General features: G+C 66.5%; 345 protein-coding genes and 5 pseudogenes (1 of these 350 only partly in view). 164 read left to right on the forward strand and 186 right to left on the reverse strand.

Features of this window, described 5'->3' with window-relative positions:
* The 4 genes from Y900_RS24565 to Y900_RS24580 all read left to right on the forward strand — a co-directional run.
* Nucleotides 1-957 carry the 3' portion of a sulfate/molybdate ABC transporter ATP-binding protein gene (locus Y900_RS24565; RefSeq protein ID WP_036345004.1) on the forward strand. It extends 123 nt beyond the left edge of the window, so the window shows 957 of its 1,080 coding nt (coding positions 124-1,080); its start codon lies off the left edge, out of view; the stop codon is at nt 955-957.
* Between the two features lie 119 nt (nt 958-1,076).
* On the forward strand, nt 1,077-2,093 hold the full coding sequence (locus tag Y900_RS24570; protein WP_036345006.1) for an APA family fibronectin-binding glycoprotein: 1,017 nt from the start codon (nt 1,077-1,079) through the stop codon (nt 2,091-2,093).
* 102 nt (nt 2,094-2,195) lie between these two features.
* A complete protein-coding gene (locus tag Y900_RS24575) occupies nt 2,196-2,495 on the forward strand; it encodes a GlsB/YeaQ/YmgE family stress response membrane protein (protein ID WP_036345009.1) in 300 nt (99 codons plus the stop codon).
* On the forward strand, nt 2,495-3,499 hold the full coding sequence (locus tag Y900_RS24580) for a zinc-binding alcohol dehydrogenase family protein (protein ID WP_036345011.1): 1,005 nt from the start codon (nt 2,495-2,497) through the stop codon (nt 3,497-3,499). Before Y900_RS24575 ends, Y900_RS24580 begins: the two co-directional genes overlap by 1 nt.
* A gap of 1 nt (nt 3,500) precedes the next feature.
* Here Y900_RS24580 and Y900_RS24585 read toward each other — a convergent pair whose 3' ends face one another.
* Nucleotides 3,501-4,004, reverse strand: a complete 504-nt coding sequence (locus Y900_RS24585; RefSeq protein WP_237752638.1) for a hypothetical protein — start codon at nt 4,002-4,004, stop codon at nt 3,501-3,503.
* Between the two features lie 122 nt (nt 4,005-4,126).
* Between Y900_RS24585 and Y900_RS24590 the strand changes: the two genes are divergently transcribed.
* Nucleotides 4,127-4,705 (forward strand): CGNR zinc finger domain-containing protein, encoded by a 579-nt coding sequence (locus Y900_RS24590; protein ID WP_036345014.1) that lies wholly within the window; start codon nt 4,127-4,129, stop codon nt 4,703-4,705.
* Here Y900_RS24590 and Y900_RS24595 read toward each other — a convergent pair.
* Nucleotides 4,697-5,461 carry a CPBP family intramembrane glutamic endopeptidase gene (locus Y900_RS24595; RefSeq protein ID WP_036345017.1) on the reverse strand — a complete coding sequence of 255 codons (765 nt, stop codon included), beginning with the start codon at nt 5,459-5,461 and terminating at the stop codon, nt 4,697-4,699. The two genes, Y900_RS24590 and Y900_RS24595, sit on opposite strands and share 9 nt — an antisense overlap.
* A 45-nt stretch (nt 5,462-5,506) precedes the next feature.
* Nucleotides 5,507-7,933, reverse strand: a complete 2,427-nt coding sequence (locus tag Y900_RS24600) for a phosphoketolase family protein (protein WP_036345020.1) — start codon at nt 7,931-7,933, stop codon at nt 5,507-5,509.
* A 94-nt stretch (nt 7,934-8,027) separates the two neighbouring features.
* Here Y900_RS24600 and Y900_RS24605 point away from each other — a divergent pair, with 94 nt between their 5' ends.
* Complete coding sequence (locus Y900_RS24605) at nt 8,028-10,364, forward strand: CaiB/BaiF CoA transferase family protein (RefSeq protein ID WP_036345022.1); 2,337 nt, start codon at nt 8,028-8,030, stop codon at nt 10,362-10,364.
* 1 nt (nt 10,365) lies between these two features.
* Entirely contained in the window at nt 10,366-11,802 is a 1,437-nt protein-coding gene (locus Y900_RS24610) for an aldehyde dehydrogenase (RefSeq protein WP_036345024.1), read from the forward strand.
* 78 nt (nt 11,803-11,880) lie between these two features.
* Here the strand turns inward: Y900_RS24610 and Y900_RS32045 are convergent, their stop codons facing one another.
* The 3 genes from Y900_RS32045 to Y900_RS24625 all read right to left on the reverse strand — a co-directional run bounded on the left by Y900_RS32045 (nt 11,881) and on the right by Y900_RS24625 (nt 15,626).
* A complete protein-coding gene (locus Y900_RS32045) occupies nt 11,881-12,285 on the reverse strand; it encodes a hypothetical protein (RefSeq protein WP_122963530.1) in 405 nt (134 codons plus the stop codon).
* 181 nt (nt 12,286-12,466) lie between these two features.
* Nucleotides 12,467-14,788, reverse strand: a complete 2,322-nt coding sequence (locus Y900_RS24620; RefSeq protein ID WP_036345026.1) for an arylsulfatase — start codon at nt 14,786-14,788, stop codon at nt 12,467-12,469.
* 91 nt (nt 14,789-14,879) lie between these two features.
* The gene (locus Y900_RS24625) at nt 14,880-15,626 is read right to left on the reverse strand and encodes an alpha/beta fold hydrolase (RefSeq protein ID WP_036345028.1); all 747 of its coding nucleotides are present in this window, start codon (nt 15,624-15,626) and stop codon (nt 14,880-14,882) included.
* Nucleotides 15,627-15,742: 116 nt separating this feature from the next.
* Here Y900_RS24625 and Y900_RS24630 point away from each other — a divergent pair, with 116 nt between their 5' ends.
* The 3 genes from Y900_RS24630 (at nt 15,743) to Y900_RS24640 (ending at nt 20,399) form a co-directional block, all read left to right on the forward strand.
* On the forward strand, nt 15,743-17,209 hold the full coding sequence (locus tag Y900_RS24630) for an acetyl-CoA acetyltransferase (protein ID WP_036345030.1): 1,467 nt from the start codon (nt 15,743-15,745) through the stop codon (nt 17,207-17,209).
* An 87-nt stretch (nt 17,210-17,296) separates the two neighbouring features.
* The gene (locus Y900_RS32480; RefSeq protein WP_051660244.1) at nt 17,297-19,633 is read left to right on the forward strand and encodes a hypothetical protein; all 2,337 of its coding nucleotides are present in this window, start codon (nt 17,297-17,299) and stop codon (nt 19,631-19,633) included.
* A gap of 22 nt (nt 19,634-19,655) precedes the next feature.
* Nucleotides 19,656-20,399 carry an SHOCT domain-containing protein gene (locus Y900_RS24640; protein ID WP_036345032.1) on the forward strand — a complete coding sequence of 248 codons (744 nt, stop codon included), beginning with the start codon at nt 19,656-19,658 and terminating at the stop codon, nt 20,397-20,399.
* Here Y900_RS24640 and Y900_RS24645 read toward each other — a convergent pair.
* From Y900_RS24645 to Y900_RS24665, 5 genes are all read right to left on the reverse strand, one after another.
* Entirely contained in the window at nt 20,385-21,113 is a 729-nt protein-coding gene (locus Y900_RS24645; protein WP_036345034.1) for a DUF72 domain-containing protein, read from the reverse strand. The two genes, Y900_RS24640 and Y900_RS24645, sit on opposite strands and share 15 nt — an antisense overlap.
* Before the next feature lie 3 nt (nt 21,114-21,116).
* Complete coding sequence (locus Y900_RS24650; protein ID WP_036345037.1) at nt 21,117-21,758, reverse strand: endonuclease; 642 nt, start codon at nt 21,756-21,758, stop codon at nt 21,117-21,119.
* 146 nt (nt 21,759-21,904) lie between these two features.
* Complete coding sequence (locus Y900_RS24655; protein ID WP_036345040.1) at nt 21,905-22,237, reverse strand: TfoX/Sxy family protein; 333 nt, start codon at nt 22,235-22,237, stop codon at nt 21,905-21,907.
* Between the two features lie 80 nt (nt 22,238-22,317).
* Entirely contained in the window at nt 22,318-24,651 is a 2,334-nt protein-coding gene (gene lon / locus Y900_RS24660; RefSeq protein ID WP_036345042.1) for an endopeptidase La, read from the reverse strand.
* Nucleotides 24,652-24,854: 203 nt separating this feature from the next.
* Entirely contained in the window at nt 24,855-25,853 is a 999-nt protein-coding gene (locus Y900_RS24665; RefSeq protein WP_036347714.1) for an esterase family protein, read from the reverse strand.
* Between the two features lie 224 nt (nt 25,854-26,077).
* On the opposite strand from Y900_RS24665, the gene Y900_RS24670 reads away from it, so the two are divergent.
* A complete protein-coding gene (locus Y900_RS24670; protein ID WP_036345045.1) occupies nt 26,078-26,494 on the forward strand; it encodes a DUF1810 domain-containing protein in 417 nt (138 codons plus the stop codon).
* Here the strand turns inward: Y900_RS24670 and Y900_RS24675 are convergent.
* From Y900_RS24675 to Y900_RS24690, 4 genes are read right to left on the reverse strand one after another with little or no spacing between them, the layout of a single operon-like run.
* Nucleotides 26,489-27,796: an alpha-amylase family protein gene (locus Y900_RS24675; protein WP_036345047.1), complete on the reverse strand. Its 1,308-nt coding sequence runs from the start codon at nt 27,794-27,796 to the stop codon at nt 26,489-26,491. The genes Y900_RS24670 and Y900_RS24675 overlap by 6 nt on opposite strands.
* Nucleotides 27,793-28,272, reverse strand: coding sequence for a nucleoside deaminase (locus Y900_RS24680; protein ID WP_036345049.1), 480 nt, complete (start codon nt 28,270-28,272; stop codon nt 27,793-27,795). Before Y900_RS24680 ends, Y900_RS24675 begins: the two co-directional genes overlap by 4 nt.
* Before the next feature lie 9 nt (nt 28,273-28,281).
* The gene (locus Y900_RS24685; protein ID WP_081845225.1) at nt 28,282-28,998 is read right to left on the reverse strand and encodes a rhomboid-like protein; all 717 of its coding nucleotides are present in this window, start codon (nt 28,996-28,998) and stop codon (nt 28,282-28,284) included.
* Nucleotides 28,999-29,015: 17 nt separating this feature from the next.
* On the reverse strand, nt 29,016-30,704 hold the full coding sequence (locus tag Y900_RS24690) for a tetratricopeptide repeat protein (RefSeq protein WP_036345053.1): 1,689 nt from the start codon (nt 30,702-30,704) through the stop codon (nt 29,016-29,018).
* Between the two features lie 70 nt (nt 30,705-30,774).
* Here Y900_RS24690 and Y900_RS24695 point away from each other — a divergent pair, with 70 nt between their 5' ends.
* Nucleotides 30,775-31,164, forward strand: coding sequence for a cupin domain-containing protein (locus Y900_RS24695; RefSeq protein WP_036345055.1), 390 nt, complete (start codon nt 30,775-30,777; stop codon nt 31,162-31,164).
* Here the strand turns inward: Y900_RS24695 and Y900_RS24700 are convergent.
* Nucleotides 31,161-32,744, reverse strand: a complete 1,584-nt coding sequence (locus tag Y900_RS24700) for a SulP family inorganic anion transporter (RefSeq protein ID WP_036347716.1) — start codon at nt 32,742-32,744, stop codon at nt 31,161-31,163. The two genes, Y900_RS24695 and Y900_RS24700, sit on opposite strands and share 4 nt — an antisense overlap.
* A gap of 153 nt (nt 32,745-32,897) precedes the next feature.
* Here Y900_RS24700 and Y900_RS24705 point away from each other — a divergent pair, with 153 nt between their 5' ends.
* The 5 genes from Y900_RS24705 to Y900_RS24725 all read left to right on the forward strand — a co-directional run bounded on the left by Y900_RS24705 (nt 32,898) and on the right by Y900_RS24725 (nt 36,902).
* Complete coding sequence (locus tag Y900_RS24705; RefSeq protein WP_036345057.1) at nt 32,898-33,530, forward strand: PaaI family thioesterase; 633 nt, start codon at nt 32,898-32,900, stop codon at nt 33,528-33,530.
* Nucleotides 33,531-33,539: 9 nt separating this feature from the next.
* Nucleotides 33,540-34,241, forward strand: a complete 702-nt coding sequence (locus tag Y900_RS24710) for a hypothetical protein (protein ID WP_036345059.1) — start codon at nt 33,540-33,542, stop codon at nt 34,239-34,241.
* On the forward strand, nt 34,238-34,681 hold the full coding sequence (locus tag Y900_RS24715; protein WP_036345062.1) for a TIGR03618 family F420-dependent PPOX class oxidoreductase: 444 nt from the start codon (nt 34,238-34,240) through the stop codon (nt 34,679-34,681). Before Y900_RS24710 ends, Y900_RS24715 begins: the two co-directional genes overlap by 4 nt.
* A 103-nt stretch (nt 34,682-34,784) precedes the next feature.
* Nucleotides 34,785-36,086, forward strand: coding sequence for an HNH endonuclease signature motif containing protein (locus Y900_RS24720; protein ID WP_036347719.1), 1,302 nt, complete (start codon nt 34,785-34,787; stop codon nt 36,084-36,086).
* 60 nt (nt 36,087-36,146) lie between these two features.
* Complete coding sequence (locus Y900_RS24725) at nt 36,147-36,902, forward strand: enoyl-CoA hydratase/isomerase family protein (RefSeq protein ID WP_036345064.1); 756 nt, start codon at nt 36,147-36,149, stop codon at nt 36,900-36,902.
* 1 nt (nt 36,903) lies between these two features.
* On the opposite strand, the gene Y900_RS24730 is transcribed toward Y900_RS24725, so the two are convergent.
* A complete protein-coding gene (locus Y900_RS24730; RefSeq protein WP_036345066.1) occupies nt 36,904-37,095 on the reverse strand; it encodes a (2Fe-2S)-binding protein in 192 nt (63 codons plus the stop codon).
* 171 nt (nt 37,096-37,266) lie between these two features.
* On the opposite strand from Y900_RS24730, the gene bfr reads away from it, so the two are divergent.
* Nucleotides 37,267-37,746 (forward strand): bacterioferritin, encoded by a 480-nt coding sequence (gene bfr, locus Y900_RS24735; protein WP_036345068.1) that lies wholly within the window; start codon nt 37,267-37,269, stop codon nt 37,744-37,746.
* 1 nt (nt 37,747) lies between these two features.
* Here the strand turns inward: bfr and Y900_RS24740 are convergent, their stop codons facing one another.
* Nucleotides 37,748-38,596, reverse strand: a complete 849-nt coding sequence (locus Y900_RS24740) for an FkbM family methyltransferase (RefSeq protein ID WP_131536271.1) — start codon at nt 38,594-38,596, stop codon at nt 37,748-37,750.
* A gap of 199 nt (nt 38,597-38,795) precedes the next feature.
* Here Y900_RS24740 and Y900_RS24745 point away from each other — a divergent pair, with 199 nt between their 5' ends.
* Genes Y900_RS24745 through Y900_RS24755 form a run of 3 tightly spaced genes read left to right on the forward strand, consistent with a single transcriptional unit; the run spans nt 38,796 to nt 41,805 of the window.
* The gene (locus Y900_RS24745) at nt 38,796-39,293 is read left to right on the forward strand and encodes a carboxymuconolactone decarboxylase family protein (RefSeq protein ID WP_036345072.1); all 498 of its coding nucleotides are present in this window, start codon (nt 38,796-38,798) and stop codon (nt 39,291-39,293) included.
* 37 nt (nt 39,294-39,330) lie between these two features.
* Entirely contained in the window at nt 39,331-40,689 is a 1,359-nt protein-coding gene (locus Y900_RS24750; RefSeq protein ID WP_420329785.1) for a type I glutamate--ammonia ligase, read from the forward strand.
* Nucleotides 40,690-41,805: an amidohydrolase family protein gene (locus Y900_RS24755; RefSeq protein WP_036345074.1), complete on the forward strand. Its 1,116-nt coding sequence runs from the start codon at nt 40,690-40,692 to the stop codon at nt 41,803-41,805.
* 13 nt (nt 41,806-41,818) lie between these two features.
* On the opposite strand, the gene Y900_RS24760 is transcribed toward Y900_RS24755, so the two are convergent.
* The 3 genes and pseudogenes from Y900_RS24760 to Y900_RS24765 form a co-directional block, all read right to left on the reverse strand.
* Nucleotides 41,819-42,217, reverse strand: coding sequence for a hypothetical protein (locus Y900_RS24760; RefSeq protein WP_036345076.1), 399 nt, complete (start codon nt 42,215-42,217; stop codon nt 41,819-41,821).
* A 64-nt stretch (nt 42,218-42,281) separates the two neighbouring features.
* Nucleotides 42,282-42,398, reverse strand: a pseudogene (locus tag Y900_RS31120) (nuclear transport factor 2 family protein); the annotation flags it as partial.
* 74 nt (nt 42,399-42,472) lie between these two features.
* Nucleotides 42,473-43,513, reverse strand: a complete 1,041-nt coding sequence (locus Y900_RS24765) for a hypothetical protein (RefSeq protein ID WP_036345078.1) — start codon at nt 43,511-43,513, stop codon at nt 42,473-42,475.
* Between the two features lie 62 nt (nt 43,514-43,575).
* Between Y900_RS24765 and Y900_RS24770 the strand changes: the two genes are divergently transcribed.
* From Y900_RS24770 to Y900_RS24780, 3 genes are all read left to right on the forward strand, one after another.
* Complete coding sequence (locus tag Y900_RS24770; RefSeq protein WP_036345080.1) at nt 43,576-44,574, forward strand: PIN domain-containing protein; 999 nt, start codon at nt 43,576-43,578, stop codon at nt 44,572-44,574.
* A gap of 139 nt (nt 44,575-44,713) precedes the next feature.
* Nucleotides 44,714-45,136, forward strand: coding sequence for a hypothetical protein (locus tag Y900_RS24775; protein ID WP_036345082.1), 423 nt, complete (start codon nt 44,714-44,716; stop codon nt 45,134-45,136).
* Nucleotides 45,133-45,450: a DUF732 domain-containing protein gene (locus Y900_RS24780; RefSeq protein WP_036345084.1), complete on the forward strand. Its 318-nt coding sequence runs from the start codon at nt 45,133-45,135 to the stop codon at nt 45,448-45,450. The genes Y900_RS24775 and Y900_RS24780 overlap by 4 nt, the downstream gene beginning before the upstream one ends.
* Nucleotides 45,451-45,528: 78 nt before the next feature.
* Here the strand turns inward: Y900_RS24780 and Y900_RS24785 are convergent, their stop codons facing one another.
* From Y900_RS24785 to Y900_RS32485, 3 genes are all read right to left on the reverse strand, one after another.
* Complete coding sequence (locus Y900_RS24785; protein ID WP_036345086.1) at nt 45,529-46,197, reverse strand: hypothetical protein; 669 nt, start codon at nt 46,195-46,197, stop codon at nt 45,529-45,531.
* Nucleotides 46,198-46,848: 651 nt separating this feature from the next.
* The gene (locus tag Y900_RS32200; protein WP_131536273.1) at nt 46,849-47,544 is read right to left on the reverse strand and encodes a hypothetical protein; all 696 of its coding nucleotides are present in this window, start codon (nt 47,542-47,544) and stop codon (nt 46,849-46,851) included.
* Nucleotides 47,545-48,151: 607 nt separating this feature from the next.
* On the reverse strand, nt 48,152-48,301 hold the full coding sequence (locus Y900_RS32485; RefSeq protein WP_157838271.1) for a hypothetical protein: 150 nt from the start codon (nt 48,299-48,301) through the stop codon (nt 48,152-48,154).
* 85 nt (nt 48,302-48,386) lie between these two features.
* Between Y900_RS32485 and Y900_RS24800 the strand changes: the two genes are divergently transcribed.
* The 3 genes and pseudogenes from Y900_RS24800 to Y900_RS24805 all read left to right on the forward strand — a co-directional run bounded on the left by Y900_RS24800 (nt 48,387) and on the right by Y900_RS24805 (nt 50,065).
* The gene (locus Y900_RS24800) at nt 48,387-49,103 is read left to right on the forward strand and encodes an 8-oxoguanine DNA glycosylase OGG fold protein (RefSeq protein WP_036345094.1); all 717 of its coding nucleotides are present in this window, start codon (nt 48,387-48,389) and stop codon (nt 49,101-49,103) included.
* A 185-nt stretch (nt 49,104-49,288) separates the two neighbouring features.
* Nucleotides 49,289-49,387: pseudogene (locus Y900_RS33765) on the forward strand (DUF2510 domain-containing protein); the annotation flags it as partial.
* A gap of 126 nt (nt 49,388-49,513) precedes the next feature.
* Nucleotides 49,514-50,065, forward strand: a complete 552-nt coding sequence (locus Y900_RS24805; protein ID WP_051660245.1) for a restriction endonuclease — start codon at nt 49,514-49,516, stop codon at nt 50,063-50,065.
* 134 nt (nt 50,066-50,199) lie between these two features.
* Here the strand turns inward: Y900_RS24805 and Y900_RS31125 are convergent, their stop codons facing one another.
* From Y900_RS31125 to Y900_RS24875, 12 genes are all read right to left on the reverse strand, one after another.
* The gene (locus tag Y900_RS31125; protein ID WP_036345096.1) at nt 50,200-51,585 is read right to left on the reverse strand and encodes a phage major capsid protein; all 1,386 of its coding nucleotides are present in this window, start codon (nt 51,583-51,585) and stop codon (nt 50,200-50,202) included.
* Between the two features lie 388 nt (nt 51,586-51,973).
* Entirely contained in the window at nt 51,974-52,474 is a 501-nt protein-coding gene (locus tag Y900_RS24815; protein WP_036345098.1) for a hypothetical protein, read from the reverse strand.
* Between the two features lie 445 nt (nt 52,475-52,919).
* Nucleotides 52,920-53,423 carry a hypothetical protein gene (locus Y900_RS24825; RefSeq protein ID WP_036345102.1) on the reverse strand — a complete coding sequence of 168 codons (504 nt, stop codon included), beginning with the start codon at nt 53,421-53,423 and terminating at the stop codon, nt 52,920-52,922.
* Nucleotides 53,424-53,570: 147 nt separating this feature from the next.
* The gene (locus Y900_RS31130; protein ID WP_081845227.1) at nt 53,571-56,003 is read right to left on the reverse strand and encodes a phage/plasmid primase, P4 family; all 2,433 of its coding nucleotides are present in this window, start codon (nt 56,001-56,003) and stop codon (nt 53,571-53,573) included.
* 264 nt (nt 56,004-56,267) lie between these two features.
* Nucleotides 56,268-56,540, reverse strand: coding sequence for a hypothetical protein (locus Y900_RS24840; protein ID WP_036345104.1), 273 nt, complete (start codon nt 56,538-56,540; stop codon nt 56,268-56,270).
* A gap of 172 nt (nt 56,541-56,712) precedes the next feature.
* Entirely contained in the window at nt 56,713-56,946 is a 234-nt protein-coding gene (locus Y900_RS24845; protein ID WP_036345106.1) for a hypothetical protein, read from the reverse strand.
* A gap of 96 nt (nt 56,947-57,042) precedes the next feature.
* Nucleotides 57,043-57,345: a hypothetical protein gene (locus Y900_RS24850; protein WP_036345107.1), complete on the reverse strand. Its 303-nt coding sequence runs from the start codon at nt 57,343-57,345 to the stop codon at nt 57,043-57,045.
* A complete protein-coding gene (locus tag Y900_RS24855) occupies nt 57,342-58,244 on the reverse strand; it encodes a tyrosine-type recombinase/integrase (protein WP_237752639.1) in 903 nt (300 codons plus the stop codon). The genes Y900_RS24850 and Y900_RS24855 overlap by 4 nt, the downstream gene beginning before the upstream one ends.
* A gap of 69 nt (nt 58,245-58,313) precedes the next feature.
* On the reverse strand, nt 58,314-58,784 hold the full coding sequence (locus Y900_RS24860) for a limonene-1,2-epoxide hydrolase family protein (RefSeq protein ID WP_051660247.1): 471 nt from the start codon (nt 58,782-58,784) through the stop codon (nt 58,314-58,316).
* Nucleotides 58,774-60,573, reverse strand: a complete 1,800-nt coding sequence (locus tag Y900_RS24865; RefSeq protein WP_192827545.1) for an N-acyl-D-amino-acid deacylase family protein — start codon at nt 60,571-60,573, stop codon at nt 58,774-58,776. The genes Y900_RS24860 and Y900_RS24865 overlap by 11 nt, the downstream gene beginning before the upstream one ends.
* Nucleotides 60,574-60,639: 66 nt before the next feature.
* Complete coding sequence (locus Y900_RS24870; RefSeq protein ID WP_036345112.1) at nt 60,640-61,530, reverse strand: SDR family oxidoreductase; 891 nt, start codon at nt 61,528-61,530, stop codon at nt 60,640-60,642.
* A gap of 14 nt (nt 61,531-61,544) precedes the next feature.
* The gene (locus Y900_RS24875; protein WP_036347733.1) at nt 61,545-62,057 is read right to left on the reverse strand and encodes a flavin reductase family protein; all 513 of its coding nucleotides are present in this window, start codon (nt 62,055-62,057) and stop codon (nt 61,545-61,547) included.
* Nucleotides 62,058-62,124: 67 nt separating this feature from the next.
* Here Y900_RS24875 and Y900_RS24880 point away from each other — a divergent pair, with 67 nt between their 5' ends.
* Nucleotides 62,125-63,045, forward strand: coding sequence for a dienelactone hydrolase family protein (locus tag Y900_RS24880; RefSeq protein WP_036345114.1), 921 nt, complete (start codon nt 62,125-62,127; stop codon nt 63,043-63,045).
* On the opposite strand, the gene Y900_RS24885 is transcribed toward Y900_RS24880, so the two are convergent.
* Nucleotides 63,042-63,392: a hypothetical protein gene (locus Y900_RS24885; protein WP_202807781.1), complete on the reverse strand. Its 351-nt coding sequence runs from the start codon at nt 63,390-63,392 to the stop codon at nt 63,042-63,044. The genes Y900_RS24880 and Y900_RS24885 overlap by 4 nt on opposite strands.
* 102 nt (nt 63,393-63,494) lie before the next feature.
* Here Y900_RS24885 and Y900_RS24890 point away from each other — a divergent pair, with 102 nt between their 5' ends.
* Nucleotides 63,495-64,631 carry a glycosyltransferase gene (locus Y900_RS24890; protein WP_036347737.1) on the forward strand — a complete coding sequence of 379 codons (1,137 nt, stop codon included), beginning with the start codon at nt 63,495-63,497 and terminating at the stop codon, nt 64,629-64,631.
* A gap of 40 nt (nt 64,632-64,671) precedes the next feature.
* The gene (locus Y900_RS24895; protein WP_036345116.1) at nt 64,672-65,088 is read left to right on the forward strand and encodes a hypothetical protein; all 417 of its coding nucleotides are present in this window, start codon (nt 64,672-64,674) and stop codon (nt 65,086-65,088) included.
* Here Y900_RS24895 and Y900_RS24900 read toward each other — a convergent pair.
* Both Y900_RS24900 and Y900_RS24905 read right to left on the reverse strand, forming a co-directional pair.
* Entirely contained in the window at nt 65,041-66,351 is a 1,311-nt protein-coding gene (locus Y900_RS24900) for a cytochrome P450 (RefSeq protein ID WP_036347739.1), read from the reverse strand. The two genes, Y900_RS24895 and Y900_RS24900, sit on opposite strands and share 48 nt — an antisense overlap.
* Nucleotides 66,352-66,392: 41 nt before the next feature.
* Complete coding sequence (locus tag Y900_RS24905; protein ID WP_036345118.1) at nt 66,393-67,673, reverse strand: cytochrome P450; 1,281 nt, start codon at nt 67,671-67,673, stop codon at nt 66,393-66,395.
* A 70-nt stretch (nt 67,674-67,743) separates the two neighbouring features.
* On the opposite strand from Y900_RS24905, the gene Y900_RS24910 reads away from it, so the two are divergent.
* Genes Y900_RS24910 through Y900_RS24920 form a run of 3 tightly spaced genes read left to right on the forward strand, consistent with a single transcriptional unit; the run spans nt 67,744 to nt 69,708 of the window.
* Nucleotides 67,744-68,412 carry a YoaK family protein gene (locus Y900_RS24910; RefSeq protein ID WP_036345119.1) on the forward strand — a complete coding sequence of 223 codons (669 nt, stop codon included), beginning with the start codon at nt 67,744-67,746 and terminating at the stop codon, nt 68,410-68,412.
* Nucleotides 68,409-69,491, forward strand: coding sequence for a pyridoxal-phosphate dependent enzyme (locus Y900_RS24915; RefSeq protein WP_237752640.1), 1,083 nt, complete (start codon nt 68,409-68,411; stop codon nt 69,489-69,491). Before Y900_RS24910 ends, Y900_RS24915 begins: the two co-directional genes overlap by 4 nt.
* Nucleotides 69,492-69,519: 28 nt before the next feature.
* Nucleotides 69,520-69,708 (forward strand): hypothetical protein, encoded by a 189-nt coding sequence (locus tag Y900_RS24920; RefSeq protein WP_036345121.1) that lies wholly within the window; start codon nt 69,520-69,522, stop codon nt 69,706-69,708.
* 19 nt (nt 69,709-69,727) lie between these two features.
* On the opposite strand, the gene Y900_RS24925 is transcribed toward Y900_RS24920, so the two are convergent.
* Together Y900_RS24925 and Y900_RS24930 are read right to left on the reverse strand one after the other, a co-directional pair.
* Nucleotides 69,728-70,231 carry a nuclear transport factor 2 family protein gene (locus tag Y900_RS24925; RefSeq protein WP_036345122.1) on the reverse strand — a complete coding sequence of 168 codons (504 nt, stop codon included), beginning with the start codon at nt 70,229-70,231 and terminating at the stop codon, nt 69,728-69,730.
* A 41-nt stretch (nt 70,232-70,272) separates the two neighbouring features.
* Nucleotides 70,273-70,728, reverse strand: coding sequence for an SRPBCC family protein (locus Y900_RS24930; RefSeq protein ID WP_036345124.1), 456 nt, complete (start codon nt 70,726-70,728; stop codon nt 70,273-70,275).
* On the opposite strand from Y900_RS24930, the gene Y900_RS24935 reads away from it, so the two are divergent.
* Complete coding sequence (locus Y900_RS24935; RefSeq protein WP_337588785.1) at nt 70,727-71,203, forward strand: SRPBCC family protein; 477 nt, start codon at nt 70,727-70,729, stop codon at nt 71,201-71,203. The two genes, Y900_RS24930 and Y900_RS24935, sit on opposite strands and share 2 nt — an antisense overlap.
* On the opposite strand, the gene Y900_RS24940 is transcribed toward Y900_RS24935, so the two are convergent.
* Nucleotides 71,190-72,014 carry a polysaccharide deacetylase family protein gene (locus Y900_RS24940; RefSeq protein WP_036345125.1) on the reverse strand — a complete coding sequence of 275 codons (825 nt, stop codon included), beginning with the start codon at nt 72,012-72,014 and terminating at the stop codon, nt 71,190-71,192. The genes Y900_RS24935 and Y900_RS24940 overlap by 14 nt on opposite strands.
* A 126-nt stretch (nt 72,015-72,140) precedes the next feature.
* Between Y900_RS24940 and Y900_RS24945 the strand changes: the two genes are divergently transcribed.
* Together Y900_RS24945 and Y900_RS24950 are read left to right on the forward strand one after the other, a co-directional pair.
* Nucleotides 72,141-73,025: a TIGR03854 family LLM class F420-dependent oxidoreductase gene (locus Y900_RS24945; protein WP_036345126.1), complete on the forward strand. Its 885-nt coding sequence runs from the start codon at nt 72,141-72,143 to the stop codon at nt 73,023-73,025.
* Nucleotides 73,026-73,043: 18 nt separating this feature from the next.
* Entirely contained in the window at nt 73,044-74,054 is a 1,011-nt protein-coding gene (locus Y900_RS24950) for a DUF4331 family protein (protein ID WP_036345127.1), read from the forward strand.
* On the opposite strand, the gene Y900_RS24955 is transcribed toward Y900_RS24950, so the two are convergent.
* Nucleotides 74,051-74,617 carry a chorismate mutase gene (locus Y900_RS24955; RefSeq protein WP_081845229.1) on the reverse strand — a complete coding sequence of 189 codons (567 nt, stop codon included), beginning with the start codon at nt 74,615-74,617 and terminating at the stop codon, nt 74,051-74,053. The genes Y900_RS24950 and Y900_RS24955 overlap by 4 nt on opposite strands.
* Nucleotides 74,618-74,673: 56 nt before the next feature.
* On the opposite strand from Y900_RS24955, the gene Y900_RS24960 reads away from it, so the two are divergent.
* Entirely contained in the window at nt 74,674-75,444 is a 771-nt protein-coding gene (locus Y900_RS24960) for a class I SAM-dependent methyltransferase (protein WP_036347746.1), read from the forward strand.
* Between the two features lie 2 nt (nt 75,445-75,446).
* Here the strand turns inward: Y900_RS24960 and Y900_RS24965 are convergent, their stop codons facing one another.
* Entirely contained in the window at nt 75,447-76,517 is a 1,071-nt protein-coding gene (locus Y900_RS24965) for a S1C family serine protease (RefSeq protein ID WP_051660249.1), read from the reverse strand.
* 160 nt (nt 76,518-76,677) lie between these two features.
* Here Y900_RS24965 and Y900_RS24970 point away from each other — a divergent pair, with 160 nt between their 5' ends.
* From Y900_RS24970 to Y900_RS24995, 6 genes are all read left to right on the forward strand, one after another.
* A complete protein-coding gene (locus Y900_RS24970; protein WP_051660250.1) occupies nt 76,678-76,917 on the forward strand; it encodes a hypothetical protein in 240 nt (79 codons plus the stop codon).
* A gap of 173 nt (nt 76,918-77,090) precedes the next feature.
* Nucleotides 77,091-77,945 carry a cyclopropane mycolic acid synthase family methyltransferase gene (locus Y900_RS24975; RefSeq protein WP_036345128.1) on the forward strand — a complete coding sequence of 285 codons (855 nt, stop codon included), beginning with the start codon at nt 77,091-77,093 and terminating at the stop codon, nt 77,943-77,945.
* Between the two features lie 185 nt (nt 77,946-78,130).
* A complete protein-coding gene (locus tag Y900_RS24980; protein WP_131536275.1) occupies nt 78,131-78,700 on the forward strand; it encodes a lipoprotein LppJ family protein in 570 nt (189 codons plus the stop codon).
* Between the two features lie 119 nt (nt 78,701-78,819).
* Nucleotides 78,820-79,164 (forward strand): ferredoxin, encoded by a 345-nt coding sequence (gene fdxA / locus Y900_RS24985; protein ID WP_036345129.1) that lies wholly within the window; start codon nt 78,820-78,822, stop codon nt 79,162-79,164.
* Between the two features lie 186 nt (nt 79,165-79,350).
* Nucleotides 79,351-80,598, forward strand: a complete 1,248-nt coding sequence (locus Y900_RS24990; RefSeq protein WP_157838274.1) for a DUF7159 family protein — start codon at nt 79,351-79,353, stop codon at nt 80,596-80,598.
* A gap of 150 nt (nt 80,599-80,748) precedes the next feature.
* The gene (locus Y900_RS24995) at nt 80,749-81,504 is read left to right on the forward strand and encodes a L,D-transpeptidase (protein ID WP_036345130.1); all 756 of its coding nucleotides are present in this window, start codon (nt 80,749-80,751) and stop codon (nt 81,502-81,504) included.
* On the opposite strand, the gene Y900_RS25000 is transcribed toward Y900_RS24995, so the two are convergent.
* The 5 genes from Y900_RS25000 to Y900_RS25020 all read right to left on the reverse strand — a co-directional run bounded on the left by Y900_RS25000 (nt 81,494) and on the right by Y900_RS25020 (nt 85,655).
* Nucleotides 81,494-82,180, reverse strand: coding sequence for a sterol desaturase family protein (locus Y900_RS25000; RefSeq protein ID WP_036345131.1), 687 nt, complete (start codon nt 82,178-82,180; stop codon nt 81,494-81,496). The two genes, Y900_RS24995 and Y900_RS25000, sit on opposite strands and share 11 nt — an antisense overlap.
* The gene (locus Y900_RS25005; protein WP_036345132.1) at nt 82,177-82,899 is read right to left on the reverse strand and encodes a FadR/GntR family transcriptional regulator; all 723 of its coding nucleotides are present in this window, start codon (nt 82,897-82,899) and stop codon (nt 82,177-82,179) included. The genes Y900_RS25000 and Y900_RS25005 overlap by 4 nt, the downstream gene beginning before the upstream one ends.
* A 55-nt stretch (nt 82,900-82,954) precedes the next feature.
* Entirely contained in the window at nt 82,955-83,500 is a 546-nt protein-coding gene (locus tag Y900_RS25010; protein WP_036345133.1) for a YceI family protein, read from the reverse strand.
* A 29-nt stretch (nt 83,501-83,529) separates the two neighbouring features.
* Nucleotides 83,530-84,777, reverse strand: coding sequence for a cytochrome P450 (locus tag Y900_RS25015; RefSeq protein ID WP_036345134.1), 1,248 nt, complete (start codon nt 84,775-84,777; stop codon nt 83,530-83,532).
* Nucleotides 84,778-84,896: 119 nt separating this feature from the next.
* Nucleotides 84,897-85,655 (reverse strand): helix-turn-helix domain-containing protein, encoded by a 759-nt coding sequence (locus Y900_RS25020; RefSeq protein ID WP_036345135.1) that lies wholly within the window; start codon nt 85,653-85,655, stop codon nt 84,897-84,899.
* A gap of 86 nt (nt 85,656-85,741) precedes the next feature.
* Here Y900_RS25020 and Y900_RS25025 point away from each other — a divergent pair, with 86 nt between their 5' ends.
* Nucleotides 85,742-86,029, forward strand: a complete 288-nt coding sequence (locus Y900_RS25025; RefSeq protein ID WP_036345136.1) for a hypothetical protein — start codon at nt 85,742-85,744, stop codon at nt 86,027-86,029.
* Here the strand turns inward: Y900_RS25025 and Y900_RS25030 are convergent.
* Together Y900_RS25030 and Y900_RS25035 are read right to left on the reverse strand one after the other, a co-directional pair.
* Complete coding sequence (locus Y900_RS25030) at nt 86,023-86,214, reverse strand: ferredoxin (RefSeq protein ID WP_036345137.1); 192 nt, start codon at nt 86,212-86,214, stop codon at nt 86,023-86,025. The genes Y900_RS25025 and Y900_RS25030 overlap by 7 nt on opposite strands.
* Complete coding sequence (locus tag Y900_RS25035; protein WP_036345138.1) at nt 86,211-87,491, reverse strand: cytochrome P450; 1,281 nt, start codon at nt 87,489-87,491, stop codon at nt 86,211-86,213. Before Y900_RS25035 ends, Y900_RS25030 begins: the two co-directional genes overlap by 4 nt.
* A gap of 114 nt (nt 87,492-87,605) precedes the next feature.
* On the opposite strand from Y900_RS25035, the gene Y900_RS25040 reads away from it, so the two are divergent.
* Entirely contained in the window at nt 87,606-88,196 is a 591-nt protein-coding gene (locus Y900_RS25040; RefSeq protein WP_036345139.1) for a TetR/AcrR family transcriptional regulator, read from the forward strand.
* 54 nt (nt 88,197-88,250) lie between these two features.
* A complete protein-coding gene (locus tag Y900_RS25045) occupies nt 88,251-88,961 on the forward strand; it encodes an SDR family NAD(P)-dependent oxidoreductase (RefSeq protein WP_036345140.1) in 711 nt (236 codons plus the stop codon).
* A gap of 3 nt (nt 88,962-88,964) precedes the next feature.
* Here the strand turns inward: Y900_RS25045 and Y900_RS25050 are convergent, their stop codons facing one another.
* Complete coding sequence (locus Y900_RS25050) at nt 88,965-89,405, reverse strand: hypothetical protein (RefSeq protein WP_051660252.1); 441 nt, start codon at nt 89,403-89,405, stop codon at nt 88,965-88,967.
* Here Y900_RS25050 and Y900_RS30490 point away from each other — a divergent pair.
* Entirely contained in the window at nt 89,395-89,610 is a 216-nt protein-coding gene (locus tag Y900_RS30490; protein WP_051660253.1) for a hypothetical protein, read from the forward strand. The two genes, Y900_RS25050 and Y900_RS30490, sit on opposite strands and share 11 nt — an antisense overlap.
* 105 nt (nt 89,611-89,715) lie before the next feature.
* Here the strand turns inward: Y900_RS30490 and Y900_RS25055 are convergent, their stop codons facing one another.
* Both Y900_RS25055 and Y900_RS25060 read right to left on the reverse strand, forming a co-directional pair.
* Entirely contained in the window at nt 89,716-90,537 is an 822-nt protein-coding gene (locus tag Y900_RS25055; RefSeq protein ID WP_036345141.1) for an ANTAR domain-containing protein, read from the reverse strand.
* Between the two features lie 10 nt (nt 90,538-90,547).
* The gene (locus tag Y900_RS25060) at nt 90,548-90,859 is read right to left on the reverse strand and encodes an STAS domain-containing protein (protein WP_051660254.1); all 312 of its coding nucleotides are present in this window, start codon (nt 90,857-90,859) and stop codon (nt 90,548-90,550) included.
* Nucleotides 90,860-91,313: 454 nt separating this feature from the next.
* Here Y900_RS25060 and Y900_RS25065 point away from each other — a divergent pair, with 454 nt between their 5' ends.
* Nucleotides 91,314-91,757 carry a hypothetical protein gene (locus Y900_RS25065; protein ID WP_036345142.1) on the forward strand — a complete coding sequence of 148 codons (444 nt, stop codon included), beginning with the start codon at nt 91,314-91,316 and terminating at the stop codon, nt 91,755-91,757.
* Between the two features lie 66 nt (nt 91,758-91,823).
* Here Y900_RS25065 and Y900_RS25070 read toward each other — a convergent pair whose 3' ends face one another.
* A complete protein-coding gene (locus tag Y900_RS25070) occupies nt 91,824-92,957 on the reverse strand; it encodes a nitronate monooxygenase (RefSeq protein WP_036345143.1) in 1,134 nt (377 codons plus the stop codon).
* Between the two features lie 226 nt (nt 92,958-93,183).
* Between Y900_RS25070 and Y900_RS25075 the strand changes: the two genes are divergently transcribed.
* Entirely contained in the window at nt 93,184-93,459 is a 276-nt protein-coding gene (locus Y900_RS25075) for a hypothetical protein (protein WP_237752641.1), read from the forward strand.
* A 102-nt stretch (nt 93,460-93,561) separates the two neighbouring features.
* On the opposite strand, the gene Y900_RS25080 is transcribed toward Y900_RS25075, so the two are convergent.
* Both Y900_RS25080 and Y900_RS25085 read right to left on the reverse strand, forming a co-directional pair.
* Nucleotides 93,562-93,909, reverse strand: coding sequence for a hypothetical protein (locus Y900_RS25080; protein ID WP_036347757.1), 348 nt, complete (start codon nt 93,907-93,909; stop codon nt 93,562-93,564).
* 83 nt (nt 93,910-93,992) lie between these two features.
* The gene (locus Y900_RS25085; protein ID WP_036345145.1) at nt 93,993-95,069 is read right to left on the reverse strand and encodes an NAD(P)H-dependent amine dehydrogenase family protein; all 1,077 of its coding nucleotides are present in this window, start codon (nt 95,067-95,069) and stop codon (nt 93,993-93,995) included.
* Nucleotides 95,070-95,176: 107 nt separating this feature from the next.
* On the opposite strand from Y900_RS25085, the gene Y900_RS25090 reads away from it, so the two are divergent.
* Nucleotides 95,177-95,920, forward strand: coding sequence for a glucose 1-dehydrogenase (locus Y900_RS25090; protein WP_036345146.1), 744 nt, complete (start codon nt 95,177-95,179; stop codon nt 95,918-95,920).
* Here the strand turns inward: Y900_RS25090 and Y900_RS25095 are convergent.
* Complete coding sequence (locus Y900_RS25095; protein ID WP_036345147.1) at nt 95,917-96,744, reverse strand: HAD family hydrolase; 828 nt, start codon at nt 96,742-96,744, stop codon at nt 95,917-95,919. The genes Y900_RS25090 and Y900_RS25095 overlap by 4 nt on opposite strands.
* Nucleotides 96,745-96,797: 53 nt before the next feature.
* Between Y900_RS25095 and Y900_RS25100 the strand changes: the two genes are divergently transcribed.
* On the forward strand, nt 96,798-97,223 hold the full coding sequence (locus Y900_RS25100) for a PPOX class F420-dependent oxidoreductase (RefSeq protein ID WP_036345148.1): 426 nt from the start codon (nt 96,798-96,800) through the stop codon (nt 97,221-97,223).
* Here the strand turns inward: Y900_RS25100 and Y900_RS25105 are convergent, their stop codons facing one another.
* Both Y900_RS25105 and Y900_RS25110 read right to left on the reverse strand, forming a co-directional pair.
* Complete coding sequence (locus Y900_RS25105) at nt 97,224-98,123, reverse strand: DMT family transporter (RefSeq protein ID WP_036347759.1); 900 nt, start codon at nt 98,121-98,123, stop codon at nt 97,224-97,226.
* An 85-nt stretch (nt 98,124-98,208) separates the two neighbouring features.
* Nucleotides 98,209-100,965, reverse strand: coding sequence for a glycosyl hydrolase 2 galactose-binding domain-containing protein (locus tag Y900_RS25110; protein ID WP_237752642.1), 2,757 nt, complete (start codon nt 100,963-100,965; stop codon nt 98,209-98,211).
* Nucleotides 100,966-101,170: 205 nt separating this feature from the next.
* Here Y900_RS25110 and Y900_RS25115 point away from each other — a divergent pair, with 205 nt between their 5' ends.
* Together Y900_RS25115 and Y900_RS25120 are read left to right on the forward strand one after the other, a co-directional pair.
* Nucleotides 101,171-101,836 carry a GNAT family N-acetyltransferase gene (locus tag Y900_RS25115; RefSeq protein WP_036345149.1) on the forward strand — a complete coding sequence of 222 codons (666 nt, stop codon included), beginning with the start codon at nt 101,171-101,173 and terminating at the stop codon, nt 101,834-101,836.
* 119 nt (nt 101,837-101,955) lie between these two features.
* Entirely contained in the window at nt 101,956-103,221 is a 1,266-nt protein-coding gene (locus Y900_RS25120; RefSeq protein ID WP_036345150.1) for a competence/damage-inducible protein A, read from the forward strand.
* Here Y900_RS25120 and Y900_RS25125 read toward each other — a convergent pair.
* Complete coding sequence (locus tag Y900_RS25125; RefSeq protein WP_036345151.1) at nt 103,218-103,475, reverse strand: hypothetical protein; 258 nt, start codon at nt 103,473-103,475, stop codon at nt 103,218-103,220. The two genes, Y900_RS25120 and Y900_RS25125, sit on opposite strands and share 4 nt — an antisense overlap.
* A gap of 152 nt (nt 103,476-103,627) precedes the next feature.
* Nucleotides 103,628-103,864, reverse strand: coding sequence for a hypothetical protein (locus tag Y900_RS32495; RefSeq protein WP_157838275.1), 237 nt, complete (start codon nt 103,862-103,864; stop codon nt 103,628-103,630).
* A 152-nt stretch (nt 103,865-104,016) separates the two neighbouring features.
* On the opposite strand from Y900_RS32495, the gene Y900_RS25135 reads away from it, so the two are divergent.
* Entirely contained in the window at nt 104,017-104,544 is a 528-nt protein-coding gene (locus tag Y900_RS25135; RefSeq protein ID WP_036345152.1) for a hypothetical protein, read from the forward strand.
* Between the two features lie 64 nt (nt 104,545-104,608).
* Here the strand turns inward: Y900_RS25135 and Y900_RS25140 are convergent, their stop codons facing one another.
* The 3 genes from Y900_RS25140 to Y900_RS25150 form a co-directional block, all read right to left on the reverse strand.
* On the reverse strand, nt 104,609-105,523 hold the full coding sequence (locus tag Y900_RS25140; RefSeq protein WP_036347764.1) for an alpha/beta fold hydrolase: 915 nt from the start codon (nt 105,521-105,523) through the stop codon (nt 104,609-104,611).
* Between the two features lie 74 nt (nt 105,524-105,597).
* Nucleotides 105,598-107,067, reverse strand: coding sequence for an amidase (locus tag Y900_RS25145; RefSeq protein WP_036345153.1), 1,470 nt, complete (start codon nt 107,065-107,067; stop codon nt 105,598-105,600).
* A 51-nt stretch (nt 107,068-107,118) separates the two neighbouring features.
* Nucleotides 107,119-107,571, reverse strand: coding sequence for a hypothetical protein (locus Y900_RS25150; protein ID WP_036345154.1), 453 nt, complete (start codon nt 107,569-107,571; stop codon nt 107,119-107,121).
* Nucleotides 107,572-107,787: 216 nt separating this feature from the next.
* On the opposite strand from Y900_RS25150, the gene Y900_RS25155 reads away from it, so the two are divergent.
* Nucleotides 107,788-108,414 (forward strand): hypothetical protein, encoded by a 627-nt coding sequence (locus Y900_RS25155; RefSeq protein ID WP_036345155.1) that lies wholly within the window; start codon nt 107,788-107,790, stop codon nt 108,412-108,414.
* 203 nt (nt 108,415-108,617) lie between these two features.
* Here Y900_RS25155 and Y900_RS25160 read toward each other — a convergent pair whose 3' ends face one another.
* Nucleotides 108,618-109,463: an AraC family transcriptional regulator gene (locus Y900_RS25160; protein ID WP_036347767.1), complete on the reverse strand. Its 846-nt coding sequence runs from the start codon at nt 109,461-109,463 to the stop codon at nt 108,618-108,620.
* Nucleotides 109,464-109,488: 25 nt separating this feature from the next.
* Here Y900_RS25160 and Y900_RS25165 point away from each other — a divergent pair, with 25 nt between their 5' ends.
* Nucleotides 109,489-110,751: an amidohydrolase family protein gene (locus Y900_RS25165; RefSeq protein ID WP_036345156.1), complete on the forward strand. Its 1,263-nt coding sequence runs from the start codon at nt 109,489-109,491 to the stop codon at nt 110,749-110,751.
* A 47-nt stretch (nt 110,752-110,798) separates the two neighbouring features.
* Here the strand turns inward: Y900_RS25165 and Y900_RS25170 are convergent, their stop codons facing one another.
* A complete protein-coding gene (locus Y900_RS25170; RefSeq protein ID WP_036345157.1) occupies nt 110,799-111,656 on the reverse strand; it encodes a DUF559 domain-containing protein in 858 nt (285 codons plus the stop codon).
* A gap of 184 nt (nt 111,657-111,840) precedes the next feature.
* Here Y900_RS25170 and Y900_RS25175 point away from each other — a divergent pair, with 184 nt between their 5' ends.
* The 3 genes from Y900_RS25175 (at nt 111,841) to Y900_RS25185 (ending at nt 115,458) form a co-directional block, all read left to right on the forward strand.
* Nucleotides 111,841-112,338 (forward strand): lipoprotein LpqH, encoded by a 498-nt coding sequence (locus Y900_RS25175; protein WP_036345158.1) that lies wholly within the window; start codon nt 111,841-111,843, stop codon nt 112,336-112,338.
* Nucleotides 112,339-112,438: 100 nt separating this feature from the next.
* Nucleotides 112,439-114,121: a hypothetical protein gene (locus tag Y900_RS25180; protein ID WP_036345159.1), complete on the forward strand. Its 1,683-nt coding sequence runs from the start codon at nt 112,439-112,441 to the stop codon at nt 114,119-114,121.
* Nucleotides 114,118-115,458, forward strand: a complete 1,341-nt coding sequence (locus tag Y900_RS25185) for a CHAT domain-containing protein (RefSeq protein WP_036347769.1) — start codon at nt 114,118-114,120, stop codon at nt 115,456-115,458. The genes Y900_RS25180 and Y900_RS25185 overlap by 4 nt, the downstream gene beginning before the upstream one ends.
* A 32-nt stretch (nt 115,459-115,490) precedes the next feature.
* Here the strand turns inward: Y900_RS25185 and Y900_RS30495 are convergent, their stop codons facing one another.
* On the reverse strand, nt 115,491-116,150 hold the full coding sequence (locus Y900_RS30495; protein ID WP_051660255.1) for a hypothetical protein: 660 nt from the start codon (nt 116,148-116,150) through the stop codon (nt 115,491-115,493).
* Nucleotides 116,151-116,216: 66 nt separating this feature from the next.
* On the opposite strand from Y900_RS30495, the gene Y900_RS25195 reads away from it, so the two are divergent.
* Together Y900_RS25195 and Y900_RS25200 are read left to right on the forward strand one after the other, a co-directional pair.
* On the forward strand, nt 116,217-117,536 hold the full coding sequence (locus Y900_RS25195; protein ID WP_036345160.1) for a hypothetical protein: 1,320 nt from the start codon (nt 116,217-116,219) through the stop codon (nt 117,534-117,536).
* Complete coding sequence (locus Y900_RS25200) at nt 117,533-118,660, forward strand: hypothetical protein (RefSeq protein ID WP_036345161.1); 1,128 nt, start codon at nt 117,533-117,535, stop codon at nt 118,658-118,660. The genes Y900_RS25195 and Y900_RS25200 overlap by 4 nt, the downstream gene beginning before the upstream one ends.
* Here the strand turns inward: Y900_RS25200 and speB are convergent.
* Complete coding sequence (speB, locus tag Y900_RS25205; RefSeq protein WP_036347772.1) at nt 118,657-119,652, reverse strand: agmatinase; 996 nt, start codon at nt 119,650-119,652, stop codon at nt 118,657-118,659. The two genes, Y900_RS25200 and speB, sit on opposite strands and share 4 nt — an antisense overlap.
* A gap of 130 nt (nt 119,653-119,782) precedes the next feature.
* On the opposite strand from speB, the gene Y900_RS25210 reads away from it, so the two are divergent.
* Entirely contained in the window at nt 119,783-120,178 is a 396-nt protein-coding gene (locus Y900_RS25210) for a nuclear transport factor 2 family protein (protein WP_036345162.1), read from the forward strand.
* A gap of 3 nt (nt 120,179-120,181) precedes the next feature.
* Here Y900_RS25210 and Y900_RS25215 read toward each other — a convergent pair whose 3' ends face one another.
* Together Y900_RS25215 and yaaA are read right to left on the reverse strand one after the other, a co-directional pair.
* Nucleotides 120,182-121,306, reverse strand: coding sequence for a sensor domain-containing diguanylate cyclase (locus tag Y900_RS25215; protein WP_036345163.1), 1,125 nt, complete (start codon nt 121,304-121,306; stop codon nt 120,182-120,184).
* Nucleotides 121,307-121,482: 176 nt separating this feature from the next.
* On the reverse strand, nt 121,483-122,229 hold the full coding sequence (gene yaaA / locus Y900_RS25220) for a peroxide stress protein YaaA (protein ID WP_036347773.1): 747 nt from the start codon (nt 122,227-122,229) through the stop codon (nt 121,483-121,485).
* Between the two features lie 126 nt (nt 122,230-122,355).
* On the opposite strand from yaaA, the gene Y900_RS30500 reads away from it, so the two are divergent.
* A complete protein-coding gene (locus Y900_RS30500) occupies nt 122,356-123,636 on the forward strand; it encodes a diguanylate cyclase domain-containing protein (protein WP_051660256.1) in 1,281 nt (426 codons plus the stop codon).
* 47 nt (nt 123,637-123,683) lie between these two features.
* Nucleotides 123,684-124,313, forward strand: coding sequence for a nitroreductase family protein (locus Y900_RS25230; RefSeq protein ID WP_036347777.1), 630 nt, complete (start codon nt 123,684-123,686; stop codon nt 124,311-124,313).
* Here the strand turns inward: Y900_RS25230 and Y900_RS25235 are convergent.
* The 3 genes from Y900_RS25235 to Y900_RS25245 are packed head-to-tail and all read right to left on the reverse strand — an operon-like array spanning nt 124,304 to nt 126,638.
* Nucleotides 124,304-125,440 carry an alkaline phosphatase family protein gene (locus Y900_RS25235; RefSeq protein WP_036345164.1) on the reverse strand — a complete coding sequence of 379 codons (1,137 nt, stop codon included), beginning with the start codon at nt 125,438-125,440 and terminating at the stop codon, nt 124,304-124,306. The two genes, Y900_RS25230 and Y900_RS25235, sit on opposite strands and share 10 nt — an antisense overlap.
* Nucleotides 125,441-125,460: 20 nt before the next feature.
* Nucleotides 125,461-126,222, reverse strand: coding sequence for a molybdate ABC transporter substrate-binding protein (gene modA / locus Y900_RS25240; RefSeq protein WP_109751261.1), 762 nt, complete (start codon nt 126,220-126,222; stop codon nt 125,461-125,463).
* Nucleotides 126,223-126,233: 11 nt separating this feature from the next.
* Nucleotides 126,234-126,638 (reverse strand): TOBE domain-containing protein, encoded by a 405-nt coding sequence (locus Y900_RS25245; protein ID WP_036345165.1) that lies wholly within the window; start codon nt 126,636-126,638, stop codon nt 126,234-126,236.
* 117 nt (nt 126,639-126,755) lie between these two features.
* Between Y900_RS25245 and Y900_RS25250 the strand changes: the two genes are divergently transcribed.
* Nucleotides 126,756-127,544 (forward strand): CDP-diacylglycerol diphosphatase, encoded by a 789-nt coding sequence (locus Y900_RS25250; protein ID WP_237752643.1) that lies wholly within the window; start codon nt 126,756-126,758, stop codon nt 127,542-127,544.
* Between the two features lie 8 nt (nt 127,545-127,552).
* On the opposite strand, the gene Y900_RS25255 is transcribed toward Y900_RS25250, so the two are convergent.
* A complete protein-coding gene (locus Y900_RS25255; RefSeq protein WP_051660476.1) occupies nt 127,553-128,077 on the reverse strand; it encodes an Rv1352/Rv1906c domain-containing protein in 525 nt (174 codons plus the stop codon).
* 101 nt (nt 128,078-128,178) lie between these two features.
* Here Y900_RS25255 and Y900_RS25260 point away from each other — a divergent pair, with 101 nt between their 5' ends.
* Entirely contained in the window at nt 128,179-129,105 is a 927-nt protein-coding gene (locus Y900_RS25260; protein ID WP_036345167.1) for a homocysteine S-methyltransferase family protein, read from the forward strand.
* A gap of 7 nt (nt 129,106-129,112) precedes the next feature.
* Here Y900_RS25260 and Y900_RS25265 read toward each other — a convergent pair whose 3' ends face one another.
* Nucleotides 129,113-129,544 carry an STAS domain-containing protein gene (locus Y900_RS25265; RefSeq protein ID WP_036345168.1) on the reverse strand — a complete coding sequence of 144 codons (432 nt, stop codon included), beginning with the start codon at nt 129,542-129,544 and terminating at the stop codon, nt 129,113-129,115.
* Between the two features lie 170 nt (nt 129,545-129,714).
* Complete coding sequence (locus Y900_RS25270; RefSeq protein ID WP_036345169.1) at nt 129,715-130,677, reverse strand: LLM class flavin-dependent oxidoreductase; 963 nt, start codon at nt 130,675-130,677, stop codon at nt 129,715-129,717.
* A gap of 112 nt (nt 130,678-130,789) precedes the next feature.
* Here Y900_RS25270 and Y900_RS25275 point away from each other — a divergent pair, with 112 nt between their 5' ends.
* Nucleotides 130,790-131,380 carry a restriction endonuclease gene (locus Y900_RS25275; protein WP_051660257.1) on the forward strand — a complete coding sequence of 197 codons (591 nt, stop codon included), beginning with the start codon at nt 130,790-130,792 and terminating at the stop codon, nt 131,378-131,380.
* Here Y900_RS25275 and Y900_RS25280 read toward each other — a convergent pair.
* The 3 genes from Y900_RS25280 to Y900_RS25290 are packed head-to-tail and all read right to left on the reverse strand — an operon-like array spanning nt 131,356 to nt 134,302.
* Nucleotides 131,356-132,600 (reverse strand): sulfotransferase family protein, encoded by a 1,245-nt coding sequence (locus Y900_RS25280; RefSeq protein ID WP_036345170.1) that lies wholly within the window; start codon nt 132,598-132,600, stop codon nt 131,356-131,358. The two genes, Y900_RS25275 and Y900_RS25280, sit on opposite strands and share 25 nt — an antisense overlap.
* On the reverse strand, nt 132,597-133,676 hold the full coding sequence (locus Y900_RS25285) for a DUF1214 domain-containing protein (protein ID WP_109751262.1): 1,080 nt from the start codon (nt 133,674-133,676) through the stop codon (nt 132,597-132,599). Before Y900_RS25285 ends, Y900_RS25280 begins: the two co-directional genes overlap by 4 nt.
* A 2-nt stretch (nt 133,677-133,678) precedes the next feature.
* The gene (locus Y900_RS25290) at nt 133,679-134,302 is read right to left on the reverse strand and encodes a TetR/AcrR family transcriptional regulator (RefSeq protein WP_036345172.1); all 624 of its coding nucleotides are present in this window, start codon (nt 134,300-134,302) and stop codon (nt 133,679-133,681) included.
* Nucleotides 134,303-134,428: 126 nt separating this feature from the next.
* On the opposite strand from Y900_RS25290, the gene dsbE reads away from it, so the two are divergent.
* The 3 genes from dsbE (at nt 134,429) to Y900_RS25305 (ending at nt 136,169) form a co-directional block, all read left to right on the forward strand.
* On the forward strand, nt 134,429-134,917 hold the full coding sequence (gene dsbE, locus Y900_RS25295; RefSeq protein WP_036345173.1) for a disulfide bond-forming protein DsbE: 489 nt from the start codon (nt 134,429-134,431) through the stop codon (nt 134,915-134,917).
* Between the two features lie 11 nt (nt 134,918-134,928).
* Nucleotides 134,929-135,786 carry a cytochrome c biogenesis CcdA family protein gene (locus Y900_RS25300; protein WP_036345175.1) on the forward strand — a complete coding sequence of 286 codons (858 nt, stop codon included), beginning with the start codon at nt 134,929-134,931 and terminating at the stop codon, nt 135,784-135,786.
* Nucleotides 135,787-135,854: 68 nt separating this feature from the next.
* The gene (locus tag Y900_RS25305) at nt 135,855-136,169 is read left to right on the forward strand and encodes a hypothetical protein (protein ID WP_036345176.1); all 315 of its coding nucleotides are present in this window, start codon (nt 135,855-135,857) and stop codon (nt 136,167-136,169) included.
* A gap of 69 nt (nt 136,170-136,238) precedes the next feature.
* Here Y900_RS25305 and katG read toward each other — a convergent pair whose 3' ends face one another.
* The 3 genes from katG to Y900_RS32205 all read right to left on the reverse strand — a co-directional run bounded on the left by katG (nt 136,239) and on the right by Y900_RS32205 (nt 139,199).
* Nucleotides 136,239-138,425, reverse strand: coding sequence for a catalase/peroxidase HPI (katG, locus tag Y900_RS25310; protein WP_237752645.1), 2,187 nt, complete (start codon nt 138,423-138,425; stop codon nt 136,239-136,241).
* A 35-nt stretch (nt 138,426-138,460) separates the two neighbouring features.
* Nucleotides 138,461-138,901: a Fur family transcriptional regulator gene (locus tag Y900_RS25315; RefSeq protein ID WP_036345178.1), complete on the reverse strand. Its 441-nt coding sequence runs from the start codon at nt 138,899-138,901 to the stop codon at nt 138,461-138,463.
* Nucleotides 138,902-138,968: 67 nt separating this feature from the next.
* The gene (locus Y900_RS32205) at nt 138,969-139,199 is read right to left on the reverse strand and encodes a hypothetical protein (RefSeq protein WP_131536280.1); all 231 of its coding nucleotides are present in this window, start codon (nt 139,197-139,199) and stop codon (nt 138,969-138,971) included.
* Nucleotides 139,200-139,330: 131 nt separating this feature from the next.
* Here Y900_RS32205 and Y900_RS25325 point away from each other — a divergent pair, with 131 nt between their 5' ends.
* Together Y900_RS25325 and Y900_RS25330 are read left to right on the forward strand one after the other, a co-directional pair.
* Complete coding sequence (locus tag Y900_RS25325; RefSeq protein ID WP_036345180.1) at nt 139,331-140,230, forward strand: mycobacterial-type methylenetetrahydrofolate reductase; 900 nt, start codon at nt 139,331-139,333, stop codon at nt 140,228-140,230.
* A gap of 13 nt (nt 140,231-140,243) precedes the next feature.
* Nucleotides 140,244-141,200 carry an enolase C-terminal domain-like protein gene (locus Y900_RS25330; RefSeq protein ID WP_036345181.1) on the forward strand — a complete coding sequence of 319 codons (957 nt, stop codon included), beginning with the start codon at nt 140,244-140,246 and terminating at the stop codon, nt 141,198-141,200.
* 16 nt (nt 141,201-141,216) lie between these two features.
* On the opposite strand, the gene Y900_RS25335 is transcribed toward Y900_RS25330, so the two are convergent.
* From Y900_RS25335 to Y900_RS25345, 3 genes are read right to left on the reverse strand one after another with little or no spacing between them, the layout of a single operon-like run.
* Nucleotides 141,217-141,402 (reverse strand): hypothetical protein, encoded by a 186-nt coding sequence (locus tag Y900_RS25335; protein WP_036345182.1) that lies wholly within the window; start codon nt 141,400-141,402, stop codon nt 141,217-141,219.
* A 2-nt stretch (nt 141,403-141,404) separates the two neighbouring features.
* A complete protein-coding gene (locus tag Y900_RS25340) occupies nt 141,405-142,385 on the reverse strand; it encodes an MOSC domain-containing protein (RefSeq protein WP_051660258.1) in 981 nt (326 codons plus the stop codon).
* 17 nt (nt 142,386-142,402) lie between these two features.
* Nucleotides 142,403-143,410: a DUF3533 domain-containing protein gene (locus tag Y900_RS25345; protein WP_237752646.1), complete on the reverse strand. Its 1,008-nt coding sequence runs from the start codon at nt 143,408-143,410 to the stop codon at nt 142,403-142,405.
* 180 nt (nt 143,411-143,590) lie between these two features.
* On the opposite strand from Y900_RS25345, the gene qcrB reads away from it, so the two are divergent.
* Both qcrB and Y900_RS25355 read left to right on the forward strand, forming a co-directional pair.
* Nucleotides 143,591-145,234 (forward strand): cytochrome bc1 complex cytochrome b subunit, encoded by a 1,644-nt coding sequence (gene qcrB / locus Y900_RS25350; protein WP_036345184.1) that lies wholly within the window; start codon nt 143,591-143,593, stop codon nt 145,232-145,234.
* Nucleotides 145,231-146,163 carry a zinc-dependent alcohol dehydrogenase gene (locus Y900_RS25355; RefSeq protein ID WP_202807782.1) on the forward strand — a complete coding sequence of 311 codons (933 nt, stop codon included), beginning with the start codon at nt 145,231-145,233 and terminating at the stop codon, nt 146,161-146,163. The genes qcrB and Y900_RS25355 overlap by 4 nt, the downstream gene beginning before the upstream one ends.
* On the opposite strand, the gene Y900_RS25360 is transcribed toward Y900_RS25355, so the two are convergent.
* Nucleotides 146,160-148,688: a glycogen/starch/alpha-glucan phosphorylase gene (locus Y900_RS25360; protein WP_036345187.1), complete on the reverse strand. Its 2,529-nt coding sequence runs from the start codon at nt 148,686-148,688 to the stop codon at nt 146,160-146,162. The genes Y900_RS25355 and Y900_RS25360 overlap by 4 nt on opposite strands.
* Before the next feature lie 289 nt (nt 148,689-148,977).
* On the opposite strand from Y900_RS25360, the gene Y900_RS25365 reads away from it, so the two are divergent.
* Together Y900_RS25365 and Y900_RS25370 are read left to right on the forward strand one after the other, a co-directional pair.
* Nucleotides 148,978-150,168 carry an acyl-CoA dehydrogenase family protein gene (locus tag Y900_RS25365; protein WP_036345188.1) on the forward strand — a complete coding sequence of 397 codons (1,191 nt, stop codon included), beginning with the start codon at nt 148,978-148,980 and terminating at the stop codon, nt 150,166-150,168.
* A 54-nt stretch (nt 150,169-150,222) separates the two neighbouring features.
* Nucleotides 150,223-150,570: a hypothetical protein gene (locus Y900_RS25370; RefSeq protein WP_051660259.1), complete on the forward strand. Its 348-nt coding sequence runs from the start codon at nt 150,223-150,225 to the stop codon at nt 150,568-150,570.
* A 22-nt stretch (nt 150,571-150,592) separates the two neighbouring features.
* Here the strand turns inward: Y900_RS25370 and Y900_RS25375 are convergent, their stop codons facing one another.
* Nucleotides 150,593-151,978, reverse strand: a complete 1,386-nt coding sequence (locus tag Y900_RS25375; protein ID WP_036345190.1) for an aspartate aminotransferase family protein — start codon at nt 151,976-151,978, stop codon at nt 150,593-150,595.
* Nucleotides 151,979-152,005: 27 nt separating this feature from the next.
* Nucleotides 152,006-153,523: a CoA-acylating methylmalonate-semialdehyde dehydrogenase gene (locus Y900_RS25380; RefSeq protein WP_036345191.1), complete on the reverse strand. Its 1,518-nt coding sequence runs from the start codon at nt 153,521-153,523 to the stop codon at nt 152,006-152,008.
* An 81-nt stretch (nt 153,524-153,604) separates the two neighbouring features.
* Here Y900_RS25380 and Y900_RS25385 point away from each other — a divergent pair, with 81 nt between their 5' ends.
* The gene (locus Y900_RS25385) at nt 153,605-155,191 is read left to right on the forward strand and encodes a PucR family transcriptional regulator (protein ID WP_036345192.1); all 1,587 of its coding nucleotides are present in this window, start codon (nt 153,605-153,607) and stop codon (nt 155,189-155,191) included.
* Here the strand turns inward: Y900_RS25385 and Y900_RS25390 are convergent.
* On the reverse strand, nt 155,188-156,015 hold the full coding sequence (locus Y900_RS25390) for a formate/nitrite transporter family protein (RefSeq protein WP_036345193.1): 828 nt from the start codon (nt 156,013-156,015) through the stop codon (nt 155,188-155,190). The two genes, Y900_RS25385 and Y900_RS25390, sit on opposite strands and share 4 nt — an antisense overlap.
* 83 nt (nt 156,016-156,098) lie before the next feature.
* Here Y900_RS25390 and Y900_RS25395 point away from each other — a divergent pair, with 83 nt between their 5' ends.
* Nucleotides 156,099-156,878: a hypothetical protein gene (locus Y900_RS25395; protein ID WP_036345194.1), complete on the forward strand. Its 780-nt coding sequence runs from the start codon at nt 156,099-156,101 to the stop codon at nt 156,876-156,878.
* A 233-nt stretch (nt 156,879-157,111) separates the two neighbouring features.
* Nucleotides 157,112-157,597 (forward strand): annotated as a pseudogene (gene ripD / locus Y900_RS25400) (NlpC/P60 family peptidoglycan-binding protein RipD); the annotation flags it as partial.
* 102 nt (nt 157,598-157,699) lie between these two features.
* Here ripD and Y900_RS25405 read toward each other — a convergent pair.
* Both Y900_RS25405 and Y900_RS25410 read right to left on the reverse strand, forming a co-directional pair.
* The gene (locus tag Y900_RS25405; protein WP_036345195.1) at nt 157,700-157,990 is read right to left on the reverse strand and encodes a DUF4193 domain-containing protein; all 291 of its coding nucleotides are present in this window, start codon (nt 157,988-157,990) and stop codon (nt 157,700-157,702) included.
* A gap of 170 nt (nt 157,991-158,160) precedes the next feature.
* On the reverse strand, nt 158,161-158,946 hold the full coding sequence (locus Y900_RS25410; RefSeq protein WP_036345197.1) for an acyl-CoA thioesterase: 786 nt from the start codon (nt 158,944-158,946) through the stop codon (nt 158,161-158,163).
* 59 nt (nt 158,947-159,005) lie between these two features.
* On the opposite strand from Y900_RS25410, the gene Y900_RS25415 reads away from it, so the two are divergent.
* A complete protein-coding gene (locus Y900_RS25415; protein ID WP_036345199.1) occupies nt 159,006-160,859 on the forward strand; it encodes a fatty acyl-AMP ligase in 1,854 nt (617 codons plus the stop codon).
* A 4-nt stretch (nt 160,860-160,863) separates the two neighbouring features.
* Nucleotides 160,864-161,652 carry a transporter substrate-binding domain-containing protein gene (locus Y900_RS25420; RefSeq protein ID WP_051660260.1) on the forward strand — a complete coding sequence of 263 codons (789 nt, stop codon included), beginning with the start codon at nt 160,864-160,866 and terminating at the stop codon, nt 161,650-161,652.
* 3 nt (nt 161,653-161,655) lie between these two features.
* On the opposite strand, the gene Y900_RS25425 is transcribed toward Y900_RS25420, so the two are convergent.
* The 8 genes from Y900_RS25425 to Y900_RS25460 form a co-directional block, all read right to left on the reverse strand.
* Complete coding sequence (locus tag Y900_RS25425) at nt 161,656-162,429, reverse strand: enoyl-CoA hydratase/isomerase family protein (RefSeq protein ID WP_036345201.1); 774 nt, start codon at nt 162,427-162,429, stop codon at nt 161,656-161,658.
* 35 nt (nt 162,430-162,464) lie between these two features.
* Nucleotides 162,465-163,256 carry an acyl-CoA thioesterase domain-containing protein gene (locus Y900_RS25430; protein ID WP_237752647.1) on the reverse strand — a complete coding sequence of 264 codons (792 nt, stop codon included), beginning with the start codon at nt 163,254-163,256 and terminating at the stop codon, nt 162,465-162,467.
* Nucleotides 163,257-163,405: 149 nt separating this feature from the next.
* A complete protein-coding gene (locus Y900_RS25435; RefSeq protein ID WP_036345203.1) occupies nt 163,406-163,741 on the reverse strand; it encodes a hypothetical protein in 336 nt (111 codons plus the stop codon).
* Nucleotides 163,738-164,448, reverse strand: coding sequence for a thiocyanate hydrolase subunit gamma (scnC, locus tag Y900_RS25440; RefSeq protein ID WP_036345205.1), 711 nt, complete (start codon nt 164,446-164,448; stop codon nt 163,738-163,740). The genes Y900_RS25435 and scnC overlap by 4 nt, the downstream gene beginning before the upstream one ends.
* A 12-nt stretch (nt 164,449-164,460) precedes the next feature.
* Nucleotides 164,461-165,297 carry an SH3-like domain-containing protein gene (locus Y900_RS25445; RefSeq protein ID WP_036345207.1) on the reverse strand — a complete coding sequence of 279 codons (837 nt, stop codon included), beginning with the start codon at nt 165,295-165,297 and terminating at the stop codon, nt 164,461-164,463.
* Nucleotides 165,298-165,440: 143 nt separating this feature from the next.
* Complete coding sequence (locus Y900_RS25450; RefSeq protein ID WP_036347799.1) at nt 165,441-165,941, reverse strand: isoprenylcysteine carboxyl methyltransferase family protein; 501 nt, start codon at nt 165,939-165,941, stop codon at nt 165,441-165,443.
* Between the two features lie 11 nt (nt 165,942-165,952).
* Nucleotides 165,953-167,059: a type III polyketide synthase gene (locus Y900_RS25455; protein WP_081845233.1), complete on the reverse strand. Its 1,107-nt coding sequence runs from the start codon at nt 167,057-167,059 to the stop codon at nt 165,953-165,955.
* 280 nt (nt 167,060-167,339) lie between these two features.
* Complete coding sequence (locus tag Y900_RS25460; RefSeq protein ID WP_036345209.1) at nt 167,340-169,682, reverse strand: Tex family protein; 2,343 nt, start codon at nt 169,680-169,682, stop codon at nt 167,340-167,342.
* Between the two features lie 97 nt (nt 169,683-169,779).
* Here Y900_RS25460 and Y900_RS25465 point away from each other — a divergent pair, with 97 nt between their 5' ends.
* The 6 genes from Y900_RS25465 to Y900_RS25490 all read left to right on the forward strand — a co-directional run bounded on the left by Y900_RS25465 (nt 169,780) and on the right by Y900_RS25490 (nt 172,945).
* On the forward strand, nt 169,780-170,211 hold the full coding sequence (locus Y900_RS25465) for a pyridoxamine 5'-phosphate oxidase family protein (RefSeq protein WP_036345211.1): 432 nt from the start codon (nt 169,780-169,782) through the stop codon (nt 170,209-170,211).
* 103 nt (nt 170,212-170,314) lie between these two features.
* A complete protein-coding gene (locus Y900_RS25470) occupies nt 170,315-170,599 on the forward strand; it encodes a hypothetical protein (RefSeq protein WP_036345213.1) in 285 nt (94 codons plus the stop codon).
* Nucleotides 170,600-170,754: 155 nt separating this feature from the next.
* Nucleotides 170,755-171,360 (forward strand): hypothetical protein, encoded by a 606-nt coding sequence (locus Y900_RS25475; protein WP_036345215.1) that lies wholly within the window; start codon nt 170,755-170,757, stop codon nt 171,358-171,360.
* Between the two features lie 101 nt (nt 171,361-171,461).
* A complete protein-coding gene (locus tag Y900_RS25480; protein ID WP_036345217.1) occupies nt 171,462-171,725 on the forward strand; it encodes a hypothetical protein in 264 nt (87 codons plus the stop codon).
* A gap of 125 nt (nt 171,726-171,850) precedes the next feature.
* Entirely contained in the window at nt 171,851-172,321 is a 471-nt protein-coding gene (locus Y900_RS25485; RefSeq protein WP_036345219.1) for a DUF5078 domain-containing protein, read from the forward strand.
* Nucleotides 172,322-172,411: 90 nt separating this feature from the next.
* Nucleotides 172,412-172,945, forward strand: a complete 534-nt coding sequence (locus Y900_RS25490; protein WP_036345221.1) for a hypothetical protein — start codon at nt 172,412-172,414, stop codon at nt 172,943-172,945.
* A gap of 5 nt (nt 172,946-172,950) precedes the next feature.
* Here Y900_RS25490 and Y900_RS25495 read toward each other — a convergent pair whose 3' ends face one another.
* Complete coding sequence (locus Y900_RS25495) at nt 172,951-173,571, reverse strand: FKBP-type peptidyl-prolyl cis-trans isomerase (RefSeq protein WP_036345224.1); 621 nt, start codon at nt 173,569-173,571, stop codon at nt 172,951-172,953.
* 287 nt (nt 173,572-173,858) lie between these two features.
* Between Y900_RS25495 and Y900_RS25500 the strand changes: the two genes are divergently transcribed.
* The 3 genes from Y900_RS25500 (at nt 173,859) to Y900_RS25510 (ending at nt 178,010) form a co-directional block, all read left to right on the forward strand.
* Nucleotides 173,859-175,139, forward strand: coding sequence for a S1C family serine protease (locus Y900_RS25500; protein WP_081845234.1), 1,281 nt, complete (start codon nt 173,859-173,861; stop codon nt 175,137-175,139).
* Between the two features lie 300 nt (nt 175,140-175,439).
* A complete protein-coding gene (locus Y900_RS25505) occupies nt 175,440-176,480 on the forward strand; it encodes an alpha/beta fold hydrolase (protein WP_036345226.1) in 1,041 nt (346 codons plus the stop codon).
* A gap of 210 nt (nt 176,481-176,690) precedes the next feature.
* Nucleotides 176,691-178,010 carry an alpha/beta hydrolase gene (locus Y900_RS25510; protein WP_051660262.1) on the forward strand — a complete coding sequence of 440 codons (1,320 nt, stop codon included), beginning with the start codon at nt 176,691-176,693 and terminating at the stop codon, nt 178,008-178,010.
* A 3-nt stretch (nt 178,011-178,013) separates the two neighbouring features.
* Here the strand turns inward: Y900_RS25510 and Y900_RS25515 are convergent, their stop codons facing one another.
* The 5 genes from Y900_RS25515 to Y900_RS25535 form a co-directional block, all read right to left on the reverse strand.
* Nucleotides 178,014-178,859, reverse strand: a complete 846-nt coding sequence (locus Y900_RS25515; RefSeq protein ID WP_036347807.1) for a polysaccharide deacetylase family protein — start codon at nt 178,857-178,859, stop codon at nt 178,014-178,016.
* A gap of 100 nt (nt 178,860-178,959) precedes the next feature.
* Nucleotides 178,960-180,204 (reverse strand): glycosyltransferase, encoded by a 1,245-nt coding sequence (locus tag Y900_RS25520; RefSeq protein WP_036345228.1) that lies wholly within the window; start codon nt 180,202-180,204, stop codon nt 178,960-178,962.
* Between the two features lie 38 nt (nt 180,205-180,242).
* Entirely contained in the window at nt 180,243-181,190 is a 948-nt protein-coding gene (locus Y900_RS25525) for a phytoene/squalene synthase family protein (protein WP_036345229.1), read from the reverse strand.
* Between the two features lie 34 nt (nt 181,191-181,224).
* Complete coding sequence (locus tag Y900_RS25530) at nt 181,225-182,340, reverse strand: polyprenyl synthetase family protein (protein WP_051660263.1); 1,116 nt, start codon at nt 182,338-182,340, stop codon at nt 181,225-181,227.
* Between the two features lie 91 nt (nt 182,341-182,431).
* On the reverse strand, nt 182,432-184,678 hold the full coding sequence (locus Y900_RS25535) for an MMPL family transporter (RefSeq protein ID WP_051660264.1): 2,247 nt from the start codon (nt 184,676-184,678) through the stop codon (nt 182,432-182,434).
* 231 nt (nt 184,679-184,909) lie between these two features.
* Between Y900_RS25535 and Y900_RS25545 the strand changes: the two genes are divergently transcribed.
* Both Y900_RS25545 and Y900_RS25550 read left to right on the forward strand, forming a co-directional pair.
* Nucleotides 184,910-185,833, forward strand: a complete 924-nt coding sequence (locus Y900_RS25545; RefSeq protein ID WP_036347812.1) for a TIGR03564 family F420-dependent LLM class oxidoreductase — start codon at nt 184,910-184,912, stop codon at nt 185,831-185,833.
* 178 nt (nt 185,834-186,011) lie between these two features.
* Nucleotides 186,012-186,785, forward strand: a complete 774-nt coding sequence (locus tag Y900_RS25550) for a cutinase family protein (RefSeq protein ID WP_036345233.1) — start codon at nt 186,012-186,014, stop codon at nt 186,783-186,785.
* A gap of 67 nt (nt 186,786-186,852) precedes the next feature.
* Here the strand turns inward: Y900_RS25550 and Y900_RS25555 are convergent, their stop codons facing one another.
* Nucleotides 186,853-188,226, reverse strand: a complete 1,374-nt coding sequence (locus Y900_RS25555; protein WP_036345234.1) for an NAD(P)/FAD-dependent oxidoreductase — start codon at nt 188,224-188,226, stop codon at nt 186,853-186,855.
* A gap of 213 nt (nt 188,227-188,439) precedes the next feature.
* Here Y900_RS25555 and Y900_RS25560 point away from each other — a divergent pair, with 213 nt between their 5' ends.
* Nucleotides 188,440-190,701 carry a putative bifunctional diguanylate cyclase/phosphodiesterase gene (locus Y900_RS25560; protein WP_237752649.1) on the forward strand — a complete coding sequence of 754 codons (2,262 nt, stop codon included), beginning with the start codon at nt 188,440-188,442 and terminating at the stop codon, nt 190,699-190,701.
* Between the two features lie 40 nt (nt 190,702-190,741).
* On the opposite strand, the gene Y900_RS25565 is transcribed toward Y900_RS25560, so the two are convergent.
* The 4 genes from Y900_RS25565 to Y900_RS25580 form a co-directional block, all read right to left on the reverse strand.
* Nucleotides 190,742-191,953 carry a thiolase family protein gene (locus tag Y900_RS25565; RefSeq protein ID WP_036345235.1) on the reverse strand — a complete coding sequence of 404 codons (1,212 nt, stop codon included), beginning with the start codon at nt 191,951-191,953 and terminating at the stop codon, nt 190,742-190,744.
* 33 nt (nt 191,954-191,986) lie between these two features.
* Nucleotides 191,987-192,385, reverse strand: a complete 399-nt coding sequence (locus Y900_RS25570; protein WP_036345236.1) for a Zn-ribbon domain-containing OB-fold protein — start codon at nt 192,383-192,385, stop codon at nt 191,987-191,989.
* A 75-nt stretch (nt 192,386-192,460) separates the two neighbouring features.
* Nucleotides 192,461-192,904, reverse strand: coding sequence for a thiol-disulfide oxidoreductase DCC family protein (locus Y900_RS25575; protein ID WP_036345237.1), 444 nt, complete (start codon nt 192,902-192,904; stop codon nt 192,461-192,463).
* 58 nt (nt 192,905-192,962) lie between these two features.
* A complete protein-coding gene (locus tag Y900_RS25580; RefSeq protein ID WP_051660266.1) occupies nt 192,963-195,317 on the reverse strand; it encodes a putative bifunctional diguanylate cyclase/phosphodiesterase in 2,355 nt (784 codons plus the stop codon).
* A gap of 213 nt (nt 195,318-195,530) precedes the next feature.
* Between Y900_RS25580 and Y900_RS25585 the strand changes: the two genes are divergently transcribed.
* Nucleotides 195,531-196,322 carry an SDR family oxidoreductase gene (locus Y900_RS25585; protein ID WP_036345238.1) on the forward strand — a complete coding sequence of 264 codons (792 nt, stop codon included), beginning with the start codon at nt 195,531-195,533 and terminating at the stop codon, nt 196,320-196,322.
* Between the two features lie 202 nt (nt 196,323-196,524).
* On the opposite strand, the gene Y900_RS25590 is transcribed toward Y900_RS25585, so the two are convergent.
* The 4 genes from Y900_RS25590 to Y900_RS25605 form a co-directional block, all read right to left on the reverse strand.
* A complete protein-coding gene (locus tag Y900_RS25590; protein ID WP_036345239.1) occupies nt 196,525-197,094 on the reverse strand; it encodes an HD domain-containing protein in 570 nt (189 codons plus the stop codon).
* Nucleotides 197,095-197,180: 86 nt separating this feature from the next.
* Nucleotides 197,181-197,969, reverse strand: coding sequence for a DUF1906 domain-containing protein (locus Y900_RS25595; RefSeq protein WP_036345240.1), 789 nt, complete (start codon nt 197,967-197,969; stop codon nt 197,181-197,183).
* 88 nt (nt 197,970-198,057) lie between these two features.
* Nucleotides 198,058-198,792 carry a DUF5666 domain-containing protein gene (locus Y900_RS25600; RefSeq protein ID WP_036345241.1) on the reverse strand — a complete coding sequence of 245 codons (735 nt, stop codon included), beginning with the start codon at nt 198,790-198,792 and terminating at the stop codon, nt 198,058-198,060.
* 68 nt (nt 198,793-198,860) lie between these two features.
* Nucleotides 198,861-199,334 carry an SRPBCC family protein gene (locus Y900_RS25605; protein WP_036345242.1) on the reverse strand — a complete coding sequence of 158 codons (474 nt, stop codon included), beginning with the start codon at nt 199,332-199,334 and terminating at the stop codon, nt 198,861-198,863.
* A gap of 291 nt (nt 199,335-199,625) precedes the next feature.
* On the opposite strand from Y900_RS25605, the gene Y900_RS25610 reads away from it, so the two are divergent.
* Nucleotides 199,626-200,279, forward strand: a complete 654-nt coding sequence (locus Y900_RS25610; RefSeq protein ID WP_036345243.1) for a response regulator — start codon at nt 199,626-199,628, stop codon at nt 200,277-200,279.
* Nucleotides 200,276-201,388, forward strand: coding sequence for a sensor histidine kinase (locus Y900_RS25615; RefSeq protein ID WP_131536282.1), 1,113 nt, complete (start codon nt 200,276-200,278; stop codon nt 201,386-201,388). The genes Y900_RS25610 and Y900_RS25615 overlap by 4 nt, the downstream gene beginning before the upstream one ends.
* Nucleotides 201,389-201,451: 63 nt before the next feature.
* Here the strand turns inward: Y900_RS25615 and Y900_RS25620 are convergent, their stop codons facing one another.
* From Y900_RS25620 to Y900_RS33500, 4 genes are all read right to left on the reverse strand, one after another.
* On the reverse strand, nt 201,452-202,192 hold the full coding sequence (locus tag Y900_RS25620; protein WP_131536284.1) for a hypothetical protein: 741 nt from the start codon (nt 202,190-202,192) through the stop codon (nt 201,452-201,454).
* Nucleotides 202,193-202,426: 234 nt separating this feature from the next.
* Nucleotides 202,427-203,224 (reverse strand): FkbM family methyltransferase, encoded by a 798-nt coding sequence (locus tag Y900_RS32500; RefSeq protein WP_157838276.1) that lies wholly within the window; start codon nt 203,222-203,224, stop codon nt 202,427-202,429.
* 610 nt (nt 203,225-203,834) lie between these two features.
* Entirely contained in the window at nt 203,835-205,088 is a 1,254-nt protein-coding gene (locus Y900_RS25630; protein ID WP_051660269.1) for an Rv1490 family membrane protein, read from the reverse strand.
* Nucleotides 205,089-205,150: 62 nt separating this feature from the next.
* Nucleotides 205,151-205,279 carry a hypothetical protein gene (locus tag Y900_RS33500; protein WP_272945561.1) on the reverse strand — a complete coding sequence of 43 codons (129 nt, stop codon included), beginning with the start codon at nt 205,277-205,279 and terminating at the stop codon, nt 205,151-205,153.
* On the opposite strand from Y900_RS33500, the gene Y900_RS32505 reads away from it, so the two are divergent.
* Nucleotides 205,278-205,988 carry a GAP family protein gene (locus Y900_RS32505; RefSeq protein ID WP_157838277.1) on the forward strand — a complete coding sequence of 237 codons (711 nt, stop codon included), beginning with the start codon at nt 205,278-205,280 and terminating at the stop codon, nt 205,986-205,988. The two genes, Y900_RS33500 and Y900_RS32505, sit on opposite strands and share 2 nt — an antisense overlap.
* A 5-nt stretch (nt 205,989-205,993) precedes the next feature.
* Here Y900_RS32505 and Y900_RS25640 read toward each other — a convergent pair whose 3' ends face one another.
* Entirely contained in the window at nt 205,994-206,482 is a 489-nt protein-coding gene (locus tag Y900_RS25640; protein WP_420329786.1) for a nuclear transport factor 2 family protein, read from the reverse strand.
* A gap of 143 nt (nt 206,483-206,625) precedes the next feature.
* Between Y900_RS25640 and Y900_RS25645 the strand changes: the two genes are divergently transcribed.
* Nucleotides 206,626-207,216 carry a TetR/AcrR family transcriptional regulator gene (locus Y900_RS25645; RefSeq protein ID WP_036345247.1) on the forward strand — a complete coding sequence of 197 codons (591 nt, stop codon included), beginning with the start codon at nt 206,626-206,628 and terminating at the stop codon, nt 207,214-207,216.
* Between the two features lie 311 nt (nt 207,217-207,527).
* Here Y900_RS25645 and Y900_RS33505 read toward each other — a convergent pair whose 3' ends face one another.
* Nucleotides 207,528-208,871 carry a PGRS repeat-containing protein gene (locus Y900_RS33505; RefSeq protein WP_051660270.1) on the reverse strand — a complete coding sequence of 448 codons (1,344 nt, stop codon included), beginning with the start codon at nt 208,869-208,871 and terminating at the stop codon, nt 207,528-207,530.
* Nucleotides 208,872-209,419: 548 nt separating this feature from the next.
* On the opposite strand from Y900_RS33505, the gene Y900_RS31160 reads away from it, so the two are divergent.
* On the forward strand, nt 209,420-209,965 hold the full coding sequence (locus Y900_RS31160; protein WP_237752650.1) for a hypothetical protein: 546 nt from the start codon (nt 209,420-209,422) through the stop codon (nt 209,963-209,965).
* Between the two features lie 76 nt (nt 209,966-210,041).
* Here the strand turns inward: Y900_RS31160 and Y900_RS25655 are convergent, their stop codons facing one another.
* A complete protein-coding gene (locus tag Y900_RS25655; RefSeq protein WP_131536290.1) occupies nt 210,042-211,508 on the reverse strand; it encodes an Ig-like domain-containing protein in 1,467 nt (488 codons plus the stop codon).
* 52 nt (nt 211,509-211,560) lie between these two features.
* Between Y900_RS25655 and Y900_RS25660 the strand changes: the two genes are divergently transcribed.
* Nucleotides 211,561-211,917 carry a hypothetical protein gene (locus Y900_RS25660; RefSeq protein WP_131536292.1) on the forward strand — a complete coding sequence of 119 codons (357 nt, stop codon included), beginning with the start codon at nt 211,561-211,563 and terminating at the stop codon, nt 211,915-211,917.
* Nucleotides 211,918-212,180: 263 nt separating this feature from the next.
* On the opposite strand, the gene Y900_RS32210 is transcribed toward Y900_RS25660, so the two are convergent.
* Complete coding sequence (locus tag Y900_RS32210) at nt 212,181-212,684, reverse strand: hypothetical protein (protein WP_131536294.1); 504 nt, start codon at nt 212,682-212,684, stop codon at nt 212,181-212,183.
* A 60-nt stretch (nt 212,685-212,744) separates the two neighbouring features.
* On the opposite strand from Y900_RS32210, the gene Y900_RS25665 reads away from it, so the two are divergent.
* The 5 genes from Y900_RS25665 (at nt 212,745) to Y900_RS25690 (ending at nt 218,367) form a co-directional block, all read left to right on the forward strand.
* Nucleotides 212,745-213,842, forward strand: coding sequence for a ferredoxin reductase (locus Y900_RS25665; protein WP_036345250.1), 1,098 nt, complete (start codon nt 212,745-212,747; stop codon nt 213,840-213,842).
* Between the two features lie 15 nt (nt 213,843-213,857).
* The gene (locus tag Y900_RS25670; protein ID WP_036345251.1) at nt 213,858-215,246 is read left to right on the forward strand and encodes a fatty acid desaturase family protein; all 1,389 of its coding nucleotides are present in this window, start codon (nt 213,858-213,860) and stop codon (nt 215,244-215,246) included.
* Between the two features lie 235 nt (nt 215,247-215,481).
* Nucleotides 215,482-215,931 (forward strand): hypothetical protein, encoded by a 450-nt coding sequence (locus tag Y900_RS25680; RefSeq protein WP_051660271.1) that lies wholly within the window; start codon nt 215,482-215,484, stop codon nt 215,929-215,931.
* Between the two features lie 243 nt (nt 215,932-216,174).
* Nucleotides 216,175-216,606 (forward strand): cellulose-binding domain-containing protein, encoded by a 432-nt coding sequence (locus tag Y900_RS25685; protein ID WP_036347827.1) that lies wholly within the window; start codon nt 216,175-216,177, stop codon nt 216,604-216,606.
* A gap of 762 nt (nt 216,607-217,368) precedes the next feature.
* Complete coding sequence (locus Y900_RS25690) at nt 217,369-218,367, forward strand: Ig-like domain-containing protein (RefSeq protein ID WP_131536296.1); 999 nt, start codon at nt 217,369-217,371, stop codon at nt 218,365-218,367.
* 18 nt (nt 218,368-218,385) lie between these two features.
* On the opposite strand, the gene Y900_RS25695 is transcribed toward Y900_RS25690, so the two are convergent.
* Nucleotides 218,386-219,614, reverse strand: a protein-coding gene (locus tag Y900_RS25695) for an IS3 family transposase (RefSeq protein WP_085977995.1) whose coding sequence is annotated in 2 segments (ribosomal slippage) — nt 218,386-219,302 and nt 219,302-219,614 — 1,230 coding nt in all. Because the reading frame shifts where the segments join, the coding sequence is not laid out codon by codon here.
* A 151-nt stretch (nt 219,615-219,765) separates the two neighbouring features.
* Here Y900_RS25695 and Y900_RS25705 point away from each other — a divergent pair.
* Nucleotides 219,766-220,110 carry a hypothetical protein gene (locus Y900_RS25705; RefSeq protein WP_131536298.1) on the forward strand — a complete coding sequence of 115 codons (345 nt, stop codon included), beginning with the start codon at nt 219,766-219,768 and terminating at the stop codon, nt 220,108-220,110.
* 400 nt (nt 220,111-220,510) lie between these two features.
* The gene (locus tag Y900_RS25710; protein ID WP_036345255.1) at nt 220,511-221,719 is read left to right on the forward strand and encodes an IS110 family RNA-guided transposase; all 1,209 of its coding nucleotides are present in this window, start codon (nt 220,511-220,513) and stop codon (nt 221,717-221,719) included.
* On the opposite strand, the gene Y900_RS32515 is transcribed toward Y900_RS25710, so the two are convergent.
* Complete coding sequence (locus Y900_RS32515; protein ID WP_157838278.1) at nt 221,706-221,867, reverse strand: hypothetical protein; 162 nt, start codon at nt 221,865-221,867, stop codon at nt 221,706-221,708. The genes Y900_RS25710 and Y900_RS32515 overlap by 14 nt on opposite strands.
* A 9-nt stretch (nt 221,868-221,876) precedes the next feature.
* Here Y900_RS32515 and Y900_RS25715 point away from each other — a divergent pair, with 9 nt between their 5' ends.
* A complete protein-coding gene (locus Y900_RS25715; protein WP_036347829.1) occupies nt 221,877-222,164 on the forward strand; it encodes a hypothetical protein in 288 nt (95 codons plus the stop codon).
* Nucleotides 222,165-222,248: 84 nt separating this feature from the next.
* Here the strand turns inward: Y900_RS25715 and Y900_RS25720 are convergent, their stop codons facing one another.
* Together Y900_RS25720 and Y900_RS25725 are read right to left on the reverse strand one after the other, a co-directional pair.
* Nucleotides 222,249-223,583, reverse strand: coding sequence for an alpha/beta hydrolase (locus tag Y900_RS25720; RefSeq protein ID WP_157838279.1), 1,335 nt, complete (start codon nt 223,581-223,583; stop codon nt 222,249-222,251).
* A gap of 1,341 nt (nt 223,584-224,924) precedes the next feature.
* Entirely contained in the window at nt 224,925-225,521 is a 597-nt protein-coding gene (locus Y900_RS25725; protein WP_036345256.1) for a TetR/AcrR family transcriptional regulator, read from the reverse strand.
* A gap of 130 nt (nt 225,522-225,651) precedes the next feature.
* Between Y900_RS25725 and Y900_RS25730 the strand changes: the two genes are divergently transcribed.
* The 6 genes from Y900_RS25730 to Y900_RS25755 all read left to right on the forward strand — a co-directional run bounded on the left by Y900_RS25730 (nt 225,652) and on the right by Y900_RS25755 (nt 228,804).
* The gene (locus tag Y900_RS25730) at nt 225,652-226,356 is read left to right on the forward strand and encodes a hypothetical protein (protein ID WP_036345257.1); all 705 of its coding nucleotides are present in this window, start codon (nt 225,652-225,654) and stop codon (nt 226,354-226,356) included.
* On the forward strand, nt 226,353-227,144 hold the full coding sequence (locus Y900_RS25735; protein WP_036345258.1) for a hypothetical protein: 792 nt from the start codon (nt 226,353-226,355) through the stop codon (nt 227,142-227,144). The genes Y900_RS25730 and Y900_RS25735 overlap by 4 nt, the downstream gene beginning before the upstream one ends.
* Entirely contained in the window at nt 227,141-227,752 is a 612-nt protein-coding gene (locus Y900_RS25740) for a cytochrome c oxidase subunit 3 family protein (RefSeq protein ID WP_036345259.1), read from the forward strand. Before Y900_RS25735 ends, Y900_RS25740 begins: the two co-directional genes overlap by 4 nt.
* Before the next feature lie 2 nt (nt 227,753-227,754).
* On the forward strand, nt 227,755-228,036 hold the full coding sequence (locus tag Y900_RS25745) for a cytochrome C oxidase subunit IV family protein (RefSeq protein WP_036345260.1): 282 nt from the start codon (nt 227,755-227,757) through the stop codon (nt 228,034-228,036).
* A gap of 21 nt (nt 228,037-228,057) precedes the next feature.
* The gene (locus tag Y900_RS25750; RefSeq protein ID WP_036345261.1) at nt 228,058-228,303 is read left to right on the forward strand and encodes a hypothetical protein; all 246 of its coding nucleotides are present in this window, start codon (nt 228,058-228,060) and stop codon (nt 228,301-228,303) included.
* Between the two features lie 315 nt (nt 228,304-228,618).
* Entirely contained in the window at nt 228,619-228,804 is a 186-nt protein-coding gene (locus Y900_RS25755; RefSeq protein ID WP_036345262.1) for a hypothetical protein, read from the forward strand.
* Between the two features lie 39 nt (nt 228,805-228,843).
* On the opposite strand, the gene Y900_RS25760 is transcribed toward Y900_RS25755, so the two are convergent.
* From Y900_RS25760 to Y900_RS25775, 4 genes are all read right to left on the reverse strand, one after another.
* A complete protein-coding gene (locus Y900_RS25760; RefSeq protein WP_036345263.1) occupies nt 228,844-229,287 on the reverse strand; it encodes a Zn-ribbon domain-containing OB-fold protein in 444 nt (147 codons plus the stop codon).
* A complete protein-coding gene (locus Y900_RS25765; RefSeq protein WP_036345265.1) occupies nt 229,284-230,480 on the reverse strand; it encodes a thiolase family protein in 1,197 nt (398 codons plus the stop codon). Before Y900_RS25765 ends, Y900_RS25760 begins: the two co-directional genes overlap by 4 nt.
* Nucleotides 230,477-231,247: a potassium channel family protein gene (locus Y900_RS25770; protein WP_420329787.1), complete on the reverse strand. Its 771-nt coding sequence runs from the start codon at nt 231,245-231,247 to the stop codon at nt 230,477-230,479. Before Y900_RS25770 ends, Y900_RS25765 begins: the two co-directional genes overlap by 4 nt.
* A 95-nt stretch (nt 231,248-231,342) precedes the next feature.
* On the reverse strand, nt 231,343-232,191 hold the full coding sequence (locus Y900_RS25775) for a sulfurtransferase (RefSeq protein WP_036347834.1): 849 nt from the start codon (nt 232,189-232,191) through the stop codon (nt 231,343-231,345).
* A gap of 330 nt (nt 232,192-232,521) precedes the next feature.
* Between Y900_RS25775 and Y900_RS25780 the strand changes: the two genes are divergently transcribed.
* Nucleotides 232,522-233,673, forward strand: coding sequence for a DmpA family aminopeptidase (locus Y900_RS25780; RefSeq protein ID WP_036345266.1), 1,152 nt, complete (start codon nt 232,522-232,524; stop codon nt 233,671-233,673).
* 1 nt (nt 233,674) lies between these two features.
* On the opposite strand, the gene Y900_RS25785 is transcribed toward Y900_RS25780, so the two are convergent.
* Nucleotides 233,675-234,487 carry an acyl-CoA thioesterase domain-containing protein gene (locus tag Y900_RS25785; protein WP_036345267.1) on the reverse strand — a complete coding sequence of 271 codons (813 nt, stop codon included), beginning with the start codon at nt 234,485-234,487 and terminating at the stop codon, nt 233,675-233,677.
* 66 nt (nt 234,488-234,553) lie between these two features.
* Between Y900_RS25785 and Y900_RS25790 the strand changes: the two genes are divergently transcribed.
* Complete coding sequence (locus Y900_RS25790; protein ID WP_036345268.1) at nt 234,554-236,008, forward strand: MFS transporter; 1,455 nt, start codon at nt 234,554-234,556, stop codon at nt 236,006-236,008.
* 1 nt (nt 236,009) lies between these two features.
* Here the strand turns inward: Y900_RS25790 and Y900_RS25795 are convergent, their stop codons facing one another.
* Entirely contained in the window at nt 236,010-236,876 is an 867-nt protein-coding gene (locus tag Y900_RS25795) for an EamA family transporter (RefSeq protein WP_036347837.1), read from the reverse strand.
* Between the two features lie 100 nt (nt 236,877-236,976).
* On the opposite strand from Y900_RS25795, the gene Y900_RS25800 reads away from it, so the two are divergent.
* The gene (locus tag Y900_RS25800) at nt 236,977-237,444 is read left to right on the forward strand and encodes a MarR family winged helix-turn-helix transcriptional regulator (protein ID WP_036345269.1); all 468 of its coding nucleotides are present in this window, start codon (nt 236,977-236,979) and stop codon (nt 237,442-237,444) included.
* 26 nt (nt 237,445-237,470) lie between these two features.
* On the opposite strand, the gene lhgO is transcribed toward Y900_RS25800, so the two are convergent.
* Genes lhgO through Y900_RS25815 form a run of 3 tightly spaced genes read right to left on the reverse strand, consistent with a single transcriptional unit; the run spans nt 237,471 to nt 242,316 of the window.
* Nucleotides 237,471-238,673, reverse strand: a complete 1,203-nt coding sequence (gene lhgO, locus Y900_RS25805; RefSeq protein WP_036345271.1) for an L-2-hydroxyglutarate dehydrogenase — start codon at nt 238,671-238,673, stop codon at nt 237,471-237,473.
* 5 nt (nt 238,674-238,678) lie between these two features.
* Entirely contained in the window at nt 238,679-240,094 is a 1,416-nt protein-coding gene (locus tag Y900_RS25810) for a mechanosensitive ion channel domain-containing protein (RefSeq protein WP_036345272.1), read from the reverse strand.
* Complete coding sequence (locus Y900_RS25815; protein WP_081845244.1) at nt 240,094-242,316, reverse strand: adenylate/guanylate cyclase domain-containing protein; 2,223 nt, start codon at nt 242,314-242,316, stop codon at nt 240,094-240,096. The genes Y900_RS25810 and Y900_RS25815 overlap by 1 nt, the downstream gene beginning before the upstream one ends.
* Before the next feature lie 169 nt (nt 242,317-242,485).
* On the opposite strand from Y900_RS25815, the gene Y900_RS25820 reads away from it, so the two are divergent.
* Nucleotides 242,486-243,340 carry an alpha/beta fold hydrolase gene (locus tag Y900_RS25820; RefSeq protein ID WP_051660273.1) on the forward strand — a complete coding sequence of 285 codons (855 nt, stop codon included), beginning with the start codon at nt 242,486-242,488 and terminating at the stop codon, nt 243,338-243,340.
* Here Y900_RS25820 and Y900_RS25825 read toward each other — a convergent pair.
* Nucleotides 243,337-244,944: a flavin-containing monooxygenase gene (locus Y900_RS25825; RefSeq protein ID WP_036345274.1), complete on the reverse strand. Its 1,608-nt coding sequence runs from the start codon at nt 244,942-244,944 to the stop codon at nt 243,337-243,339. The genes Y900_RS25820 and Y900_RS25825 overlap by 4 nt on opposite strands.
* Before the next feature lie 119 nt (nt 244,945-245,063).
* Here Y900_RS25825 and Y900_RS25830 point away from each other — a divergent pair, with 119 nt between their 5' ends.
* The 3 genes from Y900_RS25830 to Y900_RS25840 are packed head-to-tail and all read left to right on the forward strand — an operon-like array spanning nt 245,064 to nt 248,626.
* On the forward strand, nt 245,064-246,245 hold the full coding sequence (locus Y900_RS25830) for an acyl-CoA dehydrogenase family protein (RefSeq protein WP_036347839.1): 1,182 nt from the start codon (nt 245,064-245,066) through the stop codon (nt 246,243-246,245).
* A gap of 13 nt (nt 246,246-246,258) precedes the next feature.
* On the forward strand, nt 246,259-247,167 hold the full coding sequence (gene bphC, locus Y900_RS25835; protein ID WP_036345275.1) for a biphenyl-2,3-diol 1,2-dioxygenase: 909 nt from the start codon (nt 246,259-246,261) through the stop codon (nt 247,165-247,167).
* Between the two features lies 1 nt (nt 247,168).
* The gene (locus Y900_RS25840; RefSeq protein ID WP_036345277.1) at nt 247,169-248,626 is read left to right on the forward strand and encodes an FAD-dependent oxidoreductase; all 1,458 of its coding nucleotides are present in this window, start codon (nt 247,169-247,171) and stop codon (nt 248,624-248,626) included.
* Nucleotides 248,627-248,630: 4 nt separating this feature from the next.
* Here the strand turns inward: Y900_RS25840 and Y900_RS25845 are convergent, their stop codons facing one another.
* The 6 genes from Y900_RS25845 to Y900_RS25870 form a co-directional block, all read right to left on the reverse strand.
* Nucleotides 248,631-249,929, reverse strand: coding sequence for an HNH endonuclease signature motif containing protein (locus Y900_RS25845; RefSeq protein WP_036345278.1), 1,299 nt, complete (start codon nt 249,927-249,929; stop codon nt 248,631-248,633).
* A gap of 85 nt (nt 249,930-250,014) precedes the next feature.
* A complete protein-coding gene (locus tag Y900_RS25850) occupies nt 250,015-250,869 on the reverse strand; it encodes an enoyl-CoA hydratase (protein WP_036345279.1) in 855 nt (284 codons plus the stop codon).
* Nucleotides 250,870-251,000: 131 nt separating this feature from the next.
* Complete coding sequence (locus Y900_RS25855; protein WP_036347840.1) at nt 251,001-251,876, reverse strand: SDR family oxidoreductase; 876 nt, start codon at nt 251,874-251,876, stop codon at nt 251,001-251,003.
* Nucleotides 251,877-251,890: 14 nt separating this feature from the next.
* Nucleotides 251,891-252,724, reverse strand: a complete 834-nt coding sequence (locus tag Y900_RS25860; RefSeq protein ID WP_036345280.1) for a mycofactocin-coupled SDR family oxidoreductase — start codon at nt 252,722-252,724, stop codon at nt 251,891-251,893.
* Nucleotides 252,721-253,524, reverse strand: a complete 804-nt coding sequence (locus tag Y900_RS25865) for a mycofactocin-coupled SDR family oxidoreductase (protein WP_036345282.1) — start codon at nt 253,522-253,524, stop codon at nt 252,721-252,723. Before Y900_RS25865 ends, Y900_RS25860 begins: the two co-directional genes overlap by 4 nt.
* Nucleotides 253,525-255,138 (reverse strand): flavin-containing monooxygenase, encoded by a 1,614-nt coding sequence (locus tag Y900_RS25870; protein WP_081845245.1) that lies wholly within the window; start codon nt 255,136-255,138, stop codon nt 253,525-253,527.
* A 102-nt stretch (nt 255,139-255,240) separates the two neighbouring features.
* Here Y900_RS25870 and Y900_RS25875 point away from each other — a divergent pair, with 102 nt between their 5' ends.
* The 6 genes from Y900_RS25875 to Y900_RS25900 all read left to right on the forward strand — a co-directional run bounded on the left by Y900_RS25875 (nt 255,241) and on the right by Y900_RS25900 (nt 261,917).
* Nucleotides 255,241-256,320, forward strand: a complete 1,080-nt coding sequence (locus tag Y900_RS25875) for a ferredoxin--NADP reductase (protein WP_036345286.1) — start codon at nt 255,241-255,243, stop codon at nt 256,318-256,320.
* 99 nt (nt 256,321-256,419) lie between these two features.
* A complete protein-coding gene (locus Y900_RS25880) occupies nt 256,420-257,613 on the forward strand; it encodes an acyl-CoA dehydrogenase family protein (RefSeq protein ID WP_036347842.1) in 1,194 nt (397 codons plus the stop codon).
* Between the two features lie 11 nt (nt 257,614-257,624).
* Nucleotides 257,625-258,533: a biphenyl-2,3-diol 1,2-dioxygenase gene (gene bphC, locus Y900_RS25885; protein ID WP_036345287.1), complete on the forward strand. Its 909-nt coding sequence runs from the start codon at nt 257,625-257,627 to the stop codon at nt 258,531-258,533.
* Entirely contained in the window at nt 258,530-259,999 is a 1,470-nt protein-coding gene (locus Y900_RS25890; RefSeq protein WP_036345289.1) for an FAD-dependent oxidoreductase, read from the forward strand. The genes bphC (Y900_RS25885) and Y900_RS25890 overlap by 4 nt, the downstream gene beginning before the upstream one ends.
* A gap of 164 nt (nt 260,000-260,163) precedes the next feature.
* Complete coding sequence (locus Y900_RS25895) at nt 260,164-260,997, forward strand: IclR family transcriptional regulator (RefSeq protein WP_036345291.1); 834 nt, start codon at nt 260,164-260,166, stop codon at nt 260,995-260,997.
* Nucleotides 260,994-261,917, forward strand: a complete 924-nt coding sequence (locus Y900_RS25900; protein ID WP_036345293.1) for a LipP1 family hormone-sensitive lipase — start codon at nt 260,994-260,996, stop codon at nt 261,915-261,917. The genes Y900_RS25895 and Y900_RS25900 overlap by 4 nt, the downstream gene beginning before the upstream one ends.
* On the opposite strand, the gene Y900_RS25905 is transcribed toward Y900_RS25900, so the two are convergent.
* Nucleotides 261,894-263,105 carry an NADH:flavin oxidoreductase gene (locus Y900_RS25905; protein WP_036345295.1) on the reverse strand — a complete coding sequence of 404 codons (1,212 nt, stop codon included), beginning with the start codon at nt 263,103-263,105 and terminating at the stop codon, nt 261,894-261,896. The two genes, Y900_RS25900 and Y900_RS25905, sit on opposite strands and share 24 nt — an antisense overlap.
* Before the next feature lie 101 nt (nt 263,106-263,206).
* Between Y900_RS25905 and Y900_RS25910 the strand changes: the two genes are divergently transcribed.
* Nucleotides 263,207-264,193, forward strand: a complete 987-nt coding sequence (locus Y900_RS25910) for a Dabb family protein (protein WP_081845246.1) — start codon at nt 263,207-263,209, stop codon at nt 264,191-264,193.
* A gap of 14 nt (nt 264,194-264,207) precedes the next feature.
* Here Y900_RS25910 and Y900_RS25915 read toward each other — a convergent pair whose 3' ends face one another.
* Both Y900_RS25915 and Y900_RS25920 read right to left on the reverse strand, forming a co-directional pair.
* Nucleotides 264,208-265,095: an SDR family NAD(P)-dependent oxidoreductase gene (locus tag Y900_RS25915; protein ID WP_036345296.1), complete on the reverse strand. Its 888-nt coding sequence runs from the start codon at nt 265,093-265,095 to the stop codon at nt 264,208-264,210.
* Entirely contained in the window at nt 265,092-267,017 is a 1,926-nt protein-coding gene (locus tag Y900_RS25920) for a flavin-containing monooxygenase (RefSeq protein ID WP_036345298.1), read from the reverse strand. Before Y900_RS25920 ends, Y900_RS25915 begins: the two co-directional genes overlap by 4 nt.
* A 101-nt stretch (nt 267,018-267,118) precedes the next feature.
* On the opposite strand from Y900_RS25920, the gene Y900_RS25925 reads away from it, so the two are divergent.
* The 13 genes from Y900_RS25925 to Y900_RS25985 all read left to right on the forward strand — a co-directional run bounded on the left by Y900_RS25925 (nt 267,119) and on the right by Y900_RS25985 (nt 281,346).
* Nucleotides 267,119-268,726 carry an acyl-CoA synthetase gene (locus Y900_RS25925; RefSeq protein WP_036345300.1) on the forward strand — a complete coding sequence of 536 codons (1,608 nt, stop codon included), beginning with the start codon at nt 267,119-267,121 and terminating at the stop codon, nt 268,724-268,726.
* Nucleotides 268,719-269,825 (forward strand): zinc-binding dehydrogenase, encoded by a 1,107-nt coding sequence (locus Y900_RS25930; RefSeq protein WP_036345303.1) that lies wholly within the window; start codon nt 268,719-268,721, stop codon nt 269,823-269,825. Before Y900_RS25925 ends, Y900_RS25930 begins: the two co-directional genes overlap by 8 nt.
* Before the next feature lie 26 nt (nt 269,826-269,851).
* Nucleotides 269,852-271,276: an aldehyde dehydrogenase family protein gene (locus Y900_RS25935; RefSeq protein ID WP_036345304.1), complete on the forward strand. Its 1,425-nt coding sequence runs from the start codon at nt 269,852-269,854 to the stop codon at nt 271,274-271,276.
* A complete protein-coding gene (locus tag Y900_RS25940; RefSeq protein WP_036345305.1) occupies nt 271,273-272,049 on the forward strand; it encodes a crotonase/enoyl-CoA hydratase family protein in 777 nt (258 codons plus the stop codon). Before Y900_RS25935 ends, Y900_RS25940 begins: the two co-directional genes overlap by 4 nt.
* A complete protein-coding gene (locus Y900_RS25945) occupies nt 272,046-273,200 on the forward strand; it encodes an acyl-CoA dehydrogenase family protein (protein ID WP_036347846.1) in 1,155 nt (384 codons plus the stop codon). Before Y900_RS25940 ends, Y900_RS25945 begins: the two co-directional genes overlap by 4 nt.
* Nucleotides 273,197-274,261: an acyl-CoA dehydrogenase family protein gene (locus Y900_RS25950; RefSeq protein ID WP_036345306.1), complete on the forward strand. Its 1,065-nt coding sequence runs from the start codon at nt 273,197-273,199 to the stop codon at nt 274,259-274,261. The genes Y900_RS25945 and Y900_RS25950 overlap by 4 nt, the downstream gene beginning before the upstream one ends.
* Nucleotides 274,262-274,334: 73 nt before the next feature.
* Nucleotides 274,335-274,820, forward strand: a complete 486-nt coding sequence (locus Y900_RS25955) for a hypothetical protein (RefSeq protein ID WP_036345307.1) — start codon at nt 274,335-274,337, stop codon at nt 274,818-274,820.
* Entirely contained in the window at nt 274,817-275,680 is an 864-nt protein-coding gene (locus Y900_RS25960) for an SDR family NAD(P)-dependent oxidoreductase (RefSeq protein WP_036345308.1), read from the forward strand. Before Y900_RS25955 ends, Y900_RS25960 begins: the two co-directional genes overlap by 4 nt.
* 64 nt (nt 275,681-275,744) lie before the next feature.
* Nucleotides 275,745-276,683 carry an alpha/beta hydrolase gene (locus tag Y900_RS31865; protein WP_109751267.1) on the forward strand — a complete coding sequence of 313 codons (939 nt, stop codon included), beginning with the start codon at nt 275,745-275,747 and terminating at the stop codon, nt 276,681-276,683.
* A 22-nt stretch (nt 276,684-276,705) separates the two neighbouring features.
* Nucleotides 276,706-277,782: a hypothetical protein gene (locus Y900_RS31870; protein WP_036345310.1), complete on the forward strand. Its 1,077-nt coding sequence runs from the start codon at nt 276,706-276,708 to the stop codon at nt 277,780-277,782.
* 35 nt (nt 277,783-277,817) lie between these two features.
* A complete protein-coding gene (locus Y900_RS25975) occupies nt 277,818-278,600 on the forward strand; it encodes an SDR family NAD(P)-dependent oxidoreductase (RefSeq protein WP_036345311.1) in 783 nt (260 codons plus the stop codon).
* A 19-nt stretch (nt 278,601-278,619) separates the two neighbouring features.
* Nucleotides 278,620-279,063, forward strand: a complete 444-nt coding sequence (locus tag Y900_RS25980; RefSeq protein ID WP_036345312.1) for a nuclear transport factor 2 family protein — start codon at nt 278,620-278,622, stop codon at nt 279,061-279,063.
* A 219-nt stretch (nt 279,064-279,282) separates the two neighbouring features.
* Complete coding sequence (locus Y900_RS25985) at nt 279,283-281,346, forward strand: hypothetical protein (protein ID WP_051660275.1); 2,064 nt, start codon at nt 279,283-279,285, stop codon at nt 281,344-281,346.
* 53 nt (nt 281,347-281,399) lie between these two features.
* On the opposite strand, the gene Y900_RS25990 is transcribed toward Y900_RS25985, so the two are convergent.
* Nucleotides 281,400-282,332: a hypothetical protein gene (locus Y900_RS25990; RefSeq protein WP_036345313.1), complete on the reverse strand. Its 933-nt coding sequence runs from the start codon at nt 282,330-282,332 to the stop codon at nt 281,400-281,402.
* A gap of 197 nt (nt 282,333-282,529) precedes the next feature.
* On the opposite strand from Y900_RS25990, the gene Y900_RS25995 reads away from it, so the two are divergent.
* Nucleotides 282,530-283,183 (forward strand): TetR/AcrR family transcriptional regulator, encoded by a 654-nt coding sequence (locus Y900_RS25995; protein ID WP_051660276.1) that lies wholly within the window; start codon nt 282,530-282,532, stop codon nt 283,181-283,183.
* On the opposite strand, the gene Y900_RS33175 is transcribed toward Y900_RS25995, so the two are convergent.
* Nucleotides 283,119-283,397, reverse strand: coding sequence for a ferredoxin (locus Y900_RS33175; RefSeq protein ID WP_081845363.1), 279 nt, complete (start codon nt 283,395-283,397; stop codon nt 283,119-283,121). The genes Y900_RS25995 and Y900_RS33175 overlap by 65 nt on opposite strands.
* On the reverse strand, nt 283,397-284,545 hold the full coding sequence (locus Y900_RS26000) for a 3-ketosteroid-9-alpha-monooxygenase, oxygenase component (RefSeq protein ID WP_036345314.1): 1,149 nt from the start codon (nt 284,543-284,545) through the stop codon (nt 283,397-283,399). Before Y900_RS26000 ends, Y900_RS33175 begins: the two co-directional genes overlap by 1 nt.
* 138 nt (nt 284,546-284,683) lie before the next feature.
* On the opposite strand from Y900_RS26000, the gene Y900_RS26005 reads away from it, so the two are divergent.
* A complete protein-coding gene (locus tag Y900_RS26005) occupies nt 284,684-286,390 on the forward strand; it encodes a 3-ketosteroid-delta-1-dehydrogenase (RefSeq protein ID WP_192827547.1) in 1,707 nt (568 codons plus the stop codon).
* Here Y900_RS26005 and Y900_RS26010 read toward each other — a convergent pair.
* On the reverse strand, nt 286,387-287,025 hold the full coding sequence (locus tag Y900_RS26010; protein ID WP_036347853.1) for a PadR family transcriptional regulator: 639 nt from the start codon (nt 287,023-287,025) through the stop codon (nt 286,387-286,389). The genes Y900_RS26005 and Y900_RS26010 overlap by 4 nt on opposite strands.
* Before the next feature lie 115 nt (nt 287,026-287,140).
* Between Y900_RS26010 and Y900_RS26015 the strand changes: the two genes are divergently transcribed.
* Nucleotides 287,141-287,746 carry a PaaI family thioesterase gene (locus Y900_RS26015; protein WP_051660277.1) on the forward strand — a complete coding sequence of 202 codons (606 nt, stop codon included), beginning with the start codon at nt 287,141-287,143 and terminating at the stop codon, nt 287,744-287,746.
* 75 nt (nt 287,747-287,821) lie between these two features.
* Nucleotides 287,822-289,381, forward strand: coding sequence for an FAD-binding protein (locus Y900_RS26020; RefSeq protein WP_036345315.1), 1,560 nt, complete (start codon nt 287,822-287,824; stop codon nt 289,379-289,381).
* On the opposite strand, the gene Y900_RS26025 is transcribed toward Y900_RS26020, so the two are convergent.
* The 9 genes from Y900_RS26025 to Y900_RS26065 are packed head-to-tail and all read right to left on the reverse strand — an operon-like array spanning nt 289,368 to nt 299,251.
* Nucleotides 289,368-289,883, reverse strand: coding sequence for an Rv2253/PknI dimerization domain-containing protein (locus tag Y900_RS26025; RefSeq protein ID WP_051660278.1), 516 nt, complete (start codon nt 289,881-289,883; stop codon nt 289,368-289,370). The two genes, Y900_RS26020 and Y900_RS26025, sit on opposite strands and share 14 nt — an antisense overlap.
* A gap of 23 nt (nt 289,884-289,906) precedes the next feature.
* Entirely contained in the window at nt 289,907-291,502 is a 1,596-nt protein-coding gene (locus tag Y900_RS26030; RefSeq protein WP_036345316.1) for an MCE family protein, read from the reverse strand.
* Nucleotides 291,502-292,806: an MCE family protein gene (locus tag Y900_RS26035; RefSeq protein ID WP_036345317.1), complete on the reverse strand. Its 1,305-nt coding sequence runs from the start codon at nt 292,804-292,806 to the stop codon at nt 291,502-291,504. Before Y900_RS26035 ends, Y900_RS26030 begins: the two co-directional genes overlap by 1 nt.
* Nucleotides 292,803-294,278: an MCE family protein gene (locus tag Y900_RS26040; RefSeq protein WP_036345318.1), complete on the reverse strand. Its 1,476-nt coding sequence runs from the start codon at nt 294,276-294,278 to the stop codon at nt 292,803-292,805. The genes Y900_RS26035 and Y900_RS26040 overlap by 4 nt, the downstream gene beginning before the upstream one ends.
* Nucleotides 294,275-295,372 (reverse strand): MCE family protein, encoded by a 1,098-nt coding sequence (locus Y900_RS26045; RefSeq protein WP_036345319.1) that lies wholly within the window; start codon nt 295,370-295,372, stop codon nt 294,275-294,277. The genes Y900_RS26040 and Y900_RS26045 overlap by 4 nt, the downstream gene beginning before the upstream one ends.
* Complete coding sequence (locus tag Y900_RS26050) at nt 295,372-296,397, reverse strand: MCE family protein (RefSeq protein ID WP_036345320.1); 1,026 nt, start codon at nt 296,395-296,397, stop codon at nt 295,372-295,374. The genes Y900_RS26045 and Y900_RS26050 overlap by 1 nt, the downstream gene beginning before the upstream one ends.
* Nucleotides 296,394-297,581, reverse strand: a complete 1,188-nt coding sequence (locus tag Y900_RS26055; protein ID WP_036345321.1) for an MCE family protein — start codon at nt 297,579-297,581, stop codon at nt 296,394-296,396. Before Y900_RS26055 ends, Y900_RS26050 begins: the two co-directional genes overlap by 4 nt.
* Before the next feature lie 12 nt (nt 297,582-297,593).
* Nucleotides 297,594-298,442, reverse strand: a complete 849-nt coding sequence (locus Y900_RS26060) for an MlaE family ABC transporter permease (protein WP_036345322.1) — start codon at nt 298,440-298,442, stop codon at nt 297,594-297,596.
* A 2-nt stretch (nt 298,443-298,444) separates the two neighbouring features.
* Nucleotides 298,445-299,251, reverse strand: coding sequence for an MlaE family ABC transporter permease (locus tag Y900_RS26065; protein WP_036347859.1), 807 nt, complete (start codon nt 299,249-299,251; stop codon nt 298,445-298,447).
* A 369-nt stretch (nt 299,252-299,620) separates the two neighbouring features.
* On the opposite strand from Y900_RS26065, the gene Y900_RS26070 reads away from it, so the two are divergent.
* Entirely contained in the window at nt 299,621-300,427 is an 807-nt protein-coding gene (locus Y900_RS26070; protein WP_081845247.1) for an SDR family NAD(P)-dependent oxidoreductase, read from the forward strand.
* A 1-nt stretch (nt 300,428) separates the two neighbouring features.
* Here the strand turns inward: Y900_RS26070 and Y900_RS26075 are convergent, their stop codons facing one another.
* Nucleotides 300,429-301,007, reverse strand: a complete 579-nt coding sequence (locus Y900_RS26075) for a TetR/AcrR family transcriptional regulator (protein WP_036345323.1) — start codon at nt 301,005-301,007, stop codon at nt 300,429-300,431.
* Nucleotides 301,008-301,072: 65 nt separating this feature from the next.
* On the opposite strand from Y900_RS26075, the gene Y900_RS26080 reads away from it, so the two are divergent.
* The 7 genes from Y900_RS26080 to Y900_RS26110 all read left to right on the forward strand — a co-directional run bounded on the left by Y900_RS26080 (nt 301,073) and on the right by Y900_RS26110 (nt 308,232).
* Entirely contained in the window at nt 301,073-302,215 is a 1,143-nt protein-coding gene (locus Y900_RS26080; protein ID WP_036345325.1) for an acyl-CoA dehydrogenase family protein, read from the forward strand.
* Nucleotides 302,216-302,239: 24 nt separating this feature from the next.
* Nucleotides 302,240-303,622: an ABC transporter ATP-binding protein gene (locus Y900_RS26085; RefSeq protein ID WP_337588786.1), complete on the forward strand. Its 1,383-nt coding sequence runs from the start codon at nt 302,240-302,242 to the stop codon at nt 303,620-303,622.
* Nucleotides 303,623-303,687: 65 nt separating this feature from the next.
* Complete coding sequence (locus Y900_RS26090) at nt 303,688-304,872, forward strand: polyamine ABC transporter substrate-binding protein (protein ID WP_036345326.1); 1,185 nt, start codon at nt 303,688-303,690, stop codon at nt 304,870-304,872.
* A gap of 4 nt (nt 304,873-304,876) precedes the next feature.
* Nucleotides 304,877-305,752 carry an ABC transporter permease gene (locus Y900_RS26095; protein ID WP_036345327.1) on the forward strand — a complete coding sequence of 292 codons (876 nt, stop codon included), beginning with the start codon at nt 304,877-304,879 and terminating at the stop codon, nt 305,750-305,752.
* Between the two features lie 19 nt (nt 305,753-305,771).
* Nucleotides 305,772-306,635: an ABC transporter permease gene (locus tag Y900_RS26100; protein WP_036345328.1), complete on the forward strand. Its 864-nt coding sequence runs from the start codon at nt 305,772-305,774 to the stop codon at nt 306,633-306,635.
* 62 nt (nt 306,636-306,697) lie between these two features.
* A complete protein-coding gene (locus Y900_RS26105) occupies nt 306,698-307,354 on the forward strand; it encodes a DedA family protein (RefSeq protein WP_036345330.1) in 657 nt (218 codons plus the stop codon).
* A 56-nt stretch (nt 307,355-307,410) separates the two neighbouring features.
* Nucleotides 307,411-308,232 (forward strand): DUF1206 domain-containing protein, encoded by an 822-nt coding sequence (locus Y900_RS26110; protein ID WP_109751146.1) that lies wholly within the window; start codon nt 307,411-307,413, stop codon nt 308,230-308,232.
* A 12-nt stretch (nt 308,233-308,244) separates the two neighbouring features.
* On the opposite strand, the gene Y900_RS26115 is transcribed toward Y900_RS26110, so the two are convergent.
* Both Y900_RS26115 and Y900_RS26120 read right to left on the reverse strand, forming a co-directional pair.
* A complete protein-coding gene (locus Y900_RS26115) occupies nt 308,245-309,036 on the reverse strand; it encodes a ketosteroid isomerase family protein (RefSeq protein ID WP_036345334.1) in 792 nt (263 codons plus the stop codon).
* On the reverse strand, nt 309,036-309,593 hold the full coding sequence (locus Y900_RS26120) for a nicotinamidase (protein WP_036345338.1): 558 nt from the start codon (nt 309,591-309,593) through the stop codon (nt 309,036-309,038). The genes Y900_RS26115 and Y900_RS26120 overlap by 1 nt, the downstream gene beginning before the upstream one ends.
* Nucleotides 309,594-309,650: 57 nt before the next feature.
* Between Y900_RS26120 and Y900_RS26125 the strand changes: the two genes are divergently transcribed.
* Nucleotides 309,651-312,581, forward strand: a complete 2,931-nt coding sequence (locus Y900_RS26125; protein ID WP_036345341.1) for an aminotransferase — start codon at nt 309,651-309,653, stop codon at nt 312,579-312,581.
* Nucleotide 312,582: 1 nt separating this feature from the next.
* Here the strand turns inward: Y900_RS26125 and Y900_RS26130 are convergent, their stop codons facing one another.
* Complete coding sequence (locus tag Y900_RS26130) at nt 312,583-313,296, reverse strand: MBL fold metallo-hydrolase (protein WP_036345344.1); 714 nt, start codon at nt 313,294-313,296, stop codon at nt 312,583-312,585.
* A 189-nt stretch (nt 313,297-313,485) separates the two neighbouring features.
* Between Y900_RS26130 and Y900_RS26135 the strand changes: the two genes are divergently transcribed.
* The 3 genes from Y900_RS26135 to Y900_RS26145 are packed head-to-tail and all read left to right on the forward strand — an operon-like array spanning nt 313,486 to nt 316,542.
* Nucleotides 313,486-314,757 (forward strand): MMP alpha-(1->4)-mannosyltransferase, encoded by a 1,272-nt coding sequence (locus Y900_RS26135; protein ID WP_036347866.1) that lies wholly within the window; start codon nt 313,486-313,488, stop codon nt 314,755-314,757.
* Nucleotides 314,751-315,482, forward strand: a complete 732-nt coding sequence (locus Y900_RS26140) for a class I SAM-dependent methyltransferase (protein ID WP_036345346.1) — start codon at nt 314,751-314,753, stop codon at nt 315,480-315,482. Before Y900_RS26135 ends, Y900_RS26140 begins: the two co-directional genes overlap by 7 nt.
* Complete coding sequence (locus tag Y900_RS26145) at nt 315,466-316,542, forward strand: MMP endo-(1,4)-3-O-methyl-alpha-D-mannosidase (RefSeq protein ID WP_036345349.1); 1,077 nt, start codon at nt 315,466-315,468, stop codon at nt 316,540-316,542. The genes Y900_RS26140 and Y900_RS26145 overlap by 17 nt, the downstream gene beginning before the upstream one ends.
* Here the strand turns inward: Y900_RS26145 and Y900_RS26150 are convergent.
* Entirely contained in the window at nt 316,532-317,209 is a 678-nt protein-coding gene (locus Y900_RS26150; RefSeq protein ID WP_036345352.1) for a class I SAM-dependent methyltransferase, read from the reverse strand. The two genes, Y900_RS26145 and Y900_RS26150, sit on opposite strands and share 11 nt — an antisense overlap.
* Before the next feature lie 82 nt (nt 317,210-317,291).
* Here Y900_RS26150 and Y900_RS26155 point away from each other — a divergent pair, with 82 nt between their 5' ends.
* The 3 genes from Y900_RS26155 (at nt 317,292) to Y900_RS26165 (ending at nt 319,756) form a co-directional block, all read left to right on the forward strand.
* Nucleotides 317,292-317,870 (forward strand): TetR/AcrR family transcriptional regulator, encoded by a 579-nt coding sequence (locus Y900_RS26155; RefSeq protein ID WP_036345354.1) that lies wholly within the window; start codon nt 317,292-317,294, stop codon nt 317,868-317,870.
* Between the two features lie 244 nt (nt 317,871-318,114).
* Nucleotides 318,115-319,032 carry a DoxX family protein gene (locus Y900_RS26160; RefSeq protein WP_036345356.1) on the forward strand — a complete coding sequence of 306 codons (918 nt, stop codon included), beginning with the start codon at nt 318,115-318,117 and terminating at the stop codon, nt 319,030-319,032.
* Nucleotides 319,033-319,123: 91 nt separating this feature from the next.
* Nucleotides 319,124-319,756: an RDD family protein gene (locus Y900_RS26165; RefSeq protein WP_081845248.1), complete on the forward strand. Its 633-nt coding sequence runs from the start codon at nt 319,124-319,126 to the stop codon at nt 319,754-319,756.
* A gap of 9 nt (nt 319,757-319,765) precedes the next feature.
* Here the strand turns inward: Y900_RS26165 and Y900_RS26170 are convergent, their stop codons facing one another.
* Nucleotides 319,766-321,202 (reverse strand): GntP family permease, encoded by a 1,437-nt coding sequence (locus Y900_RS26170; protein WP_036347870.1) that lies wholly within the window; start codon nt 321,200-321,202, stop codon nt 319,766-319,768.
* Nucleotides 321,203-321,207: 5 nt separating this feature from the next.
* A complete protein-coding gene (locus Y900_RS26175; protein WP_036345358.1) occupies nt 321,208-321,702 on the reverse strand; it encodes a gluconokinase in 495 nt (164 codons plus the stop codon).
* Nucleotides 321,703-321,826: 124 nt separating this feature from the next.
* Here Y900_RS26175 and Y900_RS26180 point away from each other — a divergent pair, with 124 nt between their 5' ends.
* Nucleotides 321,827-322,549, forward strand: coding sequence for a FadR/GntR family transcriptional regulator (locus Y900_RS26180; RefSeq protein WP_036345360.1), 723 nt, complete (start codon nt 321,827-321,829; stop codon nt 322,547-322,549).
* A gap of 9 nt (nt 322,550-322,558) precedes the next feature.
* Here the strand turns inward: Y900_RS26180 and Y900_RS26185 are convergent, their stop codons facing one another.
* On the reverse strand, nt 322,559-323,101 hold the full coding sequence (locus Y900_RS26185) for a DUF4333 domain-containing protein (protein ID WP_109751269.1): 543 nt from the start codon (nt 323,099-323,101) through the stop codon (nt 322,559-322,561).
* Between the two features lie 74 nt (nt 323,102-323,175).
* Between Y900_RS26185 and Y900_RS26190 the strand changes: the two genes are divergently transcribed.
* The gene (locus Y900_RS26190; RefSeq protein WP_036345362.1) at nt 323,176-324,063 is read left to right on the forward strand and encodes an SCO6745 family protein; all 888 of its coding nucleotides are present in this window, start codon (nt 323,176-323,178) and stop codon (nt 324,061-324,063) included.
* Nucleotides 324,064-324,074: 11 nt separating this feature from the next.
* Here Y900_RS26190 and Y900_RS26195 read toward each other — a convergent pair whose 3' ends face one another.
* Together Y900_RS26195 and Y900_RS26200 are read right to left on the reverse strand one after the other, a co-directional pair.
* Nucleotides 324,075-326,060: a DUF7064 domain-containing protein gene (locus Y900_RS26195; RefSeq protein WP_036345364.1), complete on the reverse strand. Its 1,986-nt coding sequence runs from the start codon at nt 326,058-326,060 to the stop codon at nt 324,075-324,077.
* 83 nt (nt 326,061-326,143) lie between these two features.
* Nucleotides 326,144-327,664, reverse strand: coding sequence for a carboxylesterase/lipase family protein (locus tag Y900_RS26200; RefSeq protein WP_036345366.1), 1,521 nt, complete (start codon nt 327,662-327,664; stop codon nt 326,144-326,146).
* Nucleotides 327,665-327,740: 76 nt separating this feature from the next.
* Between Y900_RS26200 and Y900_RS26205 the strand changes: the two genes are divergently transcribed.
* Nucleotides 327,741-328,436, forward strand: a complete 696-nt coding sequence (locus Y900_RS26205) for a hypothetical protein (RefSeq protein WP_036345368.1) — start codon at nt 327,741-327,743, stop codon at nt 328,434-328,436.
* Here the strand turns inward: Y900_RS26205 and Y900_RS26210 are convergent.
* The 4 genes from Y900_RS26210 to Y900_RS26225 all read right to left on the reverse strand — a co-directional run bounded on the left by Y900_RS26210 (nt 328,433) and on the right by Y900_RS26225 (nt 331,397).
* A complete protein-coding gene (locus Y900_RS26210) occupies nt 328,433-329,440 on the reverse strand; it encodes a cation diffusion facilitator family transporter (RefSeq protein WP_036345370.1) in 1,008 nt (335 codons plus the stop codon). The genes Y900_RS26205 and Y900_RS26210 overlap by 4 nt on opposite strands.
* Nucleotides 329,437-329,820, reverse strand: coding sequence for an ArsR/SmtB family transcription factor (locus Y900_RS26215; protein ID WP_051660281.1), 384 nt, complete (start codon nt 329,818-329,820; stop codon nt 329,437-329,439). The genes Y900_RS26210 and Y900_RS26215 overlap by 4 nt, the downstream gene beginning before the upstream one ends.
* A gap of 46 nt (nt 329,821-329,866) precedes the next feature.
* A complete protein-coding gene (locus Y900_RS26220; protein WP_036345372.1) occupies nt 329,867-330,964 on the reverse strand; it encodes an LLM class flavin-dependent oxidoreductase in 1,098 nt (365 codons plus the stop codon).
* A gap of 103 nt (nt 330,965-331,067) precedes the next feature.
* On the reverse strand, nt 331,068-331,397 hold the full coding sequence (locus Y900_RS26225) for a hypothetical protein (protein ID WP_036345374.1): 330 nt from the start codon (nt 331,395-331,397) through the stop codon (nt 331,068-331,070).
* Nucleotides 331,398-331,538: 141 nt separating this feature from the next.
* Here Y900_RS26225 and Y900_RS26230 point away from each other — a divergent pair, with 141 nt between their 5' ends.
* Nucleotides 331,539-331,877, forward strand: coding sequence for an RNA polymerase-binding protein RbpA (locus tag Y900_RS26230; protein WP_036345376.1), 339 nt, complete (start codon nt 331,539-331,541; stop codon nt 331,875-331,877).
* A 30-nt stretch (nt 331,878-331,907) separates the two neighbouring features.
* Here Y900_RS26230 and Y900_RS26235 read toward each other — a convergent pair whose 3' ends face one another.
* The 13 genes and pseudogenes from Y900_RS26235 to Y900_RS30505 form a co-directional block, all read right to left on the reverse strand.
* Complete coding sequence (locus Y900_RS26235) at nt 331,908-332,681, reverse strand: polyprenol monophosphomannose synthase (protein WP_036345378.1); 774 nt, start codon at nt 332,679-332,681, stop codon at nt 331,908-331,910.
* Nucleotides 332,678-334,414, reverse strand: coding sequence for an apolipoprotein N-acyltransferase (gene lnt, locus Y900_RS26240; RefSeq protein WP_036345380.1), 1,737 nt, complete (start codon nt 334,412-334,414; stop codon nt 332,678-332,680). The genes Y900_RS26235 and lnt overlap by 4 nt, the downstream gene beginning before the upstream one ends.
* The gene (locus Y900_RS26245) at nt 334,407-336,005 is read right to left on the reverse strand and encodes an amidohydrolase (RefSeq protein ID WP_036345382.1); all 1,599 of its coding nucleotides are present in this window, start codon (nt 336,003-336,005) and stop codon (nt 334,407-334,409) included. The genes lnt and Y900_RS26245 overlap by 8 nt, the downstream gene beginning before the upstream one ends.
* A gap of 43 nt (nt 336,006-336,048) precedes the next feature.
* Nucleotides 336,049-336,513: an FxsA family protein gene (locus Y900_RS26250; RefSeq protein WP_081845364.1), complete on the reverse strand. Its 465-nt coding sequence runs from the start codon at nt 336,511-336,513 to the stop codon at nt 336,049-336,051.
* 71 nt (nt 336,514-336,584) lie between these two features.
* A complete protein-coding gene (locus Y900_RS26255) occupies nt 336,585-336,965 on the reverse strand; it encodes a PPOX class F420-dependent oxidoreductase (RefSeq protein WP_036345386.1) in 381 nt (126 codons plus the stop codon).
* Nucleotides 336,966-336,968: 3 nt separating this feature from the next.
* Entirely contained in the window at nt 336,969-337,352 is a 384-nt protein-coding gene (locus Y900_RS26260) for a PPOX class F420-dependent oxidoreductase (RefSeq protein WP_036345387.1), read from the reverse strand.
* 30 nt (nt 337,353-337,382) lie between these two features.
* Entirely contained in the window at nt 337,383-340,985 is a 3,603-nt protein-coding gene (gene cobN, locus Y900_RS26265) for a cobaltochelatase subunit CobN (RefSeq protein WP_036345388.1), read from the reverse strand.
* Between the two features lie 33 nt (nt 340,986-341,018).
* Nucleotides 341,019-341,936, reverse strand: a complete 918-nt coding sequence (locus tag Y900_RS26270; RefSeq protein ID WP_036337536.1) for a haloalkane dehalogenase — start codon at nt 341,934-341,936, stop codon at nt 341,019-341,021.
* A gap of 17 nt (nt 341,937-341,953) precedes the next feature.
* A complete protein-coding gene (locus Y900_RS26275; RefSeq protein WP_036337538.1) occupies nt 341,954-342,574 on the reverse strand; it encodes a TetR/AcrR family transcriptional regulator in 621 nt (206 codons plus the stop codon).
* A 124-nt stretch (nt 342,575-342,698) separates the two neighbouring features.
* Nucleotides 342,699-343,112 carry a hypothetical protein gene (locus Y900_RS26280; protein WP_036337542.1) on the reverse strand — a complete coding sequence of 138 codons (414 nt, stop codon included), beginning with the start codon at nt 343,110-343,112 and terminating at the stop codon, nt 342,699-342,701.
* Nucleotides 343,109-344,348: pseudogene (locus tag Y900_RS26285) on the reverse strand (DUF58 domain-containing protein). The gene Y900_RS26280 and the pseudogene Y900_RS26285 overlap by 4 nt, the downstream one beginning before the upstream one ends.
* Nucleotides 344,348-345,306: pseudogene (locus tag Y900_RS26290) on the reverse strand (AAA family ATPase). The pseudogenes Y900_RS26285 and Y900_RS26290 overlap by 1 nt, the downstream one beginning before the upstream one ends.
* Nucleotides 345,303-345,581, reverse strand: coding sequence for a hypothetical protein (locus tag Y900_RS30505; RefSeq protein ID WP_051660282.1), 279 nt, complete (start codon nt 345,579-345,581; stop codon nt 345,303-345,305). Before Y900_RS30505 ends, Y900_RS26290 begins: the two are co-directional and overlap by 4 nt.
* Nucleotides 345,582-345,860 lie beyond the last annotated feature (279 nt).

Here is a 345,860-nt window from a genome sequence, read left to right on the forward strand (position 1 = left end):
CACGTGATCGCCGGTCTGCTGCAGCCGGATTCGGGCCTGGTCCGCGTCGGCGGCCGCACCCTGACCGACACCGCGGCGGGGATCTCGGTGCCCACCCACAACCGGCGCGTGGGCCTGCTGCTCCAGGATCCGCTGTTGTTTCCGCACCTGACTGTGCAGGCCAACGTGGCATTCGCCCCGCGCAGTCGCGGGGCGGCCCGAGTGGCGGCGCGGCAGGCCGCAGCACAGTGGCTGGACGAGGTGGGGCTGACCGACCTCGCCGACCGCAAGCCGGACCAGCTCTCCGGCGGCCAGGCACAACGGGTGGCGATCGCGCGGGCGCTGGCCGCCGAACCGGAGGTGTTGCTGCTCGACGAGCCGCTGGCCGGACTCGACGTCGCGGTGGCCGCCTCGGTGCGGTCGTTGCTGCGGCGGGTGTCCTCGGCCGGCCGCGCGACAGTGCTGATCACCCACGACCTGCTCGACGTGCTGACGCTGGCGGACCGCGTGCTGGTGCTCGACGCCGGTGGCGTCGCCGAGATCGGCGCGGTCGGCGACGTGCTGGCGGCCCCGCGCAGCACGTTCGGCGCCCGCATCGCCGGCGTGAACGTCGTGCGGGGGGTGGCGGCGGGCGCGGACGCCGTGCGGGCCGCCGACGGGACGCTGTGGCACGGCAGGCACGCCGTCCCGCCGCCCGGCAGCGGCGCACTGGTGGCGGTGTTCACCCCGGCGGCGGTCGCGGTCTACCGCGAGCTGCCGCACGGCAGCCCGCGCAACAGCGTCCAGATCCGGGTCGCGGAGCTCGACGCCGACGGCGCGCGGGTGCGGGTGCGGGGGCAGGAACAGGCCGACGGCGCGCCCGGCCTGGCGGCCGACATCACCGCGGAGTCGGCAGCCGCCCTGCGGCTCGCCGCCGGCGACCCCGTGTGGTTCACAGTGAAGGCACAGGAGGTCGCCTTGCACCCAGCGGCACGCTGACGGCGCATCGCCGACCTGCATTGTTGGCCGACTTTGTAAGCTCGCAACAGCGTTACAGGGCGCCACATCGTGAGCAGGCCACACTTGCGTCACGGCCGTAACACGGTAGGTTCATCGCCATGACGCAGCCGGACTCGATTTCGCGACGGCCAGGCCTGTGGACGGCGTTCGCGGTCACCGCGGTGACCGCCGCCACCGTCGTCACGATCGCCCTGCCGTCGTCGACTGCCGTCGCGGATCCTGCGACGCCCACCCCCACGACGGCGGCACCCGCCGTCCCGCCGCCCACCGCGGATCCGAACGCTCCGGTCGTGTCGCCGCCGCCGGCCGATCCCAACGCTCCGCCGCCGCCGCCCGCGGATCCCAACGCTCCGCCGCCGCCGCCCGCGGATCCCAACGCTCCGCCGCCGCCGCCGGCCGATCCGAACGCGCCGCCGCCGCCCGCACCGCTGGAGCCGGGGCGGGTTCCCAACGCGTCGGGTGGCTTCAGTTACCTGCTTCCCGCGGGCTGGGTGGTGTCGGACGCGTCGCGGCTCAACTATGGCCAGGCGCTGCTCAGCAAGACCACCGCACCGGCGGAGAACGGCCAGCCCGCCCCGACCGCCAACGACACCAGCGTCATCCTCGGCCGGCTCGACCTGAAGCTGTTCGCCGGCGCCGAGCAGGACAACAGCAAGGCCGCGATCCGGCTGGCATCGGACATGGGCGAGTTCTTCATGCCGTTCCCCGGCGTCCGGATCAACCAACAGAGCGGTGCGCTGCAGGCCGGTGACATGCCGGGCTACTTCTCGTCCTACGACGTCAAGTTCACCGACACCACCAAGCCGAACGGCCAGATCTGGGCCGGTGTGGTCGGCACATCTGTCCCGAACGCGCCGCGCGATCAGCGCAACCAGCGCTGGTTCGTGGTGTGGCTTGGCACCGCCAAGGATCCGATCGATCCGGCCGCCGCCAAGGCGCTCGCCGAGTCGATCCGGCCGTACACGCCGCCACCGCCGCCACCGCCGCCGGCGGGGGATCCCAACGCGCCGGCGGTTGATCCGAACGCGCCGCCGCCCGCCGCAGGTGGGCGCATCCCGCTCGGTGTTCCGGTTCCGGTGCAGACCCCGGTCCCCGGGATGACGCCCGGCCAATAGGTGATCGTGGCCGTTTGATGCGGCCAATCGTTACCTGCCAGGCGTATACCAAAGGGATAGCGGTCGGCATTCACGCTGGCCAGCCAAACGGAGGAGATCGTCATGGACATGGTTGCAGCGACTGAGTTCCTCGCCCGTTCGACGACGCTGACCAGCGTCGGCTGGATCGGCTACATCATCATCGGCGCGCTGGCGGGCTGGATCGCCGGCAAGATCGTCAAGGGTGGTGGCTCGGGCATCCTGATGAACATCGTCATCGGGATCGTGGGTGCGCTGATCGGCGGATTCCTGCTCAGCTTCTTCCTGAACACCGCCGCGGGCGGGTGGTGGTTCACCCTGTTCACCGCGGTCCTGGGCTCGGTGATCCTGCTGTGGATCGTCGGTATGGTCCGCAAGACCTAATGCGCGCCTGGCGGGTACGTCGGCCCGGGCCGATGCGCACTCACCCGCTGGAGTTGGACAGTGCCGCAGCCGTTCCGCGGCCCGCCTCCGGCGAACTGCTGGTGGCCGTGCTGGCTTGCGGCGTCTGCCGCACCGATCTGCACGTCACCGAGGGCGACCTGCCCGTGCACCGCCCGCATGTCACACCCGGGCACGAGGTGGTCGGTGAGGTCCTCGAGATCGGATCTGATGTGGGTGCGGAATTCGCCGCCGGCGACCGGGTCGGTATCGCGTGGCTGCGCCACACCTGCGGGGTGTGCCAGTACTGCCGCCGCGGCGCGGAGAACCTGTGCCCGAACTCGCGTTACACGGGGTGGGATGCCGACGGTGGATATGCCGACTTCGCCACTGTGCCAGCTGATTTCGCACATCGACTGCCTGCAGGTTATACCGACAGCGAGCTGGCTCCGCTGTTGTGCGCCGGGATCATCGGCTACCGGTCGCTGCTGCGCGCCGAGCTCCCGCCCGGGGGCCGCCTGGGGCTCTACGGGTTCGGCGGCAGCGCTCACATCACCGCGCAGGTGGCACTGGCGCAGGGCGCCGAGGTTCATGTGATGACGCGCGGCAGTCAAGCGCAGGAGCTGGCGCGGAGTCTGGGGGTGGCGTCCGCGCAGGGAGCGGCCGACCCGCCGCCGGTGCCGCTGGACGCGGCGATCATGTTCGCCCCCGTCGGCGACCTGGTGCTGCCGGCGCTCGAGGCGCTCGATCGCGGCGGGACGCTGGCGATCGCGGGTATTCACCTCAGCGACATCCCGGCCCTGAACTATCAGCGACACCTGTTCCAGGAACGGCAGGTCCGGTCGGTGTCGTCGAACACCCGCGCCGACGCCCGCGAGTTCCTCGCCTTCGCAGGCCGTCACCGCATTGAGGTCACCACGCCGGAATATCCGCTCGGACAGGCAGACCGGGCCCTGACCGACCTGGTCGAAGGTCGGATCGCGGGGGCCGCGGTCCTACTGCCCTGACTCAGAGGGCGGCCAGGACTCCGCGCAGGCCGGCGGCCAGGCTGCCCCGCCCGCTGCGGTACAGCGGACCGGTTCCGTCGGACAGCAGGATCCGCAGCCGGGCCATGCCGCGCGCCCGAACCGGTCGCGGGGCGTGCAGCCGCAGAGTGATGTCGTCGACCACGTCGCGGCAGGTCGCCAACCGCTGCGGGTGCACCGGAATGTGCGACGAGAATGCCGGCCGGTCGCGGTGCAGCTCAGCGAGGGCCTGTCGCAGACTGCGGGCGAGTGCTTCGCGTTCGGAGATCGACGTCAGCCGCGCCATGTGGACCGCCAGCGGGCTGCCGGGCAGTGGTGGGATGCCGTCGTCGACGTCGCGGTCGAGCCGGCCGGCGAACAATCGGGCCCGTAGCCGCGCGGTGACCGTCGCGTCCTGATCTGACGCGGCCGGCGCGGTGGCGTCGAGGCCGCCCGTCAGCCGGGTGTTAATCTCGCCGAAGTTGTCGTGAAATTGGTTGAGCCCCATGGGCGTTTCCTGTTCCGAGCAGGCATCGTTGCCCCACTCTAAATGACCATCCAGAACGGTACACCGGTCATTCATGACCAGTCAAATTGTTTTGATGGTCACGTGTATCTAGACTCGACGCCATGGCCGACTCGCTGACAGATCCCGAGAGCAAGCCGGCGCCCGAGCCACTCGCCCGGATCCAGGCGCTGGTCAACACTGCCGACCTCGAATCCGGCACCGACCGGCTGGCCGGCGCCGGCGACGCCGAGCCCTGGTTGCGATCCCACGGCCTGCTGCCGGCCGACGGCACCGCCACGCCGCAGGAATTGGACGAGATCCGTGCGGTGCGGGAAGCTCTGCGCGCACTGCTGGTGCGCAATGCGGGCGGTCCCGCGCCGACCCCTGACGACCTGCGCCCGCTGAGCCGGATCACCGACACCGCCACCGCGCGGGTCCACCTCGGTCCCGACGGCGGGCTCGATGTAGCCGCCGACGCCGATTCCCTGGCGGGGCGGCTGCTATCGCTGCTGCTGATCGTCTCGGATGCCCAGCGCGACGGGACCTGGGCGCAGCTGAAGGCGTGCGGCAACGCGAACTGCCGGTGGGCGTTCTACGACCGCTCTCGAAACCATGGTGGTACGTGGTGCGATATGGCCACCTGCGGCAACAAGCTCAAGAACCGGGAGTTCCGCGCACGGCGCAGCCGAACCTCAGGTTGACAGGTGCCACACCAGCGCGGCGGCCAGCGCGCCGAGGCCGTTGAGTGACCAGTGCAGTGCGATCGGCGCGATCAGGCTGCCGCTGCGCCGGCGCAGCCAGGTGAACACGAACCCGGCCGCGCCGGTGGCGAGCACCGCCATCACCACCCCGGCGAGCATGCCCAGGAACCCGCCGCCGAACAGCCGGGTGAAACCGACGTTGCTGCTGGTCAAGCCCAGTGAACTGGCGACGTGCCACAGCCCGAACAGCAACGACCCCGCAGCGGCCACGCCGCGAAACCCCCAGGCCCGGTCGAGTGCGCCGTGGAGCACACCCCGGAAGGCCAGCTCCTCGGGGATGACGGTCTGCAGCGGAATGATGATCATCGAGGCGACCAGAGCGCCGGACAGCGTCGCGTAGTGGTTGTTGAGGAACATCGGGCGGGTCCAGGGGAGCAGCGCGCCGACGGCGATCACGGTCAGCACCAGCAGCACCGCGCCCAGCGCGTAGAGCGCGCCGGATTTCCAGTGCTCGCGGCTTAATCCCAGCTCGGCCCAGCCCAATCCACGGGAACGCACCAGCACCAGCAAGCCGGCGGCAGCGGCGGGCACCACAGCGATGTTGGCCCACGGTGTGGTGAAGTGGGCGAGCAGGTTGCTCATGGCGAGCACGACGACGACGACGCCGATATCGACGTAGACGCGGAAGTGGTGCAGGGCGGCCAGCTGCAACGCGTGCGGATGGGGCGGCGCGGCCACCGCGCTGTGCTCAGACATAACCCGCTCGAGTGTACCCGCGCTCAGCAGCGCCCCAGCAAAGTTCTACTCGTTGTCCCCGCCGGTCGCTGCGGTGGCGTCGACCACCGCACTGGTCTGCTCGCCGCGCGCATCCGGCCACACCCAGTCGCGCACTTCGGGGATGTCGTCGCCATGGGTACGGGTGTATTCGCGGGCGGCGAGCCGCTTGTCGACCATCTGCTGACGCAGCGTGGCGCAACTCGACTGCAGGTGCGGCACTCGGTCGATGACGTCGATGACGAGGTGGTAGCGGTCCAGGTCGTTGAGCATCACCATGTCGAACGGTGTCGTGGTGGTGCCCTCTTCCTTATAGCCGCGAACATGGATGCGGCTGTCGTTGCTGCGGCGGTAGGTCAGTCGGTGGATCAGCCACGGGTAGCCGTGATAGGCGAAGATCACCGGCTTGTCCGCGGTGAACACCCCGTCGAACGCCCGGCTCGACAGCCCGTGCGGATGTTCGGTGTCATCCTGTAGCCGCATCAGGTCGACGACATTGACGAACCGGACCCGCAACTCCGGCAGGTGCTGGCGCAGCAGGTCGACGGCGGCCAGCGCCTCCAGCGTCGGGACGTCACCGGCGGCCGCGATCACCACGTCGGGATCTTCCCCGATCGTCTCGTTGCCGGCCCACTCCCAGATGCCGAGGCCGCGGGTGCAGTGCGCGATCGCCTCCTCCATCGTGAGGAAGTTGGGATGTGGCTGCTTGCCTGCGACGACGACGTTGACGTACTGGCGCGATCGCAAACAGTGGTCGTAGGTGGACAGCAGGGTGTTGGCGTCCGGGGGCAGGTACACCCGCACCACTTCGGCGCGCTTGTTGACGACGTGGTCGATGAACCCCGGGTCCTGATGGCTGAAGCCGTTGTGGTCTTGGCGCCAAACATGGCTGGACAGAAGGTAATTGAGGCTGGCGATCGGTCGGCGCCACGGGATGTGGTTGGTCACCTTCAGCCATTTGGCGTGCTGATTGAACATCGAGTCGATGATGTGGATGAACGCCTCGTAGCAATTGAACAATCCGTGCCTGCCGGTCAGCAGGTAACCCTCCAGCCAGCCCTGGCACTGATGCTCGGAGAGCATCTCCATCACCCGCCCTGCGCGGGCCAGGTGTTCGTCGACCTCGGGTCCGAGTAGTTCGGCACTCCACTGTTTGTCGGTCACCTCGAAGACCGCCTGCAACCGGTTGGACGCGGTCTCGTCGGGCCCGAAGATCCGGAAGTTGTCCGGGTTGAGCCGGATCACCTCGGTCAGCCACTGGCCGAGCACCCGGGTGGCCTCGGCGACCGTGGCGCCCGGCGCGGGCACGTCCACCCCGAACGTCCGAAAGTCGGGCAGCCGAAGGTCTTTGAGTAACAAGCCGCCATTGGTGTGCGGGTTGTCGCTCATCCGCAGCTGACCCTCCGGTGCCAGCGCGGCGATGTGCGGGTCCAGCGTGCCGTCGGCGTCGAAGAGTTCCTCGGCGCGGTAGGACGCCAGCCAGTCGGCCAGCACCTGCAGATGCTCGGGGGTGTCCCGCGCGCTGGCCAGCGGGACCTGGTGCGCGCGCCACGATCCGGTGGTCTTCTTGCCGTCGATGTAGGCCGGGCCGGTCCAGCCCTTGGGGGTGCGGAACACGATCATCGGCCAGGCCGGCCTCTCGTCCGAGGGCGAGGCCTTGATCTCGGCGATCCGGTCCAGCACCTCATCGAGCAGTGCGGCGAACCGCCGATGCGCATCGGCGTGGTCTGCCGCGGCGTCCTCGGTCACCTCGAAGAAGTACGGCTCGTGGCCGAATCCGACCATGAGACTGCGTAATTCGTCGTCCGGGATGCGCGCCAACACCGTGGGATTGGCGATCTTGTATCCGTTGAGGTGCAGGATCGGCAGCACCACGCCGTCGCGGGCGGTGTTGAGGAACTTGTTGGAATGCCAGCTGGTGGCCAGCGCACCGGTCTCGGCCTCGCCATCGCCGACCACCGCGACCACCAGCAGGTCCGGATTGTCGAAGGCCGCTCCGTAGGCATGCGACAGCGCGTAGCCGAGTTCTCCGCCCTCGTGGATCGACCCGGGGGTTTCGGGGGCGACGTGGGATGGGATGCCGCCGGGAAAGGAGAACTGGCGAAACAGTCGGCGCAGGCCCTCGGCGTCCCGGGTGATGTCGGGGTAGGTCTCGGTGTAGGTGCCGTCCAGGTAGGCATTGGCCACCAGGCCGGGGCCGCCGTGACCGGGTCCGGTGACGTACACCGTCGATTGCTCGCGCGCCTTGATCGCGCGGTTGAGATGCGCGTAGAGGAAGTTCAGGCCCGGGGTGGTACCCCAGTGACCGAGCAGCCTGGGCTTGACGTCCTGGCGGCTCAGCGGAGTACGCAGCAGCGGATTGTCCAACAAGTAGATCTGTCCGACCGAGAGGTAATTGGCTGCACGCCACCAGCCGTCGAGTTGGTCGATGGTCTCCTCGCTTATCGAGTCCATGAGTCCATCAAACCCTGATCGCGGCGACCGCGCTGCCGGGGCACCGATTGTTCACTACTACGCTGTCCGACGTGCTCGGCTTGGCGATGGACTCGTGACCGCTCCCGCATTGCTCGCCGGCGTGCGCGTGCTAGACCTGTGCGACCAGACCGGCGACCCGGTCACCCGGCTGCTTGCCGACCTCGGCGCCGACGTCATCAAGGTCGAGGCGCCGGCAGGCAGCCCCGCCCGCCGGGCGCTGCCCACCCTCGACGGCGTCAGCCTCCCGTTCGCACTCCACAACGCGAACAAGCGCAGCCTGGTGCTCGATCCCGCCGCCGACGCCGACCGGCGCCGGTTCATCGAGCTGGCCGGCGAGGCCGACATCCTCGTCGACAGCGGCACCCCCGGTCTGGTGGCGGCGTTCGGCACATCCTGCGCAGCACTGGCCGACCAGTTCGGCCAGCTGGTCGCGATGACGGTCACCGACTTCGGCGCCGAAGGCCCGCGGGCATCGTGGCGGGCCAGCGACGCGGTGCTCTATGCGATGTCCACCGCGCTGTCCCGGTCGGGACCCATGACGGGCACGCCGGTGCTGCCCCCGGACGGTATCGCCTCGACCACCGCCGCCGTGCAGGCGGCGTGGGCGGTGCTGGTGGCGTATTTCAACCGGTTGCGCTGCAGGACAGGCGATTACATCGACTTCTCCCGGTTCGACGCGGTGGTGCTGACATTGGATCCGCCGTTCGGGACGCAGGGTCAGGCCGCGACCGCCCGCAACGCGGCCGAACGCTGGCGCGGCAGGCCGCGAAATCAGGATTCGTATCCGATCTTCGCGTGCCGCGACGGCTACGTGCGGATCTGTGTGCTGGCACCCCGGCAGTGGCGCGGCATGCGGGCATGGCTGGGGGAGCCCGAACAGTTCCAGGACCCGATCTTCGACTCGATTGCCGCCCGCACCAAAGCCTTCGGTGAGCTCGGCCAGTTGATGGCCGCGCTGTTCGCCGATAAGACGATGGCCCAGCTGGTTGCCGAGGGGCAGGCGCACGGTGTACCGATCGCCGCGGTGCTGACTCCGTCGCAAGCGCTGGAGTCCGAGCATCTCACCGAGGTTGGGGCGCTGCTGGACACCGAGTTGGCGCCGGGTGTGACGGCTCGGGTGCCTGCCGGCTACTGGGTGGTCGACGGCAGCCACGCCGGATACCGCGCACCGGCGCCCGCGCTTGACGGCAGCGATACACGTTGGTCCTCAGCGCAATTCGCTCCCGACGCCATCCAGGAGGTGGGTAGCCGGCCGCTGGCCGGGGTTCGCGTACTGGATCTCGGTGTGATCGTCGCAGGCGGTGAGCTCAGCCGGCTGTTCGGCGACCTCGGCGCCGAGGTGATCAAAATCGAGAGCGCCGGCTACCCCGACGGCTTGCGCCAGAAGCGTCCCGATCAACAGATCAGCGAGTCGTTCGCCCGCGCGCATCGCAACCAGCTCGGCCTGGGCTTGGAGTTGCGCAGCCCCGAAGGCGCCGAGATATTCGGCCGGCTGGTGGCGGCCTCCGATGCGGTGTTCGCCAACTTCAAGCCGGGAACACTGGCCGCACTTGGCTTTTCCCCCGAACGACTGCGGGAGCTCAATCCTGGCCTGGTGCTGGCCGAAAGCAGCGCATTCGGTGACACTGGACCGTGGAGCAAACGCCTGGGGTACGGCCCGCTGGTGCGCGCGACGATCGGCGTGACCCGGCTCTGGACATCACAGGAGCCGCCCGCGCCCACCGCGCGGCATGCGTTCTACGACGCGACGACGATCTTCCCCGACCATGTCGTCGGACGGATCAGTGCCATCGGGGCGCTGGCCGGACTGATCCGCCGCGAGCGGGACGGCGTCGGCGCCCGGACCCACGTGTCGCAGGCCGAGGCCGCGATCAACCAACTCGACACGCTCTACGTCACGCTGGCCGCCGCCGCAGCAGGAGCCGGGAACATCGAGCCGGACCCCGCCACGCATCTGGTGCTTGCGTGCGCCGGGGATGACGAATGGTGCGTGGTGTCCATTCGGTCCGATGCCGACCGCGAGGCGGTGGCCACCGTCATCGGCAACACGGAATTAGCCGACTGGACCAGGCAGCGCTCGCCGCTGCATGCCGCCGAGGCGCTGCAGGCCGCCGGGGTGCCCGCCGGCCCGATGAACCGGGTCGCCGACCTGGCCGACGACCCGCAGCTGACGTTGCGAAAAGTGTTCAGCGACATGATCCATCCGTTGCTCGGGCATCCGCTGCAGACCGAGGCCGGCCCGGCGCCCTACCGCCACATCCCGCCCGCGCCGCAGCGCCCCGCACCGCTGCCCGGCGCGGACACCCGCCAGATCTGTAGCGACGTGCTGAACATGACGGCCGCCGAGATCGACCAGCTGATCGCCGACGGCGTGCTGTTCGCCGCGGCCGCCGAGACCCAGGAGCGATGAGATGACCACCACCGCAGAGATTTTCGTCGACGGAAAGTTTCTGAAGGCCGACCAGGTGCAGCCGGTGATCGAAGCGGCGACCGGTGAGCCGCTGGGCGACGGTGCCAGCGCCACCGAGGCCGACATCGACGCCGCGGTGGCCGCCGCACGGGCCGCACTTGCCGAGTGGCAGTCCGCCTCACCCGATCACCGGGCCGACGTGCTCACTGCGTTCGCTGCCGCCCTGGAGAGCCGCGCCCGGTCCACCGACGAACTGGTGAGCCGCGAGAACGGCATGCCGATGTCGCTGTCGCGCGGTGCCAACGGCCGCTTCCCGGCCGCTCTGGTGCGCTACTACGCGCAGCTGATCACCGAAACACCGATCGAGGAGATCCGCCCCAGCATGATCGGGCACACCGTCGTGCGCCGGGAGGCCGTCGGTGTGGTGGCCGCGATCGTGCCGTGGAATTATCCGCAGGCCCTCGCCGCGTTCAAGCTGGCGCCCGCGCTGGCGGCCGGCTGCACGGTGGTGCTCAAGGCGGCCCCCGAAACCGCGCTGGACGCATTGGTATTCGCCCAGGCCGCGGAAGAGGCCGGGCTGCCTGCGGGCGTACTCAACATCGTTCCCGGTGGCGCGTCCGCCGGTGCCCACCTGGTGTCGCATCCCGGCGTGGACAAGGTCACGTTCACCGGGTCGACGGCCGCCGGCCGTGCGATCGGCGAGGTGTGCGGCCGGCTGCTGCGTCCGGTCACCCTGGAGCTGGGCGGAAAATCAGCGGCGATCATCCTCGACGACGCCGACCTCGACGCCACCATCAAAGGCCTGCGGAACGCATCGTTGGTCAACAACGGCCAGACCTGCCACCTCAGCTCGCGGATCCTGGCACCCCGATCGCGCTACGGCGAGGTGCTCGACGCGCTCGTCGGCATGGTCGGTGCTCTCAACATCGGTGACCCGCTGGACAAGTCGACCGATATCGGCCCGCTGGTCAGTGCCCGCCAACGCGAACGCGTGCTGGGCTACATCGAATCCGGGAAAGCAAGCTCGGCGAAACTGGTTGCGGGCGGCTCGGTTCCGGCCGATCAGCCGCGCGGCTGGTTCGTCTCGCCGACAGTATTCGCCGACGTCGACAACTCAGATCGGATCGCCCAGGAGGAGATCTTCGGTCCGGTACTCGCGGTGATCCCGTACGACGGTGACGAGGAGGCCGTCGCGCTGGCCAATGACAGCGAGTTCGGTCTGGCCGGCACGGTGTGGTCGACCGACGACGAGCGGGCCATCGACGTTGCCCGTGCGGTGCGAACCGGAACCGTCGGAATCAACGACTACCAGCTGGACTTCCGGGCGCCGTTCGGGGGCGTGAAGGCCAGCGGCATCGGCCGCGAGTTGGGTCCGGAGGGGCTGGACGCCTTCTTCGCGCTGAAGTCGATCTACCGGGTCGGGCCCGCAGACGACTGAGTGGCCACCCGTGACGCGGTCTGCGTCACGAATGGCCACTCGGCCAGGTGGCTGATAGGTAGCCGCTACTAACCCGTGCTAGCCCGTTCCCAGGCAGCCGACGCCGCTGACGCAACCTCCGGTACCGCCGGGTCCGGCTCCGCCGGAGACGCCCGGAGCCGATCCGCTGACGCCGCCGGGGCCTGCCCCGCCCTGGACGCCGGGCGCCGATCCGCTGACGCCGCCGGGGCCCGCGCCGCCCTGAACGCCGGGCGCCGTACCCGTCACGCCACCGGGGCCCGCGCCGCCGTTCACGCCAGGCGCCGTGCCCGTCACGCCGCCGGGCGCGGTGGTGTCACCGCCGGCCGGGCTGGTCGTCACGACCACGGACGAGGTGGGCGACGTCGTCGTGGTCGTCGTCGACGTGCTCGTCTTGGAACTGTCATTGCTGCTGCCGCAGCCGACGGCAAGCGTCAGCACCGCGGCACCGCCGACGAATGTCATAGCGGCCCTTGAAATCACTCCCGATCCCACAGCCATGCGGCCCTCACTTCCTTGTTAGGGGACGCTTTGGCGTACCCGCCGCGGCGGTAACCAAACCCTGTTCTGCCGGCGGACTCCTCTGGCCGGCGCGGTCCGGGGTATCGGGCTGCATTCGGGTGGCGGGCAGCGGCCCATGGCCGGCCTAGTCGCGTGCGAACGCTGCGGCGGCTTCCCGCGCCAGGTCGACGTACTGCTGCTCGCTGACATCGACGCCGACACCGAGGATGCGCCCGCCGGTGAACGGGAATCCCGGCTGGTAGAGGCGACTGACCGGGTCTGCGCTGTCAAAGCCGACGCACAGCCCGTCACCGCAGAGGGTGAACGGCCCGATCTGCGCGCGCATCGGCCCCTCGGCCACGACGGTCTCGCCGACGTAGAGCTTCGCGGTGCCCAGTGATTCCATGTGCTCGCCGACGCCTTCCCGGACGAACTCGACCCCAACGGTCAGCTGGCCGGCATCGAGTTCAGGGGAGACGAAGACCTGCTCGGGTTTGATGCCCAGGAAGTTGTACACGTAGTGCAGCTTGCGGTCCTTGATGAATAGTGAGTGCCCGCCGAATCGCGAACCGTGCGCGAAGATCACCCCTTCGGAGTTCGAGGTGACCTCGACATCGGCGAGGATCCGGTAGGAGCGGCCGCGGATATTGACCGCGGTCGACTCCGGCACGGGGGATGTGTGGGGGAAGTAGATGTAACGCGACCGCGGTGGCTCACCCTGCGGCCGTTCGTCGTTGATCTGCTCAATGGCAGGCCGATCATCCAGGGGCAGAACAAAATTCGCCTCGGCCTCCTCGAACCACGCGGCGATCAACTCCTGCAGCTTCTGCGGGTGCTCGTCGGCCAGGTTGCGGGCCTCCGCCCGGTCTTCGTCGACGTGGTAGAGCTCCCAGCGGTCGGCTTCGAAGTGACCCTTTCCGCTGATCGGTGCGTGCAGGGCGGCCGCTTTCCAACCGTCCTGCCAGATTCCCCGCGTCCCCAACATGGCGAAATACTGGCGTTTCTTCGTGGTGGGGGCGTGCGCGTCGTCGAAGCTGTAGCGCATCGACACCCCGTTGAGCGGGTACTGCTCGACACCCCGGTACACGGTCGGCATCTGGAGCCCCACTGCCTCCAGGATCGTGGGCACGATGTCGGTGCTGTGGTGGTACTGGTGGCGCATCTCACCGCGGGCCTTGATTCCCTTCGGCCAATGGATGACCAGCGGGTCACAGGTGCCACCGGCGAATTGCGCGTAGCGCTTGAACATCTGGAACGGCGTCGAGAACGCGACGGCCCATCCGGTGGGGTAATGGTTGTACGTTTCCGGGCCGCCGAGCTCGTCGAAGTACGACATGTTCTCCTCCAGGCTGTCGGGAAAGCCGTTGAAGAACTTGTTCTCGTTGACCGATCCGTTGGGGGTGCCTTCGCCGGAGGCGCCGTTGTCGGCGCAATAGAAGATCAACGTGTTGTCGAGCTGGCCGGTCTGTTCCAAGAAGTCCACGATGCGGCCGACCTGGACGTCGGTGTACTCGGAGAATCCGGCGAATACCTCGGCCATCCGGCAGAACAGCTTCTTCTCGTCGTCGTTGAGTTCGGCCCAGGGACGCACGTAGTCGGCCTCGTTGGCCACGTCATCCGGCATCGGGTTCAACGGAGTCAGCTCCGTCCCGTCAGGAACGACACCGCGCTCGATCATGCGTGCCAGAACCCACTCCCGGTAGGCCTCGTAGCCGTCGTCGAACACCCCCTTGTACTTGTCGATGTACTCCTGCGGACTGTGGTGCGGTGCGTGATTCGCCCCGGGGCAGAACCACATGAACCACGGCTTCGACGGCGCCGACGAGCGCAGATCGCGCAGCATTCGAATGGCTTGGTCGGCAAGGTCTTTGGAGAGGTGGTAGCCATCTTCGGGGCTGTAGGGCGGTTCGATCGCGTGGTTGTCCTCGATCAAGTCGGGATACCACTGGTTGGTCTCGCCGCCGAGGAAGCCGTAGAACCGGTCGAAACCCTTGGACAGGGGCCACTCCGAGCGGCTGCCGCCCGGTGAGAGGTCCTCGACCGGAACGTTATGGTTCTTGCCCAGCCACATGGTCGCAAAACCGTTGTCCTGCAACACTTGCGCGACGGTCGCGCATTCGGCGGGCAACCGTCCGGCGGCGCCTGGGAAGCCCATCGACCCTTCGGTGATCGACGCGCACCGGTTGACGTGATGGTTGCGTCCGGTCAGGAACGTGGAGCGGGTAGGCGAACACAAAGCTGTGGTGTGCCACTGGGTATACGTCACACCGTTGTCGGCGAGCCTGTCCATGGTGGGCATGGAGATCCGGCCGCCGTAGGGCGACCACGCGGCCAGGCCGGTGTCGTCGTAGAGAACGATCAGGATGTTGGGCGCACCCTCCGGAGGCTTCGGGAGCGTGTAGGGCGTCCAGTCCGGGACCGAGTCCCGGATGTCGAGTTTGATGACTCCCCGGAATGGTTCGGCCATTGCGGTTCCTTCCGAACAGTCGCGGCACGTGTCTCGACCGCGATGCGGACATGCTTGCACTGCGGGTGTCGCGCCGCAGTGGAACCGGCGATCAGTCCAGCGAATCCCAGAACCGCGTCAGAGCGGTGGCGCCGCGCACCGGATCCTGCAGCATCCACCAGTGGCCGAGACCGTCGAGCACCTCGGTCCGGGCGCCGGCTTGCTCGGCGGCGGCGCGGCGCTGTTCATCGGTGCCGACGAAGTGGTCTTCGGTGGCCAACAGCGCCAAGCCGGGACGCGCGGTGGCGTTGACCAGCATCCGACCCGCCTCGGCAACGGCGGGCTGCGCCGCCGAGCGGTACAGCGCGAGGATGGCCCGACCCATCTCGGGTCCGTGCGCCAAGGCCAGTTCGGTGGCGACGGCCGCGGAGATGCCCATCCCGGTCAGCAGGGCGACCCGGTCCTCGAGCGAGGCGGCGACCATGGCCTCGACGGCCTCTTCGCCGGCGCCCGGGGTCTGCCACACCTGGGCCATGTCGTGCCAGACGTAGTCGGGATGCAGAATCCCCAGCACGTCACTGGCCCAGCTGCGGACTAGTTCGGGACGATGGATCACGGCGTTGAGCACATGGCCGCCGCCCCAGTCGTGTCCCACGAGGTCGACGGGGTCGTCGAACCCCTCCACTTGGCCGATGAGCCAGTCCCGGTAGGCCACCATCGTTGCCGGGAAGTCGTCGGGCAGCGGCGCACCGAACCCCGGCGGCGACAACCGCACCACGTCGTCGCGACCGAGTGCCTCGACCAGCGGGCCCCAGATCACGTCGGTTTCCGGATTGCCATGAACCAGAACGACAGTCATGGCGTCATCCTGGCATGGCCGTCAGACGAGAAGAACCGCCCATCTGGCCGTCGGTCGACCGGTGCTAGGTTTTGACAGGCGTCAAACGCCGTCACGACTACAGATAGGGGCCGTCGATGGATCCTCGGACGCCGGTATTGGTCGCGGCGGGACAGATCAACCAGCGCGACGACGCGCAGATCGAACCCGTCGACCTGGTGGCTGCGGCCGCGCGCGAGGCCGCCGACCCGACGGTCTTGCAGGCCATCGACGCCATCCGGGTGGTCAACCTGCTGTCGTGGCGTTACCGCGACCCGGGTCTGCTGCTGGGCCAGCGAATCGGCGCCCGCAATCCTTCGACCTACTACACCGGGGTGGGCGGCAACACGCCCCAGTCCCTGGTCAATCAGGCCTGCCTGGACATCCAGCAGGGTCGCGCCGAGGTCGTCCTGCTCGCCGGCGGCGAGACGTGGCGAAACCGAAAGCGTATGCAGGCCAACGGAATCAAGCCCCACTGGACCCGCCAGGGTGAGGATGTCGCAGTGCCGCCGGGCGCCGAGGACGAGGTTCCGATGTCCAGCCCCGCCGAAGAGCGCATCGGGCTGTTGCTGCCGTCGCACGTCTATCCGCTCTTCGAGCAGGCGCTGCGGATCTCGCGCGGCGAGAGTGTGGCCGATCATCAGCGCCGTGTCGCGGAGCTGTGGTCCCGGTTCAGCGCCGTGGCGGCGGACAATCCGCAGGCATGGGTCCGTGAGGCGCGCAGCGCCGAGGAGATCGGGCAGGCCGGTCCGGACAACCGGATGATCAGCTGGCCGTATCCGAAGCTGATGAACTCCAACAACATGGTCAACCAGGCCGCCGTGGTCATCCTGTGCTCGGCCGAGAAGGCTGCCGCGTTGCAGATCCCGCGCGATCAGTGGGTCTTTCCCTACGCGGGCACCGACTCGCATGACACCTACTCGGTGGCCGAACGCCACGAGTTGCACCGGTCACCCGCGATCAGGATCGCCGGGCGCCGCGCGCTCGAACTCGCCGGAGTCGGCGTCGACGACCTGGCCCACATCGACGTCTACTCGTGCTTCCCGTCGGCGGTGCAGGTGGCCGCGGGCGAACTGGGCCTGGCCACCGACGACCCGCAGCGGCCGTTGACCGTCACCGGCGGACTGACCTTCGCCGGCGGCCCGTGGAACAACTACGTCATGCACTCCATCGCCACCATGGCCGGGTTGTTGCGCGACGACCCCGCGGCCTACGGCCTCATCACCGCCAACGGCGGCTTCCTCACCAAGCACAGCTTCGGTGTGTACAGCGCGACCCCGCCGCCGGCGGCGTTCCGCTGGGAGGACGTCCAGTCCGAGGTCGACCGCGAACCCACCCGTACCGCAGTGGTCGAATGGGAGGGCGAGGGCACCGTCGAGTCCTGGACAACCCCGTTCGATCGCGACGGCCGTCCGGAGAAGGCGTTCCTGGCGGTGCGGACCCCCGACGACTCCCGCGCGATGGCCGTAATCGACGACGCCGAGGCGGCGGCGGTCACCGTGGCCGAAGACATCGCCGGCGCCAAGGTCCGGGTGCATGCCGACGGCCGGGCCACCCTGTCCTGATCCGCTTCTGCCTTGGGGAGAAAACGGCGATCTTTTCCCTGTGACCTGCTTACAGTCGAAGGTCGATGGAGGAACTAGGGGCGTGGCATGCGGATCTTGCTCACCGAAGTCACCGGAGAGCTAGGTCGCGCCCTCGCCCAGAGTCTGCTGGCTACGGGCCATGATGTGTACGGCATCGCCGAGCGTCCGCACCGCTACCTCGATCCGGGCGTCGAATTCATCGCCGCGACGCTGAGCCACCCGGTGCTGTACCGATTGGCCGAGTTGGCCGATGTGGTCGTCCCGTTGCCCGCCGAAGGGCGTGACCTGACCCGCCCCGCCGATGTCGCCCGTGTCTGTGACGCCGCCGCCCGCGGCGGTGCGCGGATTGTGTTCCCGTCCCTGTCCGTGCTGGCCCCGACTGGCTCTCAACAGGTGGAAGACCTGGTCAGCACCGGCTGGGCGCCGAACCTGGTGGTGCGCATCGCCGCGCCGATGGGCCGCCAGTGCGACGGCTTGGTCTGCCGCTCGGTCGCGGCCGTGCTGGATGCCGACGCCACCGGACCGCTTCATGTGCTGCACGTCGACGACCTGATCCGGTTCCTGGTTCTCGCTGTCGGAACCGACCGCACCGGTGTCGTCGACCTGGGTGGGGTCGACACCACCACCGTCGTCTCCGCGGCCCGGCTCCTCGGTGGGGTGGACCCGCGACCCAGGGTGCGCGGTGTGCCTGGCTGGCCGCAGCTGTGTGCGCCGCTCGACCTGGAACGGCTGCGAACCGAGTGGGGCTTCGAATGCGGCTGGGGCGCAAGCGATGCCGTCGCCGACACGGTACGTGGGCTTCAGGGCCGCAAGATCAGCGTGGCCGGCGCGATCGCGGTAAGCGGGCGAGTCCCGTTGCCCGTCACCGCCGTTCCGCGGGCGGGTGGCGTCAGCGCCGCACCCGAGGGTATCGACGGCGAACTCGATGACCGGATCGACCCGCGTTTCCCGGTGTTCGTGGCAGGCCCGCTGAGTGAAGCCACGGCGGGCCCGCTCACCCCGATGTCGCTGGATCTCCATCTGGGCGGCTTGCGGCTCGCCGGCCGGTCGTTGGCCGCTCTGCTGGATCTGCGCGGCGCGGTCGCCGGCGAATGGGAGAGCCGTCTATTCGCGTCTTTCGGCCACCGGATCTATCTGGGCGCTTCGGCCCTCGCGGCCGCCGAGCCCCGACTTCCGGCCCGTGCGGCCGTTCTCTCGCGGCGATTGCGCGCCGCCGCTGACGTGCCGACGCCGGGCCCGGCTGCGCTCGTCACGGTCACCGGCGCCATGTCGGCGAGCCGTCTGCAGGCCAGCGCACGCATGTTCGGCCGCCACCTGCGGGCCTACCGCGACGCCGCCGACGCCGAACGGCGCGACACCGCCAAGCTCGAGCTGCTGCGCGATGCCCAGCTCGATGCCCGAATCCGGTTGCTGTGCAGCCGAATTCACGAGGGATGGACCCTGAGCGCGCTTGCGGTCGTGCTCGCCGAGGTGGCCCCGGCGCAACTGGGCGGGGCGGATCAGCCGGTGAGCGTCAGCGCCGAGGTCGCGTCGCTGGCGCGGGTGCTGCGCGCCCATCCATACGCGCGCGCCGCGTTGGAGGCCGGCGATATGGCGGCCACCCGCACCGGCGCGCCGATGCTGGCGAGTGCGTTCGCCGCGGCGCTGGCCCATCTGGGGCACCGCGGGCCGGGGGCCGTCGAGCTCGCGACGTCGGTGCTCGGTGATCGTCCCGACGCACTGCTTGCGGCGGCCACCCGGGTTCGCGATTCAGGAGCCGACGACCCCGTGGCGGTTCCCGCCGCTGCGGCCTGCCGGGTAGTGGCCTATGACACCACCCTGCGGTACACCCATCAGCTTCGGCTCGCGGTGCGGGAATTGGGCCGCCGGCTGGTGGCGGCGGACAAGATCGCGGTGCTCGACGACATCTTCGAGTTGACCATCGACGAGGCACTGGCCGTGCCCGCCGACACCCGGTTGCGCATCAAACGCCGCATCGCCGAACGCGAGCGATTGCAGGCCGTGCGGCTGCCTGCCGTCATCGACGGTGCCTGGACACCGGTCGCCGCAGCCGAACCCGCGCGGGCCGGCGACGAGCTGCACGGAACCGGACTGTTCCCCGGCGTCGTGGAAGGCACGGTCCGGGTGGTCGATTCGGCGGCCGACGCCGGGCTGGGCGCGGCGGAAATCGCCGTGGTCTCCGCAGCCGACCTCGACGCGGTGGCGCTGCTGGGTACACCCGCCGCGGTGCTGACCGACGGCGGTGCCACGCTGGGTGATGTGGGCATCTTCGCCGCCGGCTTCGGTGTTCCGTTCGTCGCCGGGGTCGCCGCGGGGTTGTCTACCGGCATGCAGGTCCGGGTCGACGCCTCGGCGGGTCAGGTCACGGTGCTGGCACCTGCCTGCGACGTGGCGCGGGTGTGACGCGGTATACCGTGGCCCGGTGATGTGGCGGACCATAGCGACGTTCTCGGCACTGTGGTGGGTGCTGATCGCCGCCCCGGCGCTGATCGCCACCCGGTTACTCGACCATGCCGGCGCCACTTCGGCCAAAGGCTGGGTGCTCGGTGTCTGGCTCGGCGGTTACGTCGCGCAGTTCGTTGTGTTCCTGGCGATTTCGCGCCGGTCACCGCGTCCGGCGTTGCTTGGCTGGGTGATCGCCTCGACGGTGCCGTGGGCCGCCGACTGGACGACCCCGTTGTCGGTGTGGTGGTTGGCGCTGTGGAGCACCGTCGTCCTCGGCTACGCCGCGTGGCTGGTTGTTGCCGTGTCTCGGGTGGATCAGTTGCGCAGCGCCGGGGTGTCCGCCACAGGTGTCGTGCTGGAGGTCATCAGGCCGACGTTCAACGTAGTGGTCAACAAGGATGCCAGCCGCCGCGTGCTGCGGCTGCGCATCGAAAGCTCCGACGGTGCAACACCTTACGAGGCCAGGGTGGCGGCGACGTTCACCTTGGGTGAGCTGCCCGAGGCCGACGACCGGGTGTCGGTGCGGATCGATCCGGCTCGCCCGCAACTCGTCGAACTCATCGACGACGAGCCGATTGTTCGGGCCGCGCCGCAGCGGGACGACCTGCCGCCCGAGCTGGCCGAGCGACTGCAGACGTTGAAGACCATGCGCGACCGCGGCGACCTCACCGACACCGAATTCGCCACGGCGCGACAACGACTACTCGAATCACCCGCCGAGTAGTTCGCGCAGCCGCAGCGCGTTCCGGACGGCGTGACCCTGGCCGTCGTTGTTGAAATAGACCAGCACCCGCCGGTCCTGATCCTGCCATTCCCGGATCCGGTCGGCCCACCAGTTCAGGTCGTCCTCGGTGTAGTCGCCTGCGTAGATGGGCGCGGTGTCGGGGCCGTGCATGCGCACGTAGACCAGATCGGTGGTGGCGCGCAGCACGCACGGCATACCGGGCCCGCTGATCACCACGTAGGCGGCGCGGTAGCGCTCCAGGAGCTCGTAGACGCGCGGGTCGTCCCAGGACGGGTGGCGCATCTCGAGGGCAACCCGGATCCAATCGGGGATCAGCGACAGGAAGTAGGCCAGCCGGGCGTCGTCGCGTTCGACGTCGGGATGCAACTGGACCAGCACCGCCTCCCGCTTGTCACCGAGCGCCCGCTGGCAGCGTTCCAGCCGGTCGATCCAGGGTTCGGGGTTGTTCAGTCGCCGGTAGTGGCTCAGGCCGCGGTGCGCCTTGACCGTCATGGTGAATCCGTCGGACAACCGGGTGCGCCAGCCTTCGAAGGTGGCGTCCTTGGGCCAGCGGTAAAAGCTGGCGTTGAGTTCGACGGTGTCGAACACCTCGGCGTAGCGGGCCAGTCGCTTGGCGACCGGCAGGCCGGGGCCGTACAGCACCGAATCCCAGTGGTCGTAGGACCACCCCGATGTGCCGATCCTGACGGTCACGCGTCAGCCGGCGATGCGCTGCCGCACGTCGTCGTCCAGGGAGACCCGCACCAGGCCTGCCGCGAGCGGCGCGATCGCCCGGCCGGTGAGGGCAGCCAGTCTGTGGGCGTCGCGGGGGAGACCGAGTTGCTCGGCGCTGTCCAGCGAGCGCTTGTCGAAGTAGGGCCGCACCCACGGCCAGACGTCTTGGACCTCGCGCAGGAAGATGTCGGATCCGGTGTCCCCGATTCCGGTGAACTGTTTGAGCGCCTGCTTGGCATTCTTCACGTCGGGCTTGGTGACGCGTGCGAGGGTGCGCAGGTCGTTGCGGTAGTCGTCGTTGACCCTGGTCGCGAGCTCGGTCAACCGCGACGCCGAACTCTCGTCGTAGCGCACGTAGTTGGCACGGGCGAAGGCCTCGATCATGGTCTGCCGGTTGGCCGCCATCACGGCACGCGGTGTGCGCAATCCGGCCCGGAACAGTTCCCGGGCGGCGTGCATCGCGATGGCGGCATCGATCGGCTTACTGGCCAGCATGCACAGCACCAGCAGCTGGAATAGCGGCATCGGGGTGTCCCGCAAGGTGATTCCCGCTTCCGCGGCATAGGTTTTGCCCGCATGCTGACGAAGGCGCTGAATGAGGCGCCGGGCCTCCGAATCATCCATCTGCCAGGCGATACCCGTCCAGTGGTTCGACGAAACGATGTGTCATTGTGGTGTCAGACATTCTCATTGCTCAACGCCGCACCGGAAACGCCCACCGGGTTGGTCATGCACGCGACAAGCCCGGGTCACCGGGGTTGGTTCCCGCGCTACTTCGGTGGCAGGGATTTCGCGTAATCGACGCCGCGGGTGACCCAGCCCTGCAGCTGACGCTTCGTCCGCACCCCGGCGTCACCGATCCGGATCCAGCCGCGAGTTTCCCTCCCCGCCATGATCATCGGTGCGGTGTGTTCGCGTTCCAGCAGGCCGGCGGTGTCCTCCGGCGGCACTCGCACCATGAGGCCGCCCTGGCCGCTGGCGCACACGGCCATGTTGCCGTTGATCAGGAACGCCAGTCCGCCGAACATCCGCTTCTCGTCGACGCCGTGTTCGGTGGTGAGCAGTTCCCGCAGGCGGTTCGCGAGATCTTCGTCGTAGGCCATAGCCAGAAGCTACTACGCCCGGCGGACACAAAATCGCCCCAATTCAGCTGAAAAGGGGCGACTTTGTGTCTGGTCGCGCGTCAGGCCGCCGCAGTGGCCGCCTCGGTTGCCGGCTCCAACGCCTGCGCGACGATGTCGGCGACATCCGTCATCGGCTTCACGGTCAGCGCCTCGAGCACCTCTGCCGGGACGTCGTCCAGGTCGGCCTCGTTGCGCTGCGGGATGAAAACCGTTGACAGCCCTGCCCGTTGCGCGGCCAGCAGCTTCTGCTTCACACCGCCGATGGGCAGTACCCGGCCGTTCAGGGTGACCTCGCCGGTCATCCCGACATCCGAGCGGACCTGCCGTCCGGTGGCCATGGACACCAGCGCGGTGACCATCGTGACGCCGGCGGACGGACCATCCTTCGGCACCGCGCCGGCCGGCACGTGCACGTGGATCTTGCGGTTCAGCGCTGCGGGGTCCACGCCCAGCTCCTCGGCGTGGCTACGGACATAGGACAGCGCGATCTGCGCCGACTCCTTCATCACGTCGCCCAGCTGACCGGTCAGAATCAGAGCCGACTCGCCGACCCCCTCCGATCCGGGTGACCCGGCTTCGATGTAGAGCACATCGCCGCCCAGGCCCGTCACCGCCAGTCCGGTCGCCACGCCCGGCACGGCGGTACGCTCCGCCGATTCCGGGGTGAACCGCGGACGGCCAAGGTAGCCAACCAGATCCGGCTCATCAATGGTCAGCGGCTCGTCGGAGGCAGCCAGCTTGGTCGTCGCCTTACGCAACGCCTTGGCCAGCAGCCGCTCGAACTGCCGCACACCGGGCTCCCGGGTGTAGTCCGCGGCGATCTTGCGCAGCGCCGCGTCGGTGACCGTGACCTCCTCGGGCGTCAGCGCCGCGCGGTCGCGCTGCCGGGGCAGCAGGTACTCGCGGGCGATGGCCACCTTGTCGTCCTCGGTGTAGCCGTCGATCTGCAACAACTCCATGCGGTCCAGCAGGGCCGAAGGAATGTTCTCGATCACGTTGGCCGTGGCCAGGAACACCACGTCGGACAGATCCAGATCCAGGTCCAGGTAGTGGTCGCGGAACGTGTGGTTCTGAGCGGGGTCCAGGACCTCCAACAGCGCGGCCGACGGGTCGCCCCGGTAGTCGGAGCCGACCTTGTCTATCTCGTCGAGCAGCACGACCGGGTTCATCGAACCGGCCTCGCCGATCGCCCGGACGATCCGGCCGGGCAGTGCGCCGACGTAGGTACGCCGGTGCCCGCGGATCTCGGCCTCGTCGCGCACGCCACCGAGGGCGACGCGAACGAACTTGCGGCCCAACGCCCGTGCCACGCTCTCACCCAGTGACGTCTTGCCGACGCCGGGCGGCCCGGCCAGCACCATCACGGCACCGGAGCCCCGGCCGCCGACGACCTGCAGACCGCGCTGGGCGCGACGGGAGCGAACGGCCAGGTACTCGACGATGCGGTCCTTGACGTCGTCCAGCCCATGATGGTCGGCATCCAGGATGTCGCGGGCCGCCGTCAGATCGGTCGAGTCCTCGGTGCGGGTGTTCCACGGCAGGTCCAGGACGGTGTCCAGCCAGGTGCGGATCCAGCCGCCCTCCGGGCTCTGCTCGCTGGAGCGTTCCAGCTTGCCGACCTCACGCAACGCGGCCTCCCGGACCTTCTCGGGCAGATCGGCCGCCTCGACACGGGCCCGATAATCGTCGGATCCGTCGGGCTCGCCTTCGCCCAATTCCTTACGGATGGCGTTGAGCTGTTGGCGCAGCAGGAACTCCTTCTGCGTCTTCTCCATGCCGTCGCGCACGTCCTCGGCGATCTTGTCGTTGACTTCGACTTCGGCCAGCAGGTCGCCGGTCCACTCGATCAGGACCTGCAGGCGGGCGGCCACGTCCTCGGTCTCCAGCAGCTGACGCTTCTGGACGTCGGACAGGTACGACGCGTAGCCGGCGGTGTCGGCCAGCGCCGACGGGTCGGTGATCTTGTTGACCACGTCGACGATCTGCCAGGCCTCGCGGCGCTGCAGCATCGCCAGCAGCAGCTTCTTGTACTCCGCGGCGAGTGCCTTGGTGTCCTCGGTCGGCTCGGCCGCCGTTATCTCGTCGACCTCGACCCACAGCGCCGCGCCCGGCCCGGTGGTTCCGGAGCCGATGTGGGCGCGGCTCTCGCCGCGCACGACGGCAGCGGCTCCGCCGCCGGGGATGCGGCCCACCTGCACGATCGACGCGATCACGCCGTAGGTGGGGTAGCGATCGTCCAGGCGCGGGGCGATCAAGAGCTTGCCGGTCGGGGTGGCCTGCGCCGCGTCCACCGCGGCACGCGCGGCGTCGTCGAGTTCGATCGGCACCACCATTCCCGGCAGCACAATCGGCTCGCTGACAAACAGGACCGGCACAGATTTGGCTTCAGCCATCAATCCTCCAAAGTTCAGTCTGACCGACTCAACCTTGATCGATTCCAGTTTGTTCCCCCGCGCCGTCCCGCACCTGCGCCCAACGTCACCCGGGTGTCACGTTGGGCGTCGACTGTGACTCTGGAGTGGGGCTCGGCGGCGCACACAAAGCAGCGAGCCTGCCGCCGGGGGGTGGCGACAGGCTCGCTGTTGTTCGGGGTCGATCAGCCGGCGGACGGAGTTGCTCCCAGAACCCGCTGCATGTCCGGGATCATCTGCTGCAGCTGCTGTCCCCAGTAGCCCCAGCTGTGTGTGCCGTTCGCGGGGAAGTTGAACACGCCGTTGCGTCCACCAGCCGCGAGGTAGTTGTCCATGAAGGTCTTGTTGGTGCGCAACGTGAATCCTTCGAGGAACTGAGCGGCCATCAGGTTGCCACCGCCACCGGAGGTGTCCAGATCCGACGGCGTACCGGTGCCGCAGTAGATCCAGATCCGGGTGTTGTTGGCGACCAGCTGGTTGATGTTGACCATCGGGTCGTTGCGGCGCCACGCCGGGTCGGACGACGGGCCCCACATGCTCTGCGCGTTGAAGCCGCCGGCGTCGTTCATGGCCAGCCCGATCAGCATCGGCCACCAGCCCTCGGACGGGTTCAGGAAGCCGGACAGCGACGCCGCGTACACGTACTGCTGCGGGTGATAGATCGAGTAGGTCAGCGACGCGCTACCGGCCATCGACAGACCGACGACGGCGTTGCCGTTGGGGACGACCCCGTAGTTGGCCTGCAGATAAGCCGGCAGCTCCTGGGTCATGAACGTTTCCCACTTGTAGGTGTAGGTCTGCCCGTTGCCCTGCGACGGCTGGTACCAGTCGGTGTAGAAGCTCGACTGGCCACCGACCGGCATCACGGTCGACAGGCCCGAGCCGTACAGCCACTCGAACGCCGGGGTGTTGATGTCCCACCCGTTGTAGTCGTCCTGCGCGCGCAAGCCGTCGAGCAGGTACACCGCGTGCGGGCCGCCGCCCTGGAACTGGATGCGGATATTGCGTCCCATCGCGGCGGACGGGACGTCGAGGTAGAGAACCGGGAGTCCGGGCTTGGAGAAGGCGGCCGAGGTCGCCGACCCGCCAACGACACCGATCAGGCCGGGCAGAGCGAGTGCGGCCACGAAGGCTGCGGCCAGGCGGCGCAACCAAGTGCCTCGCAACTTATCGACGATCTTCATGACGGAAACCATCACCTTTCGTACGTGTATCACAGTGGAGAAGTGCTGTGCTCTGGCAGCTAATCACGGTGCGTAGCGCGGACTCGGCACGCGCGGCGGTGTGGCATATCGCGGTTCGCTAACGATCAGGCGACGCGGGGGACTCGGGATGCGCAGCCCCGCAACGGCTTTGGCCTGGTCTCAATAACGGAAAGGTAACGCGACGGCAACGGTAGGGTCGAGGCATGGACCCGTTCGATCTCCAGCGCTTCGTCGATGCCCAGGACCGGGTGTACAGCCAGGTGCTCGCCGAACTGCGGGCCGGCGCGAAGCGCAGTCACTGGATCTGGTTCATCTTTCCTCAGCTCGGCGCGCTCGGAACTAGTTCCACCGCAAAGCGTTTCGGCATCAACTCGCTGGCTGAAGCGCTGGCCTATCTGGCCCATCCGGTGCTCGGAGCACGGCTGCGGGAGTGTGCCCGCCTGGTCGTCGCGATCGAGGGCCGTTCCGTCGACCAAGTCTTCGGCTGGCCGGACACACTCAAGGTGCGCTCGTCCATGACGCTGTTCGCTGCGGCCACCGATGACAACGCCGATTTCATCGCGGTGCTTGACAGGTTCTACCGCGGCGAGCGCGACACCCGGACGCTCGAGCTGCTATAGCGGGCGCAGCACCAGCCAGCCCTGGGGCGGAACCACCACCTCGTCGACGACCTCCTCGGGCGGTGCCGCGGTGCCGCCCACCAGCTGGGCCTGACCGGCGATGAGCGTCGCGATCGGCAGCGCCATCGGCGCGTCGTCGATATTGAGCGCGACGATCAAGGCATCGTCACCATTGCGGGCCTCATAGGCATAACCGCGGTTGTCCACTTGCAGCGCTGTGGTTTTCGCTTCATGCAGCCAGGGATTTCGGCGGCGCAGGCCGATCAGGTACTGGTGCAGATTCCAGGTCTCGCGCCCCGCGGCGTCCAACGGGACGGGGGGCGTCCCGAACTCGGGACGCACCGCGTCGTCGCCGCCGGCCCGTTCTTCCTTGACGCCTCGGTAGCCGAGTTCGTCGCCGGCGTAGATGCTGGGGACACCGCCGGTGGTGAACAGCAGCACCAGGGCGTGGGCGACCTGCTCGGGGCGGTCCAGCTTGCTGGCGATCCGGGTGACATCGTGGTTGCCGACGAAGGTCAGCGGCGCAAATCGGGCCAGGAAGTCGTTGTGGCGCTGCAGCGCCCAGTCCAGTTCATGGAAGTTGCCGTCGTTGAGGCTGCTCCAGATCGCCTTCCACAGCTCGTACTGGGTCACCGAGTCTACACCGCTGTTACCGACGAACGCGACGTAGTCGCCGTGGATCACCTCGGCGACGAACCAGGCGTCGGGATGGGCTTCGCGGACCCGCGGGAGCACCTGTGCCCAGAACGACTCCGGTACCGCGTACGCGGCGTCGAGTCGCCAACCGTCGGCGCCCCGGGCCAGCCAGTGGCTCATCACGTCGACGGTGTAGTCGACGACGGCCGGGCTCTTGTGGTTGAGGGTGATGAGCTCGCCGTGGCCCTCGAAGGTGTGGAAATGGCCGGGGCGGCCGCGAAACCACGACCGTGCGTCGGGGTCGTTGCCCTCGACAGCGCGTCGATAGCGCTCGAATTCCGTTCCCACATGGTTGAACACACCGTCGAGCAAGACCCGTAGTCCGCGCTGATGTGCTTCGGAGACAAGGTAATCGAAGTCGTCGTCGTCACCGAGTCGTGGGTCGATGCGGAAGTGATCGGTGGTGTCGTATCCGTGCGTGCGGGAGGCGAAGACGGGCCCCAGTGCAATTCCGGAGGTGCCGAGTTCGACGGCATGGTCGAGCCAGTCGACGATCCGGCGGAGCCGGTGCTCACCGGGGTCGGGCGGTTCGGTGGCGGGGAAGGCGCCGACGAAACCGAGTGGATAGACCTGCCACCAGATCGCGTGGCGCACCCAGTCGCTCATGGCGCGAACTTCGTGGCGTAGAGGGCCATCATCTCGTCGCGGTACTGAGGGGCCGGGCCGTCGACCGTCAACTGCGGGGCGACCGCGGTGATCGGCAGGGTGGCCACCGGTGGCAGCGGTGCCTGCCAGTCGGTCAGCCAGTCAGCCAGCTGGGCGCCCGCCACGGCAAACACGATGCGGCCCAAGCCAACCCACGCGTGTGCAGCCGCGCACATCGGGCAATGCTCGCCGGAGGTGTAGACGGTCGCGCGGCCCCGCCGGTCAGGGGGGAGGTTGGCGGCGGACCACTGCGCGATCGCGAGCTCGGGATGGGCGGTGGCGTCACCGTCTGCGACGTGATTGTGGTCCTCGAAGAGGACCGTGCCGTCGGCGTCGACAAGGATTGAGCCGAACGGTTCGTCACCGGCATTCAGCGCGGCGCGGGCCAGCTCGACGCAGCGGCCGAGCCGCTGGATGTCTTGGTCGTCGAGCGCCACGTCCTCACCTTACGCAACCGGCGTCGGTGGATGGCGGAAGCGCCAAAGGTCCAGCAGCCGCATCGGATCCACCGGTGAACCGGGACGGTTGCGCGCCAGCGGGTAGCAGGCGAATCCGACGAACAGCGCGACCAGGTGCCCGACCGGGGTGAACGTGGGGTTGATCGCCACCGCGCCCACACAGTAGGCGAGCGCGATGAACAGATAGAGCCAGCGCCACGGCCGCGCGATGTGGTACGTCAGCAGACCGCCGATGCCGACGGCGAAGTAGCTGACGCCGATGTCGCGGGCGTTGAGGTAGCGCGGGGAGATCATCGCCTCCTGGATCTGCCAGTACAGATACCCCTCACTGGCATAGGTGGCGACGATGTGGGCGATCAGCCCGGCGATCACGAAGCGCAGCCGGCCCAGCCAGCGTTCAGCCGGGGCCAGGAAGAGGCAAAACCCCACCAGGTACGGCCACCACGCCGCGCCGTCGAGCCACAGCAGGCTGGTGATGAGCACCCGGATCGGGTCGGAAGCGAGGTGGTGGAGGTTCGTCGAGTCTTTGCGCAGCAGCGCCAGCAGATGCCAGTGCGGCAGCAGGTGCTGGGCGATGGTCGTCAGGAACAGCACCGCCAGCCAGCCGAAAGTCACCGGTGCGGTGCCGATGAAATGCACGACCACGCCCGGCCAGCCACGCCGAGACGGGATGACCGGAGAGGGAGGTTCCATGCCGTCGTGCACGAGTCGAGATTACTGCCTCAGTGGCAGCAGTCCGTGCTGATGACCTCCAGCCGGCACGCACACGACGCCAGGATCGGGACGTCGGCGCGGGCCTTCGCCAGTTCGAGCTGACGGCCGATAATCACGGCCTCGTCGGTGCGGCCGAGCCGCTGCAGGCATTCGTGGTAGCCGTGCAGACTCCAGACGTTGCCCGGATGTTGGCAGGGCCGGCTCAGGGTGGGGTCGAGGCCGAGGTCGGCGGCATATACCGCGGCGGCGTCGGCGACCTTGCCTTGCTCCAACAAAAGCGCGCCATAGGCGTGCCGGGTCGGCTGCATCCAGCCCCAGGGTTCGTCGTAGGGAAGCTCGTCGTCGAGTGTGACCGCGCGCCGCAGATGGTCGAAGGCCGCCTCGAAATCGCCTTCCCGATAGGCGATCTCACCGTCGAGCATCGCCGCCGCGACGGCCAGGACGTCGCGGCTGGTGTTGTTGAACAGGTACCGCGACTCCGGGACGCGCGCATAGGCCGCGGCGAATGCTTCCCGCTCGGCGGCGGCCTGGGCCAGCTGTCCCTTGGCGGCGTGCGCGACCCCGCGCCCGTAGTGAAGGGTTGCCGTTGTCGTGCAATACAACTCGGTGTCGGCGGGCAGAGCCTCGGCGATCAGCTCGTCCCAGCGGCCGAACCGGATCAGCACGTGCACCCGCAGCGGCACGAACGCTTCCAGCCAGTCGGCCATCGGCGGCGACGGAAGAGACAGCAGTTCGGGGGTCAGCTGCCCGGACAGCTCGTCAGCGGCAGCCAGCGCGATCTGCGACTGGCCGGCGAACATCGCCGAATAGACGATGAAGTGCAGATCGTGCGCGCGGTACAGCGAATAGAAGTTCAGCGGCCCGGCGTGCGCGACGAAGCGGCGATCCGCCGCCACCGCGGATTGGTTGGCCAGCACCGAATCTCGATAGTTCCCGCACAGCACGTCGATGTGCGACGGCATGTGCTGCAAGTGACCGGCGTCGGGCACCAGGCCGCGCAGCAGGTCGGCAGCAGGCAGGGCGTTCTCGGGATGGGCTGACATCTCCATCGCGTGGATGTAGAGGTGCAACACGCCGGGATGGGCGCGGCCGGCCTCGGTACGCAGTGCGGCGTCCAACAACGCCATGGCCTCCACCACCCGCGAGCCGGGGGCCGGTTCGCCGGTTGCGGTGTCCCACAAGGCCCATGCCGTGACGTTCACCAGCGCATCGGCGGCCAGCGCCAGGACATCGAGGTCGTCGGGGTACACCCGTGCCAGCTCGGCCATGGCTTCGGCGTAGGCGGCGTGCCCCGCGGCCAGAGTTTCTGCGTCAGAAGGATCGTCGGTTGGGAACCGGGTTGCCAGCGCCGCGATCAGGGCGTGTTCGACGAGGCTGCCGCGGCACGTGGTGGCCAGCTCCAGTTCCATTCGGGCCCGAGCGAGTGAGGCGGTCAGGTCGCCGGGATCGAAGGCCTCCCAACCCTTGTTGTAGTTCGGGCCGATCGCATACGCGATTCCCCACCGGGCGATCGCGAGGTCGGCGTCGAGTGCCAAGGCCCGTTCGAAGCAGGCGATCGCCTCTTCGTGGTTGAAGGCGTACGCCCACACCAGTCCGCGATCGAACCACACCTGCGCTTGCGGCGACGGGGTGTCGACGGGCCGGTGGTGGTCACCGAGGTTGTAGTACGGCTCGGTGTCGCCGAGCGGAACCGCCATGCTGCACACCCTAGGTCAGCGCGGCCGGTGCGGATACCGTTGCAACCGACCAGAACGAAAGGGTGCCCTAGTGATTCGCTGCGTGCGTTTGTACACCGGAGCCGACGAGCAGTCCCACGTCGAGATCGGCCGCCTCGACCTGACTCCGGGACGCAATGACGACCTGGTGTCGGCGGCGATGTCGTCGACACGGGTGACGGCAGAGGAGACCGCCAGCGGCGGCACGCTGGCGTGGCACACCGCACCGGTACGCCAGCTCGTCGTGACGCTCGCCGGCACGCTGGTGTTCACCACCCGCGACGGCGAGGAATTCACTCTTGCTCCCGGCGACGTCTTGCTGGCCGAGGACACCGTGGGCTCCGGGCATCAGTGGCGCCTCGTCGGCGCCAACCCGTGGCGACGGCTCTACATCGTGCTCGCCGACGGCGCCGAGGTCCCGTTCGTCGCGGGAAACAGCTAGTGCCCGGCGACGATGTCGGACTCGTCGACGGTCACCGGTTCCTTGGCCGCGGGCAGCAGCGAATACAGCAGACACACCACCGCGAAGAACAGATAGCCCAGCGCCACTTGGGGATTGGCGGCCCACCCGATCTCGGGCGCGTGGATCAGGCCGATGAACGACAGTGCCGCGGCCACCACTGACGCCAGCGCGGCGTAGCGGAACTTCTTCTCCAGGATGAACGTCACCATGGTGCCCAGCAGCAGGCCGACCAGGATGGCGCCCTCACCCAGGGTTTGCAGTCCGTCGTACACCACGCCTGCGCCGCCGAGGGCGTCCATGCCGACCTTGGCCGCCGACGTCCCGGCGGCGTTCAGCGCATTGTCGATCAACCCGCTGGCCCACTGCGCGAGGTTGGGCAACAGCGCCGCGACGACGGCAACCGCGTGCAGGCGCGGCACGGCCTGGAAGGCCTGGGCGCCGATGAGCAGACCGATGTACAGCAGGATCGGCACGATCGCGGGCACCGGCAGCAGCGCGGCCAGCACACCGAACAAGCCGAGGAAGCAGAGCAGGCCGATCACCACGCCACTGGCCAGCGAGTAACCCGCGCGGCCGCCGGCATCCTTCCAGCCGGGATGGCCGATGTAGACCGCCGGCGGGAAGGGTGAGCCGAAGGCCGAGCCGATCACCGCGCCGGCGCCATCGGCCAGCAGCACGCTGCGCAGGTTGTAGTTGTCACCCGCGGCGGCTGCGCTCTCCACGTTGCTCATCGCCTCGGTGAAGTTGTAGACCCCCAACGGGATTGCGGTGCCGAGCAGCGGGGCCAGGTGCGCAAGTCCGGAACCCAGCAGATCGAGGCGAAGATCGGGGATACCGATCGCGATGTCGGCGACGGCCTTGCTGACATCGGGTGCCGACATGAATCCGCCGATCCATCCGATCGCGGTGCCGACCAGCAGCGCCACCAGACCGACGGGAATGTTGCCCGGCAACTTCACGTCGGTGAAGAAGCCGATCAGGATGATCGCCAGCACCGGCAGGCCGATCCAGGCCGCCTCCCACATCTGGGCGGCCGGACGCATCGAGATGAACGTGATCGAGATTCCGGCCAAGGTGCCCAGCATCGCCGCGCGCGGTGTGAGCTTGCGGATGTAGGGGCCGACGAAGCCGCCGATGATGACGATGACGCCGATCATGAACGCCCACGCCAGCCCGGACTGCCAGGCCTGGATCGGGTTCTTGGTGGCCAGGTAGACGGGCAGCATCACGACGAAGACCACGATGAACATGTGCGGCACGCTCGGCCCGTACGGCAACGCGGTGACGTCGGTGCGGTTCTCCCGCCGGGCCAGCCGCCGGGCCAGGAACGTGTAGTAGAGGTTGCCCAGCACGAGGGCCACGCCGAGCGCGGGCAGCACCGTGCCCAGCACGTCGTCGGCCGGGAGCTTGATGACCCCGATCATCAGCGTGGTCAGGGTGAGGACGTTGACCAAGATGTTGAAGCCGAGCCCGAAGAAGGCGTTGAGATCGCCTCGGGTCCACCACGGGGTTTTCAGCTCGCTCGGCGGTGTCGCGGGCTCGGTGACGTCGGTGCTCATCGGCATGCCTTTCTGGCGCGTCGGGGACAGCGAGCGCTACCTGCAGATTCTCGACGCTCGCGTTCCAACCAGGGGTCAGTTGCGTGTCATTCGTGTTAGCGCGCGGCGAGACCCTCGTTCGACACGGCACAGACGTCGTGTTCTAGTGCTGAGGTGCTGGAGTTCACCGTCGAAGACATGTCCGCCGAGGAGGTCGCCCGAATGCAGGCGATCTATGAGCCGCTGGCGATCTCGGTGCGTGAGTTGGTCGACGCGACGATCCGCAGCGAGGTCGACGCCGAGACCGTCGCCGCGGTGAAAGCCGACATCGACGCCGCGACCGCCCGGCTGCGGAGCAAACAGATCGTCGGCGCCTTCGGGGTCCGGCGCACCCCGTCGGGCCAGAGCATGAGTTGGGGTAACGCGGTGATCGGGCTGCGCAACCCGATCGCTCCGCCGTTGGTGATCCACCGCGACGACGACGGACGGCGCTGGTGCGACTTTCATCTCGGTGCCGCCTATGAGGGTCCGCCCGGGCATGTGCACGGCGGGGTGTCGGCGCTGGTGCTGGATCACGTGCTGGGGGAGGCGGCCAGCCCGGATACCAAACCTCGTTTCACCGGCAGCATCACCGTGCGTTACCTGCGGGCCTGTCCGCTCGGCCCGCTGCACTCGGAGGCTCAGATCACCCGCGTCGACGGCGTGAAAACCTTTGTCTCCGGCTACATCTCCGATGCCGATGGCATCACCGTCGAAGCCGAAGGCGTCTTCATCACTCCGCGCTGGCTGCGCGACCGACTGCGGTAGGTTCCAGCCATGGAGAAGGTGATAGTCACACTGCGGACCGCGGCCGCCGACGACGAGTGGGCAGAACAACTGCGGGGTCCGGTCGCGCACGAACTGCTCGCGCTCGGTCTGCCGGGGCTGACGGTCAACGTCCGCGACCGTGACGTCCGCGAGTCGATGATGACGTTGACGACGCTGGATCCGCCGGTGCAGGGGCTGGTCAGCGTGTGGACGCAGCAGTACTACGGCGATCAGATGCTGATGGCGCTGGAGTTGCTCGGCCACTATGCCGAGGAGATCGCCGCCTACCTGGTGACCGAATCCGCACCGCTGCCGCCGCCGTCGACCCCACCCGGGGAGCGGTCGCCCGGCCTGGCCAATATGGCGCTGCTCCGGCGGCCCGCCGACATGGACGAGCGCACCTGGCTGGCTCGCTGGCATGGCAATCACACGCCGGTCGCGATCGCGACCCAGTCCACGTTCACCTACGTGCAGAACTATGTCGTGCGCGCGATCACCGAGGACGCCCCGGTGATCAACGCAATCGTCGAAGAGCATTTCCCCATCGAGGCGGTCACGAGTCTGCACGCGTTCTTCGGCGCCGCCGACGATGCCGACCTGCAGAGCCGCATGGAGCAGATGGTCGCCAGCACAGCGGCTTTCGGGGCCAACGTCAACATCGATGCGGTACCCACCAGCCGCTACAACTTCCGCAGCCCGTTTTCGGCATGACAACGCTGGACGAGGCAGTTGCGCTGGCGCAGGCCGACCGGGGCCTGGCGGTGGTCGCGACAGTGCGGGCAGACAACACCATTCAGGCGTCGTTGGTGAACGCGGGGATCGTCGCGCACCCGGCCACCGGCGAACCGGTACTGGGCTTTGTGACCTACGGCCGGGTCAAGCTGGCGAACCTGCGAGCCCGGCCCGCGGTGACGTTGACGTTCCGCGACGGCTGGCAGTGGGCGTCGGTGGAGGGTCACGCCGAACTCGCCGGCCCCGACGACCGGCCCGCGTGGCTGACGTCGGCGGACCAGCTGCGGCTGTTGTTGCGTGAGGTGTTCATAGCATGCGGTGGCACGCACGATGACTGGGACGAATACGACCGGACGATGGCCGAGCAGGGCCGCGTGGTCGTGCTGGTGGCGCCGACCCGGGTGTACTCCAACGGCTGACCCGGTTTATCCCCAGAACCGCTTTCATCCACAGATCGGGTTTCGCGACCACTTCTCGTCCACTCTTCGAACTAGTGTTCGAAGAGTGGGTGCGATCGATGTGATGCGGGAAGCGCAGGGTCGGTATCTCGAGTCCTTGGCTGCGGTCGATTTCGACGAGCTTTCCCCTGCTGATCGTTTTATCGTGCTCGAGGAGTGGGAGACCGCACGGCGCCAGCAGGTCGCGGTCTCCCACGCATTGATCTCCCGGCTGGAACAAGTCGAAGGTTGCCCGCCGATCCCGATCACGCTCGCGGATGTGTTGCGGATCAGTCCGCGGGAGGCCAAGCGCCGCTTGCGGGATGCCGAGCAGGTGGCGCCGCGTCGGGCGTTGACCGGTGAGCCGTTGGCGCCGCTGCTGCCGGACACCTCGGCGGCCTGGCACGCCGGGCAATTGGATGGTGAGCATCTGCGGGTGATCCAGAAGTTCTTCCGCGATCTGCCCGACCACGTCCCGGCGGTGGAGGTGGAGAAGGCCGAACGCACACTGGCCGAGCACGCCCAAACGATGCGGCCCGACCAATTGGAGAAGATCGCCCACCGGTTGGCGCTGCACCTCAACCCCGACGGGAAGTTCTCCGAGGAGGACCGCGCCCGTAAACGCGGGTTCGTCTGGTGCGGTGGGCAACAGGTCGACGGGATGAGTGTGGGCCGGCTGATCGCCACGCCGGAGTTGCGTTCCCTGCTCGATGCCTGGTTCACCAAGTTCGCCGCACCAGGGGTGTGCAACCCCGCCGACCAGACACCTACGGCCACTCCATCCGAGGAGGTGGCCGACCGTGACCTGCGCAGCCACGGCCAACGTCAGCACGATGCGTTGACCGCACTGGTGCGTGGTCAACTCGGTGACCCGAAGTTAGGTCAGCACAACGGGTTACCGGTGACGGTGATGGTCTCGGCCACCCTGCAGGACCTTCAGGCCGCGACCGGGCATGGGGTCACCGCCACCGGAACCCTGCTGCCGATCCCCGACGTCATCCGGATGGCCAGCCACGCTTATCACTACCTGGCCCTGTTCGACGGGGTGCGCGGGCAGGCGTTATGGCTGGGCCGTACCAAACGCGTGGCCTCGGCTGATCAGCGGATCATGTTGCACAGCAAGGACCGCGGCTGCACCCGCCCCGGCTGCGACAAACCGGGATACCTCACCGAAGTCCACCACGTAGACGAGTGGGCCCAGGGCGGGCTGACCAACATCGACAAGCTCACCCTGGCGTGCCCCGCTGATCACCGACTCCTCGACCACGGCTGGAAAACCCGAAAACTCGCCGACGGCGACACCGAATGGATCCCACCGCCGCACCTACCCATGCTGCGCGGCGGCGTCAACGACTACCACCACCCCGAACAACTACTGGGGGGCTAGGTCTCACCTGCCGGGCTGTGGCTGCACGCCGCAGCGTGCCGCACCGTTAGGGTGTGCCGCGTGACGCTGCTCATCGACGACGAGAACCGGGTTCGCACGATCACCCTCAATCGCCCGGACGCCCTGAACGCCTTCAACGAGGCGCTCTACGACGCCACCGCTGAGGCGCTGCTCGCCGCTGCCGACGATCCCGAGGTCGCCGTCGTGATGATCACCGGAGCGGGCCGCGCATTCAGCGCAGGCCAGGACTTGGGCGACATGCAGGAGCGCATCACCAATCCCGACTTCGTCCAGGGCGCACACGGATTCCCGGGCCTGATCACCGCGCTGAGCCAATTCCCCAAGCCGCTGATCTGCGCGGTCAACGGGGTCGGCCTTGGCATCGGCACCACGATCCTGGGCTACGCCGACCTGGCGTTCATGTCGTCGACCGCGCGGCTGAAGTGCCCCTTCACCAGCTTGGGGGTAGCTCCGGAGGCGGCGTCGTCATACCTGTTGCCGCAGTTGATCGGTCGGCAGAACGCGGCGTGGCTGCTGATGTCCTCGGAGTGGGTGGATGCCACTGAAGCGCTGCGCATGGGTCTGGTCTGGCGGGTCAGTGAGCCCGACGAGCTGATCACCGACGCTCGCAAGCACGCTGAAGTGCTTGCCTCCCGGCCTATTTCGAGCCTGATGGCGGTGAAGCAGACGATGACCGAACCGGCCAAGCCTGAGATCGCCGCCGCGACGGCACGGGAGAACGCGTTCTTCGAGAAGTTGATGGGTGCTGCTGCCAACGCCGAGGCGCTTGCGGATTTCCATCGCGGAAAGTCTTAGCTCAGCTCGCCCTGGCCGTGTCGCCGACGGACGCGAAATGCTGCTCGATGATCGCCCGCACTGTGCGACGGCACCGGCCGCAGTCGCCGCCCGCGCCGCAGGCCGCGGCGACCTGCTTGGACGTGCACGCACCGCGGGCAACGGCGTCGGTGACCGTGGCACTGGTCGCCCCCGCGCAGAGGCACACGTACATCAGCGGTTCACTCTCGTCGCAGGGTGGCGTCGCACACCGGTCATATTAGCCGAGACTAACCTTAGTTAGGTACCCCTACAACATGCCGTCTCATCCAGCTGAACAAAACCGCCCTCGTCCTTGCATTAGGGTGATTCCGGCAGCCAGTCGGGCGGCGTGAGGGGAGACGTCATGCAAGGTGATCCGGAAGTTCTTCGCTTGCTCAATGAGCAGCTGACCAGCGAACTGACCGCCATCAATCAGTACTTCCTGCACTCCAAGATGCAGGACAACTGGGGATTCACCGAGCTGGCCAAGCACACCCGCGAGGAATCCTTCGACGAGATGCGTCACGCGGAGGCCATCACCGACCGGATTCTGCTGCTCGACGGCCTGCCCAACTATCAGCGGCTGGGCTCGCTGCGCGTCGGGCAGACCCTGCGCGAGCAGTTCGAGAGCGACCTGGCCATCGAGTACGAGGTGGTCGCCCGGCTCAAGCCCGCCATCATCGTGTGCCGCGAGAAGCTCGACTCCACCACGGCCAACCTCTTCGAAGAGATCGTGGCCGACGAGGAGCACCACATCGATTACCTCGAGACGCAGCTCGAGTTGATGGACAAGCTGGGCGTGGAGCTGTACTCCGCGCAGTGCGTGTCACGACCCCCGAAGTAACCTACGAGCGGTCTTCGGCCCGCCACGCGTAGACCATGCACACTTCGCTCTGCACGGCGCCGTAGCGCTCGCGTTCACTGGCAAACCAGTACGTCGTGAACCCGTGGGCCTCGAGCATCTCGACGATGACGTCTTTGGTGGCGAAGTACTCCACTTCCAGCACCACCTGACGGATCATGGCCCACTGGGTCGGCGTGATGCCCTGCAGCACTGCGACTTCGGCACCCTCGACGTCGAGCTTCAGGATGTCGATCCGTGTCAGGTCGTACTCCTCGATGACCGACGACAGCGGGACCAATGTGGCCGTCACCGTGGTGGTCCGGCCCATCCACGCGACCACAGGCCGCACCGCGGCCCGGCGTACGGCCAGCGGAGCGACCGGGATGAAGCCCGCCACATCGGCCACGAACCGGCCCAGTCGCTGGCGTGCGAACTGCGCGTCGCGCGTGCTCCACAGAGAGAAGTTCGGGTGGTGCGCGAAGACCACCGTCTCGTTCGTCGCGGACAGGCCGCGGTTGATCGGGTGGATCATCAGGGACGCACCGGGCCGGGCGCCCATCGCGGCGGCGTACTCACCGCGATTGGCCGCCTCGGCGTTCACCGCCAGCACCGCGTAGGTGGTGGGGATCGGCTCGAACGCGAACACCTCCGCGTCGCCGCCGCAGCGCAGCGCCGCGAACAAGGTGAACATCCCGATGTTCGCGCCGGCATCCACAATGACTGCGCCGGGCTGGAAGTCGATGTACTCGCCCTTGCCGTACACCGAGTCCGCGCCGAAGATCTCCGGGTACAGAAAGTTGGTTTCGATCCGCTGCCACTGATGAATCCGCATGCCGTTGGGGAGCGTCACCGGTGTGCCTCCCGGTCTCGTCCGCAATCTCGTTCCGGCGAGCCAACCCGCCGCCAGAACCGCCGCCCCCGCGAGACCGCCGACCACCGCCCGCCGGCCTGGAAGAGAGTTCACCCGGGTATTGTCCCTGAGCTCACGCCCGGTCGGCGAGAAACTAGAACACGTTCCAGATCGGCCTTGCCGGGCGTACCATCACGCCATGAGCCGAATCGGAAACTTCCCTGACGACGACGTCGCGGGCTGGATCGTCAAGTCTCCCGACCTGGGAACGGCAATGGCCGCCTTCTCCCATGCGGTCTACAGCGACAAGAACCGGCTGCCGATGCGGGTGCGTGAACTCGCCCGCGCGGTTATCGCTCAGGACAACGACTGCGTCTTGTGTCAGAACACCCGGGACGCCGACGGACCGGCCGCCGGTGTGGACGAGGAACTCTACGACCACGTGCTGGAGTGGAAGACGTGGGAGGGCTACAGCGAGCAGGAGCGCATCGCCGCGGAGTTCGCCCACCGGTTCGGAACTGATTGGGCCAAGCTCAAATACGACGACGACTTCTGGGATCGGGCTCGCGAGCATTTCTCCGACGAGCTGATGGCCGACCTGACGTTGTCGTGCGCCATGTGGGTCGGCATGGGCCGCATGCTCAGCACGCTGGACATCGGCCAGAGCTGCAAGTTGACCTTGCCGAGCCGCGCATAGCGGCTATCCGTCGCATCGGGTGGGTGTGATCGGCACAATGGCTGCCATGACCACACCGCCGGCCGGCGCAGCGATCGGGCAGTTGGACGCCGACGGCGTCGATACCGTCGTCGGAACCTTCGTCAATCCCGCAGGCCTGACCCACGCCAAGACCGTGCCTGCCCGCCGGGTCAACGCGTTCGCCGATCCCGGGCTGGGTTTCAGCCCGGTCACCCACGGGTTCGCCATCGACCGCGCCGGTATCGCGTTCGCCCCGGGGATCAGCGTCGTCGGCGACCAACGGATCCGCATCGATCTCGACGAGTTGCGAGTCATCGGCGATGGCCTCGCGTGGGCGCCGGCCTCGTTCTTCGATCAGGACGGAAACCCCGTCCCGGCGTGTGCGCGCGGGACTCTCGGACGCATCCAGGCTCGGTTGGCCGACGCCGGCCTGGAGGCGTTGGTCGGCCACGAGATCGAGTTCCTCTTGGTCGACCCCGAGGGCAACCGGCTGCCCGGCAACCTGTGGGCCCAATACGGACTGGCCGGCGTGCTGGAATACGAAGGCTTCGTTAAGGACGTCACCGCGGCGGCCGCGGCGTCCGGTGTCGGCATCGAGCAGTTCCACCCCGAGTACGGCATCAACCAGTTCGAGATATCCCTGGCCCCGAAATCGCCGGTGGCTGCTGCCGATCAGCTGATCTTGGCCCGCATCATCATCAGCCGGGTGGCCCGCACATACGGACTGCGGGTGAGCCTGTCACCGGTGCCGTTCGCCGGCAGTGTGGGTTCTGGCGCACATCAACACTTTTCGCTGTCACGCGCCGACACCCCGGTGTTCTCCGGCGGGACTGGTGCGCAGGGGATGACCCCCGAAGGGGAGAACGCCATCGGCGGCATCGTCTCCGGGCTGCCTCAGGCCCAGCTGATCTTCTGCGGGTCGATCGTGTCCGGTCTGCGAATGAAGCCCGGCAACTGGGCCGGCGCCTACGCATGTTGGGGAACCGAGAACCGGGAAGCGGCAGTGCGTTTCGTGCGCGGCGGGCATGGCAACCCGTATGGGGCCAACGTCGAGGTCAAGGTCGTCGACCCATCGGCCAATCCGTACTTCGCCACCGCCGCGATCCTCGGCCTCGCAGCCGACGGCATCGAGAACGGCACCGCACTGCCGCCGGAGACGACGGTCGACCCGGGCGCCTTGTCCGACGACGCTCGCACGGCCGCGGGAACCGTCGCCCTCAGCACCGACCAGGCGCAGGAGATCGCGGCACTGGACGGCTCGGCCCGGTTGCGGGCGATCCTCGGCGATCCCGCCGTCGACGTCCTGGTCGCCGTCCGCCGCTACGAGCATGAGATGTATTCGCACCTCGATCCCGAGGCGCTGACCGAGAAGTTCCGGATGGCGTGGAGCATCTGAGTGCCTGTATCCGCTTCGGCACTCGGCGACCACATCGCCGCTATCCGTCTGGTGGACAACCATGTTCACGGCTACTGGCTGACCGCCGGTGATCGCAGGCGCTTCGAGAACGGGCTGAACGAAGCCAACATCGAACCGCTGGCCGACTTCGACTCCGGCTTCGACACCCAACTCGGTTTCGCTGTGCGTGCGCACTGCGCGCCGCTGCTCGGGCTGGCCGAACATGTTGACCCGCAGACCTATTGGGAACGCCGCAGTGAACTGACCGAAGACCAGCTGGCGCGGCTGTTCCTGCCCGCCGCCGGAGTCAGCGACTGGCTGGTCGACACCGGCCTGCCCGGCGCCATCGCAGGGCTGCCCGAGATCGCCGACGCGTCCGGGGGCGAGGTCGGCGAGATCGTCCGCATCGAAGAGGTCGCCGAGCAGGCCGCCACAGCCCCGGGCGACTACGCCGATGCGTTTCGCCGGATCCTGCACCAGCGCAGCGAGACCGCGGTCGCCACCAAGTCGGTGCTGGCCTATCGCGGCGGCTTCGACGGCGATCTGTCCCAGCCCGGCGCACGCGATGTCGCCGCCGCTGCAGCCCGCTGGCGCGACGCCGGGGGAGTGCGGCTGACCGACCGCACGCTGCTGCGGTTCGGCGTGCACGAAGCTCTTCGGCTGGGCAAGCCGCTTCAGTTCCACGTCGGCCTCGGCGACCGCGACTGCGATCTGCACCGGACCAACCCGATGTTCTTGCTTGACTTCCTGCGCCGGTCCGGCACCACGCCGATCGTGCTACTGCACTGCTATCCCTACGAGCGCGAAGCCGGTTATCTGGCACAGGCTTTCAACAGCGTCTACCTCGATGTCGGTCTGAGCGTCAACCATCTCGGAGCCCGCGCCGAGGCGTTCATCGCGCGCACCCTGGAGTTGGCTCCGTTTCGCAAGATCCTGTACTCCTCGGACGCTTTCGGCCCTGCCGAGTTGCACTATCTGTGCTCGCGGCTGTGGCGGGCGGCGATGGCCGCGGTGCTCTCCGGCTTCGTGGCGCGCGGCCACTGGAGCGAGGCCGACGCGATCCGGGTTGTCGACCTGATCGGGCGCGACAACGCCGTCCGCGTCTACGGTCTCTAGTGGCCTCTGGTCGTCAGGAGGGCGGGAAGTGCATCCAGCGCGCCATGTCGGCCGGCCCGGTGCAGATCAGTGGCACCCCATAGACCTGGGGTTCCCATTCGTCACCGGCCACCCGCTGCTGCGCGGTGGTTCCGGGCGTGGTGCACGGCAGCGCGTTGGCAGCCTCGCCGACCAACGGCCCCGTGGCCACCCACACGCCGCTGGCCGCGCAAATGAGGGTGTTCTTCTGTGCATCCAAGCCGAAGACGAAGCCCGGGCTCGGTGTGCAGGGTGTCCCGCCGACGACGTTCTGCGCGACATTCGGCACACAGGTCGGGGAGTGGCACGAGGTGGCCGACGCGGGAGCGGCCAGGGGGATCGCAGCGCTCACCAGTCCCGCCGCGACGACCGACCCAACGACGATCCTGCGCATGTGTGCCTCCTGTCGACCATCCTGTTCGGCCTGCTCAGACTAGCGGCGCGAGGTCGCCCCGGGGTCAGATCAGCCCGGTCGCGTCGAACATCCACGACATGTCGGCGCCGGCCAGGTCCTCGAGCCAGGTCGGCGGCGCGAAGCTGGTCAGCCCGTTCATGTCCCAGTAGTCCTTCCGTAGGCCAGACGTAGCGTTGTGCTCTGAGCTGGAAAAACGAGGTCATCCAAGGACGTTGTGCTGCAAAATATGTGGGACTAGGCAAACGGAGGTTGATCACAGTTGTCGCTCCGTTCAGGTTGCTCGGACTCGCTGTTTTCAGCTGCAGCGGGGTCGAGGTCACTCTTGTCGTCCGCGGTCTCATCCTTACTCTCGTCGGCGGCAGGCTGGTCCTCGTCATGCAGTTCGTTGTCACTGATGGGCTGCGGTCCAACAAGCTCTGCGTTGTCCCACAACTGCTCGTACTCCTCGCGCAACACCGCCGCCGCCTTCTCGGGCATCGGAGTAAAAACGGTGGTCGTTCGTCCGACCCCATTGAGCGAGGTACCTAGGGTGAAGACCGAATTGTCATCGGCAATGAGGTAACGATCGTGCAATTTGGTCGACTTCCGCACTTCCACTCGCCTGCCTAGGCTGGCGCTGTCGAGGTGGGTTTGCATCGCCGATAGTTCCGACTTGCCCGACTTAACTGACACTAGTAGTCGCGACAGCTGGGTGCTGACGATGATTCTGTGGAGGCCATCGAGCTTCAGATACGGATCGACAAGTAGACCGGCACCTGCGTTGGCTAGTTGTCCCACCAAAAGTGGGTAGGCAAGCGGGTCGTGAGCTTCGAGGACAACAACACTGACGTCCTCATCGGTGGCGTCCGTCTCGCGATCGCGTAGAAGCGCGCGACCTAGATCGGTTAGCCGCAGGCCTGATACCTCGCCGGATCGAGCAATTTTCTCCAGCCACGTCAAACGGACCAGGTGCTCAATCGCCGTCTCTGCCCGTTTGACCAATTCCCTGCGGGGGCTTCCGTATAGCTGATCAACGAACGACGTCATGCCCGCAATCTGCCTACTCAGGGACGACACGGACCCCATCATCTTGGACATCGCGCTGACCTCATTCGGACCGAAAAGTGCACCCCGGTAACCCAACCCGGGACGCTCCGTTATGCGGTACTCGGCCTCGGCTGGTTTCGGGTTGTTACGCCACAGCATGACTTCGTCAGCAGTCGGGGCATAGCTGCTTCGGTTGCAAGCTGCGATGAACGCCAGTAACCGATACTGCTCGTCCGAGAGAATATTCACCGGGCCGACGATAGGCGCGCCGAAACCAACGCGCTACAAGCTCGCGCAATTAGCCTGGTGCGGTGCTCCGCTTGCTGATCGATACCTCCACCTGGCTTGATTTAGCTAAGCGTCGTGACGGTCAACGCTTAATCGTGCCTCTACGCCTCCTGGTCGACGACGGCCTGGTTGACCTGCTTGTCCCAGAGCTTGTGGTCGACGAGTTTGAACGTAACCGGGCCAATGTGGAGAGGTCCATGACGTCGAGCGTTAGTGAGCGTTTCCGGTTGATTCGCCAGGATGTCGCGCTGTACGGCTCCGTCGACGATTTCGAAGGCTTTTTTGCTGAGTTCGTCTTCGAGCAGTGGGCGCATAAGATCCCGATGATAGGGGCGATGACGACCCGCAACTTCGAGGAGATTCGGGAATTACTTCAAGGCGGGACCCGCCTTGAAGCGACGGCGGCCGACCACGCACGTGTGGTCGCGCGGGGTCTCGCGAAAACTGCCCCATTTCATCGGTCACGCAACAGCGTTGCCGATGCCTTGTTGATTGAAATGTATGCGTCAGCATTGGCTTCGGCAGACCCAGGCGATCACTACGCATTCATCACCTCCAACTCCGACGACTTCTCAACGCAGAACGGCGACAAGCGTCAGCCCCACGAGGACTTGGCCGCCCTCTTCGCCAGTGAAACTTCGACTTACCGCCTGGGTGATGCGGGTCTTGAGCAAGCGCTTTACGACGAGTTCGGCGAAGAGATGGCGCAGCTAGTTCAAGAGACGTATTTCGTTCAGGAACCGCGGGGCTTGTCCGACATCCTCGCCGCAGAGAAGGAACTCTTCGACAAAATTTGGTATGAGCGGTCGATGCGCCACGACCGCGAGCTAAGTGCGAACGGGAAGACCGACGAACTTGCAGAGCACAGGCGCATAGCGCGAGAGGCCCGCGAGCGGGTTGAAAAGACATATGGCACAGCGAATCTGGGACCGTTTGACCCATTCGATCTCGGGATGCTGAATGGCAAGCTTTCGGCCCTAAGGTGGGTACTCGGCAGCGAATGGGACTTCCTCGACACGTGATCGCATCCCCTCGCGTGGCTGCCTGCGTCGGCGCGCAACCAACAATCAAAAAACCAGGCCAGTGCACCAATAACAATTACAGTCCGCCAGGGACTGGAACCGTGCTCCACTGTCGGACGCCGGGCGTACAGTCCCGGATATGGCAGTCATCTTTGCCTTGGTGCTCGCCGTCGTCGGCGCCGTGGTCCTCAGCGCCGCAGGCTTACAGCTGTGGGAGAGCCGCCGCCGACCGGCACCGCGGTGCGCCATGCCCGCTCCGGACGGCTCGCGAGCGTGCGCCGACGACGCTGGGCATCTGGGCTGGCACCACACAGCCCGCGCGCGGTGGTTCGGTGCCGTCTGGGGGCCGCCGGCCGCACAAGTCAGGGCCGCTAAGCCAACCGCCAAGCCGCCGGCGCTGACCGCGCCGGCCAAGATCCCGACCCCTGCTGTAGCCGTGCTCGAACCGACGCCGACGTGCATCGGCGGCAAGCCGATCCTGGTGCAGGTTGGGATGCTTGGGACTCGCAGACCAAAGGGCTACTGCTACCCGGATGCTCGACCTGCAGGAGTCAACTCGTGATCCGACAAATCGCCGCCGCCATGGCGGCACTGGCACTCGTCGGCGCGCCGACCGCCGTCGCCGACACCACCGATCAGCAGTTCCTGGACTTAATCCATGCCAACAACGTGCCCGGCCAGGACGACTCACTGATCGCATTCGCGCACGAGTACTGCGACGGTAACGGGACATCGACGATCCTGCCGCTCATCGGCCAAGGCGTCACACCAAACCAGTTCTACACCGTCCGCGTCGCCGCATCCCGGGTGTACTGCCCGATGAAGATTGCGCAACCGAACCATCCGGCGCCAGTGTTCACCGGCCTAGTGCCGTGAGATACGAAGGTCGCGTGTTGATTTGAACCCGAGGGAAGCGCGTCTTCATCCGCAGAAGCGCGGCCGCCCCGGACTGCGTCAAATCTCTGTGCCAATAATGGCGGGCTGAACCCGGCCGTCCCCCTCGCATTCGACGCAGCCTACGGCGATGCTCTGTACCCGCTGAATCTTGCCGAGTTCTTCAACGACGAGACGGGCGGCGTCGTTGCGTTTCTTCAAGGCAACAACACCGTCGTCTGTAATCGGTTTGCGACCTTGCTTGCCATCTACCGTCACGTTCGTTGCGGGGATGCCGGAAAGCTCGTTGTTCAGCAGTTGATATTGCTCATAGACGGTGTCCAGGTCCGGGAAATGTGCACGAAGGGCAGCCAGTCCGGAATAGTCGAGGATTTCAAATCCCGTCGAGGGAAGAGCCCAATCAGGGTCCATCGTCTTGTTCAGGCGTTCGCTCCAGGCCTTGGCCGAATTCTTCAGCCGGATCACATGACTGTTGTTCGCCGCCTTCGGTGGTGGTGGTGGTGGCGGTGGTGGCGGTCGCCCCACGAGCCATTCCCATCGCCTCAACAGGCCGATCACTAGCACCACATCCACGAAAAAGATTCCGTAGGCGGCGATCATGATGCCAGCCGTCCAGTCGAAATCGGACGGATGGGTGGCGGCTTCGATTGCTGACAGTCCGATCGCGAGCGCCGCCGTGACACCGACGACGACACCCCACACTGTCGTGTTGTGCTCACCGTCGGCCATGAAATGGCATTGTGTCAGTGATCGCGCGCGGAGGCGTGTCAGTTATCCAAAATCCTGTCCAGGCCAGACGAAGGTTCCCGAACGAGCAGGTGACCTTTTACCGCCGCCACCAGCCCGGCGGCACGTCCCCGTCCCGCTCCATCCGAGCCATCGCCTTCGTGACACCCGGATGCGATAGCCCAACCAGTCGAGCAATAAGCGCCGGTGTGTACCCGCGCCGGTGATAGGCGCGAATCGCTGCGTCTCTCCGGTCGCGCAGGGCGTTCACACCCGGACGCCTACGGCGTGACAACTCGCCATATTCCATCGTCATTGTTCCTGCCCTAAAACTGTTGCCCCGCAGCAGTATGCGTCTCCGGTATCACGTTGCAGCGCAATGCTTTCCGCGGCCAGAAGTACGCCGGTGTTGCATTGCACAATGCAACTCAACCGGAGGGGGATACTCGACCCTGCGGGTCGAGCTTGGTTCGGCGGCTTAGACTTTAACCCCGCATCCCCTGTTGTAGATGCTAGCATTTATTCGCCCTTCGGAGCGACACATCGAAGGCAGGGAATAGACGAAATTATATGCACCGCATTATATTTGGCGAAATAGTTCGCAGCTCGTCCCGTCGGCTCTCTCACGCAAAACCTCTCCTGCCCTGACGCAGATCAGCCGAGTTGGTATGCCTCGCGCGCTAGGCGGAAGAAATGGTGTGTCGAGGCATCCGTGCACGTGACCCCGGAGGCCTCGCTTTCGCACGTGATGGAGCCTGAGCGCCAGCTAAACCCGTACATCAGGCCCTCATGCTGACCATTGGCAAATGTGTCTGATTGGCAACCAACGAATGTGGGCGGCTGACCTTCTCGCATCATCACCCGAGCACCGGATCCTGACGAACAAGTTGGGGGAAAGGTGTGGTCCGCAACTTCACAGATCGCGTAACCGACGCCCTTCGAGGGACCGACCTTGCATGCGATGTTCCCTGACGGCAGTTGCCAGACAAACGATTCCGTATTCTCGGTCGGCGAGGGCGGTGTGCTGGCCAAGGCAGGGGATGAAGGTTCTGCCATCGGTGGAGAGCTATTAGTTTTGCCGTCCCCGGGAAGCGGCACTGTCGTTGGATCCCCTGGCGCCGGACACTCCACCCGCTGGCCGCTGGTTTTGCCGTAACACGACGACATCCGACCCGGGTGGAGCACGAATCCATATTTCTCCAGCGGATTCAGGACCCGATGGTTGAAGCCCATGAAAGTGGCGAAGACGATCTCGTGCAGGCCGTCTTCACCTTCCGCGTAGGGGCCAAGCATGGCGACGTCCAAGTCGATGGCAGAAGCGCTCCCCTTCGGGTAGATGCCATAGACCACTGGAGCTCGATAGGTGGAATTTCCGCCTTCACATTCGCCACTGTCATCGGCCGTGGGTAGGGCTTTCCCGCGGGGCAAGAGCTGGGAGTTACACACGTCCGCGGTCCACTGTCCGATCGTGCCGGTCAGGTGTTCGGGGGGTGCCGGGGAAGTGATCGGATTCAATCGGGGCGGCGGCAAGCATCCGATGAGAACGCTCAGCGCGACTCCCGCGACGACCGCCGAATACCCGACGGGACGAAATGACGTTCCAACGAGCGCGGCGAGTAACGCCCGCGCCCGAGCGTTGATTAGACGGAGACGCAAATTCATAGTGCGGGCTACGAACCTAGTACTCGAGTCCGGCGAGCTACTGCTTGCCGCACTTGGCAGCAAGAGCCCGCGTCCTGCTTTGTTGCGAAGAACGCATGTGCACTCAGCACAATGGTGAAGCGCCATTGCGTGTCGACAGGCGGAAGTGTTGCCATGCGGGGACGGTACCCGTGCCGACGATCTCTGAGGCGACTTGCGCTCCAGTCCGTCTGAAAGCCGCCGACCAAGTCACGGCTAGTGATCGATCACCACCTGAACGTCCGCGCCAGGCCGTTTACGTAGCTGCATATTTCGGCTAACCGATCTCTGGGCCTGCCGCCCATTTATCCATCGGCGGACAAGTCGGGGTGAAGTCCCTTGTCTCGCGGTCGTCGGTGTGCTCGGCGTTAACAGCCAGTAGCGCCTGAAGCGCGTCCCCGGGTGCCACGATGTCGTCGTGGCTCATGGCAGTGCACGTTAGGGCCGGCCACTTACATCCCGGTCTCCTGTCCGTCGTCTCACTGTAGGGCAGACCAGGCACAATTAGGTCCATGGCTGCCACCGACCTCGCGGATATCCACCTGGCTGCTCACGCTGTCGTCCAGCTCCAGGCGATAGATCCTGTCCGCTGGATCCACGGCCACGGGTTCAGTGTCGATCGCCGTTGGTGGACAGTCGAACTCACCACCCACGGATTGGACGACACGATCCTAGGCGACCACATCAGCCGGGGCGACATATTCAACATTGCGGGGCCTGCCCTCGTTGAACCAGCCGCAGCGCTGAGGCTCTTGTGGAACACACTCGCGTGGGGCAGCGGAGACAGTCAGCGCAACAATAAGGCCCGCATCGCCTCGATCGCCGCCAACCGCGACTCCATCGCAGCACTACTTCAAGAGGCAGCTCGGCTCAGCCGAATCGACCCCCGCGCTGCCTACGACCTCCTGCGCCCGAACAACAAGACCGCTATCGGCGAACTCGGGCCAGCGTTCTTCACTAAGTACCTGTACTTCGCCGGCGGCGGGGCCGCTCACCACCGGTGCTGCATCCTCGACCGAAACGTCGCCGCGTCGCTGAATCACACTTGCGGTTGGAAGTCACTGCCGGTCGAACGAAATGACTGGTTGGCAAGCGCGTACGAGCGTTACGCACTCTTGCTTGACCGCTGGGTCGAAGAGCATCACCTGTCGCGGCATGACGTTGTCGAACGGTTGCTATTCGAAGACGGCAAGAGGGTCAACCGGTGGGCCGTCGCGCCACGGAGATGACTTTCCCGCGGACACCGAACCTGCACCGTCCGACCCACTCATCGCGTATTGCCCCAGTACTGGGAATTTGCTGCAAATTGCCATGCGTCCCCACGTCACAGCACGTCCCACAATAGGTTGACCGGAGCGGCAATTCGCGGACCGATGCGGGGGTAGTCGTGGCGGCTAGTTATCGACCGAAGTTGGTGCGGAGCAGCTGGCCGCCCAACTGGTATGTAGACCCATGGGACCACGGACAGTGGCGCTACTGGGATGGTGCCTTCTGGACCGGTCATACCTCGGAGCGTTACCGCGCACAAAAGGCACCCGTCCCCGATCACTTGCACCGGGCTTTCGCTGCCGCAGCCGCCACAATCGGCAATTCCAACAAAAGGGAATTAGATTCGGACCGTATACGCCACGGAGATGGGATGGACGGCCCACTCGGAGTGCAGCTCGACCTTGAGCGTTTATGTCCTGTGTTGAGCGACGTCCCAATTGAGGTCACGCGGCCGCTGTACCAACTGCTTTCGAGCGAGCGGGTACACCACCGGAAGTTGCGTGCCCACCTTGCCGAGCGGGAGCGCCACCTGGCTTATATGAATTCAGGCATGCGCGAGATTGATGCCATGCCGGGCGTTGAATTCGAGCGCTACATCGCGGCCCGATATCGTGCGGACGGCTGGACGGTCCGCCATACGCCAGCTAGCGGAGACTATGGGGTCGATCTCATTGCGACCAAAGATGGCGAGCTCGATCTCGCTATTCAGTGCAAAAGACAGGCGAAACCCGTTGGAGTGTCTGCCATCCAACAGGTCGTCGCAGGCGGGATGCACTATGGATGTGCGCGCACCATGGTTACAAGCAACCAGGAGTTCACTCCCGCCGCTCGAAACCTCGCCGCGACCCACAACTGCCAGCTTATCGGCCGAGCAGAGCTCCTAGAGACAATTTGGATCGACAGTCCTGGAACCGATGGTTGAGAGCCGCTACGCGATTCAAGGCCCCACGACGGCGGACACCTACAGTTCAGGCCTGGTCGCGCGACTACATTCGCCTCGACCCAGCAGGCTGACAAAAGGTGCTACGGGAGCAGATCCGGACTCACGATCGCAGATCAGAAGGTGATCGCCGGCAGGCCGGTGATCTCCACCACGGACTGTGGGTAGCGGGCCGCGGTGAAGGCTAGGTACCCGTAGATCTGCAGGAGCACCGTGAGGGTGTTGGCTTTGATCTCTGGCAGGGCGCGGGCACGGATGCCCGACTCCCACAGCACCAGGTCCGAGGCCCGCATGACGTACACGGCGTCTTCGGTTCCTGGCGTGGTGCCGACAGCGCCGAGCGTGGTCGGGATGCTCGGGTCGGTGACGACCGGCAGGCCCTGCACATTGCCGACCACCTGCTGGGAGGCGACAGCGTCGAGCAGGCCGCCTGCGTTCTGGGGGATGTTGGCGTTCGGGAGGAACAGCGGGCGATCGTTCTGATCTAGTTGCGCCAGAAGCCATCCCCACCGCGCCGGGTGCATGACGATGACCTCGGGCGGCAGGAATCGAGTGACGTGGACCTGCTGGATCGCGTTGGCCAGTGCTCGATAGACCTTTGCGACGTCGGTGCCGCTGCCGGTGGGCGTCACATTTCCGATGCCGGGGGTGTTGTGCACACCGAGGATCTGGCCGTTGGAGCCCGAGCCGAGGATGACGTACTGGTTTGTCTGGGCCGCGTGTGCCGCGGTCAGATCCCGGAACACCATGTCGTCGAACGCGACCGGCGACTGGTCAATCAGCTGAACGGCCACCGACTGACCACCGGCGATCGTGCGGACCGGCGCGTTGACGAACGTGTCCGTCAGATCCGTCTCCGAGATCGCGGTGTTGTCACCGTTCTGCGCGGCGACGGTTGTACCGGTAGCGAGCTTCGGGATGTTCAGCGAGTCCGTGCCCGACGGCAGGGGCTGGCGCTGCACCAGGTTCGCGAAGGCGCGACCGGGGCGGGCCACCTCGATGAACTGATCCATCAGCCAAACCGGGGGAACTGCGTATCCCCCGGAGCCATCAACGCGGTCCAGGGCGCGGTACTCCGCGTAGCTCGGCGCCGTTTCGACCTCGCGGGCGTGGCGCATCAGCCGGTCGCGGGCCTCGCCGGTGTGGTCGAGATTGGCCGACATCCGCACAAGGTCCTGTAGGTAGGAGCGACGCGGGTTGCCCTTGGCGTAGGTGTGGGGCTCGGTGACGACCGTGGTCATGGCTGTGCTGCGCTTTCCGGAAGCGGGAAGGCTGAGCTCCCCGTGAAGATTGAGGGGGAGTTCGCTGCGCTGAAGGTCTGCGCGGGCGTCGGCGAGTCGTGCTGCGATCGCGCGACGTTCGGCGACCTGAGTCGCCAGTTCAGGTGTAAAGTCCGTCAGGCCGGCGCGCTGGGCGGCGTCGAGCCGCACGAGTACATCGGCGTTGACGCGATCAAACTGCGCCTGTAGTTGTGTGACGAATTCAGTTTGTGTGCTGGGCATTTGGGCACGCGCGTCCTACAAAGAGGGATTGGCGTGCAGCTGAATCAGTGAACGGTTTGGCCCCGCGCTACCGAAAGCGACCGTTGAAAGCTTGTGGCAGCGTGGGGCCGCCCCGATCCAGTTACACCCAACCCATTCGGGAGGGAAGCACCCACGAAGCGCACGCCGGTCTCAAGGAACGTTTGCTGCGAGGGGGGATTGAGCGCTTCCGCGCCGGGCGCTGTGCCAACTGCCCCGGGTTGCACTATCTGTCGGGAGGGCGTGCCGCTCAACCGGTCTAGTGCTACCGCTCGCCTGAGATCGTATCAGGTCATCCGTCGGAAAGTGTGAATTGCACTGTGCTGCAGCGTGTTTGTGCAGCGCGCTGTTACATTAGGTCTTCGTTTCACTAATCCGTGATCCTGGGAAGGAACCTACCGTCCTCATCGATGACACCACCGACAGCGGGACCGCGAAACGGTGCGGCCGCTTCAGCAGCAGCCTCCACCGCGGCCTCACGCAGGAGTTCATCCCGGGCGAGAGCCCGAGCCTCGATCGCTTCGTCCGCGGCGACCCACTGCCGAACAATCCAGCCCACCGCAGCCGGCGGCCACCACTCCGGAGTCCGTTCCGCGGCGCCGATCCAATGTTCAAGCACCCGCGCAAACAGGGTGAGTTCAACATCGTCAAGACAATCGAAGCCCGGGGCGGGCGCGCTGCCGTATAGCGCGTCGAGCGCTTGCAACACCCAGGAAGCAATGCCGGCCGACTTGACCTCTCTGATGGCGTAGTCCAGGAAAGCCGCGATTCGATCGTGTGAATCATCGTCGAACCCGTTGGGTGCAATCGTCATTGAGGTTCCTCCCGCCCGGTAGTGAATGTTGATCTGTAGCGTGTGCGGCTGCGACACGTGCCGTGGACGCCTACAGCGACGACCTGGTGCGCCACGCAGCCTGTATGGGTGCATGTATCGGCTGCTTCGAGGAACCTCCCAGCGCCTTCGCCGACATTGGGGCGGAATCCACGTGCCGCGCCGGTCGACGTCAGATGCCACGCGGCGATGTGGTCAACGGCCTCGACTACTGGCAGGAGTTCGGGCGGCTTCGGTTGCGGCCGCCGGGGTGGCTTCGGCGCCGGATCTGTGCGGCGATCGGGTGGCAGCACAACGCGTTTGTACTCCGACAGCGGCAAATCAACGTGTGGCAGCGCACCTTTTCGGCGCGGCCGCGGCGGAGGTCCACGCCGCGGTGAAGGGCTGTCTGCCAAAGTAACTGGAGGTGACTCGACCGCGGGCACCTGATCTGGTGGCTGCGCACGACGTCGCCGCCGGGTGGGTTTATGGCCGCGTCGGCGAGTCATTGCCCGGCGATCCAACCAGCTGCATCCGTCGCGTTAACGGTCCCGCAGTACGTATCCGTACCTAGCCCCTGGCCGGCGGGGATCCATCCGCCGTTGTGGAGTTCGGCCGCGTAGACCGCTCGGAGTTCCCCGGCGCGTTCTTGGACGATTACCGCCGGGCATCGTGTGGCCACGCGCGCACCGTCAACGGAGCGAAGAGCATCGGGGCTATTCCAGCATGGCGCCTCACCCAGGACCCGCAACTGCGCCAGCACGTCGTCTACGATCGCGGCTTCGGTGGCCTTGACGTCGTCGCGGCCGTCCGCCCGGGCAGTGTCCAGAACATCCTGTCCTTGTTGCATCAGCTCGGTGCGCCGAGCCGCCAGCCGATCGACGACGCCGGCGGGTTGGCCATCCCACGCCGGCGGTTGCCACAGGTTCATCCATTGGCCCTCTTCAAGTGTGACGGCGCCGATGACGCGCCATTCCTCGGCCGTAGCCGACGATTTCTCATCTGTCATTTCGTTGTCCTTTCGTTTCGTTGCCACCCGCGTTCCGACGAGCCACGGCTCTGCAAGTAGTGCAAGTAATTCCCGTACCTTTCGATGCGCGCCCGCGTGAGGGTGAACGTGAATTACTTGAGTTGCTTGCAGAAGGCTGTCTGAGAATCACCGTTCACCTGCCCAAATCGTGTCGGAGTCGGGTGGTGCTTGCGGTCGCGGCGCGATCCCTCGTCTAGGCATACCGCGCGAGGATTGGTCAGCGGGAAAGCCCTTGCTGTCCAGCGTGCGACCGAATGCGACCTTGCTCCCGGGAGGAAGCCCTTCACGTTTGGCGAACCTCTCCCACGATTCGTAGAGCATTTTCGTGGTCGCAGACAGGCCAGGTGCGAGGAGGCATTCCTCAGCGACAAAGCGGCCGATGCTGTCGCTGTCGCACCGATATACATTGGTGGCTACTCGGACTGCGTCGGGTGTGTCGAGACTGTCTGCGCCGCGGTAGGCGGTCCATCCGGCCACGATCCACGCCAGCACCGCGTCGGCCTCCATTTGCAGTCGTTGCGGCAGTTGGTCGTCTCGGTCGGCCGCGGGGACGACCACATCGAACGGGATGACTCGGAGGCGTCGCCAGACAGCTTCCGATCCGTCGTCGACGGCGGGCAGATGGTTGGTCGCCATGAACATTAGCCAGGACGGTGAGAACTCGATGAAGTCGCGGCGCATGTAGCGGGCTTTGATCCGGTCGCCGCCGCTCATTCGTTTTGCCAGCGCGATATCGAGTCCACGTCCCTGTTCGGTCTCCGCGATTGTGACGAATCGCCGCCCGCGCAGATCGGCGACGCCGGTGGGGTGGCTATCACCGCGCTTCACCATCAAAAGAGCTGGATCCGCGGTGGCGGCATAGTCACCCAGAGCCCACGAAATCGCTTCCAGCAACGTAGTTTTTCCGTTCGCCCCGGTACCGGTAAGGATCGGCAGAATCTGCTTATCGCCGGTGACTTTGCCCAAAAGCGCTGTGCCGATGAGTCTCTGCAGATAGGAGCGCACCGCGGCGTCGGGCAAAACCTCATCGACGAAGCGATCCCATGCGACACCTGCCAGTCCCGAGTGATAGGCGCTGCGGGTGACTTTTGTGATCCGGTCGGAAGGGTTGTGGGGCCTTAGTTCCATTGTTCGTAGGTCGGCGGTGCCGTTGGTTGCGTTGAGCAGCCAGGGATCGGCGTCGACATCGTCTGTGGTGGAGGCGAATTCGGATAGCGCTGAAGCGATGGACAGCACGCCGCGGATGCCCGGGTCGGACTCGCATTTGCGGATGTCAGCCGTTAGCTCTTTGTCCCTCAACGCTTCATCCCACGAGGTGCGCAGTGTGTCGAGGACTGCCCGGACCGCGGCGGCGTTGCCAGGGTCGTAGGCGAACCGTTTGCCGTCCCAGAAGTGCCAGCCGATCCCTGCCACGAAAAGCAATCGGCCGGCGTACTGCTTTGAGAGCCGGTATGCGATGCGTGCCTGTCCGCGATGGATCTCGTCCACTGCGGATACGGCGGCCGCAGTGTTGGCGGCACTCGGAGTTGCGCCAGCGTTTTTCTGCGCCGTGAAGGCGGGGGCGGTGTTGATGCTCTTGCCCCACGCGCCGGGGGATGGCTCGGCGAGGAGTCGGGCGGCACGCTTGTTGGTGATGTACCGATCGAATTCGCGGGTGGCTTCGTCGTGGGTGCGGGAGCCGTCGCGGGTGACGGCGGCGACGAACAGGGCCCGCAGTCCGAGCAGGGCGTTGTAGACGCCAGTCTCTCCGTCTTTGCCGAACCGCAGCAGGGCCAGAACATGGTCCCTGGTGGTGTCGTGGCGTGACGTCGCATCGCCGGTGTTGCAGTCGCGGATCGCTTCGGCGAGCCGTTGCGCAACCCGCGGTGACGGGTCGCCGGTGGTGAGGCAGTCTTTGACATCGACGGACCCGTCGAGTGATCCAAGGTCGGGGCCGGGCTTGGCGCACAAGCCTTCGATCCAGGCGGCGGGGAGTTCGGCGGTGATGTCGTCGACGTTGGGGACGCCGATGATTTGCAGGTCGTGGTTGAGCCACCAGTAGGTGTCGCCGCTGTCCTTGTGCACCGAGGGCCAGACGATGGCGTAGCGGTGGACGCGGCGGATCGTTTCGATGTCGCCGATCTGTAGGTCGGGGAATCCGATGCGGTCTTCGAACGCGATGTCGGCGGGCACCCGGAAGAACCGGATACCGGAGATGGGGTCGCCGAGGCGGCTGGTGGATCGGATGGTCGGTGGTAGCGGCCCCCAGCGGCGTTCCGCTTCGGCGAGGGTTCGGCCGCCGGTCTTGGGTTCGTAGGCGTCGACGTCGATACCGATGATGCCGTCCGGCAGGCGCAGGCACAGGTTGCCGTCGGGGTAGAGCTCCATGTACTGCATGAGGTCCGGATAGGAGGGGTCTTCGCCGTCGTATCCGGTGCGGCCGCCGGGCGGCGACTTTTTGGTCCGCCGCCGCATCGGCAGGACACCACGCCAGCCGCCGTCCCAATAGATCGGGGCGGCGTCGCCGTAGCCGACGACGCCGTCGTCGGACGGTGCATCGCGGTTGCGTGACGCGGTCATCGCGGCAGCCCATCGAGACGGAATTTCGCGGCTTCGGTGTTCAGACAGCTGAGATGCGCTGGGCGGCCTGCCGGATCTGTCTGCCCGGCGACGACACCGCGCCGGCAGATGCTGCAGCGGGGTTGCCGGATCTTGCCGGACCGCGCCGCATGGGCTGGTGAGACGTTTCTCGACGCGCCGCCGCTAGACTGAGGAGACGATCCGTTTGGCGCGGGTTCGGTGGTGACGGGAGTCTTGGCGTGCGGCCGGGGCTCCCGTTTCCATTCACTGGGCGGTGACATCAGGACCGCGCAAGCTGAAAGGCTTGCAGGCTCGTTCGAGGACTTCTGACTCACGGCTGAAGGTTCCGAGGAGTTCGATCAGCCGCTGACGATCGGCGTCGTCGAGCGGCCAGTTCCGCCTGATTTCGCGCTCGAGCCGGGCGGCGTGAAGTCGGTGGCGCGCGGCGATGACGTCGGGATGGTTGGGCGGCCGATGTTGGGAGAGCGCGGCATAACTGCCGAGAGCTTCGGCGACTTCGGTGCGCGGTGTTGGCACGGCGGTCCTAGGGCATGCGGCGTTTAGCGGCCTCGGTGTTGCCGTTCAGGAGCCCCGCCGGGCTCGTAGACGCTCTGACTCTATACCAACCAGGTTGGCAATTTTGCATTGACTCGCCGACGAGTTCATCTGGGGCACAACAGGTTATGTCACGATCGTGACATCGGAATCATCATGCTGCACCGCCGCGACGACGGCGGGCGGCAGCGGACTTAAGTGCCAGCCGGGCGAAGAACGCTTTGCGCAGGTGCGCGGCGCGCACCGGATCGCCATTGGCCTCGGCGAGGAACTTTTCATCGAATGCTTTGCGCCCGTTGACAGTTCGGGCGGTGCGGTCTTCGGTGTTGGCCCAGGATGTATGGGCGGCGAGTTTCGCGCGTAAGACTCGCTCGGACGGGGGAAGCATGCTTGCGGGCACCTTTCAACCGGCGCGAAGCGCTTCGCCTTCGCCGGGTGCCCAAATTCACGGGCTAAGCATGCGGAGCCCTATGCTACCCGTGCGTCAGACGTAAATTTTTCGCAGCGCGCGGTCCCACACCAGCCGGCGCGCCGCAGCGGCCTTGGCGATCTCTCCGGCGAGCGCCGAACCGTCGGGCAGCACCGGGCGCGGGTCGCACTGGCATCGCCCCGAATTCCGCCAACCCCCGTCATCGCTCATCGTGCAGTCCGTGCAGTCGGGATCATGTCCCCAGTAGACGGCCGTCAGCTTGCCGCACCGCTTGCAGATAGCGGCGACGGTCGAGCGGTCGCAGAAGAACCGGTGCAGGTCGGCAGCGGCCCGCTCGGATGCGGTCTCGCCGTTCACAGGGCGCCCAGATTCAGCCCGCGTGCTTCCTCGGCTGCGCGCTCGGCGGCTGACGCCGCGACGTAGCGATCCAGCATCTCGCGGCTACTCCAGCCTGCGACGGCCATCAGACCGCCCTCGGAGCCACCCGCCCGCAGCCAGCGGGTCGCGGCGGTGTGCCGCAGCTTGTGCACGTGAAAGCCCGCCACACCGGCTTCCGCAGCGCGCCGCCGCAGCGTCTTGGCCAGCGCGTAGTAAGAGAACCCCGGCGCTTGCGCGCCGATGAATAGTTGCGTGTTGTCGGGGTGGGCGCGGGTACGGCGCACCCGCAGGTAGCGGTCCACCGCCGCCGCCACCTGCGGCGAGTAGGGCACGATGCGGCCCTTCCCGCCCTTGCCCTTGGTGACGGTTGCCAGCTGCCGGTTGAGATCCAGGTCGTCCAGCTGCAGGGCCACAAGCTCATTGGCGCGCAGGCCCGTCTCGGACATGAGCCGGATGATTGCCTCGTCTCGACGGTCCCGCAGCGACTTGCTGGCCTGGCACGTCTTGAGTAGTCGGCGCAAGTCGTCGTCGGTCAGCGAGTCGGTCACCTTCGTCGCGATCTTCGGCGGCGACAACCGCTCAATGGGGTTGTTGGGCAATAGATCCTCTTCGGCCAGCCAAGCACCGAACCGTTTCAGCCCGCCCAGCCATGTCGTCGCCGTGGTGGCCTGTAGACCGGAGTCCAGCAGATCGGCCAGCCACGCCTGAACATTGGCCTTCGTCAGCTCTGCAGGCGTACCGGTGTCGGTGCACCAACGCAGGAAGCGCTCGACGCCCAGTCCGTAGGTCGACAGGGTCGCGTCAGACTTGCCTTGCGCGCGCAGGGCACGTTTCCAGGTCGGCACTTCGGCGGCAAGGTCCAGCAAATTTTCGGCCACACACATAGTGTGACATGGTGCGTTGTGCTAGGCGACTAACGCCCGAGAATCACTCAAGAATGGATCGCGTCAGATCAACCCGGTTGCATCAAACATCCAGCTCATATCTGCTTTTGCCAGATCCTCAAGCCACGTGGGCGGCGCGAAGCTGGTCAGCCCATTCATGTCCCAGTAGTCCTTCCACAGCGTGATCTTGCCGTCGACGACCTTGTGCACGGTGACGAAGCTCAGCACGCCCTGCTCGCCGGTTGCGAATGTCCATGTCTCGGAGTGCTCGTACATGGTGTCCACACCGTTGCTCACCAGCACGCCGTCGTGGTTCTCGTAGCCGGCCAGCGGCTCGAGCCCGATCTTGAGCCGCTTGACGATGTCCTCGGGGCCGCGTGCTGCGGCGATCGGGCCGACCGGCATGTCGACGTAGATGCAGTCGTCGGACAGGAACGTCTTCAACGTTTCCCAGTCGCGGTTCGACAGTGCCTTCCACATGCCCAACACGGTCTGAGCCACATCCGTGGGTACCGCAGAAGTGTCAATTGACATGTGCGAGCTCCGTTTCCGTCGTCGCCGTCGTTCCGGGTGCCGCCGTCGCCCGGCCCACCCGCAGGAAACTGCCGGTCCGCTCGGATCCGAGCACGGGCGTCGGTTCGCCGTCGCGGACCACCGCACGCCCGCCGATCAGGACCAGGTCGACGGCGTCGTTGTTGCGGTTGACCATCCGGGGCAGGCCGTCGTACTGCTCGACGGGATGCTCGGCGTAGTCGTCGAGTTGGCTGTCGAGGCGCTTGGGATTGATCACCACCAGATCGGCCCGATCGCCGACCCGCAGGTGGCCGGCGTCGATCTGGTACCAGTCGGCCAGCTCACCGGTCATCCGGTGCACGGCCTGCTCGACCGACATGAAGGGGCGGCCCGTGCGATCGGCGTCGCGCACATGACGCAGCAGCCGCAGACCGTAGTTGTAGAACGCCATGTTGCGCAGGTGCGCACCGGCATCGGAGAAACCCATCTGTACACCGGGGTCGCGGGCGAGTTTCTTGAGGACCTCGGGCCGGTGATTGGAGATCGTGGTGCGCCAGCGCAGCTTGGTGCCGTGCTCGAGCACCAGATCCAGGAATGCATCTACCGGATGCAGTTCGCCCCGGTCCATGCCGACCTGGCCGAAGGACTTGCCCACCACCGTCTCATCGGGGCAGGCGACGATCTCGGCGTCGAAGAAGTCCCGGTGCCACACCCGCACCCCGAACTTGGTGTCGTAGTCCTTGCGGAACTGGCGGCGGTAGGCCTCGTCGGCGAGCAGCGCGTTGCGCTCGACCTCGTCGCGCAGGTGCAGTGCGGCAGCACCCGACCCGAACTCCTCGAACACCACCAGATCGATGCCGTCGGCGTACACCTCGAACGGGACCGGCAGGTGCTGCCAGCGGAAGTCGCCGCCCAACTTGTTGGCGACCTTGGCCAACGGACCCATGATCAGGATCGCGAATGGATTGGCCTTGACGTCGGCCGCCGACAGCAGGCTGGTCTTGAGCTTGTCGCGCAGAACCGGAATCGATTGCGCCACTTGCGATAGCAGATTCAGCGGGTTCTGGATGTCCGGCCCGGACTGCAGTACGCGGCCGCGCTTGCGCAACAGCGACTTGAGCCGGCGCAGCTCACGCGGCTTGGCATAGGTCGACGGGAGCGTGCGCGACCGGCAGGTTTCGCCGTCGATCTTGTCGAACAGCAGCTGCTGCGACGACAGACCGACGAAGCCGGCGTCCAGCGCTTCGGCGAGCATGCGTTCCATCTCGGCTTGCTGAGCAGCGCTGGGCCGCACATCTTCCCGGGTCGCGCGGTCCAATCCCAGGACTGCGGTTCGCATGTCGGAGTGACCGATGAACGCCGCGATGTTGGGTCCCAGCGGCCGGGACTCGAGGGCTTGGACGTACCCCTCGGCGGTGGTCCACGTCTTGGCATCGTCGATCGCGGCGACGACGTGCTCGCGCGGGATCGCCTCGACGCGGCCGAACAGGTCGCCGGCGTCGCTGCCGCCGACGTGGATCGTGGACAGCGAGCAGGACCCGAGCAGGACGGTGGTGACACCGTGGCGTACCGACTCCGGCAGGCCGGGGCCGCCGAGCACCTCGACGTCGTAATGAGTGTGGACGTCCACCATCCCCGGCAACACCCACCGGCCGCCCGCTTCGACGACGTCGTCGCAGCCGGTGACGTCGAGGGGGCGCAGGCTGACCGCCGCGATACGGCCGTCGCGAATGCCGATGTCCCGGATCCCGGACGGGGCACCCGTTCCGTCGAACCACCGGCCGTTGCGGATGATTGTGTCGTAGCTCACGAGCGTCAATAGAACCGTTTGCTTGCGCGAGTGTCAACGATTTAGTGGACACTTTCTTCGATCTGTTTACTCCATGTGTGCCCAGGCATCCGGCTGTCGCCCGTCGACATCGACGAAGCCGTACGCGCGTGCCAGATCTGCTGCGGACACCGACCGCTGATGCCAGCGCGACCTGTCGTCGTCCGCGGCGATCGCCGCGATGGCGCGGCCCACGTAGCGTGGCGTTTCCGATTCCGCGAAACCCGGCGGTGCGTCCGCATCTCGCCAGTTCTCCTCGGTGACGCCGAAGTGCTCGAGCATGATCTCCGAGCGCATCCAGCCGGGTGTGACGGCGACGGCCGTCGCGCCGTACGGGGTCAGCTCGTGACCGAGCGCGAAGGCCATCCGGTTGACCGCAGACTTGACCGCGTCGTAGAACACCGAAATGCGATAGTTCGCCGCGTTGTATTCGGCTGTGCCATCCGTCATTTCGATCAACAGGCCCCCTGGTCGCTCGACCATCAGCGGCAGCAGGGCGTGCGCGGTGATCAGGTGGGTGTCGATGCCGAGGCGGAGGATGCGCAGCCCGTCGGCGATGTCGAGTTCCCAGATCGGGCGGTTCCACTGCGGCGGCTCGCCCTTGAGGATCTCGGCACCCCAGATGTCGTTGACCAGCACGTCGATGCGGCCGAACTCCGACCGGATCCGGTCGGCCAACCCGCGCACCTGGTCGGGGTCCAGGTGATCGACCTGGATCGCCACCCCGGTGCCGCCGAGGTCGTCGACCAGCGCAGCCGTGCCTTCGATGGTCTCCGGCCGGTCGTAGTCGGACCCACCGCGCCCTGTGACACTGCTGCGGCCGGTGCAGATGACGGTCGCGCCTGCCTCACCGAGTGCGGCCGCGATACCGCGCCCAGCACCCCGGGTGGCACCGGCAACGACAGCGATCCGGTCCGCGAGCGCAGCGCCTGACGACATGGGCCCCAGGCTAGTCATGCCTCGTGGCCGGGCTCCAGGTCCTTGACGTCGGTGAACGTGACGAGATCTCCGAGTCGCTCGGGCGCGGCCCCGGCCACCGGCTCGGTCAGGTGCCCGACGTGGTCGCCCAGGTCGAAGCGCTCGAGAATCCGTCCGGCGAACCATGCCGAGGAATCGGTGAGGATGGGCAGACCCTCGGGCCCGTCCTGCCACCGGCAGCGGCTGAACTTGTCGACGCGGTCGCCGGTCTGGCTGCCGAACAGCCGCGCCAGTTCGCGGTGCTCCTTGGCCAGCAGGTGCACGGCCAGATGTGTCGCGCCTTGGGCGGCGACTCGATAGGTGTGGTTCTTCTTGGACAGCCCGACCAAGAATCGGGACGGATCAATCGACACCTGGCTGCTGAAGCCGACCAGGCAACCCGCGCGCCGATCACCGACCCGGGTTGTCACGACGAACATCGGATAGTCCAACAACCCGACCACCCTGTCGAACGCCTCGGACTCAGCCGGTACGTCGCGGTCTGCCATGCCTGCACCTCCGGTGATGATCGTTGGCTTCAGCTCACGCTTACCCAGAAGGCGCATACTCGCCTAGGTGACTCCCTTGCAGCGCTACATCGCCGAAGAGATTGCCACGGATCACGTCGACGGCCTGCTGAGCCGCCGCGAGGCGCTACGGCGGCTGGCGCTGCTGGGCGTCGGCACCGCAGCTGCCAGCGCGCTGATCGCCGCCTGCTCCACGGAGAACTCGAAGGAGAAACCGACGACCGCGGCGTCGTCACCGGCGACATCCACGCCGCCGTCCGCAGCGCCGCCGCCCGGCATGGCCACGGCGTTGCCCACCGAGCCCATCACGTTCCCGGGCGCGCACGGGCAGCTGCAGGGCGCTTGGGCGCAGGCTGCCAGCCCGCGCGGCGGCGTGCTGGTCATCCACGAGAACAAGGGCCTCAACGACTGGGTGCGCACCGTCGCAGGCAGACTGGCCGGGATCGGCTACTCCGCGCTGGCCATCGATCTGCTCTCCGAGGAGGGCGGCACCGCCACGTTCACCGATCCGGCGGCCGCGACCGCGGCGTTGGGCACCATCCCGCCCGAGCGTTTCGTCGCCGACCTCCGGTCCGGGCTCGACGAAGTGGCGCGCCGGACACCCGGCCACAAGCTCGCCGTCGTCGGGTTCTGCTTCGGCGGCGGACTGGTGTGGCGACTGCTGGCCGCCGGCGAGTCCCGGCTTGCCGTCGCCGTGCCGTTCTACGGTCCGCTGCCCGACAACCCGGATTTCGCCGGCTCGAAGAACGCGGCAGTTCTCGGCTTGTACGGCGCGCTCGACCAACGGGTCACATCCTCAGAGCCCGCGGCCAAGGCAGCGCTGGATCAGGCGGGCCTGGTCAACGACCTGATCGTCGAGCCCGACGCCGACCACGCGTTCTTCAACGACAGCGGTCCGCGCTACAACCCCGTCGCGGCCGCCGATGCGTGGACCCGGGTGCAGGACTGGTTCACCCGGTATCTGGCCTAATCGTCGAGCCGGACGGTGACGGTCACCCGCCCGCGCGGATCCCGGGTGGCGACGGCGTGGCCGGAACGCTGCGCGCCGCCGAGCAGGATGGTCAGCGGGGCGCCCGCGCCGGTGAAGTTGCGCCACCACTTCTTGCCGTCCGGCATCGCGACGCCGATGAGGATGTCTGAGCCGCGACGGCGGTAGCCGACCGGCAGCACCACACTGCGGCCACTGCGCCGGCCGGTGTAGCGGATCTCGGTCAACCCCAGCCCGACGATGCGGCCCCACCGCGGCGAGGTGATCAGCGCAGTGGCACCGCGATTGACCGCAGCGGACGCCGCGCGGAACACATCCGAAATCTGCACGTCACCAACGCTAGACCACGTGGGGCTGTTCACCGCGTGTTCAGGACGCAGAGGGTCGGGGGTCGCCATCCGCACATCGCCACACGATCGGATACGGCCATGATGAGGGTCGCGCAGGTCGCGAACTTCTACGGCCCCCGGTCCGGCGGCTTGCGTACGGCGGTCGACCGGCTGGGTGCGGAGTACTGTGCAGCCGGCCATGAGGTGTTCCTGATCGTGCCCGGATCGACGGCCACCCACACCACGCTGCCCAGTGGCGTCACCCGAATTGCGGTGCCCGCCAGACAGATTCCGTTCACCGGTGGCTACCGCGCGGTGATGCCGTCGCCGGTGACCATACTGCTTGAGCGGTTGGCGCCTGATGCCATCGAAGTGTCGGACCGGTTCACCCTGCGCTCGCTGGGCCGGTGGGGTGCGCGACAAGGCGTCACCACCGTGATGATCTCGCATGAGCGACTCGATCGCCTGACCGGTCAGATCATGCCAAAACGGCTGGCTCGCCGGATCGCCGACCTGGCGAACCGCCGTACCGCGGCGAACTACGACACGGTGCTGTGCACCACCAGTTTTGCGCGCGAAGAGTTCGACCGCATCGGGGCCACGAATGTGATGACGGTGCCGCTGGGTGTGGACCTGGACATGTTCCATCCGCGCCGGTTCTGCACGCGCACCCGTAACCGTTGGGCCGCACCGGATCAGGTGCTGCTGGTGCACTGTGGTCGACTGTCGGTGGAGAAGCGCGCCGACCGAAGCATCGATGCGCTTGCCGCGCTTCGTGATTCGGGTGTAGATGCCCGGCTGGTCATTGCCGGCGATGGACCGATGCGGGCGCGGCTGCAGCGCCAGGCGGCGCGGCTGCCGGTGGATTTCACCGGTTTCATCGACTCGCGTAACGCCGTTGCCACGCTGCTGGCCTCTGCTGACGTCGCATTGGCGCCGGGTCCGCATGAAACGTTCGGCTTGGCCGCGCTGGAAGCGCTGGCCTGCGGGACACCGGCGGTGGTCTCACGCACCTCCGCATTGTCGGAGATCCTGACCTCCGACAGTGGCGCATGCGCTGACAACGATCCGCATGCTATCGCCGCGGCCGTCGCCGGGGTCATCGACCGCCCCGAGCAGCACCGGCGGTATTGCGCCCGGCGTCGGGCCGAGACGTTCACCTGGCCGCGGTCGGCGGCGGGCATGCTGACGGCGCTCGGCGGTTTGGCCCATGGCCGCGACGGGAACGCCGTCAATTGACAGTGCCGTATCGGCGGCCCGCCCCACTGAAGGAGCCAGCATGGCCTCGAACAATGTCGTGTGGATAGTCATCGCCGTACTCGCCGCGCTGATCGTGATCGGAGCGCTTGTCTGGGTCGGTCGTAAACGCCAGATCAGCCGCAGAGTCGCGCAGGCCGACGAAATCCGCGAGGAGGTCCGCCAAAAGGAGGTCAAGGTGCAGCGGCGCGAAGCTTTGGCGGATGAAACCGCAGCCAAAGCCCGTGCGGCGCAGGCCGAAGCGGAAGCCAAGGCGGCCGAAGCTGCCCGCCTGCAGGAAAACGCCGAGAAGCATCGCACCGAGGCCGCCGCTCACCGAGACGAACTCGACGAACGCGCTCAGCACGCCGACGCACTCGACCCCCGGGTCTCCGACGACAATCGGGCCGAGTCAGTCGCGCGAGGAGATCAGGCCGGGCGCGCCGAGGCTGACCGGTAACTCGGCCCAACCGCGCAGCACCCTGGTGTCGCGGCGGCTGCCCAACCCGGCGAGTTGCGCCTCGGGGAAATGCGTGAAGAAGCGTCGCAGACCCACCTCGCCCTCGGCCCGCGCCAGCGCCGCACCGAGGCAGAAGTGCCGTCCACCCGAAAAGGCAAGGTGTTTACCGGCATTCGGGCGGCTGACGTCGAAGCGGTGCGGGTCCTCGAACACCGCCGGATCGCGGTTGGCCGCGGCGAGGTAGATCGCCACCATCTCGCCCGCCCGTACCGTGGTGCCGGCCACCTCGGTGTCTCGCAGCGCGATCCGCGCCGACAGCTGCACAGGCGACTCCAGGCGCAGGATCTCTTCGACCGCGCCCGGCCACAGCGACGGATCCTCCTGCAGGCGCGCCAGCTGGTCGGGCGAGTTGAGGAGCAACCGAATTCCGTTGCCCAGCAGGTTGACTGTCGTCTCGAACCCGGCAGCGAGCACCAGCCCGGCGATGCCCGCGAGTTCGCTCTCATCGAGATGCTGACCCTCGTCCGAGGCGGTGATCAGCTGGCTCATCAGGTCGTCGCCGGGATGTTCGCGGAGCTGTCGCAGGTGCGCGGCCAGCCACAGATTGAACCCGGCGAGGCCCTGCTGCACCCGCTGGTACTGCGACCAGGTCAACCCGACATCCAGGCTCGGCGCGGCAAGCTCCCCGAACTCCAGGATCCGCGGTCTGTCGGCCTCCGGGACGCCGAGGATGTCGCCGATCACCGACACCGGTAACTGCGCACAGTACCGCTCGACGATGTCGACGACGCCGGGGCCGTCGGACAGCTGGTCGAGCAGTTCCGCCGCGGTGTCCTCCACCCTGTCGCGCAGCGCGGTCACCGCGCGCGAGGTGAACACCGACGAGACCGTCTTGCGGTACCGGGTGTGCTCGGGGGGCTCGACGGCCAGCAGAGACGGCGGCCGCAGCGGATGCAGCAGGTCGTCGCGGGTGCGGCGTTCCACCCAGCGCAGCGGCTTGGGCAGGTTGCCGCCGAGGATGATCACCCGGAAATCGTCGGAGCGCAGTAACTCGTGGGCCACCGCGTGGTCGAGGGTCAGGTAACCCAGTCGGGTGGGCAGCATCGGACCCTGCGGACGCATCTCTTCGAAGAACGAGACCGGGTCGACGCGCACCGCCGGATCGAACGCCATCCTGGCCTGCGGGTCGCCGCGACGGGCCGCCGCACTGGCCGCCGCCCGGATCACGCCGTGCATCACCAACCAGTGCACCCGCTGCTTCATGTCCATCACGCTACGAGTGCCGCCCGGTCCGCGCCACAAACTCAGGCGGGCGTCCAGCTCACCGGCAGCCGTTTGATGCCATGGATGAACGCGGACAGCAGCATCGAGGGCTCTTCGGTGACCGCGATATCAGGGATGCGGCGGTGCAGTTCTTCGAATACGACGGCTATTTCGCGGCGGGCCAGGTTGGCGCCAAGGCAGAAGTGGGCGCCGCCCCCGCCGAAACCGACGTGGTGGTTGGGCGTGCGGGTGACATCGAAGAGGTACGGGTTGGCGAACTTCTCCTCGTCCCGGTTGGCCGAGGCGTACCACATGGTCACCTTGTCGCCCTCGGCCATCTTGACCCCGCTGAGCTCGATGTCGCGGGTGACGGTGCGGCGCATGTAGATCACCGGCGACGCCCAGCGCACCACCTCCTCGACCGCGGTGTCGGTGACGCCGGCAAAGTCATCCCACCAGATCTTGCGCTGCTCCGGATACCGGGTCAGTGCCAGCACCCCGTGGCTGATCGCGTTCCGGGTGGTCTCGTTGCCCGCCACGGCAAGCAGGATGAAGAACGACGCGATCTCGGCCGACGTCAGCCGTTCCCCGTCGACCTCGGCCGCCACCAGCGAGGTGGTCAGGTCCTCACGCGGGTTGATCCGCCGGTCCTCGGCGAGCGCGGTGGCGTAGGCGCCGATGTCGAAGGCCACCTTGAGGAACTCGTCGAAGTCGGTGGTCAGGTCCGGGTCGCCGAAGCCGAGAATGATGTTGGTCCAGTGGAAGATCCGGTCGTGGTCGTCCTCGGGGATTCCCATCATGTCGCAGATGACCTGCAGCGGCAGTGGGCCGGATAGCTCGGTGACCAGTTCGGCGTTGCCGTCCGGATTGTTGGCGATCATCGCCGACACCAGTTGTTGCGCACGGTCGCGCACCGACGCCTCGGTGCGCGCCACGACCTTGGGGGTGAAGGCGCTGCGCACGATGTTGCGCAGCCGGGCGTGCCGGGGGTCGTCCAACGCGATCATCGAGCCGAAGTACTCGGCGACCTCGGGGATCTGATCGCCGATCGTGATGTTGGGATAGGAGCTGAAGATGTCCGGGTGGCGGCTGGCGTAGAAAACATCGTCGAGCTTGGTCAACGCCCAGTGGCCGGGGCCCGCCTCAATACCCTCGAACTCCACCTCGTGGAAGAACGAGATCGGGGCCTCACGGCGCAGTGTCGCGAACGCTCCGTCGCGCAGGGCGTCGTCCATGCCCCAGAACTCGAAGGTGCCCAGATTGATGTCCTCGAGCGCCATTTCGGGCGGCTGCTGACCATTGACACGTGTGGCGATGCCCATGGGAGACGACCTTAGAGTCCACGGCCCACGCTCGTGTTCATTTCCCGATTCAGGCAAGCTTGCTCCCACGATGACGCGCACCTCGACGACATTGCGTTTCGGCCTGCTGCTCACGCTGGCAAACGGCTTCCTGGACGCCTACACCTACCTCGCCCGCGGCGGGGTGTTCGCGAACGTGCAGACCGCCAACGTCATCCTCTTCGCGCTGGAGACGAGTCAGGGAAGAGTCAGCGCGGCGCTGGCGCACGTGTGGCCACTTCTGGCGTTCTTCGCCGGCGTGGGACTGGCCTCGCATCTGAAGTCGGGCCGGGTCGAGCGATACCTGAAGCATCCGCTGCGCTGGACGATGCTGCTGCAAGCCGCGGTGCTGTTCACCATCGGTTTCGTCCCGAGCACGGTGGCGCACAGCTATGTGACGGTACCGATCTCGTTCGTCGCGGCCATGCAGATCGGGTTGTTCCGCAACATCGGCGAATTCGTGTATCTGCCGGTGGCGACCACCGGCAACCTGATGCGTCTGGTCGAAAGCGGTTACACCGGTTTCGTGGACCGCGACGTGACGGCGCGGCGAGCGTTCACCACGTACGCCGCGCTGACGGCGTCCTTCACCGGCGGCGCGGTGGCCGGCGCATACGCCACCCGCGCCTGGACCGTGCATGCGATCTGGATCCCGGCCGCCGTCCTGTTCGTCACGCTGATCCTGTTCGTCATCGACGAACGCAGGGGAGTGGAGCCATGAATCTGCCGCCGCTGCAATGCCGCTCGTGCGCCCGGGAATTCGACGTCGCCGAGCTGGTATGGCGGTGCCCGTGTGGCGGGGTGCTCGACGTCATCGAGACGTGGCGACCCGATGGTGATTCCGTGCTGCCGGTACCGGTCGGCGCGTCGACCACACTCGGTGAGGGCAACACCCCGATGATCCCGTCGAAGACGTCACCTGGGATCCGCTTCAAGCTCGAATTCCTCAATCCCACGCTGTCTTTCAAGGATCGAGGCGCGGTGGTCCTGGCGGCGCTCGCTGAACGGCTCGGAGTCGGGGAGGTCGTGGTCGACAGCAGCGGCAATGCCGGAACCGCGGCTGCGGCGTATTTCGCACGGGCAGGCATCAACTGCCAGGTGTTGGTTCCGGCAGCGACCTCGCCGGAGAAGCTCGCTCAGATCCGGGCGCACGGCGCCGCGCTGACGCTGGTGCCCGGGGACCGCGCCGCGACCGCCGCGGCGGCCGCGCGGATCGCCCAGCGCCCCGGCATCTTCTATGCCAGTCACGTCTACCACCCGTATTTCATGCACGGCGTGAAGACCTACGGATACGAGATCTGGCAGCAGAACGGACGCCGCCTGCCGGCGGCGGTGCTGGTTCCGGTCGGTAACGGGACGCTGCTGCTGGGCTGTCACCTGGCCTTCACCGAGTTGGTCGGCGCCGGGTTGGCCGACCGGATGCCGGCGCTGATCGCGGTCCAGGCGGCCGGGTGCGCACCGCTGGCGGCGGCGTGGGACGGCCGGGACCCGGACCTGGGTTCCACGCTGGCCGAGGGCATTGCGATCACCGCACCGCCCCGCGCCGAGCAGATCCTGGCCGCGGTGCGCGATTCGGGCGGCGCGATCGTCACCGTCGACGACGACGCGATCGTGGCGGGACGTCAGGCGCTGGGCCGCGAGGGCTTGTTCGTCGAGCCGACGGCCGCGGTCTGTTACGCCGCGGCCGCAGGGGCCGCCGCCCGATCAGGGCCGGACTGGCAGCGGATCACCGATCTGTTGGCCGGAGGCGACGTGGTGATTCCGTTGTGCGGCGCGGGTCTCAAGCATCCGGGCGATTGAACTGCACCCCAGCGGGGAAGCATGAAACATGGCAACCTACCGCGTGATCAACCCGCATGGCGACGTCGTCGACACCAAGGACATCGAGAGCGCCGAGGACGCCCACGCGTGGTTCGTCGACTCACGCGCCGACAACTCCGAGCTGGGTTGGCGCATGGAGGTCGAGCACGACGGCGAGTGGAGCTTCTTCGACGACACCGAAGGCAGCTCGAACTGACGCCCAGACCGGCGAAGCCTCAGGCGAGGTCCCATCCCATGTTGCGGGCGAACGTGACCGCATCGTCGGAGATGGTTCCCAGCTTCTTCGACGTCTCGATGTAGCCCTTGACCATGGGCATGAAGTTCATCGGGTTGTAGGCGTCTTCCTCGTAGCTCCACAGCCCGTCACCGGCGTACTTGAGCACCGAGATGTTGGGTTCCTCGTGGATGCTGCCGTCGCCGGGATCGCGCATCCGGTTCTGGAACTCGCAGATCACCCAGCCCTTATCCACATCGATCGAGTGCCAGGTCGACGGGAACCACGGCATCTCGGTACCGGGAAAGGTGTTCATGGTCTTGACTATCCAGCTCCGGATCGCCTCCCGGCCGCGGAATGTGCCGTAGGAGTGCTCCACATAGGTGGCGTCCTCGGTGAACTGGTCGGCGAACCGCGACCAGTCCCAGCTGTCGGCGATGCCGACGACGACCTGCTTGTGTTCCTCGAACGCGGACTCGATCTCTTCCCGTGACCACCGACCCATGCACCGGTTGTATCAAACCGACCGGCACCCGCGGCGAGGATTCAGTCGTTCTCGACGACCTTCTTGATCCGTTCCAGCGTGGTGCGCATGTCTCGCTTGTTGCGCCGAACCCGTAGCTGTCCGCCCAACAACTCGAACAGGCGCACCCCGGGGAAGTCGGCCATCCGGAACGATTCCGTCACGTCGTGGCCGTCACCGTGTGCGTCCAGCCGATAGTGCCAGTTGTTGAGCGCCTTGTCGCCGGCAAGGACGGCGAAACCGAATTCGCGTCCCGGTTCGCAGGCGGTGACGCGGCACGTGGTCCAGTACACCGGGCCGATCTCGTTGCGCCGCACATGCCCGCGGAACTTCGCTCCCAGAGCCGGGCCGGTCGCGCCGTCGAGCCATTCGGACTCGAACACCTCCGGTGAGAACTCACCGGTTCGGGTGGTGTCGGCGATCACATTCCAGATCTTGTCGGCCGGTGCGGCCATGTGCACTGTCACGGAGCCGTTCATGGGACCTGATCCTATGCAGCCGGTGGCCCGGACCGAACGGCTATGCGGCGTAGCGTTGGCGGACATGGGGTTTGGTGTGCGAATTCGGCCGCCGATGGTGATCGTGGACCGCGTTGTGGCGTCCCCGCCCGACGCGGTCTGGGCCGTGCTGACGGACCTGGAGGCCTGGCCGCGGTGGGGGCCGTCGATCAGCCGTGCCGCCCTCGACTCCGGCGGCCGGTATCTCGTGGCGGGCGCGACCGGGACGGTGTGGGCCATCGGTGGTGTCGGTGTCCCGTTCACAGTCACCGACTTCGACGCGGGACGAAGATGGGCGTGGTCGGTCGGGGGCGTGCCGGCCACCGCGCATGGTGCCGAGCGGGCACCGGGCGGCTGCCGGGTCTGGTTCGGGGTGCCGTGGTGGGCCGCGCCCTACACTGCGGTGTGTGCGATTGCGTTGCGCCGCATCGATTCTCTGGCCGCTACGCGGAGGTGACGTGCGGGATCTCCGGCTGCAGGAAGACGTCGTTGAGGGTGACTGTGCGCAGATTGCGCGACCGGATGACGTCGATCAAGGCGGGGAAGACGTGCGTGACCGGCGGATGGTTGAGGTGGCCGATCACGATGTTCTGCTGAATGAAGTACTGATTGGCCATCTTCACGATGAAGTCCTCGGCGACCGGTGTGGAGTCGGCCAGCGAGCCCGCCCACATGGTCGGAACCCGATACCCCAGATCGGCGGCCACCGCATCGACGTCGTCGTTGTGACTGCCGTACGGCGGCCGGAAATATGGTGTGGCATCGGTGCCGAACGTGTTGCGCAGGAACTGGTCGTTGCGCTTGAGCTGGTCGGCGACCTGCTCCTTGGTCAGCGTGGTCAGGTCGGGGTGGGACCAGGTGTGGTTGCCGAGCTGGATCTGGCCGGAATCCACAAGCGGCCGCAGCAGTGCCGCGTTGTCACGCCAGGAGTCATAGACGCCGTTGACGAAGAACGTGAGCCGGATGCCGGTGTCCTTGGCCAACTGGGTGTAGAGCCGGACGACTTCGGAGTTCACGCCGTCGTCGACCGTGAGTGCCAGCAGGTCGCCCTTGCCCGGAATCCTGGCCAGTTCGCCGCCGCCCGGCAACGGGATCCGCGCCGTGGTCGGCGGCGGGGGCAGCAGCGGAGCCGCGCCGATCGGCGGCGGGGGAGCCTTGGCCGCGAGCGGAGGATTGGTCTGCGACATCGCGATCGCGCTGGACGCGCCGACCAGTCCGGCCGAGGCGAACAAGCCGATCACGAATTGACGGCGGGTTACCTCGGGCACGTCACGATCCCACAACCCCAAGTCACATCCGTAACACGCGTCACACCCATAGGCTAAGCTGCGCGACCGCCGAAACCCGGCACATCCGCCGCTGTGTCGCCGTCCGGGCCGGGCTACCGTGGCCAGATGAGCGACGTCAAGATCCGCTTCGGGATCAGCTTCGGCAGCGGAGTCGAAGATCTGCCCCGCGTCGTCGACCGGCTCGAGGCGGCGGGCATCGACTCACTGTGGTTCTCCGAGCTGGTGTACACCCCGGCTGTCGACCCGTTCGCCGGAATGGCGTACACGCTGGGGCGCACCACCCGCCTCAAGGTCGGCACCTCGGTCGCGGTGCTGCCCGGGCGGAACCCCGTGCTGGTCGCCAAACAACTGGTATCGCTTGCCGCCCTCGGCCCCAAGCGGGTGCTGCCGGCGTTCGGTCTGCGCCCGGCCTCGAAGGCGGAGTGGGACCTGTTTCCGGTGCCCGACGGGCGGCGCGCGGCGGTGTTCGACGAGGCACTGGAAGTGTTGCGCGCGTTGCTCACCGGCGACGACGTCACCTTCGACGGCACGTACTTTCAGCTCGCCGGCGTTTCGCTGGGCATCCGTCCGCCGGTTCCGGTCGAGGTCTGGCTCGGCGGTTCGGCACCGGCGGCATTTCGCCGGATCGGGCGGCTGGCCGACGGCTGGCTGGGCAGCTTCCTCACTGCCGACGAGGCGCGGGTGGCCCGGCAGAGCATCGAACGCGCCGCGGCGGAGGCGGGCCGCACGGTCGAACCGGACCACCACGGTCTGAGCCTGGCCGTTGCCGACGGGCATCTGCCCGACGAGATCGCCGCCGCCGTCAGATCCCGACGTCCGGACGTGGATCCGGCCGAATTGGTCGCCGGGGACTGGTCGCAATTGCACCGGCAGCTCGACGGGCTGATCGCCGCGGGGCTGAGCAAGTTCGTCATCCGGCCGGTCGGCGACACCCCTGCCGACGAGTTCATCGAACGTTTCGTCCACGAGCTGTTGCCCCGGCAGAACTGATCCGGCAAAGTCTCGTTGATGTCGAACCACTTCACCGGCCTGAGTCTTGGCCCGCCACTGGGCGATCAGCGACTGGATCTGTGCGATCTCTACGCATTTCAGTCGCCGGCCGATGCGAGCCGCACGGTGCTCATCATGAACGCCAACCCGAACGCCGACGCGCTGCATCCCGATGCCATCTACCGGCTGGCCGTCGACAACAACGGTGACCTGCGCAACGACATCGCGTTCAGCTTCGTGTTCTCGACGCCTGAGGACGGGCGGCAGACCGTCGACGTCTTCCTGGCTGTCGGCGACGACGCGGAATCGCCATATGCGGTGGGGGAGAAAATCTTCGAAGCCGTCGAGGTGTCCTTCGGCGAAAGCGCCAACGTCGTCCAGTCGGACGGATACATGTTCGCCGCCGGTGCGCGCAGCGATGCGTTCTTCTTCGACTTCGACGGCATCAAGAACCTGTTCGACACCACCGGCGGCCGCAACTTCACCGCGCCGCACCTCGGCGGCGAGTCGCCGTGGACCGGGGTGGACTCCAACACGAGCGCCAATGTGTTCTCGATTGCGATCGAGCTGCCGACCGCCGAGCTGGCGCCTGATCCCGACCTTCGGATCTGGGGGCGCTGCAGCCTGAACCGCGACGGCGAACTGCTGCACGTCGACCGCGCCGGGCACCCGTCGGTGAGCAGCTTCTTCAACACCGACGACACCAAAGAGGAGTACAACGCCAGCGAGCCGGTCCATGACCGGGAACGCTGGATCGGGCAGTTCATTCATCTGATGGGGCACACCGGCGGCTACACCGACGATGAGGCCATCGCAGCGATCGACACCGAGGGCACGCTGCCGGACATGCTGACGTTCGACCCGGCGAAACCCGCGAAGTATCCCAACGGGCGGACGTTCAGAGACGACGTCATCGACTACCGGCTGGCGTTCCTGACCAAGGGCGATTGCCCGCCAAGCGGTCTCGCCCCCCACGCCGATACCCTCGACGTCTTCCCGTACCTGGGCAACCCGCACCCGACGAGCTAAGACCCGCAGTACGACCTGGTCGCCGAGTCCAGCGCGGTGCGGTAGAGATCGTCGAATTGGCGCTGCCCGGCCACGTCGTTCTTGGCCGTGTCCAGTTCGCCTCGGCATGCCGGCGAGCTCAGGACCGGCCATTGGGCGGCGATCTGCTCGACCATCTGGCGGTTCAGGCCGTCGATGACCGCACGGGAGGACGCCAGGTCGGGGGCGGACGTCGGCGCCCCGGCCGGGTCGAACTTCCAGCCGGCGAACCGGGCGTACTCGACGGCCTCGGTCGCGTTGATCTGGTTGGTGAACACCGTGGTTACGTAATCGGTTGCCACACCTCGGGATTGGGCGTCCTTGGGCACCGAGTCCAGCACCACCTTGACCCGCGCAGGGTCGGTGATCGGGCCGCCGGTCAGCCACTTGTTGGCGGCCACCGCATCCGCGGTCTGCAGGCGTTGCGCCGCGGCATCGACCAGGTTGTACAGCGGCTCGGTCGAATCGCCCCAGGCCGGCGCGGCCGTCGCGACCGCCGTCATCGTCATCATCGCTGCGGCGCCGCGCGCCAGGGCAGTGGTCATGGGCCCATCCTTGACGACTATTGCCGCCGATGCCGGCATTGACGTTAACTGTGTCGGTGGCGGACTGGAGCGGCCAGGACTACAGCCGGGTCAGCGGCCTGCAGCGCTCGGTGGCCGCTGAGAGCCTGGCCGAACTCGTCGTCGACGGCAGCGAGTGGATACTCGACATCGGTTGCGGCGACGGATTCCTCACCGCCGAGATCGCCGCCCGCCTGCCCCACGGCTACATCGTCGGCGTCGACGCCTCGCCGCGGATGGTGGCCACCGCCGTGCATCGTGGCCCGGCGTCACCGGCCGGCCCGGTGTACGTGTGCGCGGACGCACGGCGGCTGCCGTTCAGTCGCAGCTTCGACATGGTCGTCTCGTTCAACGCGCTGCACTGGGTGCCGCAGCTCGGCGAAGCACTCACCGCCGTTGCTGCGGTGCTGCGCCAACACGGTCGGGCACTCATCCAAATGGTCTGTGCGGGAAAACGACCCAGCATCGAGTCAACCGCCATGCAGGTGGCGGCCGCCCCGCGCTGGAGCTCCAGCTTCGCCGGATTCAGCACGCCGTTCATCCATCCCGATCCCGTGGAGCTGAGCGAACTGGCCGACGGCTGCGGGTTGCGGGTGGCCTCGATGGCGGTGCTCGACCGCGAATGGGACTTCGGCACCGTCGAGCAGTTCACGGCCTGGTGCACCGTGGGCTCGACATCCTGGACCGACCGGCTACCCGAATCCGACCGCGCCGCGTTCGTCGACGACCTCGTCGCCGCCTACCAACCGGTGACAGGCCGGGCGGGCCTGTTGCGGTTCATGCAGGTTCGGGCCGAGCTGCACCTCTGAGATCAGCCGACCGGCCCGGAGCCGAGAACAATGGGCGCGCTGCGCGGAGCGCCCTCGCGGTCGATCCAGATCAACGTAATGGTGTCACCGGGGCGATGGGTGTCCATGAAGTTCGAGAGGTCGGTGGCCGTGTTGATCGCGATTCCGTCCGCCGCGGTGATGACGTCACCCGGCGCAAGCCCGGCTCCGCGAGCCGCGGTGTCCGGAAGTACCTGGCGCACCACGGCTCCGGGCGGAGCGCCAGGGCTGGGATCGGCTATTCCGACGCCGATGAACGCGGTGTCCCCGATATGGATACCGGGACCGCCCCCGGAGCGGATCGCCCCGGCGACGCCGATCGCGCGATCGATCGGGATGGCGAAGCCCTCGCCGCCGCGCACGTTGCCCATCCGATAGGTCAGGGTGGCCGCGACGGTCACGCCGACCACCTGGCCGGCGGCGTTGACCAGCGGGCCACCTGAGTCACCGGGCCGGACATCGGCGGCGACTCGGATCAGATCGGTGAGTTCACGTGAGCCACCGCCGGATTCGTCGGAGGCGCGAACCGACGCACCCAGCTGGGTGATGTTGCCCGGGGAAAAGCTCGGCGCACCGCCGGCGCCGCCGGCATTGCCGATCGCGGCGATGGGGTCACCCACCGCCAGCCCCGATGAGGTGCCCACCGCGGCGACCGGCAGATCACCGGCGCCACGCAGGCGCACCAGCGCGATGTCGTTGGCGCGGTCGTAGCCGATGACGTCGACGGGATAGGTGCGACCGTTGGCCAGGCTGGTCGCGGTGATGCCGGTGGCACCCTCGATGACGTGGTTGTTGGTCAGCACCTCGCCGCTGGGATCGAGGACGATGCCGGTGCCCGCGCCGACCGCGCTCTGGTAGTTCAGGGTCGTGTTGATGTCGACCAGACCTGGGGTGACCTGGCCCAGCACGGTGGACTGATCCAGCGGCGCCAGAGGAGCCGGCCCGGCGTATGCCGGAGCGGCGTGGGCCGGCGCGGTGAGCAGGCCGGGCACCAACAGAAGGGCGGCCAGCACGGTCGACAGCCGGCGCCCATGACGAAATGGCTTTGCGTCCATGTCTCAACTTTGCCCGAAAAGCCGCGTATATGACATTCGGATGGCCTTTTGGCCGCTCCCGGCGTTGCTGAGCGCCGTGCTGCTGTTTGGTGGATCACATTTGTGGGCAGTCCGGTTCCAGCATCACGTCCCCCGGCATCGAACGCGAAGGAATCCGATCGTGAGCACTCCAGAACGCTCCGAAAGAACCGACGAACGGCAGCCGGAAGGTGAAAAGCCGGTGCCGGACGAAAACGCGAAGGCAAAAGCTAAAGAAATGATGACGGCTTATGAGGATCGGCCCACCGCAGTGTTGCCAGGATCGGACAACACCGTGACCGGCACCGCGGTCAACGACTGGCTTGACGAGGAAGGACAGCCCATATACGGCAAAAACGAGGACGCGGACAAAACCTCGTAACAGCTGACACCCAGCTCCCTGCCAGTTTGCTCAAGTGGGGAGTTCGAGCGCGGTCGCGTAGGCTACCCGGGATACGTCACGAGGGGAGTGCGACTGGTCTCGCGGGGGTGGACCGGAGTGCAGACGCAAGAACAGGACATCGAGCTTTGAATACACCCGGGAAAACGCCGCATATGGAGCCGCACTTCGACGACGTGCAGCACCACTACGACCTGTCCGATGATTTCTATCGGCTGTTCCTGGACCGGACCCAGACCTACAGCTGTGCCTACTTCGAACGCGACGACATGTCGCTGGAAGAGGCGCAGACCGCGAAGATCGATTTGTCGCTGGGCAAGCTCGGACTCCAGCCCGGCATGACATTGCTCGACATCGGCTGCGGCTGGGGCGCGACGATGATGCGGGCGCTGGAGTCCTACGACGTCAACGTCGTCGGCCTGACCTTGAGCAAAAATCAGGCTCTCCATGTTCAGCAGCTCTTCGACGAGTCCACCAGCCCGCGGTCCAAGCGAGTTCTGCTGGAGGGCTGGGAGCAGTTCGACGAGCCAGTTGACCGCATCGTGTCCATCGGTGCCTTCGAACACTTCGGTTACGACCGCTACGACGCCTTCTTCACGATGGCCTATGACGCGCTGCCCACTGACGGAGTGATGCTGTTGCACTCCATCGTCTTGCCGAGCGATGAAGATTTCGCGGCGCGCGGCATGCCGATCACCATGCGGCACCTGAAGTTCTTCAAATTCATCATGGACGAGATCTTCCCCGGTGGCCGCCTGCCCAAGGTGACCGATGTTCAGGAGCACGCGACCCGCGCCGGATTCATCGTCAACCGCGTCCATCCACTGCGGTTGCACTACGCCCGGACTCTGGAGATCTGGGCCGCGGCACTGGAAAAGAACGAGGAAGAAGCGGTAGCCCTGCAATCCCGCGAGGTGTACGACCGGTATATGAAGTACCTGACCGGCTGCGCTGAGCTGTTCCGCGAGGGTTACACCGACATCTGCCAGTTCACCCTGGCCAAGGGCTGACGGTTCGGCCAGCCCCAGGCTTCACCCCTAGGGTGATAGGGCACCACCGCGACGCATCCCCCGGCGTGCGCCAGCATCACGATGTCGACTGCGACGCTACGGGTCCGATCGGCCCACCGTCGTGGGCCGAAGGCCACACCTCGTAGGGCCATAGGTCCTTTGCTCGGTGTCACTATCGTGATGACATGCCTGCCGCGACCGCCCTTCGCTCTCGGCCCGCAGTGCTACTCATCGGCGCAGCGCTGTTGGTCAGTCTGATACTGGGTTTGAGTTTCGTTGCGCTGCACCACTTTCGGGACCTGCGTGGCGCGGCGGTCGATCCGGTGGCCCAGCCGCTGACCGACGATCAGGCCAGGGCGCAGGTACTCGGGCCTGCGCGCGAGATCTCCGGCGCCGGCAAGCTCGCGAACGTCAGCGCCAGCTATCTGCTCATGTCGTGCACGAATGCCGACGAGCCGCCGTACCAGGGTGCGATCTACCTCAACTTCGATGTGCCGGGGGTCCTGGAGACACCGAAGTACTTCGATGCCATCGCGACCGCCATGCGGACCGCCGGCTGGGCCGAGGCGATGCCGCCGAATCGACACCCCGGTGGGCGGACCTTCACCAGGGACGGGGTGACCGTCATCTACTTCCGCAACGACGACCGCAGCACCCGCGCCACGATGCAGATCTACGGAGAATGCCGGAACACCACCGATCACCGCAGAGATGCCACCGGGTGGGTGGACATCACCGCGTCGGTACGTCGCTGACCTGGGCGGATCCCAGTCGTCGTCCGCGGCGCCCGGGTGGCCGTGATAGGGACTTTGGTCCCTGAATCCGAGGCCTTCAACCCGTACCTGGTACGCCGGGTCACACATAGAATCTGTTCATGACCTACGTGATCAGCAGTGCGTGTGTCGACGTCAAGCACAAGGCCTGCATGCAGGAATGCCCGGTCGACTGCATTTACGAGGGTGACCGGACCATGTACATCAATCCCGTCGAATGCGTCGAATGCGGCGCTTGCCGGATCCTGTGCGAGGTCGACGCGATCTACTTCGAATCGGACCTGCCCGTCGAGGAGAAGAAGTTCCTCGCCGACAACGCAGCCTTCTTCACCGAGGTCCTGCCGGGCCGCGACGCCCCGATCGGCAATCCCGGCGGGGCCTGCGAACTCGGCCCGGTCGGGGTGGACACCCCGCTTGTCGCCGCGCTGCCGCTACACCAGTCCTGACCGGCGCCGCACTCCTCGTCGACGTGTTCGACTCCACCGTTATCGCATCGTCGCCGTAGCGGGACCAAAAAGCGCTCATTCGCCGGTATGGGCCGGGCGCGGGTAGGCTCCACGGAGATCGAAGACGACCACGCTGTCCCGGTTCGCTTCCGGCGCTTCCAGCGGAGTACGCCCATCAGGCCATCGGTGCCTCTGCGCGTGCCGTGGGAGGCCAGCGAAGTCTGCACCGGAGAGGAGTGCTTGAAGTTGGAGACCGTCCTGGGACTGTCGATGACCCCGACCACCGTCGGCCTCGTCCTGGTCGAAGGCGACGGAGCCGAAGGCGCAACGAAGGGCCATGACGCCTTCGAGGTGCGCCGCGGCGGGTTCAGCCCCGTGACCACCTCGGAGTTCGTCGCCGAAGCGCTGTCGCGCACACAGGCCATCGCGGGCGGTCAGCGCCTGCAGTCCATCGGTGTGACGTGGAGCGACGACGCCTCCGTCGAGGCCTCGCTGTTGCTCGACTCGCTGGCCGACTGCGGCTTCGCGAACGTGATCCCGATCCGGCTGCCCGAGGCCACCGAGGCGTTCGCGCGGGGAATCGGACAGGTCATCGGATCCGACGTCACGGCCGTCTGCGTCGTCGAGCCGGAGGCCATCGTCGCGTTGATCGTCGATGCGCACGAGGGCACGGTGCAGACCGCGGTCAGTTACGCCCTGGAAACCGACGAGGACCTGATCGACTGGCTGTCTGAGCTCCTGGGCGCCAGCGAATGGCAGCCCGACGGCCTGGTCCTGTTGGGCTCGGGCGACGGGTTGGAGCCGATCGCGCGCAGTCTCGAGCAGATGCTCGGCATCCCGGTCTTCGCCCCCGCCGAGGCCGAATTGGCGCTGGCCCGTGGCGCGGCCCTGGCCTCAGTGAACGGCATCGGTGTGCTCGACGATCACCTCTTCGACATCCCGGTGCCGCCGCCGGCCCGCCGCCGCGAATCGGTGGCGTTGCGTGGCGCAACGGCCCTGCTGGCCGGTGGTGTGGTGGCGTTCGTGGTATCCGCGTCGGTGGCTGTCGGCCTCGAACTGCTGCCCGACCACGGGGCGCGCCCCGTGCACCGCGACGTGGTCAACACGGCGGAGACGCCCTCGCTGCGTCCGGTCACCGCGCCGGAAGCCCCCGCGCCTGAGGCGCTCGCGGGTGCCGACGACGGGTCACCCCCGGCTCAGGCGCCGCAACCCGCCAGCGAGCCTGTCTTCGACAACGCCCCGGTGGTCGCGATGACGATGAACGTGCCCGCACCGCCGCCCGAGGCGCCGCCCGCCGCGGTGGACGCCAATCCAGAGGCACTCCCGCCGGTCGAACCCGCGGCGGCCCCGCCGGTCGTGGCCACGGTGCCACCGGTGAACCAGCCGAAGCAGACGTTGCGGCAGCGCATCTGGGAGCGCGTCCACGGGGGATAGTCGCCCGGCTTTCGCTGACGTGTGACCATTGCTCGCGTTGTGTCGCCCACGGGGCGCAGTTACGGCATGTCACCACATGTTTGGCAGGCGCCGCCGAGCGGAACATCTACACTTTCACTTTGCTGTTCGCCCACGTGAGGACTCCGAGCCATGGCCAAAGCAGTTCGACGCGCAATCGCCGTCGCAGGGATCGCGATGCTTTCACTGGCGGCTTCGGTGCAAACCAGCACAGCTGCCGTCGCGCCCTCCGTCGACGGCGCGACAGTCGCGTCCGTTCAGCCCACCAACGGGCAGGTCGTCGGAGTGGCAATGCCGATCACCGTGACGTTCACCAAGCCGATCACCGACCGGTGGGCGGCCCAGCAGACGATCAGCGTGACCACACCGGCCTCGGTGGCCGGCCGGTTCGACTGGCTCGACGACAAGACCGTGCAGTTCGTGCCCGACCAGTACTGGCCTGCGCATTCCGAGATCACCATGATGGCCGGCGGGATTCCGCGGACGTTCGGCACCGGGGCGGTGGTACTCGGAGTCGCCGACATCTCGGCGCATACTTTCACCGTCAGCATCGACGGCCAGGTGGCACGTCAGATGCCGGCCTCGATGGGCAAGCCCAAGCACCCGACCCCGGTGGGCAGCTTCAACGTTCTGGAGAAGCAGTCCTCGGTCGTGATGGATTCGCGCACCATCGGCATTCCGCTGAGTGACCCGGAGGGCTACAAGCTCACCGTGAACGACGCCGTCCGCGTCACCTGGGGCGGGGTGTACGTGCACTCCGCGCCGTGGTCGGTCGGTTCGCAGGGCTACGCGAATGTCAGCCACGGCTGCATCAACCTGAGCCCGGACAACGCCTCGTGGTATTTCAACCAGGTCCACATCGGGGACCCGGTCGTCATCAACGCGTAACTGCGGCAGGGCCTCCCGCGTCGATCGCATGCAGGTCCCTGGCTGTCGGCGAGGTCGGTACCGAGGTCGCATCGGGATAGGTGCGCAGCACCCGGTCGGCGGTGCCCGGTGTGGTCACCCCGAACCAGTAGTGCTCGTTCTTGAAGTGATGCAATCGGTGATCGCGCCAGATCACGCGGTAGGCAGCGGTTTTCGGCTTGTAATCGGTGTGCACCAGGTAGTGGCACCATTCGTAGAGCAGCCCGCAGGTCAGCGTCACCACAAGGAATGTCAGCCCCATCCCGGTGCGGGGGAACAGCCACAGCGCGATCACCATCGCGGAGGCCACCGCACCGATGGCCGACGGCAGCGGGATGAACACCAGGGCCACGTCGCGCGGGGCGATGTGATGCTCGCGGTGCTTGCGGGCGAGCAGCGGGTCGAGGGTGAACCGGCCGATGCGGCGTGGCCGCCAGTGCAGGACGAAGACGTGAATTGTCCACTCCAGGAAGGGGAATGCCGCAGCGATCGCCAACGGTACCAGCGCGTCGCCGAGCCGCCAGCCGCCGACCGCGACGCGGGCGATCACGGCGGCGGTCAGCGCCACGAGGAACAGCCACGGGGTGGGATGCCGCCAGAATTCGCGGCCCGCGTCGGCCAGCGTGAGACCGCGGCGACCGCTGGTCGATGCACTCACTGTTGTTCCTCCAGTGCGGTCAGGGCCATCACCAGAGCGGCGGTGGCCGGTTCCAGCAGTTCGCGGGCGGCTGTGACCGCCTCGTCCGATTTGCCCGCACCGATGGCGCGGGCTACGGCGCGGTAGGCCTGGGTCTGCCCGACCTCGGCGGCCATCAGGGTGGCCAGCGCGGGCAGTGCCGGCTCGTAGGCAGCCCGTAATGTGTTGAACATCAACCGAAATGCGATGGAGTCGGCGCCGTCGACGATGTGATCCCAGAACGCCAGCGCATGCCGCTGTTGCTCGAGCGGGTCGTCGGCGGATTCGAGCGCGACGATCGATTGTTCGAGCAGATCGGCCAGCCCGTCCGGGTGGCGCAGGGCGGCCAGTTCGGCCACCTTGGGCCCGTTGTGCAGGCGCGCGTCGAGGATGCTGCGGGCCACCGATACGTCGAGTTGCCCACTGCGCACCAGCAATTGGGGGAGCAGGTCCAGACCGGCATGTCTGCGGAAGTCCCGGACCGTGGTCGCGTCGCCTTGCCGGACCTCGACGAGGCCCGCGGCGGCGACCCGCTTGAGCGCCTCGCGCACAGCGGGCCGTGAGACTCCGAGTACCTCGGCCAGCCGGCGCTCGCTGGGAAGCGGTTCGCCCGGTTGCATCTCGCCGCTGAGGACGTCGGCGAGGATCTGCTCGAAGACATCCTCGGGTACGGAACGCCGGCTCACCGGCTGCAGTGCCATGCCGCCAGCATGCCCGGCTCCCCACCAGAGGTCAAGTGGTCAGACCAGTGGCGGGCTACTTGGGGTGGCGCGCCGTAAACGTCAGCTTGACCTCGTCGGCCACCTTGAGCGTCCCCATGAACAGCGAGTACGGCTTGATCCCGAACTGGGTCTGGACCACCGGCAGCTCGGTGGACATCACCCACATCCCGTCGCGCTCCTCGACGGCCAGATCGACCGATTGTGGGTGCGTCGTGCCGTGAATCGCAACGGGGCCGTCCAGGTGATAGCCGCCCGGCTTCGCGCTGATGTTCTCGGCGTCGAAGGTGATCTGCGGAAATTTCTTGGCGTCCAGAGACTTCAGCGCGTTTGAGCGAACGACACCCTTCTCCGGTCCGGTCAGCGGTGTCACGCCGCCCTCACCCCTGACGACCTGCAACGAGTCGACGTCGACCACCAGTCGGGCCGCGACCGGGGCGTCCCCGCGCCACTGGACCTGCGCCTGCCAGGACGCAAAGGTGATGGTCAGGCGGTGCCCCATCTTGGCGGCAGGCCCCCCGACTCCGGTGAATATCTGCAGTTCACCCTCGGCGGCGGTCAGTGTCCAGGAGGTATCGGTCACGCCTCGACTGTATCGGCTTGTGCCACAAGCTACTTGCTTGCGCCGGCCCCGGTGTAGTCGACCTGCCAGTGCTTGATGCCGTTGAGCCAGCCGGACCGCAGCCGCTCCGGCTTCGACAGCGGAGTCAGATCCGGCATGTGGTCGGCTATCGCGTTGAACATCAGATCGATCGTCATCCTGGCGAGGTTGGCCCCGAGGCAGTAGTGCGCGCCGGTACCGCCGAAGCCGACATGCGGATTGGGGTCGCGAAGGATGTTGAACGTGAACGGATCGTCGAACACCTCTTCGTCGAAATTGGCCGAGCGGTAGGACATCACCACCCGCTGGCCCTTCTTGATCTGCACACCCGAGAGTTCGACGTCGTCCAGAGCCGTCCGCTGGAACGACGTGACCGGGGTTGCCCACCGGACGATCTCGTCGACCGCGGTCACCGGGCGCTGGGCTTTGTAGAGCTCCCACTGGTCGGGGAAATCGGCGAAGGCTGTCATGCCGTGGGTGATCGAGTTGCGCGTCGTCTCGTTGCCCGCCACCGCCAGCAGAATCACGAAGAAGCCGAACTCGTCGTCGGACAGCTTGTGTCCGTCGACGTCGGCCTGGACCAGTTTGGTCACCAGATCGTCGCCGGGATTCGCCGTCCGGTCGGCTGCCATCTGCATCCCGTACATGATCAGCTCACCGGCGGCGCCCTGCGGGTCGTTGCGGTGGAACTCGGGATCCGCTTCGCCGACCATCTGGTTGGACCAGTCGAAGAGCTTCTTGCGTTCGTCCTGCGGTACGCCCATGAGGTCGGCGATGGCCTGCAGTGGCAGCTCGCAGGAGACCTGTTCGACGAAGTCGCCCGAACCCTGCGCGGCAGCCGCTTTGGCGATCGCCTGGGCGCGTTCGTGCAGGTTCGCACGCAACGTCTCGACGGCCCGCGGTGTGAATGCCCGGGAGACGATCTGGCGCAGATGGGTATGCCGCGGCGCGTCCATGTTCAGCAGGATGAACTGGCCGGTGTCCTTGTGTGACACGGCGGCGTCGTCCGGATAACGCGGCAGTGCGGTGTTCTCCAGGCTTGAGAACACGTCGCTGCGCCGAGAGATCTCCTTGACGTCCTTGTGCTTGCTGACGACCCAGTAGCCGTCGTCGTCGAAACCGCCGACGCCTCGCGGCTGTTCGTTCCACCAGATCGGTGCGACGCGGCGTAGCTCGGCGAGTTCTTCGACCGGTAACCGCTCGTTGTTCAGGTCGGGGTCGGTGAAGTCGAAGCCGGGGGGCAGGTTCGGACTGGGCATAAAAAGCGCACCTCCATACGACGTGATCTAGTGCCCGGTGATCCATGCCTACACCACGCACGGAGGCCTCGGGTGCGGGTTGAGGAAACTCGCAACTAGAACGTGTTCTATCACGGGCATTACATCGGTCTCAGCGCCTCGGCGGTGGTCTCGTCGGCAGGCAGGAAGGCCTCGAGGCTCAGCTCCGCGGCGGTCAGGTCGAGCGCCGTTCCGAATGTCGTCACCATCGAGAGGAACGTCAGCGGCAGCCCGTCGAGGCGGTCGACCTCCAGCGGGACCGCGACGCCGCCGAGATCGGTCGACACGTCTTCGCCGCCCGGGTAGGACTCGAGCTCTGCCAGCAGGCCGGAGCGGCGTCCGGGGCCTGCCTCTCGGCGCAATCGGCTCAGCACGTGATGCCGCCACTGCGCCAGATTGCGGATGCGCGGCGCCAGGCCGTCGGGATGCAACGTGATCCGCAGGGCGTTCGGGGTTTCCAGGAGATGCCGAGCGACCCCCTCCAGCAGCACGGCGGTTCCCGAATTGATCTGCAGCACATCCCAATTGCGGTTCACCGCCAGACAGGGATACGGGTCGTAGGTGGCGAGCACCCGGTCGACCCCGGCCCGGACGGCCGCCATCGCAGGGTCGTCGAAGCTCCGCTCGGCATACGCCGGCGCCAGCCCGGCGGCCAGCAGCAGGTGATTCTGCTCGCGGGCCGGGACGGCCAGGGCGTCCGCCAGCCTGAGCACCATGGCGCGGCTCGGTGTGGAGCGTCCACTCTCGACGAAGCTGACGTGACGGGCCGAGACGTCGGCTTCCAGCGCCAGGTCGAGTTGACTGAGCCGGCGTTGGCGCCGCCAGTCGCGCAACAGGTCCCCGAATGCGGTGCTGCCCATTCCGCCAGCATCTCCCAGGCGGCGGGGCCACGCCATTACCCCGCAGGTAATTGCGCTGCCTACCTCGGCGCGGGAGCGTGGAGAGCATGACACGGCACAGTGATCCACATCCGGTTCCGCGCTGGCTCGGTTTCGTGCTGAGGTCCGATCGCACCGGCTCGGCATGGTTCGTCGGCGCCGGCTTCTTCTTCGCCCCACTGCTGACCCTGGCGTCACCATGGCCCGCGGTGACCGTCGCGATCTGGACGGTGGTCGGTCTGTTCGGGCTCTGGCTCGGACTGCTCGGCGTGGCGATGGCCACCGGTCTGGCGATGATGCTGCGCGCGAATGCCGAGATACCCGAGGACTATTGGCGCTCGATCGTCAACTATTGATCGAGGATGACGGCATTCTCCGGACACGCCTCGGCGGCCTCGCGGGCCCTGTCTTCGAGCCCCGCGGGCACCTCGTCGACGATCGCCTCTGCATAGCCGTCGTCGGTCATCGCGAACACGTCCGGACAGACGGTGGTGCACACGCCGTGGCCTCGGCAACGTCCGTCGTCGATGTGGGCTTTCATGCGAGATCAAACTCCAGATGCAGTTCGGTGAGCCCACGCAGGATGTAGGTGGGCACGTAGGTGTACCGCCGCGCACCGGCGGGTCCGTGGTGTTCTTCGCTGATGCGGATGTCGGTGGTGCGATCGAGCAGGCGCATCAGCGCCACCCGCGCCTCGGCCCGGGCCAGTGGGGCACCCGGGCAGGTGTGGATGCCTCGCCCGAACGCGATGTGCTGCCGGGCATTTGAGCGGGACGGGTCGAAGGTGTTCGGATCGGTGAAGCGGCGCGGGTCGCGATTGGCGGCGGCCTGGACCACCATCAGTGTGGAGCCCGACGGGACGTCCACCCCACCGAGGGTGACCGGTTCCTTGGAGAGCCGGAAGTCACCCTTGACCGGGCTCTCGTAGCGCAGCGCTTCTTCGATGAAGTTGCTGATCGTAGAACGGTCCGCCCGCAGCTGCGCCTGGAATTCCGGGTTGTCGCCCAGAATTTGCAGCGCGGCGCTGAGCAGCCGGACGGTGGTTTCCTGGCCTGCCGAGTACAGGTTGGCCGCCACCCGGGCGACGTCGCCCGGATCGGGCACCGAGCCGTCCGGGAACGTCGCCGCCGCCATCTCGGACAGCACGTCGCCGCGAGGGTTGGCTCGCCGGTCTTCGATATAGGCGCTGAACTTGTCGTATAGATACTCCAGCGGGGACTTGGCCAGGCTTTCGCCCTTGACGCTGCCGATGCCGCCGCCGTGGTGCGCGCCGCTGGCCATCTCCCTGACGAACTCGTCGCGGTCGGCGTCGGGGACGCCCAGCAGGTCGGCGATGATCATCAGCGTGAACGGCTGGGCGAAGCCGGCAATCAGCTCGCCGCCGCTGCCGACGAGGTAGTCGTCGAGCGCGCGGTCGACCATCGCTCCCATCGCCTCTTCGTTCTCCTTGAGACGCTTGGGTGTGATCAGCCGCATCAGCAGGGCGCGGTGATCGGTGTGCACAGGCGGATCGAGCGCCGGCAACTGGTCGTAGAAGGGCAGTTCGTCGCGGTGCCGGGCGATGAGTTCCGGGACGTCGTCGCGCCCCTCGACGGGAACCGGGAAGCCGGGGAAGGGGCCGGTCACCGCGATGCAGGACGAGAAACGGTCGGCGTCGCCGGCGACTTCGGTGGCTTCTTCCCATCCGGTGACCATCCACACGCCGTGGTGCGGTTCCCTCGAGACCGGGCAACGTGCTTGCAGCGCCTCCAGATACGGATATGGATCAGCGACCAGACCGCGATCCGTGAAGAAGTTGACGGCGTCTACGTCGGTCACTGAGGAATCCCTTCATGTCACGGTATGGCCTATACGATCGGCAAGGAGAATGCTAGCCGATCGTATGGTAGTTTACTAGCCGATCGTAAAGTTGGATTGCGAAGGGAGTCGACGATGAGCGCAGTCGCCGCAGCCACCCCCGACTCCACCGCCGCCCCCGATACCCGGCAGCGGCTGATCGACGCGGCCATCGCGCTGTTCATTCGGCACAGCTTCGCCGGAACCTCGCTGCAGATGATCGCCGACGAGCTCGGCTTCACCAAAGCCGCCATCTACCACCACTTTCGGACCCGCGAGCAGTTGTTGACCGCGATCCTCGAGCCGATCATCGACAAGCTGTCCGCGGTGGTCGATGATGCGGAGAAGCAACGCGGCGTGCAGGCCCGGGCCGAACGCATGCTCAACGGCTACGCCCGCCTGGCCGTGCAGAACCCGATGCTGGTCTCGGTGCTGGCGTCCGACCCGAGCGTGCACACCGTCCTGAAAGCCAACCGCGATTGGACGCAGATGATCTCGCGCCAGATGGCGCTGCTCGCCGATGTCCACCCCGGCCCGGGCGGGTATCTGCGGGCGCAGTTCGTCTTCGCCGGAATCGCCGGATCGGCCGATCCGAAACGTGCAGCCGACGACGAGTGGTTGCACGCCCAGCTCGTCGACGCGGGCCGGCGGGCACTCGGCCTGCGTGCACCGCGCCGAACGTCCTGATTTTCCAGCATCTTTCGTTCATCAGGCGGTCAGCCCGCCGGAAAGGGGAAACCTATGTCCACCTCGAAGACGGCGTTGGTGACGGGTGGTGGTTCGGGAATCGGTGCGGCAGTGGCGGAGCGCTTGCGCGCCGACGGCCACACTGTGGCGATCATCGACCTCAATCCCGCTGAGCCCGAACACTCGTACGTCGCCGATGTCACCGACCGCGCGCAGATCGATGCTGCGCTCGCCGAGATCCACTCCACCCTCGGGCCGGTCACGATCCTGGTGAATGCTGCCGGCAAGGACAGCTTCCGGCGCTTCCTCGATCTGTCCTTCGAGCAGTGGCAGAACATCATCGACATCAACCTGCACGGTGTCTTCCACACCATCCAGGCCGTCCTGCCGGACATGATCGAAGCCGGCTGGGGTCGCATCGTCAATATCTCCTCGTCGAGCACCCACTCCGGCGTGCCCTACATGTCGGCCTACGTCGCGGCGAAGTCCGGCGTCAACGGTCTGACGAAAAGCCTTGCGCTGGAATATGGTCCGGCCGGTATCACGGTCAACGCGGTGCCGCCCGGGTTCATCGACACCCCGATGCTGCGTAAGGCCGAAGCCCGCGGCAACATGGGTGACATCCAGGCCACCATCAATGCCACACCGGTGCGCCGGATGGGCAAACCGGAGGACATCGCCGCGGCATGCGCGTTTTTGATCTCCGAAGAGGCCGGCTACATCACCGGCCAGATCCTCGGCGTGAACGGCGGCCGCAACACCTGAGCGTCAGCCGGCGGGCTTCGTCGTCGTCGGGGTCGCCGATGTCGTCACCGTGACGGTTGTCGTGCTGACCGTCGTCGTCGCGCTCGCCGAACTGCTCGCGGTGCCAGAGGTGCTGGCCGGCGAGAAGCTGGCCGCCTTGAACTCGATCCACGAGTCCTTGTAGATGACGTCGTCTCCCGAGGACACCAGGATCTGGGTGGGCGAGACGGCGTACGTGACACCGTCGTTCACCGCGACCAGCGTTCCGTCGGAGCTGCGCGTGATCGGCAGGTGCAGGGGAGCGTTGTCCGACAGGCGAACGCCGCGGTACTCCAGTCCGCCGTCGGCGTTCACGCAGATCACCACCAGCGATTTCGACGTGCGCCCGTAGGCCATCAGAGTCTGCTTCTCGTCGCACCGTGCGCCGGTGTCGACGTAGCCCCGTGAATCGGCCGTGAACGACACCGGCGCGCTCGAGGTTGTCGCGGCCGATGGTGCGGTCGTCGGTGTCGTGCTGGCCGTCGTCGACAGCGTCGTCGGTGCGGCCTGGGCGACGGGCAGCGTGTCAGACGAGCCGGAGGTCGCGGTCACCGCGATCGCCAGTCCGACCGCCGTCAGTGCTCCGCCGACTCCCAGCCAGGGCAACCAGCGCGACGGCGGGGTGGTGTGAGGTTCGTGAGCTGACATGGCCTAAGCGAACCACCTCAGAGGGCGTTTTCTGTGCTGTGCAGCGGCGTTTCTCCGGACCAATCGCAGGAGATGCCCGTCACGCCGCTCAGCTCGCTGGTTCAGCCGGTTGGGCCGGCGTCGACTCGTGGGTCAGCACCGCCCACAACAAGCCGGCGGCCTGGCGGGCCTGGTCGGTGGGCACGATCGGCGAACCGGCCGCGGGCTGCTCGGCCGGTGCACCGCTGATGTGTTCCACCAAGGCCACCGCCAGTGAGCGGAGCTTCACATTCGATTCATGGCTGGCTCGGCGCAGAGTGGCCCACGCGGTGTCGGCGTCACACATCAGCCGCCCCATGATCGCGCCTTTGGCCTGCTCGATGGCTCCGCGCGACTGCAGCACCGCGAGCATGTCGGCGGTGGCGGTCGCATCCTCGGCGCCGGCCGACACCATGGCCGCGGACACCAGCTGCTCATAGCCGATCAGAGTGGTCACTGTCGTGGCGGTCGACGGCCGGTCCAGCGCGCAGGACAACACGACCGTGCTGTCGGCTTTCCACACCCCGGGCACCGACACCGCTCCACGAACCTCACGCCAGGCCGCGCTGTGTTCGGGCACCCGGCCGTCCATGGCCTGCAGGCTCAGCTCGGGCCAGCGCTCGTCGGCCCACAAATCCAGGCTCAGCACCGGCATCTGGTGGACGAAAGCGTCGATCACCGGGCCGCCGAGCCCGGCCAGCTGCGCCTCGACGATCTCGCCGCCGTAGCCGCGCGCGGCCAGTACGGTGACCTCGTCCTCGTCGAGGCGCCGATCATGCACGGTGATGGCCAAGCCGACCGCATGAGGCAGGTCGAGATGAACGCGTTCGAGAATCCGGTCGAACAATTCCTGCTGGGACAGGTCGCGCCGGTGGAACTCGGGGACGGGCATGGTGTGCGACTCACTCCTTGGTGATGACGGTGGCCACCCGGTCGAGGCCGGAGATGCCGAGCAAGGTCTTGATCGGGCCTTCGGCCGCGATGATCATCGTGAGCTCGGCGGTGGCGGCCACGGCGAACAGCGCACGCACCGCCGCGCTGTCGCAGTAGGTGACGTCGGACAGGTCGACGGTCAATGCGGCAGATCCGGTGGCGGCCTTGGCCACCACGTCCTGGAACTGCCCGACATTGGCGAGGTCGATCTCACCGGCGGCAACCACCTGTGGCGACTCCAGATCGGAACCCACCGCGACCCGGAACTGGGCCTCTGCCATCAGCGCAACTCCTCGAGCGTTTCGACGCCTGCTCCGACGCACAAACCGTAACTGCCGTTACCCCGCGATTGTTGCTGATGGGTCGAACACCTGTCGCCGGAAACCGCAAGCCGCCACCGGTCGACACCCGCACAGGATCGGACCGTCAGCACGATTTCAGGCCCGAAAAGGACATCTCGACCGGTAGCAGCAACGCATTTGGCGCCGCGCGCTCCACCCACTGGTTTCTCCCGTCGTCATCTTCACCCCCGACGACGTAATCGCCGGGCAGCTTAGCAAGCTTCGGTGCGGGCTGAGCAGTCGGCGAGAGCAAAGGCTGCTGTCGGTGAGCTCCGACCGGGACTCACGCGCCTTTCCGAGTTCACCGCAGACACACCCGCAACAGCAGTTAGGCTCACCCGAGAGGGTTGCCGGGGGCACGGGGCCCAGTGCAAGAGACCTAGAGGGTGGATAGATGCTCCGCGAATTCGTCATCGCAGCAGCCGTCGCTGCAGCGGCGCTGGCCGTGGCACCGAGTGCCGCCGCCGATGAACCCCACGGGCCGTTCCCAGGCGATCCGCCGGGCATGAACTACGAGGCCTACCTGAGCGCACCGTGCTATCAGTGGGACCGGTTCGCGTTCGGCCGCGGCCCCGGTGGCGAGCCGCTGCTCTGCCGCTGGATCCCCGGCCAGTCGCCGATCGGCATGGACCGGCCGCCGGAGGGTGTGGGTTTCTGGGTGCTCTCACCCAAGATCTACGGTGTGCAAGCCGTCGGCTCGCCGTGCCCGGGCTCGCAGGCTGCGGCGCAGTCTCCTGACGGGCTGCCCATGCTCTGCCTGGGAGCTCAGGGCTGGCAGCCCGGATCGATGCATTCCGGCGACTGGGGCAACGGGAACGACTTCTACCCGGCCAGCTAGCCGGCGCCAACGCAATCAGGGCGAGAAATCACCAAGATTCTCGCCCTGAATGCGTTGTGAATGCGGTCAGACGGACGCCGCTTCATTCAGCTCGTCGAGGCGGGTGGTGGCCTCCAGGTACTCCTGCACCCAGCGCTCGATCACCGTGGCGGTCTTCTCGACCTTGGTGAACTGACCGACGACCTGTCCGATCGGGTTGAACGCGACGTTGACGCTCTCATTGGGGTACTTGTGCGTTGCGGCCACGGCCATGCCGGAAACCATGTACTGCAACGGCATTCCGAGTGGCTTGGGGTTGCCTTCTTTCTCCCACGCCTCGGTCCAGTCGTTGCGCAGCATGCGGGCGGGCTTGCCGGTGAACGAGCGGCTGCGCACGGTGTCGCGGCTCTCGGCCTTGGCATATGCGGCGTGCTGCACGTCGGTGTGCTCGGACTCCTCGACCATCACCCACTGCGAACCGGTCCACGCGCCCTGGGCGCCCAGCGCCAGCGCCGCGGCGATCTGCTGGCCGCTGCCGATACCGCCGGCGGCCAGCACCGGCACCGGTGCCACCGCCTTGACGACCTGCGGCCACAGCACGATCGAGCCGATCTCACCGCAGTGCCCGCCGGCCTCGCCGCCCTGGGCGATGATGATGTCCACGCCGGCTTCGGCGTGCTTCTTCGCCTGCGACGGCGACCCACACAGCGCGGCGACCTTGCGGCCCTCGGCGTGGATGTGCTTGATCATCTCGGCCGGCGGAGTGCCCAGCGCATTGGCGATCAGTGTGCACTTGGGATGCTTGAGTGCCACCTCGACCTGCGGCGTCGCGGTCGCCTCGGTCCACCCCAGCAGCCCCATGGCGTCGTCGTCGCTGTTCTCGACGGGCACACCGTGGTCGGCGAGAACCTTCTTGGCGAAGTCGATGTGCTCTTGCGGCACAAGGTCGTTCAGCGTCTTCTTCAGAACCTCGGGGGACAGGTCCGTCGAGTCCATGCCTTCGTACTTGTTGGGTATCACGATGTCGACGCCGTAGTGATGGTCGCCGATGTTCTCGTCGATCCACTTGAGCTCGATCTCGAGCTGTTCGGGGGAGAACCCGACGGCGCCGAGCACGCCGAAGCCGCCGGCCTTGCTGACGGCCACGACCACGTCGCGGCAGTGGGTGAACGCGAAGATCGGATATTCGATATCGAGGTCGTCGCAGAGGGGAGTGCGCATGGACCGGCTCCTTCAAGCGTGGGGCGTAGGCAGACTGAAACGTGTTCTAGTTTAGTACGCGCCGGACGTGCGAGTTGCAGGTATCCGCCATCGCTGCGCGAACGAATGCCTATCGGCGCAATCACCCCAGCGAGAGCCGGTCAAGTCGGCTCGTGGCGGAGTACCGTTGGCGGTGTCGGCTTACAGTCGGCGAGAGGGTGCAGCCATGGTTGTCTCATCACTTCGAATGCGGCGCGTCGCACTGCTCGGCATTGCCACCGCTCTGACGGCGGCGCTCGCGCCCGTGGGCGTTGCCTCCGCGAACTCAGGTTCCGATTGCACCAACGGCGTCGTGCCGCTCAACCCGTATGTGGTGAACTGCGGTCTGCCTGCCCGGGGCAATCACACCATCGGCGCGGCGCCCGACGCCGGCGCGATCATTGCCTGCCGGCACAGCCCGATCTGCTTGTCGTACTACGTGAATTACCCAGGCACGCTGATCGTTCCGGGCTACCGGCCCTAGGTCTTGGTACCTCGTCGGCTAGCTCGTCGAGCCGACTCCTCGTCGGCTAGCTCGTCGAGCCGACTCCTCGTCGGCTAGCTCGTCGAGCCGACTCCTCGTCGGCTAGCTCGTCGAGCCGACTCCTCGTCGGCTGCCGACCAGCAGCGAGCCGCCCGCCACCAGCAGGCCGACCACGGCCAGCGGAATCGACCAACTCCGCCGCGAGGACACCGCGGACTGACACTGGGCGACGAAGTCGGTGTGCGGGACAAGCTGGTTCAGAATCGGCACATTGGCGACGACGTTCTTGTCATTGGCCGCGCGCGCCGACGACAGGTCGGCCGAGATGGCGTTTCCGCAGCCGATGCTGCCGCCATTGCCGTCCGGGGTCGACACCGGCACCAGCATCGCGATGACACCGGCGACCAGCAGCACCGCACCCACCAGCAGAACCACACGACGCACCGACATGTCCGTCTCCTTACGCATCCGTCGAATCGCTGCGGGGACTACCCCGGTGGCGATCTGGTCAAACGCGGTCCGATGCGCATGCGTCAGGGTTTGGCGAACAACTCCACCTCGGAGACCAACGGCAGGTTCAGCGTGGTGCGGATTCCGGGCGGGGCGGCGATCACCGCGGGGATGGCGTTGACGATGCGGCCCGCGCCTGCGGCGATCGCGGCGTAGTTGTGATCGCCTCTCGTGCTGGTCGGGCAGATGTCGACGGTGTAGGACGGCTCGCCGGTGATCTCCACCCGGTAGGACCCGCCGGGCTGCGCAGGCTGCGCCCAGTCCGGCCGCAGATCCTCGCGCAGCCGGGTGACATGCTCGACGACGATGGCCGCGTGGTCGCCCACCATGCCTTTGATCTCGAAGCGCACCGCGGCGACCCCGCCCTTGGCGATGTGCCCGGCGGCGACGTCGAATGCCTCCGGGGCGGGCTCACGTTCGTAGCTCTCGGTGATCGAGTCCAGCGAGATGTTGAGTCCCGCGGCGAGCTGGCGGATGCCGCAGCCCCAGGCGATGCCCAGCACGCCGGGCTGGAACAGCATCGGCACCTCGTCGAGCGGCTTGCCGAACCCCATCACGTCGAACATCACGATCGCGCCGTCGTAGGTGGCGTAGTCGGCGATCTCCATGCAGCGCACCTGCTCGATGCTCTGGCAGGTGCTGGCGAACGCCAGAGGGATGAGGTCGGTGACAAAGCCCGGGTCGACGCCGTTGATGTAGATGCTCGAATTGCCAAGGCGGCCGGCTTCTTCCAGCGGTTCGATGTACTTGTCGGGCATCACGTGCCACGGGTACTGCAACACCACCGGCGCCGAGCCGACGACGTTGATCCCGGCGGCCAGGATTTTGCGGACGTCCTCCATGGCCTGCGGCATCCGGTTGTCGCCCATCGCGCAGTAGACCGCGCACTCGGGTTCGGTCGCCAGCACCGCGTCGAGGTCTTTGGTGGCCAGGATCCCGGTCGTGACGTCCAGGCCGGCCAATTCACCCGCGTCCTTGCCCACCTTCTCGTCGGCCGACACGCACAGCCCGGTCAGCTCGAACCCGGGGTTCTCGATCAACTCGGACAGCGCTATCCGACCGACGTTTCCGGTGCCGATGTGGGCAACGCGGATGGCCATAAGTTCTCCTCATGCTGGGGTGTGCGGTGCGTTCAGTATGCGCATTCGGCGCCGAAACTGGAACAGGTTCTACCTCGCGGCGAGAGCTACCGGTAGCCTGTCGGCTCATGGGACGCGTAGACGACAAAGTAGCCATCATCACTGGTGGCGCACAGGGGATGGGCGCCGCTGACGCGCGGATGCTGGTCGCCGAAGGCGCCAAGGTCGTGATCGGGGACATCCTCGACGACAAGGGCAAGGAACTCGCCGACGAGCTCGGCGACGCCGCGCGTTACGTACATCTCGATGTCAGCGACGCCGACCAGTGGGAGGCTGCCGTCCAGACCGCCGTCACCGAGTTCGGCACGGTCAACGTGCTGGTGAACAACGCGGGCATCGTCCAGGTCGCGCCGCTGAAGTCACTCGACGTCGAGCGGTGGAAGAAGGTCCTCGACGTCAACCTGACCGGCGCGCTGCTGGGCATCAAGGCGGTGCTCGAGCCGATGAAGGCGGCCGGCGGCGGCTCGATCATCAACGTGTCGTCCATCGAGGGCATGCGTGGCGCCTCGTGGGTGCACAGCTATGTGGCGTCCAAGTGGGGCCTGCGCGGCCTGACGAAATCCGCTGCGTTGGAATTGGCGTCGGACAACATCCGGGTCAACTCCGTGCACCCGGGCTTCATCCGCACACCGATGACCAAGCACCTTCCCGAGGACATGGTCAGCGCCCCGCTGGGCCGTCCTGGCAAGCCCGAGGAAGTGGCCACCTTCATCGTGTTCCTGGCCAGTGACGAGTCGTCGTTCTCCACCGGTTCGGAATACGTCGTCGACGGCGGCCTGATCACCGACGTCCCGCATCGCGCGATGCCCTAACCTCTGCTGCGGCGGGTCCTCATCGCCAGGGAGCCGAACGCCGCGCCCAGCGCGGCCCGTCCCAGCGCGGGGAAGTGTCCGATCGCATTGGCCGCACCGCTGCGGCGGCCGGGGATCGACAACCGGAGCACCGGCCAGTCGCTCGCCGCGGCCTTCGCGGCCAGGCCCGGCCGCGGATTGACCGGACGGGGATGGCCGACCAGCCGCATCAGGGGAGCGTCCTCGTCGCCGTCGGCGTAGAAGTAGCTGTCGGCCAGGCCGACCTCGTTCGCTTCGCAAAACCGTTGCACCGCAGCGGCTTTCTGGCGTCCCCAGACGATCGGCCTGGTGATGTTCCCGGTCAGGCGGCCGGCGTCGTCCAATTCGAAGGTGTTGCAGATGACGTCGTCGATCCCCAGCGCGCGGGCCACCGGCTCGGCGTGGATGGTCAGCGCTGACGAGCTGAGCACGACGGTGTGCCCGCGTTCCTGATGCGCAGCGACGATCTCGCGCATCAGCGGGTACACGCGCGCCTCCACCTGCTCGGTGTAAAGCCGTTCGCCGATCTCGTCGAGCTCGGCCAATGACTCGCCGCGCAGATACCCCGCTGCGCGCACCAGCAGCCGCTCGAACTGCATGCGGCCCAGCTTGTAGCGCAGCGAAGCCTCGATCACGCCGAGCACCTCGCCGATCCGGGCCTGTCCGCGGCGGACCCGGTCGCCGGCGTGCGCGGTCGCGGTGAAACCGGCGACCAGGGTGCCGTCCAGGTCGAAGAACGCGCCGACGGCCGGACCCGGTGGACTCCCGGCGATCTGAGCGAGCGGATCCGCTGACAGTGTCACCACACCATCATGCCGATGCCCGGGAATGCCTCGCCCCGTACGGTGTTGCACGCCACATGAAGCTCAACGATGCGGCACGCGCTCTGATCGGCTCCGGTGCCGATGCCACGCTGGTCACCCTGAATCCGGACGGCAGCCCCCAGGTGTCGCTGGTGTGGGTGGCGGTGCAGTCCGGCGAGGACGGCGACGAATTGGTGACAGCCCACCTGTCCGAGCACAAGAAAGTCCGCAACGTGCGCCGTGACGGCAGGGTGGCGCTCACCGTCGTCTCGACCGAGCCGGGCGCCGTCATGCGGCCGTATCTGTCGGTCACCGGCACCGCGCGCATCGTGGAAGGCGGCGCGCCCGAGGTTCTGCGGGAGCTCGCCGCGGTGATGATCACCGACGAGAACGTGGTGTTCCCACCTGACGACGCCCCGCCGGGATACCTGACCCGGATCCGGATCGATGCCGTCGGCGGCATCGGTCCCTGGGCGGGCTAACTAACCGTCCCGGCGGGTCCTGGCCGACGCCGCTTCGAGCTCCTCTTCCCAGGCGCCTTCGTCGCGTCCCAGGGCGATGGTGGCCGCGGCCATGGCTCCGACGGCGACGGCCAGCACGACCGCGACCGGCTTGGTCACCGCGAGGTGCTCGCCCAGCACCACCTCACCGATCAGCACGGCGATCACCGGTTCGAGGACCAGCATCGCCGGGACCGAGGCCCGCAGCGAGCCGGCGTGGAAGGCCGACTGCTGCAGCAGAGTGGCCACCACGCCGACGACGATCACCACGTACAGCACCGGCGAGGTGAACAGCCGCCCCATGTCGCCCTCGCGCACGGCGTGCATCACGAGCTTCGTCAGGACCGCCACCACGCCGAACAGAACGCCGACACCGACCGCCAGCAGGATCGCCCGGCGCCAGTCCGAGAGCCGCATCCCCACCAGCAGGCAGCCGGCCACGAACAGCAGGCTGACCCCGGCCACCACCACAGCGGGCAACGTCGCGCCGTCGTAGTCGCCGGGCTTGGTCCGGGCCAGCGACACGAACACCGCCAACGCGAGTGTGAGCAGCATCGCCCAGCCCCATTCGCCGCGGGACACCCGGCGGTGCGCCAGCCGCGCGCTCAGCGGCAGCGCGAACAGCAACGCGGACACCATGAGTGGGGCGACCAGCAGCAGGGAGCCATATGCCAGTGCGATCGCCTGGAACGCATACCCCGTCACCGCGGACGCGGTGCCTGCCCACCAGAGCCGGCGGCGCAACAGCGTCGACAACATCACGGTGCTCACACCCTGATCGCGGGGGACATCCATGGTCGCCCGCTGACGGACCACGATGCCGATGGCCGCGAACACCGCACCGGCAAGGGCGGCTGCCACGACGAGCGCGTGCTGCAGCAATATCCATCCCTTCACTGTTGTCCGGCGGCGCATCACCGAATCTAGGGCACGCGCGAATAGGTCGACGTCAGCGACGTCCCGAGTGTCAGCGAACCTGCACGACCACCGGTGTGCTGTTGTACCCGGTGACCCTGACCCAGGCCGGGGCGGGTCCGGACCCGGGAACCCGGCCCTTGATCTGGACGGTCTCGCCCGGGAACACCGTCACGTAGTTGTCGTCGTACTGGATCGGCAGGATCTCGTCGGCGAGCGGACCGGAGAGCAGTTCGGCGCGTTCGAAGAATGCGATCTGCGGCGTCGGGTTGTGCAGGCTGATCGTGACGTCACGGCCGGCGTCGCCGTCGCCGGTGGCACTGACCTCCAACGGCACCTTCGGCATCGTGTTCAGCGCGGTCATGTCGGCCCAGCTCACCTGGTTGGAGTTGAATGCCGCATCGTTGGCCGGCGGACCGACGTCATCGGGCTGCCGGGACTGCCAGTACACGTTGTTGGCGACGACTTTGCCGTCCGCGTCGAGCAGCTCGCAGCGGACGAAGAACACCGGGGAGTCGGCCGGCCCGGGTGGCAACGTCATCGCCTGAACGGCGCCGCCAGGGTCGACGGCGATGCCGTCGGCGGCGCGCTCGTCACGCAGCGCACCGTTGAGGCTGTAGACCCGGACCCGGACGCGCAGGTTCTCGTGCGTCTCCGGGGTCTGGTTGACGACGGTCACTTTGGCCTGGCGATGGTTACCGGTGGCGTAGGAGTCGAACACGACCGACAGCGGCTGCAGGCCTTTCTTGGCGCCGTAGTAGGCGCCGCCGGGGCGCAGGTAGTAGTCGAAGATGTTGCCGAAGAACGACGGCCAGTGGCTGTTGAGCATCCAGTAGATCGTCATCTTGTGCCCGGCCCAGCCGTTGGCCGCGAACGATTCGAACTGCGCGCGGGTGGCCTCGTAGTGAGCCAGCTGAGCCTTGTCGGCGAACATCCGGGCGTTGGTGGACGGCCCGTAACGGCGGTCGATGACACGCTGGACGTTGGCCAGCCGCGAGTTCTGCGGATCGGACCCGGCGTGGAAGAACCAGGTGTCGTTGATGGGCCAGAGCTTGTCGGGAGGGATGAACTTCTGCAGGCTCGCATACGGCGGAATGTGCTCGTTGTCGCCCTGTTCGGCCGACGAGCCGCGGGCCGCGCCGTACTCGCCGGCGAACCAGTACGACGGCGGACGCCAGGTGTAGGGCCCGGCCATCTGGATGCCGTCCCACAGCTGCTTGCCGTCGGCGTCCCGGTTCAGCGACGACACCGTGTCGACGGTGGCGTTCTGCCAATGCAGATCGGACAGGATCTGGTGGTACTCGGTCAGCACGTCAGCGGGCGGGCGGCCGTCGCTGCCGTTGGCCCACACGAACACCGAGGCATGCGAGCGCAGCATCTCTATCTGCGAGCGCATGCTGTCCTGCGAGACGCGGCGATCCTCGTCGTCCCATTGCTGCCACTTCTCCCACTGGTTGCAGCACATCCAGCCGTACATCAGCGGGATGCCGAGTTCGTCGGCCTGCTCGACGAAGCGCTGCGACGAGATTTTGGACTCCAGCCGCAGCATGTTCAGGCCGAGGTCCTTGACGTAGCCCAGGATCGCGGCGTCGCGCTCCGGGTCGTACTTGTAGAGCAGGTCGGGCGTGTAGGTGGCGCCGCGAACCAGGAAGTTCTTGCCGTTCACCTGGAGGTAGAAGTTGCCGCCGGTACCCAGCTCGGCGAACGAGTCGTCGGAGTCGCGGCCCTGGGTGATGGTGCGGATACCGAACTTTTGCGTTGCCACCTCGGTCGCCTGACCGTTCTGGACGAACTCCAGCTTCAGGTCGTACAAGTCGGGCCGGCCCATCGTGTACGGCCACCACAGATCCGGGTGCTCGACGGTCAGCGCCGCGAACTTCTCGGGGCTCAGTGTGATCTCACGCTCCTCGCCTGGCATCAGCGTGACCGGCTCATAGACATGGATCGGTGCCTTGCCGTCGCGGGTGATCGTGGCCCGCAGCAGGCCGCGCACTTTGTCCGTCGAATAGTTCTTGAGCGGGGCGTACACCGTCAGTCGCGCGCTGTCGGTGTCCGGTAGCGGTAGTTGCGTGTTGACCGTGGCGTCGCCGATCGACACTCGCCCGGATGTCTTGAGGTACACCGGTTTCCAGATGCCTGCATTCCGGTCGGGTACGAACGAGTTGCCGTTGGCCGGGTTCTTGTCCGGGCCCTGATAGCCCAGGTAGCGCCAGTTGATCCAGTCGTACCAGCTGTCGGCGAGCTCGACGCCGTTGACGTCCTGGATGGCTCGTTCCGGGGTCACCTTCACTGCGAGGGTGTTCGGCTGGCCCTGCCTGATCCACCGCGTCACGTCGAGTTCGTGGTCGTTGTACATGCCGACGACTTGCCTGTTGTCGGCGACGCGGCGGCCGTTGAGCCACACCTCGGCGCGGTAGTTGATGCCGGGGAAGTCCAGCACGTAGGTGGGATAGTCGGCCGGCGCGTTGAACGTCGTGCGATACCACCAGTCCTGCTCATAGAGGTCTTGCGGGACGTTCTGGAGCAGGTTCTTGCCGTAGTACAGGTTCGGGTAGACGCCGTCGTCCTGCAGGGTCTCCAGGACGGTGGCCGGCATCCGGCGCACCGGGTGCCAGGCGGCGGCGTCATAGGTGGTGGTCGAGATGGCCGCGCCGTCGGCGCCCAAGCCCTGCGCCGAGGTGAGGCTCCAGCCGTCGGACAGCTCGATGTCCTGGGCGGGCCGCGGTTGCGGGCCGCTGAACACGCGCAGGTCACCGGCGCACAGCAGAAGGAGCAGCAAGACGGCGAGCGTGCCGAGGGTCTTGGCCACCGTCTCCAAACTCCTCAACTCGAGATCCGCGACAGGACACCCCCGCGCAACCGTTCATCAGCCGCGCGTTCATCTTGGCAGAGCAGCGGCGCAAACGCCGTATCTGGTTCGTGTGCAACAGCGCACGGTGACCCCCGGTCCAGGTTAGTCGCCGGAGTTCGGCGCAGCGCCGCCGAAGCGGGTCCGTCGGATCTACGCTGGGGCCATGACCGACCAAGACCGCGCTGCGGCCCGCCGCGAGATCGCCGATGCTCTGCTCACCGCGCTCGAGCGCCGCCACGAAGTGATCGACGCCATCGTCGCCTCCGACAATCGGGACTCCGCGATCACCGCCATCACCGAACTGCTCGGCACGTCGCGCCGCGGCACCGAGGCCGTGCTGGGACTGTCGTTCGAGCAGGTGACCAGAGATTCGCGGGACCGCATCGCCGCCGAACTGCGGGATCTGAACAGCCAGCTGTCCTTCACCCTCGGTGAGCGGCCTGCCAGCACCGACGAGAGCCTGCAACTGCGCCCGTTCGTCGACGAATCCGATCGCGACATCTTTGCCACCCGCACCCAGGAAATTGGTGCGGCCGGTGACGGTTCAGGCGCGCCCGCCGGGCTGGTGGACGACGAAATCCGTTCCGCGCGAAGCCGGTTGACTGCCGAGGAAGCGGCGTGGTTTGTCGCTCTCGACGGCGACGAGAAAGTCGGCCTGGTGTTCGGTGAGCTGCTCGGCGGCGAGGTCAATGTGCGGATCTGGATTCATCCCGATCACCGCAAGAAGGGTTATGGCACGGCGGCCCTGCGCAAATGCCGCTCGGAGATGGCGGCGGCATTCCCCGCGGTGCCGCTTGTGGTCCGGGCTCCCGGCGCGGCCCCGCGCTGAGCCTGAAGCGTTCTACGTCAACGACACCCAGGCCTGGCTGCAGGCGTTGGGTGAGGCCACCGGGCTGACGCACGATCCCGTGGCCTGATCGATGCCACGCCTGCGTAATCTCGCTCGGTATGAGCGTGCGCGCGGGAATCGTGGTCACCGGCACCGAAGTCCTCACCGGACGCGTCGCGGATCGCAACGGCCCCTGGGTCGCCGACCGGCTGTTGGAGCTGGGCGTCGAACTGGCACACATCACCATCTGCGGTGATCGTCCCGCCGACATCGACGCTCAGCTGCGGTTCCTCGCCGCCGAAGGTGTCGACCTGATCGTCACCTCCGGCGGGCTGGGCCCGACGGCCGACGACATGACGGTGGAGGTGGTGGCCCGATTCTGCGGTCGCGAGCTGACTCTGGACACCGAGTTGGAAGCCAAGATCGCGGCCATTCTCCGACACCTGATGGCCCGATTCACCGGCGTCGACTTCGACGCGGTGCTCGCGGCCAACCGCAAACAGGCGATGGTGCCGGCGGGCGCACACGTCCTCGATCCGGTCGGCACGGCGCCCGGTGTCGTGGTGCCCGGCTCGCCGACTGTCCTGGTGCTGCCCGGCCCCCCGCGCGAACTTCAGGCGATGTGGCCGGCCGCCGTCGCCGACGAGGCCTTCCAGCAGGCCATCGCCGGGCGGACCGTCTACCGCCAGGAAACCGTCCGGATGTTCGGGCTGGCCGAGTCGGGACTGGCCGAGACGCTGCGAGAAGCCGAAAGCCTGCCGGGCTTCGGCGACCTGGAGATCACGACCTGCCTGCGCCGCGGCGAGGTGGAGATGGTCACCCGCTACGAGCCGCAGAGCGCACCGGCCTACGAACAGCTGATGGAGCTGGTGCGCCGCCGGCACGGCGACACGCTGTTCTCCGACGACGGTTCGCTGGTCGACGATCAGGTCGCTCGGCTCCTTGCGACGCGGCGCATCGCGACAGCGGAGTCCTGCACCGGCGGATTGCTGGCGGCCCGCCTGACCGAACGAGCCGGCTCATCGGCCTATGTCGCCGGTGCGGTGGTGGCCTATGCGAATGAGGCCAAAGCCGAGGTGCTCGGCGTCGAGCCCGCCCTCATCGAGCGGTGTGGCGCGGTCTCCCAGGAAGTGGCCGAAGCGATGGCGGCGGGCGCGTTGCGCCGATTCGGCGCCGATACCGCGGTCGCGGTCACCGGCATTGCCGGACCGGGCGGTGGAACCGAGGACAAACCAGTGGGCACGGTCTGGTTCTGTGTGATGCTGGGCGACGGAACGACGGTGAGCCGGTCGGTTCGGCTGCCCGGCGAACGCGCCGACATCCGGGAGCGGTCCACCACCGTGGCGATGCACATGCTGCGGCGAGCGCTGCTCGGATTGTCCTAAGCCAGAACGCCTTCCGCGTCAGCCACGACGAGCTCATCGAGGTTGCACAGCGCGTACATGCGCGCCGCGAGGTCGGCCAGTTCGACAATGATCTCGGTGCGGCCCAAGCCGGCGTCGAGAGCTTCGTGGAGCAGTAGTTCGATGTCGATGCGGCGGTTCTCGACGGCATCTACGTCCGCGCCGTCGGCGTGCGAGATCCGTGCGGCGCGAATCATCCGCCAGGCGTAATTGCGTTCGGCGAGCAGGTCATTCATTACTTCACCTTTCGACGGCGGCGCGCTGACTTATCCGTCAATACACCGGTGAGCCCATTGCTTGAGTCAGCTTGGCTGTTCGTTGCATGTGACGACAGGGACTTCTGGCCCATACCGGCAGGGGCATTGGGCATGAGAACGAGTCAGCTCGGCTATTGACGGCGATTGCCGGACCCGCCGAAATTACCTGTATTGACGTAATTGCTGACGTACCGTGAAGCGGTCCAATTCAGCGCGACCCTAATGGGGAGGGACTTCATGCGAAAATTCATCTTGGGTGTTGCGACGGCAGGAATGATCGCCGGTTCACTGGCCGGCGCAGTCACCGCCAATGCGGCATCGACCAACAATGCCACGCCGTCCGGTCCGGGGCATTCACCGATCATCACGGCGCTGGATTGTCAGGGCGGTACCGGAAATATGGGTTGTGGCGCAGGCTTTTTCTGGCGCGACGGGTGGCGCGGCTGGGGCTGCTACCCCTGCTGATCGACTGCTCGTAATTACTCGGTCCTCATTCCTTTCCGAACGGAAGTATTCGAATATGAACTCTCGTTATATCGGCGGGCTCACCGCCGCCCTGTTATCGGCGGGTGTGACTCTCGGCACCGGCCTGGCATCCGCCGAACCCGGTGATTACACCGTCCTGTTGGTCGACCCCAATGTGGTGACCGACTCGATGGCCTACACGGCGGCGCCGCCGACCCTCAATCCCGGCGGCCAGCCCGGCGCCATGACGGTGTACACCCACCGCGACGGACGCACGATCACCGACACGGTGTGGGTGCTGGCCGATCCGGCCGCGGCGGCCGGTGCGATCAGTTCCGCGCAGGCCGCCACCCCCGTCGCCAACCAGAAGTCGGTCGCCGCACCGGTGGGCCAGGGCGGACAGCTGATCACCGGGACGTCACCTGACGGCACGCGATCGTTGAGTGTTCTCTACTTCACTGAGGGCAATGCGGCGTCCTCGATGGAATTCTCCGGCCCCGTCGCCGACCCGGCACCAAAAGATCTGGTGATCGACTTCGGTCAGAAACAGGACGCGTTGATCAAGAGCCAACTCGGCGCGTGACCACGGCAGCCCGCGTCTCGCCGGATCGTCGGCGCGACGCGGGATTTCGCCGCGGCTTGAGCGATCAGGCCTTCTCGTCGCTGTTCCACAGGTCGAGCATGGTGCGCAGGATGTCTTCGGCCCGTCCCAGGCCGGCCAGGTGGCTTTCGCCGGAGAGCGTGTAGAGCTCGGCGTCGGGCAGCTTGGACACCACGTGCTGGCCATGGGCGAACGGCACGATGTGGTCGCGGTCGCCGTGCCACCACCGGACCGGCACCTTGACCTCGTCGAGCCGGAAGCCCCAATCGCGGGCGAACACAACGATATCGGCGAGCGGCGCCGCCAGCTGCTTGCGGCTGCCGTTGAGCAGGTCGTCGAGGAACATCGCCTTGAACTCCGGGCGTACCAGCATCTTGCGGTCACCTTCGGGGGAGATGCCGGCGTAGATGTACAAAGCCGGCTCGGCCACCGGGCGGATCAACCGGATCAAGCTGACGGCGGCCAGGCGCAGCGGAGCCCCCGCAACCTCGATGATCGGGGCCGCGAACGTGCCGATTTTCATCAATCCGCCGGCAATCGCCTCCGGCCCGACTGTCGGCGCCACCCCGCCGAGCACACCGGCGGCCACGATGCGGTCCGGCATCGCCGCCGCGCAGCCCAGCGTGTACGGGCCGCCGCCGGACAAGCCGACAACGGCCATCTTGTCGACACCGAGGGTGTCGGCGATGATCGCCAGGTCTTTCGAGAAGGCCAGCACGTTCTCGTACTGGTACGGCGTGGAGGAGCCGATTCCCGGCCGGTCGACACCAATCAGCCGAATATCGTTCTGCTCGGCGAACACTCGCGCTTCCACCGGGATCTGACGGCGAGCGCCCGGGGTGCCGTGCAGCCAGAACACGGTACGGCCCTGGGCGCAGCCGAACTCAGCAAAACCGATCTGGCGGTCCTCGGAGACGGCGACGTTGCCTTCCAACTTCGGACGGGCGATAGCGACAACCATGGGCACAGTGTCTCACGCGGGACCGCGGCTGCCGCACCGATCGGCGCAACAGCGAGCTTCCGCAGCAAAGACTCTCAGATCGCGGGCGCGCCCAGCCAGCCAGCCGGACGCCGCTGCGCCCAGGGCATCGCCTGCTCGAGTTGCGCGGCGAGCTGCAGCAGCACGGTCTCTTCGCGAGCCATCAGCTGAACACCCACGGGAAGTCCATCCTCGGTGGTCGCCAGCGGTAGCGAGATCGCAGCCCAGCCGGTCACGTTGGCCATGGTGGTCCACCCGGTATGCGCGAATTCGACGTCGAAGAACGCCCGCGTGGTGCCGCGCGGCTGATCCAGGATGCCGTAGTGCGGCGGTGGCGCCAGCAACGTCGGTACCAGCAGTACGTCATGGGCACCCATTCCCGCGGCGAACCGGCGGGTCTGGGCGTGGATGGCCTCGATCGAGTCGGCGTAGTCGACGCCGGCGGTGGCGAAGCCCTCGCGCATCATCACCCAGCTGCTGGGCTCGAACTCGTCCTCGAGGGGATCTCGGCCCAGATGGGCCTTCGCGAAGTTGTACAGCTGCACGTTGCTGACGTTGTGTAGCACGGCGATCGCGTCGGCGACCACATCGGAGTCGAACGACGGCGCCCCCGGTTCGATGTGATGGCCGGCCGATTCCAGTGCGCGCCCGGCAGATTCGACGGCAGCCGCGACGCGCGGGTCGGTCGGCGGTGCCGGGAAAGGGGAGTGCGTGGCGATCAGGATGCGCCGGCGCGGCGGCGGCTCGTCGATGGCGCGCAGAAAAGCCCGGGTGGGTGGGGCGGCGTTGTACGGATCGCCGGGGGCGCCACCGGTGACCGCGTCGAGGAGCGCGGCACTGTCGCGCACCGTGCGCGTCAGGGCGTGCTCGACGGCCAATCCCTCCAGCAGCTGCCCGGACGGCGCGAACGAGGTGCGGGCACGTCGCGGTTTGAGCCCGACCAGTCCACAGCACGATGCAGGCACCCGGATCGAGCCGGTGCCATCACCACCCGAGGCCGCCGGCACGACACCGGCGGCCACCGCCGAGGCCGACCCGCCACTGGAACCACCGGGGGTGATGTCCGACGACCACGGATTGGCGGTGCGGCCGAACAACGACGGTTCGGTGGTGCAGTGATTGCCCCACTCCGGGGTGTTGGTCTTGCCGAACACCACCAGTCCCGCGGCCAGGTAGCGCTCCACGATCCATGCGGTCTCCGGCGCGATGTGGTCGCGCAATGCCCTCGAACCCATCGCCTCGCGGGCGCCGGCCAGCGAGGCGCCAAGATCCTTGAGCAGGAAGGGAACCCCGGCAACCGGCCCGGCGGTCCCGCCGCGCAGCGCGCCGCTCTCGTCGAGGGCTACCGCCTGGTCGCGTCCACGGTCGAACAGGTCGGTGATGACGGCATTGAGCCCGCGGGCGGCGTCGAGTCGCAGGATCGCTGCCTCGAGCAGCTCGGCTGCGGACACCTCTCCGGAAGCCGCTAGGGCGGCCTGCCCGATGGCATCGAGGTCGGCGAGTTCAGCGGCAAATGTGGGATCCATTGTCACGGATCCTCGCCGCCGGGCCCGGCGCCGGCAAGTTGGCGCGCGGAACTACCCGTTACCGCCGGGGGTGGCCAGTTCACTCGACTGGCTCTGCTGGGCGGCGGCCTGCTGGGCGGCTGCGTCCTTGGCGGCCTGCTCGTCCTCGGCGGCCTTCTCTGCCTGGCCCTCCGGGCTCGCCAGCGAATTACCCGGCTTGCCCGCCGTGGCCAACTTGGCGTTGCAGTTCAGGAAGAGCAGCACGGTGTCGGTGACGGGAGAGAAGTTGTCGCCCTTGAGCCAGGGTGCCGACTGCGACCGGGTGACCACGCAGTCGGCCTGGCTCAACGAATCGCCGACAGAGCTGGCGATTACGGCCTTCTTCCCGGCACTGCTGATTGCGGACGAGGCATCGGAGTAGGACTTGCCGGCGTAGTCGTCTGCCAGCGCGACACCGGATCCGAGCGTGAGTGACGTCGCACCGAGCGTGAGTGCTCCGAGTCCGAGCCGAACGAGCTTGGTCATCTGTGTTCCTCCACGGCAGATCCTCGACAAGGCAGCGTCACAGGCGCCGGGACGCGGAAACTGAGGATAAGACCACTTACTGGCAACTAACTGGGTAAAAGCTGGCGGCATGCTGGGAGCCGCCGGGGTGGCGCAGCCCCGTCTCTTTGCCTGCCCGAGTCCGGGCTGTCACTTCGCCGATATCGTCCGGTCGGCCCGGACGAGTTGACTGGCTTCATGTCCGAGACCACGACCGAGCCCGACACCGCCGCCCTCCCGGCCGCCGACGAGCAGCCACACGAGCGGACCACTATCGTCATCCGCCACGTCCTGGAGCGTCAGATCGCCGCGGGCCAGGCGTTGAGCAGCCAATTGCTGGATGCTGCAACAGATGTCACCACCGCGATCGCGCATGCCCCCGCTGCATTCGCGGGCGCCATCCAAGACGGCGAGACCATCGCCGCGGCCTGGGAGCGCGCCGGCACCGGCGTGCAAGATGTCGTGGACGACGCTCGCGGCCGGTTGCGTGCCGCAGTCGTCAGTTATGTCGGTCACCAGGCGACGTTGCCGGTGGCTGTCCTCGGCTACGCCGGTGAGGTCGCCGGTTCGATGGCCTCCGCGCAGGGCACGGTCGCGGGTTCGGCGCTCGACGGCGCATTCGCGGTCGCGGCCGCCGCAACCCAGGGTGACGACGTACGGGCGGCGCTCGGCCGCAACATCGACGAACTGCGGGCCACCGCGACCGCCGCCCGCGGCGACGTCAACGAGTCGGTCAAGCGGGCCGGCCGCGACGTCCGCGAGGCCGTCGGCGGCGAACTCGAACCGCTGGTCGCCGCGATCACCGGTGCCGGCGAGGATTCTTGACAGACAACGAACTTCAGGTGACAAGCGGCACACTCAGGCGTGTGGCGCGGCGGCCGGCATCGGTCGGCTGGCACAGTGGTGATGTGGCACAAACACGGCGGACACGATCGGGCTCCTGGCGGCATCCGTTGTCGCTGGGGTTCGAAGCGCACCGCGGCCTGCTGCTGCTGCGCCTGCGCTGGCACGAGCGGCGCGCGCCCACCTCACATACCGCCGCTGGTGACCCGTCGTCGGTATGACGACGGGGTCTCCCCGCAGAACTGACTGAAGGCTCGGGTGAACGACCCGACGCTGTCGAAGCCCACTGCGGTGGCGGTCTGTTGGACGCTCTGCGCGGGGGCGGCCAGCAGTGCCATCGCCCGCAACATTCTGGCGTGCAAAAGGTAAGTGCGCCAGGATATCTCAGCCTCGCCCTGGAACTGTCTGCGTAGGGTCCGCTCCGACACCGCAACCGCCCGGCACACCTCGGCCAGCGTCACCGACTGCAGGTGCTCCTTGGTGTAGGCCATCGCGGCGGCGACCACCGGATCGTCGGAGCTCGGAAGGCTCAGCGGCGCTTCGTGATCCAGCGCCTCGGCCACCAGATTGGCCAACGTGCGAAAGAACCCGTCGGACACCCGGTCCTCCTCGGCGGCGCCTGGGCTTCGGTAGATGGGCCAGCGCAGGGCGTAGAGCATCATCTCCCGGATCAACGGGGAGACCGCCAGGATCCGGGCGCGGTCACCGGCGGTCGGGATGAGTTCCGGGTCGAACATCACCGCCAGGGTCTTGACGGCGGCGTTCATCGTCGCTTGGTGTTCCAGTCCGGCCGGAATCCAGGCGGCCTGCTGGGGCGGCAGCAGGTAGTGCGCCGATGCGGTCTCGACCTCGACCACGCCGCCGATCGCGTATTCGATCTGATGCACGTCGTGGAAATGCCAGCCGGTGACCAGCAGTTCGCCCTCGTACAGATAGCTGCCGGCCAGGACCCGCCCGCCGCGGCGCAGCTCCACCTGGCCGATGTTGGCCGGTTGAGCGAAACCTCTGGCCGAATGTGCGGAGACGGTCACGATCATCGAGGGTACAACTTGAGGCATGAACGTCGACGACCTGATCCTGGTGAGCATTGACGACCACGTCGTGGAGCCCCCCGACATGTTCCTCAACCACGTTCCGGACAAGTACAAGCCCGAGGCCCCGGTCGTCGTCACCGACGACAAAGGTGTGGATCAGTGGATGTACCAGGGCCGCCCCCAGGGGGTCAGCGGGTTGAACGCCGTCGTGTCGTGGCCGGCTGAGGAGTGGGGCCGCGACCCGGCCGGCTTCGCCGAGATGCGCCCGGGCGTCTATGACGTCCACGAGCGGGTGCGCGACATGAACCGCAACGGCATCCTCGCCTCGATGTGCTTCCCGACCTTCACCGGCTTCTCCGCGCGGCACCTCAACATGACCCGCGAGGACGTCACGCTGGTGATGGTGTCGGCCTACAACGACTGGCACATCGACGAGTGGGCCGGCTCGTACCCGGACCGCTTCATCCCGATCTCGATCCTGCCGACGTGGACGCCGGAGGGGATGTGCAACGAGATCCGCCGCGTCGCGGCCAAGGGCTGCCGGGCCGTCACCATGCCCGAGTTGCCGCACCTTGAGGGCCTGCCCAGTTACCACGACGAGGACTACTGGGGTCCGGTGTTCCGGACGCTGTCCGAGGAGAACGTGGTGATGTGTCTGCACATCGGCACCGGATTCGGGGCGATCAGCATGGCTCCCAACGCTCCGATCGACAACATGATCATCCTGGCCACCCAGGTGTCGGCGATGTGTGCCCAAGACCTGTTGTGGGGACCGGCGATGCGTAACTACCCGGACCTGAAGTTCGCGTTCTCCGAGGGCGGTATCGGGTGGATCCCGTTCTACCTGGATCGCAGCGACCGGCACTACACCAACCAGAAGTGGCTTCGCCGCGACTTCGGCTCTCAAATGCCCAGTGAGGTGTTCCGGGACCACTCGCTGGCCTGCTATGTCACCGACAAGACGTCGCTGAAGCTGCGCCACGAGATCGGGATCGACATCATCGCCTGGGAGTGCGACTACCCGCATTCGGACTGCTTCTGGCCGGACGCACCCGAGCAGGTGCTCGCCGAGTTGAACGCCGCAGGCGCTTCGGATTCCGACATCAACAAGATCACCTGGGAGAACTCCTGCCGGTTCTTCGGCTGGGATCCCTTCGCCCGCACCACGCGCGAGGACGCGACGGTCAAGGCGCTGCGCGCCAAGGGTGCCGACGTCGATGTGTCCATCCGCCCGCGGGCGGAGTGGGCGCGGCTCTACGACGCCAAGCAGTTCGCCCAGGCGTAAGAGACATCATCGAGATCGACGCTGGCGCGCGAAAGTGCGAGTAAGCCTCACGCCACCGTGGATCTCGGTGACGTTCGACGCCGGATCGCCTCGCGTACCTGCCGGACGACGTCGTCGGGGCGGTCCTCTGCGATCACGCGGATGACGATCCAGCCCAGCTGTTCGAGTCTGCGTATCCGGCGTTGGTCCTTGACGTATTGGGCTCGGTTCGTCCGGTGATGATCGCCGTCGTACTCGACGGCGACTTTGATGTCGTCCCAACCCATGTCGAGGACGGCCAGTATTCGCCAGCCATCCATGACGGGTATCTGTGTGGTCGGAGGTGGAAAACCCCCGTCGATCAACAACATTCGTAGCCAGGTTTCCTTCGGGGACGCCGCTCCGCCGTCGACGAGCGGGAGTATCGCTTTGAGCTGTCGCAGGCCGCGTGCACCCGGGTGCTCGCACGCCAGCCCCATGACGTCGTCGATCGAGAAGAAGGTCGCCCACTTCAGCGCGTCGAGGCGAGCAATCGCCGTCTCGGCGCGCAGGTGACGACCCAGATCGAATGCGGTGCGCACCGGCGTGGTCACCGGCAGACCTGAGACCTTGGTGACCTCGCCGCTTATAAGCGTTTCGTTCCGGACGAGCAGCCCGTCGTGCGGGCGGGAGTTGCGGCCGATCAATTCGATCGGCTCGCCGACGTCGACCCACTGCGAGCCGTGCAACGCGGCGGCCGCCAGTCCCGAGATCACGGCCCGCCGCCCGGACCACAACCAGGCCGCCCAGGTGCGGTCACCCAACGACGGGTCGACGGAGGCTGCCACGTACACGCCGCGATAGACGGGGCGGTACCAGCGGCGCAACTCGTGCTCGGTCAGCTCTCCGGCGGCGAGCGCTTCACTACCGATGAACACGCGATTCATGCCCGCACTCTGGCGTATCCCACCGACAATCCATCGAGATCGACGCTGGCGCGCGAAAGTGCGAGAAGCGGGCACGCCGGCGTCGATCTCGGCGCGAGAAGTTTGGGATCGGTAGCCGCGAGCCGCAGCTGTACTTCTCTCGTGACGGTGCCACCGAGGCGCCGCGCGAACGAAGGGAACACAGGTGAAGCGAATTCTCGCGGTCGGTGTCGGCGTGCTCGGCTGCAGCATGCTGCTCATGGCTTGCTCCGACAACAACAGCAGCAGCAAGGGCTCCAGCTCGGCGACGGGTGCCGCGCCCACCAGTGTCTCGGTGGCCTCCAGCGGGAAGACGTCGGTGAAGGTCGAGGGCAATGACCTCCAAGGCCTCGACCTGAACTCCGTGACGTGCGTGAAGCAGGGCGGCACGATCAACATCGCCAGCGGCGCGGTGGGCGGTCAGCAGGGGCTCGGTGTGGTCATGAAAGACGGCCAGCCGCCGACCGTGCAGTCCCTCGGGATGGTCGTCGACGGCAACGCGCTCGCGGTGAGCGACAACATGGGTATGAAGACCGGTTCTGCCGAGGTGAAGGTGGACGGCAACACCTACACCATCACCGGCGAGGCGGCCGGCGCCGACATGAAGAACCCCATGGCCGGCATGATCAGCAAGAAGTTCGAAATCTCCGTCACCTGCACGTGACGTGACCAGCCGTTCGGGCGGCGGGCGGCGGACGTGCCGGGCACGTCCGCCGTATCGCCGTTACCTGTATCGGCGGCCGTGGCCGACTTATGATCCAGCCGTGTCCATCACCGGCGATCTGCAGCAGGCTCGCCAGCTCGCCCTCGCCGCTCAGGAGGAGAAGGCCAAAGACCTTTTGCTGTCGCTGATGCCGCAGATCGAGAGCGAGGACCGCGACGACCTCGCGCTCGAAGCCTTCGCTCAACTGGGCGAAATCTATCTCACCCGAACGGCTTACGACGGCACCCGCGAATGTCTCCGGCGGATGACCGACTGCCTGGCCGCATACCCCGCGCAGGGAGCCGAGACCGACCGCATGGTCGCCCGCTACACCCTGCGGGCACTGTTCTTGCGCATCGGCCTGGCCGCGGCCGCCGGTGACCACGAGGACGCCGCGGCCGAACTCGCCCGACTGCGCGACGACAACACCGCGCAGCGGTTCGCCGACCTGGAACCCGAACAGCGGCACCTTGCGACGTTGGCCGGGGTGTTGTGCGCGACGGCGTTGTGCGATGACGACCTGCACGTGCCGGCAGCGCACTTGTGGCAGGACATCATTCCCGTCATCGCCGGGCTGGCCGGGGGCACCGACGACGCCGATCAGCTGTTGGTCGCCGCCGGGCTGGCGTACGGCCGATTCTGCGTGGAGACCGGCCGGCTCGAGGAAGGGGAGCAGTGGCTGCGTCGGGCCGGTGCCCGCTCCCAGCGCCGCGAGTGGACATTGTATTGGGCCAGAGCCGAACTCGAGACCGCCGCGGCCATGTGGATGCGCGGCGATCATGAATCCACCGAACGTCTGGTGGGGTCCGCCTATCCGGTGATCGCCGAACATTCCCGCGCGCACGACGTCGCCCGCTGCTGGCTGTATTTCGGGCTCACCCGGCTCGGTGTCGGCTGGCTCAAAGAGGCCGACGAATCCTGGGGCCACGCCGAGACACAGTGGCGGGAATTGGGCCGTCCACTGTTCGTCCATCGTATTCTGTTGCAGCGCAGCTGGATTTCGGTGTTCCGCGGCCGCTTCGACGAGGCCGTCGAGCAGGTGGCGGAGGCACGGCGGTTCCTCGACGGCTGGCCGCGATCGAGCTGGCTGCAGTATGCGCGGCTCGACGACCACCTCGGTTCGATCTGGCGAGCCGACGCGCTGGCCGACCTGAACTTCGACGGAATCGGCGATCCCTCGGACAGCTGGCAGGCCACCAAGGAGCGCCAGGTGGCCTCGCACGGCGTCACCCGGTTCGACTCGGGAAGCGAGCGTCACCGCAGCGCACTCGGCAAGCTGGAGAAGGCGGCCGAACTCAAGATTCCGGCCGCGCTGGCGGTCGACTCGGTGCGCTACGCCATGACGGACGCCGACGCGCGCTGGCGATGGGCCTCCCAGGTATCGGCGCGCATGCTGGCCGGCGCCTTCTCGGTGGCCTGGGAGTGGGAGAACGACGAACTGCTCAGCGAACTCATCGAATACCACTGTGCACGAGGCACGTTCGCGAGTCAGCCGCGCGGCGAAGGCGGCGGGTGGGAGGCGCCTGCCACGGTGACGGTTCCGGTCGAGACCCTCGACGAGGAGGCGCTGGCCGCCGGTGGCTACACGGTGGACGCCCTGACCCAGACGACGCTCGGAGCCCTGCCTCCGCTGCAGATGGATCCCGGCGGATCACCGATCCTGGCGCGTTACCGGCTGCTTGCGCAGAACCGCTACGGCCAGGCCGTCACCTCCGGCGGCCCCGTCTGGTCGACGTGGCCATGACCACGACCCTGGTGCTGCGGTACGCCGACGTCGGAGTGGCGACCTATGCCAGCCTGCGCATCGTCGGCCGGCCGGAGCGCACCGTGACGTGGGTGGTGCACGAGCCGATCGTCCTTGCCGCGCTGGCCGAATTACGCGGGGCGCTGCCCGATCCTGACGGTGACGAGAGCCTGGCCGACGCGCTCGACCGGGCGCTGACCCGCGGCCCGTTCGCCACGGCGAGGGGGGAGTTGACCCTCGCCTACATCCTCGGTGCATTGTTGATTGCGGAGCCGGCGTGGCAGTTGATCAGCGAATGCCTCGCTGATCCGCGCCCGGTGCTGTTCGTCTCGCCGAGTGCGCGGTTGGCCCGCATTCCGTGGGCGGCAGTGGCGGTTCCGCTGACCGGGCCGAGTCCCGAGGAGTTGGTCGCCGCCCGCAAGGAGGCGGTCACCTTCACCGGGACCACCGCAGCGAGCATTCCGTGGCAGCTCGCCGACATCGACGCCGTCACCGAGGGTGTGCGGCTGATGGAGATGGCCGACGTGGTGATGGCGGTGCCGCCCAACATCGTGCACGCCCCCCGCGCACCGGCACGATGGAGTGAAAGACGATGTGCGCCAGCACTTCTCGTGCTCGATCCCCGCGTGCCGGGCCAGCGACCGGATTCTGCCCTGGGATCGGTGCTGGGCCGGCCGTCGAGCGAGGGCGCGCTGTCCCGCCATTTCGGCGATCTGCTCGAGCACCGCGCGGTGCTCCCCGAGGTCACTGCCCCGGTGGAGTTGTTCCGCCGAAGCGACGCCGACCGGCGGTGGCTGGCCACACTTCTGCAGCGGGCTCCGAGCCGGATGTTGTTCGTCGGTCACGCGAGTGCCGCCGATCGTGCGCACGGCTACGCCGACCGCGCGGCCCTGCACCTGGCCTGCACGGCCGCGGCGGAGGGTGCGGCCGAATCGGTCGGGGATCACCGCCCGCTGCTGGCCTCGGACCTGATGGCTGCCCAGTTGCCGGTGCCGCCCCGGGTGGCTCTGCTCGCATGCGGTTCCGGCGGTGACTATCAGTTCGACGAAGCGACCGGGCTGGTCGCCGCGATGGTCCTCTGCGGCAGCGAGCTGGTGACCGCCACGCTGTGGTCGCTGCCGACCACCGCGGGCTATCGCCGGTTCACCGGGCGCGCCGAGGATCCGATGGCCGAGGTGGTGATGGCCGTCGACGACGCCCACGAGGCCGACGACGCGGTGTTGAGCGTCAATCGCTGGCAGCGGGCCCAGATGCGCCGGTGGCGCGATGGTGATGCCACCGCAAGCCCGTTGTACTGGGCCGCGGTGGTCACCTTCGCGGTCGGGGGTGCCCGATGATCAGCTGCGGTGTCGATGAACGCGCCGAGCGCTTAGGCAGGGGGCACGCACACCGCGATCGCGGACTCGTCCGCCGGAAGGTAGTAGGTGTCGATGATGCTGCCGGGGGAGACCTTGTCCAGCGCAGCCTCGGGCACCAGGGTGATCTCCTGGGCCGGGAACTGTCCGCCCCCCGGTCGTGTGACCATCACATCCAGTTCGACCTCGCGGAGCGCCTCACGCTCGCGGCCGGTGGTCCGCATCCCGGTCACCACGCCGCACGAGTGGGTGCCGAAGCGGATCAGATCGAGCTGGTCGTGGGTCAACACACCGTGCCGCAGCAGCGTGCGGTCGGCGGTGGCCCGCACCGCGATCGCATCATCGGCCAGCGTGAGCTGCTTGCGGCTGGCCGGGTCGAAGGACACCAGCACGATCACCCCGGGGCGCAGGGCCGACAGCACCTCATCATCCGCACTGTGGCACAGCCGACCGGTGAAGCGCTGGCCGGCAACGCTTTCCACTTCGATGACGATCACCGGATCGTCGGATCCCGCCACCATCTGCACCGTGCCGACGCCGATGGAGCGCGGGCAGCGGGTATTTGGTGGGCGCCGCCTGCGCGGCGGCTGTCCGGCCAGGTCGGCGGCGACGACGATCGAGGCCAGTGCGATCGCGGAGACGACGGCGAGGGCGCCCAGGAGTGCATCAGACATGGTGTGCAGCGTGCCGACCGTCGGCGGCTACCGAACCCAACTTTGCGCTGGCCTTATTCTGTCCGGATGAGCGCCGGCCCGGACACCGTCACGGGTGTGGGCACGTCGCAACCGCGACGGGCCGTGATCGACCGTGCATGGCGGATGATCGGCCCCGGCGTCGAGGTTCTCAGCGGTGACGACGGCGGGCCGCTGCGCAGAACGGTGAAGCGGATCATCGATCCGCTTGTGCTGCGACTGCGCAGCAACCCCGCCTACTCCGCACCATTCGTCGACGCCGACGTGGCGGCCGAGATAGCCGACGTGATCGGCGGCCACGCGGACCGACTGCGTTGGGCCGCAGCATGGTTCGAGTTGATGAAGCAGGAACGCCGGCGTCTGCGCATCACCACCGGTAACGCCCAAGACCTCTATTTCCCAGTGTGTTTCGAGCTCTCCGTCACCGACGGGGCGCCCGGCGGAAACGGGCTAGACACAGCGTCGGCGGCGCTGCGCGCCGTTCATGACGACCGCGACCGCACCGCCGTGGAAGTGCTCAACGCGCATGTCGCGTCACCGCAGGTGATGGCTCGCCTGTCGGCCCAGTTGCATCGCAGCTGGGCCGATGTTCGGGCCGACGACAGCATCGGCGGGCCGTTCCTGGCCGGCCTGGCCACCGTGCTGGGTCCCGCCGAGGGGCATCGCGCCGCCGTTGCGCGCCAACGGGTGTGGTCGGCGCTGATCGCCGACGCGACGCCGCACAACCTCGGCGCCCGCGCCCGCAGCCAACCGTCGGCGTTGCCGTGGTCGCTGGTCGACCTGGGCCTGACCGCCGCATTGCCGCTGGGGCCGCCGCCGTTGACCGGGGGGCCGGAGCGCGACCGGCCGCTGGACCGCAGCGTGGTGGACCGGGTTCGGGCCACCCTGCGCCGCGCGCTGGATCGTGACGAGTTGCCGGACGTGCCGCTGCTGTGCGCCGAAGAAGTCGACCGGGCCTGTGCCCCTTGGGGTTTCCTCGGTGAGGATAACCAGGCTGCGCTGGTCGCGGGGATCGAGGTGGCCGGCCAGCTGGCACCGCTCGACGAACGGGCCGCGACCACCTATCAGGTGGCGGCGATCATCCAGGCCCGGTTGCGCAAGGAGGCCTATGTGCTGCACGCACGCCGGGTGCTGGCCGGTGCCGACCCGGTGCACCCGCGTCAGCGCCGGGTCGTCGAGGACCTCATGTGCTTCGCACAGCCCTACCTGAGTCGGCTGTGGGCGCGGTTGCACGGCCGCGACGTGTGGCAGGAACCCTGCGACGACGTCGACGATCTGCGTGCCCTGCTGGAGGGGGTCGCCCGTTCGGTGAGCCTCGACCACCGGCAGCGCATCAAGGCGATGCTGGAAGTGCAGGTGCTCCAATGAGGCTGGTGGCCGAGTCCGGGTTATGGCGGATCGGGCCTGCGGTGGCCGCGGTGCCGCTCGTCGCGGTGCTCGAGGTCGACGGTGCGGTCCTGGCCTGGACCGTCGACGGGGCGGCGGACGGGTCCGCTGCGCAGATCACCCTGACCGACGCCGCCCGCGCGGACTGGCTGTGGCGGGTCGTTGGTGAAGATGGCCACCATGCGGTGGCCACCGCGACCGCACAAGCGCCGAATCACGAGGCCGGAGTTGACCTTACGGGTGTCGACGTACGGTCCGGTGCCGTGGCCGACCTGCGCCGGCTGGCGGTCGGGCATTGGTTGCGCCGGTGGTGGCCTGCCAGTGTGCGCGACGGCATCGTCGGCCTCGATCCGGCGCTGCTGGACGCCGAGATCGCGCTGCTGACCGCAGCTGCCGAGGACTTCGTCGCCGACGGTCTGGACGCCGACATCGGCGCGCTGTTGGCCCCGCACGCCGCCGCCCTGACGATGCACCTGCGGGTCGGTGACCCGCGGGTGGTGGCTCTGGTCCGGAAGGTCGTCGACCTGGCCGACGACATCGGCGTCGACGCGCCGGGCTGGGCCGAACTTGTCGACGCGGTCGGAAACGTAGAGTTCCACCGCGCGACCGCCCATCAGGACGACTACGCGCTGGCCGCCGGCGGCGACGGCGGACCGGTGCCCGCGGGGCTGATCGCGCGTGGCACGGCATCGATCGCCTGGTCGGGGGTCCCCGGCGGGGTGTTCGACGCCGCCGAGGACACCGTCAGCTGGGCGGTCGCCGCCGACGGCGACCGGGTGGCCGCGACGCTGCACGCCGCGGTGATCGGACCCGGCTCGCCGACCGGTGTCCCGGTCACCGTGCACTGCGGAAACCTCAGTGCCACCGGCGAACTCGACGCATCAGGCCGTACAACCGTCCCCGTACTCGACGAAGCGAATGCCCCGGTGGCCGCCGCGACCGCGTGGGACCAGAACTGGTCTACAACCGTCGTCACGGTCGGGGCGCAGATGGCGGAGGCACCCGATGCGCGCGAGCGGGTTCGGCGATTCGCCCGGCAGCGACTCTCGCAACCGGGGCCCGACGCCTACCTCGCCGAGACCCTGGCCGCGGAATCCGACTACTAGGCCAGCGGGGACGGCGGTCCTGGCCTGACGTTCGCCGCGTCGCGGCGGCGGGCCGCCATTCCGGCCAGCGCTTCGAACACCACCCGATGGGCGGCATTGACCGTCAGTTCCGCGTGGTCGTAGGCGGGAGCGACCTCCACCACGTCGACGCCCACGACGTCATGTTCGTAACAGAGTTGCCGCACCATACGCAGCAGATCAGCACTGGTGATCCCGCCCGGCTCAGGTGTCCCGGTGCCAGGCGCGTGCGCGGGATCCAGAACGTCGATATCGACTGACACGTAGAGCTTTTCGGCCTTATCGAGCGCCTCGGAGACGGCGCGGCGCATCACTTCCTTGAAGCCGTGGTCCCAGATCTCCTGCATGGTGTGCCAGGTCATGCCCTGTTCCTGCATCCACTCGAACGTGTCCTGCGGCGGCCAGTATCCGCGCAACCCGACCTGAACGAAATGCGTTCCGGGAACCGCCCCGGACTCGATCAGTCGCCGCATCGGGGTGCCATGGCTGGCCAGATTGCCGTCGATGATGTCGGCGGTGTCGGCGTGGGCATCGAAATGCACGATCCCGACGTTCCCGTAGCCGTGCACATCGGCGACAGCGGTGGCCGACGGCCAGGTGATCGAGTGGTCGCCGCCCAGGACCACCGGAACTATGCCCCGCGAAGCGACCGTATGCACCCGCTCGCGGATGTTGGCGTGCGACACCTCGGTCATCCCGTGCGGGCAATGCGCGTCACCGAAGTCGACGACCTCGAGCCAGTCGAAGATCTCCAGCCCGAGATCCATGTGATACGTGCCGGGTTCATAGGCGGTGGCCCGGATGGCCCGCGGACCGAACCGGGCACCCGGGCGATTGGTCGTGGCGATATCGAACGGCGCGCCGACGATCGCCACATCCGGGCGCCAGCTGTCCAACTGCTCCGGCTCGGTCAGAAACGGGCGATGCCCGAACGAGGCCAGGCCCGCGTAGGGCAGATCCAGTTGCCCGGCCATCCCGGGAGGCAGATCACGCGCAGGCTTGTGGTCATGACCGGAGCTCATGGGCCAGACATTACCGCCGTCGAGCCGGCCGGGTTAGCCTCGACAGGACAGCGTTCCGTAGGAGTCTGTGGGAGTTGACACCGTGAGCGAACCGACCCGTGCCGAGATCGCCCGCGCATTCGCCCAGCACCGATTCGACGACGCTCTTCCGCATCTGGCCCGCGACGTCGTGTGGACCATCGTCGGCTACTCGGTGTTGGAGGGGGCCGACGCCGTCGCCACCACGTGCCGTGACACCGCGGGCGGTCTCGCCGCGACCGTGGCCACCTGGGACCGGTGCCTCACGGTGGAACAGGACGACACCGTCGTCGTCGAGGTGCTCGGCCGATACCGGCGCCAGGACGGCGTCACGATCGTTTCCAGTTGCCACATCTGCCGATTCGCCGGCGCCGAGATCACAGCGATCACGTCCTACGGCGTGGAGGTCGACCCGGACTCGGTGGGCGCACCCAGCGACATCCGGCACGCCACCCGCTGAGCATCACAGCAGCGGGGTGTCGTACCCGTCGTTGTCGCCATCGCAGATGCTGAGGTTCGGGCTCACCACGTAGCGGGCCTGATTGCCGCCGGCCCGCCGTGCCTCGTACATCGCGGTCGTGGCCAACGCCACGATCTCGTCGAGGATTTCGTTGGGCGGGTGCTCGACCAGCGGCTGCAGCGGAGTACTCACCACACCGATGCTGGCTGTCATCCCGGCCGGCGACGACGCGATAGCACCGCGGATCCGCTCGATGAGCGGTGACGAATCGGGTGTCGTGAAGCAGTCGGCGACAAGGAATTCCGCCTCGCTGACATGTCCGACGATCGCGTCGCGGCGCACCGTCTCACGCAGCGCCTGGCCCGCGGCCACCCGTGCCCGGTTGCCACCGCGGTTGCCTGCGACAGCGACCATCGCCGCGAAGCTGTCGATGTTGACGACGGCGATCACGAGAAAGCGGTCGTCGCCGCGGTTGCGTGAGGCCAGCAGAGTGGCCGTCTGCAGATAGAACGCATCGCGGTTGAGCAGTCCGGTGAGCGGTTCGACGGCGTCCGCGCCGTCCTCGGCACCGGTCAGCCACACCACCAGCCGGCAGGAGAAGGCCGCGAACACGTACAGCAGCAGAATCAACGCGACGCCGGCCAGCGTCAGCGGAAGGTCGGCGCCGGCCATCTGCACGGCCAGGTAGATCAGGGTGCCCAGGGCGATGGTGAGCACCGTCGTCAGCAACCGCGGGCCGTGAAAGAGCGCCGCATAGCCGATGATCAGTGCGAACGACGAGGCGCCCAGCAGTCCGTACAGCGGAACCACCGGGACGATCGACCCGATGGCGATGGACACCGCGGCGACGACGACCAGCAACGCCGACTCGGTACGGGTCGGCCAGCGATGCCGCAGCCAGATGAACGTCGATCCGAAGCACAGAGCTGACACCACGACCAGCAGTGATTGGCCGAACGGCCACTGCATGGCCGCCGAGCTCCCGATGGTCGACAACGTGATCAGGCCCAGCGTGAAGACGCTGCCGGCGATGACCCGAGAGGTGTACGTTTGCGCGCCGCGGGCCGCGAGCAGGGCGGTCAAGGTGTAGTACTGATTCGCGGATCGGGTGGACAACGCCAGACGCATTACCCCACCCTTCGTGATCGCACCGCTGCTGCACGACTTGTCAGCAACGAAATCGCGGTTGCGCTACCGATGCCGGGTTCCGAGCCTAGCGAACGCTTTCTGCACTGGCCACCCCCGGTTTTCTCAGTTTTTCCGCATACGACAATTGGGTCGGCGTGGCGAACGGCCGGATTCCGTCACGCCGTGACGACGACGGTCAGCTCGTTGCCTGCCCGCTCGACGTGCATCCCGGCGCGGCGTGCCACGGCGGCGACCGCGGCCGCGTCACCCGGTTCGGATCGCGACGTCGCGAGCGCCCTGGCGAAGTGGCCCTTATGCGCTTTGTTGAAATGCGTGACGACGGTCCGGCGGCCATCCGGGTGTTCGGCGAGGACGTCGACGCGTACCGCGCCGGGTAGCCGGCCCAGCGCGGCGTACGAGCCGGACCTCAGGTCGACGATCAACTCGGTGGCGGCCATCTCGGCCAGGACCGGCTCGAGGACCGGACGCCACCGCGCCGCGAGCGTCGCGCTGCCGGGCAGCTTGGAGGTGGCCGACAGCCGGTAGGCGGGAATCAGGTCGTCGGCGCGGAGCACTCCGAACAGGGCGGAGCCCACTGCCAGCCGGGCGCGGGCCCGCGCCTTCGCGGCGCCGCGCAGCGACTCCACGTCCAGGGCGTCGTAGAGCACCCCGGTGTAGCGGACGATGGAAGGCAGCGTCGGGGAGGTGAGCAGCGCGGCATTGCGGTTGATCTCGGCGTCTTGGGCGGGCGAGATGCCCAGCGCCGCCCGGCACACCTCGGGGTCGGCGGCCAGCGTGACGAGCTCGTCGATGAGGTCCCGGCGCAGCGGCCCCAACGCGGGATTGCTCAGACCGTCGAGCTGCAGCGGGGGTCCGTCCCCGCCACTGAGTTTGGTCTCCGACGGCGGAAGCAGAACGATCACGGTCCAGACGGTAGCGGGCAGCGCACGACGCTGGTACCGGCCCCCGGCCGCGACGCTGATAAATTTGTCGGTCAGTGTTTTGACACAACAGGACACGACTCACCAGAAGCGCATCGAGGGGTAAAGGTGGCGTCGGCCGAGCAGCCGAACCCTGACGACGAACTCCGGCAACTGTGGCAACTCATCAACCATCTGCCGGGCATCGTCGGATATTGGGATCGCAATCTTCGCAACAGGATTGCCAATGACGCCTACCTGCAGTACTTCGCGATGGCGCCGCACCAGGTGCACGGCCGGCACATCCGCGAGGTGTTGGGCGAGACCGTCTACGCCCTGAATCTGCCCTACATCATGGGCGCCCTGGCCGGCCGCGAGCAGCTGTTCGAGCGTGAGATCGTCGGCCTCGGCGGGGTCACACGCCGCACCCTGCTCGCCTACATCCCCAACGTCGTCGACGGCGACGTGCACGGCTTCTACGTCCAGGGCACCGATCTCACCGCGGAGGCGCAGGCCGAGCGGACCCTCGACGACGCGCGGCGGCTGTTCGAGATCAGCATGGCCAACGCCCCTTATGGAAAAGCGGTCGCGATGACCACCGGCGAGATGTTGCTCGCCAACCCGGCGCTGTGCGCGTTGACCGGGTACGCCGCAGACGAACTCGTCGGGCGCGACTACCGCGAATTCGTCCATCCCGACGACGTTGCGGCCGGTGAGGAGGAGATGGCAGGGCTGCTGGCCGGGACCGTCACCCAGGTCTCGTCCGAGCGCCGCTACATCCGCCGCGACGGCAGCGTGATCTGGATGCAGCGCAGCGCGGTCCTGGTGCCCGGCCGGTTACCGGGTGCCGAGGACCTCGTCATCGCGCAGTTCCAGGACGTCACCGCGCGGCGGATCGCCGAGGCCGAGCTGGCTCGGCTGGCCGTCACCGACCAGCTCACCGGGCTGTACAACCGCCGAGCTCTGGTCAGTCGCGTCGCACAACACCAGAGCGCCATGCCGGGGACTCCGGTCGGCATGATCTTCATCGACCTGGACGGCTTCAAACATGTCAACGACTCGCACGGGCACGCCACCGGTGACGTCGTCCTCGCCGAGGTGGCTCGCCGCCTGAGTAACGCTGTCGGGGAACCGAATTCGGCGTACCGCCTGGGCGGTGACGAATTCGTGGTCTTGCTTCCGGAGGCCGCGCGCGACGCGGAGGTGCGTGCTCTGTCGGTGGCCGTGTGCTCGGCGCTGACCGGCCGCTACACCGCCGACTCGAGCGCGTTCGACCTCACTGCGTCGGTGGGGTGGACGTGGGGTCACGCCAATACCGCCGAGGACCTCATCCGCAAGGCCGACATCGACATGTACCGGCACAAGGCGCGGCTTCACCAGTCCGCCGTCCGGAGCGACCGCGACGTCTGATAAACCGTCTCACCGTGAAGGCAATCAGCACCGATATCTGGGATGTCATGTCGACGGCCAGAACCATCAGGCGATTCACCTCCGAGCCGGTCGATGACGCGACGCTGAGCCGCTGCCTGCAGGCCGCGACCTGGGCACCATCGGGTGCCAATGCCCAGGGCTGGCGATTCGTGGTGCTGCGTTCGCCCGCACAGCGGGCGGTGGTCGCCGAAGCGGCCGCCCGCGCCCTCGAGGTCATCGAGCCGGTGTACGGGATGAGCCGGCCCGCGCCGGAGGACACCGGCAGGCAGGCTCGCAACAATCGCGCGACCTACGAATTGCACGACCGGGCAGGCGAATTCACGTCAGTGCTGTTCGCCCAGCAGCACTATCCCACCGCTTCGGAGCTGCTGCTCGGCGGATCGATCTTCCCGGCGATGCAGAACTTCCTGCTCGCCGCGCGCGCTCAAGGGCTCGGCGCATGCCCTACCGGTTGGGCGTCTTACGGCGGTGCGGAACTGTTGCGCGAGGCGGTCGGCGTGCCCGACGACTGGCTGATCGCCGGCCACGTCGTCGTCGGCTGGCCGCGGGGCAGGCACGGGCCGCTGCGGCGGCGACCGCTGTCCGCCGCGGTCAACCTGGACCGGTGGGACGCACCCGCCGACGAACTGCTGGCCGCCGACGACGCTCAGCCGTAGGCCAGCAGCAGCGGCACCCGCTGTTCGGCGCTGGTCAACGAACCGTGCTGGCCGATCAGTGCCGACTCCAGCGGTTCGGCCGTCCGTCGCACCAGCGCGGCGCGGTCGCGGGTGGCGGCCACCACGTCACCGATGCGGGCACGCGCCCGATCGTCGACCACGTCGCCGAACCAGCCCGCGGTGATCGCCTCCTCACGCGAGACCACCCAGGCGTGCTCGGCCAGCGTCCCGCGCCAGGTGGCCAGAACGTCGGCGCAGGCACCGTCGCGTACGTAGATATGACGCGCCCGCGCTTCGCCGCCGATCGCGGCCACACCGTCGAGCAGATCCGCGGCGGTGTCGAGGTCCACGGTGGCCGCGCCGTCGACGGCCACCATGCCGTGATCGGCGACCACCGCGAGCAGCCCGCCGGCCGGCAGGGCCTCCACGACGGACTCCACCAGCCGGTCGACCTGCCGAAGCTCCATGCGCCAGGCCGGCGAGCCCGGTCCGTAGAGGTGGCCCATCAGGTCGAGATCCGCGTGGTAGCCGTAGCAGAAGCCGCCGCCGGTGACCGTGGCGCGGACTTCGGCTGCCAGATCACCGAGTCCGATCACCCCGACGTAGCGGCCGCCGCGCAGCACCGCCCTGGTCAGCCCGGAGCCGGTGAACTCCGCACCGGAGATCACGCTGACCGCCATGCCTGCTGATGCGGCGCGCTCGAAATTCGTCGGTAGCGGCTGGATCTCCTCCGGGACGGCTTGGTCGCGCGCGTCGTCGCCCCACGGGTGCGGACGCCACCGCAATGCGTTGATGATGCCCACCTCCGGCAGCCGGAAGGACAGGCCGACCATGCCATGACCGCCCGACGGCAGCCCGGTGCCCACCGCCGCCAATCCGGCCGCGGTGGTCGACGGAAAGCCGACATGCAGGGTGCGACCGCGCAGGCCGGCCAGCACCGGGGCATCGGCGGCGTAGGTGTCGAGCAGTTCGGCGCCCAGACCGTCGATCAGCAGCACGCAGGCTCCGGCGACGGGTCCGGGCAACGCGATGCGCGGTTGGAAGCCGGCCACGCCCATCGCGGCCAACACCGATGGCACCACGTCGGCCAGGTGTGGAATGTCAGCGTCGAGCTGTGGCAGGTTCACGGCATGAGCCTGCCATGTCCTCAGGGCCTGCCGAAACCGGCTTTCGCCAGGATCTCCTGGCCGGCCGGGCTGGTGACCAGATCGACGAATTTGCCTGTCAGAGTTGGATTGCCGGACTGCTTGAGGGCTGCGATCGGATAGGTGTTGACCGCAGCGGCGGCCTCGGGGAACGACACCGCCAGAACTTTGTCGCCCGCGCCCGCGGTATCGGTGACATAGACCAGCCCGGCGTCGGCCTGACCGCTGGTGATCTTGTTCAGCACGTCGGTGACCGAGGACTCCTCGCTCACCGGAGTCAGCTTCACCCCGGTCTTGTTCTCCACGCTCTGCGTGGCCGATCCGCACGGCACCTGCGGGGCGCACACCACGACGGTGAGGCCCGGTTTGGCAAGGTCGTGAAACGTTGTGATGCCCTTCGGGTTTCCAGGGGCGACGGCGATGGTCAAGGTGTTGGAGGCGAAATTTACCGGCGCCCCGGCGAGCAGCCCGGCTTGGCGGGCCTTGTCCATGTTCTTGGTGTCGGCGGAGGCGAAAACGTCCGCGGGAGCGCCTTGGGTCAGCTGGGTCACCAGATCCGAGGAGCCCGCGAACGAGAACTCCACGGAGGCACCGGGATTGTCCTTGCTGAACTGATCCCCGATCGCGGTGAAGGTTTTCTTCAGCGACGCGGCGGCGAACACGATGATCTTCTGGTTGCCCGCCGAGGACGTCGTGGACGAGGGTTGCTGTGACGAGGAACTGCAGCCTGCGACGAGAAGCAGACCGGCGGCCAGCGCCGGCATCAGACGTGTGATCACTTAGCTCCTGACGTTTCGACGATGACCGTGGTGGCCTTGACGACCGCCACCGCAACGCTTCCTGGTTCGAGGTTCAGGTCCCGCACGGCCTCACTGCTCATCAGCGAAACGACGGTGAACGGCCCGCACTGCATTTCCACCTGAGCCATCACCGTGTCGGTGACCACTCTGGTCACCAGCCCGGCGAATCGATTGCGGGCGGAGCTGGCGACCGACAGCGGGTCCTTCGGGCCCGCGGCGGCGCTCTTGCGCGAATACGCGGCCAGCGCTGCTCCGTCGACGGTCTTGCGGCCGGACTGGTCGTTGCCCGTCGGCAGGTCGCCGTCGTCGATCCAGCGCCGGATGGTGTCGTCGCTGACGCCGAGCAGCTCGGCGGCCTCTCGGATTCGCAGCATCGGCACGGCCGAACACTAGCGGATTTCATCCGCGTCCGCGGAGGCACTGACTGGTTTCATCCGCAGATACGGAAACCCTGCGCATCGGTCGGCACGGTTGCGCCCGCGTCGTAGGGTGTGGCCGTGCGACTCATACGCGGTAGCGCACCGCTGGCGGCGGTACTGGCGCTGGGCCTGCTCGCGCCGCAGACGGCCAACGCCGATCCGGATGCGTTGTGGCGGATCGTCCACGACCAGTGCGTCGTCGATGTCCAGCAGCATCACGACCCGGCCCCGTGTTCCCGCGTCGACCTCGGCCGCGGAGAGAGCGGTGGTTACGCGGTGCTCAAGGACATCGTGGGAGACCGGCAGTATCTGCTGATCCCGACCGCCCGGATCCCGGGTATCGAGAGCCCCGAGCTATTGGCGCCCAGCGCCACCAACTACTTCGGCGCGGCATGGCAGTCCAGGTCGTTCGTCGAGCAGCAGGCCGGCGGAACCATCCCGCGAGACTGGATGAGTCTGGCCATCAACTCGGCGATCGCGCGGACGCAGAACCAGCTCCACATCCACATCGACTGTCTGCGCGCCGACGTCCACGACGCGCTGCGCGCGGCGGCCGGTGCCATCGGCGCGACGTGGGCACCGGTCCCGGTTCCGCTGAGCGGCCACACCTATTGGGCGAAGGCCGTCGCCGGCACCGATCTCGACGCCAACCCGTTCACCCTCCTCGCCGACGGAATCGACGGCGCCCGCGACGACATGGGGGAGTACACGCTGGTGGTCGTCGGTACCACCGACCACGCCGGCCGGCCGGGCTTCGTCGTCTTGGCCGACCGCGCCGACGACACCGGCAACGCCGGCGGTGAAGAGTTGCAGGATCACGACTCCTGCCCGCCGACCGTTCCGCCGACGCCCAGCACCGCCAAATAACCGACGGCTCAGTACGGCGGCATCTGCCCCTGGCCCGACGCCCCCGCCATTCCGTTGAGGGTGTCGAGAGCGTGGCGCAGCTGAAGCTGGGAGAGCAACGGGCCCGCCGGTGCCGGCGGCTGCTGATCGGTCAGCGTCCACGGCTGGCAGCCGTCGGTCTTGAATGTGGCGTCGCCCGGATCGATCTGCACCACCGCCGGTTTCTTGGTCAGCGCGTTGTCGACGTTGGTCTGGCCGTCGGGTCCGCCGATGCGCTTCCAGTAGCACGCACCGCCCTCGACGGGGCCTGCCGATGCGTAGGTGCCCGGCACGATGTCGACACCGACCTTGTAAGTGCCGTCGCTGTCGATGGTGGACTTCGGTGCACCGGCCGGCGTAGCGCCCGGGACCGGCGTCGGCGTCGCACCCGGCGTGGGTGTCGGGGCCGACGCATCGACCGGACCGGGTGCGGGCCCGGTCGGGGACGGCGTCGGCGCCGGGGTGGTGGTCGGGTCGGCGGCTGCGATACCCCCGCCGATGACGCCGGCGGCCATCGCCAGCGCGCTGATCGCGATCACATGTGTTATTCGACCCACGTCAACTAGGGTAACCCGGCGCCGGGCCCGGCCGGTCCGGACTGCGTTAACGTCAGCTCATGCCCAGCTTCACCGACGCCGTCGCGAGCGGGATTCCGGTGCTCACCGACGGTGCGATCGAAACGCGTGTCATGTTCGAAACACCGATCGCGATGGATCCCGATGTGCAGGTCGCCGGCCTGCTCGGCGACCGGCAGGGCGAGGCGGCCTTGTGCGCGATCTACCGCAGCTATCTCGATGCGGCGACCTCGAGCGGTGTGCCGCTGGTGATCGGCACGCCCACATTCCGGGCGAGCCTGAACTACACCCGCCACGCCGGCCTCGGCGGCACCGTGGCCGTCGGGCGGCTCAACAGCGCCGCCGTCGCCTTCCTCCACCAGTTGCTCGACGGGCAGTCCCGCTCGCCGGTATGGATTGCCGGGGTGCTCGGCCCGGCCGGCGATGCCTACCGGCCTGCCGAGGCGCCCCCGGAATCTGCCGCCTTCGACTACCACCGGCCGCAGATCGAGGCACTGGCCGAGGCCGGGGTGGATCTCGTCTTCGCGGCCACGTTCCCCGCGGTCGGCGAGGCTGTTGGTGCGGCCCGGGCGATGGCCCGAACCGGATTGCCGTTCGTCGTGTCGTGGGTGCTCGGTGCGGACACCCGAGTCCTGGACGGAACCCCGCTGGCCGAGGCGATCCGACAGGTGGACGACGCCGCTGCGCCCACATACTTCTCGCTGTCGTGCATCCATCCGACGGTCGCCGCCCGCGCCCTCGAAGGGAGCGGCGACGCGGTCCACCGGATCAACGAGGTGAAGGCGAACGGTTCGAGGCTAAGTCCCACCGAATTGGTCGCGTTGGACCATGCCGACAGCGATCCGCCCGCTGAATTCGCCGCCGCCATGGACGACATCCGGCGCCGTTACGGGATAACGGTCGTCGGCGGATGTTGCGGCACCACCGACGAACACATGCGCGCCCTGGGGGCGCTGCTCACACGCTGACAGTCGGTCAGGCGGTCTTGCTCAACAGGGGAAGCAGCAGGCGACGACGGTTGAGGACCGCGTCGTCGAACTCATGCTCGGCCTCGGCGACCGAACCTACGACCGGGAACACGACATCGCTGTCCCTGCGCAGCCGGCGGTTCACCGCGTCGCTGCCGACCACTGCCCATTCCACACCGGCGGCGGCGCAGACATCGTCGATATCACACAGCAACCGGATCGCCTGCGGAGTAAACGAGCTCACACCGGACAGGTCCAGAACGAACGGCTTCTCAGCGAGGACCAGCCGCTTGGCGCATTCGGTGACCCGGTCGACGTTCACCGAATCGATCCGTCCGCTGACCGCGACAACCGTTGCCATGTGCCGAGAGTGTGCTCGAACGTGGGCGCCCTCATAGTCGACAGCGGGGTTGCCGTATCGCGACGTGAAGCTCGTCATGGGTGCCTCATTTCGGTCCTGTTGCCTGTGTGACGGGGTGTAGACCGCCTCAACTTGACCCAAACGTTATGCCGCAAATTTAAGGTCACCGGGAGCAGTGGCTAAATCCTTGTTAAGAACCCAACTTTCGGATCCATCCCCGAAATCGGGCAACGTCGGCCACGTGACGGCTACCGGAGAGCGGGCAGAACATCATCCGTAAGCAGGGTTACGGACTTCCACGCTTCCTCCACCGGCATGCCGCCAACCAGCGGATGCATCACGATCGGGCCGTAGTTTGCCGATCCCCGCACCTCGTCGATCAGCTGGTCGGGGGTGAGGAACCGGTATCTGCCGGAGGCCCGGACCTCAGCCAGGGTCTGGACACCCGGCAGGTGCATGGACGACCGCGACGGGTCGTCGGACCACGCCCCGTAGGTGACCGCCTCCCACAGAATGTGGCTACCGAGTTCGGCCCACGCCCGCTCGGGATCTTCGTGCAGATAGATCATTCCGCGGTTGACCGCGGGCGGCATGAGGACGAACGGCTGAAGGCCGGCCTCCCGGCACAGCTCGGAGTAGTACTCCGCGAGGTCGGGCCGATGGTCGGGCAGGCTCAGCGGCAGACCGAACCGCACCGCCCGGCGGACGGTGGCCCGAACGCCACCGCCGACATAGAGCGGAGGGTGCGGCTTCGTCCACGTGCCCGACACGACGCCGGTGCCTCCGGTCCAGGCAGCCAGCATGGTCTCCAGCGACTGATCCATGAGTTCGCCGCGCCGGCCGAAGTCCACCCCGAGGGCCCGGTACTCCTCTTCCCGGTAGCCCAGACCGACCGTGGTGTGCAACCGGCCGCGGCTCATGGCATCGACGAGCGCGATGTCCTCGGCCATGCGCACGGGGTTCCACAGTGGTCCCAGCGCGCAGTCGATGCTCGCGAAGATGTTGGCCGTGCGGGCCAGAAACATCCCCGCGATCATCACCGGATTGCAGCTCCAGCCGTGGCCGGTGACGTGGTGTTCGTCGACGCTGATCGCGGCGATTCCGTGCCGATCACCGAACTGCGCCAACTCCATTGCAGCCGAAAGCAATTCACCCTGGACGCCCGGATCTCCTCCTGGAGAGGCGAAATTGAAGCGGAGAATTGCAAGCATCTGAGCACTGTATTGCCGTGATTGCGCCAAACTCGATGCGAACTGGTCACGATTTGGCCGCTGTGCTCGGTCGCCGGAAAGGACTGTCGGCGGCCGTCGCTACGGTGACGGCGTGCGCGAGGGCTCGGCCGCGGTGACGACGGCATTGCAGTGGCTGGGACTGTGGGTGGTCGCGACCGCGCTGTTGGGCTTCGTCGGCATGCTCAACAGCCTGGGGTGGGTGTTGGCCGCGCTGAGCGCGGTGGCGGTCGCGGTGAGCGCGTGGCGCGCACTGCTGGCCTGGCTGGATCACCGTCGAGATCTCCGGCGCGATGCGCTCTACCGAGCCACCGGGCAGGCTGCCGTCGACGCCATGACCGGTATCGAGTTCGAGCAGTACGTGGCCGCGGTGCTGCGAGGCCACGGCTATGCGGTCGAAATCACTAGGGCCACTGGTGATTTCGGTGTGGATCTGATCGCGACCCGCGACGACATCCGCACCGCGGTGCAATGCAAGCGGCAGAGCCGGGTGGTCAACGGCTCCGCTGTCCAGCAGGTCGTCGCAGGCGCGGCCGTCCATGACTGCACGGCGACCATGGTGGTGTCCAATCACCGGTACACCAGGGCCGCTCAGCAACTCGCCGACGTCCACGGCTGCGTGCTGGTCGACCGCACCCGCCTGGCGCGGATGTCGCGGGCTCAGCCGATGAACCGGTCCCGGTAGGCGCCGAGCCGCTCGGCGACCTCACCCGCGTCGAGTCCCACGTCGGCGAGGTCGTAGATCACCTCGCCGTGGCGGCCGCGGGGATGCTCGGCGATGAAGTCGGCCATGGCCGCCCGCACCTCGTCGTCGAACGGCTGATCGGCCACCGCGTAGATCGCCGCCAGGGTGCCCTGCTCGTCGGCCATGAAGTCGGTGAACCGCACGTCGGTCGACTGATCGGCCGGGAGCACGTCGCGGTCGCGCAGGCAGCCGCTGAACAGGTCGTCGGCCCGGTCGAGCCAGTACCGCGCGATCATCACCGGATCCGGCTGGGCGCTGGCCATCCGCGAGGCGTAGGCGATCATGGTGACCATCGACCGCGTCACCTCGACCGGATCCCGATGCGTCACAACGAAAGTCGCGTCGGGAAAGGTGGCGTACAGGGTGGGGAACTGCTCGAGGTGTTGCGGCGACTTCAGCACCCACCGGGTGCCGCCACGCAGCCACTGCATGGCCTGCAGCTGACGCTTGAGGTAGGCGTACGACGGCCCCTGGTCATGGGATTTGTAGTGCGCGGCGAACGACGGCAGAGAGTAGGTGGTCTCGAACAGCATGCCGGAGATGTCGTTGGCCAGCAGCTGGATCTCCTCGTGCGCATGGTCGACGGTCATGTCGTGCATCCGCTTGAACTCCGGCATCATCGTCTCGATCAGGTCGAGTCCCGCCGTACAGCGGTCGCGCCGTGCCTGGTCCTCTTCACCGGGAGCGGGGAAGGGTTCCAGGCTCTCCCAGTAGGGCAGATACCGCATGTTCGGGTCGGCGGCGATCAGGTTGTGCAGGTGGGTAGTGCCGGTGCGGGGCAGCCCGCAGATGATGATCGGCCGGGCGATCTCGATGTCCTCGATCTCGGGGTGCTCGGCGATCAGCGCCTCCAGCCGCAGCCGGTTGACCAGATTGCCGACCAGCTGCTCGAAGACCACGGCCACCCCGACGTCGGAGAGCCCGGCCTCCTCGCGCAGGGACGCGGTCAAGACGTCCAGTCGTTCCCGGAAGCTGTCGTCACCCCACCCGGTCAGCCCGGTGCGTTCGGTTGCCGTGTCCAGCAACGCCTTTGAGGTCAGCTCGAGGATGGATCCGTAACCGGCGAGCGCGTCCCGGATCGGCTGGGCGGCCTCGGGGAACACCGGCTGCGCCAGGTCGGTCAACCTGATCGGCTGGGGGCGCTGCACGTCGGCGGTCATGCCAGACCCCCGGCGACCTGAGTGACGTCGACGACCCGGCAGGTAGGCCGTTTCGGGGTTTCCTCGGGCAGGAACCAGCGCAGCCAGATCAGGCCCTTGGTGCGCCCCGCCGTCGACACCCAGTTGGGGTGGCCGGGATCGGTGTCGCTCACCACGATTCGCCAAGACCCGTCGGGCTCGTAGGTGACGTGCGCGCCGTTGATCGTGACCCGCTCGTAGGTGTAGTCGTAGGTGTGCAGGAACGGATTCCACAGGCACAGATTCCAGAACACGCACTCCGGCGACGTGCCGTCGATGATCAGTGCCTGGCCGGGCTGCAGCTCGTAGGCGCCCATCGCGTACGCCGCGTCGCCGGCGGCCCACCCGTAGGTCTGCTGCGGAACCGGGTAGGGCTCGGCGATCTCGTTGGCCGGCTCGACCTTGGTGGGGATGAACGAGTACTGCTCGGCAAGCCAGGTCCGCGCGGCGCGCAGCCGGCGGACCAGATCGGCGCGATCGTCCTGCTTGCGGGCCGGGGGATCGATGGCCTCGATCTTCCACTGCGCCCGGCGATCGGTCTCGGGGTTGTCCAGGTAATCGCGGGTCAGTGCGACGACGGCGTCGTCCTCCAGCTCGAGCCACGCACCCGCTTGCGGGTCAGGGCTGATGGTGAAGTCGAAGTTGCCGTCGGCGTCGAACTGCAGGGAACGGTCGTTCAGCGTTCCGACGATGCGGTTGCTGTAGTGGCCGTCGTCGGGTCCGCCGTAGACGGTGATCGACAGGTAGACCGAATCGCCCCGGTTGCCGGTCACCCGGTAGGTGCGGGTGGGGTCGATCGGCGCCAGTTGATAGAACGCGTCCGAGTTGTCGCCGCCCCACCGCTGATAGGGGCCGATCACGTCGACGAACCGCGGATTGTCCTTGTCGCCCCAGACATAGGTGTCGACGGCGACGCGCAGCAGGCTGAACGTGAGCCGATACCCGTCGAGGATGTCGGCTTCCGGCAGTGGTGGGTCGCTGGCCAGGAACTTGCGTTCGATCCCGCCGAGTTCGTCGAGCAACTCGTGGAAAGCGGTCGACAATTCATCGTCTGCCATGTTCATTCCTTTTCTCGTGTCTGGGCGCCGTGCATGACCAGAGAGCAGAGGGTGTCGACCAGGTGGTCGGTGCCGGCGCGCCCGTCGACGAGGGCGCCGTAGAACGTGGTGCCGACGAGCACGTTGAACAATGTGTCGGTGTCGACGTCGGCGCGCACCACCCCTTGGCCGGCGGCGGTCCGAACCAACGCGGCGAGCTCGGCCCGAATCTTGTCGTCGAGCAATTGCTGTGTGCGGATGTGCAATTCGGAGTCTCGGCGCCGTTCGGCGAGGATGCCCAACGTCGCGGCCGCGACCACCGGCTCGCGCCAGAAGGCCACCGCGCCGCGAACGAATTCCCGCAGATCGGTCTCGAAGTCGCCCGACCGCTGCAGTTCGGCTGTGCCGCCGTCGATTCCGAACGCCGCTTCGAAGACGACATGGGCCTTGGACGGCCAACGGCGATAGATGGTCGGGCGGCTGACGCCGGCGGCCCGCGCGATCGACTCCATGGTCACCTGGTCGTAGCCGACGTCGGTGAGCAATCGGCGGGTGGCCGCCATGATCGCGGCGTCGGTGCGCGGGTCCCGCGGCCGGCCTCGCACCGGCTCCGGCACTGCCGCCACATTGCGATCGGGAGCCGTCATCGATGATTATGTTCCGTTACGTCACGTAACCTGTCAACAAAGTATGACGTCGGGATTGAACCGGTTCACCTCCGGGAATCGTGCTTAGACAATGAATGCGCCCCGACAGCCAGGAGGTCATGCGCCATGAAACTCATGCTTCGAGCGCTGGCCGTGGTGCTGTCCGCGCTGAGCATCGCGGTCGCGGCGCCGCCGACGGCCGGCGCCGACGACCAGCTGGCGTTCACCGGCACGACGCTGAGCGGCGCGCCATTCAACGGCGCGAGCCTGCAGGGCAAGCCGGCGGTCCTCTGGTTCTGGACGCCGTGGTGCCCGTTCTGCAACGCCGAAGCCCCCAACGTCAGCCAGGTCGCCGCGGCCAATCCCAAGGTGACCTTCGTCGGCGTCGCCGCGCGTTCCGATGCCGGGCAGATGCAGGCCTTCGTGTCGAAGTACAACCTGAACTTCACCAACCTCAACGACGCCGACGGATCCATCTGGGCGCGGTTCAACGTGCCATGGCAGCCCGCGTATGTGTTCCTGCGTCCCGACGGCTCGTCCACGTTCGTCAACAACCCCACCTCGGCGATGTCGGAGCAGGAGCTCAGCGACCGAGTGCACGCGCTGGTGTCCTGAGCTTTCGAAAAGTGAATGCCAATCTGACCGGCCTGGCGCTGGCCGCGGGGATGGTGGCTGCGCTCAACCCGTGCGGGTTCGCGATGCTGCCGGCCTACCTGACACTGGTGGTACGCGGAGAGGACGCCGATCCCGGCCGCATCGCTGCGGTGGGCCGTGCGCTGGCGGCGACCGCGGCGATGGCGCTGGGCTTCCTCGCGGTGTTCGGCCTGTTCGGGTTGCTGACCGTCCCGATCGCCACCGCGGTCGAGCGCTATCTGCCCTACGCGACGATCGGTATCGGGATAGTCCTTGTCGCCCTTGGTATCTGGCTGGTCGCGGGCCGGGAATTGACCTGGGGGCCGACCGGGCCCGGCTGGCGGGGGGCGCCGACGGCACGGCTGGGATCGATGTTCGGCTACGCGGTGGGCTACGCGGTGGCGTCGCTGTCGTGCACCATCGGGCCGTTCCTCGCGGTCACCGGAGCCACGCTGCGCGCCGGTTCTGCTGTCGACGGCGTGCTCGTCTATGCCGCCTACGCCGGCGGGCTGGCCCTGGTGGTCGGTGTGCTCGCCGTCGGAATCGCCCTGACCAGTACGGCTTTGGTGGACCGGCTGCGCCGGTTGTTGCCCTACATCAATCGGATCAGCGGCATCGTGCTGATCGCGGTGGGGGCCTACGTGAGCTATTACGGCCTCTACGAGATCCGGTTGTTCAGCGCGCAGGGGGATCCGGCCGACCCGGTGATCGCCGCCGCCGGCCGGCTGCAGGGTGCGGTGGCCGGCTGGGTCTACCGCACCAGCGCCTGGACGTGGGTCGTGGTGCTGGCGGGGCTGATCGCAGCGGCGGCGGTGGTCAGGGTTCGGCGCAGCCGTCACCAGCGGCGCTGATCGCCCGAATCCGTCCGTCGCGCGTGGATATACTCCGCAGCACGTTCGACGCAGGGAAAGGGGACGCGATGAAGCGACAGTCGATGCGAACCTGGGGGGTCGCGGGAGCGGCAGTCCTGGCGCTCACCGGAGTGCCCGCCGCGATCGTGACGGTCCAGCCCGGCGGTCAGGCCCACGCCGACGTCTGCGCCAGCGCGGGCCGCCGGGTCACGGTCAGTGGGTGTGCGAACCTGTCCGACGTGATGGCGCCCTACGTGCCGCCGCCGTCGTACTACGCGCCGCTGCCGGAGGACTACCCGCCGCCACCGCCGCCACCACCGCCGCCGGTGACCGGCTGCGTGGGCTACAACGGCCGCTGGGTCAGCGCCGGCGGCTGTCGCTAGCCACACCACACACCACAACGACGAAACCCCGCGGGCAGTGCCCGCGGGGTTTCGCTTACGGCAACAGATCTAGGTCAGGTCGTACCGGTCGGCATTCATGACCTTGACCCATGCCGCGACGAAGTCCTCGACGAACTTGCCGGCGTTGTCGTCCTGGGCGTAGACCTCGACCAGGGCGCGCAGGATCGAGTTCGAACCGAACACCAGATCGTTGGCGGTCGCCGTCCACTTGAGCGCACCGGTGGTCCGGTCGGTGCCCTCGTAGACGTTTTCGGAGTTCGCCGACGGCTTCCACTCCGTGCCCATGTCGAGCAGGTTGGTGAAGAAGTCGTTCGAGAGCACGCCGACCCGGTCGGTGAACACGCCGTGCTTGGTGCCGCCGTGGTTGGCGCCGAGCACCCGCAGCCCGCCCAGCAACACCGTCATCTCCGGAGCGGTGACACCCACCAGGTAGGCCTTCTCGATCAGCAGCTCCTCCAAGGCAGCCTTCTCGCCGGGCCGCACATAGTTGCGGAACCCGTCGGCGCGCGGCTCGAGAACCGCGAACGCCTCCACGTCGGTCTGCTCCTGCGCGGCGTCGGTGCGGCCGGGTGCGAAGTGAACGTCGATCGCATAGCCGGCCTCCTTGGCCGCCTTCTCGATCGCGGCGTTGCCGCCGAGCACGATCACGTCGGCCAGCGACACGGTCTTGCCACCTGCGGCGTTGAACTCCTGCTGGATCTTCTCCAGCACAGGAAGCACCTTGGCCAGCTCGGCGGGCTCGTTGGCCTCCCAGCTGCGCTGCGGCTCCAGCCGCAGCCGGGCGCCGTTGGCGCCGCCGCGCTTGTCGGTGTTGCGGTAGCTCGACGCCGACGCCCATGCCGTCTTGACCAGCTGCTGAACCGTCAGGCCGGACTCCAGGATCCTGGCCTTGAGCGTGGCGGCATCGGAGTCGTCGATCAGCTCACCCTGTACCGGCGGCACCGGATCCTGCCAGAGCTGCGGCTCGGCAACCCAGGGGCCCAGGTAGCGGGTGATCGGACCCAGATCGCGGTGCAGCAGCTTGTACCAGGCTTTGGCGAACGCCTCGTTGAGCTCTTCGGGGTGATCGAGCCAGCGCCGGGTGATCGCACCGAATTCCGGGTCGACCCGCATCGAGACGTCGGTGACCAGCATCGTGGGCTTGCGGTTAGGGCCGCCGAACGGATCGGGGATGATCGCCTCGGCGTCCTTGGCCTGGAACTGCCACGCCCCCGCCGGGCTCTTGACCAGCTCCCACTCGTAGCCGTAGAGGATCTCCAGGAACGAGTTGCTCCACTTGGTCGGGGTGGTGGTCCACACCACCTCCAGGCCGCTGGTGATGGTGTCGCCGGCCTTGCCCGAACCGAACGGGCACTTCCAGCCCAGACCCAGCTGCTCGATCGGGGCGCCTTCGGGCTCAGGTCCCATGCCCTCGTCCGAGCCGGCACCGTGGGTCTTGCCCAGCGTGTGCCCGCCAACGATCAGCGCCGCGGTCTCCTCGACGTTCATCGCCATCCGGCCGAAGGTTTCCTTGATATCGATGGCAGCCTTCAGCGGATCCGGATTGCCCTCCGGCCCTTCGGGATTGACGTAGATCAGACCCATGGTTGTGGCGCCGTACGGCTCTGCCAGCGTGCGCTCATCGGAGTAGCGCTTGTTGGTGCCCAACCACTCGTCTTCCTCGCCGAACAGGATCTCTTCGGGCTCCCAGATGTCGGGGCGGCCGAAGCCGAAACCGAAGGTCTTGAAGCCGGCCGACTCCAGCGCCACGTTGCCGGCGAACACCAGCAGGTCGGCCCAGGAGATCGTGTTGCCGTACTTCTTCTTCACCGGCCACAGCAGGCGGCGCGCCTTGTCCAGGTTGGCGTTGTCGGGCCAGCTGTTGAGCGGGGCGAACCGCTGCATGCCCTGACCGCCGCCACCGCGGCCGTCGAAGATGCGGTAGGTGCCCGCGGCGTGCCAGCTCATCCGGATGAACAGGCCGGCGTAGCTGCCGTAGTCGGCGGGCCACCAGTCCTGCGAGGTGGTGATCACCGAAAGGAGGTCAGCCTTGAGCGCCTCGGGGTCGAGCTTGGCGAATTCGGTGGCGTAATCGAAGTCATCGCCGAGCGGGTTGGAGTACGGCGAGTGCGGGTGCAGCTTGGTGACGTCGACCTGATTCGGCCACCAATCCTGATTGGTGCGGGGGCCGTGGGCTTTCGGCTCCGGCGCGTCGATGACCGGATTCTCGCTCTCGGACACTTTTTGCCTTTCCATTCCATATTTCATTTGGGTGATTGGGCTGTGATCACTTATGTGATCGCAGAAGGTTCATTCGGCGAGCAGTCGGGACATAGTCCCCAGTAGATGACCTCGGCTTCGTCGAGCACGAAACCGTTGTGCTCAGACGGCGTCAAACAGGGCGCCTCGCCGACAGCGCAGTCGACGTCGCCGATGACACCGCACGATCGGCACACCACATGGTGGTGGTTGTCGCCCACCCGCGCCTCGTACCGGGCCACCGAGCCCGACGGCTGGATGCGCCGCACCAGGCCGGCCGCGGTCAGCGCGTGCAGCACGTCGTACACCGCCTGCCGGGACACGTCGGGCAGGCCGGTGCGGACGGCTCCGAAGATGGTGTCGGTGTCGGCGTGCGGGTGGGTGTGCACTGCGTCGAGTACCGCCAGACGAGGGCGGGTGACCCGCAGCTGCGCTGCCCGCAGCTGGTCGGAGAGATCCGAGACGGAGGTCACGTTTTGATAGTCGTCTCTTTTCTGGAACCAGTCAAGAGTTGTCCTGAAATGGATCCTGCACGCCTGGTCAGGGCCGTTGGGCTGGATCGTTCTTCGGACTGACAGTGGGGTTCAGCGGCGCAATCGGGGCCGGGCTGAAGCTGTTCGGCCCGGGCAGGGTGGCCTTGCTGGTGGGCTGCACCGACGAACTCGACGGAGCGGGTGCAGGAGTGCTGTCGGTGGATCCGCATGCCGGGAACGCGACGACACCCACGCCGGCCAGCGTGACCAGCCAGATCGCTCTCCTGGGACCCTGCATCGCTGAAAGCTACCGCGTTTGGCGGCGAAGTAAGGCCGCGACCGCGCTTTCTGTATGGTGATCGGCGGATCGCGTCCGGCGGCCACCTCGGACCGCACCCGGAAATCAGTCGTCTCGTCAGGAGCAGTTTCGTGCCCCTCAACACCGTTGCGCTCGAACTCGTGCCGCCCAACGTCGACCGCACGCCGGACGAGATGCTGGAGGAGGCGCGCAAGGTCGTGCAGCTGTCCGCGGAGACCGGACTGGACGGCCGGATCCGGCACGTGATGATCCCCGGGATGATCGAAGAGGACAGCGGCCGTCCGGTCGAGATGAAGCCCAAGCTCGATGTGCTCGACTACTGGTCCCGCATCTCGCCGGAGCTGCCCGGTGTGCGCGGATTGTGCACCCAGGTGACCGCTTTCATGGATGAGCCGACGCTGGTCAGCCGTCTGACCGCCCTGCTCGACGCGGGCATGGAAGGCGTGGCGTTCGTCGGTGTCCCGCGGACCATGAACGACGGCGAGGGCGCCGGTGTGGCACCCACCGACGCGCTGACGATCTTCTCCGAACTGGTCCCCAATCGCGGCGCGATCCTGATTCCGACCCGGGCCGAGGAGGCCGGCCGGTTCGGTTTCAAGTGCGGCCGGGGCGCCACCTACGGGATGACGCAGCTGCTCTACTCCGACGCGATCGTCGGCTTTTTGACCGAGTTCGCCGCCACCACCGACTACCGCCCGGAGATTCTGCTGTCGTTCGGTTTCGTGCCGAAGGTCGAGTCCCGGGTGGGTCTCATCAACTGGCTCATCCAAGACCCTGGCAATGCCGCCGTCGCCGCCGAGCAGGACTTCGTCCGCACCCTCGCCGAGAGTGAGCCGCAGGTCAAACGGCAGCTGCTGGTGGACCTCTACAAGCGGGTCATCGACGGCGTCGCCGACCTCGGGTTCCCGCTGAGCATCCACTTCGAGGCCACCTACGGGATGTCCCGCCCGGCCTTCGACACCTTCGCCGAGATGCTGGCGTACTGGTCGCCGGCGACATCCGCATCCTGACGCCTCACCGCCCATGAAGGAAATGATCGACTTCGACGGCGCACCGATTTTCGCGATCCCGGCGCGTGCGGGCTATCGCGGGTTCGGCGGCTGCGAGGGAATGCTGCTCGAAGGCCCGCAGGGCTGGGGTGAGTTCTGCCCGCCGCGCACCGGCAGTGATCTGGTGGCGGCCCGCTGGTTGACCTCGGCCATCGAAGGCGGAACGGTCGGCTGGCCGGACCCGATGCGCGGCCGCGTGCCGGTCGCGGTCGCGGTGCCCGCGGTGGGAGCCGAGGAGGCGGCCGCGATCGCCGTCGGCAGTGGGTGTCAAGCGGCCGACGTGGTGGTCACCGGTCTGCCGGACGATGCCGACCGGCTGGCAGCGGTGCGCTCAGCGCTCGGGCCGGACGCGTCGATCCGTTGCCTGGTCGACCGGTGGTGGGATGTCGACACCGCCGCCGAGACGATCCCCGGGCTGGACGTGGCGGCCGGTGGTCTGCAGTTCGTGCAGCAGCCGTGCGCGACCGCGCGGGAGCTGGCCGCGCTGCGGCGCCGGATCGACGTGCGGGTGGCGGTCGACGTCTCCGACCTCGGCAGCGACGGGCTGACCATGTCCGAGGTCGCCGACATCGTGGTGCTGGACGCCGCCCCGCTCGGCGGCGTGCGCCGGGCATTGCGGTTCGCCGAGAAATGCGACCTACCGGTTGTGGTGTCCGGCGCCGGTCAAACCAGCATGGGACTGGCCAGCGGCGTGGCGTTGGCCGGTGTGCTGCCCGAGCTTCCCTTCGCCTGCGGGCTGGGCACCGCCGCGGCCCTGGCCGGCGACATCGTGCCCGCCGGACGCACATTGATCACCGCCGACGGGTACCTGCCGGTGGCGCCCTCGGCCCCGGCGCCAGACCTGGATCGCGTCGCGGAATTCACCATCGACGACGTCGAGCGCATCGCGTGGTGGCGCGAGCGGCTGCGCACCGCCCGAGAACTTCTCTGAGTCTCTGAGTCGCGCGTCAGCGCCGCGGGCGCCAGGCCGCGACGGCCACCACGACGCCGACCAGCACGACGATCGGGCCGAGCACCGACCACGTCGTGGTGTTGCTCATCGGGCTACCCTGAACCGCTCCGAAACCCTGCAGGGTGAACAGCACTCCGAACAGCGCGACCAGCACGCCGAGACCTCCGACAACGTGACGCATGGTCACCCCTTCTTTCCGCTGGGCATGGCCGCCGACACCGCACGCATGACGGCCCTCTTCACTGTCGCCGCGCCGCCACCGGCGGTAGCACTCAGCGCGGTCCGGTTCGGTGGATTCAGGTGCAGCACATCACCTTCGGCGATTCGGCCGGCGCGGGTGACATTGCCGTAGACGCCGAAGCAGCGGCGGGTGTGCGCGGCGATGGTGCGGGTGACCTCCTTGTCCCGCTTGAGTTCGGGCTGCTCGTGGGACGGCATCACGCAGCGAATCGTCGGGATCATCGGCGCAAGCTCGGCGTGCGGAGCGTGCAGTCGTCCGCCGCACCACTCCCACTCCGGGTGAGCGGCCGGGCTGGGGGAGTCCACCACGAGCGTCGGGCGGAACCGTCGCACGTCGAAATCGGAGTCCGGCGCCAACGACCCGAGCGTCGCCAGGCTCTGCTCGGTGATGATGTGCACGGGATAGGCGTCCACATAGCTGCCGACCGGCGTCGCATAGCGGCTGATCTCCGCGAGCTTGCGCACCGGGAACATCGACAGATCGGGCAGCGGCTCGTCGTCGTCGAGTCCGAAGATCGTGCGCAGGTCGGTCTTGGTGGCCATCGGCGCCCGGTATTCGCTGCGCCGGTCGATCGGCGGCAGTGGCCGAAGTTCCACCTCATGGTCGAGGTACCGCGAGAGTGTCTGGTGCACAGCCGGATCCGAGCTCGACACTTCGGTACCGTCGGGGAAGCCGATCAGCACCTCCGGTGCGTGTCCCGGCCCGGCATCGGGGCCGGGTGGCTGCGCGTAGCGCGCCGTCAACCACAACAGGCCGGGCAGCCGTTTGGCACTGGTGGTCGCGTCGGACTCGACATCACGCACCGCCCACGTCCGGTCGGCGTGCACGCCCAGGTCGCCGACTTCGGCCTCGGTGACCTGCTCGCCCTGCATCGACTTCACCGGATAGCGCCAGATCGAGGTGATACGGCCGGCCTGAATCATCCACTCAGCCTAGAACCTCACTCCGCCGGTGAACGGCGAAGCGTCCGGGACGCCACGATCAGGGCGGCCAAGCTGACCACCAACCACAGCCCCAGCACGATGAACGGCAGCGGCCGCTGGTTGTGCGGGAAGTAGGTCGCGGCGTGGATCGCCGACACCGTCGCGCCGCTGGGCAGCGCATGGTTGAAGAACGCGAACGGCTGGGGCAGCAGCGACGCCGACACCGCCCCGCCCGACGAGGTGTTGCCCAGCAGGATGAACACCAGCCAGGTCGGGATGATCGCCCACCGGTGGATCAGCACCAGCATGGTCGAGTTGAACGACGCGGCGACCGCGATCTGGACCGAGATCAGCAACCACAGCTGAGCAAACGGTGTGCTCAGCGCGCCCAACACCGGGCCGGTCACCGCCGCCAAAGCCGCGCCGCCGACGACGGCGAGTACCGCCATGCTGAGCAGCCAGCGGCGCAAGGTCAGCGTTTTGACGTTGGCCCGCAGCTGGAACATCGTGGTGAAGCCCAGGATCGTGGCGGCGATGACCAGATAGAAGGTGGCCAGCCCGGCCGGGTCGGACGGCGGCAAGGGATGCAGGTCGACGATCGGCAGGATGAACTGTCCCGGTTGCGTCTGGTCCAGCTGGATCAGCGCGCGCGTCCCCGACGGATCGCTGGCGCTGGACAACAACAGTTGCGGCGGCTTCGACGTGGCGTCAATGGCGGCGGTGATGCGTTGCTGATTGATCTCGGCGACTGCGGCGTCCCGGGTCGCGTACTCGTGGACGTCGAACTCATTGCGGTTGGTGCGCAACGCTTTCTCGAACGGTGCGGTGTCGGCCGTCGACCCGATGACTCCGACGGGCAGGTTCCGCGGGGAGGGCCGGCCCAGCGCGACGGTGTAGGCCGCGGCAAAGCTCGACGCCAGCACGATGGCGATCGCGAGCACCGTGGCGACCTTGCGGATCTCCAGCGGGATCCGCCGAATGCCGCGCAGGGGAGCCTCCGGCGATTCCTCGGTCACTGCGGCCACAGCACTCCTCGTCCTTGAGATGGCAGATCAACCTACCTCGGTGACGCGGCCGCTGACCGCAAGCGCCAGGAAGTCTGACGTAAGAATGACCGACAGTCCCCACGGCCATCCGCGCTCGCTCCGGCTCCGAACCACTGACGCCTGCTCAGTTCAGCCCGGGCGCAGCTTCGGAGGATCGCTATGAAATCAGCCGCCACGCTCGCCGCATCCCAAGGCGATGCGATCGACTCTCGCTACCACCCGTCGGCCGCGGTCCGGCGGCAGTTGAACAAGGTCTTCCCCACGCATTGGTCGTTTCTGCTGGGCGAGATCGCGCTGTACAGCTTCGTCGTTCTGCTGATCACGGGCGTCTATCTGACGTTGTTCTTCGACCCGTCGATGACGGAGGTCACCTACAACGGCGTGTACCAGCCGCTGCGCGGCATCGAGATGTCGAAGGCGTACGCCTCCACCCTCGACATCACCTTCGAGGTGCGCGGCGGCCTGTTCGTCCGCCAGGTACACCATTGGGCCGCGCTGCTTTTCGCCGCCGCGATCATGGTGCACCTCGCGCGGATCTTCTTCACCGGAGCCTTCCGCCGGCCGCGCGAGGCCAACTGGGTGATCGGGTCACTGCTGTTGATTTTGGCCATGTTCGAAGGGTTCTTCGGCTACTCACTGCCCGACGATCTGCTGTCGGGCACCGGAATCCGGGCGGCGCTGTCCTCGATCACGCTGGGGATTCCGGTGATCGGCACCTGGATGCACTGGGCGCTGTTCGGCGGCGACTTCCCGGGTGACGTCCTGATCCCGCGGCTCTACGCCATCCACATCCTGATCTTCCCCGGAATCATGTTGGCGCTCATCGGTCTTCATCTGGCGCTGGTGTGGTTCCAGAAGCACACCCAGTTCCCCGGCCCCGGCCGCACCGAGAATAACGTCGTCGGCGTGCGAGTGATGCCGGTGTTCGCGGTCAAGTCCGGTGCGTTCTTCGCGATGACCGTCGGTGTCCTGGGCCTGATGGGTGGCCTGTTGCAGATCAACCCGATCTGGCAGATCGGCCCCTACAAACCCGCCCAGGTGTCGGCGGGCAGCCAGCCCGACTTCTACCTGATGTGGACCGACGGGCTGATCCGGTTGTGGCCGGCGTGGGAGATCTACCTCGGCCACCACACCATCCCGGCGGCGGTGGCGGTCGCGGTCCTGATGGGCGTCATCTTCCTGCTGCTCATCGCCTACCCGTGGATCGAGAAGCGGCTCACCGGCGGTGACGCGCACCATAACCTGCTGCAGCGGCCACGGGACGCTCCGGTGCGAACGGGCATCGGCGCCATGGCAATTGCCTTCTACATCGTTTTGACCTACAGCGCGATGAACGACATCATCGCCTATCAGTTCCACATCTCGCTGAACGCGACGACCTGGATCGGCCGGATCGGAATAGTGGTGCTGCCGCCGCTGGTCTTCTTCATCACCTACCGCTGGGCTATCGCCTTGCAGCGCAGTGACCGTGAGGTGCTCGAGCACGGCGTCGAGACCGGCATCCTCAAGCGGCTGCCGCACGGTGCGTACGTCGAGTTGCATCAGCCGCTGGGCCCGCTCGACGCAGAGGGCCACCCGATCGCGCTGGAATACCAGGGCGCCCCGGTGCCCAAGCGGATGAACAAGCTCGGCTCTGGCGGGGCACCCGGTCGCGGCAGCTTCCTCACCGCCGACCCTGCCGACGAGGACGCCGCGCTCAGCGAGGCGGCCCACGCCGCCGAGCAGCGCGCGCGCACCGCGTTGATGGAACGGCAGACCCTCGACCGGGCGGCCGAGAGGCGGGTCGGCACAATCGAGCTATGATGCGCGCCGTCCGTTCGATCCAGGGGTCAGCCACCGTCGTCGACGTCGACGAGCCCGCGGGTGACTGGCCGATCGTCGAGGTCGGATCGGCCAGCATCTGCGGCAGCGACCTCGGCATGCTGTCGTTCGGCCTGCCGGTCACGATCGGTCACGAGATCGCAGGCACGGTGGACGGCCGGACCTACTGTGTCGAACCGACAGTGGGCTGCGGGCAGTGCGATCAGTGCCGTGGCGGGTCACCGCAACGGTGCCGGGGAAGCGCACCGCACGGGCTGCTCGGAGTCGCGTTCGACGGTGGCCTCGCCGACCGGGTCCGGGTGCCCGCCGAGTGCCTCGTGCCACTGCCCGACGGTCTACCCGTCTCCGACGCCTGCCTGGTCGAACCGCTCGCGGTCTCCTGGCATGCGTTGCGTAAGGTCGGCGCCGACACCACCGATCGGGTCCTGGTCGTCGGCGGCGGAAGCGTCGGGTTGCTGGCCGTCGCCGCGGCCCGCGCCATGAGCCTCGGCGTCGACCTGCACGCCCGCCACCCGCATCAGATCGAGGCGGGCCAGCGACTCGGCGCTGGGCGCCCAGACGGCGAGTACGAGGTCGTGGTGGAGGCGGTGGGCACCGACGAGGCGGTGGCCGACTGTGTGCGCCGTGCCGTGCCGGGCGGCCGGATCGCGATAGTCGGTGTGTCGCACGGCAACCGAGCGGTTCCGGGCATTCCCTGGATGCTGAAGGAACTGACGCTGACCGCCTCGATGTGCTACGACCGCGGGCGTGACAACCGCGAATTCGTAGACGCGGCTGCGGCGTTGGCCGCAGATCCGGAGATCGCGGCCACCGTCGTCACGCACCGCTTCCCACTGGCCGACGCGGCGCGGGCGTTCGGGGTTGCCGCCGACCGGCGAAGCGGGGCGATCAAGGTGGTGTTGGAACCTTAGAGCGTCACCGGCATCGCGCCGACATGCCAGATCTCGTCGGAGTATTCGGCGATCGCGCGATCCGAGGAGAACTTGCCGCTGCGGGCCGCATTGAGGATCGACATCCGCGACCAGGTGTCCGAGTCCTGCCAGGCGGCGCTGACCCGGGCCTGGCAGTCGACGTAGGAGCGGTAGTCCGCCAGCACCAGGAACGGGTCGTGGTGCAGCAGGTTGTCGACCAGCGGACGCAACACCTCGGTGTCACCGTGCGTGAAGGTGCCGTCGACGATCAGCTCGAGCACTTCGGCCAGTTCCGGGTCGCGTTCGACGAAGGCGGTCGGCCGGTAGCCGTCGGCCTTGAGTTGCTCCACCTCGTCGACGGTCAGACCGAACAGGAAGAAGTTATCCGGCCCGGCCTCCTCACGAATCTCGACGTTCGCGCCATCGAGGGTCCCGATGGTCAACGCCCCGTTGATCATGAACTTCATGTTGCCGGTTCCCGACGCCTCCTTGCCCGCGGTGGAGATCTGCTCGGAGAGGTTGGCAGCCGGATAGATCAAGTGCGCGTTCTTGACGTTGAAGTTCGGCAGGAACACCACCCGCATGAACCGGTTTACGTCCGGGTCGTTGTTGACGGTGGCGCCGACAGCGGTGATCAACCGGATCATCCGCTTGGCGATGAAGTATCCGGGTGCGGCCTTGCCGCCGAAGATGAACGCCCGCGGGGCGATCGCGAAGCCCGGGTTGCGCTTGAGCCGGTTGTACAGCGTGATGATGTGCAGCACGTTGAGGTGCTGGCGCTTGTACTCGTGGATGCGCTTGACCTGCACGTCGAACATCCAGGTCGGGTCGAGCTCGATGCCGGTCGAGGCGTGCACGTATTCGGCAAGCCGGCTCTTGTTGGCGCGCTTCATATCCCGCCAGCGTTCACGGAACGCCGGGTCCTCGGCGTAGGGCTCCAGCCTGCGCAGCTGGTCCAGGTCGGTCAGCCAGCCGTCGCCGACGGTCTCGTCGAGCAGCGTTCGAAGCCCCGGATTGGACAGCGCCAGGAAGCGTCGTGGCGTGACGCCGTTGGTGACGTTGCCGAACCGCTCCGGCCACATCTCGTAGAAGTCCTTCAGCACACTGGCTTTGAGCAGCTCGGAATGCAACGCGGCTACCCCGTTGACGGCATGGCTGCCGACGGTGGCCAGGTGCGCCATCCGCACGCTCTTGCCGCCGTCCTCACCGATCAGCGACATCCGTCGCTCCCGCTCGGTGTCGCCGGGGAATTTGTCGCGGACCTCCTCCAGGAACCGGTCGTTGATCTCGTAGATGATCTCCAGGTGCCGGGGGAGTGAGTCGCCGAAGATGCCCAATGGCCACGTCTCCAGCGCCTCGGGCAGCAGCGTGTGATTGGTGTAGGCGAAGGTCGCGACGGTGATGTCCCAGGCTTCGTCCCAGCCCATGTGGTGTTCGTCGATCAGCAGGCGCATGAGTTCGGCGACCGCGATCGACGGGTGGGTGTCGTTGAGCTGGATGGCCCACTTGTCGGGCAGTGCGCTCAGCGGCAGCCGGGCCCGTTCGGTGTGGATCCGCAGGATGTCCTGCAGCGACGAGCTGACGAAGAAGTACTGCTGTTGCAGTCGAAGCCGCTTGCCGGCTTCGGGTTCGTCGTTGGGGTAGAGGACTTTCGAGATCTTCTCGGAGAGCACCTCGTCCTCGACGGCCTTGTAGAAGTCGCCGGTGTTGAACGCGTCCAGCGCGAACGAGGACACCGATCGGGCGCTCCACAGGGTCAGCGTGTTGCAGGTGTTGACGCCGTAACCCTGGATCGGGGTGTCATAGGAGACACCCTTGATCACCCGTCGCGGAATCCAGCGCACCCGATGATTGCCTGCGACGTCCTCGTACTGCTCGGTGCGGCCACCCCAGTTGACCAGATAGCTGGCGTCGGGTTTGTCGATCTCCCAAGGGTTCCCGGCCACCAGCCAGTTGTCGGTCTTCTCGACCTGCCAGCCGTCCTGGATCTCCTGGTCGAAAATGCCGAACTCGTACCGGATTCCGTAGCCGATCGACGGCCGCTGCAGTGTGGCCATCGAGTCCAGGTAGCAGGCGGCCAGCCGGCCGAGGCCGCCGTTGCCCAGCCCGGGCTCCTCCTCGCACTCCAGAATCGCGTCGAGATCCTGCCCGAGTGCCGCGAGTGCCTCGCGGGCCTGGCGCTCGATGCGCAGATTGAGCAGGTTGTTGCCGAGCTGCGGGCCCATCAGGAATTCCGCGGACAGGTAGCACGTCACCTTGGCCGGCCCGTGCAGCAGATCCTGGGTGGTGGCCATCCAGCGCTGCTGCATGCGGTCACGCACCGCAAGCGCCAGCGCGCGGTAGTAGTGCTCGGGGGTCAGCACGCTCGGCGGCCGGGCGATGGAGTAGGCGAGGTGGTCGGCGATCGCGCGGTGCAGCGCGTCGGCCGACAACCCCGTGCGGCTGTGTTCGTGCGGCTGCGCGCGGCTCACACCCCCATCACGGTCGGCGACATCACCGGGCGCACTGCTCACCACATCGGTCATTGCGTTCTCCTGGTCCCAGACCACTTCTCGATCTCGTACGCGACCCGCAGTTTGACACCGTCGTATTTCAGCGAGGCGAGGTCCATGAGTCGGTCCCGTGAACTGTTGCCTGTGGGTCCTACGATCGCGACGACGACCACCGTGGCGAACCAGCCGAACAGCGAAGACGGCCCCGACCGGTGACATCGTCCGGTAATCGCTCCCGCCGAGCAGTTCCGGGCTATACAGTTTTCCGAAATTGTTCACTAAAGTTGAGCTGCCGCGCCAGCAGATCGGACACGACTCGGAAATGACTCAGACGTCGACTGTGCAGTCCACGACCCGGCCGCTCGGGTTGGCCCGCGGCATGCGCGATCTGGTGGTGGCGCAGGCCGGTGAGTCCGAGCGGCTGCGCACCATTGCCCCGTCCATCGTCGACGAGATGTGGGCCAGCGGACTGATGTCGTCGTTCAATCCCGTCGCGGCCGGTGGGGTCGAGCCCTCGTTCGCCGAGATGATCGAGACCTGGATCGAGATGGCCTGGCAGGACGGCTCGTTCGGCTGGATCGGGATCGCAAACCTGCCGTCGTCGTTCGCCGCCGCGGCCTATATGTCGGACGAGGGTTTCGCCGAGGTCTTCACCGCGAACGACAACCGCGTCACGATGGGTGGCCAGTTCTTCCCCAACGGTCAGGGCGTCGTGGTCGACGGCGGCTACCGGGTGACCGGATCGTGGAGTTTCGGGTCGGGCACCGGCCATGCCGAGTACGTCTGTGCGGGTTTCTTCCCGATGGTGGACGGCCAGCCGGTGATGGGATCCGGTGGACTGCCGGAGATGCATGTGGCCGTCGTCCCGCGTGCGGATGTCGTGTTCACGGACGGCTGGCATGTCCAGGGTCTCAAGGGAACCGGATCGTATGACTACGGTCTCGATGACGTGTTCGTGCCGGCCGGCCGGACCTTCCCGCTGTTCTCCAGCTCGCCGTACCGGGGCAGCTCGCCGGCGACCCGGATGGGACTGATGCCGGTGACCGCGGCCGGGCACGCGGCGTGGGCGCTCGGGGTTGCCAAGAGCATGCTCGATGACGTCGAGGAATTGGCGGCCACCAAGTTCCGGATGAGCGACATGGCCTCACTGGCCAGCCGGCCGACCTTCCAGAAGGGGCTGGCGCATCACGTCGCGGCGTGGCGGGCGGCACGGCTGCTGGTGCTGGATGCCTTCGGCACCGCCGAGGCCGCGGTCGCCGCCGGCGAGGACCTGACCCCCGGGCTGCGCGCCGACATGCGGGTGGCCGCGGTGTACGCCACCGACGTGGCGCGCGAGGCAGCCGAGTGGGCACACCTGGCGGCGGGCACCACCTCGATTCGTGAGGGCAGCCGCCTCGAGCGCGCGTTCCGCGACATCTACACCGGCACCCAGCACGCGTTCATCAGCGAGAAAGTCTCCATCGACGTGGCCCAGATCTGGCTCGGCATCATCGACGATCAGCCGGGGTTGTGACGCCCCGGCATTTCGCGCGCGGCGCAGGTCCGGCCGCACTAATGTCCAACGGTTATGACCGACTGGTCCGATCCGCGGCTGCCGACCAACCAGACGAGTAGCCCCCGCCAGCTCAAACGGCTGAGCCGCAACTTCGCCGGCGTCGGCGTCGGAATCCCGCCCGAGCGTCTACAGCAGATCGCGATGGGCCACGCGGCCACCGAGGACGAACTCGTCGACGTGTCGTTCGCGCTGACCGCGACTGCGCTCCGCAGCGAGCAGCGGCGATCCAAAGTCGGCCGCGCACAACGGCGCTGTGTGCGCGGCGCCATCGTGTTCGTCGCGATCCTGATCGCGATCAACGTGCTGATGTGTCTGGGTCTGTTCCTGTTCGTCCTGACCCAGCACACTTCTCCCTATTAGGTCCCTATTGGGCCGCCAGGCCCTAGCCCGTCACGTACCCGTCGGCGACATCGAGCGCCTTGTCCAGAATGGCCAGTCCCTCGGCCACCTCGGCGTCGCTGATGTTGCATGCCGGCACCGCGTGGATCCGGTTGAAGTTCGCGAACGGCAGCAGCCCGCCGGACTTGCATGCGGCCAGCACCGCGTTCATGGCTGGGCTCGAACCGCCGTAGGGCGCCAGCGGTTCCCGCGTCTGCTGGTTGGCCACCAGCTCGAGCGCCCAGAACACGCCGAGTCCGCGGACCTCACCGACCGACGGGTGGCGGGACGCCAGCTCGCGCAGACCCGGGCCGAGCACCTGCTCGCCGATTCGCGCGGCATTGGCCACCATGCCTTCGTCTTCCATCGCGTTGATCGTCGCGACCGCCGCACCGCAGGCCAGCGGATGCCCTGAATAGGTCAGCCCGCCCGGGTAGGCGCGGTCGGCGAACGTCGAGTAGATCGCGTCGTTGATGGCCACGCCACCCAGCGGCACATACCCCGACGTCACACCCTTGGCGAACGTCATGAGGTCCGGCACCACGTCGAAGTTCTGGATTGCGAACCACTTTCCGGTCCGGCCGAAGCCCGCCATCACCTCGTCGGCGATGAACACGATGCCGTGGCGATCGCAGATCTCCCGCACGCCGGCCATGTACCCGGGCGGCGGCACCATGATGCCGGCGGTCCCGGGCACCGATTCCAGGATGATCGCGGCGATCGAGTCCGCGCCCTCGTGCTGGATCAGCCGCTCGAGGTAGTCCAGCGCCCGCTCGGACTCCTGCTGCTCGGTCTCTGCGAAGAACGACGAGCGATACAGGAACGGGCCGTTGAAGTGCACGACGCCGGAGCTGGCGTAGTCGTTGGGATAGCGCCGCGGGTCACCGGTGAGGTTGACCGCGGTGTCGGTGCCGCCGTGGTAGGAGCGGTAGCGGGAAAGCACCTTGTAGCGCCCGGTGTGCAGCCGCGCCATCCGGACGGCGTGCTCGACGGCGTCGGCGCCGCCGTTGGTGAAGAACACCCGGTTCAGGTCACCGGGGGTGCGCTCGGCGACCAGCCGGGCCGCCTCGGAGCGGGCGGCGTTGGCGTGCTGCGGCGCGATCGTGCACAGCTTCGCGGCCTGTTCGGCGATTGCGGCGACGACCTTGGGGTGCTGATGGCCGATGTTGGTGAACACCAGCTGGGAAGAGAAGTCGAGCAGCTTGTTACCCTCCCCGTCCCACACGTAGGAGCCCTCCGACGCGACGATTGTCATCGGCTTGATCTGGGCCTGCGCCGACCACGAGTGGAATACGTGCGCACGGTCCAGTTCGTAGGCCCGGGCGGCCTCGGCGCGTGCGGTGTCGAGGTCCTGACCGTTGGGCAGGAGGTGGGATTCGGTCGTCGTCATGCGTGCCTCTTTCGAGCTCGGTGGTGCTCAGTGGTTCTGGGGGAAGCCGAGGTTGATGCCGCCGTGGGAGGGATCGAGCCACCGCGTCGTCACCACTTTGCCACGGGTGAAGAAGTGCACGCCTTCGGTGCCGTGGGCGTGAGTGTCACCGAACAGCGAACTCTTCCAGCCGCCGAAGCTGTAGTAGGCGGTCGGAACCGGGATCGGCACGTTGATGCCGACCATGCCGACCTCGACCTCGTTCTGGAAACGCCGTGCCGCGCCGCCGTCGTTGGTGAAGATCGCGGTGCCGTTGCCGTATGGGTTGGAGTTGATCAGCTCCAAGGCCTCGTCGTAGGTGTCGACACGGACCACCGACAGCACCGGGCCGAAGATCTCGTCGGTGTAGACGCTCATCTCGGGGGTGACGTTGTCGATCAGGGTGGGCCCCAGCCAGAAGCCGTCTGCCTCCCCGTCCACGGCCGTACCGCGGCCGTCGACGACGATCGTGGCGCCGTCGGCTTCGCCGGCGTCGATGTAGGAGGCGACCTTGTCGCGGTGGGCCTTGGTCACCAGCGGGCCCATATCGGTGTTGCGGGTGCCGTCGCCGATCTTCAACGTCGTTGTGCGCTCGGCGATCTTGGCGACCAGCTCGTCGGCGATCGGGCCGACCGCCACGGCTGCCGAGATCGCCATGCAGCGCTCACCGGCCGAACCGAAGCCGGCGTTGACCATCGCATCGGCGGCCAGATCGAGGTCGGCGTCGGGCAGGATCACTGCGTGGTTCTTGGCGCCGCCCAGGGCCTGCACCCGCTTGCCGTGCAGGGTCGCGGTCGAGTAGATGTACTGCGCGATCGGCGTGGAGCCGACGAACGACACCGCCTTGATCGACTTATTGGTCAGCAGCTCGTCGACGGCGACCTTGTCGCCCTGCAGTACATTGAACACCCCGGCGGGCAGACCGGCCTCGGCCCACAGGTTGGCGATCCACAGCGCCGCCGACGGATCCTTCTCAGAAGGCTTGAGCACCACGGTGTTTCCGGCTGCGATGGCGATGGGGAAGAACCACATCGGCACCATCGCGGGGAAGTTGAACGGACTGATGACGGCCACCGGGCCGAGCGGCTGGCGGATCGAGGCGACGTCGACGTTGGTCGAGGCGTTCTCGGTCATCCCACCCTTGAGCAGATGCGATATGCCGCAGGCGAATTCGACGACCTCCTGGCCGCGGCTGACCTCGCCGAGGGCATCGGAGAGCACCTTGCCGTGTTCGGCGGTGATGATCGCGGCCAGCTCTTCCTTGCGGGCGTTGAGCAGTTCGCGGAACGCGAAGAGGATCGTGGTGCGCTTGGCCAGCGAGGTGTCGCGCCAGGCCGGGAACGCGGCGGCCGCGGCGGCGATGACCGCCTGCGCGTCGGCGACGTCGGCCAGCGCGACCTGACCGGTCACCTGGCCGGTGGCCGGGTTGGTCACCGCGGCCGTCCGGTCGCTGCTGCCTGCGAAGTTCTTCCCGTCGGCCCAGTGGGCGATGGTCCGGACGCGGGTGTTGGGCGCTGTGAGGGTCATACCTGCGATTCTGGTGCAGGATGGCCCAGGTCGAGGCCGACGATATGTAAATGAATTACTGTTCTCTCTTACACTGTGTTAATGCAGTTGACCCTTGCCGACATCCTCGAGCTGCCGTCGGTGCGCCGGGGCGATCCGGAGATGGTGTGCACCGGACCGATGGACCAGCCGGTGCGTTGGGTGCACGTCAGCGATCTCGCCGACCTGTCGGGCCTGCTGACCGGCGGGGAATTGGTGCTGACCACGGGTCAGGCATTGGCCGATCCGTCGCGCCGGGACGCCTATCTGCCCGGCCTTGCGAAGGCCGGCGCGGTGGGCGTGGTGATCGAGCTCGGGCTGCACATCGACCGGCTTCCGGAGTCTGTGCGCGCCATCGGCTCGGCGCTGTCGCTGCCGGTGATCGTGCTGCACCGGACGGTGCGCTTCATCGATGTCACCGAGGAGGTGCATCGCCGGATCGTCGCCGACCAGTACGCCGAAGTCGAGTACGCCCAACGGGTACACGAGGAGTTCACCGCGCTGAGCATGCGCCGGGCATCGATCGACGAGATCGTCAGTGCGGCAGCCCAGATGCTCGACACACCCGTGGTGTTGGAAGACCTCAACCGTCAGGTGCTGGCGTTCGACGGCCGGGGCCTGTCGGCGGCGACACTGCTGGTCGACTGGGAGCGGCGCTCCCGGCTGGCGGGTGGTGACGCCTGGACCGCGTGCCCGGTGGGCCCGCACCGCGAGGAGTGGGGCCGGTTGATCGCGCCGCGGATGGCCGCGGCCGACGGCCGGTCGGTGATGACCCTGGAGCGCGCGGCGCAAGCGCTGGCGTTGAACCGGATGGTCGAGCAGAACCGCAGCTCACTGGAGCTACGCGCGCAGAGCGGCCTCGTCGACGACCTGCGCCGCGGTCGCATCACCGACGAGGCCGAGGCCACCGCCCGTGCGCATGCGCTGGGGCTGCGGCCGGCGCTGACGTATGTGCCGATGGCGGTGCGGCTGCGGGAGACGCCGGGCGCCGATCAGGTCGCGATCGCCCAGCGGCGGGTCCGCACCCTGGACGCGATCATGCACACCGTGCGTGCGGCCGGCCATACCGGTTTGGCGGCCACCCGTGACGACGGCCAGATCGACGTGGTGTTGGCGCCGCAGCGCACCAGCCGGGTCCCCGGATCGCTCGATACCGTGTTGACCGACGTGTGTTCGGCTACTCGGCGCGCGGTCGCCCATCTAGACGGGGTGAGCGGATGTGCCATCGGCGTGGGCCCGGAGAACAGCCGGCTGGTCGACGCGGTGGGCGGCCTGCGCGAAGCAGGGCACGTCGCCGAGGTGGCGATGTCGATGCCCTTGCAGGACAAGCCGTTTCATCGAGCGTCGGATGTCCGCTTGCGCGGCCTGCTGTCGCTGATCCGTAGTGATCCTCGTGTGCAGGCGTTCGCCGAGACTGAGCTGGCCGGGTTGCTGGCGGATCGGGCCAAGCACGGCGACGAGGCCTTCGACCTGCTGTGGCACTTCCTGCAGGCGGGCGGCAACAAAGCCGAGCTCGCCAGGACGCTACACATGTCGCGGCCCACGCTGTACGCGCGGTTGGAGGCGCTGCAACGGACCGTCGGACTAGATCTCGACGACGCCGAGTCCAGGACGTCGCTGCAGGTGGCGATGTTGATCCTCAACGTCTAGTCCGCTGTCGGATCGTCGGCGTCGCGACGCTCGTCTTTGATCCGTTCTTTGCTCCGCAGTAGACGCAGCAGCGTCACCAGCACCAGGCCGCCGACCATATTGCCGACGAGCGTGTACCAGAACCACCCCAGCCAGTCGAGATAGCCGAAGGGTGCCTCACCGGTCGACAGGGCGCCAAAGATCAACAGCGAGTCCAGGATCGAGTGGAACAGCTGCAGTCCGGCCAGGACGAAGGCACCGGCCACCGCGGCCGCGATCTTGCCGGGAACCGAGTCGGTGCCGTGCTGCATGCGGGTCATCAGCGTGATCACCATGCCACCCAGCACTGCCAGCGCCATCGTCTGCACCGACAGCGGTTCACCGACGAAATGCTCAGCGGAGGTGATGGTTTGGCTCCTGAGCTTGGGGAATGCCGCGATGATCAGCGCCATGATCAGCCACCCGCCGACCAGGTTGGCCACCAGCGTGCCGCTCCACAGTTTGGCGAGCTGGCCGACGCTGGCCCGCTTGGCGGCCACCGTCGTGACGGGAACCAGGAAGCCTTCGGTGAACAGCTCGCTGCGGCCGAGCAGCAGCGCCAGGAATCCGATCGCGAATGCGACTCCGGCCAGCAGCTGATTGTGGGTTTCGTGCAACACGGACAGGTAGGCCAGCACCCCTATCGCAACCTCGGTACCACCGAAGAATCCGGTGACCAGGACTTCACGCCAGCTGCGGTGCAGTCGTTGACTGCCCTCGTCGATCATTCGGTTGAAGGCGGCTTCGAGTTCGTCCTCGATCGGGCTGTCGGACTCGCCGAGTTGGCGCTGGCTCGTTGAACTCACGAATCCGTGTACCCACCTGCAGCCTTCCCGACACCGGACGCCGCTGAGCAGTCGCTCAACTTACGCCCATAGACTGGGCCACCGTGGGTATTCTCGTCGGCTTTGCGCCGTGGATCGTCTATTGGGTTCTGGTGGGCAATGCGCCGTTCACGACGGCCGTCCTGGTGGCCCTCGCCGTCGCGATCATCGGACTGGTGATGAGCCGCACCAGGAAGGTGGCCGGTCTGACCTTCGAAATCGGTTCTGTCGCTGTGTTCTTCGTGCTGACGGTGCTGACCTTCGTGGCCAGCCATGGGTTCTTGGAGCAGTGGATCTTGTCGCTGAGCACTGCGGGGATCTTCGTCATCACGCTGGCCGGGGCGCTGGCCGGCGCGCCGTTCGTGCGGGGATTCGCCGCGGCCGGACGCTCCGAGGAGATCGTCACCAGCGAGCTGTTCACGGCCATCACGTCGCTGCTGACCTGGATCTGGATCGGTGCTTTCGCGGGGATGACGGTGTCCTCGGCGATCCCGCCGATCGTCTCCGGGGACGCCACGATCCTCGACTCCGCGAACCCGCTGTCCGTGCTGTGCTACTGGGTGATCCCGTTCGCGTTGCTGGGGCTGGCTGCGATCGCCTCGCGCATCCTGCCCGACACGATGGTTCTCAGCGACGACGTCGTGCGCGAGACGTCCTTTGTCGCGTACAGCGAAGCCGCGATCGACGAGCTGTACTACCTGGCTCAGGAGCACGCCAACCGCGAGGTCGGCGCGGGCAAGGAAGCCTACGACGTCAAAGTCGGCGGGATGGGGATGACGCTGACCGGCGACGAGTCCCGCAAGTCGTGGCCGTCGACATATCGAGTGCGCGACCGCCGCCGCTGAACCGCCCCGGCGCCGGGCTCTGCTCGTTGCTGACGTCGGCGGCATGATCGCAACCGATCGGGCAAGGATGCACACCGCTTTGGACACCTTTGCGTCACGGATCGGCTAAAAGGCCTGTTCAGGCCGCCAGCGTGGTATGCGGCTGTCAGCTGATTGCGGTAGAAAGTGACAGAAGTGACCTCTGTGAAGAGGACGGAGCTTTGCTCGGAGGCGCCCGGAAGGTGGAGATCATGATGAAGAAGCGCTTTTACGCCCTGGCGATCAGCCTGATGATGCTGCTCGCCATTCCCGGCCTGGTGGCCCCGACGGCGACCGCCGCTCCGGTGGGCCGGGATCAGTACGTCAACCTGGTGATCCAGCGCGGGCTCGCCCAGCGGGGCGTGCCCTACGCCTGGGCCGGCGGCGACATCAACGGACCCACTCTCGGCAAAGGCCCGAGCGCAGCGGTCGTCGGTTTCGACTCCTCGGGCCTGATCCAGTACATCTACGCCGGCGTCGGCGCCAAGCTGCCGCGTTCCTCGGGAGACATGTACAAGGTCGGCCAGCACGTCACCGCGGACCAGGCGTTGCCGGGGGATCTGATCTTCTACGGGCCCGACGGCACCCAGAGCGTCGCGATGTTCCTGGGCAACAACCAGATGCTGGAAGTCACCGACACGGTCGTCGCGGTGTCCGCGGTGCGCGCCAAAGACATGGCGCCCTACCTCGTCCGCGTCATCGCCTGAGTGTCACGCGGGGGCGCGCCGTCGACCCGCCGTGCAGATATTCACGGCGCGACGACGAGCACGCCCACCGCTAGGCGGGACCCTGCCGGCCGCCGGCTAGGCGCAGTCGGTGCAGACCAGACTGGCGGCGTCCGCCAGCCGGCTGCGGTGGTGAACCAGAAAGCAGCTGCTGCAGGTGAACTCGTCCGCTTGCTTCGGGACGACGCGCACTGTGAGCTCTTCGTCTGACAAGTCGGCGCCGGGCAGCTCGAAGGAATCAGCCGCTTCCGCCTCATCGATGTCTATCACGGCCGTGGCCGTATCTTTGCGCCGTCCCGCCAGGTCTTCAAGCGACTCTTCCTCAGGCTCGGCCTGGGTGCGGCGGGGGGCGTCGTAATCAACCGTCATGATCCGTGCCTTTCGTTTCCGCATTCGACGTCGCGTCAACGCGGTCGAATGCGAGTTTGTTCCCGTAGCCGGTCTCTGCTAAACACCGTTGTTTCCGGCTGTGTGTGCGCTGGGTCCTGCCTTGCTGTGGCCTGCGGATTCGCACGCCATAGGCACGTAGAAAGCTGGGCTCAGGTTCGCCAGAGAGATTCCTGGGCGACGCTGGCGATCAGGGTACCGTCATCACGCTGAAATGAGCCGTGCGCCAACCCCCGCGCGTCGCTGTGACTGACCGCGGTGGCGTCGTAGAGATGCCACTGGTGGGGGTCGGTCGGCCGGTGCAGCCACACCGCGTGGTCGAGGCTGGCGGCACCGCCCGGACCGGGGAGCTCCGGCCCCGGCGGCCGCGCCGAGGACACCATGCCCAGGTCAGAGATGAAGGTCAGCGCACAGGCCCGCAGCAGGGGGTCGTCCTCGACGGGTTCGCGGGTGCGGAACCAGAACGGCTGGGTGGGCCAGTCGACGCGGCTCTGCGGACCTGGCGCGAGCCGGATGTCGAAGTGATCGGCCCACTCGACCGGCAGTCGTGTGAGAATCGTCGCCTCGGTCAGCGGCACCCGTGGTTCCCGCGGCAGCTGCCAGTCGGTAGTCGTCTCCGGTTTGTGGAACGACGCCAGCATTTCGAATATCGCGACGCCATCCTGTGTAGCGGTGACACGGCGGGTGTTGAAAGAACGCCCGTCCCGGGTGATCTCGACGGTGAAGTGGATGTCGACGCCGATTCGGCCGCCTTTGATGAAGTAGGCATGCAGCGACTGTGGCAACCGGCCGGGTTCCACGGTGGCGCCCGCGGCCGCCAGCGCCTGCGCGGCGATCAACCCGCCGAAGAGCCGGGGACCCGCACCATAGGCCGCCGATGCGCGAAAAGTGTGCTCGCTGCGGTCGAGTCGGACCAGCTCGGCGATCCAGCTCGACATGCTCTCCCTCGGTGTCGTGGTCGAAAATCGCACTCACGATAGCGCCCTACACTTCTGGCATGGACCGCGGCCATGTCGATGCACCCGAGGGTCTGCTTCGGATCGAAGACTGCCTGGACGCCGACGGGAACGTCGTCTTACCGGCGGGCGTGACGCTGATCTCGTTGATCGACCGCAACATCGCGAACGTCGGCGACACCGTCGCCTACCGCTACCTCGACTACAGCCGCTCGGCCCAACCGGCGGTCTTCGAGCTGACCTGGACGCAACTCGGTGAACGCCTGCGCGCGATCGCGGCCCATGTACAGCGCAGCGCTGCGCGCGGTGACCGGGTCGCCATATTGGCGCCCCAGGGGCTGGACTACATCACCGGATTCTTCGCCGCGATAAAGGCGGGAACCATCGCGGTGCCGCTGTTCGCTCCTGAATTGCCCGGCCACGCCGAACGTCTCGACACCGCGCTCGGTGATTCGCAGCCCGCCCTGGTGCTCACCACTGCGGCCGCCGCTGACAGTGTGCGCGGGTTTCTGGCCAAGCTGCCATCGGCCCGGCAACCGCGGCTGCTCGTCATCGACGACATTCCCGATTCCTCTGGCGCCGACTTCGTCGAGACCGTTGTCGACGTCGACGACGTGTCGCATCTGCAGTACACGTCGGGCTCCACCCGGCCGCCGGCCGGAGTGGAGATCACCCACCGGGCCGTTGGCACCAACTTGATCCAGATGATCCTGTCGATAGACCTGCTCGACCGAAACACCCACGGCGTCAGCTGGTTACCGCTGTACCACGATATGGGCTTGTCGATGATCGGCTTCCCGACGGTGTACGGCGGACATTCCACCCTGCTGTCCCCGACCGCCTTCATCCGCAGACCGCAACGCTGGATCCGGGCGCTCTCCGATGCGTCCCGGGACGGCCACGTCATCACCGCCGCACCGAATTTCGCATACGAGTGGACCGCCGCACGCGGCGTTCCCGACGCCGGTGACGACATCGACCTCAGCAACGTGGTGATGATCATCGGGTCCGAACCGGTCAGCGCCGACGCCATCACCACGTTCTCCGAGGCGTTCGCGCCGCATGGTCTGCCACCGACGGCCTTCAAGCCGTCCTACGGCATCGCCGAGGCCACCTTGTTCGTCGCGACCATCGCACCGACCGCACAGCCCACCGTCATTCGCCTGGACCGCGAGCAGTTGGCGCAGGGAATCGCGCAGGAGGCCGGCGAGGGCGCCGACGCGGTCACCCAGGTGTCGTGCGGCCAGGTGGCTCGCAGCCTGTGGGCGGTGATCGCCGACCCGGCGACCGGCGGAGAACTGCCCGACGGCCGCATCGGTGAAATCTGGTTGCACGGCAACAACGTCGGCCGCGGCTATTGGGGGCAGCCGCAGGAAAGCCGGCGGGTCTTCGGGGCGAAGCTCACGCACCGGCGGTCCGAGGGCAGCCACGCCGTCGGCGTGCCCGCCGACGGCGTCTGGTTGCGCACCGGCGACCTCGGCTTCTATCGCGGCGGCGAACTCTACGTCGCCGGGCGCCTCGCCGACATCGTGGTGCTCGACGGCCGGACGTTGTATCCGCACGACATCGAGCAGACCGCCGCGGATTCCTCATCCCTTGTCCGGCGCGGGTACGTGGCGGCTTTCACCGTTCCGGCAAACCAGATGCCCGGTGCGACAACGCAAGACACCACAGAGCAGCTGGTGGTCATCGCCGAACGGGCGGCAGGCACCAGTCGCAGCGACCCGGCGACGGCGATTGCAGCAATCCGGTCGGCGGTGTTCCGGCGCCACGGTGTCGAGGCCGCCGATGTGCGGCTGCTGCCCGCGGGCGGCATTCCGCGCACGACCAGCGGCAAACTGGCCCGGCGGGCCTGCCGCGCCGAATACCTCTCCGATGCGCTGCGGTTGCGGTGATCTTATGCGGCCGTTGACCTTTGGCGCGCTCGCAATCACCGTGGCGCTCACCGCCTGCGTCGCGCCGGCGGTCGCCAGGGCCGGCGGCCCGGCCATCCTGAAGGTCTGCACCACCGGCGACTACCGACCATTGACTTACCGCGACCCGGCGACAGGACAGTACAGCGGGGTCGACATCGACATGGCCGCCGATTTGGCCCAGCATCTCGGGCGCACCGCGGTGTTCGTGCCCACGACCTGGTCGACGCTCGTGGCGGACCTCACCTCACCGGGGCGATGCGATATCGCGATGGGCGGGATCACCGACACCCCCGAGCGCCGCCGTGTCGTCGACGTGACCCGGCCCTACCTGGCCGGCGGCAAGACCGCGCTGGTCCGGGCCGCCGACACCGAGCGGCTCGCCAGCATCGAGCAGATCAACCAGCCTGGTGTGCGTGTCATCGAGAACAACGGCGGCACCAACGAGCAGTTCGCCCGCACACACCTGCCCGAGGCGCAGCTCATCACCTGGCCGGACAACACCACCATCTTCGATCAGCTCGCGGCCGGCGGCGCCGACGTCATGGTCACCGACGCCATCGAAGCCATCTACCAGTCGTCGCTGCACCCCGAGTTGGTAGCCGAGCACCCCGCGGATCCCTTCACCTCCGAGGCGAAGGCGTATCTGCTGCCCAAGGGCAGCCCCATCGCTGCCGCGACCGATGCCTGGCTGGCCGGTGCGCTCCGCGACGGCACCTACGCCGGCAGCTACGAACGGTGGTTGCACGTGCCGGCACCCGACCCGCCGAGTTAGGGTTCAGCGGCCCTTCCACTGCGGCTTTCGCTTCTCTCGCCATGCCTGCAGGCCTTCGCCGACGTCCTCGGTGGCGCCGGCTACCCTGCGCATCACCTCGCCGAAGCGCACCGACTCGATCCAGCCCATGTCGGCGGTCCGCCAGGCCACTTCTTTGGTGGCTCGTTGCGCAAGCGGGGCGGCTTCGGTCAGGGTTCTGGCCCACGCCTGGGCCTCGGCCTGCAGGTCCTGGGGTTCGACGAGCTTCCACACCAGCCCGATCTCCTTGGCCCGCTCGGCGCTGATGGGCTTGCCGGTGAGCAGCAGCTCCATGGCGTTGGCCCAGCCGACGCGGTGCGGCAACCGAATGGCACCGACGATGGTCGGCACGCCGAGCGACACCTCGGGGAAACTGAACGTGGCTTCGGTCGATGCGATCACAAAGTCGCAGAACAGGACTCCGGTCACCCCGTACCCGACGCAGGGACCGTGCACGGCGGCGATCGTGGGCTTGAAGAGTTCCATGCCGGACTCGAACGAATTGATCGTCGGCTTCTCCCAGAAGGTCCCGCCGAAGGTGCCCACCGAGCCCTCGCCGTCCTTGAGATCACCACCCGCGCAGAAGACGTCGCCGTTGGCGGTCAGAATTCCCACCCAGGCCTCCTCCTCGTCCCGGAACCGATCCCACGCGGCATTGATGGCCTGGCGGAGCGGGCCGTTGATGGCGTTGCGGGCTTCGGGCCGGTTGAGGGTGATCGTCGCGACGTGTTCTTCCAGGTGATACGTGACGAGGCTCATTGCTGCACTCTAGTTTCGGCCGACGCCGCCCATGCTCAGTCGCGCGGGCGGGTGCCCGTGCGGGCCGCCGGATTGGCGACCGCGGTGACCATGCTGGTGCCGAATGCACCCGCATCGTCGAAGAGGGTGGCGCTGCCCACCGACACTCCGTTCTCGGCGAAGTGGGTGTCGGCTTGCACGCCGATGAAAACACCGCGGGGCAACCGCGACAGGGCCACCGTCAGGTCCCCGTTGAGGTAGCCGATCTCACCGGTGCCCAGATTGGTCACCAGGTTCGCGGCGGCCTCGGCGACCACCGCCGCACGGACGAAGGGCGTCGCCTGCAGACCGGCCACGGCGTCAAGACCGCCGTAGTACGCGCGCTTGCGTCCGGCAGTGCTCTGGTCCCCGGCGTCGGACGGTATGCCGACGGCCCGTGCGGGCACGGGGTCCGTCCCATCCGGTGTATGAGAAAGCCGGTATTGCAACAGAGTTGCGCGTGCCACGATCCAGTCGTCCTGGACGATGTCGCATTCGGCGGTACGCATGCGGTTTCCGTGCCGGATCAGCCGGGTTTGAGTATGGGTGGGAACGGCACGGGCAGGTTTGAGCAGGTCGAGCGTCAGCCGGGTGGGCAGGTATCCGACGCTGCCGTACTTGCGTTCCAGCGTCGATGCCGCGAGCCCGGCGATCGCCTGACCGCTGAGCAGACCCTCGCTCCCGGATGCCGCCGCCGACGGGGTGGGACGGAAGATGCCGTTTCCGTGCTGGACGAAATACGCTGGGCGGATACCGATTGTGCCGGAAGCCGCTGCCGTGCGCTTTGACAAGACCATGCCGCTGTTCACCGTTGTCATCCTTCGAGTTGGGGAGCCGCCGCTTGCTTGACGGCTCACCAGCCAACTATGACCCGGCGGGGCTTCTTGCCATATCCACCGATCGGCCGCAACACAGGATGAATGAGCTGTCCACCGATCGGGGGACACGCCCGCTGGTGTCAGGCCTCCAGGCGGGTGCGGACGGCGGAAAGTCGTTGCTGCAGTTCGTCTTCGGTGATGACGCCCCGGGACAGCAGCGAGTGCGCCAATGAGACCAGCTGGCTCTCGGGGTAGGGCAGGTCGGAATACACGGTGGCCGACAGATCGTCCTCTTCGTCGCGGCGTTCTTTGAAGGTCGGGAGGTCGGTCGCGCACGCCGCGTGATCCAGTGCGTCACAGAGCCCGTCGAGGCTGGTCTTCCACGGCGGCACGGGGTTTTCCACCCCATATTTGGCGGCCATGACCGGCCAGACCTGGTTGCGGTCGACGATCCGTTGTAAAGGCTCGGGTTTCATTCGCCGACCGGATGCATGGCGGGGCGGGTGGCGGTGATGACATTGGTGGTCACCCCGGGCTTCGGCAGGGCGACGCCGATCAGACAGTCCCGGGTGATGATCTCGGTCAGCTGGTCTTCGCTCCAGCCGTCGGTGCCCTCAGGTCGCATGGGCATGACCATGAAGCGGTGCTTCTGATTGGAATCCTGGACACGGACTTCGATGTCGTCAGAGAGGTAGAGGCCGAACTCGGCGAGAACCTGTCGGGGCCAGCGCACCAGCCGCCGACGGTAGTTCGGTGTGCGGTACCACTCGGGGGAGTTGCCGAGGATGGGCCGCGGATAGCAGGAGCAGAGGGCGCACACGATCACGTTGTGCACGGCCGGGGTGTCTTCGAGGATCTGGAATGCGGTGAAGTCGCTGGGGGTGCCGAAGCCGGTCGGCTCGAGCCAGTCCACCCCGACCTCCTTGCTGGCGGTCATCGGTTCGGCGAGGGCGAGGGCTTTGAAATCGGGATCCAGCCAGGCGCGGGCCACCAGGCGAGCCGCCGGCGTCGGGCCGATCTGCTCGGCGAACTCGGTGAAGCGGCGGTGCTCCTCGGCGGTGAAAATGCCCTTCTCGATGCACAATTCGCGCAGCGCGATCTCGAGCACCTCGAAGTCGGTGATCTCATCGACCATCGGCTTGACGGTGCGGGCGTGGTCGTGGTCGTGGCCGTGGTCGGTCATGTCCGTCCGTTCCTATGCGGGCTGAAGCCAGTGCTCGGGGATTTCGGTGCGCAAGCTGTCGCTGTCCGGGCCGTTGAAGTCGTCCCACAGCTCGGACATGCTGAATTTGACGACGTAGAACCATTCGGGCTTGGCGTCGGGGATGTCCCACGTCTCGTCCTCGGCGGCCGGACTCTCATAGGCCACCGCGTCGATGACGCCCGCGGCGCCGCGGACATACTCGGGGGTGCGGGTGTAGAACAGCACCGGCAGTTCGCGCACGACGACGGCGTCGCCGACCTTGAACCTCGGCTCGCCGGCCTTGCCTGCGTACACCTGCGGGTCGCCCTTCCCCTGGGCGTGCACGATGTGACTGTTGCGCTTGACCTGCGATCCGTCGCCTTCGAATCTGGGCTTGGCCGCCAGCGCCTTTCCTTCCAGGCCGCCGGCGTAGCGCTCCTTGACCTCCGCCATCCGCTCGGTCAACTCGGTGAGGCCGATGTGGTGCTTTTCGATCAGGACCCGGGCCACCGACAGCAGCCAACGGCCGTAGTACGGGAAGCCGAGGTAGACGGCGCGCTGGACGTCGACGTTGCCGATCCGCCGCCGTTCCTCGGAGAGCCAGATTCCGCGCCACGCGAGCACCTCGCAGATGACGTACGTCATGTGCTCCCAGTACTCGTAGTCCTTGTTCTCGTACTTCATCGGAGCGTCCGGTTCGCCGCCGACATCGTGCACCGGCTTCATGTAGGCGACGAACCTGGCGTGGTCGAGCAGATCCGGGGTGGGAGCATCAGGCAGTTCCGGATACGCGGACTTTAGCCGTGCCACCAAAGCGAGCTGGTCGGCGCGTTCGGCAGCAGTGCTCATTGAAGGCCCCTTGGTGTGGCTGTGCACAACTCCAACAAGGACCCAACGTAGCACCCGAAACCCTTGCGGGCAGCCGAAACGGCCTCATCGGCGAAAGGCGTTGCGATTCAGCGGCTCTGACAACCCAGACAGTCTGCCGGGCCTCAGGCATACCCCAGCGCCGTGTTCTCGGCGCGAATCCGCACGGTCAGCACCGCAGCGTTGGCGATGCTGAAAACGATCGCGGTCACCCAGGCCGAATGCACCATCGGCAGCGCAGCCACTTCAGCTGCGACGGCCGTGTAGTTCGGGTGATGCAGCCATCGGTACGGTCCATTGCTGACCAGGGGAGCTCCCTTGATCACGATCAGCCGGGGGTTCCAGTGCTTGCCGAGCACGGCCACACACCACCAGCGCACCACCGTGCTGGCCACGACGACGGCCACCATCGGCCAACCGAGCCACGGCAGGAACGGACGGTGCTGGGTCGCCACCTCGGCTACGCACGACGCGAGCAGCACGGTGTGCATCGTCACCATCGCCGGATAGTGTCCACGTCCAAATTCTCTGCCGCCCTGGGAAAACGACCATCGGGCGTTGCGACGTGACACCACCAACTCGACGAGCCGCTCCACTGCGATCAGCAGGATGAACAGGTAGTAAATACTCACCTCGCTCACCAACCCAACAGCAGCAGCTCGAAGCTGAAGCCAGGCCCCATCGCCAGCATCAGCCCCAGCGAACCCGCCGTGGGGCCGTCGGCGACGGTGCGGTCGAGGACGTCGAGAACCGATGCCGAGGAGATGTTGCCGTTGTCCCGCATCGACTGCCAGCTGTGCCGCAGCGCCTCCGGTGGCGTGCCGATCGCGTTGTGCATGGCGTCGAGCACCTTGGGCCCGCCGGGGTGACACACCCAGGTCGATATGTCGGCGGTGGCCAATCCCTGGTCGGCAAGGAACCGGTCGACCTCGTCGCGCAGATGGTCGTCGGCCATCTTCGGGACGTCACGCGACATCACCAGCTGGAATCCGCTGGAGCTGACGTTCCAGCCCATGACGTCGACGGTGTCGGCGAACAGCCTGCTGCGGGTCGCCAGAATGCGCGGGCCCGGATGAAGGGGGAGCCCGGCCGGCACCCGATCGGCGCCGGCGGCGACGACGGCCGCCGCGCCGTCACCGAATAGGCACACACCGATCAATGCGGGGATCGATGTGTCGTCGCGTTGCAGCGTGAGGGAACACAGCTCCACCGACAGCAGCACGGCGACCTGATCGGGGAAGCCGCGCAGGTAATCGTGCACTCGGGCCAGCCCGGCCGCACCGGCCACGCAACCGAGCCCGAACAACGGGATGCGTTTGACGTCGGGGCGCAACCCCACCGCTGACGCGATCCGGGCATCGATGGTCGGCACCGCCACCCCTGTGCTCGACACCGTCACGATCGCGTCGACCTCGTCGGGACGTACGTGTGCGGCGTCGAGCGCTCGCCGCACGGCCTGCTCACCGAGCTCCGCGGCCACCTCGAGGTACGCCGCGTTGGCCTCGGTGAAACCGGTCAGCCCCGAGTAGCGCTCCAACGGCAGTGCCAGGCTGCGGTATTCGACCCCGCTGCTGGCGGCGAACCGCGCGAAGCCGGGTTCGGCGAACGAGGTGAGCTGGGCTGACACCTCGTCCTGGTTGTACCGATGTTCGGTGAACGCCACCGCGGTGCCGGTCACGCGCGGGTCGCCGTGTCGGCGAACCGTGATCGGGTTCATGGATTCAGTAAAAATTGTATCTGTCATGGCCGCTATAGCGCGTGAATGCGATTCTCAATTCCGCGTGGACCCGCTGCGGTGAAATATCGCACAGCGCGGCGGATTATCGTCGAAGTGGCGGTATAAGCACAGTTCAAGCGCGTTTTCTTATGCCCAGTCGCGTAATGGGTAAATGCGGGCTGAGAATTCCCAGGAATGTGTCCGAATCTTGTAGCGAATTGAATACCGGCTGCGGGTGCACTGGGAATCCCCGGAACCAGTGAACGTTTTCCGGCAACATTTCGTGCACGGTCGAAAAGGCTCCGGCTTACCGACCGAAGCCTGCGTCGCGGAGCGCCTGAGCCATCGAACCGGTGGAGCGCTTGTCATCGCGCCGGCGGTGGTCTGTGCGGGCGGGCTGGCGTCGCTCCCGGCTTGGGGTAGGCCGGGTGCCCTGTTCAGGCCGCTTCGGCTGATCACCTTTGGGCGAATCGCCCAACCGCAAAGTGAGCCCGATCCGCTGCCGATCGACATCGACGTCGACGACCTTCACCCGGACCACCTGACCCGAACGCACCACTTCGTGCGGATCGGACACGAATCGGTCCGACATCGCCGAGACGTGCACCAAACCGTCCTGATGCACGCCGACGTCGACGAAGGCACCGAACGCCGCGACATTGGTCACCACACCTTCGAGCACCATGCCGACCTTGAGATCGGCCACCTTCTCCACACCCGCGGCGAACGTCGCGGTAGAGAATGCCGGCCGCGGATCGCGGCCCGGCTTCTCCAGCTCGGCGAGGATGTCGGTCACCGTGGGCACGCCGAAGCGGTCGTCGGCGAAGTCGGCGGGCCGCAGTGTCCGCAACGCTCGTTCGTTACCGATCAGCTCGGCCATCGTGATGCCTGAGCGGTCCAGGATGCGCCGCACCACCGGATAGGCCTCCGGATGGACCCCCGATGCGTCGAGGGCGTCGTCACCGCCGCGAATCCGCAGGAAGCCGGCGCACTGTTCAAAAGCCTTGGGGCCCAGCCGCGGAACGTCGAGCAAGGCGGTACGGCTGCGGAACGGTCCGGTCTTCTCCCGATAGGCCACGATCGCTTCGGCCAGCGACTCGGAGACCCCCGACACCCGCGACAGCAACGGAACCGATGCTGTGTTCAGGTCGACCCCGACGGCGTTCACCGCATCCTCCACCACCGCGTCGAGGCTGCGGGCCAGGGTGCCGGGGGTGACGTCGTGCTGGTATTGGCCGACGCCGATCGACTTCGGTTCGATCTTCACCAGTTCGGCCAGCGGATCCTGCAGGCGGCGGGCGATCGATACCGCGCCGCGGACCGTCACATCCAGGGCAGGCAGCTCACGGGCGGCGTAGGCCGACGCCGAATACACCGACGCGCCCGCCTCGCTGACCATGGCCTTGGCCGGTGCGTTCGCCCCGGCATTGCGAATGTCGGCGATGAGTTCGGTGGCCAGTGCGTCGGTCTCTCGCGACGCGGTGCCATTACCGATCGCAATCAGCTCGACCCCGTGCCGGGCGACCAGCGCGGCCAGGGTCGCCTTGGCCGAATCCCATTGGCGCTGAGGCTGATGTGGGTAGATCGCACAGGTTTCGAGTACCTTGCCGGTGTCGTCGACCACGGCGACCTTGACCCCGGTGCGGAACCCCGGATCCAGTCCGAGGGTGGTGCGGGTACCGGCCGGCGCCGCCAGCAGCAGATCTTTGAGGTTCTTGGCGAAGACGGCGACCGCGTCCTCTTCGGCTCGCTGACGCAGCCGCATCCGGGCATCGACTGCGCCGGAGATCATCAGCCGGGTGCGCCAGGCCAACCGGACCGTGGTGGCCAACCAGGGGGTGGCCGCCGCTCGAGCGGTCAGATCGACGCCGAGGGCGTTGGCGACCATCACCTCGTAGGCGTCGTCGCTGCCGCCGTCGAAGCGCACCGCGAGGGCTTGTTCCTTCTCGCCGCGCAGCACCGCCAGCACCCGGTGCGACGGCATGTCCTCCAGCCGCTCGGTGAACTCGAAGTAGTCCCGAAACTTCTGTGCCGCTGGGCTCTTGGCGGCCTCGTCGGAAAACGGTGCGGTCCGTACCGCCCCCTCGGCCCAAAACCTGGTCCGGATCGCACCCACCAGTTCGGCGTCCTCGGCTGCCCGTTCGACGAGGATGTGCCGCGCACCGTCGAGTGCCGCCGCGGCGTCGGCGACGTCGGCGGTGAGGAATTCGGCAGCCACGGCTTCTGGGGCGATGGCCGGGTCGGCGAGCAGGCGATCGGCGAGCGGCTCCAGGCCGGCTTCCCGGGCGATCTGGGCTTTGGTGCGCCGTTTCGGCTTGTACGGCAGGTAGATGTCCTCGATCCGAGACTTCGTGTCGGCGCCCAGCAGCGCGGCCTTCAGCTCGTCGGTCAGCTTGCCCTGCTCGTCGATCGACGCGAGCACCGCGTCCCGCCGTTCGTCGAGCTCGCGAAGATAGCGCAGCCGCTCCTCGAGGTCGCGCAGTTGGCCGTCGTCGAGGCTGCCGGTGACTTCCTTGCGGTAGCGGGCGATGAACGGAACCGTCGCACCTTCGTCGAGCAGCCGGACAGCGGCGGCTACCCGGGCCTCTGCGACCGCGAGTTCTTCAGCAAGACGGGCATTTACAGATTTCAGGGTTGGGCTCGAAGTCACGCGCAGACCCTACCGAACCGCGCCGACAATCCCACCACCCGTCGAGGGGTGTTGTGCGCGCAGGAATAGCCCCGCAGATCGCGGAGTTGGCCGCTATATGCCCAGACAACTGACCGAGTCCGAGCGGCAGGAGTTCCTCGCCGCCAAACATGTGGCGGTGCTGTCCGTCGCCACCACCGACGGCCGGCCGCCGGCCAGCATTCCGATCTGGTACCAGTACACCCCGGGTGGGGACATCCAGATCTCCACCGGGCCGTCGACGCGCAAGGCGCGGCTGATCGCGGAGGCCGGCGCAGCCACGCTCGTGGTTCAGGACGAGGATCCGCCCTATCGCTACGTCGTGGTCGAGGGCACCTTGGTCGACACCACCGACCCGACGCCGCCGGAGGTCTTGGAGAAGACCGCGGTGCGCTACCTCGGTGAGGAAGGCGGGCGTCAATTCGTCCAATCCATGGCGGGCCACGCCAACGTGTTGTTCACGATCCGGCCCGACCGTTGGCTGACCGCCGACTTCTCCGACGAGCTGTAGCCGTCGGCAGATCCGGTCCGAGTTGGGATCGGTAGCAGTCCGGTAGTTCTTCACTTCTCTCATCGACGCCACCGAGGCGGCGGACAACGAGAGGAAGAACCCCATGAAGATCGTGCCGACCCCCATCGCGCAGCACATCGACCGCGTCGAGCGCCAGCACAGTCTCTACATCGCGATCAGCACCGGCCTGCTGGCCTTCTGGTCGATCTACCGGGTGCTCTGGTCGATCTACCTGGCGGTGACCTACCACGTCATCGTCGGGTCGCTGGTCTTCCCGATCGTCCTGTGGGGCGTCATCGGTGGGGTGGCGGCGGTCGCGTCGATCGGCTTTGCGACCCGCTACCTGAAGGGATCGGCCACCGGCAGCACCGAGACCAATCAGGTCTGAGCCGGCCCAGCGCGCTGAAACGGGATGTGTCGGCCGTGCGATAGGACGGAAAGTACACCGGCTTTGCCGCGGCACGCCGAGGGCCGATGTGTGCGACGATGCCTCTACGTCTAGGGGCAACCCTTCGCAGGGAGATCGAGAGGACCGCCGGATTCATGAGTGAACGGCACCGCACCGCGGCATTTGTCCACGCAGTCGCCATCGCGAGCGTCACCGTCGGCGCTGCCCTCGCCGGAGCCGCGGTGGCCGCCGCCGACCCGATGACACCGACGCCCATTCCGGTCCCGTCGGATCCTGCCGCCGTCCCGCCGGGTCAACCGGTGGCGATGCCGGTCGATCCGGCGGCTCCACCCGCACCCGCACCTCCGCCGCCCGGGGCGCCGCCCTCGGTGCCCGAGATCCCCAACCCGAGCTACGGTTCGCACAACACCCCCGGCATCCTCGGCTCACTCAAGGACATGTGGCATAACGTCCGCGACCCGTACTACGGGCCCGACGAGTCCGCATCGGCCGGCGGCTCGGTCGCGCCGCCACCGGGTGCTGGAGCGCCGCCGCCGCTGCCGCCCGGATACAAGTCCTATACCGCGCCCGGTTCGGAGGCGCCCCCGAGTGATTCCGGACCGGGTAAACCGCCGCCACCCGGAACTCCGGCGCTGCCGCCGGGCTATTACCCGCTGAATGGTCCGCCGCCGCCGGGCTATGAGTTCAACACCCCCGGCCAGCCTGCCCCCATCACGGCGACGCCCGCACCGACGCCCTGACCGCGCGACGCGCGACGTTCCGGGGTAGGGGATTACCTGCGCCGCCTGCTGGTTATGCTTGCTAAGTATCTCGATGACGTCCGGACGTTGGAGTCGTGCTCATGACCTTGATCAGAACCGCGCTGACCGCTGTCGGCGCACTCGCGGTGGGACTCGCGATCGGTATCGCGCCCGCGAGCGCGGACCCGCCGCCACCGGATCAGAACGCGGGCGAGGTGGCCCCGGACTGGGCACCCCGCAAACCGGCTGAGGTGTGGGCCGGCCATCCGGTGGTGTGGACGCACATGTGGGGCGGCCGCTGGGGTGTGTGGATCAACGACCAATTCATCACTTTGTCGTCCAACCCGGTGACCAACGGCGGCTGAGCTGTTTCCGGCGGCGAGTCTCACTCGTCACATTCGCCGTCCAATCGCGGGCAGGGGTGGATACTGCGATGTGGACCGCTATATAGTTAGCGCGCTTAAGGTTTTAGGTATAGGGCAGGAGAACGATGGCTGGTTTGATGAGTCGCGCGAAGCTGGCAGGTCTCGCGCTGAGTGCGGCGGCGGCTGCAAGCGTCATCACCGCCGGCCCCGCTGCCGCCGATGCCAGTGACGACTTCCCGATCCCGCACCGCATCATCATCACCCAGTGCGATGTCGAGCAGTACATGGCCGCGGCACGCGACACCAGTCCGGTGTACTTCGAGCGCTACATGATCGACCGCAGTAACCGGCCCGCCGATGTGCAGCAGCTCGCCTTCGATCGCATCCACTGGTTCTTCTCGCTCGACCCCGTCGCGCGCCGGCAGTACTCCGAGGACACCGCGACCAACGTCTACTACGAGTTCGTCGCGACCCGCTGGGGCAACTGGGCCAAGCTGTTCTTCAACAACAAAGGCGTCGTCGCCAAGGCCACCGACGTCTGCATGAATTACCCGCCCGGCGACATGTCGGTCTGGGACTGGCCCGTCGCCCGGTAACTTCGGCTAATTCCTGAACGGCGGTAACATCGCCGTCAATTCCAGCTATGTACAGGCATCAACGGTGATGCCCCAGTACGTAGGTGGACTATGAAGCAAACCCAACTGATGGCGGTCGCGGCACTCGTGACCTGCACCTCGACCGTCGTGGCGCCGCCGGTCGCCGCCGATCCCGGCCGAGTGCCCTGCGGGGTGCTCGACCAAGTCCGCGAGAGCCTCGACGACGACATCAACGCAGGTATCGGCGGAGTGCGGATCGTGATCAGCTCGCCCTATGCCAGCGGAGCCGCCCAGCAGCGCGACACGAACGTGAAGCTCGCGATGATCAGTCACGGCGTCCACTACATGGAAGACGTCAACGGCCCCGGCATCGTCCCGGGCCTGGCTCCGGCCTTGGTGGACCTCCGCCGGGCCACCGACGACATGCGAGACGCCGTAAGCGCGCTGTTCGTCGTCTCGCCCGGTTACGGATATGGCGACGGCTACGGTTACGGAAATTACGGGCCGACGGTGTCGAACGCCTGGCCACAGCCGTCGACCTGGACCGCGATCGACTATGCGGACCAGAAGAAGGACGAGATCTACGCGCTGGTGAACGGCCTGCACGGCACCTGTGTGCCGTAGTCCGGCTACGACGCGCTGAGAATCTTGATGGCGAAGACCAGTGTGTCACCCGGCAGGATGCCGGCCCGCGGCTGGCCTTGCGGGTAGCCGTCGGCGGACACCATGGCGACCGCGACGGTCGATCCGACCTTCTGGCCCGCGATGGCCTTCTGGAAGCCGGGAACGACGCCGTCGAGCGAGAACTGGGCCGGCTCGCCACGCTGGTAGCTGCTGTCGAAGACGCTGCCATCGCGGCCGTTGACCCCCTCGTAGCAGACCGACACGGTGGCCGTCGGCGCGACCACCGGTCCGCTACCTGCTTGCAGCGTGTGCACCTCGGTCGCGTTCACGCTGAAGGGGGCAGTCACCGTGACGACCGGGGCCGCGGTGTCCGTCGATCCGGTGACAGCGACACTGCCGGTCGCGCCGGGCAACGTCCACTCCGGCGCTCCCGGGTTGGCCGGCGGAGCGGTCGGGCAGCTGGCATCCGGGCCTGCCGCCTGCGTGACGGTGGCGGAGACCGCCGGGACGGTCGAGGACTTGCTCGCCGACGGGGTGGTGTCGGAGCCGCAGGCCGCAAGAGTCACGGCAAACGCGGCAGTGCAGGCACCAAAGGCAACAACAGAGGGCAGGCGGGAGAAGTTCACGCTCGTCACGCTACAGCGGATTGATTCGGCGAAAGTCTTGGCTCACACCGAACTCATTCTCAGCAAAGCCTCAGATGGCATAGGCAAACTGCTTTCAGGCGCCGCGGGGCGCAGATGATCCTTGTCACGAGAAAGCGAAGCTGAACACAATGGACTACAGGTCAGGACACTCGCCGCAGGAAGGCCACTACCCGTGGCAGCCGAAAGATTCTGTGGAACATTCTAATTCACGACAGTGGCACTCAGCCGGGTCTCAATACGGTTACGGCGCCACCGACACGACGCAGATGTATCCCCCTCCTTACGGGGCTCAGCCCAGGGGTGGGAGATCCACGTCACAGCAAAATCCTCGGCAACGGATGAAGTCGCGGGTGGGTGTATTGGTCGGTGGAACGGCCGTGGTTGCGATGATCGCCGGGGCTGCCGGCGCGGTTGCGGTGGTCGATCACTCCGGACGCCCGACGGCTATCCCACAGGGGCAGCTCGCGGCCGGGGCTCCGGCGCCGAAGAACACCGCGGTTGCCGGCCAGCCGGCCGGCTCGGCACCTGTCGGTTCGGTCGAGCAGGTATCGGACAAGGTGCTGCCCAGCGTGGTGAAACTGCAGATCACCACTGGTCAGGGCAGTGAAGAGGGGTCCGGAATCATCCTGAGCTCCGACGGGCTGATCTTGACCAACAATCACGTCGTCGCTGCCGCTGCGCAGGGCGCGGGTAGTACGCCGATGCCTGCCGGGGACGCGCCGGACGGCCAACTCCCCGACGGACCTGGCGGCCGGTCGCTCGGCCAGAGCGGCGGCGGCATGGCCGCGACCGTGACGTTCTCCGACGGCCGGACCGTGCCGTTCACAGTCGTCGGCGCCGACCCGACCGACGACATCGCGGTGGTTCGGGCTCAGAACGTTTCGGGGCTCACCCCGATCACGATCGGATCGTCGAAGGATCTGAAGGTGGGCCAGAACGTCGTCGCGGTCGGCTCCCCACTGGGTCTGCAGGGCACCGTGACAACGGGCATCATCAGCGCGCTGGACCGTCCGGTCGCGACCGGTGACGGGCAGTCCGGCCAGCATTCGGTCATGAGCGCCATCCAGACCGATGCGGCGATCAACCCCGGCAACTCCGGCGGCGCGCTGGTGGACATGAACGGTGATCTGATCGGCGTCAACTCCGCGATCGCATCCCTTGGTGGCGGCCAGGATTCGCAGGCGGCCCAGAGCGGATCGATCGGCCTCGGCTTCGCTATCCCGGTTGACCAAGCGAAACGTATTGCCGACGAACTGGTTTCGACCGGGACCGTGCAGCGTGCCTCGCTCGGCGTTCAGCTCAGCTCCGACGACAGCGCCCGGGGCGCACTGGTCGCCGGTGTCGCGGACGGTAGCCCGGCGGCTGCGGCAGGCATGTCGAAGGGTGCGGTGATCACGAAGGTCGACAACTTGGTGATCGACGGCCCGGAGGCGCTCGTCGCCGCCATCCATTCCAAGGCGCCCGGCGACAACGTCACGCTGACCTACAACGACCCGTCGGGCGCGTCACGCACGGTGCAGGTCACCCTCGGACAGATTCAGTCCTAGCGGCACAACCCATCTCGAGGTGGACGGTGGCCATCGTCTGATGGCCACCGTCCATCTCGGCATCGGGGGAGAGACCGATGGTGAACCACCACCACCACCACCGCCGCCATCGCGAGCTGCGCCGAGGCCGAGTCGCCGTGAGTCCGCGTTGCGGTTGGCCCATCGGGCCGTACCACGCTCAACGTGACCGGCGTGCCGTCCGGCGCGAATCTGGAACTCGCGCAGGATCTCGGCACGATGTCAACAGCTTCCTGTGGAAGGGCGATCCGCCCCGATAAGGCCGTCGTACGCTCAACGGCGATGCTCGAGAAATCCGAGATTCGCTTCCTGCCGATTGGCGAGCGGCGTCTGGCGTACGAGGTGCGCGGCGACGGTCCGCCGCTGGTGGCTCCCGCGTGGTGGATAAGCCACCTCGAACTGGACTGGCGGAACCCCGGCGTGCGGCGGTTCTGGGAGGGGGTCGCGGACGGCTACACCCTGATTCGCTATGACCGGCTCGGGGCCGGAATGTCGGACCGCGACGTACGGCAGCTCGACAGGAGCCTCGACAGCGAGGTCGCGACGTTGCGTGCACTGGTCGACGAGCTCGGGCTTGACCGGGTGTCGCTGATCGGCGGTTCATCGGGCAGCTGTACCGCGACGGCCTTCGCCGCGGCGTTCCCGGATCGCGTGGAGCGGCTGGTGCTGTACGGGTCGTACCCGCACGGTGAGGAGCTGACGGCCCCCGGGGTCGGCGACGCGATCGTGGCGGCGGTACGCGCGCACTGGGGGCTCGGTTCGCGGATGCTCAGCGATATCTTCCTCGGCAGTGCCGAGGCGGGGGAGCATGAGGTTTTCGCGCGGCTGCAGCGCGAGTCGGCGTCCGCGGACACCGCCGCCGAACTGTTGAGCCTGGTGTACGGCTTCGATGTCCGCGCGCATCTTCCGCGGGTGCGCCGGCCGGCGACGGTCGTGCACCGGCGTGATGATCGCGCGGTCCCGTACCGGCTCGGACGCGAGGTCGCGGCCGCGATTCCCGGTGCGAAGTTCATTCCGCTGCAGGGGCAATCGCACTTTCCCTGGCACGGTGACGTCGATTCGGTCATTCGGGCCTGCCGCCAGGGGCTGAATCCCGATCAGACGGCGGAGCCCGATGCCGGCCATGAAGCCGTCCTGCTGTCACTGCGGGAACGCGAAATTCTCGGTTGCGTCGCACACGGTCTCGGCGATCGCGAGATCGCCGAGCACCTCCAGCTGAGCCCGCACACCGTGCACCGCCACGTCGCGAACATTCGCCGCAAATTGGGGGCGACGTCCCGGACGGCGGCGGTGGCGCAGGCGGCAAGACTCGGACTCGTTTAGCCGCTCAACGACGCACGGCTGCATTGTTCAGCTTGCTGATACGGCGCAGAGGTGGTGCATTCACCGACTCGTCATGGCGCCGCGTGGAGATGTATCCGATTCCGGCATCGCAATGTCGGCTCACCAGCTTCAACGCGGAGGCGTGCGGTGTTTGTTGCAGACGGCCCGACAGGTTGGGGGTCAAGTCTTGGCCTGGTGCACATTTCGTTGATGCACGAGCCGATCCCGGTGGTGCTGCAGGCGGCCGCCGGAGCCGCACTGATCGTGGCGATCGGAGCCCGGTCGCGCAAGTGGTGGCTGCTCTGGGGTCCGGCCGCGGTGCTGTGCGGTTCCCTCCTGGCGCTGTGGGCGTATGCACTGATCTCGACAGAGGGCGTTGCCGGCGAGCCGGCGCCCGTCGCGTTTTGGGGCTGGCTCGCGATTACCGGTGCGGCCGCTCTGGTGCTGCTGGCCGGCTGGCAGGGCATCCGCTGGTGGCGGCGTGTGGTTTCCGTGCTTGCGGTACCGCTGGCGGCGCTGTGTGCCGGCCAATCATTAAACGCGTGGCTGGGCTACGTTCCCACCGTCGGTGCAGCGTGGACCCAGTTGTTCGCCGCGGCACTGCCCGGCCAGACCGACGCGGCCACCGTCACCGCCATGCAACGAGCGGGCAAGCTACCTCCCAAAGGCGTTGTGGTGTCGGTGATGATCGATACCGGTGCGGTGAAATTCAAGCACCGCAATGAGTTGGTATACCTTCCGCCGGCCTGGTTCATCAGCAACCCGCCGCCGCGCCTTCCGGCTGTCATGATGATCGGCGGCGAATTCAACACCCCGACCGACTGGATCCTCGCCGGTGACGCGGTTGCCACGCTGGACGACTATGCGGCACAACATGGCGGCAACGCGCCGGTCGCGGTGTTCGTCGACTCCGGTGGCGCGTTCAACATCGACACGGAATGCGTCGATGGACCGCGTGGTGATGCCGCAACGCATCTGGCTCAGGAAGTGCCCCCGTTCATGGCGTCGCACTTTGGTGTCAGCCCCGATCCAGCCGATTGGGCGATCGTGGGATTCTCGGCAGGCGGTACGTGCGCAATCGATTTGACCGTGATGCATCCCGAACGGTTCAGGACCTTCGTCGACATCGCCGGCGACATGGGGCCGAACAGCGGCAACAAAGCGCAGACCGTGTCGCGGCTCTTCGGTGGGAGCGTGAGCGCGTGGGACGCATTCGACCCCGCCACCGTGATGGCAAACCACGGTCGATACGAGGGAGTCGCCGCATTATTCACGGTCTCTGGTGCACGCGTCGACGCCGGCGGCGGGGTCACCGGCGCGAACGAGAACGAACGCAGCGTCGCGAACAGGCTCTGCGACCTCGGGCGCACACAGAACATCCGGTGCGCGGTCGAGGCCTACCCCGGCAAGCACGACTGGCCGTTCGCCGGGCGGTCATTCGCCGCCGCTCTGCAGTGGCTGGCGGCGTGCATTCACATCCGCGGCTCCCGGCCGGCGGAATCGGCGCAGCGATCCTGCAGCGTTCGCTGAGTCTCAGTGCGGGGGCAGAAACACGTCATTGAGCGTGACGGTGCGCAGGTGGCGCGCGCGAATGATGTCGACGAGCTGACCGTAGACATGGGTCACCGGCGCATGGTTGAGATGGCCCAGCACGATCATCTGCGGTGTGAAGTACTGGTTGGCCATCGTGACGATGTAGTCCTCGGTGATGACTGTGGAGTCGGCCAGGGATCCCGACCACAACGTCGGGACGGTGTAGCCGAGGTCGGCGGCGACCGCGTCCACCGACGTGTTGTGCTTGCCGTAGGGGGGACGGAAATACGGCGCGGTGTTGACGCCGTAGGTGTCTTTGACGAAGCGGTCGTTGCGGGTGAGTTCGTCGCGGATTCTCGACCTGGACACCGTGGTGAGGTCGGGGTGCGACCAGGTGTGGTTGCCGAGCTGAATCTGCCCGGAGTCGACCAGCGGACGTAGCTCGTCTCGGTTCTCGGTCCAGGACCGGTACACCCCGTTGAGGAAGAACGTCAGCCGAACCCCGGTGTCCCGGGCGAAGTGGATGTAGTCCCGCACCACCTCGCTACTCACGCCGTCATCGACGGTGAGGGCCATGGTGTCGTCGTTGGCGGGTAGACGGCTGAGCACTCCGTTGGCGGGTAGGCGGACGCGGTGGCGAGGATCAGGTGGCGGTAGGATTCGCGGTGACTGTGGGGGTGACAGAGCCGGCTTGGCCGTCGTCCCCGCAAGCGCCGACGATGAATGCGACGGGGCCGGTTGACCGGCGAGCGCGTGTTGTGGGCGGTCGTAGATCCAGTCGGCGGCGGTAACTGCGCCACCGGCGACCACCGTCGCGGCGAGCAACAGCATTCGGCGCCGGCTCACCTCGCCTCTGTCCACCTCGTCATCACCGCCTGTACGCGCTGAGCGCCGCCCCGCGCGGCGGCGTGCACGTTAGCAGGCCCAGATAAACAATCCGCCTGGGTCACGGCGTTCGCAGCGGCCATTTCTGCAGCAGGCCCTCCACGCGGTCGGCGCCGTGTCGCACCCCGCCGGTGGCCTCGAACCCGGCTGCCACCCTGGCCGCACCCGCACCCATCGTCATCGCTTCTTCGACGGCTGAGCGCAGGCGTTGTCTGGTGAGCCGGCGGGCCGGTAAGCGCGTCCCGCACCGAGCGATCTCGACCCGGCGCGCCACTTCGAACTGGTCGCGCCCGAACGGCACCACGCAGACCGGAATTCCACGGGCCAAAGCCTTTTGCGTGATGCCCATCCCGCCGTGGGTGATGACGCACACGGTACGGTCCAGGATCGCCGAGTGCGCGGTGAAGCGCGACAGGGTCGCGCCGGGGCGTTGCCGCACATCGACGTTCCCGCCGCCGGGCAGTGTCGCCACCACGTGCACCGGCAGTCCTTCCAGTGCGTCGATGGCGGTGCCGACCAGTTCGTTGTCGGCCTGGGCCAACGAGGAGGTTGTCACCAGCACGACGGGGTCGTCGATGTCATCGAGCCAGGATTCGTCTCCGGTGCGGGGTGGATCGAAGGCGGCCGGACCGATCAGCTCCACGTTCGGGCCCCAATCGGTGTGCGGGTACTCGAACGGCTTCCCAGTCGCGATCAGCAGCACCGGGGCCCGTCGCAGCAGCCGGCCGGCGCTGCGGACCTTCGGCAGCCCCAAACGTCTTCGCACCGGCGATATTTCGGATCTGAAGGGCACGTCGAACACCACACTGGTGACCAGTTGGATACCCCAGTCGCGCACGAAGCCGACCGGGCCGGGGCGGGGTGCGACACCGGCGCCGAACGGCGCAGAGCCGGGGGACCGCAGGTAGGGGATGAACGGACTGAGCACCACCCACGGTCCGGGCATCGTCTCGGCGGCCGACTGGGCTCCCCAGCTGTTGGCGTCGATCAGGCAGATATCGGGTTCGACCGCGGCGACCGCGTCGTGGAAGTCGTCGACTTCGTACTGTGCGCACTGCCCCAGCACGCGCACCGTGTTGCCTGCCGCCCGCAGCACCCCGCTGGCGGCCGGGCCTGCGCTCTGCAGCGCCTCGATGCGCGGATCAACGGCCTCGGCCTCGAAACCCAACTGGCGGCACAGCTCTACTCCCGCGGCGAGCGTGCGCACGTGCACCCGGTGACCGCGCGACGCGAGCTCGGTCAACAGCGCGCAAAAGGGAAAGAGGTGCCCCAGCGCGGGTGCGGTGTAGGCCAGTACTACCGCCATCGCGGCTCAGGCCGAATCGCGGCGCCACAGGAACCCATTCAACGGCTCCTGTCACGGATGCGGGCGGCCCAGGCCCGTCCGAGGCCGCCCGCGGCGACGACGACACGCTGCGGAGTGCCCACGGTGGCCCGCTCGGTGAAGATCTCGAAGTCCAGCGCTTCGATGCGCGACAAGATCTTGGAGTACAGGGTCAATGCGGTCTCGACGCAGGGTCGCGAAATCGGTGCCAGCATCGCGATTCCCGGCCGCGCCTGCGCATACACGGCGCGAGTGAGCGCATGTTGTTCCATCAGCGCCGAACGTACCCGTGCATCGGTTCGCCGGTGCGCCTGGCACCACGACAGCAGGTCGCGGTCGACTCCGTGCGCGGCCAGCTCGTCGGCGGGCAGATACACCCGGCCGCGAGCGAGGTCTTCGTCGACATCGCGCAGGAAATTGGTCAGCTGAAAGGCTTTTCCCAGAGCCGCGGCGTACGGTGCGGCCTCCTCGCGCGGCACGACGGTGCCCAAAACCGGCAACGTCTGGAAGCCGATGACCTCGGCTGAGCCGTACGTGTAGCGCTCGAGGGCGCTGCGATCCGGATAGTCGGTGACGGTGAGGTCCATCCGCATCGAGGCCAAGAAGTCGTCGAACAACTCCCAACCGATGGAGTATCGCCGTGCGGTGTCGACGACTGCCGCCAGGATGGGGTCGTCATCGCACGGTTCGTGGTCGACGAGACCGGTGAACAGCTTGTTCGACAGCGCGGTGAGCTCCGAGGTGCGCTGGTCCGGACTCAGGCCGGTGTCGCGATCGTCGAGGATGTCGTCGGCACGACGGGCGAAGGCGTACAGCGCGTGCACCGCCGGGCGCTGATAGGGGGCGAGCAGGCGGGTGGCCAGGAAGAAGGTCCTGCCGTGCCGGGCGTTGAGCACGCGGCACTGCCGGTAGGCCTCGCGGAGCGCGGGCTGGTGCACACCGGCGGCGTCGAGTTCGGAGCCGATCATGGGTCTCACCGTGGCTTCGGTCGGTCGTCGTACATCATGCCACCCGCACCGTGCACGCGTGCGCCATGCCGGCCAGTGCGCTGCGCGGTTGTTCTGGAATCTGAACGCCGTCAAGCAGATTCAGCGCGCGGGTGCGCAACTGGAGAATCCGGTCCTCGACCCACTGCACGGCGCCGCTGGCGCGCACCAGGGCGCGCCAGCGCTCGACGGCATCGTCGTCGAGTTCGGGCAGAGCCCGCAGCTCGTCGAGCTGTGAACGCACCCGTGGCTCAGCCAGCTCGCGCGCAGCGACGAGCACACTGGTCGCTTTGTGGGACTCCATGTCTGTGCATGCCGACTTCCCGGTCACCTCGGGCGATCCGAAGACGCCCAGCACGTCGTCGCGCAGCTGAAAGGCCTCACCGATGGCTGCGCCGTATCCCGACAGCGCATCCAGGACCGCGGCGTCACACCCCGCCATCTCCGCGCCGAGCTCCAAGGGTCGCCGCACGGTGTAGTTCCCCGACTTGCGGCGCAGCATGTCCAGCACGGCGTCCAGCGTCGGCAGGCCGCCGGAACCGCCCACCAGGTCCGCGAACTGGCCGACGGCCAACTCGACGCGCATGTCGTCGTAGCGCGGCCACACCCGGGCCAGGGCATCGGCGTCGACGCCGCTGCGCCGCAGCATCTGCTCGGCCCACACCAGGCACAGGTCTGCCAGCAGTGTCGCCGCCGACTCGCCGAAACGGTCGGCGGGCCCGCCGAGGGAGCGGTCGCGATGCCATTGCCGCAACCGGACGTGGACCGACGGCTTGGCCCGGCGCATCACCGAACCGTCCATCACGTCATCCTGGATCAGCGCGAACGCGTGGAGCAACTCCAAGCTGGCCGACGCCCGCAGTGCGGCCTCGCTGGCCTCGGCACCCGACAACCAGCCCAGATACATGAACGTCGAGCGCAGATACTTGCCCCCGTCCACGAAGTCCTGCAGGACGTCACCCGCGGTGTCTACGCCCGAGTGCGCCAGCCGCGGCACACACTCGGTCCGCACGAAATCCCCCACGTGGGCGCGCGCCGCGGCCCGCACGTCGTCGAGCCAGCGGGTCGACTCGGCTGAAAGGGGGCTGGTGGACGTGTGCTGCGCACCCGGTGTCCCGACGTTGTGCGTCATGACTGGTGTCCCGGCTCTGTCACCGCTGGTCAACGGCCCAATCCTTCCTGAAGCAAACGATGGCCCTTCCTGAGGCAAACGATGGCATCCATCATTCGGAGTCGACGCCGCCATGGATGGGTTCTTTCTTAAGCGGCTCCGGCCGCGGCGTCGGATGACCGGCGATGCGGGCATGCCAGCGGGCAATCGGAGCCGGTGCCCACCAGTTGTGCCGGCCCAACAGGTGCATGAAGGCGGGCAGAAGCATCATCCGCACCACCGTGGCGTCGAGGACGATCGCCAAGGTCAGACCCACTCCGAACATGCGCATGAAGGACACCTTGGCCGCGAACAGCGCGCCGAACGAGATCGTCATGATCGCGGCGGCGGCAGTGACCACCCGGCCGGTGTGAGCAAGCCCCTGCGCCACGGCTTCGTCGTTGGCCAGCCGAGTTCGATCGCTGGCCAGCCAGAACTCACGGATGCGCGCAACGATGAAGACCTCGTAGTCCATCGACAGCCCGAACGCGATGCAGAACAGCAGGATCGGCATGTTGGCGACCAGCGTTCCGGTGACCGTCGTGCCCAGCGCCCCGAGATGACCTTCCTGAAACACCCAGACCAGAGCCCCGAACGACGCTGTCAGCGACAGTAGCGTCAGGACCAATGACTTGACCGGCAGCACCACACTGCCGGTCAGGATGAACATCACCGCGAACATGACCGCGGCGATGATGCCCAGCACCACCGGCAGTCGCGAGGTGATCGCGGCCACGCTGTCCTGGCCGACCTGCGTCGCACCGGTCAACCAGATGTCTCGGCCGCCCGGGCCCGGCACCGCCTTGACGCCGCGGAGGGTGTCGACCGCCTCGGGGGAGAACGCCGACTCGGTGGTGTTGACCGTCAGAAAGGCCGATCCATCGCGCACGGCTGCCATTCCTGCCGGCGGACCCGCGCGCACCCCGGCGGCGAAGACAGCCGTCGGGGTGCTCACCTCGGCGACGCCGCGCACCTGTGACACGGCCATGGCGTACGTGTCGATGTCCTGGCTCGACAGCCCTGCGGCGTCGGGCACGACGATCTTTATTGCGCCTTCGGCCTTCTCGGTGAAGTCGGAGCGCAGCATGTCGCCCACCTGGTGAGCCGATGCCGAAGTCGGCAGCACCCGCTCATCGGGCAGCCCCCAGCGGACATCCAGGAAGGGTAGGCACAGCGTCAGCAAGGCGGCCGAGCCCAGCACCGCGACGATCCCGGCGCGTCCCGTCATCAATACCGTTGTGCGATACCAGAATCGGTCGTCGGGTCGACGGTGCTTGCCGCCGGCGTCTCGGGCGGTCAGCCGGCTGCCCAGCAGGACGATCGCCGCAGGCGTGATCACCATCGCGGCAAGGGAACACAGCGCCACCGTGGCTACGCCGGCGTAGGCGAACGACTTGAGGAAGTAGAGCGGAAACACCGCCAGCGCGGCCATCGACATCGCCACGGTGAGCGCGGAGAACAGAACAGTTCGCCCCGCCGTCGCCATCGTGGCCAGCAGGGCGGCGTTCGGTTGCGCACCGGCGGCGATCTCGTCCCGGTACCGGCTGAGGATGAGCAGGGTGTAGTCCACCGCCAAAGCGAGTCCGAGCGCCGCGCTGAGGCTCAGAGCGAAGACCGACACGTCGGTGATCGACGCGATGACGCGGAGCAACGCCAGCGAGCCCACGATCGAGAACGTGCCGACCGACACCGGCAGCAGCGCGGCCCATACGCCTCTGAACACCCAGATCAGCACCACGAACGTCAGGGGTATCGCGATCGACTCCATGACCACCACGTCGCGCTGGGTCTGCGAATTGATCTGTGAGAAGACCATCGCCGAGCCGCCCGCCATCACGTCGACCTGGGGGTATTTGCCGTCCCGACTGGCCGCGACGGCCTCGGCCAGGCGCTGCGCATGCCGGGGTGCGGCGTCCTCGCCGCCACGAAGACCCACCACGACCAGTCCGGATCGGCCATCCGTGCTGATCAGCGATCCGGATACCGCCGCCGGTGCCGTCCACGGCGAGGCCACCGCGGTGACGGCTGGGTCCTTGCTCGCGCGATCGGCGATGGCTGTCCCGACGGCGCGAGCGGCCGCGCTCTGAGCGTTCTGTGGGTCGGTGACGGTGAAGACCAGCTGCATGTCGCCCTGGCCGAACGTGTCGGTCAGAATGCGCGTTGCCTGCGCGGATTCGGCAGCGGGATCCACAAAGCCGCCCGCCTTGAGGTTGCCTGCCGCCGAGGCACCGAACAGGCCCGCCGCGATCATCACGAAGACCGCGCACGCCACGATCCGACCCGGTGCTGCCAGAGCCAGCAAGGTCATCCGGTGCAGCACAGCGGCTTACCTCGCTTCCCGACCGACGGCGACCATGTACAGACCAGCTTGTGGAAGATCGACAACCCGGGGAACCGAACTGACGCGTTCGTCACTGAGATGTCACGGTTGGTCGACCCCGGTCAGACGTGCTTGATGTCGGCCGCCTGTGTGCAGCAGAGTGAGGTGCGGATCGGGTCGATCACCTGAGCGGCGCGATGACGGACAGGGACGCAAAGGAGCGTGTTCGTGATGCAGGTAAGCATGTTCTCCCAACTCAGTGGTTCGGGCAGCGGCTCACCGATCGATGCGACGATCGCCAACCTGGCAATGCTTCGCGACGAGGGATTCAAGCGGGTGTGGATGAGTCAATTACCCTACGAGCCAGACCTTTTCGAGGTGCTCGCGATCGCCTTGCATGAAGTCGACACCATCGAAGTCGCCAGCGGGGTGGTGCCCATCCAGAACGTGCATCCGATGCTCATGGCGCAGCGCGCCCTCACTCTGAGCCTCGCCTCGGGCGGCCGATTCACGCTGGGGCTGGGGATGACTCATCAGGCGGTCACCGAAGGGATGTGGGGAATCCCGTGGGACAAGCCGGTACGCCGGCTCAACGAATACCTTGACGGACTGCTGCCCCTGCTGGCCGGTGAGGCCGCCGAAGCGGCGGGGGAGACGGTCACCACCCGCGGCGCCCTGATGATCTCCGGGGCACCCCGGCCCGAGGTCTACATCGCGGCGCTCGGCCCACAGCTGTTGAAGATCGCCGGCAGGCGGACCTCGGGAACCTGCACGTGGATGACCGGCCCGAAGACACTGGCCGAGCATGTCGGGCCGGCATTGCGTGAGGCCGCGGAGGGCGCCGGTCGGAGCGGCGCGGTTCGCGTCGCCGCGTCTCTGCCGATCAGTGTCACCGACGACGTCGACGCGGCCCGCAAGCAGGCGGCCGAGCAGTTCGCCGTCTACGGTCACCTGCCGTCGTATCGCGCGATGCTCGATCGCGAGGGCTACGCCGGTCCCGAGGACGCCGCCATCATCGGTGACGAGGAGACGGTGCGCGGCCGCCTCGACGAACTGGCGGCGGCGGGTGTCGACGAGTACGTCGCGGCGACGTTCGATTCGTCGTCGGAGGGCCGGGCGCGCACCCGCGCCCTGTTGCGCGCCTACCACACATAGTCGTCGCACCGATTCCGCCAACGGCGATGAGCCGCATTGCCAACGCCGAGCACGGCCCAGGCCATCCCGGCGTCCCGGTTCTGTCCCGGTGAGATAGATCACTTGACACCGGCGGAATCGCAGGTGGGAAATCCCCGCTTGTAGCAGGCAGAAGCCGCTCGAGGATGGGGACAAACTGATGAACACGCCACTGGCTCGCATGAAGAACGCCACCAAGACAGCTGCTCTCGCCGCGTTCGCGTCGTTCGCCGTCGTCGCCGGTCTGTTCGCCGGTCCCGCCGCCACCGCGAACGCTGCCGAAGACTCGTGCGCCGCAGTCGAGGTCGTCTTCGCGCGCGGTACGTTCGAGGCGCCCGGCGTGGGTGCCACCGGCCAGGCATTCGTCGATGCGCTGAGCGCGCGGCTGCCGGGCAAGACGGTCGAGGCCTACGGCGTGAACTATCCCGCGTCGCTGAACTTCGGTCAGGCAGTCGACGGTGTCGCGGATGCGGCCAACAAGATTCAGTCGGTCGCGACGGAATGCCCGTCGACCAAGATCGTGCTGGGCGGCTACTCGCAGGGCGCTGCGGTGGCCGGCTACACGACGTCGAGTACGGTTCCGGCCGGAATCACGTTGCCCGCCAGCATCTCCGGACCGCTGCCCGCGTCCGTCGCATCCCATGTTGCCGCGGTGGCGCTGTTCGGCACCCCCGACGACTGGTTCCTGGGCTTGGCGGACCGCAGTGCGCCCCCGATCGCGATCGGCGGTGCCTACGCGGGAAAGACCGTTCAGCTGTGCGCCATCGGTGACCCGGTCTGCTACCCGGGCGGGCTGGACCGCAGCGCGCACAGTTCCTACAAGAGCAACGGCATGGCCGATCAGGCTGCTGATTTCGTGGTGAGCAAGCTCGGCGGCCCCGCTCAGGCGGCCACGCTTGTGCAGACTGCGGCACAGGTCGACACAGCCAACTGACCCCCTTCACCGACGGCCGGATGCCAGTCCGAGAGGACTGCGTCCGGCCGTCGGCTTGTCGCCACGCTCACCCGGCGTTCTGATCACGACGGCCGGTCTCCGTCGGCTCTTCGCGGCCCTGATGCACCGGCGACTGCCAGGTATACGGCTCATCGGGGTGGCCGGACCCACCCAGAATGAAGGTGCGGTCGCTGCGATTGGCCCGTGCGATGGACGCCATCCAGGTTGCGACCGTGCTGAATCGGTTGCGGACTCCGGTCAGGAATGCGATGTGGATGAAGCCCCACCCAAGCCAGCCCGCGATACCGGTGAGCTTGATCGGACCGGCCTGTAGGAGGGCGTGGCCGCGGCTGATGTAGGCCGCGGATCCGAGGTCGCGGTAGCGAAAGTTCTTGCGGTTTCGTGCATCGAGGTCGCGTTTGATGCAGGCGGCGACATGCAGACCGCCCTGCATGGCGTTCTCGGCGACACCGGGCAGTCCGTCGCGGCCGGCGAGGTCGCCGATGACGAAAACCGTGGAATGGCCCGCCACCGAGAGGTCGGCGCCGACTGCGATGCGGCCCGACCTGTCGGTGCCGGCGCCCAGCACCTCGGCGGCGTGGCGGGCGAAGGGCACCGCTTCGACACCGGCCGTCCACAGCACCGTGCGCGTCGCGTAATCCTTGTCGGGTCCGCCGCTTTTCGAGCTGACGGTCACTCCGCCGCGACGCACATCACTGACGTGGACACCTAAGTGCATCTCGACACCCAGCTTCTCGAGTTCGCGCGTTGCACGTTCTGTGAGGGCGGGGGCGAAGCTCTTGAGCACGCGATCTCCGCCGTCGAACAGCAGCACCCGGGCTTCCTCCGGTTCGATGCTGTGAAACTCTTTGGCCAGTGCCCGCGTCGCGAGTTCTCTTATCTGCCCGGCCAATTCGACACCGGTAGGTCCGGCGCCCGCGACCGCGAAGGTGAGCCACTCGTCGCGCTCGGGGCCTGGCGGCAACGTCTCGGCGATCTCGAACGCCGCGAATACTCTGCGCCGGATGCTGAGCGCATCGTCGAGGGTCTTCATACCCGGCGCCCACGCCGCGAATTCCTCCTTGCCGAAGTACGACTGCCGCATGCCGGCCGCGATCACCAGGTAGTCGTAGTCGATCTCGAACATCGTCTCGTCAGGACGACGAGCCGTGACCCGGCGCGCGTCGGCATCCAGCCGGATGGCCTCGCCCAGCAGTGTCGTGACGTTGCGGTGGTGGGCCAACTCCTCGCGCAGGGACCGGCTGATCTGCCCGATGCTGAGAGTCCCCGTCGCACACTGGTAGAGCAGCGGCTGGAAGACATGGCAGGCGGCCCGGTCGAGCAACGTCACGTCGACGTCGAGGCGCCCGAGTCGACGGGCGCAGAACAGGCCACCGAAACCGCCGCCGATGATGACTACTTTCGGGCGTCCGTTACCCATGCCGAATCAACCTCATTGTCGTGTCCAACCTCATTGTCGTTGAAGTACCCGTTCGGAAAGCCATGACTACGGGCTGTCCGAGGGCTATCCGATCGATTTGCCGGTTCAACGCCGACCGTACTCACTTGCGCGATAACGGTCCCAGCCGCCGTGCCGTTCTGCCACGATATGTGGGGTCGACGCCGCGGGCCGGAGGGGAGCGCGTTGTCGCTTATGAGTCGCCGCCTGCGTTGCGGGTTGTCTGCCGCGGTCGTGGCCACGGCAGCGTTCAACGCGCTCGGCCTGTGGGGAGTCGCGACGGCGCTGCGGGTGCAATTCGCCCTCGAGACCATCGTGAGCGTCGCCGCCTTGGTGGTAGGGCTCGCCGTGGTCCCGCGAGTGACCGGGCTTTCGCGGTGGTGGCGGACGACCCTTCTCGTCGCCGTAGCGATTTTCCTGGGAGCCGAACTCCTGTGGCAGCTGACGGGGCACGCCGACCGGCATGGGACCGCGTCGTGGCTGACCGTGGCCGGCTATTTCGTCGGTGCGTTCTTCTTCTGCACGGCGATGGTCCTGCTGATCCGGGCAGGCCGCGACCGCGACCTGCCCGGCCGAGCGCCGGCGCGGCCACGGATCTTCACCACCCTGCTCGACGGACTGATCAGCGCTCTGTCGTTCGCTCAGTTCATCTACCTGGCGCGGCCCGGTGCTGCGGACAGCAGCGCATTGCCCCGATCGACCAACACCGCGGTCATCTTCGGTATCGCCATCGTGGAACTGGTCGTGGTCATGGTCGCTGTTCTCCTCGCGATGTGGTACCCGCCGTACCGCCTGGGGCGGGCCAACTACATGCTGCTCGCGGCTGCGGTGATCACCCTCGTCTCCTCTGATCGGCTGCTGGCCTACCTTCGCAGCGTCGAGGTGACGAACCTGGACCTCTGGATCGGCACCGGATTCGTGTTCGCGCCGCTGCTGATCGCGTGGAGCCTGCTCGAGCTGCCGCCGCGGCCGCGCCCCGAGAACGAACTGCCGACCAACTGGGCGCAGCTGACCCTGCCCTATGTGGGCTTCATGGGTAGTACGGCCCTCCTCGCGTTCCAGGTACTCGTCGGCCGCGGCATCGACATGTTCTTCGCCTCCACCTATCTCGCCTTGGCGGTGCTGGTCGCGACCCGCTATCTGGTTGCCATGCGCATCCAGCGGGTGCTGACCGCGCAGCTCGTCGACGCCAAGCGCCGCCTCGCTCATCAGGCGCACCATGACGCGCTGACGAATCTGCCCAACCGGTTGCTGCTGGCGGAGCGGCTGGACGACGCGATCCGGGATGGGCCGTTCGTGTTGATCTTCGTCGACATCGACGACTTCAAGGAGGTCAACGACCGTTTCGGGCACGCAGCCGGTGACGAGTTGCTGTGCGCGATCAGCGCCCGACTGCGCAGCTGTCTGGGACGCGACGACACTCTCGCTCGTATCGGGGGAGACGAGTTCGCCATCCTGATCGCCGGTGAGGTCGGAGCACCGGAGATCGTCGCCGACCAATTGCGTGTCGCACTTCGGAGTCCGTTCTCGGTGCACGGGACGTCGATCCGGGTACGGGCGAGCATGGGCCTTGTCAGCCCGGGGCATCATGGTCTGCCGCCGACGTCGGACGATCTGCTCCGGCAGGCCGACATCTCGATGTACACCGGCAAGCGAATGGGCAAGGACACCGCGGTGGTCTACCGGCCGGCGTTCAGCGTGTCGGAGGATTTTCCGACGGCGCTACGCCAGGCGAAGGGCGAAGTCCCGCAGGGCTTCCGACTGAAATATCAGCCCATCGTCACGCTTCCGCACGGCTCGCCGGTCGCTGTGGAGGCGCTGGCGCGATGGACCACGCCGAGCGGGATGCAGATCCCGCCACAGACGTTTGTCTCGCTGGCCGAAGCCAACGGCATGGGGGCGCAACTGGATTCGTTGGTTCTGGATCAGGCCTGCGCGCAGATCGCGGCGGTGGACCTGGACCTGGACGTCCACGTGAACATCGGTGCAGCGCGCCTCGGAAGCGCGGAATTCGAAGGCATCATCAGCCGCACGCTCGCTCGGCACGGGCTGGCCCCTGCCCGGCTCGTTCTGGAGATCACCGAGACCGTTCCGATCGTCGACCTGGCCGAGGGAGCGGCGGCCATCAGGCGTTTGAACGACCTCGGTATCAGAGTCGCTCTGGACGATTTCGGCGCCGGTTACAACTCACTGACGTATCTGCACGAATTGCCAGTGCAGATCGTGAAATTGGATCGCGGCCTCGCGCTGGGTGTAGACCCGGCACGCAATCTCACCCTGTACCGGTCCGTCATCGGACTGTGTGAAGCGTTGAGTCTCACCGTCATCGCCGAAGGCATCGAAACCGCCGACCAGGCGGAGACCATATTCCTGGCCGGCTGCAGCCTGGCCCAGGGTCACCTGTTCGGGCGGGCGAAAGAGTTGTCCGATATCGGGGTTCCGTTGACCGCGTGGTAGAAACGCCGGGTACGCCGGATTAGAGGCGCGCCAACGCGATTCAGGCCGCGGACTTCTCCAGGATGTGGACACCGCACGCCGACCCGAGCCCGATGACGTGGGCAAGCCCCACCCTGGCGTTCTCGATCTGACGATCGCCGGCCTCACCGCGCAGGTGGTGGCAGATCTCCCAGATGTTGGCGATGCCGGTCGCCGCAATCGGATGGCCCTTGGACTGCAGACCACCGGACACATTGACCGGAGTCGAGCCGTCACGCCAGGTGGCGCCGGAGTTGAAGAAGTCGGCGGCGCCGCCTTCCTCGCACAGCATCAGGTTGTCGTAGTGGACCAGTTCGGCGGTTGCGAAGCAGTCGTGCAGCTCGACCAGGTCGAGGTCCTTGGGCCCGATGCCGGCCTGCTCGTAGGCGGTGGCGGCGGCGTTGCGCGTCAGGGTGTTGACGTTCGGCAGCACCTGACAACCCTCTTCGTAGGGGTCGGAGGTCAGCACCGACGCCGACACCTTCACCGCGCGCCTGCGTTGTTCTGCCGACAGCGTTTTCAGGGTTTCGCCGTTGCACACGATCGCCGCCGCAGCGCCGTCGCAGTTGGCCGAGCACATCGGGCGGGTGTTGGGGTAGGCGATCATGACGTCGTTCATGATCTGCTCGAGTGTGAAGCGTTTCTGGTAGGCCGCCAGCGGATTCAATGTCGAATGCGCGTGATTCTTTTCGCTGATCTTCGCGAACAGCTCGAAGCTGGTGCCGCCGTACTTGTGGCCGTATTCGGTGCCGATCTGGGCGAACACCCCGGGCATGGCCTCGGTGCCGATGCGCCCGTCGATCGGCGCGACGGCACCGAAGCGCCCGGCCGGCTGCCAGACATCGGAGTCATCCTTTCTTCGGCCGCCTGCACCCAGAAGCCCTGCGCCCGAGAGCTTTTCCACGCCGACCGCCATGCCGTAGCGCACCTCGCCGGCCTTGACCGCCATTATCGCGGTGCGCAGTGCGGTGGCACCGGTGGCGCACGCGTTGGCCACGTTGTACACCGGAATCCCGGTCTGGCCGATCTGCTTCTGCAGCTGCTGGCCGATGCCGGCGCTGGCATTCATCAGGTTGCCCGCGGCCAGCACGCCGATATCGGCCATGCTCACGCCGGCGTCGGCGAGCGCGGCCATGGCGGCTTCCGCGGCCAGATCGACGGTGTCCTTATCGGCGTGCTTGCCGAATTTGGTCATCCGGATACCGAGGATGAAAATGTCGTCGCTCGCACTCATGGCATCTCCTTGGAACGGTGTGGTGGCGGGGAGTCAGGCCACGGGCTCGAAACCGAAGCCGATGGCCTCGGTTCCTTCTGCGTCGGCGCCGAGTGAGTAGGTGCTCAGCCGCACCTTCATGCCGTCGTGGGCGTGTTCGGGATCGGGCTCGACGTTGACGAGATTGGCACGCACTTGCGTGCCGTCGCAGTCGATGACCGACGCGACGAAGGGGACGGGCACGCCCGGGGCGGCGAAGGTGACGATGGTGAACGTGCGGACGGTGCCTTCGGTGGCGACGGGGACGGTTCGGAAATCGGTGGCGAAACAGTTGGCGCAGGCGTTGCGCCGGTCGAAGAATCGGGCGCCGCACGCTGTGCATTCGTGGGCCACGAGATGGGGTTCACCGTCGTCGAGCACGAGGTAGTCGACCATCGGGATGCGCTCGGCCATGTGAACCTCCGTTCGTAGGTCCTTGTGACGCTAGCGAAGGGGCGGCGGCCTCGACAGAGCGGGTGTGCCGACAGCTCAGCCGTAGGCCGAGTCGAGGAAGCGGTTGCGCACGTCAGCAGTCGGGATCGGGCAGGTGTCATGCCGGCCGCCGATGCGGTAACGCACGGTGGCGAACCGTTCGTAGAGCCAGTCGCGCGCGACCCGCGGGATCACGTACGCCGTCAATGTCAACCGCCACCAGCCGCCAAGGTATGCCGCGACCTGCAGCAACGCCGTCGAGCGCAGGTATGCGGTCTCGCTGGGCCGTCCGGCGTCGCGTACGAAGACCGCGGTGTCCGCACCGGCCAGCTCGGGGTGCCGAGCGATGGTCTCGCGAGCGAAGTCGCTGTCCAACGCCGCGAAGAGCAGAGTCCCGCGCCGGTCGTGTCGAAGAATGGTGCGAACCGCGCTGTTGCAGACCCCGCACACACCGTCGTAGAGCAGTACAGGCGCGGTCGGGAAGTCGTCCGCCGGTGTCATGGCGTCCTCCCTTGCCAACGCGGTGATTCGGCCTCCAGCATCCTAGATCGGGCCGGGCTCAGGTCCGTTCTGTTCCTGACGTCACAGGGGTGCCGGCACCGATGGGATCCGTGGCGTCGGTGACCATCCGCAGCACGTCGTCGGCCGACAAGGGCACGCTGAAGTAGAAGCCCTGCACCACATCGCAGCCGAACTCGATGAGGCGCGCGGCGACGTCGGCGTCTTCGACGCCCTCGGCAACGACGATCAAGCCCAGTTCGTGAGCGAGCGCGATCACCGCATGGACCACGGTCGCCACCCTGGCATCGTGCAGAATCTGGACGACGAGCCGGCGGTCCAGCTTCACCTCGTCCACCGGCAGCTCGCACAGATAGGACAGGGTGGAGTAGCCAGTCCCGAAGTCGTCGATGGCGATGCGAATTCCACTGCGGCGCAACTGGTTCAGTACGTCACGAGTGCCTTCGATGTTGCCGAGCACCAGGTCCTCGGTGATCTCGACAGTCAGCGCACTGGCCGGCAGTTTGCGGTCCGCCAGCGCCCGACGGATGCGGGCCGGCAGATGTGGATCGGCAAGAAGGGGTGCCGACATGTTGACGGCGATCGGCAGATGCACCGCGGCCTGATGCCACCCCTGCGCAGCGTCGAGTGCGGTGTTGATCACCAGATCGGTGACCGGGCGCATCAGACCGTTATGGCGGACCAGGGGCAGGAATTCGTCCGGACTGAGCAGTCCGCGCCGATGATGCGGCCAGCGCACCAGGGCCTCGACACCGACCATGTGGCCGGTCAGGAGGTCGAACTTGGGCTGATAGGCCAGCGTCAGCTCGACGGAGTCGATCGCTTGGCGCAGCTCACCCAACAGCTGGGCCGCGGCTGCATCCTCGTTTGACGCCGTGCTGCGCAACCGGTGGACCAGCCCGTCGTCGGGGCACGTGGCCTCCTGCAAGTCCGGGGTGAACCGGTGCACACCGACGGTGCGAGTCTTCTTGGCCGCATACATGGCGGTGTCCGCACGTTTGACCAGTTCCTCGGCGGATACCTCGGGTTCGTCGGCCCCTGCGACGGCCAGCCCGACGCTGGGTCGGATGAACAATTCCTGGCCATCGATGACGAACGGCTTGTCGAAGGACTCCGCCACCCGCTGGGCGATCTGGTCGGCGTGCTTGTGCATGGGGTCGTCGTCGACGAGTACGACGAATTCGTCGCCGCCGATGCGGGCGACGGTATCGCTATTGCGGACGCAACCCAGGATCCGTTCACCGGCGCGGTTCAGCAATTCATCGCCGGCTGGATGGCCCAGCGTGTCGTTGACGAGCTTGAAGTCGTTGAGGTCCAGGATGATCAGCGCCACCGCCGCGCTGTCCCGCTCGCGGCGTTGCATAGCCTCCTCGAGTCGGTCGGAGAACATCGCTCGGTTGGCCAGGCCCGTCAACGGATCACGCAGCGCCTGTTCGGCGACGGTGGCGAGCAGGCGGCGGTTTTCCCGCACCGCCAGGTACTGGCGGCCCAGTACCGCGAGCATCAGAAGCGTTCCGACGGTCCCTACCAACGGAGTTTGGAAGACGGTGGCCGGTTCGGCGGCGGCGACGATGCCGGCCAGGAGAAGTGGCGCGTAGGGGAAGCAGACCGACGCCCAGCCGGCCAGGTTGGCGTGGACGCGGGGCCGGCGAACCTCGTCACGGCTGACGGTGGCCGCCACCATGATGAGCATCAGGCCGGCGACCCATCCGATGTCGATCAGGTTTCCGCTGGAATAGTCGTTCTTCGCCGATAAGTAGGCAAAGCCGCTGTCGGACAGAGCAATGAAGGCCATAGCGATGGTCAACAGCGTCGACACCCCGCGTTGATCGTCGGCTGCGCGCAGCCACGCCATCGCCGCGATGGTCAGGACCACCACATCGGACAGCGGGTAGGCCAGCGAGATGATCACCGCCGGTGCGCCATCCGAGCCGGCGGAGTAGATCGGGTTGAGGATCGTCACCCAGCTCACCAGGAAGAGCGATCCCGCCACGATCACGCCGTCGAGCAGTGTCCTGGCCCGCAACTGGCCGCTGTCGGCGGGGAACAGCAGCAGGCCGACGCCGAACCCGACCGGCATGATCAGATAGGCCGCGTCGGCCAGTGACGGGAACGGGGGTTCCTCGAGAGCGAGTTCGTAATAGGCCCACAGGACCTCGCCGAGCGCCCAGCCGACCATCCCGATCGTGATGGCAATCCACGCGGCCCGCAGCCTCCCGTGCACCGCTCGCGCAGCCAGGGCCGTGAAGACCGCCGCGGGAATCGTCAGCAGCACAAACACGACGTCGTCGACGGCTTTGACGGCATCACCGTGCGATCGCCCGCTGAGAACCCAGACCACGAAGGTCGCGAAGATCACCGAGGCACAGATCGCGACCCGGGCGGTCTTGGGCATCGCGGCCCCTTTCCTGCACCGCCCGGTGGCACAACACTCCGGGACAACGTAAAGCCGCTGTCAGAATAGCGGACGCGCAAAGGCGAGCAAAGGCAAACCACCGGTCAGAAGCTCGGTTAAATGCCTACCAATGCATCAGCAGCAACGTTTCAAACCTATATGACGAGGATGGCCGCACGCGCAACCTCAGGCAACTGCGCTAGACATGTCCCCGTGGACATCGACGGAGCGGTGGCGGTGGTCACCGGAGCGGGCTCAGGCATCGGCAAATCTGTCGCAGCGGCCCTGGCAGCCGGCGGCGCCTCGGTGATCGCCGGCGACATCGATGCGAATTCGGCCGCCGACACCGCTGCGATGATCGGTGGCATCGCGGTGGCGGCGGACGCCTCGAGCCCGGACGGAATCGCCGCCCTGCTCGACGCCGCACGCCGGGCGTTCGGGCGAACCGACATCTACGTCGCCAACGCCGGTATCACCGGTGAAGCCGGCCTCGGCGACGACGAAGCCGCCTGGGACCGGATCATCGACATCAACCTCCGTGCCCACATCCGGGCGGCCAAGGCAGTCATGCCGGAATGGGTCGCGCGGGGCAGCGGGCACTTCGTCGTCACCGCGTCGGCTGCTGGTCTGCTCACCCAACTCGGCGCCGCCCCGTACAGCGTGACCAAGCACGCCGCTGTCGGGTTCGCCGAGTGGCTGGCGATTCGGTACGGCGACAACGGGATTGGCGTGAGCTGTCTATGCCCGATGGGTGTGGACACCCCGCTGCTGCGGGGCATGTCCGACTCGCCGGACGAAGAGATCCGGGTGGCCGGCTCTGCGGTCACCAGTGCGGGAGCGGTCATCAGCCCGGACACCGTGGCCGCCCTCGTCGTCCAGGCGATCGCCGATGGGACGTTTCTGGTGCTGCCACACCCCGAGGTGCTGACGATGTACCGGCAGAAGGGCGCTGACTACGAGCGCTGGATCGCCGGCATGCGCCGCTACCAACGCACCCTGCGGTAGCAGCAAGGCGACGACGTTTCGGGCGTGACGAAGCGGGGTAAGAATCCGCCAGCGTCGTCGACAGCCGACGTCGGACCGCGAGACGAAGGAAACCTGATGATTCCGTTCATCTGCCCGGCTTGCGGGCAACTCGACATCGATAGCCCCGACTGCGCATCGTGCGCCGGCAGCGCCCACGACGCCCCCTGAGGCGCGCGCCGAATCAGCGTGCGGCGAGCCACGGCTCGCGGGCGAAGACGTCTTCGACCATGGGCCGGAAGAACTCAAGCGGCCGATGCTCGAACTGGGCGTCGAAACAGTTCTGGTCGTAGCTTTCACAGAACTCCACCGCGTCGCCGAACCAGGGGTGCCCGCGATACCGTTCCCGGGCGTCCCGGACGCCGCCCATGTGCGGCGCGTAGTAGTACTGCTGGAATTCGGGGTGCACCCGGACGATCCAGGCCACCTGTTCGGAGACGTACGGCGCGATGACGGCGGACGCGAACGCCCCGTGGGCATGGGGCGCATAGGTGTCGCCGATGTCGTGCAGCAGTGCAGCCACGACGTAGTCGGCCGGGCGGTTGTCCTCGAAGGCGCGGGTCGCCGATTGCAGGCAATGATCGAGCCGGCTGATCGGGTAGGCCTGCTGTCCCTCCGCCAGTGCTTCGACCAGGGCCAGCACCCGGTCCACCAGTCCGGCGTTGTTGGCTGCTTCGGCACGCTCGATGAGCGCATAGTCCTGCGCGGTGCCTTCGGTCATGGTGCGGTATGTCGCCCGGGTCGGCGCGCTCATCGTCGGTTCCTCTCGGGACGGCGTCCGACCAAATCTAGCCGCGGCGTGTTTCGGCTACGTGACGCGACGATCGCGTGCAGATGCAGTCACGGATGCAGGTTCCATTGGCCGACATCGGAGGCCAGAACGTCGTTGACGTCGACTTCCAGGCCGCCCACCAGTGGTCCGGGGTTCGAGGCAGTGCTCACGATCCGCTGGTAGAGAACGGCGGCGGGGTGCACCCGGTTGCCGGACCACGCCTTGGTCTGCCAGGCCCACACCCGGCCAGGCGTGCTCGATCGACCGATGACGCCGTCCGTCAACGCCCACTGACACACGTCGATACCGCCGTAGACCCCCGTGCGCTGAACCCCGAGAACCGAGTTGATTCCTCGAAACCATTGCAATGCAACGCGATTCCACGTGTCGCGATTGATGTCCTCGTCGATGGTGAAGAAGACCGGCGCACTCTGGCCGCCACCGGCCGCGGTGTGCAGCTGCCACGCGGTGCGTGCGTCGGCGACGCCGCCGGCGTACCCGCGCAGAAAATCCGACGGCGCTGTCCCGCCGGGCTTTCCGTACTGATAGTTGCTGACGATCACCAGGCCCGCGGCGGTCAGCGACTGGGCGTACGGCAGCGTGATCGGCTTGGCGCCGAACGACGAGCCCGGCCGCGACGTCGATACGTAGTTGACCACCCCGGAGTGGCCGGCGGCGCGGATCTGCTGCGCGGGGATCTGTTTGGCGGCGAAGTCGATCAGTGTGGGGGCCGCCGCGGCGGCTTCGGGCGCGCCCCAACCCAGCGACGCGGCACCAAGGCCCGCCACGGCGCCGGCGAAGCGCAGTGCGTCACGCCGGGTGACCGGACGGCCCGCCGCCGGGGGCAAATCGTGCATCGCGCGATGTTAACGATGTGGCTGCCGTGAACGGAGTTCCCACGCTGATCGTTGTGCGTTTCAGCTCAAGATGAGCTTGGATCGTTACTCATCGGTTCATGGCCGGGCAACTGCCGTTGTTGGCCGGCCGCAGGCCGATCATGGTCGCCTGCAGCGTGCCGCTCGCATCCTTGGTACCGCGCGCGGTGACGCACATGCCTTGCGCGATCGCCTGGACGTCGGCGGGAGCCCGCTTGGTGTAGGTGGTGGTGCCGGACAGGGTGACGTTGGTGGGCGTGTTGCTCCCCGCCGCGGTCACGACCAGCGTGCTGCCATTGACCGAGGTCACCGTGCCGCGCACGCCGCCGTGACCCGCGGAACCTGCCTGCTGTCGAGCGCCGGCGAAGCATTGGCCGTCTCTCGGTGCGCTGACCGATATCGCCGCCGCAGTCACCGAACCGTCCGGCGCCGGGCTGCTGCCGCGGGCCGGACGCACGGACACACAACTGCCGACGGTGAGATCGGCGACGGCGGCCGGGGTCAGTTCGGAGACCTTCGTCGACGAGGTGAAGCCGAGGTTGGATGTGACGTTCTTGTCGCTGACCGCCGCGGTTCCGCCGTTGACCGACGTGATCAGCCCCGCCACGTGGTCCTTGCCGCCGCCTTTCGACGGTGCGGAACCCGAGGTCGCCGGCGCCGTCGCGCTCGTCGACCCCGCTGCCTGTGTCGAGGAATTCGTGGCAGTGGGAGAGGAGCCGCAGGCCGCCAGCGACAGGGCGGTGAGGCCGATCAGGATCGGCACCGCATGCCGACGCGTCAGTGATACCGGAACGGTGAGAGTCATGCGTCCACAGTCGGCCGCCGAACTTGGACTGCCCTTTACAGCCCGCATGAGTGAGCTGTGCGTTGCGCCTACCGCGGATAGCCTCGCCGCACGGCCCGCTCGAGGATACCCAGCGTCGCGCGCAGTGCCGGCTCGCCGACGATCGGGAAGATCTTGGCGTCGCGCCAGTGCTGATCGATGTGGGACCAGTCGTAGAACGACGTGACGGCGGTACCGCCGTCCGCGGGCTCCAGCCGGTAGCCGTACACGTGCCCGATATCGGGCTTCAGTTGGCCGAAGATCGTCCAGGCGATCAGCTTGTCCTGTTCGAACTGCGTGATCGACACGGTGACGTCGTACTTGCCCAACGGATAGTCGTTGAGCGATTCGCGGTCCATGTGCACGACGAAGCTGTCGCCGACCGCTGCGACGGATGACCCGTCGGCGTCTTGCAGCATGCCGGTGGCGTCGATCGCGACGTGCCCTTGCGGATCGCAGAGCACCGCGAAGATGTCGGCCGCAGGCGCGGGGATCAGTCGTTGAACCTCGATGCGTTCGCTCACGGATGGATCCTGTCACGTGCGGGGCGCCTCGTCGCGGTACTCGGCGCCGGCCGGATATTCGGCTGGGTTCCCACGATGATGTCCCTTGCGGCGAGCGACCCCGCGGCTCGCCGAGCCGCCCAGATGCGCGATTTCAGCGGCTATTCTCATACCCGCAGTTCCGAAGTTGGCTTGAATCAATTCACTCGCTTGCCACCGCCTGAGTCGGGTGGGCGTGGCGCCGAGGCCTCAGCGGTACCCGGGGCTTTTCGTTCGGCAGGGCAAGGAATTTCGGCAGGTAAGGAGTAGCCAGTGCCGAAGGTGGTCATCGTGGATGACGAGGCTCTGATTCGTTCAGGCTTTCAGCTCATCCTGTCTAACGCGGTGGGAATCGATGTCGTGGCAACCAGTGACGGCATTCATGCTGTGGAAGTGATCGCCGAGCACGAGCCAGACGTCGTCCTGCTGGACATCAGGATGCCCGGGACGGATGGCTTGGCCGTCCTCGCTGCAGTGCAACAGCTTCCGTCCCCGCCTGCTGTGGCGATGCTGACAACGTTCGACACCGACGAGTACGTCGCCGCCGCGCTGCGCTCCGGAGCAGTAGGTTTCCTATTGAAGGACACTGATCCAGCCTTCCTTCCGGATATGGTGCGAACACTGGCAGCCGGGGGGCTGGTGCTGTCGGAGGCCATCAGCCCAAAGGTGATTTCTGGTTATCTCGATGATCCCGTCGATCCAGTGTCGGTGGCCGACGTGCAGACGTTGACCCAACGCGAGATCGATGTACTGCGCCTGCTGGCGAGCGGGCGGTCCAATGGCGAAATCGCGGCTGCGCTGTATTCGAGCGTAGGCACGGTCAAAGACCACGTCAGTTCCATCCTGTCCAAGCTCGCGGTGAAAACCCGAGTCGAAGCAGCCATCATCGCTCAGCGCGCGGGCATTCTCGAGGGTCCCGGATCGTGACAGCCGGCCGGTTGGGTCGCTTGCGAGCCGTCATTGTCGATGCAGTGCTTCTCGGGATGGCCGCGATAGAGGCATTCGAGGCGATCGGATTCAGCAGGAGCCACCTCCTGGCGGAAGTGATGGCGGTAGTTGCGCTGTGTGCGTTGCCATTTCGTCGGCGTGCACCGTATCTGGTGTTCGTCGCGACGGTACCGATGCTCTCATTGACGATGGCTTCCATCGCCTCGCTGGTTGCTCTCTACACCGTCGCCGAACGTCGGCCGGCCCGCATACCGCTCGCAACGTGCACGCTGATGGTGTTCCTGGATTCTGCGAGGAGCCTGTGGGGGGAGGGCTATCCACTGTCAGGTTCGCTCCTCGATCTCGTCTACGCAGTCTTATTTGCTGGAGCGCCGGTGTTGATGGGCCTGCTCATGCGCGCTCGCACGGAGCTGGCTGTACAACTTGCCGAGGTCCGGGACATGCGCGGATCCCGCCAAGAATTGCTGCTGGAAAAGGAATTAGCCCGCGCCCGTACTGATCTGGCGCGCGAGATGCACGACGTCGTATCCCATCAAGTGAGTCTTATCGCTGTGCAAGCCGGCGCTTTGCAAGTCACGGCCCGCGACGATGCGGTCGTGGAAATTGCTCGAACTATTCGTACGCTGAGTGCCCGTACGCTCGACGAACTTCGTCAAATGGTCGGGGTCTTGCGGGCCTCAGGCAGTAGGTCTCCGGATCTGTCCCCGCAGCCGGGTATCGACGACATCCCCGCTTTGGTCGCGGCCTCTGGAATCGACACGACGGTGAACACAACGTGCACCACCGATGACGAAGTGTCGGCAGCAGTGCAGCGCGCCGTCTACCGCACTGTTCAGGAGGGCCTGACCAACATCCACCGGCATGCACCCGGAGCGCAGGCCTGGTTGGAATTGCAGATAGACGAGAGTGCGGTACATCTCTCGCTGATCAATTCGTCACCTCGACGCTCTCCCGACCCGTTGCCCAGCGACCAATATGGGCTACGAGGCCTGCGAGAGCGCGCGGAGCTGCTAGGTGGTTCGATCGCCACGCGCCAGATCGCAAGCGGGGGATACGAACTGGCTCTGCAGTTGCCGCTGCGCTGTTGATTTCTGGCGAGTGGTTGGACGCCGTGCCGGCCCTCGGTTTGGCGGCCGCGGATATCTCAACACCTACCTGCGCGCGCCGTCACCGCTACGGTGGGTTTGGCTCGCATGTGAATGCGTACGCGATGGTGTGGTGCCCGCGGTGGTCTTGGTGATCGATCCGTCGGCGCTGCCGCCGCCCGCATTGCCTCGCTGCTCTGTCGCGTCAGTCGGCTCGGCCACGCGCGGAGTTCCGGCAGTGGCGCGGCCCGAACTGCTATCGCGACCCGCCGTGAAGCTGCGCTTGTCGTTCGTCGCGTACGCAAATCCGCCTGCTTGGGCCGCGACCGCCGGCGCGGTTAGCCGCTGAATGCGGGCCAGGACATCTGACAGCGCACTGAGCAAATCGTTCACACCGGGGCTGGATGTCAACGATAGGTTGTCGATCTCACCGGAAAGGCTGAGCGTCACAAATGGCGGCAGACCGACCGCCGAAAACAGCTCGGCCGGAGCAGTGGGAGGCCCGCCGTCCGGCGCGGCACGGTGGCCTCCAGATCCTTGACGAGAGGCCGTGCTCAGCGATCGAGCAAACGCCGTGTCCTGGAGGTGGCCTGGGTGGTCATCCGGCGCCTTTGCCGCGTCCGTGCCGGTGCGGCTCTGCTCACTCCTATCGGGCAGGTCTTGCCGTCTGATCAGTGGCGGATCGGCGAGCCTCGGTGTGCCGAGGATCCCGGCGCTCATCAAAGGATTGGTGAATACGTTGATCCACGCGGAGAGGGGTTCCGGACGAGTGACGGTGCCCATCGCGGTCGACGCGACAATCGGCACCCCACTCCTCGACAGGGGGGAGGCGGCTGAGTTGACCGGGTGAATCGGAGCCACCGCGACGGCACCGGCGCACACCAGCGCAGCCCCGAGCATCACCTTTGATCGCACAGCTGCGCGCATATCGCCTATCTTCTCCCCGTCAACTCACGCACTTGGACGCGGGTAGAACCTACATCAGGAGAAGGGGATCGCAGCTGCTTCGGGCTTGCTCGCGCCTGCCAGGTCGAGAAGGCGCTATCGGACCCTTCGTCCGTCGAGAAGGGGTTCGATCGGCAGTGATTCGCCGTCGTGACGGGACAGTACGAGGTCGAGTCGCGCGGCCCGTCGGCTCAGCTCATCATCGCGGATGCGGGTGGCCGCGTTGACGTCGTTGGGCCAGAGGTATCGCCACGGTGAGTAGATATTGGTCATCTTGTACACCTTGAAGCCGTCCGCGAGGAACGGGCGCAGCACGTCGATGGGTTTGAGATTTGGGTCTGGCCACCACCGGGGGGAGAGTTCGACGGCGATCTCAGCATCAGGGCGAAGCGATCGGATGAGGTTGCTCATCCCGGCCAGGACGTCGGGTTCGGCGCCTTCGACGTCGATCTTGATTATCCGCGCCGAGGTGATCTCTTCAGAAGTCAGGATCTCATCGAGCGGCATGGCCTCGATCGTTGATTCGATGTGCAGACCGCGGGTGTCCAGAGTTGTCGACATGCCGGCGTTGTGGTGCGGACCGGAGAAGACCGTCAGTGTCCCGCATGTCGCGGAGGCGGCCTTGTTCACCAAACGGATCCTGTCGGGGAGGGCGTCAGCATGGCTGTTGGCAAGCAGATCGTCGAAGATGGCCGGCGAGGCCTCCACCGCGACCACACCACCACCGTCGCCCACCGAGCGCGCCGCCAGCAGTGAGTAGTAGCCGATGTTCGCGCCCACATCGATGAAGACGTCACCGTCGTGCAATCGGCCGGAGATGAAGCGGGTCAGGTCGGGTTCCCATTCGCCGAAAAGCCATACATAGCAGCCGATCATGTCCGTAAGCCGGCACATCAGAGAGAACCCCATCCGCGTGGAACTGGGCAAATCGACCGACATGTTCAGGCGTGCAGCACCCCTCAGTAGAAGTGCGGCCGGTATGTAAAGGGGAAGGAAAAGTGCTGCGCGGGTGAGCTTTTCCAACACAGAGACGTGACGCTTGGTAGTACTGAGCTGGCTCAGCGCACCTCGCGTAAAGCGCAGGTAGCGTACGACCACGCTGGCGCCCAGCATCCCATGAGTAGTCCGGTGATCATGGTGCACGTGTCCGGCGCGGGATTTGGCGATCATTGGCTTGAACTTTCCCCTCTCGGCCGTACTGAGCCTCCGACGCCTTCTGGGGGAGGGTTTCCGGCTGCTCGTTGCGCGCTCCGATGCACCGTGGATCTTCTCAGCGCTGCTCTTTGGTGGCCCTCCTCCTGCCTGCCCGGCAGGCCGGAGGTGGATTGAGAAGCCCGGCCGAACCTGCGGTTGTCCGTCCAAGCTTGCTACGCGGACCATCCGCGTTGGAATCCGCCGGTTGGCTGCAACTCATAGCCAAGTGGCCGGTGTGAGCCCGGCGGGGGTGCAGGCTAAGCCAAACGACGTCGGCGACCGAGCTCACGCCCTTTGAGGTTCGCTCTCGTCAGAAGTTCGGGCCGCCTATGTGCAGTGCCGCGCCTGTGGGGATCACGGCGAACACCGCGATCACGCACAGGAAGATCCGCAGGTGTCGCTGGGTGGTCGGCTGATCGATCTCGGGCCTGGAGGTGGTGTACAGAACGCAGATCAGGACGACGTTGAAGGTGATCAGAACCCACCAGCGCGTCCAGTCGACGGCAGTCATGAACAACGGCACCATCGCGGCGAGCCCCAGGAGCGGCGCTGTCAGCTTGCCCCGGACTTCGTGAAGGAGCGCCGAGACGCGAAGGCCCGAAAAGGATTTCGTGGCCCAGAGACTCACCACGAAGTACAACACCCCGACTGCAAACGAGGCGAGAAGCGGCCCGGCACCGAAAGTACCGACCTTGTGGAGACCGTCAGTCACCCGGGCATCGACGATAGTGCGCTCGAAATTGCATACCCAGGAGTGGAAGTCGGTCTTGGTCGGGGTTCGACCGGCCAGGTATGCCATAGGGTCCGACGGAAAGGGCTCGTCGAGCTGTCGGTGCGGAATCTGCTCACACAGCCGCGTTCCTACGTCGTTGCGGGAGAACGCGGCAATCGTCGCGATGGCAGCGAGTCCAGGTCCCAGCGCCGCGACCGCGCATAGTCGTCGCCGCCCGGGCGCCAGGTGTGCGGGCAGTATGGATATCGCCAGGGCCCCACCCAGTGCAACCTCGAGCGGGATCCCTTCGTGTACGAGCGCCAATACGGCAATCGTCACGCCGTAGACAATGCTGGCCATGAGCACTGCCCGATCCGACTGGAGCCTGGTCAACGCGATCCCCAGCACGACCAGCGCTGACATCGCATACAGCTCAGGTCTCGGCGTGTACAGGGCGTAGGAGAGTGCGAACGGCAACACGGGCACCAGGAGGGCCAGCATCACCCGTCGCGGTGTCTTCTCGCCGCTGGACAGGATCAGCCATACCAAACCCCCGAGCGCGGCCAACCAGACGACAACGGGTGCCCACATCATCGTGTAGGCAGCGGGGAAGTAGTCGGCGTCGGGCAACAGATGGATGATTTCGCCGCCGAGCCCGCGACGCACGAACCCGAACGCATAGTTGGGCACGTAATACGTCATCCAGTAGACCGCTGTCGGATACAGGGCGAGGCTGACGAACAAGTGGCAGCCCGCCGCCACGACGACCAGTCCGATCGCCGCCCACACCAACATCTTCGGATGCTTGTCGACGACCACGGTGCTCTTGACTCCACCCGCACCGCTACCCACGGCACTCCTCCCCGGACGAAACTGTCGCCGCACCCCACGCGCCGATCGAGCTCAACGGTCCGTCAGAACCACGCCGGGGAGGTGCGAACACCACCGATGCACAGCGCATTTGGCGGAAACTCACAGCGAACCAGTGCGGGAATTCCGGGGGCGTTGACCACGTCGCGCGCCGATCGTATCGTCGTCGACATGTGGGGGATCGTGTCCCTGTTGGGTCTGTCCGTGGCGGCCGATCCGCTGCGCATCGGCATCGCGATGCTGTTGACGTCGGGACCCCGGCCACTGATCAATCTGGTCTCGTTCTGGCTCGGATCCCTGGCAGCGGGAGTTGCACTCGGCGTCGGCGCGTTCGTGTTGTTTCCCGAACTGGTATCCGAAGCCCTTCGCGTCGCGGTCGGATGGATCGCGAGCCTCACCGGTGGGCACGCCAAGCTTGTCGCCGGTACCGTTGCGCTCTGTGTCGCCGCGGCGTCCGCGATGCGTTTGGCCAGACGACCGACCAGACGACCGACGGTGAGGGCGACGCGAGGTCTCCAGACATCCAGTGGGGTAGCGTCGCGTGCTCGAGATCTGTTGCACGGCGGGCGTCCGTGGGTTTCGTTCACTGCCGGACTTTCGCAAGGGCCGGCGCCAGTCGAGTACCTCGCGGCGATCTCGGTTATTCACGCCTCGGGTGCAGCGATCGGAACACAGCTCGGAGCTTCCGTTGCTTTTATCGTGGCGATGTTGGCGGCTGTCGAGGTCCTACTCGTCAGCTTTGTCGTGAAGCCCGCACAGACTCAATCTCTGATCACGAACATTGGTGGCTGCTGTCAGGCTTACCGGCAGCACATCTTGACGGTGGGTGCGGCGGTGGTCGGGATCGTCATGGTGGTCGGCAGCTGTCCGGTCTCGCTGTGACGTAGTCACAGACCGAGATCCGAGAGGCTCGGATGATCTGCCGGTCGCGGCGATGTCCTATCCCAGAAGAACTTTCGCTCGCCTTCCTCGATCGGCACATCGTTGATGCTGGCGTGGCGGTGTGTCATCAAGCCGTGCTCATCGAACAGCCAGTTCTCGTTGCCGTAGGCGCGGAACCATTGACCCGAATCGTCGTGGTATTCATAGGCAAAGCGGACCGCGATACGGTCGGCGCTGTGCGCCCACACCTCCTTGATGAGGCGGTACTCATGCTCGCGGCGCCACTTGTCGCTCAAGAAGTCGACGATCTGAGCCCGGCCTGTCACGAACACCGAGCGATTGCGCCAGACGCTGTCGACGGAATATGCCTGGGCCACGAGCTGTGGATCGCAACTATTCCACGCGTTTTCAGCCAATCGGGCCTTCAGTGCGGCCGATTCGTCGGCGAAGGGCGGAACTGGAGGCTTGTCAGTGATTGCAGCGTTCGTGGTCATGGTGGTCCTACTGTCCGTGGGGGGATCGGGTTGTCATGTTCATGTAGACAACTCTGTCTACATGAAAGAAACCGTAACTCATGTAGACAGAATTGTCTACATGAATGCGTGACTCTGTAGACAGAGCTGTCTACACTGTGGGGGTGAGCATCGCCGAGACTCTTGATCCGTTGATCGACGTGCCGGCCCTGCCGGCCCGGGAGCGGATACTGGCCACTGCGTACCGACTGTTCTATCGCGAGGGAATCCGGGCAACCGGTATCGACAAGGTAATAGCCGAGGCGGGGGTCACCAAGGTGACGTTCTACCGACACTTTCCGAGCAAGGATGCGCTGATCCTGGCGTACCTCGAATTGCGACATCAACGTTGGATGGACTGGTTTGTCGATTCCCTGGATCGCCACGCCGGCAATCGGCGCCGGCCCCCGGTGGTATCTGCGGTCGAGGAGTGGCTGACGGCGGACTCGTTCCGTGGGTGCGCCTTCATCAACGGCGTCAACGAAATCGGCGCCGACCTACCCGAGGTTCACGCCATGACGACTCGGCACAAGGCGGACATGGTCACGGCGATCAAGGAGACGCTGCCACCGGGAGCGAACCGGACCCGGACGGCACAGGCGCTCGGCGTTGCACTCGATGGCGCTGTTGTACATGCGCAGTATCAGCGCAACGCGACGTCGGCAGTGAAAGCGCTCGCGACGATCGCGTCAGCGCTGCTCTCCGCGGATACGTGACAGTCGTTCGGTGCTGACTCAACTCAGGGATCGCGCCATCGTCGCAGGCCAGCCGGCTCATTTCCGCGGGCAGTCGATGCACCCGGCCGGAAAACAAAGCCGCGATATGACGATCCACCGTTCCGAATGTGCGCGCTCTCAGCCTTGGTGAGGCTGCCGATGTAGCCGATTGGCGGTACGGCGCGGTTCACCGAGGCCAGCCGGGGCCCCGGTGTGACGCTTAGACTTTCGTGGGTCGACGAGACGTTCGTGGTCTGAACCAGGTCCGTGGCTGATTGACGGCGGCGACGCCCAGCCCACGCCGCAAGTGGTTATCCCCGGACTCCAGGTGTGCCGTTCGAGCCGTTGACGCCGGGGGAGCCGGCGTTTCCGCCGGAACCGCGGGTGCCGGCGTAACCGCCTCGGCCGCCGTAGTTTCGGAAGGCCCCGCTCGCACGTCCGCCGCGTCCGCCGCGTCCGCCCGAGCCCGCGGCGCCGCCATCGCCGCCCGCTCCGCCCGCCCCGTAGAGCCCGCCGGCACCGGGTTGTCCAACGGCTCCCGAATTACCGCCGTTACCGCCGTTGCCGCCGGCACCACCGGCACCACCGCTGCCGCCGTTGCCACCGACCCCACCGTTGCCGCCCACGCCGCCCTGCGAGTAATTGCGCTTCTTGGTGGTCCAGCCACGGGAGTGGACGTTGCCACCGTTACCCCCGATGCCGCCGATGCCCCCGGCGCCGCCGTTACCCCCGTTACCGCCGCTGCCGCCGTTACCGCCGCTGCCGCCGTTGCCCCACTGGGTCCCGCCGTTGCCGCCGCTGCCGCCGCTGCCCGCGAGGCTGCCGTTCTGACCGCCGCTCCCACTTCCGCCGCCAGCACCATTTGTCCCGGCGCCGCCGGTTTTGCTGTTACCGCGCCCGGTGGTCCAGCTGGTGCCGTTCGTACCATTACGGCCGGTCGTACCTCGTCGGCCGTTGAGTCCACTTACCCCGTTGCCCCCGATACCGCCGTTACCGCCGTTACCGAAAAGGGTTGCACTGGCACCGTTACCGCCATTGGCACCGGACCCACCGTTGCCGCCGTTGCCCGCATTGCCGAAAATTCCTGCCGCGCCGCCGTTGCCGCCGTTTACCTTCGCGCTGGTGCTGTTGTAGCCGTTGCCGCCGTTACCAACCAGCCAGCCGCCTGCGCCGCCGTTGGGACGGGTGGCGGTTCCGTTGTATCCGTTGCCGATCATCGGGCCGGTAGCGGTTTGGCTGGCCGTGACGATGGCATTGATCACCGTGACGTTCTGGGCCGCCTGGGCGATCTGGTCGACGCTCAGTCCGGTGTCGTATTCGATCGCTCGGATCACCTTGGGGTCTTGCAGAAGTCGTTGCGCTTGCGCGGGAGTCAGTGCCTGCGTCTGGCCCGCAGCGCTGGCGGCCGCCGGGACCGCCCGTTCGATCGGGGTCGGCAGCGAAAAGCCGCCGCCGAACAACGAAGGGTGCGTCGTGTTCAGCGAGGGTGATTGGGGCAGGGGTAGTTCCACCGAGGCGAGCATGATCGCCGCCTGCACTGGCGGGGCCGGCTTCGCCGCCAGTGGGAGTTCCACCATCACAGACCCGAGCAGTGCAGCCGCCGTGACGGCCGAGCAGATCGAAGTGGCACGAGCGGGGAACGGCTTGATCGTCATCAGCTATCGCCTTCAAGTTCGCTGTCGAATGCGGGCAACTGAGTAGAACAGATTCTGGGCAAATCGTCTGACAAAGGACGATAATTTGCCTGCGCGTTACCAACGGGCCGCCAGACACTCGCACTTGCACAATTTGCCGTTTGCCCGGGACCCCCGACACGTCTTGAGTGCTGTCCCGATCAGCAGCCCGGTGAATTGACACGGGGTCGAGGCGGCGGTGTTGCCGTGTGGTGAGCGCAGGGCTCAGACTGTGGGCCACGTGCAGGAAGCGCGGTGGCGCATCACCATTCAGCGACTGATGGAGCTATCCGAGCCCGTACTGGTCACCGAACGCGTCGACATCGCTGCCCAGGGTTCGCGGCGGCGAAACCCGGGCGAACCGCTGCGAGGGGCGTCGCTCACACACCTTGGCGTTTGCTGGGAGTGCGCTAAATCTTCCGGTGCGGTCGTGTTCGGTTGGGACGCTGTAACAGATGGTCAGTGAACCCGTTTTGATGTGATGACGACGCCGAGGACTATTGCCCCGGCAGTGCAGGAGTGCAGCCTCGATGACGCCACCGAGCCCCGATTCAGCCGACAGCGACCAGCCTGTCATTCCAGAAAGCGAGAAAGGTGACAGCAGCGCACGGGGGAGGCTGTCCCGCGTACGAACTCAGTGGCACCGGCGGCTCGATCCAGGGGAGCAATCCTTGCTTCTTGCGTGGTCATCGTTCACCGCCACCTTCGCTGCGGTGCGGGCATTGACCCACTGGATTCACGATGGCCATGGGCCGGCTGGTGGCGGAATAGCCATCGGCGGCAAACATTTTCATCACTACAACATTGGCATCGGGCTTCTCGCCGGAGTTGGCGCGACTGCGGTGCGCGGTAAAGAGAGGCATCGCCGCCACCCTGCCACAGCACTCGTCTACGGATCGGCTCTAGCGCTGGTGGTCGATGAACTGGCTCTGCTGCTGGACCTCAAGGATGTCTACTGGGCCCGGGATGGCCGCAAAAGCGTTGACGCGGCGGTTCTTATCGTGGCCGGCGGGGGCACAGTGCTTGCCGGTATGCCATTTTGGCCGCACGCCCGTCGTGCGTTGCACAGTCAGTGACCGTGTCGGTCTTTCGCTCCTACCGCGGGCCGGGCAGATCCGCCTCGCGGCCGGTAAGTGTGTCGTTTGACGTCGCTCAAGCCATCGTGTAGCCGAGGTCTTTGAGGATGCCGATCTCGACCGGACTCAAATAGGTGGGGCCCCTTGACCCCTTCGGGTCGTTGGCGTTCATCAATTTGATGTAGCGCGGATCGGCGGGGTTGTCCGTGACGTCGAAGTACGCGTCGTTGAGGTGGCTTACCGAACTGCCCTGTGCCCATTCGGCGGGGGTGTACAGAGGTACCGGTTTTCCGCCGAATGCGAGAGCTTCGTTCGGTCCGTAGAAGTACAGGCCGTTGTCGCCACCGGTCAGATTCGGATCGAATGTGTTGTTCCACTTATATGTGGTCGGGTCGACTGCGGGTGTGAGGCTGCTATTGGTGATGAACTCGTCGAAGGTCGACCACGGTTCGTTCGGATCGGAGTTGTTGCCCGCTGAAGCGACGGTGGACAGGAATCCGTAGGCGTGCATCAGCTCGTGTATGACCGTCGAGTCGTAGTTGTATTGGTTGGCTCCGACCATTCCGTTGTATCCCCAGTTGTTGCTGAAGTTGATGTTGACGGTGCCGTCGGGGACTGGCTTGCCGTCTTTGGTCACCGAGGGCGAGCCTGTCTGGATCCGTGATTGCACCACCGTGGGGTAAAACCCAGCAGTGTTGCCGGTCAGGGGACTGTTGGCGGAAGCCAGATTATTGCCCGCTAGTCTCTGGGCAGTTGCGGTGATGGTCAACGTCACGTTCTGGGCGGGGACGACTTGGTCCGCCAGGTTGTAAGCGCCCCATTCGAGCCCGATTTCGGCCTTTTGACTCCACCGCTGCACACCCCACCAGTACCTCGTTTGATCGAAGGTGAATGCATAGTTCACCGAGGGTGCGGTGCCCTGCTGAACGATGACCAAGGCTTCGGTGATGCCGTTACCGGTGGGATCGAGCACGTTGAAGGCCGGCTGGGCGGTGTCACGGGCTGCGACGATGAATGCGTCGCGACCGGTGAAGTCTGATCCCGGCGTGTAGCTGAAGGTGCCGTCCGGGTTGACGCTGACCGTGCCGTTGACGGGGTTCTGCAGGACGCCGTACAACATCGGATCACTTTCGGGATCGACCGCGCCGAGACTTCCGGTGATCGTCCCGCTGAGCTGCCCAGTCGTCTGCGTCGGGTTTAGCGTGGGGGCCTGGTTGAAGAGGGTGCGCCGCAGTGTCAGCCACGCGCCCTGCAGGAAATCGGTGATCGGGTTCGTCGGAAGCGTGGACAGGCGTTTCGAGACGGCGTCGAGGAACCCGTAGATCACCCCGTCGATCCGCTGCTTCCACGACGGCGTTTGCACCGACGCGTAGCCCTTGTCCGACGGTGTCTCGTCAACAGGTGTCGATACCGCTGGCCCGGCGCTGGCTTGCCCGGCGGTGTCCGATGACGTGGCAACCGCCGCCGCCGTATGTGGCTGTGCACTGACCGCTGAGATGCCCTGTGCCGCCGACGACGCCGACTGCTGCGGTGTTGAGGTCACCGCGACACCGTCCACGACGGCCCGCGCGGATCTTGTCGAATGGACAACTACCGTGACCGATCGAGGACCCGCGCCGGGGCCGCTGGTTGCCCGAACCGAGCGCGCAGCCGGCGCAGATGCCGCCAAGTCCGGCGTCAGCCGACCCGACGAAGCGCGCTTGTACGCACTGGCCGGCGACGCAGTTGACGCGCTCGCCGAATCCGAGGGCCGACCAGCACCCACGTGCGATGCACCGCTGCCTGAATCGGCTGCCGCCACGCCCGATCCCGCCCACGCGGCGACACCCAATCCGACACCCGCGGCCCCCACACTCAGCCACTGCCGCACCGCAAAGCTCGACGATCGCCGCCTGCTTGAATTCGCCCCACTGTCCATCACGACCCCCCTTGCACACGCTGTCGACAACTGACTGCTGCAATAGTGCACACCACCAACGCCCCATGCGGGCCGTTCCGATAACTCTCACAGCTAACGAATTACTGCGAGGCGTCTCGCGGGCGGTGAGGCACAAATCCAATTCGCCGGTGACCCGCAATGGCGGACGCGCTTGCAGGCGCCGGTCGTCTCATCGGCCTTGTCATGTCGATAACGGTGACCTCTTCAGCGGGCTCGATCCACTCTGGACCCCAAAGTAGTCGGCAGCGGAAGAGGGGCGTTCGCGGCATCTTGGTCCTACTTTCGCTCTTGGGCGTTGTACGCCAACAAGATTCGTTGTCGTGATGTGCAGTCGTAGTGAAACCGATCCGTTACCGGTCCGACCGCACTACCGAAACGGGATGGGTCTTCATGCTGGGTAGTCGTTAGCGGCGGGTTTGCTGATGCCGATGAACAGGGGAGTGGCGGCACGTTTGGCGACGTCGAACAGGCGTCGGCATTGCACGGAATGACCTCGTCACCAAGGCGTTTCACCCATCCGGCCGGGTCCGGGTTGCCGGGGAAGGGGCCGGAGTTGAGGAGGCCAAAGCCCAGGTTCGCGTACTGCTCGGCGCTGCGCAGGTGGCCATCGACGTCGACGAACGGATCGGCTGCGAAAGTTGCGGTCAACCGAATGTCGGGGCGACGCGCGGCCGCGGTCAGCCAGGCGGTCTCCGTGGTGGCGGGTGTTGCTCGTCGCCACCGTCGTGGAACGAGATGCGACTTGTCTGTGAGAACCGGCGAAGCGGTTTCGCCGGCCACTGTTAGGGGCAACCCGGGTCAGGGTTGTGGTGTGGCTCACAACGGAGAAGGGGGGACGGGATGGCTGAAAGAGGTGCGCAGCCACCAGTGCCACGTGGCCGTCGGCTGTTCCTGAAGGCGGTACGGCATCTCTTCAGTCCGCTGCGCCCGGATGACTACTTGGAGATGGTGAATCCGCTGTGGACGACCAAGGAGTTGCGGGGCCGAGTGGAACGCGTCGAAGCGCAAGGCTCTGAGGCGGTGAGTGTGTTAATTCGGCCGAGCTATGACTGGCCGGGTCACAAGCCGGGACAGTATGTGCGTCTCGGTCTGGTCATCGACGGTCGCTATCACTGGCGCGCGTATTCGCTGACGTCTGATCCCCAGCCCGAGGACGGGTTGATCAGCGTTACGCCGAAGAAAGTCGACAGCGGTGTGGTTTCGCCGTATCTGGTGACGAAGATCGAGCCCGGTGAATTGGTGCGACTCGGCGATGTCGAAGGGGTCTTCACGCTGCCTGAGCCGGTGCCGGCTAAGTCGCTGTTCATTAGCGCCGGCAGCGGGATCACCCCGATCATCAGTATGTTGCGCAGCCTCGACCACCGCGGTGAGCTCGGCGATGTCGTGGTCATGCACTCCGACCGGTGCCGCGAGCACGTCATGTTCCTGGATGTGCTGGAGGATCTCGATCGCCGCAACGAGATCATGCGATTTGATCTTCGCCTCACCGCCGAACGCGGTCGGTTGGCGCCCGGCGAGCTCGACCAGTTGTGTCCGGACTGGCGCGAGCGGGAAGCGTTCTGTTCGGGCCCGGGTGAGCTACTCGACGGTCTGATCGATTTCTGGCAGCGCAACGGCGACCCCGACCGGCTGCACTACGAACGATTCCAACCCAAGATTGGCGGCAACCCCGGTGACGGAAAAGGCGGGAAAGTGTCGTTCACCGACAGCGACGTCTCGGTCGATTGTGATAGTGGCACACCGATATTAGAGGCCGGGGAACAGGCCGGGATCAACCTGGCTTACGGCTGCCGCATCGGCATCTGCCACACCTATGTGGGGACAGTGAAGTCAGGCAAGGTGCGTGATCTGCGCTCAGGTGACGTCATCGAACCGACGGGTCAGGACGTCCGGATCTGCATTCACACCGCCGAGGGCGATGTGGAAATTGAACTGTGATCGGAAGGAATCTCCATGACCAGCAGCGTCGAGAGCCCACTTGGGCGTCTGACCGATCGAGAGCTGGAGAAGCTCGCCAAGGAGTTCGACGCAATCCACGACGAGGTGTTCGCCGAACTCGGTGACCGCGATCGCCGCTACATCAAATCGGTGATCACTGCGCAGCGCCAGATCGTGGTTGTCGGCCGCGTGTTGTTACTCGCCTCCCGGTCGAAGACCGCATGGGTCCTCGGTACGGCGTGTCTGAGCATGGCGAAGATCCTGGAGAACATGGAGCTGGGCCACAATATCCTGCACGGCCAATGGGATTGGATGAACGACCCCGATGTTCATTCCTCGGTGTGGGACTGGGATACCGCGTCCACCGCCAAGGCCTGGAAGCACTCTCACAACTACATTCACCACACCTACACCAACATCCTGGGCAAGGACCGCGATCTCGGTTACGAAATCATGCGCATCGACCCCAACCAGCCCTGGCACCCCGTATGGCTGGCGCAGCCGCTGTTCAACTTCCTGCTGATGATGCTTTTCGAGTGGGGAGTTGCGGTGCACGACATCGACTTTCGTGCCGCGCAGCGAGGTGAGAAGCCGTGGTCCGAGGTGCGCTCGGAGTTGAAGGGCATCTCGGGGAAGGCCCGGGCGCAGATCGTCAAGGACTACCTGGGTTGGCCGGCCATCAGCGCTGGAGCCTTCGGCCTGGCGCAGCTTGCGTTGCGAGGCCGGATCGGCCAGCCGGCCCAGTCGCGTCTCGGCCGGCGGATACGTCAGGTATCCGGGGGCCGGTTGGGTTCAACGGCACGCCTGCTCGACCGGGTAGTGCCCGGCGTGGAGAGCACGTTTCTTCGTACGCTGGGCGCCGACCTGTTGGCCAACCTAATCCGCAACATCTGGGCGCACTCGATCATCTTCTGCGGCCATTTTCCGGACCAGACCTACACGTTCACCGAGGAAGAGGTCGCCGACGAAACCCGCGGCGGCTGGTACGTGCGGCAACTGGTCGGTGCCGCCAACATCGAGGGCAGCCCGCTGTTCCACATCGTCAGCGGGAATCTCGGTTATCAGGTCGAGCACCACCTGTATCCGGACATGCCCAGCAGCCGCTACTCGGAGATCGCGCCGAAGGTCAAAGAGATCTGCCAGCGCTACCAACTGCCGTACAACTCGGGGCGGTTCTCCAAGCAATTGTTTTCGGTGCACCGCACCGTCTTTCGGTTATCCTTCCCGGGCGGAAAGCCCCGCCCCAAGCCCGGCCCTTACCGCGGTGAAAGCGCCAGCGCTCCGGCAGGTCCGAGTGAAGCGAATCGCTTCCGGGAGCGAGTTCCCGCCGAGCATCCGGACGCCGGACCTGAGCACGTGTCCGGGGGTGTGGCTGTCGAACCGCCACGGCGCGGCAATGATTGAGCTCGCCGTTGGAACGTCAGATCCTGTGCAGGCCGGCGGTGGGCCGCGTCGTGGCCCAAATGCAGCTCGATCAGGAGGATATCGGCCAGAGCTCTTTGTGTGTGCCCCGAGTCGCTGAGCAGCGAGCGTTCGCGCGGACGAAACTTGCTTCGGTAGGGGCGATTTCCTGCTGTCTGGTCGAGCAGTCTCACATGGATGTCACCTGGCGATAACCCGCGATCCGTACAGTCGGACTGTGCCCTATGAGTTACCCGAGCGGGCCGAACAATTCGGTGTCCGCCAGCTCCTGCATCGCGCTCTGAGCTGCGCCAAGCTGCCGCCCGCCACAGCGATGATAGGCCCGGCGACTCGGGCGGCGATCGCCGCCGTCGCCGAGCATCATCCGGATGCGACCGTTGAGCACATCGTTGCCGTGTACGACGCCCACGCTCTCGAGCAGCGCGAGCTGCCCATTGCCGAACGGCACGCAGCACTCGGTGATCCGCGCGGCGCCCGCGCACTCGATTTCGCAGCAACCGACACGCTGATCACCCAGTTGACCATCACGTATCCGAGCATCTCCCGCGCTGTCATCACCGAGATCGTCGAGGAGCTCCAAACGGCGCTCGGCGACCTCCACCTGCACGGCCTCGACCTGCTGCGTATCGAATACGAAGCCCACCAGAGGCTGGCTCGAGCACAGTGACCCGCCGGATTGCGGCCGGTGCAGCCCAGGCGCGTCGTGGTCGAGCTTTTCGCCGCCCCAAACGGGCAAGGGGCATAGCGGACCGGGATTGAGGGCTCCCGGGCAGCCCGTCTCAGGCCGAACGCGATCGCGACGGGGCGACGAGTGCGGCCATGTCGCGACGATCTCAGTTATGCAAACGTACTGCAGCATGGCCGCGCCGCAGGGGACGATCTCCGCAAAATCGCTCTAGTGTTTGCGATCATGCCCCGACTGAATAGCTACGGGAGTCGCTGGCGCGCGGCACTTCACCTGACCGCTGCGGTCGTGGTCGTGCTGGTGGCCCTGGGACTCCGAGCCGCGCCGGCGGCTCACGCGGGTGTAGCGACGGCGCAGCTGTCGGTGACATCGACATGGCAGACCGGTTTCATCGCACGCTTCGTCATCACCAACCCGACGACCGCACCGCTCGCGGACTGGAAGCTGGAATTCGACTTGCCGGCGGGCGAATCAATCCTGCACAGCTGGAATAGTGCCGTCACGAACTATGGCACTCACTACGTTCTTACCCCGGCGAACTGGAATCGCATCATCGCTCCGGGTGGCACAGCCACCGGGGGTTTCCGCGGTGTGCTGAGTGGGACTTACTCACCACCCGTGAACTGCGTCCTGACTGGACAGTCCTATTGCGTCTGAGCGCGTGGTGACTCGGTCGTCAAGTACTCGGCCATCGAGATGGGCAGACGACGTTGCGACACTCCGGTTAACTCTGACTTAATCCGCCTGGCCTGACCCGCTCGGTCGAATCCAGCGCTAATGAGAGTGTTACGGCCCACGTTGCAGGCGGGAAGGCTCGACAAGATCATGGCGACGAGGAAACGGCACAACCCGAGCAGGTTGTGGGTGTGCAACTACCCGAGTTGATTGACGCCACTGTCAATAACCTGTCAATCGTCCCCGCGGCCTATCGAGTCGCTATCAACAGGTGTAGCAACTAATTGCAACCGGCGACGGGTCGGGTTTTCGAACGCTCAGTTCGGGGGGTGCAGCATGGCTGCTGGACAAGGCAAACACGCGTCCGCCAAACCGAAGTCTGTCAAGGGCGGCAAGGGATGTCATGGTCATCGCCCGCATCGCCCGCATCGCCGCCCGCAACCTTTCGCCTGGCTGGGGGCCGGTGCGATCACCCTTGGTGTAGGCGCGGCGCTAGCAGCCAGCGGATCCGGTGTCGCGCATGCCGATACGGGCGGTATGGGCGGTTCCAGGCCGAACCATGCCAACAGTCCCATCTCGGATAACGGTTCATCGAGAGGGACACGTCCGTCGTCGAATCGCACTCCGCTAATGGTCGACGCCAACAGCCGACATCTTCGTCCCAGCTCGCAAACCTTTGGCAGCAGCCTTCCCACTATCTCTACCGCTGCAAGCACACCACCATTGCAGTCTGCTGTCACAACGATGCCTACTGCCGCCACCAGTCGCACGGCCACCGCCCAAGAATCAAAGGGGAACCCTCTCGGAGACTTCGGCGCTTTCTTCGGAAATATTGCGAGTTCGTCGAGCTTCATCGTTGAAACTCTCGTTCCATACGTGCAGAACATCGCGAAAACATCTGTGCAGATAGCGCAGGGGCAACAAGTACCCAAAGGTATCGTTGCCGAGTCAGTCGACTGGGCCAATGCCGATATCGGCTTGGTAGGACTTGCATTGTCACTGCCTGCGTTGTCCTCAGATGTTGCCGAATTTAAACAGGCAAATAATCGATGGGATCAGTTCCAAGCCGGGATGTCTCTTGCCGGAGACGCAGCCCCATTCGTGTTCACCGGCGCCGGCGCCGCCGCTGGCACTGTGGTCCAGGGCGCCATCGGTGGCCTGCTGGGCGCCGGGGTAGGCGGGCTCGTCGGCGGAGTCGAAGGGATCGCAAAAGGCGTCTATGACGTCACAGTAAACGGCGCAAGCCTCGCCGCAGGCGTTGCGGACTTTGACAATGCCGTCAGCGCCAACGTCAATGTCTACGGTAGTGCAGGTGCTGCCATTGGAGGCATCACCGGTTTTTGGGAGGGGTCCATCGCCGGTTGCACCATGGGCACGGCGGTTTCACTCAACCTATTCCTCGGTAAAGAAGTCCTGAAAGGCGCAAATTACCTGGCTGGGGCCATTGGCGGCCAAGGTCAGCCCAATCCCACTCCGCCTCCGACCGACGCCCCTGTCGCAGGTACGCCCGTAGTTAATGCTGCTGATTCGACCACCGGAGTGGTGACCGGCACAGCTGTATTCACCGACCCAAACGGTGCGGCTCTCACCTACAGTGTGACGACCAAGCCCACTCAAGGAGCAGTGGCGATCAACGCCACTACGGGAGATTTCACCTTTACCCCGAAGTCAGACGCGACAGGCACTAAGGATCAATTCGTCGTTACCGCTGACAACGGTCAGAGGGGCCTTGCCCCCATGTAGTGGACACGGGATTTGTGGTTATGCGGCTTCGGGCAGCGTAGCCGGTGTCAGGTTCCTTTCGTAGGTCGCGGGGCTGGAATGACGGCAGTAGGAGTGCCGTCGTGTGGTGTTGTAGCGGGCCAGCCACCGAAAGACCTCACGGCGGCAGATCGCCGCGTCCGGCCAGCAGGCACGGTCTTGCAGAATCTCGCGCTTGAGGGCGGCGTTGAACGATTCGGCCAACGCGTTATCGGCACTTGACCCCACCGCACCCATCGACTGGACGACCCCCAGATCGCGGCAGAGATTCGCGAAATCCCGTGAGGTGTACTGACTTCCATGATCTGCATGGAATATTGCACCAGCCAGTGAACCCCGCAGTGCAGCAGCGGCTTTGAGCGCATCGATGACCAGTTCGGTGCGCATGTGATCGGCGATCGCCCACCCGGCGACCCGCCGTGAACAGCAGTCGATCACGGTGGCCAGGTACAGGTTGGCGCCGGTCGCCAATGGCAAGTAGGTGATGTCGCCGACGTAACGGGTGTTGACCTGCGCGGCGGTGAAATCGCGTTTGAGCAGGTCGGGGACCTTCTGGTTCGCCGGGTCCGCCACGGTCGTCTTGACCCGACGTCGGCGTCGATAACCGGCGATCCCGGCGCCGCGCATCACCCGAGCCACCCGCTTGTGGTTGACCCGCTGCCCCTCGGGCGCACCGTCGTTGAGCTCGGCGGTGATCCGCGGCGCCCCGTAGGTGTTGTCCTCGTCGTGGACGGCGCGGATACGCTCGGCCAGCGCCTCGTCAGCAGCCCGACGGGCCGCTCGTCCGTCAGCACCGGCCAACCACGCGTAGAACGACGAACGCGCAACCTCGACGACTGCGCAGAGCCACTTCACCTCGAAGGCGTGCAGGTGGTCGGCGACAAACTGAAAGCGGCTCACCAGTTCGTCTCCCCGGCGAAATATTTGGCCGCCGACCGCAAGATGTCACGCTCGGTGGACAACCGCGCCTCGGTGGCGCGTAACGCCTTGACCTCACTGCGGAGGCGGGCCAGCTCCTGCTCAGGGCTCTCGGCCCCTAGCACAGGCTCGGCCACTACGACACCGCGGCGGTGCCGAATCGGCACCCCGGCCGACTTGCACCACGCCGAGAGCGTGGCCTCGCTGACACCGAGCTCGGCAGCGATCTGGGCGATCGTCGCGCCCTCGGTGTCCCGGTAGAGCGCGACCGCGTCACGCTTGAACTCATCGGGGTAATTTTTCCTTGCCATCGGGTTGGATCATCTCGCTTCCCCCAGCACATTCCTGGGATTGAGCGTGTCCAACACACGGGGTCAAGTCCCGAGCACTGCCACCGAAACCATCACTGTGCCGGTCAAGAACGACTCACTGGCTGGGCAATGGGGGACGAAGGGGAGTGGCGTGGCATTCGTTTCCTTCGTGGACTCGGGTGGTTCCTATACGGAGACATTCGTTACCACAGGCAAAGTCCTTGGAACGCTAACGGAGACGCAGACTGGCAGCTACTCCGGAGACGTCAGCGGCGATACATTGGCTGCCGACACCACCTTCTACACGTCGATCGCGCCGCAGGGATACAGTTTGAAGTCCCTAACGGAGACCCTCACAGTGACTATCGATGCCAGTGGCGTTCTGAATGAGAAACAGACTGGCGAAGTCGTTTATGTCAATAGTCAAGCCTCAATCATTTCCGTCCCCTCCAATGTGAACGACTATTTCCCTATGACCAAAGTTATAGGTATTTGAAGTTTGGATCCGTGCCACCAGCGATGTCCGACGGCACCTCCTTGGCTCGATGCTTAGAACCGGGTCGGGCTGTCCGGTCTCAGTGAAGTTGTCATCCGCGAGCTGCGAAATTGCCAAGTTCACTGAGACGGCGTTGGTCTCATTCGTCTCAGTGAAGTTGTCCTTAAGTTCGTAGGTGCAGTTACTGCGTGTTGTTACGTTGTGCTGTGACCCGAGTGGGTCGGGTGAGGCTGTGATTGTTGTTGCCGGCCTTTGGTGCGGCTTGAAATGACTGGCCGCCCGGCCTGCTTGGACTTCCTCGGGCTGCTGATTGAGATCTGCGATGTGATCGCTTGTTTAAGGAAACGCTGGCGGGGTTGTCCGTGTGGTTTGTGTTGGCAGACAAGCGAAAAGGATTGCGATGGCGACAGACCGGTTGTGGGCTGGTGTGGATGTCGGCAAGGAGCAGCATTGGGTGTGCGTGGTCGACGGCAGCGGGGCAGTGGTGCTGTCCCGCAAGCTGTCCAATGATGAGGATCCGATCCGTGCCCTGGTCGCAGAGATCGATGCTTTGGCTGATCAGGTGTGCTGGACAGTGGATCTGAGCACGGTCTATGCCGCGTTGCTGTTGACGGTGCTTGCCGATGCCGGCAAGACGGTTCGGTACTTGGCTGGCCGCGCGGTGTGGCAGGCATCGGGGACCTACCGTGGCGGGGAAGCCAAGACCGACGCCAAAGACGCCCGGGTCATCGCCGATCAATCTCGGATGCGCGGGCAGGATCTACCGGTATTGCATCCTGACGACGACCTGATTGCCGAACTGCGGATGTTGACCGCGCACCGCGCTGATCTGGTGGCCGATCGCACACGCACGATCAACCGGCTTCACCAACAGCTGGTCGCTCTATGTCCGGCGCTCGAACGCGTCGCCCAACTCCGCTCAGACCGAGGCTGGGTCGTGCTGCTGGCGCGCTATCAGAGGCCCAAAGCCATTCGGCAAAGCGGTGTTTCACGCCTGAGCCGGATGCTAACCGATGCAGGTGTTCGAAACGCAGCCATGATCGCCTCGGCTGCGGTGGCTGCTGCCAAGACGCAAATGGTCCGACTGCCCGGTGAAGGCGTGGCCGCCGGGCTGGTCGCCGACCTGGCGAAGGAGGTGATCGCCCTCGATGAGCGCATCAAGACCACCGACGCCGACATCGAGGACCGATTTCGCCGCCATCCGCTCGCCGAAGTGATCACCAGCATGCCCGGTATGGGATTCCGTCTGGGCGCGGAATTCCTGGCCGCGGTCGGTGATCCCGCTTTGATCGGCTCGGCCGACCAACTGGCCGCCTGGGCCGGGCTGGCGCCGGTGTCGCGAGACTCCGGTAAACGCACCGGACGACTACACACCCCGCACCGATACAGCCGTCGGTTGCGGCGCGTGATGTACATGTCGGCGTTGACCGCAGCCCGCTGCGACCCCGACTCGCGGGCCTACTACCAGCGCAAACGACAACAAGGAAAACGGCCGATCCCGGCCACGATCTGCCTCGCTCGCCGCCGCACCAACGTGCTCTACGCACTCATCCGAGACAACCGCAGCTGGCAACCAGAATCACCCCAAATCGCGCCTACGGCAGCTTGACACAGACATTGAGAGTCATTTCCGTAATGGTGAGCGGTTGCAACGCGAGAAGGGCACCGATGCTGAGGGCGAAGTTGGTCATCGACCATGCCGCAACGCTGGTCTGATGCAGCACTGCGGCGTGGCACTCTTGGACGGTGAAGCTCACTCTTGGACGGTGAAGCTGAGGTTCTATGTGTTTCTTTGGCCGCGCCCCGGCATGGAGCAGGCGTTGATCGCCTATGAAGATGCGGTGCTGGAGCTAGTCGGTGAGCACGAGGGGACAGTTCTTCACCGAACTCGGACAGATGGTGCTGATGGTCGGCCGTTGGAAATTCAGCTCTGCGAGTGGGCATCCCAAGAGGCAATGGATGGCTACATGACCGATCCGCGCCGGACAGCGCTTGCTGCCGATCGGGAACTAGCGATTGCGCGCACCGAAATCGTGCCGGTCGAATTCAGTTAGGTGGGCGAGGGGGCGTTTAGCATACGAGGACCAGCATGCGTTTTCGGCCGACGTTCAGTGTGCTGGACCCTAACGCGGCTCCAGTTATGCCGAAGTGGTGTCATTGGCAATTAGCCCCAGCTCGCGATAGATGTCGGGGCGCACCACGGCTGCCTGGGAGTAGGTGTCGGCTAGTGGCCAGTCGTGGACCAGTCCGGTGCCGACGACCACTGAGATCGGCGAATCATCTTGGACTGCTTTCTGATACAGCAGGAGCGCATCGGGGTAAGTGACTTCATTCGTGCCCATGTAGACGGTGGTCGGTGGAAGCGCTGCCAGGATGTCGGAGTCGTAGAACAAGGGGCTGAGGATCGAATGCTGTAGATCGTCGATGCCGTCGGTCCAATGTCCGAAGTTGTCCCACGCGCTCATGTTGTGAATGTCGAAGATCGGGTCGTCGACCTTGGCGTCATCGGGATTCGACGAGGAAAAGTCAGGAGCTAGTCCCAGCAGCACCATGCTCGACGGCAGCGTCTTGTGGTCGAGGATCATTTGGCGCATCGTGGCCATCGCGATGGTGCTGCCGGCGGAATCGCCGTAGATACTGACGTTTTGAGCACCGTACTGCTGGATCTGTGCAGAGACGAGGTCGGCCATCTCGGGGATCAGGACGTTGGCACTGCCTGCTTCGGTGGTCGCCAGCGGGTAGAGCGGGACGATGACGGTGGTGCCGGTGTTGCGCGCCATGTTGGTGTATTCCATCCAGTGCAGCAGGGTGGGCTGGTCGATGAATCCGCCGCCGTGCATGGCAATTACGGCTTTGTCGGTTTGATTGGCGGCATTCATTGTTTGAAACTCGTACACCACCCAGTTCGTGCCGTCCGCAGAGGTGTACGTCGTCTTCTGGGTGGTCAATCCGGACTTGAGGAAGAACGGCGGGCTTGAACTCTCTATCGCCTTACCGATCGCGGCGAAGATGTCCACGCCGATAACGTTCGACACGGCGCGAAATACGTGGAGTATCCCGATGGTGATCTGATCGCTCAGGTTCGGCCCCGCGGTGTACGTCAGGGTGTTTGTAGCCGCGGCGGTAGTGGCCGTGGCCATCGCCAAGAGCGTTGGTGCGGCCGGAGCCCCACCGGTCGACGGCACCGCCGAGGCCTTGCCGGGCAACGCCGAGACCGCCACGACGCGTCGTGAATGCGCGGTGCCCGCGACGGCGGCCGAGGCAGTGGGGGAGGCTACGGTGGTTTTGGCGGCAGCCGGCTGCGGGTGGGCGCTCGCCTGCCGCGCGCTGTGACTGGCGCTCGCCGACGAGCCCGATGAGCCCGTTGAGTCCGCCGAGGCGGCCGCGCAGCTCACTCCACCAGCCACCGCGACACCAAAGCCCAGGGCTATCGCGACGCCGCCTGCGGCGCGAACATATGTCGAGTTATGCACCGCCCCAACCAATCCCCAACAACCGATCTGGCCCCTTGTGACGGTAGCTAAATTACACCGGGCGGGTGCGTCGCGATGGCGCAATCTCCGGCGTCGAACATCAGGCCGGATTCGATGAGTCGAAAACTGCGTTGACGAGCCGATCGAACGGGTTACCATCCAGCCATTCGCGGATCGGTCCAAAGGAGTTGCCGGCCATGTCTCGTGCCCTCGCGTCGGATCGTCGAAAAGTTCAGTCGGGCGTTGTCAGCGAAGCTGGGCTCGCGGTCACCGGGCGCCACAACACCACCCAGATACCCACTGCGACCGCCGCAGCCTCGACGGCTCCCGCAGCAGGGTTCCCCGCCACGTTCCTGGAAGCCCTTCATACCGGTGAGCAGAACTGGATCAACAGCCTCCGGAATCAACGGTGGCACCGGCGGATTAGTCGGAAATGGCGGAACGGGCGGTGCCGACGGGCATGGTGCCGACACGAGCGTCGCCGGCGCTAACGGCACGGGCACGTTGCCAGTGGGGCAAGTCCATCTCCGATCAACCTGACATAATGTGGCTTATCGGCAAAACATGGACCTGGGCCAACCCGGAGTCCGCCGGATTTCAAGATTCCAGGACTCTGGTACGTTCCCATCGCCCACACGCGCTGCGCCCACGCCCCCCGGTGCTTGTCGGGAACCTGATATCGCCGGCGATACCGGGTTCCAGGCGAACATCATCTCCACACCGTCATGCCTGACGTCCGTCCAAGCCCTGATTCGAATAGCCCTGAGGCCGGGCCCGTTTCCGAGTGGCACCCCGACTCCAACTCCAGTCCATCGAGCTCGATTCGTCACTGTGACGTTTATGCAGCGGCGGGCACACACGTCGTCGAACGTCGACTGGCCGGGACCTCGCGGCGGCCGATGCCAGCCGGCGGCCCGCCGCCAATCACTCGATTCGCGAATCGGATCTCCCGGCAACATCTTTGAACGCGCACGTCGTCGTTTGTCCCGCCAGCCGCGCCGGCCCGGCGGAGGCATCCGCGCCCCCGCGACTGTCATCCTGGTCCGAAAAGGCAATGTGCCCAACATAATTCGTCACTGTGACGATTATGCCTGGCGCCAGTTAGAATCCTCCCCTGTGAGATCCGCGGCTCGGAGCCAGCGCTGATGCGAGACGTGTGGCGCCGGTGTCTGACCGCAGTGTTTTTCACCGCCTGGCCCATCACCTGCCGAGCCAGCCAAGGGCCCAACACCCCACCCGATTCCGGCGTGAATTGCATGTCAGAACCAAAACGCCATGGCGAATTCGCTCGGTCTTCAGTCGGCGGTCTGTCCGTCCAGCGCACGCGACTGACAAAGGCGCCTAAGGCCGAAGGCTGCGCAGTGTGCTCTTCACGAATTTCTTGAGTACCACCTCGCGAGCTGCCCCGCTTTCCCGGGCGCTGATGAGAATGGCATGGAGCCCGATGAGGAAGAACGCGGCGCCGTCGTAGGCTTCGACATCGTCGTAGAGTTCGCCGCGGATACGGGCACGCTCGATCTCCGCAGCAAGCAATACGAACGTCGGGTGCCTGCTCCACTGCTCGTCCTGGGCACGGGACGGCGAGAAATACAAACTGATGACATCGCGGAACAGTGCAGCGCCCCAGCGAATCTCGAGCTCGACGACGAGCCTGATGATCTCTTCGAGGACGGCTTCCAAATCATGCCGGGCCTCCAGGAACCGACTGAGTTCCTCGCCCAGGTAGTCCTCGTCGCGGCGGATCAGCTCGAGCAGAACATGCTCTTTGGTTGGGAAGTGAAAGTAGAACGTACTTCGGGCGACTCCCGCGGCTTCGACGATGGCGTTGATGTCGGCCGAACTGGTGCCTGCTCGCTGAAACTCCACAATGGCCGCGTCGAGGACACGCGCACGCGTCCGACGACGCTGGGCTTCGCGGCTCGTCGCGGTCTCTCGCACGCCTCCATTGTGCCGCACACGTTCCGTTCACCGACAGATGTCACCCAATAAGCCGCACAACGCGAAGATTCCCCTACACGCCCGTCGAATTTCGTTGTCATCTGTCAGCGAACGTGCTACAAAAAGTTCAATGAACACACGAGGTCAGCGCATTCTGCTGTGGACCGCGCCGCCTGCGGCAGCTCTGCTCGCTCTGGCCTACGTACTGTTCCCGGTCTTCTCCCCACCGCTGTCCCCGACCTTGTCCCCCGACGAGGTTGCGGCGTTCTTCCGGGAGAATGCGACCGGCGTGCTCGGCGTCGCGATTCTGTGCAACCTGATTGCCGGTTCCCTGATCCCGCTCTTCGCGGTGACGGCGGTCCAGATATCACGCGTCGCAACCTCCAGCGTGGTCCTGACCTACGCCTATATCATCTGCGTCGGCGTCGGGACAACAGCCTTCATCCTCGCCGACTATTGCTGGGGCATGGCGGCTTTCAGACCTGACCGCGATCCCGAACTCATCAGCTTGCTCAATGACATGGCCTGGTTCTTCTTCATCGCGCCGGTCGGCACCATCATCGTGCAGAATCTGTGCTTCGCGCTGAGCGTGTACCTCGACGAGCGACCCGATCCGGTCTTCCCCCGCTGGGCGGCGCACTTCAACGTCGCCACTGTTGCGCTACTCGCTCCGAGCGCGTTTTCGATTCTGGTCAAGACCGGTCCCCTGGCTTGGAACGGCCCGCTGTCATTCACGTTGCGGCTGCTGACTTTTGCTGCCTACATCGTGGTGATGTTCGTCGTTCTTCTGCGTGCGGTGAACCATCAAGGCGATGAGCGAGAAGCCCTCGCATGACCGGAGTGTCGACGGCTCCCCCCGCCGGGCACGCCCCGCGGCGGCCCGGGAACCGCAAGCTGGACCAATGGATCACCTTCTGGAGTGTGCCGTTCTTCTTCAACGTATTCGGGCTGGTGTTCGTGCCGCTGAGTTGGATGATGCCACCGAGATCGCCGAGCGCCCCCACGTCACAGATCGTCGCTTTCATGCAGTCCCACAACCTGCTCATCGCGTGTGTCCTGCTGACGCTCACTTTCGGACTCGCGCCGGTGTCAAATGCGGTGTATCTCATGCAGATCAAACGGATGTCGGTCAGCCCCGCCTTCCGCTACACGCTGATGATGGGCGCCATCACCGGCGCCATCGTCGGCATGCTGTTCCCGATGTTCTGCTTCGGCGTGGGCGCCTTTCGCCCGGGCTACAGCCCAGCCGTGCTCTCGATGCTCTACGACTTCGGCTATCTGGCGTTCATCGGATCCCTTGGCTGCTTCTGTGTCATGTGGATGGCGTTCGGGCTGGCCATCCTTCTCGACAAGAACAACGTCCTGCCGAAGTGGTTGGGCTACTACACCGTGTGGCAGTACATGACGGAGCTGATGGCTGCGCCGGTGTGGATCAACAAGTCGGGCCCGTTCGCGTGGAACGGGCTGATGACGTTCTGGTTCACCGTGGTGCTCTACGTGTCGTGGCAGATGGTTGTCTACACATGCATCTACCGGTCGATCAAGCGACAGCCCGAGGACGAACTCGACAACGCCGACCTTCACACCGCCACAGGTGATCCGCGCGCCGGGGCGAACGCATGACCGAGGTCGCCGAAGGACGCTCCGACCACCTCGGCGACCCCAACCCGGCTCCCGACGCGCGGGGTCACATCCCCGGCGATCCGAGCATGTGGTTCTTCGTCATTGGCGACCTGGTCATCTTCGGGATCTACTTCGTCGCCTATGTGTACTACCGCGGCCAGAACCCAGATCTTTTCCTGCAGAGCCAAGCCCGGCTCAACGTGGACATCGGCGCGATCAATACCGTTGTGCTGCTGACCAGTTCGTTGTTCGTGGTGCTCGGGACCACCGCAGCACGAGCCGGTAACTCCGCGGACGCGTTGCGCCGCTTCGCCGTCGCGGTGGGCTTGGGTGCGGTGTTCCCGATCCTGAAGATGTTCGAATGGATTCCGGAGATCACCGCCGGCATCACGCCCGGGGCCAATCTGTTCTTCATGTTCTACTTCGTGATGACCGGACTGCATCTGTGCCACGTGCTGCTCGGTCTCATCATTCTGTGTTTCGTGATCCGGAATCTGAAAATGTCGACGACACCGAAGGTGTCGTTCGTGGAGACCGGTGCCACCTACTGGCACATGGTCGATGTCTTGTGGCTGGTCCTGTTCGCGACGTTCTACTTGATGAGGTGACGATGTCGTCGTTGATCCGCAACCCGCTGACCATCGTGTGGGCGCTGTTGACGGCGGTTACGGTCGTATCGTGGTTGGTCTCCCGCGACGGCGGGGCCGCCCATCAGCTCAACGCGACGGTCACCACCGTCGTGCTCCTGATCGCGGCCGCGAAAACGCAGCTGGTGATGTGGCATTTCATGGAGGTTCGCCGGGCGCCGTGGTGGCTCAAGGCCGTTACCAGCGGTTGGGTGATCGTGGTTTTCGCGGCAATGCTCGGCGTCTACTGCACCGGGTTCCACTGAGCTCAGCTGCCCGGCATCACAATGGGCGTCGACGTCGTGCTGGTACTGGTCGTCGGCACCCCGCCCGCCGCGATGATCGGCGCCGGTGTCTCAGCGGCCGATGGCGACGCCTTACCGTCAGGCATGACGATCGGGGCCGACTTGGCCTTGTCGCCCTCACCGCTCAGGGCAGAGTCAAATTTCGGCGGCCAGTCGACGGAAGTCGGCGCGTCCACAGCAAGCAATCTGGCCACCCACACCTGCCCTTCGGGTCAGCTGAAGCTGTGAATTGTCTATGCGGCGCTAGCGGCACCAATGCAATCGTATGTTCCGAAGCTGGATAGTTCCTGGGCAGAGCTGATGCCCGGAACCCGCTGTCGCCGAGGACGACTGCGCCGGCCTAGCCGATCCGATGGCGAGGATCCGCCAGGTTGACTGCTCATCGTGGCTGCACCGCGATTTTGTATTCCGGGTCACAGGGAGTATCTTTTCCCGCGGCCCAGAATCGTTTCGGAAAGCTTGAAGATGCGTACTCATTACAGAACTCGCGGCTTTTCCACTCGTCCGCAACGGGGTCTTCGCACCCACCAGGTACTTCGGCCGATGGCCGGTCAGTGCTTCGAAATCGACATTCGGTTCGAGAGCAACCGGTGGCTTGTCCGAATCCCCGAGATCAACGATGCCACCGAGGCGACGGCGCGCGACGAGGTCGAATTGGCAGCCCGCGAATGCATCGCCGCCCGGACCGGCATCCCCATCGGCTACATCTCGGTCTGGGTCCGCGACTGACCGCAATCCCGTTGCCTCGCAACGGTTGAGTGCAGCCTGTCAGACAGCGACGGGTCGAAACAACGGGATCCACACTCGGGTGTCCTCGCCGCCGGACAACCCGGTCCAATCTTCGAAGAACACCTCGACCTCGAGCCCGATGCGCATGTCCGCCGGCTCGACGTCCACGACATTGGTGATCAGCCGAACCCCTGGATCCTCGGCAATCTCGACGATCGCCACGATGTAGGGCGGCTCAAAACCCGGGATCCAGGGTTGCCGGTCGACGCTGAACGCCGCAACGGTGGCTCGCCCGGAGACCTTCTCCGGTGCGACATCGGTGCTGCGGCAACGCCAGCAAGCCGGCCCGGGCGGGTGAAAGAAATGGCCGCACGCGCGGCAGCGGCTGATGAGGAGGTGGCCGTCGCGGCCGCCGGTCCAAAACGCCTCTGACTCCGGCGTGGGGCTGGGCGCGAGCCGTAACCCTGGTCGTTGATAGCTCATCGGCTGCTCACCACCATCGAACCCGCGACGGGACCTCCGCCGACACCGATCGCAACGACCTCAGGAACGCGTGGAGCTTGGCGTTCGCCACCCTCGCCCCACAGCTGCACACAGGCCTCGTGCAGGAAGCCCATGCCGTGCAGCCGTCCTCCGGACAGCTGCCCGCCGCTGGTGTTGAGTGGCAGCTGCCCGTCGAGGGCGATCCGGTCACCGCCCTCGATGAACTCACCGACTCGGCCGTGTTCGCAGAATCCCAACGCCTCCAACCACATCACGGTCAGGAAGCTGAAGCCGTCGTACAGCTGAGCCATGTCTACGTCACTTGGCCGCAGCTCAGTGTGCTCCCACAGAGTGGCGGCCGAATCGTGGGCTGCCATCGTGGTGAGGTCGAAACGTTGTTCCCACGTTGGCCTTTCGAACATTCCCGGCCCGACCGACTCGACGGTCAACGCGTGGCGGGGCAAACCGCCGCAGGCGTCCCGGCGCGAGACGATGACTGCGGTCGCCCCGTCGCAGGGCACATCGCAGTCGTAGAGGCACAAGGGTTCCGAGATCATCCGCGCGGCCAGATAATCCTCCATCGTGAGCGGATCCCGGTAGACGGCGTCGGGATTGCGGCCGGCGTTGCGCCGGGCGTTGAGCGCGATCGCACCGAGTTGTTCACGGGTGAGCCCGAAGTCGTGCATGTATCGCTGCGCCGGCATCGCCAGCCAGTTGGCCGCCGACAGCGCCCCGAACGGCGCTGTCCACTCCATCTGCGGGGGCAGCTTCCCGCCCCCGCCGAGCAGCACCGATGCGTGGCCCCCGCCTGCCTGCTGCGCGGCGGTGGACTCCCACACCGACCGGTACACCACAACGTGGTTGGCCAGACCGAGGGTGACGGCCATACAGGCTTCGATCACGGGTCCGATTTGGCCCGCAGTCTCCAGTCCGGACATGTACCACCTGCTTCGCAGGCCCAGAGCGGTACGCACCTCGGTGACGTTGGCGCCGGAGAAGCCCGGGTTGGCGGCGACCGCGCCAGGGTAGCTGGCGATGCCGTCGACGTCGTCGACATCGAGTCCGGCGTCGGCGATCGCACGCAGAACGGCTTCGATTGTCAGCTCCAGCCCGGTACGGCCCAGTCGGCGACCGACCTGTGACTTGCCCGCACCGGTGATCACGGCCTTGCCGTCGAACGGCCCGCGGTTCACCGGCTTCTCGTGTCCAACTGCGCGGCAACAAGATCCGCGAGACGTGCGACTTCGGCCTGGAGACTTTCGATGTGCGCCACGGTGGCGGCTTGCTGAGCGCTGTCCTCGGCAGAGACACGCTGCACGATCCAGCTCGCGATCGTGGCGGTGATCGCACCGACCATGCTGATCCCCCCGATCATGAGAAGCGCCGCGACAATTCTGCCCAGCACGGTCACCGGGTAGAGGTCACCGTAGCCAACGGTGGTGATCGTGGTGACCGACCACCACACGGCGTCGCCGAAGCTCGTGATGTTGGCTCCCGATGCGGGCCGTTCGACCTGCAACACCGCGAGCGACGCGGCATAGACCAGCAGGACAGCGCTGAACGCGGTGTAAGCCACGACACGGCCTCTGATGGCGTCGCCGATGGCCCGCTGCAACGCCCCAACCAAGGCCACCAACCGCAGCAACAGCAGGGGACCCATCAGGGGCAGGACGACGACCACCAGGTCGAGAAGGTGCCGAAAGAACCACCGCGCGCGCTGCTCGGCCAGCGTCAGGCGCGCGACGTAGTCGACGACGAACGGCAGGTAGAGCGTGAAGAGCAACCCGTGGATGATGTGCTTGTTCAAGCCCTGCGGCTGTCCCAGCACCTTGACCGAGAACAGGGCGAGGAACGCCGCGGCGCACGCCGCAAGCGGCCACTCGGCCAGTGCCTCCCACCGCTGCAGTCTCGACTCAGGAACCCTTGTCTCGTCCTGTGTTTCGCGTTCGACCACGGTCACGATCGGCGAACCTCCCGTTCGTGCGTCACTATTTGGGTTCGCATGGTCTGGTCGTTCAGACCTCGCGCCGTCAGGAAAGTCTCCATGGCCACTTCTCATTGCTCGCCGCAGGCGACCGGCCGGTCGGGGTCCGAACTCCATTGCGACCACGATCCGGGGAAGAGGGCGGCGTCGCGGCCTGCGGCGGTCAACGCGGCGACGGCGACCGCCGCGGTGATGCCTGATCCGCAATACACACCGATCGGTCCGTCGGGGTCGATGTCGCGTGCGGCCAGTAGTTCTTCGAGCGCGCTATCGCTGATGAAGCTCTGGTCCCCGGTCAGCAGTTCCGTACTGGGCAGGTTGCGCGCCCCGGGGATGTGCCCGGCTACCGCATCGACCGGTTCCACCTCACCGCGGAAGCGGTCCGGCGCACGCGCATCCAGCAACGGCCCGCTGCCGACCTGGTCGGCGGTCAGGGTGGGCAGCGCACCGGCGTACAGGTCGTCGTGTGCCACCGTGACGTCGCCCGGAGACGGTTCGACCGGACCGGCGTCCACACGCCCACCAGCCGCTTTCCAGGCCGCCCAGCCGCCGTCGAGAATGCGGACGTCCGAGATGCCTGCCGCCGTCAGCACCCACCACGCCCGCGCCGAGCCGGCCCGGTTCCAGTCGTCGTAGACGACCACGGTCTGCCCCGCCCGGATCCCCCAGCGACGCGCGGCGACCTGCACCGCAGGTCCAGACGGCAGCGGGTGCCGTCCGCGGCCGGGCACCGTGTGGTCGCTCAGGTCGTCGTCGAGCGATACATAGACCGCGCCGGGAACGTGGCCCCGCAAGTAGTGCTGCCGCCCGTCCGGTTCGCTCAAGGTCCACCGCACGTCGAGCACGGTCACCGGATCACCGGATGCCAATCGATGGACCAACGCTTCAGCGGTGATCAGCACATCAGCGCGCCCAGTCATCGATCTCCCCGTTCGTCGTCGGTCGGCACCGATGATCATGCCCTCGCGCACACGTTGACGCAGGCACCAGGTGGTCAACCTGAGAAGAAGCTGAAATCGAGTAGTGCACTACGCGTGCGCACCTCGATATCGGCCCGATAACTTTGCTACAGCATCAGACGACACACGGGTTCCGACGGGGGGCGCCGGAATCGCCTGATGGTTCGCACCACAGCTATGGGGGGTGTGGTGCGAACGCCAGGCGGCGCTGGGGAAGGTCATCGAGCCTTCCCCGGCGTCCGTGGTTTTCTTGGACTTCCTCGTCCGGCAGCCGACGGTAGGGTCGGCCGGATGACGTCTCCAGCGGCATTCACCGCCGACGGCCGGCCTCGGGCTCGTGGACTGGACATCCCGCTTGCCGGCGAACCGGGCCCACTGAACGCCATCACCGATGTGGCCGGCGTCGAGGTCGGCGTGACGACCCTGGTGTCCGGCGACGGAGCACTGGTCGTGGGCAGCGGACCGGTGCGCACCGGCGTCACCGCGATCCTGCCCCGCGGCCGGGCCGGACTCGGCAGGCCATGCGCCGCAGGCTGGTTCTCCCTCAACGGCAACGGCGAGATGACCGGCACCACCTGGATCGAGGAGTCCGGTGCGTTCACTCTTCCTGTGCTGCTGTCGAATACACATGCTGTCGGCGCCTGCCACGCGGGTTCGATCTCCTGGGTGAACCGGACCGATCCGGTGCTGGCCCGTCAGTGGCTGCTGCCGGTGTGCGCCGAGACGTGGGACGGCTACCTCAATGACATCAATGGCGGGCATGTGCGCCCCGAACACGCCGAAGCGGCACTGGATCACGCCACCGGCGGTCCGGTGCCGGAAGGGTCCGTCGGCGGCGGCACCGGGATGAATTGCTATGAGTTCAAGGGCGGCAACGGAACTGCGTCCCGGCTGGTGCAGTACGGAAACCACACCTTCACCGTGGGTGCCTTCGTCCAAGCGAATTTCGGTGCGCGCCATGAACTCACCGTGGCCGGCCGCCTCGTCGGCCCGCACCTGGACGTCGAGAATCCGCTCGACGGCGACTGGTTCGAGCGCGACCTCAACCGGCCGCCGCCGGGAGCCGGTTCGGTGATCGTCGTGATCGCCACTGACGCACCGCTGCTACCCGGGCAGTGCAAGGCATTGGCCCGGCGGGTGCCGCTTGGGCTGGCCCGCACCGGCACCACCGGCAGTCATTTCTCCGGAGACATCTTTCTGGCCTTCTCGACCGCCGACGCGCCGGACCTGGCCAGCCGGTTCCCCATCGGTCCGGTCGGCGACGACGAATTCGGCCACCTGCGATTCCTGCCGTGGGGCCGGATGGACGACTTCTACGCCGCGGTCGTGCACAGCGTGGAGGAGGCCGTTCTCAATGCGTTGGTGGTCAACGCCGACATGGTGGGTCGAGACGGACACCGCTCCCCCGCGTTACCGCATGACCGACTGTGCGCGTTGCTATGACTCAGACGTTCAGCGTCGGGATCGTGTCGGGTTTGCTGAAGTCGATCTGAGCCGCCGGGTTCGCGATCGCGGTGACCAGACCTGTCGCGAACGGGCCTGCGTCGTCGAACAGCGTCCCGGCTCCGACCGAGATGCCCTCCGAGGTCCAGTGTGAATCACCTTGCACACCAATGTGTTCCGACTGTGGCAGCCGGGAGAGCGCGACCGTCAGATCGCCGTTGATATAGCCGATGCCCTTGGTGCCGAGATTGCTGACCAAGCTGGTTGCCTCGGCGACGACGACGGTGCGGACGAACGGGGTGATGTCGTGACCGGCGACCACATCGATCGGGCAGTGGTAGACGCGTTTGCGGGACGTGTTCTGGTGCGCGCCCCCGTCGGCGAGCCAGCCGACATCGTCGCTGCCGATGAAGTAGCCGTGCCGGTCGCCACCGGCCGGCGGGGTGAACTCGGTGTGGGCCATCCATTCTTCGCCGGGCGGCGGCTCGGACAGCCGGTACTGCACCATCGTCGCCCGCGCGACGATCGCCTCGCCCTGAAGGACGTCGCATTCCGAATTTCGGATCCGCCTGCCGTCACGAATCAGCCGGACGCGCACCGTCGTCGGCACCCGGCGTGCCGCCTTGAACAAGTCGACCGTGAGCCGGGCCGGCAGAAACTCGGGCAGGCCGAACCGCTGCTCGAGCGTGAATGCGGCCAGGCTCACCACGGCGGGCCCGTTGAGCATGTCGTCACCCCAGCGGCTGCGGGCATTCTCCGTCGGATGGAAGTTGCCGTCGGGATCGGAAATGAAATGCGCCGGTCGGGTGGCCATCCGGGCATCCTCGCATAGCCCCCTCCGGCGTCCGGCACTTGGTGCTTAGACGACATAATCAACTACGTGTCGGACCTCCAAGCCACCCACGCCGGCGCCGGGTATCACCGGCCCGGCCTGCTCGTGGCCACGCTGAGCGTCGTCGCCCTGACCGTGGCGGTGCTGCAGACCGGTGTCGTGCCGGTCCTCGGCGTGATGGCCCGACAGCTGCATGCGTCCCCGGTCGACGTCAGCTGGGCGGTGACGGCCAACCTTCTCGCGGCGGCGGCGACCACTCCCCTCATCGGCCGCCTTGCCGATCTGTACAGCAAAAAGGGGGTGCTGCTGGCGGTCCTCGGGATTGTGCTCGCCGGCTCGCTGCTGGCGGCGTTGACGTCCTCGCTTCCGCTGCTCATCATCGCGCGGGTGTTGCAAGGTGCGTCGTATTCGCTGTACCCGATCGGGGTGTCGATTCTCCGCGAGGAGCTGCCCACCGACCGCCTCATGCGTGCCATGGCCGTGTTGTCCGGCTCGCTCGGATTCGGCGGCGGCATGGGCCTGGTCGTCACCGGGCTGTTGATGCGCGGTGACGCCGGCTATCACCGGGTGTTCTGGTTGACGACGGTGTTCACCCTGCTGGTGATCATCGCCGTAGTAGCCGTCCTGCCGACCCGCCCACGAAGTTCGGAGGGAACGGTCGACTGGGCGGGCGCGGCCGGGCTGGCGTTGGGTCTGTCCGCGGTGCTGCTGGCGATCACCCAGGGCCACGGCTGGGGATGGGTATCGGCATGCACGATCGGCTGCCTGGCCGCCGGGTTGGCGGTGTTGAGCGCCTGGTGGTGGTGGGAACGCCGCAGCCCGCACCCGTTGGTGTCGACGGCGATGCTGTCGCGCCGCCCGATTTTGTTGACCAATCTCGCGACGATCCTGGTCGGAATGGGCCTGTACTTCGCGTTCCTCGGGCTCACCGACTTCGTCCAGGCGCCCGCCGGTAGCGGCTACGGCTTCGGCGCGACGGTGCTCGGGGCCAGCGTCGTGTTCCTGCTGCCCGGCGCGCTCGCCGGCTTTGTGACCGCGGTGGCCAGCGGTCGCTACATCGACCGCTTCGGTGCCCGCGCGGTGCTGATGGTCGGCGCCGGGGCCGGCGTCCTCGGGTTCGTGCTGCTGGCCGTCCTGCACCACCAGCCGTGGCAGGTGATCCTGGCCGGCGTGCTGGCCAACGCCTACATCAGCCTGGCCTACGGCGCGTTGCCCGCCTTGGTCGTGCGCGAGGTCGACGCAGGCGAAACCGGGGTCGCGACAAGCATGAACGCCATCGCGCGCACCGTCGGTAGTTCGATCGCCGCCGCGATCGTCGCGGTACTGCTGGGCCGGTCGGACCACGGCCACACCCCGGAGAGCAGCTTCACCGTGATCTTCGCCCTCGGCGCGATCACCGCCGCCGCCGCGATGCTGCTGATCGCGATCACCCGACCGAAGCTGCGGGACACCTCGACCGAAGACGTCACCGACTCGCGTGCGATGAACCACGAATGGGGCTGAGCTACCCGGGCTGAACGGGCGTCGGTGTATCGCGCGTTCCGGCGCGGGCCGCGCCGATCCCCGCGGCGACGACGAAGCCGACTCCGAAGATCGCCCACGAGTTGGGCACCTGATGTACGACGACGAACCCGATCAGCAGTGCCAGCGCCGGCTCCAGGCTCATCAGCGTCCCGAAGGCCGCGGTATTCAGCCGGCGCAATGCCAGCAACTCGAGGACGAACGGCGCGATCGGCAGCAGCAGGGCCAACCCGAGGCCGATAACGATCATGTCGGGCGTCATCCGGGGTAGCACCGCCCAGCCGACCGCCGCCGTGACGGTGACTGCGGCAACCGGCATCGACACCCCGAGACTCTGCAGCCCGCTGACCCGGTCGCCGACGCGCTGGGTCAGCAGGATGTAGGCCGCCCAGCAGACCGCGGCGCCCAGCGCGAACCCCACCCCTACCAGGTCGATTGCACCTTGCGCCGGCTGCGTCAGTGCCGCGACGCCGACTGCGGCCAGCGCCGGCCACACCCAGCGCCCTCGCCCGCGGCCGCTGACGACCGCCACGGCCAGCGGTCCGAGAAACTCCAGAGCACTGGCCGTCCCCATCGGGATGCGCGCCAACGCCGCCATGAACAACATCGTGGTGAACGCGGTCACCAGGCCCAGCAGCACGCAGATTCCCAACGTGGCCCGGGTGAACGCCGAGGGCCGCGGGCGCACAAGACCCAGCAGCAGCACCCCGGCCCAGGCCACCCGCAGCCACGCGGCGCCTTCGGCCCCGATCCGGCCTATCAGGCCGATCGCCACCGCAAGCCCGAGCTGCACGCACACCATCGCGGCCACTGCCAGGGCTGCACCCACGCGGGCCGGATGTGCGGTCATGGTTCGCATTCAACGACACCCGGCGCAGCACGACGGTGCCGGGCTGGTATCAACGACTCTGACACCCCACAGGGAACGGACGCTGCGGAACGGACGCGCTGTGACTTCTTCACCGAAGGACGAGTCTCTCGACTCGATCAGCCGAACGCTGGCGCAGGTCGTGCGCCTGACCAGCAGTCGGTCTCTGTTCGCCCGGGACGCCAGCGCGGCCGGTGTGGCGTTGACGCAACCTTCCTATGCGTTGCTGCGGGTCCTCATCGACCACGGCCCTCTTGCGATGGGCGCCTTGGCGCGTGGCGCACACATGGACATGGGAATGGCGACGCGGCAAGTCACCTCGTTGGTCGACGCGGGATTCGTGACGCGCACTGCCAACCCTGCTGACCTTCGCATCGCGTTGGTGGAGGTCACTACGCGAGGGCGGCGCGCGGCGGCGAAACTGCTCGACGTGCGTATTGGCCACTTGCAACGGGCTCTCGCGGCTTGGACGACTGCCGAACTCGACGAACTGGACGGCCTTTTGACCCGCTTCGTCGTCGATCTCGTCACTACTCCGACCGACGATTGAGGAACCTGTTGTCGGGCATGTCCCGCTCAGCCGGTGACGCGGTCGACCAGTTCGCTCGCGAGCGCGAACGCCGACGTGGCGGCCGGTGACGGCGCGTTGCGAACGTGAGAGATACGTCCGTTGCGGGAGATCACAAAATCGTCCACCAACGAGCCGTCTCGGCCGATGGCCTGGGCTCGGACACCAGCGTGGGAGCTGCCGTCGAGATCGGCCAGGGTGAGGCCGGGCATGTATCGGGCCGCGGCAGTGACGAACGCTTGCCGGCTCGCTGCCATCCGGATCTCGTCGACCCCAACTCGCCAGTACCGGCGCGCGACTCGCCAAGTTCCTGGCCACGCCAGCGTCTCCCAGGAGTCGCGGAAGTTCAACCGGCGCAGCGAGTATGCGTCACGGGCGCCCACCATCATCGCAGTCGGGCCCAACGTCACGTCGCCGGTGATGTGCTTGGTGATGTGCACTCCGAGAAACGGTAGTTCGGGGTTGGGCACCGGATAGATCATGCCGTTCAATCGCGGCGAATCCGTCGGTCTGAGTCCGAGGTAGGCGCCGCGGAACGGCACGATCTGCGGGTCGCGGGGCGCCCCTGCCCGACGGGCCAGGCGGTCGGCCCACAGCCCGGCGCACGCGATGACGGTGTGTGCGCGCAACGGTCCGCTGGTGGTGTGGACGATCGGGTTTTCTGCCCCTTCGATCGCGGTGACCTCGGTCCCGAACCGGGTCGACACACCCGCGGCGGTCAGCTCGGCGACGAGGGTGCGGGCCACGGCGGGATAGTCGACGATTCCGGTGTTCGGAGCGTGAAGCGCCTGCAGGCCAACAGCATTGGGTTCGATCTCGGCTATTTCCTGGGCGCCGATGCGGCGCAACCCCGGCACGGCATTGGCGATGCCACGCTCCTGCAAGTCGTCCAGGCGGCCCAGTTCCTCGGCTGACACCGCGACGATCAGCTTGCCGCACCGCTCGTGACTGATGGCGTGGTGCTCGCAGTACTCGTACATCAGCCGAGCGCCGTCGACGCAGAGTCGGGCCTTCAGTGATCCCGGCTGATAGTAGATCCCGCCATGGACCACACCGGAGTTGTGGCCGGTCTGGTGGCGGGCAGGCGCGTCCTCACGCTCGACGACCACCACCGATGCGTCGGGCCGACGTTGGGTCCACTCCCTGGCCACGGCCAGCCCGACAATGCCTGCACCGACGACCACCAGGTCATGCGCACCGGCAGAAGACATGTCGCTCAATCAATGTCCACTTCGGCCGTCGGGTCGAGCGCCCGCAGTACATGTGCACGACGTTCCTCGATCGTTCGGCCCAGTTCCTGCAGCAGCCGCGGATTGTGTTGGACAAGCTCGGCGATCTTGTCGCGTCCGACGTACACCGCCGTGACTTCCCCGACGGCGTAGGCAGACCCGAGGACCGGCTGACGGGTCAACGTGGATTGGCCGAGGAAGGAACCTTCGTCCTGAGTCCAGGCGACAACTTCAGACCCGTCCTCCGTGATCGCGTTCATCTGAACGGTTCCCGCTAGGACGAATGTCATTCCGGACGGGGTCTCGCCCGGACGTTGTATCCGCTCTCCGTCGGCGTAGCACTCGATCCGAGCATGCTCGATCAGGTCTTCATGCTCATCGTGGCTGAGCCGGAAAGTCGGACCGACTACCTTGAAGATGGCCTCTTCGACCCGCTCCGGAGTGGAAAACGTATCGTCGGCTTCGTCGAGGTGTAGCCCTTCCCTGCGCGCCGCGTACCAGATCCAGCGCCGGAATCTTGCCTTGGCCTTGCCGTCTTCTGCGGGCGATATCAACGGAATTTTTGTCCGATACACCATCCCACCGATCGGAACGGTGTTGGGGCTTCGGCTGGGGTCGCACTGCGGAAGCTCCGATGCGGCGAGGGTGAGCATGGCGCATACCCGTTCGGGCGGATCGTCGTGGGCGAAGACAGTCTCCACCTCGCACGTGTGCTTACCTTCTGGGCGGCTGAGATTGGTGAATGATGCCGCGGCAAGCACCGAGTTCGGGGTGATCTGAAGCCCTGTCCCGGTTTCGAGGTGGATGGCACGCCAATTCACTTCCACCACTTGGCCCTTTGCCTGAGGGGTTTGCAACCAGTCGCCCAGCCGGAACGGCTGCTCAAAGAGCATCAGCAGCCCCGAGATGATCTGACCGACCGAGTTCTGCAGCGTGAGGCCGACGACGATCGAGGTGATACCGAGAGCAGTGAACAGTCCCTTGACGTTCGCGCCCCAGATATAGGCGAAGATCATCGCCAGGCCTACTGCGATGATCACGAACCGCACCACGTCGAGGAAGATCGACGGCATCCGTTTTCGCCACGAACCGTCGGGCGCGCTCTGGAACAGTGCTGCGTTGATTCCCGACAGCATCAGGACCAGCACCACGAAGGCCGCCAGCGTTGAGACGACCCGCACCGAAGTCGCCTGCGGCGGAATCCGATTGGCCTCGAGCATCAACAGCAGCAGCGCGGCCAGCGGCAGCAAGTAATTTCGCAGGATCGTGACGGGCCGTAGCAGAACACTCTGCTTGCGCTGCAAGGCGTGCTGCCACTCGGTGAGCGCGACCAGGCCCAGTGGCAACCCGACCGCGATTCCCACCGCCCAGTAGAACCACGCCGAGGCGAAGATGTCAGCCATCAGCGACGCTCCGAGAGTCGCCAGATCGGTTGAGCTTGACCCTCAACCAGGGTTGTCCCAGCCGCCTCGAACCGCATCGTCTCCTGTAAGACGTCGTGAACGCCTGAGGTGACATAGATCCCGGGTTGCGGTGAGCCATCCTTGATCTGGTGGGCCAGGTTGACGACCGACCCCCACATGTCGTAGACCACCGACGGCCTGCCGAGCAGGCCGCTGCTGACGGTGCCGGTATCGATACCGGCTCGCAGACTGAGGTCGTTGCCGGTCTCGTTGTTGAACCGGCTGACGATCTGCTGGCATTCCAACGCGAAATCCACTGTCCTGCGGACATTGTCCAACCTCGGGACAGTGAGCCCACAGCTGGCCAGATACCCGTTCCGTACGGTGCGCACGGTTTCCATGCCGAGCGTTTCTGCGGCCGCGTCGATCTGTCGGATCAGTTCGTTGATCAAAGTCAACGATGCGTCCGGGGCCAACTCCGCCTGAAGTCGTTCAAGCCCGATGATATCGGCGAAGATGACCGTCACATTCTGGTGCTCGAAGGCAATCGTCTCCTCGCCCTGCTTGAATCGCTCGGCCAGCGAGTCGGGCATCAGCGAGCGCAGCAATTCGTCGTTCTCCTTGCGCTGCTGATTGAGCAGGTCTTCCTTAACGGTCAGGCTGCGGCCCATCTCATTGAAAGCCTGTGTCAGATCACCGATTTCGTCACGGGTATCGACCGGGATGGCAACGTTGTAGTCGCCGGCGCTGATCCGCTGCGCCCCGGCTTCAAGCCGCCTGATCGGGCGAACAAATATCTGCGCCAGATAGATCGCCAGAAGGCACACCACAAAAATGATCCCGGTGGTGACCAAAACCATGGTCTTGGTGAACGAGGTTTCGCGAGCGAACGCTTCGCTGGTATCCACTTTCGCAACGATTGACCAGTGCAGGTCGGAGTCCTTGATCACTACCGGCGCATAGGCCTGCAGCGTGTCCTGACCCAGGTAGTCCTGGGTGATGATGGTTCCTGTCTCGCCCTTTTGGGCGTTACGGGTCGCGGCCGAGGTCATCGGCTGAACCAACGTCGTGCCACCCTGCCGGATCGCCATATCGGCGACGTCGGGAGGAGTGCCGGCGTTGACGACGTCGGTCTTGTACTGCTGAGGGTTTTCCAGGAATACCCTCGAATCCGATCGCATCAGCTCGTCGGGACCGCCCAACACCGTCTCCCCAGTGTCACCCATACCGACTTCCCGCCAGCGCTTGTCGAACGTCATCAATCGGTTGATCTTGGTGATCGGAAACTGCAGGGCCAGCACCCCGGCAGCGCGGCCGTCTTTGAGTATCGGCGCCACCATCCACGCGGTCGGCTGCATTTCGGCCGGCTGATAGAACTCGAAATCGGTGAACCCGACATAGTCGACGGTGTTGGACGACATCGCCTTTGAATACGCCGAGTGTAATTTGGATCCGGCATAGGGACCGTCGAGGACGTTCGTCCCGAGGTCTACATCCTTGTAGGCGCTGTAGACGACATTGCCGCGACCGTCTATCAGAAGCGCGTCTTGAAACTCGTAGCGTGTAACGATCTGCCGGAAGAAGTCTTGATACTGAGCATTGGCGGCCGACCACGCACTTCCGTCGTTGGCGTTATCCAGATCGATGGAATATTGATCGCCGTCGTCGAGATTGAGGGGCCGTTTCGCGGTGTAGTTGGCCTGCAGATACCGCTGGGCGTTGGAGGTGGGAAGCACAGCGCTGGAATCCAGCTTGGTTCCGCTGTACTGTTCTACCTCTTTGACGAAGCCGTTTTTGTAGTAGTCGGTGATGGTCTGCGATTGCGCGGGAGTGATCTGCGCATTTGCCAGCTGGTCGAATCCCGCCGTGAACGCCTCGAGCGCGTTGCGAGCGACCACTCCGTGGGTATAGATGATCAGCGAATTTCTCAAATCGGTGATCTGAGAAGTCAGCTCGCGCGTCTGGGACTCCCGCACCTCGGTCAGCCGGCTGAATACGGCGTCGCGCATCTCACTGCGCCCGGCTTGGAACGCGATACCGCCGATCACCACTGATGCGACCACGGTGCACAGCACCATCATCAGTATCAATTTGGACAGGATGCTGACGTGCGCCAGCAGACGGCGGCGGCGGAAGCGGTCAAGGCGGGTTCGCGATGCCACCGGCGCCGACTCGTGCTCGGCGACCGTCTGGGCAGCCTCGTGCGCAGACACTTCGGTCATAGGCATCCCTTCGCCCGCCGTGGCCCGTAAGACACGCGTTCGGAGAGCAGATTACCGCACATTGTGACCCATGAGGCTGATGTGGCCATGGTGAATCAGCCGAGGTGAGCGCCCGGCCAGCGGTACACCTGGTTGCCACACCCGCGCATCCGATGGTCGGATAGCACCCGTGGACACGACTTACGAAGGCACCAAGCGCGAGATCGCCACCGAGAAGGGCGTTCTGCGCTATCACGAGGCCGGCGAGGGCCCCACCCTGCTGCTGCTGCACGGATCCGGGCCGGGAGTCACCGGCTGGCGCAACTTCCGCGGCAACCTGGCATTTTTCGCCGAGCGCTATCGGTGCCTGGTGCTGGAGTTCCCCGGATTCGGGGTGAGCGACGACTTCGGCGGCCACCCCATGCTGGATGCGCAGGCGGCGGTGCCCGCTTTCGTCGATGCGCTCGGCCTGGAGAAGGTCGACGTCATCGGCAATTCGATGGGCGGCGGCGTCGGCATCAACTTCGCGATCAATCATCGCGACCGGATCGGCAAGCTGGTCACCATCGGCGGCATCGGCACCAACATCTTCAGCTCGGGACCCAGCGAGGGCATCCGGTTGCTCCAGGAGTTCACCGAGGATCCCACCCGTCAGCGGCTCATCGACTGGCTGAACTCCATGGTCTACGACCCGGCACTGGTCACCGAACAGCTCATCGAGGAGCGCTTCGCACTGGCGACCGATCCCGAGACCCTCGAGAGTGCGCGGCGGATGTACGGCAAGGCGGCGTTCGCGGCGATGACGAAGATGATGCGCAACGCTGACTTCCCGCTGCCGTGGGCCATCATGCACAAGGTCAAGGCACCCACCCTGTTGACGTGGGGCCGTGATGATCGGGTCAGCCCGCTGGATATGGCGCTGATCCCGATGCGCACCATCGCCAACGCCGAGTTGCACGTGTTCCCCAACTGCGGACACTGGGTGATGATCGAGGCCAAGCAGGCGTTCGAAAGCACCGTGATGAGCTTCCTGCAGCGCGATTAGCTCTTCCTGATCAGGTCGAAGCCCCGGTATCCGTCGGCGGCGACTTCGGCGCAGATGTCGTTGTAGACCCCGAAGCCACCGATGAAGAGCATGAAAACCCTTGGCTTTCCGGGCACATTGGCGCCCAGGTACCACGAGTTGGCTTTGGGGAACAGCGTGGTGGCAGCGCGCTGGTCGAGCTCGGCGAGCCAATTCTCGACGGCGTCAGGGCGTGCCTCGATGCCGGCGTATCCGTTCGCATTGAGATAGCCGATGGCCGCGGCGATCCAATCCACGTGCGCCTCGGCGTGCAGGACCATGTTGGCCAGCACTGCCGGCGCCCCCGGGCCGGTCACGACGAACAGGTTGGGGAAGCCGTCGTCACCAAGACCCAGGTAGCTGCGTGGGCCGTCGGCCCAGTCCTCGGCCAAGCGCTCTCCCCCACGCCCGACGATATCGATCTTGCCCAAAGCCCCTGTGAGTGCGTCGAATCCGGTGGCGAACACGATCGCATCGAGATCCACGTGCTCCGCGGACGTGGTGATGCCGGTGCGGTCGAGCGACACGATCGGGGTGCGGCGGACGCTGATCAACGTCACGTTCGGCCGGTTGAAGGTCTGAAAGTAGTTGGAATCGGTGCAGATTCGCTTGGTTCCGATCGGATGATCGTCGGGTATCAGCAGTTCGGCGACTCCCGCGTCGTCGATGACCGCACGAACCTTCTCCTCCCAGAATTTTCGCGCCTCGTCGTTGGCGGTTTGGTCGGTGAGCTGATCGGGGAACGTCTTGGAGAACAGCACACCGCCCAGGCGCCAACGTTTCTCGAATGCCTCCTGCCGCTCCTGCGCCGAGACCTCCATCGTGGGGGTGGTTGTGCCCACATAGGGCGAGCCGCCACCACTTCGCATCGAGAGCCGCCGGCGCTCGGCGTAATTGGCCTTCACCTCGGCGACCTGCTCGGCGGTCAACACGGAATTGCCTGCCGGAATGCTGTAGTTGGGGGTGCGCTGAAAGACATACAGATGATTCGCCTGCTCGGCGAAGACCGGGATCGATTGGATACCTGAGGAACCCGTGCCGATCACCGCAACCCGCTTACCGGTGAAATCCACGCCCTCGTGCGGCCAGTGCGCGGTGTGGTAGATCTCTCCGCCGAAGCTGTCCAGCCCGTCGAACGCAGGCGTGATCGCGGCCGACAACGCCCCGGTCGCCATCACCACGAACCGCGCGGTGGTCACCCGGGCGTCCTCGGTCGTCACCGACCAGCGCAGCGTGTTCTCGTCCAGGACCGCTGAGGTCACCCGGGTGTCGAAAGTGATGTCCCGGCGAAGGTCGAGCGTGTCGGCAACCCAGTTCAGGTAGGCCAGGATCTCCGGTTGGGTGGCGTATTTCTCGGTCCACGTCCATTCCTGCTGCAGCTCGTCGGAGAACGAATAGCTGTAGTCGACGCTCTCGACATCGCACCGGGCTCCCGGATAGCGGTTGAAATACCAGGTACCGCCCACCTCGGGTGCCGCCTCGAACACCCGGACCGACAGCCCCTGATCGCGGAACTTGTGCAGCGCGTACAGCCCGGCGAATCCGGCGCCGACGACGACCACGTCGAGTTCGTCTGCTGCGGTCATGTCCAGCAGACTAGGTCGAAATTCTGACGTTGCCCCGCTCATCGAGACATTGCCCGATACCGACCGTCGCGCCGGTTCAGGATGAAACCAACAGCCCAGACCTGGACTAAGGATGCATGATGACCGCTTCGGTGCTCGACAAGACGATGGAGCTCGCCGACCAGCTGCGTGAGCAGGCCGTACAGGCCGAGAAGATCGGCCAACTCACCGACGTCACCGTCAAGGCGATGAAGGACGCGGGCCATATCCGGCTGCTTCAGCCGGCCAAGCACGGCGGCCTGGAAGTGCACCCGCGGGAGTTCGCCGAGACCGTGATGGCGTTGGCTTCGCTCGACCCGGCGGCCGGTTGGATCAACGGCGTCGTCGGCGTGCATCCCTACCAGCTGGCCTATGCCGACCCGCGGGTCGCCGAGGAGATCTGGGCCGACGACGTCGACACCTGGGTGGCCTCGCCCTACGCTCCGCAAGGCATCGCCCGGCCGGTCGACGGCGGCTACATCTTCAACGGCCGCTGGCAATTCAGCTCCGGAACCGACCACTGCGACTGGATCTTCCTGGGCGCCATCAAGAGCGACGCCGACGGCAAGGTGCAGATGCCGCCACAGATGCTGCACATGATCCTGCCGCGCAAGGACTACACCATCGTCGAGGACTCCTGGGATGTGGTGGGGCTGCGCGGCACCGGCTCCAAGGACGTCATCGTCAAGGACGCCTTCGTGCCCGAGTACCGGGTGATGGACGCGTTCAAGGTCATGGACGGCACTGCCCAGCGCGAAGCCGGGATGACCGACACCCTGTACCTGATGCCGTGGTCGACGATGTTCCCGCTGGGCATCTCCTCGGCCACGATCGGCATCTGCGAAGGCGCGCTCGCCGCTCACCTGGACTACCAGCGCGAGCGGGTCAGCGCCGCAGGCACCGCCATCAAGGACGACCCCTACGTGATGTACGCGATCGGTGAGGCCGCCGCCGATATCAACGCCGCACGCCAGGAGATCCTGGCCAACGTGGACCGGATCTACGACATGGTGGACTCCGGCAAGGAGGTCTCGTTCGAGGACCGTGCGGCCGGGCGGCGCACCCAGGTGCGTGCGGTGTGGCGTGCGGTCAGCGCCGTCGATGAGATCTTCGCCCGCTCCGGCGGCAACGCGATGCGGATGGACAAGCCGCTGCAGCGGTACTGGCGCGACGCCCACACCGGGATGGCCCACGCCATCCACGTGCCGGGCACCGTGTATCACGCGTCGGCCCTGAGCTCCTTCGGTGTCGATCCGCAGGGCCCGCTGCGGGCGATGATCTGACCGGGACGCCACCGTGAGCCTGCTGAAGAGCCTCGGCTACGTCACGATCCATACGGCTGACATCGATCGGTGGCGCCAATTCGCCTTCGGCGTACTGGGATTCGCCGAAGGAAAGGGGCCCGATCCGTCCGCGCTTTACCTGCGCATGGACGAACGCGCGGCGCGGATCATCGTGGTGCCCGGCGACGGAGATCGGATCGCGACGGTGGGCTGGGAGGTCCGCGACCACGCTGCTCTGGAACAGGTGAAAGAAGTGCTCGACCGGGCCGGGGTCGCCTATACCCAGCTGTCGCAGTCCGAGGCCGACGACCGCCGAGTCGAGGAGGTCGTGGCGTTCGACGACCCGGCGGGAACCCACCTGGAGGTCTTCCACGGCGCCGTGCTGGATCACAGCCCAGTCGTGACCCCGTTCGGTGCGCGATTCGTCACCGACGACCAAGGATTGGGCCACGTCGTGCTGCCCGCACTCGACGCGCCCGGCCTGTTCGACTTCTACACCCAGGTACTGGGCTTCGTGTCCCGCGGTGCGTACCGGGTTCCGCTGCCCAAGGAATTCGGCCCGATCCGGATCCGCTTCCTCGGGATCAACGAACGTCACCACAGCCTGGCGATCGCCCCGGCGATGCACCAGCGCGATCCCGGCCTGATTCACATGATGGTGGAGGTCGACACCCTCGATGCGGTCGGCGAGGCGCTAGACCGCATCGCCGCGCAGGAGTTCCAGCTGTCGTCCACACTCGGTCGGCACACCAACGACAAGATGGTGTCGTTCTACGTCCGCGCCCCCGGCGACTGGGATATCGAGTTCGGCACCGGCGGTGTGCGGATCGACGAAAATCACTACACCGCTGAGGAAATCACGGCCGACAGCTATTGGGGTCACAAGTGGGTCGGCGACCTGCCCGCCGCCATGCGGCCCTGACATGACCGGCGTCCGCCCGGTTCCGGCCACTTCGGTGACCACCTGGGACCACGAGGCCGACGTGGTGATTGCCGGCTACGGGGTCGCCGGTGCGGCCGCGGCAGTCGAGGCTGCCGGCGCAGGCGCCGATGTGCTGGTGCTCGAACGCGCGGGCGCCTGGGGTGGGGCTGCCGCGCTGGCCGGCGGGTTCATCTACATGGGCGGGGGTACCGGGCTCCAAAAGGCTTGTGGCTTTCATGATTCCGCCGAGAACATGGCGGCGTTCCTGGCTGCCGCGATGGGCCCCGGCGCCGACCGCGCGCGCATCGCCGATTATTGCGAGGGCAGTGTCGCCCACTTCGAGTGGCTGGTGGCCTGCGGGGTGCCGTTCAAGCCGGAGTTCTTCGGTGAGCCCGGCTGGGAACCGCTGGGCGACCAGGGGCTGATGTACAGCGGCGGCGAGGACGCCTATCCGTTCAACACCGTCGCCGAGCCCGCGCCGCGCGGACATGTCCCGCAGATGCAGAACAAGAAGCAGGGCCAGGCCAGCGCCGGCTTCATGTTGATGAAACCCTTGGTGCAGAAAGCGACCGACTTGGGGGTCCGGGCACTCTACGACGTCCGCGTGCAGTCCCTTGTGGTCGAATCCGACGGCCGCGTCACCGGGATCACCACACGCCAGTACGGGACCGAGGTCACCATCCGGGCCCGGCGGGGCGTGGTTCTGGGCACCGGCAGCTTCGCCTACAACGAGTCGATGATGGACCGCTTCACACCCCGGATTGCCGGTAGGCCGGTCTCCGCGGTGGAACAACATGACGGTCAAGGCATCCGGATGGCGCAGGCGCTCGGCGCTGACCTGGCACATGTCGACGCCACCGAAGTTGCGTTCCTGGTCGACCCGCAGCAGTTGGTGCGCGGCGTTCTGGTCAATTCGCGCGGGCAGCGCTACGTCGCCGAAGACACCTATCCCGGCCGCGCCGGGCAGCTCACGCTCTATCACCAGGAGGACACGGCGTATCTCATCCTCGACGGGGATGCCCAGGACGAGGCCGTGGCATCACAGACGCCGAAACTGATTCTGCGCAAGCCGAAGTGGGTGTGCGAAACCGTCGCCGAGCTCGAGGCCGAAATCGGGCTGCCGTTCGGCAGCCTGCAGGACACGGTGGCGCGCTACAACGCTGCCGCGGCCCACGGTGAGGACCCGCTGCTGCACAAGAAGGCGCGCTGGCTGCGTCCGATAGGCAGCCCGGTCGGCGCTCTCGATCTGCGACACGCCACCGGCGGGTTCCCATTGGGCGGCCTGCGTACCAACCTCGATGCACAGGTGCTGCATGTCAGTGGCGAGCCGATCCCCGGGCTCTACGCTGCCGGTCGCTGCACCGCCGGCCTGGCGGCATGGGGTTACGCCAGCGGCATCTCGTTGGGAGACGGCAGTTTCTACGGCCGCCGCGCCGGACGCTCAGCCGCCCGGGGCTAGTGCATCAGCCGCCGTCCCCTCGGTCTTTCTCGTCATCTCTGGGCAGCAGGCGTTCTGGGTGGTGATAGTCGTTGGTGCCGCCGCGTAGCGGGACGCCGAGCGGTGGGGTCCATTCGGTCTGGCCGTCGGGACGTTGGCGGGTGGTCCAGCCCTCGTTCTCGACAACGAGATTGTCGCATTTACATGCCAGGGTCATGTCGTCGATATCGGTCTTGCCGCCGTGTTTCCAGTCCTTCGCCGCATGGTGAACCTGGCTGTTGTAACCGTTGACCGTGCAGCCGGGCGCGGTACAGCCGCGATATTTGGCCAACAACATGATTCGCTGATCGGCCGATGCCAACCTCTTGCTGCGCCCCAACCAGAGCGACTTGCCCGTGACTCCGTCGAACACCGCCAGATAGTTGTACGACGGCGCGGCCGCTCTTATAAGGTCCGTGATGGGGATCAGTGTCCCGCCGGCGGTGACGGCGTGCCCCGCGCCTGCTTGCAGCTCCTGCAGGGTGGTCGTCACGATCATGGTGACCGGAAGTCCGTTGTGCCGGCCCAGTTTCGGATCGCCGAGACGGCTGCGGACCACATCGGCCAATGCGTCGTGTTGGCGCTGGGCATGACTGCGCACATCATCGGGCTCCGGCGCGGCGGTCTTCGCGAACAATGCGTCCAGCTGTGCCCGCAGCAGTGGATCGGCGATCAGCTTCCCGACGCTCATCCCGTCCGGGCGCTGGCCCCCGCACCATTGGAAGCCGCGCTTGCGCGCCCGGTCCTCCTCGGAGTACTTGCCGTCGGGGTTGAGGTGTACGGCCAACCGATCGGCCACCTTCTCCAGTTGATCGGGCCGCATGGTCCGGGCATGCTGCGCCAAGGCCCGTTCGGCGTCATCCACCTCGACCGGGCCGACGTGATCGGGCAGATCACGGAAGAACTTTTGAATGACCCGCACATGCTCGCCGTCCAATTCGCCGGCTGCCCAGGCCTTGCCGGTCTCCGGCAGTAGTGCCGCCAGTGGCTCACCGGTCAGCGTGGTGCGCGGGGTCAGCTGTTCGGCGTCACGGAGTCGGCGCTTGGCCGCCGTCCGGCTGATCCGAAGCACGTCAGCCAACACGATCGGAATCGGCGGACAGCCCGCGTAGCGCTCCAGGTGGGTGATCTGCTGATGAGATACCGCCCGCTGGCGGCGCACCGCACGTTCCAGACGTTCTACCGCCGCGAACCGCTGGGGTGCGGGCAGCTCCTCGATGTCAGCGGCACCCAGCATCTCGACCGCGGCATCGAGCGCATCCAGCGCCGCCGTGATCGAAACCATGTTCGAATTCTACGTCGGATCACCGACAGATCCGCCGTGGACGACGGACCCTGTGGATGAACACAGATCTGTGGAAAACTCTGGGCTACAGCCGTTTACGAGGTGTGGACATCGTCTTGGCATCCAGCCCGCCGAGCGAGTCCTGACCCACCTCCACGTTGTGCGCATGCGCGAAGTGGTGCAGCCCGAACACGGCGTCCATGCCGTTACGCAGTCCCATCTGGTCTTCGCACTGATTGACCGCTCGCTTGGCCAGCGCGAGACCGAATCTCGGCATCGTCGCGATGCGCCCGGCGATCTCGAAGGTCGCCTCCCGAAGTTCGGCCTTCGGCACGACTCGACTGACCATCCCGACTTCGTAGGCGCGTTGCGCACCGAACTTGTCTCCGGTGAACAGCATCTCTTTGGCGAACCGGGACCCCAGAATCCAGGGGTGCGCGAAGTATTCGACCCCTGGAATGCCCATTCGCACCACGGGATCACTGAAGAAGGCATCCTCCGAAGCGACGATCAGGTCGCAGACCCAGGCCAACATGAGCCCGCCGGCAATGCACGCGCCGTGCACCATCGCGATGGTGGGTTTCGGAATCTCGCGCCACCGCCGGCACATACCCAGATAAACCTCGATCTCACGGGCATAGCGCATGTCGCCGCCCTCTTTGTCGACGTGATCCCACCAGAGCGCGGCCTTGTTCTCGTAGGACACGTGGTGGTCGCGGTCCGGTGTTCCGATGTCGTGGCCTGCGCTGAAATGGTCACCGTTGCCCGCCAAGACGATGACGCGCACATCGTCGTCGGAGACCGCACGCTGAAACGCCGCGTCGAGGGCATAGGTCATGACCGAATTCTGCGCGTTGCGGTACCGCGGTCGGTTCATCGTGACCAGCGCGGTCCCGCCGACGACTTCATAGGTCACCACGTCGCTGTCGACTGCAGTCATATCAGATCCTCCGCCCATTCCATGTGTGCCACCAATCTGCATCGCGGTCGAAGCGCAGTCACACAACATGTGCCATTGACTGGGAATCGACCGGGTCACACCCGGGCGAACACTATCTCCGCGGTTCGACCTTACGACCGTCGGGATCGCACCCGCCTGAACGCAAACATTCGGTACAGATACCTCGGTATCCCGGCGTTCGGAACCCGCCGCGGCCAGTGTGTGGCGCGGAAGTACGCGTCCGATCCCCCGTCGACGAAGATAACGCTGCCGCAGAGGAAGTCAGCGGCGTCGGAAACCATGAACCGCATCCACTCACCGAGGTGGTGAGGCTTGCCGAAACCTCCGATGGGCACCGGGAACGATGTGACGGCCCTGGCCTCGCGCTGGGTAGCGAGCTGTTCACCGAGCAACGGCGTATCCACAGCACCCGGCGCGATGGCATTCAACCGTATCCCGGCGCCGGACCAGTCCTGCTGCACCGCAGTCAGGCGGACCCAGCGCATCAGCGCGATCTTCGATGCGCCGTAGGCCATCGCCGGCGCCGCCGATCGAAACATCCGTACAGCGCGCACCGCGGCGTCGACGTCACCGCGTAACAACGCGCGCACCGCACGGCCGGGAACCATCGGCATGGTGGTCGCCGAATTGCTGCCCACGACAACGACCTTCGCGGAGTCGGCAGCGGCTAGTGCGGACCGCCACGCCTCGAGCAGCTCGACGACACCCAGATAGTTGACCGACATGATGGTCGGGACGTTCTCCGCTCCGGGCCGAGGGCCGACTCCCGCGGCCAAGACTGCACCGTCGAGCCCCCCGTTCGCCAATGCGAGCACCGCGCGGGCGGCACGTGACCGTCCCTCGGCGGTCGAGAGATCGGCGATCACCTCGGTGTCGCGGAGGTCCACGCCGATCACATGGTGGCCATCAGCTCTCAAGAGGTCGGCTGCGGCCTTTCCCATTCCGGACGCCGCACCGGTCACGGCGTAGACTTGCTGCTTGGACACCTGTTTCACCACACTCATCGTTGAGTCGCGCCGGCGTCCACCGGCAAGCTGGCCGAGGTGATGTAACGCGCCTCGTCGGATGCCAGGAAGAGACTGGCGTTGGCGACGTCCACCGCTTCGACCCACGGCACCGGCAGCATGTTCATCCGGGTGGCTGACTCGGCGAACTCATCCCTGGTCGGCGGCCGGATCAAGTCGGGTCGAAACGCACGTCGTACGACGTCGTTCTGAATCATCGGTGTATCGACGTTGGTCGGATGCACACAATTGACCCGGATCCCATGTGGCGCGACATCGATTGCGAGGCTTCGCATCAACCCGACCACACCGTGCTTGGCGGCCGTGTAGTGCGCGACGCCGACCAAGCCGCGCAGCCCGGCGATCGAGCTGACCAGCACCACGGAGCCGCCGCCACCATGGATCAGATGGGGTATGGCAGCAGTACAGGTGTTCCACACCCCGGTGAGGTTGACGTCCAGCATCGTCCGCCACATCGATTCCGTCATGTCGGCGGCGAATGCACGGGACGTGATTCCGGCTGTCGCACAGACGATATCGAGCCCGCCGAAATGGTCGGCACCTCGATCGGCTGCCGCGCGCAGCGCATTCACGTCGCGCACGTCGACGACGTCGGTCACAATGCGACCACCACGAGCCTCGACCAACCGCGCCGTCTCGTCGAGGTCCTCCGGCGTGCTCGGCGGCACCTGCACGGAGTCGACCGGCCCGCAGATGTCAACGCCCACAATTGCCGCACCCTCGTCGGCGAAACGGACCGCCTGGGCACGGCCGATGCCGCGTGCCGCCCCGGTGATGAACGCGGTCTTCCCCGCCAGCCGCCCGGTCATGTCGTCTTCTGGGTCAGGCCCGCGTCAACCACCAGTTGAGCTCCGGTGATGTAGCGGGCATGGTTCGATGCGAGAAACACGACGGCATTGGCCACGTCGACGGACTCAACCCACGGGACCGGAAGCAGGTTGCGCGCGGTGAGAACCTCGGCAGCGTCGGCTTCGGTGGGATTGTCGAGATCGGGCCGCAGCCGCTTATAGGTTGCCGCGTTGCGCACCATGGGTGTGGCGACCGCGCCGGGGTGCACGGTATTGACCCGAATACTGCGAGGACCCAGCTCATTGGCGAGTGTGCGGGCCAGTCCGACGACGGCATGTTTACTGGCGGTGTAGTGCGCGGTACCGGCGGTGCCTCGTAAACCGTTGGTGGAGCTGATGATCACGACTGAGCCACCGTCAGGACCGATGTGCGGCAGCCCGGCACGGACCGTATGCCACACGCCGGTCAGATTCACGTCGATGGTGCGCTGCCAGTCTTGCGGAGTGATCTGCCACGCGGGCCCGCCGGGAGAATGGATACCGGCGTTGGCGACGACGACGTCGAGGCGGCCGAGTTTCCCGACACCGTCGTCGACGGCGGCGGTGACTGCGGCGAGATCGGCGACGTCCGCTGTTCCGCCCACCGCACGCCGGCCCCGCTGTTCGACCCGGTGTGCGGTGTCGCGGAGCTCGTCCGCGGCATCGACGTGGTCGACCATGATGATGTCGGCACCTTCGTCGGCGAACCGCTCACAGTGCACCCGACCGGTGCCGCGACCCGCACCGGTGACGAGCACGACCTTGTCTGCCAGACCTGACACTCACTGCGCCTTGAGCAGGTCGAAGCCCTTGTATCCAGCGGCGGCCACCTCATTGCAGATGTCCAGGTAGGTCCCGAATCCACCGATGAACAGCATGAATTGGCGGGGCTTACCCGGCACGTTCGCGCCCATGTACCAGGAGTTGGCTCTGGTGAACAGTGTCGCCTCAGCGCGCTGCGCACACTCCGCAATCCAGTTGTCGACAGCTTCGGTGCTCGGCTCGATGGCGTCGTAGCCGCAATCATCGAGGTACTCGATGGCGTCGGCGATCCAATTCACGTGGGCCTCGGCATGAAGGACCATGTTCGCCAAGACCGCGGGAGCACCCGGACCGGACACCAGGAACAGATTGGGGAACCCGTCGGTGCCCAATCCGAGGTAGGTGCGCGGTCCGTTCCCCCAATCGTCGACCAACCGCCGGCCACCGCGGCCGACAATGTCGATCTTCGCGAGTGTGCCGGTCATGGCGTCGAATCCGGTCGCCAAGACCAACGCGTCGATCTCGAAGTGGGCGTCAGAGGTGGCGATGCCGGTCTCGTCGATCGACTCGATCGGAGTCTTCTTCACGCTGACCAGAGTGACGTTGGGCCGGTTGAAGGTCTGGAAGTAGTTGGAGTCGGTGCAGATTCGCTTCGTGCCGATCGGATGGTCGTTCGGAATCAGAAGCTCCGCGAGCTCGGGATCGTCGATCACCGACCGGATCTTCTCTTCGTAGAACTTGCGCGCTTCCTCATTGGCCTCCAGGGAAACCATCTGGTCGGTGAAGGTCTTCGAGAACAGCACACCGCCGAGCTCCCAACGCTTTTCAAACGCGGCACGCCGTTCCTCGGGAGTCGCCTCCATGGTCAGCTTGGGATGCGCGACGTGCGGTGACCCGCCGCCGCTGCGCCATGACATCCGTCGTCGCTCGCCGTAGTTGGCCTTGGTATCGGCGACCTCCTCGGCCGTCAACGGCCGGTTGCCTGCCGGGACGCTGTAGTTCGGCGTGCGCTGGAAGACATACAGCTGCTCGGCTTGTTCGGCGATGATCGGTATGGATTGGACGCCTGAGGATCCCGTACCGATGACAGCAACCCGTTTGCCGGTGAAGTCGACGCCTTCGTGCGGCCAGTGCGCCGTGTGGTACACCTCGCCGCCGAAGGTGTCCAAACCGGTGAAGTCGGGGGTCATGGCGGCAGACAGTGGCCCGGTCGCCATCACGACGAATCGCGCGTCGACCTTCTCCTCGGTGTCGGTGCTCACGGTCCAGCGCAACGTCTGTTCGTCGAGCACGGCGCCCATCACACGGGTGTTGAAGGTGATATCGGAACGCAGATCGAGCTTGTCGGCGACCCAATTGATATAGGCCAGGATCTCCGACTGGGTGGCATATTTCTCGGTCCACGTCCATTCCTGCTGCAGCTCATCGGAAAACGAGTAGCAGTAGTCCACACTCTCGACGTCACACCGGGCGCCGGGGTAACGGTTGAAGTACCAGGTGCCACCCACGTCAGGTGCCCCCTCGAACACCCGGACGGACAGCCCCTGCGAGCGGAACTTGTGCAAGGCATACAGGCCAGCGAACCCGGCCCCGACCACAACGACATCTACGGAGGTCTTCGCTTCACTGCTCACGCGCCGAACGGTAAGCGGTTCCAAGGCTTCGGTACGAGGTCTCTCCCGGTCACCGGACGCCAAGACGGCGTCTGCCGGGCATCGCGCCGGAGAATCGATCCCATGTCCAACGTCGACAACGGCAGTGAAGTGGTCACCCCGGGACGGGGTGTAGTGGTGACGGTAGCCGATGTCATACCGGAGGGCTCCGACGCGATGTCACTGGTATTCGCAATTCCCGACGACCACCATGACCGGTTCGTCTATCGGCCCGGACAGTTCCTGACGCTTCGGGTACCCAGCCGACAGACCGGCTCGGTGGCGCGATGCTATTCGCTGGCGAGCTCGCCGCACACCGATTCCGCACCCAAGGTCACAGTGAAACGGACCGCCGACGGGTACGCATCGAACTGGCTGTGCGACAACATATCTCCAGGGGACTCCATCGAGGTGCTACCACCTTCGGGGGCATTCACTCCGGCCGACCTCGATGAAGACTTCCTGCTGTGGGCGGCTGGCAGCGGTATCACGCCCGTGATTTCGATTCTGAAATCCGTGCTGGCAGCTGGTACTGGCCGAGTTGTGCTGTGCTATGCCAACCGCGATGAGCGCTCGGTTATTTTCGCCGACGAGTTGCGCCAACTGGCCGCCCGATACGCCGGGAGGTTGACGGTGCTGCACTGGCTGGAATCCGTGCAAGGTCTCCCCACCCGCACGCAGATGAGTGGGTTCGCCCACACGGTTCTGGCGGGTTCTGCGACGGTGCAGTCGTTCATCTGCGGGCCTGCGCCGTTCATGGCGATGATCAAAGACGCTCTCGCCGAGGCGGGCATGGCACGCGAACAGGTCCATCTCGAAATCTTTCAATCCCTCACGGGTGACCCGTTCACCGACGATATCGCGGCGACACAAGTCGGTCCCGGCGATGGCGACGCCGTCAGCGTGCTCCTGGACCTGCACGGCGAGAGCCACCGATTGCGGTGGCCGCGACGAGCGACGTTGGTGGACACCATGATCGCCGCCGGCGTCGACGTGCCCTACTCATGCAAGGAGGGCCGTTGCGGGTCGTGCGCGGCAACCGTGGTGCGCGGCGAGGTGGACATGGCCACCTGCGACATTCTCGAGCCCGAGGATCTGGCCGACGGCGTGATCCTGGCCTGCCAAGCCCGACCGGTCTCCGATGACCTGCACATCGAGTTCTGAGCCCGCCGACAACAGTTTTCCGCTGACCGGGAACCGTTGCCGCAATCCCCGCACCACCGGTACACGATCGACGGCACCCAGCGACGATAGGACCAGATGATGACTGAGCGGGTAATCGACCGGGTGCGCCAGATCGCCGAGGAACTGCGCGGCCAGGCCACTGAGGGTGAGAAGGTCGGCAAGCTCACTGACGAGACCGTGAAGCTGATGAAGTCGGCGGGAAACATCCGCCTGCTTCAGCCGAAGATTCACGGCGGGCTGGAAGTTCATCCGCGCGAATTCGCAGAGACGGTCATGGCCACTGCCGCGCTCGACCCGGCCGCCGGCTGGATCAACGGCGTGGTCGGTGTGCACCCCTATCAGTTGGCGTATGCCGATCCCAAGGTCGCCGCCGAGGTGTGGGCCGATGACGTCGACACCTGGGTCGCGTCGCCCTACGCGCCACAGGGCGTCGCAACGCCGGTCGACGGCGGTTACATCTTCACCGGCAGATGGCAATTCAGCTCTGGCACCGACCACTGTGACTGGATCTTCCTCGGTGCGATGCTCGGTGACGCCGAGGGCAAACCGCTGATGCCGCCGCAGATGCCGCCGCAGATGCTGCACATGGTCCTCCCCCGCCGGGACTACGAGATCGTCGAGGATTCCTGGAACGTCGTCGGACTGCGCGGCACCGGTTCCAAGGACGTCATCGTCAAAGACGCGTTCGTGCCGTCCTACCGCACGATGGATGCGACGAAGGTCATGGACGGCACCGCGCAGCGCGAAGCCGGAATGACCGACACGCTCTACCTGATGCCGTGGTCGACCATGTTCCCGCTGGGGATCAGCGCCGCGACCATCGGGATCGCCGAGGGCGCACTGGCCGCCGCGCTGGACTACCAGCGCGAGCGGGTCAGCGCCAGCGGGGTGGCGATCAAGGACGACCCCTACGTCATGTACGCCATCGGGGAGGCGGCCGCCGACATCAACGCCGCGCGGCAGGAATTGCTCGCCAACGCCGACCGCATCTACGACATGGTCGACGCGGGCAAGGAGGTCTCATTCGAGGATCGGGCGGCGGGTCGACGGAGCCAGGTTCGCGCGGTGTGGCGCGCGGTGTCAGCGGTCGACGAGATCTTCGCCCGCTGCGGTGGCAATGCGGCACGGATGGACAAGCCGCTGCAACGGTATTGGCGTGATGTGCACGTCGGTCAGGCGCACGCGATCCACGTTCCCGGAACGGTCTACCACGCCTCCGCACTGAGCTCGCTCGGTGTGGATCCGCAGGGACCGCTCCGGGCGATGATCTGAGGCGGAGAAGCATGCGTCTGATCAAAGGGCTGGGCTACGTCGCCGTGGCCGCCTCCGATATCGAACGCTGGCGGCATTTCGCGTTCGGCGTTCTCGGTTTTGCCCAGGGCAAGGGTTCTGATGCCTCGGCGCTGTACCTGCGGATGGACGAGCGGGCCGCGCGCATCATCGTCGTCCCCGGTGATGTCGACAAGATCGTCACGGTCGGATGGGAGGTGCGCGACCACGCCGACCTGGAGCGGGTCAAAACCTCGCTCGATTCCGCCGGGGTCCCGTTCAAGCAACTGTCCCTGCAGGAAGCCGACAGCAGGCGCGTCGAGGAAGCGATCACCTTCGAAGATCCCGCCGGAACCTCGCTCGAGGTCTTCCACGGTGCGGTCCTCGACCACTCCCCCGTCGTGACCCCGTTCGGCGCCCGATTCGTCACCGGCAATCAGGGACTGGGCCACGTCGTGCTGCCGGCCCTCGACGTCGACGGAGCGTTCGCGTTCTACACCGACGTCCTGGGGTTCACGTCCCGCGGCGCGTTCCGGGTCCCTGCGCCGCCCGAGTTCGGGCCGATCCGGGTGCGTTTCATGGGTGTCAACCAACGACACCACAGTTTGGCGATATGTCCCGCGCAAACGGTTCGCGATCCCGGGCTCATCCACCTGATGGTCGAGGTCGACTCGCTTGACACGGTGGGCCAGGCGCTGGATCGGGTGAATGCCGAGGGCTTTGCACTATCGTCGACCCTGGGTCGGCACACCAACGACAAGATGGTGTCGTTCTACGTGCGCGCGCCCGGCGATTGGGACATCGAATTCGGCACCGAAGGGATGCGAGTCGACGAAATGTACTACACCGCAGAGGAAATCACCGCTGACAGCTACTGGGGGCATCAGTGGGTGTCCGATCTTCCGGCGGCCATGCGTCCATGACAGTCGACGATGACGTCAGCCCGGTCCCCGCATCGACGATCGACCATTGGGACCACGAGGCCGATGTGGTCATCGTCGGCTACGGAATCGCCGGTGCGGCGGCGGCGGTGGAAGCGGCGCGTGGCGGCGCCGATGTGCTGGTGCTCGAACGCACCGGGTCGTGGGGTGGCGCCGCGGCGATGGCCGGTGGCTTCATCTACCTGGGCGGCGGTACCCCGATCCAGAAGGCCTGTGGTTTCGAGGATTCGCCGTCGAACATGGCGGCCTTCCTCAACGTGGCGATGGGGCCGGGGGCTGATGAAGCCCGCATCGCGGACTACTGCGATGGCAGCCTGGAGCACTTCGACTGGCTGACGGACTGCGGTGTGCCGTTCAAGCCGGAGTTCTGGGGTGAGCCCGGGTGGGAGCCGCCCGGCGACCAGGGTCTGATGTTCACCGGCGGCGAGAACGCCTACCCGTTCAACACGATTGCCGAACCCGCTCCGCGCGGCCATATCCCGCAGATGACCGGCAAAGTCGCCGGCGAGAAGAGCGGCGGCTTCATGTTGATGAAGCCGCTGGTCGAAACCGCCACCTCGCTCGGCGTGCGGGCGGTCTACGACGTGCGGGCGCAGACGCTGATCGTCGAATCCGACGGCCGGGTGGCAGGAGTGCTGGCGCGCCAATACGGCGAGACGGTGCGGGTGCGGGCCAGGCGCGGGGTCATGCTGGCCGCCGGCAGCTTCGCCTACAGCGAGTCGATGGTCAAGCAGTTCGCCCCGGCCATCGCGGGACGCCCCGCCGCGTCCATCGAACAGCACGACGGCCGCGCGATCCGGATGGCGCAGGCACTCGGCGCGGACCTGGCACACATGGACGCCACCGAGGTGGCGTTCCTGATCGATCCGCAGCAGACCGTGCGCGGCGTTCTCGTCAACGGCCTCGGTCAGCGCTACGTCCCCGAGGACATGTACTCCGGCCGGATCGGGCAGTTGACGCTGTACCGGCAGCAGGACACCGCCTACCTGATCATCGACGGCGACGCACAAGAGGACGCGATGGCGGCGACATCGGCCACGCCGTTCCTCAAGCGGCCAGCGACGTGGGTATGCGAAACGGTCGCCGAGCTGGAGGCCGAGATCGGTCTCCCGGTCGGCTCCCTTCAGGCGACGATCGGCGCCTACAACGCGGCGGCCGCGCGCGGCGAGGATCCGTTGCTGCACAAGAAGCCGGAGTGGATCAAGCCGGTCGGTGTCCCGGTCGGCGCCATCGACCTGCGAGCCAGCTGCGGCGGTTTCACGCTCGGCGGCCTGATGACCTCATTGAACGGCGAAGTGCTCCACGTCAGCGGCAACCCGATCCCCGGCCTGTTCGCGGCCGGCCGCTGCACCGCGGGCCTGGCGGCATGGGGCTATGCCAGCGGTGTTTCACTCGGTGACGGCAGTTTCTACGGCCGTCGAGCCGGTCGCGCCGTAGCCAAGGCCTGACGGCCGTACCGCCCCTCTGAGGGCGGCGGTCCTCCCCCACACCTCGCTATGCCTTCACCGATCTGTCCGCGTGTTCGTGTGACAGCGCACACACCGCCGTGCTACAACTATATGACTATTAGTTATATGCCTGGTTGGCATGCCGCTGAGACTGGGAGGCCTTCATGACACTGACTGTCGAGAAGTCGGGCGAGACACCGAGCGCCGTCATTGACCGGATTTCGCTGGTCTTGGACTCATTCGACGGTCCGGGTCGACTGACGCTCGCGCAGATCGTCCGTCGAACGGGCCTCCCGCGGTCGTCGGCGCACCGCATGCTCGAGCGCCTCGTCGCATTGCGCTGGCTGCGCCGCGACGGCCGCGACTACGAACTCGGGATGCGGCTGGTCGAACTGGGATCGTTGGCACTGCATCAAGATCGCATCCATCGGGCCGCCATCCCACTACTGCGCGACCTGCACCGGGCAACGGGGCTCGTCGTGCACCTGGCGGTTCTCGACGGCTCCGATGTGGTGTACCTGGAGAAGATCGGTGAGCAACTGGGAGCGGCGATCCCGACTCGCGTCGGCAGTCGGCAGCCGGCCCACTGCACGGCGATCGGCAAAGCGATCCTCGCCGACAAGGACGTCACCGAGGTTGACCTGTCCGACCGCAAGACCCGGTTTTCGATCGCCACCGCTCCGCAGCTGGCCGCCGAGATGGCCAAGGTTCGCGCGCACGGCGTGGCCTTCGAACGTGAAGAGTCGCTGCCCGGCTTCGGGTGCGTAGCGGCGCCCATCGGCCCGGACGGTCACGCGGTGGCAGCAGTCTCGGTGTGTGGACCGATGAATCGGATGGCCTTCGACAGCCGACTGGTGGCACCGGTGAGAATGACGGCCATGGCTATCTGGCGAAGCGCCGAGGGCGGTCCGGACCGAGTCGCTCCCACGCTGCAGCCGCTTCGTCCACTGCGCACCGGCCCCGCGCCCCGCCCCATCGGGCGTCTGCAGCCGGCGTGACTCTCGACCCTCAGATCGCCGGCCTGATCGACACGCTCGACTCCGGGTTCCCACCCGTGCACACGATGACTGGCGCCCAAGCGCGCGCCGCCATCCGCGCCCGTTTTGTGCCGAACCCGAATCCCGAACCGGTGTCGCACGTCGTCGATCGCCAGATCGAGGTCGCGGGCGGCAGCGTGGGTGTCCGCATCTACCGGCCCGAGTCCGATGAGCCGCTGCCGATACTCGTGTATGCCCACGGTGGCGGGTTCGTATTCTGCGACCTCGACAGTCACGACGGCTTATGCCGCAACCTCGCCAATTCGATTCCGGCCGTGGTGGTCTCGGTCGACTATCGGCTGGCACCCGAGCACCGATGGCCCACCGCTGCCGAAGACGTCTTCGCCGCCACCCGGTGGGCAGCGTCGCATGCGGCCGAACTCGGCGGCGATCCCGGCCGGATCGCGGTGGGCGGGGACAGCGCGGGCGGAAACCTTGCGGCAGTCACCGCGGTGATGGCCCGAGATCGTGACTCCGTGGCCATCGCCGCGCAGTTGCTGCTCTATCCAGTGATCGCCGCCGACTTCGACACCGAGTCCTACCGGCGTTTCGGCCGCGGCTACTACAATCCGCGCCCGGCGCTGCAATGGTATTGGGATCAGTACGTGCCTGCGGTCACCGACCGTCAGCATCCGTACGCCTCGCCACTTCAGGCGGATCTGACCGGGCTGCCGCCCGCCGTCGTGGTGGTGGCCGGGCACGACCCGCTGCGCGACGAAGGCAACGCCTACGCGAATGCCTTGACCGCCGTGGGCGTTCCGACCACCCGATGCTCCTATGACGGCGGCATCCACGGTTTCATGACGATGCCGATGCTCGACGTCGCCCACCAGGCCCGTCGGGAGGCCGGCCGCGCGTTAGGTGAGCTGCTCCGACGCTGACGGCACTGCCGCACCGTAGCGCTGCACCGGGTCGAGCACACAGTGCGTCCGGCCGAAGACCGTCACCATGCACTTGTTGTTGTGGTTGCACCGGCTACGCGAATCGGGTTGCAACATCATCGAATTGACGCGGTCAGGTTCGCGCAGCAGCGCCCGGCCCATCGCGAAGAAGTCAAACCCCTCGGCCAGCCCGGTCTCCAGATGCTCGCGCTCGGTGATGCCGCCCAGCAGGATCAGCTTGGTATTGCGCATGAGCGGCACGAATTGGCGCGCGGCATCCAGCATGTACATGTCCTGGTACGGATACACCCCCATCGTCCGCTTGCCGAACAGCCGAACAGCCGGACGCAGCGCGGGCGGCATGACCCCGGCGAACTCCTTGACCGGCACATCTCCCCGGAACAGGTACATCGGCTTGAACACCGACGAGCCCTGGGTCAGTTCCAACGCATCCAGGGTGGCATCCGAGTCGAGAAGCTGTGCGGTGCGTAGTGCCTCGTCGATCCAGATGCTGCCGGGCAGACCGTCGTCCATGTCCAGTTTGGCGATCACTGCGATCTGATCGCCCGCTACCTCGCGGACGTGCTGGGCAATCTCGCGGACCAGCCGCGAACGATTATCGATGCTGCCGCCATAGGAGTCCTTTCGCCGATTGATGAGTGGACTGAGAAAGGAACTCGGCAGATACAAATGGCCGAAATGCAGTTCGACCGCGTCGAATCCGGCATCGATTGCCACCTGCGCGGCGAGACCGAATTGCTTGATGACGGCGCGGATTTCCTCGACGGTGATGGCGCGGCAATACGCCATGGACGTCGGATTGACGAATCGACTGGGGGCCACCGCCGTGACACCGGTGAGCTTTCGGGGCGCCACCACTCCGGCGTGTCCGAGTTGTGCCGATATCGCTGCCCCGGCTCCATGTATGGCGTCGGTGAGTCTGCTCAGACCCGGAAGCGCCGCGTTGCTCATCACGATCTGACCCGGCGCGCTGGCACCCTGGGGCGACACACAACAGTAGGCGACTGTCGTCATGCCGACACCGCCCTCGGCGAAGGCCAGGTGGAACGCGATCAAGTCGTCGGTGACCTCACCGGACGGCGAGCGCCCTTCGGAGGTGGCGGCCTTGATCACTCGGTTGCGCAGGGTCACCGGTCCAAGGCGCGCCGGGCTGAACACATCGCTCATCGCATCACGATCGCGCCGCCACCACGTGCGGTCAACAGTGGTTTCCCGTTGGCTGGGAGCCGCTGCGGAACACCGCGGCCACGGACCGTAGCGTCGCGACCATGGCCGAGGTGTTCATCATCGACCGCGTGGTCACCGCCCCGGGTTGCGCACAGACTTTCATCGACTCCTACCTGTCCGGCTACGCCCCCGGCGCCACGGACCGCGGCATGGAGTTGCGCGATGTACTCGTGAGTCCACCGATCCTCTTCGACGACCGACCCAACGTCGTCACGATCACCTGGTCATTGCCCAGCCCCCAAGCGTGGTGGCAGATGACCTGGCGGGCTCGGCCCGATCCTACGGTCGCTCGCTGGTGGGAGGGTGTCGCAGAGCTCGTGGTCGAGCGCAGCCGCAGCGTGGCGACGCGAAGCCAGGATATCGATGGCGCCGAGACCTCGGCGCCGATGCCCGCCCCGCGTGATGGAAGCCCGACGGTGGGGGTCACTCGGTTGGTGGATGTGGTCGAACCGGAGCGCCCACGGGTTCTGAGTGCCTTGCGGAAGGCAGCCGAAGCCGGCGGGCCACTGCGGGCCGTGGTCGAACCAACTGAGTCGGGGTCACGCAACGGCGGCGACATCCTGGTGCATCTTCGGTTCGCGGACCTGAATGCCTGGGCCCGAAGCAATTTCGATAATGCCCTCCGCGATCCGGCAATCACCAACGTCAACGGTGTGACATATCGGGGAACTCCCCGGCATCGCGGCGCCGGCACGGTGTACCGAGCGTTGTTGCTCCGTGTGCCACCCGAGGTTCCGGCGGAGCAGGTCAGCGCATTCGAGCAAGAACTGGCGATGATGCCCACATATGTGTCGACGATCCGGGCATGGCAACTGAGCCGAGTCGACGAGGCGATCGGGACCACCAGCTGGACTCACGTCTTCGAGCAGGAGTTCACCGATGTGGACGGGTTGATGGGGCCCTATCTGATGCACCCCGTCCACTGGGCCGTGGTGGATCGCTGGTTCGATCCGGAGACGACCGACATGATCGTCCGAGACCGCGTGTGTCACAGCTTCTGCCGAACCGACGGCCCCGTACTGAGCTAAGGCCCGGCAGCTTGTCAGATCCCGGCGGACACGATATTCGGGTTCGCCGTCGCCGGTGGTTCCAGCGGCGGCAACGCGGTGACCCCGTCCAGCGAATGCACCGGAAGATGTTGCGACCACGGGTAATGCAAGCTGAAGGCCACCAGACCCGTGCGCTGCTCGGCAGGTAGGTGGCACATCGCCAAGACGGTCTCGGCAAGGTATTCGACCGGCTCGGTGGGGAAACTGTCCGGAATCAGCGACGCCGCACCGGGAGTGCGCACCGCCGTGGACGGGCCAACGCAGTTCACCGCGATATTGGCGTCGAGCAATTCGGCCGCGACGCCCTGGGTGAACCGGTGTAGCGCCGCCTTGCAGGACGCGTAGATCACGTCGCCCGCGGTCTTGTTGTAGTCGCGGTACGGCCGAACCGGTGCCACTCCGGTAACTGAGCCGATGTTTACGATCCACCCTGCCCCCTGCCGACGCATATGGGGCACTGCGGCTTTCGTCAACACGAACGGTGTTCTCAGGTAATGCTCGACGGTCCGATCGAACGTCTCCAGGGACATGTCTTCGACCACTGAATAGTCGGCGAACCCCGCATTGTTGACCACGATGTCGATACGGCCGGCGCGGTCCACCACCGCATCCACCAGCCGGTCACGCGCTGCGGAATCCTCCAGGTCGGCGGCGAGACCGAAAGCTTTCCCGCCCGCCTCTTCGATGAGTGCGAGTGTCTCCTCGATGGTGCCGGGTAGAGCCTCGGCGTGCCCGGACCGCAGCGAGGGCGACGGCGTGTAGGCCCGGGCGGTGACCGCGACGGTCGCGCCTTCAGCGGCAAGGCGCTGGGCGATCGCCCGCCCGATCCCTCGACTGCTTCCGGTCACCAACGCCGTCTTGCCGGCAAGGATCTGACTCATTGCAGCACGAAATCCTCTTCGACGGGAGCGCGGTGCTGCTGCCACAAGTCGACCAGTCGATACGGGGTGGCGACGACGACGCGACCCGATTCCGACCGGTAGTACGTGTGGGCGTTCGGGGTGTGACACCACACGGTGCGTTGCATCGCCTGGTCGATACCGGCGACGTACTCCTCGAACGCTTTCTCGGTCACCTCGATCGTCGTCGCGCCGCGTAAGGCCATGAGCTGCAGGCACTCCAGGATGTAGTGAGCGAGGACCTCCATGGAGAAGTTGGCGCCCGCTCCGTGCCCTGGGCTGTAGTTGGGGGCCGAGGTGATGAACAGATTCGGGAATCCCGGCACGGTTCCGCCTCGGTAGGCACGCGGACTGTCCCCCCACTCCCCCGCCAACGTCTTGCCGCCGCGGCCGCGGATGTCGACGGTGGACAAGAAGTCGAGATGGTAGCCGGTGGCATAGATGATGACGTCGAGGTCGATCTGGCGGCCGTCGGCCGTCACGATCCCGCCGGCGTTCACCTCGGCGGGTTCACTGGCTTCGACGTCGACATGCTCGCGGGTCAGCGCGGCGTAATAGCCACCGGGGTCGCGAATGATGCGCTTGCCGTAGGGCGCGAAGTCCGGGGTGACCTTGCCGGCCAATTCCGTTCCGGCCCCGAACATGCGCTCGATGTAGTCCAGACACATCTGCAGCAACACGTCGTTGGCCGGGGAGATCGACAGGTGCGTCTGCGACCACTCGGGATCCTGCAGGATGATCGGATAGTTGTTGTCTGCTGTGCCCCAGTACGACTTGAGCCGGTGCCACATGGCGTAGAACGGCAGCACCCGGCCCAGATAGCGCCGGTGCTCGGGCACCTCATCGGAGAGGCGCTTGCGGGGTGCCACCCAGTGCGGCTGCCGTTGAAAGACGGTGAGGTGTTCGACTTGGTCGACACAGGCGTCGACGATCTGCACGGCGGTGCACCCGGCCCCGATGACCGCCACCTTCTTCCCGGCGAGGTCGAGGGTGGGGTCCCATAGCGCTGAGTGAATGCTGGTTCCGGAGAACGTGTCTCGCCCCTTGATGTCCGGGAATCGGGGCCGGTTGAGGTACCCGGCCGCGGTGACGACGACGCTGGCATAGTCGACAGTTCGGACGCCGTCGGCGGCGCGTGCGTGGATCTGCCACTGTTGCCGTTGCTCGTCCCACCACAGCGCTTCTACTTCGGTACCGAATCGGATGTGGCGGCGCAGCTCGTGTTTGTCGGCCAGGGCCACCAGATAATCCTGGTATTCGGCACCTTCCGGGTAGTAGTTCGACCAGTCCGGGTTCACTTCCCGCGACAGCGAGTAGTACGCCGACGGCGTGTCCACGCCGATGCCCGGGTAGGTCGTGGTCAGCCACGTGCCACCGACCTCGTTGTTGCGGTCGTAGATCTGGAAGTGCACGCCCTCTTCGGCCGCCGCGAGCGCGACCGCGATACCGGCGATGCCGGCACCGATGATCGCCATCGTCGTTGTCGAGGGAATCGGCGTGGTGCGGGGCAGCGTGGGTTGCGAGGGCCGAAAACCACCTTGCTCGAGGAGCAGATCCACCTGCTCGTCGTCGACACTGCTGCCCAGCGCGATCGGCAACAGGGCGGCGAACAGCGCACGATCGTCCGCGGCGATCGCGCCCACCGGCCGGGGGCGACCGAGCGCTGCGATGATCTCGTCGGCCAGCGCGTCCGCGGTGGCCGGATCGGTGGTTCCTGCCCGCTCCGGCGGGTCCGGGACGTGGTCGATCTTGCCGGCGTACCGGTCCACGACCGATGCGTCACCGGTCATCTGGGCGAGCACCGCAACCAGAACGCCGGGGTCGGCCTGACGCAGATGCGCGCGCAGGACAGCCGGATCCGGTGCGCTGTCTGCCGATGACGACGATTCAGTGGTAACGGTCATGCCTCGAGTATCGGACGGCGGCGCCACCCGCCATGCCCGCGTGTCTACTGAGCGGGAGACCAACCACCATTTCCGCCGTCGACCTGCCTACCCTGCGGCTCATGCACTCTGACGACCTCGCCACGGTCATCGCCCGTGCCCGCAGCCACAGCCTGGCCGACATCCCGCGGCGGTCGGCACGCAAGCAGCCGGACAAGACCGCCATCATCGATGGTGACGTGGTGCTCAGCTTCGCCGAGTTCGACCACCTGGTGGACCGAGCCGCCGCAGCGTTCCACGACAACGGCTTGCGCCCGGGCGATCGCGTTGCGCTGTTGGCGCGCAATTGCTGGCAGTACGCCGTGCTCGCGTTCGCCACCGCCCGCGCCGGCGTGGTTCTCGTACCGATCAATTTCATGCTGACCGCCGAAGAGGTCGCCTACATCCTCGGGCACAGCAATGCCTCCGCCTTCATCGTCGAGACCGCCCTGGTGCCCGTCGCCGAGCGGGCGATGGCGATCAGCCGGACGGTGACCACAAAGGTTGCGCTGACACCCGACAGACAGGCCCCGCCTGCCGGTTGGCCGGACTTCGCCGACTGGCTGACCACGACCAGCCCGGCACCCGATGTCCGCATCGATGACGATCAACTGCTGCGCGTGATGTACACCAGCGGCACCGAGTCACGGCCCAAAGGGGTCATGCACAGCAGCCGCAGCTTGATGTGGCAGTACATCAGCACCATCGTGGCCGGCTCCATGTCCGGCGATGACGTCGAAGTCCACTCCCTGCCGCTGTATCACTGTGCTCAGTTGGACAATTTCCTGGCCACCGACATCTATCTCGGTGCCACCAGCATCATCGTTCCTCGACCGGATCCCGAACTGGTGTTACGCGCCATCGAGCGCCATGGCGTCACCAATTACTTTGCGCCGCCCACTGTCTGGATCAGTCTGCTGCGCAGCCCGGTGTTCGACGAGGTGGACCTGTCGAGTCTGCGGAAAGGCTATTACGGAGCGTCACCGATGCCCACCGAGATCCTGTACGAGATGAGACAGCGGCTGCCCAACCTCCGATTGTGGAACTTCTACGGCCAGACCGAGATGGCTCCCCTGGCCTCCGCGCTGGGACCCGACGAGCAGGATGCACATGCCGGGGCAGCCGGACGGCCGGTCGTCAATGTCGAAACCGCCATCCTCGACGAGGCGGACAACCCCGTCGCGGCCGGAACCGTGGGCGAAATCGCCCACCGCAGCCCACATTTGATGCTCGGCTACCTCGATGCCGAGGAAACCACAGCCCAAGCCTTCTCCGGCGGCTGGTTCCACTCGGGGGATCTGGGTTTCTACGACGAGCACGGGCTCCTCCACGTCGTGGACCGCAAGAAAGAAATGATCAAGACCGGGGGCGAGAACGTCGCCAGCCGTGAGGTCGAAGAAGTTCTCTACCGGCACAGCGGGATCGAAGAAGCGGCCGTGTTCGGCATTCCGCACCCGGTCTGGGTGGAGGCCGTGGTCGCCGCGGTGGTCGCTCGCGTCGGAGCCGATCCGTCGGAAGCCGAGATCCTGAGTCATTGCCGCGACCACCTCGCCGGGTTCAAGACCCCCAAGCAGGTGTTCTTCGTCGACTCTCTGCCGAAGAACCCGAGCGGGAAACTACTCAAACGCGATCTGCGCCAGCGGTTCAGCGTCGATCACTCCGAAATCGAAAGGGATTCCCCACGTGTATGAGGGCCGCATCGCGCGCTTTGACGAACCCGGCAAGCCGTTCGAAATCCAGACCGTCAGCCTCCCTGAGGTAGGCCCGGGAGAGATCCTGGTCCGAGTTCTGCGCGCGAACATCTGTGGGTCCGACGTCCACGCCTGGCACGGCACGTTCGCGACGCGAGGGCTCGGCGGCCAGCTGCCGACCGTTCTCGGTCATGAAATGGTGGGCTCCGTCGCCGCGCTGGGCTCGGGGGTCTCGGCCGATTCCAACGGCAAACCACTGGGTGAGGGCGCCCGAGTGGTGTTCCCCTACTTCTTCTGCTGTCACACCTGCCGGAATTGCCTGGCCGGCCGACGAAACGCGTGCCTGAACCTGAAGATGGCCATGCTGGGCCGTGCTGACGAGCCGCCCTATTTCGTCGGCGGCTACGGTGACTACTATCTGCTGCCGGCCGGCGCGGTTGTCTACATTGTTCCCGACAGCGTGGGTGACGATATCGCCGCGGGCGCGAATTGCGCTCTGTCGCAGGTGATGTACGGACTGGAACGCGTCGACCTGCAGCTGGGCGAACACGTCGTGGTCCAAGGCGCAGGAGCCTTGGGACTCTATGCGATCGCCGTGGCCAAAGCGCGCGGCGCCGCAAACGTCATCGCAATCGACGGCGTGTCAGAGCGACTCGAACTCGCAACAGCGTTCGGCGCCGACACCGTGCTCGACCTCAACGAGATCAGCACTCCGAAAGATCGCGCGAAAGCGGTGCGTGGGCTGACCGGCGGCCACGGCGCCGATGTGGTGGTCGAAGTCGTGGGACACCCCTCCGCCATCGAGGAGGGTCTGCAGATGCTCGGACAGTTCGGCCGCTATGTCGAGATCGGCAACATCAACGTCGGCCGGACGTTCGCTTTCGATCCTTCGCGCTTCGTGTTCTCCAACAAGACCATGGTCGGGGTGTCACTGTATGACCCGGCAGTGCTGTCCCGCGCCTTGACGTTCCTCGACCACCATCAGCACTCGCTGCCATTCGAGCGGCTCGCCGCGGCCTCCTACCCGCTCGACGACATCAACGATGCGTTCGCCGCTGCCGACGGTAAGCGGGACATCCGGGCCAGCTTGATTCCCTGACCATCACGACCGGAGGAGAATTCGTTTTGCCTACCTACGAGCACCCCACGCTGTTCATCGACGGCCGCTGGGTTAACCCGGCCGGCAGCGGGGTGATCGATGTGATCGATCCCGCTACCGAGAAGGTGATCGGTCACGTGCCCAACGGTTCGGCCGCCGACGTCGACGCCGCGGTTCACGCAGCGCGAGGCGCATTCGATCCGCTGATCAGCGTGGACGAACGTCGCGATCGACTCCACCTTGTGATCGACGCGATGGAGAAACGTCTGCCCGACATCGCCCACCTCATCACCGCGGAGATGGGCGCCCCGGTGCGCATCGCTGAGACGGTTCAGACCCAGGTTCCGTTGGCGGTGGCCAAGGGATTCGCCGACGCACTGGACGGCTTCGCCTTCGAGGAGCGCATCGGCAATTCCCTGGTGCTGCGGGAACCGTACGGGGTTGTCGGTGCCATCACACCGTGGAACTACCCGCTGTACCAGGTGGTCGCCAAGGTCCTGCCCGCCATCGCCGCGGGCTGCACCGTCGTGCTCAAGCCCAGCAACGACGCGCCCCTGTCGGTGTTCGCGTTCGTCGAAGCGTGCGAAGAGGCCGGGCTGCCGCCCGGCGTCATCAATATCGTGTCGGGCCCGGGCCAGGTCATCGGTGAGCGCTTGGCCTCTCACCCCGATGTCGACTTCGTGTCCTTCACCGGGTCCACCGGTGTCGGGTCGCGCGTCGGAGAATTGGCCGGTCAATCGATCAAGAAGGTCGCGCTCGAGCTGGGGGGCAAATCGGCCAATGTGATCCTCGACGGCGCGGACCTGGCCACCGCCGTGAAGGTCGGGGTCGGCAATGCGTTTCTCAACGGAGGCCAGACCTGCATGGCCTGGACCCGGATGCTGGTGCCACAGCGGCATTATGGGGAGGCGCTGGATCAGATCGAGGCTGCCGTCGCCCGTTACACCGTAGGCGACCCCTGGGATCCCGCCACCCGCATCGGTCCGTCGGCCTCGCGGTCGCAGTTCAACACCGTGCGCGGTTTCATCGAGCGGGCCGCCCGCGAAGGCGCCCGATTGGTGACCGGCGGCGCAGAGCCGGTTCGGGACAGGGGATTCTTCCTAGCTCCAACAGTTTTCGCCGACGTCGACCCGGAATCCGAGCTCGGCCAGGAAGAGGTGTTCGGCCCCGTACTGGCGGTCATCCCCTACACCGACGCCGACGATGCGCTGCGCATCGCCAACGGAACTCCCTACGGACTGTCGGGCGCGGTGTGGGCCGCCGACGACGAGACCGCGATCGCCTTCGCCCGCCGGGTTCAGACCGGCCAACTCGATATCAATGGCGGGCCCTACAACCCGGCTGCACCGTTCGGCGGTTACAAGAAATCCGGCATCGGACGCGAACTGGGACGGTTCGGGCTCGAGGAATTCCTGCAGACGAAATCCCTTCAACTCAGGGCGGGCGCATGACGTCACCGCTGGACGTCACCACGCAAGGCACAGTTCAGGTCTGGACCATCACCTTGCCGGAGGTCGGCAACGCCATCACCGATCCGGCTGTCATCGCCGCGTTCGAGCAGGCTGTCGATGCGGCGAACCGCGACACTGCGGTGTGTGCGATCGTGCTGACCGGCGCAGGGAAAATCTTCTCCGCCGGCGGCAATGTCAAGGACATGGCCGACGGCCGTGGCATGTTCGGCTTGGACGCGATCGATCAACGCCGCGCCTATATCGACGGTATTCAACGCATCCCTCGGGCGCTCGGCCGTCTCGAAGTGCCGCTCATCGCGGCGGTCAACGGTGCGGCCATCGGGGCCGGCTGCGACCTGGCGATGATGTGCGACATTCGGATCGCCTCCGAACGCGCATCGTTCGCCGAGAGCTTTGTCCAGCTGGGCTTGATCCCCGGCGACGGCGGCACGTGGTTCCTGCCGCGTGCCGTCGGGTACGCCAGGGCCGCCGAATTGACCTTCACCGGCGACCGGATCGATGCGAGCACGGCACTCGAATGGGGTTTGGTCAGCCGCGTCGTGCCACATGATGACCTGCTCACCGAAGCACGGGCGCTGGCCGAACGCATCGCGGTGAACCCTCCTCATGCCCTGCGGATGGCCAAACGCCTTCTGCAGGAATCCATCTCCGGATCGCTGGAATCCACCCTGGCAATGGCCGCGGCAATGCAGCCGTTGGCCCACCACGACTCCGAGCACCAGCGCCGGATCGCGAAGTGGAGGACGACATGACAACTGCGATGCCCCGGTTGGTACCACCGGTCCGCAACGACGCCACCTCGGACGCGCTACGGGCGCAAGTGCGGGCTTTCCTGGCCGACCAGCTCGCCGCCGGCGCGTTCCGACCGTCCATCGACTCATGGTTGTGCGGATGGGATGAAGGCTTCACGTCGACATTGGCCAAGCGCGGCTGGCTGGGCATGACCGTCCCCCGGCACTACGGCGGTCACGGGCGCTCTTTTCACGAGCGATTCGTCGTCACCGAGGAATTGCTGGCCGCGGGCGCCCCCGTTGCGGCTCATTGGATCGCCGATCGACAGATTGTGCCGTCGTTGCTCAAATACGGCACAGAGCACCAAAAGTCGCACCTCCTGCCACGCATCGTCGCCGGCGAGTGCTTCTTCGCGATCGGGATGAGCGAACCGGATTCTGGATCCGACCTCGCCAGCGTGCGCACCCGCGCCACCCGGGTGGACGGCGGCTGGTCGTTGACCGGCACCAAGGTCTGGACGTCCGGAGCTCACCGCGCGCATGCGTTCATCGTGCTGGCCCGCACCACCGCCGCGGACCCTGCGCACCGCCACGCCGGACTGAGCCAATTCATCGTCGACTTGCACGGTCCTGGGATTGACGTTCGTCCTATCGTCTCGATGAACGGCGGCCATCACTTCAACGAGGTCATCCTCTCCGACGTTTTCGTCCCCGACGCGATGGTCTTCGGTGAGATCGGGCAAGGCTGGACTCAGGTCACCTCGGAGCTGAGTTTCGAACGCAGCGGCCCCGAACGCTTCCTGTCGACCTTTCCCCTCCTGGCGCACGCGGCGGACACCACCGGCGCGCCGCGCGGAACCGGTGATCGCGAACTCGGTCGACTGGTGGCTCGCATCGCCGGGCTTCACCACATGTCGACGGCAGTGGCAGGCGCGCTGCAGCGCGGGGAGAGCTGCGATGTGGCCGCTTCCGTCGTCAAGGTGTTGGGCACGACCGTCGAAGGTGACATCGCAGACTTCGCCGACCTCGAAACCGATTGCGATGCACAGCAATCCGGCGAATGGGTGCAACTGGTAGCCGACGCCGTCGACCAGCGCCCCGGCTTCACCTTGCGCGGCGGAACCAACGAAGTGTTACGTGGCGTGATCGCACGCGGATTGGGCATTCGATGACCACAACCCACCTCTCGGTACACGCGGCCCCGGCGGTCGACCCGGACCTGGTCGCCATGATGGACGCCGTCTTCGCCGACCACCGACGCAGCGGACCCGCGCATCCACCGGGCGGACGCGCCGCCCTTGACCGCACTCTGTGGCACCGTCTGGAATCCCTCGGATTGGCGCGGCTCACCGGATCAGAGCAGTCGGGCGGCAGTGGGGCGGGCTGGCATGAAGCGGCCGCGCTGCTGACTGCCGCTGTACGCCATGGGATTCGCACTCCCGTCGGCGAACACGACTTGTTGGCATGCTGGTTGCTGGAGGCCCTCGGCCGGCCAGTCGGCGACGCCGTCCGCACAGTGCACCTCCCGGGAGGCGACGTCGAGCGGAATGCACCCGTTCCGTGGGCTGCCGAGGCCGATCGGATCGTGGTGGTGTGGTGGACCGGTGACGAGTATCGCCTTGCCGACGTCGAGCGCGCCACGCTGTCGATCACCGAAGGTGCCAATCTGATCGGTGAGCCTCGTGACACGGTCCGCGCGGACTTCGCAGCGACCGCCGGAGAGCCGATCAGTGACGCGCTGGTGAGGCGGTTGAAGCACAGGGCGGCGCTGATGAGGTCGATCCAGGTGTGCGCGGCGCTCGAACGCGCCGCGGAGCTGTCCATCGAGCACGTCTGCGCCCGGGTGCAATTCGGCCGCCCGCTCGCCAAGTTCCAGGCGATCCAGAATCTCATCTCGGATGCCGCTGCCGAGGCGGCGCTCGCCCGCGCCGCCACCGAGGCGGCACTCGACGTGGCCGTCGCAACAGAATGGGACTCGGCGAACCTCGACTTCCTCATCGCCACTGCGCGTTCCTGCGCCGGCCATGCGGCGTCGGTGGTCTCCCGCAACGCCCACCAGGTGCACGGTGCGATCGGCACGACCCGGGAACATCGATTGCACGAATTCACCCGTGCGGCGCTGGCGTGGCGGTCCGAATACGGGTCGGTGCGCCACTGGGACGAGCAGATCGCGGCCGCGGCAACCGCTGCGGGAGCCGAGGGATTGTGGGGCCTGATCGCCGATAGTCGCTGACCCGGCCCCGGGTGTTCCACTCAACGGTCATCACCGGTGTAACTGGCGCCACATCCGGGGTTGACTCCTCGTCATGAGCAACGAGATCGCCTTGTCCGAGGTCCAGGAGTTCATCGCGGGTTTCTGGTATCACTACGACCAGGGCCACTTCACCGAGGTGGACGCCCGTATCGGCGACGAGATGCAGTACCTGAGCCGTTCGGATTCCGGGAACTGCCCATTCGAGCATCTCCTCGCCGCCGACCTTCACGGCGGCGAGGAAACCCGCGCCTGGCTCACCGAGCACCGTAACGAGAACCCGTACCCCTGCCGCCACCACGCGACCAACATCTTCCGCACCGGTGTCGACGGTGATGTGACCTCGGTCCGGTTCTATCTGTTCGTCAACCAGATCACCAACAACGTTCCGTTCGCCGTATCCAGTGGCGTCGTCGACGCCGGCATCCGCCGGGCGAGCGACGGCCTCGTGTTCACCTCGATGACGGTGGTCCTCGACGCCGAGGATTCCGTGCCGCTCGCGCAGCACACCGCCAACGCCTCCGCCAGCACCCCCGCGTGAGCGCACGCGAAACCTTCGGCGGCGGAGTCGCCGTCATCACCGGCGCCGGAGCGGGGATCGGTGCGGGCTTGGCTCGTCAGGCCAGCCGGCTGGGCATGACTGTGGTCCTGGCCGACGTCGACGCCGCAGCAGTGGCGGCGCTCCGCGAAGAACTCACCGCGGCAGGCGGTTCCGCGGTCGAGGCGGTCTGCGACGTGCGCGACGCCAACGCGGTCGAAGAGTTGGCCGAGACTGTCTACCGCGATATCGGCGATGTGCGCCTGCTGGTCAACAACGCCGGTGTGGAACAGTTCGGCTACCTGTGGGACACCCCCGTGGCCAACTGGCAGCGCGTCGTCGACATCAACATCAGCGGTGTTTTCTACGGAGTTCGGGCGTTTCTACCCAGGATGATGGCCACCGACGCGCCGGCATGGGTGTGGAATCTGTCCTCGATCGGCGGCGTCGCAGTGGTTCCGCTGCAGGCGCCCTACATCATGAGCAAGCATGCCGTGCTGGCGCTGACCGAGTGCCTGCACCTCGAGGTCAAGTCCGCCGGGCACGATCACCATGTGCATGTGCAGGCGGTCCTGCCAGGTGCGGTGGTTTCCAACATCTTCGAGTCCGCAGGCGGCGTGAACTCTGGTGACGCCGGTGCCGCCGAGGCCCAGCGAACCGCCATGCTGGACATCAAAGCCGAGGCCATGGATCCGATCGCGGCCGCCGAAGTGGTGTTCGAACAAGCCGCCGAGGGCCGGTTCTACCTGCTCACTCAGCCTGATTACGTCGGGTCGGCGATGGCGGAGCGGGCCCGCGTCTTGACCAGCCAGGAGCCGCCCCGGTTACGTACCGAACGCCGATTCGACCCCGCGCAGAACTGACGTGCTCCCCCAACTTGACCCGGACGCCGCAGACCGCGTCGCTTCTCTCGGCGAGCTCCCCCCGATGCGTATCCGGGGTCTGGCCGCAGTGCGGGCCGGCCTGGAATCGGCACCGCTGCCCGATATGTCGCCGATGGCGGGCATCGACGATCTGGCGGCTTCGGGCCCGGCGGGGCCGATCCCGCTGCGGCTCTACCGGCCCACCACCGAACCCTTCCCACCCGTGCTCGTCTACCTCCACGGCGGCGGGCTGGTGATGGGAAGCAATCACTCGTTCGAACCCCTGGCACGCGCGCTGGCCCACGCCAGCGGCGCCGCGGTGGTATCGGTCGACTACCGACTGGCACCGGAGGCGCCACCACCGGCCCAATTCGACGACGCGTACGCCGCCACCGAATGGGTTGCGACACAATCCGATTCCCTCGGTCTCGACGCAGGCCGACTCGCGGTGGTCGGCGACAGTGCGGGCGGATCGCTGGCTGCCGCTGTCGCATTGGCGGCGCGGGATCACGGCGGACCCGACATCGCCGCACAAGTGCTGCTCTATCCGGGCCTGGACCGGGACATGGGTGCGACGTCGATCACCTCGATGCCGGATGCACCGATGCTGCGCCACGACGACATCCTGTACATGCACGAACTGGTCGACCAGGGAGCTGGGGTGCCGCGGGATCCCTACCAAATCCCGGCCTATGCACAGGATCTGCGCAACCTGCCGGCCGCCATCGTGGTTACCGGGGAGTGTGACCCGATCCGGGATTGGGGCGAACGGTACGCATTGCGGCTGCGTGATGCCGGCGTGCAGACGACGCTCACTCGCTACCCGGGCGTGTACCACGGCTTCCTGATGCGGTCCGATGCCACCGCGCGGGGCCGCCTGGCGATCGCGGAGATCGGTGCCTTGCTGCGCGCGAAATTCCGCCATCTCGGCACCGAAAGCGGACCTCCCGATCAACGGACGATCGCCGGATCGTCCAACTCGACACCCACCACAATCGAATGACTCAGCACCGAAGGAGATCATCATGCTGACTGATGAGCAGCGTCAGGAACTGTCCGACATCCTGCGTCCGGTGGCCCCGCCGCGGGAGATCGCCGACATCTACACCCCTGATCAACGGCGGCGATTGCTCGATGTCGTGCACAGCCAGGGGCCGTGGAAGCTCATCATCGCCCAGCACTTCGCCTCCGCCGACGAACTGATGGCCACCATGAGCGGCGCGTTCCCCGAGGGTTTCACGCCCTCGCTGGACCTGTTCCTGACGCCGACCTTCCGCGGATACCTCGCCAACTACGGGACCGTCCTCTACCCCGAGTTGCACGACTGCTTCTACAACGCCGACTTCATCGGGCACGCCAAGAACTACTGGAACGCGCAATACGCCAAGCCGGAGATGATGCTGTTCAACATCAACGGCCCCTGCGCCAACCGCGACCCCGGCCACCTGGATTCGCCGAGCTTCCGCGGCGTGCGTCACGAGAATGCGCCGACCTGGTTGTGCAGCGTGATGGGCAAGTCCGGGCTGTTCACCGACTACCTGATCAAGATGGCCCAGGTCATCACCTGGTTCTCCCTCGACGAAGGATCCGGGTTCACCTACTGGCCCGACGGCCCGCTCAAGGCTCCCGCCCGCGTCCTGCCCCCGATCAACAACCGCGGGGTGGTCGTGCAGAACGAGATGATGGTGCATCGGGGGGAAGCCAATGGCCCACTGGACCAACAGGTTCCGGCCGGATTGGCATTCGACACCGTCTTCGCCGGCGACCCCGCCGACCGCGATCAATGGCTGTTGAAGAACGGCGACGATGTCATCGCCCGCCACCACACCGACGAACTGAGGTTCCTCGTGCATTGGTCGGCCGAAGTGTTCTCCGACTTTGACGAACTGAAAAAGAACATGGATGGGACCGACGACATCACGATCGAACGCGCGATCGGCATGATGGTCGACGACCTCAAAGGCAAGGGCATCGCACTCGATGTGCCGAGCGAGCCGTTGCACGATCCGCAGTTCATCGCGGCCCTCAACTCCGCTTACGACCTCGGCGGACCGACGAGCTACCCCGACGAGGCGCCCATCAGCGCATTCCAATTCGCCTGAGTAGTAAAGGGCCTAAGCAGCAAAAGGACAGTGAGATGCAACGGTTCTCAGACCGGCGCGCGATCGTGACCGGCGCCGGCTCGGGTATCGGCGCCGCGACCGTGGCCCGCCTGCTCGACGAGGGCGCAGCGGTCGCCGCGTTCGATATCTCCGCGGCCGGCCTGGCGGCAACCACCGCCGCCGCCGAGGAAGCCGGAACAGCCAAGCGCCTCACCACGGCCGTCGTGGACATATCGCTCGAGGATGAGGTCATCGCTGCGGTGGACACGGCGGTGACAGAGATGGGCGGACTCGAGGCGTTGATCAACGTCGCTGCCGTTCAGAGTTGTTCGCATACCCACGAAACCAGCTTGGACGAGTGGAACCGCACACTGGCGGTCAACCTCACCGGAACGTTCCTCATGACCCGGCAAGCGCTGCCCGCGCTGCTGAAGTCGGGCCATGGCGTCGTCGTGAACTTCACCTCCACCGCCGCGACCTTCGCCCACCCGTACATGGCGGCATACGCGGCGAGCAAGGGCGGGATACTCAGCTTCACGCACTCGCTGGCGTTGGAATACGCGAAACAGGGTTTGCGCGCGGTCAACATCCAACCGGGCGGTGTATCCACGGCGTTGGCCAACAGCACCTTGGACAAGATGCCCGAAGGGTACGACCTCGGCCTATGGACCAAACAGACTCCGCTTCTTCACGGCAAAGACAACGAAATCCTGGGCGATCCAAGCGCGGTCGCGTCTGTGGTCGCTATGGTTGCCTCTGATGACGGCGCCTTCATCACCGGCACCGAAATCCGTCTCGACGGCGGCGCGCACGCCTAGCTGAGGGAGGACCGCAGGCATGGATTCAGATGCTCTGACGCTCCTGCTCGACGAACGTGCCATCGAACGCGCGCTGATCCTCTTCGCGCGGGCAATGGACGAACGCGACTGGTCGACGATGGCCGCGATTCTCACTCACGACGCGTTCGGCGACTTCGGCACCGGCCCGCTGGCGGGAAGCGCGGCGATCATTGAGTTGATTCGCAGCTATCTCGACAATTGCGGCCCCACTCAACATCTGCTGGGCAATGTCATCGTCGAGGTAGACGGCGACACCGCTACCAGCCTCGCCTACGTCCGCGACATCCATCTCAATTCGACCGCCGATCCGGCGGTTCGTTTTTATACGCTCGGCGACTACCACGACACTTGGCGTCGAACCCGCGACGGCAGTTGGCGCATGTCCCAACGGATCAAAGCCAACCGCGGCTACGTCGGACCCCTGGAGATTTTCGGCAACTGACCGCCGAACGCAATCGCCGGACCATCCTGTGTGTCCTTATGCGTGAGCTGTGACTTGATGAGAGACGTGCGGCGAGGTTGGCGCGCGGGGCAGCGCTGCGTAGATTTTAGTTGTGCTTAGTAAACCTGGCGGGCTGGAGCCGGCGAGCATCTAAGCATTGACAATCGCGTGGTCGGGAGCGACGCAACCACGGCCATCGGTCGTTGTCAGGAGGCCCCCATGACGACTCTGAGTCCCCCACCGATCCACGAGAACATTCTGCAGTTCAGCGAGCCGGAGCACGAACCACCCTCGCGCAGGCGCTGGGTCTTGCCACGCTCGCGGCGCGCAAAGGCGGCAGTCGCAGGCGGGCTGTCGGCGGTGCTGGTGGCCGGAGTGCTTGGCGCGACGTACGAAACATCGCCGGGCGGCGCGCTGTGGGGCGTCGAGAAGTCGGTATTTCCCGAACACTCCCAAGATGTAGCGCTGACCGCCGTCGTCAGCGATCTCAAGCAGGCCCAAGACATCCTCGCCAGCGGACAGCAACCCACACCCGATCAGCTGACCGACGCACGCAATTCGCTCAATCAAGCCAAGCAGAACTTGGACTACTTGTCGGCATCACCGCAGCGGACCAGCCTTCAAAACCTGTATTTACAACTGACACAGGAACTTCAGCAGTACACCCCCGATTCGGCACAAGAACTTCCTCCGCTGCCTGTGCCAACTGCCACACCGTTGGCCACCGCCCCGGACGATCCCTCGCAGACACCGGACGTGGCGTTGATGAACGCGAGCGCGCCCAGCTGGGGGTACCCGATCACTGATGAGTCGGGGACCCTGCCGCCGCCCGGTGTTCCGGATGCTCCGCTGGCAGACTGGCCGCAGCCTTACGCCCCACCCCTGACGCCGAACCTGGGCGACCTCGGGTATTACGACCCGTCGTGGGACCAGCTCTACGGTTACGACGCAGGCGATTGGTACAACTATGACCTCGGCGGCTATAACCGCTACGGCTACGACTTCCTTGGCTTCGACAGGTGGGGGTACGACCGATGGGGCTATGACCGATGGGGCTATGACCACTGGGGGTACAACTGGGCGGGTTACAACTGGGCCGGCTACGACCGCGACGGTTGGGACCGGGACGGGCGTAACGACTGGGGCCAGCGCCGGGATCACGCCGGTGACCCGCGAAACCAGGACTGGTACAACGGCCACCATCCCTACGAGCAGTACTACCAGTGGCGATTCCGGGGCAACGACCCGGTGTACCGCCGCACCCAGTGGGACCAGGCTCACGGCGTAAACCGCAATCTGTACCAGGACTGGAACCTGAACCGCGACTGGCACAATCCGCGAAACCGTGACTGGGCGCCGATTCCCGGACCGCGCCCGGTCACCGACGTCGACATTCACGCCTCGGCCCCGGTGGTCAACTTGAATGCCTCTCTGACACAGTTCATTTCCACGAGCAAGGCGACCGATGCACGGCCTCTGATGAAGGACCTTGCGGACAAGTCCGCTCGTGATTTCGCCGGCGAACTCAACCCGCGGGTCACCATCCCGATCGATGCACGGCACGTGCAGACGCTCGACGAGCTCCGCGGATCGTCCGACGCAGCCCATCAACCATCAGCGGCACCACCGGCTTTGACGGAACCCGCCCCGGCCGTAGCACCCTCGAAGGTGTCCCCCGGGTTCAACACACCCAAGCTTTCGCCTGTACCCGCCTACACACCACCGAAAGCCGCCCGGCCTCAGGGCAAGCCCGAGCTCGCGCCGGCCGATGCGCCCCGCGGACCAGATCGCGACCAATCTTCAGGCCCGCCGGCCGCGATACCGCCGAAGGCTGACACTCCCGATCCGGTCGTGGCGCCGCCCGCCCATTCGACACCGACCACTCGGCCCGACCCGGTGGCGGCTCCTGCCCTGCAAGATGCCACTCCACGCCGAGCCGACGCCGTGCCGCAGGCGCCCGAATCAGGCCGACAGGACCCTCCAGCCGCACCTGTTCAACAAGAGCCGCGACAGCGCGCAGCTCCGGAACAACCCGCGCGCGACACGCCCGCACCCAGCGTCCAGGCTTCGAAGGCCAACGCTCCCGCACCCAAGTCCGAGGCTCCTCAGGACCCCCCGATCCGTCAGGTACCCGTTCACCAGGCTCCTGCCCGGGCACCCGAGCCGGCTCCGGAGCAACCGTCCCGACAGGCGCCGGTCGCACCCGACGCACACCCTCCGGTGCAGCCCTCCGCTCCGGAGCAGCGCCAGGCGGCCAAGTGCGCACTGCCTGCGATGTGCTGAGCCGAGCCGGCGGGCATGCATGTCAGATCAGCACGAAAGTATTGCCTGCCGCCTCATTTCGACACCGTCACGTCCATGAGCGGAATGCGCTGCATGGCAGTTGCGCGCGGATCCGGCGCGGCTGCGGCCGCGGCATGGTTTTCTTCACCGCGGGTGTAGGTCCACACACAGAATGGTTCGCCCTTCGCGAATTTGAAATCCTTAGGCGGAAGATTGATCGCCAGATTGCAGCCCGGGAAAAACGGTGCAGAGATGCGCTGCTCGAAGGTGCAGTTCATCCACGCCCGCGCCGGCGGGTAGAGGCCCTCGTCGGTGTACTTCTGCAGGACTTCGCAGCGGCGCATGTTCAGCACCACATGGTCCGGGTTGTAGACGATGTACTCGCCGCCGTATCCGAGGGTGCCGTCGATACTCAAGACCGCCAGCTTGAGGAAGTCCACGACATGGACGGGCTCGATCTTGAAGACCTTCGCCAGCTTCGGGTACTGGTAGTCGATGATCAGTTGGTACATGTCCGGCAGACCCAACCAAACTTCTTCTTCGGGGATGATTTTCGTCCACTGGTCGATGAAGTAGTTGTGTCCCTTGAGGTACTGGTCCCAATACGTCTTGATGAGCCGAATCAATGCTGGCTTGGTCAGGTCCTCGGTCTGCACGTCGAATGGAATAGCCTGGTACTGAGCGTCTTTCCAATCCCAACCCGGCGGGGCGATGAACCGGCCCATCGGCATGACCTGTCGCATTCCTGCTCTCGACACCGCGGCCGCGACATCCATGGCCGCGTTGATGCCCACCTTCTCTGAGTAGATCTTCACGTGCGCGTACGGCATGAAGTTCAAGACGTCTTCGAACACGCGGGCCAAGCCGACGAGGAAGTCGCGCGAGAAGTCCTGGATGTTGCCAACTTTGCCCATGAAGTCATGGGTGTAGTCGTCGTAGTTCAGATCATCGGCTGTGGTGCCGGGTTCTGCGGCAGCGGTTGACACTGGATCCTCCTAGGAGCATTCGACTCAGGGCTGAGTCAGATTCAGCCTGTGTGGCAGAATCTGACAGGTACGCTATCGACGGTGTAACGCGCGTCACCGCGCGATTCCCGGTCAGCGGGAGACCCGCGGCGAGGAGCAAAGCGCACGGGTTCACCGGGATTACGATGACCAGGCTGGTCACATAAGGGGACGACAGGATGGCATTGACCGGTAAGCCGGCCACACTGACGGAGCGGCGCGCCGAGGAGTTGCGGCTCGAAGTCGCCGTGGCGGCCCGGGACATCTTCCTCGCCGACGGATCCTTCTCGGCGACCGTGGAGCGAATCTGTGAGGTCGTCGGCATCGCGCCTCGGACGTTTCACCGCCACTTTCCTGTCAAAGAAGACGTCATCCTGCCGCTGTTCGGCAAGTTCGGCAGTCTGAGCATTCGCACGCTGGCCGAGGCAGAATCAGCCTTCGACCCCGTCGAGGTATTGGTTCGCGCCTTCGGCAGCGAAATCCCCAAGCGCGGTCAATTCGAAGTCGACCGCGCGTTTATGGCGTTGGTGCTCAGCGACCCGCAGTATCGACTGCGTTGGCTGGATTGGGGCCAAGACCTCGCCACGCCGATCACCGATTTCCTCGACGCGCGGTTCGACCTCGGCACCGATTCGTTTTCACGAGAGTTGCCTGCCCAATTGGTAATTCAGGCATGCAGGCATGCTTACGTGCACTGGGTTGACGATGGCGATTTCGCCCGCCTTCAATCCGCGCTGCGAATCGGGATGGAGATGATCATCGGATCGATCAGAGGGCGGTGTCGAGAACGGGAACAGTCCCCGCTTTCACGGCATCGACGATCGAACCACTGAGGGCCGAGCACGCCAGGAAGAGACCGCCCCTTCCGTTTGCCGCCAATTGCGATGCGCTGCAGCGCTCTTCACATCGACCCAAAGCCGACGCGGTCCACTGCACACTGGTCTGATTCCAGCTACTCTTTCGGACCTCAACGCCGGCGCCACAACGCACACACGTCACCGGAACCATCGGCGAGTCGCCGAGGCGAACATCTGGGCGGACCGTCATCATCCCCCCACTGACCCGGATGCCGCCTTCTGGGTGGCCAGGTTGGCCTCCACTTCCTTCATCCACGCCGCGGTGGGTTGTGTGGTGTCGAGCTCGAACTCGAAGCGGTCCACCATATCCGGTGTGACATCGGCGACGTCGACATAGAACTGCTCGTACCACCGCCGCAGCTGGTATACCGGACCGTCCTCTTCCACCAGCAGCGGATTGTCGATCCGGGTCTTGTTGCGCCAGATCTCGACATCCTGCTCGAAGCCCATCTTCACGAAGTCCCCGAGGCCGATCGCCGTCTGCATGGCAAGGTCGTCAGGCAGCTCGGCCGATTTCTTGACGATGATGCCGTATTGCAGGACAAAGGAATTCGCGTCGATCGGATAGTGGCAATTGATCAGAACCGTGTGATGGTCGACATTGGTGTAGTGGTAGGTCAAGTCGTCGATCATGAACGACGGGCCGTGGTAGGACGCGACCGACGTCGTCCCCAACATCTGGGTTTCGCCGGGCTCCCCGATATCGGGACGGCCGCCACTGTTCATGTACTGCGTCGCGACCTGGCCCTCGAAGATGTTCTTGAAATGGGTCGGCAGCGATCCGTGGATGTAGAAGAAATGCGCCATGTCCACGACGTTGTCGATGATCTCCCGGCAGTTCGTGTTCACCACGGTGGTGTACCAATGCCAATCGGTCCAGTCGTCGCTACCGGCGCCCTCGATGCGAGGGATCGTCACATCTGCCGGCGGCGCTTTCCGCTCCGGGTCATTCCAGACGAACAGCATGCCGTCCTGCTGCAAGGTGGGCCATGAGGCGGTGCGCGCCAACCGCGGGGTGCGCTTGCTGTAGGGCACCGACTTGCACCGACCGTCGCCTCCCCAGCGCCAGTCGTGGAACGGGCAGGCGATCTCGTTGCCCTTGACCGTTCCCTGGGACAGATCACCACCCATATGCCGGCAATAGCCGTCGAGAACGTTGATGGCACCGTCCTGGCTGCGGAACACCACAAGCTTCTGGCCGAACGCGTTGATCTGGTGCGGCTTCCCGTCTGCAAAGTCGCGGATCAGACCCAGGCAATGCCATCCCCGGGCAAATCGGGTGGGTACCGATCCGGCCTCGATCAAGCGAACGTCGTCGGCCTCGGCATGCGTCGTCATCTGCGTCCGTCCTTCATCGATGGATCCGCGGGCTGATGTCCCCATTCAACGTGGCAGAAACGCCGTGCGAACGTCTGCGTTCCGCTCAAAGGGAGGCGGGATTCAGAATTTCCCCGCGCAGACCTATCGTCGACAATTGTGATCCCCACCAGCCACAACACCGTCCCCACCGGGTTGACCATCGCCGACACCGAGGTAGACCTTCTGGTGGTGGGGTCGGGCACCGGGCTCGCCGCCGCCCTGGCCGCCCACGAGCGGGGATTGTCGGTTCTCGTCGTGGAGAAGTCTTCGCGCGTCGGCGGCTCGACTGCACGATCCGGTGGGGCGCTCTGGCTGCCCGCCAGCCCGGTGATCGCGGAATGCGGCGGCGTCGACACAGCGAGCCGGGCCCAGACGTACCTCGACTCGGTGGTAGCCGACTCGGCACCCCAGGAGCGCTCGGCGGCGTACGTGAAAAACCTGCCGGCAACGGTGGACATGCTTCGCCGCACAACTCCGATGAAGCTGTTCTGGGCCAAGGAATACTCCGACTACCACCCGGAAGCGCCGGGTGGGTCAGCTGCCGGACGAACGTGCGAGTGCCGCCCACTCGACACCGCGATTCTCGGCGAATATCTGCCTGACCTCCGTCCGGGAATCATGGAGGTCAGCATTCCGATGCCGACCACCGGTGCGGACTACCGCTGGATGAACCTCATGAGCCGGGTACCCCGCAAGGGGCTGCCCACCATTCTCAAGCGGCTCGCGCAGGGAGTCGGTGGGCTCGCCCTCGGCAGGCGCTACGCAGCCGGGGGCCAGGCCTTGGCGGCCGGCCTGTTCGCGGGTGCGATCCGTGCCGGAGTTCCGATCTGGCTCAGCACCGCACTGAAAGAGTTGATGACCGATGGCGGCCGGGTCACCGGCGCCGTCCTCGAACACTCCGGGCACAGCGTTACCGTCACCGCGCGCCGCGGCGTGGTCCTCGCCGCGGGGGGATTCGATCACAGCATGGACATGCGGTGGAAGTTCCAATCCGAGTCTCTCGGCCGAAATCTCAGTCTCGGTGCGGAATCCAATACCGGTGACGCGATCCGCATCGGCCAGGACGTGGGCGCCGACATCTCGCTGATGGATCAATCATGGTGGTTCCCTGCGGTCGCCCCCCTGCCGGACGCGGCCCCGGCGGTCATGTTGGCCGAGCGGTCGCTGCCCGGGTCGTTCATCGTCGACCAGAACGGCCGCCGGTTCGCCAACGAGTCCGCCGACTACATGAGCTTCGGTCAACGTGTCCTGCAGCTGGAAGCCGCCGGGACCCCGGTGGAAAGCATGTGGATCGTCTTCGATCAGCAATACCGCAACAGCTACGTGTTCGCTGCCGAGCTATTCCCCCGGATGCCGATTCCTCAGGCCTGGTATGACGCCGGAATCGCTATTCGCGCAGACAATTTCAGCGATCTCGCCACAAAGATGGGGGTGCCCGTCGACGACTTCTCCGCGACGGTGACCCGCTTCAACGAGAATGCGTTCGCCGGCGAGGATCCCGACTTCGAGCGCGGCCGCAGCGCATACGACCGGTACTACGGTGACCCCACGATCACCCCGAACCCAAATCTGCGGCCGCTGGTGAAGGGACCGTTCTACGCGGTGAGAATGGTGCTGAGCGATCTGGGGACCTGCGGCGGCCTACGCGCCGACGACCGAGCCCGGGTGCTTCGCGAGGACGGAACCGTCATCGATGGCTTGTACGCGATCGGCAACACGGCGGCCAACGCATTCGGCAGCACCTATCCCGGCGCGGGTGCGACGATCGCCCAAGGCCTCGTATACGGCTATATCGCCGCCCTGGACGCGGCGGGGAGGACCTAGGCGTCTTCGGCGTCGGCTTTCCGTTCGATCTCGTACCAATAGGCCGGATCTGGCCACGGAATCTTGCCGCCCTCGCCGACTTTCGGGAAGTTGGCCTCGGCTTCGTCGAGATCTTTGATCAGTCTCAAGGTCAGTTCCCGCTCCGACTCGTAATAACGATCGGCCCAGTCCAGCGCGATCTTGGCGTACGCCCACGAGGGATCCGCGGCAGCCCATCGAGCTTCCTTGGCGGCGTCGCGCTGCATCCTGTCGATGTAGGCGATGTGCTCTTGCAGCATCTGTTTGAGCGACGCCGGATCGGACAAGTGGCCCAGGGTCACTCGCAGGATCGCGGGGTGCTTCAGGGACGGCGGCTCGAGTGGGGCTTCCCGCGCCCACCGAGTGACCGCTTCCATGCCGGCCTCGGTGATCTTGTACAGGCGGCGGTTCCGCGTGCCTGCGCCGTCCACCCGGGACGTGAGCAGACCCACCTTCTCGAGCTTCTTGAGTTCTGAATAGATCTGGCTGAACGCTGGGCTGCCGTAGTAGTAGCGCATGCTCCAGTCGATCCACTTGCGGATGTCGTAACCCGACAGCTCCGTCTCGTATGACAGCATCCCGAGCAATGCCCAGCCGGTCGCGGACAGCGACGGCATGGCGCCGGATTCGGGCTCGGTCACCCGCTGAGGGTATCAACCCAGGTCACCGGAGTGCGGTTTGCCGACCGCTGGTCGGGATGCCGCATTGCGCGGCACCCGCGCCGGCCGAAAAATGGTCGGGGTGGCCGGACCGCACGACGATGACGCGGCAGAGGTGCTGTACGCGTCGCTGACGGACTCCGTGCGCAGACTCGTCGATGCCACCATCCGCAGCCAAGCCGATTTCGACGGAGTCGCGTCGGCGAAGGCGAAGATCGACGCCGCCGCGGACGAACTCAGCAGTAGCGTGATTCCCGGATCGTTCGGGGTCCAACTGGATGCATCCGGGAACCCCCGGGCGTGGGGCAACGCGGTCATCGGACTGCGCAACGCGTTGGCGCCGCCGCTCGTCGTACACCGGGAATCCGACGGCAGGGTCTGGGCAGAGGTGACGCTGGGGGCGGCTTACGAGGGACCACCCGGGCACGTGCACGGCGGCATCTGCGCCTTGCTGCTCGATCACGTGCTCGGGGCGACTGCGCACAAACCCGGCAGGCCGGCCGTCACCGGAACGCTCACGCTGCGCTACGAGTCGGGGACACGGCTGGGACCTGTTCGGGCCGAGGCGCACGTCGACCGGATCGCGGGTGTGAAGACCTACGCGGTCGGGCACCTGTCGACGGCCGACGGGATCACAGTGCGCGCGGAAGCGGTCTTCATTCATCCGCGGACAGCGTGACCCCGCTCAGCGGGAGTGGTTGTTGCCTCCCGCACGGGCACCGATCACAGTGGGTGCTAGCGACAAAGGAGGCCGATGACTGCGCACGACACCCAGTTCGATGAGACCGTCGACGTCATTGTGGCCGGCTCCGGCGGCGGTATCACCGGTGCCTACACCGCTGCCCGCGAAGGGCTGTCGGTAGCGCTGGTGGAGGCGACCGACAAGTTCGGCGGCACCACCGCGTACTCGGGCGGCGGCGGCATGTGGTTCCCGTGCAACCCGGTCCTGCAGCGCGCGGGCAGCGATGACACGATCGAGAAGGCGCTGAACTACTTCCACACCGTGATCGGTGACCGCACCCCGCGAGAACTGCAGGAGACCTACATCCGCCGAGGACCCGGTCTTGTCGAATACCTGGAAGCCGACGACAATTTCGTCTTCAGCGTGCTGCCGTGGCCGGACTACTACGGGTCGGTACCGGACTCCCGCAGCGACGGTTTGCGCCACATCGTGGCGGCCCCCGTCCGCGGTGAGAAACTCGGCCCCTACGCAGGTTCCGTGCGCGGGCCACTGGACCATGACCGCCTCGGCGCACCGGCTCCGGACAAACTCTTCGGCGGACGGGCGCTGATCGGCCGGTTCCTCGCCGCGTTGGCCGGCTATCCCGACGCGGTGTTGTACCGCAACACCCAACTGACCGATCTGATCACCGACGACGGCCGGGTGATCGGGGCGGTGGTGCACCGTGATGGCCAGCAGGTGCGGATCGGCGCCCGGCGCGGAGTGCTCTTGGCCGCAGGCGGATTCGAGCACAATCCCGAGCTGCGACGGACGTACGGGGTGCCCGGCGAAGCCCGCGACACGATGGGCGGACCGGGCAGCACCGGTGCGGCGTTGCAGGCCGCGATCCGGATCGGCGCGGCCACCGATCTGATGGACCAGGCGTGGTGGTCACCGGGGCTCACCCACCCGGACGGTCGCTCGGCGTTCGCGCTGTGGTTCACCGGTGGCATCTTCGTCAATCAAGCCGGACAGCGGTTCGTCAACGAGTCCGCGGCGTACGACCGCATCGGCAGACAGATCATCACCGAGATGCAGGCCGGCCGCCTCGACATCCCGTTCTGGATGGTCTACGACAACCGCGAGGGCGAGGTCCCGCCGGTGAAGGCGACCAACGTCTCGATGGTCGACACCGACAGCTATCGGGCCGCCGGATTATGGCGCAGCGCAGACACTTTGGCCGAACTGGCCGACTTGATCGGACTTCCCGCCGATGCTCTGGAAGACACGGTCGCCCGGTACAACGCGATGGTCGCCGCAGGTGCCGACACCGACTTCGGTCGCGGCGACGAGGCGTACGACCGGGCCTTCTCCGGCGGCGAATCGCCCATGGTCGCAATCGACACACCCCCGTTTCACGCGGCAGCATTCGGACTGTCCGATCTCGGGACCAAGGGCGGGCTGCGCACGGATGCCAGGGCGCGGGTCCTCGACGAATCCGGCGAGCCCATCCCCGGCCTGTACGCAGCGGGCAACACCATGGCCGCCGTCAGCGGAACCACCTATCCCGGCGGCGGGAATCCGATCGGCGCGTCGATGTTGTTCAGCTATCTGGCCGCTCTCGACATGGCCGGTGACGTCAGGTCAGCTTGATCAACTTGAACGGCATGTTGATGAACAGCGCGAGGCTACGGCCGCACGCCCCCGGCTGACCGGTGGTCGAATCCTGACCCACCAACATGTTGGACGTGGGATCGGTCTGATCACCGCCCGGTGTGGATCCGTGGAATCGGATCACCTGTAACCCCGGCTCACTGGTGCCATCCTGACATGGCATCCAGTCCTCGATGACACGCTTGACCCGCCAGTCCCCGCCGGTCTGATAGATCGGAGCCGTCCAACCGGCGTCGCTGCTCACCGTGCCGGTGCACTCGGTGGGATAACTGCATGTGGAGTTGATCGTCCAGATACTGCGGACGCTGCGCTCGTCGTGGAACACGTCGTTGCTGGTAGCCCATTCACCGTTGGACGTCGCCTGGAATGTGCCGTTGAGCGCCCACTTTTCGTTGGCGCTCGCGGCGGCCGGATTCAGGAGGCCGCCGAGCACCGCAGCGGTCAGCGCCGTGACGCCGATCAGCGTTCGTGACCTTCGCATGTGGCTTCTCCCCTCACCTGTGATCATGTCGTCGGCAGCAGATCCTTCCACGACATATCCCCCTTCACGGTGGCCAGATTGGTCTGCTGGCCGACGTGGCCGTCGGGCGTGGCGTAATGCCCGGTGGCGGGGTCGTAGGTGGCGATTGCCACGGACGGCCCGCCTGCCGAACCCGGCGTGAACGCGCTCGGCGCAACCGCAGGCCCGCCGCCCTGATCGGTCGGCGCGATATCCGGAACGCCCTTGGGCGCCAACGTGTCCGGGACAGGCGGTATCGGCGTACCGGCAGGTGCCGGGACCGGCCCCGGCGGCAGCGGAGTGCCCTGCAGCGGCCCATAGATGTTGTTCTGGAACGTCGTCCGGTCGTCGGGCGGAATCCCCTGTGCGATCAGGTTGGGATCGATCGGGTTCGGACCGGTCGCATGCTGGCGCATCGCCAACGGCTCGAAAGGCTTGTCGCTGTCGCAGATCTCCACTGTTGGTGCCCGCTTACCAGGCTCGCCCTGGCAGGGATAGTTACGCGCACCGCGGACCGCGATCGGCGAGTCCTGCGGAAGCTTGCAGTAGAGACCGTCCGGAGTGTCGATGGTGGACGTGTCCTCCGGTGAACGCCACTGTGACGGAGGCAGGAAGCCCACCGTGCACGCGGGCGGATCGCTGATCGTCAGGGTGAAGTCACCCAGCGTCATACCCGTTGGGTTGTTCAGCGGCGAGCCGACCGCCTGGATCGAACCGATGTACGGCGGCAGCAGCACCAGAAGTTGTTCGAGGCTCTTGTTGTAGGTCACGCCGACCTGCCCCAGCGTGGTCAGACTCGCCAGCAGAATCGGTAGCGTCGGCTTCACCTGGTTGAACAAGGCGGAGGCCTCGTCGGCCGCGCCAGGCCCGTTGGCCAGGATGCCGCGCCACTGCGGATCGTTGGTATTGAGCTGGCCGGTGATGCCGGCCAGGCTGTGCGCCCAGGTGCGGATGGCATCAGTGGAGGCAAGCTGACCGTCCAGCAGCGGGCGGCTGTCTTCCACCAGGGTGCGCGTCTGATCGGCGGTCGCGCTGAAATCGGCGGCCAGCTTGGACGCCGAGTCGTTCAGCGTGGTGAGGTCGTCGCCGGCGCCGTTGAGCCCCTGATACGCGTTGTCCAACAGATCGGCGATGCGGTTGGTCGGGATGCTCTTGAGCAGCTCGTTCGTCTGATCGAGAACCGGGCCGACCGCCTGCGGGACGGTCGCGTTCTTGGCGGGAATGACCGACCCGTCCTGGAGGTAGGGCCCGGAATCGGTGTGCGGCACCAGATCCACGTACTGCTCACCGACCGCCGACACGCTGAGCACGCGGGCCTGCAGATCGGCGGGCACCTTCGGATTGCTGGCCAGCGACAGGGTGGCCACCGCCCCGGAGCGGGTCGGCACCACCTCGGTGACCTTGCCCAGCTGTACGCCGCGGTAGGTCACGTTCGAGAACTGATACAGCCCACCGGTTCTCGGCAGCTCGAGCTTGACCGTGATCCGCCCGATGCCGAGCAAGGTGGGGGCCTGCATGTAGACCACGACCATCACGGCGATCCCGACCACCGACGCGATCGTGAAGATGATCAGCTGATTGCGGACGAAACGCGTCAGCATCAGTTACCCCCGTCCTGTGGCGCTGCTTCCGGAGCCGGACCCGGCAGCGGGCCGGTCGCCGGACCCGGCAGCGGGCCGGTGCCCGTGCCGGGAGCGGGCTGCGTGGCACCAGTCAACGACGCCTGCCCCGGTACCGGCGCGGGACCAGGACCGAACTGCTGCGGAAGATCCGCCACCTGCGTCGGGGGCGGCGTCGGACTGAACGGAGCGTTCAGCGGATCGTATGTGTAGGTCGCGTACCACGGATCACCAGGAGCGGGAACGAGTTTGGCGTTCTCATCACCCCAGCGAGTACCCAGCATCAGGGTCTTCTTCAACCGCGGCACGGTGAAGTCGAAGATGATGAACTGGTTCAGGTAGTCGCCGCGGATCGCGCGGTCGATGACCTGCTGGGTGTAGGGGAACGTCGGCAGGTAGGCCAGCGCCGTGTCCAGCTTCGGTCCGACGTCGGCCAGTGACTTCAGCGTGGGCTCCAGGTTCTGCAGGTTGCGCACGAGGTCGGCCTTCGTGTCGTTGACCAGACCGGTGGCCAGGTTCGAGAAATCGCGGAACTTCTCCAGCGCCGTCGTGATGCGGGGACGTTCCTTGATCAGCACGTCCAGGGCAGGTGGGATCCGGTTCAGCGCGTCGGTCAGGACCCCCTGCTGGGCGGCGAATGTACCGGCCAGGCGATTCAGTGAGTTCACCGCCTCGTTGATGCTGTCGCGCTGGGTGGCCAGCAGGCCGACGAAATCGTTGAGCCGCGTGAGCAAGTCGCGGATCTGGTCGGTCCTGCCGTTGAGTGCGGCACTGAACTCATGGATGATGTCGCCGATCTGACCGAGTCCACCGCCGTTGACGACCACCGACAGCGCCGAGAGGGTCTGCTCGGTCGACGGGTAGGTCGACGAACGGTTGAGGCCGAGCGTTGCACCGGGTTGGAGGACCCCGGTCGGTGCTTGTCCCAGCGGTGGGTTCAGCGCCAGGTGCATCGAGCCCAACAGGCTGGTCTGCCCCACCGAGGCCACCGCATTGGCCGGAATCACGACGCCGGGCTGGACCGATACCTCGACATCGGCATGCCAGTCGGTGACCGTCATGTCACCGACACTGCCGACCACGACATCACCGACCATGACCGGCGAATTCGATTCCAGCTGGCCCACATTGGCGATTTCGATGTGGTAGGTGTTCGAACCCTTGCCGTGTCCGACGGTTCCCGGCAACGGCAGTGAGTTCAGACCACCGAAACTACAGCCGGTCACCGTGACCGCGACGCACGAGGCGGTCACCGCCAGGCGCTGCACCGAACCGCGACGAATCATGATGGCGGGTTCCCTTCAGCGGCGGCCGGAGCCGGAGCAGGCGGCGCCGCTTCAGCGGGCAGCAGCATGCCCTGCAAGTCCGAGGGCGGCTGGGCCGCGGGGCCGACCGGCACACCGGGCGGGACCGGTGCGCCCGGGAACAGCGCGGGCGACGGGTCGGCGGGCAGACCGTTCGGGGCGTAGGCGCCCTGATGGGTATTCGGCGGTCCACCCCAGCCAGCGGGGCCGGGGACGTCCCCGTTGTAGCCGGTGTACGCCGAGACCGCAGGCGGCACCTCGTATCCCGGCGGGGTCCCGCCCGTGCCACCCGGAGCCAGCGCGGGGTCGCTGTAGATCAGCTTGTCCGGGCTGGTGGACTTGCCGAGGTACGCGTTGAACGGGAACGGCAGGTAGTTGAAGTTGAGCAGCCGCAGCGCCGGGCCGAGGTACTGCGCGCACAGCTTGCCGGTCTCCGGTGCGGTGGCGTTCTGCACGGCCCCGATGGCCGAGCAGACGACCTGCAGCGGGTTGGAGAAGTTCGCCAGCGCGAATCCACCCATCGCGCTTTGGGAGTCGGGGTTGTAGATGTTGTACGCGTTGCCGATCGCGTTCGGCGCCACATGGAGCAGATTCTCGACGACGAGCTTGTTGTCGGCGAGGTTCTTGGTCACGTCGCCCAGCCGCTGAATCTGCTCGGCGGTCTGGTTGCGCGAACCCGCGATGAACCGTTTGACGTCGACCACCGCGCTGGACAGATTTGTCAGCGCCCCGTCGAGGTCAGACCGGCTGCCGTCGACCACGCTGGTCAGCGACGCCAACCGGTCCTGGAACTGGACGATCTGAGTGTTGCTGTCGCGCAAGGCCGTCACGAAGATCTGCAGGTTCTTGATGGTGTCGACGATGTTGCCGCTGCCGTCGGCAAGCACCTTGCTGACCCCGGACAGCTGCTTGATGGTGTCCCGCAGCTTCTCCCCGTTACCGTCCAGGGCGTTGGCCGCGCTGTCGATGAAGCGCCCGATGGATGTCGGCTGCCCGTCGCTTTTCGGGCCGAGATCGGTGGCCAGACGCATCAACTGTGTCTTGATCTCATCCCACTCGACCGGAACCGCGGTGCGGTCCAACCCGATCACCGCTCCGTCGGCCATTTTCGGGCCTTTGTCGTCGTAGGGCGGGGTGAGCTGGATGTAGCGAGCACCGACCAGGTTCTGCGAGACGATCACCGCCTCGGCATTGGCCGGAATCGGCACGTTCCGGTCGACGGCCAACACGAATTTGGCTTTGGTCCCCTGGGCGTCGATGGAGTCGATCTTGCCGACCTTGACCCCTGCGACCCGCACTTCGTCACCGGGGTAGATCGCGGTGGCGCTGGTGAAGTATGCCGTGATCGTGTTGGGCTTGAAGAACGCCTGGCGGACCAGCAGCGCGATCCCGCCGACGATCAACACGGCCAACACCGCGGAGACGACGACCGTCAGCCGCCTGCGAGACTTCATGGCTGCCCCCATCGCTCATTAGGCTGCGGTATTCCGTTGTACGGGAACGGGATTTCCGCTCGCGGTCCGGCATTGTCGGCCGGCTGCCCCGCATCGGTTCCGCGCCGGAAGCCCAGCGCATAGTCAAAGAAGGGCTGCAGGGTCTGCGCCGGGCTCAAGTTGGCGACGAAGGCGTTGTAATAGAACCCTCCGTTGACCGCTTCGGCCTGCGTCAGCTGGAACTTGGCCAGGCCCTTCATGGCCGCGGTGATGTTGGCATTGTTCTTCTCCAGCATCGCGGTCACCGAGTTGAGTTTCTCCAAAGCCGGTGCCAGATCCTTTTCGTTGTCGGCGACGAGCCCGCTGAGCTGCTTGGACAGCGCCGAGGTGGAGGCCAGCAGGTTCGCTATCGCGTAGCGGCGTTGCGACAGCACGCCGATCAGGTCGTTGGCGTTGAGCAGCAAGGTGTTCACCTGTGCACTGCGCTGCGACAGGATCCCGGTCACGTTGGCCGCACTCTTGAGCAGGTTGCCCAGTGATTCGTTGCGCTCGTTGATCATCCGCGACAGCTTGCTGATGCCGTCGAAGGTCGGGCCCAGCTGCGGGCTGATCCGATCGAGGGTATCGGACAAGGTGTCCAGCGACTGGTTGACCGCCGCGGTATCGGTGTCGGCGGTGTTGCCCGCGAAGTCCTCCAGCGACTGCGACAGCGAGTACGGCGATCCGGTGCGCGACACCGGAATGACGTCGCTCGCCGGCAGCGATCCCTTCCCGTTGGACTCCAACGTCAGAATCCGTTGTCCCAGAAGCGTTCCGGTACGGATATGGGCTTCTGTGTCGGCGCCGAGCCGAACCGAACCCTTGACCATGAACGTCACCAGTGCTTTGCCGTGCTGCAAAGACACATCCGAGACCGTGCCGACCTTGACGCCCGACACCTTGACGTCGTTACCGGCCTGCAGGCCGCCGGCTTCGGTGAACAGCGCCTGATGCCGGATCGACGTGGCAAGCGACACCAACCGCTCGGGCTGTAGCCCGATGGTGATGACGAGCACGATCAGCGCCAGGCCGATGAAGCCGGCTCTGATCAGCGAGGACCCACGATATTTGAGCATTAGGGCTCCGCGCACCTTCCAGTGTGTTGGATGATCCAGGGGAAGTAGGCGGTGCGGCCCTGCAGGTCGCTGACACGTAGCGACAAGCCGCACAGGTACTGGTTGATCCAGCTGCCGTACGACCCGAGCCGCACCACCTTGCGGTAATTCGCAGGCGCCTTCTGAATCGAGATGTCGAGCAGTTCCTTGTCCTGGTCCAGCAGCGGAGCCAGACGACCGAGCTGGTTGACGGTGCCGGCCAGCGGAGCGCGAGCCTGGTTCAGCAGATCGGTCAGCGACGCGGTGCCGTTGTCCAGCGCGGTGATCGACTCACCGATCGGGTCCTTGTCATTGGCAAGCTGGGTCACCAGGTTCTGCAGCTTGTCGACGGCCCCGGAGAACTTGTCACCGTCCTTGCTGATCGTGGTGATCACCGTATTGAGGTTGTCGATCAGCTGCTGGACCGTCTGCCCGTTGTCGGCCAGTGAACTGGTGAACGACTGCGTCTTGGAGAACAGCGAGTCGAGGTTGCCTTCCTGGCCCTGCAGGATCTGGATCAGCGCGTTGGTCAGCGCATTGACATCGTTCGGATTGAGTCCCTGGACAACGGGTTTGAGTCCACCGAGGAGCAAGTCGAGATCCAGCGCAGGCTCGGTGCGGTCCAGCGGTATCCGGCTGCCCGGCGGCTGGATCTTCGCCGACCCCGGGCTGTCGACCAGCTCCAGGTAACGGTCACCGACCAGGTTGAGGTAGCGCACCGTCGCCTTCGTGGCGGAGGTCAACACGATCTTGCGGTCGGCGTCGAAGTCGACGACCACTTTGTTGTCGGGTTGCAGCGCAACATCGGTGACCGTGCCGACGCGAACACCGGCCACCCGCACCGAATCTCCGGACTTCAGGCTGGAGGCGTCGGCGAACAGCGCCGAATATGAGTTGTCCGAACCCGTCCGATACTGGCCGAAAATCGCGAACAGGGCGGCCGTCAGCAAGATCATCACGACGCCGAACACGCCGACCTTGACGATGGTCTTCCACAGCGCGGTCATCCCGGTTGTCCGATCTGTGCGGAGTTACGCGGCGGTCCGTCCAGCGGGCCGAACAGGGCCTGCTTGAGACCATCGGAGTTGAGCAGGATGCCCTGGTTGCCGTACTGAGCCGGGTTCGCTCCGATGTCGGAGACCACGAACGGCGGGCTGGTCTCGAACGGCACCTTCGGCAAGTCGGTACATTGCGGACCGCCGGTCGCGGCGACCTTGGGCAGGTTGGCCGGGTACCGGTAACGCTCACGGCCGAGGAAGAACGACTGCAGCAGAACGGCGCCAGGCAGGGGCAGACCCGGTCCGGTGGCCAGCGGGATCAAGCCGCCGATACCGCAATTCAATGCCGGGCTGTATTTGTTGAGCAGGTCGGTGGTGGGAACCAACAGGTGAACCACGTTGGTCAATGATTGCCGATTCTCGCCCAAGACCTCGGTACCGATGTCGGCAAGGCCGATGGCGCTGACGAGCAGAGCGTCCAGGTTCTGGTTCTGGTCGACGATGGTGTCGCTGATCTTCGCCGAATTCTTGACGGTGTCGAGCAGATCACCGGAGGCGTCACCATAGGCATCGAACACCTGTGGTGCGACAGCCAATTCATGGTTGAGCGTGTCAAGGCTGGGATTGATCTTGGCCAGGGCGGTGTCCAGGTCCACCAAGGTCTGGCCGAACTTGTCACCGCGCCCGTCCAGCGACTTGGAGATCGCCCCGAGCGTCTGGTTGAGCTTGGTCGGCTCGATCTTGGACAGCACCGAAACCAGCTGCTGGAACACGGTGTTGATCTCGACGGTGACGTGCTTGCCGTCGATCACCTGACCGGCCTGGATGGACTTCGCCGACGGATCGGTCGGCGGGTTCAGCTCGACGAACTTCGAGCCGAACACAGTCGAGGATGTGATGTCAGCGCTGACGTTGGCCGGGATGTCGTTGACTCGCGCGGGATTGATCGCGAGATGCAATGCGGCTTTGCCGTCGGGCAGGGAATCGATGGAGGCGACCTTGCCGACCTGCGCACCGTTGAGCTTGACTTTGGCGTCGGGGTACATCACAAGGCCGGCACGGTCCGAGATCACGGTTACCGGAACGGTTTTGGTGAAGCTGTCCTGGAACAGTCCGACAGCCACCGCGATGATCGCGGCGATGACCACCACGGTCGCCAAACCGGCGATCGGGCGCGCGGCACCTGATTTCATCTCCGCTCCTCCCTATCCGGACAGGTTGAAGTTGCCGTTGGAGCCGTAGACGGCCAGCGATATGAGCAGGGTGACCGAGACGACCACGATCAGGGAGGTGCGTACCGCGTTGCCGACCGCGACGCCGACTCCAGACGGTCCGCCGGTGGCGAAGTAGCCGAAGTAGGTGTGGATCAACAGGATCGTGATCGCCATCAGGACCGCTTGCAGGAAACTCCACAACAAGTCGATGGGGTTGAGGAAGGTGTTGAAGTAGTGGTCATACAGGCCACCGGATTGGCCGAACAACACCACCGTGGTGAACTGGGACGCCACAAAGCTCAAGATGACCGCGATCGAGTACAGCGGGGTGATGGCCACCATCCCGGCCACGATCCGGGTACTCACGAGGTATTCGACTGGGGGGATGCCCATCGATTCCAGGGCGTCGATCTCCTCATTGATCCGCATCGCACCGAGTTGAGCCGTGACACCGGCGCCGAAGGTGGCGGCCAACCCGATCCCGGCCACCACCGGCGCCGAGATACGGACGTTGATGAACGCCGCCAGAAACCCGGTCAGTGCTTCGATCCCGATATTGCCCAGCGAGCTATAGCCCTGCACCGCCAACGTCCCACCAGCAGCCAAGGTGAGGAATCCGACGATCACCACGGTGCCGCCGATCATCGCCAACGTGCCCGCCCCCATGCTGATCTCCGCGATCAACCGGATGATCTCTTTCCGGAAATGCAACGCCGCATGCGGCGTGCCCGCGATCGCCCGACCGTAGAAGATCGTGTGATCCCCGATCCGGCCGATCGTGCCCAACGGCCGGCGCACCTGACGGGCGATCCGCGGATACAAAGCCTGTAACGACGCCATCTCTACCGGGCACTCATCCGGATACCGATCGCGGTCACCACCACGTTCACCACGAACAACGCCATAAACGCGTACACCACCGTCTCATTGACCGCATTACCCACCGCCTTGGCGCCACCACCAGTGATCGTCAACCCCCGATAACAGGCCACCAACCCCGCGATCAACCCGAACAACGCGGCCTTGACACACGAGATGATCACCTCCGGCACCCCGGTCAACAACGTGATCCCCGCCGCGAACGCCCCCGGATTCACATCCTGGACGAACACCGAGAACACATAACCACCCAAAATCCCGATGATCACCACCAACGAATTCAACAGAAGCGCAACCAAACCCGACGCCAACATCCGCGGAGTCACCAACCGCTGCACCGGATTGATCCCCAACACCTCCATCGCGTCGATCTCCTCACGGATCGTGCGCGACCCCAAATCCGCACACATCGCCGTCGCCCCGGCACCCGCCACGATCAACACCGTCACCAACGGACCCACCTGAGTCACCGCACCAAACGCCGCCCCAGCCCCCGACAAATCAGCAGCACCCAACTCCCGCAACAAAATATTCAGCGTGAACGACACCAACACCGTGAACGGAATCGCCACCAACAACGTCGGCGCCAACGACACCCGCGCCACAAACCACGCCTGCTCCAAAAACTCCCGCCACTGAAACGGCTTCCGAAAAATGAACCGCACAGCATCCGCCGACATCGCAAACAAGCCACCAATAGCCTGCATCGGACCCGACAGCCCGTTCAACGCAATACCCGGCGACCAACGATCTGATGTGGGATTAGCCATGGGTGTCTTCAGAACCTCCAACGTCATCGTGTTCATCGCCCCAGCGTCATGGCACTAACCGGTCCAAAACTGGAACGTGTTTCAACGACGCCAACGCAGATTAGTGCACTTACCGCCCGCGCGGTAGCGAATCTCGGCAATCGAGATGTGTGACTGGTGGTGTGGCTGTTTCTCGCCAGCTATTCGAGACGACTCGGGTGAAAGTGTCTCGTTCAGGTTCCCGCAAGCCGTCGCCACGGTGGAAGAGTGAACCGCTAAGCGACCGGGGTGGCGCCCGATTCCCGGTCAGCGGGATCCACTTCGCGCACCGGTGATCACGGCCCACAATGTTGGGCGACTTCATCGCAGACCGAACAGGAGTGGACCGCCATGGCGACCTTGCAGCGTTACACCGATCGTCGCGTGTTGGTCACCGGCGGCGGGTCCGGGATCGGGCAGGCCTGTGTGCTGCGCATTCTCGACGAAGGTGGCCGGGTGGTGGCGGCCGACATCAGCGAGTCCGGACTCAAAGACACCGTGGCCAAAGCAGGTGACGCCGGCGCTCGACTGAACACGGTCGTGGTCGACGTCGGCTCCGAGGACTCGGTGAAATCAGCTGTCGGTGAGGCGATCTCCGCGCTCGGCGGCCTTGACACGCTCGTCAATGTGGCTGGCATCCTGCGTTCCGACCACTTCCTGGACACCACGCTCGCCGGCTTCGAACAGGTGCTGCGGGTAAATCTGGTCGGCACCTTCCTGGTCACCCGCGAGGCGCTCCCGGCTCTCAAGGCCGGCACCGCCCCTGCCGTGGTGAACTTCAGCTCGACGTCGGCGACGTTCGCCCACCCCTATATGTCGGCGTACGCCGCGTCCAAAGGTGGCGTGCAGGCGATGACGCACGCGTTGGCTGCCGAGTTCGCCAAGGACGGCATCCGGTTCAACTCGGTCCAGCCGGGCTCGATCTCGTCGGGCATGACCGACGGCACCGGAGAGTCGAAGCAGAGCGTCGGGCCCGGGCTACCCGACGATGTCGACTACAGCCTGTTCGGCCGGGTCGCTCCCCTGGTGCCGTTGCCCAAGGGCGAGATCTTCGCCAAGCCCGATGCGGTAGCCAACGTCGTTGCGATGCTTGGCAGTCCGGATGCCTACTTCGTCTCGGGCACCGAGGTCCGGGTCGACGGCGGCGCCCACATGTGACTCAGGCGTCGATCCCGGATGTGAGGATGGCGGCCAGTTCCCGGTAGGCCGCAGCGTCGTCGAGTCCGGTCGTGGACCGCACGATCCCCTGCTGGATGCGGACCATCATCACCGCGGCCAGGTCCGCCGCAAAGGCCGCATGCACATCTCGAAACTCGTGCGAGGCAACACCTTCGGCGATCAACTCGCTGACCCGGCGGGCGGCGATCGAGGTGTTCTGCTCGTAGACGGCCCGTGCCGGCGCGAACGCGTCCAGGTCGGTCATGAAGCGGTCCGACGCGACCTCGAGCGCGGCGCCGACCGCGGCGAGGTAGGCGGTGATTCGCGATCGTGCGTCGCCGGCCCGGGCGACTTCCTGCTCGACATCGTCGGTGGCCCGCCGGAAGAAGTGGACGGCGACGGCGTGGACCAACTGCTCCTTGCTGCCGGCAAGTGTGTAGAGCGTGCCCTTCGAACAGCGCAGCCGGGCAGCGATGTCATCGAGGGTCAGGTGCGCAAAGCCCTCGGCGAGGAAGAGCGTGAGAAGCGAGTCGAACAGTTCGCCGCGGCGCCGGGTTCCGAAGCTCGGGCGGTTGGCCATCTGCGCAATAGTACTGGTAGATGTAAGCCAGTACTATTTTGAGTATCAATCGAGAGGTCCCGCCCATGCCCGTCGACCGACTGCTCCCCAACCCGGACGCCGCGGATCTCATCGCGTTGACCCGTGACATCTGCTCGCGTGTCCTCAACCCGATCGTCGACGAACACGAGCGGACCGAGACCTACCCTGACGGGGTTTTCGCCCAACTCGGCGCGGCCGGGCTGCTGAGCCTGACGCAGCCGGAGGAATGGGGCGGCAGCGGCCAGCCATATGAGGTCTACCTGCAGGTTCTCGAAGAGATCGCCGCGCGCTGGGCCGCGATCGCGGTGGCGGTGAGCGTGCACAGCCTGTCATGTCATCCGCTGCTGGCGTTCGGCACCGACGAGCAGCGCGCGCGGTGGCTGCGCGGCATGTTGTCCGGCGAGCAGATCGGCGCGTACAGCCTCTCGGAACCCCAGGCCGGGTCGGACGCAGCCGCCGTGCAGTGCAAAGCCACCCCGACCGAGGGTGGGTACGTCATCACCGGCTCGAAGGCGTGGATCACCCACGGCGGGCGGGCCGATTTCTACAGCCTGTTCGCTCGGACCGGCGAGGGTTCGCGCGGCATTTCCTGCTTCCTGGTGCCCGCCGATCAGCCCGGGCTGAGCTTCGGCAAGCCCGAAGAGAAGATGGGCTTGACGGCTGTTCCCACGACGTCGGCGTTCTACGACAACGCGGTCATCGAGTCCGACCGCCGCGTCGGCGCCGAAGGGCAGGGCCTGCAGATCGCGTTCAGTGCACTGGACTCCGGCCGGCTCGGCATCGCCGCCGTCGCCGTCGGCATTGCCCAGGCGGCCCTCGACGACGCGTGCGCCTACGCCAACGAGCGGACCACGTTCGGCCGCAAGATCATCGACCATCAAGGGCTGGGCTTCCTGCTCGCCGACATGGCCGCCGCGGTGGCCAGCGCCCGGGCCACCTACCTGGACGCCGCGCGGCGCCGCGATGCCGGCCTGCCGTACTCGCAACAGGCCAGCGTGGCCAAGCTGGTGGCGACCGACGCCGCGATGAAGGTGACCACCGATGCCGTCCAGGTGCTCGGCGGCGTCGGCTACACCCGCGACTACCGGGCCGAGCGCTATATGCGCGAAGCGAAGATCACCCAGATCTTCGAAGGAACCAACCAAATCCAACGCCTGGTTATCGCACGGGGGCTCACGACGGCCTGAACAGCGTTACGATCCGTCCCAGCGATGACCCTGAGCCACCTGGGCCGCGCCGAAAGTCGTGCCCCAACCCGGGTAGCGACGAGCGAATCCATCGAAGAATTCATATTTCGTTGCGGAATCGGTTGCGAAGAGCACGTAAATCCGCAATCGTTTAGGGGCGGAGTCGACGGGTCATGTCTCGCCGGCCCGCGGGATGAAGGAGGACGGGCCCTGACCGACACCGGCGCCACCGCCACCCAGCAGACCCCCGGACACACCGGACCACGACGCGCCAGCGGCGCACCGGTCATCGAGATCGACCACGTCGTCAAACGTTTCGAGGATTACGTCGCCGTCGCCGACGCCGACTTCTCGATCGGCGCAGGCGAGTTCTTCTCCATGCTCGGCCCGTCGGGCTGCGGAAAGACCACCACCCTGCGAATGATCGCCGGGTTCGAGCAGCCCACCGAGGGTGCGATTCGGCTCGAAGGCGTCGACGTGTCGCGGGTGCCTCCACACAAGCGCAACGTCAACACCGTCTTCCAGCACTACGCACTGTTCCCCCACATGACGGTGTGGGACAACGTCGCCTACGGGCCACGCAGTCAGAAGAAGGACAAGAACACGGTCAAGAAGAGCGTCGATGAGATGCTCGAGGTCGTTCGGCTCGCCGACTTCGCCCAGCGCAAGCCCGCCCAACTCTCCGGCGGCCAGCAACAGCGCGTCGCACTCGCCCGCGCGCTGGTCAACTACCCCAGCGCTCTACTGCTCGACGAACCACTCGGCGCCTTGGACCTCAAACTGCGGCACGTCATGCAGTTCGAACTCAAACGCATTCAGCGCGAGCTCGGCATCACCTTCGTCTACGTGACCCACGACCAAGAAGAAGCGCTCACGATGAGCGACCGGATCGCGGTCATGAACCAGGGCAATGTCGAACAGATCGGCACCCCGACCGACATCTACGACCGACCCGCGACCGTGTTCGTGGCCGGTTTCATCGGTCAGGCCAACCTCTGGCACGGCACGCAGACCGGCCGAACCAACCGCGACTTCGTCGAAGTCGAGGTGCTGGGCACCAAACTCAAGGCCCGACCCGGAGACACCACCATCGAACCCGGCGGGCAGGCCACCCTGATGGTCCGACCCGAGCGGGTTCGCGTCTCGATGGACCAACCGACCGGCGACATCGCCACCGTCGGCGCCAAAGTCGTCGACCTGACCTTCCAGGGGCCGGTGCTGCGACTGTCGATGGCCGTCGCCGACGGCTCCCCCGTCATCGCCCACGTCGGTCCCGAACAGAACCTGCCGATGCTGCGTCCCGGCGACGACGTCTTTGTGGCCTGGGCCCCCGACGCATCGCTGGTCCTGCCCGCCGCCGACATCCCCACCACCGAAGACCTCGAAGACATGCTCGACGACTCCTAAATCGCATCGACGCCGCTACCGCCGCTCATCCTCCGACCTTCCCTCAACGAAAGGCATTACGGCACATGGCCACAGAGAACGACCCCCGGATCTTTGCCTCGAACGCGTCCCGGCGCCGGTTCATCGGTGGCGGCGCCGCCGCTGCAGCCGCACTGGTCCTCGGACCGTCCTTCCTCGCCGCGTGTGGCAAGTCCGACAACAAGAGCAGCTCCAGCGGCCCGGCCACCCCGTCCGATGACGGCTCACCGGCCACCGGAAAGCTCCGCATCTCCAACTGGCCGCTGTACATGGCCGACGGTTTCGTCGCGGCGTTCCAGACCGCGACCGGAATCACGGTCGACTACAAAGAGGACTACAACGACAACGAAGAGTGGTTCGCCAAGAACAAGGAGCCGCTGTCGCGTAAGCAGGATATCGGCGCCGACCTGGTGGTGCCCACCCAGTTCATGGCCGCCCGGCTCAACGGGCTGGGCTGGCTCAACAGCATCAGCGAAAGCCGTTGGACCAACAAGAAGAACATGCGCGAGGACCTGCTCAACGCCAAGGCCGATCCGGGCCGTAAGTTCAGCGCTCCCTACATGTCGGGCATGACGGCGCTGGCCTACAACCGGGCCGCCACCGGTCGCGACATCACCAAGATAGACGACCTGTGGGATCCCGCGTTCAAGGGCAAGATCAGCCTGCTCGCCGACACCCAGGACGGGCTCGGCATGATCATGATGTCGCAGGGCAATTCGGTGGAGAACCCGACCAGCGACGGCGTGAACAAGGCGGTCGCGCTGATCAAGCAGCAGAAGGACGCCGGGCAGATCCGCCGATTCACGGGCAATGACTACGCCGACGACTTGGCCTCCGGCAATGTGGTTATCGCCCAGGCGTATTCGGGCGATGTGGTGCAGCTGCAGAAGGACAACCCGGACCTGAAGTTCGTGGTACCGGAGACCGGTGGCACCACGTTCGTCGACACCATGGTGATCCCCTACACCACGCAGAACCAGAAGGCCGCCGAGGCGTGGATCAACTACGTCTACGACCGGGCCAACTACGCGAAGCTGATCGCGCACACCCAGTACGTGCCGGTGTTGTCCGACATGACCGACGAGCTCAACAAGATCGACCCGAAACTGGCGTCCAACCCGTTGATCAACCCGCCGAAGGCGACCCTCGACAAGCTGAAGACCTGGGCCGCTCTCACCGACCAACAGACCGACGAGTTCAACAAGGCCTACTCCGCAGTCACCGGCGGATAACGCGATGGCAGGAGTAGCCAGTAGCAACCGGCAGCGGAGCAAACTCGCTCCCTACCTGATGATCCTGCCCGCCCTGGCGTACCTCGGGGTCTTCTACGTCATTCCGTTCGTCTCGCTGTTCCGGACGTCGTTGTCGACCATGGGTGGCTCGATCTACCTACCCGAACTCACGTTCGGGTGGGAATTCAGCAACTACGGCGATGCACTTAGCCAGTACCGCGAGCAGATTCTGCGGTCGTTCGGATATGCGCTCACCGCGACGGTGCTGTGCCTGCTGTTGGCCTTCCCGCTGGCGTACGTGATCGCGTTCAAAGCTGGGCGGTACAAGAACCTTTTGCTGGGCCTGGTGATCCTGCCGTTCTTCGTGACGTTCCTGATCCGCACCCTGGCCTGGAAGACGATCCTGGCCGACGACGGCTGGGTGGTCCACACGCTGGGCACAGTGGGCCTGCTGCCGTCCGAGGGCCGGCTGCTCTCCACCGGGTGGGCAGTCATCGGCGGCCTGACCTACAACTGGATCATCTTCATGATCCTGCCGCTGTACGTAAGCCTGGAGAAGATCGACGCCCGGCTGCTGGAAGCCTCCCGGGATCTCTACGGCACCAACCGCCGGATGTTCGGCAAGGTCATCGTGCCGTTGGCGATGCCGGGCATTCTGGCCGGCAGCATGCTGGTGTTCATTCCCGCGGTCGGCGACTTCATCAACGCCGACTACCTGGGCAGCACCCAGACCAGGATGATCGGCAACGTCATCCAGAAGCAGTTCCTGGTGGTGAAGGACTACCCGGTCGCGGCCGCACTCAGCTTCGTGTTGATGGCGCTGATCCTGGTCGGCGTGCTGATCTACACCAGGGCGCTAGGCACGGAGGACCTGGTATGACAGCGAAGCGGGGTCGCGCATGACAACCGAGGCCGGCGCTGCGATCGCCCAGACCATCGACCACGGCGGACTGGCCAAGCCCGGACGCAACATACGCGGCACGTTCAAGCTCGGCGATATCGCGCTGCGCATCATCGCCGGCTTGGTGCTGCTCTATCTGTTCCTGCCGATCCTGGTCATCGTCATCTTCTCGTTCAACAATCCGGCCGGGAAGTTCAACTACACCTGGCAGGGCTTCACGTTCGACAATTGGGCCCACCCGTTCAAGTACCCGGCTCTGACCGATGCGCTGAAGCTGAGCTTGAACGTCGCCGCAGTATCGACGGTGATCGCCGGCGTTCTCGGCACACTGGTCGCGGTCGCCCTTGTGCGCCAACGCTTTCGCGGCAGTAAAGCGGTCGATACATTTCTGGTTCTGCCGCTGACCTCACCCGAGGTCGTCATGGGCGCATCGCTGCTGACCCTGTTCCTCGACCTGGGCTGGGCCACCGGATACGCCACGATCGTGATCGCCCATGTGGCCTTCGAGATCAGCTTCATCGCGATGACGGTGCGTGCCCGGATCCGTGGCTTCGACTGGACACTCGAGGATGCCTCACTGGATTTGGGCGCCGGACCGGGCCGGACGTTCTTCAAGGTGACGCTGCCGTTGATCGTGCCGGGCATCGTTGCGGCCGCGATGCTCTCGTTCGCTCTGTCATTGGACGACTTCATCATCACCTACTTCGTCAGCGGCTCGACGGTGACGTATCCGCTGTATGTGAATGCCGCGGTGAAAGCCGCTGTGCCACCGCAGATCAACGTGCTCGCCACCGCGATCCTGTTGATCAGCCTGCTCCTGTTGGCCGCCGGAACGCTGTACCGGCGCAAACGCAGCACCTGAGTTCGACACGCGAACCAGCCGGTTCGCTCGGGTAATCGCGGTCGGTACGGCATCCTTGGCGGGTGACGGTCGACGCGATACTCGAATCCATCCCACCGCTTGCGGTGTACCTGGTCGTCGGCCTGATCATCGGGCTGGAAAGCCTCGGCATCCCCGTGCCGGGCGAAATCGCCTTGGTGAGTGCGGCGCTGCTGGCCAGCCGGCACACCCTCGACATCAGTCCGGTATGGGTGGGTGCCGCCGCCACGATCGGCGCCATCATCGGTGACTCGATCGGCTACACGATCGGCCGGCGGTTCGGGATGGGGTTGTTCGAGCGGCTCGGTAAGCGCTTTCCGAACCACTTCGGTCCCGGGCACGTTGCGCTGGCCAAGCAGCTGTTCACCCGATGGGGTGTGTGGGCGGTGTTCTTCGGCCGATTCATCGCGCTGTTGCGGATCCTGGCAGGCCCACTGGCGGGCGCCTTGCACATGCAGTACGGCCGCTTCCTCGCCGCCAACGCCTCCGGCGCCGTCTGCTGGGCGGGCGGCACCACCGCTGTGGTCTACTACCTCGGTCTGGCCGCCGAGAAGTGGCTGGCGCGATTCTCCTGGGTTGCGCTGGTCATCGCGATCATCGCAGGCATCGGGTTGACGCTGCTGCTGCGGGAGCGCACCCGCAACCTGATCGCCCAACTCGAGTCCGAGCACGACTGGGAGACCCTGCGCAAGCGCGACTGACGTGAGGCGGCCGCGGGCCAGTTTTTCCAGAGCTTCGCGGGGGTAACCCAAAGTTCGTGGCTGACAATGCAATGCACGGTGCTGCGCGAGCAGCCACTGGAAGTAGGCCCTTCGAACTCGCGGCCAGGAGCGGTTACGCCATCAGTGGCGTATTGCATCTGGTGATCGCCTACATCATCGTGCACCTGGTTTTCGGCTTGGCGGGAAACGCCGATCAGTCGGGTGCGATGGCGACGCTGGCCGCCCAGCCGGGTGGGGCGGTGGCCTTGTGGCTCGCGGCGGGCGGTCTGGTCGCGCTGGCGCTGTGGCGGGTGGCCGAGGCGATCCTCGGCTCCCACCCCACCGAGCCGGGTCGCGAACACGACGGCGCCTCCGACGCGTTCGACCGGATCAAGTCCGCCGCCCTGGCTGTCCTCTATGTCGGCATCGCACTGGCCGCTGCGCGATTCGCCAGCGGCGGCGGCCGGTCGAGTAGGGAGCAGAACACCGGTATGACCGCTCGGCTGCTCCAAACCGGTTGGGGCAAAGGCATTCTGCTCATCGCCGGGGTCGTGATCATCTGCATCGGCGGCTATCACGTCTACAAAGGCCTTTCGACGAAGTTCGAGGAGGACCTCACCGTCACCGGGGGTGGCCCGCTGATCACTCCGCTCGGCATTGCCGGGTACACGGCCAAGGGCGTCGTGCTGGGCGGGGCCGGAGTGCTGCTGATGATCGCCACCGTGACCGCCGACCCGGCCAAGGGCGCCGGGCTGGACGCCGCGGTCAAGAGTCTGGGCCAGGCCCCGTTCGGCAAGGCGCTGCTCATAGCGGCAGCGGCCGGCTTCGCCGCCTACGGCGCGTATTGCTTCGTCATGTCCCGCTTCGCGCGAATGTAGCTCACGCGCTCGCTACTCGGCGAAATAGCGAAGCCGGGTGATCGACCCACCGGCGGTGCCCAATTCAGCGATCAGCACACCGTCTCGCGGCCCGCGCAGCGACGCCGTCACCGACGAGCCCGCGGCGATGGTCTTCGTCCACGAGGCCCCGGCCAGTTCGTCGACGAACGCGCCGAACTTCATCGGGCTCTCCTCACCGCGGGTGATCAGCGCTCCGGATCCAAGGGCGCGCCAAGCCCGCAACTGATCACCGGCGGTGACCGCGTCGAGGAAGCCGCGCACCGTTCGCTTGCCCCGGAAGCGGGCGCCCCGGAACCCGGAGGCGAACCCCAGCGTCCCGCGCCACCGCTGATTGCGGATCAGAGCGAGGCTCAGATCCACCGCCTGCGGAGCCGCCGCCGCCCCGTTGCGGGCGAACTGGACCACCATCGCAGGCAGTTCCCAGTAGGCGCGCAACCGCTCGATGCGCCACTCATCGGCGACCTCCCGCAGGTCGTACCGCAGCACCGCCGGGATGTGCATCGTCACAGAGGGACCCATCCCGACATCGAGGACGACATCGCGGATCACGGTGGTGTCCGACACGAGGTCGAACTCGTGGCGGAAGACGATCCGGCGCGGCCCGATGAAGGTGTCGTAGAACCGGCCGATCTGCAGCGGGCCGATGTGCGGCCGCGATCCGACGGGGTCCTCGACTCGGCCGTCATCGGTGAACAATCCGACCCAGCCGGCACGGTCATGGTCGGCTGCCATCAGCGGGGAGCGGTCGACCACGTCGATGAGTGCCGATCGGGGCGCGGCCATCACGCGGTGTGGACCAGTTCGATCCCGCGGCCGCGCATCTCGTCCAATGCGTCGGCGGTCGACCCGGGCGCGACACCGGCCGTGAGGTCAACCAGCACACGGGTTTTGAAGCCGGCGCGGGTGGCATCGGCAGCACTTTGGCGCACACAGTAATCAGTGGCGATCCCGGCGATGTCGACTTGGTCGACCCCGCGGGTACGCAGCCAGTCGGCCAGCGAGGTGTGGTCGACGTGTCCTTCGAAGCCGCTGTAGGCCGCGGTGTGCGCGCCCTTGTGGAACACCGCCTCGATCGGGGTGGTGTCCAGTTCGGGATGGAAATCAGCCCCGGATGTCCCGGCCACGCAGTGCGCAGGCCACGAATCCGTGAAGTCGGGGTGTTCGGCGAAATGCGCACCGGGATCCACGTGATAGTCCTTCGTGGCCACCACGTGGTCGTAGCCGTGGTCACCCGCGAGCAACGCGCTGATCCCGCGCACCACGTCGCCGGCCCCGGCGACGGCCAACGAACCGCCCTCGCAGAAATCGTTCTGCACGTCGACGATGATCAACGCCCGCATCTGCCCACCGTATCGGCAGATCCGAGGCTGTCCAGCCGCAGTACAGTTCGTAGCGATATGACACCGTTCGACTTCTTCCAGGCCGAGGAGCTGCCGGTGCCGGCGATCACCGCGGCGCAGGCTCATGACATCGCCACGACGCACTTCGGGATCGACGGCGAGATGACCGCGCTGGGCAGCCAGCAGGACGCCAACTTCCTGCTGAGCCGTCCCGGCGGTGAGCCGGTCGGGGTCCTCAAGATCGCCAACCCGGCGTTCTCCCGCATCGAGATCGAAGCCCAGGACGCGGCGGCGGAGTACCTCACTCGGGCCGGCTGCGACGTGCGTGCCGCGACGAACCTCGCGTTTGCCGGCGTCGACCCGATCGCCGAGGTGCGCGACGGCAATGGGGCGGTGCTGTACGCCCGGATCATCGCGCACCTGGCCGGCGGCACCTTGAGCGGCGACGGGTACCTCACGCCGGTGCGCGCGGCGGCGCTCGGCGCCCTGACCGGCCGGACGGTCCGCGCCCTTGCCGACTTCGACCATGCCGGCGTCGACCGCGTGTTGCAGTGGGACCTTCGCCACGCCCTGCGCACTGTCGAGGTGCTCGCCGGGCACATGCCCGATCCCGGACGTCGGGAGGTCCTTGAAACCGCGGCGGCCGCCTCGTGGCAGGTGGTCGCCGAGCTCGCCGACGATCTGCCGATCCAGGTGATCCACGGCGACCTCACCGACGACAACGTGGTGTGCGGCCCACCGGAGGGCGGCCGGCTGCCCGACGGCGTCATCGACCTGGGCGACCTCACCCGGTCGTGGACCGTGGGCGAACTGGCCATCGCGGTCTCCTCGCTGCTACGCCACGAGGGCGGCGAACCCGTCGCGACCCTGCCTGCCGTGGCCGCCTTCCACGCGGTGCGTCCGCTGAGCCCCGCCGAAGTCGAAGCACTGTGGCCGCTGGTGGTGCTGCGGGCGGCGGTTCTGGTGGTCAGCGGTATCCACCAGGCCTCGATCGACGTCGACAACGCCTACGCCACGGGCGCCCTGGACTACGAGTGGAGGATCTTCGAGCGCGCCATCGAGGTACCCACCGATGTCATGACCGCCACCATCCGCGCGGCACTCGGAGCGGCCCAGCCCCTCGAGCCGCCACCCGTGGCCACCCCCCTGATCGGCGGCCTTGCGCCGAAGACCGTGGTGCGACTGGACCTGTCGTCCGAGGCCGACGCATTGGATGCCGGCCGATGGCTGAGCGCGGACTGCGAAGACGATCTGGCTGCCGAGGCGCTGGCCGGCGGCGCCGCTGCGGTTGTGACGATGTTCGGCCAGCCCCGCATGACGCGGTCGGCGCCGCTGAGTCCGGAGTCGTCGGCCACCGTCGGCACCGGCCTGGACGTGTGGCTGGCCGTGCCGTCACCGATCACCGCGCCCTGGGACTGCGTGGTCGACACAACCGCCGACGACAGTCTCACCTTCACCGGCACCGCGGGAACGGTGCAGGTGCGCGGGCGCCTGCGCGTCGGCGATCAGGTCCGCTCCGGCGGCTGCGTCACCGCGGGCGCAGTGCTCGGCAAGGTCGAGGGTCGAGCCTGGATCCAGTGGCGCAGCGGTCCCGACATCGAGGTCCCCGACTTCGTTCGCCCCGAATACGGCGCGGGGTGGCTGAGCCTGGTGGAGAACCCGAACGCGCTGCTCGGGCTGCCCGCCGTCGCGGCCGCGGCCGACGACAGCGAGGCATTGTGGCGCCGCCGGGCGGATTCGTTCGCCACGGTCCAGGAGCACTACTACCTCAATCCGCCCCGCATCGAACGCGGCTGGCGCGAGCACATGGTGTCCACCGAGGCCCGCAGTTACCTCGACATGGTCAACAACGTCGCGCTCCTCGGCCACGGTCATCCGGTGCTCGCCGACGCCGTCGCGCGCCAGTGGCGGCGACTCAACACCAATTCGCGATTCAACTACGCCGCGGTGGTGGCGCTCTCGGAGCGGTTGGCCGCCACCCTGCCGGATCCGTTGGACACGGTATTCCTGGTGAACTCCGGCTCGGAGGCCGGCGACCTGGCGCTGCGGCTGGCGATGGCCACGACCGGGCGCCATGACGTGGTCTCGATGGCCGAGGCCTACCACGGCTGGACGTATGCCACCGACGCCGTGTCGACGTCGGTGGCCGACAACCCGAATGCTCTGGCCACCAGGCCGAACTGGGTCCATACCGTGCCCTCCCCCAACGCCTACCGCGGCGAGTACCGCGGGCCGGACGCCGGACGCTACGCACCCGAGGCGGTCGACATCATCGAACGCCTTGCCGCACAGGGCAATCCGCCGGCCGCGTTCATCTGCGAGCCGTTCTACGGAAACGCAGGCGGCATGGCGCTGCCCGACGGCTACCTCACGGCGGTTTACGCCGCGGTCCGAGCCGCGGGTGGGCTGGCCATCGCCGACGAGGTGCAGGTCGGCTACGGCCGCACCGGCCGCTGGTTCTGGAGCTTCCAGCAGCAGGACGTGGTGCCCGACATCGTCACGGTGGCCAAGGCGATGGGCAACGGTCAGCCGCTCGGCGCGGTCATCACGACGCGTGAGATCGCCGAGCGGTACCGCACCCAGGGCTACTTCTTCTCCTCCGCAGGCGGCAGCCCGGTGTCCTGTGTGGTCGGCCTGACGGTGCTCGACCTGCTGGAGAAAGAGGGTCTGCAGCACAACGCCCTGGTCGTCGGGGACCATCTCAAAACACGCATCGAGGAGCTGGCGAGCCGCCACGATCTGATCGGAACCGTGCACGGCAGCGGGCTCTACATGGGTGTCGAGCTGGTCCGCGACCGCGCGACGCTGGAACCCGCCGTCTCCGAGACCGCGGCGATCTGCGAACGGCTGCTCGGACTCGGTGTGATCGTGCAGCCGACGGGTGACCGGCAGAACGTGCTGAAGGTCAAACCGCCGATGTGCATCACCCGGGAGTCGGCGGACTTCTTCGTCGACATGCTCGACCGGGTGCTGAACACCGGGTGGTGAATCAGCCCGTCGAGGTTCGCGTCGCCAGCCAGTCACGCTGAGCACGCACGAACGGCGCGTCGACCACCGCGCCGTGTCCGGGCACGTATAGCCCGTCGTCGCCGCCGAGTTCGAGGAGCCGGTCCAGCGCGCGCGGCCAGGCCGGCAGGTCGGAGCCGGCGTCGATCGCCGGGTCGGCGGACTCTTCGACCAGGTCGCCGCAGAAGACGACCGCGCACTCACCTGCCACCACCGGCGGAACGACGGCCACCAGATCGTGGTCGGTATGGCCTGGTCCCGGCAGTTCGAGGTGCACGCTGCGGCCGCCGAGGTCCAGGTCAGCGGCCGTCACGGTGTGGTCGGGTGCCCGGAGGGCGGCGATCGCGTGGTCCAGCAGGTCCGGTTCGGTCCCATATCGCAGGGCGTGGGCACGAACCTCGCCGATTCCGGTGGTCAGCGCGCGGGTGACGGCGGCGGGCGAATACAGGACGGCAGTACCGAAACCCGCCGAGCCCAGGATGTGGTCGAAGTGGTGGTGGGTCAGCACCACGTCGGTGACCGGAGCACCGGTGATGTCGACGACGTCGTCGGCGATCTGAGCTGCTTCGGAAAGCGTTGTACCGCAATCGATCAGCAAATTCCGGCGTTCGCCTCGAACCAATCCGACCGTGACGTCGAGAAAGGCCAGCCGGCAGCGGTATACACCATCGGTCAGCGTTTCCCAGAGGAGGTGCATCACAGGAAAGGTAGACCCTGGCCTACGGTGGTGGTGGGCACTTACGTTGCACTGTGTAGCTAAGCGAATTATAGTCCAGACACATGTCCAGACAGTTCGCTGACCGTGTCCGGTTACTTACACGATGACATATGCGAGCTCGGCGGGTAGTTCAGCCGTATCAGTCACGGACGTTGCAGGAGCGTGAACATGCGGATTGCGTTGCTGTCCTACCGCAGCAAAACCCACTGTGGCGGGCAGGGCGTCTACGTCCGGCACTTGAGCCGCGGACTGGTTGAACTCGGTCATGACGTCGAGGTGTTCTCCGGTCAGCCCTATCCCGAGATCCTCGACCCGCGGGTTCGGCTGACCAAGGTACCCAGCCTGGACCTCTACCGGGAACCCGACCCGTTCCGGGTGCCACACCCCAGCGAGATCCGTGACCGCTTCGACGCTCTCGAACTGGCCACGATGTGGACATCCGGCTTTCCCGAACCTCGCACCTTCAGCCTCCGCGCCGCCCGGCTGCTGGCCGCCCGCCTCGGCGAGTTCGACGTGGTGCACGACAACCAGTGCCTGGGCACCGGCCTGCTCCGCATCGCCGACATGGGTCTGCCCGTCGTGGCCACCGTGCACCACCCGATCACCCGGGACCGCGTTCTCGACCTCGCCGCGGCCAAATGGTGGCGAAAGCCGTTGGTGCACAGGTGGTATGGCTTCGCGCAGATGCAGAAGAAGGTCGCCCGCCGTATTCCCGACCTGCTCACCGTGTCATCGTCTTCGGCCACCGATATCGCCGACGATTTCGGCGTGAGCCCGCAGCAGTTGCGCGTGGTGCCGCTCGGGGTGGACACCGAACTGTTCAAGCCCTCGGAATTGCCGCGGGTGCCGGGCCGCATCATTGCGATCTCCAGCGCGGATCGTCCATTGAAGGGCATCGGGCACCTGCTGAACGCAGTGGCCAAGCTGCGCACCGAGCACGACCTCGAGTTGCAACTGGTGGCCAAACTGGAGCCAAACGGGCCGACCGAGAAGCTGATCGCCGAATTGGGTATCAGCGATATCGTGCACACCTCCAGCGGCTTGTCCGACGAGGAGCTCGCGGGCCTGTTCGCCTCGGCTGAAATCGCCTGCATCCCCTCGCTTTACGAAGGTTTCTCCCTGCCCGCGGTGGAGGCAATGGCCAGCGGTACCCCCATTGTGGCGAGTCGGGCCGGCGCGCTGCCGGAGGTCCTGGGCCCCGACGGTGAGTGCGCCGACCTGGTGACGCCGGGCGATGTCAAAGAGCTGACCGCCGCACTCGGCAGACTGCTGGAATCCCCCGCCCGCCGTCAGTGGCTGGGCACCGCGGGCCGGCGCCGCGCGCTCGACGTGTTCAGCTGGGAGTCCGTGGCCGCGCAGACCGTTCGGGTCTACGAACAGGCGATCGCCCGGACCGGGCGCGTGACCAACTCTGTCGAGGCGGTGGACGAATCATGCTGACCGTCGACTATGACCGGCTCGCTGTCGGAATGGGAACCAAGGTCATCGACGTCGGTGCGGGCGCCGGACGGCACAGCTACGAGGCCTACCGGCGCGGCGCCGATGTGATCGCCTTCGATATGGACGCCGAAGGACTTGCCGAAGTCGACACCTTGCTGCAGGCCATGGGCGAGGCCGGCGAGGCACCCGCATCGGCCAAGGCTCAGGTCGTGGTCGGCGATGCGCTGGCGTTGCCCTACCCGGATGGCGAATTCGACGTTGTGATCGCCTCGGAGATCCTGGAGCACATCCCCTCCGACGACACCGCAATCGCCGAGCTGATTCGCGTTCTCAAGCCCGGCGGCAAGCTTGCGGTGACGGTGCCGCGGTGGCTGCCCGAGAAGATCTGCTGGCTGCTGTCCGACGAATACCACGCCAACGAGGGCGGCCACATCCGGATTTATAAGGCCGACGAACTGCGCGACAAGCTGGTTCGCGGTGGCCTGGAGTTCACCCACTCCCATCACGCGCACGCCCTGCACTCACCGTTCTGGTGGCTCAAATGCGCGGTCGGAGTGGAGAAACCGAACCACCCCGCCGTCAAGGCATATCACCAGCTGCTGGTGTGGGACATGATGTCGCGGCCGGCGGTGACCAGACTGGCAGAATCCGCGCTCAATCCGCTGGTCGGCAAGAGTGTGGCCCTCTACTTCGAGAAGCCGTTCACGAATGTCGCGCCCCAGTGATCTCGAGGGTGTCCCCGGCGTAGCCGACATCCTCACGCCGCAGCAATGTCGTCAGACGGCGGAATCGATTGCCGCCGTTCAGGAATCCTCGGGTGAGATCCCATGGTCGGAGATCGGGCACACCGACGTGTGGGATCACGTCGAATGTGCGATGGCACTGACCGCGGCAGGCCTCCTCGAGCCGGCCCGGGCCGCCTACGAATGGTGCCGCCGCGAGCAGCGTGCCGACGGCTCCTGGCCCATCCAGTATCGGCGCGGCGTGATCGAAGATGCCAACAGCGACAGCAACTTCTGCGCCTACATCGCCGCAGGCGTCTGGCACCACTATCTGGTGACCGGCGACGTCCGGTTCGCCGAGTACATGTGGCCGACGGTCCGGGCGGGAATCGACTTCGTCCTCGGTTTGCAGGCAGGGACCGGTGAAATCTATTGGGCGCAGGGGCCGTCCGGCGTTCTCGAGGAGGCGTTGCTGACCGGCTGCGCCAGCGTGTACCACAGCATCCGCTGCGCGCTGGCACTCGCGGATCGGCTGGACGATCCGCAGCCCGAATGGGAGGTGGCGCTGGGACGGTTGGGCCACGCCATCGCCGAACATCCGGACGCCTTCACCGAGAAGCCGCACCACTCGATGGACTGGTACTACCCGATACTGGGTGGTGCACTGCGCGGCCAGCAGGCCAGCGCCCGAATCGCCCAGCGCTGGGACGATTTCGTGGTCGACGGGCTTGGCATCCGCTGCGTCGACGACCGGCCGTGGGTCACCGGGGCCGAGACCTGCGAGTTGGTGATGGCGTTGGACGCCATGGGCGACCGGTCGCGCGCGCTGACGCAGTTCATGTCCATGCAGCACCTGCGCGAGAAGGACGGCTCCTACTGGACCGGACTGGTTTTCGCCGACGGGAAACGCTGGCCGGTGGAACGGACCACCTGGACCGCCGCGGCGGTCATCCTGGCCGCCGACGCGTTGTCGTCGACCACCGGCGGGAGCGCCATCTTCCGCGCCGCCGACCTGCCGCGCGGCCTGGAGGGCGAGTACGACTGTGAATGCGTCAGGCGCTGACCACGTCTCCCGCGGCTCCCGAGGTGCGCTCGAGGACCCGCAGCGAACCGGTGCAGCCGACTTCGGTGAACTGGCCGGATTCGATTGCGCGGCAGTAGATGTTGTAGGGCGGGCGGCCACCGTCACGCGGGTCGGGGAAGACGTCGTGGATGATCAGCGTGCCGCCGGGGGCCACCCACTTGGCCCAGCCGTCGAAGTCCTGTTGGGCGGCGGTCTCACTGTGCCCGCCGTCGATGAACAGCAGATCCAGGGGCGTGCGCCAGCCGCGCGCGACGACCGGAGACTTGCCGACCACCGCGACGATCGTGTCGTCGAGGTCGGCTGCGTCCAGCGTCCGCCGGAACGTGGGCAAGGTGTCGAACCGTCCGCTGACCGGGTCGACCATCGTGGTGTCATGGAATTCCCAGCCGGCCTGGTGCTCTTCGGAGCCGTGATGGTGGTCGACGGTGTAGAGCACACTGCCGGTCGCCGCGGCAGCCGCGCCCAGCATGACCGTGGATTTACCGCAGTAGGTGCCGATCTCGACTGCGATCCCGGCGTCGAGGTAGCGCAGCGCCGCGTCGTACAGCGCGCGTCCTTCGTCGGCCGGCATGAAGCCCACGACGTTCTCCGCCAATTCGAAAAGTCGGGAAGTTTGCGCTGCAGAGGCAGTATCGGTGCGGCTCATGATCCGAACCTAGCCCTTACGCATGGTCCATGGCCAGCGCGCACCTTGTCGGTGCAGGTCAGTTGTAGTAGCGTCCGGACATGTGTCTGATCCGGTAGCTCGGGAATCAACGCGACGCCGGTTGACCGCAAAGCAGGCCGCTACGGTGGACCGCTTGGGCCGCGCTGCGGTCGAGGTGCTGAGCCGAGAAGGTTTCTCCGGGCTGACGATCCGGATGGTCGCTGCCGAGGCCGGGGTCGGCGCGGCCACCGCCTACACGTACTTCTCGTCGAAAGAGCATCTTGTCGCCGAGGTGTTCTGGCGCCGCCTGGCGTCGACACCGGCACCGCCGGACGAGTCCCCGGACCCGGTCGACCGCGTGGTCGGCGTGCTTCGGCATATCGCACTGCTGGTTGCCGACGAGCCGGAATTGGCGGGCGCGGTCACCACCGCTCTGCTCGGCAAGGATCCCGATGTCGAGCATCTGCGGTTCCGGATCGGCCGTGAGATACACCAGCGGCTCAGCACAGCACTTGGGGCACAGTGTGATTCGGATGCCGATGTGATCGAGTCGCTCGAGCAGCTCTACGCAGGAGCGCTGGTGCGAGCCGGCATGGGGTACGCGTCCTACACCGAGATCGCCAGCCGCCTCGAGGCATCCGCTCGCTTGCTTCTGACTTGAGGTTTCGACCGGCGATCGCCCGGGCATGACGAGCAGACGGATGTCGACCATCCTGAAGCCGACCAACGGTGGGACGCCTCGGCCCGGTCCGAGACCGAGGCCGCAAGTCCGGCGTTCAACCTCGCCGGCATCGTGACCGCCGTGGTGATGCTGGCGGCCTGGGTGGTGTTCCCGCTGTGGATGCGCCGCCTCGACACCTGAGCCTCCGGGTTTGACCGGCGAGCCGGTTGGGAACACCCGCGCCATGTTGATTCGCAGAGTTGCCCGGCCAATGTTGGCAGCGGTGTTCATCGGCCAAGGATTCGAAGCGCTGAAAAGCCCGAAGCCGGCCGCCGAAGCGGCCCGCCCGGCACTCGAAGGTTTGCAGAAGTTGCCCGAACCGGTCAGCGCGAATGTGCCCAGCGATCCGGAGACGCTCGCGAAGATCACCGCCGCCGTTCAGATCGGCGGTGGACTGCTGCTCGCGTCGGGTCGCCTGCCCCGGGTGGCCTCAGCGGCGTTGGCGGCCACCGTGATTCCGGCCAACCTCGGTGCGCACATGTTCTGGGATGAGCCCGACCAACAGCTCAAGGCCGAGAAGCGCCGCGCGTTCCTGACCGATATGAGTCTGCTCGGCGGTTTGATCATCGCCTCGGCCGACACCGCCGGGAAGCCGTCGCTGGGCTGGCGAGGCCGCCGCGCGGCCCGCAAGGTCAGCGAGGCCGTCTCGGGCAGCTTGCCCGGCTCGAGCCACAGCCTGCTGGACAGCGATCTGCTGGATCGGGTCGGCCCCAAAGTCGGCCATGGCCTTCAGGTCGGCGCCGAGCGTGGGCGTGAACTGGCGCTGACCGCCGGTGAGCGCGCTACTCCGCTGTTGGAGACGGCTCGTAAGCGCAGCGCCGAGTTCGCTGAGATCGCCCGTGAGCGCGGTGCCGAGCTGGCCGAGATCGCCAGTGAGCGCACCGCCGAGCTGGCCGACGTCGCCCGCAAGCGCGGCGCGGATTTCGCTGATGTCGCCGGCGAGCGCGGGGCGGAGCTGGCCGATGTCGCCCGCAAGCGCGGCGCCGAGTTGGTCGAGGTCGCGAGGGATCAGAGTGGTGAACTCGTCGACACCACGCGCGCACGGGCACGCAAAGCCAACAAGAAAGCCAAGAAGGAAGCCAAGAAACTGGCCAAGCGCTGAGGCTCGTCGATCGCACCGGGGGCGGAGCCCCTGCTGTGTCCGGCCCGGAGGGTAGATTGAGCCGGACTCATTTCAGCGGGAGGAGCGAGCAATGACCACCGGTGACAACGATCCGAACGCGTACGGTCCGCCTGGGGGATATCCCCCGCCCCCGCCGACGGGTCAGCCGGGGAGTTATCCCCCGCCGCCCTCGGGATATCCCCCGCCGCCGCCCGGCCAGCCCGGTGGGTACGCCCCGCCCCCGCAGAGTGCTTACGGCCAGCCGAGTTACGGCGGCGGCTTTCCGCCGCCGATGCCTGCCGGTGGCCAGCCGGGCGGGCTGGGCATTCGGTTCGCCGCCCGTCTGATCGACGGCATCATCGTCGCCATCGTGTCTTTCGTGCTTGCGATGCTGCTCAATGCCACCAGCAACATCCTTGTGACAGGGCTGTTTTCGGGTGTGCTGACGTTTGCGTACTTCGTGGCCTTCGAGGTGACTCAGGGCTGGACTCCGGCCAAGAAGATCCTGGGCTTGAGCGTCCACGGCCCCGGAGGCGCACCCAAGCCGAATGTCCAGCAGTCGGCGATTCGCAATTCGTTCACGTTGCTGTCGGTGATCCCGTACATCGGCGGGCTGTTGGCCGTCATCGCCTACATTGTGATCGCGGTGACGATCAACGGAAGCCCGACCAAGCAAGGCAAGCACGACGAACTCGCCGGCGGAACCCAGGTCGTCAAAGGCTGACCGCCGCGGTCAGACCACCAGACCGAGCAGCAGCACGACGATCAGGCCGGTCACCGACAGCACTGTCTCCATCAGTGACCAGGTCTTGATCGTCTGACCCACGGTGATCCGGAAATACTGGTTGACCAACCAGAATCCGGCGTCGTTCACGTGGGAGAAGAACAGCGAACCGGCCCCGACGGCCAGCACGACCAGCGACACCTCGCTGCTGCCCAGACCTTGCACCAACTGGAGCATCAGCGCCGAGGCGGTGATGGTGGCGACCGTCGCGGAGCCGGTCGCCAGCCGGATCAACACTGCCAGCACCCACGCCAGCAGGATCACCGATACGTTGGCGCTCTTGGCCCAGTCGGCCAAGAGCGTGCCGATACCGCTGTCGACGAGGACCTGTTTGAAACCGCCACCGGCGGCGACGATCAGGATGATCCCGGCGACCGGAGGCAGACCCGATTCGACGCATTTCATCACCTCGGAACGGCTCATGCCCGCGCCGCCGCCAAGGGTGAAAATGCCGACGATCACCGCAATCAACAGCGCGACCAGCGGGGTACCCAGAACGTCGAAAGCGACTCGGAACCATTGGTTCTCGTCGTCGATGAAGATGTCGACAAGCGCCTTCCCGAGCATCAACACGACGGGGAGTAACACGCTGAACAACGTCACCCCGAATGACGGCCTGCGGCTGCCGCGGTTCTCGTCGGGAACGACCTCGGCCTCCGGGCCGGCACTGCGTAACGCGGCCGCACCCGAACCGAACGTGTCGGGCGCCTCCACCACGACCCAGCGCCCGGCCAGTTTGCCGAACAGCGGGCCCGCCACGATGATCGTCGGGATCGCCACTGCCACACCGAGCGCCAGCGTCAGACCGAGGTCCGCGTGCAACAGGCTGATCGCGGTCAACGGCCCCGGGTGCGGCGGCACGAAGCCGTGCATCGCCGAAAGGCCGGCCAGTGCCGGAATTCCGACGGTGATCAGGGACAGCTGGGAGCGCCGCGAGACCAGGTAGATGACCGGCATCAGCAGGACCAGGCCTATCTCGAAGAACATCGGTAGGCCGATGATCGCGCCGACCAACGCCATCGCCCACGGCAGCGCGCGCGGTGACGCACGCCCGACGATGGTGTCGACGATTTCATCCGCGCCACCGGAGTCGGCCAGAAGTTTGGCGAACATCGCGCCAAGGGCGATCAGGATGCCGACACCCGCGGCCGTGGAACCGAAGCCGTCACTGAAGGACTTCAGTACCTTTTCCAGGTTCTCCCCGGCGACGATGCCCACGGTCAACGCACCGAAGATCAAGGACAGGAACGGGTGCAGGTGCAGCACCGTGATCAGGACGACGATCACCGCGATACCGGCGAGGAAGGCCAGTATGAGCTGCCAGCCGGGCGCGACCGGTGTCGCCAGCTTGGGCGCTTCGGCCAGGAGGGTGGCATGGGTGTTCATCGGCGTCACTTTCCTTCGGCGCGGGAGACGTAGCTGTCGACGATCGAGTCGATGCTCTGATCGACGTCGATGCTGATGCCGTCTTCATCGGCATCGAGGGGTTCGAGCGTGTCGAATTGCGAAGCCAGCAGGCTTGCCGGCATGAAATGGCCTGGCCTGCTTGCCTGTCGGCGAGCGATGACCTCCTCGGTACCGCTCAAGTGCAGAAACTTCAGGTTGGCGCAGTGCCTGCGGAGCTGATCGCGGTAGGCCCGCTTGAGGGCCGAGCAACTCATCACACCGCCACCGGGGTGTTCGGCCAGCCACCCCCCGATCGCCTCGAGCCACGGGTAGCGGTCCTCGTCATCGAGCGCCTGGCCTGCGGTCATCTTGGCGATGTTCGCCGGTGGGTGGAAGTCGTCGGCGTCGGCGAAAGGCACGCGCAGCCGTTGCGCCAACGCCGCGCCGACGGTCGATTTCCCCGAACCGGACACTCCCATGACGACGATGGGTGAGGTCATGCCTGCGTCTACCCTGCTGTTCGGCATGTCACACAGCATTCATTAATGGTCATATCTTTGCAATACCAAATCGTGATGAATCTGTTTTTATCTGGCCCTGGCCCTTCTATGACAGCATGTATGTGTGACTCCCGAGCCAATCGTCAGCGAGCTGCACAGCAGTGTGCTGACCGCGCTCGGTGAAGCCATCGTCTCCGGCCGGTACCAGCCGGGTCATGTGCTGACCCTCGACGGCGTCAGCGCCGACCACGGGGTCTCCCGGTCGGTAGCACGCGAGGCCATCCGGGTGCTGGAGTCCATGCGGATGGTCGCCCCGCGCCGCCGGGTCGGCATCACCATCCAGCCATCGAGCGCATGGAACGTGTTCGACCCCAGGGTCATTCGCTGGCGATTGGATGTCGGCGACCGTGCCGCGCAGCTGATGTCACTGTCGGAGTTGCGTCGCGGATTCGAGCCCGCAGCTGCGGCATTGGCGGCGCGGCGCGCCGACCCTCATCAGTGCCGGATCATGGCCGCCGCCGTATCCGACATGGTGGTACATGGCCGCTCCGGCGACCTGAAATCATATCTGCTGGCCGACAAGGTCTTTCACCGCACGTTGTTGGAAGCAAGCGGCAACGAGATGTTCCGGGCGCTCAACGATGTGGTCGCGGAGGTACTCGGCGGACGAAGTCATCACGGCATGATGCCCGATCGTCCCAATCCCGCCGCGATCGAACTCCATGATGAGGTGGCGCGCGCGATACGGATGCGCGACGAGGCTGCCGCCGAGCGCGCCATGCGGGCCATCATCGACGAAGCCGCCGAAGCGCTGGCCGGTGATCTTTCGGCGCCGTCCGGGAATTAAGTTGCGGGACTACGCTGCCGGCTGAACATGGAAGTACATCATCAGTCCCTCTACCTTGGTCACGGTCACCGTGTGCCGCGTCGTTTCGCCCGCCGCCGTCACATCGCAGTGCGCCTCCGCGCCCGGTCTGCCGTCCAGACCGCCGTCGCAGTCGGCTGAGTCGACGGCCGCCCCGGCGGATTGGGAGACGGTCTTGGCCACCAGCTTGTCCAGCTGTTCCTTCGATGCGGCGGGGACCATGTTGTAGCTGATCTTCTCACCGTCGATCTTCGTCGCGGTTACCACGAGGTCGAAGCTGTCGGCTCCGTTCAGCAGCACCTCGCAGCGGGTGTTCTTGCCGACCTCGCCACTCAGATTCTCGGCACAGGTCAAGGTTTGGGGCTTCTGGCCCGCCTTCTGCAGCCGCTGGGTGATGTCTTTCTCGAGGTCTGTTTTCGACACGGCAAGACCTCCGGTGTCGACGTCGAGGGAACATCCGCTCAGCGCGGCCGCGGCGAAACCCGCCGCGGTGAGCCCGGCGCCGAGTCGCGCGAGGCCCGTCGTGGCACGCATCGTCACCTCCCAGCCGGCCGGCGGCGCGGACGGCCGCACGCTGCAAGCAAGATACCAAGTGGTTCACTGTTTCAATGAGCAGAACCCCGGCACTGGCGCGCCGCTTCTTCGACCGTTACGAACCCGTGCACGGCATCACCTACTTCGCTCCAGGTGTGCGAAGTGCCTTCGACGCCATGGGATTCGTCGGATTCTGGCGCGGCTACTTCGCCGGCCGTTCGGCACCGCTGGGTCAGGTGCCGGTTGAGCTGGTGACGGCGACTTTCTACAACTTCTCCACCGAAAGGGTGGCCAAGGCGATACCGGCGATATGGGACGTTGCCGCACCCGAGGAGATGGTCCGGGTCCGGCAGGACACCGCGGTTGCGGCGCTGCAGGGCTACGGGCTCAGTGACGACACCCCGGGAGTCGCGGAGGCCGCCGAATTGGCGGGCCTTGCGGCGAAGACGGCGCCGCTGGACGGCCGGCCACTGTTCGCGGCGAACCGGGCACTGCCCTGGCCGGACACCCCACTGGCAGCGCTGTGGCATGCCGCGACGCTGCTACGTGAGCACCGCGGCGACGGCCACATCGCCGTGCTGGTCAGCGAGGGGATCACCGGCCGCGAATCCAACGTCTTCCACGTCGGCGCCGGGGCAGTGCCCGCCGACTTCATCAAACGCAGCCGTGACTACTCCGACGACGAGTGGGACTCGTGCGTTCGTTCGCTGCAGGAGCGCGGATTGCTCACTGCCGCAGGCGCTCTCACCGAAGACGGCCGAGCTGTGAAGGAGCACATCGAAGTGCGCACCGACAGCCTTTCGCTGCCCGCGCTGGCTGCTCTCGACGACGACTCGGTGGAGCGCTTGTTCCGGGCACTGACGCCGATCACGCGGAAGGTCGTTGCCGGAGGTGACCTACCTGCCGTGACGCCGATGGCGCTGCGCCGCGACGAACTCGACGACGACAGCCCACACCTCTAGCCTGTCCCCGGTCAGAGGTTACGGTTCCACTCCACCCAGCCTGCCCCGGTCCGCCCGTCGGCCGTTTCGACGGTGACCCAGGCCCGCGGGAAGAAGCTGACCTGACCCTCCGGTGCGACCAGTCGGACCGGCGCGTGACCGCGGATATCGACCGTTGTCTGGACCGGACCGGGCAGATAGTCGATGGTCGTCGTCAGTGGTAACCCGTTGTCGGAGAACGTCGCTTCGGCACGCACAACCGTCGTCTCGGTGACCTGTTCGCCGGCGCGCTGCAGGTAGCCGACGCTGATCGGGTCCATGCCGGGGATGCGCAGGTCGACACCGTGGAGGTGGGTGCCGTCGTCGAGGTGCAGGGCGCTCCAGACCCAGTCGATGCTCCACCAGTCACGAACACCGTGAGAATGATCGCGCTGTCCCGGGACCGCCTCGAACTGGTGCGCCCGCCCGTCGATGGTGACGGTTCCGGTTACGGTGCAGGGGATTTCGTAGCGGGTGGTGATTCGATACGCGTACGGAGTCCCGACCGTCGTCCAGGTGAGGTCCATGACCAACTCGACGGGCCTGCCGGGCTCGTCGCGCAGCAGTGCCGACGGATCGTCGTATTCCAGTGCGGTACCGCGGACCTCGACGCGGTAGGTCTGCAGCGGGATGATGGCACCGTGGCGTAGTTCGGCGCCGTCCGCCTTGGCCACGAGCGGGTCGGCGGGCATCGGCGCCTCGAAGTTCACCAGCGCAACCGTCGGCATGTCGGGGCCGCATACCAGCGCGTTGATCCATGCGACGTTCTGGTTGGGTACCAGGCCGAGCCGCACCCAACCGCCGATGCCCTGAGCCGGATCGGCGAAATCCCAGTACCAGCTCTCGTTCCACAGTGGCTCGGCGCCCGGCTGATGGGCGCCTTCGTCGGCCGGATCGGGCGTCAGAGCGGCAGCCGTGGACGGCGGCGGCAGAATGTCGAGCGCGCCGGTGTCGAGGACGTGGCTGGTGTGCCGGTCCAGCATCGTCAGGAACATCTCGTCGCCGCGGTCGGTGCGCTCGACAAGCATCGAGGAGACCACCGCCATCATCACCCCCGCGAAGCTCTGGCGTCGGACGCCCTCGCGTACGTCGTCGAGAGTGACACCCGAATCGGGGCCCAGCCCTTGGTGATACGCGCGCAGCAGCTCGTCGTAGTGGGCGCGCCGATCGTCGATGGTGACGGCACATCCGATGAAGTACGCCACGTCTGTCATGGCCGGTCCCCAGGTGACGGTCTGCCAGTCCACGACGGTGAGGTCACGCCGGGATCCGGGACGGCCGAACAGCATGTTGTCGAGCCGGTAGTCGCCGTGCACCAGGCCCTTGATCCGCTCCGGGAGGGACTCGTCGGCCAGGTAGGCGTCGAAACTGCCCGCCAGCCGCTCGCACACCTGCCGTTGCTCGGCGGTGATCGCATCGCCGTAGCGGTCGGCGAAACCCGCCCAGAGCTGACCGATCAGCGCCTGGTCCAGCGGCGCGGCCCGAGTCAGCCATTCGGCGTCGGCCAGGCTCTCGTTACCGATCACCGGCGCGTGCAGCCGTCCCAGCTCCGTCAGCGCCAGCACGGCGTCTTCCATTGTGGCGCCGCGGATTTCATTACCGACTTCGGCCGGGGCCGCGTCGTCGAGAAGCAGCGTGAAGATCCCCGTCTCGGGGTCATACGAACTGTGGAAGCACTCGGCCACCGGACCACCGAGGCGCGGCGCGATGTCGGCATAGAACCTGACCTCACGCTCGTAGAGCCCCAGCGCCATCCCGGTCTGCCTGCTCGTCGGATCGGTCGCGGCAACTTTCAGCACAACCGAGGCGGGTCCCTCGACGCCGTCGGCATACGTCAGCCCGACCCGGTAGCACTCACTCATCTGGCCGGTACCGATGCGGTCGACGGTGAACCCGGTGATGGGGAATCCGACGGTGGCGGTCAGCCACTCGGCGGTCAGGTCACTCGGTCGCTCGATGACGATGTCGTTGGTCTGCACGCGACCAACCTAGGACACATCCCTGGCAGCCCGAAAGGTTTTCCCGCCAATTCTTGACGGGTGTCAAATCAGTCCTGGTCAGGCTAGCGGCCGGCCAGGGAGAACCCCGCCCATGCCTCGCGCCGGTGCGAATGAGGGTCGTAGTCGACGCGGGTGTGCCGGTCGAACACCAGCACCGGCCGTTCCGCTTCGGTGTAGCGCGGCCAGCCGTCGCCCGGCACGCCGGTGCGGCTGAAGTGCCGCCATCTGTTCTGCAGATCTCGGCTGACCTTGAGCGCCGAGCGCCGGTCCATGGCCGCGGTCAGCGCGGCACCGAACCGGGTCCGGTAGATGTCGAACACCGCCAGCAGCTCGGTGGCGTGGGTGGCTCCCAGGCCCGACCAGTGCAGGGTCCGCGGTGCGTAGTCATAGCGGTACACATACGTCGGCGCGTGCTGGCCGTGTGCCTCGGCGATCTGCCAGGCAGCGGTTCCGAACGCGAAATCACCTCCGAGCTGGACGCAGGCCGCCGGCCGTGGATAGCCCGGATAGGCCGCGGTGATACGTTGGCGCGCTTCGGGTTCCGCGCCCGCCAGCAAGCGCTCGATGGCCGGCTCGGTGGTCGGAAGCAGCTTCATGAACCGGGTGAACAGCTTGCCTTCGTCGGCGTTGGTACCGACGATCAGCGGCACCTTGTGGATCGCCCCGCGCCGCATGGCCGCGATCGGATCGTCGGGCAGGACATCGTCGCCGTAGGTGGGTCCGAGCGAGAAAGCGCCGTCCATGTCGGTCATGCCCTCGACCAGCAGCGTGTCCAGCGCGGCGACCAGGTCCCGGGGGCGGGCCCGCATCACGGTTTCGGCGCCGTCTTCTGCGCCGGCCCCGAGCAGCCGGGCGAATTTGCCGGCGATCGTCGCGGCGGTCTCCGGACCGCTCACCAAACCCGACGCCGGGCTCTCCGAAATAGCCTGCGCGAAAAGGCCTTCGGCGTCCGGAACGGCCAGCAGCGTGGCGACGGCGTGCGCGCCGGCACTCTCGCCGAAGATCGTCACGTTGCCGGGGTCACCACCGAACGCCCCGATGTTGTCGCGCACCCAACGCAGCGCCACCACCAGGTCGCGCAGGAAGAGATTGCTGTCGATCGGGGTGTCCGGGGTGGACAGCGACGAGAGGTCCACGCAGCCCAGCGCGCCGAGGCGATAGTTCACCGAGACGTACACACAGCCACGACGGGCCAAGGCGGCGCCGTCGTAGAGCGGGGTGGCCGAGCTGCCCATCAGGTAGCCGCCGCCATGGATGAAGAACATCACCGGCAACGGTTCATGGTCCGGCTCACTGCCTGTCCACTGCGGGGTGACGACGTTGAGCGTCAGGCAGTCCTCGCCCATCGGCTGGTACTTGCCCACGGCCAGCATCGTGTAGCGGCGCTGCTGAGGAGCGCAGTTGGCGAAACTGTGGCAGTAGCGGACGCCCCGCCACGGCTGCGCGGGCTGCGGGGCGCGGAATCGCAGCGCACCCACCGGCGGGCGGGCGTAGGGAATCGAACGCCACCTGTTGACCCCGTTGCGGACGAACCCCTCGACGATGCCGCTGCGCGTGGTGGCGCGGACGGTGTGTTCGTGCATCACTCGACGGTATCGAACATTGCGCTCCCCGACGCGCCTGACAACCCGATCTGTTGCGGCCCGCTAGCCTGTCGGGATGCGGATCGCCGTGCTGTTCACCGCGTCGCTGCTGGTCGCGGGATGTTCCGGCGCGACAGGCGGTCAGGCGCGCCAAACTCAGCTGACACCGATCACCCCGTCGCGCACGGCCACGTCATCGGCTGTGCCGTCGTCGTCCGCCTCGTCGACGGCCACATCGTCGGTCGCCGCACCCGCGGCCGGTGCGCCGATCGCCGACGCGATCCGCTGGATCGAAGCGGCTCCCCCGATCGACGCCGCGCAGTACCACATCGCCCTTCGCGGCGGTGTGACAGCCGCGCTCGGGGACGACGTCGCGTTCACGACGCCGGGCGGTACCACCTGCATGACGGATGCCAAACACGGCTCCCCGGGGCTGGCCTGCCTGGTGGAGCTGACCAGCCCTCCGCCGCGGCCACCGGACGTGTACGGCCAGTGGAAGGGCGGCTGGGTCGACTTCGACGGATTGACGGTTCAAGTCGGTTCGGCGCACGGCGATCCGGGCCGCTTCGCTGCGGGGCAGGGCCGCGAATTGCCTTATGACTCTTCACTGTCGTTCGGCAATTACCGGTGCCGCACCGACGCCAGCGCCTTGGTATGCGTGAATTACGCCCAGCAGTCGGCGGTTCGGCTTGCCGCCGACGGCGTCGACGCGTTCGCATGCGCCCGGCAGGTCACCCCGCCTGCGGGCATCGGTGTGCAGTACGTCTGTTAGTGCGGGTGCGCCGGATAGGCGTGGATCATCGCGGTCGCCAGCTTGGGTACGGCGTGGGTCAGGTCGTGTTCCGCCGCGTGGGCAACCTGGTGTGCTTGCGCCAGAGTGAGATCGGGATCGACGTCCAGCTCGGCATCGGCGTGCAGCCGGTGGCCGATCCACCGCATCCGCACACTGCGCACCGCACGCACGCCCGGCCGGGCGGCGAGTGCGGCCTGTGCCATCTCGACGAGTTCGGGGTCAACGCCATCCATCAAGCGGCGGAACACATCCCGGACCGCGGTGCGTAGCACCGCGAGGATGGCCACCGTGATCACCAGCCCGATGATCGGGTCCGCCAGCGGAAAGCCGAGGGCCACACCGGCGGCACCGATCACCACGGCCAGCGAGGTGAATCCGTCTGTGCGGGCGTGCAATCCGTCGGCCACCAAAGCTGCGGAACCGATCCGGCGACCGACGCGGATCCGGTAGAGCGCGACCCATTCGTTGCCGATGAAGCCGAGCAGCCCGGCGAGCGCGACCCAGCCGAGGTGTTCGATCGGGCGCGGGTGGATCAGACGTCCGACGGCCTCGTACCCGGCGACGATCGCGGACAGTGCGATCATCGCGACGACGAACATCCCGGCGAGATCCTCGACGCGGCCGAAGCCGTACGTGTAGCGCCGCGTTGCGGCCTTGGTGCTCAACGCGAACGCGATCCACAGCGGTACCGCGGTCAAGGCGTCGGAGAAGTTGTGGACGGTGTCGGCCGCCAGCGCGATCGACCCGGACGCCATCACGACGGCGATCTGAGCCAGCGCGGTGACACCCAGCACGACAAGGCTGATCTTGACCGCACGGATGCCGGCCGCGCTGGACTCGAGCGCGCTGTCCAGGCTGTCGGCCGAGTCGTGTGAGTGCGGGGCGAATATCTCGGTGATCGCCGCGCGCAGACCACCGTGGTCATGGACGTGGCCGTGCACGCCGGAATGATCTGCTGGAACGTGTTTTTCGCTGCAGGTCATTGGCTGATCCCCATCCGTTGGTCGCGCGCGAGTGGCACGACGGCGGAATCGCGGTTGTGGTGCGACGGCACCCCCGGCCCCGCGTGCTCGGCGTTGTACACCGCGTCGGTGACGAGTTGGCGCACGTGGTCGTTCTCTAGGCGGTAGAACACCTGAGTACCTTCTCGTCGGGTGCGCACCAGGCGCGCCATGCGCAGTTTGGCCAGGTGCTGCGAGACCGAGGGGGCCGGCTTGCGCACGCGCTCGGCGAGATCGTTGACGCTGAGCTCGCCGTCGATCAACGACCACAGGAGCTGGACGCGGGTGGCCTCGGCCAGCATGCGGAAGACCTCGACGACCAATAGAACGTGGTCATCGGCAAGCTGACTATCTGCATTCATACGCAGATAGTAACGGAAGCCGCACGCTCGGCGTCAGACCGCCCGGCTATGCGGCCAGAATTCCCTTGGCGCGCAAGATCGGAAGCACGCCCTCGGCGAACCAGTACGCCTCTTCGAGGTGCGGGTAGCCCGACAGGATGAACTCGTCGAACCCGACCGTGTGGTACTCCCAGATCAGGTTGGCCACCTCCTGGTGGCTACCGACCAGAGCGGTGCCGGCGCCGCCGCGGACCAGCCCCACGCCGGCCCACAGGTTCGGGTAGATCTCCAGCTTGTCCGTGCGCCCACCGTGCAGCGCGGTCATCCGGCGTTGTCCCTCGGACTCCGAGCCGGCGTGCAACGCGGTGGCCTGCTCGATCTGGTCCGGCGTCAGCTCGTTCACCAGCTCTTCGGCGACAGCCCAGGCCGCGGCCGAGGTGTCGCGGGTGATCGTGTGCAGCCGGATCCCGAAGCGCAGGCTGCGACCGCGCGCCGCGGCCAACTCACGCACTGTGTCGACCTTCGCCTTCGCAGCCGGCGGCGGCTCGCCCCAGGTGAGATACACATCGACATGCTCGGCGGCGATGGGCAGCGCGGCCGCCGACGAACCACCGAAGTAGAGCTCCGGCAACGGGTTCGGCGGCGCGGACACCCGACCGTCGCGGATCTTGTAGAAATCGCCGTCGAAGTCGTACGACTCCTGACCCCAGACCGACTTGACGATCTGCAGGAATTCGCCCGTGCGGGCATAGCGCTCGTCATGGTCGAGCCAATCGCCGAACCGCTGCTGCTCCAGGTCGTCCCCGCCGCTGACGACGTTGAGCAGCAGGCGGCCATCGGAGAACCGCTGAAGAGTCGCCGCCTGCTGCGCGGCCAGTGTGGGCGGCACCAGTCCGGGCCTGAACGCCACGAGAAATTTCAGCCGCTCGGTTTCGGCCAGCAGAGCCGAAGCCGTCAACCACGCGTCCTCGCACCAGGTTCCGGTCGGCGTGAGCACCCCCTCGAATCCGAGCCGGTCGGCGGCCCTGGCCACCTCCGCCAGATACCGCCGGGTGGGTGGACGGTAGCCCTCCGGAATCGTGTGGTGTGACGACGCGTGCGATGCCCCGACGATCGAGCGGCTGTCACCGTTGGTGGGCAGGAACCAGAAAAACTTCGCAGGCAACGAGGGACTCCTTCGGAATCAAAGCTTTCGCGCCCACCGACCTTAGGAACGGCCTACCGCGGCGATAAGGGTTAGATTCGCGGTGACCAAAAGATCCGACGTGTCAACGCCAGCCGTCGGCAGCCTTGGCGGCCCGAACCAGCGCATCGCACAAGTCCCGCAACTCGGCTGCGGCCGCACCCTCGTCTACCGCCGTCGCGACGTCTTCGGCCGCGCACCGCACCTGGAACACCCGATCGGACAATTCGGCGGCCTCGTCGGCCGAGAGCACCACCGCATCTTCCGGAATGGCGCTGCCCTTGACCAACGCGCGCTGCTCGTACGCGCGCTGACGGCAGGACTGGCGGCAGTACTGCCTACGCCGGCCCATCCCGACGTCGGCCACCTCACGTCCACACCACCGACACGGCTGGGAGCGGGAACGACGCGTCACGTCATGTGACTGTAGACGGCATCGCGAAGTGATCCCGGTATCATGGGGGGTCGAGTCGGGAACCGCACGCAGTGGTCTTGCGTTGACTACCTGGACTTCAAAGGGCCCCGGCCCTAATTGGCACTGTGAGGAGAGTTGACGATGGCTGATCGTGTCTTGAGAGGCAGTCGCCTCGGAGCCGTGAGCTACGAGACGGACCGCAACCACGACCTGGCGCCGCGTCAGATTGCGCGGTACCGCACCGAGAACGGCGAGGAATTCGAGGTTCCGTTCGCCGACGACGCCGAGATCCCCGGCACCTGGCCCTGCAAGAACGGCCTCGAGGGCACTCTCATCGATGGTGACCTGCCCGAGCCCAAGAAGGTCAAGCCGCCGCGTACCCACTGGGACATGCTGCTGGAGCGCCGCTCTATCGAGGAGCTCGAGGAGCTGCTCAAGGAGCGTCTGGACCTGATCAAGTCCAAGCGCCGCGGCAGCTGATCGCTCGCCTACCCATCCGGCGAGACCGCCCTACCTGACGACGCCGCGGGCTCGGTCCAGTCGCCCGCCGAGGCCCCACTGGGCGACCTTGACCATCGCTTCGCGGATGTTCGAGCCGCTCATCTTCGACACCCCGAGTTCGCGTTCGCGGAACGTGATGGGCACCTCGGTGACGGTGAAACCGCTGTTGATCGTGCGCCAGGTCAGGTCGATCTGGAAGCAGTAGCCCTTGGAATCGACCGCGGACAGGTCGATCTTCTCCAGCACTTCACGCCGGTAGGCACGGTAGCCGGCGGTGATGTCGTGGATGCCCACGCCGAGCAGCACACGGGAGTAGGTGTTGGCGGTCTTGGACAGCACCAGCCGCCGGTAGGGCCAGTTGCGCACTGTGCCGCCCTGCACGTAGCGCGACCCGATCGCCAGGTCGGCGCCGTTGTCGATGGCGTCGAGCAGCCGGTAGAGCTGTTCGGGCGCGTGGCTGCCGTCGGCGTCCATCTCGACCAGCACGGTGTACTGGCGGCTCAGCCCCCAGGCGAACCCCGCGAGGTACGCCGCGCCGAGGCCGTCCTTGGCATTGCGATGCATTACGTGAACCCGGTCGGTGTCGGCCAGCGCGAGTTCGTCGGCGAGCTCGCCCGTCCCGTCGGGGCTGCCGTCGTCGACGATCAGCACGTGCACCTCAGGACAGGCCTTGTGCACCCGGCCCACGATCAGCGGCAGGTTCTCCAGCTCGTTGAACGTCGGAATGATCACCAGGGTGCGCTGGCTGGGCCGCACGGCGCCCGTGTTTCCCCGGTCGGTCATGACTCTCCTTTGTCGTGCTGCCCGGCCAGGGCGGCGGTTGAATCGCCCTGCTCCGGCGTGTTCTCGCCGTCGTCTTCGCCCCCGGACATGCTGCCTGCGTCCCGTTCCCGCCGCCTACGGCGGAACGGACGCATGAACCAACCATTGTGCAGCATGGCCCCGATCACGACCGAAATGGCAGCTCCGACCAGCACCCATTGCACCAGCGGGCCCCATCGCGTCGCGAGGGTTTCGCTGGTCTTGAGCCGCATCGTCAGGTCCAGATACCCCGGGGTGAAGAACTGGGTGCGGGCGATTTCCGCGCCGTCCGGGGCGATCACCGCACTGATGCCGACGGTCCCGGCGACCACGACGTAGCGGTCGTGTTCGACGGCCCTGGCGCGGGCGAACGCCAGCAGCTGTTCGCTCATGTTCTGGTCGAACGTGGCGTTATTGGTCGGAACGGCCAGTAACTGGGCGCCGTTGCGCACCGATTCGCGCAGCGCACGGTCGAAGATGACCTCCCAGCAGGTGGCGACGCCGACCGGGACACCCGCGGCGTGCACAACGCCCGAACCGCTGCCGGGCACGAAGTAGCCGGCCCGGTCGGCGAACGACGAGAGGTGCCGGAAGAAGCCCCGCCACGGCAAGTACTCACCGAACGGCTGGATGATCTGCTTGTCGTGGCGCTCCCCCGGCCCGGTGACCGGATCCCAGACGACGACGGTGTTCGAGGCGTACGGGTTTTGCGGTGTCCAGTCCGGGCGCGCGACGACGGCACCGACCAGGATCGGCGCGCCGATCGCCTGAGCGGCAACGCTGATCTGCTGGGCTGCGTCGGCGTTGGTCATCGGATCGATGTCCGAGGAGTTCTCCGGCCAGATCACGAACTGCGGCTGGGGCGCCCGGCCGGCTCGCACATCGTCGGCCAGCTGCACGGTCTGGCGGACGTGGTTGTCCAGGACCGCGCGGCGCTGGCTGTTGAAATCCAGCCCCAGCCGCGGGACGTTGCCCTGGACAGCGGCCACCGTGACCGTCGGCTCGTTGCCTGCGCCCCCGGCGGCGCGGCGCACCTGCGGGGCGGCCACCGCGGTGGTGAGCAATACCGCGGTGATGCACAGCCCGGGCATCAGCACCCCGGGCAGCGACACGTGCCCGGCCGTTTTGGCCGCGCTGCTGTGCTGCCACCAGCGGGCGACCTCGAGGACCAGCGCCGCCAACGAGGTGCCCATCAGTGCGATCCCGAACGACAACAGCGACACTCCGCCGAGCTGCACCAGCGCCAGGAACGGTCCGTTCGTTTGCCCGAAACCGACTACGCCCCAGGGGAACCCGCCGAACGGCACGGTCGATTTGAGCCACTCCTGGGCGGTCCACAACACGGCGAGCCACAGCGGCCAGCCGGGGACTCGGCGCACCACCACGGCCAGCAGCCCGAAGATCGCCGGGAAAAGCGCTTCCATGGCGGACAGCGCCAGCCACGGCACCGGCCCGACCAGCCCACTGATCCACGGGATAAGCGGAACGTAAAACGCCAGCCCGAACAGGAAGCCGTAGCCGAGGCCACCGGCGGGCGTCGTCCTGGGGTGGGTCAGCACCCAGCTCAGCAGCGCGAAGCTCACCACCGCCGACCACCACCAGCCGATCGGCGGGAAGCTGATGCACAACAGCAGCCCAGCGGTCACCGCGACGAGGAGCCGGAACATCCGTGGCGGCAGCGCGGTGCGGATCCCATGAACCAGTCGGCTAGCCATGAAGCACGACACCCCGGTGCACGGTTTGACGGCAGCGCGGCAGCGGATCCCCGGGTGCCAACCGCGGCAACGCGGGCACCCGCGAGCGCGGATCGGTGGACCAGCGCTGCACGCCGTCGGCCGGAGCGGCCACGTCCAGGCCGCCGGCGCCGAGCCCCCACACCGCGTACGACGCGGGTGCACCCGGGACCAGGGTTCCGCTGACCCCGTCACGCACCCCGCCGGCCCGCCAGGCGCCGCGCGTGGCGGCGGCGAACGCCGCGCGCACCGAAATCGAGCTGCCGTCGGTCTGGTGATTGCTGGCCGCGCGCACCGTCGACCAGGGATCGATGCTGGTCACCGGGGCATCTGAGCCGAACGCCAAGGGCACGCCTGCCGATGCTAGTAGCGAGAGTGGGTTCAGCGCGGTTGCTCTGCCGATACCGAGGCGGCGGGCGTACATCCCGTCGGCACCACCCCACAGAGCGTCGAAATTAGGCTGCATGCTGGCGGTCACCCCGCTCTGGCCCAGGGCGGCCGCCTGCTCGGCGTTCACCATCTCCAGGTGCTCGAGCCGGTGCCCACAGCGGGCGACGGCGGGCGCTCCGAACCGGTCGACGAGCCGGGCCAGCGCGTCGACCACGGCGGTCACGGCCGCGTCGCCGATGACGTGGAATCCCGCGGTCACGCCGGCCTCGGTGCAGGCGAACAGATGGTCGGCGATGACCTCGGGTTCGAGGTAGCAGTTGCCGGTGCTGTCCGGGACGTCGGCGTACGGTCGGCACAGCCAGGCGGTGTGCGAACCCAGTGCACCGTCGACGAAGAGGTCGCCGGCCAGGCCCTGCGCTCCGGTCGTGTCGATGAGGGCAGTCGCCTGCGCGACGCTGGACACCGCCTCACCCCAGTAGCCCACCACCTCGACACCGTGTTCGGTCGCGCGCAGCTCCTGCCAGTCGTCGGATCCCCCGATCTGGGGTCCGGCGCACTCGTGGACGGCGACGATGCCCGCGGCAGCCACCGCGTCGAGCGCAGCACGCCGGGCGTCGGCACGCTGACGGACGGTCAGCAGGCGGCGGGCCTCGAAACGGACCAGATGGTGAGCGTCCGCCGACAGCGGCCGCTGTGGGTCATATCCGGCGACGGCGGGCAGGCCGGGCACCAGCTCACGCAACCCCGTCGAGGCCACGGCCGAGTGCACGTCGATGCGGGCCAGGTAGGCGGGGAGTGCGCCGACGACGGCGTCCAGTTCCGCGGTGCTCGGTGCCTGGTCACGGGCCCAGCCGGTGTCGTCCCAACCGTGTGCCCAGACCGGCTGGCCAGGATGGGCGGCGACGTGCTCGGCGACCAGGGAAAGGCAGTGCTGTTTGGACGTCGCACCGGTCAGGTCCAGCCCCGTCATCAGCAGACCTGTCGCGGTGATATGGATGTGGCTGTCGACGAAGGCGGGTGAGACGAAGGCGCCCTCGAGGTCGATCATCTGCGCATCCCCGAACTGGGATCGGCCGACCTCGTCGCTGCCCAGCCAGGCGACGACGCCGTCGCGCACAGCCATGGCGGTGGCATCCGGGTGCGTCGGGCTGTGGATGCGCCCGCCCAGCAGCAGTGTGGTCACGGTCAGTCAGTCTCCCCCGCAGCTACGGGACAGACGCAATGGGTCAGTAGCGGCGGACGATGTTGGCGTCGTGGACCGGTGCGTAAACCTGTTCCTCGACGATCTCCCCGTCGATGTAATCCCCGCGACCGGAGTAGCCAGGCGCCGTCAGATTGATGACGCTGACCCGACGGGTGATGCCGCGGGTGAGCAGCATGCCCGCCAACGGGCGCACCACGCGACGAGTCGGGGGCAGCAGCATCAGCGCGCCGACCGCGGTGGAGACGATGCCGGGGACGAACATCAGGACGGTGCCGAGTGCGACGAGCATGCTGTCGGCCACCGCGCCCTGCGGGTCGGTGCGGGTGGAGAGTTTGAGGATCTGCTTTTTGACCTGCGAGCCGGCCAGCGCGACACCGATCACTGAGCTCGCCAGCAGGATCAGAAGCGTCCAGCCGATGCCCACCGACCAGGTCAGGGCGGCCAGCACCGCGAGCTCGACCACGGCGTAGAGGAAGAACGTCCGCATCACCATGTACTGGCAACGACTCGGGTACCGGGCAGGTTCCGGTTGCTGCTGATAGCAGCCTGAGAGTTCGGTTACGCGGTGATCTCGAGCGCGACGTGCACCTTGTCGATGCCGCCGCGAACCATGCTGTGCAGATAGAACCACCAGGAATGCTGCCAGTAGCGGCGCAGCACCTTGCTGTAGACAGCGTGGGTCTCCGAATCCGGCAGCACCCGCGCCGTCGCCTCGACCGCTGGGCCCTTCGGCTTGCCGAGCGAATGGCTGGCCGCAATGGTGACCCGGGGGGTGTTGCGGATCCGCTTCACCTTCCAGGACACCCGGTCGGTGATGACCAGCATACGGTCACCGTCCGGCACGCCCCAGATGGCCGTCGGCTTGGGTTTGCCGTCCTTGGTGAACGTGGTGAGCAGCAGATATTTCGATTGGGCGACGTCGTGGAAGGTGGGCGCCATGGGTCAGGCGGCCCGCAGTTCCAGGCCGACGTTGCGCGTGCTGCCGCCGCGCAGCTTGGAGAAGAAATTGAACACTTTGCCGAGCAGCCCATACCGCTTGCCGATCGCGTCGTACACCCGCTCGATCTGCCGGGAGTCGTCGAGGATGCTGGCGACCGCCTCCACGGCTTCGCCCTTGACGTTGCCACTGCGGTCACAGACGGCCAGGGTCACCCGCGGGGTGTTCCGAATCCGCTTGACCTTCCAGGAGTCCTTGCCGGTGATCACCAGAGCACGGTCTCCGTCCGGAGCGATCCAGATCGGTGTCGGCTTGGGCCTGCCGTCCTTCGTGAAGGTGGTCAGCGAGACGTACTGGGACTTGATCACTTCGCCGAAGCTGGGAGCCATCCGACCAATGTATCTGGTGCCGGAACGAACCTAGCGTGCCTCGAGGTCGCCTTCGGTCTCCAAGAGCACCTGGCGCAGCCCGTCCAGCGTCGCCGGATCCGGGTTCTCCCACATGGCGCGCCCGACCGCCTCGAGTAGCCGTTCCGACATCCCGTGCAACGCCCAGGGATTGGACTCGTTCATGAACTTGCGGTTCTCCGGATCCAGCACGTAGGACTCCGTGAGCTGCTCGTACATCCAGTCAGCCATCACGCCCGCGGTCGCGTCGTACCCGAACAGGTAGTCGACGGTGGCGGCCATCTCGAACGCACCCTTATATCCGTGCCTGCGCATCGCGGCCATCCAGCGCGGGTTTACCACCCGCGCCCGGAACACCCGGGTGGTCTCCTCCGACAGGGTGCGGGTGCGCACTGCGTCGGGTCGGGTGTTGTCGCCGATGTAGGCGGCCGGGGCCGTACCGGTCAACGCCCGTACCGTCGCCACCATGCCGCCGTGGTACTGGAAGTAGTCGTCGGAGTCGGCGATATCGTGTTCGCGCGAGTCGGTGTTCTTGGCGGCCACCACGATTCGCCGGTATTGGGCGGACATGTCCTCAGCTGCAGGCCTGCCGTCGAGTTCACGGCCGTAGGCGAACCCGCCCCACGCGGTGTACACATCCGCCAGGTCCGCGTCGTCACGCCAGTTGCGGCTGTCGATGAGTTGCAGCAGACCGGCCCCGTAGGTTCCTGGTTTGGACCCGAAAATTCTTGTGGTGGAGCGTCTTTCATCACCGTGCTCGGCGAGGTCGACCTGGGCGTGGGCACGGACGAAGTTCTGCTCGGCCGGCTCGTCGAGGCCGGCCACCAGCCGCACCGCGTCGTCGAGCATCGTCACGACATGCGGGAAGGCATCGCGGAAGAAGCCGGAGATCCGGACGGTCACGTCGATCCGTGGCCGGCCCAGCTCGGACAGCGAGATGGCTTCCAGGTCGACGACACGCCGGGATGCGTCGTCCCACACCGGCCGGACGCCCAGTAGCGCAAGCACTTCGGCGATGTCGTCGCCCGAGGTGCGCATGGCCGAGGTACCCCATACCGACAAACCGACCGACGCGGGCCAGTCACCGTGGTCGGCGCGGTAGCGTTCGAGCAACGAATCGGCCATGGCGACACCGGTTTCCCACGCCAGCCGCGACGGGACGGCCTTGGGGTCGACGGAGTAGAAGTTTCGTCCGGTGGGCAGCACGTTGACCAGGCCGCGCAACGGCGAGCCCGACGGGCCTGCCGGGATGAAGCGGCCGTCCAGTGCGCGCAGCACCTGAGTGATCTCGCTGGCCGTACCGGCCAGCCGCGGCACGACCTCGGTGGCCGCGAACCGCAGGATTGCCGCAACGCCGTCATCGTCGGTCAGCTCCACGACCCTATCGGCGTCCCAGCCGGTGGCCTGCAGACCGGCCAACAGGGCGCGGGCCTGGTTCTCGGCCTCGTCGACCTGGGCGCGGTCAGCGCTGCCGTCCTCGGCCAGCCCGAGCGCCTGACGCAAGCCCGGAAGGTGCTGCTCACCGCCGAACAGCTGCCGGGCGCGCAGGATGGCCAGCACCAGGTCGAGTTGAGCCTCATCGGCGGGCGCGGCGCCGAGGATGTGCAGCCCGTCGCGGATCTGGACGTCCTTGATCTCGCAGAGCCAGCCGTCGACGTGCAGCAGCATGTCGTCGAACGAATCGTCTTCGGGCCGTTCGGCCAGGCCCAGATCGTGATCCATCTTGGCCGCGCGCATCAGTGTCCAGATCTGCTGGCGGATGGCGGGCAGCTTGCCCGGGTCGAGTGCGGCGATGTTGGCGTGCTCGTCGAGCAGTTGTTCCAGGCGGGCGATGTCGCCGTAGCTTTCCGCGCGCGCCATCGGCGGGATCAAGTGGTCGACCAGGGTGGCGTGGGCGCGGCGCTTGGCCTGGGTGCCCTCCCCCGGGTCGTTGACCAGAAACGGGTAGATCAGCGGCAGGTCGCCGAGCGCCGCGTCCGGCCCGCAGGACGCCGACATGCCGACCGTCTTGCCGGGCAGCCATTCCAGGTTGCCGTGCTTGCCCAGATGCACGGCGGCGTGCGCGCCGAAACCGTGCCGCACCCACAGGTAGGTGGCCAGGTAGTGGTGGCTGGGCGGCAGGTCGGGATCGTGGTAGATCGCGACAGGGTTCTCACCGAATCCCCGCGGCGGCTGCACCAGGATCAGAATGTTGCCGGATTGGATTGCAGCAACGACGATTTCGCCGCCCGGGTCGCGGCTTCGGTCGACGAACAGCTCGCCGGGCGGCGGGCCCCAGTGGGCGACCATCGCGTCGGTGAGCGCAGCGGGCAATGCGGCGAACCATTTCCGGTATTGCGCGGCCGGAATGCGAATCGGATTGCCCGCCAGCTGACCGTCGGTCAGCCAGTCCGGGTCCTGGCCGCCACGTTCGATCAGTGCGTGCATCAGCGCGTCGCCGTCGGATGCCTCGACGCCGGGGATGTCGCCGATCTGGTATCCCGCGTCGCGCAGCGCGTGCAGCAGTGCGACGGCGCTGGCCGGGGTGTCCAGGCCGACCGCGTTGCCGATGCGGGAATGCTTGGTCGGATACGCCGAGAACACCAGGGCCAACCGTTTGTCGGCCGGCGCGACCCGGCGCAGAGTGGCGTAGTTGACGGCCAGGCCGGCCACCCGCGCGCACCTTTCCGGGTCCGGCACATACGAGATCAGGCCGTCCTCGTCGATCTCCTTGAACGAGAAGGGGACGGTGATGATCCGGCCGTCGAATTCGGGCACCGCGACCTGGGTGGCAACATCCAGCGGGCTCAGCCCGTCGTCGTTGTCGGACCAGGTGGCCCGCGAACTGGTCAGGCACAGCCCCTGCAGGATCGGGACATCAAGCGCAGCAAGATGTTTGACGTTCCAGTTCTCGTCGTCGTGGCCTGCTCCCGCGGTGGCGGGCTGGGCACCGCCGGCGGCGAGCACCGTGACGACCATCGCATCGGCCGTGCCAAGCAGCTCGAGTAGTTCGGGTTCGGGCGTGCGCAGCGAGGTGCAGTACACCGGAAGCGGGCGACCGCCGGCCTGCCTGATCGCCGTGCACATCGCGCGGATGTAGGCGACGTTGCCCGCCAATTGCTGGGCGCGGTAGTAGAGCACCGCGATCGTGGGGCGGGTATCGGGCCCACGATCGAGCCCGCAGCCGTCGCAACCGTCGCAGCGCGGCTCGAGCACACCCCAGGCCGGAGTGGCCGACGGCGGGGTGAAACCGAAGCCGGTCATCAGCAGGGTGTCGGACAGGAACGCGTGCAGTTGCCGCAGGTTCTCCACGCCGCCCTGGGCCAGGTACGCGTGGGTTTGCACCGCGATTCCGGCCGGCACCGTGGAGCGCTCCATCAGATCCGCGTCGGGGGACTGTTCCCCGCTGACGACGACGGTCGGTCGTCCAGTGGCCACGACCGCGTCGATACCGTCCTGCCAGGCCCGGTAGCCGCCGAGAATCCGTATCACCACGGCGTCGGCGCCTGCGAGGAGCTCGGCGAGCTCGCCGTCGACCAGTCGCGCAGGGTTGCGCAGGAGGAAATCAGCTCCGCTGGCGCGGGCGGTGATCAGGTCGGTGTCCGACGTCGACAGCAACAACACGGTGGGAGGCACCCACCATTCGTACCGTACGGGCGCCTTCTGCCCCTATTCGGAGCGTGGGTTTGCTCGCACGAATGCGACGACGGCCTCGGCGAGTTCCGGCCCCTTGTCCTCTTGCAGGAAGTGGCCTGCTGCGGCGATCGTCACGTGCGATTGTCGACGTGCGCCCGGAACGTGCTCCCGCAGCACCGGCTCAGCCGCGCCGGTGATCGGATCCGAGTCGGAAAATGCTGACAGAAATGGCTTTTCGAAGCGACCCAGCGCAGCCCACGCCGCCCGGTTGGCCGAGGCCGCCGGGTCGTCCGGACTGGTCGGCACGAGCATGGGAAATTGCCTGGCCCCGGCTTGATAGCTGTCGTCCGGGAATGGTGCATCGTAAGCCGCGATGGTCTCGGTCGACAGCTCCGAGACGGACCCGCCGTTGACAATCTGCCCAGCCGGGAACATCGGCACCTCTTGACTGAACTTCTGCCAGGCCAGGAAAGCGTCACCGGGGTGATGATCACCCGTCGGCAGCATGGTGTTGGCCGCCACCACCCGGGCGAACCGATCCGGATGCTCGCCCACGAGTCGCAGCCCGATCAGCCCTCCCCAGTCCTGACATACCAGCGTGAGGTCGGCAAGACCGATCTGCTCGATCGCCGCCCACATCCAATCCACGTGTGCCTGATAGCTGTAATCGTCTCGGCTGGCGGGCTTGTCGCTGCGCCCGAATCCCACCAGGTCGATCGCCACCGCACGCAGTCCGGCATCGACGAGCACCGGAATCATCCGCCGGTACAGGTAGCTCCAGGACGGCTCACCGTGCAGCAACAGCACCACTTCGCCGTTGGACGGCCCCTCGTCGACATAGTGCATGCGGAGCCTGCCGCCGTCACCGGAGTCGACCTCGACGTAGCGCGGTTCGAAAGGAAAGTCCGGCAACGCGGCGAATCGCTCGTCGGGAGTGCGCAATACATCCATTGGTGTGCTCCTGTACCTCAGCGGGTTGGTGGTTCACTGTCGACGGTGGCGGGACACCACTGCCGAAGCTGCATCCGAGCGACGTCGACGGCGTCGCGCATCGGGGTGATGTCCGACCGCACCCGGCCGACCAGCATGCCGCCCTGAAGTGCTGCAATAACGTTGGCGGCCAGGCGATCCGGCTCGGCATCGGCTCTCAGTGCGCCGCGTTGCCGCATCGTGCGCAACCCGTCGGCGAGCAGTCCCACCCATCGGCCGAACGCTGCGTCGACGCGTGGCCGCAAGGCGTCGTCGTCCATCAACTCGGCGGCCAACTTGCCCAACGGACACGCGAACGGGCCGCCGGGAGCCGAGTGCATCTGCACGATGCCGGCCATCCAGGCGTCCAATGTTGGCCAGGAATCGATGTGTGTCAAGCCGGGTTGGGCAGCGAGAACCATCTCCAGCTGTCGGTCGATCACGGCACCGACCAGCTCGGCTTTGTCGTCAAAGTAGTGATAGAGCTGGGATTTTCCGCAACCCGCGACCGCGAGCACGTCATCGAGACTGGTGGCGCGGACACCTCGTCGATAGATCAGCAGCGCTGCGGCGTCCAGAATCGCGGCGCGTGTCCGCCGGCCCCGCGCGGTCAGCGGCACCGGCTTGGCGCGTCCGCCCTTCAGCGCCGCGCCTCGACGGGATCTCCGGGCTTGACCCGAGCGAGCACCATCACTTCAGACTCGACTCCAGAAAGTGTACTGTCAAGTCCAATTTGGCTCCGGGTCAGTCCGCGGGGAACGGGCTCAACACAAGACCGACCACGGCGACCACGGCCACCGGAGCAAGCAGCGGCAGCCACGGCAGGTCGACGGGCAGCGCGGTGGCCAGGGCACCGGCCGCGGCGAAGCCGGCGATCCCGATCGCCGTGACCCGGGTGAGGGTGGCGTAGCTCAACACCAGATACGCCGCCGCGCACACCCCCGACGTCGCAGCCAGCATCGGGTGCGACTCGGTCACCACGATCGCGGCCATCGCCGCCAGAACTGCCACCGTGGCCGCGGCACGCACGTACAGACCGGCGAGGATGGCGATCAGCGCCACCGCGGCCGCGGCGAGCCCACGAGTATCGGCACCGACCGCCGTAGCCGCCGTCATCGCGACTGCGAACGCTGCGGCTGCCAGCCGCCGCACCGTCATGACGACCGCCGGCCACGGTCGGGCACCAGGCTCATCGCCTGGTCGAGGGTGACCTCAGCCGGCCACGGCACCACGTCGACGCCGATGACCCTCATGTCCCGGTACATCGACGAACGCTGCAACGCCCACATCCGCTGCAGAAGCGGCTGGTCGTCGTCAGCAAAGGGCCAGCCTTCGAGCACGTCTACCGCCACCACCGTGTGTCCCCGTTTGCACAGGTCGATCAATGCCAGCGCGAACTGGGTGTCGAGCAGCGTCGAGAACGCCACCACGACGGCGCCCGGCGGGACCGCGGCCCGCGGCGCCAAAGTCCCTTCGGTCTGCTGGTATTCGCTGCCCACGCCGAGCGCCGCGTCGAGCACCCGGTAGAACTGGCGTCGGCCGATATCGGCACCGAGCCACCGTGGCCGGCGGCCCCGAGGCCGACAATGCCGGCGCGGTCGCCGTTGCGCAGCGCGGTCTGCACGACCTGTGTCGCGCCGCGCAACGCCCGTTCGGTGACGGTGGTGGCCGGGCCCGCGGGCTGCGCACTCATGTCGACGAGCACCACGACGTCGGCGGCCCGGTCGGTCAGCCGTTCGGTGACGTGCAGGCTGCCGCGACGGGCGCTGACCGCCCAGTTGACGGTGCGCAGCTGATCACCCGGAAGGTAGGGGCGAATCTCGGCGAACTCGACGCCCGGCCCGATGTGGCGGGTCAGGTGGGTGCCCAACCGGTCGGGCAGTTCGGTTCGCGGAATCCCGGTCGGTTGCGGGGGCGCTACCGGGAAGACGAACAGGTCCGCGGCGTCGACGGTGGCGGTGCCGGTCAGCAGTCCACCGGCCGCGTCGAGCCGGACCCGGGCGCGCAGTGGGTAGTGACCCCACCTCCCCGCCTTCGCGGACACCGTGGCGCGCCTGCGTCGGCGGTGATGGTCTCGATGTCCAGGCCGGCCACCGCCCCCAGTTCCAGTGTCGCGTCTGCGCTGTTCTCCGCCAGCTCGGCGCGCAACTGCACCGGCTCGTTCTCGAAGCACCGGGTCAGCGCCGGGTAGCCCATGACCGACACCGACACCGGTCTGCGCTGCCAACTGATCGAGGCGAGCACCCCCAGCATCGGCGCCACGAAAGCGATCAGCTGCCAGCGCGACGCAATCACCGCCGCGGCCAGCCCCACCCCGACACACGTCACGAGCGTCAGCGTCAACGCGGATGCGCGCCAATGCAATACAGCCTCGACCGAACGGGGACCGTCCATCATCGTCCGCTGGCGCGGGGAACCGGCAGGCGCCGCAGGAGTTGTTCGACGACGTCGGATCCGTGCACGCTGCGGACCCACATCTCCGGTCGCAGGCTGATCCGATGGGCGATCGCGGGGACCGCCAGCGCCTTCACGTCCTCGGGGATCACATAGTCGCGGCCCGACACCAGGGCCCGGGCCCGGGCCAGTTGGACCAGATCGAGTTCGGCGCGCGGCTGGCGCCGACAGCGACCTGAGGATGACTGCGGGTGGCCGTCGCCAGCGACACCACATAGTGCAGAACATCGTCGTGCACTGATACCTGCTCCACCAATTCCCGCATGACCAGCAGATTTTCGGCGTCCACCACCTGGCTGACGGTCACCTCGGCCGAGCCCCGGTCCAGCCGGCGGCGCAGCATCGACGCCTCCTCGGTCTCGGACAGATACTTCAGCGCCACCTTGACCGCGAACCGATCCAGCTGCGCTTCCGGCAGCGGGTAGGTGCCCTCGTATTCGATCGGATTGTCGGTGGCCAGCACGATGAAAGGGGCCGGCAGCAGGTGGGTTTGGCCGTCGATGCTGACCTGGCGTTCGGCCATCGCCTCCAGCAGCGCAGCCTGCGTCTTGGGCGGCGTGCGGTTGATCTCGTCGGCCATCAGCAGATTGGTGAAGATCGGGCCGGGCCGGAATTCGAAGCGGCCCGACTGCATGTCATAGATCGTCGACCCCAGTAGGTCGGCGGGCAGCAGGTCCGGGGTGAACTGCACGCGGGTGAACCGCAGGCCGAGGGCTGCGGCGAAGGACCGGGCGATCAGTGTCTTGCCATGCCGGGCAGGTCCTCGATCAGCACGTGCCCACCGCGAGCACCGTGGTGAGGATCAGTGTGAGGGCAGCCGCTTTCCGACCACCGCCCGCTCGATCTCGTCGAGCACCGCTTCGCAGTACGCCGTCATCGCCGGGGCGGGCATGGTCATAGGCTTTCCATCCGTCGCAGGATCTCCTCGAGGGTGGCGTACCCGGGTCCGGGTTCACGGCTCCGGGTTCGCTCGATGTTGTTCGGATCGACCCAGGGCCACAGCTGGTCGCCGAACACGATGCGCCCGGTCGCCTGCAACGCCACCGGGTCCCGCTGCCGGGTGGCGAGCACGAACTCGCGGGCCAGCCTGGGCCGCAGATGCCGGTCCCAGTCTTCCCGGGTGGAATCCGCCCACTGAACCGTGGACTCGGTGCGCGACCGCCAGCGCCACAATGCCTCCGCCGGGTCGTCGACGGCGTTTCGAGTACCGGACGACCTTGTGCCGCAACGACAGTCAGTCGGGCAGCAATGAGAAACGCAGCTACCGCAAGCCCTGCGACCGGCATGATCCACCGCCCGGCACTCAGGACGATCGCCAGCACTTCCGCTGCCACGACCAGCAGCAGGCCACCCCCGACCAGCCGGATCACACCGGGCTCCGCAGCTCGCCGAGGACCAGGCGAAGCGCCCGTTCGGCGGTTTCGCGGTGTCCCTCGTTCATCACGTGGGTGG

The sequence above is a fragment of the Mycolicibacterium aromaticivorans JS19b1 = JCM 16368 genome, assembly GCF_000559085.1.
Lineage (GTDB): Bacteria > Actinomycetota > Actinomycetes > Mycobacteriales > Mycobacteriaceae > Mycobacterium > Mycobacterium aromaticivorans.

Coding starts and splice junctions, on each gene's coding strand:
- Y900_RS24570 (WP_036345006.1), top strand. CDS start 1,077: ATGACGCAGCCGGACTCGATTTCGCGACGGCCAGGCCTGTGGACGGCG.
- Y900_RS24575 (WP_036345009.1), top strand. CDS start 2,196: ATGGACATGGTTGCAGCGACTGAGTTCCTCGCCCGTTCGACGACGCTG.
- Y900_RS24580 (WP_036345011.1), top strand. CDS start 2,495: ATGCGCGCCTGGCGGGTACGTCGGCCCGGGCCGATGCGCACTCACCCG.
- Y900_RS24585 (WP_237752638.1), bottom strand. CDS start 4,004: ATGGGGCTCAACCAATTTCACGACAACTTCGGCGAGATTAACACCCGG.
- Y900_RS24590 (WP_036345014.1), top strand. CDS start 4,127: ATGGCCGACTCGCTGACAGATCCCGAGAGCAAGCCGGCGCCCGAGCCA.
- Y900_RS24595 (WP_036345017.1), bottom strand. CDS start 5,461: ATGTCTGAGCACAGCGCGGTGGCCGCGCCGCCCCATCCGCACGCGTTG.
- Y900_RS24600 (WP_036345020.1), bottom strand. CDS start 7,933: ATGGACTCGATAAGCGAGGAGACCATCGACCAACTCGACGGCTGGTGG.
- Y900_RS24610 (WP_036345024.1), top strand. CDS start 10,366: ATGACCACCACCGCAGAGATTTTCGTCGACGGAAAGTTTCTGAAGGCC.
- Y900_RS32045 (WP_122963530.1), bottom strand. CDS start 12,285: ATGACATTCGTCGGCGGTGCCGCGGTGCTGACGCTTGCCGTCGGCTGC.
- Y900_RS24620 (WP_036345026.1), bottom strand. CDS start 14,788: ATGGCCGAACCATTCCGGGGAGTCATCAAACTCGACATCCGGGACTCG.
- Y900_RS24625 (WP_036345028.1), bottom strand. CDS start 15,626: ATGACTGTCGTTCTGGTTCATGGCAATCCGGAAACCGACGTGATCTGG.
- Y900_RS24630 (WP_036345030.1), top strand. CDS start 15,743: ATGGATCCTCGGACGCCGGTATTGGTCGCGGCGGGACAGATCAACCAG.
- Y900_RS32480 (WP_051660244.1), top strand. CDS start 17,297: ATGCGGATCTTGCTCACCGAAGTCACCGGAGAGCTAGGTCGCGCCCTC.
- Y900_RS24640 (WP_036345032.1), top strand. CDS start 19,656: ATGTGGCGGACCATAGCGACGTTCTCGGCACTGTGGTGGGTGCTGATC.
- Y900_RS24650 (WP_036345037.1), bottom strand. CDS start 21,758: ATGGATGATTCGGAGGCCCGGCGCCTCATTCAGCGCCTTCGTCAGCAT.
- Y900_RS24655 (WP_036345040.1), bottom strand. CDS start 22,237: ATGGCCTACGACGAAGATCTCGCGAACCGCCTGCGGGAACTGCTCACC.
- lon (WP_036345042.1), bottom strand. CDS start 24,651: ATGGCTGAAGCCAAATCTGTGCCGGTCCTGTTTGTCAGCGAGCCGATT.
- Y900_RS24665 (WP_036347714.1), bottom strand. CDS start 25,853: ATGAAGATCGTCGATAAGTTGCGAGGCACTTGGTTGCGCCGCCTGGCC.
- Y900_RS24670 (WP_036345045.1), top strand. CDS start 26,078: ATGGACCCGTTCGATCTCCAGCGCTTCGTCGATGCCCAGGACCGGGTG.
- Y900_RS24675 (WP_036345047.1), bottom strand. CDS start 27,796: ATGAGCGACTGGGTGCGCCACGCGATCTGGTGGCAGGTCTATCCACTC.
- Y900_RS24690 (WP_036345053.1), bottom strand. CDS start 30,704: ATGGCGGTTCCGCTCGGCGACACCGAGCCGTACTACAACCTCGGTGAC.
- Y900_RS24700 (WP_036347716.1), bottom strand. CDS start 32,744: ATGAGCACCGACGTCACCGAGCCCGCGACACCGCCGAGCGAGCTGAAA.
- Y900_RS24710 (WP_036345059.1), top strand. CDS start 33,540: ATGGAGAAGGTGATAGTCACACTGCGGACCGCGGCCGCCGACGACGAG.
- Y900_RS24715 (WP_036345062.1), top strand. CDS start 34,238: ATGACAACGCTGGACGAGGCAGTTGCGCTGGCGCAGGCCGACCGGGGC.
- Y900_RS24720 (WP_036347719.1), top strand. CDS start 34,785: ATGCGGGAAGCGCAGGGTCGGTATCTCGAGTCCTTGGCTGCGGTCGAT.
- Y900_RS24730 (WP_036345066.1), bottom strand. CDS start 37,095: ATGTACGTGTGCCTCTGCGCGGGGGCGACCAGTGCCACGGTCACCGAC.
- bfr (WP_036345068.1), top strand. CDS start 37,267: ATGCAAGGTGATCCGGAAGTTCTTCGCTTGCTCAATGAGCAGCTGACC.
- Y900_RS24745 (WP_036345072.1), top strand. CDS start 38,796: ATGAGCCGAATCGGAAACTTCCCTGACGACGACGTCGCGGGCTGGATC.
- Y900_RS24750 (WP_420329785.1), top strand. CDS start 39,331: ATGGCTGCCATGACCACACCGCCGGCCGGCGCAGCGATCGGGCAGTTG.
- Y900_RS24760 (WP_036345076.1), bottom strand. CDS start 42,217: ATGCGCAGGATCGTCGTTGGGTCGGTCGTCGCGGCGGGACTGGTGAGC.
- Y900_RS24775 (WP_036345082.1), top strand. CDS start 44,714: ATGGCAGTCATCTTTGCCTTGGTGCTCGCCGTCGTCGGCGCCGTGGTC.
- Y900_RS24785 (WP_036345086.1), bottom strand. CDS start 46,197: ATGGCCGACGGTGAGCACAACACGACAGTGTGGGGTGTCGTCGTCGGT.
- Y900_RS32485 (WP_157838271.1), bottom strand. CDS start 48,301: ATGAGCCACGACGACATCGTGGCACCCGGGGACGCGCTTCAGGCGCTA.
- Y900_RS24800 (WP_036345094.1), top strand. CDS start 48,387: ATGGCTGCCACCGACCTCGCGGATATCCACCTGGCTGCTCACGCTGTC.
- Y900_RS24805 (WP_051660245.1), top strand. CDS start 49,514: ATGGACGGCCCACTCGGAGTGCAGCTCGACCTTGAGCGTTTATGTCCT.
- Y900_RS31125 (WP_036345096.1), bottom strand. CDS start 51,585: ATGCCCAGCACACAAACTGAATTCGTCACACAACTACAGGCGCAGTTT.
- Y900_RS24825 (WP_036345102.1), bottom strand. CDS start 53,423: ATGACAGATGAGAAATCGTCGGCTACGGCCGAGGAATGGCGCGTCATC.
- Y900_RS31130 (WP_081845227.1), bottom strand. CDS start 56,003: ATGACCGCGTCACGCAACCGCGATGCACCGTCCGACGACGGCGTCGTC.
- Y900_RS24845 (WP_036345106.1), bottom strand. CDS start 56,946: ATGCTTCCCCCGTCCGAGCGAGTCTTACGCGCGAAACTCGCCGCCCAT.
- Y900_RS24860 (WP_051660247.1), bottom strand. CDS start 58,784: ATGTCAATTGACACTTCTGCGGTACCCACGGATGTGGCTCAGACCGTG.
- Y900_RS24870 (WP_036345112.1), bottom strand. CDS start 61,530: ATGTCGTCAGGCGCTGCGCTCGCGGACCGGATCGCTGTCGTTGCCGGT.
- Y900_RS24875 (WP_036347733.1), bottom strand. CDS start 62,057: ATGGCAGACCGCGACGTACCGGCTGAGTCCGAGGCGTTCGACAGGGTG.
- Y900_RS24890 (WP_036347737.1), top strand. CDS start 63,495: ATGAGGGTCGCGCAGGTCGCGAACTTCTACGGCCCCCGGTCCGGCGGC.
- Y900_RS24895 (WP_036345116.1), top strand. CDS start 64,672: ATGGCCTCGAACAATGTCGTGTGGATAGTCATCGCCGTACTCGCCGCG.
- Y900_RS24900 (WP_036347739.1), bottom strand. CDS start 66,351: ATGAAGCAGCGGGTGCACTGGTTGGTGATGCACGGCGTGATCCGGGCG.
- Y900_RS24905 (WP_036345118.1), bottom strand. CDS start 67,673: ATGGGCATCGCCACACGTGTCAATGGTCAGCAGCCGCCCGAAATGGCG.
- Y900_RS24910 (WP_036345119.1), top strand. CDS start 67,744: ATGACGCGCACCTCGACGACATTGCGTTTCGGCCTGCTGCTCACGCTG.
- Y900_RS24915 (WP_237752640.1), top strand. CDS start 68,409: ATGAATCTGCCGCCGCTGCAATGCCGCTCGTGCGCCCGGGAATTCGAC.
- Y900_RS24920 (WP_036345121.1), top strand. CDS start 69,520: ATGGCAACCTACCGCGTGATCAACCCGCATGGCGACGTCGTCGACACC.
- Y900_RS24925 (WP_036345122.1), bottom strand. CDS start 70,231: ATGGGTCGGTGGTCACGGGAAGAGATCGAGTCCGCGTTCGAGGAACAC.
- Y900_RS24935 (WP_337588785.1), top strand. CDS start 70,727: ATGGGACCTGATCCTATGCAGCCGGTGGCCCGGACCGAACGGCTATGC.
- Y900_RS24930 (WP_036345124.1), bottom strand. CDS start 70,728: ATGAACGGCTCCGTGACAGTGCACATGGCCGCACCGGCCGACAAGATC.
- Y900_RS24945 (WP_036345126.1), top strand. CDS start 72,141: ATGAGCGACGTCAAGATCCGCTTCGGGATCAGCTTCGGCAGCGGAGTC.
- Y900_RS24950 (WP_036345127.1), top strand. CDS start 73,044: ATGTCGAACCACTTCACCGGCCTGAGTCTTGGCCCGCCACTGGGCGAT.
- Y900_RS24955 (WP_081845229.1), bottom strand. CDS start 74,617: ATGACCACTGCCCTGGCGCGCGGCGCCGCAGCGATGATGACGATGACG.
- Y900_RS24965 (WP_051660249.1), bottom strand. CDS start 76,517: ATGGACGCAAAGCCATTTCGTCATGGGCGCCGGCTGTCGACCGTGCTG.
- Y900_RS24975 (WP_036345128.1), top strand. CDS start 77,091: ATGGAGCCGCACTTCGACGACGTGCAGCACCACTACGACCTGTCCGAT.
- Y900_RS24980 (WP_131536275.1), top strand. CDS start 78,131: ATGCCTGCCGCGACCGCCCTTCGCTCTCGGCCCGCAGTGCTACTCATC.
- fdxA (WP_036345129.1), top strand. CDS start 78,820: ATGACCTACGTGATCAGCAGTGCGTGTGTCGACGTCAAGCACAAGGCC.
- Y900_RS24995 (WP_036345130.1), top strand. CDS start 80,749: ATGGCCAAAGCAGTTCGACGCGCAATCGCCGTCGCAGGGATCGCGATG.
- Y900_RS25005 (WP_036345132.1), bottom strand. CDS start 82,899: ATGGCACTGCAGCCGGTGAGCCGGCGTTCCGTACCCGAGGATGTCTTC.
- Y900_RS25015 (WP_036345134.1), bottom strand. CDS start 84,777: ATGCCCAGTCCGAACCTGCCCCCCGGCTTCGACTTCACCGACCCCGAC.
- Y900_RS25020 (WP_036345135.1), bottom strand. CDS start 85,655: ATGGGCAGCACCGCATTCGGGGACCTGTTGCGCGACTGGCGGCGCCAA.
- Y900_RS25025 (WP_036345136.1), top strand. CDS start 85,742: ATGACACGGCACAGTGATCCACATCCGGTTCCGCGCTGGCTCGGTTTC.
- Y900_RS25030 (WP_036345137.1), bottom strand. CDS start 86,214: ATGAAAGCCCACATCGACGACGGACGTTGCCGAGGCCACGGCGTGTGC.
- Y900_RS25040 (WP_036345139.1), top strand. CDS start 87,606: ATGAGCGCAGTCGCCGCAGCCACCCCCGACTCCACCGCCGCCCCCGAT.
- Y900_RS25045 (WP_036345140.1), top strand. CDS start 88,251: ATGTCCACCTCGAAGACGGCGTTGGTGACGGGTGGTGGTTCGGGAATC.
- Y900_RS25055 (WP_036345141.1), bottom strand. CDS start 90,537: ATGCCCGTCCCCGAGTTCCACCGGCGCGACCTGTCCCAGCAGGAATTG.
- Y900_RS25060 (WP_051660254.1), bottom strand. CDS start 90,859: ATGGCAGAGGCCCAGTTCCGGGTCGCGGTGGGTTCCGATCTGGAGTCG.
- Y900_RS25065 (WP_036345142.1), top strand. CDS start 91,314: ATGCTCCGCGAATTCGTCATCGCAGCAGCCGTCGCTGCAGCGGCGCTG.
- Y900_RS25070 (WP_036345143.1), bottom strand. CDS start 92,957: ATGCGCACTCCCCTCTGCGACGACCTCGATATCGAATATCCGATCTTC.
- Y900_RS25075 (WP_237752641.1), top strand. CDS start 93,184: ATGCGGCGCGTCGCACTGCTCGGCATTGCCACCGCTCTGACGGCGGCG.
- Y900_RS25080 (WP_036347757.1), bottom strand. CDS start 93,909: ATGTCGGTGCGTCGTGTGGTTCTGCTGGTGGGTGCGGTGCTGCTGGTC.
- Y900_RS25085 (WP_036345145.1), bottom strand. CDS start 95,069: ATGGCCATCCGCGTTGCCCACATCGGCACCGGAAACGTCGGTCGGATA.
- Y900_RS25090 (WP_036345146.1), top strand. CDS start 95,177: ATGGGACGCGTAGACGACAAAGTAGCCATCATCACTGGTGGCGCACAG.
- Y900_RS25100 (WP_036345148.1), top strand. CDS start 96,798: ATGAAGCTCAACGATGCGGCACGCGCTCTGATCGGCTCCGGTGCCGAT.
- Y900_RS25115 (WP_036345149.1), top strand. CDS start 101,171: ATGACCGACCAAGACCGCGCTGCGGCCCGCCGCGAGATCGCCGATGCT.
- Y900_RS25120 (WP_036345150.1), top strand. CDS start 101,956: ATGAGCGTGCGCGCGGGAATCGTGGTCACCGGCACCGAAGTCCTCACC.
- Y900_RS25125 (WP_036345151.1), bottom strand. CDS start 103,475: ATGAATGACCTGCTCGCCGAACGCAATTACGCCTGGCGGATGATTCGC.
- Y900_RS25135 (WP_036345152.1), top strand. CDS start 104,017: ATGAACTCTCGTTATATCGGCGGGCTCACCGCCGCCCTGTTATCGGCG.
- Y900_RS25140 (WP_036347764.1), bottom strand. CDS start 105,523: ATGGTTGTCGCTATCGCCCGTCCGAAGTTGGAAGGCAACGTCGCCGTC.
- Y900_RS25145 (WP_036345153.1), bottom strand. CDS start 107,067: ATGGATCCCACATTTGCCGCTGAACTCGCCGACCTCGATGCCATCGGG.
- Y900_RS25150 (WP_036345154.1), bottom strand. CDS start 107,571: ATGACCAAGCTCGTTCGGCTCGGACTCGGAGCACTCACGCTCGGTGCG.
- Y900_RS25155 (WP_036345155.1), top strand. CDS start 107,788: ATGTCCGAGACCACGACCGAGCCCGACACCGCCGCCCTCCCGGCCGCC.
- Y900_RS25165 (WP_036345156.1), top strand. CDS start 109,489: ATGAACGTCGACGACCTGATCCTGGTGAGCATTGACGACCACGTCGTG.
- Y900_RS25170 (WP_036345157.1), bottom strand. CDS start 111,656: ATGAATCGCGTGTTCATCGGTAGTGAAGCGCTCGCCGCCGGAGAGCTG.
- Y900_RS25185 (WP_036347769.1), top strand. CDS start 114,118: ATGACCACGACCCTGGTGCTGCGGTACGCCGACGTCGGAGTGGCGACC.
- Y900_RS30495 (WP_051660255.1), bottom strand. CDS start 116,150: ATGTCTGATGCACTCCTGGGCGCCCTCGCCGTCGTCTCCGCGATCGCA.
- Y900_RS25195 (WP_036345160.1), top strand. CDS start 116,217: ATGAGCGCCGGCCCGGACACCGTCACGGGTGTGGGCACGTCGCAACCG.
- Y900_RS25200 (WP_036345161.1), top strand. CDS start 117,533: ATGAGGCTGGTGGCCGAGTCCGGGTTATGGCGGATCGGGCCTGCGGTG.
- speB (WP_036347772.1), bottom strand. CDS start 119,652: ATGGCCGGGCAACTGGATCTGCCCTACGCGGGCCTGGCCTCGTTCGGG.
- Y900_RS25215 (WP_036345163.1), bottom strand. CDS start 121,306: ATGCGTCTGGCGTTGTCCACCCGATCCGCGAATCAGTACTACACCTTG.
- Y900_RS25230 (WP_036347777.1), top strand. CDS start 123,684: ATGTCGACGGCCAGAACCATCAGGCGATTCACCTCCGAGCCGGTCGAT.
- modA (WP_109751261.1), bottom strand. CDS start 126,222: ATGCCGGCGCTGGCCGCCGGTCTGCTTCTCGTCGCAGGCTGCAGTTCC.
- Y900_RS25255 (WP_051660476.1), bottom strand. CDS start 128,077: ATGGCCGCCGGCGTCATCGGCGGGGGTATCGCAGCCGCCGACCCGACC.
- Y900_RS25260 (WP_036345167.1), top strand. CDS start 128,179: ATGCCCAGCTTCACCGACGCCGTCGCGAGCGGGATTCCGGTGCTCACC.
- Y900_RS25265 (WP_036345168.1), bottom strand. CDS start 129,544: ATGACGAGCTTCACGTCGCGATACGGCAACCCCGCTGTCGACTATGAG.
- Y900_RS25270 (WP_036345169.1), bottom strand. CDS start 130,677: ATGCTTGCAATTCTCCGCTTCAATTTCGCCTCTCCAGGAGGAGATCCG.
- Y900_RS25280 (WP_036345170.1), bottom strand. CDS start 132,600: ATGACCGCCGACGTGCAGCGCCCCCAGCCGATCAGGTTGACCGACCTG.
- Y900_RS25285 (WP_109751262.1), bottom strand. CDS start 133,676: ATGGCAGACGATGAATTGTCGACCGCTTTCCACGAGTTGCTCGACGAA.
- Y900_RS25290 (WP_036345172.1), bottom strand. CDS start 134,302: ATGACGGCTCCCGATCGCAATGTGGCGGCAGTGCCGGAGCCGGTGCGA.
- dsbE (WP_036345173.1), top strand. CDS start 134,429: ATGAAACTCATGCTTCGAGCGCTGGCCGTGGTGCTGTCCGCGCTGAGC.
- Y900_RS25305 (WP_036345176.1), top strand. CDS start 135,855: ATGAAGCGACAGTCGATGCGAACCTGGGGGGTCGCGGGAGCGGCAGTC.
- katG (WP_237752645.1), bottom strand. CDS start 138,425: ATGGAAAGGCAAAAAGTGTCCGAGAGCGAGAATCCGGTCATCGACGCG.
- Y900_RS32205 (WP_131536280.1), bottom strand. CDS start 139,199: ATGCAGGGTCCCAGGAGAGCGATCTGGCTGGTCACGCTGGCCGGCGTG.
- Y900_RS25330 (WP_036345181.1), top strand. CDS start 140,244: ATGAAGGAAATGATCGACTTCGACGGCGCACCGATTTTCGCGATCCCG.
- Y900_RS25335 (WP_036345182.1), bottom strand. CDS start 141,402: ATGCGTCACGTTGTCGGAGGTCTCGGCGTGCTGGTCGCGCTGTTCGGA.
- Y900_RS25340 (WP_051660258.1), bottom strand. CDS start 142,385: ATGATTCAGGCCGGCCGTATCACCTCGATCTGGCGCTATCCGGTGAAG.
- qcrB (WP_036345184.1), top strand. CDS start 143,591: ATGAAATCAGCCGCCACGCTCGCCGCATCCCAAGGCGATGCGATCGAC.
- Y900_RS25355 (WP_202807782.1), top strand. CDS start 145,231: ATGATGCGCGCCGTCCGTTCGATCCAGGGGTCAGCCACCGTCGTCGAC.
- Y900_RS25360 (WP_036345187.1), bottom strand. CDS start 148,688: ATGACCGATGTGGTGAGCAGTGCGCCCGGTGATGTCGCCGACCGTGAT.
- Y900_RS25365 (WP_036345188.1), top strand. CDS start 148,978: ATGACTCAGACGTCGACTGTGCAGTCCACGACCCGGCCGCTCGGGTTG.
- Y900_RS25370 (WP_051660259.1), top strand. CDS start 150,223: ATGACCGACTGGTCCGATCCGCGGCTGCCGACCAACCAGACGAGTAGC.
- Y900_RS25375 (WP_036345190.1), bottom strand. CDS start 151,978: ATGACGACGACCGAATCCCACCTCCTGCCCAACGGTCAGGACCTCGAC.
- Y900_RS25380 (WP_036345191.1), bottom strand. CDS start 153,523: ATGACCCTCACAGCGCCCAACACCCGCGTCCGGACCATCGCCCACTGG.
- Y900_RS25385 (WP_036345192.1), top strand. CDS start 153,605: ATGCAGTTGACCCTTGCCGACATCCTCGAGCTGCCGTCGGTGCGCCGG.
- Y900_RS25405 (WP_036345195.1), bottom strand. CDS start 157,990: ATGACGGTTGATTACGACGCCCCCCGCCGCACCCAGGCCGAGCCTGAG.
- Y900_RS25410 (WP_036345197.1), bottom strand. CDS start 158,946: ATGTCGAGCTGGATCGCCGAGCTGGTCCGACTCGACCGCAGCGAGCAC.
- Y900_RS25415 (WP_036345199.1), top strand. CDS start 159,006: ATGGACCGCGGCCATGTCGATGCACCCGAGGGTCTGCTTCGGATCGAA.
- Y900_RS25420 (WP_051660260.1), top strand. CDS start 160,864: ATGCGGCCGTTGACCTTTGGCGCGCTCGCAATCACCGTGGCGCTCACC.
- Y900_RS25425 (WP_036345201.1), bottom strand. CDS start 162,429: ATGAGCCTCGTCACGTATCACCTGGAAGAACACGTCGCGACGATCACC.
- Y900_RS25435 (WP_036345203.1), bottom strand. CDS start 163,741: ATGAAACCCGAGCCTTTACAACGGATCGTCGACCGCAACCAGGTCTGG.
- scnC (WP_036345205.1), bottom strand. CDS start 164,448: ATGACCGACCACGGCCACGACCACGACCACGCCCGCACCGTCAAGCCG.
- Y900_RS25445 (WP_036345207.1), bottom strand. CDS start 165,297: ATGAGCACTGCTGCCGAACGCGCCGACCAGCTCGCTTTGGTGGCACGG.
- Y900_RS25455 (WP_081845233.1), bottom strand. CDS start 167,059: ATGACAGATACAATTTTTACTGAATCCATGAACCCGATCACGGTTCGC.
- Y900_RS25465 (WP_036345211.1), top strand. CDS start 169,780: ATGCCCAGACAACTGACCGAGTCCGAGCGGCAGGAGTTCCTCGCCGCC.
- Y900_RS25470 (WP_036345213.1), top strand. CDS start 170,315: ATGAAGATCGTGCCGACCCCCATCGCGCAGCACATCGACCGCGTCGAG.
- Y900_RS25475 (WP_036345215.1), top strand. CDS start 170,755: ATGAGTGAACGGCACCGCACCGCGGCATTTGTCCACGCAGTCGCCATC.
- Y900_RS25480 (WP_036345217.1), top strand. CDS start 171,462: ATGACCTTGATCAGAACCGCGCTGACCGCTGTCGGCGCACTCGCGGTG.
- Y900_RS25485 (WP_036345219.1), top strand. CDS start 171,851: ATGGCTGGTTTGATGAGTCGCGCGAAGCTGGCAGGTCTCGCGCTGAGT.
- Y900_RS25490 (WP_036345221.1), top strand. CDS start 172,412: ATGAAGCAAACCCAACTGATGGCGGTCGCGGCACTCGTGACCTGCACC.
- Y900_RS25500 (WP_081845234.1), top strand. CDS start 173,859: ATGTATCCCCCTCCTTACGGGGCTCAGCCCAGGGGTGGGAGATCCACG.
- Y900_RS25505 (WP_036345226.1), top strand. CDS start 175,440: ATGCTCGAGAAATCCGAGATTCGCTTCCTGCCGATTGGCGAGCGGCGT.
- Y900_RS25510 (WP_051660262.1), top strand. CDS start 176,691: ATGCACGAGCCGATCCCGGTGGTGCTGCAGGCGGCCGCCGGAGCCGCA.
- Y900_RS25520 (WP_036345228.1), bottom strand. CDS start 180,204: ATGGCGGTAGTACTGGCCTACACCGCACCCGCGCTGGGGCACCTCTTT.
- Y900_RS25525 (WP_036345229.1), bottom strand. CDS start 181,190: ATGATCGGCTCCGAACTCGACGCCGCCGGTGTGCACCAGCCCGCGCTC.
- Y900_RS25530 (WP_051660263.1), bottom strand. CDS start 182,340: ATGACGCACAACGTCGGGACACCGGGTGCGCAGCACACGTCCACCAGC.
- Y900_RS25545 (WP_036347812.1), top strand. CDS start 184,910: ATGCAGGTAAGCATGTTCTCCCAACTCAGTGGTTCGGGCAGCGGCTCA.
- Y900_RS25550 (WP_036345233.1), top strand. CDS start 186,012: ATGAACACGCCACTGGCTCGCATGAAGAACGCCACCAAGACAGCTGCT.
- Y900_RS25555 (WP_036345234.1), bottom strand. CDS start 188,226: ATGGGTAACGGACGCCCGAAAGTAGTCATCATCGGCGGCGGTTTCGGT.
- Y900_RS25560 (WP_237752649.1), top strand. CDS start 188,440: ATGAGTCGCCGCCTGCGTTGCGGGTTGTCTGCCGCGGTCGTGGCCACG.
- Y900_RS25565 (WP_036345235.1), bottom strand. CDS start 191,953: ATGAGTGCGAGCGACGACATTTTCATCCTCGGTATCCGGATGACCAAA.
- Y900_RS25570 (WP_036345236.1), bottom strand. CDS start 192,385: ATGGCCGAGCGCATCCCGATGGTCGACTACCTCGTGCTCGACGACGGT.
- Y900_RS25575 (WP_036345237.1), bottom strand. CDS start 192,904: ATGACACCGGCGGACGACTTCCCGACCGCGCCTGTACTGCTCTACGAC.
- Y900_RS25580 (WP_051660266.1), bottom strand. CDS start 195,317: ATGCCCAAGACCGCCCGGGTCGCGATCTGTGCCTCGGTGATCTTCGCG.
- Y900_RS25590 (WP_036345239.1), bottom strand. CDS start 197,094: ATGAGCGCGCCGACCCGGGCGACATACCGCACCATGACCGAAGGCACC.
- Y900_RS25595 (WP_036345240.1), bottom strand. CDS start 197,969: ATGCACGATTTGCCCCCGGCGGCGGGCCGTCCGGTCACCCGGCGTGAC.
- Y900_RS25600 (WP_036345241.1), bottom strand. CDS start 198,792: ATGACTCTCACCGTTCCGGTATCACTGACGCGTCGGCATGCGGTGCCG.
- Y900_RS32500 (WP_157838276.1), bottom strand. CDS start 203,224: ATGTGCCGGCTTACGGACATGATCGGCTGCTATGTATGGCTTTTCGGC.
- Y900_RS32505 (WP_157838277.1), top strand. CDS start 205,278: ATGTGGGGGATCGTGTCCCTGTTGGGTCTGTCCGTGGCGGCCGATCCG.
- Y900_RS33500 (WP_272945561.1), bottom strand. CDS start 205,279: ATGTCGACGACGATACGATCGGCGCGCGACGTGGTCAACGCCCCCGGA.
- Y900_RS25640 (WP_420329786.1), bottom strand. CDS start 206,482: ATGACCACGAACGCTGCAATCACTGACAAGCCTCCAGTTCCGCCCTTC.
- Y900_RS33505 (WP_051660270.1), bottom strand. CDS start 208,871: ATGACGATCAAGCCGTTCCCCGCTCGTGCCACTTCGATCTGCTCGGCC.
- Y900_RS31160 (WP_237752650.1), top strand. CDS start 209,420: ATGACGCCACCGAGCCCCGATTCAGCCGACAGCGACCAGCCTGTCATT.
- Y900_RS25665 (WP_036345250.1), top strand. CDS start 212,745: ATGGCTGAAAGAGGTGCGCAGCCACCAGTGCCACGTGGCCGTCGGCTG.
- Y900_RS25670 (WP_036345251.1), top strand. CDS start 213,858: ATGACCAGCAGCGTCGAGAGCCCACTTGGGCGTCTGACCGATCGAGAG.
- Y900_RS25685 (WP_036347827.1), top strand. CDS start 216,175: ATGCCCCGACTGAATAGCTACGGGAGTCGCTGGCGCGCGGCACTTCAC.
- Y900_RS25690 (WP_131536296.1), top strand. CDS start 217,369: ATGCCTACTGCCGCCACCAGTCGCACGGCCACCGCCCAAGAATCAAAG.
- Y900_RS25710 (WP_036345255.1), top strand. CDS start 220,511: ATGGCGACAGACCGGTTGTGGGCTGGTGTGGATGTCGGCAAGGAGCAG.
- Y900_RS25730 (WP_036345257.1), top strand. CDS start 225,652: ATGAACACACGAGGTCAGCGCATTCTGCTGTGGACCGCGCCGCCTGCG.
- Y900_RS25735 (WP_036345258.1), top strand. CDS start 226,353: ATGACCGGAGTGTCGACGGCTCCCCCCGCCGGGCACGCCCCGCGGCGG.
- Y900_RS25740 (WP_036345259.1), top strand. CDS start 227,141: ATGACCGAGGTCGCCGAAGGACGCTCCGACCACCTCGGCGACCCCAAC.
- Y900_RS25745 (WP_036345260.1), top strand. CDS start 227,755: ATGTCGTCGTTGATCCGCAACCCGCTGACCATCGTGTGGGCGCTGTTG.
- Y900_RS25750 (WP_036345261.1), top strand. CDS start 228,058: ATGGGCGTCGACGTCGTGCTGGTACTGGTCGTCGGCACCCCGCCCGCC.
- Y900_RS25755 (WP_036345262.1), top strand. CDS start 228,619: ATGGCCGGTCAGTGCTTCGAAATCGACATTCGGTTCGAGAGCAACCGG.
- Y900_RS25760 (WP_036345263.1), bottom strand. CDS start 229,287: ATGAGCTATCAACGACCAGGGTTACGGCTCGCGCCCAGCCCCACGCCG.
- Y900_RS25775 (WP_036347834.1), bottom strand. CDS start 232,191: ATGACTGGGCGCGCTGATGTGCTGATCACCGCTGAAGCGTTGGTCCAT.
- Y900_RS25780 (WP_036345266.1), top strand. CDS start 232,522: ATGACGTCTCCAGCGGCATTCACCGCCGACGGCCGGCCTCGGGCTCGT.
- Y900_RS25785 (WP_036345267.1), bottom strand. CDS start 234,487: ATGGCCACCCGACCGGCGCATTTCATTTCCGATCCCGACGGCAACTTC.
- Y900_RS25795 (WP_036347837.1), bottom strand. CDS start 236,876: ATGACCGCACATCCGGCCCGCGTGGGTGCAGCCCTGGCAGTGGCCGCG.
- lhgO (WP_036345271.1), bottom strand. CDS start 238,673: ATGTCTTCTGCCGGTGCGCATGACCTGGTGGTCGTCGGTGCAGGCATT.
- Y900_RS25810 (WP_036345272.1), bottom strand. CDS start 240,094: ATGGCTGACATCTTCGCCTCGGCGTGGTTCTACTGGGCGGTGGGAATC.
- Y900_RS25815 (WP_081845244.1), bottom strand. CDS start 242,316: ATGACCGAAGTGTCTGCGCACGAGGCTGCCCAGACGGTCGCCGAGCAC.
- Y900_RS25825 (WP_036345274.1), bottom strand. CDS start 244,944: ATGACCGCAGCAGACGAACTCGACGTGGTCGTCGTCGGCGCCGGATTC.
- Y900_RS25830 (WP_036347839.1), top strand. CDS start 245,064: ATGACCGCTTCGGTGCTCGACAAGACGATGGAGCTCGCCGACCAGCTG.
- Y900_RS25840 (WP_036345277.1), top strand. CDS start 247,169: ATGACCGGCGTCCGCCCGGTTCCGGCCACTTCGGTGACCACCTGGGAC.
- Y900_RS25845 (WP_036345278.1), bottom strand. CDS start 249,929: ATGGTTTCGATCACGGCGGCGCTGGATGCGCTCGATGCCGCGGTCGAG.
- Y900_RS25850 (WP_036345279.1), bottom strand. CDS start 250,869: ATGACTGCAGTCGACAGCGACGTGGTGACCTATGAAGTCGTCGGCGGG.
- Y900_RS25860 (WP_036345280.1), bottom strand. CDS start 252,724: ATGACCGGGCGGCTGGCGGGGAAGACCGCGTTCATCACCGGGGCGGCA.
- Y900_RS25875 (WP_036345286.1), top strand. CDS start 255,241: ATGTCCAACGTCGACAACGGCAGTGAAGTGGTCACCCCGGGACGGGGT.
- Y900_RS25880 (WP_036347842.1), top strand. CDS start 256,420: ATGACTGAGCGGGTAATCGACCGGGTGCGCCAGATCGCCGAGGAACTG.
- bphC (WP_036345287.1), top strand. CDS start 257,625: ATGCGTCTGATCAAAGGGCTGGGCTACGTCGCCGTGGCCGCCTCCGAT.
- Y900_RS25890 (WP_036345289.1), top strand. CDS start 258,530: ATGACAGTCGACGATGACGTCAGCCCGGTCCCCGCATCGACGATCGAC.
- Y900_RS25895 (WP_036345291.1), top strand. CDS start 260,164: ATGACACTGACTGTCGAGAAGTCGGGCGAGACACCGAGCGCCGTCATT.
- Y900_RS25905 (WP_036345295.1), bottom strand. CDS start 263,105: ATGAGCGATGTGTTCAGCCCGGCGCGCCTTGGACCGGTGACCCTGCGC.
- Y900_RS25910 (WP_081845246.1), top strand. CDS start 263,207: ATGGCCGAGGTGTTCATCATCGACCGCGTGGTCACCGCCCCGGGTTGC.
- Y900_RS25915 (WP_036345296.1), bottom strand. CDS start 265,095: ATGAGTCAGATCCTTGCCGGCAAGACGGCGTTGGTGACCGGAAGCAGT.
- Y900_RS25920 (WP_036345298.1), bottom strand. CDS start 267,017: ATGACCGTTACCACTGAATCGTCGTCATCGGCAGACAGCGCACCGGAT.
- Y900_RS25925 (WP_036345300.1), top strand. CDS start 267,119: ATGCACTCTGACGACCTCGCCACGGTCATCGCCCGTGCCCGCAGCCAC.
- Y900_RS25940 (WP_036345305.1), top strand. CDS start 271,273: ATGACGTCACCGCTGGACGTCACCACGCAAGGCACAGTTCAGGTCTGG.
- Y900_RS25945 (WP_036347846.1), top strand. CDS start 272,046: ATGACAACTGCGATGCCCCGGTTGGTACCACCGGTCCGCAACGACGCC.
- Y900_RS25950 (WP_036345306.1), top strand. CDS start 273,197: ATGACCACAACCCACCTCTCGGTACACGCGGCCCCGGCGGTCGACCCG.
- Y900_RS25955 (WP_036345307.1), top strand. CDS start 274,335: ATGAGCAACGAGATCGCCTTGTCCGAGGTCCAGGAGTTCATCGCGGGT.
- Y900_RS31865 (WP_109751267.1), top strand. CDS start 275,745: ATGCGTATCCGGGGTCTGGCCGCAGTGCGGGCCGGCCTGGAATCGGCA.
- Y900_RS31870 (WP_036345310.1), top strand. CDS start 276,706: ATGCTGACTGATGAGCAGCGTCAGGAACTGTCCGACATCCTGCGTCCG.
- Y900_RS25975 (WP_036345311.1), top strand. CDS start 277,818: ATGCAACGGTTCTCAGACCGGCGCGCGATCGTGACCGGCGCCGGCTCG.
- Y900_RS25980 (WP_036345312.1), top strand. CDS start 278,620: ATGGATTCAGATGCTCTGACGCTCCTGCTCGACGAACGTGCCATCGAA.
- Y900_RS25985 (WP_051660275.1), top strand. CDS start 279,283: ATGACGACTCTGAGTCCCCCACCGATCCACGAGAACATTCTGCAGTTC.
- Y900_RS25995 (WP_051660276.1), top strand. CDS start 282,530: ATGGCATTGACCGGTAAGCCGGCCACACTGACGGAGCGGCGCGCCGAG.
- Y900_RS33175 (WP_081845363.1), bottom strand. CDS start 283,397: ATGACGGTCCGCCCAGATGTTCGCCTCGGCGACTCGCCGATGGTTCCG.
- Y900_RS26000 (WP_036345314.1), bottom strand. CDS start 284,545: ATGACGACGCATGCCGAGGCCGACGACGTTCGCTTGATCGAGGCCGGA.
- Y900_RS26010 (WP_036347853.1), bottom strand. CDS start 287,025: ATGCCGTCGCTGTCCGCGACCGGCTGGGCATTGCTCGGGATGCTGTCA.
- Y900_RS26015 (WP_051660277.1), top strand. CDS start 287,141: ATGGTCGGGGTGGCCGGACCGCACGACGATGACGCGGCAGAGGTGCTG.
- Y900_RS26020 (WP_036345315.1), top strand. CDS start 287,822: ATGACTGCGCACGACACCCAGTTCGATGAGACCGTCGACGTCATTGTG.
- Y900_RS26025 (WP_051660278.1), bottom strand. CDS start 289,883: ATGCGAAGGTCACGAACGCTGATCGGCGTCACGGCGCTGACCGCTGCG.
- Y900_RS26030 (WP_036345316.1), bottom strand. CDS start 291,502: ATGCTGACGCGTTTCGTCCGCAATCAGCTGATCATCTTCACGATCGCG.
- Y900_RS26035 (WP_036345317.1), bottom strand. CDS start 292,806: ATGATTCGTCGCGGTTCGGTGCAGCGCCTGGCGGTGACCGCCTCGTGC.
- Y900_RS26040 (WP_036345318.1), bottom strand. CDS start 294,278: ATGAAGTCTCGCAGGCGGCTGACGGTCGTCGTCTCCGCGGTGTTGGCC.
- Y900_RS26045 (WP_036345319.1), bottom strand. CDS start 295,372: ATGCTCAAATATCGTGGGTCCTCGCTGATCAGAGCCGGCTTCATCGGC.
- Y900_RS26050 (WP_036345320.1), bottom strand. CDS start 296,397: ATGACCGCGCTGTGGAAGACCATCGTCAAGGTCGGCGTGTTCGGCGTC.
- Y900_RS26055 (WP_036345321.1), bottom strand. CDS start 297,581: ATGAAATCAGGTGCCGCGCGCCCGATCGCCGGTTTGGCGACCGTGGTG.
- Y900_RS26060 (WP_036345322.1), bottom strand. CDS start 298,442: ATGGCGTCGTTACAGGCTTTGTATCCGCGGATCGCCCGTCAGGTGCGC.
- Y900_RS26065 (WP_036347859.1), bottom strand. CDS start 299,251: ATGGCTAATCCCACATCAGATCGTTGGTCGCCGGGTATTGCGTTGAAC.
- Y900_RS26070 (WP_081845247.1), top strand. CDS start 299,621: ATGGCGACCTTGCAGCGTTACACCGATCGTCGCGTGTTGGTCACCGGC.
- Y900_RS26075 (WP_036345323.1), bottom strand. CDS start 301,007: ATGGCCAACCGCCCGAGCTTCGGAACCCGGCGCCGCGGCGAACTGTTC.
- Y900_RS26080 (WP_036345325.1), top strand. CDS start 301,073: ATGCCCGTCGACCGACTGCTCCCCAACCCGGACGCCGCGGATCTCATC.
- Y900_RS26085 (WP_337588786.1), top strand. CDS start 302,240: ATGACCCTGAGCCACCTGGGCCGCGCCGAAAGTCGTGCCCCAACCCGG.
- Y900_RS26090 (WP_036345326.1), top strand. CDS start 303,688: ATGGCCACAGAGAACGACCCCCGGATCTTTGCCTCGAACGCGTCCCGG.
- Y900_RS26095 (WP_036345327.1), top strand. CDS start 304,877: ATGGCAGGAGTAGCCAGTAGCAACCGGCAGCGGAGCAAACTCGCTCCC.
- Y900_RS26100 (WP_036345328.1), top strand. CDS start 305,772: ATGACAACCGAGGCCGGCGCTGCGATCGCCCAGACCATCGACCACGGC.
- Y900_RS26115 (WP_036345334.1), bottom strand. CDS start 309,036: ATGGCCGCGCCCCGATCGGCACTCATCGACGTGGTCGACCGCTCCCCG.
- Y900_RS26120 (WP_036345338.1), bottom strand. CDS start 309,593: ATGCGGGCGTTGATCATCGTCGACGTGCAGAACGATTTCTGCGAGGGC.
- Y900_RS26125 (WP_036345341.1), top strand. CDS start 309,651: ATGACACCGTTCGACTTCTTCCAGGCCGAGGAGCTGCCGGTGCCGGCG.
- Y900_RS26130 (WP_036345344.1), bottom strand. CDS start 313,296: ATGCACCTCCTCTGGGAAACGCTGACCGATGGTGTATACCGCTGCCGG.
- Y900_RS26135 (WP_036347866.1), top strand. CDS start 313,486: ATGCGGATTGCGTTGCTGTCCTACCGCAGCAAAACCCACTGTGGCGGG.
- Y900_RS26140 (WP_036345346.1), top strand. CDS start 314,751: ATGCTGACCGTCGACTATGACCGGCTCGCTGTCGGAATGGGAACCAAG.
- Y900_RS26145 (WP_036345349.1), top strand. CDS start 315,466: ATGTCGCGCCCCAGTGATCTCGAGGGTGTCCCCGGCGTAGCCGACATC.
- Y900_RS26150 (WP_036345352.1), bottom strand. CDS start 317,209: ATGAGCCGCACCGATACTGCCTCTGCAGCGCAAACTTCCCGACTTTTC.
- Y900_RS26160 (WP_036345356.1), top strand. CDS start 318,115: ATGTTGATTCGCAGAGTTGCCCGGCCAATGTTGGCAGCGGTGTTCATC.
- Y900_RS26165 (WP_081845248.1), top strand. CDS start 319,124: ATGACCACCGGTGACAACGATCCGAACGCGTACGGTCCGCCTGGGGGA.
- Y900_RS26170 (WP_036347870.1), bottom strand. CDS start 321,202: ATGAACACCCATGCCACCCTCCTGGCCGAAGCGCCCAAGCTGGCGACA.
- Y900_RS26175 (WP_036345358.1), bottom strand. CDS start 321,702: ATGACCTCACCCATCGTCGTCATGGGAGTGTCCGGTTCGGGGAAATCG.
- Y900_RS26185 (WP_109751269.1), bottom strand. CDS start 323,101: ATGCGTGCCACGACGGGCCTCGCGCGACTCGGCGCCGGGCTCACCGCG.
- Y900_RS26190 (WP_036345362.1), top strand. CDS start 323,176: ATGAGCAGAACCCCGGCACTGGCGCGCCGCTTCTTCGACCGTTACGAA.
- Y900_RS26200 (WP_036345366.1), bottom strand. CDS start 327,664: ATGCACGAACACACCGTCCGCGCCACCACGCGCAGCGGCATCGTCGAG.
- Y900_RS26205 (WP_036345368.1), top strand. CDS start 327,741: ATGCGGATCGCCGTGCTGTTCACCGCGTCGCTGCTGGTCGCGGGATGT.
- Y900_RS26210 (WP_036345370.1), bottom strand. CDS start 329,440: ATGACCTGCAGCGAAAAACACGTTCCAGCAGATCATTCCGGCGTGCAC.
- Y900_RS26215 (WP_051660281.1), bottom strand. CDS start 329,820: ATGAATGCAGATAGTCAGCTTGCCGATGACCACGTTCTATTGGTCGTC.
- Y900_RS26230 (WP_036345376.1), top strand. CDS start 331,539: ATGGCTGATCGTGTCTTGAGAGGCAGTCGCCTCGGAGCCGTGAGCTAC.
- Y900_RS26235 (WP_036345378.1), bottom strand. CDS start 332,681: ATGACCGACCGGGGAAACACGGGCGCCGTGCGGCCCAGCCAGCGCACC.
- lnt (WP_036345380.1), bottom strand. CDS start 334,414: ATGGCTAGCCGACTGGTTCATGGGATCCGCACCGCGCTGCCGCCACGG.
- Y900_RS26250 (WP_081845364.1), bottom strand. CDS start 336,513: ATGCGGACGTTCTTCCTCTACGCCGTGGTCGAGCTCGCGGTGCTGGCC.
- Y900_RS26255 (WP_036345386.1), bottom strand. CDS start 336,965: ATGGCGCCCACCTTCCACGACGTCGCCCAATCGAAATATCTGCTGCTC.
- Y900_RS26260 (WP_036345387.1), bottom strand. CDS start 337,352: ATGGCTCCCAGCTTCGGCGAAGTGATCAAGTCCCAGTACGTCTCGCTG.
- Y900_RS26270 (WP_036337536.1), bottom strand. CDS start 341,936: ATGGATGTATTGCGCACTCCCGACGAGCGATTCGCCGCGTTGCCGGAC.
- Y900_RS26280 (WP_036337542.1), bottom strand. CDS start 343,112: ATGACGGTGCGGCGGCTGGCAGCCGCAGCGTTCGCAGTCGCGATGACG.